A 326,625-nucleotide genomic window follows, 5' to 3' on the forward strand; every position below is an offset into this window, starting at 1 on the left:
CCCGGTCTCATTCCGAACCCGGAAGCTAAGCCCTCCAGCGCCGATGGTACTGCACTCGGGAGGGTGTGGGAGAGTAGGACGCCGCCGGACTCAACTTCAGGAAACGCCCACCCCCTTTCGCGGGGGTGGGCGTTTCCGCATTTCCCGTACCACCACAAGAATGGGCCGACCCCGCCACGGGGCCGGCCCTTTTCTGTTTGTCAGTTGCGCTTCTGCGTCGCGTCCCGGATCTCCAGCAGCAGCTTCGCCGAGTCGTTTTCCGCACGTCCTGGGAACATGGCCAGCGCCAGGCTGCCGTGATCCGCCCAGCCGCACACCGGCATGTCCGTACCGTCGCTCTTGGTGGTGCCGCACTTCATCGTGCCGCCCAGCGGGCCGGCGGACACCTCGTGCAGCCCGGTCACCGCACCCTGATCGTCGGAGACCAGCTCGAAGGCGGTGTCCAGGTCACTCTCGGGCGTCCAGATCAGCGTCGTACCGCCGAAGAAGAGGACGTTCTGGCCGTTGCCGTCGGTGTAGACGGCGCCGAGGGCCTTGTCCAGGTCGACCTCGGCGGACAGGGCCGTCTGGAGGTAGTCGGCCGTCGACCTGCCGTTGTCGCTGGTGTCGAGCTTCAGGGATCCGACCTGGGGCGGTGCCGTGAGCGTCGCGTCCTTCTGGGAGGCGATCCGCCAGCCGGCGTACCCGATGATCCCCGCGCCGGCCAGGCTCACCGCAAGGAGTGAGCCGAGCACGATGGTCTTGGTCCGCGACCGGGGTGCCTTTTCCTCCGGCTGCTCCTCGGCCGGCTCGGCGAGCGCGAAGGGCTCCGGCGCGATCTCCACCGGTTCCTGGGCGGACGGTGGCGTCTGGCCTGCGCGCTCGGACATCGTGCGAGCCTAACAACAGTTATCCACAGCCAGGGCATGCGCCCGCAGCCCACCGGTACGGCCTCCGTAGACTTGTCGGGTGACCGAAGCAACCGACACCCGTACCCCCGACAGCCGGCCCACCGGTGGCCTCTCCGCCCAGTACCAGCCGGGCGAGGTCGAGCAGCGGCGGTACGAGCACTGGGTATCGGCCGGCTACTTCACGGCAGACCCGGCGAGCGACAAGCCGCCCTTCTCGATCGTCATCCCCCCGCCCAACGTGACCGGCTCCCTGCACATCGGCCACGCGCTCGACCACACCATCCAGGACACGCTCAGCCGCCTCAAGCGGATGCAGGGCTTCGAGGTCCTGTGGCTCCCCGGCATGGACCACGCCGGCATCGCGACGCAGAACGTCGTCGAGCGGCAGCTTGCTGCCCAGAAGCTCTCCCGCCACGACCTCGGCCGTGAGAAGTTCGTCGAGAAGGTCTGGGAGTGGAAGGCCGAGTCCGGGGGCGCGATCCTCGGCCAGATGCGACGCCTCGGCGACTCCGTCGACTGGAGCCGCGAGCGGTTCACCATGGACGAGGGCCTGTCGCGGGCCGTCCAGACGATCTTCAAGCGACTGTACGACGATGAGCTGATCTACCGTGCCAACCGGATCATCAACTGGTGCCCGCGCTGCCTGACCGCGCTCAGTGACATCGAGGTCGAGCACTCCGAAGATGACGGCGAGCTCGTTTCCATCCGGTACGGCGACGGGGACAACGCGATCGTCGTTGCCACCACGCGCGCCGAGACGATGCTGGGTGACACCGCGGTCGCCGTGCACCCCGACGACGAGCGTTACCGGCACCTGATCGGGACCGAGGTCGAGCTGCCCCTCACCGGGCGCCGCATTCCGATCGTCGCCGACGAGCACGTCGACCCCAGCTTCGGCACAGGTGCCGTCAAGGTCACCCCGGCGCACGACCCCAACGACTTCGAGATCGGTCAGCGGCACAGCCTGCCGAGCATCACGATCATGGACGAGCGGGCGGTTGTCACCGTACCCGGGCCGTTCGAGGGTCTTGATCGTTATGAGGCGCGGCCGGCGATCGTGGCGGCGCTGCGCGAGCAGGGGCGGATCGTCGCCGAGAAGCGACCGTATGTGCACTCCGTCGGCCACTGCTCGCGGTGCAAGACCACCGTCGAGCCGCGGCTGTCGCTGCAGTGGTTCGTCAACACCGGTCCGCTGGCCAAGGCGGCCGGAGACGCCGTGCGGGACGGGCGCGTCGCGATCGAGCCCGCCGAGCTGTCCAAGCGGTACTTCGCCTGGGTCGACAACATGCACGACTGGTGCATCTCGCGGCAGCTGTGGTGGGGCCACCGCATCCCGGTCTGGTACGGGCCCGACGGCGAGGTCGTCTGCGTCGGCCCCGACGAGGAGCCGCCGACCGGCGAGGGCTGGCGCCAGGACGAGGACGTGCTCGACACGTGGTTCTCGTCCGCGCTGTGGCCGTTCTCCACGATGGGCTGGCCCGAGCAGACCGACACGCTGGCGCGGTTCTATCCGACGAGCGTGCTCGTCACCGGCTACGACATCCTCTTCTTCTGGGTCGCCCGGATGATGATGTTCGGTCTGTACGCGATGGACGGCGTGCAGCCCTTCAACGTGGTCAACCTGCACGGAATGGTCCGCGACGGCCACGGCAAGAAGATGTCGAAGTCGTTCGGCAACGTGGTCGACCCGCTGGACTGGATCGATCGGTACGGCGCCGACGCCACCCGCTTCACGCTGGCCCGCGGCGCCAACCCCGGCTCCGACGTGCCGATCAGCGAGGAGTGGTGCCAGGGCTCCCGCAACTTCTGCAACAAGCTCTGGAACGCGACGCGCTTCGCGCTGATGAACGGCGCCACCGTCGAGGGTGACCTCCCGCCGGCGGGTGAGCTGTCCGCCGTGGACAAGTGGATCCTCTCCCGGCTCCAGCACGTCGTCGCCGAGGTGGACGAGCAGTTCGCCGCGTACGAGTACGCGAAGGTCTGCGACACCCTGTACCACTTCGCCTGGGACGACGTCTGCGACTGGTACGTCGAGCTCAGCAAGCCGGTCCTCGCGGGTGAGGGTGCCGAGGCGGCCCGGAGCCGGCGGGTGCTGGGGCACGTGCTCGACCAGCTGCTCCGCCTGCTGCACCCGGTGATCCCATTCGTCACCGAGGAGCTGTGGACGGTGCTGACCGGCGCCGAGACGATCACCCGAGCGGCGTGGCCGCTCGTCGACCAGGCGCTGATCGACGACGCGGCCGAGGAGGAACTGGCCGCGCTGCAGAAGGTCGTCACCGAGGTCCGGCGGTTCCGCTCCGATCAGGGCCTGCGCCCCGGCCAGCGGGTGAGCGCCGCCCTGACCGGGCTCGGCAACGTCGGCATCGACACCCACGAGGCGCTGATCCGGTCCCTGGCCCGGCTCGACCCGCCGGCCACCGACTTCACCGCCACCGCCACGCTCGCGGTCACCGGTGGGATCACCGTCGACCTCGACACCCGCGGCACGATCGACGTCGCGGCCGAGCGGGCCCGGCTCGAGAAGGACCGCGCGGCGGCCGAGAAGGAAGCGGCGCAGTGCCGGGCCAAGCTCGGCAACGAGGCGTTCGTCGGCAAGGCGCCGGAGCAGGTGGTCGCGAAGATCAAGGATCGGCTCGCCACCGCGGAGGCCGACCTCGCGCGAATCGGCGCGGCGCTGAAAGGCCTCCCGTCCGCATGAGCACGTATGACGAGGTGGTGGCCGCGCTCGACGGGCGCGGCTTCACCCGCATGGCCTTCGACATGCAGAAGATCCGGGACCTCATGGACGTGCTGGGCAGTCCGCAGCGGGCGTACCCGGCGATCCACCTGACCGGGACCAACGGCAAGACGTCGACCGCACGGATGATCGACAGTCTGCTTCGCGCGCACGGGCTGCACACCGGCCGGTACACCAGCCCGCACCTGGAGACGGTCCGGGAGCGGATCAGCCTCGACGGCGAGCCGGTGTCCGAGGAACGGCTCGTCACCACGTACGACGAGGTCGCACCGGTGGCCGAGCTGATCGACAAGCGGGCCCGCGAGCCGCTGACGTACTTCGACATGACCACCGCCATGGCGTACGCGGCGTTCGCCGACGCTCCCGTCGACATCGCGGTCGTCGAGGTGGGGCTGGGCGGCGAGGAGGACGCGACCAACGTCATCGAGGCGGGGGTCTGCGTCATCACCCCGATCGGGCTCGACCACACCGAATGGCTCGGCGACACGATCGAGGACATCGCCTGGGCCAAGGCCGGCATCATCCACCAGGGCGCCACCGTGATCACCGCGGTGCAGACCGAGGAGGCGATGCGGCCGCTGCTGGAGCGCTGCGCCCAAGTCGGTGCCACCCTCGCCCGCGAGGGCAGCGAGTTCGGCGTGGTCCGCCGCGACCAGGCGGTCGGCGGCCAGCTGCTCACCCTGCAGGGCCTCGGCGGCGTCTACGACGAGGTGTTCCTGCCCCTCTTCGGCGCGCACCAGGCCCAGAACGCGGCGCTGGCCCTGGCCGCCGTCGAAGCCTTCCTGGGGGCGGGCGCCAACAAACAACTCGAGGCCGACCTGGTGCGCGAAGGCTTCGCATCCGTGGACTCGCCGGGACGGCTGGAACGCGTACGCAGCGCGCCCACGATCCTGCTCGACGGCGCCCACAACCCGCACGGCATGGCCGCCACGGTCTCCGCGCTGGAGGAGGAGTTCGCGTTCCGCCACCTCGTCGCGGTGGTCGCGGTGCTCGGCGACAAGGACGCGTCCGGCCTCCTCGACCTGCTCGAGCCGGTCGCGGCCCGCCTCGTCGTGACCCAGAACAGCTCACCCCGCTCGATGCCCCTCAACGAGCTGGCCCAGATCGCCACGGACATCTTCGGCGAGGACCGGGTCACCGTCGCCCAGACGATGCCGGACGCCATCGAGGAAGCCGTCGTCCTGGCCGAAGAGGACACCGACGGCGAGCTCAGCGGCGTCGGCGTCCTGATCACCGGCTCCGTCGTGACGGTCGCCGATGCCCGGAAGCTCCTGAAGAAATGACCGAGCCCGAGCCCGCCACGGAGGGCAACCCCGGCACGGCAGCCATCCCTGCCGCTGCGGGTGACGAGTCCGCCGCTCCGACACGTTCCGGGCTGCGAAATCCGCAGGCCGCGGTGCGTGGGCTCGGCTCCGGGACATTGGCGCTGGAAGCGATCGTGCTGCTGCTCGCCATCCAGCCCATCCGCATCCTCGGCGGCGACCTGGGCGGCTGGGGCATCGGGGCGGTCGTCGGGCTCGCAGTCGTGGCGGCAGTCGTAGCCGGCAGCATGCGGCGGTCGTGGGCCTGGCATGCCGGGACGGTGCTGCAGGTGCTGTTGCTGGCGTCGGGCTTGCTGCACTGGTCGCTGGCCGCGTTGGGCCTGATCTTCGGGGCGGCCTGGGGATACGCGACGTACGTACGGCGCACGATTCTGGGCTGAGCGGGCCGTTCCGGGGCGGTCGGGAGTGCGGGCTGCTCTGCAGGGTACGGCCGGCCGCTGCGGTCCGTCTTGCGGCTGCGGTCGCGTCCTGCGGCTCACGGCCGCCTGGCGGCTCTCGCTTGCGCTGCTGCTGCGCGCGCTGCCGGTGATGCTCGCCCTGCTGCTGCGCGCGCTGCCGGTGATGCTCGCCCTGCTGCTGCGCGCGCTGCCGGTGATGCTCGCCCTGCTGCTGCGCGCGCTGCCGGTGATGCTCGCCCTGCTGCTGCGCGCGCTGCCGGTGACGCCCTCCCTGCTCGCTGCGGGTTCTCCCGCCGCTTTCGCCCGACTGGCCGCTGCTGTCCGCGAGGCCGCGCAGAGATCACGTGGCCGCTGCCGGCTGGCCCCTGCCGTCCGCATGGCCGCTGCCGCTCGGCCGGCACCTGCCGTCCACGAAGCCGCGGCGGCCTGTCTGGCTCATGCCGCCCGCCGTGGCGCTGCCGCCCGAGTGGCCGTTGCTGGCCGCCCGACCGCTGGCCGCCCGGCGAGGATCGCGTCGGGGTCGGTCCACCGCGACCGATGGCTGCCCGACCGATGGCTGCCCGACCGATGGCTGCCCGACCGCCGGCTGCCCGACCGTCGGCTGCCCGACCGTCGGCTGCCCGACCGCCGGCTGCCCGACCGCCGGCTGCCCGACCGCCGGTCGGCCGGCTGCTGTCGGCTGGCCGCTATCGCCTACCTGCTACCACCCAGCCGCTGCCGCCCGGCCGGCGGCTCGCTGATCGGGCCCAGCCCCCACGGAGCCGCCGTCGGCTGACCGCTGCCGGCCGGCTCAGCCGGTCGACCGGGTCGGCGTACCTTGCGCCTGGCCGACCCGTGCTGTCAGCGGATGGCTCGCCACTGGGTGATGGCGATGTTGTGGTCGTCGGGGTCGTGGAACGAGGCGGCCCAGAGTTCCAGCTTGTCGCCGCGGTTGACCGGGCGGGGGCCGTGGACGAACGCGACGCCCTTGCGCTGGAGCTCTTCGTAGACGGCTTCGACGTCGCCGACTTCCAGGTTCAGGTGGATCAGGCGGCCCGCTGCCGAGAGGTCTCGTACCGTACGCAGGACGAGCCGGGTGTCACCGGATGCCAGGACCGCGCTGCCGGCGCCGGTGTCGATCTCATGGAAGCCGAGCATCTCCTTGTAGAAGGCGATCGAGCGGTCGAGGTCGGTGACCAGGACCGTGATCCCCACACCGTGGATCGCTCCCGCGGGTCCCGGGCGAGCGCTCGGGTACGCCGTGATCAGCTCTTCGGCGCGGTCGTCCGGCTGGTAGCCGCCCTCGAGGTCCGACCATGGACCGCGTCGCTGGCTTTGCCCCGGTACGGCTTGTCCTGCCGGGCGAGGTCCGCCGGACTGTGACGCGGCAGGGGGTTCGGGCTCGGGTGCCGTCTGAGGTCGGACGGCCCCTGCCGCGCCGGCCGCCACTGCACCGGTTTCCGCCGAGGCGGCTGCTCCGGGATCAGGATCGGTTGCTCCGGGAGGGGTGGCCGATGGACCAGCCGGGTCGCGGAGGGCTGAGTGCGGCGCGGGCTCCGGGCGTGGGCTGGGGATCGGTGCGGCGGATGACGGGCCGCTGTGACCTTCGCCGGCCGGGGGGATCTCGCGATCTCGGGAGCGGAAGACGTTGCTGAGGGCGGCTACGCCGGCCGCCACCGCGGCGGCCAGTCCGGTCGTAGGCCGGGACTGGGACGACGGCTGCTCACTGGTCGCGGCTACGGCTTCGGCCGGCGATCCGGAAGTGGGCTGGGACTCTGGACGGGCCCGCGGCTCGAGGGGGGCCGGCGGCTCTTGGAGGGCCTGGGGCCGTGGCGCGGCCTGCGGCGATCCGGAACCCTGACGGCCGGGGACGGCCTGCGGGCCGGGGACGGCCTGCGAGCCCGGGGACGCCTGCGGCGATGAAGAGGTCTGCGGCGGTGGGGAGGTCTGCGGCGGTGGGGAGGTCTGCGGCGGTGGGGAGGTCTGCGGCGGTGGGGAGGTCTGCGGCGGTGGGGAGGTCTGCGGCTCCGAAGAGGCTCGCGGGCCCGGAGCGTTCTCCGATCCGGGGGAGGGGAAGGGCTGCGGCCCATTCGGGGTCGCCGCTGCGGCAGCCGCAGCGCCTGCGTCCGGCGTCGAATCGGGGGTTCGGGGAGCCGGCGTGGGAGAGGTCTCGCGAGCTGCGGTGTCCGATACGCGCTGTTGCCACGGCGGGGGCTCGAGGTCTCCGAGGAGATCGTCGTCCATCGGCTTCGGGGGCGCGGAGCGAGCGGATTCCGCATCGAGGACCCGGGCAGCTCTTGTCGTCCCCGGCTGAGGCTGTGCTGCGGGCTCAGGCGTTGCCGTGGGCCGGGGGGCCTCCGCCGCCTGCTCGGCGGGTGGGGTGGTCTCCGGCGACTGCCGTGCGGGGTTCGCCGGCTCGTCGCTGGTGACGGGTGGGGCCATGATGCCGGCCGCCATGGCTGCCTGGGCCTTGGGCCGCGATTCCGGCGGCGGCTCGGGGTCGCCGTCGAGAGGAAGATCGATGTCGACGTCGGTCTGGTTCGCCGGATAAGCGGGGGATGCCGGGGAAGTGGGGGATGCCGGGGCCGAAGACCTCGCGGCTGCAGGCGAGGACGGGGCCTCGGTGGTCGAGGAGGAGGGTCGGGGCTTGGGTCGAGGCTTGGGCCTGGAATCGGCGGGGCGTGACGGGCCGGGCGAAGGCCCATAGACGTCCGCCGACTCGTCACCGAGCGTCGCCGCGCCGACCGGCGGGGGCGGTGAAGGCTCGGTGGTCGGCGGCAGAGGCTCAGCGACCGGTCGGGGCGGCGGTGCCTCCGCGACCGGTGAAGGCTCGCGGGCTGGTGCCGGCTCGGAGACGGGTGTCGGCTCGGCAACTCGCGACGGCTCGCCGACCAATGGTGGCTCGCCGACCAATGCCGTCTCGCCGGCGGACGATGGCTCAACGGCGGGCGATGGCTCAGCGGCGGGCGATGGCTCAGCGGCGGGCGATCGCTCAGCGACGGGCGACGGCTTTGTGGCCGGCGTCGGCTCGCCGGCCGGCGTGGCCTCGGCTGCCGCCCACGGGGGTGCAGGTTCGGCGACCGGCGGTGGTGGCGGCTCCGTGCGGGGTGAGGTGCCCGGAGGCGGTGGGGGCGGTGCCGTGGCTGTGGCCGTACCGGCTCGGCGAGGGAGGGTTTGGGTGTAGTCGCCCTCGACCAGCTGGCCTTCCAGGATCGGGCCTCCCGGGGCGTCGCGGACCACGACCGCTCCCGGTGGTGGGGGTGGGGGTAGGTCGTCGCGGTCTGCTGTGCGGGGGGATGGCGGCGGTGGTGGGGGTTCGTCCGGGCCTCGGCCCCATTGGCGGTCGCGGGTCACCCAGGGTGGTGGGTCCGGATCACCGCCGAGGAGGTCGTCGTCGGGGAGGTCGTCCTCGTAGAAGGCCGGCGGTACGGTCGTGACCTGCTGGTTCGGCTCGGCCTCGGCCCAGTCGATCTTCACCCGGCGCATGTCGTCGACGTCGACCGTGACCGGGAGCATGTCGCCTGGTTGGGGCCATTTGGAGACAGGGACTCTCGGGTCTCGGACCATCACCTCGGCCGCGGGCAGGCCGGGGGCGACGATGAGGACCTGGATCTCGGCGCGGCCGTAGACGGACGTGGCCGGGGGGTCCGAGATGGCCTTGACCTGGGCCGTGCCGGCCACCCAGGCGCGGGCGCCGCGGCGGACCACGTTGACCATGCCAAGGCCGATGGCCAGGGTCAGCATCGCCACGCCCAGGGCGACGATCGCCCAGCTCGACATGCCGAGGCCGAAGACCATCACGAAGCCCGCGATGGTGCCGACGACCGCGGCCACGAGCTTGCGGGCCGGTGCGATGGGCCGGCCGTTCTGGTTCGCCACTGTGGACCTCCCGGGGACTACCCATGAGGTTACGTAGCGTCGGCACCCGGGGAAAGGCGGAGCGTCGCGCACCGGGGAAAGGCGGTTGCTGCCCGCCTCGCCGGGCGTACCGATAGGCTGACATCCCGGCCGCGAACCCGGCGTGTCGGCTTGCTCGGAAACGAGCCCGGAAACCAGGAGGCTTCTCCCGTGTCCACCAGCCCTGCCGAGCGCACGCTCGTGCTCGTCAAGCCCGATGCGCTGCGGCGCGGCCTGCTCGGGGAGATCCTCGGGCGCTTCGAGCGCAAGGGTCTCGTGATCGAGGCGCTCGAGCTGCGCACCATGGACGCGGGGCTGGCCGACCAGCACTACGCCGAGCACGTGGACAAGGCGTTCTACCCGCCGCTGAAGGAGTTCATGACCGGCGGGCCGCTGGTCGCGGCCGTGCTCTCCGGCGACGAGGTCATCTCCGTCGTACGTACGCTGGTCGGCGCCACCGACGGGCGCAAGGCCGCCGCGGGCACGATCCGCGGCGACCTGTCCCTGTCCAACCGGGAGAACCTGGTTCACGCCTCCGATTCTCCGGAGAGCGCGCAGCGCGAGCTCGCGCTCTGGTTCCCCAAGCTCTAAAGAGCCGGGGGCTCGTTCCGGACGGCGATCGACAGCCGGTTCCACACGTTGATCGTGGCGATGGCCATCAGCAGGTTGCCCAGTTCCTCCTCGGTGAACGCCTTGGCGGCCGGTTCCCAGACGTCGTCCGGGACGCCGTGCTCGCCGAGGCGGGTCACCGCGTCGGTCAGGGCGAGCGCCGCCCGTTCCTTCTCGGTGAAGAACGGTGCGTCGTGCCAGGCCGCCACGGCGAAGAGCCGCCGGGAGGACTCGCCCTTCTCCAGCGCCTCGCGGCTGTGCATGTCGGTGCAGAACGAGCAGCCGTTGACGATGGACGCACGCAGCTTGATCAGCTTGTACAGCGTCGGGTCGACGTTCTCCTGGCAGTACCGTTCCATCCCGTACACCGCGCGGTAGGCGCCGGGGGCGACCTGGTCGATGGTCAAGCGGGGCATGTGTTCCTCCAGAGCAGAAGCAGTGTCACCAGGAGGACGAGACAGCCGGCGGTGGTGTGACAGCCACCGGGATTTCATGTGCGGCTGATAGACCGGCGGCATGACCTCGATCGATCGACGCAGCCTGCTGCGGGCCGGCCTGGCCGGTGGAATCCTGAGCGCTCTGCCCGCCGCTCCCGCCATAGCTGTGCGCAACGCAAGCCGTCCCGTCATCACCCACGGTGTGCAGTCCGGCGATGCCACCGCCGAGTCGGCTCTCGTCTGGACCCGGGCGGACCGGCCCGGCCGGATGTGGGTCGAGGTGAGCCGCCGCCCCGATCTCCGGGGCGCCCGCCGCGTCCGCGGCCCGGTGCTCACCCCGGACACCGATCTCACCGGCAAGGTGCGTCTGCGCGGCCTGCCGTCGGGGGAGCGCTTCTTCTATTCCGTACGGGTGGAAAGCCTCGACCGTCCCGGCCTCTTCAGTGAACCGGTGCCGGGGCAGCTCACCACCGCACCCACCCGGCGCCGGGACGTCTCGTTCGTCTGGACGGGTGACGTCGCCGGGCAGGGCTGGGGCATCGACCCGGCGTACGGTGGCCTGAAGATCTTCGAATCGATGCGCCGGCGGCGTCCCGGCTTCCTGCTGCACAGCGGTGACACTGTCTATGCCGACGGGCCGCTGCCGGCGCAGGTGACCCTGCCGGACGGCCGGATCTGGCGCAACCTCGTCACCGCGGAGAAGTCGAAGGTCGCCGAGACCCTCGCCGAGTACCGCGGGCAGTACGCCTACAACCTGCTCGACGACGCCTACAAGGCCTTCGCCGCCGAGGTGCCGCAGGTCAACCAGTGGGACGACCACGAGGTGCTCAACAACTGGTATCCCGGCGAGATCCTCGACGACGCCCGCTACACGGAGAAGCGTGTCGACGTGCTCGCCGCCCGCGCTCACCAGGCGTACCACGAATGGGTGCCGGTCCCGGGCCGGGAGGGGCCGGTCTACCGCAAGATCCCGTACGGTCCGCTGCTGGACGTCTTCGTGCTGGACATGCGCACCTTCAAGGACGTCAACGACGGCAACACGTACGCGGACCCGCACCGCGGCCTGCTCGGTGACGAGCAGCGGGAATGGCTGATCCGCGGCCTGCAGGGCTCGCGGGCGACCTGGAAGGTCATCGCCAACGACCTGCCCCTGGGCCTGGTGGTGCCGGACGGACCGACCGCGCAGGAGGGCGTCGCGCAGGGAGACCCGGGCGCGCCGAAGGGCCGTGAGCTGGAGTTCGCGCAGGTGCTGCAGGCGGCGCACCGGGCCGGCGTGACCGGCATCGTGTTCCTGACGGCGGACGTGCATTACACCGCCGCCCACCATTACGACCCGGCCCGGGCGGCCGTCCAGGACTTCACGCCGTTCTGGGAGTTCGTGTCCGGTCCGGCGCACGCCGGGGGTTTCGGCCCGAATGCCCTGGACGGCACCTTCGGCCCGGAGGCCAGGTTCGTGCACGCCCCGCCGGTGGCCAACGCCTCGCCGGCCGAGGGATTCCAGCACTTCGGCGAGGTCCGCATCGACGGCCGCAGCGGCGATCTCCGGGTCGACCTGCGTGATCGCGACGGGGTGTCGCTCTGGAACACCACGCTGAAGGCGCCCGGTCGACGCTGAGGAACAAACGCGGGCCGGTATCGTTGTCTTCTGCAGGCGTCGATCCGGCCATCACCGGGGAGCCTCCGGAAGAAAGGGCCCCTCATGATCCTTGGTCATGAGAGGTCTGAGTAGAACCGGGCGGCACCGGCCCGCACCCCAGCCGGCGAATGAGCGGGCGGCCTCGCGGCCGTCAAGCGAGGTGGTACCGCGGGCTCGGCAGAGCTCGTCCTCGCAGTCCACGTGACCTGCGAGGAGAGCGAACCACCGATGGCGTATCCCCAGCACACCGACGCCTCCGGCGTGCCCGCGAGCCCGGACCTGCCCGCGGTCGAGCGGGCCGTGCTCGAGCACTGGGCTGCCGACAAGACCTTCGAGGCCTCCGTCGACCAGCGGCCGGCCGGCCAGAACGGCAGCAACGAGTACGTCTTCTACGACGGCCCGCCGTTCGCCAACGGGCTGCCGCACTACGGGCACCTGTTCACCGGCTACGTGAAGGACGTCGTACCGCGCTACCAGACCATGCGTGGCAAGCGGGTCGAGCGGCGGTTCGGGTGGGACACCCACGGGCTGCCCGCCGAGGTGGAGGCCGAGAAGCAGCTCGGCATCAGCACCAAGGCGCAGATCCTCGAGCTGGGCGTCGACAAGTTCAACGACGCCTGCCGCACGTCCGTGCTGACCTACACCAAGGACTGGGAACGGTACGTCACCCGCCAGGCCCGCTGGGTCGACTTCGGCAACGACTACAAGACCCTCGACCCCAGCTACATGGAGTCGGTCATGTGGGCGTTCAAGACGCTGCACGACAAGGGCCTGGTGTACGAGGGCTTCCGGGTGCTCGCGTACTGCTTCCGGTGCGAGACGCCGCTGTCCAACACCGAGACCCGGATGGACGACGTCTACCGGGACCGGACCGATCCGGCGTTGACCGTCACGTTCCGTCTCGATACGGGCGAGGACATCGCGGTGTGGACGACCACGCCGTGGACGCTGCCGTCGAACCTCGCGCTCGCCGTCGGCCCCGACATCGAGTACGCGGTGCTCGAGAAGGACGGCCGCAAGCTCATCCTCGGCGCCGGCCGGGTGGGCGCCTATGCCAAGGAACTGGACGGCTACGAGCAGGTCGGCACGGTGCGCGGCAGCGAGCTGGCCGGGCGCCGGTACACGCCGATGTTCGACTTCCTCGTCGAGCAGGCCGGGCCGAACGCCTTCCAGGTGCTGGCCGCCGACTACGTCAGTGACGAGGACGGCACGGGTGTCGTGCACCAGGCGCCGGCCTTCGGTGAGGACGACCAGAACGTCTGCAACGCGGCCGGCATCCCCACCGTCGTGACCGTGGACGAGCACACCCGGTTCACCGCGCTGGTCGCGCCGTGGCAGGGCGTGCAGGTGTTCGACGCGAACAAGCCGATCATCGCCGACCTCAAGGGGCGGGGGCTGGTGCTGCGGCACGAGGGCTACACGCACTCGTACCCGCACTGCTGGCGCTGTGACACCCCGCTGGTCTACAAGGCCGTGTCGTCGTGGTTCGTGGCGGTCACGCAGTTCCGGGACCGGATGGTCGAGCTCAACCAGCAGATCACCTGGACGCCGTCGCACATCAAGGACGGCTCGTTCGGCAAGTGGCTGGCGAACGCCCGCGACTGGTCGATCTCGCGCAACCGCTTCTGGGGTTCGCCGATCCCGGTGTGGAAGTCCGACGACCCGACGTACCCGCGGGTCGACGTGTACGGCTCGTTCGAGGAGATGGAACGCGACTTCGGCGTGAAGGTCACCGACCTGCACCGCCCGTACGTCGACGAGCTGACCCGCCCGAACCCGGACGACCCGACCGGGAAGTCGACCATGCGCCGGGTCCCCGAGGTGCTCGACTGCTGGTTCGAGTCCGGGTCGATGCCGTTCGCGCAGGTGCACTACCCGTTCGAGAACAAGGACTGGTTCGAGCACCACTACCCGGGCGACTTCATCGTCGAGTACATCGGCCAGACCCGTGGCTGGTTCTACACGATGCACGTGCTGGCCACCGCGCTGTTCGACCGGCCGGCGTTCCGCAACTGCCTGAGCCACGGCATCCTGCAGGGCGAGGACGGGCGCAAGATGTCCAAGAGCCTGCGCAACTATCCGGACGTGTACCAGGTCTTCGACACGTACGGCTCGGACGCCATGCGCTGGATGCTCATGTCCTCGCCGGTGCTGCGCGGCGGTGACATGCCGGTCACCGAGACCGCGATCCGCGACTCGGTCCGGCAGGTGCTGCTCCCGCTCTGGAACGTCTGGTACTTCTTCAGCCTGTACGCGAACGCGTCGGGTCACACCGCGACGCTGCGGACCGACTCGTCGCACCTGCTGGACCGGTACATCCTGGCGAAGACGAACGAGCTCATCGCGGACGTCCAGGCGAAGATGGACGACTACGACATCTCGGGCGCGGCGGGGGCGGTGCGGGCGTATCTCGACGCGCTGACCAACTGGTACGTCCGCCGCTCGCGCGACCGCTTCTGGGCCGGAGACGCGGATGCCTTCGACACCCTGGCCACGGTCCTCGAAGTGCTGTGCCGGGTGGTCGCCCCGCTCGCGCCGCTGACCACCGAGGAGATCTGGCGCGGGCTCACCGGCGGCCGTTCGGTGCACCTGACCGACTGGCCTTCGGCGGACGCGTTCCCGGCGGACCACGAGCTCGTGGCGTCCATGGACGCCATCCGCGAGGTCGCCTCCGCGGCGTTGTCGCTGCGCAAGGCCCGGGCGCTGCGCGTACGCCTGCCGCTGGCCAGGCTGACCGTGGCCACCCCGGACGCCGCGCAGCTACGGGCGTTCCGTGACCTGCTCGCCGACGAGGTCAATGTGAAGGAGGTCGTGCTCGCCGAGGATCTCACCGCGTACTCCCGGAAGGTCCTGACCGTGGTCCCGCGAGCCCTGGGTCCGCGCCTGGGCAAGCAGGTGCAGCAGGTCATCAAGGCCGTCAAGGCCGGCGACTGGGAGCTGGTCGACGGCGCGCCGGTCGCCGCCGGCGTCGCGCTCCAGGAGGGCGAGTACGAGCTCAAGCTCGTCGCCGCCGACGTGGAGAACTCCGCGCCGCTGCCGGGGGACCGTGGTGTCGTCGTGCTCGACACCGAGGTCACGCCCGAGCTCGCCGCCGAGGGTCTGGCCCGGGACGTCATCCGCGTCGTGCAGCAGGCCCGGCGCGACGCCGACCTGGACGTCTCGGACCGCATCACGCTGACCGTCGCCGCCTCCGAGGCCGTGGTGGCCGCGGTCGAAGCACACCGCGATTTCGTGGCTGCCGAGACGCTGGCCACCTCGCTGGGCTTCGGTGCGGTCGACAAGGGCTTCGCCGGTGAGGTCGGCGAGGGCGAAACCGTCACCGTTTCGGTCGTTCGCGCCGGCTGAGCGGCTCCGCAGGGCTCGGCATTTGCCGTCTTACGCGGTACATGCCGAGCCCGGCACCCAAGATCAACGGGAGAATTCCCGCCGGCGTCGGATAATGTCCTACCGCCCCCCACTTTTTCTTGCAGTCCCCGCCGGAGGAACACGTTGCCGCTGCTCTACTCGATCGGCAAAGTCACTGTCGGTAACGCGATGATGCTCGGCTGGCGACCTCACGTCGAAGGCCTCGAGAACATCCCCGCCACCGGCGGCGCCATCTTCGCCGGCAACCACCTGTCCGTCGCCGACGAACTGTTCCTCGGCGCCACCGTCCCCCGGCACATCGCCTTCTGGGCCAAGGCCGAGTATTTCCAGGGCGGCGGCATCGGCGGCACCATCACCAAGTTCGTCATGCACGGCCTCGGCGCGATCAAGGTCGAGCGCGGCGGAGGCCGGGCCGCGCTCACCGCGTTCGACGGGGCCATCCCGGTGCTCAAGGCCGGTGACATGGTCGCCGTCTACCCCGAGGGCACGCGTTCGCCGGACGGGCGGCTCTACCGCGGTCGCACCGGCGTCGCGCGGCTCGCCGTCGCCGCGGGCGTACCGATCATCCCGGTCGGCATGCAGGGCACGGACAAGGTGCAGCCGATCGGCCAGCCGTACCCGAAGCTCGGCAAGGGCAAGGTGACCGTCAGGTTCGGCAAGCCCATCGAGACCACCGGGCGCGCCGACGACCGCACGTCGCTGCGCGCGCTGACCGACGAGGTCATGGCCGAGATCCAGAAGCTCACCGGCCAGGAGTACGTGCCCCGCTACGCCCCGCCGCGCGCCGCTCCCGAGGAGTCCTAAGGCGCCCGGCTTCCGCGTGCCTTCTCCTGCTCGACCAGGGCGTCGAGGTCGACGAGCCGGTGCAGGCCCTGCACCGGCCGGCGCATGCGGTGGTTGGCACGCAGGCGGTCCTCGTTGCGCTCCAGAAAGGCCCAATATCCCGCCGTGTACGGGCAAGCGTCGTCACCCACCCGCACCTTCGGGTCGTAGCGGCAACCGCCACAGTAGTCACTCATGCGGTGGATGTAGGCGCCGCCGGCCGCATACGGCTTGGTGCTCATCCGGCCGGCGTCGGCGTACTGGCTCATGCCGACCACGTTCGCGGTCATCACCCACTCGTAGCCGTCGACGACGGCCCGGTGGAACCAGTCCGCCATCGCCTCGGCGCGCCAGCCGCGCTGCAACGCGTAGTTGCCCAGCACCATCAGACGCGGGATGTGGTGCACCCAGCCGCGATCGCGTACCCCGGCCAGCACGTCGGCGAGGCAGCGGGCCTCGACCGCATCGGCGTCGAGCTCCGCGAACCAGGCCGGAAGCCGTCCGCGCGCCCGCAGCTCGTCGGAGCGGCGGTACTCCGGCTCGAAGTACCAGTACAGGTGCCAGATGAAGTCGCGCCAGCCGATGATCTGCCGGATGAAGCCCTCGACGCTGCTGAGCGGGGCGGCACCCGCGCGGTAGGCGGCCTCGGCCCGCTCCACCACCTCGACCGGGTCGAGCAGCCCGAGGTTGAGCGGCGCGCTGAGCATGCTGTGCGCCATCCACGGATCTCCGGCGAGCATGGCGTCCTCGTACGGCCCGAACGCCGGAAGCCGGTGCTCGACGAAGTGCCGTAACCGCGCCAGGGCCTCCGTGCGGGTGGCGGGGAACAACCGCGGGCCGTCCCGGCCGAGGAATTCGATGCCGTCGTCGCGCTGCCAGCGGTCCAGATCTTCCCGTACGCCGGCATCGATGTCGTCCTCGCGGATCTCGGGCGGCTGCGGCAGGTCCAGCCGTTTCGCGCCGCGCGGTGGCGGCTCGCGGTTCTCCGCGTCGAGGTTCCAGGCGCCGCCCACGGGCTCGGTGCCCTCCATGAGGATGCCGTGCCGCAGCCGCGCCTCCCGGTAGAAGTCCTCCATCCGCAGGCCCCGGCGGCCCCGGGCCCAGGCGACGAAGTCCTCCGGCGCCGTGACGAACCCGCGCGGCGGCAGCATCTCCACGCCCAGCCGGTGCACGAGCCCCCGCGCGGCGCGGGAGGTCGGGTGGCAGACGCTCAGCCCGTCAGCCCGGACCGCTTCCCCGTACGTCTCCGCGCGGACGAATTCGGCCTGGTCGCCGAGCTCGGCGGCACGATGACGCAGCGCCGAGAGCACGAGATGGGCCTTCTGCCGGTGGAACGTGCGGCGCCGGAACACCGCCCGCGACTCCACCAGCAACGCGGGCTGCTGAGGGTCGTCCAGGAAGTGCGGGCCGAGCTGGTCGGCGAAGAGCCAGCGCCTCGTCATGGGGACGAACTACCCGCTGCTCACCTGGGCATTCCCCTGGATCCGGGGCCGCAGCACGGCCTCACGCACCACCCCGGTGAGCTCGGCGCTCTCCTCCACCGACCGGCGGGTCAGCAGCACCGTGGCCAGGCTGCCGTGATCGGCCCAGGCACAGACGACCACCGCGGCGCCCCCGCTGCGGCCGACACCGCAGCGCTCGTGCACGCCGGTCTCACCCAGATCGAAAGAGCGGACGTCCTCGATCGAGTACTTGCCGGACAGGTGCGCGATCTCGGCCTCGACGTCACTCTCCGGCGTCAGGCGCAGGCCGGTCGTGCCGAAGAGAGTGACCCGTTTGCCGTTGCCGTCGGCGTACATGCCGGCGAACACATCACCGGACGAGACCAGGCTGGTGCCCTGCACCTGGTCGGCGAGGCGCTCGGTGGCCCGGCGGCCGGCGTCGTCGTCGCGCAGCTCCAGATCTGCGACGGTCTGCGGCAGGACCGCCGAGACCGGATACTGCTGCGCGGCCGGCCAGAGGAAATAACCCGGTACGCCGCAACAACACAGCGCGCTGAGCAGAGTGAACACGAGAAGTCGCCGCCCCCAGCGGCGCTTACGGCGCGGCGGCGCGGGCGGCGGGCGCAGTGCCTGGGGCGGGCCCGCGTGCGGCGGGCGCCCGGGCGGTGGGCGCAGTGCCTGGGACGGGCCCGCCTGCGACGGGCGCCCGGGCGGCAGAGCCGGAGGTCCCTTTCGTCTTTTCTTCGCAGCCTTTCCGGGCGGCGGCGAAGGCAGCGGCCGGGCACGGTCCAGGTAGGCCGGAGGGAGCGCGGGCGCGGGGCGCTGCGGTGGTGGTGCTGCCGGGCGAGGCTGGACGGGGAGACGGTTGACCGGGGCGGGTGCGGGTGCGGGTTCGCTGCGGCGCTTGCGGCCCCAGCCGCGGCGGCGCGGCTCGGGGGCCGCGGGCGGTGAGGCGGCCTGGGGTGAGGTGGCGGGCCACCACGGGGGCCTCTGCGGCGAGGGGATTCCCTGCGCTGCGGAGGACGGCGGGGCTGCGGGCGGCAGGCTTGCCGCCGGCAGCCCGGGGTGTGGCTGAGCTGTTCCGGGTTGCCGCGCTGACGACGGGGGCTGGGGTGCGGCCGCCGCCGGGGGTGACGGCGTCGGGGGCAGACCGGCGCCGGGCTGGTCGATGCGGGTGGGCGGCAGCGGGTGCTCGGCCCGGGTCGGTGGCAGTGGGTGGTCGACGCGGCTGGGCGGCAGCGGTTGTTCGACGCGGGTCGGTGGCAGCGGGTGGTCGACGTGGGTGGGCGGCAGAGGCCGGCCCAGCCCGGTCGGTGGCGGGACCGGCCGGTCCACGCGGGTCGGCGGCATCGCCTCCGGGAACGGCTCCAGGACGTCGATCGGGGTGTCCTGGTCGGCCCAGGGGTCGACCGGCGGGGTGGTGGACCAGTCCTCGTCGTCCGACCAGGGGTCCACCGCGGGCGGCGGTTCGGGGGACGGGGCGCGCCGGTTCCACCAGGACTTCTTCGGCGACGGCGGCGGGACGGCCGCCGAGCCGCTCCAGCGCTCCGGCACGTCCTCGGCCACCGGCACGTCGCCGGTCGAGGGCTCGGGCGCGGCGCCCGGCGCGACGCGGGCGGTGGGGCCGGCCGGACCCGCCGGACCGGCGCCGTCCGCCAGCGCCGAATCCAGGCCGTTGTCCGCCCGGGTCGGCTTCGGGCCGCTCTCCGCCGGCGTCGGGTTCGGCTCGCCGTCCACCCGGGTCGGGTCGGGGATGGTGCCCTCCACCCGGGTCGGGTCGGGGATGGGGCCCTCCACCCGGGTCGGGTCGGGGATGGTGCGGGCCGCCGGGATCGTCTCGGGCGTGGTGCCCTCTACCCGCGTCGGGTCGGGGCCGGTGCGGGCCGCCCGGGTCGTCTCGGGCGTGGTGCCCTCCGCCCGGGTTGGGTCCGGGCGGGTGCCGGCAACTGGGGTCGGGGCGGGGCCGTCTATCCGGGTAGGGGTGGGCGCCGGGCCCTCTATCCGGGTTGGGGCGGGCGCGGTGCCCTCCACCCGGGTTGGGGCGAGCGCGGTGCCTTCTACCCGGGTTGGGGCGGGCGCGGTGCCCTCCACCCGGGTTGGGGCGAGCGCGGTGCCTTCCACCCGGGTTGGGGCGGGCGCGGTGCCCTCCACCCGGGTTGGGGCGAGCGCGGTGGCGTCCATCCGGGTCGGGTCGGTGTCGGCGCCGGCCGCTCGGCTCGCTTCGGGGGCGGTGCCCTCCACCCGGGTCGGGTCGGGGGTGGGGCCGTCCACCCGGGTCGGGTCCGGGCCGATGCCGGCCGCTCGGGTGGGGTCGGGGGTGGGGCCGTCCACCCGGGTCGGGTCCGGGTGACCGGCGGATCCGTCCGCGGCCGGGTCGCCCGGCTGCTGGTCGGTCATCCGTCGTCTCCTCCCACGGGGGTGCTGCTTCACGCCAGGTTAGAGGCGGTCCGCCACTGCGCCGGCCCGATCATCGACGGCCGTGGACCCGCAGCGGCCGCCCGGCCCGCGGGAATCGCTCGGCGAGAGACGGACAGAGGGGGCGATGTGCGGGACGGTATGGAGTCGTATGGTGACCCGGTGGTGATCCGTAGATGAACTTGACTCAGAAACACGCGCTCACCGTGACGGGCCGCCCGGACGGGCAGCCGATGATGTTCGCGCACGGGTTCGGCTGCGATCAGAACATGTGGCGTTTCGTCGCGCCCGAGTTCATGGACACCCATCGGGTCGTGCTTTTCGATCATGTGGGTGCGGGGCGTTCGGATCTGCGGGCGTACGACGACCGGCGCTACTCGAGTCTCGACGGGTACGCCTCGGACGTGCTCGAGATCGTGCATGACCTGGACCTGCACGACGTGGTCTTCGTGGGTCACTCGGTCAGCGCGATGATCGGTGTGCTCGCCGCCGTCCGCGAGCCCGGCCGCTTCGCCAAACTGGTGCTGGTCGGGCCGTCGCCGCGCTATATCGACGACGGGGACTACGTCGGGGGGTTCGGCAGGGCCGACATCGAGGCGATGCTCGAATCGCTGGACAGCAACTATCTCGGGTGGTCGAGTGCGATGGCGCCGGTGATCGTGGGCAATCCGGACCGGCCTGAGCTGGGCCAGGAGCTGACTCAGAGCTTCTGTGCCACCGATCCCGCGATCGCCAGGAAATTCGCGCGCGTCACGTTCCTGTCGGACAACCGTGCGGACCTGGCGAAACTGCGTACCCCTGCCTTGATCTTGCAATGCGCCGACGACGTCATCGCGCCGTCGGTCGTCGGGGACTACGTGCACGAGCACCTCGAGGGGAGCACACTGGTGGCCATGAACGCGACCGGCCACTGCCCGAACCTGAGTGCACCGGGCGAGACGGTCGCGGCGATCAAGGCGTACCTCTGACCGACATGACGGAGAGCGGCAATGGCGGTCCCGACATGACGCAGGATCTGCGCGTGCCCTGGGACGAGGATCCGGGAGACCTGTACGAGCATGCGCCGTGCGGCTACCTGACCACGCTGCCGGACGGCACGATCGTGAAGGTCAACGAGACGTTCCTCTCGTGGACCGGGTACGACCGCAGTGCTCTCGTCGGCCTGCGCCGCTTCCGCGATCTCCTCAGCCCCGGCGACAAGATCTACCACGAGACGCACTACGCGCCGCTGCTGTCGATGCGGGACGACGTTCAGGAGATCGCCTTCGAGCTCGTCCGCGCCGACGGCCGGCGCCTGCCCATTCTGGTCAACTCCGTGCTCGGCCGTGACCCGGCCGGCCTTCCAAGGGTGATCCGGACGATGGTCTTCGACGCCACCGAGCGACGCGGCTACGAGCGGGAGCTTCTCGGCGCCCGGCGCGCCGCCGAGGGGTCCGAGCAGCGGGTGCGAGCCCTCCAGCAGGTCGTGGCGGATCTCGCGGCGGCGCCCACCGCGAGGGAGGTCGCCGAGGCGGTGGTGGGCGCGCCCGCAGCCGCGTTCGAGGCCGCCGGTGCCCAGGTCTGGCTGCTCGACGTGGATCGGGAACAGCTCGTCGCCCTGGCCGGCACCGAGTCGGACGGCCCGGTGCGCGACGAGATTCCGTTGGCCTCCTCCCGGCCGGTCGCCCAGGTCGCCCGCCGCGGCGACCTGCACGTCATCGGCTCGCTGGAGGAGGCCGACAAGCACTTCCCGGAACTCGCCGTCGCGATGCGCCGCACCGGTTACCAGACCGTGGTGATGCTTCCGCTGACCGCCGGCTTCGCCGGTGAATCCATCGGCGCCGACGTGCTCGGCGTCCTCAGCTTCGGCTTCACCGAGAAGCGCGAGCTGACCGACAGCGAGCTACGCGTGGTCCGGCTGCTGGGGCACCAGGCCGGGCAGGCGCTCGACCGGGCCCGGCTCTACGACGACGCCCGGCGCCGCGAGGAGCGGGCCACGTTCCTTGCGGAGACCACGCGGGTCCTCGACGAGGAGTCCCGGCTGATGCCGCGGGCCCGCCGCCTGATCGAGCGGCTCGTGCCGGAGGTGGCCGAGTGGGCCGCCGTACGCCTGCAGATCGGCCCGGCCGGGCTGCTCGCCGACGCGGGCGGCCCCGCGCCCGACCCCGACCGGCTCGCCGAGCGGGTCGCCCTGGTCGCCGCCAACGGCAAGGCCGAGCTGACCGCCGAGGGCCCCGATCCCGACAGTGCCGTGCTGCCGCTGTCCGCCGGCGGCAAGGTCCTCGGCACGCTGGCGCTGCGGATGGCGCCGGGCCGGCGTACGGCCTCCGCCGAGGCCGCGTTCCTCGGCGACCTGGCCGACCGGGCCGGGCTGGCACTGGAGAACGCCCGCCTCTACGAGCAGGAGCGCGCCGTCGCGCGGACCCTGCAGCGCAGCCTGCTCGCCCACGACCTGCCGACCGATCCGCGATTCGCCGTGGAGACGCACTACCAGGCCGCGGCGCTCGACATGGAGGTCGGCGGCGACTGGTTCGACGCCTTCCTGATCACCCCGGACAAGCTGGCCGTGGTCGTCGGTGACGTGGTCGGCCGCGGCATCGACGCGGCGACCACGATGGGTCAGCTGCGCAGCGCGATCCGGGCGCTGGCGTCGGCCGAGGCGGGGCCGGCGCGCCTGCTGGAACGGCTCGACCGGTTCGTCGACCGGGTCGAGTCGGCGCGGATGGCGACCGTCGCGTACGCCGAGGTCGACCTCAGCACCAGCGAGATGACGTACGCCTGCGCCGGGCACCTGCCGCCGCTGCTGGCCGAGCCGGGCGGATCGCCGCGCTACCTGATGGAGGGCCGTTCCGGGGCGCTCGGTTCGCGGGCCGGGCGGCGCCGGCGTCTCGAGCACCGTACGCACCTGGCGGCCGGCAGCCGGCTGCTGCTCTACACCGACGGGCTGATCGAGCGGCGCAACCGGCGCATCGACGCGGGCTTCGAGATGCTGGCCCGCGCGTACGCGGGCCGCCGCGACGCCCCGCTGCCGGGCCTGACCGCCGGGCTGGCGCACAGCCTGGTCGGCCGGGAGCACGTCGACGACGTGTGCCTGCTGTGCCTGGCGATCGGCACCGAGGAGCGGCTGGAACGCGCGATCGGCGCGGACCCGATCCAGATCGCGCTCCTGCGCAAGGACATGCGCGGCTGGCTGGCGTCGCACGGCATCGACGAGGACACCACCCAGGCCGTCCTGCTGGCGTGCTCCGAGGCCGTCGCCAACGCCATCGAGCACGGCTATCGCAACGACCCCTTCGGTATCGTCGACGTCACCGCGGTCGTCTCCCCGGAGGCGATCGAGGTCAAGATCACCGACCGTGGCGACTGGCGCGTCCCGCACGGGGACGAGGTGCGCGGCCGTGGCCTGCGGCTCATCCACCAGACGATGGACGAGGTCACCTTCGACCGTACCGACGGCACCACGGTCACCATGCGGCGAGCGCGCCAGGAAGGCTCAGCATGACCGACCAGTGGGTGACCTTCGCCAGCCTCGGTGACGCGGAGCTCGTCCGGCTGGCCGGTGAGATCGACCTCGCGAACGCCCCGGAGATCGGGCGCGAGATATTCCGGCACGCCGGTGGGGCTCCCGCCGTGCTGATCGACCTGACCGCGGTCTCGTTCCTGGACAGCGCGGGGGTGCGGCTGCTGGACGCCCTGGTGGGTGATCTCGACGACGCCGGCACCCGGATCAAGCTGGTGGTGGGGGAGACCGGCCCGGCCCGGATGACCCTTCAGCTGTGCGCGTTCCGGGAGGACCTGCTGGCCACCGACCTCGACCGGGCCGCCAAGGAATTGAGCATCTAGCCCGCGTACCCTGGAGACCCATGAGCGTCTCTTCGGTCTTCCCGCAGCTCGAGCAGCTGCTGCCTCGGGTCAGCAAGCCGATCCAGTACGTGGGCGGCGAGCTCGGCGCCGTCGTCAAGGACTGGGACGCCACCACCGTCCGGTGGGCGCTGATGTATCCGGACGCCTACGAGGTGGGCCTGCCCAACCAGGGCGTGCAGATCCTGTACGAGGTGCTCAACGAGCAGCCCGACGTGCTGGCCGAGCGGACGTACGCGGTCTGGCCCGACCTCGAGGCGCTGATGAAGGAGAACGGCGTCCCGCAGTTCACGGTCGACGCCCACCGCCCGGTCCGCGCCTTCGACGTGCTCGGGCTGTCGTTCGCCACCGAGCTCGGCTACACCAACATGCTCTCCGCCCTCGACCTGGCCGGCATCCCGCTGGACAGCGCCGACCGCGGCGAGGACGACCCGATCGTGCTGGCCGGCGGCCACGCCTCGTTCAACCCCGAGCCGATCGCCGACTTCATCGACGCCGCGGTGCTGGGCGACGGCGAGGAGGCGGTCCTCGAGATCACCGGCATCATCCGGCAGTGGAAGGCCGAGGGACGCCCCGGCGGCCGCGACGAGCTGCTGCTGCGCCTGGCGCGCACGGAGAGCATCTACGTCCCGCGCTTCTACGACGTCGACTACCTGCCGGACGGCCGGATCCAGCGCGTCGTGCCGAACCGTCCGGACGTGCCGTTCCGGGTGGCCAAGCGCACGACCATGGACCTCGACGCCTGGCCGTACCCGAAGAAGCCGCTGGTCCCGCTCGCCGAGACGGTCCACGAGCGGTACGCGGTCGAGATCTTCCGCGGGTGCACCCGGGGCTGCCGGTTCTGCCAGGCCGGCATGATCACGCGCCCGGTGCGGGAGCGGTCGATCACCACGGTGGGCCAGATGGTGAAGGAGGGGCTGGAGTTCTCCGGCTTCTCCGAGGTGGGCCTGCTCTCGCTCTCCAGCGCCGACCACTCCGAGATCGGCGACATGTGCTCCGGCCTCGCCCAGCAGTACGCGGACACCAACGTGTCGCTGTCGCTGCCGTCGACCCGGGTGGACGCGTTCAACATCGACCTGGCCCAGGAGCTGTCCCGCAACGGGCGCCGCACCGGCCTGACGTTCGCGCCCGAGGGCGGCTCCGAGCGGATCCGCAAGGTCATCAACAAGATGGTGACCAAGGAAGACCTGATCCGTACGGTCGTGACCGCGTACTCCAACGGGTGGCGGCAGGTGAAGCTCTACTTCATGTGCGGCCTGCCCACCGAGACCGACGAGGACGTGCTCGAGATCGCGCACATGGCGCACGAGGTGATCCGGGCCGGCCGGGCCGCCGCGGGCACCAAGGACATCCGCTGCACGGTGTCGATCGGCGGGTTCGTGCCCAAGCCGCACACTCCGTTCCAGTGGGCGGCGATGGAGCGCCCCGAGGTCATCGACAACCGCCTCAAGCTGCTCAAGCAGGAGATCAACAGCGACCGGTCGCTGGGCCGCGCGATCGGCTACCGCTACCACGACGGCGAGCCGTCGCTGATCGAGGGCCTGCTCTCGCGGGGCGACCGCCGGGTCGGCAAGGTCATCCGGCGAGTCTGGGACAAGGGCGGGCGTTTCGACGGCTGGTCCGAGCACTTCTCGTACGCCCGCTGGGTCGAGGCGTGCGCGGAGGTCCTCCCCGGCTTCGGTGTCGACCTGGACTGGTACACCACCCGTGAGCGGGACCAGCTCGAGGTGCTGCCCTGGGACCACCTGGACTCCGGCCTCGACAAGGACTGGCTCTGGCAGGACTGGCAGGACTCCCTCAGCGAGTACGAGCAGGACGACTGCCGCTGGACGCCGTGTTTCGACTGCGGCGTCTGCCCGGCGATGGACACCGAGATCCAGATCGGGCCCACCGGCAAGAAGCTTCTTCCCCTGACCCCGGTGAACCATCCAACCGCCCCGCCCGCCGCCCAAAATTCGACTGAAGGCCCCCACCTGCGGGTCCCCGTCTAGGAGAGTCCGACATTCCCCCCAAGAACCAGCCCGCGGGCGGTCAAGCCCCGGTCGTGCAGCGCATCCGGCTTCGGTACGCGAAACGCGGACCGTTGCGCTTCACGTCGCACCGTGACTTCGCGCGCGCCTTCGAGCGGGCTCTGCGGCGCGCCGGCGTACCGATCGCCTTCTCGCAGGGCTTCACCCCGCACCCCAAGATCTCGTACGCGAGCGCCGCGCCGACCGGCGTCGGCAGCGAGGCGGAATACCTGGAGATCGGCCTGCAGGCCGAGGTCGACCCGGCCGCGCTGGTCGCGGCGCTGGACGCGGCGCTCTCGCCCGGCCTGGACGTGCTCGACGCGGTCGTCGCCGGCGACGGCAGCCTGGCCGACCGGATCGACGCCTCCCGCTGGCGGATCGAGCTGCCCGACGTCGACCCGGAGGTTGCGGAGAAGGCCGTCGAAGCCTTTCTCGCCGCCGACGAGGTCCTGGTCGAGCGCATGACGAAGCAGGGGCGGCGCTCGTTCGACGCCCGAAATGCAGTTGCGTCCTTCGCTGTCAGCAAGGAGTCTGGCGCACCTTCCGGGGCCGCGGCGGCACGGTGTGCGATAATCGACCTTGTCGTGCGGCAGGTCACTCCCGCCGTTCGGCCCGATGACGTCATGTCCGGCCTGCGCGTGGTGGCCGGCCTGGAGCCGCCGGTGCCCCCTCGGGTGACCCGGCTGGCCCAGGGCTCGCTCACCTCGCAGGGGGAGATCGTCGATCCGTTGGACGCGGATCGCGAGGACGCACCCATCGGAGGGCGCTAGCCGGTTCGGCCGGTGCCCGCGTTGGCAGACTTCGGAAGCCCGTCCGACGAAGGACGGGACCCGAAAAACTTGCGGCGACCCTGCGTGGCAGCGCTCACCCGCGCCCGGGGCCGCCAGAACTGGAGAGCGCCCCATGCTCGATAACGAGCCACAGGGCGGTGAACGGGACGAGGCCACCACACCTCCGACCGCCGAAACCGCCGAGACCACTACACCCGCGCGTCGTACGAGGGCCCCGCGTCGCAAGGCCACCGCACCGGCTGCCGTGCCGGTGGATGCGCCGGGTGCCGAGCCCGGCGCGGCCGACGAGGCTGCGAACGCGAGCGACGCGGCCGCAGCCGCCGATGCGCCCGCCGCCCCGGTGAAGGCGACGCGCAGCCGGGCCCGCAAGAAGGCCGCCCCGGCGGCCGCTGCCGTGGAGCCCGCCGCCGAGCCGGCCGCCGCCGACTCGGTCACTGCCGACCCGGTCGCTGCCGGGGAGAGCCCGGCCGGCGACGATGCGCCCGCCGCCCCGGTGAAGGCCACGCGCAGCCGGGCCCGCAAGAAGGCCGCCCCGGCCGCCGCTCCCGTGGAGCCGGCCCCGGCCCCCGCCCCGGTCGTCGCTGAGGCTGCGGACGAGGAAGAGGCCGAGGATGTCGCCGCCGGCGCGCCGGTGATCGGTGTGCTGCCGCTCGACGACGACTTCGTGGAGGAGGCGCCCACCACGCGGCGCCGGGCGCGCAAGGCCGCGCTGCCTCCCGCCGTACTGTTCATGCCTCCGGAGCCCGACGCCGAGCCCGCCCCGGCACCGCGCCGCAGCCGCCGGGGTGCCGCGGCCGTGGCACCTGCCGAGCCCGTCGCCGAGGTCGCCGAGACGCCGGCCGAGCCGGTGCCCGCCGCCGAGGAGCCGGCCGAGGGGCCGCGCAAGAGCCGTCGCCGCCGCCGGGGTGCCGCCGTGGAGGCCGACGAGGCCCCCGCCGCCGAGATCGCCGAGCAGCCCGTGCTCGAGGAGGCCGACGAGACCGCGGACGACGTCGAGGACGGCGCCGAGGACGACCTCGACGAGGACGACGCTGGCGCGCGCCGCCGTCGCCGGCGGGGACGCCGGGGCCGCGGCAGGGGCAAGGGGCCGTCCGACGAGGGCGACGACTCTCCCGAGGCCGGCACCGGTGATGCCGAGGAGGCCGCCGAGGCCGAGGCCGAGGGCGACGACGAGGAGGCCGACGAGGGCGACGGGGTCACCCGCCGGCGCCGGCGGCGGCGTCGCAAGGGGTCGGGGGACGCCGAGACCGGCGGTGTCGAGGACGGCGTGCACACCGTCGTGCGGGTGCGCGAGCCGCGCCGCAGCGACGAGGTGCAGGGCGTCTCCGGCTCCACCCGCCTGGAGGCCAAGCGACAGCGCCGGCGCGACGGGCGGGAGCAGCGGCGTACCCGGCCGCCGATCCTGAGCGAGTCCGAGTTCCTGGCCCGCCGTGAGGCCGTCGACCGGGTCATGGTCGTACGCCAGAAGCCCGACCGGATCCAGATCGCGGTGCTCGAGGACGGCATCCTGGTCGAGCACTACGTGTCGCGGACCACGTCCGGGACCATGGTCGGCAACGTCTACCTGGGCAAGGTGCAGAACGTGCTGCCCAGCATGGAGGCGGCGTTCGTCGACGTGGGCCGCGGCCGCAACGCCGTGCTCTACGCCGGCGAGGTCAACTGGGACGCCACCGGGCTGGAGGGCCGGGCCCGCTCGATCGAGCAGGCGCTGCGCTCCGGCGACTCGGTGCTGGTCCAGGTCACCAAGGACCCGATCGGGCACAAGGGCGCCCGGCTGAGCAGCCACATCGCCCTCTCCGGCCGGCACCTGGTCTACGTGCCCAACGGCAACGCCTCGGGCATCAGCCGCAAGCTGCCCGACAACGAGCGCAAGCGGCTGCGCGACGTCCTGAAGAAGCTGGTGCCGGACGGCGCGGGCGTGATCGTGCGGACCGCCGCCGAGGGCGCCAGCGAGGACGAGCTGGCCCGCGACGTCAAGCGGCTGCAGGCGCAGTGGGAGGACATCCAGGCCAAGGCCGCCGAGGGCAACGCGCCGCGCCCGCTCTCGGAGGAGCCCGACCTGGTCATCCGCGTGGTCCGCGACCTCTTCAACGAGGACTTCCGCGAGCTGATCGTGCAGGGCGACCAGGCGTACGGGGAGATCGAGAACTACCTCGAGTCGGTCTCGCCGGACCTGGTCGAGCGGCTGCACCGGCACACCGGCAGCGCCGACGTCTTCGCCGAGAAGCGCATCGACGAGCAGATCCTCAAGGGCCTCGACAAGAAGGTGTTCCTGCCCTCCGGCGGCCACCTGGTGATCGACCGGACCGAGGCGATGACCGTGGTCGACGTCAACACCGGCAAGTACACCGGTGCCGGCGGCAACCTCGAGGAGACGGTCACCCGTAACAACCTCGAGGCCGCCGAGGAGATCGTGCGGCAGCTGCGCCTGCGGGACCTAGGCGGCATCGTGGTGATCGACTTCATCGACATGGTGCTGGAGAGCAACCGCGAGCTGGTGCTGCGCCGGCTGACCGAGTGCCTGGGCCGGGACCGGACCAAGCACCAGGTCACCGAGATCACCTCGCTGGGCCTGGTGCAGATGACCCGCAAGCGGATCGGCGCGGGCCTGCTCGAGGCGTTCAGCGAGACGTGCGAGCACTGCAAGGGCCGCGGCGTGGTCATCCACACCGAGCCGGTGCCGGAGAAGCGCTCGTCCGGCGCGGCCACCCAGGTCAAGGCCGTCGCGGCGGCGGCGCGTACGGAGGCACCGGCGCCGCCCGCCAAGTCCCGGCGCCGCCGTGGTGGCGGGGGCGAGCAGGCCCCGGCCGAGCCGCAGGCTGCGCCCGAGCAGCCCGTGGAGCACCCGGTGGAGGACCCGGCCGCGGACACGGCCGGGCTGCCCCCGACCGTCTCCGGGGTCGTCACGCCGCAGGGCTCGGGTGTCATCACCCCGGCGGCTGTCGCGGTCCCCGCGAACGACGACGATGACGACTACGACATCAGCGGCTACGACCTGTCCCGGTACGAGACCGGGTCGTCGTACCCGGCGGAGTCGCTGCAGCTGACCGGGGCGGACGACCCGGACGCAGCCGACGACGACGAGGACGACGACGAGCCGGTCGGGGCCGGAGCCGGCAGCCGGCGACGCTCGCGCCGTGGCGGCTCCCGGCGGCGCACCAGGCCCTGAGAAAGCGCACGAAGCGGGCGGTCCCGGCAGGTTATGCCTGCTGGGGCCGCCCGCTCCATGTCCCGTGATCGATGTCGGCTACCCTCCCTGACCATGCGACGCCTGCTCTGCCTGACCGCCCTGAGCGGTGCCCTCCTGCTCGGTGCCTGTTCGACCGACAAGACGGCCGACACCGCCACCCCGGCCACGGCCGCCCCGGTCCTCCCCACGCCCGGCGTGAGCGGCGGTCCGGCCCCGGCCGGTTCGACCGATGCCGGGGCGGGTGACGCCGCGCTCAGGGGGAACACCGGGGCGATCTGCAGCCAGGCCGCCAAGACCGGCGGCGACGCCGCCAGGAACTTCGCCCAGGACCTCAAACTGCTCATCGACGCGGAGTCGGCGCAGGACCGGGACGCGGTGGCGAAGGCCAAGGAGAAGACCAGCCGGGACGTCGAGAACTACTCCTTCGCGCTCGCCGACATGGCGAAGCTCGCCTCCGAGCCGGAGCTGAAGGAGGCGCTCACCGCCATGAGCAAGCAGGTCTCGGCGCTCAAGGGTGACGTGCGTAAACTTGACCCCGCGAAACTGGGGGGACTGCAGGAGACGCTGGCCAAGGCCTGCGGCACCGCCTGAGCGTCTCCCCGGTTTGGGTCGCACCCGTGCGATGAAGTACGCTATCTGTCGGCGCTTTTCCAGGCGCCATGTTCCTGTGCGCAGCGTGTCTGAGGGTAATAGTGGCTCTGAGAGCAATGCGGCGCCGGGACCGAGTTCCATCCGCCAAGCAGCGACGTTCCGCTGCGTAAGTCTCAGGGAGTCCGCGTCCCATGTACGCGATCGTCAAGACCGGCGGCAAGCAGTACAAGGTTGCCGAGGGCGACGTGATCGAGGTCGAGAAGCTCGCGGGTGTGCCCGGCGACTCGCTGACGCTCGCCGCGGTCCTCCTCGTCGACGGTGACAACCTGGTGACCGATGCGGCCAAGCTTGCCAAGGTGACGGTGTCCGGCGAGATCGCCGAGCACACCAAGGGACCGAAGATCCGGATCCACAAGTTCAAGAACAAGACCGGCTACCACAAGCGCCAGGGGCACCGCCAGCCGCTGACCCGCGTCAAGGTGACCGGCATCTCCAGCGGGAAGTAGGGGCGAACCGCCATGGCTCACAAAAAGGGTGCTTCCAGCTCGCGGAACGGCCGTGACTCCGCCGCTCAGCGGCTCGGGGTGAAGCGGTTCGGCGGCCAGCTGGTCAACGCCGGCGAGATCATCGTCCGCCAGCGCGGCACGAAGTTCCACCCGGGCGACCTGGTCGGCCGCGGTGGTGACGACACGCTGTTCGCGCTCGCCGCGGGCAACGTGCTGTTCGGGCACAAGCGTGGCCGCAAGACGGTCAGCATCGTGCCGGTTGCGGCCGAGTAACACGGTCGCTCACGCAGCGTCTCAGCGGGCCGTGGACCTTCCGGGGTCCGCGGCCCGCTGTCTGTGTTCCATCAAGCAGTGGGAGTACCGAAGTGGCTATGTTCGTCGACCGGGTCGTGCTGCACCTGCAGGCAGGTGACGGCGGGCACGGCTGCGTCTCCGTACGCCGGGAGAAGTTCAAGCCGCTCGGCGGGCCCGACGGCGGTAACGGCGGCCACGGGGGCGGCATCACCCTCGTCGTCGACCCGCAGCAGCACACGCTGCTCGACTTCCACTTCCGCCCCCACGTCAAGGCGCAGAACGGCGTCGGCGGCATGGGCGACAACCGCGACGGTGCCAACGGCGGCGACCTCGTGCTCAAGGTGCCGGACGGCACGGTCGTGCAGACCCTCGACGGCGAGGTCATCGCCGACCTGATCGGCGCCGGCACCACCTTCGAGGTAGCGCGCGGCGGCCGGGGCGGGCGCGGCAACGCCTCGCTGGCCAACACCCGCCGCAAGGTGCCCGGCTTCGCGGAGCTGGGCGAGCCCGGCGACCACCTCGACGTGGTCCTGGAGCTCAAGAGCGTCGCCGACGTCGGCCTGGTGGGCTTCCCGTCGGCCGGCAAGTCCTCGCTGATCTCGGTCATCTCCGCGGCCAAGCCGAAGATCGCCGACTACCCGTTCACCACCCTGGTGCCGAACCTGGGCGTGGTGCAGGCCGGCGACCAGACCTTCACGGTCGCGGACGTGCCGGGGCTCATCCCGGGCGCCGCCACCGGCAAGGGGCTGGGCCTGGAGTTCCTGCGGCACATCGAGCGCACCTCGGTGCTGGTCCATGTCCTCGACTCGGCGGCGCTGGAGATCGAGCGCGACCCGATCGCCGACCTGGAGGCCATCGAGGCGGAGCTGGCCGCGTACGGGGGGCTGGAGGACCGGCCCCGCATGGTGGTCCTCAACAAGATCGACATCCCGGACGGCCGCGACCTGGCCGAGATGGTCCGCCCCGACCTGGAGGCGCGCGGCTACCGCGTCTTCGAGGTCAGCGCGGTCACCCGCGAGGGGCTCAAGGAGTTCACGTACGCCCTGGCCGAGGCCGTCGCCGCCCACCGCCTCGCCGCCCCGGTGGTCGAGCCGACCCGGCCCGTGGTCCGGCCGCGCGCGGTCGACGAGAAGGGCTTCACGATCGAGAAGGACGCCGAGGGCGTGTACGTCGTCCGCGGCATCCAGGTCGAGCGCTGGATCCGCCAGACCAACTTCGACAACGACGAGGCGATCGGCTTCCTCGCCGACCGGCTGGAGCGCATCGGCGTGGAGGCGGCGCTGGCGAAGCAGGGCGCCCAGCCGGGCGACCCGGTCCGCATCGCCGACCGCGAGTTCGACTGGCAGCCCAACGCCGGCGAGTACGTCTCGGGCCCGCGCGGCACCGACGCCCGCCTCGAGGACGATTCGCACCGCGCCACCGCCGCCCAGCGCCTGGCGGCCCGTAAGGCCCGCCGGATCCGCTCGGACGACGAACTGCTGCACATGAGCGAGGACGGCACCGTCTCCACCGTCTCCATGGCGGCCAAGCCGGTCCTGGTCACCGACGATGAGGACCTGGACGACTCCCGTCCAGATGCCAGCAACCAGGCGGAAACGAACGGCGCCTAGGGTGGCGGGGTGATCATCGAATCCCGCACCCTGGCGGACCCCGAGCTGGCCACGTTGCTCGTCGCACAGCAGCGTGAGCTGGCCGAGGCCGACGGCGGGCAGGACGGTGTGGTCTACCCGATGCACGACGACGTCTCGTACCTCGTCGCGGTTGTCGACGGCCGGGCCGTTGCCTGCGGGGCGTGGCAGGCTCTCGAGCCGGGCGTGGCCGAGCTGAAGCGCATGTACGTCCGCCCCGCGTTCCGGGGCCGCGGCATCGCGCGGCAGCTGGTCGTGGCGCTGGAGGAGGAGGCGCTCGCGGCGGGACGGCCGGTGCTGCGCCTGGAGACCGGTACGTACCTGCCCGCGGCCATCGCCCTCTACCGGTCCGCGGGGTACACCCCGATCCCCGTGTACGGCGAGTACGTGGGCAACCCGTACAGCGTCTGCTTCGAGAAGTCCCTGGCGCTCACGACCCGCTGACCCCAGCGGACGCCGGGTAACAGGCATGATGGTCGACATGCCTAGCTTGACCCGCGCCGAGGCGAACGCCCGGGCCGTCACCGTCACCGTCACCGGATACGACATCGCGCTCGACCTCACCGGCGGCGGTGACACGTTCCGTTCCCGTACGGTGCTCACCTTCGGTGCCGAGCCCGGCAGCGAAACCTTCGTCGAGCTGGAGCCCGTCACGCTGCTGTCCGCCACGCTCAACGGCACCGCGCTGGACCCGTCCGCCCTCGCCGCCGAGCGGCTGACACTGACCGGCCTGGCCGCCGACAACGAGCTGGTGGTCGAGGGTGAAATGCGCTACTCGAACACCGGTGAGGGGCTGCACCGCTTCGTCGACCCCGCGGACGAGCGGACCTACCTGTACGCGCACATGTTCCTCGACGGCGCCCGCCGCATCTTCCCCTGCTTCGACCAGCCGGACCTCAAGGCGCCGGTCACGCTGACCGTCACCGCGCCCGAGGGCTGGCTGGTGGCGGCGAACGGGGAGCGCGCCGGTGCCGTGGACGCGGGGCGGTGGCGGTTCGCGCCGACCAAGCCGCTGGCGACGTACTTCGTCTCGCTGATCGCGGGGCCGTACCACGCGCGGACGGACGAGCACGACGGCATCCCGCTGGCCCTCTACTGCCGGCAGGCGCTGGCCGAGCACCTCGACGAGCAGGCCGACGAGCTGTTCACCGTCACCAAGCAGTGCCTCGACCGCTACCACGAGATCTTCGACGTCCGGTATCCCTTCGGGCACTACCAGCAGGCGTTCGTGCCCGAGTTCAACTTCGGCGCGATGGAGAACCCGGGCCTGGTGGTCTTCCGCGACGAGTTCATCTACCGGTCCGCGGTCACCGACGCCGAGCGTGAGCAGCGGGCGATGGTGATCGCGCACGAGATGGCTCACCAGTGGTTCGGCGACCTGGTGACCATGGCGTGGTGGGACGACCTGTGGCTCAACGAGTCGTTCGCCGAGTACCTCGGGACCAGGATCACGGCCGAGGCGACCCGCTTCACCGGGACGTGGACGTCGTTCGCCATGCAGCGCAAGGCCTGGGGCATGCGCGCCGACCAGCGCCCGTCGACGCACCCCGTGGCGCCGAGCGATGTCGACGACACCGCGCTGGCACTGCTCAACTTCGACGGCATTTCGTACGCGAAGGGCGCCGCCGTCCTCCGCCAGCTGGTGGCCTACGTGGGGGACAAGGCGTTCCTGGCCGGGCTCAACGATCACTTCGCGGCGCACGCGTACGGGAACGCCACCCTGGCCGACCTGCTCGCCGCCGTCTCCCGGTCCAGTGGCACCGACCTGAGCTCCTGGGCGGAGCTGTGGCTGCGCCGCGCCCAGCTCAACACCCTGCGGGCCGAGGTCGAGCGCACCGGTGACGGCCGGTACGCGCAGGTCGTGCTCGTGCAGACCGCGCCCGAGGAGCACCCGACGCTGCGCCCGCACAAGCTCTGCCTGGGCCTCTACGACCACGGCGCCGACGGGGTGGTGACCCGGCGCCGGCTCGTCGAGGTGGACGTCGACCCGCGCGCCGACGGTGGTCGTACCGTGGTGTCCGAGCTGGCCGGTGAGCCCGCCGCCGACCTGTTGCTGGTCAACGACGGCGACCTCGCGTACGCGAAGGTGCGCCTCGATCCCGCGTCGGCTGACGCCGTACCGTTGATCTTGCCGTTGCTGGACGACTCGCTGGCGCGGGCGTTGCTCTGGGGGGCGACGCTCGATGCCGTCATCGACGGCGAACGTCCGGTGGCGGAGCTGGTGACGCTGGTGCTGGCCGCGCTCCCGGCCGAGCGCGAGGTGGCCGTCGTCGAGGACGTCCTGCGGATGACGCGGGGCCTGGTGGACCGCTATCCGACGCCGGAGACCCGGCCGGCCGCTCTCGAGCTGGTCGCGCAGGCCTGCGACCGGCTGGTCGCCGCCGCCGAGCCGGGCAGCTCGCTGCAGCTCGCCGGGGTGCGGGGGCTGATCGGCGCCAGCATCGATACGGTACGGCTGGCAGGCTGGCTGGAGGGCGAGAACGTGCCGGCCGGGGTGGCCGTCGACGCGGACCTGCGCTGGCTCCTCCTGTACCGCCTGGTGGTGCTGGGCGCCGCGGGTCCGGAGCGGATCGAGGCCGAGCTCGCCGCGGATCGCAGTGCCTCCGGTGAGCAGTGGGCGGCGCGCTGCCGGGCCGCGCTGCCGGACGCCGGGGCCAAGGCGCGGGCCTGGCAGCTCATCACCGAGGACCCGGACGCCTCCAACCGCATCCTGGACGCCACCGCGCAGGGCTTCTGGCAGCCGGAGCAGCTCGACCTGGTCACCCCGTACGCCGAGCGCTACTTCTCCGACATCCCGGCGATGCTCGAGCGCCGTCCCGGCATGAGCGGGGAGCGTGTGGCCGTCACGGCGTACCCGTCGGTGGTGATCGCCGAACGGACCCGGCAGCTGGCCGCGGAGCTGCTCGCCGACCCCGGGATCTCCTCGATCGTGCGCCGCGTGGTGACCGACGGCGACGACGACGTGCGCCGCGCGCTGCGGGCCCGGGGATAGGCGATTCGCCCCTTACTTCTCGTAAGAGCCGATAGCCTTCGCTGTACGGGGGTGAGCGGTGGAGTGGTCCGAGGAGCTGTCCAGCGGCCTGTTGCAGGCCGCCCCGGACGCGATCGTGGTCATGGACGAGGGCCGCATCGTGCTCGTCAACGACCGCGCCGAGGAGATCTTCGGGTGGCCGCGTGCCGAGCTGCTGGGCAAGCACGCCCACGTGCTGCTCACCGACGGTGCCCGCGAATCTTTCCCCGACGAGCTCAAGCTCAGCGGTAAGGAGCGCCCGCCGGGCCCGGTGGGTACGGTCGCGCTCCAGGTCCGCCGCCGGGACGGCTCCGAGTTCCCGGCCGAGGCGTCGCTCGCCGTCGCGGGGGTGCCCGGCGGCCGGGTGGCCGTGGCCGTCGTCCGCGACGTGACGGAACGGCATCAGCTCAAGGCGGAGGCCCACAGCCACCGCAGCCAGCGCCTCGAGGCGCTCGGGCAGCTCGCCGGCGGCATCGCGCACGACTTCAACAACCTGCTCGGCGTGATCGTCAACTACGCCAACTTCGTCATCGAGGAGGCGGAGTCGCCGACCCCGGACGTCGCCACCATCGCGGCCGACGCGCGCCAGGTCATCAAGGCGGGGGAGCGCGGCACGGGCCTCACCCACCAGCTGCTCAAGTTCGCCCGGCGCGAGGTGATCCGGCCGCAGGTGCTGGACCTCAACGAGGTCGTCGCGGACGTCGAGGGGCTGCTGCGGCGCTCGATCGGCGAGCACATCACCCTCATCACCCGCCCCGCCGCCGCCCTGCCGCCGGTGACCTGCGATCCCGGTCAGATCGAGCAGCTGCTGGTGAGTCTCGCCGTCAACGCCCGGGACGCGATGCCCTCGGGCGGCAACCTGGTGATCGACACGGCGCACTCGCATCTCTCGCCCGGCGAGCACGCGGAGCTGCCCGCCGGTGACTACGTACGGCTGCGGGTCAGCGACTCCGGCCGGGGCATGGCGCCGGACGTCATCGAGCGGGCCTTCGAGCCGTTCTTCACGACCAAGCCCAACCACGAGGCGACCGGCCTGGGGCTGGCGACGGTGTACGGCATCGTCACGCAGGCCGGCGGGAGCGTGAGCCTGACCTCCGAGCCGGGGCTGGGCACCACGGTCACCGTGCTGCTGCCCGTGTCCGAGGCGGAGGGTGCGGAACCCGAACCGGCCGTCGAGCCCGCGGACACCGGAGGGCACGGCGAGACGCTGCTCGTGGTGGAGGACGAGGCGGCCCTGCGCGAGGTGGCCGGGCGCATCCTCTCTGGGGCCGGCTACCGCGTGCTCACGGCCGACGGCGGCGCCGAGGCGCTGCGGCTCGCGGCGCTCCACGAGGGCCACATCGATCTGCTCGTCAGCGACGTCGTCATGCCCGGCATGCTGGGCAAGGAGCTGGCCGAGCGGCTCGCCGAGGTCCGGCCCGACACGCGGGTGCTCTACATGTCCGGGTACGCCCAGCCCGTCCTCGCCTCGCAGGGCACCCTCGACCCGGGCGTCGCCCTGCTCGAGAAGCCCTTCACCTCCGAAGACCTGCTGGCCGCGGTCCGCAAGCGGCTCGACGGCTGACATCGCCTAGGATTCGCCGATGCGGCGGCGGCGACGGATCGGCATCATGGGCGGCACCTTCGACCCGATCCACCACGGTCACCTCGTGGCGGCGAGCGAGGTGCAGAGCCGCTTCGACCTGGACGAGGTGGTGTTCGTGCCGACCGGGCAACCCTGGCAGAAGGGTACGGTCAGCCCCGCCGAGGACCGCTACCTGATGACCGTCATCGCGACCGCCTCCAACCCGCGCTTCCACGTGAGCCGGGCCGACATCGACCGCGACGGCCCCACGTACACCGTCGACACCCTCCGCGACCTGAACGCGATCTACGGGCCGGAGGCGGAGCTCTACTTCATCACGGGCGCCGACGCGCTGGCCCGGATCCTGTCGTGGAAGGACGCCCTCGAGATGCTCTCGCTGGCGCACTTCGTCGGGGTCACGCGGCCCGGCTTCGAGCTGTCCGACGCGCACCTGCCGGCCGACACGGTGACGCTGGTGGAGGTGCCGGCGATGGCCATCTCGTCGAGCGACTGCCGGGAGCGCGTGGCCAAAGGTCACCCCGTCTGGTACCTCGTACCCGATGGTGTGGTGCAGTACATCGCGAAGCGGCATCTCTATCGTGACTGATGACCGCTTCCGGGCTGTTTGTCCGTGTCGGGTTGTCACACCCGTGTGAGAGGCTTAGTACCTCTGGAACCGAACGAGGGGAGACCGGTGCCCGTCACCGACCGCGCCCGCGAGCTCGCGCTGACGGCGGCGCAGGCCGCCGCGGACAAGAAGGCGCAGGACATCGTCGTCATCGACGTCGCCGAGCAGCTCTACATCACCGACGCGTTCGTCATCGCGTCGGCCTCCAACGAGCGGCAGGTCGTCGCCATCGTCGACGCCGTCGAGGAAGCGCTGCTCAACCTGCCGGAGAAGGCCAAGCCGGTCCGCCGTGAGGGCGAGCGCCAGGGACGCTGGGTGCTCCTCGACTACGTCGACGTGGTCGTCCACATCCAGCACAGCGAGGAGCGGGAGTTCTACGCCCTCGACAAGCTGTGGAAGGACTGCCCGACGATCCCGTTCGTCGACCGCGACATGGTCGAGGCAGACTCCACCGGCGCCGCATGACCACGACCCGCCTCATCGTCTGGCGGCACGGCAACACCGACTGGAACGCGGCCAACCGCGTCCAGGGGCAGTCCGACGTACCGCTGAACGCCCTGGGCGAGCAGCAGGCCGTCGACGCCGCCGAGCTGCTCGTCCGGTTGCGGCCGGCCGCCCTGGTCTCCAGCGACCTGCGCCGCGCGGTGGACACCGCGGCCGCCCTGGCCGCCCTGACGGGCCTGTCGGTCAAGCACGACGAGCGCCTGCGCGAGCGCAACTTCGGCGCCTGGCAGGGACTCACCATGGCCGAGGTCGCCGAGACCCGCCCCGACGAGCACGCCCGCTGGAAGTCCGGCGCCGACGTGGTCGGCGGCGGCGTCGAGACGCTGGACGACCTGGGCAAGCGGGTCGCCGACGCGTTCCAGAGCGCGGCCGAGTCCGTGCCCGCCGGCGCGACCGTCGTCGTCGCCACGCACGGCGCCGCGGCTCGGCAAGGCCTCGGCCACCTGCTCGGCTGGCCGCGCGAGCAGCTGCGAACCCTGCGGGCGCTGCAGAACTGCCACTGGGTCGAGCTCACCCACGACGACGTGCGCGGGTGGCAGCTGGCGGCCTACAACGTCGGCCCGTTCTCGGACCGGCCTGTCCCGCCGCCTGTGTGACGGACCACCGGTGGAACGGAACGGCGTCCCGGTAGCGTCCAAGGCACCATGACCTTCACACGGATGACCCTGCTCGCCACCACCGCGGTGGCACTGTCCGTGGCGGGATGTGCCAACGGCAGCTCCGAGCCTTCGTCGGCACCTGCCTCTTCCGCCGTTCCCTCTTCGGCCGTTCCCTCCGCCGTTCCCTCTTCGGCGGTTCCCTCCGCCGTCCCGTCTGCCGGGCCCGGCACGATCTCCGGGACGGTCACCGCCGGCGTCGAGCCCAACTGCCTGCTCGTGGACGACCACCTGCTGATCTTCAACGACGACAAGCTCAAGGCGGTCGCCGAGGAAGGCGCCACGGTGACCGTCACCGGCCGCACGGAACCGGGCATGATGACCACCTGTATGCAGGGAACACCGTTCATCGTGACGGCGATCCGCGCGAAGTAGGCGGCAATCCGTTACGGTGCCCGCATGGCCGTCGCGGTTGTCACCGACTCCACCGCGTACCTGCCGTCCGAGTTGAACGGGACGTACGACCTCACCGTCGTACCGCTCACGGTCGTCATCAACGGCGACGAAGGCCTGGAAGGCAAGGAGATCTCCCCGGCTCAGGTGGCCCGCGCGCTGAGCGGCCGCCGCTGGGCCGTCAGCACGTCACGGCCGGCTCCGGAGCAGTTCGCGGACGCGTACCGGAACCTCCTGGAGGCGGGCGCCGACGGCATCGTTTCGATCCACCTGTCGTCGAAGCTCTCCGGCACCTACGACGCGGCCTCGCTGGCCGCGGCGGCGGTCGGGCCGCGCGTCCAGGTCGTGGACAGCGGCACGACCGGCATGGGGCTGGGCTTCGCGGCGCTCGCCGCGGCCGCGGCATCGCGCCGCCACGAAACCCTCGAAGGGGTACGCCAGGCAGCTGTCGACCACTCCACGCGGATCAGCACGCTCTTCTACGTGGACACGCTGGAGTTCCTGCGACGCGGCGGACGCATCGGTGCCGCCTCCGCCCTGCTCGGCACCGCGCTGTCGGTCAAGCCGATCCTGCACGTGGTGGACGGGGCGATCGTCGTACGGGACAAGGTCCGCACGGCGGGGCGGGCGCTGGCGCGGCTGGTGGACCTGGCGGTAGAAGCCTCGGGGGACGGGGAGGTGGACATCGCGGTGCACCACCTGGAGGCGGAGGACCGGGCAGCGGCGCTGGCGGATGCGGTGTCGGTGCGGCTGGGGGATCGGTTGCGGGACTGCTACATCACCGAGATCGGGGCGGTGGTGGCGGCGCATGTCGGTCCGGGAGTGGCGGGTGTGGTGGTTCACCGGCGGGGGTAGCGGCCTGCTCTTTCTTTCTGCCTTTCTTGTTCGACGGGCGGGGTCAGGGCTCGGTGGGCCAGGCTTCTGCACGCCACCGCTCCGGGAGCAGGTTCTGGGCGGTCAGGTGGCCGCTGAACTCGTCCCAGGGGCGCACCGTGTCGCCGTACTGCACCTCGTCGGCCTCGGGGAGCAGCGCGGGCCCGTTCTCCGGCCACACCGCCCGCGTACGCCCGTCGTCCGTGATCAGCAACTCGGCCGCGAGGGGCAGGTGCTCCGCTTGGCGCGCGTACGCCCATGACGCGAGGACGGCCTCGGCGCGGCGTACGCAGATCCAGTACGGGCTGCCCGGCTCCGCCTCGTACGGCACCGTGCGGCCGTGCTCGTCCGAGACGTACGCCATCGGGGTGATCGCCCGCGGAGAGTGCAGGAAAGCGGCCTCGGACTGGGCGAACAGCTCGGGAAGGTGATCGCTGCCGTCGGCCGTGATCAGCAGCGTGCCGCGTTCCGGGGCGAAGGCGACCGGACGGCCACCCACCTGCTCGGCCAGCCCGGCGAGCCAGCCGTCGAGCAGCAGGTGCGACGTCCAGTACGAGTCGCCGTCGTCGACGAACTGCACGACGAGCGGCTCGTCGGCCACCCCGACCAGCTTGGCGCCGGACAGGTTCGCCCGGGCTGCCGCGAAGACCTCGTCGTCGGTGACACCCCACCCGTGCTCGGCGTTGACGTACGTCATGGTGTCCGGCTGGTCCACCACGACGTACTCGGCCAGGAAAGGCAGCGCAGGACGGCTCAACGGCGTGGAGACATCGGCCGGGGGCGTAGCGCCGCGCAGCACGGGACGCAGCAGCGGCCGAGCCTCCGCCCAGGTGGCGGGAAGGCCGGGAGCACGCAGCAGCGCGGCGACGAACTGAGCCACCCGGCCCCGCCGCACCTCGTCGAGCCGCAGCACGGTCGGCTCGTCATCCCCGGGACGCGTGAACCGCACCGAGAAGGACGCGGAGTGATACCGAGCGTCCCGCATGCCGGCCCGGCGCAAGCGCCTGATGACCTGACTGGCCAGACGCGCCCGGGCAACCCTCCGGAACAAGCCCACGGCGCTCGTGCCCTCCCCGCGTATCGGTGGGGCGCCGACCTTATCGCCTCGATCGGGCGGCTGTCACGACCGGATTCGCCGCCCTCTCTCATGGCGGACACCGCCGCGGCCGCACGGCGGACACCCTGCTCGACGGCCGCACGGCGGAGACCTTGCTCGACGGCCGCACGGCGGACGCCCCTCTCGACGGCCGCATGCGGCATTGCAGGTCGGCGCATCGCGAGATGCTGCCCACGGACCGCGGGCAGGTCGCCATCTGCCGTGAACCCGGCACCAGCGGGTGATGTCTGCCAGCCCCGCACCGCCCAGCGCCCGCTACGGCTCGCGATGCGCTCGGGTGGCCGTCACGACAGTGGCTTCCAGGTCGTCGTCGGAGTGGACCGCCGGACGCAGGCCCGCCGCGCGCACGGCCTCGGTCGCCGGCGCGATCTGATCGGTGGTGATCTCGGACAGCAACAGCCCGCCGGGCGACAGCCACGCCCCGGCCTCGGCGACAGCGGCCCGGAAAACGTCGAGCCCGTCCTCGCCGCCGTCCAGGGCCGTGTGCGGCTCGTGCAGGCGCGCCTCGGCCGGAAGGAACGGAATATGCCGGGTAGCGACATAGGGCACATTGGCGAGCAGCACGTCGATCCGGCCGCGAAGCTGCTCCGGCAGCGCCTCGAAGAGATCACCCTGGTAGGCGTTCCCGCCGAGGTTGTCTCGAGCGCAGGCGACAGCGGCGGGGTCACTGTCCGCGGCATGAAGGTCGATCCCGGGCACGCGATGACGAACAGCCATCCCGAGAGCACCGGAGCCGCAGCAGAGGTCGACGACGACACACGGGACCTCCTCTCCTCCGGTTCTTCCGGCGGCCTCCGCGGTCGCCAGGGTGACCAGTAGCTCGCTGCGGACGCGCGGGACGAACACCCCGGGGCGGAGCCGGACTCGTACCCCACAGAAGTCGGCATACCCGACGACCTGTTCCAGGGGCTCACCGTCGGCCCGCCGCCGCACCATCTCCCACAACGTCTCGGCATCGGCCGCGGCCTCACCGATCACCGCCGCCTCATCCTCGGCGAACACGCAGCCCGCGGCCCGCAGCCGCACGATCGCCTCGGCCAGATCAGTTTCCCGTACGGATGTCATCAAGCTCCCGTTGTCCACAATGCGCGGTTGTCCACAGGCGGCGGCGCGGCTCAGCACCGCCGAAGCCTACGTTGCCCGGGTGCGTCAGGAGAGCAACCCCGAAGCGGCCGTACGCGCCAGGCTCGAGTCCGTCCTGGCTCCGCCTGCGGAGCCATCGCCGTGGGCCTCCCCTCCGGCGGCTCTCCATCCCGCTTCCGCGGCTCCTCGGCCCTTCTTGTCCACGCCGCAGCCGGTCCGGCTCTCCGCGTCCACAGCGGGCAGGCCACCGCAGACCTCGTCGTCGGTAAGGGATTGGCCCGTGCCGGGCGGTTCACCCCTGGATTGGGCCGATGTCGTTCCTGGGTGGTCGAACGCCATTCCGGGATGGCCCCATGATGCCGCCGGCTGGCCCGACGACATCACCTTCACCGTGGAATCCGACACCGCATCCCCCGAACCGTCCCTGCGCGTCCGTGACCACTCCGGTCAGGCACCGCCGTCAGCCGGATTCGGGAGCGAAGAACCGCCGGTGGACCTCGCGTACCGGCCTGCCTGGACGGCACCCGACGCGCCGGACCCTGATCGCACGCCCGCGCTCAGCGGTGCCGGGGCCTTCGACAGCCGTCCCGGCACACCGTGGAGTCTCTTCGACCCGGGGCGGCGCGGCGTCAAGGCGCTCGCCGCCGTCGCGCTCGTCGTGGTGCTCGCAGCAGCGGTGCTCGCCTGGCGCTCACGCCCCCAGGTCGATCCGGTGGCGAACCCGATCAACGCCACGGCTCCGGCGCTCGACGGCGGCCCGGCAGGAACGGGCGGTCTGGCGGCGAACGCCACCCGGCCCGGATCCGCGGCATCAGGGCCGCCGGAAGTCGTCGTGGCCGTCGGCGGCAAGGTCCGCAAGCCCGGCCTCGTGCAACTGCCCCCGGGGGCACGGGTCGCCGATGCACTGCGGGCCGCCGGTGGTGCTCAACCCGGCGTGGACGTAGCGCCGCTCAACCTTGCCCGCAAGGTCGTCGACGGCGAGCTCATCATGGTCGGCGTCGCGCTACCGGCGGGGGCTGCTGTTACCGCGCCCGCGGGTGGCACCGGCCCGGCGGTGGGCGGCCTGGTCAACCTCAACACCGCTACCCTCGCCGAGCTCGACACGCTGCCCGGCGTCGGACCGGTACTGGCCCAGCGGATCCTCGACGCGCGGGACGCTCAGGGCGGCTTCAAGGCCGTCAGTGACCTGCGCAAGGTGGACGGCATCGGTGCGGCTCGCTTCGAGCAGCTCAAGGATCTGGTGACGGTGTGAAGCCGCCGGATCTGCGGCTCGCCGGCTTCGCCGTCGCCGTGTGGCTGTCCGCGCTCGCCGCGATGCACGCGTCATCCCGCGCCGGCCTGCTCATCGGCGTTGTGGCGCTGGTCGCAGCCCCGGCCGTGGGAGCAGCCGGGCCGCGGGCCGCACGATGGTGGCCGGCGATGCGCCGTCGTTGGCCGGCGGGGCGGTCGGCCGCACGGTGGGTGGCTGTGTCCGTGCTGCTCGGCGCCGGCTGCGGGGCCGTCGCCACCGCCGCACGGGTCGGCATACGGGAGGCCGGTCCGCTGGCGGCCCTGGTCGACGCCGGTGCCACGGTACGGGTGGACGTCATCGTTCGTGACGACCCCCGGGCCATCCACGGCTCACCGGGTCTTCCGCCGACGTACCTCGTACCCGTGGAGCTGATCGGCGTCCACCCGGACGACGCGCCCCTGGTGCGGCTTTCGGCCCGTGCGCTCCTGCTCGGTGCCGATCCGGCCTGGCGGTCGTTGCTGCCGGGGCAGCACGCCTCGGCCACCGGAAAGCTCTTGAAGCCACGGGGCGGTGACCTGCGTGCGGCAGTGGTATCGGTGAAGGACCCGCCGCGGCTCGTGGGCCGGTCGTCCTGGGCGCAGCGCGCCGCCGGCAGGCTCCGAGCCGGGCTGCAACGAGCCTGCGCGCCGCTGCCCGACGACGTCGGCGGCCTGCTGCCCGGGCTCGTCGTCGGGGACACGAGCCGACTGGACCCATCCCTCGAGGAGGACTTCCGCACGACCGGGATGACCCATCTCAATGCGGTCAGTGGCGCCAACGTGGCGATCATCCTCGGCGTCGTGCTCTTCCTCGTACGGTGGGCACGCGCCGGTCCGGTCCTGGCGGCGCTGATCTGCGCGGTGGCGCTCGCCGGGTTCGTCATCCTCGCCCGGCCGTCGCCGAGCGTCGTGCGGGCCGCTGCGATGGGGGCGATCGGACTCGTCGGACTCGCGGCAGGGCGGCCCCGGGCGGCCGTACCCGCGCTGGCCGCCGGGGTGGCGGTTCTCGTCCTGGTCGACCCGGAACTGGCCGGCGACGCCGGGTTCACCCTGTCCGTGCTGGCGACGGGCGGGCTGCTGCTCCTGGCACCGCATTGGCGCGACGCGTTGTGCTGGCGCGGGTGGCCGGCACCGGCGGCCGAGGCGCTGGCCGTGCCCGCCGCGGCGCAGGTCACCTGCGGGCCCGTGGTGGCGGCCATCTCGGGCTCGGTCAGCCTGGTGGCGGTGCCGGCGAATCTGCTGGTCGTGCCCGCCATCGCCCCGGCAACGCTGCTGGGTGTGTCGGCGGCTGTGCTGTCGCCGATCTGGCCGGCCGCCGCCGAGGCCGTTGCTTGGACCGCCCAGTGGCCCGCGCGGTGGCTCGTGGTCGTGGCCGCGTACGGGGCGCGGGTGCCCGCCGGGGCGGTGCCGTGGCCGGGCGGGATCGCCGGGGCGCTGTTGCTGGCGGCGCTCACCGTTGCCCTGCTCGTGGCGGCGCGCAGGCCGGTGGTGCGGCGGCTGGTCGCGGTCGTGGCGGCCGGGGCGGTGGTCGGTGCCCTGCCCGTACGGTTGCTGGCGTCCGGATGGCCCCCGCCGCGCTGGATCGTCGTGACCTGTGCGGTCGGGCAGGGTGACGCCGTCGTGCTGCCGGCGGGGCCGGGGCGGGCTGTCGTGATCGACGCCGGGCCCGAGCCCGAGGCGGTCGACCGATGCCTGCGCCGGCTGGGCGTCCGGCAGGTCGTGCTGTTCGTGGTCAGCCACTTCCACGTGGACCACATCGGCGGCGTGGCGGGCGTGTTCCGGCGCAGGACGGTGGCGGGAGTGATCACCCCCGACTGGCCCGAGCCCCCGGGCGGCCGCGCCGCGGTGGCCGCCCAGGCCGTCGCCGCCCGGACGCCGATGGTCGCGGTTCGTCCCGGCTGGACGTACGCGGCGGGAGGCCTGGTGCTGACCGTGATCGGGCCGTTCGAGCCGCTGCACGGGACGAACTCCGACCCCAACAACAACTCGCTGGTGGTCCGCGCCCGGGTGGACGGGCTGACGGTGCTGCTGCCCGGGGATGCGGAGACCGAAGAGCAACAAGAGCTGCTCAACCACCTCGGATCCCAGGCGGTACGCGCGGATGTGTTGAAGGTCCCGCACCACGGAAGCGCCTACCAGCTGCCGGAGTTCCTCGACGCGGTGGACCCGGCGGTTGCCCTGGTCTCGGTGGGGCGGGACAACGACTACGGGCACCCGAATGCGTCGCTGCTCGGGCGGTTGAGGCGGGACGGGGCGCGGGTGCTGCGTACGGACGAGGGAGGTGATCTCGCGGCGGTGCGTACGGGAGCAGGCCTGGCCGTCGTAGCCCGGGGCGACCCACCGGCCTGAGCGGCCTCGCACTCCTGTCACGTTCCGGTGGGCTGCCTCGTCCCTGATGCGACGGGTTTCCCGCCCGTGAGGTCGCTCAGTACCTCACGGGGGTCGAGCAAAGGAGCGGGACGATGAAGGTTGCCATCGCCGGGGGTACCGGGCTCACCGGACGTCATGTCGCCGAGGCGCTGACCGGCGCGGGGCATGAGGTGGTGGTGCTGGCCCGGGGGCGCGGTGTCGACCTGCTCACCGGGGCCGGCCTCGACGCCGCGCTCCCCGGTGTGGATGTCACGGTCGACGTCAGCAACGTGACCACGATGAAGCGGGAGGTCGCGGTCGGGTTCTTCGAGCGCGCCGGCCGCAACCTGGTGGATGCGGCCGCCCGGGCGGGGGTACGCCATCACGTGGTGCTGTCGATCGTCGGGATCGACCGGGTCAGGACCGGCTACTACGAGGGGAAGCTTCGGCAGGAGCAGGTGGTCCGGGACGGTGGCGTGCCGTGGAGCGTACTGCGGGCGACCCAGTTCCATGAGTTCGCCGGGCAGCTGCTGGAGCGGCTCCCGGGGCCGATCGCGGTCGTGCCCGCGATGAAGGTGCAGCCGGTCGCGGTGCGGGAGGTGGCCGAGGCGCTGGCCGCACTGGCGGTGGGGGAGCCTCGGGGCATGGCCGGCGACCTGGCCGGGCCGCGGGTGGAGTCGCTGGTGGGCATGGCGCGACGGCTCATCGCGGCGGGCGGCGCGCGACGACGGCCGGTGATGCCGCTCTGGGTGCCGGGACCGATGGGGCGCGGTGGGCTGCTGCCGACCGGGCCGGGGCCCCGCGGGACGGAGACCTTCGACGAGTGGCTCACCGCGCGTCGGTACGCGGACCGCTGACTCAGGGCTGCGTCGCGCGGCGCTCCAGGTAGCGCCTCTCGGCCGCTTGGGCGCAGGGCCTGCAACGCCGGTACCGCTTCTCCGTGCCGTTGCGGCGTTCGGTGCGCCATACCGTGTTGGCCTCGTTGACCTCGTGCCCGTTCTTGCAAACGTCGTCGCGCCGGAGGTGGGTGCCGACGCCGGGGCTGCGGGCGATGTGCTCGAGAACCTCACGGGCGCGGGCGGCGCGGCGGTCACCGAACCAGGGCAGGAGCAGCGTCAGGAGCTCCTCGACGCGGGCGTGCCCGCTCAACCGCCACTGGTACTGAATCTTGTGTCGGGGATTGCCGCTGCTGTTGCTCCGGGCCGTGATGCCGTTGCAGGGCACCAGCGCCTGAACCCGCTCGAGCACGTCCCGGTCCGTCATCACGATGGAGAGCCGCGTCAGGCCGTTCTTCCCGATCTCCATGCAGCCCTCGCCTTCGAACAGACCGGCGAGCCAGGCGACGTCCACATCGCGCAATGGGAGAGTCACCCGCTCGAGCCTAGGGGAGAGCGTTCACCCGGCAGCGGCCAAGGATCACACCAGGCGTCGCAGGGCTCGGGGCGAGGGGCTACCTGGCGACGCCGCCCCCACCGAAGCGCCGAGATCCTCGTGCCGCACCACCTCCAGGCAGGGGATCTACCGAGGCCTACTCGTAGCGCCGGGCGGCGGATTGGCGCGCGCGTTGCTGCTGGTCGTCCGGGGTTGCAGGGCGGTGCGGTGGGTTCAGGTCGGTGAGGAAGCGGGTCGGGGCGTCGGCCGGGTAGGGCTCGGGAAAAGGGATGTCGTGGCGGCGGACATCGTCGCCGGTTGCTGATCCGCGAGGTGGGTCTGCCGCGGGGCTCAGCGCTCCTCCGGGCTGGGCGATCATCGAAGGTGGGAGCCGGACCGTTTCCGCTCCCGGAGAATTGAGCCCCCCGCGGCCGCCCGCCGGGCCACCCAACCCGCTCACCGCCCCGCGTCCGCCCAACGGGCTGCCACCCGTCGTCGCCCCGCCCGCCGTGAAGGTACTGGCCGGACGGCCACCGCCAGCAAACCCGCTGGCCGCAAAGCGGCCACCGTCCAACCCGCTTACCTGAGCGCCGCCCGCTGCCTCGAACCCGGTCCCCGCGGGCAACCCCGAGGAACCAACCGTCCCGGACCGCCCGATCGGGGCTCCCACGGACGCCCCAAGGGGCGCCACCGCCGAAGAAGTCCTGGTCAAAGCTCCGGCGACCACGTCATTGAGCTTGACCATCACCGCCACGGTCACCGGCAGCACGAGCACACCCCACCAGCTGACCAGCTCGGCCAGCGCCAGCAGGATGCCGAGGGCGACCGCGCCCTCCAGGAACACGAAGCACAGGAACCCGCTGGGCGCGAGGTACTGCAGGCCCAACATCCGTGCGTAGAGCGGCTGCCGGCGTACCTCGTCCCGGGACAACCCGGCGCGACGGGACCGTGTCACCGGGCACCCCCCGACTGCCGGGCCCGGGCCACCGCGAACACGGCCTGCTCCAGCGCGTATCCCCGGTCCTCCGAGCCGCCCTTGACCGCGGCGTTGCAGTCGGCGGCCGCGCGCATCGCGTCGACGAGGCCCTCGGGCGACCAGCCGCGGCTGCGCTCCTGGGCCTTCTGGATCTTCCAGGCGGGCATGCCGAGCGAGCTGGCCATCTGGTAGGGATTGCCCCGCCCGGCGGACGCCACCCGCGCAACCGTACGCACGCCGTCCGCAATGGCGTCGGCGATCGGCACCGGGTCGACCCCGACGTGCAGCGCCCAGCGCAGCGCCTCGAGCGCCCCGGGCACGTCGCCGACCATCGCCGCATCGGCCACAGCGAACCCGCTGACCTCCGCGCGTCCCTTGTAGTAGCGAGCCACGACGGCAGCGCTGATCTTGCCGTCGGTGTCGGCCAGCAGCTGCGAGCACGCGGCGGCGATCTCTCGCAGGTCGGTGCCGACCGCCTGCAGCAGCGCGGAAGCGGCAGCCTCGTCGCATCGCCCCCCGTGGCGCCGGAACTCGTCCCGCACGAAGGCGATCCGCTCCCGATCGCCCTTGAGCTTCACCGCGGGCACCACGGTCGCCCCGGCCGCCTTCAGCCCGTCGGCGAACGCCTTCCCCTTGGCGGCACCGAGGTGCGCGACGATCAGCGTCACATCAGGATCGGGACTCTTCGCGTACGCCAGGAGCGCAGCGGCAAGGTCCTTGCGCGCATCCTGCCCGCCGCGGACGACAAGCACCCGCCGGCCACCGAACAACGAAGGGCTGAGCATCTCCGCGACCTCACCGGCAGCGAGCTGACCGGCCTCGTACTCCCGGACGTCCGCACCCGCATCGAACTCCCGCGCCTCCTCGACCGCAGCGGCGATCGCCCGGGCGGCGAGCAACTCCTCGTCACCGAGGACGAGGAGGACGGCGGGGGGAGGTGCGCTGTTCACGCCCAGAATCTTTGCACGCCGGTCCGACACTTCCGCGAGCCTCACTCCTGGGCGCAGCCGTCTGATCATCGAACGCGAAACCAGACATATCGGCATTCCACCATGCCCGCTGCGTGCACAACCGCCTCGATCAGGCGGGACGATCACCCGCCGGCCCCGACGTGATCCGACGCACATGTCGACCGATAGCCGGGGGTCGAACCGAACACAAGGCCTAACCCGGGCGTGTCGGTTCTTTCTTTCGGCCTCTTTTTCGGTACGGGCATCCGAAAGCCCCGTGGCACCCGGCCCGGCACCTGCCGTCCCGGCCTGATCACGCCCGCATCCGCCCGGCAGCGTGCACCCGTCCCGGCTGCACGCCCCACTGGCGCGGGGCGACCCCGGGGCCACGTGGGGCACCGGAGGATCGAACGCTGCTGCATGAAGCGGCGCGCGTCTCGGTGTAGGTGTCCGGCGCTACACGCAAGGCGTGATCGCGCCGCCCGTCGCGGCACGCGAGGTCGCTGGCGAAAGGTGTGACGACCGACGGCGGGCATGAGGGCGTCACGGACGGAGCGGCGCAGGCCGGCCGACGACGCCCAGCCTGCTGCGGCGCGGGGCCCGATCTTGCGGCCGATGGTGGGCGTCGCGGCCCCGGCACCGGGACCACGGTGTTCTGCATCACCGGCCGGGACCGGGACTCGGATACGACTCAGGCACCGCTGGGCCCGAAGGCCCGGCGGTGCCCGGAGTGTGGTTCATGGCCCGATCGCGCCTACGAGCACGACCGGGGCCGGTCCGCTATCAGGCAGACAGCGAGGCGATCCGCTTGGCGATGGCCGACTTGCGGTTCGCCGCCTGGTTCTTGTGGATGACGCCCTTGCTCGCGGCCTTGTCGAGCTGGCGCGAGGCGTCACGCAGCAGCGCGGTGGCCGTCTCGACGTTGCCGGCCTCGCTCGCCTCGTTCAGCTTGCGGATCACGGTCTTCAGCGACGACTTGACCGACTTGTTGCGCAGCCGGGCCTTCTCGTTCTGCCGGTTGCGCTTGATCTGGGACTTGATGTTCGCCACGCGACAGCCTTGTCCTGACTAGTTCGGATGATGTACTCGGACGGTGGCGACCGCAGCACACAGCAACGCGTCACCACACGCGACGAACCAATGTATCAGGCCTGATGAGGCCACCCAAAATCGAGCGGTCCTCACCTGCGCCATCGGTCCGGTGTGCTGCCCCCAACCGCTGGTGGGCGACGGCCGGCGAGCAGCTAGCCACCGCGTGGCGGGCCACGGTGCGCGAGCCGGGCGGGTGGCGCTCGACGTTGGGTAAGCCTGGCGAGGCCGCCGGGCCGTGGCCGGCCGCGGTCAAGGTGGTGGCCGAGCCGGCTGGTGGGCGTCCGGCTGTGGTCAAGGCGGTGGCCGAGCCGGCTGGTGGGCGTCCGGCTGTGGTCAAGGCGGTGGCCGAGCCGGCTGGTGGGCGCCCCGCCGTGCTCAAGGCGGTCGCGAATCTCCGGGTGGGCGCCGGCCGTGCTCAAGGCGGTGGCCGAGCCTCCGGGTGGGCAAGCCCGCGGGCGGGCAATGCGGTTGCCGGCCTATGCGTAGGCACCTGGCGTGATCAAGCAGTGGGCCAGCGCCGGCGGGTGGGCGAGGCGGTGAGCAAGCCTGCGGGTGGGCGCCGGGGCGTGGTGAGGCGGTGGCCAAGCCTGGCGGTGGGCGCCGGGCTGTGAGCAAGGGGCCCAGCCTGGCGGGTGGGCGCCGGGCCGTGAGCAAGGGGTGGCCCAGCCTGGCGGGTGGGCGCGCGGCCGTGGCCAAGGCGGTGGCCAAGCTCCGGGTGTGCGCCTGGGGCGGCCCGGCGTGGGGGAGCCTGGCGGGTGGGCGCGCGGCCGTGGCCAAGGCGGTGGCCAAGCTCCGGGTGGGCGCCTGGGCGGCGCGGGAGCGGTCAGTGGCGGCAAGCCGGCGGGACGCGAGCCGGACGGTGACCGGTGAGCTCGCGGCCGTGCGGGAGGCCGCCTCCGTCTCCGCCGTCACTGAACGAAAACTCGGCGGACCCACCACACCGGACTTTACTCCGGTATCACGGCCATCGATCGCAGAATGAACGAGTCGATTCTCCGTACCGATAGATGTTTGTCGTATTAGACGAATTCCTCACTACCGGCCGTGCGTGATCCATCGCCCGGCGGAGCTGCGAAAATTCGTTGCGTTGCGATGCCACGCGGTACCCCGGAATCGGCGTCTTCTCAAGTGCAGACTCGTCCCGCCTACCCCCGGAATCGAGTGATCGCGTGCTGTCGCATATTCAACCCTTGACGCTGAGCGGGTACGAACCGCTGACTCCTGAACAACGCGCCGAATTTCTTGAGCGGGGCGTCGTGCTCATCCGTGGTGCTCTCGCCGAGGACCATCGCCGGCGTCTCGAGGATGCCGTCGACCGGGTCTACGCCGAGGAGCGGGCGGCGGGGCGCGTACGTGACGACGGCGTCCTTCACCTGCTCGGCTTCCTGCCTCGCGACGACGAGTTCGGTGACCTTCTCACGCACCCCGCTGTTTTCCCGTACATATGGGGAACCGCCGGCTGGAACATCTACAGCCACCACAACCATCTGGATGTCACGCCGCCCGGCCGGCGCGCGGAAAAGCCGTCGTGGGGTTGGCATCAGGACGGATATCGCCAGAATTCGGATCCGGAGACGCTCGATCCGATGCAGCCGCGGCCGATGCTGTCGCTCAAGGTCGGCTACGTGTTGTCGGATCTCTCGCGGACCGGGCGTGGGGCGACGAAAGTGATTCCGGGCAGCCATCTGCGCAACACGTTGGAGCGGACGCCGGACGATGCCGATCCGTTGAACGCCATCGAGATCACCGCTGACCCGGGTGACGCGTTCATCTTCGACCGGCGGCTGTGGCATTCCCGGTCCCCGAACACCAGTGCGGTGACGCGCAAGATGCTGTTCGTCGGGTATACGTACCGATGGATCCGGCCCCTCGACGACATGACGATCGACCGGAACGGCGCGTGGTGGCGCAATCGCACGCCGGTGCAGCGGCAACTGCTCGGCGAATCGCCCGACACCATCAACTACTGGGGCGTGAAATGGAACGGCTATGTCGACGAGGACATCCCGTTGCGTCGTGAGTTGCGTGAGCGGGGTCTGCTCACCAGGTCGGTGCCATGGCTGCGGTGACCGTCAGGTCCGCCACGCCCGCCGTGACGCAAGCCACGCGAGCGCCTGCTGTCCGCTGAAGCGCTGGTGTTGCCGGCTGTGGGGCGACGCGCTGCTCGGCCCGCCGGCCGCACGGGTCAGCCAGTAGCCGCTCATCGCCGCCAGCACGCCGTCCACGCCCGCGTCCGGCGCTTCCCACGGTTCGAGCAGACCATCGACATCAAGCCCGCTCGCGTACGCCGTGACGAGCAGCGTCACCGTGTCGAACCACGGCGCGCCCAGACACGGCCACGTCCAGTCGCAGAGCCACGGGTGGCCGTACCGATCAATCATGATGTTGTCGATGCGCAGGTCGCCGTGGAGCATGCCGGTCCCGGCGACCAGCGTGGGCAGCTCCTGCTCGAGGGCGGCGAGTTCGTCCAGGTGTGCGCCGACCCACTTGGGCGCGGGGGGCAGCGGCGCGCGCCGGGCGGCGATCTCGGACCACCAGGACAGCTCCGCGCGCACGATGTCGCTCAGCCTCGGCAGCCCGGGCGTCGTGGGTGTGGTCAGAGCATCCGCCGCAGCCCGCCAGCCGTCCAGCGCCGCCGTCAGCTCCCTGGGAAGCCAGGGGAGCGACGGTACGTGCCCCTCGATCGCCTCCATGCACAGCACGAAGTGGTCCGCCGCGACCAGCGTCCAGCGTGGCCGCGGTGCCGGAACCGCCGACGGCAGTGCGGCTGTGACGGACGCCTCACGCGCGTACCCGTCGGCCAGGGGTTCGGTCAGCGCAACCGCCTTGAGGAAGGCGCGCTGGCCGGCCGACGTCTCGACGACGGCCGCGAAAGCCCTGGTGAAGCCCCCGCTCGCGGTGGTCGATGCGATCACCCGGGCGCCGAGCCGCTCCTCGATCGCGGCCCGCAGGGCCAACGGCAAATCCCACCAATCCGGGCGTACGGCGGTAGCACCGTAGGCGATCTCGGGCAGCGATACCGGACGCATGCCCCCATCCTGCCTCCCCGGTTTTGTCGTACCCGGCTGGCAGGCTGTGGCCATGAGAACGGACGACTTCTGGGCGGTCATCGACCGGGCGACCGCCGACCGGCCGGGTTCGCCCGACGAGGTGGCCAAACGCGCCACCGCCGAGCTGGCTGCCCTCGACCCCGCCGACATCGAGGCCTGGGGCCGCCACCTCGACAAGGTCATGGCCGCCTCCGGCAAGGAGGACCTCTGGGCCGCGGCCTACCTGATCAACGGCGGCTGCTCGGACGACGGCTTCGACAACTTCCGCGGCTGGCTGATCGCCAACGGCCGCGAGGTCCTCGCCCGGGCGGTCCGCGACCCCGACTCCCTCGCCGACCTCCCGTCCGTCCGAGCCGCCGCCTCGACCGGTGCCGTGTTCGAGGCGGAGGAGGTGCTGACGATCGCGGAGGAGGCGTACCGGCAGGCAACCGGGGAGGACCTCCCGCCGCGAGAGGCGTCGTCGGGCCGCCCGGACCCGTCGATGCTCTGGGACTTCGACGACGAGGAGGAGATGCAGCGCCGCCTGCCGCGGCTGTCCTCCTTGTTCCTCGAGCCGCCGGAGTAGGTGGGCTCTGGTCACCCCGCAAGACCACCGACCCAGCCCCGGCAAGACCGCCGGCCACCCCGCGCGGGAAGTCCCCGGCCGTTCAGCCCGGTGAGACGTCCATGCCGCGGGAACGGGGTCGAGGTGGGAAGCGAGGAACGGACAGAGTGGTGGCCATGAGCGTTCATGAAGCAACCCGCGGCGAACCGTCTCCGCAGGGCGTCGTCGCGGCGGTGAGCTGCAACGACGCGTACTCGTTCAGCAAGCCCAACCGCCCTGCCATCGAGCTCGTCGCGGGCCTGGGGGTGCGGGGCGACGTCCACGCCGGCGTCACGGTCCGGCATCGCAGCCGCGTGGCCGCCGATCCGACGCAGCCGAATCTGCGCCAGGTCCATCTCATTCCGGCCGAGCTGCATGACCAGGTCAGAGGGGTCGGTCACGAGGTTCCGGCCGGTGGTCTCGGTGAGAACGTGACGACCTCCGGTCTGGACCTCTTCGGCCTCCCGTGTGGAACCGTTCTCCGTTTCGGACCGCCTCCACCCGTTCCCGGAAACGGGTCACGGAACGGTGAGCCGGTGTCCACACGTGGTGCACGGGGTGATGAGCAGACGCACGGCAACGGACCTGGGGACGTTGTGGCCGCCGCTGAGCAGACATCGCTCGATGCCGCCACCGCGGGGGCGGTCGCCGTGCTCAGCGCTGTGATCGAGGCCGAAGCCGCGCGGGGCGGTTCGGCCGATCCGCGGGCCGCGGTCGTGATCACCGGGCTGCGCAACCCCTGTCAGCAGATCAACCGCTTCAGTCCCGGCCTGCTCAAGGAGGTGCTCGGCAAGGACTCCGACGGCAATCTGGTGCGTCGAGCCGGAGTCATGGCCGTCGTCCTGCGCGGCGGGACCGTGCGGCCGGGCGACCCGATAGCTGTGGAGGTCCCGGCCGTCGTCCCGCACCGCGCCCTCGACCGCGTCTGATCGCTTCCTGGCTGCGGTGAGGAGGACACCGACCCGTGGTTCGAGTCCCAGGCCGCCGGTGCGGGACACCGGACGGAGCCCGAACCGGACCGAGCCCGGACCATCCGGGCCGAAGGCCGATCAATCTCCTCGGAACCCGTCCACACACGCACGATGGCCGGCACCCGCGGAGCCGCCGACCCCCGGCCCGCGGCCTCGCGCATCGGGTCTTGTCCGGCACGGGTTCGCGGCGTGGGACGATAGGAGGGCCGGACCTCGTACCGGTTGCCAGTTCGGCAGGTCAGACCTGATTGAGAAGAACGGACGAACGTGCCTGGACCGCTCGACCCCGGCGTGAACATCATCGGAGCGACCGATCCGGGTCGTATCCGCAATTTCTGCATCATCGCGCACATCGACCACGGCAAGTCGACGCTGGCCGACCGGATGCTGCAGATCACCGGCGTGGTCGACCCGCGGCAGATGCGGGCGCAGTACCTCGACCGGATGGACATCGAGCGTGAGCGTGGCATCACGATCAAGAGCCAGGCCGTTCGCATGCCCTGGGTCGTGCGGGAGGGCGAGCAGAAGGGCGAGTCCGCCGTCCTCAACATGATCGACACTCCCGGGCACGTCGACTTCACGTACGAGGTGTCCCGGAGTCTTGCCGCGTGCGAGGGGGCCGTTCTCCTCGTCGACGCCGCGCAGGGGATCGAGGCGCAGACGCTGGCCAACCTGTACCTGGCCATGGAGAACGATCTGCACATCGTGCCCGTACTGAACAAGATCGACCTCCCGGCCGCCCAGCCCGAGAAGTATGCCGAGGAGCTCGCCAAGCTCATCGGGTGCGAGCCCGGCGACGTGCTGAAGGTGTCCGGCAAGACCGGGCAGGGTGTCGAGCACCTGCTGGACGAGATCGTCCGGCAGTTCCAGCCGCCGGTGGGTGACGCCGACGCGCCGGCCCGGGCGATGATCTTCGACTCGGTGTACGACGTGTACCGGGGCGTGGTCACGTATGTCCGGGTCGTGGACGGGCGGATCGAGGCCCGGGACCGGATCAAGATGATGTCGACCGGGGCCGTGCACGAGCTGCTCGAGATCGGGGTGGTCTCGCCCGAGATGGAGAAGGCCGGTGCCCTCGGGGTGGGCGAGGTCGGCTACCTGATCACGGGTGTCAAGGACGTACGGCAGTCGCGGGTCGGTGACACCGTGACCGGCAACTCGCGGCCGGCCAAGGAGGCCCTCGGCGGGTACAAGGATCCCAAGCCGATGGTGTACTCCGGTCTCTACCCGATCGACGGCTCCGACTACCCGGCGTTGCGGGACGCGCTCGACAAGCTCAAGCTCAACGACGCTGCGCTCACGTACGAACCGGAGACCTCCGCCGCGCTCGGGTTCGGTTTCCGGTGCGGGTTCCTCGGGCTGCTGCACCTGGAGATCATCGGGGAGCGGCTGGAGCGGGAGTTCAACCTCGATCTGATCTCCACCGCGCCGAACGTGGTCTACCAGGTGATCACCGAGGACATGCAGGAGCACGTCGTCACCAACCCGAGCGAGTTTCCGACCGGGAAGATCGCCGAGATCCACGAGCCGATGGTGCGAGCCACGGTGCTGGTGCCCAACGAGTACGTGGGTGCGGTCATGGAGCTGTGCCAGAGCCGCCGCGGCAACCTGCTCGGAATGGAGTACCTGTCCGCCGAGCGGGTCGAGCTGCGGTACACGCTGCCCCTCGCGGAGATCATCTTCGACTTCTTCGACCAGCTCAAGAGCAAGACCAAGGGGTACGCCTCCCTGGACTACGAGCCCTCGGGCGAGCAGGTCGCCGACCTGGTGAAGGTGGACATCCTGCTGCACGGCGAGCCGGTGGACGCGTTCAGCGCGATCGTGCACAAGGACAAGGCGTACAACTACGGCGTCACGATGGCGTCGAAGCTGCAGAAGCTCATTCCGCGGCAGCAGTTCGAGGTGCCGATCCAGGCTGCGATCGGCAGCCGCATCATCGCCCGGGAGACGATCCGGGCCATCCGCAAGGACGTGCTCGCCAAGTGCTACGGCGGTGACATCAGCCGTAAGCGCAAGCTGCTCGAGAAGCAGAAGGAAGGCAAGAAGCGGATGAAGATGGTGGGCCGCGTGGAGGTGCCGCAGGAGGCCTTCATCGCCGCGCTGTCGACCTCCGACGCCCCGGACGCCAAGGGCACCAAGAAGTAAGAGACGCCGGCGCCCGTGAGGACAGCGCCGCGAAGGAAGCGACGCCAGGCATGTCAAGGGCCGCGACCTGGCGGCCCTCGTGCTCGACGACGCCGCCGCCGGCCGCACCCGTGACCTCAGGGGCACCGGGGGCGGCAGTGCCTCCTGGGGCTTGCGATGCGCCGTGCCCGGAATGTTGCAGATCTTCTCCCCGGCGCCCTATGCAACGCCCTGACCTGGGTTTTTGGGCTTTGCGCCACGCCCGGGACGGGGGTCTCTGAGAGGTTCCTGCGAATTCTCGGTTTGGTTTTTCGGGGTGTCGGGAACTCTGCGGTTCGACGGACGCAACGAATAGCTCCACCCCCGAGGAGGATCTCCATGACTGTCACCGGCATCATCACCGCGCTCATCGTCGGTCTCATCATCGGCGCCCTGGGCCGCCTGGTCGTACCGGGCAAGCAGAACATCCCGATCTGGCTGACGATGGTCATCGGTGTCGTCGCCGCGCTGCTGGGCACCGTGATCGCCCGCGCCGTGGGCGTTGCCGACACGAACGGCGTCGACTGGACCGAGCTGCTCTTCCAGGTCGTGCTGGCCGCGCTGGGTGTGGCGCTGGTCGTCGGCATCGGCGGTCGCCGCGGCTACAGCCGCCGCTGACCTCAGGCCCCTCGGGGGCCTGCAGGAACCGCACTGCCAGTGAGACGCCGGGTCCCGGAAGGGGTCCGGCGTTTCGCATGTCCGCCCTTTTTCGGTACGCCCACACGACGGTCCCGTGGCACACCCCGCGCAGGCGGGTGGTCCGGGCCGAGGGGGGCCGCCGGGCAGGCGTCAGTCAGTACCGGAACTTGTGCTGGGCGCTGCGGCGGTTGACCCAGGCCGGCAGGGCGTCGATGTGTTCGACGTGGGGCATCCGCTCGAGCGGGTCGTGGGCCCGGGTCACGTCGCGCATGGTCACCACGATGCCCTGGACGAGCCGGTCGCCGCGCAGGTCCCGGTACGTCGCCTCGACCAGGACCTGGGTGTCGTCCGAGCGGCGCAGCGCGCAGTACAGCACCCCGTCGCCCTCCTCGCGCAGGGCCCGGCGTACCTGGCTGCGGTCGTCGGGATGGACCAGGTCCGCCAGGGTGGTGAAGGGGGCGATGTCGTCCTTGCCGATCAGCTCGCGCAGGGCCGGGCTCGCGTACCGGATCACCTGGTCCTCGTCGACCACCAGCATGATGTCGGCGGTGTTGCGGATCACGGCGCGGAGGTAGAGGTCGCTGTCGCGGCGGCCGACCGCGTCGACCAGGGTGATCCGGTCCAGGGCCAGCGCCGCCTGGCCGGCCAGGACCTCGAGGGCGTCGCGGCTGGCCGCGAGGGCTTCGCGGGTGCCCTGCAGGACCAGGGCGCCGCCGTTCGGGCGGGCCACCGCCAGGGGTTCCAGCCACAGCGGGCAGACCAGGGTGGCCTGGCCGTCGGCCGCGGTGTCGTCGGCGGACGGTTCGAGCCACCAGCTGCGCGGGCGTGGGCCGGGCGGCGCCGACGGCAGGGCTTCGAGAGTGAGCTGCCGGTCGTCGGTGGCGAAGAGGATGCGGGTGAGGTCGTACGCGGGCAGGAGCTGTTCGGCCGCGGCCCGGATCGCGCGGTCCACCGCCGCCTCGTCGGGGGCCGCGACCAGGGCCTCGCTGGCCTCCCGCAGGGCCCGCTCGCGGACCAGGGCGTGGCTGTTCATCGTCACCGAGTCGGCGAGCCGGGTGATCGTCAGCACCAGCGTGAGCGCCGACGCCACCGCGATCACCACGCCGTCGGTGACCGTGCCCGAGACCGCCTCGATGAGCAGGACCAGTGGGGGCGTGGCCACCGAGATGCCGAGCAGGGCGGCCCAACGGCCCACCCACGGGGTCGGGCGTGTCGGCACTGCGGTGGTCAGCCGGGTCATCGACGGGTGCAGGGCGGCCGCGCCCCAGGCGAGGTAGAGAACGATGTAGCCGATCTCGGTGTACCAGGCCGGGTGCATGGGGTACGTGATGTCGCCGGCCAGGACGCCCACCGCGCCGACACAGAGCAGCACGGCGGACCAGTTGAACCAGGCCGCGGCCATCAGGCGGGCGGCGACCCCGCAGAGCAGGAGATCGCCGATCACGTCGGCCGCGGAGATGGATCCGATCTGACCGCTGCCGCCGATCATGAAGACCCAGACCACGAGCAGGCCGGCGCAGGCCGCCGCCAGCAGGTCGATGAGGCGGGCCCGATTCATCAGCAGGGAACCGCCACGAGTGAACTGCAGCAGCGCCAGGGCGACGAACACGAACATCGTCAGGTAGCAGGTGTCGGCGACGCCGGCCTTGTCCAGCGCATAGAACACGTCACCGATGGCGAGGCAGGCGACCGCTGCGGCGAGCAGGAGCCAGGGTGCGACGCGGGCCGGACGGTGCCGGCTCACCCCGACGGCGACGGCTCCGACGCTCGCGGCTCCCAACAGGATCCATTCCAGGGCTTGGAGCACGAATAACTAGTACCAGCACGGTCGCTGTCTGTCCATGTCGATATATACGCAGCGCTATGACCTGGGCGGCTGCGTGCGCCGGCGCCGAGCGGCGGGGACAAACGTGAATGCGAGAATGAATCGCCGAATGCCGCAGGTCAGCGGAACACTTCCGCGACGACGGCGTCGTTCCCGGCCCGGCGGTCGCCGGTTACGGGCTGCCACTTTCCGTCAGGGGCGGTCCACTCGCGATCGGCGAAACGTACCCGTTCGAGGCCGGTGCTCTTGGCGTGGGCCACCAGCCAGTGGGCGTATCGCCAGCCGGTGTTCGGGTCCTTGACCGTGACGGTGAGGTCGGCCAGCCGGTCGGCGTCCACTCCCCAGTCCAGCGCGAAGCCCTGGGCGAGGGCCTTGGCGGCGGCGGCGCCCCGCAACGCCGGCTCGCTGACGGTGCACTCGACGGCGCCCGTGGCCCGCCCGGTCAGCGCCCGGGCGAGCACTTCGGACTCGTCGGCCCACTTCTCGTACGCGTTCGGGTACGCCGACCGCTGCACCTTCTGCGCGGCCTCGGTGACCCGCATGGTCTTCCAGCCCTTGACCTTCTTGAGGGCCCGGTAGAACTTCTCCGCCGCGTACCGTGGATCCTGGATCTGCTCCACCGAGCCCCATCCCTGGCTGGGGCGCTGCTGGAAGAGGCCGACCGAGTCGCGGTCGCCGTTGTCGAGGTTCTCCAGCTTGGACTCCTGCAGCGCGGTGGCCAGGGCCACCACGATCGCCTGCTCGGGCATCTTGCGCCGCACGCCCACCGCGGAGATCGTGGCGGCGTTCGCCATCTGCACGGCGTCGAGGGCGACCTCGCCGTCGGCGCGGACGGTGCATTCGGGGCCCAGGTGCGGCAGCTTGATGCCCCCGCTGAACGACCTGGTGACGAGGAAGAGGCCGAAGGCGCCGAGAAGAACGACCACTGCGATCATCGCGACCGGCTTCCGGTTCACCCTCACCCTCCCTCTCGTGTGCCAAGCCTAGACAACGAGCGCCCGCGTCCTAGGTCACCGGCACCCAGCTCGCCGGGCGCTTCTCGCGGAACGCCGTCACGCCCTCGCGTCCCTCGGCGGACTTGAAGTATGCCGCCGACCGGGCCGAGAGGTCGGCGAGATCCGCGCGGATCGAGTCGGCCGGGGCACGGCGCAGCAGCTGCTTGGCCCCGGCGAGGGCCAGCGGGCCGCCCTTGACCAGCGAGTCGCAGTAGGCGCCCACGGTCGCGTCCAGCTCGTCGGCCTCCACGGCCTTGGTGACCAGGCCGATCTGCTCGGCGCGGGCGCCGTCGAACACATCGCCGGTGAGATAGAGCTCGGCGGCGGCGCGCGGTGCCAGCCGGGGCAGCACGGTGGCGCTGATCACGGCGGGGATCACGCCGAGGCGCACCTCGGAGAAGGCGAACGTGGCGTTCCGCACGCAGACCGCGAGGTCGGCGGCGGCGACGAGACCGAGGCCGCCGGCGCGCGCCGGGCCGGCCAGCCGTGCGACCACGGGTTTGGGGAATTCCCAGATCGCCGCGAGCACGTCGGCGAGCAGTTCGGCCGGCACCCGGCCGTTCTCCCGGGCCTCGGCGGTCTCCTTGAGGTCGGCTCCCGAGCAGAACACGGGGCCGGTGTGGGAGAGCACGACCGCCCGGACGGCGGCGTCGGTCAGGGCGGCGCCGAGCGCGTCGAGCAGCTCGTTCATGAGCGGCGTGGAGAGAGCGTTGCGGTTGGCGGGACTGTCCAGCGTGAGGGTGGCCACACCGGCGGCGGTGACGGTACGGACGAGAGCCATGCCGGAACCCTAACCGGGCCGGTGCACACTTGACGGATGCCCGGACCCCTTCCCGACGGTGAGCCCGTACCGAGCGACGGGTCACTGCCGGAATCCGCCCTGCGTGCGGTGGGCGCGCGCGGCTTCGGCGTCTACGTCCACGTGCCCTTCTGCGCGAGCCGGTGCGGCTACTGCGACTTCAACACGTACACGGCGGCCGAGCTGGGCGGGGGAGCAAGCCGCGACGAGTACGCCGGCACGGTACTGCGCGAGCTGGAGCTGGCCGGCGGCGTCGTGCGGGCGCCGGTCGACACGGTGTTCGTCGGAGGCGGCACCCCTACCCTGCTCGACCCGGGCGACCTCGGCCGGATCCTGGAGGGCATCGACCGCACGTGGGGGCTGACCGCCGACGCGGAGATCACCACGGAGGCGAACCCGGAGTCGGTGACGCCGGCATCGCTGCAGGCGTTGCGCAAGGCCGGCTTCACGCGGATCTCGCTGGGCATGCAGTCGGCGTCGCCCGGAGTGCTCGCGATCCTCGACCGCCGGCACACCGCCGGACGCGCGCCGCGGGCCGCCGCCGAGGCCCGGGAGGCCGGGTTCGACCACGTCAACCTCGACCTCATCTACGGGACGCCGGGGGAGACCGCGGAGGACTTCGCCGCCTCGCTCAGCGCGGTGATCGAGGCCGGGGTCGATCACGTGAGCGCGTACTCGCTGATCGTCGAGGAGGGGACGCGGATCGCCGGGCGGATGCGGCGCGGCGAGCTCCCGTACCCGGAGGACGACGTCGCCGCGGACCGCTACCTGGCCGCGGAGGAGGCCCTGACCGCGGCCGGATTCTCCTGGTACGAGGTCTCCAACTGGGCGACCTCGCCGGCCGCCCGCTGCCGGCACAACATCCTCTACTGGACCGGCGGCGACTGGTGGGGGCTCGGGCCGGGCGCGCACAGCCACGTCGGCGGGGTGCGCTGGTGGAACGTCAAGCATCCTTCGGCGTACGCGAAAAGGCTGGCCGGCGGCATCTCACCGGGCCTGGGCCGTGAGCTTCTGACCGCGGAGGACCGCCGGATCGAGGAGGTCATGCTGCGGTTGCGCCTCGCCGACGGGCTGCCGCTCGCGCTGGCCCGGCCGGAGGGCGCCCGGCAGGCCCTGGCGGACGGTCTGCTGGAGCCGAGCGCGTACGCGCAGGAGCGTGCCGTCCTGACTCTCCGGGGGCGGCTCCTCGCGGACCTGCTCATCCGCGAGCTCGTCTAGGGCCTGTCGTGGCGGCGCCGTCGAGAGCCCGGCGCCGCCGCGTGCGTCACTTGATCATCGAGACCGTCATCGGGTAGTTGTACGGCTCGTTGTTGTTGGCCTTGACCCCGGCGATGACGCCGATGATCGTGGCGATCAGCCAGGCCGCGAGGCCGATGAAGATGCCGACGACGATGCAGCTGAGCACCCAGCCGACGATCGCGATGATCGACCAGAGGATCTGGAAGTTCAGCGCCTTGACCGCCTCCGCCCGCACCACCGGCGACTGGTTGCCCCGGGCGAGCAGCGCGACCAGCGGAGCGATCCAGCCGGAGCAGCCGCCGCCGAGGAAAGCACCGGCCGCGCCGCCGAAGTGGGCGACGAGGATCCAGGTCTTGTCGTCACCGCCGGGCTGGCCGTAGCCCTGCGGCGGGTAGCCGGGCTGGCCGTACGCGCCGGGGGCGCCGTAGGGCTGGCCGGGCGGCGGGCTCCCGTACGGGGCTCCGGACCCGGGCGGCGGCGGGTAGCCACCGGCACCGGAACCGGGCGGCGGGTAGCCGCCGGCGCCGGAGCTGGGCGGCGGGTAGCCACCGGCACCCGAGGTGGGCGGCGGGCCGTAGCCTCCCGCACCCGAGGTGGGCGGCGGGGTGCCGTACTGCGGGGGCTGGGGGGAGCCGTACGCGGGGGGCGGCGGCGGGGTCGATCCGGGGCCCGGGTCGTTGCCCGGATATGGGTTGATCGGCCGGGTGGGGTCCGAGAAGTTCCCCTCACCGGGCGGACGCGGCGGTTCAGTCATGGCTGACACCGTAGGACCGCAGGTCGACAGTGGCGAGGGCAACACCCGGATGAGGTCGGAGAATAGACAGTCGGCTAAGTGGCGGCAGCACTACCGGTCGATCATCGCGTGCGAGCCCCGCGCGACGTAGACTGGCACTCGAGTCCATGGAGTGCCAGTGCTGAGGGAGGGGTCATGGCTCTGGATGACCGCAAGCTCGAGGTGCTCCGCGCCATCGTCGAGGACTACGTCGCCACCCAGGAACCGGTCGGCAGCAAGGCCCTCGTCGAGCGGCACCAGCTGGGCGTCTCCCCGGCCACCGTGCGCAACGACATGGCGGTGCTCGAGGAGGAGGGCTACATCCGGCAGCCGCACACCAGCGCCGGCCGGGTGCCGACGGACGCCGGTTACCGGCTCTTCGTCGACCGGCTGTCGCGGGTCAAGGCGCTGAGCCCGGCCGAGCGGCGGGCCATCGAGCGGTTCCTGGTCGGCGCGGTCGACCTGGACGACGTCGTGCACCGCACGGTGCGCCTGCTCGCCCAGCTCACCCGCCAGGTCGCCGTCGTGCAATATCCGAGCCTGTCCCGGTCCGCCGTGCGGCACCTGGAGCTGGTGCCGATCTCCAGCACCCGGCTCATGCTCGTGATGATCGCCGACACCGGCCGGGTCGAGCAGCGCCTGGTGGAGCTGCCCGGGCCGACCAGCAGCGACGACGTGCTCGACCTGCGGCGCAAGGTCAACGCGAAGCTGACCGGGCAGAAGCTGGCCGACACGCCGCCGCTGGTGCAGGCGCTGGTCGACGAGTCGGCGCCGGAGGACCGCAACACCATGGCGTGCCTGGCGTCCGTGCTGCTGGAGACCCTGGTCGAGCGCAGCGACGAACGTCTCGCCCTGGCCGGCACGGCCAACCTCACCCGCGGCGGCGTGCTGGACTTCCAGGGCTCCCTGCGGCCGGTGCTGGAGGCGCTGGAGGAGGAGGTCATCCTGCTCAAGCTCATCGGGGAGGTCGAACCCAGCACCACCCGGGTCCGCATCGGCGACGAGAACGAGATCGACAATCTGCGGGCGGCGTCCGTGGTGAGTACCGGTTACGGACCGGGTACGACAATCGTTGGTGGGCTCGGCGTCTTGGGGCCCACCCGGATGGACTACCCCGGCACCATCGCCACCGTACGTGCCGTGGCACGCTACGTTGGCGATCTGCTGGCACAGAACTGACGCAAAAGCGACGACGGTCTCCGGCGCACAGCGCGGGGCAGACATGAGGACTCGAAACCCTGTGGCCAAGGACTACTACGGAATTCTCGGCATCAGCCGCGAAGCCACCGACGACGAGATCAAGCGCGCCTACCGCAAGCTGGCCCGTCAGTACCACCCGGACGTCAACCCGGACCCCGAGGCGCACGAGAAGTTCAAGGACATCAACGCCGCCTACGAGGTCCTCTCCGACGACCAGAAGCGCCAGATCGTCGACCTGGGCGGCGACCCGCTGGCGCCCGGCGGCGGCGCGGGTGCCGGGCCGGGCGGCCCCGGCGGCGCCGGCCCGTTCGTCGGCTTCCAGGACATCATGGACGCCTTCTTCGGCACGGCGGCCGGCGGCGGCGCCCGGGGACCACGCCCGCGCACCCGGCCCGGTGCGGATGCGATCCTGCGCCTGGAGCTGGACCTGGTCGAGACGGCGTTCGGCGTCGAGGCGCCGATCACCGTCGACACGGCCGTGCTCTGCACCCAGTGCTCCGGCGCCGGCACCGCGCCCGGCACCCACCTGGCCACCTGCGAGACCTGCGGCGGCCGCGGCGAGGTGCAGTCGGTGCAGCGGACCTTCCTCGGCCAGGTCGTCTCGTCGCGGCCTTGTCAGTCTTGCCAGGGCCACGGCACGGTGATCCCGCACCCGTGCCCCACCTGCGCCGGCGACGGCCGCATCCGGACCCGCCGCTCGCTCACCGTGAAGATCCCCGCCGGCGTCGAGGACGGCATGCGCATCCGCCTGGCCCAGCAGGGCGAGGTCGGCCCCGGCGGCGGCACGGCCGGCGACCTGTACGTGGAGATCCACGAGCGCCCCCACGACGTCTACTCCCGCAAGGGCGACGACCTGCACTGCCGCGTCACCCTGCCGATGACGGCGGCGGCCCTGGGCACCCGGCTGACCATCAAGACGCTCGATTCCGAGGAGAACATCGAGGTCAAGGCCGGCACCCAGCCGGCGTCCACGCTGCGCGTGCGGGGCAAGGGCGTGCCGCACCTGCGCGGTCAGGGCCGCGGTGACCTCTTCGTGCACCTGGACGTGAAGACCCCCACCAAGCTGACCGCCGACCAGGAGCGGATGCTGCGCGACTTCGCCAAGACGCGCGGCGAGGACGTGGCCGAGCTGAGCAAGCAGGGCGGGTTCTTCTCGCGCATGCGGGACGCGTTCAACGGCCACTGACCGTGTCCGCACCGCTGTTCCTCGTCGACGACCTTCCCGCCTCCGCCCGGTACACGCTGGCCGGCCGGGAGGGCCACCACGCCGCGGACGTCCAGCGCCTGAAGCCCGGTGAGGCGCTCCTGCTCGCCGACGGCCGGGGCGGGCTCGTCCGTGCCGAGGTCACGGCCGTCGGACGGGGAAGCGTCGACGTCACGGTGGGCGAGCGGTCGTTCGTGCCCGTTCCGGACCCGCGCCTGGTCGTGGTGCAGGGCATCGCCAAGGGCGACCGCGGCGAACTCGCCGTGCAGGCGATGACCGAGATCGGCGTCGACGAGATCGTGCCCTGGGCGGCCTCCCGGTCGGTGGCCCAGTGGCGCGGCGACCGCGGCGTACGCGCCCGGGAGAAGTGGGTCTCCACCGCCCGCGAGGCGGCCAAGCAGGCCCGCCGCCCCTGGCTGCCGGAGGTCTCCGGGGATCCTGACGTCTCCACCAAGCAGGCCGCCGCCCGGCTGGCGTCGGCGGCGGCGGCGTTCGTGCTCCACGAGGAGGCGACGGACCGGCTCACCCGGGCCAAGCTTCCGGATTCGGGGGAGATCGTGCTGGTGGTGGGCCCGGAGGGCGGCATCAGCGACCAGGAGCTGGGTGCGTTCGTCGCCGCCGGAGCGCACCCGGTCCGCCTCGGTGACTCGGTGCTGCGCACCTCGACCGCCGGGGTGGCGGCGCTCGCCGTGCTCTCCGCGGAGCTCGAACGCTGGTAGGTCCGGCTGGCGCGCGCCGCGCAGGGCAGCGTCAGCCGCAGCCCGCAGCGCCGCAGCCGCATCCGGGGGTCGCGGCCCGGTGGGAGCTGCGGCGGCGATGCAGCCACCACATGCCCAGCGCCAGCACGGCGAGTCCGGTGGCCACGGCCAGGAGCGTCTGTTTGAGCACGGCGGCGCCCGCGCCGGTGAGGACGCCGGCGGTGATGAGCAGCGGAATGGCACAGCAGGCGGCGCAGGCGAGGGCGGCGAGGCCGCCCGCGATCTTGCTTCGGGTCGGCGGCGCGTGGCGCGGGCTGGACGGACTCATGCGATTTCTCCTCGGAGTGCGAAGCTCGGTGCGTCCAGCCGACGGTAAGGGTGTACCGGGGTACCGATTGCAACCCTCGGTGCCGCAGGGAAGGGAAGGCTAGCCTAAGCTGCTGGCATGGTCCTGACGCGTACGCCGGCGCCCGCGCGTCCGAGGCCGGTCGCCGGCGTGGCGGTCACCCAGGCGCGGCGGGGGATGGCGCTGCTGGCCTGTCTCGGCCTGCTGGCCCTCGTCTGCCTGCTGAGCATCGCGCTGGGCACCCGCACCGTCTCACTGCACACGGTGTGGGACGCGTTCTTCCATTACGCCGACACCGATGACCAGTCCGTGGTGCGGGACTTGCGGGTGCCGCGTACCGTCCTCGGGTTGCTGGCGGGTGTCGCTTTCGGCCTGTCCGGGGCGGTCATCCAGGCGGTGACGCGCAACCCGCTCGCCGACACGCAGATCCTGGGGGTCAACTCGGGTGCCGGGCTCTTCGTGGTCTTCGCGGTCGGCGTGCTGGGTCTCACCGACCTGTCGCAGTACCTGTGGTTCGGCTTCGCCGGGGTCGCCTTCGCGCTCACCCTGGTCTACCTGCTCGGGTCGGCCGGCCGCGCCGGTGCCACCCCCGTACGCCTGACGCTGGCCGGCGTCGCCCTCGGCGCGGTGATGGACGGCATCTCCGGCGGCATCCGGCTCGTGCGTCCACGGGCGTTCGACTACCTGCGCTTCTGGGACGTCGGTTCGCTGGCCGGCCGGCCCGGGGACGTGGCCGTCACCATCCTGCCGTTCGTCGTCGCCGGGGCGGTGCTCGCGCTGATCGTGGCTCGTTCGCTGAATGCCGTGGCTCTCGGCGACGACCTGGCGCGAACGTTGGGGGCCGGGGTCGGGCGTACCCGGGTCCTGGCGACCGTGTCGGTGATGCTGCTCGCCGGGGCCGCCACCGCCGCCGTCGGCCCGATCGGCTTCGTCGGCCTGATGGTGCCGCACGTCGTGCGCTGGATCGTCGGCCCCGACCAGCGCTGGATCTTCGTCTACACCGTCGTGCTGGGGCCGGTCCTGCTGCTGCTGGCCGACATCGCCGGGCGGCTCGTCGTCCGCCCGGGCGAGCTGCGGGTCGGCGTGGTCACCGCGTTCGTCGGCGCCCCGGTGCTGATCTGGTGGGTACGCCGCCGGCGGGTGAGCGGCCTGTGAGCGTCGACTTCGGACGCCGAGTGCTGACCGTGCGGGCCGGGCGGCACGTCAGCGGCCGCCTGGCCGTCAAGCCCGCGGTCGTCTGCCTGCTGCTGACGGCCGGCGCGCTCGCCGTCGCCGTCCTGGCCCTGGGTACGGGAGAGTTCACGCTCACCCCCGGCCAGGTCGTGCAGGCGCTGGCCGGCGAGGGTACCCGTGCCGCCCGCCTGGTGGTCGTCGAGTGGCGGCTGCCGCGGGTCCTGCTCGCCCTCATCATCGGGGCCGCGCTGGGCCTGGCCGGCGCGATCTTCCAGGCGCTGACCCGGAACCCGCTGGGCAGCCCGGACGTCATCGGCTTCACCACCGGCGCGTACACCGGGGTGCTGATCGTCACGGTGTTCGTCGGCAACGGCTACTTCCTCACCGCGGCCGGGGCGCTGGCCGGGGGCCTGGTCACCGCCGCGCTCGTCTATCTGCTGGCGTTCCGGCGGGGTGTGCAGGGCTTCCGGCTGATCATCGTCGGCATCGCGGTCAGCGCCATGCTCGGCTCGGCCAACCAGTGGTTCATCACCAAGGTGGACCTCCAGGCCGCCTTCGCCGCGGCGCTGTGGGGACAGGGGACCCTCAACGGGCTCGGGTGGGCGCAGGTCACCCCCGTCGTGGTCACGGTGGGGGCGCTCTGCCTGGTGCTTCTCGCGTACGGGCCGCGCTTGGCGTTGCTGGAGATGGGCGAGGACGCGGCTGCGGCCCTGGGGGTACGGGTGGAGCCGACGCGGTCGGCGTACCTGATCATCGGGGTTGCCCTGACCGCGGTGGCGACCGCGGCTGCCGGACCGATCTCCTTCGTCGCGCTCGCCGCTCCGCAGCTGGCCCGGCGGCTGACCCGCACACCCGGCATCGCCCTGGCCCCGGCGGCGGCGATGGGTGCCTTCCTGCTCGTGCTCAGCGACTGGCTGGCCCAGCGAGCCTTCGCCCCTACGCAGCTGCCGGTGGGTGTGGTGACCGTGTCGGTGGGCGGCGTCTATTTCGTCTGGCTGCTGGTCCGCCAGGCCCGTCGGTGAGGGAGAGTTCGTGAGCCTGCTCGCAGCGCGCGACATCACGGTCGGCTACGACCGCAAGACCATCTCCGAGCACCTCGACCTGGAGGTCCCGGCGGGCCGGTTCACCGCCGTCATCGGCCCCAACGCGTGCGGCAAGTCGACGCTGCTGCGGGCGCTGGCGCGGCTGCTCAAGCCGGCCTCCGGCGAGGTGCTGCTGGACGGCGCGGACATCCACGCGCGCCCGGCGAAGGAGGTCGCCCGGCGGCTGGGGTTGCTGCCGCAATCGTCGATCGCCCCGGACGGCATCACCGTGGCCGAGCTGGTGGCCCGGGGCCGGTTCCCGCACCAGAAGCTGATCCGGCAGTGGTCGCCCGCCGACGAGGACGCGGTCGTCGCCGCGATGGCCGCGACCGGCGTCACCGAGCTTTCCGGCGAACCGGTCGACACGCTCTCCGGCGGGCAGCGCCAGCGCGTCTGGGTGGCCGTGGTGCTCGCGCAGCAGACGCCGATCGTGCTGCTGGACGAGCCGACCACGTTCCTCGACATCGCGCATCAGATCGAGCTGCTGGAGCTGTGCGTACGGCTGAACCGGGAGCAGGGCACCACCATGGTCGCGGTGCTGCACGACCTGAACCAGGCCGCCCGCTACGCCGACCACCTCGTGGTGATGAAGGCCGGTGAGATCGTGGCCCAGGGCGACCCCCGGCAGGTGCTGACCGCCGAGCTGGTCGCGGACGTCTTCGGGCTGGGCTGCCGCATCATCGACGACCCGGAGACGCACACCCCGCTGGTGATTCCGCGCTCCGGCTTAGGCTAGCCTTACCTTCGTCCGTACCCCGGCGCGAAGGAGTTCCGCGTGTCCAACAACCCGTTCGACGACGAGAACGGCACCTTCCACGTCCTCGTGAATGCCGAGGAGCAGCACTCGCTCTGGCCCTCGTTCAAGGAGATCCCGGCCGGCTGGCGCAGCGTCTTCGGCCCGGCATCGCGTCAGGACGCCCTGGACTACGTCGACGCCAACTGGACCGACCTGCGCCCCAAGAGCCTGCGCGACAGCATGGCGCAGTGAGCCGCTCCGGCGGCCGCATCCTGCGCAGGACGATCACCCGCAACGGCCGCCGCCTCTGGCCCGGTGTCGCGCTCATCGGCGTGCACCAGGCCTGCGAGGCGGCGATCCCGATCCTCATCGGTGTGGTCGTCGACGGTGCCGTCACTCCCGGCGACGGCACCGCGCTCGCGCTGTGGACCGGTGCGCTGGGCCTGCTCTTCGTGCTGCTCACGACGGCGTACCGGTTCGGTGCGCGGCAGCTCATGAAGGCCATCGCGGAGGAGGCGCACCTGCTGCGCGTCGAGGTCTCCGCGAAGATCCTGCACCCTCGCGGGGCGCGTACGGATCTGCGGGCCGGGGACCTGCTGACGGTGTCCACGAGCGACGCGGACAACACCTCGTACCTGCTGGACTATGTGCCCCGGATCGCCGGCGCGATCGTCGCCACCGCGATCAGTGCCGTCACGCTGCTGCTCATCTCCGTACCGCTCGGTCTCGCCGTGCTGATCGCCACTCCGCTCGTGCTGATCGTGCTGCAGCTCGGCTCCCCGCGGATCACCCGGCGGGTGGCGGAGCAGCAGGAGCGGGCCGGCCGGGCCACGTCGCTGGCGACCGACCTCGTCACCGGGCTGCGCCCGCTGCGGGGCATCGGCGCGCAGGAGGCGGCCGCCGAGCGGTACCGCGCGGTCAGCCGCCGATCCCTCGCCGCGACGCTGCGCGCCGCACGGACCCAGGGCGGCTACCTCGCCGCCTCCACCACCCTCAGCACGCTGCTGGCCTGCGGCATCGCCATCCTGGCCGGCTGGTTCGCGCTCACCGGCCGGATCACCGTCGGCGAGTTCATCACCGTGATCGGCTCCGCGCAGTTCCTCGTCGAACCGTTCGGGCTGCTGGCCATCGTGCCGAGCTGGATCGCCGAGGCGCGGGCATCCGCCGACCGGGTCGCCCAGGTCACCGACGCCGGCCTGGTCCTGCCCGAGGGCACGACCGCCCCCGTCGCCCAGCGGTGCGAGCTGCACCTCAGCGGCGTCCGGCACGGCCCGCTCACCGGCCTCGACCTCCGGGTGGCGCCCGGAGAGTTCGTGGGCGTGGTGGCCCGCCGGCCCGCCGACGCCGAGGCGCTGATGAAGCTGCTCGCCGTCCCGGCCGCGTACGAGGGCCGGGTGCTGCTCGGCGGCGTACCGCTGGAGGACCTCGACCGGGATCACGCCCGCCGCCTGCTGCATGTCGAACCGCACCACGCCGACCTGTTCACCGGCACCATCGCCACGAACGTCGCCGTGCACGACGACGGCCGGTCCCTCACCGAGGCGCTCGGCGCGGCCGCCGCGGACGAGGTGGTCGGCACGCACCCGGACGGCCTGCACGCGCGGGTCGCCGAGCGCGGCGCCAGCCTCTCCGGCGGCCAGCGACAGCGTCTCGCCCTGGCCCGCGCGCTGCTCACCCGCGCGGCGGTGCTGGTGCTGCACGACCCCACCACCGCGGTCGACGCGGTCACCGAACACGCCATCGCCCAGGGCATCCGGGCGCTGCGGCACGGGCCTGACGCCGGCTTCGCGACGGTCGTGATCACCAGCAGCCCGGCCCTGCTCGCCGCCACCGACCGGGTCGTGGTGCTCGGCGAGGGCGCGGTCACCACCGAGGGGGCGCACGCCGACCTGGGCGCCTCCGACGACTCCTACCGACGACTGGTGCTCCGATGACCCTTCCGATCGCCACCGCGCGGCAGAGCCGGGCATGGTTGCGTACCGAACTCCGTGGACGCCGCGGGGAGGTGGCCGGAGCGGTGGTGGTGGGCGTCCTAGCCGCGGCGGCCGCAATCGTCCCCGTGTACGCCCTCGGCGTGCTCGTCGACCGGGTCCGCTCGGGCGCCGGCGCGCCGGCCGTCGTCTCGATCTCCATCGTGATCGTGGTGGCCGCGCTGGCCGGTGGGGGCGCTACGGGGCTCAGCGCGTACCTGATCGGCGGTCTGGGTGCCCGGATTCTCGCCGACCTGCGCGAAAGCACAATGGCCACCGCACTGCGGCTGCCGGCCCTGGTGCTGCACCGGGCCGGCCGCGGCGACCTGCTGTCCCGGGTCGGCGCGGACATCGCGGCCATCGGCAGGGCCGTCTCCGACGTGTTGCCACAGATGATCTCCGCGTTCCTGCTCGGCGTGCTGAGCCTCGCCGCGATGGCGGGCATCGACTGGCGGCTCGGGCTTGCCGGCGCGGTGGCCGTACCGTTCTACCTCCTTGCCCTCCGGTGGTACCTGCCGCGGTCCGCGCCTCGCTACGCGCGGGAACGGGCCGCTGTGGCCGAGCGGTCGCAGCTGCTCGTCGAGAGCATGCAGGGGCTGCGGACGGTGCACGCGTACCGTTGGGAGGACCGGCGTCTGCGCGAGATCGACGGCGCTTCCGCGAAGGCCCGGGACATCTCCGTGGACGTCTTCACGCTGTTCACGCGCTTCGTCGGCCGGGTCAACCGGGCCGAATTCCTCGGGCTGACCGCGATCCTGGTCGTGGGCTTCCTGCTGGTCCGCGACGGCGCCGTGACCGTCGGCGAGACGTCCGCGGCGGCTCTGCTGTTCCACCGCCTGTTCAACCCGGTGTCGATGCTGCTGTACACATTCGACGAGCTCCAGGCGGCGGGGGCGAGTCTCGCGCGGCTCGTCGGCGTCCTGCGGATGCCGGTCGAGGAGCCGTCCGTGGGACGGCCACCGGCCGATTCCGCGCTGACTCTCGAGAACGTCGGCTTCAGCTATGACGGGGTGACGCCGGTGCTGCGGGACGTGTCGCTGCGCGTGGCGCCGGAGGAGCGGGTCGCGCTGGTCGGCTCGACCGGGGCGGGCAAGACGACCGCGGCGTCCATCGCGGCGGGAATCCTGCGGCCGGGCAGCGGATCCGCCCGGGTGGGCGGGGTGCCGGTGACTGACCTGCCCGCGCGCACGGTGGCCGTCGTCAGCCAGGAGACCCATGTGGTCGCCGGGCCGCTCGTCGAGGACCTGCGCCTGGCCCGGCCGGGCGCGGACGTCGCCGAGGTCGAGGCTGCGCTGGCCACCGTGGGGGCGCTGGAGTGGGTTCGCGCGTTGCCGGAGGGGCTGTCGACGGTCGTCGGTGACGGCGGGCATGACCTGACCGCGGCTCGGGCGCAGCAGCTGGCGTTGGCGCGGCTGGTGCTGCTGGATCCGGCTGTGGTGGTGCTGGACGAGGCGACCGCGGAGGCCGGGAGTGCGGGGGCGCGAGAGCTGGAGGAGGCCGCGGCTGCCGCGTTGCGGGGGCGGACCGGGTTGGTGGTGGCGCATCGGCTCACCCAGGCGGCGGCCGCCGATCGGGTGATCGTGCTGGAACAGGGGTCCATCGTGGAGTGCGGTTCGCATGCCGAGCTGCTGGCGGCGGGCGGCCGGTACGCCCAGCTGTGGGCGGCGTGGGAGTCGCGAACCCCCATGTCGTCGTCACCCGAATCCTCTCGCTGTTGAGGTTAGGCTAACCTAACATCGCGTCGATGACGCGCGCCTGGTGGCGCTCCACATCGGAGGTGCGGGATGACGGTTGGCTTGCAGGACATCGAGGGGTTGCTGGCGCGGTGGAACGACCACACCAGCCCCGCCGCCACCTCGACCGTGGTGGACGCCTTCGCGGCGCAGGCGACGGAAACCCCGGATGCCCTGGCCCTCGTCGCCGGTGACACCCGCCTGACCTACCGCGAGCTCAGCGGCCGCGTCTACGCGCTCGCCCGTGACCTGCGGACCCGCGGGATCGGCACGGAGGACGTGGTCGGTATCGGCATGGCGCGTTCCGCCGAGATGGTGATCGCCGTGCTCGCCACGATGGTCGCCGGGGCGGCGTTCGTACCGGTCGACCCCGCCTGGCCCGCCCGGCGCCGGGAGCAGGTGCTGGCCGAGGCTCGCGCGGCGATCACCCTGGTTGCCGAGGACGTCCCGCGGCACAGTGCCGAGAGCCCCGGGATCACCGTCGCTCCGGGGCAGTTGGCGTACGTGATCTTCACGTCGGGTTCCACCGGCCGGCCCAAGGGCGCGATGATCCGGCACGAGGCGATCCATGAGCGGCTGCGCTGGCAGCGGGATCAGGTTCTCGGGTTCGGGCCGGGGGATGCCACGCTCTTCAAGGCGCCGCTGTCGTTCGACATCAGCGTCAACGAGATCCTGCTGCCCCTGGTCTCCGGCGCGTACGTGGTGGTCGCCGACCCCGGCGGCGAGCGGGACCCGCAGTATCTGCTCGACCTGATCGCCACCGAGGGCGTGACCTTCGTCTACCTCGTCAGCTCCATGCTCGACGTGGTCCTGCAGCTCGCGCAGAACACCCACCTGCTGGACGGCCTGCGACACGTCTGGTGCGGCGGCGAGGTGCTCACCCCCGAGCTGTTCGACCGGTTCCGCGCCCAGCTCTCCACGACGCTCTACCACGGGTACGGCCCGGCCGAGGCGACGATCGGCGTCTCGCACGTCATCTACCGCGACTCCGCCGAGCGCATCGCCACCTCGATCGGGCGGCCCAATCCGCACACGCAGCTCTACGTGCTGGACGACGATCTGAATCCGGTCGGCCCGGGTGTCACCGGTGAGCTGTACGCGGCCGGTTTCCTGCTCGGCCGTGGCTACGTCAACGCGCCCGCCCTGACCGGCTCCCGGTTCGTGGCCAACCCGTTCCGGACCGACGGCGAGCGCATGTACCGCACCGGCGATCTGGCGCGCTGGACCGGTGACGGCACCCTCGAGTTCGTCGGGCGGGCCGACTACCAGGTGAAGATCCGCGGGATGCGGCTGGAGCTGGAGGAGGTCGAGGCTGTCGTCGCCGCCCATCCCGCCGTGCGCCAGGCCGTCGTGACGATCCACGAACGGCATGTGATCGGGTACGCCGTCCTGAGGGCGGACGCTACCGCCGGCGATCTGCGCGCCTGGTGTGCGGACCGGCTCCCGGAGTACATGGTGCCGTCGTCGTTCGTGATCCTCGACGCGTTCCCGCTGACCGCCAATGGCAAGGCCGATCGCCGTGCTCTGCCCGTACCGGTGCTGGGGCCGGCCCGGTCGCGTGAGCCGAGAAGTGACACCGAGGCACGGCTCTGCGACGTCTTCGCCGGCGTGCTGGGCCTCGACGCGGTCGGCGCCGAGGATGACTTCTTCGCCCTCGGCGGCGACAGCATTGTGGCCATCGGCGCGGTCCGGGCCGCCCGGCGCGCCGGGTTCTCGCTGCGCGTCCGGGATCTTTTCGCGCATCCGACGCCGGCCGCGCTCGCGCTGGTGGTGGAAGGGACCGAGCTCGAGGCCGCCGCTGTCGATGCGGTCGGCGAGGTGCCGCCGACCCCGATCCTGGCCTGGCTGGACGAGGCGGGCGACGCCCTGGACGGCTTCTTCCAGGCCGTCACGCTGCCCGCTCCGGACGGGGAGATCGCCCCGCTGATCGACGGTCTGCTGGAGGCGCACGATGTGCTGCGCGCGACGGTCGACGGCGCCGTGCTCACGGTCCGCCCGGTCGGGGCGGTGACCGCCGCCGAGGTGCTGCGGGTCGGCGAGGATCTGGACGCGACCGTCGCCCGGCTGGGCAGGGAGCGGCTCGTGGCCTTCTCGCACCTGCCGGAGAGCGGCGAGCTGATCGTCGCCGCACACCACGTGATCGTGGACGGCGTCTCGCTGCGTGTCCTCGCCGAGGATCTGCGCGGCGGCCTGCCGATCGGCCCTGCGCCCACCTCGTTCCGGCAGTGGGCCACGGCGTTGCGCGCCGCCGACTTCAGCGAGGATCTGCCGTTCTGGACGAGGGCGGCGCAGACGCCGAGGGGAAGCCTTGCCTGCCCGGACAAGAGGGACACGGTCGCCACGGAGGAGACGCTGACCGTCACGCTTCCCGACGACGTCGCCGGCCGGCTGCTGACCGCGGTGCCCGCGGCGATCCATGGCGGGGTCAACGATGCGCTGGTGGCGGCGCTCGTGCTGGCGGTCTCGCCGGACCGGCCGATGCTGCTGGAGCTCGAGGGGCACGGCCGCGAGGAGGACGCCGCCGACCTCGACCTGTCGCGTACGGTCGGCTGGTTCACGACGCTCTTCCCGGTGCCGCTGGACGTCACCGGGCTGCCGCTCGCCGAGGCGGTCAAGGCGGTCAAGGAGCAGGTGCGGGCCGTGCCGCACCACGGCATCTCGTACGGCGTCCTGCGCCACCTCGCCGGCCACGCCGAGCTCGCGGTGCAGCCGCAGGTGCTGTTCAACTACCTCGGGCGCTTCGCCGACGGCGAGGAGATCGTGGAGCGCCGCGACCCGCGCATGCCGCTGCCCCGCGCGCTGGAGGTCAACGCCGTCACCGTCGGCGCGCGGCTGTCCGCGGTGTTCAGCTGGCCGGGCCGGGTGCTCGGGCGCGACGCCGTCCAGGCCGTCGCGGACCGCTGGGTGGAGCTGCTCACCACCATCGCGGACGACCCCGCCGTCGCCGGTCACACCCCGTCGGACTTTCCGCTGGTGGCGCTGAACCAGGCCGATGTGGACGCGCTCGGCCCGGACGTCCGCGACGTGCTGCCGTTGACGCCGTTGCAGGCCGGGCTCTACTTCCACGCCACGTACGCGCCGGGCGCCGACCCGTACGTCGTGCAGCAACTGATCCACCTCGAGGGCCCGCTCGACGCCGACCGCCTCCGCCGCGCCGCGACCGCCCTGTTCGAGCGCCACCCGAACCTGGCCGCCGCCTTCCGCCCGGTGGCCGACGGAGAAGTTGTGGCCGTGCTCGGCGGTTCGGTCGCGGTTCCATGGCGGTACGTGGTGGCTGGGGACGTGGACGCCGTCGCCGCCGCCGAACGCGCCGAACCGTTCGACCTGTCCCGCCCGCCCGGCATGCGGTACGCCCTCGTCCGCCTCGCCGCCGACCGGCACGTCCTCGTGCAGACCGTGCACCACATCGTGGCCGACGGCTGGTCCGTGCCGCTGATGCTCGGCGACCTGGTCGCCCTCTACGCGGGCCGCTCGCTGCCCCCGGCGCCGTCGTTCCGCGACTTCCTGGCCCGTCGCGGCCGCGGCGACGTCGAGGCGTACGCCCGGCTGCTCGACGGCGTGACCGAGCCGACCCTGCTGGCCCCCCGGGAGACCGGCCCCGCCGCGAGCATCACCGCGACCGTGGACGGCGAGGCCGTGCGGGCGGTCGCCCAGCGCCACGGCGTGACCGTCGGCAATGTCGTGGCCGCGGCCTGGGGGGTGCTGGTCGGCCGGGTCACGGGCCGGTCCGACGTGGTGTTCGGCTCGACCGTGTCGGGCCGCGGCGGCGACGTGCCCGGCGTCGAGGCGATCGCGGGCCTGCTCATCAACACGGTGCCCGCACGGGTGCGCTGGACCGGAGCTGAGTCCCTGTCCGACGTCATCCATCGATTCGCCGGTGACCAGCGCGAGATGGTCGAGCACGACCAGACCGCGCTGGCGGACATCCAGCGCCGGATCGGGCTGCCGGAACTCTTCGACACGCTCGTCGTGATCGAGAACTACCCGGCCCCGAACGCTTCGGAGAGCGACGGGCCGCGCATCACCGGCGTCGACGTGATCGAGGCGCCGCACTACCCGGTCACCCTCATGGTCCGGCCGGGCGAGACCATCACCGTGACGCTCACCCACCGCCTCGACCCGGCCACCGCCGCCCGCCTGCTCGACCAGTACGTCCGCGTCCTGACCGCAGACGCCGACACCCCGATCGCCTCGCTGAGCCTGCTCGGAGCCGCCGACCGGGCGGACGTCGCCGCGCTGGGTGCCGGCGATCCCGGTGCGACCACGGACCTGGTACCCGACATGATCGAGTCGGTGAATCCAGCCCGGGTCGCGGTACGGGCCGGTGCCACCGAGCTCACCTACGCCGGCCTGTGGGAACGCTCCGGCGCCGTGGCAGCCGCGCTGCACGCCGCGGGCGTACGCCGGGGGGACGTGGTCGCCGTGGCCACCCGCCGAACCGCGGACCTGCCCGTGGCGCTGCTCGGCGTGCTGCGGGTGGGGGCTGCGTACCTGCCGGTGGATCCCGGCTATCCGGCGGCGCGCATCGAGTTCATGCTCGACGACGCCCGGCCGGTCTGCGTGCTGGCGGACGACCCGAGCATCCGCGCGCTGCCGCCGCACGACGTTCCGGTGGTGCGGATCCGTACCGCCCGGGGCCAGGCGCCGGCTTTGCGAGTCGGGCCGCTGGACGCCGCGTCGGTCGTCTACACCTCCGGCTCGACCGGGCGCCCCAAGGCGGTCGTCGGCACCCACGGCGCCCTCGCCAATCGCCTGGCGTGGGCGCGCGAGCGATGGGACGGCGAGGTCCGGGTCGCGAAGAGTTCCATGAGCTTCATCGACGGCACCACCGAGCTGCTGGGCGGTCTCGTCGCGGGCGCCACCGTCGTCATCGCGGACGAGGCCACCGCGGCCGACGGTGCGCTGCTGGCCCGGCTCGTCGCCGGGTCCGGCGCCACCCAGCTGCTCGCCGTGCCGGGGCTGGCCGCCGCGATGGCCGAGACGGCGCCGGAGCGGGTGCGCGGGCTGCGCCGGTGGATCACCAGCGGTGAGGCGCTGGACGCCGCCACGGTCGCCGCGCTCGCCGCCGCGTCGCCGGGTGCCGAGCTCGTGAATTCGTACGGTGCCTCGGAGAACACCGGGGACGTGCTCGCCGGGACCGTCGCGCCCGGCGAGGCCGTGACGCTGGGACGTCCCGTTCCCGGCGTACGGGTGTATCTGCTCGATGCCGTCCTGGAGCCGGTGGCGCCGGGCGCGGTAGGGGAGATCTACGTCGGCGGGGTGCAGCTCGCGCGGGGCTATCGCGGTCAGGGCGGCGCCACCGCGGCGCGGTTCGTCGCCGACCCGAACACCCCGGGGGAGCGGCTCTACCGCACTGGCGACCTCGGGCGCTGGACGGGCGGCCGGGTGGAGTTCCTCGGGCGCAACGACGACCAGGTCAAGGTGAACGGCCACCGGGTCGAGCTCGCCGAGGTCGAGGCCGCGCTGCTGCGCCGGCTCGGTGTCCGCGAGGCCGTCGCGGTCGCCCGCGGGTCCAGCCTTCACGGGTACGTGGTACCCGAGGCGGGCGAGAGCCTCGATCCGCACGCGCTGCTCGCCACCCTGCGGGCGGAGCTGCCCGGGTATCTCGTCCCGGCGACGGTGACCGTGCTGGACGCCGTACCGTTGCTGCCGAACGGGAAGCGGGACCGGCGCGCCCTGCCCGACCCGATCGCGGCCACCGGTGAGCCGCCGCGCACACCGCGCGAGGCGGAGGTCGTCGCACGATTCGCCGAGGTGCTCGGTGCCGCAAGTGTCGGCGTGCACGACGACTTCTTCGCGCGAGGCGGCGACAGCATCAGCGCCATCCGGCTGGTCAACCTGCTCGCCCGTGACGGCATCGCGCTGTCCACCCAGGACGTCTTTCGTGCCCGTACGCCCGCAGCCGTCGCCGCCGCCACGGAGGGTCTGGCCGCCGAGGTGTGGGAGCTGTCGCCGCTGCAGCAAGGCGTGTACTACCAGGCGACGTACGCGGACGGCGCGAGCACGTACATCGCGCAGAACGTGTTCGACCTCGACCGGCGTCTGGACGTACCCGCGCTGGAGCTGGCCTTCGCCGCCCTGCTGGAGCGGCACCCGACGCTGCGGGCGTCCTTTCTCGGTGAACCGCGCCCGCGGCAGGTCATCGCCGCGCGGGTGCCGGCCGTGGTGACCGTCGTCGAGGGCGGCGACCCGAAGGCGATCGCCGCCGCGGACCGGGAGCGGCCGTTCGACCTGACCGACCCGCCGCTGGTCCGGCTCACCGTGGTACGCAACGCGGACGGCACCGACCGGCTGCTGCTCACCTGCCACTTCCTGCTGTGGGACGGCTGGTCGCGCGAGCTCGTGCTGCGGGAGTTGTTCGCGCTATACGACTCGCGCGGCGCCCGCGGCGTGCTGCCCACCGACGGTCCGGGCTTCCCCGACTACCTCGCGTGGCTCGCGGCCCAGGACCGGGACGCCTCGGCCGCCGCCTGGAAGGCCGTACTGGGCGAGCCGACGATCGTCGTGCCGGAGGCGACCGGCCGCGAGCCGGTGCTGTCCGAGCGCGTCGTGGCGGCGCTGCCCACCGCGGTGACGACGAGGCTGACCGAGCAGGCCCGGCGGGCCGGCGTCACGCTCAACTCGGTGCTGACGGTCGCGCTGGGCCTGGTGCTGGGCCACCGCACCGGCCGGGGCGACGTCACCTTCGGGACCACCGTGGCGGGACGGCCGACCACGCGGCCCGGCATCGAGAACGTCATCGGGCTGTTCCTCAACACCGTGCCCGCCCGGGTCGCCGCGACGCCGGGTGCGACCATCGCCGAGCTGGCCCGCCGCGCCCAGCAGGACAGGATCGACCTGGCACCGCACGAGTATCTCGGCCTGGGCGACATCCAGCGGGCGACCGGCCACGACCAGCTCTTCGACACCCTGTACGTGCTGCAGAACTTCCTGGCCGACAGCACCTTCGACGACCTCGAGGCCGCGCAGGGCATCGTGAACGTCGAGTACACCGACACCACGCACTATCCGCTGACCTGGGTGCTGACCCCGGGCGCCAACCTGCGCGTGAAGCTCGAGTACCGCCCCGACGTGGTCAGCGCGTCCGCCGCCCGGTCGATGGTCGACGAGCTCGTGGGCGTGCTGCGGGTGCTCGCCGACGGGTTGGATGTGCCCGCCGGATCGGTCTCCGCTACCGAGGATCGCGCACTGCGCGGGCAGATGTCGGATATCCCGGGCGAAACGATCGCCGACATGCTCGCGGCGCAGGCGGCCCGGACCCCCCGCCTCACCGCGCTGGTCTTCGGTGCGCAGCGGCTGAGCTACGCCGAGCTGGACGCACGGATCGACGCGGTCGCGCGGGGGCTCATCGCGCGAGGTGCCGGGCCGGAGCGGATCGTCGGCCTGGCGTTGCCGCGAGGCATCGACATGGTGGTCGCGCTGTTCGCCGTGCTGCGAGCGGGTGCGGCGTACCTGCCCCTCGATCCGGATCTGCCGGCCGAGCGGCGGCAGGCGATGATCGACGACGCCCGGCCGCTGCTGGTCGTGTCCGAACTGGACGGCCTGGCGATGGACGGCGGGCCGGTGCGGTCGGCCGTGCGGCCCGATCATCCGGCGTACGTCATCTACACGTCGGGGTCCACGGGCCGGCCGAAGGGTGTCGTCACGCCGTACCGGGGGCTGACGAACATGCAGCTCAACCACCGCGCCGCGATCTTCGGGCCCACAGTCGCGCGGGCCCGGGCGGCCGGCGTCGACCGGCTGCGGATCGCGCACACCGTCAGCTTCTCCTTCGACATGTCGTGGGAGGAGCTGCTGTGGCTCGTCGAGGGCCACGAGGTGCACGTCTGCGACGAGGAGCTGCGTCGCGACGCCACGGCGCTGGTCGCCTACTGCCACCGGCACGGCATCGACGTCGTCAACGTGACCCCGACCTACGCCCACCACCTGTTCGAGGAGGGCCTGCTGGACGGCCACCGCATGTGGCTGGTGCTGCTCGGCGGTGAGGCGGTCGGCGAGACGGTCTGGTCGCGGCTCAGCGACCCCGCCATCGGCTACAACCTGTACGGCCCCACCGAGTACACGATCAACACCCTGGGCGCGGGTACGGCCGACAGCCCCACCCCGACCGTGGGTAAGCCGATCTTCAACACCACCGGGTACGTGCTGGACCCCTGGCTGCGTCCGGTGCCCCCGGGCGTCGTGGGCGAGCTGTACATCGCGGGCGCCGGGCTGGCCCGGGGCTATCTCGGCAGTCCCGCGTCGACGGCCGCGCGGTTCGTCGCCGGACCGGACGGCACCCGTGTCTACCGCACCGGCGACCTCGTGCGCGAGCGGCCGGACGGCAACCTCGACTTCCTCGGCCGCAGCGACGACCAGGTGAAGATCCGCGGCTACCGGATCGAGCTGGGCGAGGTGGAGTCGGCGGTCGCGGCGGTGCCCGGCGTCCGGCAGGCCGCGGTGGTGGCCCGGGACGGCAAGCTGCACGCGTACCTCGTGGGTGAGGCCGGCCCGGCGAGTGTCCGCGCGGCACTGGGCGAGCGACTGCCGTCCTACATGGTCCCGTCGCTGTACGCGACCGTGACGACCCTGCCGCTCACGGTCAACGGGAAGCTCGACGTCAAGGCGCTTCCGGACGCCACCCCGATCCTGTCGGCCGTCCGCGGCCCGCGCGACGAGCGCGAGCGCGTGCTCGCCGGGATCTACGCCGACGTGCTGGGGTTGCCGGAGGTCAGCATCGACGACGACTTCTTCGCGATCGGCGGGGACAGCATCTCGTCCATCGCGGTCGCCGGGCGGGCGCGCAAGGCCGGGATGCACGTGACGCCGCGGGACGTGTTCCGCCGCCGTACGGTCCGAGCACTCGCCGCCGCCCAGCCCGCCGCCGCCGTGGCAACCGTGGCCGACGACGGCCTGGGCGACGTCGCGCTGACCCCCATGCTCGCCGAGACGGTGAAGTCGGCGACGCCGCTGGAGGGCTTCTACCAGTCCATGGCCTGGCACACCCCGGCCGCGCTGACCCGCGCCCGGCTCGAGGAGATCCTCCAGGCCCTGCTCGACCGCCACGACCTGCTGCGCGCCACCTTCGACGGCACCCTGCACGTGCCCGCCCCCGGCCTGCGCGCCACCGGGCTGATCACCGAGGGCCCGATCGACCAGGCCGCCGAGGTGGCCCGCCTGGACCCGGCGACCGGCGTGATGCTGCGCGCCGCCTGGGACGGCCGCATGCTGCTGCTCGTCATCCACCATCTCGTGGTCGACGGCGTCTCCTGGCGCATCATCACCGAGGACCTGCGCCGGGCCTGGCGGGGCGAGGAGTTGGAACCGGTCGGCGCGTCGTTCCGGACCTTCGCGGCGTCCCAGCCCGTGTATCCGGATCAGGCGGAGTTCTGGCGTACGTCGCTGGCGGGGCCGCGCGCGCTGCTGGGTGACCGACGGGCCGACCCGGCCGTCGACACCGCGGCGACCGTCCGCTCGGTCACCGTGACCCTCCCGGCCGAGGTGGCCGTCCCGTTGCTCACCACCGTGCCTGCCTCCTTCCACGGCGGGGTGAACGACGTGTTGCTCACCGGCCTTGCCGTGGCCGTGAACCGGTGGCGCGGCACGGACGAGCCGGTGCTGGTCAGCCTGGAGGGCCACGGCCGCACCGGCGACCTCGACCTGTCCCGCACGATCGGCTGGTTCACCGCGATCCACCCGGTGCGGCTCGACCCGGGCACCACCACGGACCTCGCCGCCGCGGTCCGCGCGGTGAAGGAGCAGCTGCGCGCGGTGCCGGCCGGCGGGCTCGGCTACGGCTCCCTGCGCTGGCTGCACGACCACGATCTCGGCCCGGCACCGGAGATCCTCTTCAACTACCTGGGCCGCTTCGGTGGAGACGCCGGTGATTGGGCTCAGGCCGCGCCGCTACGGGAGGGCGTCGATCCCGCGAACCCGGCGATGCCGCTGGAGATCAATGCGCACGCCACCGACGATGCGTTCGAGGCGACGCTGTCGTGGCCGTCGGGGCTGCTCGCCGAGGAACGGGTCGTCGCGCTGGCCGAGCACTGGACCGGGGTGCTGCGTGAGCTGACCACCACCGACGTCGGTGGGCACACCCCGTCGGACTTCCCGCTCGTCGCGCTGACCCAGGACGACGTCGACGCGTTCGCGGGTGCGGTGGACGTACTGCCGCTGCTGCCGCTGCAGGAGGGCATGTACTTCCACGCCGCCACGTCCGATGTGGACGCGTACGCGGTGCAGCAGATCGCGGAGCTGACCGGCGAGGTCGATCCGCCCCGGCTGCGCGCCGCGGTCGAAGCGGCCGTACGCCGTCACGAAGCCCTGCGCGCGTCCTTCCGCGAGCTGCGCGACGGCCGCATCGTCCAGGTCATCGCCGCGGACGTGCAGGTGCCCTGGCGTGAGGTCGACCTGACCGGGACGCCGGAGCGTCTCGCCGAAGTCGCGGCGGAGGAGCTCGCGCAGCCGTTCGACCTCGCGAAGCCACCCGTGCTGCGCTACGCGCTGGTGTCGTTGAGCGCCACCGAGCACCGGCTGGTGGAGACGATGCACCACATCCTCGCCGACGGGTGGTCGTACCCGTTGGTGTTCTCGGACGTCGTGGCCGCGTACCACGGCCGGGAGCTGAGCGCGCCGCCGACGACGTTCCGCGACCACGTCGAGTCGGTCGTGACGCGTGATCGGGAGGCCGCGCGCGCCGCGTGGAGCGCCGCCCTGAACGGCGCCGAGCCGACGGCGCTGTACCCCGACGTCACCACGGTCTCGCACCACGACAGCGCCTTCGCCCACATCGACCGGGTGGACGAGCTGACCGAGATCGCCCGCACCTGCGGCATCACCGTGAGTACGCTGATCCACGGCGCCTGGGGACTTCTGCTGGGCAGGCTGCTCGGCCGCGACGCGGTGGCGTTCGGGTCGACCGTGTCGGGACGCGGCGGCGAGCTGCCCGGCGTCGAGTCGATCGTCGGCCTGCTCATCAACACCGTGCCGGTGCCGATGGCGTGGCGTCCGGACGAGCCGGTCGGTGACGTGCTGCGCCGCCTGCAGGACCAGCAGACCGACGTGCTCGACGTGCAGCAGGTCGGCCTCGCGGAGCTCAACCGGCTCGCCGGCGTGCGGGAGCTGTTCGACTCGATGGTCGTCGTGGAGAACTTCCCGCCGGTCGAGGGCGGCGATGCGGGGGGCCTCGGCGTGCGTGGCTTCACGGGTACGGACTCACCCCACTACCCGGTGTCCCTGGTCGCGTTCCCGGGCGACCGCCTCACCCTCGAGATCAAGTACGACGTGGCGATCGGCGCGGATGCCGCCCGGCGCCTCGCCTCCCAGGTGGCCTCCGTGGTGGATCAGCTCATCGACGGCCTCGACCGTCCGGTCTCCGCGCTCTCCCTGGGTGGGTTCAGCCGCTCGGCGATCGAGGTGTCCTCCGACGACATCGTGGATATCTGCCGCGAAAATCCGGACGCGGTCGCCGTGGGCAGGCTCACCTATGCCCAGCTGGAGGCCCGGGCCAACCAGCTCGCCCACGAGCTGATCGCCCGGGGCGTCCGGCCCGAATCGCGGGTCGCGGTCAGCCTCCCGCGGTCGGAGGAGCTGATCGTCGCGCTGCTCGCGGTGGTGAAGGCCGGCGGCTGCTACGTACCCGTCGACCCGGAGGCGCCGGCGGCCCGGCGGCATTCCATCCTCGACGACGCGCGGCCGGTCTGCGTGATCGGCGAGGGCGACGTCGCCGCGCCCGGCCGCCCCGACACCCGCCCCGTGGTGAACCTGAGCCCGGACAACGCGGCGTACGTCATCTACACGTCGGGTTCGACCGGGAAACCCAAGGGCGTCGTCGTGACCCATCGCGACGTCCGCGCGCTGTTCGCCGCCGCGGACCGGCACTTCGAGTTCGGCCCGCGCGACGTGTGGACGATGTTCCACTCGTACGCGTTCGACTTCTCGGTCTGGGAGCTGTGGGGTCCGCTGCTCCACGGCGGCCGGCTCGTCGTCGTCCCGCACGACGTGGCCCGCGACCCCCAGCGGTTCCGCGCCCTGCTGCGCGACGAGAAGGTGACCGTCCTCAACCAGACCCCGTCCGCGTTCTTCCCGCTGATCGAGGCGGACGCGACCGAGCCGGACCGGCTGCCGCTGCGCTACGTCGTGTTCGGCGGTGAGGCCCTCGACCCGTCCCGCCTCAAGGGCTGGTTCGCGCGCAACCCGCGACCGCGCCTGGTCAACATGTACGGCATCACCGAGACCACGGTCCACGTGTCGTTCCGCGCACTGGACCCGGCGGACGTGGACCGGCCCAGCGTCATCGGCACCGCGCTGCCCAGCCTGGCGGTGTACGTGCTCGACGCGTATCTGCAGCCGGTGCCCGAGGGCGTGACCGGCGAGATGTACGTGGCCGGCGAGCAGCTCGCCCGCGGCTACCTGGACCGCCCGGCCCTGACCGCGTCCCGCTTCGTCGCCAACCCGTACGGCCCCGGCCGCCTCTACCGCTCCGGCGACCTGGCCCGCTGGGAGGACGGCGAGCTGGTCTACCTGGGCCGCTCCGACCACCAGGTGAAGGTGCGCGGCTACCGCATCGAGCCCGGCGAGATCGAGGCGGCGCTGCTCACGCTCCCGGGCATCGCCGGCACGACGGTGGTCGTGCGTGACGGCAGGCTGGTCGGCTACCTGGTCGCGCGGGCAGGCAGCCGGCCTGACGAGGACGCGATCCGCGCGCATCTCGCCGCGATGCTGCCGGACTACATGGTTCCGGCCGCGTTCGTGACCCTCGACCGGTTGCCGCTGACGGTCAACGGCAAGCTCGACCGTGACGCGTTGCCGGCCCCGGCCCGGACGACGGCCGCGCGGCCGGTGGAGAACCCCGGCGAACGTCCCGAGATCACGACCCTGCGAGGGCTGTTCGCGGAGGTCCTGGGCCGGGACGACGTGCCGGCCGACGGTGACTTCTTCACCCTCGGCGGCGACAGCATCGTGGCGATCCAGTTGGTGAACCGCGCCAAGCGCAGCGGCCTCAAGCTGTCCCCGCGCGACGTGTTCCTCAAGCGCACGCCCGCAGCGCTGGCCGCCTCTCCGCGGACGGCAACCGTGACCACGACGTTCGACGGCATCGGCGAGGTGGCGCTGTTGCCGATCGTGCACCGGCTCGCCGAGCTGGGTGGCACCATCGACCGGCTGCACCAGTCCGACCTGCTCCGGACGCCGCCGGACGCGACCGCGGCCCGGCTGCAGGCCGCCCTCGACAAGCTCGTCGCCCACCACGACGCGCTCCGGCTCACCCTCAGCCGCCCGGCGCCGATGCTCTGGTCCCAGGAGGTACGCGCCACCGGACAGGTCAGGCTGACCACAGTGGACGACGCCGACCCCGCCTCGATCCGCCGCGAGGCCCAGGCAGCGGTGGACCGCCTCGACCCCGACGCCGGACGCGTCCTGGAAGCCGTCTTCTTCCCCGGCCGGCGGCGTCTGCTGCTCGTCGCCCATCACCTCGTCGTCGACGGGGTCTCCTGGAACATCCTGGTCGAGGACCTGCGGCAGGCGTACGAAGGGGCAGCGCTGGACCCGGTCGGCACGTCGCTGCGGTCGTTCGCGCGCATGCTCACCGAGGAGGCCGGCACCGCAGCGCGCATGGCGGAGTTCCCGCACTGGCAGCGAACACTGGCACCCGGCGGCGAGCTGAAGGCGGACGTGGTCGCCGCAGGGCGGACCCGCGACCACGAGCTGCGGATCCCGGTCGACCCGTCGGTGCTGACCGGCGACGTCACCGCCACGCTGCTCCGGGCTCTGCACGCCGCGGTGAATCGCTGGCGTGGCACGGACGGTGAGCTCGTCGTGGACCTGGAACGGCACGGGCGGGAACCGGTGGGCGACGCCGACCTGTCCCGGACGGTCGGCTGGTTCACCTCGATCGCCCCCGTACGGCTACCGGACCTGCCTCAGGGCGACGGCCTGGGCTACGGCCTGCTGCGCTACGTGAACCCGCGCAGCGCCGCGGCGCTGGCCCGGCTCGGCACGCCGCAGGTGCTGTTCAACTACCTCGGCCGTTTCGACGACGACGCCGCCGACTGGTCCCCGGCCGACGAGGACATCCGGGTCCGGACCGACGACGACCTCGAGACGCCGTACCTGCTGGAGATCAACGTCGCGGCCCGCGGCGGCGAGCTGCACGCCGTTCTCACGTACGCCGACGAGGGCCTCGGGCTGGACGCGACCCGGGCGATCGCCCAGGGGTGGGCCGCCGAGCTGGCCCCGGCGGACGAGCGCGAGTGGCCGCTGTCGCCGCTGCAGGAGGGCCTGTACTTCCAGGCGAAGCTGGCCGGGGACGCCGACGTCTACATCGCCCAGAACGCCTTCGACGTCGACCACCGTCTCGACGTGCCCGCCCTCGAACGGGCCTTCGCCGCCGTGCTCGCCGCGAATCCCGCCGCGCGCCTGGCGTTCAGCGACGAGGGCCGGGCCCGCTTGCGCCGCGAGGTGCCGGTCACCGTCGAGGTGATCGAGGACCCCGGGGATCTCGGCGCGGTCATGGCCGCCGACCGGGCCCGTCCGTTCGACCTGGGCGAGCCGCCGCTGGCCCGGCTCACCGTGGTGCGGTTGCCCGGGGGCCGCGACCGGCTGCTGTTCACGTACCACCTGCTGCTCTGGGACGGGTGGTCCCGCGAGCTCGTGCTGCGGGATCTGTTCGGTGCGTACGCGGGTCGTCCCGTACCCGGGAAGAGTGCGAGTTTCACCGACTACCTGGACTGGATCTCCCGGCAGGACGCCGCAGCATCCCTGCGGGCCTGGTCCGGTGCCCTGGCCGGGGCGGAGCCGACCATCCTCTACCCGGCGGCCGCCGGCGCCCGGCCGGTGCTGGCGAAGAGCCTGGCCCTGCGGCTGACCGAGGAGCAGACCGCACACCTCACGAATCAGGCCCGCGCCGCGGGCGTCACGCTGAACGCCGTCCTCAGCACCGCCCTCGGCATCGTGCTCAGCCACGCCGCCGGACGGTCCGAGGCCGTGTTCGGCACCACCGTGGCGGGCCGCCCGACCGAGCTCGACGGCATCGAGGAGGTCGTCGGCGTCTTCCTCAACACCGTGCCGCAGCGCGTCACCCTCGGCGCGGCCGAACCGGTGCGCGAGGTGCTGCGGCGGGTCCAGGCCGAGCGCATCGAGATGATGGCGCACGAGTACGTAGGCCTGGGTGACATCCAGCGTGCGGCCGGCCGCGGCCCGCTCTTCGACAGCCTGTACGTGCTGCAGAACTTCCTCGACGACGACACCTTCACGGATCTGGAGACCGAGCACGGCATCGTCGGCGTGGAGGCGGTCGACGCGACGCACTATCCGCTCACCTGGGTCGCCACTCCCGGCCGTACCCTGCGCATCCGGCTCGAGCACCGCCCGGACGTCGTACCGGCCGCGCAGGCGCAGTCCCTTCTGGACCGGCTGGGCGCGGTCCTGACCGGCTTCGACATCGACGCGCCCGTCGCCTCGATCGGCCTGCCCACGCCGGCGCCGCAGGAGGGCGTGCACGCGGAGATCCCGGACGTGACCATCGCGGAGATGCTGGCCGGGCAGGCGGCGCGAACCCCGACCGCGGCCGCGCTCACCCACGACGGCGTCACCCTCAGCTACGCCGAGCTCGACGGCCGGGTCAGCGCGGTCGCCCGCGGGTTGCGTGCCCGCGGTGCCGGGCCGGAACGCATCGTCGCGCTGGCGCTCCCGCGCGGCATCGACATGGTCGTGGCGCTCTTCGCCGTCCTGCGGGCGGGCGCGGCGTACCTGCCGCTGGACCTCGAGCTGCCGGCCGGGCGGCGACGGACGATGATCGAGGACGCGCGGCCGCTGCTGGTGCTGGAATCGCTCGCCGGGCTCTACCGCGAGGTCGGCGAACCGTGGCTCGACGACTTCGCCCCGGGCACGCCCGGACGCCTCGACCGGCCGGCATACGTCATCTACACCTCGGGGTCCACGGGCCGGCCGAAGGGCGTCGTGACGCCGTATCGCGGGCTCACGAACATGCAGCTCAACCACCGGTCGGAGATCTTCGGGCCGGCGGCCGGCGGCCGGATCCTGACCATCGCGCACACGGTGAGCTTCTCCTTCGACATGTCCTGGGAGGAGCTGCTCTGGCTGGTCGAGGGCCACCACGTGCACATCGCCGACGAGGAGCTGCGGCGGGACGGGCGGGCGCTGGTCGCGTACTGCGAAGAGCACCGGGTCGACGTCGTCAACCTCACCCCGACGTACGCGCAGGCCCTGCTCGACGAGGGGTTGCTGGACGGCGGACACCGGCCATGCCTGGTGCTGCTCGGCGGTGAGGCCGTCTCCGAGAAGCTCTGGGCGACGCTGCGGGACACCGAGGGTGTGACCGGCTACAACCTCTACGGCCCGACCGAATACACCATCAACACCCTGGGCGCGGGTACGGCGAACAGCCCCACCGCCACGGTCGGCCGCCCGATCCTCAACACCACCGCGTACGTGCTCGACGGCTGGCTGCGTCCCGTGCCCCCGGGCGTGGCCGGTGAGCTCTACATCGCCGGTGCCGGAACGGCCCGCGGCTACCTCGACCGGCCCGGGCTCACGGCGTCGCGCTTCGTCGCGGGACCCGGCGGCACCCGGCTCTACCGGACCGGCGACCTGGTCCGCGAGCGTCCCGACGGCAACTTCGACTTCCTCGGCCGCACCGACGACCAGGTCAAGATCCGCGGCTACCGGATCGAGCTGGGCGAGGTCGAGGCCGCTGTCTCGGCGGTGGCCGGCGTCCGGCAGGCCGCCGTGCTCGCCCGAGGCGGGTCGCTCGCCGCCTACCTGGTCGGTGCCGCCACCCCCGCGGAGGTGCGCGCCGCGCTGGCCGAGCGGTTGCCGTCCGCCATGGTTCCGTCGTTGTACGCCGTCGTCGACGCCCTGCCGTTGACCGTCAACGGCAAGCTCGACGCCGCGGCCCTTCCGGCGGCTGCGCCCGTGGCCACCGCTTCCCGGCCGCCCGCCGACGATCGGGAACGCCGGTTGTGCGAGCTGTTCGCGGAGGTGCTCGGCCTGCCGTCGTTCGGTGTCGAGGACGACTTCTTCGACGCGGGCGGGCACTCGCTGTCCGCGTTGCGGCTGGTCGGCCGGGTGCGCGCCGAGCTGGGCGGGGAGCTGTCGCTGCGGGCGCTGTTCGATGCCCGTACGCCGGAACGGCTCGCCCGTACCGCCGCCGGCCCGGCACGGACGGCCCTCGCCCCGCGGGAACGCCCGGAGGTGCTGCCGCTCTCCCCGGCGCAGCAGCGACTGTGGCTGCTCGACCGGCTGGACCCCGGATCCAGCGCCTACCACTATCCGCTGCTGGTACGCCTCGCCGGCCGCGTCGACGTGCCGGCCCTGTCCCGGGCGCTGGCCGACGTCGTGGCCCGGCACGAGGTCCTCCGCACCGTGATCCGCGCGTCGGCGCAGCACATCCTGCCCGCGCCGGAAACCGTCCCGGTCGAGATCGGAGTTCCGGTAGCCGCTCTCGTCGCGCGCCCCTTCGATCTCGCCGAGGACCTGCCGATCCGCGCCGGCGTGCTCGAGAGCGACACCACGGTCCTGGCGTTGGTGCTGCACCACATCGCGATGGACGAGTGGTCGGACCGGCCGCTGCTGCGCGACCTGAGCACGGCCTATGCCGCTCGTGTGGCCGGCGGCGAACCGGACTGGCAGCCCCTGCCCCTGCAGTACGCCGACTACGTCCTGTCGCTGACGGAGACGCCCGGCGACTTCTGGCGGGAAACGCTCCACGGCCTGCCTGACGAGATCACCCTGCCGGCGGACGGGCCGCGTACCGCGGCCAAGCACCCGGCCGGCCTGGTGACGGCGACGCTGCCGGCCGCGCTGGTCGACCGGCTGCGCGAAGTGGCGCGGGCCGAGTCCGCCAGCCTCTTCATGGCGCTGCACGCGGCCCTCGCCACGCTGCTGTCCCGGCACGGCGCGGGCACCGACGTCCCGATCGGCAGCCCCACGTCCGGCCGGGGTGACGCGGGCCTCGACGACCTGGTCGGCTTCTTCGTCAACACGATCGTGCTGCGGACCGACCTGTCCGGCCACCCGTCGTTCGCGGAGCTGCTGCGCCGGGTCCGTGCCGCCGACCTGGCCGCGTTCGAGCATGCCGGCGTGCCGTTCCAGCATGTGGTGGAGCTGGTGAATCCGCCGCGGGCGGCCGGCCGCAACCCGCTGTTCCAGGTGATGATCGGCTACTTTCACCGGCCCGCGGATCCCGGCCCGGTGCTCGGCCTGCCCGTCCTCGAGGCGCCGGGGTTCGCGGCCGACCCGAAGGTGGACCTCAACCTCACCTTCGTCGACGCGGGCCGGGACGGCGTCACGGTCACCTGCGAGTACGACACCGATCGCTTCCGCGCCACCACCGCGGCCCGCCTCCTGGACCGGCTGACCGTGCTGCTCTCCGCCGTGGCCGCGGATCCGTCGCTGCCGGTCACGGACGCGCCCCTGCTGACCGCGGACGACCGCGCCGAGCTCGACCGGTCCGAGCCCGCGGTCCCGGCCGCTGCACAGCCATGGCACACGCTGGTGTCGCGCCACCGGGGCGAAGCGTTGGTGGCGGGCGGAACCCGGTTGTCCTACGCCGACCTCGACCGTGCGTCCGATGCGGTTGCCGCCGCGCTGACCGCCCGCGGCGCCGGCCCGGAGAGCATCGTCGGCATCCATCTGCCCCGCTCGGCCGAGCTCGTCGTGGCCGTCCTCGGCGTCGCGAAGGCGGGCGCCGCCTATCTGCCCCTCGATCCGGCCTTCCCGGCGGTGCGGCGGGAGTTCATGGTGGCCGACGCCCGCCCGGCGGTCGTCATCGACGAGGCGTTCCTGGCCGGGGTCACGCCCGCGCCGGCAGCCCTCGTGGAGCGGGATCCCTCGCATGCCGCGTACGTGATCTACACCTCCGGGTCGACCGGTCGCCCGAAGGGCGTCGTGGTGACCGATCGCGACCTGGAGGCCTTCCTCGCCGCGGTCCCGCTCCAGCCGCGCGAGCGGCTGCTCGCGGTCACCACGCTGTCGTTCGACATCTCGGTCCTGGAGCTGATGGGCACCCTGCGGGCCGGCGGCACCGTCGTGCTCGCCACGCCCGGCGAGGTCCGCGACCCGCAGCTGCTCGCGCGGCTGCTGAAGCGGGAACAGATCACCGCGATGCAGGCGACGCCCTCCCTCTGGGCGGCGCTGCTGGACTCGTCCGATGTGGACCTGTCGGGGGTACGCGCCCTGGTCGGCGGCGAGGCGCTCCCGGTCTCCCTGGCGCGCAGCCTGCACACCCGCGCGGCAAGCGTCACCAACCTGTACGGCCCCACCGAGGTCACCGTGTGGGCCACCGCCGAGGAGGTGGACGGGCAATGGGACGGCACGATCGGCAGGCCGCTGCCCGGCACCACCGCCTACGTCCTGGACGACCGGCTGCAGCCCGTACCGCCGGGTGTGGCGGGTGAGCTGTACCTCGGCGGCACGCAGGTCACTCGCGGCTACCACGGCCGCCCGGCGCTGACCGCGTCCCGGTTCGTGGCGGCCCCGGTCGGGGAGCGCCTCTACCGTACGGGCGACCTGGCCCGGTGGCGCGACGGCCGGCTGCAGTACCTGGGCCGCACCGACCACCAGGTCAAGGTCCGCGGTTTCCGCATCGAGCCGGGCGAGATCGAAGCGGTGGCGCTGTCGCACCCGGACGTGACCCGTGCGGTCGTCGTCGCCCGCGGGGAGCGGCTGGTCGCGTACGTGACGGTGACGCCGACGTTCTCGGCCGCGTCGCTGACGGAACTCTTCGAGTCGGCCCTGCCGGGCTACATGGTGCCGGCGGTCTGCCACGTCCTGGACGAGCTGCCGCTGACCCCGAACGGCAAGGTCGACCGCAACGCGCTTCCCGACGTCGCGGTGCCGGCCGGGCCGGAGCAGGCGGCACCCCGCTCCCGCGCCGAGGCGGCCGTCGCCCGGATCGTCGCGCAGGTGCTCGGCGTCGGCGAGGTGGGCGTGCACGACGACTTCTTCGCCCTCGGCGCGCACTCGCTGCTGCTGGTCCGGCTCGCGACGGCATTGCGCCAGGAGTTCGGCGCCGAGATCCCGGTCGCCCGGCTCTTCGCCGCGCCGACGGTCGCGGGCGTCACCCGGCTGCTGGCGGGCGAGGTGCCGGCCGGGGACGCGCTGGCGCCGGTGTTGCCGCTGAGCCCGCCGGGCAGCGAGCCGCCGCTGTTCTGTCTCGCGCCGGCGAGCGGGCTCAGCTGGCAGTTCGCCGGTCTGGCCCGGTACCTGCCGATGCCGCTGGTCGGCCTGCAATCGCCGCTGCTGTCCGGTGGGGCGGCGGTGAGCATGACCGCGCTCGCGGCGGAGCACGCCGATGCGGTGGAACGGCATCAGCCGGCCGGGCCCGTACGCCTGCTGGGCTGGTCGTTCGGTGGTGCCCTCGCCCTGTGCGTCGCGGCGGAGCTGATCGGCCGCGGCCGGACGGTGGGTTTCGTGGGCATGCTGGACGCCCGCCGCGACGCCGGGCGGACGCCGTCGACCGTCAGGGGGCTGCTGGCCGAGATGGGGTACGCGGTGCCGGACGGCGACCTGACGACGGCCGAATCGGTCGCCTTCGTCCGCGCGGCCGGTGGCAGCATCGCCGCCCTGACCGACGAGCAGATCGGTCTGGTGCTGGAGAACTATCTGGCCGCCGACCGGCTGATGGCGGGCGCGGCGTATCCCGCGTATCCCGGTGAGGTCTTCTTCGTCGAGGCGACGGTGCCGGAGCAGGGCTTCAGCGGCCCGGCGGCACCGGCGTGGCGACCGCTGACCGGCGGCATGCAGGTGCACGAGCTGGCGGTCACCCACTCGGCCCTGCTCGACCGGGCGACCCTGGACCGGCTGGGCCCGCTCCTGGCCGCCGCGCTCAGCTCACGAGCGGAATGATGCCGTCGCCGAGCCAGCCGCGAAGCAGCGCGTACGCGATGCTCAGCACCAGCCCCACCAGGAAGGAGTAGCCGATCCCGGCGTACCAGCGATGCCTTTTCTCGCGGGGTGCGACGTCCCGCGCCCATGGGCGTTCCCGGGCCAGCCACCAGAGCAGGCCCACCCCCATCGGCAGCAGCGTGAGGATCCAGAACCAGAACCACTTGGTGCCGGTGACCGGATCCGTCGAGAGGAGCGCCCAGAGCGTGATCAGGGTGCCGGCGATGGCGAGGCCGGTCATGGTGCGGGGGAGCACGCTCTCGCTTCGGCCGTTCGATTTCTCGGCCGCCGCGTGCAGGGCATCGTCGCCGTCGGTGTAGTAGCTGTGACCGTCGGGCGTCTCCCAGAGGAAGATCCGGTCGTCGGAGCCGTCCTCGAGGACCGGGGGTGTCCAGGGCACGTGGTCCGTCCGCCACTCGCTGCCCCAGCTGTACTCCACGACCCGGTCGGCGGCGACGTCCTGCCGGGCGTGGGCAAGGCTCGCCTCACGCGGGGTGGTCCACCACATCAGGGCCGCCCACATGATCCAGCCCACGACGAGGGCGATGCGCAGCAGCTGCCACCAGGCGATATTGCGAAGGGTCACGGCGGCATTGTCACAGGCTCTGGCAAAGGGGCGGCCGGGCGGCCGCCCCCGCACAGGTCTTCAGGCCGCGTTCGACAAGTCGGTCACCGCGGTGGCCTTGTCGCCGTCGGTGGCGTTCCTCAGCTGGGGCACCAGGACGTCCAGCGCGTACAGCAGGGCGTTCGGGCCGCTGTATGCGAGCGCCCCGCCCAGCGGCGTGGAGAAGGACGTGTACAGGGTGCGGTCCTCGGTGACCACCTTGAGGCGGCCGAACGCCGGCGAGGCCAGCATGTCCTTCTTCGCCGCGCCGTTGACGAACAGCACGTCGCGGTCGAGCACGTCGAGGCGTTCCTCACTCACCTCGTCCTTCTCGGTCTGCGCCGCGAAGCCGAGGGCGTCGAAGAGGGCACGGCGCGGGTCCTTGGCCGGGATGAGCCAGTGCTGGCCCTTCTCCGGCCCGAAGTCGACGACGAGGGTCTTGCCGGCGAACTGCGGGTTGGCCTTCCGCGCCTCCTCGATCCGCGCGTTCACCTTGTCGACCAGTGCGCGAGCTTCCGCGGGTTTGCCCAGGGCCTTGCCGATGGTCAGGGTCTGCACGTCCCAGGGGGTCTGCTCGTCCGCGTACGCCGAGGACTGGATGACCGTCGGGGCGATCTGCGACAGCTTCTCGTACGTCTCCTTGGTGATCGTCTCGTAGATCGCCAGGATCAGGTCCGGTTGCTGCTCGATGATCGCCTCGAAGTTCAGCTCGGCCGAGAAGGTGCTGATCTTCTTGCCGCCGAGCGCCGACCGCACCCACGGGTACGTGGGGTACTCGGTGAACCATTCGCGCGTGCTGACCGGCACCACGCCCAGCGCCAGCACCGGATCCTGGTCGTTCCAGCCGACGGTGACGACGCGCTCGGGCCGCTTCCCGATCGTGGTCGAGCCGAACTTGTGCTCGATCGTCACGGGGAACGCCGTCGCGGCGGAACCGGAGGCTCCCGTGGCGGGCGCGTCGTTCTCGTCGGCAGCGCAGGCCGTGGTGGTCGCGACGAGCAGGCCGGCGGCCACGAGGGCGAGCGCCCGTCGCCGGCCTCGGATGCGGAGGGTCATGGGGGCTCCAGATGATCGGGGGTCCGTGGCTCGATCTGCAGGTTAGGTTAGGCTAACTTTATTGCAGCCCGGGGGTAGCCCCCTTCCTTGGAGGACCACAGACATGCAGCGGACCCTGCTCGGTGGCAAGATCCACCGCGCCACCGTGACCCAGGCAGACCTGCACTACGTCGGGTCCATCACCATCGACAAGACCCTCATGGACGCCGCCGACCTCATCGAGGGCGAGCAGGTGCAGGTCGTCGACATCGACAACGGCGCCCGCCTGGTGACGTACGTGATCGAGGGTGCGGCGGGCTCCGGCGTCATCGGCATCAACGGGGCGGCCGCGCGGCTGGTCTCCGTCGGTGATCTGATCATCATCATGTCGTTCAAGCAGGTGGAGGAGGCGGAGCGCGCCTCGTACGCACCCCGGGTGGCGCACGTCGACGCACGCAACCGCCTGATCGACATCAGTGCCGACCCGTCCGCGCCGGTGCCGGGCGCCGACGACCAGATCTCCGGCAAGACCCTGGTCCACTAGGGACATGGGAGCCCTGACGGTCTGCCGGGACTGCTGCTGCGGCAGCGCGAGGAAGCACCCCGGCGTCGATCACGACGGTCAGCTCGCCGCCATCCGCGGCGCGGTGGGGGAGCGCCATCGGGTACGCGTGAGCGAATGCCTGGGCGTCTGCGAACGGTCCAATGTGGTCGTGGTGCATCCGGCTCCCGCCGCCCGCCGGGCCGGTGCCCGCCTCGTCCACCTCGGCGACGTCCTCGAGGACCATCTGGTGGACGCGGTCGCGCAGTGGCTGGACGCGGGCGGGCCCGGGTTGGCCGAGGTGCCGCCGGTGCTGACTGCGCGGGTTTTCGACCCCGCGGATTATGCGGACTGAAGACGTAAAAGGTCTATGCTTGCGCGACGATGGACCGGTTGTCGGGCGTAAGCGGTAACCCAGAGAGCCGCAATCAGAGGACGATGCCGATGAGCACGCCCGAGCAGAACGGCGGGCCGACGGTCCGCCGGCTGCAGCTCGGCGCGCGCCTGCGCAGTCTGCGCCTCGCCGCGGGAATCAGCCGCGACCGGGCCGGCTACGAGATCCGCGGCTCCGAGTCGAAGATCAGCCGGATGGAGCTGGGCCGGGTCGCGTTCAAGGAGCGCGACGTCACCGACCTGCTCAAACTCTACGGGGTCGCCGACGCCGGCGAGCACGAACGCCTGCTGGCGCTGGCCCGCGAGGCCAACTCGCCCGGCTGGTGGCACTCGTACGCCGACGTGCTGACCACGTGGTTCCAGAACTACCTCGACCTCGAGCAGGCGGCGGAGCTGATCCGCACGTACGAGATCCAGTTCGTGCCCGGCCTGCTCCAGACGGACGCGTACGCCCGCGCGGTCATCATGCTCGGCCACGGCACCGCATCCCAGGAGGAGATCGACCGCCGGGCCGACCTGCGCATGGCCCGCAAACAGCTGCTGGGCCGCCCGGACTCGCCGCGCCTCTGGGCGGTGATCGACGAGGCGGTCCTGAAGCGCCCGATCGGCGGCCGGGACGTGCTGCGCGACCAGATCGCCGCGCTGCTGGAGGCCTGCACCCATCGCACCATCCGGCTGCAGGTCATCCCGTTCCGCTCCGGCGGCCACGCGGCGGCCGGCGGCGCGTTCACCATCCTGCGCTTCCCGCACCAGAACCTGCCCGACGTCGTCTACATCGAGCACCTGACGAGCGGCCTCTACCTCGACAAGCGCGAGGACGTCGACCACTACGCGGCGGCGATGGGCCGGCTGTTCATCGAGGCGGAGCCACCGGACAAGACCCCGGAGCTGCTGCGCCAGGCCCTCCGCGACCTCGACGACTGATCCCGGGCGGTCCCGCGGGCATACTGAGGCGGCGGGGCAGGGCGGGGATCGGGGGAATCGAATGAACGTCTTCGGCGCGACGGTGAAGCTGCGGGCGATGGGGCCGGACGACGCCGAGGCCCTCTGGCGGTGGAACCATGACCCGGAGGTCATGCGCTGGATGGACGACGGCTACGCCCAGCCGCTCGAGCGGGTCCGCACCTGGCTGACCGAACGCCCGCGCAACGATTACGGCGACGTGCTGTTCGGCATCGAGACGCTGGCCGAGCAGCGCCTCATCGGCCTGGTCCGGCTTCGTGACGCCGAGCCCGAGACCGGCTGCGCGGAGCTGGACATCTACATCGGCGAAAAGGACTGCTGGGGCAAGGGCTTCGGCACGGACGCGGTGCGCACGGTGTGCCGCTACGGCTTCGACAAGATGCGCCTGCACAAGGTGTCACTGACGGTGGCGGCCGGGAACGTGGGCGGGCTCCGGGCGTACGCGAAGGTGGGTTTCGTCGAAGAGGGCCGCCTCCGGAGCGTCTTCCGCCGCGACGGCAGATGGCACGACAAGATCGCGATGGGTCTTCTGGACGGCGAGCTTCGCTAGCGCGGGAAGCTCGTCAGGTAGCCGCCCATCGTCGTGAAGTAGTCGTGGGCCGGCAGTTCCACGCCCTGGTCCGTGCGTACCTGCTTGATCAGCAGTGCTTTGCTGCGGCCGCGGCGGGCCTCCGCGCCCGCGACCACCGCCACGCCGTCGCTCTCGCGGTAGAAGATGCGGCCGGGGGTGCCGCCGTAGACCGCCTGCGAGACGCCCGCGCGGACGATTTCGAGGCGGCGGCCGCGGTGGAAGCAGAAGGCCTGCGGGTAGGGCGCCGACTGGGCTCGGACCAGGCGGGACAGCTCTTCGGCCGGCCAGGTCCAGTCGATGCGGATGTCCTCCTCGGCGCGCTTGTGGAAGAAGCTCGCCTTCGACCGGTCCTGGGGCGGGAAGTCGCGGCGCCCGGAGGCGAGCTCGGCCAGGCCGTCCACGGTGATCGGGCCGAAGAGCTCGAGGGTCTTGTGGAACAGGTCCGTGGTCGTGTCCTCCGGGCCGACCGGGACCGCGCGCTGCAGCACGATCGGGCCCGCGTCCAGGGTCTCGTCCATCAGGTGTGCGGTCACGCCGACCTCGGGCTCGTCGTTGAGCAGGGCCCAGATCAAGGGCGAGAATCCCGCGTACGCCGGCAGCAGCGCGTCGTGCACGTTGAGGGTGCCGAAGGCGGGCAGGGTGAAGACACGCGGCGGGATCCAGGTGCGCCAGTTGGTGGCGACGATGACGTCCGGTGCGACCTGCTTGAGGGTCTCGTACAGCTCCTCGTCGTCCGGGCGTTCGCGGATGAGGACGGGGATTCCCGCGGAGCCGGCCAGCTCCTCGACCGAGTCGGACCAGACCTTCTCGTACGCGCCCTCGCCCCGCGGATGGGTGACCGCCATGACGACCTCGTGCTCCGAGTCCAGCAGCGCCTGCAGGGTGCGGTGGCCCCACGTCTGGAACCCGAACATGACGACTCGCATGGATTTTTCTCCCTCACCAGGCACTGCGGACGGCCGCATTGCTTAGGTTAGGCTAACCAATGCCTCGGGGTCAGGTCGGCCCCGCCGTGGAGGGGACGGTCATGTCTGAACCTGAACTCGATGTCGTGGGAATCGGCTTCGGCCCGTCGAACCTCGCCATGGCCGTCGCCGTCGCCGAGCACAACGCTGCGGCCGGCCCCGATGCGGCGGTCACCTCGCGGTTCCTCGAACGTCAGGCGTCCTTCGGGTGGCACCGCGGCATGCTGCTCGACGACGCCACCATGCAGGTGTCCTTCCTCAAGGACCTGGTGACGCTGCGGAACCCGACGAGCGAGTTCAGCTTCCTGCGTTACCTGCACAGCCAGGGCCGGCTGATCGACTTCATCAACCACAAGAACCTCTTCCCGCTGCGGGTCGAGTTCCACGACTACTTCGCCTGGGCCGCCACGCAGGTCGCCGAACAGGTCACGTACGACGCGGAGGTGTTGTCCGTACGGCCCGTCGAGAACGCGTCCGGCGACATCACCGCGGTGGACGTGCTGTCCCGGCACGGGGGCCGGCTGACCACGCACCGCGCCCGCAACCTCGTCATCGGCACCGGGTTGCGCCCGCGGCTGCCCGAGGGCGTCAGCGCGTCGTCGCGCGTCTGGCACACCAGCGACCTGATGCACCACCTGCCCGGCATCCGCGGCACGGAGCCCCGCCGGTTCGTCGTGGTGGGCGCCGGGCAGAGCGCCGCCGAGGCGGTCGCGACGCTGCATACCGAGTTCCCCGAGGCGGAGGTCTGTGCGGTCTTCTCCCGCTACGGCTACTCGCCGGCGGACGACAGCTCGTTCGCCAACCGCATCTTCGATCCCGGGGCGGTCGACGACTTCTACCGCGCTCCCGAGCACGTCAAGCGCCAGCTCATGGAATACCACGGCAACACCAACTACTCCGTCGTGGACATCGACCTCATCGACGACCTCTACCGCCGGGCGTACCAGGAGAAGGTGCTCGGCCGGGAGCGCCTGCGGATGCTGAACGTCTCCCGGCTCGCCCGGGTCACCGACGGCCCGGACGCCGCGGTGGCCACGGTGCGCTCGCTGGTCACCGGCGAGGTGACGACCCTGGAGGCCGACGTGGTGGTCTGCGCCACCGGCTACCACCAGGCCGACCCGTACGCGATCCTCGGTGACGTCGCCGGCCTCTGCCTGCGCGATGCGCAGGGCCGTCCCCAGGTCGGGCGCGACTACCGCGCGGCGGCGGATCCCCGGCTCCGGGTCGGCGTCTACCTTCAGGGGGGTACGGAGCACAGCCACGGCATCACGTCGGCGCTGCTGTCGAACACGGCGATCCGGGTGGGGGAGATCCTCGACTCAGTGGTGGCGTACCGCAGCTCGGGAGCCCTCGTAGCCGCCTAGCCCCTCACCGGCGGTGGAGATCCGCGCGCATCCGGCCGCTGATGTGGCGGATCAGCTCGGCCATGTCGGCACAGTAGACGGACGGGTTGAGGTATCCGTCGCCCGGCCGGTACCGGTGGGCGTAGTGGCCGCCCCCGCACACGGCCTGCACGGGGCACGCCCGGCAGGCCGGGGCCAGGGCCTCGACGCCGATCTGCCGGGCCACGACGCCGGGATGGTCCAGGGCCGCGTCGAACGGGTCGGCGAAGACGGTCAGCCCGGTGAAGCAGGCACCCGGGTAGCTCGTCTTGAGGCTGTCCACCAGCTCGACGGATCCGTCCGACTCCACCACGACCGAGGCCACCGGGCTCAGTCCGACCTGTTCCGACCGGCCGGCCCCGCCGAGCACCAGAGCCATCACGTCCTCGAAGAGCCGGATCCGGGTCTCCTGGCGGGGTGCGCCGTACCAGCGGTCGAACACGGCGATCAGCCAGTCGGCGTGCGGGGTGCCGCTGCCCGAGGGGTCGCGCTGCGGTGGCGTGGACCAGTTCGCATGTGGGATGAGCAGATCCAGCTGCGGGGGACCGTACGCCAGCAGCGCCTCGTAGGACGCGACCGGATCGGTCGACGGGTCCACCGTGCAGAGCAGCCCGGCGAAGGCCTCCCGGTACGCCGGACCCCCGAGCAGGCGCAGCGCCCGATCGACGGCGGCGGAGCTGCCGCGCCCGTCGGCGTACCGTCTGCGGCGGTCGTTGGCGGCGGCCGTGCCGTCCAGGCTGACCCCCACCCGCACGCCTTCCCGCACGAAGAGGTCGAGCAGGGCCGGGTCGAGCAGGACCGCGTTGGTCTGGAGCCCGATCTCCAGCCGGCACTCGCCGCCGAATGCGGCCCGGAAGTCGCCGATCAGCGCGGTCAGCCGGTCGACCCCGGCGAGCAGCGGCTCGCCGCCGTGCAGGACGAGCCGCATGGTGGTCAGCCGGTGCGCGGTGGCGTGCTCGGCCATGCGCTCGGCCGCCGCCAGCCAGGTCGCGCGTTCCATGAGCGCCGGCCGGTCCCGCCAGCTCTGGTCCGCCATCGTGTAGACGTAGCAGTAGTCGCACGCGAGGTTGCAGCGCTGATGGACCTTCAGCACGACGTCCCGGAACGGCACCGGGCGGTGTCCGGCCGCGCGCAGGGCGGCCACGTCGAGGGTGCGGTCGGGCCACCGGGGAACCATGTCGACCGGGGTCGTTGCCAGCGCGCGGGTGACGCCCACGAGGTTCTTCTCCCTTCGGTCGCCGAGCCGATCGTAGTGGGGGTGTTACTAACCCTTTTTTCCACTGTCGACTCATACGTTCGGCCGAGTTCGAGTCTTGATCGTTGTCCTGGTTCGTTCCGCGGAGGAAACTTCGTCCTCGCGTTGATCCCTCCCCCTCGACGCCTAGGACGTGGTCATGACTCAGCCTCGCCATCCCGCTGTCGTGCACGCCCGGAAGCGAAGTCCGCTTCCCTGGGTGCTGCTCGCCGTCTTCCTCGTCGCTCTCGGCGTGGTCCTCGTTCCCAAGCTCATCGGCGGTGATTCCGGCGACGACCCCGCGCCGGTCGCCGCCTCCCAGGCCGACCCGATGCTGACCGCGGTCGACAAGTGCGACCCGATCAAGTCCGGGCTCCGGCTCTCCGACAAGAACCGCAAGCTGACCATCAACGGTGCCGGGAAGCGGGTCCTCTCCGGCCTCACCCAGGACGCCATGACCTGCGTCATGAACACGCTCGGCGTGCCCGGTGCGCTCAGCTCCCGGATGTACTCCACCGTCGCCGCGGACGGCCAGCTCGAGGGCGAGTGGCCCGGCTACACCGTCGTGTGGACGAACACCGAGGACGAGGGCCTCGACCTGACGGTCACCCGCACCAGCTGACCTGCAGCGCGGCGCTCAGGCGCGGATCGTCCAGGGCGTGCGCGGCGGTGACCGTGTACGCCCCGGGGACCGTACGCCAGCCGCCGTCCCAGATCTGCCAGGTGCGCCCGGGCAGCGGGATCCGTACGGTCACCGTCTCGCCGGGGTGGGCCTCGACCACGGCGAAGCCGGCCAGCCATCGCGCCGGGCGTTGCGGGGCCGACGGGCCGGTCGGGCCCGCGTACACCTGCACCACCTCGCGGCCCGGGCGGCTGCCCGTGTTCGTCAGCGTCACCACCGCCTCGGCGGGCGTCGCGGCCAGGTCGTCGTAGCGCCAGGTCGTGTAGCCGAGGCCGTGGCCGAACGCGTACCGCGGCGGGGTGCCCGCGCGGTCCCAGGCCCGGTAGCCGATGAACAGGCCCTCGTCGTACTCGACGGTTCCGTCGCGGGGCACCACGTGCAGGACCGGGCAGTCCTCCTCGCGTCGCGGCCAGGTGGTCGGCAGGCGCCCGCCGGGCTCCTCGGCGCCGAGCAGCACGTCCGCCAACGCCGCCCCCGCCTCCTGGCCAGGGAACCACGTCAGCAGCACCGCCGCCACGTCGTCGGCCCACGGCAGCAGCACGGGCGAACCGGCGTTGACCACCACCACGGTCCGGGGATTCACCTCGGCGACCCGCGCCACCAGCTCGTCCTGCCGGCCGGGCAGGGCCAGCGACGCGCGGTCGAAGCCTTCCGACTCCACCTGCTCGGTGGTGCCGACCACCACGATCGCCACGTCGGACCCGGCCGCCAGCGCCACCGCCTCGGCCAGCAGGCCGTCGTCCGAGACCCCGGGCGGCCGGTGCCCCAGCGTCGCGGAGACCGTGTGCGCCATCCCCGGCCGGATGGTCTGCCGCAGCGTCACTTCCACGGGTACGCCCGCAGCCAGCGCGACGGTCGTCCGCTGCTCCCGCGGTGAGAGCAGCAGGTCGGCGCGCCCGGTGCCGGGCGGGTGCAGGGTGCCGGAGTACCGCTGCTCGCCCCCGACCACCAGGTCGAACGTGCCGAACCCGGAGACCGCGAAGACGTGCTCGCCGTCCTGCCGCGGGATGAAGGTGGTACGCAACTCCAGCCCCGTCACGTCCTCGGGCGCGATCCCGCCGGGCAGGTCGCCGATCCATCGGACCGCGGCGGACGGGACGTCGAACCGGTGGTCCGCGCCGAGCAGCGTCACCGACGCCGGCTCGGCGAGGGCGGGCAGGAAGGGCCGCGGATCCGCGCCGACGGCGTGCACGACGTCGACCCCGGCCAGCGCGCGGGTCAGGCCGTCGAGCGGGGAGATCACGTGCGGCGGGGTCACCTGCGCGCTGCCGCCGCCGAGCACGCGGGCGTCGGTGGCCAGCGCGCCGATGACCGCGACCCGGGTCAGGTCCGCCGGCCGCAGCGGCAGGACGTCGTGCTCATTGCGGGCGAGGACGAACGAGCGGGCCGCGACGGTCTTCGCCACGGCGTCACCGTCCAGGTTCGCGGGGAACGAGCCGACTGCCGGGGGTACGCCGTCCAGCAGCCCGACGCGTCCCGCGAGGCGTAGCACCCGGCGTACCTTCTCATCGATGACGTCTTCCGGCACCTGGCCGGCGCGGACCGCCGCGACCAGCCTGGGCCCCCAGGGGTTCTCCAGGGCCGGCATGGCGATGTCGAGGCCGCCGAGCGCGGCGCCGACCGTCTCCCGGGCGGCCCGCCAGTCGGAGACCACGATCCCGTCGAAGCCCCATTCGTCCTTGAGCACATCCGACTGCAGCGGCTCGTTCGAGGCCATCGGCAGGCCGTTCACGCTGTTGTACGCACTCATCACGCCCCAGCCGCCGGCCGCCACGACTCGCTCGAACGGAGCCAGGTAGAGCTCGCGCAGGGCGCCCTCGCCGATCCGCACGTCGACGGTCATCCGGTCGGTCTCGAAGTCGTTGCCCACCAGGTGCTTCACCGTGGTCCCCACGCCGTGCTCCTGGACGCCGGTGACGAAGGCCGCGCCGATCTCGCCGGAGAGCAGCGGATCCTCGGAGTAGCACTCGAAGTGCCGGCCGCCCAGGGGCGTGCGCTGCAGGTTCACCGTCGGGCCCAGCAGCAGATGAACGCCCTTGCGGCGGGATTCCTGCCCGAGCAGCCGCCCGGCGGTGCGAGCTAGCTCCGGGTCCCAGGTCGCGGCCAGCGCGGTCGGGCTCGGCAGGGCGACGGACGGGTCCTCGGGTGCCCAGCCGGTGCCGCGTACGCCGATCGGCCCGTCGCTCATGACCAGCGAGCGCAGCCCGATCCGGGGGATCGCGGGCAGGGACCAGAAGTCCTGGCCGCCGAGGAGCGACACCTTCTCCTCGAGGGTGAGCCGGCTGATCAGGTGGTCCATGGAAGCGCTCCCGTCCCTCGGTTGCGACGATCCTACGTGCGCAGGTACGAGGCACCGTTCAGGTCGATGATCGACCCCGACGCCCACTCCGCCTCCGCCGAGGCCAGCCAGTGCACCGCGCTCGCGATCTCCTCCGGCCGCGCCACCCGGCCGAACGGGCTCTGCGCCCGGATCTCCGCCCCGCGCTCGGCCTTGAGGTGCTCGTTCGTCATGTCCGTCTCGACGAAGCCGGGTGCCACGCAGGCCACCGCGATCCCGTACGGCGCCAGCGCCACGGCCAGCGACTGGGCCATCGCGTTGAGGGCGGCCTTGCTGGCGCCGTACGCCGGCTGCTCGGGCTCGCCGCGGAACGCGCCCCGCGACGACACGTTGACGATCCGGCCGCCGCGCTCGCGCATGTGCTGGGCGGCCGCCCACGCCGCGTTCGCCGCGCCGAACAGGTTCACGTCGAACGTGCGGCGCCACATCGCCTGCCAGTCGTCGTACGGCGTACCGAAGACCGGATGCGGCGGGTTCGCCCGGCCGAAGGCGCCCGCGTTGTTGACCAGGACGTCCAGGCCGCCCAGCCGGGCCGCGGCATCGTCCACCATGGCGCGTACGGCCGCGGGATCGGCGAGATCCGCCTGCACCACGACGTGGCCCTCGCCCGGCAGCGCCGCGGCGAGCTGCTCGGCCAGCGGCGCGGAGTCACGGTGGTGCACCGCCACCCGGTCGCCGCCGTCCGCGAACCGCCGCGCGATCGCGCGGCCGATGCCGCGGGAGGAACCCGTCACGAGAATCGCCCGACCTGTCATGCCGCCACCCTAAGATCTGGCGATGTGGAGCCCCTGACGAACGCGCGGCAGCGCCTCGAGCGAGCCGTCCGCAAGGTCCAGGCCGACGCGCGGGTGCCCGCGCTCTCGGTCGCCCTGCACCGCCCCGACCGCGATCTCTGGACCTGCACGATCGGGTCGTCCGGCAATCCGGAGCACCCGCTCGGCGCCGACAGCCGCTTCCGCATCGGCTCGGTCACCAAGACCTTCACCGCGGTCCTCGTCATGCAGGCCCGCGACGACGGCCTGCTCGACCTGGACGACCCCGTCTCCGCCCATCTCGACGTTCCCGCGCACGGCGCCGCGACGATCCGCAGCCTGCTCTCGCACACCGCCGGCTACCAGCGCGAGCCGCACGGCGACGTGTGGGACGTGCTGGTCGCCCCCGACGACCGGCAGGTCCTCGACGACCTCGCCCGGGCCGAGCGGGTCCTGCCGCCGGGCCGCCGCTACCACTACTCCAACCTCGGCCTGGCGGTGCTGGGACAGCTGGTCGCCCGGCTGCGCGGCGGCACCTGGACCTCGGTCCTGCAGGAGCGGATCCTCGACCCGCTCGGCCTCACCGCGACCACGGTCGAACCCACCGCCGGCGCCGCGGTCGGCTACCTCGTCGATGCCTACTCCGACGCCGCCCGGCCGGAGCCGCAGCTGCACATGGGCGGCGTCTCGCCGGCGGCCCAGCTCTGGAGCACGGCCGCCGACATGGCCCGCTGGGCGGCCTTCCTCGCCGACCCCGCGGTCATCGACCCGGGCGCGCTGGTGCTGGAGCCGGCCACCCTCGACGAGATGCGCTGGCCGCTTACGACCACCGACGAGACGCTGTGGAGCGGCGGTTTCGGCCTGGGCCTGATCCTGGTGCCGCAGGGCCGCCGGGTCCTGCACGTCGGCCACGACGGCGCGATGCCCGGCTTCCTGGCCGGCGTCTACGGCCGCCGCGGGGGCGAGGGCAACCCGGGAGCCCTCGGCGCGGCCGTGCTCGGCTCGTCGGGCACCGCGACGGAGATCAACGAGCTGGTCCACGAGCTGCTGACCCTGGCCGTCGACGCCGACCCGGCCGAGATCCGCCCCTGGTCGCCGGGCCCGGCCGCGCCCCCGCAATACCGCAGCGTGCTGGGGCCCTGGTGGAGCGAGGGCTTCCCGCACGTCTTCAGCTGGCACGACGGGTCCCTGCAATCGCGGGCCGCGGACGCTCCGGCCGACCGGCCGCCGTCGATCTTCCGCCCGGTGCCGGACCAGCCCGACACGCTGCGGACGGTGTCGGGGCGGGAGGCAGGGGAGTTGCTGCGGCTGACCCGTGATGCGCAAGGGACGGTCGTGCGGATGCACTGGGCCACCTACCGCTTCACCCGCCGGCAGGAGACGTTCGACGGGGTGTCGGTCTCCGAGGGCTGACGTCGCGCTGCGTAGTCGGCCGCGTGCTCTCCCCGCGCTCCCGAAACGGCCGATAATGGCCTCGGCGGGGTCGCTGCCGAGCGGATACGATGGCACGATCCTTACGCGCGCCGCCGCACCGGCGGGGCGCTGTCGATCGGCGGAGAAAGAGAGCAGGTGGCGTAGGCCGTACGGCCGCCCCTATGACCGGCACCGAACAGAGCAGCGCCGCCGCTCGGGCGCAGACCAGGATCTCGGTCTCCGACCCGAAGATCATGGTGAACCTGCTCGGCCCCAAGGACGAGATCCTGCGGCTGGTCGAGCGCACCCTGACGAGCGACGTGCACGTCCGCGGCAACGAGATCACGATCACCGGCGTCCCGGCCGACAACGCCACCGCCGAGCGGCTGTTCTCCGAGCTCATCGAGCTCATCGAGAAGGGTGAGACGCTCAGTGTCGACGCCGTGCGTCGCACCGTCGCCATGCTCGAGGAGAACACCGCCGAGCGCCCGGCCGAGGTGCTCACGCTCAACATCCTGTCCCGGCGCGGACGCACCATCCGCCCCAAGACCCTCGGCCAGAAGCGGTACGTCGACGCCATCGACGAGAACACCATCGTGTTCGGCATCGGCCCCGCGGGCACCGGCAAGACGTACCTGGCGATGGCCAAGGCCGTGCAGGCGCTGCAGGCCAAGCAGATCAACCGGATCATCCTCACCCGCCCGGCGGTCGAGGCCGGCGAGCGCCTGGGCTTCCTGCCGGGCACGCTCAACGAGAAGATCGACCCGTACCTGCGGCCGCTCTACGACGCCCTGCACGACATGCTCGACCCCGAGACCATCCCGCGGCTCATGCAGGCGGGCACCATCGAGGTCGCGCCGCTGGCCTACATGCGGGGTCGCACGTTGAACGACGCCTTCATCATCCTCGACGAGGCGCAGAACACGACGCCCGAGCAGATGAAGATGTTCCTGACCCGGCTCGGGTTCGGCGCCAAGATCGTGGTGACCGGCGACGTCACCCAGGTCGACCTGCCCGGCGGCACCAGCAGCGGCCTGCGCGTCGTCCGCGAGATCCTCCAGGGCGTCGAGGACGTGCACTTCGCCGAGCTGTCCAGCTCGGACGTGGTCCGGCACCGGCTCGTGGCGGAGATCGTCGACGCGTACGCCCGCTACGACGCCGACCAGGAACAGCAGACCAGCCAGCAGTCCGTCCGGGCGGTGCAGCAGCAGCGCGCCGCCGGCGGCGGACGCCGGCGGCGCTGAGCCGGCCGTGCCCCGGCCCGGCGGACCGGCTGCCCGGTGCGGCGGGGGACAATGGGTGCCGAGCGGGCCGGTGGCCGGCGCGGCACGGGATGACCGGGGCCGGTCGGACCGCGTCCCGGAACGGCAAGTGATCAACGGCACCGGCCGGACCGGCGGCGTCGTACCGCATCGAGACCAGGGGTAACGCACCACATGTCCATCGAGATCGCCAACGAGTCGGGAGTCGAGGTCGACACCGACGCGATTCTCGCGGTGGCCCGGCACGCGCTCGAGGAGATGGGGGTCAACCCGCTCGCCGAGCTGTCGATCCTGCTCGTCGACATCGACTACATGACCGAGCTGAACCATCGGTGGATGGGCAGCGACGGGCCGACCGACGTCCTCGCGTTCCCGATGGACGAGGGCAGCGTCGACCACGGGCCCGGCGAGGCGGGCACCGGCGAGCCGGCGCTGCTCGGCGACATCGTGCTCGCCCCCGAGGTCGCCTCCAAGCAGGCCGCCACGGCGGGGCACACACCCGCCGACGAGCTGCACCTGCTGACCGTCCACGGCGTCCTGCACCTGCTCGGGTACGACCACGCCGAGCCGGAGGAGGAGCGGGAGATGTTCGCGCTGCAGGCCCGGCTGCTGCAGAGCTGGCGTTCCGGACGGCGGACCGGCTGAGCCCCATGGACCCGTCCCTGGTTCTGGCCGCCGGCACCACCGCGGGGCTGCCCGACGTACAGCTGATCATCTACGCGGTGGTGCTGGTCTTCCTGGCCGGCCTGGCCTCCATGACCGACGCCGCCCTGGCGACCGTCTCCCCGGCCCGCGCCGCCGAGATGGAACGGGAGGGCCAGCGGGGTGCCGCCGCCCTGGCCGCCGTCGCCGGCGACGTGGTGCGGCACCTCAACCTGCTCCTGCTCCTGCGCCTGCTCTGCGAGCTGACCGCGACCACGCTGGTCGCGCTCGTCGCCGTGGACAGCTGGGGGGTGGGCTGGCGGGCCGCGCTGGTCACCGCCGGGGCGATGACGCTGGTCAGCTTCGTCGTGGTCGGCGTCGGCCCGCGTACGGTCGGCCGGCAGCACGCGTACGCGGTGGGCAAGGCGACCGCCCCGCTGGTGCGCTGGATCGGCCGGGTGCTCAACCCCCTGGCGTCGCTGCTGATCCTCATCGGCAACGCCGTCACGCCGGGCAAGGGGTTCCCCGAGGGCCCGTTCGGCAGCCAGGTGGAGCTGCGGGAACTGGTGGACCTGGCCGAGCAGCGCGGCGTCGTCGAGCACGGCGAACGGGAGATGATCCACTCGGTGTTCGCGCTCGGTGACACCATCGCCCGTGAGGTGATGGTGCCGCGTACCGAGATGGTGTGGATCGAGGCGCCGAAGACCCTCCAGCAGGCGCTGTTCCTCTTCCTGCGTTCCGGCTTCTCGCGGATCCCGGTCATCGGGGAGAGCGTCGACGACGTGCTCGGCGTGCTCTACCTCAAGGACGTGGTCCGCCGCACCCAGAACGGCGACCCCGCCGCCTCCGCCATGCCGGTCGCCGACCTGATGCGCACGGCGACGTTCGTGCCAGAGTCGAAACCGGTCGACGACCTGCTGTCCGAGATGCAGGCGGCCCGCACCCACCTGGTCATCGTCGTCGACGAGTACGGCGGCACGGCCGGCCTGGTCACCATCGAGGACATCCTCGAGGAGATCGTCGGCGAGATCACCGACGAGTACGACGTCGAACGCCCTCCGGTGGACCACCTCGAGGACGGCGCGGTGCGGGTCACCGCCCGCCTCCCCATCGAGGACCTCGGCGAGCTCTTCGGCGTCGAACTGCCCGCCGACGAGGTCGAGACGGTCGGCGGCCTGCTCGCCCAGACCCTCGGCCGGGTGCCGATCCCCGGCGCCACCGTGGACGTGGGCGGCCTGCACCTCATCGCCGAGGGCACCACCGGCCGCCGCAACCGCATCGACTCGGTGCTGGTGCGCCGGGTCGAGCCCCCGTCGGAGGACTCCGGCGACGACGAGAACGCCCCCGAAACAGAGGAAAGACAGCACGCCGATGCCTGACCAGACCATTCCCGCCGGCCCCGCCGAAACCGAACTCAGCGCGGAGGACGCGAAGCTGGTCACCCTGGCCCGCGGCGCCCGCGCCCGGGTGGGTGCGCCCGAGGGAGCATCGGTACGCGACCAGGACGGCCGAACCTACGCCGCGGCAACGGTGTCGCTGCCCAGCCTCACGGTGACGGCCCTGCAGCTCGCGGTGGCATCGGCGGTGGCCGCAGGCGCGACCAAACTCGAAGCCGCGGCGGTCGCCACGGACTCCGACACCCTCGACGGAGCCGGCCACGCCGCGGTACGCGACCTGGCGGCGGACGCACCCATCCACGTGGCGGCGCCGGACGGCACGCTGCTGGGCACGGTGACGCAGTGACGGATCCGGCCGGCGGGGGCGAGGAGCGCAGGCTCACCCCGGGAGAGCGGAACGAACAACGCCGCCGGGAACGCCGCGAGGCGCGCCGCCAGCAGGGCCAGGCAGCCGGGCGCGGTGGTGCGGGTGCCGGTCGCGGGGGTGCGGGTGCCGCGCGGGATGGTGCGGGTGCCGGTCGCGGGGGTGCGGGTGCCGCGCGGGGTGCTGCGGGTGCCGGTCGCGGGGGTGCGGGCGCCGGGCGCGGTGGCGCGGGCGTCGGCGGTAGCGGTGCGGGTGGCGGCGGCGCGAGTGGGCCGCGGAGCGGCACCGGAGGTGGCCCGGGCGGGGTTGGTCGTGACGGGAAGGCCGCCGGCGGCCCGAGCGGGGTCGGTCGTGGCGGGAACGCCGCCGGCGGCCCTGGTGGCCGTGGTGCCGGCCGCGCACCGGGCGGTGTGAGTGGCGGGCGGGGCGATGTGCCGACCGCGCCGAGCGGGCCGGGCGGTGGGGGAAGGGGAGCGGGCGGAGCGAAGCGACGCGGTAGCGACGAACCCCGGACCCCGGCAGGCCCTCGTGACGGCGGCACTCCTGCGGACGCCCTGAGCTCGGGGCCCCACGCGAACGCAAGCTCGACGAACGCGCGTATCGGAAAAAACCGGCACAAGGCCGCGCGGCGGGATCAACCTCGGGATGATGTGTACCGTGCCGGTTTTGCGTGTTTTGTGGGTAGGCCGAATGCCGGCAAGTCCACGTTGACCAACGCGATCATCGGTCAGAAGATCGCGATCACGTCGAACAAGCCGCAGACCACCCGGCACGTCATCCGGGGGGTGCTGCACCGGGAGAACGCGCAGCTGGTCCTCGTCGACACGCCGGGGTTGCACCGGCCGCGGACGCTGCTCGGGGAGCGCCTCAACGATCTCGTGCGGGAGACCTGGAGCGAGGTCGACGTGATCGGGGTGTGCTTTCCGGCGGACGAGCCCGTCGGAGCCGGCGACCGGTTCATCTCGACGGAGATCGCCGAGCTCAAGGCCACCGTCATCGCCGTGGTGACCAAGGTGGACCTGGTGCCGCCGGCGGTGCTCGCGGAGCGGCTGCTCGCGGTCAGCAAGCTGTACGACTTCGCCGACATCGTGCCGGTGAGCGCCGTCTCCGGGCACCAGGTGGAGGCGCTCGTCGATGTGATCGTCGGTCACCTGCCGGAGTCGCCGCCGCTGTACCCGGACGACGTGCTGACCGAGGAGCCCGAGCAGGTGCTGATCGGGGAGCTGATCCGGGAGGCGGCGCTCGAGGGCGTACGCGACGAGCTGCCCCATTCGATCGCCGTGCTGGTCGAGGAGATGCTCGTCGAGGGTCAGCTCACGAAGATCTACGCGAACGTGTACGTGGAGCGCGACAGCCAGAAGTCGATCGTGATCGGGACCAAGGGCGCCCGGCTCAAGGACGTCGGGACCCGGGCCCGCGCCGAGATCGAGGCGTTGCTGGGCCGCAGGATCTACCTTGACCTGCACGTACGCGTGGCCAAGGAGTGGCAGCGCGACCCGAAGCAGCTCCGTCGCCTCGGTTTCTGAGAATCGTTCGATTTACACGTATTTGTGGGCATAGTCACGCAGGCCCGGTTTCATGTTGCTTGTCCGGGTCCGGTTTCGATAGGCGTTGACGCCATGCGAAACCGGTACCTGGACCTGCTGCGCGCCGTCGCGATCGTCCGGGTGGTGCTCTACCACTCGACCGGCTGGGCCGCGCTGACCGTGGCGCTGCCGGCCATGTCCGTGATGTTCGCTCTCGCCGGTTCGCTGATGGCCGCGTCGATCGACCGGTCCGGGCCGCTCGCGGTCGAACGCCGGCTGCGCCGCCTGCTGCCCTCGTTCTGGGCGATGACGGTGATCGCCGTGCCAGCCATGCTGCTCACCGGGCTGGCCTGGGACTGGAAGGTGCTCTACTGGGCTTTCCCGCTGCAGGATCCGCCCGCGAACGGCTGGGGGTCGATGGCCCTCGCCGCCACCTGGTACCTGCGGGACTTCCTCTGGTTCGTGCTGCTCTCCCCGCTCGCCCTGCCGGTCTTCCGGCGCTTCCCGAAGACCACCGTGGTCATTCCGTACGCGGCCCTGACCGTGATCGTCCTCGGGAACCTGACCGTGCACCCGATCGTGCGGGACACGGCCCTCTACGGCGGCGCCTGGCTGCTCGGCTTCGCCCACCACGACGGCATGCTGCGCCGCTGGAACCGCCGGGCCCTCGTCGCCGCTGCCGGGTCGCTCGCCGCGGCCGGTGCGGCCTGGATTGTCACCCACCCCGGACCCCGGGGGTACGACCTCAACGACATCCCCCTCGGCAACGCCCTGTGGTCGGCGGCCTTCGTCCTCATCGCCCTCGGATTCGCGCCGGTCGCCACGGCGGCGCGGTCCGGGCGGCTGCTGACGATCCTCAACGCCCGGGCGCTGACGATCTATCTGTGGCACGTACCGATCATCGTCGCGGTCACCAAGCTGGGGGAGGCGCACGGGCTGCCGACCCGCGGCTGGGACGGCATCAGCTGGCGCCTGGTGGTGATCGTCTCGCTGGTCACGGTGGCGGTGCTGCTGGTGGGGTGGGTCGAGGACGTCGCCGCCGACCGGCCCCCACGCCTGGTGCCGGGCCGCCGTCCCCGCAACGCACCGGTGTCGCCGGCGCTGCCGCCCGTCGCCCGGCCGGCGGGGGTCGAGGTGGGCCGCGTGTCGGCGGCGGTCGAGGTGGGCGGCGTCAGGAGGTAGCGATCGTCGCGTTGCCGCTGCCGGTGCGGACGTCCAGGACGGTGGTCGCCTTGGGGTCCGACGCGATGTCCGACTCGAAGTCGCCCGAGCCGACCTGCCGCGCGATCCGGTACGACCCCGGCGGGACCATCAGGTCGACGTTGCCACTGCTGACCCGGGCCGTCACCGACGCGGGCTGCACCAGGTGGAGCTCGACGTTCCCGGAGGTCGCCTCCGCCGTGATCGCGCCGCCCCCGGTCAGGTTCGTGCCTTCGATGTTGCCCGACCGGGTGCTCAGGTCGGCCTTGCCGGCCAGCCCGGTCGCGACGATGTTGCCGGACCGGGCGCTGGCCCTGGCCTCGCCGGCGATCCGGTCGAGGACGATCTCGCCGGAGGTCACGGCCACGTCCGTGGAGCCCACCTGGACGAGGGTCATGCCGCCGGAGTTCAGCTCGCCGCGGACGGCGACGCCGGTGGGCGCCTCGATGTCGTACGAGACCCGGCAGTCGGGGCCACAGCTGGTGTCGACGGCGAGGCTGGTGCCGGTGAGCTTGTAGGACGCGCCCGGGTCCGCGCCGCTGCTGCGCACGATCCGCTTGATGTGCGTCTCGGCGATGGGAGCCGTCCGCACGGAGACGTCGCCGCTGCTGCCGGACACGACGATCTCGGTGATCTTCACCTTCTCGGTGTCGTCGTAGGTCAGCTTCGCGGCGCCGATGCCCTGGTCGCAGCCGGTGAGGGCGGCCGCAGCCGCGGCGGCCACCAGGGTCAGTGCACCGGCGCGCCGGCTCAGTCTCGCGGTCATGGGCCAAACGCTATGAGCCCGGGTACGTCCGGCGCCATCGGTCCCTCCACCCACCCGTCCCCGAGAAGACCCTGAGATCCGGGTCAGGGTCTGTCGTACCCACGGGGCAGAATGTCGGGGTGCCCGCCGGATATCGACGCCAGCTCTACCGCGACGACGCGGTGGTGCTGCGCGTGCAGAAACTCGGCGAGAGCGACCGGATCATCACCCTGCTGACCCGCCGCCACGGCCGCCTGCGCGCCGTCGCCCGGGGCGTACGCCGCACCACCTCCCGCTTCGGCGCCCGGCTCGAGCCGTTCGGCCACGTCGACCTCCAGCTCGCCGGCTCCCCCGAGGGCGTGGGCAGCAGCCTGCACTCGATCAGCCAGGTCGAGGGCCTCGCGCTCTACGGCAAGCGGTTCCTCGAGGACTACCCCCGCTACACCGCGGCCAGCGCGATCGCCGAGACCGCCGAGCGCCTCAGCCCGGTCGAACGCGAGCCGTCGCTGCGGCTGTTCCAGCTCACCCTGGGCGCGCTCAAGGCCCTCGCGGCGGGCGAGCACGCCACCAGCCTGGTCCTCGACGCATACCTGCTGCGCGGCATGGCCCACGCGGGCTGGGCGCCGGCGCTGGCCGAATGCGCGGTGTGCGGCACACCCGGCCACCACGGCGCGTTCTCGGTGCCGGCCGGCGGCTCGGTCTGCCCCGACTGCCGCCCGCCCGGGGCGGCGCACCCTGCCCCCGCAACGGTCGCCCTGATGCTGGCCCTGACCCACGGCGACTGGCAGCTCGCCGACGGCGCCGAGCCGCCGGTGCGCCGCGAATGCAGCGGCCTCGTCGCGGCCCACCTGCAGTGGCACATGGAGCGCAACCTGCGGGCCCTGCCGCTGGTCGACCGGCGGGAGACGCCACCGGCCCCGCGCAGCCCCGGGGTGGGCGAGCCGCCTGTCCCGCGCAATCTCGGGGCGGGGGAGCCGCCGGGCCCGCGCTTTCCTGACGCCGGCGATCGGCCGCCGGCCGACCACCTCTCGGCCGCCGGCGAATCGTCAGCTGCTGACCGCATGCCCGCCACCGATCGACGGGAGATCTCCCAGTGACACGTCCGCCCACCCCGCACATCTCCGGCGCCCGGCCGCCGGCGTTGCCGAAGGAGGCGATCCCGAAGCACGTGGCGCTCGTGATGGACGGCAACGGCCGCTGGGCCAAGGAGCGCGGGCTGTCCCGCACCAAGGGGCACGAGCAGGGGGAGTTCTCGCTCTTCGACACCATCGAGGGCGCGATCGAGCTCGGCATCCCGTACCTCTCGGCATACGCGTTCTCCACGGAGAACTGGAAGCGGTCGCCCGAGGAGGTCCGCTTCCTGATGGGCTTCAACCGCGACGTGATCCGCCGCCGCCGCGACCAGCTGGTCGACCTCGGGGTGCGCGTGGTCTGGTCGGGCCGGGCCGGGCGGCTGTGGAAGAGCGTCATCTCCGAGCTGCAGACGGCCGAGGAGATGTCGCGCGGCAACAAGACCCTGACCCTGCAGTTCTGCGTCAACTACGGCGGCCAGGCCGAGATCGCCGACGCCGCGGCGGCCATCGCCCGTGATGTGGCGGCCGGCAAGCTGCGGCCGGACAAGGTCAACGAGAAGACCGTCCAGAAGTACCTCTACCACCCCGAGGTGCCCGAGGTGGACATGTTCCTGCGCCCGTCCGGCGAGCAGCGCACGTCCAACTATCTGCTGTGGCAGTCGGCCTACGCCGAGCTGGTCTTCCTCGACACGCTCTGGCCCGACTTCGACCGCCGCCACCTCTGGTACGCGTGCGAGCTCTACGCCCAGCGCGACCGCCGTTTCGGAGGTGCGATCCCCAACCCTGTCGCCCCGCAGTGACGGCCCGCTACGTCTACCTCGCGCGGCACGGCGACGCCGTCGAGGGGGCGGGGCTGACCGACGCGGGCCGTGAACAGGCCGAGCTGCTGGCCGGGCGCCTGGCGGGCGTACCGCTGGCGTCCGTCACCCACAGCCCGCTCCAGCGCGCCGTCGAGACCGCCGCCGTTCTCGGCCATCCGGGCGTGCCGTCCGAGGTTGTGGGCGACTACGTCCCGTACGCCCCGGATCCGCTCCCGCCCACACTGCAGGGCTGGACCGCGGAGGAGCTCGCGGAGGGTCCGCGCCTGGCCGCCGAGGCGCTGGCCCGGTTCGCCCGGCCGGCCGACACCGAGACGCACGAGCTGATCGTCACGCACGCCTTTCTGGTCGCGTGGTTCGTCCGGGACGCGCTGGGCGCCCCGCCCGAACGCTGGCTCGGCCTCCACGCGGCCAACTGCGCGCTGACGGTGATCCGCTACACCCATGAGCGGCCGCCGGCCCTGGTGCTCTTCAACGACATGGTCCACCTGCCGCCGGAGCTGCGCTGGACGGGCTTCCCGCCGCACCTGCGCCCGGCGTAGCCCGCTCAGGTCGGGCGCCGCCGCGCTCGCGGTGAGGGCTGAGTAGCTGACGATCGGTGAGAGCTGGGCACCTCGTCAGACATGATGGCGGCCAGGGCGGCCTCTTCATCGGACAGGTCCGCCAGGACGACGTGAGCCCCCGCGAGCGCCAGCTCCGCCATGGTCGTCCCGCCGGTCGCCACCCCGACGGCCAGTGCGTCGTTGGCCAGAGCCGCCGTCACGTCGTGGGCCGTGTCGCCGATGACGACGGGCCGGAACGTCTCGCCGTACTTCGCCTCGGCGCGCTGCAGGCATCGGCGCACCAGGGTCGCCCGTACGCTGTCGTCGGTGCCGTAACCGCCGATCTCCGCATCGAACGCCCCGGCCAGGCCGAAGGCCGCGATCTTGGCGGCCGCGACCTGCGGCACGTTGCCGGTGACCAGGGTCTGCACGACGTCCTCGCGGGTGCCCAGCTGGTCGAGCACCGCCCGGACGCCCGGCAGCAGCGCGCCCTGCTCGGCGAAGAGATGCCGCGACGCGTGCACCTGCTCGACGTAGCGTGCGAAGAACCGTTCGGGCGTGCAGTCGGTGACCCCGTGCGCCGCGAAGACCTCGGCGCAGATGTCCAGGTCCGTACGACCCCCGAAGCTCGGCGTGGCCCGCCAAGCCAGCCCGGTGACCTCGGTGAACGCGGCCTTCCAGGCGCTCGCGGCGACACCGCCACCCCGCAGCAGGGTGTAGTCGATGTCCCACATGACCAGCCGTCTCACCCTTCGGCCAGCCGCCGCTCGACGTGCTCCACCTTCGCGTCCAGCGCGCCCGTCACGCCGGGGCGTACATCGGCCTTCAGGGTCACGCTGACCCGCGGCGCCTGCGCCGCGACCACGTCCACGGCCTGCTTGACGACGGCCATGACCTCGTCCCATTCGCCTTCGACGGTGGTGAACATGGCATCGGTACGGTTCGGCAGGCCCGAGGCCCGCACCACCCGGACGGCCTCGGCGACGAGATCGCCGACGGACTCGGAGACGCCGAGGGGCGTGACGGAGAAGGCAACCAGCATGGCGCCCATGGTGGCACGGCCGGTGTCGTTGACAGTCCCGACGGTCGGCTGTTTCGCTGCCGTATGGGCTTCCGTGCTCCGTCGGCCGACGACGCCTACCGTTACGTGTTCCGCATCGGCGACGTGGACGAACTGACGGACCGTTTCAACTGGACCATCCTGGTCCTCAACGACAGCTCGCCGGTCTGCCGCGAGTTCCTCGGCGGGTACGCGGTCGACCTGTGTGTGCGCACGGCCGACCGGGTGCGGTTCGTGTTCTTCTCGGATCTGCCGGACGGGCAGTTCGCCGGGCTGGCCCACCAGGCGTACCTCGACACCTCGCGGGGCGGGCCGGGTCTGCTGGGCCGTGTCCTCCGGCGGCTGGCCGCGCCGGTCCGCCTGGACTTCGAGCGCGACGGCTGGCGGGATCTGCGACCGCCGGCCCTGGTCCCGTTCGACGGGCTCGACGACATCGCGCGCCGGGTCGGCGCCGAAGCCGACGCGTCGGCCGCCATCCCGGGTTCCCGGCTGGCGCTCCAGTTCGCGCAGCGGCTGGGCGTCGGGCGGCATGTGCCCGGCCTGCTGCTCTTCGCCGACGTGGGGGCGCCCGACGTGCACGTACTGCCCTTCGGCGACCGGAGCGCCGCGGACGTGTACGCCCGGGTCCGCTCCTGGATCGACGGCTACTACGAGCTCAACCGCGATGTGATCGAGCGCTGGCGGTCGACCGAGGACGAGATCTGGGAGCTCGCCGGCCAGGCGGATGCCTCGCTGCGGTCCGTACGGGACTGGCGGCATGAACGCCTGTCCGACGTCCGCGCCCTGGATCAGATCACCGGGCTGCTGCGAGCCCTGCCGTCGCGGGGCGCAGCCGAGGTCGTGGCCATGGCCTCGGCGAGCGACGTGCCCTGGCGACTGCGGGGACGCCTCCAGACGGCCGTACGGCGGTTCGCGGCGTTCGACGCTCAGGACCGGGCCGCCGCGTCGCTGGAGGCGCTGACCGGGAAGCTGGCCGGCCGCGAGGATCCCGACGGCATCCGTAAGGTGATCCGGCGTCTCGAACGGCAGTCGCCGGCCCCGCTCGGCCGGGACACCGCAGAGCTGTTGCGGGAGGCGGTCGCCGCGCTCCCGGAGCCGCCCGGCGATGTCTCGCCGCGGGTCGAGCTGGCCGGCTGGTGGCGCCGGTCGGCGATGCGCCTCGTGTCGAAGGCCTGGTTCCGGCGCTCGCAGGTCGCCGCCGACTATGCGGCCTTCCGCGCGGCGCTCGGACCGCTGTCCGTCGCGGGGGATCCTGCCGTGACCGCCGGCCGGGTGCTGGCCGGTCTGCCGCCCGGCGCCGCCGGCCTCGCCGACGACCTGGTGCGGCGGCTGGGTGAGCTGCGGCGTACCGCGCCGGCCTGGGTGGCCGACCTGACGTTCGCGGAGATCCTGCCGCCGGGCGCCACCAGCGACCAGGACTCGTTCGACGCGTTCGTGGCCGCGACGCCCCGGCTGCGGGAACGGGTCGAGGCCGAGGAGGCGGCCTACCGTCGGGATCGCCGCCAGGGCGCCGCGGAGTATGCGCGCCGGACGACCGAGTATCGGGACCTCGTCTGCGAGGCGCTGCGCGGCGAGCTGCGGCGGTTGTCCACGGCGAACGATCGCCGTGCCGCCGTTGCGGCGCTGGAGACGACCCTTGAGGCCGTACGCACGGAGTTCGAGAACCGGCTCGCGCAGCTCGACGCCATGCCGCGCTTCGCCGACCTGTCCGCGATCCCGCGGCTCACCGCCGCCCTGGACGAGTACGACGCCGCTGTGCAGCAGATCGTGTACCCGTACCGATCGGACCCGGACGTCATTGCGGTGCGGACGCGGATGAGCCTGCCCGAGGCCGCGGACATGGCGCCACCCTGGCCCCGGAAACCGGTGGCGGACGCGGCGAGACGGAGACTCCGGGCGGCCACCGACGAGGACCGTGCCGCCCACGAGGAGTGGCCACGTGCCCGGGAGGAGGTGCGCGCCCTGCGGCACCGGCTGCCACCACCGGTGCGGGAGCCGGCGCCGGAGGTGGCCGACGCGCTGCTGCCGAAGATCGCGGCGAACCGGTTCGACGTCTTCATGGTGCACGACTCGGCCGACAAGGCCCTTGTCCTCGAGGTGTGCGCGCAGCTGCGCCGGCGCGGGATCTACCCGTGGGTCGACGCCGAGCAGATCCAGCCGGGCTCGCCGTACCACGACGTGATCCAGTCGGCGATCCGCCAGGTGGGCGCCGCGGCCGTCTTCATAGGCGCCCGGGGGCTGGGACGCTGGGGGCGCCGGGAGATGGCCCCGTTCCTCGAGAACGGGATGCCGGTGATCCCCGTCCTGCTGCCCGGGGTCAAGGAGGTGCCCGAGGACCTCGTCTTCCTGCGCGGCCACCACCGCGTCGAGTTCACGGCCAGCGTCCGCGAGGAAGCGGGGCTGGACCGGCTCGTGTGGGGCATCACCGGCGTCAGCCCAGGATCGGGGTGAAGAATCCGGTGAGGATGCTGGTCGTCAGCGCCGCCGCGGAGAGCAGGGCCGCGCCCGCCAGCAGGGCCGTGTCCGCCGCTCCGAAGCGCTGGCGCCGTGCGTACGTGCGGGGTACGCCCGAGTCGAAGCCCCGCGCGTCCATCGCCGTCGCCAGCCGGCCGCCCCGGCGCAGCGCGCCTACCAGCAGGGCGAACGTCGTCGACCCGAAGAGCCGGAGCTTCGCCAGGGGGTTGCGTCCGGCGTCGATGCCGCGGGCCCGGCGGGCCAGGGCGAGCATCTGCCATTCCTCGGTGAGCAGCGGGATCAGGCGGAAGGCCGCCAGCGCGCCGATCGCGAACCGCGCCGGTGCCTTGGCGTTCTGCACCAGCGCGTCGGCCAGGTCGGTCGGGTCGGTGGTGGCGAAGACGACGATGCCGGGCAGCGCCACGGCGAAGATGCGGAGCACCAGGCCGAGCGCGGCCGACACGACGCCCGTGGTGATCGCGAACGGGCCGAGCGACACGAGCAGGGAGCCGGTGCGGTCGGCGGCGAACAGCACCATCGTGACCAGGATGCCGCCCGCGGCGAGGGTGAGCGGCCAGGCCCGCCGGGCGAGCACGCGGTAGCGGACGCCGAAGAACGGCAGCAGCGCCAGTTCCACCGCGAGGCCGAGGGCGGGCGTCAGGGGGTCGAGGGTGGCGATCAGCGGCAGCGAGAACAGCAGCGCCGCTCCCAGCTTCGCCACCGGGTTGCGCCGGGCCAGCGGGGCCGCCGGGTCGGCGACCGGCTCGAGGGCGAGGGTCATCGCCGCACCGGCGCCAGCTCGTGGACGCGCCCGGCGACGGCGGCCACGAAGGCGTCGTCGTGGGTTACCGCCACGATGCCGTGCCCCTCGTCGCGCAGCCGCGCCAGCAGGGCCACCAGGTCGATCCAGGTGCCGCGGTCCTGGCCGAAGGTCGGCTCGTCGAGGACGAGCAGGCGGGGCGCGGTGGCCAGGGCCGTCGCCACGCTGAGGCGGCGGGCCTCACCACCGGAGAGCGTGTACGGGTTGGCGCCGGCCAGAGCCGTCAGCCGCAGCCGGCCCAGCAGATCGTCCACGATGGCCCGGATCTCGGCGGCGGGGCGGCCCAGGCGGCGCGGGCCCAGGGCGAGTTCGTCGGCGACGCGGGAGGTGACGAACTGGTGTTCCGGGTTCTGGAAGACGGAACCGATCCGTTGCGTCAGTTTCGCCGCGCGCCAGCGGTGCGGGGGCCGGGGGTCATCGAACGCGGTCACCCGGCCCGACGTCGGGGTGAGCAGCCCGCCCAGCACGAGGGCCAGGGTCGACTTGCCGGCGCCGTTCGGGCCGGTTACCGCGAGCGCCTCGCCCGCCCGTGCTTCGAGGTCCACGCGGGGCAGGCGATGGCGCACGGCGACCGCTTCCGCGCGTACCAGGGAATCCGCCGGAGCCGCGACGGCCGGATGGCGGGGCAGCGGGAAGCCCGGCACCCAGACCCCCTGCCCGGCCAGCGACGGACCGTGACCGGCGAAGACGACCTCGGGGGCGCCGTCGGCGGCGATGCCGCCGCCCGGCGCGAGCACCACCACCCGGTCCACCAGGGGCAGGGCCTGCTCCACCCGGTGCTCGACGAGGACGAGGGTGGTGTCGCGGTCGTGGGCCCGGGCGATCGCCTCCCGCACCAGGTCGCCGCCCGCGGGGTCCAGGTTGGCGGTCGGCTCGTCGAGCAGCAGCAGGCCGGGGCGCAGGGCCAGGACGCCGGCCAGGGCCAGGCGTTGCTGCTCGCCGCCGGAGAGGGCATCGGTCCGGCGGGTGATCGGGTACGGGAACCCGACGCGGTCGAGGGCGTCGCTGACCCGGGGCCAGATCTCGGCCGCCGGTACGCCCCGGTTCTCGAGGCCGAACGCGACGTCGTCGCCGCTGCGGGCCATCACCAGCTGGGTCTGCGGGTCCTGGAACAGCAGGCCCACTCCCTCGCGGCTCTTGCGCGGATCCAGCCCGTCGATCTCGGCCGTGCCCTCGGACTCGCCGGAGTCCTCGGGCAGCAGGCCGGCGAGCGCGGCGAGCAGGGTGCTCTTGCCCGCCCCGGAGGGCCCGAGCAGGAGCACCCGCTCGCCGTGCCGGATGTGCAGGTCGACGCCGCGGATCGCCCACGACCGGCGCCCCGCGTGGCGCCAGCCGAAGTCCCGCAGGACGACCTCCGCCACGTCAGACCAGCGCCCGGTCCCGGCCGGCCGCGAACCGGTCGAGGACGCCCGTCGGGGCCAGCGCCCGGGTCAGTGCCCAGCTGCCCGCACCCGCGACGATCGTGCTGCTGACGATCGTGAGCAGCGCGTACGGGATCCGGTAGTCCCACAGGTCGTAGGCGGCGTTCCAGGCGAAGAAGTCGAACAGGGCGGCGCTGAGGCCGGTGAGGGCCCCTGCGAGCAGGGCGGCCGGCAGCTTCCACGAGCGGTAGAGCAACAGCGCGAAGGCCAGCTCGGCGCCCAGGCCCTGGACCAGGCCCTGCGGGATGACCATGGCGCCCCACTGCGCGCCGAGCAGGGCGGAGATGATCGCGGCGACGGTCTCGGTGTAGAGCGAGGCGCCCGGCTTGCGGATGATCAACCCGGCGAGCACGGCGGGCATCAGCCAGACGCCGTACAGCAGGGTCTGTGCGGGCGGGAAGAAGCTGAACGCGCTTTCCGTGGCGCCCCAGAGGATGTTCCAGGCCCAGAAGACGACGCCGAACGCCACGGCGATGGTCGAGGCGATCACGATGTCGATCGTGCGCCAGCGGTACGTGCTTTTCATATGTATCCCTCCCAGAGGCACCGGGAGGAGACGCACGCCACGCACCGAGGCAAGCCCGGACGTGGCGCGGCTGGAGAAGACCGAGCTCCCTGCGCTGGCATTACCCAGATCAGGTTCGAGGGTCTGCGGCTTCCACCGCACTCTCAGCGCTGTGCGCTCCCCTGTCGGTGAAGTTTGTTCGCGACCTACCGTGACCCTCGGATCGCGGAGGCGATGCACTGCATCTCCACCGTCGCGAACAAATTTCATTACATGGTGTGTGTTTCGATGACGCTAACACCGGACGGGTGTATGGAACAGCTGGGGAGGCATCACATGGAGGTCAAGGCGCGTGGGCTCACCTTCGACGTGGTCGCTGGCGGGCCGCAGGACGGCGCCCCGGTGCTCCTGCTGCACGGCTTCCCGCAGGACCATCGCGAGTTCGACCTGATCCTGCCGCGGCTGCACGCGGCGGGGCTGCGGACGTACGCGATGGATCAGCGCGGCTACTCGCCGGGGGCGCGCCCGGCCCCGGTCGCCGATTACCGGCTGGCCGAGGCGGAGGCCGACGCGGTCGCCGTCCTGGACGCGCTCGGCGTGGACCGGGCGCACGTCGTCGGCCACGACTGGGGTGCCCAGGTGGCGTGGCTGCTCGCCGCCCGCCACCCGGATCGCGTCCGTACGCTCACCGCGATCTCCGTCCCGCACCCGCGCGCCCTGGCCGTGGCGCTGAACAACCAGCCGACCCAGAAACTGCGGTTCGCGTACATGGGGATCTTCCGGGCGCCCTTCGCCGAGCGGCTGCTGCTCGCCCGCGACGGCGCGGTCCTGCGGCAGATGATGCGCGCGATCGGACCCCGCGCCGCCCTCTACGCCCGGGCGATGGCCGAGCCGGGGCGGCTCACCGGGGCCCTGAACTGGTACCGGGCGCTGTCCCGCGGCCAGCTCGCGGACGTCGGCAAGATCACCGTGCCCACGACGTACGTCTGGAGCGACGGCGACCCGGTCGTCGGCAAGCCGGCCGCGCTGGCGACGGAGAGCTGGATCGCGGCCGACTACCGCCTGGTCACCTTGCGCGGCATCGGCCACTGGGTGCCGGAGGAGGCGCCGCAGGCGCTGGCCGACGTCACCCTGGCGCGCATCGGCGTTTGACGCTCCGCCGTTACGGGAATGCGGCGCGCAGGTGACGGGGAGGAGACCACCGGATGGCCGCCGAGAAGCGCCGGATGAAGAACGAGACGGAGAAACAGCGCTGGGACCGCAACTTCGCGGACCTGCTGCAGGAGCTCCGCGTCGCGCAGACCGGCGTGCAGATCCTGTTCGCCTTCCTGCTCACCCTGCCCTTCAGCAACGGTTTCCCGAAGGTGACGCCGTTCCAGAAGGACACGTACCTCGTCGCTCTCATCTCCGCGGCCTTCGCCACCGCGATGATCATTTCGCCGGTGGCGTTCCACCGCGCCCTGTTCCGCCAGGGCCGCAAGCCGGAGCTCGTCCGCTACGCGCACCGGATGGCGACGGGCGGCCTCGCCTTCATGCTGATCTCCATGGTGAGCAGCGTCCTGCTGATCACCGACTACCTGCTGACCTTCTGGGTGGCGGTGGTCCTGACCGTGGTGACCGGCGCGTACTTCGTGACGTTCTGGGCCGCCATCCCGTTCGCCCGGCGCAACTGGCTGGACGAGGACGCCGAGGAGGAGGACGAGGACTTCGCCGACGAGGCGGCCGAGCCTAACGTGCCTTCGCGGGCCTGAGACCCAGGTCCCTGAGCTCCAGCGCGGCGAGCGCGTCGACCGCGGCCGCGTCGCCGTTGCGCCACGACTGCGCGATGTCCGGCCCCAGCTTCGTCAACTGGTCCAGGGGGCGGGACGCCAGCGCCCGCAATGCGAGCAGGTCGCGGCCGGCCGGCTCGTCGCGTACCCGGGCCGCGACCCCGGCGCGGCGCATCCAGCGCAGCCGCAGCGGCAGCCACAGGAAGAGCACCAGTGCCAGCGGCACCGCGGCGATCAGCAGCGCCAGCGTCAGCGCCAGATCGCCGACGATCTCCTGCTGCTGCCGGCCCGCCTCGGCGAGATTGTTCGCCGCGCCGGCCGCGCTGGAGAACGGCGACGTGAGCTCGTCGCCCACCAGCGGCACCCGGCCGACCCGGCCGCCGATGTCCTGAAGGTTCCCGGCGATGCCGGTGCCGGCCGCCTCGAGCTTCTGCCCCGGCACGCCCAGCTTCTGGACCGTGTCGTGCACCCACATCCCGGCCCTGATCCAGGCGTAGACCCAGATCACCACGAGGATGTCGGTGAGCAGCTGGCGTACGGCAGTGGGCAGCCGGTCGGCGTACATCTTCACGCGCGACAGGATCCCACGCTGCGGTCAGGCGCGCTTGGCTGCGCACTCCGGGCACGTACCGAAGATCTCCATGGTGTGCGAGACGTCGATGAAGCCGTGCTTGCCGGCGACGCGCTCCGCCCACGTCTCCACCGCGGGACCCTCCACCTCGACCGTACGCCCGCAGGACCGGCAGACGAGATGGTGGTGATGACCCTGGCTGCACCGGCGGTAGAGGTGTTCCCCGCCGGGCGGCCGCATCACGTCGATCTCGCCCGCGTCGGCCAGGCCCTGCAGCGTGCGGTAGACCGTGGTCAGACCGACCCGCTCGCCGCGTTCCCGCAGGATGGCGTGCAGGTCCTGGGCGCTGTGGAAGCCCTCGCAGTCGGCGAGGAGGTCGCGGACCGCCGTACGCTGCCGGGTGTTGCGGACGATCGTTCCTTCGTCGGTCATGAAACCTCCCTCGAGTGGCTGACGGCGTCGGCGACGATGTGGGCGACGTGTTCGTCCACGAGTGAGTATGCGATCTCGCGTCCACTGCGAGCGCCCCGGACCACCCCGGCGCCGCGCAGCACCCGCAGATGCTGGGAGACCAGCGGCTGGGGCGCGCCCAGCTTCTCGACCAGCTCGTGCACGCAGCGCTCGCCGCCGCCCAGCTCCGCGACGATCGCCACGCGGATCGGCGCGGAGAGGGCCCGCAGCAGCTCGGCCGCCCCCTCGTACGCCTCATAACCGGCCGTCTGCCCCGGCACGGCATCCGCACTCAATGCCAGCCTCCGCTCCGCGGATCGGCGCTCATCCACCGTCGTGGTCCCGGTCGTAGCCTCACCGCTGCGCTCAAGACGTGACCTCCTCCAGCACGACGTCCGGGGGCTCCGCGCGGTCGCCGGGTCGCTCGGCGCCGATGCGTCCGCGCAGTGTCCGCCAGACGGAGGCACCGACGGCCAGGCCCAGGAACGCGGCGATCGCCAGGATGACGATGGTCGCGCCGGGTGCGGTGCCGGCCTCCCCGGCCACCCACACCCCGGCCGCCGCGGCGGTGATCCCGATGCCCATCGCCGTCGCCATCGTGCCCCGGAAACCGCGCGTGACCTGCTGAGCCGCGGCCACGGGAACCACCATCAGCGCGCTGACGAGCAACAGGCCGACGGTGCGCATGGCGATCGTGACGGTCACGGCCGTGGTCGCGGCCATCAGGAGGTTGAGGGTACGCACGGGAAGCCCGGAGACCTTCGCGTACTCCTCGTCGTTGCAGACGGCGAACAGGGCCGGCCGCAGCCCCAGCATCGCGGCGAGCACGGCGACGCCGAGGATGGCGATGACCGTCAGGTCCTGCCGGGACGTGGTGATCAGCGAGCCGAACAGGAACTGCATGAGGTTGGCGTTCCCGCTGTCCTTCGACAGGCCGACGAGCACCACACCGCCCGCGATGCCGCCGTAGAAGAGCAGGGCAAGGGCCAGATCGCCGGAGGTACGCCCACGCTCGCGCACCAGCTCCACGGCGATGGCACCGAGCACCGACACCACGACCGCGGTGATGACGGGGGAGCGGTGCAGCAGCAGCCCCACGCCGACGCCGGTCAGCGCGACGTGACCGATGCCGTCGCCGATCAGCGACAGCCGGCGCTGCACGAGATAGATGCCGAGCGCCGGGGCGGCCAGCCCGATCACCAGCGCGCCGACGAGCGCCCGGAGCATGAAGTCGTGCTGAAAGAGGTCCATCTAATTCGCCGGCATCCGATCCGTGGGGGCGACGCAGATGCCGGGTGGTTCCGGCTGTGCGTGCGGGTGGACGTGGTCGTGTCCCGGTTCGGCGTGGTGGCCGGCCGGCTCGGGGACCGCTCCCTCGTACGCGATCCGCCCGTCGTGCACGACGACGGCCTTGTCGATGAGCGGCTCCAGCGGGCCGAGCTCGTGTGCCACCAGCAGGATCGTGCCGCCGTCCGCGCCGAAGCGGCTCAGGGCGGCCGCGAACGCGTCCTGGCTCGCCGCGTCGACACCGGCGGTCGGCTCGTCGAGCACCAGCAGGTCCGGGCGTCCGGCCAGGGCGCGGGCGATGAGCGTGCGCTGCTGCTGTCCGCCGGAGAGGGTGGCGACCGGGTCGGCGATCCGGTCGAGCAGCCCGACGTCCTCCAGCGCGGCGCGGACCGCGGCCCGGTCGGCGGCGCCCGGCGGCCGGAAGATGCCGCGGCGGGCGAGCCGCCCCGAGGCCACCACCTCGCCGACGGTGGCCGGCACGCCGCTGCCCGCGCCCATCCGCTGCGGGACGTAGCCGATCCGGGCCCATTGGCGGAAGCGGCGCTGCGGCGTACCGAAGAGGTCGATCTCGCCGGATGCCAGCGGGACCAGGCCGAGGACCGTGCGGACCAGGGTCGACTTGCCGGAGCCGTTGGCACCGAGGATCGCGACGACCTGCCCGGTGCCGACCTCGAGCGTGACGTCGCGCAGGACTGTGCGGCCGCTGTACGCGACGGCGGCGTGGCGAACTGCGACGGCGGTCACGCGGCACACTCCAGGGCGGTGGTGAGGGCGGTCAGGTTGGCGCGCATGACCGAGAAGTAGTCGGCGCCGGGCTCGCTCACGCCTTCGAGCGGGTCCAGTACGGCTGTCCGGGCGCCGACCTCGCGGGCGATCGTGTCGGCGACCTTGGGGCTGACCAGCGTCTCGAAGAAGATCGTGGTGGTGCCGGTGGCGCGGGCCTGCTCCGCGACGTGCACGAGGCGTTGCGGCGAGGGCTCCGCCTCGGGGGAGACGCCGGTGATGCCGATCTCGGTGAGGCCGTACCGGTCGGCGAGGTAGCGGAAGGCGGCGTGGCTCGTGACGATCTCGTGCAGCCGGCAGCTCGTCAGCTGCGTCGCGTACTCGTCGTTGAGCTTGTCCAGCTCGGCGTGCAGCGTCCGGGCCCGCTCCGCGTACGCGCTCGCGTGCGCGGGATCGACCTCAGCGAGCCGCCCGGCGAGCCGGTCCGCGATGGCCGAGTAGCGCACCGGGTCGAGCCAGACGTGCGGGTCGGTGCCGCCGGCGGCCTCGGCGTGCTCGTCCTCGCCGGGCTCGTGCTCGTGCTCCTCGGCGGCCAGCAGGCCGACCGCCGTGCCGGCGTCGAACGCCCGGTCCTTCGCCTCCATGTCGACGGCCTTGTCGACCTCGGGCTGAAACCCCCGGAGGTAGACGACCAGCCCGGCGTCGTCGATGCGGGCGACCTGGCGGGGGCTGAGCTCCACGTCGTGCGGCTCCGCGCCGGGCTTGGTCAGCTGGCTGACCCGGACCGCGTCGCCGCCGATCCGCTCGGCCAGGTACTGCAGGGGGTAGAAGGCGGTCACCACGTCGACCCGGCTGTCGCTGGAGCCGCTCGCCTTCGCGGCGCAGGCGCTCGCCGCCCCGACCACGAGGGCGGCGGCGGCAAGGGCGAGGACGCGGCGGATCGGCATAGCACCAACAATGCTCGGTATTGGTAATGATTGTCAAAAGCGCATGTCTCAGAGCGCCTTGGCGACCGCCGTCACGAAGAGCAGGCCCAGCAGGATCACCCGTACGGTGCGCAGCGCCGGCGACTGCACCGGCCAGGTCGTGAACGTCAGCGCCGCCAGGGCCACGCCCAGCACGACCAGCAGCGCGGCGCCGACGATCCCGGGCAGGAACAGCCCGCCGAGGAAGATCACCAGGGCGATCACGAACGCGGTCGTCGGGCTGACGCCGGCCAGCCTGCGCAGCAGGTTCTCGGACGGGGACGGGGTCACGTCGGTCTCCTGGGGGTGTGCGTACGCTCACGTCATGCTGGTGCTCAACCGCTTCGTCGTCCCGCCGGACACGCAGGACTCGTTCGTCGAACGGGCGCACGCCGCCCTCGCCGCCCTGGCGGCGAGCACCGGATACACCTCCGGGCGGCTCACCCGCGCGCTGGACGACCCCGCCTACTGGACCCTCGTCACCGAATGGGAGTCCGTCGGAGCCTACCGCCGGGCGCTCGGCGGTTTCGACGTCAAGGTCCACGCCACCCCGCTGCTGTCCGAGTCGCTCGACGAGCCGTCGGCGTTCGAGACCCTCGCCACCGCGCAACCCGGCGCCGAGGTCGTCACGCACGGCAGCGACCGGGCCGCGGAACCGTGGCGCTGAGCCGTACGCTTGATCCCATGACCACCGTCGCGGCTCCGCCGCCCCCGCGTGGCCCGGGCGTGGTCCCGCCGTTCCCGGCGCCGCCGGTCGAGGGCCGCGGCCGCCGCGTCGGCCTCGGCCTGGGGCTCGGCGCCGGGGTGCTGGTGCTGGTCCTCGGGGGTGGCCTGGCCGCGGCCATCGGCCTGGTCGCGGTCGCCACCGACGCGCTCAACGAGCAGGCCGACGTCGTGGTCAGCGACTACCTCGACGCGGTGCGCGACCACCGGTACGGCGACGCCTACGACATGCTCTGTCAGAAGACCAAGGACAGCCAGACCGAGGCCGAGTTCACCAGCGAGGTGTCGGACGACGAGCCGATCGCCTCGTACGACGTCGGCGACCTCGAGACCATCAAGCTGTCCGCGCCCGTGAACGTCACCTATGCCGACGGCTCGACCGCCCGGCTCGAGGCGTACCTGCAGCAGAACCGCCGGACGGGCCGTTTCGAGGTGTGCAGTATCGAGGAGTAATCTCCTCATCCTGTCCGCAGCCGAATCTCTGTCCCCGCCGACAACCAGCCGGCGTAGGAGGAACATGCCCGTCGACCGTATCGACGCCGTCGTCAGCCTGGCCAAGCGCCGCGGCTTCGTCTTCCCCTCCAGCGAGATCTACGGAGGCACGCGCTCGGCCTGGGACTACGGTCCGCTCGGCGTGGAGCTGAAGGAGAACGTCCGCCGGCAGTGGTGGCGCACCATGGTGCAGCAGCGCGACGACATCGTCGGCCTCGACTCCGCCGTCATCCTCGCCCGCGACGTGTGGGCCGCCTCGGGCCACCTCGAGGCGTTCGTCGACCCGCTGACCGAGTGCCAGTCCTGCCACAAGCGGTTCCGCGCCGACCACCTCGAGGAGGCGTGGGAGGCCAAGCACGGCTCGGCGCCCGCCTCGCTGAGCGAGCTCAACTGCCCCAACTGCGGCAACAAGGGCACGTTCACCGAGCCCAAGATGTTCAACGGGCTGATGAAGACCTACCTCGGCCCCACCGAGAGCGCCGAGGGCCTGCACTACCTGCGCCCCGAGACGGCCCAGGGCATCTTCGTCAACTACAACAACGTGGCGACCGCCGCGCGCAAGAAGCCGCCGTTCGGCATCGCGCAGGTCGGCAAGTCGTTCCGCAACGAGATCACCCCGGGCAACTTCATCTTCCGTACGCGCGAGTTCGAGCAGATGGAGATGGAGTTCTTCGTCGAGCCCGGCACGGACGAGACCTGGCACGAGTACTGGCTCGAGCAGCGCTGGAACTGGTACCGCGACCTCGGCCTCGCGGAGAACAACCTGCGCTTCTACGAGCACCCCAAGGAGAAGCTCTCCCACTACTCGAAGCGCACGGTCGACATCGAGTACAGGTTCCGCTTCGGCGGCACCGAGTTCGCCGAGCTCGAGGGCATCGCCAACCGCACCGACTTCGACCTGTCGACGCACTCCAAGCATTCCGGCGTGGACCTGTCGTACTTCGACCAGGAGAAGCAGGAGCGCTGGGTCCCGTACGTCATCGAGCCGGCGGCCGGCCTGACCCGCGCGGTGCTGGCGTTCCTGCTCGAGGCGTACGACGAGGACGAGGCCCCCAACACCAAGGGCGGCGTCGACAAGCGGACGGTCATGCGCTTCGACCCCCGCCTCGCCCCGATCAAGGTCGCGGTGCTGCCGCTTTCGCGCAACCCGGAGCTGTCGCCCAAGGCCCGCGGCCTGGCGGACCTGCTCCGCAAGCGCTGGACGGTGGAGTTCGACGACTCCCAGGCGATCGGCCGCCGCTACCGCCGCCAGGACGAGATCGGCACGCCGTTCTGCGTCACGGTCGACTTCGACACCCTCACCGACGACGCGGTGACGGTCCGCGACCGCGACACGATGAAGCAGGAGCGGGTCGGCCTCGACCACATCGAGGACTATCTGATCAAGCGCCTGCCCGGCTGCTAGAAGGCGAAGCCGCCCGGTCGGTCGTTGCGGTCGGCGACGAGGCCCGCCAAGGTCGCGAGGGCGATCTCGGCGGGCGTACGGCTGCCGATGTTGAGGCCGATCGGGCGGTGCACCCGGGCGATCTCCTCGTCCGGGACCCCCAGCTCCCTGAGCGCGCCGACGTGCGGGCCCTCCCGCTTCGGGTTGCCCATGATGCCGATCCAGCGCGCCTTCGTGGCCAGCGCCTCTTTCAGGGTGCCGCCGATCTCCGGCCGGTGATGGTCGGTGAGCACGATGTCGGTGTACTCCGTCACCTCCGCGGTCGACAGGTCTCCGACGAAGGCGTCCCCGTGCGGTCTCGGCAGCCCCTGCAGCCGCACGGGATCAGGCTCCACCAGCGTGCACCGGAACCCGACCTCTATACCGAGGCGCAGCAGGGCCTCGGCGACCGGACTCTCGAAGACGGCGACCAGGTGGCGGGGACTCTGCTCGAATTCCACGCCTAGAAGGTACTGTGCCATGCTCGACCATGTGACTCTCGCGCTCTCCTCCACGCCCCTCACGCTGGGAAAGCATCAGGTGTGGCCGCCCGTCGTGCTCGCTCCGATGGCCGGCATCACCAACGTCGCGTTCCGCCGGCTCTGCCGCGAGCAGGGCGGCGGCGTCTACGTCTGCGAGATGATCACCACCCGGGCTCTGGTCGAGCGGATCCCCAAGACCCTGAAGATGATCCAGTTCGCCCCCGACGAGAATTTCCGCAGCCTGCAGCTCTACGGCGTCGACCCGGACGTCACCGCCGCGGCGGTGCGGATGATCGCCGAGGAGAACCTCGCGGACCACATCGACCTCAACTTCGGCTGCCCGGTGCCCAAGGTCACCCGCCGCGGCGGCGGCAGCGCCCTGCCGTGGCGCCGCAGGCTCTTCGGCCGCATCGTCTCCCAGGCGGTGGCGGCGGCCGCGCCGGCCGGCATCCCGCTCACCATCAAGATGCGCAAGGGCATCGACGACGACCACCTCACGTACGTCGAGGCGGGGCTCATCGCCCAGGAGGCCGGCGTCGCGGCGGTCGCCCTGCACGCCCGTACGGCCGAGCAGCGCTACTCGGGCACCGCCGACTGGGACGCGATCGCGACCCTCAAGCAGGCCCTGGACGTCCCCGTGCTGGGCAACGGCGACATCTGGGAGGCCGCCGACGCGATGCGGATGGTCGCCCACACCGGCGTCGACGGCGTGGTCGTGGGTCGCGGCTGCTTGGGCCGGCCCTGGCTCTTCAAGGACCTCCAGGCCGTGTTCGCCGGCGTCGAGTCGCAGGAGCTGCCCACCCTCGGCGAGGTCGCCGCGATCATGTCCCGGCACGCGCACCTCCTGGTCGAGGCGCTGGAGGACGAGAAGCACGGCTGCGCCGACTTCCGCAAGCACGTCGCCTGGTACCTGAAGGGCTTCCCGGTCGGCGGCGACCTGCGCCGCTCGCTCGCGATGGTCTCGTCCCTCGCCGAGCTCGACGACCTGCTCGGCCGCCTCGACCCCGACGAGCCGTTCCCGCGGGAGTCGCTCGGCCAGCCGCGCGGCCGGATCAACGCGCCGGGCAAGGTGTCCCTGCCGTACGGATGGCTCGACAGCCGCGACGACGACACCGTCCCGGAGGGCGCCGAGATGGAGAACAGCGGCGGCTGAACGAGAACGGGGAGGGCGCCAGGCACCCTCCCCGTCGCGCGCGGTCGCGTCGGTCAGACGTCGAGGTCGTTCTCGATGCGCTTGAGCTGGTGGCGCGCCATGGCCAGGTTCGAGCGGTCACGGCGCAGGGCCACGTACAGGAAAAGGCCCTTGCCCGAGCGGCTCGTGAGCGGCCGGATCATGTGGTACTGGGTGTCCAGCGTGATGAGGATGTCCTCGATCTTCTCGGAGAGGTTGAGCATCTCCATCGCGCGCAGCTTGGCCCGGACGACGTCCGTGTTGCCGGCCGCCGCGACGGTCAGGTCGAGTTCCTTGCCGCCGCCGGCGGTGCCGAGCGCCATGCCGCTCGTATGGTCCACGAGGGCTACACCGATGCAGCCGTCGATGTCCATGACTTCCTTGAGTGCGGTGTCCATGTCAGCCATGGGAATTCCTCCGTATTTCCTTGCGGGATGGTGAGTGGGGGTGTTGCGGGCAAGACCTCAGCGGCCTCGGATGGTGCTCTGCAGCGTCGCCATCGGTGTCCGCCGGGCGAGCGGCGTGGGCGGGCCCGCCTGCGCCGGGATCTCCGGCCGTACGGTCGGCGGCCCCTCGAGGACCAGGACCGTGACGAGCCGGCGTACGGCGCGGCGGGCCTCGAGGTGGACCAGGGCCAGGTTGGCGTTCCCGGTCGTGACCAGGGTGAGCAGGCAGTTCGGTCCCGCGGTGTACGAGGTGATGTAGCCGCCGTCGCACTCCACGACCGACTCGCGGAGGTCGCCGTGGTTGACGGCGTGCGCGAAGCGCCGGGCGAGGGCCAGGTGGGCGGCGGCGAGGGCGGCGAGGCTGTCGGGTTCGATGCCGTGGGCGTCGTGCGCGACCACCAGGCCGTCGGTGGTGGCGAGGACACTGCCGGACAGCTCGGGCAGCCTGCGCCGGAGGTTGCCGAGTTCCGTCAGTACCGCCGGATCCACCGTCATCCGCGGTTTCTCCTTCCTGGTGTCGGCCGCCGTCGGGCGGGAGGGGCGCGCGTCACCGCAGGGCTTTCAGTGCGGTACGGATCCGTTTCAACAGGACTTCGTCGGTGCTGGGCGGAGCCGGGGCCGGTTCGGCGGCCATTTCCTTGGGGAGCTTGGCGCCGGGTTTTCGCCGGGCCAGGCGGGGCGCCCGATAGGCGGTGCCGTTCGCGGTGGCGGAATCGGGACGGCGCTGTTGCGGGGGAGGGTCACCCGAGGCGAGACCCGGCCGGGCGCCCGTGACGATGGGTACGGTCGGCCCGTCCGTACCCGGAACGACAGGCCGCTGGATGTCCACAGCCGTTCCCCGCATCCGGGGCAGCCGGACGAGGTCCGGCTGGCCGGCCGGCTCCCGCGGCGCGGGCAGCTCGAGCAGCCCGGCCGCCGCCAGCCGGCGCAGCTCCTGGATGGTGGCGTACCCGGCCCGGCCGAGCAGCTGGGCCAGGTCCGCCGGGGTGCGCTGACCGTCCGAGTGCACCAGCAGCTCCCACTGCGCGGCCGTCAGCGTTATCCGTTCCCGCGGCGGCCGGGTCACCGGGATGACCACCGCGGTGTCGATCTGCGGGTACGGGAAGATCTCGTCGAGCAGCCGCGCCCGCCGCCGGGACTCCCGGGTGATCGCGGCCGGGTCCACCCGGACCACCGGACCCAGCCAGTGGGTGGCGTCCTCGAGGAAGTCCACGGGAGCCGCCGCGGGTGACAGCGCGAAGTACGCCGCGTCGTACGTGGCACCGAGGACGCACAGCTCCAGTTCCCCCTGGGTGATGTGCCCCTGATCCAGCAACAGCTGCCCCACCGTGGCCCGGGAAGTCCCGGCGTCCAGCGCCGCCTGCCAGGTCCGCGGCGCCAGCCGCCCGGACGCGGTGAGCAGCTCGCCGACGCCCGGCGCGGCAGCCGACTCGGCGTACGTCACCTGGCCGTCGACGAGGTAGACCGTGCCGCCGGGCGGGCCGCCGACGATCAGGGCGCCGGTCCGCCGCTCGCCCGCGACCTGCGTGAGCAGGCGGCCGGGTGCCGCGGACTTCGGGGGCTTCACTCGGGCTCCTCACGTGTGGCGGTGTTACGTCGCGGTCAACTCGTCGGCGAGCGTCTGCATGCGCCGGCGCGCCACCGCGAGGTTGCCGCGGAGCCGGTCCAGCCACACGTAGAGCACCAGCCGGCTGTCGAAGTCGGTCTGGACGAGCCGCAGCAGGTGGTAGCCCCCCGCGGTCGTGATGATGAGGTCCTCGAGGAGGTCGTGCGGTACGGCCGAGACGAACAGCGACCGGCTCTGCGCGGCCTGGACGACGTCGGCGGTGCCGGCGGCCGCGGCCTCGTGGTCCTCGTTGGGTGCGGCTCCGGTCGTGGCGACCGGGAAGCCGGTGGTGTAGTCGACGATGCTGGCGCCGATCGCGCCAGGGATCGCCATGGCCTCCTGCAAACAGTTGTCGACCCCGGGCACATCTCTCCTCAGCCGAGTGATGCTCCCGCCGACGGCTGGTTCCCCCCGCCGACGGTTTCGGGTGTTTCCGGTGGTGCCGTTCGGGCGGGATTTCGTCGGCCCTGCCGTCACAATGGGCCATCCTGCGGGCACGCTGCGATCTCGAGTCGCACCCCGTGTGCGTCATGGTCGTCGATGGTCATCCGGGCACCGGGGACGGCTGCCGGCACCGCACCGACCGCGGGCCGCGCGGGGCCGGCCGGGCCAGCAGCCGCCGGGCCGTCTCGGGCCCGAGATTGCCCAGGTCGGCCTGCGCGACGGTGCCGAACCAGTGCCGCTCGCCCGGGACGAAACGCATCGGCGCGTCGTCGCCCAGCAGCAGCGCGTGCGTGGCCGCAGTGATGGTTGCCACTACCCGGCTGGCCAGCTCGTGGTGGCCGAGGTGACCGTCGCGCAACAGGATGTGGCCGACGCGCCGGGCGCCGTGGCCCGCCTCGTACGCCGCCTGCCACTGCGCGGCCGACAGCCGGCCGCAGCGGACGAGCCGCTCCCCGATGCCGGGGCAGCCGCGCGATTCCGCGTGCGTGATCCGGCCGGCGACGAGATAGACGACGCCGCCCGGCGTACCACCGACGTGCAGGGCGCCCGTGCGCCCGGCCTCGGCCAGCGCGATGAGACGGCGGCTCAGGGAAATCATGATGACCGTCCTCCTTTCGGCCAGTGTCGGGCGCCGGGCCGGGGGATGACGCACGACGAGTGCGTTGTTTCCCGCCACCGCGCCGGAACGGCCATCTGGGCGTAACATGATCGCCACTTTCGATGGCGTCTCATGGAGGTTGCCCAATGCCGAGCACCTGGGAGCAGGTCGTGGTCGACGCCGAGGATCCGGCGCGGCTGGCGCGCTGGTGGGCGGAGGCGCTGGGCTACGTCATCGTGCACGAGGAGCCGGACGAGATCGAGATCCGGCGTACCCCGGACACGCTGCCCGGTCTGCTCTTCACGCCCGTGCCGGAGGCCAAGACGGTGAAGAACCGGCTCCACATCGACCTGCGCCCGGACGACCAGGAGGCCGAGGTCGAGCGGCTGGTCGACATGGGCGCCCGGCCGGTCGACATCGGCCAGCACGACGTCAGCTGGGTGGTGCTCGCCGATCCGGAGGGCAACGAGTTCTGCGTGCTGAGCTCGAAACGGGCCTGAACCCCGTACCCGTCCGGCCTAGGGTTGATCCATGAGCCGGGACGCGGAGCGGTGGGTGAACGAGCCTGCGAAGGACAGCGGGTACGGCCGCACCCAGTTCGAACGGGACCGCGCCCGGGTGCTGCACTCCGCGGGCTTCCGGCGGCTGGCGGCCAAGACCCAGGTGCACACGGCCGGGTCGGACGACTTCTTGCGTACGCGTCTGACGCACTCCCTGGAGGTCGCCCAGATCTCCCGGGAGATGGGCGCCCGGCTCGGCTGTGACCCGGACGTCGTGGACGTCGCCGGGCTGGCACACGACATCGGCCACCCCCCGTTCGGGCACAACGGCGAGGCGGCCCTCGACGCGGTGGCCCGGCCGTGCGGCGGCTTCGAAGGCAACGCCCAGACCCTGCGCGTCCTCACCCGGCTGGAGGCCAAGGTGGAGGGCGCCGGCCTCAACCTCACCCGCGCCTCCCTCGACGCCAGCTGCAAGTACCCCTGGCCACGCCGCCCCGGCACCCGCAAGTTCGGCGTCTATGAGGACGACATGCCGGTCTTCACCTGGATCCGCGCCACCGCACCCGAGGGCGACCGCCGCTGCCTCGAGGCGCAGGTCATGGACTGGGCGGACGACGTCGCCTACTCGGTGCACGACGTCGAGGACGGCATCCACGGCGGCTACCTGTCGCTGCGCCCGCTGCTCGACGACGCCGGGGAGCGCGCCGCACTCTGTGCCGACGTGGCAGCCGCCTACTCCGACGAGAGCCCGGACGCCCTCCGCGACGCCCTCGACCTGCTCCTCGCCGACGAGGTGGTGACCGCGGCGGCCGACTACGACGGCACCTACCGGGCCCAGGCCGCCCTCAAACGCATGACCAGCGTGCTCACCGGGCGCTTCGTCTCCTCCGCGGTCGGGGCCACCAACAGCAGACACGGGTACGGCCAGGTCCGGCGCTACGAGGCGGACCTCATCGTCCCGCGTACGGTGCGCAACCAGTGCGCCCTCCTCAAGGGCATGGCCCTCCGATACGTGATGCGCGCCCGCGCCGCGGAGGACTGGTACGAGCAACAGCGCGAGATCGTGGCCTCCCTCGTCGAGCTCCTCTGCCACCGGGCCCCCGACCACCTCGACCCCGTGTTCGCGGCGGAATGGAAGGCGGCGGGTGACGACGCCGCCCGCCTGCGCGTGGTGGTCGACCAGGTCGCCTCGCTGACCGACCCGGCGGCCGTGGCGTGGCACCGGACCCTGTTATCGGGCCGCGATTGAGGGCAGGCAGTATGGAGCCGTGGCGGGCAGGGTCAGGGACGAGGACATAGCGCTGGTCCGCGACCGGACCTCGATCGCGGACATCATCAGCGAAACGGTGACGCTGCGGTCGGCGGGCGGCGGCAACCTCAAGGGACTGTGCCCCTTCCACGACGAGAAGACCCCGTCCTTCACCGTCTCACCGGCCCGGAATGTCTACTTCTGCCACGGTTGTGGGGCGGGCGGCGACGCCATCAAGTTCCTCATGGACGCCGAGCACCTCACCTTCGTCGAGTCGCTCGAGCGCCTCGCCGGCCGGGCCGGCATTCAGCTGCGCTACGACACCTCCGACGAGCGGCCCGGTACGCCCCGGCAACAGCCGGGCCAGAAGCAGCGCCTGATCGCCGCCCACGCCGCCGCCGCCGACTTCTACCGCGACCAGCTCGGCAAGGCCGGCGCGCGCAAGGCCCGCGAATTCCTCGCCCAGCGCGGCTTCGGCCGCGACGCCGCCGAGAAGTACGCCTGCGGCTACGCCCCCGAGGGCTGGGACCTGCTCACCAAGCACCTGCGCCAGAAAGGCTTCACCGCCGAGGAGTTGACGGCCGGCGGCCTCGCGAAGCCGGCCCGCTCAGGCTCGCTCATCGACCGCTTCCGCCGCCGCCTGCTCTGGCCCATCCGCGATCTGAGCGGCGACGTCATCGGCTTCGGCGCACGCAAACTCTTCGACGACGATGACGGCCCGAAATACCTCAACACCCCCGAGTCGCCCCTCTACAAGAAGAGCCACGTCCTGTACGGCATCGACTACGCCAAGCGGGAGATCGCCAAGCGTGGCCGCGCGGTCATCGTCGAGGGGTACACCGACGTGATGGCCTGTCACGAGGCGGGGGAGCCGACCGCGGTCGCGACCTGCGGCACGGCGTTCGGCGTCGACCACATCGGCGTGCTCCGCCGCCTGCTCATGGACAGCGACAGCTTCACCGGCGAGATCATCTACACGTTCGACGGCGACGCGGCCGGGCAGAAGGCGGCCCTGCGGGCGTTCGAGGAGGATCAGCGGTTCGTCGGGCGTACCTTCATCGCGGTCAGCCCGGACAACATGGATCCCTGCGAGCTGCGGCTGGCCAAGGGCGATCTGGCCGTGCGCGACATGATCGCGGGACGCGAGCCGCTGGTGGACTTCGCGCTGCGGCAGACCCTCGCCCGCTTCGACCTGGACACCGTCGAGGGCCGCGTCGAGGCCATGCGCAAGGCGGCGCCCCTGGTGGCCAAGATCAAAGACCGGGAGAAGCGTCCCGAGTACGCCCGCAAGCTCGCCGGCGACCTCGGCATGGATCTGGAACCCGTGCAGCGGGCCGTGGCGGCCGCCATGTCGCCGGACGCCCCGGTGATCGCCCAGCGCCGGGCCGCCGACAGTCCGCAGCGCCAGGTCGAGCGCGAGACGCTGAAGCTCGCCCTGCAGGAGCCGGTGCTGGCCGGTCCGATGTTCGACGCCATCGAGGCCGACTCGTACGGGGACCCGGTCCTGCGCGACATCCGCGCCGCCATCGCCGCCGCGGGCGGCACCGCCTCGGCCACCGGTGGCGCGGTCTGGATCGAAGCCGTTCGCGACGCGTGCCAGGACCTCGGCGGCAAGGCCCTGGTCGGCGAGCTCGCGGTCGAGCCCCTGCACGTCGACGGCGAGGCGGATCTCCGGTACGTCCAGACGACGCTGGCCCGGCTCCAGGTGGGCTCGGTGACCACCCGCATCAAGGACCTGAAGTCCAAGGTGCAGCGCCTCAACCCGGTGGCGCACAAGGACGAGTACCTCGCCCTGGCGGGGGAATTGTTCTCGCTCGAGCAACACGCCAGGGCCCTCCGGGATCAGGCGGCGGGTGCGTTGTGAGACCGTTCGATCGCGCTCTCAGTTCTCAGGCAGCAGGAGCATCGTGAAACTCTTCCGCCGCAGCCCCAAGCTTCCGCCCGAGATGCGCCCCGCGCTGGAGGCCGACGAGCGCATCCTGGCCTGGGCGACGGTGGGCGAGGCCCAGGACCAGGCGCTGGTCGCCACCAACCGCGGCCTCTGGCTGCCCGGGGGCCGGCGGCTGGGCTGGCACGAGATCCACAAGGCGGCCTGGTCGGGCCGCGAGCTGCGCATCACGCCCGCCGAGGTGGCGCACGAGCGGAACGGCTACACGGTGCTCGTCGACGCCCCGGTCGTCGGGTTCCTGGTGCTGGAGCCGGGTGAGCTGCCGGACCAGGTCCGGACCCGGGTGACCCGCTCGGTCGCGTACACGACGCACCACCCCCTGCCGCCGCACGGTGGCGTCCGGGTGGTCGGCCGGCGGATCAGCGGGGTGAACGGGCTGAGCTGGTCGGTCCGCTACGACGCCAAGACCGCGGTGGATGCGGAGCCGGTGATCGAGGTGACCGACCAGCTGGTGGAGGCGGCCAAGGAGGCCTCGGCCCCGCCCGCCTGACCGGTTTTTGTCGGACCCCTTCACTAGGGTCGCTCGAGTGGCACTCATTCACGCTCGCGGGCTGGTCAAGCGCTTCGGCGACTTCACGGCGGTGGACGGCATCGACGTCGACGTGGAGCGCGGCGAGGCATTCGGCTTCCTCGGCCCGAACGGCGCGGGCAAGAGCTCCACCATGCGGATGATCGGCTGCGTGTCCCCGCCGACCGGCGGCGTGCTGCGCATCCTCGACCGCGACCCGCTGCGAGACGGCCCCGCCATCCGGGCCCGTCTGGGCGTCTGCCCCCAGCTCGACAACCTCGACCTGGAGCTGACCGTCCGCGAGAATCTGACCACCTATGCCCGCTTCTTCGGCATCCCCCGCAAGGTGGCCCGCCGCCGCGCCGACGAGCTGCTCGACTTCGTGCAGCTCACCGAGCGTGCCGACAGCAAGGTCGAGCCGCTGTCCGGCGGCATGAAGAGGCGGCTCACGATCGCCCGCGCGCTGGTCAACGAGCCCGAGATCGTGCTGCTCGACGAACCCACCACCGGCCTCGACCCGCAGGCCCGCCACCTGGTCTGGGAGCGCCTCTTCCGGCTCAAGCAGCAGGGCGTCACGCTGGTGCTGACCACCCACTACATGGACGAGGCCGAGCAGCTCTGCGACCGGCTCGTGGTGATGGACGGCGGCCGCATCGTCGCCGAGGGCTCACCCCGCGCCCTCATCGAGCAGTATTCGACCCGCGAAGTCGTCGAGCTGCGCTTCAACGTGGAGTCCCAGGAGGTCTTCGCCGACAAGCTGTCCGGCGTCGGCGAACGCCTCGAGGTCCTGCCCGACCGCATCCTGCTCTACGTCTCCGACGGCGACGCGGCGGTGGCCGAGGTGCAGCACCGGGCCCTGAGCCCGGCCAGCGTCCTGGTGCGCCGCAGCAGCCTGGAGGACGTGTTCCTGCACCTCACCGGCCGGACCCTGGTGGACTGACATGACCTGGTACGTCCTCGAATACCACCTGGTCAGCTACCGCCGCATCTGGCGCTCCAGCGTCCTGTCGTCCTTCGTGCTGCCCCTGCTCACCATGCTCGGCTTCGGGGTGGGCGTCGGGGCGTACGTGACCGGCGGCGTCGACGGCGTGCCGTACCTGGACTGGATGGTGCCGGGCCTGATCGCCTCGACCGCCATGCAGATCGCCATCGGCGACTCGACCTGGCCCGTCCTCGGCAGCTTCGAATGGCAGCGCACCTACTACGGCCAGGCCGCGGCGCCCCTGCGCGTCGCCGACATCCTCGACGGCCACCTGCTGTTCATCGTCTTCCGCACCCTCACCAGCTGCACGGCCTTCCTGCTGATCGCGACGGCCTTCGGCACGATGCACTCGTGGTGGGCCCTGGCCACCCTGCCGATCGCCGCATCGGTAGGACTCGCCGTGGCCACGCCGACGTTCGCCTACGCGGCGGCCATCCGCAGCGACAGCTACCTCGCCATCCTGTTCCGCCTCGGCGTGATCCCCATGTCCCTGTTCTCCGGGGTGTTCTTCCCGGTCGAGTCCCTGCCGGGGGCGCTCCGCTGGCTCGCGTACGCCTCCCCGCTCTGGCACGGTGTCGACCTGAGCCGGGCCGCGACGCTGGGCAGGGCGCCGACCTGGTCCCTCCCCGGCCACCTGCTGTACCTGGCCCTGTGGGCAACAGCGGGCTGGTACCTGGCACACCGCCAGTTCCGCCGCAGGCTGGTGGTCTGACGTGCGCCGCCCGCCACCGGCCCGGCTCGTCCTCCGCTGTTCGCGCGACCACCCGGCCTCCGGCCCGCTGAGGAGTACATCGTGGTGACCCTGGTCCTGCCGCGGCTCGTGTCCTTCGAGGGCGCGGGCCGCCGCTCGGCGTCCGTCGTCGAACGCAACGCCGCCACCCTGCGCAGCGCGTACTGGCTGGTCATGGCCTCGGGCCTGCTCGAGCCGGTGCTCTACCTGTTCTCCATCGGCGTCGGCGTCGGCACCCTCGTCGGCGACCTCACCCTTCCCGACGGCCGGGTCGTCACGTACGCCGCATTCGTGGCTCCGGCGATGCTCGCCTCATCGGCCATGGCCGGAGCGCTGTCCGAGACCACCTTCAACTTCTTCGGCAAGATGAAGTTCATGAAGCTGTACGACGGGATGCTCGCCACCCCCGTACGGCCCATCGAAATCGCCCTGGGCGAACTGGCCTGGGCCATGATCCGCGGCAACATCTACGCGGCCGCCTTCCTGATCCTGATGGTCTTCATGGACCTGACCACCCCGGCCCGAGCCCTGGCCGCCCTGGCCGGCGCCATCCTCGTCGGCTTCGCCTTCGGCGCCGCAGGCATGGCCCTGTCCACCTACATGCGCAGCTGGCAGGACTTCGACCTGGTGGCATCGGCCCAATTCGCCCTCTTCCTGTTCTCGGGCACCTTCGTCCCGGCCGAGGCCTACCCGTCCGCCCTCCGCTGGCTGGTCGAGGCGACGCCGCTGTACCGCTCGGTCGACCTGATCCGCGCCATCACCACCGGCGGAGTGGGCCGCCTCCAACTTCTCGACATCGCGTACCTGCTGGTGGTGGTCACCATCGGCCTGATCGTGGCGGGACGCCGCATGGAAAAACTGCTCTGCAAATAACCCCGCCGAGTCCTGCGGCGCCCCGGTTCACGGCGCACAGCTGCAGCGCGCGTCGGCGGAGCTCGCGGTGCTGGAGCTTGCGGTGGCGGCGCTGGCGGTGCCGGAGCTAGCGGCCGCCCCGCCATGCCCGCAGCCTGGTGGCCAGGGCTCGCGTGCCCCGGCTCAATCCCACCTACGCCTGGGAGCCCGGCCCGAACCCGCTGCCATGGCCTGTCGCGCAGCCGCGGTCGGTGGGGCACTCCGCCGCTCGGGCCCGTTGCGCCATCAGTCGCTCATCACCGCCGGGCCGTCGGCCCGCCGCTGGGTCGTTCGCCGGCCGCTGGGTCGTTCGCCGGCCGCTGGGTCGTCCGCCGGCGCTGGGCCGTCGAACGGCCGCTGGTCGATCCGCGGCCCGGTGACCGTCCGCCGCCTCGCGGACTGCCACCGTCGCTGGTCTGCCGGGGCGTGGTGGGCTGCGGCAGTCGCTGGTCTGTCGGGGGTGTGGTGGGCTGCGGCAGTCGCTGGGCCGTCCTCGGCCGTCGCTGGGCCGTCGCTGGGCCGTCCTCGGCCGTCGCTGGGCCGTCGCTGGGCCGTCCTCGGCCGTCGCTGGGCCGTCGCTGGGCCGTCGCTGGGCAGTCGCTGGGCTGTCGCTGGGCTGTCGCTGGGCCGTCGGGGTCCGTCGGGGTCCGTTGGGCGGCCACCACCGTGGAGCTGTCCGGGGCCCGTTGCGCTGCCGCCACTGGGCTGTCCGCGGCCTGCCGCCTCAGAGGGCCGCCCCCACTCCCTCACTCACAGCCACCTGGCGCCCTGCCGCGCCAACACCGCCCCCCGGTTTCCGTCCCGGCCGTTCCGCCAGCCGTAGCCCACCGCGCCCCGTCTCCCCACCGAAGCGCGAGCCCGTTCCGGCTCAGCCCTCACCCCGCCCCCACCTGGATCTCCGCTGAACGCAAGCTGGGGTGAAGGGGTTAAACCAGCAGGATGGCGGGCATCACCCGGTCAGGTCGCGATTCGCCGACCGGCGGGAGGCACCCGGCCGGCGCGGAACGCGGTAACTACACGACGCGTAGCGCCCTGGAGGTATCCCCGCGATGAGACTTCTTCGCAAGGCCGAGGAAACGTCGCACGACCACGGCCACGACAAGACCGCTGCTGACGCTCACGCCGCGGGGGCGCGGGACGCCCGGGACCGCGACAGCAAGGGCCTCGACATCGATGCCGCCGCGACGTCGCGGACTGCCGATGACCGCGATGACGATCTGTCCGCGCCGGCCCCCGATGCCGGGCCCGACAGTCCCGCCCAGCTGAAGGGTAAGGGGATTCTCGGGGCGCTGAAGCGGACCTTCAAGCAGTTCTCTCAGGACAACGTCTCCGACTGGGCGGCCGCTCTCACCTACTACGGGGTGCTGTCGATCTTCCCCGGGGTGCTGGTCCTCGTGTCCGTGCTCGGCATGCTCAGCAACAACGGGCAGGAGACCGTGCAGGAGACCGTCAAGCAGGTGGCGCCCGGTCAGATCCAGAACCTGGTCAACCAGGTGCTGACGCAGGTGCAGGACCCGGGCAAGGCGGGTCTCGCCGCGGTCATCGGTATCGTGGCCGCCTTCTGGTCCGCCTCCGGATACATCGGCGCTTTCATGCGCGCCTCGAACGCCATCTACGACGTGCCCGAGGGCCGGCCGGTGTGGAAGACGATCCCGATCCGCCTCGGGGTCACCGCGGTCATCGGCATCATGCTCATCCTCTCGACCGTCATCGTCGTCTTCACCGGCGGGCTGGCCGAGGCGGTCGGCCGGCAGATCGGCCTCGGCGGGGGCTTCGTGACCGCCTGGAACATCGCCAAGTGGCCGGTCCTGATCGTCCTGGTCAGCCTGATGTTCGCGATCCTGTACTGGGCGTCGCCGAACGCCAAGACCGGCGGTTTCCGCTGGGTCAGCCCGGGTGGCATCTTCGCGGTGCTCGTGTGGGTCGCCGCCTCCGCCGCGTTCGCGATCTACCTGGCCAACTTCGCCAACTACAACAAGACGTACGGCACGCTCGGCGGTGTCATCGCCTTCCTGGTCTGGCTGTGGATCTCCAACATCGCGATCATGCTCGGCGCCGAACTGGACGCGGAGCTGGAGCGAGGGCGGGCCATCGCGGCCGGCCACTCGCCCGACGACGAGCCGTTCCTGCAGCTGCGTGACGACCGCAAGCTCAAGAAGGGCAGCGAGAAGGGCCTCAGCACAAGCTGACCCGACGCCATCCTTGACGGCCGCGCACCCCGCGAACGGGTGTGCGGCCGTCGCGCGTGGGACCGACGGCTGCGGACTCACGAAGGGTGGTCGGCAGTCGCGCGTGGGACCGACGGCTGCGGACTCACGAAGGGTGGTCGGCAGTCGCGCGTGGATCGAGTGCGCGACCGTCGGCCGCGCACTCGTCGGCCATCGCTCGGAAGACGGAGGTGTGACGCCGTCCAACGGTCACTTTTGAATCTCAGAACAAAAGTTTGTGGTGATCAACGAGAAGGTATGGACTAGCGCGCCGGAAGGGCCCTAGTGTGACGGGCGTGACACCGTACGTTTGCGGCGGTGTGAACGGCCCGGAGGTTGCCCGTGCATGTCGTCGACGCCCCCCACCTGCGCCTGCTCCGCCTGTTGCGGGACGAGGGACCCATCTCCCGCGCCGAGCTCGGTGACCGGCTCGATCTCACCCGGCCCCGCCTGCTCGCCGAGGTCGAGCGACTGGTTGCCGCCGGGTACATCGCGGAGGCCGGGATGGCCGCTTCGCGGGGTGGCCGCCGTTCCACTCTGGTCGAGCTGCACCCGCGATTGCGATTCGCCGCCGTCGATCTCGGCGCGAGTTCCATCGACATCGAGGTCACCAACGGCCGGCTCGAGCCCGTCGCGGCGTACCGGGAAAGCGCCGACATCCGCAGCGGGCCGAAGGTGATTCTGCATCGGGTCAACGAACTGCTGGCCAAGGCGCGCAGCGACGGGGCCTACGAGCGGCTGGATGCCGTCGGCATCGGCGTTCCCGGGCCGGTCAGCTTCCGGGACGGCGTGCCGGTGTCGCCGCCGATCATGCCGGGCTGGGACCGCTATCCGGTGCGGGAGCTGCTCGCCCGCGAGCACGGGTGCCCGGCCGTCGTGGACAACGACGTCAACATCATGGCGATCGGGGAGCGGCACGGCGGGGTCGCTCACTCGGTCGACGACTTCCTCTTCGTCAAGATCGGTACGGGCATCGGCTGCGGCATCCACCTGGGCGGGGACGTCTACCGGGGCGTGGACGGCTGCGCCGGCGACATCGGGCACATCCAGGTCGACGCGCACGGTCCGATGTGCTCGTGCGGCAACGCCGGCTGCCTGGAGGCGTTGTTCAGCGGTGCCGCCCTGGCCCGGGACGCGCTCGCCGCCGCCCGCAGCGGGGAGTCGCCGGCGCTGGCCGAGCGGCTCGCCTCGAACGGCGAGCTCGGAGCGCGGGACGTCGCCGACGGGGCCGCCGAGGGGGACGTCACCTGCATCCGCCTCATCCGTGACGGCGGACGCAGGGTCGGGGCCACCCTCGCCACGCTGGTCAGCTTCGCGAACCCGTCGATGATCGTCATCGGGGGCGGGCTCGCGCAGCTGGGCCACATCCTGCTGGCCGAGATCCGCAGCGTCGTCTACCGGCGGTCGTTGCCGCTGGCGACCGGCAACCTGCCGGTGGTGCTCAGCGAGCTGGGCGCCCGCGCGGGCGTCACCGGTGCCGCGGTCCTCGCCAGCGACACCGCCTTCGAGCAGGCATCATGACCGCCCCCGAGGAGCACGAGGTCGTCCTCAGGCTGGAGGGCGTCGTCAAGACCTTCCCGGGTGTACGCGCCCTCGACGGCGTCGAGCTGGAGGTCCGCGCCGGCGAGGTGCACTGCCTCCTCGGCCAGAACGGGGCCGGCAAGTCCACACTCATCAAGATCCTCGCGGGGGTGCATCATGCCGACGAGGGCAGCATCTCCTGGCTGGGCGAGCCCTTCGCCCCGGCGACCCCGCAGGCCGCGATGCGCGCCGGCATCGCCACGATCTACCAGGAGCTCGACCTCGTCGACGACCTGTCGGTGGCCGAGAACGCGTTCCTCGGTCACGAGGAGAGCCGGGGCGGCTTCCTGCGGCGGCGCTCGACGTCCGCCCGTACCCGGGAGATCCTGGCCCGGCTCGGGCACCCGCAGATCCCGCCCCGCCGCCTGGTCCGCTCGCTGCCCGCGGCGGGCAAGCAGATCGTCAGCATGGCCCGTGCCCTGTCGCACGACGCCAAGCTGATCGTCATGGACGAGCCCAGCGCCGTGCTCGCCCATGACGAGGTGGAGAACCTGTTCCGGATCATCCGGGAGCTGACCTCGCACGGCATCGCGGTCATCTACATCTCGCACCGGCTGGAGGAGATCCGCGACATCGGCGACCGGGTCACCGTCCTCAAGGACGGCCGGACCACCGCCGCGAACCTGCCGGCGCGCGACACGCCGACCCGGGAGCTGGTCAGCCGGATGACCGGCCGCACGATCGAGTACGTGTTCCCGCCACGCGTCGGCGCCGCGGAGGGCAAGCCCCTGCTGGAGGTGGAGGGCCTCACGCGGGAGGGCGAGTTCGCCGACGCGTCGCTGACCGTACGGGCGGGGGAGATCGTCGGCATCGCGGGCCTCGTGGGCTCGGGCCGTTCCGAGCTGCTGGAAACCATCTTCGGCGCCCGCCGGGCGGACGCGGGGACGGTCAAGGTCGACGGCAAGGTGGTCCGCAGCATCGGCGCCGCGGTCCGCCACGGCGTCGGCATGGCCCCGGAGGAGCGCAAGAGTCAGGCCCTGCTGCTGGACGAGCCGATCTACCGCAACATGACGCTCTCCTCGTTCTCGGGCTACTCCCGTGCCGGCTTCACCGCCGCCGGCAAGGAGAGGGCCGCGGCGATGCGTACGGCGGACCAGCTGGAGCTGCGGCCCCGCGACGTCAACCGTCCCGTACGCACGCTCTCCGGCGGCAACCAGCAGAAGGTCGTGGTCGGCCGCTGGCTGCTGGACCGGACGCGACTGCTCCTGCTCGACGAGCCGACCCGGGGGGTGGACGTCGGCGCGCGGGCGGAGCTCTACCAGGTCATCCACGATCTCGCGGCCGGCGGTGTGGGGGTGTTGCTGGTCTCCAGCGAGGTGCCCGAGGTGCTCGGCCTCGCCGACCGCGTCCTGGTCATGCGCGAGGGCCACCTGATCCACGAGGCACCCGCGGACGAGATCGACGAAGCCACCGTATTGGACCTCGTCATGGCGGGGTCTCTCATGGAGGGAGAACCGGCGTGACGGATCAGAGCACGAAACCCGGCGTGCCGGCGCAGTCCCCGCCGGTCGAGCCGAAGAGCACCCCGCCGCAGAAACCAAGCTGGTGGAAGAGCGACGGCGCTGAGCCCGTACGCCGCAACATCGGCCTGGTCGGCGTCCTCGTCGTCCTGGTGATCATCGGCATCGTCACCCGGCCCGAGCTGTACGGCGACGCGAGCTGGGTCACCGGCAACGTCTGGACGATCCTGCAGCAGGCGTCCGCGATCGGCGTCGTCACCGTCGGCATGACGTTCGTCATCATCGGCGGCGGCATCGACCTCTCCGTCGGCGCCATCGTCGCGGTGGCCGGCGTCTGGTCCACCACGCTCGCCACCCAGTCCTACGGGACCGGCGGCATGATCTTCACCGCGATCGTCGTCGGCGTGGTCGTGGGGCTGATCAACGGGGTGCTCATCTCGTACGGAAAACTCGTGCCCTTCATCGCCACGCTCGCGATGATGGTCGCGGCGCGCGGGCTGGCCGCCCAGATCTCCGGCAAGCAGACGCAGGTCTCGTCGAACACGACCATCAACGACATCGCCAGCACGAAGATCCTCGGCATCCCGATGCTGGTCATCATCCTCGCGGTGGTGGTCGCGGCGGGGTGGGTCCTGCTCAACCGCACCACCTTCGGCCGGCGCACCGTCGCCGTCGGCGGCAACGTGGAGGCGGCCCGGCTGGCCGGCATCAACGTGCGGCTGCACACCGTGCTGCTGTACGCCCTCTCCGGACTCTGCTGCGGCATCGCGGCCATCATGCTCACCTCGCAGGCGACCAGCGCGCAGGCCGCGATGGCGAACCTCTACGAGCTGGACGCGATCGCCGCGGCGATCATCGGTGGCACGCTGCTCAGCGGCGGCCGCGGCACCATCGTCGGCGCCCTGTTCGGGGTGCTGGTCTTCTCCACCATCACCAACCTCTTCGCGATCAACAACCTCTCCACCGAGGTCCAGAACATGGTCAAGGGCGGCATCATCGTCGCCGCCGTGCTGGTCCAGCAGTTCCGCTACCGCTCCCTCAGCCAGTTGCTCGGGCGCAAGCCCGCTTAACCCCGCCCCCACCCCCTCACCGGCGACCGGCGACGGCCGCCCGGTCACCCCTGGGAGAAAACGATGAACGATCTGTCCCGTCGTCGCATCCTCTTCGGCGGCGCCGCCGTGGGCGCCGGCGCCCTGCTCACCGCGTGCACCAGCAACACCCCGAGCGAGAACACCCAGATCAACGCCAACTCGGGCAACAACAAGAACGCCGAGCCGGGTCAGAAGGTCGTCATCGGCTTCTCCGCGCCGGCCGCCGACCACGGCTGGGTCGCCGCCATCACCAACAACGCCAAGGCGCAGGCCGCCGCGTACCAGGATGTGGAGCTTCGCAGCGTGGAGGCCGGCGCCGACGCGGCCGCCCAGCGCGCCGCACTGTCCACCCTGATCTCCCAGAAGCCGAACGTGATCGTGCTGCTGCCGCACGACGGCAAGGAGCTCAACGCGGTGGGGCTGCAGGCCATGCGCGCCGGCATCCCGGTGGTCAATCTGGACCGGGCGTTCCCCGACCGCGGCGCCTACCGCCTGCAGATCAAGGGCGACAACTTCGGCATGGGCCTGGCCGCCGGCGCGTACATCGGCGAGCAGATGAAGGCGAAGGGGATCGCCAACCCGGTCATCGGCGAGATCCCGGGCATCGACTCGCTCGAGCTCACCCAGGAGCGCACCCGGGGCTTCAACGAGGCCCTGGCCGGGTACGGCTTCAAGGTCGCCAACCGCCGCCCCGCCGAGTTCACCGCCGACACCGGCCAGCGCGCCGCCACCGAGCTCCTGCAGGCGCTGCCGAAGATCGACGCGCTCTGGAACCACGACGACGACCAGGGCATCGGCGTGCTCGCCGCCATCAACCAGGCGAACCGCAAGGAGTTCCTCATGGTCGGGGGCGCCGGTTCCAAGGCCGCGATCCAGGCCATCCAGGCGGACAACAGCCCGCTCAAGGCGACCGTCACGTACAGCCCGTCGATGGCGTCCTCCGCGATCTCCCTGGCCCGCCTGATCGGGCAGGGCAAGGGCATGGCCGACCTGGTGGAGCTGCAGGTGCCCAAGGAGATCACGCTCGCCTCCGAAACGATCACCAAAGAGAACGCGGCTCAGTACAGCAAGCTCGGTTTCTGACGATCACGAACGGAGAGCATGATGGGGCAGCTGCGGGTCGGCATGGTCGGTTACGCGTTCATGGGCGCCGCGCACTCTCAGGCCTGGCGCACCGTCAACCACGCGTTCGAGCTGCCGCTGTCGGCGCGGATGTCCGTGGTCTGCGGCCGCGACGAGACCAAGGTCGCGGCCGCGGCCGCCAAGCTCGGCTGGGAGTCGCACGCGACGGACTGGCGGCAGGTCGTCACCGCGGACGACGTCGACCTGGTGGACATCTGCACCCCCGGCGACACCCACGCCGAGATCGCCCTGGCAGCGCTCGCCGCGGGCAAGCACGTCCTCTGCGAGAAACCCCTGGCCAACTCGGTGGCCGAGGCCCGGCAGATGGCCGAGGCGGCGGCCGCCGCGCAGGCCAAGGGGATACGCACGATGTGCGGCTTCAACTACCGCCGGGTGCCCGCCGTCGCCCTGATGCGCCGGCTGGTGGCGGAAGGCCGCATCGGCACGATCCGCCACGTCCGCGCGGTGTACCTTCAGGACTGGATCGTCGACCCGGAATTCCCGCTGGTCTGGCGGCTGCGCAAGGACGTCGCCGGCTCGGGCGCCCTGGGCGACATCGGCGCGCACATCGTGGACCTCACCCAGTACGTGACGGGCCAGCAGATCACCGGCGTCAGTGCCCTGACGGAAACCTTCGTCCGCGAGCGGCCGCTGCCCACCCAGGCATCCGGCCTCTCGGCGGCCGGCAACGGCCACGCCGGCTCGGGCCAGGTCACCGTGGACGACGCCGCCCTCTTCCTGGCCCGGCTCGACGGGGGAGCGGTCGCCACGTACGAGGCGACCCGCTTCGCCACCGGACGCAAGAACGGCCTGCGGATCGAACTCAACGGCTCCCGAGGCTCGGTGGCGTTCGACTTCGAGCGGATGAACGAACTCGAGTTCTACGACGCCACGCTGCCCACCAGCGAACAGGGCTTCAGCCGCATCCTGGTGACCGAGCCGGACCACCCGTACATGTCGGCGTGGTGGCCCGCCGGCCATCCGATCGGCTACGAGCACACCTTCACCCACGAGGTCCACGACCTCATCGCGGCGATCGCGGCCGGCGACAACCCGGCACCGTCCTTCGCGGACGCCCTGCAGGTCCAGCTGGTCCTCGACGCGGTCGAACGCTCGGCGGCCACGTCCGCCTGGGTCCCCGTGGAGGCCGCCCTCGCCACTGTCTAGATCGCCACGCCGCATCGCGAGGAAGGCCCGGTTGCGCCCCGGGCCTGCGGGCGCGGGGTGGAGCGGCTGTCCGGCATGGATCGACGGGTTCCCGATCGTCTGCCGGACAGCCCGAAAACCGTTTCACATGTACGGACACCGCACAGTCACGTGGCACACCCCCCAGGCAGTGCCGTCCCGACCCCCTCACGCCGCCATCCGGCCGGATCGGGGGACCGGGCCGCGAGCGCCCGCCGGCTGGGCCGCGTCGTCGCGGGCTGGGCCGCGTCGTCGGGAGCTGGGCCGCGTCGTCGCGGGCTGGGCCGCGTTGTCGGGAGCTGGGCCGCGTCGCCGCCGGTTGGCCGCTTCGCCGTCCCGGGCTGGCCACGGCGTCGTCCCGGTCGTGGCACCGTCCCGGTCGTGGCACCGTCCCGGTCGTGGCACCGTCCCGGTCGTGGCACCGTCCCGGTCGTGGCACCGTCCCGGTCATGTCGGTGCCACCGGTCCCGACCGCGTCGGCGTCCTGGCTGCCTCCGCTCGCGCGCCGCGTCTCACGATCGTGCGGCCGTTCCGGCCGTTCCGGCCGTGCCGCGGTGCTGTCCGCCTCGTCGGCGGTGTCGCTGCCGCCTGGCGCGCGGCGTGTCTTGGGGTGGTGCCGCGGTGCTGTCCATCCCTTTGCGGTGTCGCTGCCGCCCCGGCCCGCCGCCTGCTAGTGGTGGCGCCCTGCCGCCGTCCTGGCCTCCCGTTCCCAGTGGCCCCCGCCGCCCGGCCCGCCAAGTCGCCATTCGGCCGTAGATCCGCCGTCCGGCCGCCGTCCGGTCCGGCCCCTTGCTGTCCGAGCTGGACGGCATCGGCAACCCCAGCCCGCCCGGCCTCCAGCCCGTCCCCGGCCCCTTCGCCGCCGCCGGTGAGCATTCGCCGCGTGCATCTGCACTGGGGCCATTCGCACGTGTCGCTGTCCGGTGCGTGTCCGAGTGTGCATTTGATGCACAGATAGCGCTCTCCTGACCCGGCCGCCCATCTGGCTCTTCGGGAGCTCCGGGCCAGCTCACCGAGGGTAATGACATCGCTGTCTGTCGATCAAGCTGACCTATGTGGATCATGTTCGCCCCGGTCACGGCGTCGCACGGCGAGTGCGCCGCTGATCCGGGTGCCGGTTGAGGCTCGTATCCGAGGGCAGACAACCCCACGGATGGAGGCGTCATGGCATCCCGTCGGTCCGCCACGACGGCAGCGGTGACCCGCGGCCGGATGATCCATACTGGAGCGCGCACGAACCGATGCACGTGCGAATGCACCGGTGACGCCTCGCTCCAGGAGGGATTCTGATGCGTCTGCGCCACCATTCGGGCCGGGTCGTCCACCTGAGCCATGGCACCGACCTGCGGCCGGCGCGGGATCTCCCGGCCGTGATCGAGCAGGTCGATGCGTACGCCGCCGCCGTGCGGGCCCGGCGGGACGTCGACACGCTCGGGTTGAGCCTCTGGCTCCCGCCCGCTCTCGCCGGCGCCCTGGCGATCGACGCGCGCTCCCGTACCCGGCTTCGTGCCGAGCTCGACGCCCGCGGGCTCGAGGTCGTCACGTTGAGCGGAGTGCCCTACGCGCAGGGTGGCGACCAGGGCTCCGACGTGCCGGACTGGAGCTGCCCGGCCCGCCTCGAATACACGTTGGACCTGGCCCGCATCCTGGTCGACCTGCTGCCCGACGACGCGGTCCGGGGCGCGGTGACCACCACCGGCCTGGGCCGTCGCGACGACTGGGACGAGGCCCGGCAGAAGGCCTGCTCTCGCATCCTGGGCCGGCTCTCCGGCGGTCTGGCCGAGGTGGCCTGGCAGACCGGCCGGGCCGTACGCGTCGGCTTCCGGCCCGAGCCCGGCGCGGTGCTGGACGGCTCCGCGTCCGTGGCGGCGGCGTTCGCCCGGCTGGACAAGGACCGCCTCGGGATCTGCCTGGACCTGGCGCACCTGGCGTGTACGTGGGAGGACCCGGCCGCCTACCTCGACCGGCTGGCCGGCGCCGGCGTCGCGGTCATCCAGGCGCACGTCGCCGCCGCGGTGCAGGCCGACGACCCGCTCGCCGCCGCCGACACGTTGCGCGGGTACGTGACGGACGGCAACCCGCAGCCGGTCACCACCCCGGACGGCGGTTATGTGCCGGAGCTCGCCCAGGCGCTGCGGGAATTCCCGCCGGGGCCGTGGCGGGTGCTTCACCCCGTACCGGTGGGATCGGAGCCGCCCGCGCCGCTGAGCGCGACCACCGAGATCTGGCGGACGGCGCTGCGGCAGCTGATGGGGGGCGAGCTGCCCGGGACCGAGCATCTGGACGTCGAGTGGCGCAGCGCCGTCGACCTTGGGGAGCTGGGGCTCTCTCCTCCCCAGGAGGCCCGTCTCCCTTGTTGAGAGGCGCGCGCACACCTAGAGTTCAACCTGGCACCTCCCGGTGAGGGTGGGCCGGCCGGGAGGCGCAGACCCGGCCGGTCGCGACGCCCGCCGGCTCCGTGCCGCCGCCGGTCCTCCTCGCGCCGGCCCGGAACCCTCTTCGTCACGCTTGCGAACAGGGAGATGACATGGCGCGACCCATCACGCTCTTCACCGGCCAGTGGGCCGACCTGCCGTTCGAGGAGGTCTGCCGGCTCGCCTCCGAGTGGGGGTACGACGGCCTCGAGATCGCCTGCTGGGGCGACCACTTCGAGGTGGACCGCGCGCTCGCCGAGGACGACTACGTCGACCGCAAGCGCGAGCAGCTGGCCAAGCACAACCTGCGGGTCTTCGCGATCTCCAACCACCTGGTCGGCCAGGCGGTCTGCGACCACCCGATCGACGAGCGCCACCAGGACATCCTGCCGGCTTCGATCTGGGGCGACGGCGACCCTTCGGGGGTACGGGAACGCGCCGCGGAGCGGATGAAGGACACCGCGCGCGCCGCCGCCCGGCTCGGAGTGAAGACGGTGGTCGGCTTTACGGGCTCGTCGATCTGGCACACCGTGGCCATGTTCCCGCCCGTGCCGCCGGCCATGATCGAGCGCGGCTACCAGGACTTCGCCGACCGCTGGAACCCGATCCTGGACGTCTTCGACGAGGTCGGCGTCCGCTTCGCCCACGAGGTGCACCCGAGCGAGATCGCGTACGACTACTGGACCACCCGGCGCGCCCTCGACGCCATCGGCCACCGCCCGGCGTTCGGCCTCAACTGGGACCCGTCGCACTTCGTCTGGCAGGACCTGGATCCGGTGAACTTCATCCTCGAGTTCCAGGACCGGATCTACCACGTGGACTGCAAGGACGCGAAGGTCCGCACGGGCGACGGCCGCCGTGGCCGGATGTCGTCCCACCTGCCCTGGGCGGACCTGCGCCGCGGCTGGGACTTCGTCTCCACCGGCCACGGCGACGTGCCCTGGGAGGACTGCTTCCGCGCGCTGAACGCCATCGGCTACGACGGCCCGCTCTCGATCGAGTGGGAGGACGCCGGCATGGACCGCCTGGTCGGCGCGCCCGAGGCGCTCCGGTTCGTGCGCGGACTGGCGTTCGACGCGCCGTCGGCGGCCTTCGACGCCGCCTTCTCGTCCTCGTCCTGAGGTCCCCGACACGCAGAAAGCCCGGCCGCGAGGCCGGGCTCTCTGCTGGGGCGTGCGTCAGTACGTCGTGCCGGTGCTGTTCGCGCTCACGCTGGAGGTCGACAGGTCGTCGGAGCTCGACGACGAGGACGACGTGCTGGCGGAGTGCAGCTTCTCACCGAGCTTGGACTGGTTCAGCTTGTCCTTGCCCTCGGTGTAGAGCTTGTTCGCCTGAGCCTGGGCAACGCCGGCGGCCTCCTGGACCGTCGGGTGCTCCCACACCTTCTTGGCGTTGGCCGCGATCTCTTCGTACTTCTCCCGGCCGGCACGGCTGCCCAGGACGAAGCCCGCCGCGAGACCCGTGATGAACATGAGCTTTCCGCGCATGGCGGCTCCTTCCGTTCGATGACGCGCGTGCGTCTGATCCGGTGCATACCCATCCTGCCGCTCAGTCATTCCCCCCGCCGGAGTTTCCTGCCTGTTGCGGTCCTCCCGGGTGTGTCGGCCACCCCTGTCGGCGGCCGGGCTCCGGGTGTTGTATTGTTTCTCGGGTCGCCATGACAGCCCGCGAAAGCGGGGGTCAGACGCAGTATTCCCCTGTAGCTCAATTGGCAGAGCAGCCGGCTGTTAACCGGCAGGTTATTGGTTCGAGTCCAATCGGGGGAGCATCTTCCCGGGGCCGTCGGCCCCTTCTTCCCAGGCTCAAGGCCTATCTGCCCTTCGCGGGTCCGTCTCCCCTGCGCCAAGATCCACGGCTTCAGCGATCTCTCAGGACGTTTCGCCCACATTGAGGGCGACTTGTTCCCCTGATGAGAGGCGCATGATGACGCCGCACATGACCACCGAGGCCGACCTCGCCGGCACCGGCAAGTACGTGCTGAAGAAGCTGCCCGAGATCACCCTGGCCTTCTGGATCATGAAGATCGCCGCGACCACGCTCGGCGAGACCGCCGGTGACCTGTTCGCGCAGACCCTGAAGCTGGGCTACTTCCTCACCACGGTGGCGCTGCTGGCCGTCTTCGTCATCACCCTGGTCGTTCAGCTGCGGTCCCGCCGCTACAACCCGTTCTTCTACTGGACGGTGATCCTCGCGACCAGCATGGCTGGGACGACGCTGTCGGACTTCATGAACCGCGACGCCAGCGCCCGGTATCTCGCGCCGGGATCCGGGTCGCTCGGCTGGGGACCGCAGGGCCTCGGTCTGGGTTATCCGGTCGGCGCGGCGATTCTCGTCTCGCTGCTGATCGCCACCTTCGTCGTCTGGCGGCTGACCGGGCTCACGTTCGTCATCCGGGACATCACGACCCTGCGGGGCGAGGTGCTGTTCTGGACCGCGATCCTGATCTCGAACACGCTGGGCACGTCGATGGGGGACTTCCTCTCCGACAGCTCCGGCCTCGGGTACGCAGGTGGCGCGCTGCTGATCACGGCCCTGCTGATGGTGCTCCTGGCGCTGAAGTACGTTCCCGCCGTACCCAATGTGCTGATCTTCTGGATCGCGTTCGTGCTCACCCGGCCGCTCGGCGCCACCGCCGGTGATTTCCTCACCAAGCCCGTGGCGAAGGGCGGCCTGGCATTGGGTACGGTCGGCTCCTCGCTCGTCCTGCTGACCGTGCTGTTCGTGCTGATGGGCTGGTCGGCGCGGCAGGAGCGCAGCGGCTGGTCGGCGGGGCAGCAGCTCCGCGGGGACGTTCAGCCGTCGGCTGCCAGCCGGTAGCCCGCCCCGCGGACCGTCTCGATCGCCGACCGGCCGAACGGGTGGTCGATCTTCTTCCGCAGGTAGCCGATGTACACCTCGACGATGTTCGGATCGCCGTCGAAGTGCGCGTCCCAGACGTTCTCGATGATCGCCGTCTTGGTCACCGCGTGGCCGCGGTTGCGCAGGAGGAACTCCAGCAGCGCGAACTCGCGTGGCGTGACGGCGATCGTCGTGGTGCCGCGGGCGACCCGGCGCTCGGCCGGGTCGAGTGACAGGTCTCCGGCGTGCAGCACGGCCGGGCGCTCCGGGGCACCGCGGCGGATCAGTGCACGCAGGTGCGCGATCAGCACCACGAACGAGAACGGTTTGACCAGGTAGTCGTCGGCGCCGAGGTCGAGCGCGTCCGCTTCGTCGTACTCGCCGTCCTTGGCGGTCAGCATCAGCACCGGCGTCCAGATGCCCCGCCCGCGCAGCTGCCGGCAGACCTCGTACCCGCTGAGCTTGGGGAGCATGATGTCCAGCACGACCGCGTCGTACGCGCCGTGCGGCGTCTCGGTCGCGGTCCACAGCCCCTCGACGCCGTCGTGGGCCAGGTCGACGGTGAAGCCCTGCCGGCCCAGTCCGTCGCGGATCGTCTCCGCGAGCCCCACCTCGTCCTCGACCACGAGTACCCGTGTCATCCGGCTCCTTCCGCCGGGCTCCAGCGTGCCCCGGCGGCCCTGAGAATGCCCTGAAGAGCGGCTTTCAGCGCGTTTTCAGCTCGGCGTCGTTAGCGTTTCGGCAATGCGACAACGTGCGGTTCTGCCGTGGCTGCGGCGCCGGCTCGGCGTGCGGCAGCGCTCGGCGCTCGCGGCCGGTGGCGTCGTCGCCGTGGCCGCGCTGCTCGCCGGTGGGGTGCTGCTGGTCGTGGCCCGCGGGATCCTGCTCGACAACGTGACCACCGCCGCGAGGGATCGTGCGGACCAGGTCGCTGCCGCGCTGCGCGGTGGGAGCACGCCGCCGCTGAGCGGTACGGGAGGCCAGACGCTGGTCCAGATCCTCGACCCGGGGGGCACCGTGATCGCCGCCTCGGCCGCGATCTCCGGTGCGTCGGCGCTGTCGTCGCTGCGCCCGGGGGCGGGCCGCCGGCAGTGGGAGCGCCGGCCGGTCTCCATCGGTCCGGAACCGCCGTACCGGGTGCTGGCTCTCGGTGTCGCCACCCCGTCGGGCGGCCGGACCGTGCTGGTGGCGGAATCGCTGGACACCGTCGACGACGGCACCGAGGCGGTGGTCGTGGCGTTGCTGTTCGGGATGCCCCTGCTGACCCTGGTGGTGGCCGTGGCGACGTTCCTGTTCGTGGGGCGGACACTGCGGCCGGTGGAGGCGATGACCCGGCGGGCGTCCACGATCACCGCGACGAACCTGCACGCGCGGTTGCCCGTACCGGCGGCGGAGGACGAGATCGCCGCGCTGGCGGCGACCATGAACACGATGCTGAACCGCATCGAGACGGCCTCGTCCGCGCAGCGCCGGTTCGTCGCCGACGCGAGCCACGAGTTGCGCAGCCCCTTGGCCACCATCCATGCCAACGCCGACCTGCTGGCCGCCGCGGGACTGCCGGAGGCGCCCGCCCAGTCGGTCGCGCGCATCCACCGCGAGAGCGCCCGCATGGCCAAGCTCGTCGACGACCTGCTGCTGCTCGCGCGGGTCGACGACGATGCCCTGCGCCTGCGCCGGGACGAGGTGGACCTCGACGATCTGGTGTACGCCGAACGGGAACGCGTGGCGCTCGAACGCCCCGACCTGCGGATCCACGGCGAGGTGCAGCCGGTACGGGTGGTCGGCGACGCCGACCGGCTGCACCGGGTGTTGCGCAACCTCGTCGACAACGCGATGCGCCACGCCCGCCACAGCGTCACGATCCGTCTCGAGAACTTCGGCGGGCAGGGCGAGATCGTGGTCGGCAACGACGGTCCGGCCATCGCGCCGCAGGATCGCGACCGCATCTTCGACCGCTTCGTGCGCCTCGACGGCAGCCGGTCGCGCCACGACGGGGGAGCCGGGCTCGGCCTGTCCATCGCCCAGGACATCGTCGTCGCGCACGGCGGCACGCTGACCGTCGACGACCTTGCCGAGGGCGCGGCCCTGCGCCTGCGGTTACCTCTGCTCTGACGCGGCGTGTCACCGGGCCGAACCGGCTAGCACCTACACAATGTAGGAGTAGGTGGACATCGAGCATGGTGGGAGAGCGGCGTGAATCGGTTTCAACGGGCGATGCTGGCGGGGGCCGCGGCCGGGGTGCTCACCGGCGGCACCGCGGTGGCCGGGGTGGCCGCCGTTCCGGCTCGGGTCCGTACGCCGGTGGCAGCAGCCGTGCCGCGACCGGACCACGTCGTGATCGTGATGCTGGAGAACAAGCGGTACGACTCGGTGATCGGCCATCCGAGGACCCCGTGGATCTCGTCGCTGGCCCGCAGGTCGGCCAACATGCTGCACTTCTACGCCGAGACGCATCCCAGCCAGCCCAACTACCTGGCACTGTTCTCCGGCTCGACCCAGGGCGTCGCCGACAACAACTGCCCGCACAACCTCGGCAGCCGGCCCAACCTGGCTCGGCAGCTGCTCGACAGCGGCCACACCTTCGCCGGGTACTCCGAGGACCTGCCGTCGACGGGCTGGCGGGGGTGCGCGTACCGCAACTATGTGCGGCGGCACAATCCCTGGGTCGATTTCCGCAACGTGCCGGCCGCCGCGAACCGGCCGCTGACGGCGTTCCCCCGGGACTACCGCAAGCTGCCGACCGTCTCGTTCGTGGTCCCGAACCTGTGCCACGACATGCACGACTGCCCCAAGGGGCGGGCCGACAGCTGGCTCAGGAAGCGGTTCGCCCCGTACATCGCCTGGGCCAAGAGCCACAACAGCCTGTTCATCCTCACCTTCGACGAGGACAACCAGACCGACCACAATCACATCCCGACGATCGTGGCCGGCTCGGGTGTCAGGCCCGGCTCCTACGGTGCGCATCTCCACCACTACGACCTGCTGCGCACACTGCAGCGCATGTACGGACTCGCGCCCGCCGGCGGCGCGACCCGGGCCAAGGGCATGCCGAACATGTGGGCTGATCCTCAGGAGCGCCGCTCACCCAGCAGCTGCCGCAGCACCTCGGCGTCGGACTCGTCGAGCGACGCGGCGAACCGCTGCAGGACGGCGTGCCGGTCGGCCCGGTCGCCGAGCGCTGCCCGCATCCGCGAGGCGGCCGCCGTCGCGGCGTCCTCGACCGGCCAGTAGACGTGGCCGCGGCCGGCGCGGCGGCGCTCGACGACCTTCTTGTCGTGCAGCCGGATGAGGATCGTCTGCACGGTGTTGTACGCGAGGTCGCTACTGAGCTCGCGGTGCACCCCGGCGGCGGTCAGCGGGGCTTCAGCGGCCCGGAGCACCGCCATGACCTCCGCTTCCAGAGTGCCCGGCGGCCGCCGCCCGTCCTTCGTCGCCACAGTCGCTGACCTCCGCGCTCAGGATAGCTTCGGCAGCGGTGGCGGCGGCGAACGCGACGGCGGCCACCGCAGCGTCCACCTCGCGCCGGGGGAGTAGTCAGTTGACCAAGGCCGCCGTCTCCATCGACCTGCCCTTCGGCGCCGCCCTGGCGGGGCTCGTCCTCCTCGCCGTCGTGGCGGCCCGGATCGGCGGTCTCGGGGTGAGCCGTGCGGTGGTCACCGCCTCGGTGCGGGCGGTCCTTCAGCTCGCCGCGGTGTCCGTACTGATCGCGGCGGTCCTGCGGTCGTGGTGGGCGACGGCGGCCTTCATCACGCTGATGCTGCTGGTGGCGGCGGCCACCTCGGCACGCCGGATCACCACGCTGCGGCTGGGCCGGTCGGCGATCCTGCCGATCGTGGCCGGCGTCGTACCGGTCGGCGTGCTCGTCGTCGCGGCGGGAACCGTGCCGCTGACGGAGGTGGCGGTCCTGCCCATCGCGGGAATCCTCATCGGCGGCTCGATGACCGCCACCTCGCTGGCCGGCCGCCGGGCCCTCGACGAGCTGCGCACCCGGCACGGCGAGTACGAGGCGGCCCTGGCGCTCGGCTTCCTGCCGCGCGACGCGGCGCTGGAGCTCTGCCGCCCGACCTCGGGCCGCGCCCTGGTGCCCGCGCTGGACCAGACCCGTACGGTCGGCCTCGTCACGCTGCCCGGCGCGTTCGTCGGCGTGCTGCTCGGCGGCGGATCGGCGGTGCAGGCGGGCGCCACGCAACTGCTGGTCCTGGTGGCGCTGCTGGCCGTGGAGGCCATCGCGGTCGGCGTCACCGTGGAGCTCGTCGCCGCCGGGGCCCTGCGCGCTTCTTCAGCGATTTCTTAGGGCTCGGCGGGCACTGTGTCGCCGGTGAACTTCCGGCTCTTCCACCTGATCAACGACCTGGCCGGGCGCAGCGACGCCCTGGACGACGTGATGGAGTTCGCCGCGACCCGGCTGATCTACCTGATCTTCGCGGCGTCGGCCGTCCTCGTCGGGATCGCCCTGTACCGGCGCCGGGTGCTGCCCGTGTTCCGCCTCGGTGTGGCGCTGTTCCTAACGTTCGCCGCCGCGACCGTCCTGTCCCACATCAGCGGCCAGCCGCGCCCGTTCCAGACCCACCACGTCCACCAGCTGATCGCGCACGAGCCGGGAGTATCGCTGCCCAGCGACCACGCGACCGCAGCGTTCGCGCTGGCGTTCGGGATCTACGCCTTCCTCAGCCGCGGCTGGGGCATCGCCTTCACGGCGGCAGCCCTCATCGTCGGGATCGCACGGGTGTGGGTGGGTGTGCACTATCCCGGTGACATCCTCGCCGCCGCCGTCATCGCCGTCCTGGCCGTCCTGGAGGTCGTCGCGGCGTCCCACTGGCTCCGCGGTGCCGAGGCCGGCGCCGGATGAGATGCGGTGTGGCGTAAGACGCCCGCGCTACAGCAGGGGCACCGACGGGTCGTCGTCGGCGCCGCTGTCCGACTCCGCGTCCACCGTGCAGAACCGCCACCGGCCGTCGGCGCCCTTCAGCAGGGTGATCTGCAGGGCGGTCGGCGGCAGCTGGTCGAAGGCGCCGATCCGGACGGCTCCGCTGCGGCTCAGCACCGGCTCGGCCGGCCGGGAGACGGTGACGGCGAGAACGACCTTGTTGCCGAGTGCGCCGGCCGGGCTGCCGGGGGCCGGGGACGGGCCGACGACCGTACCGAACGTCGCGGCGGCGGGCTGCAGGTAGGTCTTGTCGCGCAGCAGGCCGTTCGCCTGGTCGTAGACGAGGTTGTACATGGCGCAGCCCGGCTCCGCGATGGTGCGGGCCAGCGCCGGGTTCGGGTTGGCGAGCGCCCACTGGCCGTACCCGGTGAGGGACGCGAGGATCGCCGGCCAGGCGGTCCCGGTCTGCTTCAAGGCCGGAGCGGGGGAGCGCGGCGGCGGCGTCGAGGCGACGAGTACCGGCAGCGGGGCAGCGGAACCGCTCGGCACCACCGCTGGGACAGCGGACGCGGACGGGCCGGCCGCCGAGCCGGTCACCACGGCGCAACCGGATGCCGCGAGGGTGATACCGACGGCCGTGACGACCGACGTGCCGATGCGCCGCAGGGTTGTCATGGCGTTCCGATCGGCGACAGCCCTCCCGGGTTGAGTGCGCGCTCGGACAGGAAATCCTGATCACACCGCGGGGGCTCCGGATCTGCGCCGCCGGGCAGGGTGACGATGGCGTCGAGCCCGGTCGTGGCCCGCGGCCGGAGCCGGGCCTGGCCGCCGCTGGCTTCGGCGAGCTTGCGGACGAGGGACAGGCCGAGACCGGTGCCGTCGTTGCCGCTGCCCGGTGCGCGCCAGAACGGGTCCATGGCTCGTACGCACTGCTCGGCGCTCAACCCGGGCCCCTCGTCGGCGACCTGGATCCGTACGGTCGGGTCAGCGCCGGTGGAAGGCTGCCACGAGATGGCGACCGTGCCGCCGGGCGGGGTGGCGCGCAGGGCGTTGGACAGCAGATTGTCGAGGATCTGGTCGACGGCGGTGGACACCGTCCAGACGTGCGCGGCGGGGCCCGAGGCGGTCAGCCGGACGGATCGGCTGGTGGCCAGCGGCGTCCAGAAGCAGACGCGTTGCGCGACCGCCGTACCCAGATCGATGCGTTCGCGGGGCAGGGTGGTCTGTTCGCTGCGGGCCATCACCAGCAGCGCCTCCACCATGCGGGCCAGCCGGTCGGTCTCGACCAGCGCCGCCCGCAGGTTCTTGTCCCCGGACGGGGCGATGTCCGGTTCCAGGTTCTCCAGGCGCAGCCGCAGCGCGGCCAGCGGGGTCTTCAGCTGGTGCGAGGCGTGCCCGATGAACGACTGCTGGGAGGCGATCAGGCCGCGCAGCCGCTCGGCGGTGGCCACGAATGTCGCCCCGAGCCGGCGTAGTTCGGGCGGCCCGGCGGTGGTGCACACCGGGGGTGAGGATGTGGTGTCATCGGCGAGGCTGCGGGTGGCCTGTTCCAGCGCACGGACCGGGCGGCTGATCCACCGCGACAGCGCGACGGCGATCAGGGCGGCGGCGGCCAGGGCGAGAACCCCGACCGTGGCCAGGATGAGCCACACCCGGTGGACCCGCCGGTCGATGACCGTGGACGGGACGGTGACCCGGATGGCGCCCTGCGGTACCACACCCGGGTGCACGGTCACCGCCACCGAGATCATGTGTGCCCCGGCCGAACCCGCGATCCGCGAGCTCACCCGGCCCTGCCCGTGCAGAACGGCCCGGATGTCGGCGTCCTCGGTGGCGACCTCGGTCGCCGGCCGGGTGCTCACCAGCACCCGTCCGAGCGCGTCGACGATCTCCACGCTGCCGCCCAGCCGCCGGGCGGCCGACTGGGCCAGCGCATCGACGTGCGGGATGTCGTGCCGATGCAGGTCCGCGTCGACCACGACCGCGAGCACCTCGGCGTCGTGCTCCAGCTGGGCCAGCGCCTGGTGCTGCTCGCTGCGCTGCTGGAGAAGACCCAGCGGCACCTCCAGGCCGACGACGATCAGGAAGGCGAACGTCAGGTACGTCACCAGCAGCCGGCTGGTCATCCGAGCTGCCCCGCGTACGTGCGACGGCCCACGGCCCGGATCCGGGCGACGAGCTCCCGGACGCTGAACGGCTTGGCCAGGTAATCGTCCGCGCCGAGCTCCAGCCCCACCACCCGGTCGGTCTCGTCACCCCGGGCGGTCAGCATGATCACCGGTACGTCGCGCGCGGACCGCAGCCGGCGGCACACCTCCAGCCCGTCCATGTCGGGCAGCCCCAGATCGAGGAGCACCAGGCTCGGCGGCGGGGCCGCGAGCGCCGCCGTACCGGTCGACACCCGGTCCGCCCGGATGCCGTAGCGGGCGAGCCCGTCGATCAGCGGCTCGGCGATCGCGTCGTCGTCCTCCACCAGCAGGACCCGGTCGCGTCCCGCCGGACCCGCCGTGAGCGCGGCGGTCACCGTGGTCCCCAGCGCCTCGGGCTCCAGCGCGGTACGCCGTACCCGCCGGTCCCCGGGCACGCCGTCCGGGCCGAGCGGCTCGCAGACCACGATCGGGATGTCGGCGGTCGCGGGCCGGGACCACATCGCGTCGCACACCTGGAGGATGCTGAGGCCCGGGAGCAGGCCGTCCACGAGGAGCAGGTCCGCGGTCCCGTCAGCCACTTCCGCCACAGCGGTCGCAACGTCACCGAAGAACACGCACATGTGCCCGTCCCGCCGCAGCGCCTCCTCCACCACTTGGCGCCTCAGCGTGGTGGGGATTACCGCAACAACGAACGCCATGAGTGTCAGCCCTTCACCGGCGGTGGTCCGAGGGTGCCCACAGTGCCTCCCCGCGCTTTGGGGCGCCTGAGCGCGGGCTGAAACGAGGTGTTGACCTTGCCGCGCGGCAACCTCGTAGCGTGATGGGCATGGGAGCGCGGGAGTCCGGGATGCTGTCGGTGGGAGAGGTTGCCCGCCGTGCCGGCCTCACCACCAAGGCGCTGCGGCACTACGACCGCCTGGGCCTGTTCGCGCCGCAGGTCGTCTCGGAGGACGGCTACCGGTGGTACGCCGAGGGCCAGGTCGCCACGGCGCTCACCATCGCCCGGTTGCGTGCGCTCGACGTGCCACTGGACGCCATCCGGGCCCTGCTGGCCGGGGCCGGCGACGGGGAGGCGCGACGTCTCCTCACCCGGCACCGTGCGGCGTTGCAGGCCCGCCACGACCGGATCCTGCGAGCCTTGCACTCCCTCGACCACCTGCTCGACGACGAACGGGGAACCACCATGGCGATGAGCGAGCCCGAGCCGCCCAACCTGATCGACGAGCGTGAGCTGGCGCGTACGCTCTTCAACCGCACCTGGACCCTGCTCGGCAAGGAGTCCCGCTCGCCCGAGGAGGACGAGCGCATGATCCACATGGCCCACGCCTCGAGGTACCACTGGGACGCCGCCGGCGACGACCAGAACCGGGCGATCGGGGAGTGGCAGTGCTCCCGGGTCTACGCCACGCTCGGCCGCGCCGAGCCGGCGCTCTACCACGCCCGGCGCTGCCTGACCTACGCCGGCCGTCCCGGGACGGACGCCTGGCTGGTGGCGAGCGCGCATGAGGGGCTGGCCCGGGCTCAGGCCGTCGCGGGCGACCTCGAGGCGGCGCGCGACTCGCGCAGCCGGGCCGTGGCGCTCGCGGAGGCCGTCGTCGATGCCGAGGACCGGAAGATCGTCCTCGCGGACATCGACACGCTTCCCATTCCCTGAGTCCGTCACCGCGAAGGTGGACATGCCCGGGCGGCGACCTAGGACTTCCCGGAATGCGACCTGAACGCCGGGAAGAGGACCGCTAGAGCGGGATGCCCTGCAGGACCCGATCGATCAGGCGCAGAGCGGTGTGCGAGCCCCGGTCCTCGGCGTCGTGATCGACGGTCGAGACCGGGCCCTCGGGCCGGTCGAGCAGCACGATGACCTCGTCGACGAGGCTGACGATCTCGCTCCGGCCGGCGGCCGACGCGGCATGGTGCAGGCTCCGGGCCAGTCGCCGCATGTCGGCATCCTGCTGGGCGCGCGCCTCTGCTCCGTCCGTACCTGGCATGGTCCGATCGTAGTCCGCCCGGGCAGCGGCGGCGTGCCACATACGGGTCGAGGCGTGGGGTGGCTACCGGTTCGAGCTCCCGAGCAGGGCGATGCAGGCCTGGATGGCGACCTCGGTCGTGTCGCTCGGGCGTCCGCCGTCCTCCACGGTCGTGGCGATCAGCTCGCGGAGGCCGCCGAGCAGCATGGTCGCGAGCTGGCGGGACACCGGGCCGCTGCGGACGGCGCTCCAGGCCGGAGTGGCGCACAGCGTCTGGATCATGGTGATGAAGCCCTCCAGGTGCTCGCGCTGCAGGTCCCGCGCCGCCGCACCGAGCGACGGCACCTCCCGGATCCAGCTGAGAGTGATCGCCGGCCGCGATTCGGCGCAGGCGATCCAGGCCTCGACGGCCTGCCGCACCTGGCTCGTCCACGGTGCGGCCTGGTCCACGGCGGCGGAGACCTGGTCGATCATCTCCGCGTTCGCGTCGCCGAGCAGCGCGACGAAGCACGCTTCGCGGTCCGGGAAGTGCGCATAGAAGGTACGCCGGGAGGTACGCGCCCGCCGCACGATGTCGGCGACCGTCGTGTTGCGATACCCGACCTCCATGATCGACGCGGCCAGCCCGTCCAGCAGCCGCCCGCGGTAGTCGCCGGACTCCTCCCGTACGGGTTCCGACGCTTGGTGCTGCACCGTGGTCACGCCATACCCCTCAGCCCTTGTTCGCCGCGGTACGTAAGCGTACCGTGACCCTGGTACGTCCGCGTACCAGGCGAAGAAGGTGGTGTCAGATGCCAGCCGTCACACTTCCTCCAGGTCCGACGACTCCCCAGTTCGTGCAGGCCCTCCGCGCTCTGACCAGTCCCCGGCGCGGGATGCACCGGATGCGCGACCGCTACGGCGACGCCTTCACGATCGACGTCCCGCCGTACGGGCGAGCCCTGGTCATCAGCGACCCCGCCGAGGTCAAGCAACTCTTCTTGGCCGGCGCCGACGCCGCGGACAAACCCGACCGGAATCTCGGGCGCGTGCTCGGGCCGGGATCGCTGTTCGCGCTCGCCGGCGAGGAGCACCGGCGGCAGCGCAAGGTGCTCGCCCCGCCGTTCCACGGCCGCCGGCTCACCGCGTACGAAAAGATCGTCGAGGAGGAGACGGCGCGCGAGCTGGCGTCCTGGCCGCAAGGCCGCGCTTTCGCCACCCTGCCGTCGATGACCCGGATCACCCTGAACGTCATCCTGCGCGCGGTGTTCGGCGCCGACGGCACCGCTTTCGCCGAGCTGCGCGAGCTGCTGCCGCGAATGATCCGGCTCGGCTCCTGGCTGACCGTGCTGCCCGAGCCGCGGACCGGCCTCGGACGACGGGGTCCCTGGGCCCGGTTCCGGGCGATGCGCCGCGACTACGACGCGATCGTGGCGCGCCTGATCACCGAGGCGGAGCGGGACGACGCCCTCGACGAGCACGACGACATCCTCGCACTGATGCTGCGCAGCCGCTACGACGACGGCACCGGGCTGAGCCGCGCCGACATCGCCGACCAGCTGCTCACACTGCTCGCCGCCGGGCACGAGACGACCGCGACGACCCTCGCCTGGGCGGTCGAGCGGCTGCGCCGCCACCCGGCGGTCCTGGACGCCCTCGTCGACGAGGTGGACGCCGGCGGGAGCGCGCTGCGCGAAGCGACGATCCTGGAGGTCGAGCGGACCCGCCCCGTGATCGACCTGGTGGGCCGCCAGGTCCGGGTCGACGGCTTCCGGGTGGGCCGGTGGACCGTGCCCAAGGGGTACGCCGTGGTGGTCAGCGTCGCCCTCATCCACGACGACGAATCGGTGTTCCCGGACGCGCACACGTTCGATCCCACCCGGTTCCTCGACGTCCGGCCGGACCTGTACCGGTGGATCCCCTTCGGCGGCGGTGTCCGGCGCTGCCTCGGCGCCGCGTTCGCCAACATGGAGCTGAGCGTCGTGCTGCGGACGATGCTGCGGGACGTCACCCTGGTACCGACCGGCGAGCCCGACGAGCGGTGGCATTCGCGCGGCGTGGCCAACGCTCCCGCCCGGGGAGGCCGCGCGGTCGTGCGCCGCCGAACGGCCACGGCGCTGTCATGACGGAACACCTGGACGTGCTCATCGTCGGTGCCGGGCTGTCCGGCATCGGCGCGGCGCACCATCTGCAGACAGCCTTCCCCGGCCGCACGTACGCGATCCTCGAGGCGCGCGACGCGATCGGCGGCACCTGGGACCTCTTCCGCTATCCGGGCGTGCGATCCGACTCCGACATGCACACGCTCGGCTACCGGTTCCGGCCGTGGACCCAGGCCCGGGCCATCGCCGACGGGCCCGCCATCCTCGACTACATCCGCGCCACCGCGGCCGAATCCGGCATCGACCGGCACATCCGCTTCGGACACCGGACGACACGCGCCGCATGGTCCACCGCCGACGCCCGCTGGACCGTGGAAGTCGTCCACCGTGGCGAAACTCTGCGGCTGACCAGTCACTTCCTCTACCTCTGCACCGGCTACTACCGCTACGACGCGGGCTACACGCCGGACCTGCCCGGCATCGAACGGTACGGCGGCAAAGTCGTCCACCCCCAGCACTGGCCGCAGGACCTCGACCACACCGGCAAGAACGTCGTGGTCATCGGCAGCGGCGCGACGGCGGTCACACTCGTACCCGCGATGGCGGAGCGTGCGGCACACGTGACGATGCTCCAGCGCTCACCCACGTACGTCATGACGTTGCCGGCCGAGGACCCGATCGCGAACAGGCTGCGCCGCCTGATCGGGGCCCGGCGCGCGTACCCGGTCGTCCGATGGAAGAACGTCACCATCAGCACGCTGGTGTACCAGCTCAGCCGGCGGCGTCCCGAGCTCGTCAGAGCGATGCTGCGGCGGGCGGCGGTCCGCCAGCTGCCTCCGGGGTACGCCGTGGACACGCACTTCCGTCCGCGTTACCGGCCGTGGGATCAGCGGCTGTGCTTCGTACCCGACGGTGACCTCTTCGCCGCGATCCGCCGGGGCCGCGCATCCGTGCGCACCGATCGCATCGCGGAATTCACCGCGGCCGGACTGCGGCTGGAATCCGGCGACCAGCTCGAGGCGGACATCGTCGTCACTGCCACCGGCCTGCAGCTTCTCGCCTTCGGCGGCATCACGCTCGCCGTCGACGGCCGGGAGGTCGCGCTGCCCGAGACGATGGCGTACAAGGGCATGATGCTCAGCGGCGTACCGAACCTCGCCTTCACGGTCGGTTACACCAACGCCTCCTGGACGCTCAAGGCGGACCTGGTCGGCGAGTACGTCGTGCGGCTCCTGCGCTACATGGACCGCCACGGCCTCGCCTGGTGCGTACCGGCGAACGACGACCCGACCGTCACCGAGCAGCCGCTGCTCGACTTCCAGGCCGGCTACGTGCTGCGTTCGATCGACGATTTCCCCAAGGCCGGCTCCCGGTACCCGTGGCAGCTGGGCATGAGCTACGCGCACGACGTGCTGAAACTGCGGCACGGTCCGTTGGCCGACGGTGCCATGCGGTTCGGCCGGTGATGCGACTCTTCTACGCGCGTGAACTGGCGCAGTACCCGACCGGTGCCCGGCGGCTGCGTTATCTGCTCATGGCCGTCCTGGCCGGCCTCATCGTCAATTTCGAGGGCGAGATCTCGCCCGTGGTGCCGCTGCTGCTCGACGACCTCGGCATGTCGCTGACGACCTACGGCCTCATCGGCGCGCTGGCCGTGGCCGTGGGCGGCGTCTCGGCCGCGGTCGGTGGCCGGCTGGCCGACCGGTACGGCCGCGTCCCCCTGCTCGTGCCGGCGCTGCTGCTCGCTGCCGTGTGCACCTTCGCGACCGTACTGGTGCACACACCGGCGCAGTTCCTGTTGGTGCGCTGCCTGCTGCTGTTCGTCGAGGGCGCCGCGATCACGACGACCGCCGGCCTGGTCCGGGACTTCTCGCCGCGGCTGGGGCGGGCAACCGCGTACGGGTTCTGGACCTGGGGGTCGATCGGGGCCAACTTCCTGGCCGCCGGCATCGCGGGCGTGACACTGCCGCTGTTGGCGAGCTGGCGGTCACAGATCGTCATCATGGGATCCATCGCGGTGGCGTGCTGCGTCGTCGTCGTGGCCTTCATCGCGGATCTTTCCCCGCGGCTCCGGGCGCGGGTGATCACCTCGGAACCGGACATGGCGCTTCCGGACGGTGCCGCGGCCGACCTGCGCCTCACCCGGGGCCTCCTGGCGTACCGGGTCTTCTGGGCCCACCTTCTCGGCATCACCCTGTGGCTCGTCTGGTACTGGACGCTGAACATCTTCGGCGCGACGCTGCTGGTGCAGGCGTTCCGGGTGACGGCCGGCGAGGCGGCGGTCGTCATGGCCGCCACCTGGGGAGCCACCATGGTCGCGCTTGTGGCGGCCGGCCGGCTCTCCGACCGCCTGCAGGCGCGCAAGCCCGTCATCCTCGCCGGTGCGGTCGGCGGGGTCGCCGTCATGGCGTACTTCGTCGTCCTGGTCGACGGCGGCCGGGCGGGCCTCGCGCACCTGGTCGGGATCGGTGCCCTTCTCGGCATCGCCACGGCGGTCACGTTCGGGCCCTGGATGGCGCTCTTCTCCGAGGATGTGGAGGACCTGCGGCCGGACCTGCAGGCCACGGCGTGGGGCGCGTTCGGCCTGGTGGTCCGGGTCATGATCGTGGGAGTGCTGGTCGCGGCGCCGGTGGTCGCGGCGGGCGGCACGGCGTGGAGCCGGTGGCTGCTCGTCGCGCTGCTTTGCAACGTGCTCTTCGTGCCCGGGATCTTCCTGTTGGGCGGTGGGTGGCGGCCGGTGGTTCAGCTGTTCCCCCGCCCGTGCCGATAGGCCAGTCGTGACCTCTCCCGCTTCGAACTCGGGCCTCAACCGCGTCTGGCGGCTCTTCCCCAGCCTGCGCGCCCTGCTCATGACCCTCGCGACCAGCCTCAGCGCCCTCGTGGTGGCGATCCAGACCGTCGCGGCGATGATCTTCACGCGGGACACGCTGACGGACGCCCAGTTCGACGCCTTCCTGCGCCGGCAACTGACGGTGGGCGTCGTCTCGATCCTCGTGGTGTCGCTGGTCGTGTTCTGGGTCTCGCTGGCCGTCACCCGGCCGCTGCGCGAGACCCTGGCTTTCCTGAACCGCCTCGTCGCCCGCGACCTGAGCACCCGCATGCCGGTCGACGGCCGCGATGAGGTCGGCCGGATCGCCGAGGGCCTGAACCGGATGACGGACATCCTGGCGGAGGCCGTCGGCGGCATGAGCACGAGCGCGGCGGACCTCAGCCGCTCGGCGGAGGAGCTGACGGCGGTCAGCCGCGAGCTCGGCGGCGACGCCTCGTCCACCTCCGCCCAGGCCGGCGTCGTGTCGTCGGCCGCGGGCCAGGTCAGCAGCACGATGCAGTCGGTGGCCGCGGGCATCGAGGAGATGGGCGGCAGCATCGGCGAGATCGCCCGCAGCGCCTCCGAGGCCGCCCGGGTGTCCGGCAACGGCGTCACGGTCGCCGCGCACACCAACGAGGTTGTCGGCCGGCTGGGGGAGAGCAGCACGGCCATCCACGACGTGGTGCGTACGATCGCCGCCATCGCCGCCCAGACCAACCTGCTCGCGCTCAACGCCACCATCGAGGCCGCCCGGGCGGGCGAGAGCGGCAAGGGCTTCGCCGTCGTCGCGGGCGAGGTCAAGGCCCTGGCCCAGCAGACGTCGGACGCGACGGAGGACATCGGCCGTCGGGTCGCGGCCATCCAGGCCGAGAGCGGCGACGCGGTCGAGGCGATCAACAAGATCAACGGCATCATCGCTGAGGTCAGCTCCCTGCAGAACACCATCGCGGCCGCGGTGGAGGAGCAGACGGCGGTGACCGAGGAGATCGGCCGGGGCATCGCCGACGCGGCGGGCAGCAGCTCGGAGATCGCGGAGGGCGTGACGGGCGTCGCGGGCGCGGCGCGCAACGCCTCGGCGCGGGCGGACCGCACCCAGCAGCTCGCGGAGTCGCTCCGGGACACCTCGCACGACATGCGCACGATGGTCGAACGCTTCACCCTGCCCTGATCAACCTTCGCGCGGGTGACGGCTATCATGCCCGGATGGTGTCCCGGCACGCCAAGTGGATCTTCATGGCCCTCGGTGTCCTGGGTATCCTGACCGTCCTGCCGACCGTCACCAGCTGGAGCGACGCCAGCCGGATGGCGACCGTCCAATCCCTGGTCGACTTCCACACCTTCTCGATCGACCGGTCCGTCTTCCACCGCACCGGCGACAAGGTCTTCATCGACGGGCACTTCTACTCGGACAAGCTCGCGGTGCCGTCGCTGATCGGCGCCATCGTCTACCTGCCGCTGTCGGCGCTCGGACTCAAGCTCGGCTACGGCTGGAACATCGCCTACTACGTCATCACGCTGCTCACCGTCAAAGCGTTCTGGCTGGCGGGCCTGATCGCCTTCTACCGGACCCTGGCGATCACTCCGCTCACCGACCGCAAGCGGATCTGGCTCACCCTCGCGCTGGGCGTCGGTTCGCTGTACTTCACCTGGTCGGCGACGTTCAACAACCATTCACTGGCAGCATCGTGGGTGGCCATCGGCTTCTCCTTCCTCATGCGGGCCCGGGAAGGCATCCGCACGGCCCGCAGCCTCTTCGCCGCCGGGCTCTTCTTCGCCCTGGCCGGCGGCTCCGACGTACCAATCCTGGCCGTCCTCGGCGGCTTCCTCCTGTACGTGCTCGCCGACCCCCGCCTGCGCACCCACGCGGGCTGGTATCTGCTTCCGCTCCCGCTCACCGCGCTCCCGGCGCTGTGGGTCAACTACCGCATCTCCGGCAGCCTGGTCCCGGTCCAGCTGGTCCCGGCCTACTTCCAATACCCGGGTACGCCGTGGAAGCCCACCGCACTCACCGGCGCCGGCATGAACCGGGGCGCGTTCCTCGCCGAATACGCCTTCCACTGCCTCGTCGGCAAACGCGGATTCCTGCTCTACAACCCGCTGTTGTTCCTGGCCGTACCGCTGCTGCTGCGCGAGCTCGCCACCAAGCGCCCGTTCTTCCGCGAGGCGCGGGTCGTGTGCCTCGTGACAGTGCCGATCGTCGCGTACTACCTGCTCTACTCCCACAACTACAGCGGCTGGAGCTACAGCATCCGCTGGTTCGTACCCCTGCTGCCGTTGCTGTTCTTCTTCCTGTATCCGTCCCTGGCCGGGCGACTGCGAATCCCCTTCTTCATCGCGTTCGCCGCCGGCACCGCGATCGCCGTCATCGGGCTCATCAATCCGTGGTCCTGGCTCGACCTCAGCCCGTACCCGCTGATCGCCAACCTCCGCACCATTCCCCACCTCCCCTAGGGCCGTTCCAGCTCCTTGTGGAAAACCAGGAAGCGGCAGGGAACGGCCAGCAGGGGAGCAAGGGCCGGATGCGCCTCCGCCACGTCCCCGCTGCCGACGACCCGATAGCCGCGCCGGGTGTACCAGGCGCGCAGGAACTCCTTGACCGGGTGCGTGCCCACCTCCGGCACGAGCAGTTCGAGCTGCATGGTCTGCGCCCCCCACCCCGTCGCGCGCGACTCCGCGAAGCGGACGAGCTCGCGCCCGACCCCGGTGCCCTTGTGCTCGGCGGCGGCGACCAGCAGGCCGAGCTCGCCGAGGGTGGGGTTGAGCTGCTGGACGCGTACGAGACCCACGGGTTCGCCGTCGAGCCGGCCCACCGCGATCTGGCCCGAAGCGATCAGCTCAGCCATCTCGGGGGAGGTGATCCGCGCGGTGCCGTCGGACCAGAGGCCCTTCTCACCCTCGGCGTAGGCCTGGTTGGTCATCGCGGTGAGCTCGGCGAGCAGGCGGGTGTCGGAGGCCTGCTCCGGTGGCAGCATCCTCGTCTCGATCGTCACCGGCCGATTCTGCCCCGCAACCAGGGTTCACTTTTCTCCTGCCCCGGGCGGCGTACGCCGTTAGGCTGGGGCCTGCGTTGTTTGTCCTCCTGTGAGGTGCCCGTGTCGCAGCCGGTAGAGGTGGACGTCGTCATCGTCGGCGGCGGTCTTGCCGGGCTGGCTGCTGCCCGGCGGCTGGACCGGGCCGGCGTCGAATGGCTGCTCGTCGAGGCGAGCGACCGCATCGGCGGCCGGGTCGCCACCGACGTCGTCGACGGCTGGCGCCTCGACCGCGGGTTCCAGGTGCTCAACACGGCGTACCCCAGGGTTCCGGCGCTGGTCGACATCGACGCGCTGGAGATGCGCTACTTCACCCCCGGCGTGCTCGTGCGCCGCGGCGGCCGGCTGCACCGGCTGGAGAATCCGCTCCGCGACCCGAAGGCCGCCCCGCAGGCACTCAACAGCGGCGTGGGCTCGCTCGCCGACCGCCTCAAGTTCGCGGCGCTGGCCACCCGCTGCGCGACGTACCCGCCGGCCCGGCTGCTCGACGGGCCGGAGATGACGACGCAGGAGGCCCTCCGCAAGGCCGGGTTGTCCCACCGGATCATCGAGGAGGTGCTGCGGCCGTTCCTGTCCGGCGTCTTCGCCGACCGCGCCCTCGACACCTCCAGCCACGTGCTCGCGATGGTCCTCCGGTCGTTCGCCCGAGGGCGGATCGGGGTGCCCGCGAACGGGATGGCCATGCTGCCGGCCGCGGTGGCGGGGCCGCTGCCGTACCCGCAGCTGCTGGTCAACGCACGGACCCTGGCTGTCGCACCCGGCCGGGTCGTCACGGAGGGCGGCGAGATCCGCTGCCGTGCGGTGATCGTGGCGACCGACCCGGTCACCGCCTCGGAGCTCCTGCCGGCGCTGCCCCGCCCCGACATGCACGGCCTCACCACCTATTACTTCGGCGCGGCGCACGCGCCCATCGACGAACCGACCCTCCTCCTCGACGGCGACCGCCGCGAGATCGTGGCCAACAGCATCGTTGTCTCCAACGCGGCCCCGGAATACGCGCCGGCCGGCAAATCGCTGATCGCCGCCTCGACAGTGGGCGTGGCGGCGCCCTCGGGAGCCTCGGAGACGGTCGTCCGGGTGGAACTGGCCCGCATGTACGGCGTACCCACCGACGACTGGGACCTCCTCGAGGTGGTCCCGATCCCGCACGCCCTCCCGGCGGCCCCCGTACCGCAGTCCCGCCTGCGCAAGGCGGTCGACCTCGGCGACGGCCTCTTCGTAGCAGGAGACCACCGGGACAGCCCCTCGATCCAGGGCGCGCTGGCCGGCGGCTGGCGCACGGCCGGAGCAGTCCTGACATCCCTCGGCGCCCTGGCAGGCGCAGCACGTTGAGCCCCGCCATCCGCGGGTAATGGCGCTGTATGGACGAAAAAACAGTACGAGAAAACGAAGAGCGCCCGACTGCCGGTGATCCGCAGGAGGAGCACCCGGCGCAGGAGGCGCACGGCGGCAGCATGGCGCCGGGGCTGGTGGACGACACGGGGCAGCAGGTGACGGACGCCCCATCACGGGGCGACGAGCAGTAGATCGCTGGCTTGGGTTGGACGGGGCGGGATAGGATCGCCGCCGGTACGGGGGCGGTAGCTCAGTGGGTTAGAGCAGGGGACTCATAATCCCTCGGTCGCGGGTTCGAGTCCCGCCCGCCCCACTCTCGCTTTTCGCAGGTCATGCCCTCGGCCGACGGTTTGGCCGCACAGCGTCGAGGGCCGGACCATCGCTCTCAGTCCGCACATAGTCCGCATCAGCCTGAATCGCGGCCCGGTCCAGTCGTGGCAGCGGACCGCGACACTTTCACTACCTTCGACCTCGCCAACGTCGTGCCGTGGGCGACGCTTGGCCATCTAAGGGCAGCGCTGTCGAAGTCTTCATTCGACCTCGTGCCGGCAGACACCAGCGCCGGCGCCCGTGTGCGGGGCAGGCAGCGTGCGGTTTAACGCACCTCCAGTTAACCCACCTCCTGGCTGGCCTCAGCCGTCAGCTGGCTGCAATCCCCCCGGCCGGGTGGAACCCGACCCACCGTGGCCTTCACCGGCCGCCGTGTGACATGTTCACCTTCTCCGGCTCCCTGGCGAAGGGCCGAGGGATGGTGGCGGACCTGTCCAAGCTCATGCTGCGTGCCTACAACGCCGAGGCTGACAACTGCATCCGCTCCCTGCGCTCAGGCAACATCTCGACTGCCAAGAAGCGCCTGGAATCCGCGGTCGCGGCGATCCAAAAGCTTGGCGCCATTATGGAGATGCGCATCAATCCGCAGTACCACGCTTTGCGGGTGCACAAACTCAAGCTGACGGCAGACTTCCAGATGAAGGGCCGGTTTAGACGTGAGGTCATTCCCGCGCTATCGCCGGCGCTGCGCCAGCCATTCATCGATAGACGATCGAGCCTCGAGTGACTAGCTGAGTGACGACCACTCCTCATCCCGGCGGACAGCCAGGGACGTTGACGGACTGGAACGGCAACTCAGTGGGTCAGTGGGCCAAGGAAGCCTGAGGCAGTTGGTTGCCTGGGGATCAAGGGGTCGCAGGTTCCCAGGCATTTAGTTAGCCGATCCTGCGCTTTCGGTATTTGGTTGAGTCGCCAGTTGCGACCGAGGACCTGCCGGACCGCCTTTGGCTGTCGTCGCTGGCCGCCTGCGTGATGATCTACGTTTACGGGTAGTCTCTCCCGAGCCGTCGTCTGGAGTTGAAGTTTCCCCCGCCTCTGCCCGCCGAGCTGATGCAATAGCTTGGGTAATAATCTGAACTTGCGCGTCTTCCCTCGCGCCGCCATTCAGCTGTTGAGAAAGTCTCTCTGCAGTGAGTAGGTAGCTATTGACAAGCGGCTCCCGGAAAAAAGTGTTGAGCTGCTTGATTGATATTTGATGTGATCTGAGAAATGTCTTGCTTATGAAGCCTGCCATTAAGGATCCGACGGCGGATAGTCCGGCTACGGCGATCTTCGTCTCTACCTGCGTCGGAGCCAATGCAACGCAAGCGCCGCCGATTAGGGCGAGGAAACCTAGGCCCATAGCAACTTGGCTATTTCGAAACGAACGCTCCGCCTGTTGCTTAGTAATCCTATGATACTCGTCCATAACGGTTCTATTTAAACCGAATAGATTGGCCAGGCTTAACTGGTCCTCTAGGCGGGCAACCGCTCGAGCCAGGTTAGCTTCGTGGAGCGCTTCCTGCTGGTACGCGAACTTGCGCCGGTCACGGCCATACCGAGCACTGCCCTCCACCCAAACAATGGCAGCGACATACAATATCACGATCGCAGGCACCATGATCCATGGACTCGGGTCGTGCCGATCGAGACTAACGCCCGCGCTTGCAAGCAAAAAGCCCGCTATGAGCAACGCTGCAGCTGTGCGCCAGCGCTTGCGGCGAAGCGCTCGGGCTTCCAATTCGGCATTCGAACCAACCCACTTAATAGCCGACTCGGGAGTAGGATATGGCGGCCCTTCTGCCCTTGTAGGATAGTCGGGGTCACGATTGCTCTGTTGGCGAGGAACATTGTCGTGCCGGACGATACCGTTCTCTTCCCGGAGTCGATCTTCAGCCATCGCGCCTAACCTTGGTTCAATTGGAAGTCTGCTGGCTCAGGTTGGAGAGTGGACAGTCATATAACCGCGCCTCGCGTCTCTGCGGACCTGGCCGTTCAGGCAACTTCTGCCGATGTAGACCGGTGGCGTGATCACTCATTGCCGACTCTCGTTGAGGCGGCCCGGAGTCGTTAAGGGAGAAGCCGTCCGCTGGGGCCGGCGGCTGTCCGCCGGGTGACAAGCTGTGTGACAACAGATGCTCCGACAACGGACGGCCAAGCGCCGCAAGAGATACGCGTCCGAGGTGCGCTGTGTCGGTGGTGGCCGGCACGACGGAGAAGGAGGCAGCAGTTACGGCGGCCGCCGCGGGGCCGATGAGGGTTGTTGCTGCCACCGCGGGCCACGGGACGAGACAGCCACGGCAAGGCGGCGATGCTGCAGCGATCAGTGCCGACCTACCGTAAGATCCACGCCCTCGGTGGCTGCGAGCCGCTGGAGGAAGTCGGGTTCGGCGATCACTTCGATCGGATGTCCGGAGCTGAGCAGCGCAGCGGCCTTTTGGTGTTTGCTGCTCATCGCCGCTCCTGGCGTAAAACGGCGGGGGTCTTGCTCGCCAATAACGAGAATGTTGGTCTTCTTCGAGACTCCTGGCACTGGCTGGCCGCCCGCTTCGGCCACCAGAGCATGAGCCGTATCCCGCGTCATACTGGTCAGTGTGCCGGTGAGGCAGATAGTAAGTCCGTAGAGAGGCCCGTCTGGGTCAGCGCGCGGATTCGCTCCAGGTAAGGCCGGCCGTGGCCGCGATGCTTGGATTAGTCGGCAACCAGACCACCGCTCACCAGTCAGCTCGCCGAACCTGACTCCGAGCCGGTGGAGCAGGTCGGCCAGGGTGGGTGTGTCATGGAGCTGTTGAGCTGCAATGGCTATCGCAGCGGCCGCGGCCGCGTCGGCTGTGGCGTCGTGGTGGTCGAGCAGTTCATGTTCGGCTGCTTCGGCCACCCATGGCAAAGAGTAAGAGAGCAGGGACCAAGTACGTCGTGCGATGACCATCGTGCATGCATACGCGAGGTCTGGCCAGCGCACACCCATTTGGTCACACGCGCTGCGAATGACACCCATGTCGAAAGAGGCGTTGTGGGCGACGACGGTCCGACCGTCGATGAAGTCAATGATCTGATCGAGTGCCTCAGCCCAGGAGGGAGCGCTGCACACGTCCTCGGCGGTGATCCCGTGCAAGAAAGTATTGAATGGTGAGAAGTATGCGAGCGTTGGGGGTGGCTGGATATGAGTGGTGAAGCTTTGAACGATCTTGTTGTTCTCGACCGCCACTAGGGCGACCGAGCATGGGCTACCCCGATGTTCGTTCGCGGTTTCAAAGTCAATGGCGACCCACGATGTCATGAGCCACCAAGCTACTGGCCCTCGACGCGCAGTCCGACTCGAACTTTCGGCCTGTTGTTTCTACCGGTTAGAAGAATTCCATGTTCGACACCTCTCCTTGTTTGAGTGCGAACGGAAGCGAACGCTGCTGAGCCGCGTATGCGCTCCACGGGGCTTCGCCCGGCAAGCCAACCGTCATGGTCACTCCCTAGCGGCGAGGCGGGCAGGTTAATTCTTCGGCGCTCGTACATCCGGACGGTGTTGTTGAGCCGTGTCGTTACGCGCTGCACCCAGCGGCTAGGCTCAGGGCCTGTGATCAGAGCCCTACTGCCGAATTGATCTTCTCTGAATTAAGGCGCCACGCGAGCGCGGCGCCGGGCCGACGGCGCTCGGCCTGCTGACGGCCTCCGGCCGGCATCGGCCGGCGCACCGGCCGGTCGTTGCCACGGCCCTGGGTCAAGTTGTGCCTCCGGCGGGAGCGCTCAGGTTTCTGGGATGGTGGCGCCATCCCGCCCGCCGTCGTCCCAGGCGAAGCCGAGCAGATCTGCCTCAGGGCGCCAAGGTCGTTCCATAGGGTTCCTGCGTCTGGATGATGTTCCGGGCCGCCGGGTTGGTTGGGTGTGGCTCAAGGTCGTTTGCCGTCAGGTGGCCATGGACGAGCGGCCGCCCAGCCAGCCCCCGGATGCCTTGGCCGCTGATTGAGATCTGCGAGTCGTCGCCTGCTAAGGAACTGCCGGCGGGGTCGTCCGAGGTGACCTGGATCCGGTGGTTTGGGAGGAGGGCTTGGTGCCGGTATGGGTAGGTGTGGACGCGGGCAAGCAGGCTCACCACGTCGCGGCGGTGGCTCGATCGGCATGCCGAACCTGGTAGTGAACACGAGCCCGTTGTCTTGCCATGCCGCACCCGCCTGCTCTTCGCCGACTATCTGTGCCTCGCGGTGTTCCTTGAGCGTCGTAACGCAGATCCGCGGCAAAGGCAAGATCGCATCGGACGAGGCGGTCTTGGTGCGGCGCGCGACTGTTCCGGTGTCCAGATCAACGTCGTCCCAGCCGAGCCCGAGCAGTTCACCTTTGTCGCGCCCGAGAGCCAGGACGAGAACGTAGGGGGGGTAAAGCCGGTCACCGTCGGCGTGGGCGGATTCCAGAAATCGTCGGGCCTCCTCACTGGTCCATGCCTTCCGTTTGTGCGGGCGGATCGTCGGTAGACAGACCGATTTGGCCGATTTGGAGGGCGCGTACGCGTCCATGACCGCTTGGGCAGTGCCGCCGGAGCACTCGCCGAATGTGGTCGACGATCCCGGCAGCATCGGCCGACCGCGCAGCACCCGCACGAACGCCCGACCTCGTTCCACCAAACATGGACCTGACGCGCCTGGAGAGATAGCAGCGAGCCACGTAGTCGTAGGTCGCCAACGTCGCCGGGGACAGGTCTGTGTCGACCGTGTGCATGATCGACGCGTCCGGGTTCTTCACGTCGATCATCCCGGAGAGCCGGAGCGGGCGGGTACACGCGGCGGCAGACACGTGGTCGAGCCAGTCCGGTAAGTCCCCGTAGGTGACCCGGCGGCGGGCGGTGGCGACCTCGCCCGGGTCCAAACCGAGTTGGGCGTCGCGGTGCTCGAGCCGGCGGACGGAGGTCCACGGCGAGCCTCGGCGTTCTCCCCCGCACCCACAACGGCAGTGGTGGTGGGTGTGAGAGGCAGCGTCGAGCTGGTCATCGGCCGGTGGCCCCGGTGGCCCCGGTGGCGTCGGCGGCTATGGGTGTCCATGCGGTGGTGACCGGGTTGCGGTAGCCGTGGCGTCGCATGGGTCGACGTCGATGTCGGCCAGTTCGCCGCTGGGGGACGTGTGGTAGCCCATGTCGAGACAAGCGCATCTGGCGGGTGATCGGGGGCCGGTTTTGTCTCCTTAGCTGTCAGCGGTAGAGACGCTGTCGCAGGGTGGCGGCCCGCTGTCGGCCCGGCACAGGCAATCGGCACCGTGAGGCACGGAGATGACATGGACTCAGATGCGGATGCAGGAACGTCACAACCCCGACGGGGTTTGTGGAGTTTCGCTACCGGCTTGGTGCCCCAGGTCGGGGCTTTGGCAGTGTTCGCGTGGGCATCTCGGAAGGCGGAAGAGTCCCAGGCTTACCGAGAGCTCGGCGTAGGACTCGCCGTGTTGCTGGGATTTGGCGTGCTGCTGATGTCCGTGGTAGCCGGCACGATTGTTGCCATCAACAGAGGGACCCGACGGTTTGGCCTCGGGATGCTGCTCGGTACGGGGATCGGCATGATGCTCGACCTCGTCATGTGCGGGCCACTGGGCTTCGACCTGAGCCCCCGCTGACAGCGCAGCAGCGGAGTCTGCCAAGCGCATGAGACCGGTGCCCGTACAGCAGCGAAATACAGCAACCGACGATGCCGAACGAAGGCGAACCGGTCGACGGACGGCTTCGGAGCTGCGAGCGCTGCCGCATCCACCCGCACTGCCGGTACTGCCTCGGTCGCGGGTTCGAGTCCCGCCCCACTCAGCGCCTGCTCCGCTGTCCTGTCCGCTCGGCGGAATGGCGCCGAGGGGTCCACGCCGCCGTCCTACACGTCCCCCGAACGCGTAATCGGGCTGGTCGAGGCTTGAGGGATCCGTCCAGCATCTGCTTGACGATCGGTGCCGACTTCCCTTGCCTGCTGCTGGCCATCCGATCCTGACAGCTCTGCCAACAGCCGCCGGTACTCCTCTTGGGTGCCGATGGCCGTGCGGTGCTCAGGGTGGTCGACGTAGTGCTGGATCGCGGCGGAGAGAAATGTGGCATCGACATTGTCGGTGCGCAATGCGTGTCGGCTCAGCGGAAAGCCGATCCGTCGAACCAACTGAGGTTCCGCGTAGCCGAGTCGTAGCGTCATGGGCCGTTTGGTCCGCGGGGCGAGGTAAGCGATCGGTGCGGCCTCCCAGGGAATCACGAGCGAACCCAGGGCATAGCTCTGCCGCACTCCCTCGGGGCGCAGCTGCGCACCGTGGCCTCGCCAGGCCTCAACAACCAAGAGCGCAACGATGATCAGCCAAGGACTGTCGAAAATCGGCTCCGGCCACCAGAGATCCTCCTGCCTTCCGGCGCGCATGAGCGCGCCGAGCTGGACGGACAGGGGTACGAGACAACTCAAGGCCAGATATACCGGCCATGCGGCCGCCGGCGTGAGGAATCCTCGGACCTGCGGCGCCAGAACGAAGCGCGCCGGCCTGATCCGCAAGCTGAGGATCGCCATTGTCACCCACGCGAAGACAATGGCGAGCAGGGGCAGGAACAGGTGCTGGGCTACCGACGGTGCGAAGCTCACGGCCAGAGCGTTTCCGCACGCCATGAGGGCGCCGAGCAGCAGGATCCTGTGCCGATGGCGCACCGTAGCCACGGAAATGATGCCGATCATGCGGGTGACCCTACGGCCGAACCGCCGTGAAGGTCTTTAGCCGATCAGCTGGGGCGCGAAGCCGAACTACTGATCATGTCAGGCGTCAGGTGGCTGGCATGATGCGCGCGTGGATCGACGTCGCGCTGGGGGATGGTGGCGGTGCGGGCTGACCGCGATCGGGGTGGCACTCGCGTCGGGTCGGTCTGGGCGCCGTGGGTTCGCTTGCATATCCCGGAGGGCCTGAATGAGGTCGTCCTGGGAAGCCCGTTGACGTACGCGAGGAGCGAGGCCAGGACGTACGGATTCGCAGGGCTGCAGGGTGCTCGCATCGAAATGGTGGCCGACTGGGCGCTCCTGCTCGTGCTGGCCGCCCTTTCCTGGTGCTTCCCGCGATGGCGCCGGCCGCTCGCCATCACCGCCGGCGTGCTCGGGATCCTCCTGGTGATGGTGATGCTCGGTAGTGGGACGGCAATCGCCCATTCGTTGGTGGCGGGACAAGACCTACCCGAAGACGCCTTTCCCTATGACGCGGCGATCGACTATCTCGGCGGAAGCTGGCTCGGCCTTGTCGGTGCCGTCGCGCTCGTTGCCGCAGTTGTTCTTCCCGACCTGCCGAAGCGGGACGCCGCGAAGCGCAGCACGCTTTCGGACTCCGGACCGTGGAGTAACCGTGGCCATGGATGGTGGTCGGGCGTAAGGTCGCGGAGACCGAGGACGAGGTCCGGTACGAGTTCGGGCTGGACCGGCAGTTCGATCGCCTGATGACGATCGACAAGCACACGTGGCAGGTGGCTGCCGAGGATGGCCGCTTCGATGCTGCGCCGGTTTGAACCCCATCGGTGACGGCCACAAGGACCGCAATGCGTCGATGAAGCCGTCTTCTCAGGCAGCTCCCAGGTGGACCGTCTTTCCCCTGGGCCGCGGCATATGGCAGGTTTGGGGCAGCAAGGCAGCCATCAGGCAGGGGGACTGAACATGGCAGCGGGTCCGGTGACTCTTGTGGACCGTCGGCGCGGGCGTAGAGCCCTGATCTCCGCTGTCATGACCGCCACGCTCTTCGCCGCGGTCCAACCCGCGATCGCCGCGGCGGCAACCCCGTTCGCGCCCTGCCAACCCGAGGGTGTCTCCGCAGCCGACACGGCGGTAGCGGCGACCGTCCGCCCCGGCATGAATGGCGTACGCCTTGGGCAGGCCGTCTCCGGCTACAACATCTCCTGCGCCCGCGCGATCGTGAGCAACGTCCGTGCGCGCGGGCTGAATGAGCGCGCCGCGGTTATTGCCGTGACCGCGGCCATTGCCGAGAGCACGCTGCACAACTACACCGTCGCGACCGATCACGACAGCCTCGGGCTGTTCCAGCAGCGGCCGTCGCAGGGCTGGGGCAGGCCAGGCCAGCTGGTCGATCCGCGCTTCTCCACCCTTGCCTTTCTCAACGCGATGATGCGCAAGCATCCCTTCGACGGCTGGCTGACCGGAGACATCGGACAGATCTGCCAGCGGGTGCAGGGGTCGGCCTTCCCTCTCGCGTACGCGCCTGAGGCGCACGACGCAGAGCTGATCGTGGCTCGGTTATGGTCGCAGAAGGCCCCGGCGGAGGCGCCGAAGGAGCGAAAGACCGGGCCTTTTCAGCGGACGTTGATGGCGGCCGCTACCGGGCTTGGCATCACCGACGCCAGGTTCGACATGTCGATGGCCGATTGGAACGGTGACCGCCGCCCGGACCTCGTCGTCGTGCAGCGTTCCGGTACGAGCACCGGGCGCACCGAGCTGTTCATCCTCGACGCGACGTCGGCCCTGCCCAACGGCGCGTCGAGCTTCCAGCACCTGCTGCTGCACACCGGCACCGTGCTCGGCCCGACGGACGAGCGGCATGCGTTCTCCATGGCGGACTGGAACGGCGACGGCCGGCTCGATCTGGTGGTGGTGCAGCGGTCCGGCACGGCGAGTGGCCGTACCGAGGTGCGGGTCGTCGACGGTGCTTCCGGGTTCCAGCGCTTCCTCCTCGAGAGCACCACTCTGCTCGGGCCGACCGACGCGAATGAGTCCTTCTCCATGACCGACTGGAACGGCGACGGGCAGCTCGATCTTGTCGTGGTGCAGCGGTCCGCCACAGCGAGTGGCAAGGTGGAAATCCGGGTTCTGAGCGGTGCGGCGGGCTTCGGGCAGTACCTCGCCGAGACCGTCACCGCGCTGGGCTCCGCGGACGACACCGAGATCGCGGACTGGAACGGTGACGGCAAGCTCGACCTGGTCGCGGTGCGCACGTCCGGCAAGGCAAAGGCAAAGACTGAGGTACGGGTGGTCGACGGCGCATCGGAATTCCGGCGGGATCTGGTGCGGGCTCGCACCTCGTTGGGCGTGGCCGACGAGACGGAGATCGCGGACTGGAACGGCGACGGGCGACTGGACCTGGTGGCCGTGCGGAAGTCCGGTACGGCGAGTGGCCGTACCGAAGCGCGTGTGCTGGCGGGGTGACGTCGTGAGTTCGGACGATTCGTACGGTGGGCGGGCCCCGACCAGTCATGAGCGGATGACCGGTCTGCCGTGGGACGCGTCGTACCGGGATGGGCCCGCGCCTTGGGACATCGGGCGGCCGCAGCAGGCGGTCGTGCGTCTCGCCGATGCGGGCCGGTTCTCCGGACCGGTGCTCGATGCCGGCTGTGGGAGCGGCGAGAATGCCCTGCACCTCGCCTCCTTGGGGCTGCCGGTGCTCGGCGTCGACGTGGCCGAGACGGCGTTGGCCCTGGCCCGGGAGAACGCCGGCCGGCGCGGGCTCGACGTGGAGTTCGAGGTGGCTGACGCGTTTCGTCTGGAGCGCTTGGGGCGCGCCTTCCGGACGGTCCTGGACTGCGGGCTGTTCCACACCTTCGACCGTGAAGAGCGCCCACGCTACGTGGAGAGCCTGGCCTCCGTCACCGAGCGCGGCGGACACCTCTACGTGCTGTGCTTCAGCGATGGCGGTCCCGACACCGGCCCGCACCCGGTCGGCAAGGACGAGCTTCGGGCCGCGTTCGGTGACGGCAGCGGATGGCGGGTCGCCGGGATCGAGGCCGACCGGATCGAGACGCGGCACCACTCCCACGGCGCCCCCGCCTGGAACGCCACGATCGAGCGAGTCTGACGTCCCGGGGGATCCTCAAGCCGGTTCCGGCCGAATCTCCCGAATGGACGGTTGTTCGGCCCGGCGCACTTTGGCCGCGGATCCCCGTTCGGGGATGATTCCGGTTTGAGGTGTTATTCCGGGCCTTTTTCGAGATCCATTTACGGCGACGATGCCGATGGCGTAGATCTGATTCATCGAACGCCCATATTCTCGAGTCGCCCTTCGGACAACCATTCATATAAATGGATCTATAGGATCGGTTGACAGAATGGCTCTCGAGAAAGGGAAGCCGCATGAGATCAATCGTCAGATCGGTGATCGTGACCGGGGCAAGCCTGGCCCTGACGGTCGCCGGCGCGGTGGCCGCCCAGGCCCAGCCGTCCGCGGGGGTGTCCGGGAACGTCAGCACCGTGGCCCGGACGTCCGACGGCAAGGCGGTCACCGACCGGGCCGCGATCGCCGCGGTCGAGGCGTACTGGACCCCGGCGCGGATGGCCGCCGCCGTGGATCTGGACCTCAAGGTGCCGGACGCCGCGGGCACCGGTGCCCCGGCCGCGCCGCAGGGCAAGGCGGGCAGCGTCGCCCCGGCCGTGCCCAAGCTCGGGCTGGCCGCCCTGAACCAGTCCATCACCGTCGGCAAGGTGTACGTCTCCGTGCCCGGCGGCACCGGCCAGTGTTCGGCCAGCGCCCTGAACAGCGGAAAGCGCCGGCTCGTCATCACGGCGGGGCACTGCGTGCACGCCGGCGCCGGCGGCGGCTGGTACTCCAACTTCATCTTCGTGCCGGGCAAGCGGCAGGCCGGCGAGCCGGTGGGCCGGTTCGTCGCGGGCAACCTGACCACCCGTACGGCGTGGATCAACAACAGCAACAGCGACGAGGACATGGCCATCGCGATCATGAACAACGGCGGGATCTACAACGCCAAGGTCGTGGACACGGTCGGCGGTAACGGCCTGCGGTGGAACTGGGGATACTCGGTCTCGGTGACCATTCTCGGCTACCCCGTCGCCGGCGGGTTCCCGGGCGACATCCAGTACTTCTGCCAGGGCACCACGTGGAACGGCCACAACCAGCAGGTGCGGGCCTGGTGCAACATGACCCAGGGTTCGAGCGGTGGACCGTGGCTGCAGGAATACAACGATCAGAACGGTCTCGGCTACACGAACAGCGTCGTGAGTCACCGGCACGACGACCCGAACCAGATGGACGGTCCGTATTTCGACGACGACATCAAGAGCCTCTACGACTACGCGGAGGGACTGTCGCCCGCGTGACGTTCGATCGGTGAACCGGAAGACCTCGGCAATGCCGCCGGGGTCTTCGCCGTGGAATCGTTCGGGAAATCATGGGAACGGTGCGGGTACGAATGCCGTCTCAGCCCGCATGACTACCAGACGGTGGCACTTCCTGGCGGTGGTGGCGATCATGGCGATGGCGGGATGCGGTGGTCAGGGCGATGCGGCCGCGCCCTCTCCCTCGGGCTCCGAGCTGGCGGACCGCACCTTCGTCTCGGCGGACGATCCGGGCGCGAGGCTCGTGGCGGGCACCCGCGTGCGACTGACGTTCCGGCCGGGCACGCTCGCGGCCGAGGGTGGGTGCAACCATCTCACCGGCAAGCTCGCGGTCGAGGGTGACCGGCTCGTGGTGACGGATGTCGGCGGCACGCTGATGGCCTGTTCGCCGGAGCTGATGGAGCAGGACGCCTGGCTGACCGCGTTCCTCCAGGCGCGCCCCCACTGGGAGTTCGACGCCGGCACACTCGTGCTGAGCACCGGAACCGACCGGCTGCGGCTGGTCGACGTACGCTCCGCCGAGCCGGACCAGCCGCTCTCGGGGCCGCGCTGGTCGCTGGAGTCGCTGCTCGAGGGCTCGGCGGCCTCGTCGCTCCCGGCCGGAGCCGACGTGCACCTGACCTTCCGCGACGGCCGGGTGACGGGTGCGACGGGCTGCACGGAGTTCTCCGGCGCGGCGTCGGTGGGGGAGGACGCGATCTCTTTCTCCCCCCTCACCACCCGGGCCCGGAAGTGCGCCCAGCCGCTCCATGCGCTGGACGAGGCCGTCCGCAGCCGGCTCGCCGACCAGGTGTCCTATCGGATTACGGGCGACACATTGGTGCTCACCGGCGCTGACGGCAGAGGAATGGAACTGCGCGCCGCCTCTTGAATCCGGGCTACGAGGTCACCTCCACATAGCGGGTCGCTCCGTCGGCCCGGGCGCGGAGCACTTCCGCGAGCAGTGCCCGATGTGTGGGCGGCAGCATGGTGTGCGCCTGCTCCGCCGTCACGAACGCGTGGCTGCCCAATTCGCCGGGGCTGAGCACGATCGCGGCCCGGTCGGCGGCCGGGAGAATGCCGCCGTCGAAGACGAAGAACAGCTTGCCGTCCGGCCCGTCGGGCGTCCACGCGACCACCAGCAGGGCACCGATCGCAGGCGTGAGGCCCAATTCCTCGCGCACTTCCCGTACGCAAGCGGCCAGAGGGGTTTCGCCTGCATCCACACCGCCGCCGGGCAGATTCCAGAAGTCCTTGTAGACCGGGTCGACGAGCAGCACTCGGCCGTCGTCGTCGAAGAAGGCGGCGCCGGAAGAGACGCGGGGCCGGGCCGGGGCGATGTCGGGCACGATGCGCAGTTCCGTTCTCATGGTGGACCGGTGACGCCGGCTCGGCGCCACCGGTCACGGTGTGGATCAGGACCTCACCAGAGGATTCCAGGCTGCGGAATCTCCGAGCCGACCGCGAACAGGTTGTGCCACTTCCACCCGGTGCCGTAGAACGAGCTGCCGGTGGAACGGGCCACGTAGACATCCGCGGCCGAACCGCGGGTGAAGGTCGCGATATCGGTACGCCCGTCGCCGGTGAAGTCGCCGGTGCCGGGGATCTCGCTGCCGACGGCGAAGTAGTTGTGCCACTTCCAGCCCGTACCCGAGAAAGAGGAACCCGTGGAGAGCGCGACGTAGACGTCGGCCGCTGTGCCACGCGTGAAGGTCACGATGTCGTCGCGCCCGTCGCCGTTGAAGTCGCCCACGGAGGGCAGTTCGGTGCCGACGGCGAAGTAGTTGTGCCACTTCCAGCCCGTACCCGAGAAAGAGGAACCCGTGGAGAGGGCGACGTAGACGTCGGCCGCTGTGCCACGCGTGAAGGTGGCGATGTCGTCGCGTCCGTCGCCGTTGAAGTCGCCGACGGCGGGGATCTCGGTGCCGGCGGCGAAGTAGTTGTGCCATTTCCAGCCGGTTCCGGAGAAGGAGGATCCGGTGGAGAGGGCGACGTAGACGTCGGCGGCGGATCCGCGGGTGAAGGTGGCGATGTCGTCGCGCCCGTCACCGTTGAAATCGCCCACCAACGGTGTCTCCGTTCCGGCCGCGAAATAGTCATGCCATTTCCAGCCGGTGCCCACGAAGCCCGCGCCGTTGGACAGGGCGACGTACACGTCGGCGGCGGATCCGCGGGTGAAGGTCACGATGTCATCGCGCCCGTCACCGTTGAAATCCCCGGCGACACCGCTGAAACCTCCGCCGGCCGGCGGCGTCGCGGCGGCCGAGGTGGCCGGAATCTGGACGATCATCGTGACGGCGGCGGCCGCCGACAGGGCGACAAGACGCGTAACCGAAAACATGGTGCTCCCCGTTTCTGTCTGAACATTGGCCTGACAGTCGACTGTGAATTCGGCACAAAACTAACCCGATCGGGAGCGCTCGGTACCTTTCAGTCCGGTAGCTGTCTGGACCCAATAAAAGCCACATGACGGTCAGGCAGGAGGTACGCTCCCGCGCCGTTGAACGCCCGGCGCCCGCCGTACGTGTGACAAGCGCGGCGACGGCGATATCCGGCATACATCGGTACAGATCTATCGATATGCTGTGGTGTCGCGGCGACGGGGAGGCAAGATGCCGGACGGTATCCGGATAGACACGGAGCAGGTGGGCGAGTTCGCGCAAGGCATGCGCGCGGAGGCCGACAAGGGCTTCGCATCCGCCGCGAACCGAGGCGCCGACCTGCACCAGCACGGCGTGGTCTTCGGCGCCAGAATCCCGGGAGACACGGTCCTCGACGCGAAGCGCCGCTATGCGGAGGCGCTGGCGAACACGGACGCGAATCTGCGGGCGTACAGGCAGATGGCGATGATTTTCGCGGATGTGGCGGAGAAGATCGCCAAGGAGTTCGCCACCACCGACATGGCCTCCGAGGCGGCCCAGCGGCGGATCGATGCGCTGCTCCAAGGGGCTGTGGCCCAGGCCGCCGAGGTCGAACAGGGAAGGGCTCTCTGATGGCGGGCGCCAACTGGGACGCGTACAACCTGCCGGCCATCTGGTCGATGCTCGAGCAGGAGGACGCCTGCACCGGTGCGGACCGCGTCCTGTCGTGGGACGGACTTGCTCATGACGTCCGGACCCAGCACCGTCGCCTGCTCGAAGCGAGCCAGAACCTGGCGGCCGTGTGGTCGCCGGCCGACAACGCGTCCGCTCGCGTCTTCCTGGAGCGCATGGACGTCCTCGCCGAGTCCATGGCGCACACGCTTACCCGTGCCGAGGACACGCGTGCCGGACTGCGAGGGATCCTTGAGGCCTTGAGTGAGGCACAGGCCGCCGTCCAGCCTTGGGTGGAGGTGCGTCAGGAAGTCAGCGGCGACCTCATTCCCCGCTGGGCGGACCACGCCGAGGACGAGTACGACGACAAAGCCCGTCAGGCGATGCGCAAAGCGGAAGCCGCCATCGCGGATCACAGCACCCAGATCCAGCCCCCAGAGCTCTACGACCCCAGTCGGCCACGCGGAGGCGTCGACAAACCCATCGGCGGTGGCGGCACGAAATCCGGTGGGCAAGGAACCGGATCTTCCACGGGATCTGTCCGGGCGACGCCGGTCCCGGTACCGGTACCCCACGATCCACCTGCGGAGACGCGTATCCCGGCCGGCGACAACGGCCAGCTGCCGCCCGGCACGGGACCGTCGGCCGACGACTCTCGTCGCACAGGGATCGACCTTGCTGGAGTTCTTCCGGCGCCCTCCACGGTGCCCGCGCCGGGTGCCGGCCCGCTCACGCCTCCCGTGGCGACTGCTCCGAGTGGCTCGGTCGGCGGGACGTTGCCCGGAACGGTGATCGGCGGCGGTGGTCTCTTCGGTGTCACGCCGGGGAGGGGCACCGGTGGTGGCCTTACGCCCGTGTCTCTCGGTGGTGGTGCGCTGAAAGGACGGCAGGCCGTCTCGGTACGTACCGCCATGCCGTCGGGCACCGTTCTCGGGGCGCCCTCGACGGGGACCCGGTCTCCGAGTACCGCCCGGGGTGGCGTCGGCGGCCGCGGAGCGGCGGGTCAGCCGCTCGCACAGACGGCGCCGGGCCAGCGCGGACGTAAGGGTGGCACCGACGACGAGTCGATCGCCGGCAAGGCTGATCAGGCGTGGGACGTGCGGCACGGCGTCGACCCGGTGATCGCCCCGGACACCCGTCCGCCGCGCCACGATCCAGGTCCCGGCGTGATCGGTTTGCCCTCGTGACCTCCGTGCGGCGCGCCGGGCGAATCGCGGGGTTCCTGCTCGCGGCGGCGGGGTTGGTCGGGTCGACGGCAACCCCGGCTGCTGCCGACTCGATACGGGACCGGCAGTGGTACCTCAAGGCACTTGAGGTCAGCCGGGCCCATGGTCTGAGCGAGGGGCGCGGTGTCACGGTTGCCGTGATCGACACCGGGGTGGACGTTCGGCATCGTGACCTGGCTGGGGCGGTGCTGCCGGGCCTTGACGTCTATCCGAATGCCAAGGGCGACGGTCGGGAGGATCTGGCCGGCCACGGCACGGAGATGGCAGGCATCATCGCCGCCCGGGGCCACAGCACCTCCGACGGCGTGCTGGGGATCGCCCCTGCCGCCAAGATTCTCCCCATTCGTGCGCCCATCGACGGGTACGCCAGCTCCGGCTACATGCGCGAGGCGGTCGCCTTCGCCAAGAAGCGGGGGGCGGGTGTGATCAACATGTCGTTCGGCACCAGCGACGACGTCCCGTTGCGGGACGCGATCCGCGCAGCCCAGGCCGCCGACATCGTTCTTGTCGCAGCTTCGGGGAACAAGGACGCGGCGGGGGATGACTATCCGGGGAAGTATCCGGAGGTTCTGACTGTCGGCGCGACGGATCGCAACGGCAAGGTCGCCGAGTTCTCGGTGACGGGGTCGCAGGTGGATATCACCGCACCCGGCGTGGACATCGCCACGACGGGTATCTACGAATCCGGCTATCAGCTGGGCAGCGGCACAAGTCAGGCGGCGGCCCTGGTCAGCGGAGCTGCCGCTCTGATGAGAGCGAAATACCCCGACCTCAGCGCGGCCGAGGTGGTGCATCGGCTGACCGCAACCGCGACGGACGCGGGAGCTCCGGGACGTGATGACAGCTACGGCTACGGACGCCTGAATCTGCTGAAGGCGCTGACCGCCGACGTGCCCCCGCTCGCGACTGCTTCCCCTTCGACGGATCGGCATCCGGCCCCCGCGAAGCCGGCAGCAGCCGAGCAGACCCGGCGGACCAGCCCCTTGGTGTTCGCAGCCGGCGCCGCCGTCGTGGTCCTGCTCATCGGCGGCCTGGTCGTCGGCCTCATGCTCAGGCGTCAGCGCTGAGCCGGTCGTTCCGGCCCCTGTGGACAAGGACATCGAAGGCGGCCGCCGCGTCCTATGCTCGGACGCATGGCTCGCCGTTCGGCAGTGTTGCTCTCCGTCCTCTGTCTCCTGATCGCCGGCCCGGCGATGCCCGCCGCGGCCAAGGATCCGGTCGGTGCGCTCTTGGCGCGCATGTCGCTCGCCGAGAAGGTCGGGCAGATGTTCGTCTCCTACGTGTACGGACGCACTGCCGACACCGCTTCGCCGGCCAACGTGAGCCTCTACGGCGTGGCGACTCCGGCGGAGGTGGTGGCGAAGTACCACCTCGGGGGCGTCATCTACTTCACGTGGAGCGATAATCTCGCCGACCCGGGGCAGATCGCCGGGCTCTCCAACGGGCTGCAGCGGGCCGCCGTGGCCGACAGCGGGGTTCCGTTGCAGATCAGCACCGACCAGGAGGGCGGCGTCGTCAACCGGATCGGGGCTCCGCTCGCCGTCTCGCCCGGGAACATGGCGGTCGGGGCGACGTTCCGGCCGGGGGAGGCTTACCGGGCGGCTCGGGTGAGCGGCACCGAGTTGCGGGCGCTCGGGATCAATGTGGTGGATGCGCCCGTCGTCGACGTGAATACCAATGCTCGCAATGCTGCTGATGGGCCGCGGGCTTTCGGGGACCGTACGGGGCAGGTGTCGCTGTTCGGGGCCGAGGCCGTCGCCGGATATCGGGATGCCCGGATCGGGGCTCAGGCCAAGCACTTTCCCGGGCTGGGTGACACCACCGTCAACACCGACAACGGGGTGGCTGTCACGGATGAGTCGCGGGAGGAGATCCTGGCCACGCATGTGCCGCCGTTCCGGGCGGCGATCGCGGCGGGGGTGCCGAGCGTCATGGCTGCGCACATCGTCGCGCCGGCGCTCGATCCGAGCGGGCGGCCTGCCAGCCTTTCGCGGCCGATCGTCACCGGGCTGTTGCGCCGGCAGTTGCATTTCGACGGGGTGGTGATCACCGATGCCCTGGATGCCGCGGCGCTGAAGGACATTCCTGCCGATCAGATCGTGCTGGATGCCGTCGATGCCGGGGTCGACCAGTTGCTCATGCCGAAGGATGTGCCCGGCGCTGTTCGTACCGTGCTGGATGCCGTTGCCGACGGCCGTGTCAGCGAGGCGCGGATCGATCGGTCCGTGCGGCGGATCCTCCGGATGAAGACGGGGCTGGGGCTCTTCGACGACCCGTACGTGTCTGAGCAGCCCGTCGTCGGCACGCCCGGGCATCTCGATGTCATGGCGGGGGTGGCGGCCGGTTCCGTCACCGAGCTGCGGAACACCGCCCTGCCGGTGGAGGCCGGTCGGAGCGTTCTGGTCACCGGCTGGGGCGTGGGCACCACGACCAACCTCACCAACGCCCTGAACGCCCGGGGTGTCGGTGCGACGCGGCTGTACACCGGGTCGCCGAACGCCGATGTCATCGCCCAGGCCGTCGCGGCCGCCCGTGCCGCCGATGTGACGGTGGTGACGACGTACAACGCGTGGGGTGACGTCAATCAGCAGAAGCTCGTCGCGGCGTTGCTCGCCACCGGCAAGCCGATCGTCGTCGCGGCGGTCGGTGGGCCGTACGACATCGCGTACTTCCCTGAGGTGAGCACGTATCTCGCCGCGTACGGATATCAGCTGCCGTCGGTGAACGCTCTGGCCGACGTTCTCACCGGCCGGCAGGCGGCCCGGGGCCGTCTGCCGGTGACGATTCGCAGTGCTGACGGACGTGAAGTGCTTTTCCGGTACGGAACGGGTAGGGGGTGATCAGGAAGTCCGATCGAAGGGAGAACCCGATGAGTGTCGCGGCAGACCCGGCCACCGTCGCCCAGTGCCTGCGCGCCGGAGCCGGCTTCTCGCAGGGCGACCGTGAGTGGATCGCGGAGCAGTTCGTCACGCTGGACGCCCGGCTCGCCACGTTCCCGGCGGAGACCACGGAGCTCGAGGTCTCGGTCAAGGACCGGGAGGCTCGGGGCCAGAAGGTCACGCTGGAGTGCTGGATCGCCGGGCGCGAGAAGATCGTCACGACGTCGGCCGAGGAGGACCTGCACGCGGCCCTGCACGACGTCCGCGACGACCTGCGCCGGCGGCTGAACGACCAGAAGACCAAGCAGGAGCCGCGCCACAACCGCCACCTGCGCGCCGGGCTCACCGACCTACCGCAGGACGCGGAACCAGAGGTCTGACGAGTGCGGCACCTCCGCGGAGCGGATGCGTTCCAGCTTCACGGAGGTGCCGCCCTCCTGGTCGTACAGGCGGGTGCCGGCCCCCAGCATGATCGGGGCGACGCCCACCAGGATCTCGTCGAGCAGGCCGGCTGCCAGGCATTGCCGGGCGACGTCGGCGCCCAGCACGTTGACGTACTTGTCGCCTGCGGCGTCCACGGCCAGCGCGACCGCCGTCGCCAGGTCGTCGGTGAAGGTCACCCCCGGCCACGGTACGGAGGGGCGATGGTGGGTGAGCACCACCTGCGGACCGGACCACGCCCCGCCGAACGCCTGGCCCTCCGCGGGGGTGTCCCGGTACGGGTCGTCGCCGCGGAACGTGCGGTTGCCCGCGAGAATCGCGCCGACGTTCGGCACCAGCTCGTCGAAGAGTGGGTCCGGCCCCAGGTAGGGCGTCATCCATGACATGTCGCCGCCCGGCCCGGCGATGAAGCCGTCCAGAGACATGGTCGCCGAGTAGAGCAGCTTTGCCATCCCGCCATCATGCGTACCCTTTGCGCCGTGACGAAAGCGGGAAGCGGAAATGATCTGCGCATCCTCGTCTGCGGCGCGGGCAGCGCCGCGGCCGTCGCCGGGGTGGTCGAGGCGGCCGTCGCCCGCGGCTGGAGCGTCGACATCACCGCCACGGCGAACGCCCTGACGATGATCGACGCCCCCGCCCTGACCCGCATCAGCGGGCGGCCCATCCGGACGACCTACGGGTACGCGGCCGACGGCACCCGGGTCTCGCCGGTCGCCGACGCGCTCCTCGCCGTGCCGGCGACGTTCAACACCATCAACAAACTCGCGCTCGGAATCGCGGACACGTATCCGTTGAGTTCGGTGGCCGAGGTGATCGGGCGAGGCGTGCCGGTCGTCGTCGTGCCCGCGGTCAACGCGGCGCTCGCCGCCAGGGCCCCGTACCGGCGGGCGGTGGCGAGCCTGCGGGACGAAGGGGTGCTCTTCGCGGGAGACGGGTTCGAAGCGCTGGACCTGCTCGAGGGAGTGCGCAGGATGGAGAACGCGGGTTCATAGAATTTCGTCGAATCTTCCGCTCGTTACAAGAAGGTGTGCCCGGCCCGCGGGGAACCGGTGGTGCGCGGCGGCGCGTCCTTCGCACAGTGGGGTATGAGCCTGATCGTCGCCCCCGGAACGGCCTGGAACGATGTCCTCGCCCGGGTCACGGCCGCCGCCCCCGAGGCGGTGACGGCCGGCCGGCTGCGGAATCTCTACGCCGGTAGCTGGCAGGACAAGGGCTCGCCGGCGGACGTGCGTACCCCGGTCGACGGGTCGGTGATCGCACAGGTCTCCCGGGTCGGCGCGGCGACCGCGGCGGGTGCGGTGGAGGCCGCCGGCCGCGCTCATCACCGGTGGGCCGTGACCCCGCTCGCCGAGCGGCGTGCCCGGGTCGCCGCGGCCGTCGAGGCGCTGGCCGTGCACCGGGACCTGCTCGCGCTCACCCTCGCCTGGGAGATCGGTAAGCCGTGGCGGCTCGCCTGCGCCGACGTGGACCGGGCGCTGGACGGCGTGCGCTGGTACGCCGAGCAGATCGAACGCCAGGTCGCGGGCCGAGAGCCGCTGCCGGGGCCGGTGAGCAACATCGCCTCGTGGAACTACCCGATGAGCGTGCTGGTCCACGCCGAGCTCGTGCAGCTGCTCGCCGGCAATGCGGTGATCGCCAAGACGCCGTCGCAGGGCGGCGCCGTCTGCCTGACCCTGGCGCACGCGTTGATGGCCCGGGCCGGGCTGCCCGTGACCCTGCTCTCCGGCAGCGGTGAGGAGTTGTCGGAGGTGCTCGTCACCGCCCCGGAGATCGGTGCGGTGGCCTTCGTCGGCGGGCGGTCGAACGGCGGGAAGGTCGCCGGCGCGCTGCTCGACCGCGACAAACGGCACTTCATCGAGCAGGAGGGGCTCAACGCCTGGGGAATCTGGAAGTTCTCGCAGTGGGACCTGCTGGCCGGACATCTGCGCAAGGGTTTCGAGTACGGCAAGCAGCGCTGCACCGCGTACCCCCGCTTCGTGGTGCAGCGCGATCTCGTCGACGCCTTCCTGGACGTCTACCTGCCCGTGGTGAAGGCGGTGCGGTTCGGGCACCCGCTCGCCGTGGAGCGGGCCGGTGATCCGCTGCCGGAGCTCGACTTCGGGCCGCTGATCAGCGCCGGGAAGGCCGCTGAGCTGCGGCGGAAGGTGGACGATGCGATCAAGGGCGGGGCGGTGCCGCTGTACCGGGGCGTGGCGGCGGCCGGGCGGTTCATCGACGGGCAGGACATCGGTGCGTACGTGGGCCCCACGGCGCTGCTGGCCCCGCCGGGACGGTCCCGGCTCATGCATACGGAGCCGTTCGGGCCGGTCGACACGATCATCGTGGTCGACACCGAGGACGAGCTGCTGTCGGCGATGAACGCCGGCAGCGGGGCGCTGGTGGCGAGCGTGGCCGTCGACGACGAGGAGCTGGCGGCCAAGCTGGCGAAGGACGTGCAGGCGTACAAGGTCGGGATCAACGAGCCGCGCTCGCGGGGCGACCGGGAGGAGACCTTCGGCGGCCGCGGCGCGTCCTGGAAGGGCGCCTTCGTCGGCGGCGACCTGCTCGTGCAGGCGGTCACCGTGGGCGCGCCGGGGGAGCGGCTCTACGGCAACTTCCCCGACTACACGAGCTTCCCGCCCACGCCGTAACCTCGGACGGCGTGCCCAGGACCTTACGGATCACCACCCGCAACGCCACCTTCCAGCAGTGGCAGGCGCTGCTCGGCAATCGCACCAAGCGGCAGCGGGCGGGTGAGTTCCTCGTCCAGGGCGTACGCCCGATCTCGCTGGCCGTCGAGCACGGCTGGGAGATCCGGGCGCTGCTCACCGCCGAGGGACCCGGGCTGTCCCGGTGGGCGCGCGACCTGATCGAGACGGCCGGCGTGCCCCGGGCGGTGCTCTCCGCCGAGCTCATGGGCGAGCTGGGCGGCAAGGACGAGGAGGCGCCCGAGCTGCTGGCCGTCGTCGGGCTGCCCGCCGACGACCTGGCCCGGCTGCCCGTCGGGCCGGATCTGCTGGTCGTGGTCTTCGACCGGCCCACCACCCCGGGCAACATCGGCACGCTGGTGCGCTCGGCGGACGCGTTCGGGGCCACGGGCGTGGTCGTCACCGGGCACGCCGCCGACCCGTACGACCCGAAGGCGGTACGGGCCTCCACCGGCTCCCTCTTCGCCCTGCCCGTGGTGCGGGTGCCGAGCCACCGGGAGGTGCTGGAGTGGGCGGGTGCCGTGGGCGTACCCGTGCAGGTCGTGGGCACCGACGAGCGGGGGCCGGTCGACATCGCCGAGCACGACCTGACCGGCCCGACCGTGCTGGCGGTCGGCAACGAGACCCACGGCCTCAGCGCCGCCTGGCGTGACGCCTGTGACCGCATGGTGCGCATCCCCATCACCGGGGCGGCGAGCTCGCTGAACGCCGCCTCGGCCGCGACGGTCGCCCTGTACGAGGCGGCCCGGCAAAGGCGATTTAGCTGACACGCGCTCAGGGGCCGGGGGGATGCAACCGAAAAGAAATTCGTGCGTATCTCAGACGTCAGCGTCGGCAAGCGGCTCGGCGCGTCCTTCCTGGTGCTCGTGATGCTGATCGTGGTCGCCGCGGCGGCCGGGTGGTGGGGCATGCGCCAGCAGAGCGACTCCCGGGCTCGCGTGGCGGTCCTCGAGCGGCTTCGCAGCCAGATCCAGGACGTCGAGTACTACGCCGCCGACATCTCCGGGTGGCAGTCGCTGTGGGTCAACGACGTCGCGGCGTACGGGTTCGAGTACCTCAACGGGGAGGATGAGTTCAACCGCCAGGGGCTGCTGGACTCCAAGAAGTCGGTCTACGAGCTGCTGGGTGAGATCGACACCAAGAGCCTGACCGCCTCCGAGAGGACCACCTTCGCCAAGCTCAAGCCGGCCTGGGACGACTTCTTCGCCTGGGACGACAAGATGCTGGGCTGGCTCAAGGCGGACGACGGCAAGGCCACCCTGCAGAAGGTCATGGGCAGCATCAACGACGGCGCCGCGTCCGACTCCTGGGGCGCCGTGCTCGACGTCACCAGCGAGCTCTACAAGTCGGTCAAGGCGCGCGCCGCCAAGGTGAGCGCCGAGGCGGAGAAGGTGCGGACGACGAGTGAGGAGGTGCTCGGCGGCACGCTGGTGCTGGCCCTGCTCCTCGCGATCCTGCTGGCCTTCTGGGCGACCCGGTCGGTGGTGCGCCCGCTCGCGGTCGTGGTCTCCGCGCTCGGCCGCCTCGCCGGGCGGGACCTGACCGCCCGTACCGACCTCAGGCGCCGCGACGAGCTGGGCAAGCTGGGCGAGGCGCTGAACAGCACCGCGGAGTCGCTGCGGGAGACCGTGGCCGCGATCGCCGGGCACGCCGGCACGATCGCCACCACCTCCGACGACCTGTCCCAGATCTCCGGCCGGGTCGCCGACTCGAGCGCGCAGGTGGACTCGCAGGCGTCCGCGGTCGCCGCGCTCGCCGGCGACGTCTCCGGCAACGTCCGTACCCTCGAGGCGGGCAGCCGGGAGATGGGTTCCGCCATCGACGAGATCAGCCGCAACGCCGGTGAGGCGGCCCGGGTCGCCGCCGAGGCGGTCACCGTCGTGGACAAGACCAACGTCAGCGTCGGCAAGCTGGGCGAGTCGTCCGCGGAGATCAGCGCCGTGGTCGGCCTGATCACGTCGATCGCCGAGCAGACCAACCTGCTCGCCCTCAACGCCACCATCGAGGCGGCCCGGGCCGGCGAGATGGGCAAGGGCTTCGCGGTGGTCGCCGGCGAGGTCAAGGACCTGGCCCAGGAGACGGCGAAGGCGACGGAGACCATCGGCCGGCTGGTGCAGACCATCCAGGCCGACACCGGCGACGCGGTCGGGGCGATCGCGCAGATCAGCAGCGTGGTGAGCCGGATCAGCGACTACCAGAACCAGATCGCCGCGGCGGTCGAGGAGCAGACCGCGACCACCGGCGAGATGGGCCGTAACGTGGCCGAGGCGGCGCAGAGCAGCCGGGACATCGCGGCGAACATCGCCGGCGTCTCGACCGCGGTCGGCGAGACCACCACGGTGGTGCGGGAGGCGCAGGCGTCGGCCGAGGAGCTGGCCCGTACCAGCGCCGAACTGAAGAAGCTGGTGGCCGGGTTCACCGTCTGAACAATCCTCCCTGAGGCTCCCCGGGCCGACCTCCGGCGTCTTGGCCCGAACCGGGTCTGGGGGGCGCCCGGCCGTGATGGAATCGGGGCATGCGGATGACGTTGGACGCCGACGCCGACGCGGCGTACGTGGAGATCGCGAGCGCCGAGCACCGGTCCGTGGAGAACATCACCGTGGACCGCCCGGACGGGATGATCGTGCTGGATTTCGACGCCGACGGTCATCTGCTGGGCATGGAGGTGCTCGGCGCACAGCGGCTGCTGGCGCCGGACATCCTCGCGGACGCGGACCGGCTGTAGCGGCCGCGATGGGCAGTGACCCCGCCGCGCCCGTCCTCCTGCGTCCCGTCCTCGCCGCCGCCGACCGGATGCCGACCGGCGCGCGGCTCCTGATCCCGGTGCTGCTCGCCGCGGCCTCCGGTGCGGTGACCGCCTCCGGCCGGCTCAGCGATTCCGGCGCGCAGCGGCTCATGTCTCTTGCCGGCGTGGCCGGTGTCCTGCTGGCCGTGTGGTTCGCGGCGGCGGTGCGCTGGCGCATCCGGCACGACGCCGGGCTCGCCGCCCGGGCGGTGAAAGCGGTCGCCGACGGGGATCTCGCCGAGCGGGCGCTGCCCGCGGGACGTGACGAGCTGGCCGACGTCGGCCGGGCGATCGGCGCGGCGCGGTCGCGGATGCTCGCCCGCAAGGACCGGCAGCGCGAGGTCCAGGCGATCCGCGAGGAGCAGTTCCAGGTCGGCTTCCAACATCAGAAGCAGGCAGAGCTGCGGCTGCGCCAGCGCGCGCAGGCCGTCATCGACGAGTCCACGACCGTGATCGCCGGGGAGCTGCGCGAGGTCACCGACCAGGTGGCCGAGGTACGGCGGGCCGCCGACACCATCGACGGGGGCATCGCGGCCACCGACGCGGCGACCTCGGCGGTGGTGGACCACGCCCGCCGGGCGGAGGAGGTCATCGCGTCCCTCGAGCAGAGTCTGCGCCGGGTGGCCTCCACCGCCCAGCTGGTTCAGGGCATCGCCGGGCAGACCCGGCTGCTGGCCCTCAACGCGACGATCGAGGCGGCCCGCGCCGGCGAGCTGGGGCTGGGCTTCACGGTCGTGGCCGACGAGGTGAAGGACCTGGCCACCAGCACCGCGGACTCCACCGAGCAGATCGCCGGCACCATCGCCGAGCTGGAGCGCGACACGTCGCGGATGGCCGACGCCATCGCCGCGATGGTCGCCGGGATCGGGAGTGTGGGCGAGGCGGCCACCTCGCTGCGGGCGGTCGCCGCCGACCAGGGCACCGTGGTCGGCCGGCTCACCGAGCGTGTCGGGCGGACCATCGACCGGGTCGAGGGGATGTCGGGCCTGGCCGCCCAGCTCGAACGCCGCCAGTCGGAGCGGGTGAGCGTGACCGGGACGGTCCGGCTGCAGCGGCGCGGCAGCGACCCGGTCGAGGCGTCGCTGATCGACGTCAGCAGCGGTGGGTTGCGGGTCCGGCTGACGGACGGCGGCCTGACCGTCGGCGAGCTGGTCGAGGTCGAGGGACTGGGCCACCCGGGCGAACCCGTCCCGGTCCGGGCGCGGGTGGAGAGCCTCCGCGGCGGCGCCGGCAAGGACGAGGCCGGGCTCCAGCTCATGATCACCGATGGCCGGACCGCCGAGCGGATCGACCGCTATCTGGAAGACCTCACCCGCGCCGGCGCCGAGCGGCTGCCGTGAACGCCCGGACGTAGCGGCGCTGCCACGGCGTCTCCACCGCCCGGCGGTCGTAGCGGTCGCGGACGAAGGCGACGGCCTCCGCGGCGGCCACGCCGTCGATGACAGCGAGGCAGGCCAGCGCGGTTCCGGTGCGGCCACGTCCGCCGCCGCAGGCGATCTCCACCCGTTCGCCGGCCGCCCGCTGCCAGGCTTCGTGCAGCACCGCCGCGGCCGCGTCGCGGTCGGCGGGGAGACGGAAGTCGGGCCAGCGCAGCCACCGGCTCTCCCAGGTCACCGGCGGGGGAGCGCTGCCGAGCAGGTAGACGCCGAATTGCGGTTCGGGGCCGGGCGGCACGGGCCGGCGCAGGGCACGGCCGCGGACCAGCCGCCCGGACGGCAGGCGCAGCACCCCGGGCGCCGCCGGATCCCAGCCCTGGTCGGTCGCCATCGGCCTATTGTGCTCGCCGGGCGCGGGAGCGGACCGCTAGGCTCGGCGGGTGCACAGCATCAACCGGGAGCGACGCCGGGGCATCACCCTCCGGTTGAGCTAGCACGTGTCCTCCACCGGCGGGTCGTCCGCCGGTGACGCAGGCTGTCTCGTGGCTCCCGGCCGGCCCGCCTCCCGCCGTACCGTCGATGGGTTGGCCATGAATCTCGAAGCTCTGCTCTCCGCGCGGCTCGCGCCCGCGCTCGCCGAGGTCGCGCAGGCGATCGTCGATCCCGCCGTGCGGCGCTCGCAGCACGCCGACTTCCAGTCCGGGGCGGTGCTGCCCCTCGCCCGCCGGCTGAACCGCTCGCCGCGCGACCTCGCCGCCGAGGTCGTCGCCCGGGCGGATCTCGCGGGGATCGCGACCGCCGACGTGTCCGGGCCGGGCTTCCTCAACCTGACGGTCGCCGACGAGCTGATCGCGTCCGCCCTCGACGACGTGACCGCGGACGCCAGGCTCGGCGTGGCACAGACGAAGGAGCCGCGGACCGTCGTCGTGGACTACTCGGCGCCGAACATCGCGAAGGAGCTCACCGTCGGGCATCTGCGGTCGACCGTGATCGGTGACGCGCTCGCCCGCACGCTGGAATGGCGGGGCCACGACGTCGTCCGCGCCAACCACGTGGGCGACTGGGGCACCGCCTTCGGCATGCTCATCGAGCACCTGCTCGACGTGGGCGCGACCGGGATCTCGCAGGCCGGCGACCTCACCGCGTTCTACCAGGCGGCCCGTGCCGAGTTCGACGGCAGCGAGGAGTTCCGGACCCGGGCACGGCTGCGCGTCGTCCGGCTGCAGGCCGGCGACCGGGAGACGCTGGCGTTGTGGCGCACCCTCGTCGCCGAATCGCAGCGTTACCTGCTGGAGGCGTACGAACGGCTGGGGGTGACCCTCACGGCGGCCGACTTCGCCGGGGAGAGCAGTTACCAGGGCATGCTCGCGTCGGTCGTCGACGAGCTCGACGCCAAGGGTCTGCTCGTCGAGAGCGACGGTGCGCTGTGCGTGTTCCCGGAGGGCTTCACCGGCCGCGACGGCGGGCCGCTGCCGCTGATCGTGCGCAAGAGCGACGGCGGATTCGGGTACGCGGCCACCGACCTGGCCGCCCTGCGCCACCGGGTCCGGGACCTCGGTGCCACCCGGCTGCTCTACGTCGTCGGCGCGCCCCAGCGGACCCACTTCCGGATGGTGTACGCCGTGGCCGCGGAGGCCGGCTGGCTGCCCGAGGGCGTCACCGCGGAACACGTCGCCTTCGGCTCGATCCTGGGCACCGACGGCAAGATGTTCCGCAGCCGGTCCGGCGACTCGGTGAAGCTCTCCGCCGTGCTCGACGAGGCGGTGGCCCGGGCGTCCGCGCTGAACCCGGCCCCGGAGATCGCCGCCGCGGTCGGCACCGGCGCGATCAAGTACGCCGACCTCGCCGGCGACCGCATGTCCGACTACGTCTTCGACTGGGACCGGATGCTCGCCCTGACCGGAAATACCGGGCCGTACCTGCAGTACGCGTACGCCCGGATCCGCTCGATCCTGGACCGCGCCGGACAGTTCCGCCCGGCGGTGCGGATCGGCCATCCCGCCGAGCGGGCGCTGGCGCTGCAGCTCCTCGCCTTCGAGCCGGCGGTGGAGTCGGTCGCCGCCACGCTCGAACCGCACCGCCTGGCCGGTTACCTGTACGGGCTGGGGTCCCTGTTCACCGCCTTCTACGAACAGTGCCCCGTGCTCAAGGCGGCGGAGGGCGTACGGGAAAGCAGGTTGTCGCTCTGCCTGCTGACCGGGCGCACGTTGCGGCGTGGCCTCGACCTGCTGGGAATCGCCACGCCCGCGAAGCTCTAGGAGGGCCGGCCCTCTTCCTTGACGACGCCGAGCAGGGGTGGGTTCGTGCCCGCCGGATCCCAGGTCGGACCGGTGGCGCGGGCCCACTCCAGGCGGCCGAAGCCCGGCCAGATCCGCTGGGTCAGCGCCCGGCTGGCGTGCACCCGCTGGTTGGCGCGGCGGCGGCGCTCGGCGAGCACGGCGGTCAGGAACATCCACGGCGGCACCCCGGGCGGGACCGGCTGGGCGATCCGCTCGCTCATCTCGGCGGCCAGCCCGTACGCGAACCGCCCGTTCATCGGCTGCCGGATGTCCGCCGCCCGGGCCAGGTAGTGCCGGGCGGCCAGGGCCAGGTCGTCGTCGAGGTTGGTCAGATCCAGCCCCGCGGCCCAGTCCGCGAGCTGCGGCGGCATCGCAGGCACCCAGCCCCAGGGCGCCGGGGACCGCTCGTGGATCACGAGCGTGCCGGCCGCCAGGTCGCCCAGGCGGCGGCCCTGCGGCGAGAACAGCATCGTGGTCAGCGCCACCGCCCAGGTGAACGGCGGGAAGAGCAGGCCGGGCCACTCGACGGCGATCCCGACGAGGCTGCGGACCAGGGCGTGGCGTACCCGGATCGGGCCGCCGTCCTCCCGCACCACGCGCAGGCCCATCGCCCGCTTGCCGAGGCTGCGCCCGTTGCTGAGGGTCTCCACGACCGTCGGGTACGCGACGAAGACCAGGATCACCGACGCGGTGGCGATGGCCTCGATGAGCGCCTCGTCGACGGCGCTGCCGAGCGCCGACGAGCTGATAGCGCCGGTCAGCGTGAACAGCACGAGGCCGAGCAGGATCTGCACGATCATGTCGAGCAGCAGCGCCAGCCCGCGCGAGCCGATCCGGGCATGCCGGACGTCGACCTCCACGGCCTCGCCGTTGACGAGCTGCTCACCCCGTCCGCCGGTCGCCGGCACCGCCATCGTCATGCGTGGTAGTTAACCTGATCGGCGCCCGATACGCTGCGCCGGTGGACCTGGACGCCTATGTCAGCGAGCGCCGCGGGGAGTGGAACCGGCTCGATGCGCTGACCCGCCGGCGCAAGTTGTCGGCCGCCGAGGCCGACGAGCTCGTGCTGCTGTATCAGCGGGCGGCCACGCACCTGTCGGTGGTCCGCAGCCACTCACCCGACCCGATCCTGCTGGCGTCGCTGTCCCAGCTCGTCATCGCCGCCCGCTCGGCGGTCACCGGCGGCCGCCGTTTCTCCTGGCGTCCGATGGCCCGCTTCTTCACCACGACGCTCCCGCTGGAGCTCTACCGGGCGCGCCGCTGGTGGCTGACGGTGATGGCGCTGGACGTGCTGGTCGCCGGGGCGCTGATGGCCTACTTCGCCGCCCACCCGGAGATCGTCGAGACCTTCATCCCGCCGTCGGCCGTCGAGCAGTACGCCGGCAAGGACTTCGTCAACTACTACAGCGAGTTCCAGGCCCAGAACTTCGCCGCGAACGTCTGGACGCACAACGCCATGATCGCGGGTCAGTGCCTCGCCTCCGGCGTACTGATCGTGCCGGTGCTGTGGATCCTCGGCCAGAACACCTTCGACCTGGGCCTGACCGGCGCTGTCATGATGAACGCGGGCCAGGGCGGCACGTTCTTCGGCTACATCCTCCCGCACGGCTTCCTCGAGCTGACCGCCATCTTCGTGGCCGCCGGCGTCGGCCTGCGCATCGGCTGGGCCTGGATCGCTCCGGGGCCGCACCGCACCCGCGGCCGGGCACTCGCGGAACGCGCCCGCGCCGGGATGCTGGTGGCGCTCGGCCTGGTCGTGATCCTCCTGGTGTCGGGCGTCCTGGAGGCGTACCTGACACCGTCGGGCTGGCCGGACCCGATCCGCATCGGCGTCGGGTTCGCGGTCTGGCTCGCCTTCCTCGGGTACGCCCTCGGCGTGGGCGGCGCGGCGCACCGGCGCGGGGAGAGCTCGGAGCTGGCGCCGGAGCACACGGTCGCCGAGGTCCCCACGGCTTAACGGATTCCGGCGACGACCAGCGCCCCACGACGCCCCACTGCCCAGACGGCCACGGCGAACGTGCTCAGGGCAGCTCCGGCGATCGAGACCGCGGTCCACCCGCCGGCGGACCACAGCACGGTGGCCACGGCGGAACCGATCGCTCCGCCGATGAAGTTGCTCGTGACGTAGGCGGTGTTGAGCCGGCTGCGGGCCTCGTGCGAGACGGCGAAGACCCGTAGCTGGTTGAGGATGGCAACCGCCTGCAGGGCGACATCGATGACGACCACCACGACGACGACGCCGACGACGGTACGGCCGGTGAACGCCGCGCCGACGAAACACAGGAGGACCACGCCCCACGAGGCGCCCGTTGCCGGTAACGACCAGCCGCGGTCGTGCAGTCGTCCGGAGCGCTGCGCGGCGACGGCGCCCGCGAGCCCGGCGAGGCCGAACAGCCCGATCACGGATACCGGATAGCCGAACGGCGGCCCACTGAGCAGGAACGTCAGGGCGGTCCAGAACATCGTGAACGCGGCGAAGCCGGTCGCGCCGAGCACCAGCGTCCAGCGGACCGTCCGCTCGCGCGCCACCACGGCCGCCACTGAAGCGATCAACGCCGGGTACGTCAGGCGGGTCTTGGGCGGCAGCGGTGGGATCGCCCGATACAGCAGGACCGCGAACAGGACCGCCGCGGCAGCCGCGACGACGTAGATGGCGCGCCACCCGGCGACGGCGGCCACCAGGCCGCTGATCGTCCGGGACACCAGGATGCCGGTGAGGATGCCCGACACGACGGTGCCGACGACGTGACCGCGGTTGGTGTCGTCGGCCAGATCGCCTGCCAGCGGCGTGAGGACCTGCCCCGAGACCGTCGTCAGCCCCAGCACGGCGATCGCCACCAGCAGTACGCCCATGGACGGTGCGACGGCGCATGCCAGGAGGGCCGCGGCCGCGCACAGCATCAGCACCGGCACCAGCAGACGCCGGTTCAGCACATCGCCCAGCGGCACCAGGAGCAGGATGCCCGCCGCGTAGCCGATCTGGGTCGCGGTGACCAGCCAACCCGCGGTCGCGGTGGAGGCGTGCAGATCGTTCGCGATCAGCTCGAGCAGCGGCTGCGCCCAGTACAGGTTTCCCACGGCCGCGCCGCCGGCGAACGCGAACAGCAGCGTCAGCCCGCCGGTCACGGGCCGCCGCGACCGGCTCCACTCAGACGTCATGGCACCATCCTCGCGCCCCGCACCGGGTGCCGCCTGTCGGCAACGCCTGGTCAGAGGCGGCCGGCGGCCTTCAGAGTGAGGTAGACGTCGGAGACCTTGGAGGCGAACGTCTCCCGGGGCTCGTCGACCACGATCACGCCCTGCTGGGTCAGCAACGCCCGGACCCGGCCGCGCTCGGCCAGGGCCAGTTCGGCGGCCGCGGCGAGGTGCACGTCCTCCGCCGTGGCGCCGCTCGCCGGCAGCTGGGCGAGCCGGGTGGTCTCCGGGTCCCGGACGGCGGCCAGCACGACCCGGTGCTTCGTGGTGAGCCGGGACAGGATGGGCAGCAGGCCCTCGACGATCGGCGCCGCGTCGAGCGCCGAGAAGATCACCACCAGGGCCCGCTTGTGGTCGCGGCGCAGCAGGTCGCCGGCGACCAGGCCGAAGTCCGTCTCCACCAGGGCCGGCTCGAGGGCCGCCATCGAGCTGATCAGGCGGGGCAGCTTGGTGCGGTGGCCGCCGCCTTCGACCTTCGCGCGTACGGCGGTGTCCACCGCCAGCATGTCGACGCGGTCGTCCGCCTTCGAGGCGAGCACCGCCAGCAGCAGCGCCGCGTCGATGGCGGCGTCCAGCCGGGGCTCGTCGCCGATCCGCGCCGCCGAGGTGCGGCCGGTGTCCAGCACGCAGACCACGCGGCGGTCCCGCTCCGGGCGCCAGGTGCGCACCACCACGTCATGCGTACGCGCGGAGGCCCGCCAGTCGATCGAGCGCACGTCGTCGCCGACGACGTACTCGCGCAGCACGTCGAACTCGGTGCCCTGCCCCCGCCCGCGGGTGACGACGGCGCCGTCGAAGATGCGCAGCTTCGCCAGCTTCTCCGGCAGCAGCCGCCGCGACGGGAAGCGCGGCAGCACCCGAAGGGTCCACTCCGGCGTGACGCGCTCGTTCCACCGCTGCGACCGCTGCCGGTATGCGAGCCCGAGCGGCCCGTACGAGCGCAGCGTCACCCGCACCGCCGCCCGGTCGCCGTGTCGCGTGGGCGTGAGCGTGGTGGTTACCTGCTGCTGCTCACCCGCCAGCAGGTTGAGCCGGTGCTCGGTGCGGTCCGCGCCCGCCGACGGCACCCAGCGGTCGCGCAGCCGCAGCCACATCGGCCGGCGGGCGGTGTTGCCGACGGTCAGCGTCGTGGTCGCCGTACCCCCGAGCCACACTGTCTCGTCCCCGTCGCGCCGCAGCGAGACGCGGCTGAGCGGGGCCGCGACCAGCGCGTCCAGCGCGGCGGCACCGGTCGCGAGCCCCAGCACGGCGAGCGTCAGCAGCCATGGCGAGGGCAGCAGCGCCGGCAGCGGTACGCCGAGCGCCAGCAGCAGCGCGAAGCGCCTGGTGACCACGGTCGGCTCAGCGGGGCGCGGGTACGGCGCCGAGCACGGACTGCAGCACCGAGTCGGTGGTGACCCCGTCCAGCTCAGCCTCGGCTCGCAGCCGCACCCGGTGCCGCAGGACGGGGACCGCGAACGCCTTGACGTCGTCCGGGATCACGTACTCCCGGCCGCTGAGCCAGGCCCGGGCCTTCGCCACGGCCAGCAGCGCGGTGGTGCCCCGCGGCGACGCCCCCAGCTCCAGCGCCGGTGCGACCCGGGTGGCGCGGCACAGGTCGACGATGTACTCCAGCACCGGCTCGGCGACGGCCACCCGGCGTACCGCCTCGCGGCCGGCGGCCAGGTCGGCGGCGGAGGCCACCGGGCCCACCCCGGCCGCCTTCAGGTCCCGCGGGTCGAAGCCGAGGTGGTGGGCGCGCAGCACGCCGAGCTCCTCCTGGCGCTCCGGCAGCGGTACGGCCAGCTTGAGCAGGAACCGGTCCAGCTGCGCCTCGGGCAGTGGGTACGTGCCCTCGTACTCGATGGGGTTCTGCGTGGCCACGACGATGAACGGCTCGGGCAGGCGCCGGGACTCGCCGTCGGTGCTGACCGTACGCTCCTCCATCGCCTCGAGCAGCGCGGCCTGCGTCTTCGGCGGGGTGCGGTTGATCTCGTCGGCGAGCAGCAGGTTGGTGAAGATCGGGCCGGGGCGGAAGTTGAACGCCGCGGAGCGCGCGTCGTAGATCAGCGAACCGGTCACGTCGCCCGGCATCAGGTCCGGCGTGAACTGCACCCGCTTGGTCTCGAGGTCCAGCGCGGCCGCCATCGCGCGCACCAGCAGCGTCTTCGCGACGCCCGGCACGCCCTCGAGCAGCACGTGACCGCCGCAGAGCAGAGCGATGACCACGCCGCCGACCACCGCGTCCTGCCCGATGACCGCCTTGGCGACCTCGTTCCGCAGGCGCTGGAGCGCTTCGCGGGCCGCGAGGGCCTCGGCCGGTAGCGAAGACGTCACGTCACATTCCCCTCGTCCGGTGCCTGTTGCCAGTGCTGCTGCCCGGTGACGGACCTGACCAGGTCCTGCACCGCCGTCGCGGCGCGGACCAGCTCCGCGTCGCTGTCCTCGACCCCGCCGCCGAGCAGGTGCCGGACGTCGTCCTCCGGCAGTCCCGTGTACGCCGCCACCCGCGCGGCCAGCTCGTCGACGGGCGTGCCGGGCGGAAGATCGAAATGCTCCGCGAGCCGCATCCGCGCCGCCGACTGTACGGTGGCCAGCGACGTGCCGCGCGCCCGCGCCCGCCGGTACAGGCCACCGAGGCCCCGGACCGTCTCGGCCGTGCGGACCTGCACCGGCAGCGGCTCGGCGACCGGCGCGCCGAGGCGCCGGGCGGACGCCAGGGCCAGCGCGACCGCGGCGAGCACGAGCAGCGCCAGCGTGGCCCACACCGAGGGCGGGAAAGCCTGGGCGAGCGGGCTGCCGGCCACCGTGCCGTCGCCCTCGGTGCCGCCCTGGGTCTCGCCGTCCGGCGGCGTGCCGGTCGGCTCCTCGACGGGTTCGTCGTCCCGGTCGCCGTTGTCCGTCGGGCCCTGGCCGTCACCCTCGTAGTCGCCGGGGTCCGACCCCTGTCCCGTCGACGGGTCCGGCGGAATCTGCGGCGCGGGCTCCCGCTCGTGCATGTCGAGCCAGACCACCCGCGGACTGCGCGACAGCAGCCCGACGGCCAGCGCGCGGTTGCCGTGCTCGTCGGCGCGGTCGTTGCGGAACGGGTCCACCGCGCCGACCAGAGTGATCTCGGCTCCGCCGGGCCGTAGCTCCGCCAGGCCGCCGTCGTAGCAGGTCAGCGAGCTGTATTCGGCCGCGTCGTAGCGCCAGCGCAGGGCCGCCGCCGGGCCGGCCGCGTCCGCGAAGTCGGCGGCGCACCCGGGCGCGGGCGCGGCCGCGGTCCAGCGCGGACCGCCGACCGGGACGACGAGCCCGACCTTGCGCAGCTCGTTCTCGCGCGGAGCCACCAGGACGACCCGCACCCCCGGCGGCAGGGTGGCGAATCTCTTCAGGTACGCCGGGTGCACCAGCCCCGGAGCCGTCACGAAGAGCGTCGCGTCGCCGAGGGTGCCGACCGCGTCGAGAGCCTCCTGGCTGGAGCCCCGCACATCGACGGCGACGCCCTTGCCGGCGAGCCCCTCGGCGAGCCGGCGCGCGCCCTCACCCTTGTCGCTGGTGGGGGAGAGGAAGGTGGCGTCGGTCGGATCGGGCTGCTGCACCGCGTGCGCCACGCCGGTGATCGTGGCGAGGCCCAGGACCACCGCGAACGGCACGATCAGGCGCAGCGTGCGGGGGTTCTTCACGGCGTACCGCCCCTCATCCGCGTGCGGACCTCGCCGGTCAGGGCTCGCATGTGGTCGTCGTGGTCGCGCCGGGCCGGGCGGTCGCCGTACCAGATCTCGGAGAACAGGTCCGTGGCGCCGCCGAGCGGGGCGGCCATCGCCGGGCGCTGCGCCGCGGCGGTCGCGGCGACCTCGGCGGCGGTCGTGCCGGGCAGCGGCGCGACGATGCCGGCCACGGCGAGGTCGCCGACCAGGTCGCGCAGCCGCTGCCGGATCGCCTCCGCATAGCGGCCCTCGGCAGCGAGCCGGTCGGCGAGCAGCGTGCCGTCGGGCAGCACCACGCTCGGCTCGAAGACGGGCGCCGCCGTGGTCCCCTCCACGCCGGTCCCCGTCTTCTTCGTCCGCTTCTTCCTCCGCCACCGCAGGCGCGGCAGCCGCCAACGCGGCCGCCGGACCCGCCACCGGGGCATCCGCCGCGGCACCCAGGCGGGATACCAGTACCAGAGCGCGCCGGCCACGCCGGCGGCCACGAGCAGCAGGAACAGCAGGAGTTGCGGCGAGATCCGGTCGAAGACCGACGCCGCGAACTCGTCCCAGACCCGGGTCACGGCGCGTACACCAGGGCTGCCGCCTCGTCCTGGCCGCGGCTGCGCGCCCGGCTGATGGCGATGTCGAGTCCTTCCGTACGGATCCGCGTCTCCAGCAGCAGCACCCCGTCGACGCAGGCCAGGGCCGCGTACGCGACGGTGTTGGCGGCCGCCCACGCCACCGGGGCGGTCCACCCCAGCCACTCCGGGCGGTCGCCGGTCAGCCAGGTGAGGACCGTGACCCAGCCCGCGCCGAGCGCCATCCGCACCGCGAACCATGTCACGTACGCGGCGATCCGGGTCCAGGCCCCGCGCATCCCGCCCCGCATCGCCAGCCGCGCGGCGCGCCCGAACGAGCCCGACCGGTCGATCACGATGACGGCGCTGACCAGGCCGAAGGCCCCGTATACGAAGACCCAGCCGACGAACCCGACGAATGCGGCGACCCCGCAGGCCGCGCCGAAGACGACGGCGGCGAACAGGGTCGGGATCGGGCGTACCCGCTTCCACACGTCCCGGTCCCGCAGCGGCCGGCCGAGGAGCGCGGGTCCGGCAGCGGCTGCGGCGATCGCGCCCAGCACGCAGATGACGAACCCCTCGGTGGCGAACCCGGCGGCCACCAGCACCCACCACGCCCCGAAGTGGTGCTTCGCCGGTCCGTACACCGGCGGCGTCGCGACGGCGGCGGCCCGCAACGGCAGGAGCAGGGCCTGCTCGAGCACGGCCAGCACGCCGGCGGTGAGCAGCAGCGGCCGCGCCCGGGCCCGGAGCAGCGTCATGGCGGCATCGAGCAGCTCACCGAGCGTCATGGGACGCAGCGGCAGATCGGGCTGCGCGGACATGGCGGCGATCCTAGGCGATCGAGGCACCGTCGTGTGCGACGGCTCCGGTCGTATCGGCAGGTGACGCGGTCTCGCCCATCGATGCATCGGCGGTTATGGTGCGTCGATGGGCGCTCACGAGGCGCCCGGACAATTCCTTCGAAAGGTTCGGTATGACCCTCCCCGCAGGCGTCTCGCGGCGCACTGTGCTGGCGGCTGCCGCCGCCGGTGCCGCCGCTCCCGTCGTCGCGTCCGGCGCCGCCTCCGCCGCCCCCACTGCCCCGGGTGGCTCCCGCACTTACGACCTCACCGTGCTCGGCACCTCCGACACCCACGGCAACGTCTACAACTGGGATTACTACAAGGACCTCGAGTACGACGACAGCGCGCACAACGACGTCGGGGTCGCGAAGCTCGCGGCGCTGGTGAACCAGATCCGTGCCGAGCGGCGGGGCAAGGCGACCCTGGTCCTCGACGCCGGCGACACGATCCAGGGCACGCCGCTCGCCACGTACTACGCCAAGCAGGAGCCGATCACCGAGACCGGCGAGCGACACCCGATGGCCCGGGCGATGAACGTCCTGCACTACGACGCGGTGACGCTGGGCAATCACGAGTTCAACTACGGCCTGCCCCTGCTCAACCTCTGGATCCGCCAGCTCGGCTTCCCGGCGCTGGCCGCCAACGCGGTGGACCCGAAGACCGGCCGGCCGGCCTTCACGCCGTACGTGATCAAGAAGGTCTCCCTCGGCCACGGCGCACCGACCCTGCGGGTCGGCATCCTCGGCCTGACCAACCCGGGCGTGGCGATCTGGGACCGCGCGAACGTCGAGGGCAAGCTGGTCTTCAAGGACATGATCGAGACGGCCGCCAAGTGGGTGCCGATCATGCGCGCCCGCGGCGCCGACCTGGTCTTCGTCTCCGCCCACGGCGGCGACAGCGGCACCAGCAGCTACGGCCCGGAGCTGCCGAACGAGAACCCGAGCGCGCTGATCGCCGAGCAGGTCCCGGGTATCGACGCCATCCTGTTCGGCCACGCGCACAAAGAGGTACCGCAGCGCTTCGTGACCAACACGCAGACGGGTGCGCAGGTGCTGCTCTCGGAGCCGTCGAAGTGGGGCCAGCGCCTCACCCGGATGGACTTCACGCTGGTCCGCGAGCGCGGGTGCTGGAAGATCACCGCGAAGCAGTCCGCCCTGCTGAACACCAACACGGTCGCCGAGGACCCGAAGGTGCTCGCCGTGGTGCGATCCCAGCACGCCAAGACCGTCGCCTACGTGAACCAGGTCGTCGCGACGTCCACCGAGGAGCTGTCCGCCGCCGAGTCGCGGTACAAGGACACGCCGATCCTGGACTACATCAACAAGGTGCAGACGGACACCGTCACCGCCGCGCTCGCCGGCACCCCGAACGCCGGCCTGCCCGTGCTCTCGATCGCGGCGCCGTTCAGCCGTACCGCGGTGTTCCCCAAGGGCGACGTCAAGATCAAGGACGTGGCCGGGCTCTACATCTACGACAACACGCTCGAAGCGGTCGTCCTGACGGGCGCCGAGGTGCGGGCCTACCTGGAGTACTCGGCCAGGTACTTCGTCACGCTGCCGGTCGGCGCCACGCCGAACCCGGAGACGATCAGCGACCCGGCGATCCCCGACTACAACTACGACGTGTTGTCCGGCGTCGACTACGACATCGACATCAGCAAGCCGGTGGGCTCCCGGATCACTCGCCTCGAGATCGCCGGCGCACCGGTCGCGGCCGACGCCCGCTTCGTGGTCGCGGTGAACAACTACCGGCGCAGCGGCGGCGGCAACTTCCCGGGCATCGTCAAGGAGCAGGTCTACAACGCCCAGCAGGAGATCAGGCAGCTGCTGATCGACTGGGCCCAGGCGAAGGGCGAGATCAACCCGGCGGACTTCTTCGTGCCGAACTGGCGCCTGGTCCGCGAGGGCGTGCCGGTCTTCTGACCTGGTAGGTGCTCCGTACGGAACGGACGTCGTGGCGCACCCGGCCCCCGCGGGGTGCGCCACGACGGTCCGGGTCAGTGCTTCCCGAGCGGCTTCCAGTTGCCCTGCGAGTCGGACGTGACCAGCACCCGGCCGGTCCGCCCGTTGCTCAGGGTCAGTTCACACAGGTAGTCGCGCTTCCCGCGGACCCACTCGCCGGCGGGCTTGCAGTCGGCCTTGGTCGCGGTGACGTTGGCCTTCGCGAGCTGCCCGTCGTGCAGCACGTTGTCCTGCAGCGACTTGACCGTCGCACTCTCCCGCACCTGCAGATAGAGCGGCACCGCGGCGAACGTCACGACGGTGTTCCAGAAGAGCGCGCCGACCACCAAGGTGATCGCGAAGGTGACCCAATACCTCGCCACGCCGTTGCGCCCCCGGCGCGCGTCATCCGAACGGCGGGCGGCCGAGATCGCCCCGAAGATGCTGAAGAAGAACGTGAAGGCTGCCACCGGCCAGACCGAGGGGGCCTGCGCGCGCGGCGCATTGCGGATCTCCTCCGGGTACGGGACCAGCAGCCCGCCGACCTGCGGCACGGGGCCGTACGGCGTGGCACCCGGGTGAGCGGCCCCGGGCGCGGCGTGCGGCGCCGGAACCTGAGCCGGGACCTGGGCCGGGGCCTGGGCCTGGGCGGCCCAGGGAGGCGCGGTCGGGTAGGCCGGCTGCGGGTGCGGCTGGTGCGGGACCTGCGCCGGAACGTCCGCCACCGGCTGCTGCGGCGCGGCGTGCTGCGGCGCGGGGTGGTGGTGGACGGGGTGCTGGTAGCCGGCCGGGGGGTACTGCGCGTGGCCCGCCGCGAACTGAGGGTAGTCCGCGCCCGGTGGGCCGTACGGAATCTGCGTGGTCATCTGAGGGGGGCCTCTCCGGTAGCGGCTCGGGTGCAGCGCCGTGCCAGGTCCCTTTGATCGGTCGCGCGAGGGTGGACTTGAGAACACCGCGGAGGCGGGTTGCAGAACGGGTCGCCCGAGTGGGTGGTTCCGCTTCCGCGCCGTGGCCCTTTACGCGGGCTGACCGCGTCTTTGCGCGTGACTGGATCGCGCCCGGCCGCCTTTCGCGACTGCCCTGCCCCCGGGAGCCGGGCGCCGTCGAGGTCGGCTGCCCGGTGCTGCTGGCCGACCTGCGCCGCCGCCTCACCCGCCCGTGGCCGCTTCCCGCCCCGTTCCGCCCGCTCGTGCACCCGTGTCCAGCGCGGCCCTCGGCCGCGTTGCAGACGTCAATTGGTGACGGTGCCGGTGTCTCCGCCCGCGTCGCCGCCGCCGCCGTTCTCCCCGTCGGTGGGGGTGGGGTCCGGCGGCTCGCTGGCCGGCGGATCCGTCTCCGTCGGCTCGGTCTGTGGTGGCTTCGTCGACGGGGTCTCGGTGGGCTTCGTCGTGGCGGGGGTGCTGGTCGGCGACGAGGCCGGCTTGCTCGGCTTCTTCGTCTCGCTCTGCTGGGGCTGCCCGCCGTTGGGACGCTGGGTGGACCGGGTCGGCGCTTCCTCGGACGGCTCGACCGGTTCGTCGGTTTCGTCCGCCGTCTGCGAATCGGTCGGCACCACTGCCGTAGGGGATCGGTCTTCCTGCTTGTTGCCCGAGAGCCAGATCGCCACGCCCAGGCCGCCGGCCACCAGGAACAGGGCGATGACCGTCAGGAGCACGGCGAGCTGGCTCTTCGACTGCCGGGGCCGCGCCGGGGTGAGCGGCTGGGCGGCTTCGAGCAGGTTGCGCTGCACCGGCATGGTCCGGCCGGCGGGCGCACCCGGGCTCATCGGCCGGGTCAGGGCGGTCCCGGTCATGGACTGCGGGTTCATCCCTGCGGCGGCGGCGGCCGCCGCGCCGCCGGCCAGGGCGGTTCCGGCCACGGAGGGCCGGACCAGTGCCGTACGGGTCATGCTCGTCCCGGTCTGCGCGCGCCAGTCGAGCATGCCGGCGGCGGCCAGCGCGGCCTCGGCGAACTCCGCGGCGCTGGCGAACCGGTCCGCCGGGTTCTTCGCCATCGCCCGGCCGATCAGCTCGCGCACGGCCGGCGGCGCCAGGCTGTCGGGGAGCGGCTCGGGGTCGTCCTCGAGGTGCCGCAGCGCCACCTGGAGTGCGTTGTCGCCGTCGAAGGGCGGAACACCCGCAATGCAGTGGTACGCCACAGCGCCCAGCGCGTAGATGTCCGTGGCCGGCGTGACGTTTCCCTTCGCCACCTGCTCGGGAGCCATGTAGAGCGCGGTGCCGACGATGGCGTTGAGACCGGTCACGCTCGTCACCGCGGCGGACCGGGCCACGCCGAAGTCGACCAGGATCACCGCGCCGCTGGGCTTGACGATGAGGTTGCCGGGCTTGACATCACGGTGGACGGTGCCGTTCTCGTGCGCGGCGTGCAGCGCGTCGGCGGCCTGCGCGACGATCGACATGGTCTCCGCTGCCGCGAGCCGGCCCTGCTCCTTCAGCCGCGCGGAGAGCGGCTCCCCGTCGACGAACGCCATGACCAGGTAGGCACACTGGTCCTCGTCGTCGGCGTTCCCGGCGCTGTAGTCGTAGACCTCCACGACGCCGGGGTGGCGGAACGCGGCCATCATCCGCGCCTCGCCGTAGAAGCGGGCGGCGAACTCGGGATCGGTGAGCATGGCGGTGCGCAGCACCTTGACGGCGACCGTACGGCCGAGCACCACGTCGGTGCCCCGCCACACGTCACCCATGCCACCGGTGGCGATACGCTCGTCCAACCGGTAGCGGTTGTCCAGGAGACTTCCCGAACTGAGCACCAGCGGACCTATCTACTCGGGTGTCGCCACGACCGGATCATGAGGGCCCGCCACGGCGCGAGCCGCGCACCACGATACAGATTCCTCACCTCCCGCGGCGAGGTCGGTGTGTTGCGGAAAGGGCACGCCGGACGACACGCCTGGCCAGGGCAAGGGGCCCGAACGGCCCGCGCCGGAACCCGCCCGATCGGGTATGTGACATGCCGCATCACCGGGGCCCGGAGACAAGCACGCGTCTGCGGCGAAAGGCCGCAAAACCGCGCCGAAGAATGCATCGCCGCCTCTCTCGTGATGGCGGCGCTCGAGGGCACCGAGGCGTGCCGGCGAACGCCGCAACGTCACCGGCGCGTGAGCGGCGGCACTGTGCGCCCGGCCGCCGAGTCGCTGACGAGCTGTCCGAACCGCCGCTCCCGCGTATCTGCCCGTTTTGCGCTCACCACCCAGTGCACCGCAGCCCGGCGGTACGAAGCCGGCTGCGCACTGAACCATCGCCACGCCGCCTCCTCCCTGCGGAATCGGGCCTCCTGCTGCTCGTCGAGCACCGCGTCGGCGGGCTGCTCGTACGAGTAAGCGGCGACCTTCTCGGGTTTTCGCGTCTCGAAGGCGTGCAGGCCGGCCGGATGCATCAGCCCCGCCTCCGTCAGCTCCGCCACCTTGGCGATGTTGACCGAGCTCCACACGCTGCCCTTGCGCCGCGGTGTGAAGCGGACCTGGTAGCGGTCCTCGTCGATGCGGCGGCCGATGCTGTCGATCCATCCGAAGCACAGGGCCTGCGCGATGGCCTCGGTGTGTTTCACGGTCGGCCGGCCGGTGTGTTTCTTGTAGTAGCCGACGAACAGCTCCGTGGCGTCGGCGTGGTGCTTCTCGAACCAGGCGCGCAGCTCGGCCTCCGACGCGAAGAACACGGGTTCCATGCCAGGAACTTAAGCCTCGGGTACGACAGGAACGGCGCGTCGGAAAACGATCACCAACCGTGTCCGGCCTGATCGTGGTCGCCGGGCGGCAAAGGGCTCCGTCCGGCGACCACGATCAGGCCTCGATACCGAAAAGGCAGAAGCACCGAGGAAGGGAGAGACCTCAGTTGTCGTACGTCGGCGTGACCACGATCGCGGTCTCCGCCAGCTCCAGCTGCTCGTTCTCCGCGCGCCGCTCGGCTGCCGCCCGTACCGTCGTGGCCGCCGCCCATCCCAGGGCGACCCCCACCAGGCTTGCCCCCAGGATCAAGCTCCACGGGAGGCCGGGCTTGCGGCCCGCAAGGGCGTTCGCGGCGAGGTGGGCGCGGTTCCACGCCTCCTCCGTCGCGGCGTTCATCCGGGCGCCGGCCTTGCCCGCCAGCTTCTGGCTCTGCCGGGACGCCTTGCCGGCCAGCTTGTTGCCGCTCTTGGAGGCCTTGCCGGCCAGTTCCGCGGCCTTCGCGCCGGCCAGGCCCGCGGTGATCTTGCCGGCGTCCTTGGCGCTCTCCCCGGCGGACGCCATGGCCGAGGACAGGTAGTCCCAGGCCTCGGCGGCGGTGCGCTCGGCCGTGCTCTTGCGAGAGAACATCGTCTCCTACCTCCTGCGATAGCCGATGCCTGTCTGCGGAGGTGCCCAGGTGGGTCGGCGCGCAAACGTCCGGTGAACAGCGGCTGTCTGTCGGCTGTGGACCGCCCGCGCGCGAAATCCGGTGGACGGTGCTGGGTAGGCTTGCTCCGGTTCGCCCCACGGCACACAGCCAGCTGCCAGGTTCGAGCACTAATGTTCGGTGCGGTTTCACCGGACCCGATGGGGGTAGTCACCGCCGCCCCCGGCGAGGGAGTATCGCAGATCAGCGACTCCTTCGTGCCGAGGAGAAGACGCCCGGGGCGATCCGGGCGGGTGGAGGTAAGGGCGTGACGCTGTCGATAACGACGTCGACGAAGGCCACCGGCGTGGTGGAGGTCTCACCGATGGGTGAGATCGACGTCGAGAACGCTTACGAGATCAAGGACGCCGTGGCGGCACAGCTCAACGCCGGCACGCCCGACCGCATCGAGCTCGACATGCACGGGGTCACCTTCATCGATTCCGTGGGGATCTCGGCCCTCGTAGCCGCTTTCCAGCTCGCCCGCGTCAGCGGGGTGAAGCTCGTCGTCACCCGTCCGAGTCGTTTCGCTCACCGTCAGTTGTGGGTCACGGGCCTGCTCGGCCTCTTCGGCGCACCGGAGCCCTGCACCGGCTGCGGCGACCCGGCCCACCGGCCGCTGGTCTCCGGAGCCTGATCCGACGCAGGAGCCTGACCCGAACAATCCCCGCCGATGACCGCGAGTGATCGGTGCGTTAAGCCTTCCTGTGCCGACTTGTCCGGCTCCCGGCCGCTGCGGAATAGTGCTCCCGTGGCGCGACTTCCGATCGGCACCGCTCTGCTGCGGCGCTACGTCCTGACCCGCGCCATCGGCCAGGGCGGAGTCTCGACCGTCTATGCCGCGATCGATGCCCGCCACGGCCGCGAGCTGGCCGTCAAGATCCTGGCGGCGACCCGCGCCGGCGACCCGGCGGCCCAGGACGACGCACGCCGTGAGGCCCTGATCACCGACCGTCTGCGGCACCCGAGCGTCCCCCGCGTCTTCGCATACGGTGACGCGCCGCTTCCCGACGGCACCGTCGTCCCGTACGTGATCCTGGAGCTCCTGCACGGCGCGCCCCTCACGGAACGTCTGGCGAACGGTCGCCTGGAGTGGCCCGAGGCGGTGCGCATCGCTGCGACCGCCGCCGACGTCCTCGCGGTCGCCCACCGCCGCGGCGTCGTCCACCGCGACCTCACCGCCCGCAACGTCATGGTCACGGCCCAGGGCATCAAGATCATTGACTTCGGCCTGGCCACCGCGGCCCTCCGTCCGGGCGACAAAAGATACGGTACGGCCGCACAACCCCCCACCGATGCCCTGGCCGGCGCCGCCTGGGCAGGCCACGCGCCCCGCCCCCGCACTCACGGTCAGGATCCGTACTTCCGCGCAGTCGGCAACGGCCCCCGCAGAGCGCTGCCGTCCCACCCGAAGACCTTGTTCGCGAGCCCGGCGGACGACGTCTACACCCTGGGCGTCCTGCTCTACGAGATGCTCACCGGCCGCTCGCCCTATCCACCGGTGGTAGCGGCCACGATCGTCGCCGCGGGCCGCGTCGGTCACCTGGCCCCCACACCGGTCCTCGCGATCCCCGGCCTCCCACCCGCCCTGCGCAACCTCGTCCGAGCCTGCATGGCGAAACGCCCGGAAGACCGCCCGCCGAGCGCCGAGGTCGCCCTGACCCTGCACCGGATCCACGCCGACACCCGCCCACCGGCCCTCACCCTGGCCTGACGCCCGCCCGCGAGCGGTGGCCTGGCCGTGCGACACCACGACCCATCGGTGACCTCGGCCCACCGGCTCGGCCCGGCGACCCGGCTAGATCGCCGGGGTCTGCACCACGATGTTCTCGAGGTTGATCTTCACGTCCGTGGCCTCGCCGGGCGACCGGATCGGCGTCACCACCGCGAACCCCTCCGCCAGCGCCGCCAGGTCGGTGCCCGGCTCGAGCGGTTCGTCCGCCGCCTGCACCGCCGTACGGACGAAGCCCTCGCCGGCCTCCGCGATGCTCATCTGCACCTGGCCGAACCGGGCGAGCCGGGCCCGCTGCAGCCCGCGGATGCCGTCCACGTGCAGGTCGGGCACGTTCACGTTGAGGACCGTGCCGGGCGGCGTGTGGGTGAGCGTCGGCAACAGCTTGACCGCCAGCTCCGCCGCGCTCGTCCAGTGGCGTTTCTCGTCGTCCGCCTTGTCGAGGTCCGCGATCGCCTGGCCGCCGCTGGCCGCCGTACCGTTGCTGGGGGAGAGGACGTCGAGCGACACCGCCATGCCGTGCAGGCCGGCGTGCGAGGCCGTGAGCGTGGCGCCCACGGTGCCCGAGTGAACCACCGCCGCGCCGGCGTTGGCGCCGCGGTTGATGCCGGACAGGACGAGGGTCGGCACCGCCCCGAAGGCGCCGCGCAGGGCGAGCAGCACGATGAACGCCGGGGACGCGGCCACGGCGTACGCGGGAACGTTCTTCACCCCGGGCAGCTCGCGGTTCTGGACGCAGATCTGCCCGTCCTTCTCGACCGCGGTCATGGCGGCGCTGGTACCGCTCGCCTCGGTGAGCGGCGCGGCCACCACGACGTCGAAGCCCTGGCGTGCGACCGCGCGGGCCAGCCATCTGATCCCAGGGGCGTCGATACCGTCGTCGTTGGTGATCAGAATGCGTGGGGTCATGCTGTGCCCTCCTGGCATGCCCTCCTGGCACTCACCGTCACGGTGCAGTCGGTCATGCCGAAACCTTGGCGTCGACGGGTGTCAGGCGTACCCGCTCGGTGAGCACCTGGACGGCGTCGATGCGGCCCGTGCCGAGACCGTGGCGGGTGACGTTGAGGGCGCCGGCCGCCGCCCCCGTACGCACAGCGTCACACAGCGTGCCGCCCTGTGCCAGTACGGCTGCCACTCCCGCGGTCATCGAGTCACCCGCCCCGCGGGATTCGGCGGCCACCATGCGCGGCATGTCGACCTCGTAGACGGTGTCCTCGATCAGGGCGAGCGCGCCCTCGTCGGCGCGGGACACCAGGGCCATCTCGGCGCCGTCGTCGCGCAGTTTGAACAGGGCCTTGGTGAGGGCCTCGACGGAGGCGTCGGCGATCATGCCGTCACGCAGCAGTTCCTCGTGGCTGACCTTGACCACGTGCGGGCGGGCTTCCAGGGCCGCGGCCAGGTGGGCGGCGGAGAGATCGATGATGACCTTGCAGCCGTTGGCGCCGAGGTCGGTGGCGAGCCGGCGGTACACCTCCGCGGGCACCACGGACGGGTGGGCCGGGCCGCTCAGCACGGCGATGCCGGCCCGCAGGCCCTCGGCCAGCGCCAGGCTGTACAGCTCGTCCATCTCGTGGCGCGACAGCGGCTGGCCCGGGTCCTCCGCGAGCTCCTCGCGCTTGCCGCTGCGCCGGTCGTGCACGTACCAGCCCGTACCCGATTCGCGCTTGATGGTCTTGAGCGTGATGCCGTGGAACTTGAGCAGCGGCTCCAGCACCCGTCCGACCTCGCCGCCCGCCGCTGCGCAGAGGGTGACCGGCGCGCCCAGCAACGTGATCATCCGAGCCTGCCAGACGCCCTGCCCGCCGGGGTGAACGTGCAGCTCGGCCTTGTCGTGCTGCTGCTCGATGGTCACGGTGAGCTGGGGCGCAGGCACGAACACCATGACCCCTTTGTTACCCATGCGCACAGTCTTACGCCATTGGCCAGGAGTGCGGGCCTGATCCGCGATTTACGGCCGCCCGGCCGGGGGTCCGGCTAGCGCGGCGCCGCGTCGGTGAGCTCGCGCACCGCGGGGATCAGGTCGGGGCGCGTACGCAGCAGGTCCTCGAGCCGGACTCGCCACTTGCTGGCCTCGACGTCCACGGTGAAGCGGTCGCTGTCGCTGCTCTCGATCGAGGCGGTGAGCAGGCGCTGGCGGGTGTTCGCGAGTTCGCCGTACAGCTCGGTGCCGAGACGGCTGAGCACGCGGCCGGAGAAGGCGTCGTAGCCCGGTCCGCCGGCCGCCCTGACGAAGGCGCGGGCGGCGTCCCATGCCACCCGCGGCTGATGGATGACCGACTGACTCATGATGTCCCTCCGTTGTTGGATAATCACCAAGTGTAGGGAAACGGGGGTGCGGCGGGCGGGGAGTGGCGGACTCCGTGACCCGTGTGCCCAGGGTGCGCCCTGTGGCCGCGAATCACCAGCCCACGGGCGTGCAGGCTCCGGTCACCGGCTCGATCTGCAGGGTGGCGTGGTCGATGTGGAAGTCTTCGTGCAGCGCCTCGCGGGCGGACGCCAGCACCGCGCCCAGCTCGGCCGCCGGCTCGAGGCTCAGGTGCGCCGAGGCCACGTCCATGCCCGAGGTGAGCGTCCAGACGTGCAGGTCGTGGACGTCGCAGACGCCGGGCACGGCGGCCAGCCGGTCGCGGACCCGGGCCATGTCGAGGTGCTCGGGGGCGGCCTGGACCAGGATGCGGATCGCCGAGCGGCCGAGCCCGAACGTGCGCGGCAGGATCATCAGGGCGACCGCGACCGCGACGATCGGGTCCGCGTACGACCATCCGGTCACCGCGATGATCACCGCCGCGACGATGACGCCGGCCGAGCCGAGCAGGTCACCGACCACCTCGAGGTAGGCGCCGCGGACATTGAGGCTCTCCTGGGCGCCGGAGCGCAGCAGCGCGAAGGCGATCAGGTTGACGATCAGACCGCCGGACGCGACGACGAGCATCGGGGTGGCCGGTACGGCCGCGGGTTCCGCGAACCGGCGGACCGCCTCGATGAGCACGAAGATCGCGACGCCGGTGAGCAGCGCGGCGTTCGCCAGCGCGGCGAGCACCTCCAGCCGGTAGAGGCCGAACGTGCGCTGCGAGTCGGTGCCGGCCCGCCCGGCGGCGTGGATCGCGGCGAGCGCCATCGCGATGCCCAGCACGTCGGTGAACATGTGGCCGGCGTCGGAGAGCAGCGCGAGCGAGCCGGTGACCAGGGCGGCCGCGGCCTCGACCAGCATGAAGGCGGCCAGCAGCCCGGCGGCCCACCAGAGTCGTGGCCGGTGCCGCTCGCCGGCGCGCAGCGCCTGACCACCGTGATCGTGCCCGGCTCCCATGAGCCCACCTTCCGTCGCGGCGTCACGCCCCGGCCAATATATGGTCACATCGCTATGTATGCAACTTCAACTCGATTGTCATCGCCGGGGTATGAACTCGACGACATCCGAAAAATCGGCCTGGAGGGGATCATCCGTGTCCAGTCGTACCCTCGCGATTGTCGCCCTGACCGCACTGGCGCTCACCGCCGCCGCGCCGCCCGCGGTGGCCGCCCCTGCTCACCCCGCCGTCCACGGGCCCGAGGTCATCCATCTGCCCGACGGCTTCCAGCCTGAGGGCATCGCCATAGGCGGGCTCCCGTACGCGTACTTCGGCTCGCGTGTGGACGGCGACATCTACCGCGCCGGCCTCGTGACCGGCCGGGGCCGGGTGATCAGCCAGGGACCCGGCACCCCGTCGCTGGGCCTCAAGCTCGACCACCGCGGCCGGCTCTTCGTCGCCGGCGGCACCGGCGGCGACGCCCGCGTGATCGACGTCGCCGACGGGCTGGTGCTGAGGTCGTACGCCCTGCAGACCGTCCCGGCGTTCATCAACGACGTCGTGCTGACCGGCGGCGCCGCCTGGTACACCGACTCGGCGAACCCGGTGCTGTTCAAACTGCCGCTCGGCCACCACGGCGGCCTGCCCGCCCAGGCGGTGCGGGTGCCGATCACCGGAGCCATGCTCTACACCGCCGGCATCAACGCCAACGGCATCACGGCCACACCGGACGGCCGCGGCCTGATCGTCGTGCAGTCCAGCACCGGCAAGCTCTTCAAGACCTCGTACGCGGGGATGACGACCGAGATCGACCTCGGCGGCGAATCCGTGCCGAACGGCGACGGCCTGTGGCTGCACGGCCGCATCCTCTCCGTGGTGCAGAACAGCCTCAACGTGATCACCAAGATCCAGCTGAACCGGCGCGCCACCAAGGGCACCGTCGTCAGCCGCACGACCAGCCCGAACTTCGACGTGCCGACCACCATCGCGGAATACGGCAAGCGGTTCTACCTGCCGAACGCCCGCTTCAGCACCCCGCCCACCCCGGAGACGCCCTACACGGCCGTGGCGGTCCCGAGGCCCTGACGACCGTTCCATTCCTGTGTGCCGATGGTGGTGAGGCGCTGGGTGGCCCGCGAGAGCGCGACGTAGAGCGTGCGCACCCCGCTGGCATCCGTCGCGATCTCCGCCGGCTCCACCAGCACGACCGCGTCGTACTCCATGCCCTTGGCCTCGAGCGCGGTCACCACCTGCACGCGCTCGGGCAGCCCGGCCACCCACGCCGCCACCTCGTCGCGGCGCGGCACCGGCGCGATCACGCCGATCGTGCCGTCGACGTCCGCCAGATGCTTCTCCGCCGCGTGCCTGGTCACCTCGGGCAGGTCCGCCGCGGCCACGATCTGGTCGACCGGCTCGACGCCGGTGCTGCGCACCGCCCGGGGCAGCGGCAGGTCCGGCATGATCGTGCGGATCACCCGGGCGGCGACCGCGAAGATCTCCGACGAGTTGCGGTAGTTGGTGGTCAGCGCGTAGGTGTTGCGCTTGCGCGACCCCAAAGCCCGGTCGCGAGCCCGGTCCAGCTCGGCGACATCGCCCGACCATGCGGTCTGCGCCGGGTCGCCGACGATCGTCCAGGACGCGTACGCGCCCCGCCGGCCGATCATCCGCCACTGCATGGGAGACACGTCCTGGGCCTCGTCCACGACGACGTGCGCGTAGTCGCGGTAGTCGTCGTCGCGCTGCACGGCCTGCGCGCGGGCGGCGGCCTGCCGGTCGGCGTACGTGCTGACCTCCTGCACCCCGTCGCGGACGTGGAACGGATTCTTGGTCTTCTGCTGCGGACGGCGCGGGCGGCCCATCAGCTCGTCCAGCTCGTCGAGCAGCGCCACGTCCGCGATCGTGGGGCCGTGCTCGGCGAGCCCGTCGAACGACCCCTGCAGCAGGGCGATCTCCTCTTTCGACAGAAGCCCGTTCGCGTACGCCCGGAGCCGCCCCGGATCGGCCAGCCACCGCAGCACCCGCATCGGGGTGAACCGTGGCCACCAGGCCTTCAGAAAGTCGCGGAAGTCCGTACGGTCGGCGAGCTCCGACTCGAACTCCGACTTCTCGGGCAGGTTGCGGATGGCCTGCCGGGCCTGGGCCCACAGCGCGTCGAAGATCCGGTCGAAGCCGGTGCCACGCACCTCGTTGCGCCGTGCCCCGCGAGGCAGAGCCTTGCGCCGTACCCGGTCCAGCTCCGCCGCGTCGAGGCGCAGCAACGTGCCCCGGTACAGCAGGCGCAGCTCCGTCGGGGCGCCCGGGACGGCGTCGTGCGAGGCCCGCTCGAGCACCCGCCGCATCCGCAGCGAACCCTTGACCGCCGCGACCGCCGTCGGATCCACCCGGGTCGCGTCGTACCCGGAGACCAGCGAGCCGAGCGAGCGCAGCGTCGCCGTCTCCTCGCCGAGCGACGGCAGCACGGTCGCGATGTAGTCGACGAAGACCCCGGACGGACCCACCACGAGAATCCCGCCGCCGGCGAAGCGACCCCGATCGGAATACAACAGGTACGCCGCGCGATGCAGCGCGACGGCCGTCTTCCCGGTGCCCGGCCCGCCCGTGACGATCGTGACGCCGGACGCGGGGGAGCGGATCGCCTCGTCCTGCTCCCGCTGAATGGTGGCGACGATGTCCCGCATGCCGCGGCCGGTCGCCTTGGAGAGGCTGGCCAGCAGCGCGCCGTCGCCGACGATCCGCATGTCCTCCGGGGCGGCCTCGGGATCGAGCAGATCGTCCTCGATGCCGGTGACGTGCTCGCGCGTCGACTGGATCATCCGCCGCCGGACCACGCCCAGCGGCTCGGCCGGCGTCGCCCGGTAGAACGCGGCGGCGGCGGGCGCGCGCCAGTCGACCACCAGCGACTGGGAGTCCTCGTCGCGGATGCCCATCCGGCCCACGTAGTGCACGGCGCCGGTGCGCAGGTCGAGGCGGCCGAAGACGAGCCCCTCGTACTCGGTGTCGAGCGCGTGCCGGCGGCGGGCGGCGTGGAACACCATCGCGTCCCGCTCGACCAGTGCGCCGAACGTACCGACCCCGGCGAGCTGGTAACCCTCCTTCTCGGCGCGGGACGCCTCCCGGCGGAGCTCGGCGAGGCGGGCGTACACCCGGTCGACGTGCTCCTGCTCGACGGCGATCTCCTGCTGGAGGATGTGGGCGTCGCTCAAGTCGGTCATGCTCCCCGTTCGCGGATCAGCTGGCTGCCGCCCCGCGTCCAGCCGTACGAAGGGGGCAATCGAACCTACTCCTACCGGGGGGCCTCCGTCGATCGCGGCGCGCCCGTTCCCGCACTGCCCGCGTCCCCGGAGGTCAGGCTGCTTGGTCGTAGCCGGCGCGGCGGTCGGCGCGGCGCCGCCGGCGGTGCTGCGCCTCGGTGCTCGCCACGGCCTTGTCGATGACCGCGGTGAGCGCGGCGTTCACCACGCCCGGCCGTTCCATCATCAGCATGTGCCCGGCACCCTCGAGCACGCTCAGCTCGGTGCCCGGCAGCGCGTCGGCGATCGACTCGGCGCAGGCCGGCGGGGTGAGCCGATCCTTGTCACCGACCAGGGCGGCCGCCGGGACGTCACCGAGCGCGGCGAGCGTGTCCAGGCGGTGCTGGGCGCCGACCGAGGCCCGGAAACCGCCGATCGAGCGCAGCGACGCGCGCCCCACCGCCGACATGGTCAGCTCGAGGTCGCCCGGCTCGTGGTCGTCGCCGAAGAGCAGCCAGCGCACCCCGGGGCGCAGCGCGGGCAGCACCGCCCGGTGCGGGCGCCAGGCACCCAGCCGGGCGAGCACGCCGGCGCCGGTCTGCTCCGCCGCCCGCAGGAACGGCGTCAGCGGCGTGGGCAGGCCGTAACACGTATGGGTGGCGCCCTCGGCGGTGGTCGAGACGAACAGCAGGCCCTGGACCCGCTCCGCGAACTCGCTCGGGTACGCCTCCGCGTACTCCATGATCGTCATGCCGCCGAGGGAGTGGCCGGCCAGCACGACGGGGCCGCTGGGGGCGTAAGCGTCGAGCACCTCCGCAAGATCCTCGCCGAGCTGAGCGAGGGTCGCCGAGCGTAGTCGAGTGGTGCTGGACCGCCCATGGCCCCGCGCGTCGTACGCGATCACTCGCGTGTTCGTACCCTGCAGGGCCCGGCTCTGGTAGTGCCAGGTGCGGCGGTCGAGGCACCAGCCGTGCAGGAAGACGACGGTCACCGGGGCGTCGGCGGGACCGGATGCGTCGACGTGCAGGCGTACGCCATCAGCGAGGGTGAGCTTCGAGCGCTCGGACATGGGTACCTCCGTGTGTCGCACGGCCCCGTTGTACCCACGGGTAATTAGCATCACGCACGATCGACGGAAATGCCAGACCTTATCGAGGATCTTGAGCCTGGCCGCCCGGCCGAAAAGTGATGTGCCTCGCACCGGCTGCTCAAGTGCCGTCCCTCGTAGAGAATCGTTGCCATGACGGGTCCGATCCCTGCCCCCACGGCGCTGTCCTCGAACTCCGCGACCGACCACGCCGCTCCGGTACTCGATACCGCGACGCCGGCCGCCCCCTCGGCCGTACGGATCACGCGGCCGGACGACGCCCTCGCCGAACTGCTCGCCGGCAACCGCCGCTTCGTCAACGGAACGCCGGAACACGGCCACGACGTCGCCGCCGCGGCGGCCGCCTCCGGCGGGCAGTTCCCGCACGCGGTGGTCGTCGGCTGCCTCGACTCCCGGGTCCCGCTCGAGGCGATCTTCGACCAGACCTTCGGCTCGATCTGCGTGATCCGCTCCGGCGGCCACGTCCTCGACCGCGCGGTCCTGGGCTCGGTCAACTTCGCGGTCGCCGCCCTCAACGTCCCCCTGGTCATGGTCCTGGGCCACGTCCGCTGCGGCGCCGTGGACGCGACGGTCCAGGCGCTGCAGACGGGCGACCGCCCGGACGGGGACGTGGGCTACCTGGTCGACGAGATCGCGCCGGCGGTGCAGGGCGTGGGCCTCGACGACCCGGACGTGGCGGCCAAGGCCATGCGAGCCCACGTCACCCGCACGGTACGTCGCCTGCACGAGGTGAGCGGGGTGCCGGAACTGATGGCGGCGGGCACGGTGTCCATCGCCGGAGCGGTGTACGACCTCGACACGGGCCGGGTCGAGATCCTCGCCTGATCCGTCCGGCACGACCTGCGGGTAGCTGGTCCTGGAACCCGGCTGTCCGGCACTGTTCTCGGCCGGCTGGGCTTTAGGTCGCGGCTGTCTGGCACAGCCCGCGGCCGGCTGGGTCCGGGACGGGCCGCCCGACACGGCTCGGGGCCGGCTCAGCTCGGAACCGGCCCCCGACAGGATTTGCGGCCGGCTGGGTTCGGGGTCGGTCGCACGATGGGATTTGCGGCCGGCTGGGTTCGGGACCGGCGGCCCGATGGGACTTGCGGCCGGCTGGGTTCGGGACCGGCGGCCCGATGGGACTTGCGGCCGGCTGGGTTCGGGACCGGCGGCCCGATGGGACTCGCGGCCGGCTCGGTTCGGGACCGGCCGCCCCGACAAGACTCGCGGCCCTGAGCTTCGGCCTCGCCGTTCGGGACGAGCCGCGGCTCGCTGAGCTTCGGCCGCTGCTGTCCGGCGCGACTCGCGGCCGGGGGCTCGGGCCCGCGCTACGCGCAAGACGCATGGCCAGAACCTGACTTCTCTGGCGCCCGGGTCTCCGGCCGCCCGGCCGGGTTTGCGATCAGCGGCCGGCTGCCTGCCCTCGCCCCGCTGCCCGGCGAGCTTTCCGACGTTTCCCTGGCCGGCGGAACCCGCTCCGGGCTCCTGTGACCGGTGGATCCGATCTTGCGCGGGCTTGTGCTGGCCTGTCTCGTTTCAGGGACCCTCTCAGCCGGCCTCTCCAGGCTGATCAAGTTGTCGTGATCTTCAGAGGGCGCAAAAAGGCGCTCCCGGGCACGAAACCCCGGGAGCGCCTCGGTGGTGCGAAGAACTCAGCCCTCGAAGACGCCCGCGTCGGCGAGGCGCTTCTCGGTGGCGCCCCAGCCGTGCTGGGGGAAGGTCGCGTCGAGGTTGTTCAGCTCCGCCCGGATCTTGGCGCCGTGACCCGCCGCGGCGAGGCTGCGGATCTCCTCGACGAAGGCGTCCGAGTCGGTCCTGAGGTGGTTGGTCTTGCCGTTGGTCAGGTTGCGCACGTACGCGAAACGGCCGTTCGCCAGCGGGATGAGGTACTTGAACTCACCGAGCACGCTGAGGGCGCCACCCTGGCCTGCCTGGCCGGCGCGGACGGATGCGCGGGCGGTCTTCGAGGTGTTGCTCGCCACGGCGGTACTCCTTGGGAAAGAACGGGTGTCGGCATAAAACGCCGGAGCAAGTTTACACGAGCCCTGAGCGGCCGCACCGCGGGAGTGGCCTGGTCCGTTAGGTCAGGTGTGCCACTACGGCCATTCACATGTCGATATTGCGGTTTCTCTGGCGCACCATCCGTACCACCCGGCATCATGGAGCACGATCAACCGCGGTCGAGGTCGTAGGGGAAGACGCACCTCGGTCTCCGGGAGGTCACCGTGCCAACGTGTGGCGTCGTATACGTCCACTCGACCCCACTCGCCGTGTGCCAGCACGTCGAGTGGGCGATCGCGCGCGTCTTGACCGCGCCGGTCACCTTGCATTGGACTGCGCAGCCGGTTGATCCCGGCATGCGGCGGTCGGAGTGCAGCTGGACCGGGAGGCCCGGCACTGGCGCCGAGCTGGCTGCTGCCCTCCGGCAGTGGCCCATGATCCGTTTCGAGGTCACGGAGGAGCCGAGCCCCGGCATCGACGGGGAGCGCTTCATGCACGTCCCGGGCCGCGGCCTGTTCCGCGGCACGATCGGTGCCTCCGGCGACATCCAGATCGGCGAGGACCGGCTCCGCGCGATCATGGCCTCGGCCAGGGCTCCGGAGGCGCTCTCGCACGCCCTGGAGAAGGCGCTGGGCACGGCCTGGGACGCCGAACTGGAGCCCTACCGCTACGCCGGCGACGGCGCACCGGTCACCCTCCTGACCCGCGTCGGCTGACCACCGCCCGCCGGAAACGCGCCGCCCCCGGCCGGGCGTGCGTGCTCGGTTGCCCCACCTGAGGGAAGTGTGGCGCCCGCGCCGGGCCGGGCACCTGCTCAGCTGCTCCACTTGCTGTGGGAGGCGGCCGTCCGCACCGGTTGGCCGCCTGCCCTGGGTCTACCTGCCGGCGAAGGGGCGTCGCCGCACCGGGCTGGGCGCATGCTCAGCTGCTCCACTTGCTGTGGGAGGGCGGCCGTCCGCACCGGTTGGCCGCCTGCCCTTGGCCTACCTACAGGCGAAGGGCCGTCGCCGCACCGGGCTGGGCGCATGGGCAGTCGATCCACCGGCCGGCGAAGCGCGACGTCCTCGCCGGACAGGCGCATGCTCGGCTGCCGGCGAAGGCTCGGCACCCACACCGGAGCGGCACATGATCGGCTGACCCACCAGCCGGCGAAAGCGCGCCGCCCGCGCATGGTCGGCTCCAAGCGCAAGCGCCCGGCCCGTGTGCGGCCGGCTGACCCCTCCAGCCGGCGAAAGCGCGCCGCCCGCGCATGGTCTGCTCCAAGCGCAAGCGCGCCGCCCGTGTGCGGCCGGCTGACCCACCAGCCGGCGGAAGCGCGCCGCCCGCGCCGGCTCCTGACCCTCCCGCCGGCGGAAGCGCGCCGCCCGCGCGGGTCCTGACCACTTGCCTGCGAGGCGCGGTCAGCCGGCATAAGCGCGCCGCCCGCGCGCGTGGTCGGCTGACCCGCAAGCCGGCAGGGCATGCCACCCCACACCGGACCCGCCCCTGGCGGCGGGGCCGTAGGGTGAGGCCCGCGGCCCGGACGAACCCCCGGCCGGTTTGTCGAGGGTGGGGCGGAGCTGATCCAATGGCGCCCGTGAATAAGGCGTTTCGCGTTGCTGTGGCCGTACCACTGGCGCTGTTGCCTGCCGCCTGCGGCAGTGACGCGCCCACCCGCACAGCGACCCCCGCGAGCGTCGCGCCCTCCGGCCCGGTCGCGTCCGATGGACCGAGCGCACCGAGCGCCGTCCCGGTCGGCGATCCCGTCGCCCGGGCCAAGGCGACCGTCAAGACCCTGAGTGATGCCGATCTGGCCGGCCAGGTGCTGATGCCCTATGCGTACGGGGACAACGCGGACAAGGTCGACGCCGCGGCCGCGGCCGGGAATCAGCGGATCGGCGGGGTGAACACGCCCGGCGAGTTGGTCGCGAAGTTTCATCTGGGCGGCCTGATCCTGGTCGGGTTCGCGCCCGACGATCCGACCGGTGCCACCAATCCGGCGACCAATGTCGACACGCCGCAGCAGGTGCGGGCGCTGACCGACGGGTTGCAGGCGGCTGCCGCCCGGCTGCCCGGTGGGGCTCCGCTGCTGATCGGCACCGATCAGGAGTACGGGGTGGTCACCCGCGTCCGGACCGGTGTGACGCTGTTGCCGTCCGCGATGGCCCTGGGTGCCGCGGGTAAGCCGGCGCTCACCGAGGCCGCGTGGCACGCCGCCGGTACGGAACTCGCCGCGATGGGTGTCAACGTGGACTTCGCGCCCGTGGCCGACACGCTGGGTCCGGCGGGCAGCTCGGTCATCGGCTCCCGGTCGTACGGTGGGGATCCGGCAGCCAATGCCGAGCAGGTGGGTGCCGCCGTGCGGGGGTTGCAGGCGGCGGGGGTTTCCTCGGCGCTCAAGCATTTTCCGGGGCACGGGCACACCACCGGTGACAGTCACGACGACCTGCCTGTGGTGCGGCAGAGCGCGGCCAAGTGGGAGCGGGAGGACCTTCCGCCGTTCGCTGCGGGCATCGACGCCGGGGCCGCCCTGGTGATGTCCGGGCATCTCGACGTGCAGGGTCTCGACAAGGGCGTGGCCGCCACGTTCTCCCGGAAGGTCATGACCGATGTGCTGCGGGGGCGGTTGAAGTTCGCCGGGGTCGCGGTCACCGACGCGATGAACATGGCTCCGGCGATGAAGTGGCCGGCGGGGGAGGCAGCCGTCCGGGCCTTGAACGCCGGCAACGACCTGCTGCTCATGCCGCCGGACATCGCCGCGGCGCGGGACGGCATCGTGGCCGCGCTGAAGGACGGCAGCCTCGCGCGGGAGCGGCTGGTCGAGGCCGTCACGCGGGTGCTCACCCTGAAGTTCCGCAAGGCCGGCCGGGCGCAGCCCGCCCTGTCCGTGCTGGACTCACCCGATCATCACCGGGCGGTCGGCAAGGTGGACGCCGCGTCGGTCACCGTCTTGCGGGGTGGCTGTTCCGGGCCGCTGGTGAGCGGGCCGGTCACCGTCACCGCTTCGCCGGACCGGGAGACCGCGCGGCTCGCGCTGGTCGAGGAGTTGCAACGGGCAGGCGTCGACGTCCGGGCCGCGGGGGGCAAGGTGGTGCACCTCGTCGGGTACGGCGACAAGCGCATCGACCTCAGCCCCGAGGCGGCCGTCACGGTGAGCATGGACACGCCGTATCTGCTGGGCGCCGCGACGTCGCCGACGCTTGTGGCCACGTACTCGTCGAGCCGCCTGTCGCTGGCCGCGCTGGCTGCCGTGCTGGCCGGTAAGGCGAAGGCGCCGGGCCGGTCCCCGGTCCCGGTGGCCGGGCTTCCCCGCAGCGCCTGTGCTTGAAAGGGGGTGTCTCCCGGAGACACCCCCTCAGCAGCGTCTTCGATTACGCCCGGGTGAAGACGAGCGCCACGTTGTGGCCCCCGAAGCCGAACGAGTTGTTCATCGCCGCGCCGATCTCCATGTGGCGGGCCTTGTGCGCCGCCACCTCGAGGTCGAGGCGGTCGTCCGGGTCGTCGAGGTTGATCGTCGGCGGCACCACGTTGTCGCGGATGGCGAGGATCGTGGCGATCGACTCGAGCGCTCCGGCGGCGCCGAGCAGGTGACCCGACATCGACTTCGTCGAGGTGAGCAGCGGGTGGTCGCCGATGGCCGCGCGGATGCCCTTGATCTCGCCCATGTCGCCGACCGGGGTGGAGGTGGCGTGCGCGTTGACGTGGACGATGTCCGAGCCGGTCAGGCCGGCGTCGCTGATCGCCCGCTGCATCGCGCGGATGCCGCCGCGGCACTCCGGGTCCGGCTGGACGATGTCGTAGCCGTCCGAGGTGATGCCGGCGCCGGCCAGGCGGGCGTACACGGTGGCGCCGCGGGCAGCGGCGTGGTCGGCACGCTCGAGGACCAGCGCGCCCGCGCCCTCGCCGAGGACGAAGCCGTCGCGGCCCTTGTCCCACGGCCGGGAGGCCTTCTCCGGCTCGTCGTTGCGCGTCGACATGGCGCGCATCGAGGCGAAGCCGGCGATCGGGAGCGGGTGGACCACCGCTTCGGTGCCGCCGGCGACGACCACGTCGGCGCGGCCCGAGCGGATGATGTCGAGGCCCAGCGCCAGGGCCTCGGCCCCGGTCGCGCAGGCACTGGCCATCGAGTGCACCCCGGCCTGCGCGCGGAGGTCGATGCCGACCCAGGCGGCGGGTCCGTTGGGCATGAGCATCGGCACGGTGTGCGGACTGACCCGGCGTGGCCCGGAGGCCTCCAGGATGTCGTCCTGGTTGAGCAGGGTCTGCGCGCCTCCTATGCCGCTGCCGAAGCTGACGGCCAGGCGCTCGGGGTCGAGCCCCGCGTCGGCCAGGCCGGAGTCGGCCCAGGCCTGGTGGGCGGCGATCAGCGCGATCGCCTCGGAGCGGTCCAGCTTGCGCAGGCGTACCCGCTCCAGGACCTCGGAGGGTTCGACCGCGAGCTGGGCGGCGATGCGTACGGGCAGCTGCTCGGCCCACTCCTGGGTGAGGGCACTCACCCCGGAGCGGCCGTTGAGCATGGCGTCCCAGGTGGACGCGACGTCCCCGCCGAGCGGGGTCGTCGCGCCGAGCCCGGTGACGACGACGTCTGTGGTGCTCATGTCAGTGATTCGCCTCGATGAAGGAGACGGCGTCGCCGACGGTCTTGAGGTTCTGGACCTCGTTGTCGGGGATCTTGACGCCGAACTTCTCCTCGGCGGCCACCACGACCTCGACCATGGACAGCGAGTCGACGTCCAGGTCGTCGGTGAAGGACTTGTCCTCGGCGACGTCGTCCGGGTTCACCCCGGCGACCTCCTCCAGGATCTCGGCGAGGCCGGAGGTGATCTCAGCGCGGGTAGCCATTGTGCGATGTTCCTCTCGATGGTGGGGAAAACTCGACGGGTGGGCCGGCTGCTCAGGGGCAGCGGATGACCTGCCCGGCGTACGTGAGGCCGCCGCCGAAGCCGAAGAGCAGGACCGGGGCGCCCGAGGGCACCTCGCGGCGCTCGACGAGCTTGGACAGGGCCAGCGGCACGCTGGCCGCGGAGGTGTTGCCGGACTCGATCAGGTCCTTGGCGACGACCACGTCGGGGCCGAGGCCCAGCCGCTTCACGATACCGTCGATGATGCGGGTGTTCGCCTGGTGGGGGACGAAGGCGGCCAGCTCCTCGGGCTTGACCCCGGCCCGCTCGCAGGTCTCCAGCGCGAACGGGGCCAGCGCGGTGGTGGCCCAGCGGAAGACGATCTGCCCCTCCTGCTGGATGTACGGCCGCCAGCCCTCGATCCGCAGCACGTCGCCCTTCTCCGGCGCGGAGCCCCAGAGCACCGGCCCGACCCCGGGCTGCTCGCCGTCGGGCACCGCGGTCACGACGGCCGCACCGGCGGCGTCACCGAACAGCACCGCCGTCGTACGGTCGGTCCAGTCGGTGACATCGGACAGCTTCTCCGCGCCCACGACGATGGCGTTGCGGGCCGCGCCCGCACGGATGGCGTGGTCGACGGTGGCCAGCGCGTACGAGAAGCCGGAGCACGCCGTGTTGAGGTCGAACGCGGCGGGCGCGTTGATCCCGAGCTTCGCGGCCACGCGGGTGGCGACGTTGGGGCAGCGGTCCACCGAGGAGCACGTCGCCACGACCACCATGTCGATGTCGGCGGCGGTCAGCCCGGAGCCGGCCAGGGCCTTCTCCGCCGCGGCGGTGGCCATGTCGGCGACCGTCTCGGCGTCGGCGACCCGGCGCTCGGCGATGCCGACCCGGTCGCGGATCCACGCGTCGTTGGTGTCGATGATCGTGGCCAGCTCGTCGTTGGTGATCACACGCGAGGGCTGGTAGTGCCCCATCGCGACGATGCGGGAACCCGCTGTCATGAGATTGCTCCTTCGGTCGCGACGGCGTGCGTCACTCGGATTGCCCACCGTGCCGGGCGATGAGGTCGCGGGCGGCGGGCAGGTCGTCCGGCGTGTTGAGGGTGACGATCTCGGCGGCGTGCTCGCCCTTGAGCTCCCGCTTGACCAGGCCGGCCAGGGTGCCCGCGGGCGGCAGCTCGATGATCCCCGTGACGCCCAGCTCGCGCAGCGTCGCCATGACCAGATCCCAGCGCACCGGCGCGGTGACCTGACGGACCAGGCGCTGCAGCATCTCGTCGCCGTGGGAGACGGCGGCGCCGTCGCGGTTCGACAGCAGGGTGCGGGCCGGGTCCGCGACGGGCACGCCGCCCGCGATCGCGTCGAGGGCCCGCTCGGCGGGTGCCATGTACGGCGTGTGGAACGCGCCCGCGACGGCCAGCGTGCGGACCCGCGTGGCGGCGGGCGGCTCGTCGCCGAACTTGGCGAGCGCGTCGAGGGCGCCGGCGGCGACGATCTGACCGGCGCCGTTGCGGTTGGCGGCGTGCAGCCCGTACTCCTCGATGGCGGCCACCACCGTGTCGGCGTCGCCGCCGAGCACGGCGCTCATGCCGGTCGGCTCGAGGGCGCAGGCGGCGGCCATCTCGCGGCCGCGGATCCCGGCGAGGGTGATCGCGGTCTCGGCGGGGAAGACCCCGGCGAGCGCGGCGGCGCCCAGCTCGCCCACGCTGTGGCCGGCGACGACGGCGACGTCCTGGATCGGCAGGTGGTCGCCCGCCAGCAGGGCGGCGGCGACGAGTAGCGGCTGGGTGCGCGCGGTGTCCTTGATCTCGTCCGGGCCGGCCTCGGTGCCGAGGTGGATCAGGTCGACGCCGGCGAGCGCCGACCACCACCGGAGCCGGGCTTCGGCGCCGGGGAGTTCCAGCCATGGGGAGAGGAAGCCGGGCTTCTGGGAACCCTGGCCGGGCGACAGTACGGCGAGCACGTCTTCGACTCTCCCGGATCAGGGCAGCTTCCGCGGTTGCTGCCGGAGACCAAACCCTACGATCGGCGTTGTGGGGTTCCTACAAACACCCCCCTCTTTCGTCCCGATACGTGCGTATTTATCGGGGCTTCCGTCACCCCTGCGGCGCTGCCTCGTTGGCGTGATCTAGCTCGCAGGATCGAGCCGGCCGATGGTCAGCGCCATCCGGAGGGCGAACGCGTCCCGCCCGTCCAGCGGCGAGAGGCCGGTCACCTCGGCGACGCGCTTGAGGCGGTATCGCACCGTGTTGGGATGCACGTACAGCTCCCGGGCCGCGCTCTCCAGCACGCCGCCGGCGGCGAAGAAGGCGTCGAGGGTCTCCAGCAGGCCGCCGCCCGCGCGCGCCAGTGCCCCGTACGCGTCGTGCTTGAGCGCCCGGCGAGCCTCGGAGTCGCCCGCCAGCGCCCGCTCCGGCAGCAGCGCGTCGGCCGCCACCGGGTTCGGCGCGCCGGGCCACGCGGGCGCGGCCCGGAACCCGGCCAGGGCGGCCCGCGCCGACTCGGTGGCATGGTCCAGCGACGGTACGGCGGGGCCCACCACGATCGGTCCCTCCCCGAAGGCGCCGGCGAGCTGCACCGCGATCGCGATCGGATCCGCGGCGCCGCCCATCACCACCACCAGCCGGTCACCGTGCACCCCGCCGATCACCTCGACCCGGGCGCGCCGGGCGGCCCGGTAGACCGTGTGCAGGACGGCGGTGTGATCGCCGCCGGGGGACCGCCCGACCACCACCGCCACCGGCGGGGCGTCGGCCCAGCCCAGCGCGGCGGCGCGGCTGGCGAGCACGTCGGAGGAGTCGCCGCGCAGCAGGGCGTCGACCAGCAGTGCCTGCAGGCGGGCGTCCCACGCGCCCCGGGACTCGGCCGCGCGGGCGTACACCCGGGCGGCGGAGAAGGCGATCTCGCGCGAGAACTTGAGGATGGCCTCGGTGAGGGCCTCCTCCTCGCCGGCGGCGGCCAGGTGGGCGACCTCCGACTCGGCGACATCGATGGTGACCTTGATGAGCTGGACGGTCTGGGTCAGCGTGATCGAGCGGGCCAGGGCCCGGGGCGCGGCGGCGAAGACCTCGTCGGAGATCTCCTGCGTGCCGGCGGCCGTGCCGCCCGAACGCAGCCACTCGACCAGCGACCGCACGCCGGCCTGGGCGACGAGCATCACCCAGGAGCGCTGGTCGGCGGGGAGGGCCCGGAACCACGGCAACGTCTCGTCCATCCGGGCCACACTTGCCGACGCCAGGTCGCCGGCACTGCGTTCGACGCGGCGCAGGGTGGCGGCGAGGGGCGGTCGTTTCGCCGTACCCCCGGACTTGCCGTGCTCTGCCACCCGACCAGCATGTCAGGGCCGAGCCGGGCGGGCGCCGCCGACCGGATCCCTGGGTGTTTTGGGAATTTTGTCCGTAATAGCGGTGCGCCTTCACCGCGATTCCGGTCGGTGACCTGGCATGGTGTCGTCCTAGCACCGCGAGGACCGCGGGCCCGCGAGGGTCAACCGGGGGCCCGCGGTGCCGATCAGACACGGGTACCGGCGACCGGCGGAAGGGGGCAGGAGTGACGGACCACGAGGGCGTACGCCCCGAGACGGAGCACGACGCCGGGGAGGAGACCCAGGCTGCCGGGTCCGACGCCGCCGTGCTCGCCGTGGTGCCGGCCGTCGACGAGCCGGCCGACGACTTCCCCCACCGCGTGGGCTGCCGTTCCGAGCTGCGCGGCTGGGCGGGCGCCCACCTGCACGGTGCCGTCCGTCCCCGGCGCCGTGCGGCCGGCCGGGGGCGTCCTCCCGGCCGCTGGTGCTGACTCTCACTCCGGGGAGTGACTGACGGCCGTTCCGCGGCGCGTCCGGTGTCCGTACGGCCCGCCGGCCGACACGGTTAGGGCGTGGACGACAAGAGACGGCTGATCCTCGACCAGGCCCTGGCCCTCGTCGACGAACGCGGGTTGGCCGCCATGTCCATGCGGGCCGTGGCGGAACGCGTGGGGCTCACCTCGATGGCGCTCTACCCGTACGTCGGCGGCAAGGACGCACTGCTCGACGGCCTGGTCGACCTGCTCCACCTCGAGCTCGGCTCCCGGTACGGCGACGACCCGGCCGACATCGACTGGCGGCACCGGCTGCGGGCCCTGGGACGGGCGGTACGGGCGCTGTCCCGCCGGCATCCGGGGGCGTACCCGTTGCTGCTGAACCGGCCGTCGCCGGGCAACTCGTGGCTGACCGCCGCGCTGCGGGCCACGCTGCACGACGCCGGGGTTCCGGCGGGCGAGGTGCCGCGGCTGACCCGGATGATCTGTGCCTTCCTGCTCGGGTACACGACCGGTGAGATCACCGGCGGCCTTCCGCCCGGCTCCGAAGTCCCGCCCCCGGACGCACCCCCACCGACCGGCGAAGGCCGGGCGGAGGAGGGCGACGCCGACGAGGAGTTCGATCGCGACCTGGACGACCTGGTCCGGCTCGTGGAGGTCACCGTCCGGGTCGCGTGACCACCGTTCCGCGCCGCGCGGGGTCATCCGTGGCCTATAAAGGGGCAAACGGTACGCAGGAGGCGCGATGACCGACGACTACGTGGCCCAGAGGTACGTCCATCTGCGCCGCGCCGCGTTCCTCATGTGCGGTGACTGGGAGCGGGCCGGGGAAGTCGCCCGGGACACGCTTGCCCGGGCGCTGACCGATCCCGACGTCGGCGACCTGGATCTGTGGGCGTACGGGGACCTGATGGCCGCGTTCAAGCCCAGTCACGGCCGTCGCGAGCACGTGTTCGTGGCCCCGCCGGAGCCCGCCGCCCAGGGCGAGGCCGACGTCGACGCCGCACTCGGCGACGTCTACACCGTCCTGGTCCTGGACGCCCTGCGCCGCCTCTCGCCGAAGTGCCGGGCCGTCGTGGTGCTCCACCACTTCTGCCATCTGTCGGTCAACGACACCGCGGAGGTGCTCGGCATCGACGGCGGCAAGGTGACCGAGTACGAGGCGGAGGGCCTGACCGCCTTCGACGACCTGATGCGGATCACCCGCCCGGCGGTGGCCCGATGAGCGCCGCGATGACGGCCGTACTCGAGCGGGCGTGCGAGAGTGAGCCGCCCATCGGCGACGCCGTCGATCAGATCTTCCGGCAGGCGGAGAAGCTGCGCCGCCGCAAGGCCCGTTCGGTCGTCCTGGCCGGTCTGGTCGCGGTCGTGATCGTCATCCTGCTCGGGTACGCCCTCACGACCGTCCTGCTGCCCGGCCCGAAGCCCCGCTCGGCCGCGGCCGTGGCGGTAGCCCAGCCCCGCCCGTCCGCGGTGCTGGACCCGGTGCTCGGCGTGCTCGCGCGCCCGGTCGACGAGAAGGGCTTCCGGATCGTCCCGCGCCTGCCGTCCTCGGGCCCGGGCTGGCGCCAGTACGCGGTGATGGACGAGAGCGGCCGCCCCCACGGCCTGATCGAGGTGGCGGTCTTCGACGCGCCGGCCGGGCTCTGCCTGCCGGTGCTCGCGGACGAGCAGGCGTGCGCGCGTCCCGACCGCACCCGCGCCGGCATCGAATACGCCCGCTACTCCGACACCGGGGACGTCGACTGGCAGGTGCGCGAGGTCATCGCCCGCCGGGTGGTGGACGGGCGCACGGTGGCGGTCCAGGCGACGGGGGAGCGCGGCACCGGCGACCCGGACCGGGGCAAGCCGCCGCTGACCTCCCGGGAGCTGGCTCAGGCGGCGACCGATCCGCGCCTGCAGGACGCGTTCGGCCTGGGGGAGCGCTGCAACGCCCCCGCCCCGGCCTGCCCGATCCTCAAGGTGCCGGTCCGCCCGGCCGGCTAGACCCGGCGGCGGATCAGGTACGCGGCGCTGCCCAGGCCGATGAGTACCACCAGCAGCACCGCCCCGTTGATGAGCAGGAGGCCGCGCATCTGGCTGAGCACGTCGCTGCCGACCGCCATCGGGTCCAGCTCGCCCTGCTCGACGTCCTTGCCGATGCCGCCGCCGATGCCGCCGCTGACCACGTCCGGCTTCTCCTTGAGCGGGACGCCGCTGACCCGCAGCGACTCCGACATCGTGAGCCGCCCGTAGAACCAGCCGGCCGCCTTCTTGCCGCCGCCGGGCTGCTTCGCCGGCCGGTACGCGCGCGGGCCACCGGAGGCCATGGGGTAGAGGTCGTAGAGCTGGGTGGCCTTGTCCTTGACGAACACGGTCACCGTGTACTTGGGGCCGAGCTTGTCGGCCTTGGGCTTGGTTGTCGTCGGCGCGGCGCCGGAGAGCCAGTTGACCTCGCTCAGCACGCGCTGGAACAGCTCGGGCCGCTCGGCCTGCTGAATGATGATCTTGTCGCCGTCGAACTTGCCGGCGATCTGGACCGCGGTCGGCTTGGGCGGCGCCTTCGGGGCCTCGGTCGTGGCGTCCTGCCGCGGCGCGGCGTGCGCCGCCGGCGCGAGCCCGGCGCTGAGCGCTACCGCCGCGGCGATCATGCCCGTCGCGGACACCAGCCGTCTCATCATTCCTCGAGCCACGTCCGGCCTCCCCCGCCTGCGTGATGGACCTTGCTCCGCTGCGCGCGTTCTCACAGCCTCCCCGCAGATCGCCCCCGGCGCATCTCCAGGCCACGACCTTTGGAGCTATCCGGAATCGGTGGTGAGGCGGTACGACGACTGCTGATCAGCGCGCGAATAGTACCCAGCGGACGCAAGCCGTGGATCACCGAGTCACCCGGGCTGCTGACAGTCGTACCGGTACGACTGTCAGCAATGGCATGCGGGCTTTTGATGCGGTATGTGCCCGCCGAGAACCGCCCCGGCGGGCACATACCGAATTGGTTACGAAAGGTCAGCCGAGCTTCGCGCGCGCTGCCGCCAGCCTGGCGAGGGTCCGCTCACGGCCCAGGATCTCCAGCGATTCGAAGAGCGGCAGACCGACCGTACGCCCGGTGGCGGCCACCCGGACCGGCGCCTGGGTCTTGCCGAGCTTGAGACCGCGCTCCTCGCCGACCCGCTCCAGGGCGGCCTTCAACGGCTCGGCCGTCCAGTCGGTCAGGGCGCCGAACGCGGCCGCCGCCGCGTCGAGGATGTCGCCGGCGCCCTCCTTCATGGCCTTCGCCCAGGACTGCTCGTCGGAGACGGGCTCGTCGAGGAAGAGGAAGTCGACGTAGTCGACGATCTCGCTCAGGACCGCGATGCGGGTCTGTGCCAGCGGCGCCACGGCGGCGAAGACCGTGGAGTCGAACTTCGCCGGGTCCCACGGCGGGGCCGGGATGGTGCCGGTGCCGCCCAGCCAGGGCGCGCAGACCGCGGCGAACTCCTCGGACGACAGCGCGCGGATGTACTCGCCGTTGAACGCCCGCAGCTTCTTGACGTCGAAGAAGGCGGGGGAGTGGTTGACGTCCTCGAGCTTGAACTCCTGCAGCACGGTCTCCCACGGCACGATCTCGCGATCGCCGGTGGGCGCCCAGCCGAGCAGCATGAGGTAGTTGCGCATGGCGGCGGCCAGGTAGCCCTCGTCGCGGTACGACTCCAGGGCGACCTTGTCGCGGCGCTTCGAGAGCTTCTGCCGCTTCTCGTTGACGATGACCGGCACGTGCGCCCACACCGGCGGCTTCACGCCGAGCGCCTCCCAGAGCAGCTGCTGCTTGGGGGTGTTGGGCAGGTGCTCCTCGGCGCGGATGACGTGCGTGATGCCCATCGTCATGTCGTCCACGACGTTGGCGAGCAGGAACACCGCCGAACCGTCGCTGCGGGCGATGACGAAGTCCTCGATCAGCTTGTTCTCGAAGGTGGGCTCGCCGCGGACCAGGTCGACGACCACGGTCGCGCCCTCGTCCGGCGTACGGAAACGCAGCGCCCGGCCCTCGCCCGGGCCGAGCCCGCGGTCGCGGCAGAAACCGTCGTAGCCGGTGTGGGTGTTGCCCGTGCGGGCCACGACGTCGTCGCGGCTGCAGTCGCAGTAGTACGCGCGGCCCTCGCCGTAGAGGCGGGTGGCCGCGGCGGTGTGCTCGCTCGCGTAGGCCGACTGGAAGTAGGGACCTTCGTAGGTGCCGCGCTCGATGCCGATCCAGTCGAGCGCCGAGATGATGCCCTCGGTCCATTCGGGACGGTTGCGGGCCGCATCGGTGTCCTCGATACGCAGGACGAAGGCGCCGCCGGTCTGCTGGGCGACGATCCAGTTCTGCAGCGCAGACCGGGCGCCGCCGACATGGAACATTCCCGTCGGAGAAGGGGCGAAGCGTACTCGTACAGTCACGGGACCAGCCTACGGCGCGCGTCGAGACGGTTTCCGGCGGCCTTTTATCAAGGCTTATATTGACGTCTATTAGTTAATCTTCTTAAGATTTGGCGGCCGCATCTCCCACGGCGCCCCCACGCCGGAAGGAAGGTCCCGTCCCCATGCCCGGAAGAAGAAGACTCGCCTCCGCCGCTGCCGCCCTGCTCGTCACCGCGGGCGGCGTGGTCACCGCCCTCGCGGTGCAGGGCACCTCCGAGGCGGCCGTGCTGCCCGGCAACTTCAGGAGCGTCGGCTACATGCCCTCCTGGGCCGGCAGCGTCACCGGCATCCAGTACAGCAAGCTGACCCACATCAACTACGCGTTCGCGCTGCCCAACGGCAACGGCACGCTCCAGCCGATCGAGAACACCTCGAAGCTGTCCCAGCTCGTCTCGCTGGGCCACCAGAACAACGTCAAGGTCTCGCTGGCGATCGGCGGCTGGAACGACGGCAACGACTCCGGCTTCGAGTCGCTCGCCAGCAGTTCCGGATCCCGTACGACGTTCGTCACCAGCGTCATGAGCGTCGTCAACCAGTACGGGCTCGACGGCATCGACATCGACTGGGAATACCCCGACCCCGGCACCTCGGGCACCAACTACACCGCGCTGATGCAGCAGCTCGGCACCGCCCTGCACAACCAGGGCAAGCTGCTCACCGCGGCGGTCGTCTCCGAGGGCGGTACGGCCGACGGCGTCCAGCCCGCCGTCTTCGGCGTCGTCGACTGGCTGAACATCATGGCGTACGACGGCGGCAGCCCGCACGCCAACTACGACTGGTCGATCAACAGCGTCGATTTCTGGAAGGGCCGCGGTCTGCCCGCCTCGAAGGCGGTCCTCGGCGTGCCGTTCTACAGCCGCCCCGGCTACAAGACGTTCGCCCAGATCGTCGCCACCAACCCCGCCTTCGCCAACCAGGACTGCGCCACGATCAGCGGCGTCAACGAGTGCTACAACGGCCTGCCGACGATCCGGCGCAAGACCCAGTGGGCCATGGCGAACGCCGGCGGCATCATGAACTGGGAGTTGTCGCAGGACGCCACCGGCGCCAACTCGCTGGTCAGCGCCATCTACGCGACGGCGACGGGCGGCACCACGCCGCCGACCGACCCGCCGTCGGGCCGCACCGGGCGGATCACCGGCATCGCCGGCAAGTGCGTCGACGTCGCCGGGGCCTCGTCGGCCAACGGCACCGCGGTGCAGCTGTACGACTGCAACGGCACCGCCGCCCAGACCTGGACCGTCGGCGCCGACGCCACAGTGCGCGCGCTGGGCAAGTGCATGGACGTGACGGCGGCCGGCACCGCGAACGGCTCGCTGGTCCAGCTCTACGACTGCAACGGTACGGGCGCCCAGAAGTGGCAGTCCCAGAGCGACGGCACGCTGCGCAACCCGGCCAGCGGCCGCTGCCTCGACGCGTCGAACAACAGCTCGGCCAACGGCACCCGGCTGCAGATCTGGGACTGCTTCGCCGGCGCCAACCAGCGCTGGACGCTGCCGTAGGCTGAGCCGCATGGGCAAGCTCGTGGCGGTCTCGTACGTGACTCTCGACGGCGTCTTCGAGGAACCGGCCTGGAGCGGCCCGTACTTCAACGACGAGCTCGGCGCCTGGCAGGAGCGCAACCTGGACGAGGCCGACGCCCTGCTGCTGGGCCGCCGGACCTACGAGGGCTTCAAGGCCGCATGGCCGCAGATGGAGGCCACGACGGGCGAGTTCGGCAAGCGGATGAACTCGATGCCCAAGTACGTCGCCACGACGTCGCTCACCGAGCCCGAGTGGAACGCCACCTTCCTGCAGGGCGAGGTCGCCGACGCGGTGGCGAAGCTGAAGACCGAGCCCGGCACGCTGCTCCTCAACGGCAGCGCCGACCTGCTCAACCACCTGACGCGGCACAACCTCGTCGACGAGTACCGGATCATGGTCTACCCGGTGGTCGTCGGCGAGGGCCGCAAGCTGTGGCACGAGGGCACCAAGATCGCCCTGAAGCTCGCCGACACCTGGACCACGACCACCGGTGTCGAGGTCAGCACCTACGTCCCGGCCTGAACCCGGGCGTCAGTCGCCGGCCAGGTCGCGGCGGATCGACCACGCCGCGACCGGTAGCGCCGCAGCCGTCCACGCCAGCAGGGCGAGCAGGCCCTTGGTGCTGCCGCTGGACGCCGAGAGGAAGCTGGTGAACGGCAGGGGCTCCTCGAACCGGCCGATCAGGCCCTCGGCGAAGATCAGCCAACCGACGTAGCCGGCGAGCAGCCAGAGCGGGCGCCGGACGACGGTCGCGTTCGCCACCCCGTACGTCGCGATCAGTGGCGCGACCGTCAGCGTCGAGGCGTACCAGCCGGTCTTCCCGGCCATGAGGACCGGTATGCCGCTCACGGCCACCAGGACGAGGCCCAGGAGCGCCGCCACCACGCACTGGACGGCCAGCACGCGGAGCCGTTGCGGCCGGCCGAGAAAGAGCAGCAGCGCGGTGCGGTGCTGATAGTGCTGAGCGGTGACCATGACGGCGATGCCGAAGGCGCCGAGCCCTGCGAGCAGCGACCAGAATTCCTCGCTGAACCAGCCCGTGATCGCCGCCAGGAAGGCGAAGCCGGCGAGCGACACCCACGACGACACGACGGTCAGGCTGCGGTACAGCTCGCTGCGCAGTACGGCGATCATCGGGCGTCCGCCACGCTCAGGAAGAGCTCCTCGAGGTGCTGCGTCTCGGCGACCAGCTCGTACACCGGCACCTGCACCAGCAGGGCGATCTCGCCGGCGTCCTCGGCGGTGATGCCGGTGACGAACAGCGAGTGCCCGTCCGTGGTGACGCCGGCCCCGCGCAGCTCGTACGCCTCCCACAGCCGTTCCATGTCGCCGCCCCGCACCCGGAGCCGGGACATGCCGGTCAGCTCGGCGAGGGGCCCGGCTCGCAGGATGCGGCCCTGCCCGATGATCACCACGTCGTCGACCACCAGCTCCAGCTCGCTGAGCAGGTGGCTGGAGAGCAGCACGGTCCCGCCCGCGGCGGCGTGCTCCCGCAGCATCCCGCGGAGCCAGGCCATCCCGGAGGGGTCGAGCCCGTTGGCCGGTTCGTCGAGGATCAGCACGGCCGGCTCGCCGAGCAACGCGGTCGCCACCGCCAGCCGCTGCCGCATGCCCAGCGAGTAGTCGCCGGTCCGCTTGGCCGCCGCCGCGTCCAGCCCCACGTACTCTAGGACCTCGTCCACCCGGCGGCGCGAGGCGCCGCTGAGCAGCGCCTGGGTGACCAGATGGGCGTATCCGGTCTGGCCGGGATGGCTCAGCCCCTGCTCCAGCACCGCACCGACCTCCCGCAGCGGATGCCGCAGGTCGCGGTATCGCCGGCCGTTGATCGTCGCGGTGCCCCGCGTGGCCCGGCTCAGGCCGAGCAGGATCCGCAGCGTGGTGCTCTTGCCCGAGCCGTTGAGGCCCAGCAGCCCGGTCACCCGGCCCGGCAGGGCGGAGAACGTCACGTCCCGGACGGCGTCCACCCGGCCGTACGTCTTCGTCAACTCACGGGTCTCGATCATCGCGGCGATTGTCCTCGCCGCTGTCAACCCCGCCCGCAAAGACGACAGGGATGCACCCGAACCCGGGCGCATCCCTCAGCCGTGCTGTTCGCGCGTCAGCTGTCGCCGCCGGTCTCGCCCACCGGGGCGGCCGTGACGTCGTCGATCGCGTACTTCTTCGCCGCCTCGGCCGGCACGTGCGACGGCACCTTGCCGCGCAGCGCCAGCTGGCGCAGCGTGGCCACGGTGACCGACTCCGCGTCCACGTGGAAGTGGCGGCGCAGCGCGTGCCGGGTGTCGCTCATGCCGAACCCGTCGGTGCCCAGCGACGTGTAGTCGTTCGGCACCCAGCGGCTGATCAGGTCGGGCACCGCGCGCATCCAGTCGCTCACCGCGACCGCCGGGCCCTCCGTACCCTCCAGCTTGGCCTGGATGTACGGCTTGCGCTGCTGGTCTCCCGGGTTGAGCAGGTTGTGCTCCTCGGCCTCCACCGCGTCGCGGCGCAGCTCGGTCCAGGACGTCACCGACCACACGTCCGCGCCGACGCCCCAGTCCTGGGCGAGCAGCTGCTGGGCCTTGAGCGCCCACTGCATGCCCGTGCCGGAGGCGAGCAGCTGCGCCTTCGGACCGGTCGTCTCGGGTGCCGGCGAATACTTGTAGATCCCCTTGAGCAGGCCCTCGACGTCCACGCCGGACGGCTCGGCGGGCTGCAGGATCGGCTCGTTGTAGACGGTGAGGTAGTAGAAGACGTTCTCCTGCTTCTCGCCGTACATGCGGTGCAGGCCGTTCTCGACGATGTGCGCGATCTCGAACGCGAACGCCGGGTCGTACGCCACCACGGCCGGGTTCGTCGCCGCGATCAGCAGCGAGTGGCCGTCCTCGTGCTGCAGGCCCTCGCCGTTGAGCGTGGTGCGCCCGGCGGTCGCGCCGAGCAGGAAGCCGCGGGTCATCTGGTCCGCCGCCGCCCACAGCTCGTCGGCGGTGCGCTGGAAGCCGAACATCGAGTAGAAGATGTACAGCGGGATCATCGGCTGGCCGTGGGTCGCGTACGACGTGCCCGCGGCGATGAAGCTGGCGGTCGAGCCGGCCTCGTTGATGCCCTCGTGCAGGATCTGCCCGTTGGTGGCTTCCTTGTAGGACAGGAACAGCTCGCGGTCCACCGACGTGTACGTCTGGCCGTGCGGCGAGTAGATCTTCCGCGTCGGGAAGAGCGAGTCCATGCCGAACGTACGCGCCTCGTCCGGGATGATCGGCACCCAGCGGGCGCCGAACTCCTTGTCCTTCATGATGTCCTTGAGCAGGCGGACGAACGCCATCGTGGTGGCGACCTTCTGCTTGCCCGAACCGCGCTTCACGTCGCCGAACCTCGCCGATTCCGGGATGGTCAGCGGGATCGTGGTGGTCCGCCGCGAAGGCAGGTAGCCGCCCAGCTCCTTGCGCCGCTCCTGGAGATACTGGATCTCGTCGGACTTCTCGCCCGGGTGGAAGTACGGCGGGAGGTACGGGTTCTCCTCCAGCTGCTTGTCCGGGATGTCGAGGTAGAGGCGGTCCCGGAAGCCCTTGAGGTCGTCCAGGGTCAGCTTCTTCATCTGGTGCGTGGCGTTGCGGGCCTCGAAGTGCGAGCCCAGCGTCCAGCCCTTGATCGTCTTGGCGAGGATCACGGTCGGCTGGCCGGTGTGCTCGGTGGCCGCCTTGTACGCCGCGTACAACTTGCGGTAGTCGTGGCCGCCGCGCTTGAGGTTCCACACCTCGTCGTCGCTCATGTGCTCGACCATCTTGCGGGTGCGCGGGTCGCGGCCGAAGAAGTTCTCCCGCACGTACGCGCCGGACTCGCCCTTGTAGGTCTGGTAGTCGCCGTCAGGCGTCACGTTCATCAGGTTGACCAGCGCGCCGTCGGTGTCGGCGGCGAGCAGCGGGTCCCACTCGCGGCCCCAGACCACCTTGATGACGTTCCAGCCGGCGCCGCGGAAGAAGGCCTCCAGCTCCTGGATGACCTTGCCGTTGCCGCGCACCGGGCCGTCGAGGCGCTGAAGGTTGCAGTTGATGACGAAGGTCAGGTTGTCGAGCTCCTCGCGGGCGGCCAGGCCGATCGCGCCGAGCGACTCGACCTCGTCCATCTCGCCGTCGCCGAGGAACGCCCAGACGTGCTGCTGGCTGGTGTCCTTGATCCCGCGGTTGTGCAGGTAGCGGTTGAACCGGGCCTGGTAGATCGCGTTCAGCGGGCCGAGGCCCATGCTGACCGTCGGGAACTCCCAGAAGTTCGGCATCAGCCGCGGGTGCGGGTACGACGGCAGGCCGCCGCCCGGGTGCGACAGCTCCTGCCGGAAGCCGTCGAGCTGGTGGGTGCTCAGCCGGCCCTCGAGGAACGCGCGGGCATACATGCCCGGGGAGGCGTGGCCCTGGAAGAAGATGTGGTCGCCGCCGCCCGGGTGGTCCTTGCCGCGGAAGAAGTGGTTCATGCCGACCTCGTAGAGGCTGGCGCTCGACGCGTACGTCGAGATGTGGCCGCCGACACCGATGTCGGGCCGCTGCGCGCGGTGCACCAGCATCGCGGCGTTCCACCGGATGTACGCCCGGATCCGCCGCTCGACGAACTCGTCACCGGGGAACCACGGCTCCTGCTCCGGCGGGATCGTGTTGATGTAGTCGGTGGAGGTCAGGGGCGGGACGCCGACCTGTCGCTCCCGGGCCCGTTCGAGCAGGCGCAGCATCACGTAGCGGGCTCTCTTGGGGCCGCCTTGATCGATGACTCCGTCGAGCGACTCGACCCACTCGCTGGTTTCCTCGGGGTCGATGTCCGGAAGCTGGCTCGGCAGGCCGTCGCTGATCACCGGGCGCTTGCGTTCCGTGGCCACAGGCATTCCTCTAGGTCGGTGTCCGGCTGTGCGCCCCATCGTGTGAACCGCACGTTAATGGGTCCATCCTGCCCCCTGCCGGTGGCTGGCGTCACGCCTACCGGGCTGCTACGCGACGCTCGACACAGGTACTGACCAGTAACTTCTCGTCAGCCGTGCAGGAAGCTGAACCGGACCTGGCGCTCGGGGTTGTCGCCGTTCGGGTCGACGAGGCAGATGGACTGCCAGGTGCCCAGCGCGATGCGGCCGTCGATCACGGGCAGCGACGCGTACGGGGCGATCCAGGCCGGCAGGACGTGGTCGCGGCCGTGCCCGCGCGAGCCGTGCCGGTGCCGCCACTTGTCCTCGGCGGGCAGGAGCTCGTCGACGGCGGTGAGCAGGTCGTCGTCGGAGCCCGCGCCGGTCTCGATGATCGCGATTCCCGCCGTCGCGTGCGGGACGAACACGTGCAGCAGCCCGTCGCCGCGACCACGGGCGAATTCCTCGGCCTCGCGCGTGATGTCGCGCACGACGGGCCGGTCTCCGGTCCGGACGGTGATCACCCTGGTGTCCATGCCCGCGAGTCTTACATGTAGAGGTCGATGACCAGGAAGACCGTCCCCACCGCGGCGAACCACAATGCGGACAGCACGACCCGGCCGACGCCGGCCCACAACGTCATCCGCCCAGCCGACCACGAAAGAACGGCGACGGAGGGCGGAACGGCGCCGGATCACCCCCGTCCACAGCGCTCACACGCGCGGTGGCGGGGGTGGCCATGGTCGGCAATGCTGGGTCGCGTGACCACCCCGCAGAACCTCGACGAGCGTTTCCGCGACGCCGTCGCCGCCCTGCGCCCGGGCGAGTCCCGCCGGCCCGACCCCGCCCGGCCCGGCGACGACCCGGTGCGCGACGGCTCCGCCCTCACCGGCACCCGCGCCCGCCAGCTCTTCGACGCCCAGCTGACCAGCCGCCACCTCGACCTCGCCGCCCGCTGGTTGCGCAGCTTCAACGAGGGCTTCTACACCATCGGATCGTCCGGCCACGAGGGAAACGCCGCGGTGGCCGCCGCGCTGCGCCCCGGCGATCCGGCCCTGCTGCACTACCGGTCCGGGGCGTTCTACTGTGTGCGCGCCGTCCAGGCCGCGCACGAGCCCGACGAGGACACCGACCCCCTGGTCGAGGCGGCCCGCGACGTGCTGCGAGGCGTCGTCGCCTCGGCTGCCGAGCCCATCGCCGGCGGCCGGCACAAGGTCTTCGGCCGGGCCGACCTGCAGATCATCCCGGCCACCTCGACCATCGCCTCGCACCTGCCCCGGGCCGTCGGGCTGGCGTACGGGATCGCCGCGGTCCCCGGCCTGCGCGGCGCCGAGACCCCGTGGGCCGCCGACGCCATCGCGGTCACGTCGTTCGGCGACGCCTCGGTCAACCACGCCACCGCCACCGCGGCCCTCAACACCGCCGGCTGGTTCGACCACGCCGGCCGCCGCCTGCCGCTGCTGCTGGTCTGCGAGGACAACGGGTTCGGCATCAGCGTCCCCTCCCCGCGGGGCTGGGTCGCCGAGACGCTGCGTGCCCGGCCGGGGCTGCGCTACTTCGCCGCCGACGGGTGCGACCTGGCAGCCGCGTACGACGCCGCCCGCGAGGCCGCCGACTGGGTGCGGGCGGAACGCCGGCCCGCCGTCCTGCACCTGGACATGGTCCGGTTCATGGGCCACGCGGGTGCGGACGCGGAGATCGCGTACCGTCCGGCCGAGGAGATCAACCGGGACCTGGACCGGGACCCGCTGGTCGGCACCGCCCGGCTGCTGATCGAGGGCGGTTTCGCCACCCCCGACGATCTGATCACCCGGTACGACGAGCTGGGCTGGCAGGTCCGCAAGGTGGCCGAGGAGGTCCTGGGGGAGCCGAAGCTGGCCACCGCGGCGGAGGTCATGGCCCCGCTCGCGCCCCGGCGCCCGCTGCGCAATGCCCGGCACGTCGCCGACGCCGCCACCCGCGCGAGCGGCGCCGGGTCCGCGGCCCGCACCCAGGCCTTCGGCGGGAAGCTGCCCGAGCAGTCCGGTGCGCTCACGCTCGCCCGCACCATCAACGCCACTCTCACGGACGCGCTGCTCAGCATGCCGGGAGCCGTCCTCTACGGCGAGGACGTGGCGGTCAAGGGCGGCGTCTACGGCGTCACGAAGAACCTGCGCGACCGCTTCGGCGCCGAACGCGTCTTCGACACGCTCCTCGACGAGACGTCCATCCTCGGGCTCGGACTCGGGGCGGGACTGGCGGGGCTGCTGCCCGTACCGGAGATCCAGTACCTGGCGTACCTGCACAACGCCGAGGACCAGCTGCGCGGCGAGGCCGCCACGATGTCCTTCTTCTCGCAGGGCGCCTTCCGGAACCCGATGGTCGTCCGCGTCGCCGGCCTCGCCTACCAGCAGAGCTTCGGGGGGCACTTCCACAACGACAACTCGGTGGCCGTGCTGCGGGACGTACCCGGGCTGGTCCTGGCCGTGCCCGCCCGCCCGGCCGACGCCGCCCCGATGCTGCGATCCTGCCTGGCCGCCGCCGCGGTCGACGGAACCGTCAGCGTCTTCCTCGAGCCGATCGCGCTCTACCACACCCGCGACCTGTTCCAGCAGGGCGACAACGAGTGGCTCGCGCCGTACGCGCCACCGGGGGAGTGGGCCGCCGCGCACATCCCGATCGGCCGCGCCCGCACGTACCCGTTCGGCTCCGCTGAGGACCTCACCATCCTCACGTTCGGCAACGGCCTGCGGATGTCGCTGCGGGTGGCCGCCCAGCTCGCCGCCGACGGCTACGGATCCCGCGTGGTGGACCTGCGCTGGCTCAGCCCGCTGCCGGTGGCGGACCTGGTCCGCGAGGCGTCGGCGACCGGCCGGGTCCTCATCGTCGACGAGACCAGGCGCTCGGGCGGGGTGGGCGAGGGCATCCTCGCGGCCCTGGTCGACGGCGGTTTCGTGGGCGCGGCCCGCCGGATCGCCTCCGCCGACTCGCTCGTTCCGCTCGGTCCGGCAGCGCAACAGGTCCTGATCGGGGAAGATGCGATCACACAGGGTGCCCACGCCCTGCTGGCGCGGTAAATTGCCTCACACTCGGTGCGCCACTTGCGCGCGAGCCCCCGAGTGTGTGGACTACCCCCACAGATTGTCGCAGAACAGCAAGGAGGAATTCGACAGTGAGCGCGACCGCTGGTCAGGCCGACGGCGTACGCAGCCTGGCGGACCGGTTCGGCCTCGAGCCGAACATGGTGGTCATGGAGATGGGCTACGACGACGACGTCGACGAGGATCTCCGTGACGCCCTGACCGAACGCGTGGGTGATTTGGTCGACGAGGACACCGACGAGGTGGTCGACGCGGTGCTGCTCTGGTACCGCGACGGCGACGGTGACCTCTTCGAACTGCTCACGGATGCCCTGGGCCCGCTCGCGGACAGCGGTGTGGTGTGGCTCCTGACCCCCAAGGCGGGCCGCGACGGACACGTCGAGCCCAGCGAGGTCAGCGAGAGCGCGCCGACGGCCGGCCTCCAGCAGACCTCGACGGTGAACGCGGGCAAGGACTGGACCGCCGCCCGGCTGGTCTCCCCCCGCGGAGCGAAGAAGAAGTAGCCCACCGGTTTCGCGGCCGACCGCCGCGCGGGCTTTCTGCCGCGCGGCCGTTTAGGGTGGCTGCATGCCGATCGACGTGGGAACCGAGGCCCCGGACTTCACGCTGAAGGACCAGAACAACCAGGACGTGACGCTGAGCGACTTCCGCGGCCGCAAGGCGGTCCTCCTGGTCTTCTACCCCCTCGCCTTCTCCGGCACCTGCCAGGGCGAGCTGAGTGAGATCAAGGACAACCTCCCCGGGTACGCCAACGACGACGTCCAGATCCTCACGCTGAGCGTCGACTCCGTCTACAGCCACAAGATCTGGGCGGAGCAAGAAGGCTACGACTTCCCCCTCCTGGCCGACTTCTGGCCGCACGGGGGCGTGGCACAGGCGTACGGGGTCTTCAACGCCGACCGCGGCTTCGCCAACCGCGGCACCTTCCTCATCGACAAGCAGGGCGTGGTCCGCTTCGCCGAGATGAACCAGCCGGGCGAACGCCGCGACCAGAGCACCTGGCGGGAAACGCTCGCCGAGACGCTCAAGGTAGGATGACCACTCCGGTATCTATGGAGCCGGGCGCGTAGCTCAGTGGGAGAGCACTCGCCTTACAAGCGAGGGGTCGCAGGTTCGAAACCTGCCGCGCCCACCACCCTGAACATCACAACGGCGGCAGTATGCGTCGCCGGCCCTCTCGTCATCGGTCCAACTGGTGCAGGAACGCTTTCATCTGGTCCAGGGCCGGGTGCCGTGTCTGCTCCGCCACGACGATCGCTTGGCGCAAGGTGCCGACGGCATCATCCACCCGCCCCATCCGCGCCAGCAGGACCCCCATATTGAAAAGCGCCATCGCCTCCGTTCCGCGATCACCCATCTCGCGGACGAGCGCAAGAACCTCCTCCAAGGCCTCCTTCGCGCCGGCGACATCGCCTGCCTGGAACCGGATGCCGCCGATGTTGTTCAGGGTGGTCGCTTCGCCGGCTCGGTTACCGACCTCCCGGGCGATGGGTAGGGCCTGTTCGTAGTAGGTCAGCGCCTGCCGCCGGTCACCCAGCCCGTCGTACGCGCCGCCGATGTTGCTCAGGGTGGTCGCTTCGACGGCGCGGTCACCCACCTCCCTGGCGATGCGCAGCGCGCGTTCGTAGTAGGTCAGCGCCTGCCGCCGGTCACCCAGCCTGTCGTACGCGCCGCCGATGTTGTTCAGGGTGGTCGCTTCGCCGGCGCGGTCACCGACTTCGCGCCGGATGGGCAGGGCCTGTTCGTAGTAGGTGAGGGACTGCCGGCGGTCACCCAGCCTGTCGTACACGGCGCCGATGTTGCTCAGGGTGGTCGCTTCGGCGGCGCGGTCACCGACCTCGCGGGCGATGCGCAGGGACTGTTCGAAGTAGGTCAGGGCCTGCCCCCAGTCACCCAGCCCGTCGTACGCGAGACCGATGTTGTTGAGGCTGGTCCCTTCGCCGGCGCGGTCACCGACTTCGCGCCGGATGGGCAGGGCCTGTTCGTAGTAGCTCAGCGCCTGCCGCCGATGCCCCAACCTGTCGTACGCGAGACCGATGTTGTTGAGGCTGGTCGCCTCGCCGGCGCGGTCACCGACTTCGCGCCGGATGGGCAGGGCCTGTTCGTAGTAGGCCAGGGCCTGCCGGCGGTCACCCAGCCCGTCGTACACGGCGCCGATGCTGTTCAGGGTCGTCGCTTCGCCGGCGCGGTCACCGACCTCCCGGGCGATGGGTAGGGCCTGTTCGAAGTAGGTCAGGGCCCGACGCCGGTCACCCAGCCGGTTGTACACGCCGCCGATGTTGCTCAGGGTGGCCGCTTCGCCGGCGCGGTCCCCCACCTCCCGGGCGATGTCCAGGGCCTGTTCGTAGCAGGTCAGGGCCCGACGCCGGTCACCCAGCCCGTCGTACACGCCGCCGATGCTGCTCAGGGTGGCCCCTTCGCCGGCGCGGTCACCGACCTCGCGGTACAGATTCAGGGCCTGTTCGGAGTAGTCCAGAGCTTGCCGGGGCTGCCCGAGCGAGGACAGTGCCCAGCCCAGGTGGAAGAGGGCGGGGGCGTGCGGGCCCAGGGTCAACGTGGCGCTGGCGAGGGCCGCGACGTCGCCGAATCGAGAAGTACGCAGCCAGCCCCTGCCCAGCCGGTCTCCGACGTCGCGGGCGATCTCCGGTTCCCGGCCTGCCACCGCCAACCGGTGCACCTCCACCCACCGCGCAACCGTTGCGACAGGTCCGCCCGGCCCGACACGCGCCGATTTCCGATCCCACCCGGTGCGGGCCGCCGAGTCTGGACTCATCCTCAACCCGCCCCCCCGAATGCCCGGCCCACAAACAAGATCAAATTAGTGAATTACAGACCCGTATCGTAACTGCACCGCTCCCTCCGGGCCCGGCGTCGCCGCCCATCGTGCGCCGGATGTAACCGGCGCCGTCACGGTGGCCGAGGGCATTCGTCCGATAAGGGCGGTCTACTGTGTTCTCACCGCAACCGCGGTCAGAAGCGGGGTGGAAGGTCAAGGATCGGGGGCCGCAGGGTCGAACCTGTCGCGCCCACCATCACAGCTGCTTGCGCATCTGCAGCGACGTGATCTCGTAGCCCTCCCGTTCGTACAGCCGCCTGGCGCCCGTGTTCTGGCCGAAGACGTTCAGCCCGATCGACTGCACCCCGCGGGCCCGGCACAGCTCCTCGGCCGCCCGCATGATGGCCTGCCCGTAGCCCCGGCCGCGCCGATCCTCACGGACCTCGACGTCGTAGACGAAAGCGGTCTCCGCCGTGATGTGCATCCAGAGCAGGCCGACCTCGGTCCCGCCGTCGTACGCGTGCCAGAGGTGGTGCTCGGGCGTGCCCAGCCCGTCGGGAAGCAGGCGGCGGTAGTCAGCGGCCGCCTTGGCCACCGCGTCCTGCATCGACATGGCGCCCGACTCGGCGATCTGCCGTGCGTAACCCTCCTCGGCGGAGGCGCTGTACGCCGCGAATTGCGCGTCGGTCATCGGTCGGAGCTCTACATTCGCCACAGTCGCACCCTAGATCAGCGAAGAGGGATGACGTTGCCGGTGATCAGCGCCGATGCCTCCGACGCCCGGTGGGCGATCACCTCGGCCACCTCCGAAGGCGCCGCCACGTGGAAGTGTGCTCGGCGTGTAGTTGGTCTGCGCTGCCTTGGCCGCGCCGTACGAGACTTCCTGCGGGAAGCCGAGCTCATCGCCCGAGGTCAGGCCGATGATGCGGCCCCAGGTCGCTCCGCGAGCCGCATGCCGGCGGGCGAACTCGGCGATGAGCAGGGCCGGCGCCATGGCGTCCACCGCGAACTGCCGGCGCCAGGTGCCGGCTTCGCGGCTCGCCTCCACGACCGGGTCCGCCGTCCGCGCGCGGCTCCTCCGGTACGCGTCCGGCACCGCGGGGTCCACCGGATCCTTGACCGGCCAGTACGCGCACACCACCGCGCATCCCGCAGCCGCCAGGGCTTGCGAGGTGGCCGCACCGATCCCGTGATCGGCTCCGGTGGCCAGGGCGACGTGCTGCGGCATCAGGCGAAGTCGCGGTGCTTCAGCTTGGCGCGGCGGCCGTCCGGGTGGTGCCACACGATGCCCTCGTACTGCGGGTGGGCCAGCAGCCACTCCCGCAGGCCGGCGAAGTCGCGAGGCACGTCCAGCACGTCGGCTTCGGCGTGCGCGACCAACTCGTGAGTCCGTACCCCCTCGGGATTGCCGTTGATCTTCGGCCCGATGAGCTCGTAGGTCCCGGGGTGGCGCGGACCGCCGGTGAGGGCCTCGGCGTGGTAGCGGGCGTAGGCCGACTGGGCGATCGGTTCCCAGCCCACCGTCTTGCCGGTGACCTCGTCCGTCATGACCGGCTGGTAGCCCGGCGGGCGGGTGCGGCCCGGGCGGACCTCGCGCCGCGCCCACCAGACGCCGTGCTCGTCGAGCAGCACGCAGGTGCCGTCGTATTTGCGGGTCGGGGTCCCTTCGCCGTCGAGCACCCACCGGCAGTCCGGGTGGACCTCGGGCAGGGTGCGCTTCCGGTCGTCCGGGTCGCGCAGGAACAGCGTCGGGATCTTGTTCATGGGGGCATGATCCCACCGCGGGCGAAACGAATTTCCTGGAAATTGACTCGCTGTCACGTCAAGCCTGTTGCACTCCGTCGCTGAGCCCTGGAGAACGAGAGGTCCGGTCGGTCAACCCCAAAGACCGTTTAATGTCCCATAAATGTATCAAACGGGCAAAGATCTCCGCGGAAGGTCCGCGTTCGCATGAGGGCGTAATGCCCGATTGGCCGAGGCCGTCCATAAATGCTGGAACTACTGTGCGTAGTTATGGAATACCTCAAGACACGTACGGTTACCAGCCGCCGCCGCTTCCTCACGACGCTCGCCGCCGGTATGGCCCTGGGAACCGTCGTCTCGACCGGCCTGGCGGCGCCCGCCCTGGCCACCGTGGCGACCGAGTCCGGCACGGACTTGACCGGCTGGACGACCGTGGTGGGTGACGGTGTGTACGCCGCCGCCGGCCAGGCGCCCGTCAGCAGTGCCGACATCGCCGTCGAGAACGACGGTGCGGACTCCCGTCTGCGGGCCAACGTCCTCAACCGCGGCGTCATGGCGCACGTGATCTCGTTCAAGCGGGTCACCGACGAGTCGATGATGAAGACCGTGCACCGGGCCGGTTTCTCGTTCCAATTGCCGTACGTGCCGTCCACCGCCGGCGGCTCCCGCAATGCGCAGACCGTCGAGGGTGGCCTGTTCGTGTGGGACGGCGTCGACACCCGCGTCGACCACGGCACGGCCTTCCAGTGGGTGCTCAACCCGTGGCAGCCGAACTTCGGTCAGATTCTTGTCTGGACCAGCGCCGACGGGGGCAGCTGGGCTCCTGGCGGATACCTGGAGCCGGACACCGCGTGGCACGACGTCTCGTTCATGGTCGACCCGGTCAAGCAGAAGGTCCAGCTGATCATCGACGGGGTGAACCTCAAGGCGCCGTACTCGCAAACTCCCAAGGATGGCTGGGGTACCGACGTATCCGCCCGCCTGCAAGTCGAGGCCATCTCCGTCTTCCCGGGTGCGAACGCGACCTGGGCGCCGCAGCACGAGGTGCTGGTCCGCGACTGGCGTTGGAGCCGGCGAGCCGTCAAGAACGAGGACTGAGGGCCTCCTGCCTCCATCACTTCACTCCACCGGGCCCATGGTGCGGATGCCGCGGCTGGTCGACGCCGCCACGGCGGAACCGCCGACCAGCGCGGCGAAGGTCAGGATCGCCGGCACCGGGCCGGCCACGGTGATCAGTACGCCGGCCAGCAGCGGCGCGGCCGCCGACACCGAGGTCGCCACCACGATGATCACGCTGACCACCCGGGCCTGGAGCCGGTCCGGCGTGATCGCCGCCTGATGGCCGAAGAGCGCGGCGTTCGTCGACGGGCCCAGGAACACCGTGAGCGCGACCGGTACGGCGGCCGCGACGCTGCCGGTGAGCAGGGCGCTCGCGGACATGAGCAGCGCGGCCACCCAGCAGATGCCGCGGATGAGCAGCGGCAACGGCATCAGCCGGTGCAGGACCGGCGCCACCAGCGCACCGAGCAGCCCGCCGACGGCGACGACGGTCGAGACCGCGCCGATGATCGCCGGCGGTACGCGATGCGCCTGCAGCGTCACGATGATCGTGAAGGTGATGCCGTGGATCGCCAGGTTGAGCGGCGCGGCGACGAGCAGGACCGCCCGCAGGAAGGCGTTGCTGAAGACGAACCGGAAGCCCTCGGCCAGCGCCGCCACGTGCCCTGCGGGACCGGCCTCCCGACGCTCCTGCAAAGGCCGCCGCACCAGCGAGACGCCCGCCATGGACGCCAGGAACGTCACGGCGTCGCCGAGGAACGGCAGCGCGTGCGCCAGCCCGAACAGCAGGCCGCCCAGGGGAGGACCGGCCAGGAACGTCCCGTACGACCGCGCCTCGTTGCGCGCGATCGCCGCCGGCAGCTGAGCCGGCGGCACGATGGTGCGCAGCGAGGAGTATTCCGCCGTACCGAAGAAGGCATTGCCCGCCGCACCCACCATGACCACCGCGATCACCAGAGCCAGCGACGGCTGTCCGTGCCAGACGGCGAGACCGAGAATCAGGTACGCGACCAGCCGCACCGCATCGCACGTCAGCATGATCCGCCGCCGGTCGAACCGGTCCGCCAGCACCCCGGCCGGCAGCCGCGACAGCACGGTGACGACGAGCCCGATGGTCGCCACCAGACCGGCCTTCACCGGCGAAGACGTCAACGTCAACAGCAGCAGGGGTACGGCGAGAGCAGAGATCGCGGTTCCGGCGTCGGACAGCGACTGACTGATCCACAGGAGGTTGAACTCCCGGTTGCGCCACAGTGCCACGGGCGCGTCGGTCATCCATCGACTGTCGCTGTTGTCCTGCGCGCTGTACAGAGTAGGGGCCTTGGCCTGCGTGCTGTGCAGGCCGGCGGCGGCGGGCCCGTTCGCTAGCCTTGCGCGGTGGATATCCGTGCCGCCATCGCCGACGAGCGACGCCGCATCGCCGACCTGGTCGGCTCGCTGGATCCCCGGCAGCTGGACACGCCGAGCCTCTGCGGCGAATGGACCGTCAAGGAGGTGGCCGGGCACCTCCTCGCGGCCGTCAGCAAGCCCCCGGTTCCGGTGCCGAAGCTGCTCGTGAGCAGCGGCTTCCGACTGCACCGGGCGAACGCGCGCCTGGCGGTGCTGACCGCGGAACGCCCAGCGGCGGAGCTCGCCCAGATGCTGCGTGACAACGCCGACAACCCGTTCCGGCCGCCGCTCGTCGGATATCCGGGACAACTCACCGACCTGCAGGTCCACGGCCAGGACATGCGACGGCCGCTGGGCCTGCCGCACGGGCTGCGGCTGGACCGGCTGAAGGTGTCACTGGAGTTCCTGACGGCGGGGCGCGCGTACGGCTTCGCGCCCGGGCGCCGGTTGCGGGATCTGCGTTTCGAGGCGTCCGATCTGGACTGGTTCTCCGGGGTGGGACCACTGGTGGCCGGGCCGGCGGAGGCGCTGATGCTGGCGATGTGCGGGCGTACGGTGGCTCTGGGGGAGCTGGACGGCCCGGGCGTGGGAATCCTCGCCAAGCGACTCCGGGCGTGAGCCGGGCCGGGCACGATCCCGCAGTCTTCGCACCCGGGCACGGGCTCGATCCCACGCCCTCCACCCCCGAATCTGACGATCTGCTGTCGGAACGCGCCCTTTTCGAGGCGCTTTGCCCGGCAAATCGCCGCACCGGCAACCCGAAACGCCGTGACCCCGCCCCACGCCGCGGAAAAACTGTCGGTCCGCCGTCCTACCTTCGCCGCATGAATGACAACGAGTACACGCCGGACCTGGACCGGCGCCCGCACACCCAGCTCGACCGCCACTTCACCTCGGGCGGCAACACCTACCAGCTGACGGCATCGGGCACAGGAGACGAACGCATCCGCCTGACCCTGACCGGCTGGGACCCGGGCGGCGACGTGGTGAGCGAGATCAGCGGAGGGATCTTGCCGACCGACCTGCCCGCCGTGGCGGACGCACTCACATCGACGCTCAGTGGACTGGCGGCCCTCCGCGCCCGCGGCAAGCCGTCCATGGCCGCGAAGGAAAGGCCGAAGCGCTACCCGAACCGCGGGTCGCGCTGGTCCCACGAGGACGACGAGCGGCTGGTGGCCCGGTATCGCGAGGGTGCCGGCGAGAGTGAGCTGATGGAGGAGTTCGGGCGTAGTCGCGGTGGGATCCGGGCGAGGCTGGAGACCCTCGGAGAGATCGCTGTGGAGGAGGGCTCCGGCTTCCTGGCCCGGTTCGCCGCGGCCGGCGTGGCGCAGCGTCCCGCCGCGGGCCCTTCCGCGGCCAGCCCTTCCGTGGGCGAGTTTCCCGCGAAGAGGGAGGAGGCCGCCGTAGGTGCACCGTGACCACCGGGCTCCGATAGCGGCGTGACCGCACGGTCGCTGCCGGCGGCGGGACCTGTTCGATCCGGTCCAGTGCGGACCCGCCTAGGATCGGTCCCGCCGCTGGTCGGGGCGGAAGCCGCATTGCCGGGGTGCGACGAACGGGTTTTGTGGCGGTTCCCCCGGGAAACGAAGCCGAGACGCATACCACTGACCCGCCGTTCGTGGACGGATGCGTCGTTGGACGAGATGTCAGGTGTCGACCGGCGTCTGGAGGGTTGGCACGGTGCACGTGGTCATCGACGGGCGGTTCGTCCTCGACGAGGCCGACCTGCACCGGCGCCTTGCCGGTGCACTCGGGTACGGCCCCTACTACCGCCACGACCTCGACGACCTCTGCGCCCGCCTGTCCGCGGGTGACCCCCGTCCGCTGCAGCTCGTATGGATCCACGCGGGCAGCCTGCGCATGGCTCTCGGCGGCCTCGTCTTCGACCGGTACGTCGCCCACTTCGAGGAGATCGAAGCAGCGGACACCGACCGCCGGTGGACCGACCGCTTCGTCTTCCGCATGTTCGAGTGACCGGACCCTTCGGCGCGGACCCGTTCCCGCCGACCCCGGGCCGCCGATCCCGGGGCGTCGATCCCGGGGCGTGGATCCCGGGCGCGGATCGCGGGCTGCCGATCCCGGGGCGGCCGAACCGGGTTCACCGACCCAGGCCCACCGAACCCAAGCCCGCCCCTCCGCAGCCGTCTGCGTCACCTGAGCCCGCTTAACCTCCGCCTTCATCCGCATCTCCTCTACCCCTCGCGGCCCAGCACCAGCCGGTCCGGGCGGGAGGGCTGCGGGGCGGCGCCGGGCTGGTCCGGGCGGGAGGGCTGCGGGGCGGCGCCAGGCTGGCCCGGGCGGGAAGGCTGCCGGGGCGGCGCCTGCTGGTTTGGGCGGGAGGCTTTCGGGACGGCGCCGGGCCGCTTTGAGCGGGAGGCGTCCAGGGCGGTATCGGGCCGCGTGGGGCGGCCCCCCGGGGCGGCCCCGGTCGGTCGGGACGACGGGCCTCCGGGCCGCACCTCGAGGTGGCCCGGGGTGCACCCGCCCTGCACCCCGGCCCGTCTCAAGTCGGCCACGCCCGACCCGATCTCAGTGGCACCTGCGGACGGCTCCGTGGGTGAGCGGGTCCGGCCGTACCCCCCTCGGCGGCCGGGCCCGCTCGGCTACCACGACAGCGGGCCGGAAGGGGTGCGGCGTGACCGGACACCTGTTCGTCGGGACCGACCACGAGAAGATCGTCGTGTCGGCGTACCCGCTGCGGATGCGTACCGGGCGCTCCCGGCGTGAGCGGCTGGGGTCGGTCACCGAGGTGGTGCCGGTGCCGCCGAGCGGGCGGAGCCGGGAGACCCGGGTGCGCTTCACGTCGCAGCTTTCGCTGGTCCTGGCCGTGTTCGTGGCCGTGCTGAGCGCCCTGGGGATCACGTGGTGGGTTGCGGCTGCGGGTGCGGTCGCGCTGGTTGCCTTTGCCACCGTCGAGCAGACCCGCGCCGCCCGGGAGGGCTTGATCGCCGTGCCGCGCGGTGACGACTCTTATGTTCTGGATGCCGCTGAGGAGCGGGCCGCGTACGGCAGGGCTCTCGTCGTCGCCCGGCGGGTCCGGCGGACCTGGCCCGCGCTGCAGCACATGATCGACCCGGAGGACGCGGACCGGGCCCTCACCGCCGCGCTGCGTGAGCTTGCGTCGATCATGGCTCGCCGCCAGCAGATCCGCCGGCTGCGGGAGGAGCTCGGCGCCGCGGGCCTGCACCATCTGCCCGCGGACAGCCCGGCCGTGCAGGCGCTCGCTGAGCAGCGGCTTCGGGTCGAAGGCCTGTGGCGGTCGACGGCCGCGGCGGCCAATCGGATCCTGGCCGGCATCAACGCCGCCGCGCTGGCGGGCGAGAACCTCATCCGTGAGCAGCGGATCGGACGTACGGCCCGGGAGGCCGAGATGGCGATCTCGCGCCTGACCGTGGCGGCCGCCGCCCCCGCCGACCCGAGCCTGGAGTTGGCCGAACGCACCGCCGCCGTCATCGCCGCCTACCGCGAGCTGTCCGCCGGCCACTGATCCGCCGGCCACTGATCCGCCGGCCGCTGACCCGCTGGTCACTGATCCGCCGGCCGCTGATCCGCTGGTCACTGATCCGCCGGCCGCTGATCCGCCGGCCGCTGATCCGCTGGTCACTGATCCGCCGGCCACTGACCCGCCGGCTGCAAAGGCGGCCGGGCCGCACCCTGCCAAAGCCGGCCCGGGGCGCTCCCACCGGGGGGCCGGTGGCGGTGACCCTGGTCGGGCCGGACGTGGCGCCGAGCGGCGGGGCGGCCGCCCCGGCGGGATGCCGAGGGCAGTTACGGTTCCGGCAACGGCCGCGGGAGGGCATTACCCCAGCGGAAACCTCCGCCACGGACCTCAGCAGGCGAGCGCCCGATCCACCTCCTCGCCGACCAGATCCATGTTCAGCACCGCAGCCGCCTGCAACCCCGCCGCAGCCGCACTGACCACCTGAGCCATCGGGTCGGCGACATTGCCGGCCACCCACACCCCCGGGACCGCCGTCCGCCCGGTCGGGTCCGCAGCGATCGACGACCCGAAGTCGTTCTCGACCGCCTCCAGCCCCAGCGACGTCAGCAAACCTGCGTTGGCCGTGAACCGCGGCGCCACCACCACCGCGTTCCGGGCGATCACCGTGCCGTCGGTCAGGCGTACCCCCGTCAGCCGCTCTTCCGATGACATCACTTCGGCGACCTTCGTGGTCACCAGGCGGATGCCGCGTGCGGCGAGGGCTGTGGCCTGGGCCGGGTCCGGGGCGGGTGCGGTGTGCTGGAACAGGACCACGTCCTTGCTCCACTGCCGCCACAGCTGGGCGTGGTGCAACGCCATCGGGGAGGAGGCGATGATGCCGATCGCCTGGTCGCGTACCTCGTAGCCGTGGCAGTAAGGGCAGTGCAGCACCCCGCGCCCCCACTGTTCCCGTAGGCCGGGGATGTCCGGCAGTTCGTCGGTGAGGCCCGTGGTGACGAGCAGCCGCCGGGCCCGGAATTCGCGGCCGTCGGTCAGGGTGACGCGAAGATCGGCGGTTGCCGTGGCGACCGTCGCCTCGATGATCTCGCCGCCGTAGCGGGTCACCTCCGCCCTGCCGAGCGCGCGGAACTCGGCGGGCGGGGTGCCGTCGCGGGTCAGGTAGTTGTGGATGCCGTCGGCGGGGGCGTTGCGAGGGGCCGCGGCGTCCACCAGGAGCACCGTACGCAGGGCGCGGCCCAGTGCCACCGCCGCGCTCATTCCGGCGGGGCCGCCGCCGATCACGATCACGTCGTAGGTCATGCGGCAACGGTGGCGCGGCGGCCGATGGAGTGGCAAAGTTCTTTGCCGTGACGGCAAACGAGGACGTGCTGGCTGCGGTCGGGCCCCGGCTGCGGGCGCTGCGTCAGGAGCACGGCACGACGCTGGCCGGGCTGTCCGAGATCACCGGGATCTCGGTGAGCACGCTCTCGCGCCTCGAGTCCGGGCAGCGCAAGGCGACCCTCGAGCTGTTGTTGCCGCTCGCCCGGGCCTACCGGGTGCCGCTCGACGAGCTGGTAGGCGCGCCGGCCACCGGTGATCCGCGCATCTATGCGCGGCCGATCAAGCATCGCAGCGGGCAGACGATCATTCCGCTGAGCCGGCAGTCCACCGGCTTGCAGGCCTTCAAGCACCTCATTCCGGCAGGAACGCGGCAGGAGCCGGATCCGCAGACCCATGAGGGGTACGAGTGGCTCTACGTCCTTGCGGGCCGGCTGCGGATCGTCCTCGGCGACCACGACCTGGTCCTGCCGCCCGGCGAGGCGGCCGAGTTCGACACGCGCGTCCCGCACTGGTTCGGCAGCGCGACCGGGGAGGCCGTGGAGATTCTGACGATCTTCGGACCGCAGGGCGAGCGCATGCATGTCCGCGCCCGCCCCAGCAGGAGCTAGAGCTCCTTGACGAAGAAGTGGTCGGCGAAGCGGCGCTTCTCGTGGCCGGCGACCTCCCGGAAACCGCAGGCGGCGTAGAGGGCACGGGCCTCGGTCAGGTCGGTACGGGTGTCCAGCCGCAGCACGCGCAGCCCTCGTTCGCGGGCGGCGTCGTCGATCGCGGCGAGCAGCCGGCGCGCCACCCCGGTGCGGCGTGCTTCCGGCCGGACGTACATTTTGGTGATCTCCCCGATCGGCGGCTCGGCGAGCCGCAGCCCTACGCAGCCGACCGGGACCCCCTCCCGGTACGCGACCAGCAGCACCGCCACGTCATCCGGGGGTTCGTCGGCCAGCGCCTGGTCCACCAGGGACTCCGGCATGCTGCGGCCGTAGTATCGGTCCACGAGCTCGACCATGTAGGAACGGATGACCGCGACGGTGTCGGGCGCATCGACCGGGCGTGGGTGGATCTCGATCATGCGCCGGATCGTGCCAAATTCGGAGCGGGACGGCGACCGATTTCGGGCCGTGGGAGCGCGGTCATCACAGGTCGGCGGCTGTTATCTACTTTGATTGCTCAGCGTGACTGCCTGTTCACTCCTTCGGGTGACTCGACTACCGCAAAGTAGGCACATAGCTTGGCTGCTGACATGCGTGCCCCTGGTCGTGCCCGAACACCGTCCGCAACGAGGCTTCACGACCCGGCGGCCGGTGAGTGTTCGTGGTCCGGGTACGCAGGATCATGCCGCCCGGCGGGCGGTGGACATCTGCCGGGGTACGGCCACCGTCGCTCTCCGCTGTGGACGCCGTCCGAGGGCGTCGAGCGCGTCGAGCAGCATCGCCTGGACGGCGGCGGATGCGGGCAGGTGCCAGCCGGTCTGTTCGGGCGCGACCGCCCAGCGGATCGGGCCCTGGGGCGTACGGCTCGGCGCGGCCGGTATCCACGAGCCGCGGCCGTGGCGCAGCACGTCCAGGCAGGACGCCAGCTCGGGGCGGAGCTCCTCGCCGGGGCGTACCAGGAACATCCACCGACCGGTGGGGGTGACCGCGACCGGACCGCGGGCGTCTCCCGGGCCGGGGCCGATCACGCCCGTGTGCAGTCGGACCGTGCCCAGCACGCGCAGGCCGACGGGCGCGGGCACCTCCAGGGCGTCGAACCGGTCGCCCGTCGCGAGCAACACCGTGTAGGGCCGGTGTCGCCACCAGCGGGTGATCCGGTCGGTGTCGGTGGACGCGTCGTCCTCCCAGCACTCGATCGCCGGGTGGCACCCCTTGATCGGGCACCCGGGGCGGCCGCAGTCGAACCGGTCCCCGGTCAGGTACGCGCCCGGCGTCACCGCCCAGCCGTGTGCGGCGTACCGCAGGGCCGCTCGGCGCTGCCGGAGCCGATCGATCAATGCCCATGGGCCGATCGGCTGGCGGTTGCTCCACTGCATGGTCGGAATACCCCCGATTCGCCGGCCCCCGCCGCTATATCAGGCGGAGTTGCCGTCACCAAGCGCGACACGCTTCGTTGGTTCGGTCAGATCACGCATTGCAAGTTGCATGAGAAACTACGAGCAACGGTGGGCAGGCGATCACACAACCTGTGCGACCAGCACAGACGAGTGAGGTCCACACTGCAGTCGAAGCACCGGGTTGCTCACCGGCGGGGGTCGCCGGGTGAGTTTGGGGAGGCACCGTGGACGAGCTGCCGATCGGCCGCCGAGTCGCCTACTGGCGCGGCCGTCGCAAGATGTCCCAGCAGGTCTTCGCGGACCGGTTGGGCAAGTCCAAGAGCTGGGTCGACAAGGTGGAGCGGGGCGTCCGCCGGCTCGACAAGTTCTCCGTCGTCTACGAGATCGCCGACGTGCTCGCCATCGACGTCCAGCTGCTGCTGGGCAAGGACGTCGAGCGGCGGCCGGAGACGCAGAACTGCATCGACCAGGTCGAGGTCGAGGAGATTCGCGCCGCGCTCGAGCGTTACGACCAGATGAGCGCGTTCTTCCATCCCGTACCGCAGGCACCGCCGCTGACGGAGATGCGCAAGGCGGTCAGCCACGCCTGGCTGACCTATCAGCACGCGAAGTACGGCGTGCTCGCCCGCAAGCTGCCGCAGCTGTTGCGGGACGCGCAGGCCGCCGACAGTGCGCACGCCAGTGGTGACGAGGCCCGCGACGCGGCGCACCTGCTCGGCCAGGTGTACCAGATCGCCTCGTCGGCGCTGCGCAAGGTCGGCGAGCACGAGCTGTCCTGGCTGGCCGCGGACCGCTCCATCGCGGTCTCCCAGCGGGCCGGCGACCAGCTGCTCGCCGGGATGGCGAGCCATCGGGTCGGCATGGCGCTGCTCTCGCTGGGCCGGGTCCGCTCCGCGCTCGAGGTCAACGTCAACATCGCCAACCGCCTCGCGCCGACGACGCCCGAGGCGGCCACGCCCGAGCGGCTCTCCGTCTACGGCCTGCTGCTGCTCACCGGGGCGATGGCGGCGGCGCGCATCGGTGACAGCGCAACGGTGCGCGACCTGGTCAGCGGCGCCGAACAGGCGGCGGGCGCGCTGGGCGGTGACTACAACTACTACTGGACGTCCTTCGGGCCGACCAACGTGGAGCTGCACCGGGCGGCGGCCGCGGTCGAGCTCGGTGACGGCGGCAAGGCGATCGAGACGCACATGCGGATCGACGGGGAGGCGTTCGCCGCCATGCTGCCCGAGCGGCGGGCCCACCACTACCTGGACATCGCACGCGGGTACACGCAGCTCGGAGACGTGGAGAAGGCCAGCGAGATGCTGCTGGAGGGCGACCGGCTCGCCCCCTCGGAGATCCGCTGCCGCCCGCTCGCCCACGAGGTCATCTCCGACGTGCTGCGTCGCACCCGGGGAACTCCGCCGGCCCCCATCGCGGAGCTGGCCGAACAGATGGGAGTCGGCGTATGAGGTGGGTTCTGCGGTGAGAACGGCCGACACGGGGCCCGGCGTGCTGTACGTGCTGGTGTGCGGCTCGCCCATCGCCCGGGACGTGGGCGTGCTGATCGATCTCGCCCAGCGGGACGGCTGGGAGGTGTGCGTCATCACCACCCCCGACGGGCGCAAGTTCATCGACGCGGCGGCCCTGCACGCGCAGACCGGACATCCCGTACGCAGCTACTACAAGAACCCGGGTGACGAGGACCTGCTCCCGCCGGCGGACGCCATGATCGTGGCGCCCGCGACGGTCAACACGGTCAACAAGTGGGCCGCCGGGATCACCGACACCCTGGTGCTCGGCCTGCTGGTCGAGGGGTACGGGTTCGGCATCCCGACCGTGGTCGTGCCGTACACGAACAAGGTCATGGCGATGCACCCGGCGCTGCACGACAGCATCGCCAAACTTCGCAACTGGGGCGTCCAGGTGCTGCACGGCGACGACGTCGTGCGGCTGGGCGGTCCCGGGCAGAACGACCGTTTCCGGAGCCAGTTCCCGTGGCGCCGGGCGCTCCAGGCCCTGAACACCCGCTTCGACACCGACACCCGGGTGGAACCCAAGGCCCGTTCCTAGCAATCCACCGGCCGTGACCGAGAATGACACCCGAGCGAGCCGGGGCTCGCTCTACCAGGGTCGGTAGAGTCAACGGCCGTGACCGACAGCGCCGTTGCCCCGCCGACCGTTCGTGAGGTCGTGGCCGCCCTCGACGCCCGGTATCCCCGGGCCTGGGCCGAGCAGTGGGACCGGGTCGGCCCGGTTCTCGGCGATTTCGACCTCACCGTCGAGACCGTCCTGTGCGTGGTGGATTGCGTGCCCGAGACGGTCGAGGAGGCGGTCGCGGCCGGCGCCGGCCTGATCGTCGCCCATCATCCGCTGCTGCTGAAGGGCGTGTCCTCGGTCGCGCCGGACACGTACAAGGGCCGGATCGTGCACCGGCTGATCAAGGCCGACATCGCCCTGTACGTGGCGCACACCAACGCCGACGTCGCCAACCCCGGTGTCTCCGACGCCCTCGCCGCCCGGCTCGACCTCGTCATGCTGCGCCCGCTGGTGCCGGCCGCCCCGGGCACCCCGGCCGAGGGCGAGGGCCGCGGCGCGGGCCGGGTCGGGGAGCTGGCCTCGCCGATGCGGCTGGCCGATCTCGCCACGTTCGCGGCCCACCGGCTGCCGGGCACCGCGGCGGGCGTGCGCGCTGCCGGTGACCCCGACCGCGTGATCCGCACCCTCGCCGTGTGCGGGGGAGCGGGTGACTCCTTCCTGCGCGACGCCGTGGCCGCCGGCGCCGACGCGTACCTCTGCGCCGATCTGCGCCATCACCCCGCCAGCGAGCACCTCGCCGCGGGCGGCCCGGCCCTGCTCGACGTCGCCCACTGGGCGAGCGAGCGGCCGTGGCTGGACGAGGTGGCCGGGTGGCTGCGCGCACAGTTCGGCGTCACCGCGCTCGTGTCCGATCTCGACACCGACCCCTGGACCGTGCATGCGGTCAGCTCAGACAAGGAGAACCATCTGTGAAGGCCGCCCCCGAAGCCCAGCGCCGCCTGCTCGACCTGCAGGGCATCGACACCGCGCTCAACCAGCTCGCGCATCGCCGCCGGTCCCTGCCCGAGCTGGCCGAGATCGACACGGTCGCGCGGGAGATCTCCGCCCTGGAGGACGAGCGCACCCGCGCCCAGGTGGCCGTCGACGACCTGGACCGCGACATCGCTCGTTTCGAGAAGGACATCGAGCAGGTCCGTACCCGTAAGCAGCGGGACCAGGCCCGCCTGGACGCCGGTGGCGCGCTGCGCGAGATCGAGGGCCTGCAGCACGAGCTCGCCACGCTCAACCGCCGGCAGTCCGAGCTGGAGGACTCCGAGCTCGAGCTCATGGAGCAGCGGGAGACCGCCGAGCAGACGCTCAACGAGGTGAAGAAGCGGCTCGCCGAGGCGACGGAGCGCCGGACCGCCGCCGAGACCCGCCGGGACGAGGCGTACGCGGAGATCGCCAAGGAGCAGGAGTTCAAGACCCAGTCCCGGGCGCCGCTCGCCGCGGATCTCCCCGCGGACCTGCTCAAGCTCTACGACAAGATCCGCGAGGAGACCGGGCTGGGCGCCGCGCTGTTCCGCTCCGGGCGCTGCGGCGGCTGCCGCATCGAGCTGTACGGCGCCGACCTGAACAGGGTCAAGGCCGCCCCCGCCGACGAGGTGGTCCGCTGCGAGGAATGCCGCCGGATCATGGTCCGTACGGCGGAGTCGGGACTGTGAGCGATCTGCGGGTCGTCGTCGAGGCGGACGGCGGTTCCCGGGGCAATCCGGGGCCGGCCGGGTACGGCGCGGTCGTCCGGGACGTCGACTCGGGGGACGTCCTGCTGGAGCGCTTCGGCGCGCTCGGCACCACGACGAACAACGTCGCCGAGTACCAGGGCCTGATCGCCGGCCTGCTGGCGGCCGCCGAGCTGGGCGCCGCGCGGGTCGACGTACGGATGGACTCCAAGCTGGTGGTCGAGCAGATGTCCGGGCGCTGGCAGATCAAGAACCCGGGCCTGCGCCCGCTCGCCGCGGAGGCCGCCACCCTGGTGAACCGCTTCGCGGGGGTGACCTTCGATTGGATTCCCCGGGAGCGCAACAAGCTGGCCGATGCCCTCGCCAACCGGGCGATGGACGAGGCGGCCGGCAAGCCGGTCCGGGACATGATCGAGCCGGAGGAGAAGGCGCCGCCGCGGAACTGGGCGCCCCCGTCGCTGGACGCGGCCACACGCCTGGTCCTCGTCCGCCACGGCGAGACCGCGCTGACCAAGCAGGGCCGCTACTCCGGCCGCGGCGACGTCCCGCTCTCGGACGAGGGGCAGGCGCAGGCCATGGCCGCGGCCGGGCGGGTGGCCGGCATCAGCCGCGACGTCGCGGCCGTCGTCTCCTCACCCCTGCAGCGGTGTACGCGCACCGCCGAGCTGATCGCCGCCGAGCTCGGCAACGTGACGGTGACGGTCATGCCGGAGCTGATCGAGTGCGACTTCGGGGACTGGGAGGGGCTGACCTTCGGCGAAGTTCGCGAGCGGTGGCCGGACGAGATGGACCGTTGGCTCGCGTCCACGAGTGTCGCGCCGCCGGGCGGGGAGTCCTTCCAGGCCGTGTCCAAGCGGATCCGCGGTGCGCTCGCGACGCTGCAATCGGCGTACCCGTCATCGGTTGTCGTGGTGGTCTCGCACGTCTCACCGATCAAGCTGATCCTGCGCGATGCGCTCGCTGCGGGCGACGAGTTCCTGCACCGGTTGTTCCTCGACGCGGCCGGAGTCTCCACGATGGACATGTGGCCGGATGGGGGCATAGCGGTGCGTTCGGTCAACGAGACGGCACATCTTCGATAGACCGCCTTATTGCTTCTCCAGGTGCGGACGTTTAGCTTCCTCAATCGGGAAACTTTGTTAAATGCTCTGCCCCTGGAGGGCTCATGCGCGGATACACCCGTCGCTTCCTCGCCGCCGCCGCTGCCGTCCTGGTCGGCGTCACCGCCGCACCGGGCGCCGCCCAGGCGCACGGGAGGAAGCCGTACGTCAAGGTCGGGTACTTCACCCAGTGGGGCATCTACGGCCGCAACTTCCAGCTCGCCAAGGTGGAGAAGTCGGGCGCGGCCGCCCGGCTCACCCACCTCAACTACGCGTTCGGCCCGGTCACCGCGGCCGGGGTCTGCGATTCGGCCGACCCCTGGGCGGACTGGCAGACGCCGTTCTCCGCGGAGCTCAGCGTCGACGGCGTCGCCGACGTGCCCGGCCAGCCGATCGCCGGCAACCTCAACCAGCTCGCCGAGCTCAAGAGGAAGAACCCCGGCCTGCGCGTCCTCATCTCGCTCGGCGGCTGGACCGGCTCGGCGCACTTCTCCGACGCGGTCCTCACGGACGCCTCGCGCAAGAAGCTCGTCAGCTCCTGCGTGGACCTGTGGATCAAGGGCAACCTCCCCGGACTGTCCGCGGGTGTCGCCGCCGGCATCTTCGACGGTGTCGACCTCGACTGGGAGTGGCCCGGCTCCGAGGGCAACACCGGCAACGTCTTCCGGCCCGAGGACAAGGCGAACTTCACGCTGCTGACGGCCGAGTTCCGCCGGCAGCTCGACCGGCTGTCGCGCACGACGAAGCGGCACTACGACCTCACCGCGTTCCTGCCGGCCGCCCCCGCCAAGATCGACGCGGGGTTCGAGCGCAAGATCTTCCGATACCTCGATTTCGGTACGGTGCAGGGCTACGACTTCCACGGCTCGTGGGAGCCGCGGACGAACCAGCAGTCCGCGCTGCGCGTGCCGAAGGGTGCCCCGGACAACCCCGACTTCTCCGCCCAGGTAGCGATCGACGCCTGGCGTGACCTCGGCGCGCCGGACCGCAAGCTGGTGCTGGGCATCCCGTACTACGGGCAGGGCTGGACCGGCGTGACCGGCGGTGGCGACGGGCTCTTCGCGCCGGCCACCGGCGGCGCACCGGGCACGTTCGCGGTCGGCACCGAGGACTACAAGGTGCTCAAGAACCTGCCGGCGCAGGGCTTCACGGTCCACCGTGACTGGCGGGCCGGGCACTCATGGCTGTTCGACGGCACCACCTTCTGGACGTACGACGATCCGGCGCAGATCGCGCAGAAGACGGCATACATCCGGGCGCAGGGGCTGGGCGGCGCGATGATGTGGTCGCTCGACGGCGACGACGAGAACGCCTCGCTCACCCGTACCGTATCGGCGGGTCTCTGGTCGCCCTGGCGGCACTGACGAGCGGCTTTTCCTTCGGGGTGGTGTGCCGTTCGGCGCACCACCCTTGCCGTTCGGCGCATCATGATCTCGCGTTCCGCGTCGGTGCTAAACCTCTCGGTAACCTGCGGCCGAATGGCCGTGAATACCGGCGACGAGGAGGTGTCACCATGACCGACCAGACGCGTACCCCGCGCAGTGACCGCAGCCCCTGGAACTGGCTGCTCATCGTTCCGATCGTCGTGCCGCTGCTGACCCCGCTGTACAACCACGACAAGCCGCGGTTCCTCGGCTTCCCGGCGTTCTACTGGGTGCAGTTCGCGTTCATCATCCTCGGCGTGGCGACGACGTCCGTCGTCTACCGGATGACCCGCCGGCCGGCGACGCCGGAGGCCCGCGATGAGTGAGCACATCACCGAGATCATCGTCTTCACGCTGCTGTTCCTGCTCGTCAGCGGCATGGGCTTCGTCGCGGCCCGGTGGCGCGCACCCCAGGACATGGCCCACCTCGACGAGTGGGGCCTGGGCGGCCGCAGCTTCGGCGGCTGGATCACCTGGTTCCTCGTGGGCGGCGACCTCTACACCGCGTACACCTTCGTCGCGGTCCCCGCGCTGATCTTCGGCGCCGGCGCGGCCGGGTTCTTCGCGGTGCCGTACACCGTGATCATCTACCCGCTGTTCTTCCTCATCCTCATCCGGCTCTGGTCGGTGTCGCACCGGCACGGCTTCGTGACGCCGGCCGACTTCGTCCGCACCCGCTTCGACTCGCCCACGCTGGCGCTGCTCGTGGCGATCACCGGCATCGTGGCGACCATGCCGTACATCGCGCTGCAGCTCGTCGGTATCGAGGCCGTGCTCAAGACGATGGGCGTCACCGGCGAGAGCGCGCTGGCCCGGCACGCCCCGATCATCGTGGCGTTCGCGATCCTGGCGGCGTACACGTACCAGTCCGGGCTGAGGGCACCGGCGCTGATCGCGTTCGTCAAGGACACGCTGATCTACATCGTGATCATCGTGGCGGTGCTGTACCTGCCGTACAAGCTCGGCGGCTGGGGCAGCATCTTCGACGACGCCCAAGCCAAGTTCCAGGCCAGCCCCAACCCCGGCGACGGGATCACGCTCAACGCCAACAACCAGATCCAATACGTCACGCTGGCGCTCGGCTCGGCCCTGGCCCTGTTCCTGTACCCGCACAGCATCACCGGCGTGCTCGCCAGCAAGAACCGCAACGTCATCAAGCGGAACATGTCGGCGCTGCCCGCGTACAGTTTCCTGCTCGGCCTGATCGCCCTGCTCGGTTACATGGCCGTCTCGGCCGGCATCAAGCCGCTGCCCGGCGCCAAGGCCGGCAGCCTGGACAGCAACACGGTCGTGCCGCTGCTGTTCGACCAGCAGTTCCCGGCCTGGTTCGCGGGCATCGCGTTCGCGGCCATCGGCATCGGCGCCCTGGTCCCGGCGGCGATCATGTCGATCGCGGCGGCGAACCTGTTCACCCGCAACATCTACAAGGAGTACCTGAAGAAGGACGCGACCCCCGCGCAGGAGGCGAACGTCTCGAAGATCACGTCCCTGGTCGTCAAGATCGGCGCGGTCGCCTGCATCATCTTCCTCGACCCGCAGTTCTCCATCGACCTGCAGCTCATCGGCGGCATCATCATCCTGCAGACCGGGCCGGCCGTGGCCCTCGGTCTCTACACCCGGTGGCTGCACCGCGGCGGCCTCATCGCCGGCTGGGTCGCGGGCATGGGCCTCGGCATGTGGATGCTCTACCAGATCCCGAACGCCGCCACCGGCCGCAAGCACTTCGGCGGCTCGGCGTTCCCGCTGTCGGACTTCGGCTTCGACACCAAGAAGACGATCTACGTCGGCTTCGTCGCGGTGGCGGTCAACCTGCTGGTCGCGGTCATCGCGACGCTCATCCTGCGGGCGGCGAAAACCCCGGACGGCATCGACGGTACGGTGCCCGACGACTACTTCGCCGACGAGGGCGATCCACGCCTCGACAAGGCGCGTACGACCCCGGACACGATCGCGTCCTCGACCTGACCGTGCCTTCTCGGGCCGCGGTTCCTCACTGAGGGCCGCGGCCCTTGATGTAGGTATCCATGTCGCGGGTGAGCCGCTCGAGCACCGTGGCCAGCTCCTTACGCTCCTGCGACGTCCAGTCCTTGAGCATCGTGTCGTACAGCTCGCGCCGGGCCCGGCTCACCGCGTCGACCTGGGAGAGCCCCCGCTCAGTGGCGGCGATGACCGTGCCCCGTCCGTCCTCCGGGTCCGGGCTGCGCCGCACCAGACCGTCCCGGTGCATCGCGCTGACCTGCCGCGTGACCGTCGAACCGTCCAGGTTCAACCGGTTGGCGACGGCCGACACGTTCTGCGGCCCCGACTCCTGCAGCAGGCGCAGGATCACGTACGCGGCCCGGTCCAGCGCCCGGTGCGGCCGGGGCGAACTGCGCCGGGTCGCCTCGCCCAACCGGATCAGCATCGCGACCTGGGTCTCGATCGTGCCCAGCGCCGACTCGTCCCTCACCATGTGCCCTTTCCTCGTCGTTCGTATTGTGCCCGCCCGGGCGTCACGCGAAGGCGCGCCACAACAGCACCATTCCGATGGTCACCCCGAACGACACGATGAGAGCCTTCAACACCCGGCCCGGCAGCCGGCGAGCAACCCGCGCCCCGACGTACCCCCCGACCACCGTCGCGGGCGCGACCACCAGCACCGCACCCCAGTGGATCGGCGCGAAGAAAGCGAAGACCACCACGGTCACCAGCCCGACGCACGCGGACAGCGCATTCTTCAACGCGTTGATCCGGTTCAGCGTCTCATCCAGCACCAGCGCCAGCGCCGCCACGTACATCACCCCGAGCGCGGCGCCGAAGTACCCGCCGTACACCGCACCGACGAACACGACAACCTGAAGAGCCCCCCGCCGCTCACCCCGGCTGTGCCCGACCAGCGCCCGCAACCGATCCTGGAAAGCCAGCGTGGCGGCCGCCCCCAACACGAGAAAGGGCACGATGACCTCGAACGCCCGAGCCGGAGTCCCCAGCAGCAACGCACACCCGGCAACGGAGCCCACCACACTCGTCGGCACGACCGCCGCCAGCCGCCGCCCCTGACCGGCAAGATCCGCCCTGCTCCCGGCAACACTGGAGACGTACCCGGGAAACACCGACACCGAATTGGTGACATTCGCATCGACGGACGGCAACCCGGCGCCGAGCAGACTCGGAAAAGTGATCAGCGACCCGCCCCCGGCGACCGCATTGACCACCCCGGCGGCAAGCCCCGCAGCGACCAGCAGAAGAACATGTCCGACATCCATGATGCGAAGAATCTACGGTGTCCGCCCGGCATCGTCCCGGTGGAGATCGACGTGTCGCTGCTGCCGTATCATGGGACCGCGACGGACGAGTCGGCCGGGCGGTCGCGTCGGTACCCGCGAGCGGGTGCCGCCGAGGAACGTCCGGACTCCGCAGAGCAGGGTGGTTGCTAACGGCAACCCGGGGTGACCCGCGGGAAAGTGCCACAGAGAACAGACCGCCGGCTTCCAGCCGGTAAGGGTGAAACGGTGGGGTAAGAGCCCACCAGCACCCCGGGTGACCGGGGTGGCTCGGTAAACCCCACCCGGAGCAAGGCCAAGCAAGGCCCGGAATCCCCGGATCCCGGGCCGGCGCAGGCGTTCGAGGGCTGCTCGCCCGAGCCTGCGGGTAGGCCGCAAGAGCCTGCCGGCAACGGCAGGCCGAGATGGATGACCGCCCAGCGGCGAGCGATCGCCGCGGACAAAATCCGGCGTACAGGCCGACTCGTCCGTCGCCCTCCTGGTCATGGTGCTTCTCATGGCCGCTGAGCTGGTGTTTGGAACGTCAGTACCGGTCGATGTTGGCCACGGCTGGTCGGCGTTTCACGGCCCAACTACGGCCCAGACGGCCCAGGAACGATCCTCAAAAACATGTAGCGGGGGACCGTTTACCGCTACTGGCATCCCGTCGCGCAGGCTCCACCCTGCTGGGTCTCGCCCGGGTGGGGAAGGTGGAGCGCCCTACCGGACGAACGACCTTCGCCACCCGGGCGCGGTCCGGCTGCCTCCGGTGTGCGGCGGGTGGCGGTGTCGCGCCGGGCATCCCGGAGTCGCCCGGGTCCAGGTGCGGAGCCCCGGGGCCCGTCCCGGGTCGTAGGGCCGGAGGCCCTACCCGCCGGGGGCATAGGGACGTCTCGCCGCCTGGCGCAACGGGTGTTCCTCGTCTGTCGGCGGCCGCACGAATCGCTGGCGGCGCTCGTCGGAAGCGCCGAGCGCAGCGAAGTTGCGGCGGGCCTGCGCCAGACTCAGCCCACGGTTCGGGCCGCCGCGCACCCGATCAGCATCGTGGTCGTCTTGCCCGTCGTCCTCCCAGAAGCACACCGGGCATATCTCGTAGCCGCCCCGCTCGTCCAACGTGAGGTATCCGCAGCATGGACACGCGTAGGGGCCGCCGCCTGCGGGGCGCAGCACGTTCACGAACTTGCCCTCATCCACCAACGCATCGTGCCACTCCCCAGGCGCTCGAGAACCTCGATCTAGTGGCGCGTCGGTCTCATGACCCGGGCGACAGATTGGTATCAGGACGGGACCGTGCCGTTCGGTGGGTAAGACTTCGGTGCTGATGAGACATAGTCGGCCGCTAGGGTTCCCTGGGGTCCGGCGGGCGGAACTGCTTTCGAAGTTTGCTGGCGTCGGCGTGTTGGCCGAGAGCGTCCAGGTCAGCGGCGAGGTTGCCGACCGAGATGAGGGTGTCGGGGTGGTCGTCGCCGAGGACCCGTCGCCTGCGGGCGAGGATGTCTTCGTCCAGCCGGCGGGCCCGTTCGTGTTCCCCGGCCTCGCACAGATCGGCGGCGAGGTTATTGGCCGACGCGATGGTGTGGGGGTGGTCGTCGCCGAGGATCCGCTGGTAGCGGGCGAGGGTGTCCTCGCTCAGCCGGCGAGCCTGCTCGTATTCCCCCAACTTGCGCAGGTCGATGGCGTGGTTGTGGGCCGAGCCGAGGGTGTCGGGGTGGTCGTCGCCGAGGACCCGCCGGTAGCGGGCGAGGATGTCTCCGCTCAGCTGGCGGGCCCGCTCGTGTTCGCCCACCTCGCGCAGGTCGCTGGCGTGGTTGCTGGCCGAGGTGAGGGTGTGGGGGTGGTCGTCGCCGAGGACGCGCCGGTAGTGGGCGAGGGTGTCCTCGTTCAGCTGGCGGGCCCGCTCGTGTTCGCCCACCTCGCGCAGGTCGACGGCGAGGTTGCTGGCCGAACCGAGGGTGTCGGGGTCGTCGTCGCCGAGAACCCGCCGCTTGCGGGCGAGGGTGTCCTCGTCCAGCTGGCGAGCCTGTGGGTAGTGGCCGAGCTGCCGGTGGATCTCGGCGAGGGTGCTGGCGGCCGCGAAGCTGATGGACTCGTCAGGGCCGTGGCGGCGGGTCCAGGCCTGGTGCAGGTGTTCGGCCAGGGGCAAGGCGGTGCGGGCGTCACCGCGGGCTGTCAGGTGCCACACCGCGTTTGCGGCGGTCCACCGCAGGCGGGAGTTGCTGGTGATGGCCGGGTCGGTGGCCAGGATATGGGGTAGCAGCACCGTCCATCGCGGCCACCATTGCGGGTTGGTGCCGTCCTCCGGCGCGGCGGCGACCAGCAGGTCCTCCACCGTGCGGAGATGGATGTCAGGGGCGGGATCGGTGTCGCGCAGGACGGCTTGGACCAGCCGGTGCAACACCGGGCCGGTGTCGGTGAGCCGGGCCAGCCCGTACCGGCTGAGCTGGGCCAGGGTGCGGGCGAACGCGACCGGCCGGCCCGCCACGCCGGCCAACGGGTCCGGGAGGAGGTCGGGCCGCGCGGTGAACAGGTCGGCCGGGATGGGCTCGGGCCCAAGTCGCGCACATAGATGGAGCAGCTGCCCGGCCGCCGGGTCGGCGCCGCGCAGCCGCTCGGCGGTCAGGGTGACGGTGGCGGCCAGCGGGGCCGGGTAGCCGGCCGGGGGGCGTCCGGTACGCAGCAGGTCGGCCGCGTGGTCCCCGAGCTCGGCCAGGTAGGTGCCGACATCGAGGCGGGTTTCGCCGAGCAGGTCCGCGGCCTGCCCGACCGCGAGCGGCAGGTCCCCCAGCGCGTCGGCGAGCCGGTCCGCGTCGGCCTGATCCAGGCGGGGCAGGTGGGTGTGCAGCAGGGCGATGGATTCGGCGCGGGTGAACACGTCCACGTCCACCGCAGTGGCGACACCGGCCCAGTTCGGGTTACGGCTGGTGATCAGCTGATGACCCGGCCCGTCGGGCAGCCACGACGCCAGCTGGTCACGGTCCTCGGCGTTGTCGAAGACCAGCAACCAGCGCGACACCCGGCGCAGATGTTCGTAGAGCGCCTCGACCGCGTCCGGTGTGGCCGTGCCGGCCGGGACCCGACGCAGCTTCTGCGCCAGGGTGGCGAGGTGGTCGCCGATCAGCTCGGGCCGCTCGGCCGGGATCCACCACACCACGTCGTACTCCCCGGCGAAGCGGTGCGCGTACTCCAGGGCAAGCTGGGTCTTGCCCATCCCACCCAAACCGTGCAACGCCTGCACCGCCATCCGGCTCCCACCGCAGAGCGTGTCGTGCAACCGGTTGAGCATGCCGTCGCGGCCGGTGAACCCGGGATTGCGGCGGATCAGGTTCCACACCATGGGCAACGACCCGGGCGGACGAGGACCCCCACCCACCGCCGCCACACCGGTTGCGGCGGGACTTCCGGGGTAGGCCGGCGGGACCGCCGACAGCGTCTCGATGGGCGCCGGGTCGACCACCCGCCGCACCGCGTCGACAAGCACGGTGACCGCCTCATCCGGGGGCAGATCGAACACGTCCGGCACGATGATCGGCGACCACAAGCCGCCGTGCAGGTCCACACGGTCCACCCGCAGCGGGATCAGCTTCGTGTCCGGGTCCTTGCGGCGCTGCGCCAACCGCGTGGTCCACTCGTCGGTGGTGTACCGGTCCGGGTCGAGATAGGCCGCCGACAGCAACACCAGCATCGGATTGCCGCGGTGCAACGCCTCATGCATGGCCTGCATGAAGTTGGTCCCCGGCGCCCAGTCGATCGTGTCCAACTCAGCCCGGTATCCCGCCGTCTCCAGATGCCAGCGGGCCCACTCGGCCCAAGCCCGATCCCGACCGGCGTGCGAGATGAAGATCCGAGATGCGTCACCCACAGCATCCACAATGCACCACCACTTTCCGCACGACGACCACCGAACGGGGATCGCCTTAACTACCGTGTCCAGCCCGATGTGTCACTCCCGCGTCCTGATACCGATCTGTCGCCCCGGGTCATGAGACCCGACAGCAAGACTGGCAAGACTGGCCGGTTGTCCAGTCCCACCTGATGCTTGACGGATCCGTCCCAGCTGATGCTCGACGGTTGGTCTAGGTTTCGGTGCCGGGCTCGACTGCGGGAGGGTGTGCCGGGCCTGGTGTGACATGGTGACCGCATGTTCCATTTGGTGGCCGAGGATCCGACTGTTGCCCTGGATGAGCTGCAGGCCGCGCGGATCACGTCCTGGCTGCTGGAGCTGATCCCGGCGCGTAGCTGCCGCGTCCGGCGGGAGCCGGTCGTGGAGATCACCATCACCGGGCACTATCCTGCTGATTTTCACCTGCCGTTGTTGCGGAGGGTGGAGGAGATCGCGGGCTGCCGCTTCAGCCTCTCGGTGGTCGACGGCTGAGTCGACCGCGGCCGTGCTGGTCATGGAGCCTGCCGGAGCGTGCTGGTGACGAGCTCGGGTGCCGCGGGACGAGGCCGGTTCCGGACCGGCAGCTGGGTAGAGCGGCGAACGGTGCGTGGGCCGTCGTCACAGGCGATGGTCAGGTCGCGATTCCAGGACTGGTACACGCGTCCTCTCCGGTCACCCCGACCGCAGGCACCGGTCTCGGCTCGGCCGCGATCGGTCTACCGGTGGCCGGGTACGTCGTCGCGGGGCGGCTTCAGACGCTTCCGCTCCACGATGCTGGTCGCCGTCACCACGCTCAACGGCGGCACGTCCTTCGCGACGACGGCGCCCGCGCCGACGACCGAGCCGCGGCCGATGGTCACGCCAGGGGTGATCGTGGCTGCGGCGCCGATCCACACGTCGTCTTCGATGACGATCGGTGCGTGCGTGATGAAGTCGTACCGTTCGTCGAGCTCGACCGGGTGTCCGGACGTGCTGAGCGTCACCCGGGGACCGATGAGGACGCGGTCTCCGATGGTGATGCCTCCGTAGTCGAGGAAGAAGCAGCCCTGGTTGATGAACACGCGCTCCCCGAACGAGGCTCCGAGGCCGTAGTCGCAGTAGAAGGGGGGCAGGATCGACAGCGAGTCGGGAACCGGCCCGCCGAAGATCTCGCCGAGCACCGCCCTGCGCCCACCAAGGTCGTCGAACGGCAGCATGTTGAGGCGCGACGTCAGCTCCATGACGAGCTGTACGCGCTCCGCAAAGGCTCGCGACTCGGGTGTCCGTGTTCGTAGGCGTTGCTCGTTGCGCACGAGCTGATGTTGGCACGATGAGCCAGGTGCTGCGTCATGCCCCCGGGTCAGGCGGTCACTGCCTCGGCTTGGCGGGGTTCGGTTTCCAGCGCCCGCGTAGTCGGTGGCGATCTGCAAGAGGCCGTCAGCCATGCGCTCCATCTCGGCTTTGGCGTCGAGCGCCTCGTCGATCCGGTAGCCCAGCGAGGTCTGCCAGTCGCGTGCGAGACGGTCGGAGACACCGGGCAGGGTGCCCCATGCACCGGTGGGGACGGCGCCGACATCGTCGAGGTAGCGGCGGGCGGCGCCGTAGGTGACCGAATCCTCATAGCGTTCGGTATCGAAGGCGACCAGGGCCTGGGCTTCGACGTGCAGTGCGGCGGTGTCGGTCATAGCTGCCCCGGGGTGGTGTCGGCCGGTTCGAACGGTGTCGCGCCGACCGGTGAGCCGAAGTGCGAGATGCGCAGGTCGACGTATTGACGTCGGTGATCGGCCAGGGCTGCGAGCAGGGCGGTGCGGATCTCCGCGGCGACTTCCCGGTCGGTGAGCAGCCGCAGCGGGCCGGGCCGGATGCCGACGAGGTCGCCGTCGGAGGTGCGGGTGACGGTGACCCACCGGTCGGCGGAGGTCCCGGTGGCCCGGATGGCGGCCACGTCGGCGAAGTAGCGTTCCATCTTGTTTATCTGTCGCCTATTTGCTCCGGTCAGCGTCATGGCATGCTCGGCGAGCTTTCCGGCCAGGTCCTGGGCGTACGCGATGGCGGCGACGCCTTCCGTACCTGGCGGCACGGACGTGGAAGCCGACAGGTTCGCCCATCGGTCGCCCTTCGCGGCGATGACACTGCCGTTGACCCGTTCGCCGTTGTTCTGCCCGCACGTGCGATAGGCCGAGTAGCCGCTGGGAGCCGTGGCGGCAGTCGCGACGCCGAGGCAATCCGCGTCCACGGCCTTCTGACGTGCTGCATCCTCGTCGGTGTCGCCTTGGACGAGAATGTGGACCGTGCCGGAGAAGCGCTGATCGGCGGAGCTGAACGCCAGCTGGCACAGCGTCGAGGATTGGGTCTTGCCGCGGGCGCCGTCCGGCTCGCTGACCGACCAGGCCCCGCCTGCCGACGACTGCATCACCGGCGCCAGATCGGAGCAGGTCGGCACCCAGGCGTCGCGTCCGGCGAACGGATGGAGCTGCCACACCGCGACCGTGGCGACGATCAGCGCAAGGGTGGCGAAACCCGCGACGGCCGGCATTCGAGTCCGGGTCACGACCCGGACCGGCCGGAGCGATCTTGCAACGCCGCCAGCGCCACCCTGGCAGCAGCCCGCACTTGTCCCGCGAGCGTCTGCTCGTCGTGCCGATGCAGATTCTGCAGCTCGACGGCGAGCCCGCCGGCGCCGTCGGGGAGCAGGCGAACCGATCGGTCGGGCGAGCTGACGTCGACATCGTGCTGCCGGTCGTCGCCGTGCTGCACCTGGCTCTTCCCTCGTCCCGTCAAGATGATCTTAACGAGGAGCGGCAAAGGGCCGATTGGCTCAGGTGGCCGGCTTCGCCGCGGCGATGACCTGGGTGAGGGCCGCGTGGAGGCTCTTCAGCTCCTCGATCGGCATGCCGAGCCGCTCGACCACCGCCGGCGGGATCTTCTCGGCCTGGTCGCGGAGGTCCCTGCCCCGCGGCGTCAGTGTGATCGCCAGGCTTCGTTCGTCGGAGCGGTCGCGCTCGCGGTGCAGGTAGCCGATCGCCTCGAGCCGCTTGAGCAGTGGTGACAGGGTGCCCGGGTCGAGCTGCAGCAGCTCGCTCAGCCGGCGTACGGACAGGGGGGCGTACTGCCACAGGGCCAGCATCACCAGGTACTGGGGGTGGGTCAGGCCCATGGGTTCCAGCAGGGGGCGGTAGACGGCCACGACGCTGCGGGCGGCTACGGAGAGGGCGAAGCAGACCTGTTCCTCCAGGGCCAGGCGGTTGGTGTCGGTTGAGTCACTCAAGGTGGTTCTCCTCAGGTCGGCCGCTAGACTACCAATAGTTGGGGTGCAAATTATTGGCGTACCAATTGTTTAGGATCTAGGGAGTGGGATCGGTCATGGCGAAGATCGACCAAGGTGTGGGGCGGGGGCGGTTCGGGCGCTGGTTCCACGAGACCTTCCACGACTGGTTCTTCCGATCGATGATCGGGCCGGCGCAGACGAAGAACGCCGTGCACGGGTGCGAGCAGCCGGCACGGGAGCAGTGGAAGCGGGACCTCGCGGCGCGCAAGGCGTACACGCGGGAGCAGCGCGAGCGCAAGCGGCAGCGGCAGGACTGACGGATTGTCTGACGGTTTCTGTCGGGCATCCGGCTCGCTCGTTCCCGGTCCCGTGGGCACCGACCTAGCCTGCGGATATGACGATCCCGCTGCAGAGGGCCGAGTTTCTCGCCCGGCCGGTGGACGCCGTCGCGGGGCTCGTTCCCGACCGGCGCGGCGCACAGGCGGCGATGGCGGCGTTGCGCGCCGGTGGGTTTCGGCCGGTCGAGGCGCGGCCGTGGCATCCCCGGCGCTGCCGGTTGCGGGACTGGGGCGGCGACGCGACGATCATGAATCTGTACGTGGAGGGGCTCCACAAAGGTCACTGCCTGGTGGTCGTGCCGTCGACGCGGGACCGGCGGGAGCAGGTCGGGCGGCTGCTGGCGCGGCATCAGGGGCACGCGATGTACTACTTCACCGCCGACGGGGTCGAGTCGCTCACCGTCCTCGTCTGACGTCGGCACCCGGTCGGTTTGTGCAGCGGGTGCGTTTTTTGAGTCCCGGACGGGAGCCGGGGCGGGAATGGGCTCCGGCGTGACATCGTTCATTAAATTTTCGTGAATCGGATAGCGCGTTCCGCGATTCTCGCTCGGCGGCGGTCCGGGCAGTCCCGGTTCCGTCCGTGGTGGTGCCGGCGGGCCTGGGAAAGAATGGTCGTCGCCCGGGTCCGCCGTGGAAAACGTAGCTCGATCAGAAACGGCCGGGGCGGCTCCACAATGGCGTACGAAAGCGCATTGAGCTGCGGTGATGCCTCGCTGGAGCGCCGCTGCGGGCGGTGATCTGAGTAGCCGGATCGCGAGGGTCGGTGGTCGGGCGGGCGAGGGGCCGTCCCGGTACTCAGCCGGGGGGCGCGCCGGTTGGCGCCGATTCCCGTGGACGGCGTGAAACTGCAGCTAGGACCGGCTGTCCTGAGAGGACGTCCGGATGAGTAAAGTGGGGCGCCGACGCGTCGACCCGACAGGGCGGGGCGGTGGGCCTGCCCGTCGGCCGCTTCGGTTGACGTGCAACTTGCATACTCATAGTGTCTGATATGTAACGGCGCGTGCTTAGTGGGTAATCTGCCAGTAACGTCGCTTGGTGAGTCGCAGGGTGTTGGACCGGCCGCGAGGAGTGCTTGGTGACTGTCAGGATCGGCATCAACGGTTTCGGCCGGATCGGTCGCTCGGTCATGCGCATCATCAGCAGCGCTCCGGCCTCGGGAATCACCGTTACCGCCATTAATGACATCGCGACGCCGGACAGATTGGCATACGCGCTGAAACGAGACAGCTTACGCGGCCGATTCGCCGGCTCCGTGCATGCCGTCGGCGGGCAGCTGATCATCGACGACCGTCCCGTGTGGACGTACCAGGAGGCGCAGCCGGGACGCATCCCGTGGGGCGACGCCGACGTCGACGTGGTGATCGAGGCGACCGGGCAGTTCCGCAACGGCGACGTCGCCCGGGCGCACATCACCCAGGGCGGCGCCCGCAAGGTGGTGATCAGCGCCTCCGCCGAGGACCCCGACGCCGTGTTGGTCTACGGGGTCAACCACGAGACGTACGACCCGGCGCACCACAACGTCGTCTCGCCCGCGTCCTGCGGGGTGAACGCGCTGTCGGTGATGGCCAAGGTGCTGCTCGACCGATTCGGCCTGCGCAGCGCGCATACCTCGGTGGTGCTCGCGGTCCAGGGCTGGCAGCGGGTGCACGACGCCTCGTCCGGCACGTCGCGCAACGATCCGCGGCTGGGCCGGGCCGCCGCGGAGAGCATCATCCCGCACGATCACGTCGCCGGAGATCTGGTCAGTGTCGCGCTGCCGCGGCTGGGGGAGGTCCGCTACAGCTACTACTGCGTGCCGACGCCGATCGGGTCGCTCGCCGAGCTCGGCGGCTTCACCGACCGGCCGGTCACCGCCGACGAGGTGAACCGGGCGATGGCCGAGGCGGCGGCCGGCCCGATGCGCGGCCTCATCGACTACGAGCCCGACCCGACGGTTTCGATCGACGTGCGCGACAACCCGGCGTCGTGCCTGTTCGACCCGTCCGGCACCCAGACCACGGCGGACGGCGGCGTGAAGGTGCGCGGCTGGTTCGACAACGAATGGGGCTTCTCGCACCGGCTGCTGGACCTCGCCCGGCTGGTGGGGGAGCGTGCGCCCGTGCCGGCCGGCCTGATGTACAAGACCGCCGTGGGCTGACCCGGCCGGAGACGCGGTGGTGTAGAACGGATCGGTGACACCCCGCGAAGCGATCGAAGCCGCGGCCCGGCGCATCGGCGGCCGGGTGCGGCGGACCCCGGTGCTCATGGACGGTCCCGTCGGCTACAAGCTCGAGCTGGTGCAGCACGCAGGATCCTTCAAAACCCGGGGAATGCTCAACAAGATCCTGGTGGCCGCCGAGCGGGGCCTGCCGGCGTCCGGCATCATCGCCGCCTCGGGGGGCAACGCCGGGCTGGCGGCCGCGTACGCCGCCCGCGAGCTCGGGGTGGCCGCCGAGATCTACGTGCCCGTCACGGCCCCGGCGGTCAAGGTCGCGAAGCTGGCCAAGCTGGGTGCCCACGTCACTCAGGCCGGCGGCGAGTACGCGGAGGCCTACGCCGCCGCGGTCGTGCAGGCGGAGCGGACCGGTGCGCTCTTCTGCCACGCGTACGACGATCCGGACATGGTGGCCGGCAACGGCACGCTCGGGCTCGAGTTGCTGGAGCAGCTGCCGGACGGCTTCGACACCGTGCTGGTCGCCGTCGGCGGCGGTGGCCTGATCGCCGGCGTCGCGGCGGCCCTGCACGGCCGGGCCAAGGTCGTCGCCGTGGAACCGCGGACGGCGCAGGCCCTGCACGCCGCGCTGGCAGCCGGGGAGCCGGTGGACGTGCCGGTGTCCGGGGTCGCCGCCGACTCGCTGGGGGCGCGCCGGGCCGGCGCGATCGCCTTCGCCACCGCCGTCGAGACGGGGCTCACCTCCGTGCTGGTGGACGACCAGGCCATCTCGGAGGCCCGCCGCCGGCTCTGGGACGACTACCGCCTGGCGGTGGAGCACGGTACGGCGGCAGCCCGCGCGGCTCTGGATTCCGGCGCCTACGTGCCCGAGCCGGGCGAACGCGTGATCGTGCTGCTGTGCGGTGCCAACACCGACCCGGCCGACCTCGCCTGAGCCCGCGCCGCGGACGACGGCGTGGAGCGGCCATGATCCGACGATCACCTGCGGCCCACCCGCGGCGTCCGCGATGCTGAAGGTATGACGGATGGGGACAACCAGATCAAATCGGTGCGCCAGTTCCGCCGGTTCGCTGTGGTGGTCTGCCTCGCCGGGGCGCTGGTGCAGCTCGCCCTGACGGCCTACTACCTCGGTATGGGGCACAAGGCGACGCCGCACGACGTACCCGTGGGCCTGGTGTCGCCGGTGAGCAAGCAGGCCGCGATCCTGGACCTGCTGGAGCGCGACGGGGTCTTCGAGGTCAGCATCTACTCGTCGCCCGCCGAGATGCGCGAGGGGATCAAACGCCGCGACGTGTACGGCGGTGTGGACGTGACCGCCGCCCAACCGCACCTGTACGTGGCGGGCGCGGCGGGCACGGCGGCGGCGAGCCTGCTGCGGAACACGTACACGAGTGTCATCGCGCAGCAGAACGCCCAGCAGCTGGCGGCCCTCGCGCAGCAGTCCGCCACGATCTCCATCGCCCAGGCGCAGGCGCTGGCCATGCCGCCGCCGATCACCGACGTGGTGCCGCTGCCCGCCGACGACGTCAACGGCGCCTCGCTCGGTTTCCTGACGCAGGCGCTCGCCCTGGGCGGCACGATCGCGTCCGTCGGTCTCGGCCGGCTGATCCCGCGCACACGGCGGTCGTGGGCGCGCGGTCTGGGTCACCTGGCCACCCTGATCGTCTACGCCCTCGGGTCGGCCGCGGTGGTGCTCTGGTCGATGAGCTGGTTCGGCGTGGGCGTGGACGCGAACCACCTGGAGATGATGGGCATCTTCGCGCTGGTCTCGCTCGCCATCACCGCGTCGACCGCGGGCGCGGTCGCCCTCGTCGGCCCGGGCGGTGCGCTGCTCGGCGGCGTCTACTTCACCATCGGTACGGTGATCAGCGGCGCCAGCATCCTCCCCGAGTTCCTGCCCACGTTCGGCCGCGTGGTCGGCGAGAACCTGCCCACGGGTGCCGGCGTGCAGGCGGTGCGCGACAACCTCTACTTCCCGGACGCGCCGGTCGCGGGGCACCTGATCGTGCTCTCCCTCTACGCCGGCATCGGCTGTCTCCTCGTACTCGTCACGAATTTCCTGCCGAACCGCACCGACCGCGTCTCGGAGCTGGATCTCGAGGTGAAGGACCGGATCGAGGGCAACGACGTACGGCAGCCGGTCGCGATTTCCTGACGCCTCCTTGATCCGCTGTGATGTTCCGCGCGTGGACTCCTTAACAAGTGCGGAGTACGGTCGATCCGTACTTGAAGCGTCAAGTGCTTAGGGAGCCGCCATGTCTGTAGGTATTCGCAGCCGCGTCACCGTGCCCTTGAGGTTCTCGGACGGCTACCGCACCACGGCCGACGTCATCACGTTCGAGGGCCTGGCCGACGGCAAGGAGCATCTCGCGCTCGCCCTCGGCGACGTGGCGAACGCGCCCGTGCCGCTGGTCCGGCCACACTCCGAGTGCCTCACCGGCGACGTGTTCGGCTCCGAGCGCTGCGATTGCGGCCCCCAGCTGCGCGAGGCGGTCGAGCGAATCGCCACGACCGGCGGTTATCTGCTCTACCTGCGCCAGGAGGGGCGGGGCATCGGGCTCTACGCCAAGCTCGACGCGTACGCGCTGCAGGACCTCGGCATGGACACGTACGAGGCGAACCGGGCGCTGGGGCACGCCGACGACGAGCGCGACTACACCGCGGCGGGGCAGATGCTCGCGGCTCTCGGCGTCACCTCGGTCGACCTGCTGACCAACAATCCCGACAAGGCGGCCCAGCTGCGGGCGCTCGACGTCGACGTACGGTCCGTTCTTCCCACCGGCGTGCACGCCTCCGACGCGAACGTCCGCTATCTGCAGGCCAAGGTGTCGCACACCGCGCACACCATCGACCTTCCCCTGGCGGGCTGATTCCTTCCCGGTAGCCGCTCAGGGATTTCCCGGTTGCGCCGAACAGGCAGGGGTCAGCCTGAGAAGCGCGGAGGTTTTCGCTGTGGGCATCGAGGCCGTCAACAACCGGATCGCCGACATCCAGAGCCGGATGCTCGCCCTGCAGACCCAGCAGGCGACCCGGACGACGACCTCGAACACCACCACAGGAGCCCCCGGCACCACATCCGCCTCGGGGGCCTCGTTCGCCTCGGCGCTGGCCGACGCGATGGGCACCCAGTCCACGGCCGCCACCGACAAGAAGTACACCCTCAACAGCAAGGGGATTCCGACCGAGCTGGCGGCGTACGGGAACGGCAAGATTCCGGCGAGCGCCCTGGAGCAGGTCGGCAACACCCGGCACAAGCTGTGGGCGCCGGCTGCCCAGTCGCTGAACAAGATGATTGCCGACGCCAAGGCGCAGGGCGTGACGATCGGTATCACCGACTCCTACCGCCCCTACAGCGAGCAGGTGGACCTGGCCCACCGCAAGGGCCTGTACTCGCAAGGCGGGCTGGCCGCCAAGCCCGGCACCAGCGAGCACGGCTGGGGCATGGCGACCGACCTCGACCTCAACTCCAAGGCGCAGACGTGGATGCGCGCCAACGCCGACAAGTACGGCTTCGTGGAGAACGTGCCGCGCGAGCCGTGGCACTGGGCGTACAAGCCGAAGACCTAGGCACGGCAGATCAGCTCGCCGTGCAGCAGGGAGAGCCAGCCGTCCCGGTCGGCTGCCCACGTACGCCATCCCCGCGAGATGCGGTCCAGGTCGTCCGGGGTCGCCGCGCCGGAGTCGAGCGCCTGGCGTGACATGTCCGATTTCAGGATGCGGTCCGCCCACATCCCGCCCCACCAGGCGCGGTCCTCGTCGTCCGCGAAGCACCATGTGCTGGAGGTGGCGGTGACATCGGTGAAGCCGGCGGCGTGCGCCCAGGACAGCAGGCGGCGGCCCGCATCCGGTTCGCCGCCGTTGCGGCGCGCCACCTTCTCGTAGAGAGCGAGCCATTCGTCGAGCTCGGGCAGCCGCGGATACCAGGTGAAGGCGGCGTAGTCGCTGTCGCGGACCGCCACGATGCCGCCCGGCCGGGTCACCCGGCGCATCTCCCGCAACGCCTGCACCGGATCGCCGACGTGCTGCAGGACCTGGTGGGCGTGCACCACATCGAAGCTGTCGTCGGGGAAGTCGAGGGCGTGGACGTCGCCGACGGCGAAGTCGACGGTGGTCAGCCCGCGCCGTGCGATCTCCGCGCGGGCGAGGGCGAGGGCCTGGTCGGTGTGCTCCAGCGCGGTGATCCGGCCGGGTGTGATGCGCGTCGCCAGATCCGCCGTGATGGTGCCCGGCCCGCAGCCGACATCGAGAACCGTGGTGCCGGACGTCAGATGGGGCAGCAGGTACGCCGCCGAATTTTCTGCGGTGCGCCACCGGTGTGAGCGCAGGACCGACTCGTGATGCCCGTGGGTGTAGACAGCAGCCATGCCCTCGACGCTATGACCGTGTCTCGTAGTTCGGGAGCTGAATCCTGAAATATGAGATCGACGCGGATACCGGATTTCCGTCGGTGCAGTTGGGGCCGTACTTTTGTTGCCATGAGGATCGGCATCGTCGGCGCGACGGGACAGGTCGGTGGCGTCATGCGCCGCATCCTGGCCGAGCGCGAGTTTCCCGTTGACCAGCTCCGGCTCTTCGCGTCCGCGCGCTCCGCGGGCCGCACTCTGCCCTGGCAGGGCGGTGAGGTCACCGTCGAGGACGCCGAGAAGGCGGACTTCCGCGGCCTCGACATCGTCCTGTTCTCCGCGGGCAAGGGCAGCTCCAAGGAGTACGCACCGCGCGTCGCCGAGGCCGGCGCCGTGGTCGTCGACAACTCCTCCGCCTGGCGGATGGATCCGGACGTCCCGCTGGTCGTGGCCGAGGTGAACCCGGCCGCCGCCGCGAACCGGCCGAAGGGCATCATCGCCAACCCCAACTGCACCACCATGGCCGCGATGCCGGTGCTGCGCCCGCTGCACGAGGAGGCCGGCCTGGTCGCCCTCGTGGCGACGACGTACCAGGCGGTCTCGGGTGCCGGTCTGGCCGGCGTCGCCGAGTTCGACGAGCAGGTGAAGAAGGTGGCGGACCGGGCCACCGAGCTGACCCACGACGGCGCCGCGGTGGACTTCCCGGCACCCCGCTCCTTCGCCCGGCCGATCGCGTTCAACGTGCTTCCGCTGGCGGGCTCGATCGTCGACGACGGCCGCGGCGAGACCGACGAGGAGCAGAAGCTGCGCAACGAGAGCAGGAAGATCCTGGGCCTCCCGGATCTCAAGGTCTCCGGTACGTGCGTCCGCGTCCCCGTTTTCACCGGCCACTCGCTGCAGGTGAACGCCCGCTTCGCCCGGCCGATCAGCCCGGACCGCGCCCGTGAGCTCCTCGCCGGCGCCCCGGGGGTGGAACTGTCCGACATTCCGACGCCGCTGCAGGCGGCCGGTCAGGACCCGACCTACGTCGGCCGGATCCGCGCCGACGAGACGGTGGAGAACGGGCTCGCCCTGTTCCTCTCCAACGACAATCTGCGCAAGGGCGCGGCCCTCAACGCCGTGCAGGTCGCCGAGCTGGTTGCCGAAAGCCTGCGCTGACGCCTCATCCGTCCCGCCCCGTCCCACCGTCGAGGTGGGGTGGGGCGGACTTTTTTGTCGTTCCTTCGGGGGGTCTTCGGGACGCTCCACTATGGAAAATCCGGGCTTTTTGCCTGAATCGGTAGCGCATGGTCGGTTTGAGGTGCACAGTGATGGCATGAACGACAGTGGGCCTGGCGGGGGCGGCTATTTCTGGTGCCTCCGGCACGACCGGGTCGAGTCCGGGGACGACGTGTGTCCTGCCCAGTACCGGCTCGGTCCGTATGCCTCCGCTGACGACGCCACGCGGGCACTCGAGACCGTCGAGAAGCGCAATGCGGCGTGGGATGCCGAGGATGCCCGCTGGACCGGGGAGGTCAGCTAGGCCCGGCTCGACCCCTGTGTCCAAGCCGGAATCTTCGGTCTCCAGGCGGAGACGAGCCCGCAGTCATTCGCAAGGAGGAACTTCCCCATGGCCGTGACCAAGAAGGCTGCCCCGACGAGGGCGGCCGCCACGAAGCCCGCCGGCGCGAAGCCGGCCGCGGCGAAGCGGCCGGCGGCCGCCAAGCGCACCGCAGCCGCGACCTCGGCCCCGACCAAGCGCACCACCACCGCGTCGGCTCCGGCCAAACGCACGGCGGCCGCGTCGGGTGCCGGCAAGACCGCCACCAAGGCCACCGGCCGGACCGCCGCCAAGAGCACCGCCAAGACCGCGGCGAAGACGGCCCCGGCGACCAAGACCACCGCCAAGAAGGCCCCGGCGACCAAGACCGCCACCAAGTCGACCAGCACGCGTACGACGGCGGCGAAGTCCACGGCGTCGAAGGCGACCACGGCGAAGAAGTCCACGGCGGCGAAGTCGACGGCTGCCAAGGCCACCACGGCGGCGAAGAAGGCGGCGACCAAGGCCACCACGGCCGCCAAGAAGACGGCCGCCAAGGCCACGACGGCGAAGAAGACCACGGCGCAGAAGGCCCCGGCCAAGACCGCAGTGGCCAAGAAGGCGCCGGCGAGCAGGACCACGGCGACCGCGGCGAAGAAGGCGCCCGCGAAGAAGGCGCCCGCCACCAAGGCCAAGTCGACCATTGCGAAGTCGACCGCGGCCAAGTCGACGGCGGCCAAGTCGACGGCGGCCAAGTCGACGGCCGCGAAGTCGACGGCCGCGAAGTCCACGGCGTCGAAGGCGACCACGGCGAAGAAGTCCACGGCGGCCAAGTCGACGGCGGCCAAGTCGACGGCCGCGAAGTCGACCGCGGGCAAGTCGACGGCCGCCAAGTCCACGGCGGCGAAGTCCACGGCTGCCAAGCCGGCCGCCTCGAGGGCGACGGCCACCCGGGCGACCGGCAACGCCGCCGCAGCCAAGGTCAAGGCCGCGGCCGGCGCCGGCAAGTCCGGCAACGCGAAGCCCGCTTCCATGACCAAGAACTCGGCCACCAACGCCGGGCGGGTCACGAAGCCCGCTTCGGCCGCCGCCGCCCGCAAGGCCACCGCGGCCAGCAACGGGCGTACCGCCGGCTCGGCGCGCAAGGCGACCGTCAAGCGCTGATCCGCAGATCGCCGAAAGGGTCGCGCCGGTACGGGCGCGGCCCTTTCGCGTGTTAGGAATGAGCCGTGCCGATCAAACGGGTCCTCGCGCCGCGCATCGACTTCTCCGTGCTCCGCAAGGAACTGGAGCTTCCCGGCGACTATCCGGCCGAGGCGCTGGAGGAGGCCGAACGGGCCGTCGCGACGCCCCTGCCCGCGACCGACCGCACCGACGTACCGTTCGTGACCGTCGACCCGGCCACCTCGCGCGACCTCGACCAGGCGATGCACCTGAGCTCCCGGGACGGCGGCGGGTTCCGGGTGCGGTACGCGATCGCCGACGTGGCCGCGTACGTCCGCCCCGGTGGGCCGCTGGAGGCCGAGACCTGGGTCCGCGGGCAGACCGTCTACCTGCCCGACGGCAAGATTCCGCTGCACCCGCCGGTGCTCAGCGAGGGGGCCGTCAGCCTGCTGCCCGACGTCGACCGGGCGGCGGTGGTCTGGACGATCGACCTGGACGCCGACGCCGCGATCACCGGGGTCGCGCTGGAGCGGGCCCGGGTCCGCAGCCGCGCCAAGCTGGACTACGCCGGCCTGCAACGGGCCGTCGACGCCGGGAACGCGCCCGAGCCGATCGCGCTGCTGCCGCAGATCGGCGCGCTGCTCGCCGCCCGCGCCGCCGGCCGGGGTGCGGTGAACCTGCCCCTGCCCGAGCAGGAGGTGGAGCCGGACGGCGACGGCTGGCGGCTGGTGCTGCGGGCTCCGCTGGCCGTCGAGGAGTTCAACGCCCAGATCTCCCTGCTGACCGGCATGGCCGCGGCGTCGCTGATGCTCGACGGCCGGGTGGGGCTGTTGCGGACCATGCCGGCGCCGCGGCCGGAAGCGGTGACGAAGCTGCGGGCCGCCGCCGCGTCGCTGGGCGTCGAGTGGCCGGACGGTGCCACGGTCGGCGCCGTCGTCTCGTCCGTCGACCCTGCCTCACCCCGCGGCGCCGCGTTCCTCAACCAGGCCGCGGAACTGCTGCGCGGGGCGGCGTACACGGCTTTCGACGGAGAGGTGCCGGCCGAGACCGGGCACGGCGGGGTGGGCGCGCCGTACGCGCACGTCACGGCCCCGCTGCGCCGGCTCGCCGACCGGTACGCGACGGAGGTCTGCCTGGCCCTGCACGCCGGTGGGCAGGTGCCGGAGTGGGCCCGTGCCGCCCTGCCGCGCCTGCCGGAGGCGATGGCCACCACGGATCGGGCGGCCTCGGCCGCGGATCGCGGTGCGGTGGCACTGACCGAGGCGGTGCTGCTCGCGGATCGGGTGGGGGAGACTTTCGAGGCCGGCGTGCTCGACGTCGACGAACCGCCGCGGCCCGACGGACGTACCCGGCCGCCCGGCGGGACGGTCGCGATCGACGACCCCGCCGTGCAGGCCCGCTGCTCCGGCGAGCTGCCGCTGGGCGAGCGCATCCCGGTGCGCCTGGCCGAGGCCGACCCGAAAACGCGTACGGTGCGCTTCGAGCAGGTCTAGGGAAGCCGCGGGATCCCGGCGTCGTCGAGAGGCCACGCCGGGTTGTAGGTGATCTCCCACAGGTGGCCGTCGGGGTCGGTGAAGTAGCCGAGATAGCCGCCCCACTCCGCGGTGCCGCCGGCCTTCACCAGCGTCGCGCCGGCCCGCACGACCGTACGCAGGGCCTCGTCGACGGCGGCCGGGCTTTCCACGTTGATCGCCAGCATCGTGCCGCGGAAGTCGGCGGCCGGGCTGCGCGGCGGCAGGCCGGCGTCCGTCGCGATGTCGTCCGCCGACACCAGCGACAGCAGGCCGCCCGCGGTGTGGAAGAAGCTCACCACCCCCGGCACCGAGGCCGGGGACAGGCGCCAGCCGAGGGACTCGTAGAACTCGGTCGCGCGCACGACGTCGGCCACGCCGAGGGTGGCGAGGCTGACCCGGGCAGGAACGGACATGTGACACCTCCGGGGACGAAGTCTGCCACTGCCACGATCTTGCCCGGGCCGTGCCCGACTAGAAGGTGTGCTCCGCGGCCGGGAACTCGCCGCTGCGGACCTCGTCGGCGTAGCGGCGGGTCGCGTCGCCGAGGATGCCGGCGAGGTCGGCGTACCGCTTCACGAAGCGGGGTGCCTTGCCGCCGCGGAGGCCGGCCATGTCCTGCCAGACCAGGACCTGCGCGTCGGTGTCCGGGCCGGCTCCGATGCCGACGGTCGGGATGGCCAGCTCCTTGGTGATCTGCTTGGCCACCTCGCCCGGCACCATCTCCAGCACGACCGAGAACGCGCCCGCCTCGGCGACCGCCCGGGCGTCCGCGATGACCTCCTCGGCGGCGCTTCCGCGGCCCTGCACCCGGTAACCGCCGATGGTGTGCTCGCTCTGCGGCGTGAAACCGATGTGCGCCATCACCGGGATGCCGGCGCCGACGATCGCCTTGATCTGCTCGGCGACGCGGCGGCCGCCCTCCAGCTTGACGGCGTGCGCGCCGCCTTCCTTCATGAACCGTACGGCCGTACGCAGCGCCTGGGCCGGTCCCTCCTCGTACGAGCCGAAGGGCAGGTCCGCCACGATCAGCGCAGTCTTCGTCGCGCGTACCACCGCGCGGACGAGCGGCAGCAGCTCGTCGGTCGTGACCGGCAGCGTCGTCTCGTAGCCGAACACGTTGTTGGCCGCGGAGTCGCCCACCAGCAGCACCGGGATGCCGGAGCTGTCGAAGAGGGCGGCCGTGTACTGGTCGTACGAGGTGAGCATCGGCCAGCGGTCGCCGCGTTCCTTGGCCGCGATCAGGTCGCGGGTGCGGACTCGGCGGGTGGGCGGGCCGCCGTACAGGGTGGGCACCTCGGCGGGTGTCTCGGACATCGTCGTCTCCTTCCCTCGAGGCCGCGGTGTGCGGTCCCCGGGTCCGACTCGAATCGTCGCACCCGGGAGGCGTACGCGGTCAGAGGTGAGTGGAGCCGATCACATCGGTCATGCCCCCTCGCGGAAGCGGTTGGTGATCGGCAGGCGCCGGTCGCGGCCGAACGCCTTGATGGAGATCTTCGTACCCGGAGCGGACTGGCGGCGCTTGTATTCGGCGATGTCGACCATGCGGAGCACCCGGTCGACCAGCGCGGCGTCGTGCCCGGCGGCGATCAGGTCGTCGCGGCCCCGGTCGCCGTCGATGTAGCCGTTGAGGATGGCGTCCAGCACCTCGTAGTCCGGCAGCGAGTCGGTGTCCACCTGGCCCGGCCGCAGTTCCGCCGACGGCGGCTTGCTGATGGAGTTCTCCGGGATGGGCGGCTCGCCCCCGCGCCGGGCGGCGTCGGCGTTGCGCCACTTGGCGAGCCGCCACACCATCGTCTTCGGTACGTCCTTGAGCGGGTTGAAGCCGCCCACCGAGTCGCCGTAGAGCGTCGAGTAGCCGACCGCGAGCTCGCTCTTGTTGCCGGTGGTGAGCACGAGGTGGCCCTCCTGGTTCGACAGGGCCATGAGGATGACCCCGCGCACGCGGGCCTGGAGGTTCTCCACCGTGAGGCCGGAGAGCGACATGTTGGCGAGGAACGCGTCGACCATGGGCTGGATCGGCTCCGACCGGTAGTCCAGGCCGGTCCGCTTGGCGAGGTCGGCCGCGTCGTCGCGCGAGTGCGCGGAGGAGTAGCCGCTGGGCATCGAGATGCCGACGACCCGCTGCGGGCCGAGCGCGTCGACCGCGATCGCGGCGACGACCGCCGAGTCGATGCCGCCGGACAGGCCGAGCACGACCGAGCGGAAGCCGTTCTTCGCCACGTAGTCGTGCAGGCCGAGGGTGAGCGCGGACCAGATCTCCGCCTCGTCCGCGATCCGCTCCGCGATGCCGCCGACCGCCGGTCCGTCGCTCACCGGGCGCGGTGCCGAGGGGAGGATGATCCGCTCGATCGTCATGTCGTCGTCGCCCTGGTCCTCGCCGTGCAGCGATTCCGCGGACGCCTGCGGGGCCGGCGGTGCCGTCGCGTCGGCCGCTCCCGGGTTCACCTCGACGTCGTGGACGAGCAGTTCCTCGGTGAACTGGCCGCCCCGGGTGAGCAGCCGCCCGTCCGCGGTCACGATCATCGAGTCGCCGTCGAAGACCAGCTCGTCCTGGCCGCCGATCATGTTCACGTAGGCGACGGTCGCCCCGGCCTCCGCGGCGCGGCGCTTCACCAGCGGCAGCCGTACGTCGTCCTTGTTGAGCTCGTACGGCGAGGCGTTGATGTTCACGACCAGCCCCACCCCGGCCCGGCGCGCGGCGGCGAACGGGCCGCCGGCCTGCCACAGGTCCTCGCACACGGTGAGGGCCACGTCGACGTCGCCGAAACGTACGACGGTCAGCGAGGTGCCCGGCTCGAAGTAGCGGTCCTCGTCGAAGACGCCGTAGTTCGGCAGGTGGTGCTTGAAGTAGGTGGCCGCCACCTCGCCGCCGAGCAGCAGCGCGGAGGCGTCCCGCCGGCCGCTGCCGGGAACCGCGTCGGCGCTGGTGGGCGCCGGCCCGTCGGCATCCACGTAGCCGACCACCACCGCCATGTCACCGAGCCCGTCGGCGGCCAGATCGGTGGCGAGCTGCCGCAGCGCCGCCTGGGACGCGGCCACGAAGGAATTCCGGAAGACGAGATCCTCGATGGGATAGCCGGTCAGCATCATCTCCGGGAACGCGACGAGCTGAGCGCCGGCATCGGCTGCCCGGCGGGACCAGCGGCGCACGGTGGCGGCGTTGCCGGCGATGTCACCGACCGTGGAGTTGACCTGGGCGAGAGCGAGGCGCAACGAGGGCATGGACGCCATTGTTCCGCAGTGTTGGCATCCCGTGTGGCGGGTCCCTGCCGTACTGTCTGTGATCGACACCGGGCCCCACCCGGGGCGCGCCGACGCGCCGTGGTCAGCGTAATCTCGGCGTAATCGGTACGGGAGAGACTGGCCGCGGGGCGAGTACGAGGGGTTGACGTGGACCGACAGCAGGAGTTCGTGCTCCGTACACTCGAAGAGCGCGACATCCGTTTTGTCCGGCTCTGGTTCACCGACGTGCTGGGCACCCTCAAGAGCGTGTCGGTCGCGCCCGCCGAGCTCGAGTCCGCCTTCGAGGAGGGCATCGGCATCGACGGCTCGGCGATCGAGGGCTTCGCCCGGGTCTCCGAGTCCGACATGGTCGCGATGCCCGATCCCACCACGTTCCAGGTCTTCCCGTTCGAGGGCGGCGCCAGCGGCGAGAGCGCGCGGATGTTCTGCGACATCCTGCTGCCCGACGGCAGCGCCGCGTGGGCCGATCCGCGGCACGTGCTGCGGCGGATGCTCGCCAAGGCGGCGGAGAAGGGCTTCACCTTCTATACGCACCCCGAGGTCGAGTTCTTCCTCGTGCAGGACGGCCCGCTGGACGGCTCGGTGCCGATCCCGGTCGACGGTGGCGGCTACTTCGACCACACCACCCACTCGGTGGCGCGCGACTTCCGCCGCCAGGCGGTGCTCGCCCTCGAGCGGATCGGCATCAGCGTCGAGTTCAGCCACCACGAGGTCGCCCCCGGCCAGCAGGAGATCGACCTGCGGTACGCGGACGCGCTGACCACCGCGGACAACATCATGACGTTCCGGCACGTGGTGAAGGAGGTCGCGCTGTCGCAGAGCGTGCGCGCGACGTTCATGCCGAAGCCGTACACCGACCAGCCGGGCAGCGGCATGCACACCCACCTGTCGCTGTTCGAGGGTGAGCGCAACGCCTTCTACGACGGCGAGGACCCGCTCAAGCTCTCCAAGACCGCCCGTGCGTTCATCGCCGGCCTGCTCGTGCACGCCCGCGAGTACACGGCGGTCACGAACCAGTGGGTCAACTCGTACAAGCGGCTCTTCCCGCTGCAGCTGCCCGACCGCATCACCGAGTCACCGGCGTTCGTCAGCTGGGGACACCTCAACCGCTCCGCGCTGGTGCGGGTGCCCGCGTTCGGCAAGCCGAACTCGGCCCGCATCGAGGTCCGCTCCATCGACTCGGCCACCAACCCGTACCTCGCCTTCGCGGTCATGCTCGGCGCCGGGCTGAAGGGCATCGAGGAGGGCTACGAGCTGCCGCCGGGCGCCGAGGACGACGTCCTGGCGCTGTCGCCGCAGGAACGCAAGGCCATGGGCTACGACTCGCTGCCCGAGAACCTCGCCGAGGCGATCGAGGTGATGGCCAAGTCGGAGCTGGTGCCGGAGGTCCTCGGCGAACACGTCTTCGACTTCTTCCTGCGTAACAAGCGGCAGGAGTGGGAGCAGTACCGGCGCGAGGTCACCCCGTACGAGCGGCAGCGCTATCTCGGGACACTCTGAAGCTTTCGCCCGGCCGGTCGATCACGAAACTGCCCAGGTCCGATACGGTGCCCTCGAACGCTGCGCGACGAGGGAGAGACCGTGCTGGAGAATCTGCTTGAGGGTGCCGGGCGGAGCATCGTGTTCGGTGCGGTCGGCATCGGCCTGATGGCCCTGGGCTTCGTGCTCGTCGACCTGCTGACCCCGGGCAAGCTGCGCGACCTCATCTGGGTCGAGAAGAACCCGAACGCCGCCCTGCTGCTGGCCGCCAACCAGCTCGGCATCGCGCTGATCGTCTTCACCGCCATCTTCACCAGCTACCAGAACTTCGGCGAGGGACTGGCCTCCACGGCGATCTTCGGCCTGCTGGGCATCGGCGTGATGGCCCTGGCCTTCCTGGTGCTGGACTGGATGACCCCCGGCAAGCTGGGCGAGGTCATCTGCACCCAGGAGCGTCACCCCGGCGCGGTGGTGAGCGCAGCCTCGCACTTCGGCGCGGCGCTCATCGTCTGCGCCTGCATCGCCTGAGGTCTCAGCCCCGGGTACGCCCGAAACTGCTGATCTCCGTGCTGCCCGCCCGGCGTGCTGCGGGCAGGTCCTCGGCGATCGCGGCGGCCGCCATGACGATCGGGATCAGGGCGAGCTGCGCCACCGCCACCACCTGACCGAGGGGGATGGCAGCCAGCACGATGACGGCTGCCACCACCCGATGCGGCCAGCCGCGGATGCCGAGCATGCGCAGGAACAGCGCGTGCCCTCCCTGGTAGAGCGCCACCCCGCCGCTGAGGGCGATCGCCTCGCCCCAGTGCAGCGGCTCGAAGGCGTGCCCGACGGTCTTCTTGATGCCGACGGCGAGGATGACGATGCCCGCCAGCATCACGTAATGCGCATAGCCCCAGGCGTTGAGGGCGACGCGGGCCCGGCGTCCGGGGTCCGCGATCCGCGCCAGCACGTGCTCCGAGCGCTCGTCGTCGCCGGCGAAGTAGATCCACCACAGGTAGTAGGCGACGCACAGCCCGAGCACGGCCACGAGGATCTCGCCGAGCCCGAGGTCGACGCCGTTGAACCCGAGCCCGACCGCCACGATCGACTCGCCGATGGCGACGATGACGACCAGCGCGTGCCGCTCGACGAAGTGGCCGGCCTGGATCGAGTGCATCTCGATCCGGTGCAGGTGGCCGGCGGCGATCTGCACCAGCGGCGCGGCGAACCAGCACACGTGGCGCCACGGCTCCGGCAGCAGCCCGCCGGTGAGCACGAGCAGGGCGGCCAGGATGTTCAGCGGGGCGAGCCGCTTCATCGCCGTGACCGCCGCCGGGCCGGCCTGCAGGAACAGCGCCGAGTGCACGAGGTTGACGACGAGGTAGCTGAGTCCGAACAGCCAGCCGTACCGATGGAACGCCTCCGGGATCGCCAGCGCCATCACCAGGAAGCCGGCCATCCCGGCTAGCAGGAGCGTCCGCCGGGTCGTGCTGTTGGGCGCGACGGCGTTGGTGAGCCAGGCGTAGCCAGCCTAAGCGGCCGGGCGCGAGGGCGGGGACCCCTGCCCACCCGATAGCCTCGACGGGTGGGCACAGCACTGGTGATCGAGAACGACCCGTCCGACGATCTGCGCCGGCTCGGCGAATGGTTCGCCGAGGCGGGGCTCGAGCTGACCGTCGTGCGGGCGCATGCGGGCGATCCGCTGCCCGAGACCCTCGACGGCTACCTCGGCCTGGTCGTTCTCGGCGGCGATCAGAGCGCGTACGCCGACGAGGCCGGCCTGCCCGGTGCGCCGTGGTTCCCCGCGCTGGAGGGGCTGCTGCGCAAGGCCGTACGCCATCACGTACCGACGCTCGGGATCTGTCTCGGCGCCCAGCTGCTCGCGCAGGCGCACGGCGGCCTGGTCGAGCGCAGCACGTCCGGCCCGGAGATCGGTCCCGCGCTGGTGGGCCGCCGCGACGCGGCCGACGGCGATCCGCTGTTCCGCTGGGTGCCGCTGCTGCCCGACGTGGTGCAGTGGCACGCCGACGAGATCACCGAGCTGCCGATCGGCGCGGTGCTGCTGGCCGCGTCCAGCCGCTACCCGCACCAGGCGTTCCGCCTCGGGGACCGGGCCTGGGGGCTGCAGTTCCACATCGAGTGCGACGTCGAGATGATCGCGGGGTGGGCCCGTTCCGACCACGCCGTCCTCGACGAGCTGGGCTACGACCCGGAGGCGGTCGTGGCCGCGACCGCGGGTGTGCTCGCGGACGTCGAGGAGGTGTGGCAGCCCTTCGCGGCACGATTCGCCGCGCTGGCCAAGGGCGAGCTGCCCGACGCCGAGATACCGGCTCCGGGCACCCCGCGTACGCTGCCGCTGCTGGGGCAGTGACGTGACCAGGCCCAGCCGGCTCGCCCGGTACGGCTTCGCCGACAACGGTGCCCGCGCGGCCGACCTGCTCGGCCCGCAGGGGCTGCGGCTCTGGGACGCCGAGGCGCAGGAGCCCACCGACGGCACCGCGGCCGAGCTGCTGCAGACGCTGTCCGGGGCGGCCGACCCGAACCTTGCGCTGCGCCAGCTGCATCGGCTCGTCGACGCCGTGTCGCGGGCGGCCCTGCGGGGCAACGGCGGCCCGGTCACCGGCCCGGGGGAGGAGATCCCCGCCAGCCCTGCCGCCGACGCCATCCTGTCGGCGCTGGCGACCGATGCCGGCCTGCGGCGTCGCCTGATCGCCGTGCTGGGTGCCTCCAGTGCGCTCGGCGACCACCTCGTCGCCAACCACGACCAGTGGCGGGTGCTGGCGACGGGCAAGACCGGCCTCCCCCCGAACGCGGAAGGGCACCTGGACTTCGGCGACTCGACGGGCGAGGGGCCGCCGACCGTTCCGGCGCTGCGGACGGCGTACCGGATCGCGCTGTTGCGGATCGTCGCCGCGGACCTGACCGGCGGCCGCGGCCTGGAGCCGACCATGGCCGCGCTGTCCCGGCTGGCGGACGAGACGCTGGGGGCCGCGTACGCGATAGCCGTGGCCGGTCTTCCCGAGGGCACCGCCGAGCCGCGGCTGGCGGTCGTGGCGATGGGCAAGTGCGGCGGTGGCGAGCTCAACTACGTGTCCGATGTGGACGTCATCTTCGTGGCCGCCGGGGACGAGGACCTGTCGGCGGGCACCACGGTCGCGGCCAAGCTGATCGAGGTCTGCGGGATGGTCGCGTGGCCGGTGGACGCGGCGTTGCGGCCCGAGGGCAACCGCGGCCCGCTGGTCCGTACGCTCGCCAGCCACCAGGCCTACTACCGCCGCTGGGCGCGTACCTGGGAATTCCAGGCCCTGTTGAAGGCCCGGCCGGCGGCCGGAGACCTGGGTCTCGCGCAGGAGTGGATCGACGACCTGGCGCCGCTGGTGTGGCACGCCGCCGAACGCCCCGAGGCGGTGGCCGACGTCCGCGACATGCGCCGGAAGATCATCGACAACGTGCCGCCCAAGGAGGTGGACCGGGAGATCAAGCGGGGCCCCGGCGGCCTGCGGGACATCGAGTTCGCCGTCCAGCTGCTGCAGCTGGTGCACGGGCGCATCGACGAGACCCTGCGCGACGGCGGCACCCTCCCGGCCCTGCGGGCGCTGGTCGCCGGCGGGTACGTGGGCCGTGAGGACGGCGAGACGTTGCTGCGGGGGTACCGCTTCCTGCGTACGGTCGAACATCGGCTGCAGTTGCAGAACCTGCGGCGTACGCACACGGTCCCGGACGATCCTCAGGCCCTGCGCTGGCTCGCCGCGGCGCTGGGCTACAAGGCGCTGGCCGGCCGCGACGCCGTGGAGGCCTTCCGCTCCGACTGGGTGAGCCACGCCGCCCAGGTCCGCCGGCTGCACGTCAAGCTGCTCTACCAGCCGCTGCTCGAAGCGGTCGCCCGGGTGCCCGCCGAGGCCCTGCGGATGACGCCGGAGTCGGCGGGCCGCCGCCTCGAGGTGCTCGGCTTCGCGGACCCGGCCGGCGCGCTGCGGCACCTGCAGGCGCTGACCGGCGGCGTGAGCCGCACCGCGGCGATCCAGCGCACCCTGCTGCCGATGCTGCTCCAGGAGTTCGCGGACGGGCCCGAACCCGACCGCGGCCTGCTCAACTACCGGCACGTCTCCGACAAGCTCGGCAGCACACCCTGGTATCTGCGCCTGCTCCGCGACGGCGGCCCGGTCGCGCGCCGGCTCGCCCGGGTGCTCAGCCTCTCCCGGTACGCGACCGACCTGCTCACCCGCGACCCGGAGGCGCTGCGCCTGCTGGCCGACGACGCGGAGCTCCAGCCCCGGCCGCGGGAGGTGCTGCGCGACGGTTTCATCGCCGCCGTCGAGCGGCACCTGCGGGAGGGCGACACCGACCCGGCGCCGGCCATCGTGGCCGTCCGGGCCCTGCGCCGGCGCGAGCTGTTCCGGCTGGCTTGTGCCGACATCCTCAGCGAGGCCGGTGAGCTCGCTCCCACCCAGCCGCTGGACGTGCACGCGATCGGCATCGCCCTGTCCGACCTCACCGATGCCACGCTGGGCGCGGCGTTGCACGCGGCCCGGCGCGTCCATCCCGGCCCGGACGGCCTGTGCTTCGCGGTGATCGGCATGGGCCGGCTCGGCGGGTACGAGATGAGCTACCCGTCCGACGCCGACGTGCTGTTCGTCTACGACCCGCCCGCGGACGTCCCCGAGTCGCAGGCCACCGCGGCCGCCCACGCGATCGCCGAGGAGATGCGCCGGACCCTGGGCGCACCCGCACCCGACCCGCCGCTGGGCGTGGACGCCGACCTGCGGCCCGAGGGCCGCCAGGGACCGCTGGTTCGCAGCCTCAATGCGTACGCCCAGTACTACGCCCGCTGGTCCCGGGTCTGGGAGTCGCAGGCACTGCTGCGTGCCCGGTTCGTCTGCGGCGACGAGGACCTCGGCCGGCGCTTCGAGGAGCTCGCCGACGGCGTGCGCTATCCCGACGGCGGGCTCACCCGCGAGCAGGTCGTCGAGATCCGGCGGATCAAGGCCCGGGTGGAGACCGAGCGGCTGCCCCGCGGCGCCGACCCGAACACGCACGCCAAGCTGGGGCGGGGCGGGCTCGCCGACGTCGAATGGGCGGTGCAACTGCTGCAGCTGCGGCACGCGTACGCGCTGCCCGAGCTGCGCAAGACCCGTACGCTCGAGGCCCTCGGGGCGGAACTGCAGGCCAAGCTGGTCGACCGGGTGGACGCCGCCGCGATGACCGCGGGGTGGACCCTGGCCTCCCGCGTACGCAACGCGTTGACGCTGGTCCGCGGCCGGCCGACCGATCAGCTGCCGCAGCACGGTGTCGAGCTCGCCGGAGTGGTGCAGCTGCTCGGCGGCGGGGATCCGGGGGAGTTCGTCGACCGGTACCTGCGGATCACCCGGCGGTCGCGGGCGGCGATGGAGCGCGTCCTCGATGCTTGATCGCGACCACCCCGCGGTCCGGCCGGTCCTGGCAGCCGCGGTGGTGGCGGTGCTGGTACGCCTGCCCTTCGTCTTCACCGGCCTGTCGACGGACGAGGGCGGTTACGCGTACGTGGCCCGGCAGTGGGCCCGGGGCGACCGCCTCTACGACACCGCGTGGCTCGACCGGCCGCAGGGGCTGCTGCTGACGTACCGGGCCCTGCTGGCGATCGACGACGCCGGCTGGACGATCCGGGCCGGCATGGTTCTCGGCGGCGCGATCATCACCGTGGCGCTGGCGGCGATCGGATGGCTGCTGGTGGGCCGCGCGGTGGGCATCACGGCGGCGTGGCTCTACGCCGTCGCCGGGCTGGCCCCGCACCTGGAGGGCATGACCCTCAACGGTGAGTTGCTCGCCAGCATCCCGTCGACGGTGTCGATCGCGCTCGCCGTCTGGTGGTGGCGCCGGGACCGGCCGCTGTGGGTGCTCGCGGCCGCGGGGCTCTGCGCGGGCGTCGCACTGACGATGAAGCAGTCCGGCATCGACGGCATCGTGGCCGGGCTGGTCATCGTGGTCCTGGCCCGCAACGTACGGGCGGCCGTGGCGTTCCTGGCGGCCGCGGCGCTGCCGCTCGTGGCGTCCGTGCTGCACGGCATCGCGGTCGGCTGGAACTTCTACTGGACGGCGCTCGTCGGCTATCAGCTGTCCGCCATGGGTGGCGACGGCTCCAACGCCTCGACGCGCTGGACCGACCTCGGCCGGCACGCCGGCGACATCGCGCTCGATCTGACGCTGATCCTGATCGTGGCGGTGCTGGGATGGCGACGCTTCGACCGGGGCGGCCGGTGGCTGCTCGGCGCCTGGCTCGCCGCCGGATTCGTCGGCATCAACCTCGGCGGCTCGTACTGGCCGCACTACTTCGTCCAGCCGCTGCCCGCGCTGGTGCTGCTCGCCGCCGCCGCGGTGGTGGGAATCCGGTCGCCGTGGCCGCGGCGCGCGCTCGCAGCGGTCGTCGTGCTGCCCACGCTGGTGTGGCTCGCCGCGCTCGTGCCGATGTCGCCGGGGCGCCGGGCGGACACCATCCCGTACGATGCGCTGGCCGCCCGAGACGACCGGATCGCGGCCGTGATCAGGGCCTCCACGACGCCGGACGACCGCATCTACGTCCTGGAGTCGGAGGCGTACCTGTATTTCGCGGCCGACCGGGAGTCGCCGTATCCGTACCTGTGGGGAAAGCCGATCGACAAGATTCCGGACGCGCTGCCGCGGCTGCGCGCCATGCTGACGTCGCCGCAGCGGCCCGCCCTGGTGGTCCTCGACACCCCACCGGGGGCGGTGGATCCCAGCGGCGGGATCGCCGCCGACCTGGCCGCCCACTATCGCCTCGGCACGGTGGTCGAGGGAGTGACGATCCTGCGGGCGAACCCATGACGGCGCCCGCGTGGCTCGGCACCCCGGCGGGGATCCGATGGCTCGGCTTCCTCGGCTCGGCGTGCGCGGCGGCCGACGCCGTCCTGTTCGGGGCGCCGACGTTCATCCGGCGCGGTGTCTCGGTCATGAGCATCCTGCGCGGCCCGAACGGCGTCGCGATCCTGCTGCTCTGGATCGCCGGGCTCACCGCGCTGTGCGTCGCGTGGTGGTACGGCCGCCGCCTCACCGCGTCCCGCAGGTGGATCGTCGTGACGGCCGCGCTGTGGATCGTCCCCCTGCTCTTCGTGCCGCCACTGGCCAGCCGGGACATGTACGCGTACGCGTGCCAGGGCGCCCTCTTCGACGCCGGCTTCAACCCGTCGGTGGTGGGCGTCGCGGCGCAGCCGTGCCCGTGGATCGAGTCGGTGTCGGTGGTGTGGCGGGACACGCCCACGCCGTACGGGCCGCTCTGGATCGTCCTCACCGGCCTGGCCGCCTCCTTCGGCTCGCAGGCCGTCGCCCTCGGCATCTTCCGCCTGTACGCGGTCCTCGCCGTGGCGGCGCTGGCCCTGGTCGTCCCCGCGCTGGCTCGCCGTACGGGCGTACCGGAGGAGCGGGCCCTGTGGCTCGTGCTGTGCTGCCCCCTGGTGCCGGTGCACTTCGTCGGCGGCGGGCACAACGACGCCCTCACCATCGCGCTGCTCCTGGCCGGATTGACGCTCGTCGCCGGCCGGCGTCCCACCGGGCAGCTGATCGCCGGCGGCGCACTGGTCGGCGCCGCGATCGCGGTCAAGACCACGGTCGGCGTGGTGCTGCCGTTCGCCGCCCTGCTCGCCGCCGGTGGGCTCGAGCTGACCCGCGACGGCCTGCTGCGCTTCCTGCGCCGCGGCGGTGCGGTCGTCGGCGGTGCGGCCGCCGCCCTCGTAGCGCTGTCGGTCGTCTCCGGCCTCGGTTTCGGGTGGGCGGTCGCGCTGTCCGGGGCGGGGGAGTCACGCAGCTGGACGTCGCCGCCCACCGCCGTCGGGATCGCGGTCAACGCCGTCGCCAAGTGGTTCGGTGTGGCGCTCGACGTCGTCCCGGCCGTACGCGCGGTCGCCCTGCTCCTGCTGCTGGTCACGCTCGTGGCGATCTGGTGGCACTTCCGGCGCGGCGACGCGTTGCACGGCGCCGGGCTGGCATGTCTCGCGGTCATCTTCTTCGCGCCGATCACCCAGCCCTGGTACCTCTTCTGGACGCTGGCGCTCTTCGCGGTGACAACGGTCCGGATGCGCCGGCTCGAGGTCACGATCATCGCCTCGATGTTCCTGATCCTGCCGGACGGTGACGGCGCCTGGAAACCGCTGCAGGTGCCGTTCGCGTTCCTCGTGACCGGCCTCGCCGGCTGGATCGCCTGGCGTTCGGTGCGCTGGCTGCGCCGTCCCGCCCCGGTCGGGGCGCCGGCATGACGGTCACCCCCCGGCTCGTGCGGTGGGGCGGGTTCGCGGGCAGCGTCGCCACGGCCGGCACGGCGTACCTGGGCGGAGCCGGGTTCCAGCGGGTGCCCAGCATCAACCCGGTGACGCTGCTCAGCGGTCAGCGCGGGGTGCTGCTGCCGATCCTCTGGGTGCTCGGCACGGCGCTGCTCATCGCCGCGTGGTGGACCGGCCGGCATGTCGTGCCCTCGACCCGGTGGGTCCTGGTCACGGCCGGGCTGTGGTTCTTGCCCGTGCTTCCGTTCCTGCCGCTGGGCAGCGCGGACGTTTATTCGTACGCGTGCCAGGGGTTCGTCCAGCACGCCGGCGGTGACCCGTACGCGGGCGGCGTGGGTGAGGCCGGCTGCCCGTGGCTGAGCTCGGTGGCGTCGTCGTGGGTGGACTCGCCCGCGCCGTACGGGCCGCTGTTCCTGGTCGTCGCCGCCCGCGTGGTGGCGTACGCCGGGGACTCGCTCGCCGGGGTGGTGGCCGGCCTGCGGATCGTCGCCGTGGCGGGCGTGGCGCTGCTCGCCGTGTGCCTGCCGGCCCTCGCCCGCCGCTGCGGCGCCGACCCGGCCCGGACGACCTGGACGGTGCTCGCCTGCCCGCTCGTGCTCGTGCACCTCGTCTCGGGCGCACACAACGACGCGCTCATGATCGCCCTGATCGTCGCGGGACTCGCCCTCGCCGCCGCCCGTCCCGCTCCCTGGGGCCTGGCGGCTGCCGGTGCGGTGCTGGGGCTGGCGGTCGGTGTCAAGGCGACGGCGATCGTGGTGGTGCCGTTCGCCGTCGTGGCCGCCCTCGCGCCGGTGTCTCCGCCGACCACCGGCCGCCGCACCCTGCGCGACCTCTGGCCGCCGGCCGCCGCGATCGGGGGCGGCCTCCTGGTGACGACGGTCCTGCTGGCCCTCGTGTCGGGCCGCGGCGCCGGCTGGGTCGCCGGACTGCTGCGCAGCGGTGACAGCGTGACGTGGGGGTCGCCCTCCACGGCCGTCGGGCTGACCGTCGAGTTCGCCACCGGGCTGGACGCCGTACCCGTGACCCGTCTGATCGGTGTGCTCGTCCTCGCCGTCGTCCTGGTGATCCTCTGGTGGCGGGCCTTCCGCGGCGGCGACGCCCTCGCCGGCGCGGGCCTCGCGCTCGCGGCGACGGTCCTGTGCGCCCCGGTCTTCCACCCCTGGTACGCCACCTGGCCGCTGGCCGTCCTCGCCGCGACCCGCCCGGAGGACCGCCGGGTGCTGGGCCTGTGCGCCTTCGCGGCGACCCTGACCACGCCGGCCGGCTACAACTGGGCGCTCTACACTCGCCTCCCCGGCGCGTTCGTCGTCACGGTCGCGCTGGTCGTGATCGTGGTGGTCGCCGTACGCCGGCAGCGGGACCGTAGGGTGGTCGCGTGACCCGCCGGACCGTGATCCTTGCCGCCGCGGCGACGGCCGCCGTGGCTTCGCTCGTCTGGACGGCGATCCACCACTTCTACTTCGACTCGGGCGTCTACGCCGGCGCGGTCCGCTACTGGTTCCGCGACGGCGGGCTGGTCTACGACTACCTCAAGGAAGGCGACAGGTACGGCTTCACCTACCCGCCGTTCGCGGGCCTGGTGATGGCGCCCATGGCGTGGCTGCCGCTGTGGCTGGTCGCCACGGTCGCGTCCGTCGCCACCCTGGTCACGACGGTGGTGGTCGTGCGGTGGTTCATCGCTCCGCTGATCCGCCGCCGTGGCTGGACGCCGTGGTACGCCCTGGCCCTCGCCGTCTGCCTCGCCCTGTTCTTCGAGCCGGTCCGCGAGACGTTCGGCTTCGGGCAGGTGAACATGCTGCTGCTCGCCCTGGTCGCGGGCGACGTACTGTTCGGGGTGGCCCGGGGCCGGCGCTGGGCCGGTGTGGGCATCGGCGTCGCCACCGCGATCAAGCTGACCCCCGGCGTCTTCATCATCTACCTGCTGGTGACCCGCCGATGGCGGGCCGCGGCCACCGCCGTCGCGACCGCCGCCGCGGCCACCCTCCTGCCCGCCGCCTTCTGGCCGGACGCTTCCCGAGAGTTCTGGACCGCGGCGCTCTGGGACACCAACCGGGTCGGAAACCTCGAGTACGTCTCCAACCAGTCGCTTCGCGGCATGCTCGCCCGGCTGCCGGTCGACCCGGTCGAGTCCCGGCTCTGGGTCGTGTGCGTCCTGCTCGCCGTCGGGCTCTGGGCCTGGCGGGTACGCCGTGCCGACCCCCTCGGTGGCCTGGCGCTGACCGGCATCCTCGGCTGCCTGATCAGCCCGGTCACCTGGGTGCACCACTGGGTGTGGCTGCTGCCGGCGCTGGTCCGGTGCGTCGAGGTGGCCCGTACGCACCGGTGGGTGTTCCGGGTCGGCGTGGCCGGCTACGCGATCGTGTGCACCCGGGTGACTTTCCTGTACGAGAACGGGCCCAAGCCGCCGCTGGCGGTTGTCGGGGCGAACCTGTACGTGCTGCTGGGAATCTTCCTGCTCGTGGGGATGCCCGTCACGGCCGGTGCGGTCGCGGCGGATCAGCCGGCTCGGACGCCCGAGTTCGTCCCGGCGTCCACGTGAGTCATGCCTTCGGCACCTTCACGACGATCGAGCCGGCGGCGCGGTCGTGCAGGCCCCGGCGGTCGGCGTCCATGATGATCGCCGGGATCAGCAGCGCCAGCAGGACGCCGCGGAGCAGGCCTTTCGCGATGCCGATGGCCCCGCCGTCGGCGAACGACACGCAGCGCAGCCGGGCCAGGGCCATCCCGGGAGTCTGTCCGAACGGCCCGATGAAAAGGGCGTTGATGAAGACGAGTACGACCACAGGCGGCCATGCCACCACCCGCGGATCGGCGTAGAAGCTCGAGATCAGCAGGCACAGCGCCCAGTCGATGATCAGCGCGGCGAAGCGCCGGCCGAAGTCGGCGGGCTCGGTCACGGGCAGTCTCGCGCGGGTCGCCACGTTGATCAGCGTAATCGCCGGGGTAAGGGGTCATGCTGGGGGCGTACCGGTCGGATGATCTGCTGCCGGAGGCGCGTCACCGGGGTTAGGGTCCGGTTGGTCGCAGGCTCCGTAACACGGCGGAAACAATAGGGATACGCCTGGGCAACCGCCACCCCATAGCGTCGCGACCAGCCTAGCCACGTGGCGGCCCACGCCGCCCCGGTTCGAAAACCTGTGCCAGGAGGACGTGTGTTCGCCAATCCCGAGGAACTCCTGCGATACCTCAAAGACGAGGACGTCAAGTTCGTCGACGTACGGTTCTGTGACCTTCCCGGCGTGATGCAGCACTTCAACATGCCTGTGGAATCGTTCGACGACAGTGTGGTCACCGACGGTCTCGCCTTCGACGGATCGTCGATCCGCGGGTTCCAGGCCATCCACGAGTCCGACATGATGCTGCTGCCGGACGTGACGACGGCCTTCATCGACCCGTTCCGCATTCAGAAGACCCTGGCCCTGAACTTCTTCATCCACGACCCGTTCACCCGCGAGCCCTACTCGCGCGACCCGCGGAACGTGGCGAAGAAGGCCGAGACCTACCTGGCGTCCAGCGGCATCGCCGACACGGCGTACTTCGGCGCCGAGGCCGAGTTCTACATCTTCGACTCCATCCGCCACTCCACCTCCGCGAACGAGTCCTTCTACTACATCGACTCGATCGAGGGCGCCTGGAACTCCGGCAAGGAGGAGGAAGGCGGCAACCGCGGCTACAAGACCGCGTACAAGGGCGGCTACTTCCCGGTGGCCCCAGTCGACCACTACTCCGACCTGCGCGACGCCATGGTCCGCCGCCTGATCGACGTCGGCTTCACCGTGGAGCGTTCGCACCACGAGGTCGGCACCGCGGGCCAGGCCGAGATCAACTACAAGTTCTCGACCCTGCTGCACGCCGGCGACCAGATGCAGATGTTCAAGTACATCATCAAGAACACCGCCTGGGAGCACGGCAAGACCGCCACCTTCATGCCGAAGCCGCTGTTCGGTGACAACGGTTCCGGCATGCACACCCACCAGAGCCTCTGGCTGAACGGCGAGCCGCTGTTCTACGACGAGACCGGCTACGCGGGCCTGTCCGACACGGCCCGCTGGTACATCGGCGGCCTGCTGCACCACGCGCCGTCGCTGCTCGCGTTCACCAACCCGACCGTCAACTCGTACCGGCGCCTGGTGCCCGGCTACGAGGCCCCGGTCAACCTGGTCTACTCGCAGCGCAACCGCTCCGCATGCACCCGCATCCCGGTCACCGGAAGCAACCCGAAGGCCAAGCGCGTCGAGTTCCGCGTGCCGGACCCGTCGTCCAACCCGTACCTGTCCTTCTCGGCCCAGATGATGGCCGGCCTGGACGGCATCAAGAACAAGATCGAGCCCCCGGCCCCGATCGACAAGGACCTCTACGACCTCCCGCCGGAGGAGTGGGGCAACGTCAAGCAGGTCCCGGGCTCGCTGGACGCGGTCCTGAACAGCCTCGAGGCCGACCACGAGTTCCTGACCGCGGGCGGCGTCTTCACCGACGACCTGATCTCGACGTGGATCGACTGGAAGCGCGCGAACGAGATCGACCCGGTCCGGCTGCGCCCGACCCCGCACGAGTTCGAGATGTACTACAACGTCTAGGTATTTCTAGACCTTGACCTGCGGTTTCTCCCCAGGTCGAGAGTGCCGCGACAACTCGGCGACAAACTGAGAAGCGGCGGTCATGCCTGGCTCCGAGCCTGCGTGGCCGCCGCTTCCGGCTGTCCGAGGGCGCCGTCGACCAGCGACCGGGTGCGGTCGAGAGCGTCCGGCCACTCGTGCACGTATTCGTTGAGCGTGATCGTGGGGCTGGAGTGCCCCAGCGCCAGCTGCACCGTTTTGACGCTCGCTCCCGCGTGAATCAACAGGGTCGCGTAGTAGTGGCGCAGACCGTGGATCCCCCAGCGCGGCGGAAGCCCCGCCTAGGTCCGTACCGGGGTCCACGTCCGCGAGAAAGTCGACGCCAGCACCGGCCCGCCGTCCGCGTTCCGGAAGACGAGAGCCGCGAGCCGCCGGGTCGGCCTCCGGGGGTTGGTGTCGTCGGCGACCTCGACCGGGTCCGGCGCGTCGGCGAGATGCATACGGAGTGCGTCCGCGACGACGTCAGGCAGCTCCACCACCCGCGTGCTGGTTTTGGTCGGCGGCCGGCCCTTGTGCGACTTGAGCTGCTGCCGCACGGACAGCTCCTTCCGGTCGAAGTCGATGTCCTCCACCTCCAGCCAAACTGTCCTCCGTCAGTAGATGCGCTACACATATCCGCACACTGAGGTGCGACATGGCTAGAAGGCTGCGAACTGCCTTAGTCGATCGACCACGGATCTTGCGGCTGAAAGGTGGTATCCCGCCGGTCACCCCCACCATGCGTGGCCGGGCAGCGGTCGTGGGCTACGTGACGTCGGGTCCTGGCCAGTCGAGGCATTCCAGACGCGGTTCCGCGCGCAGGGCTCTCACGAGACTCTGATCGCCGCTGACCTTCGTCGCGTCGAGGTCGTAGTCAGTCCAGACGAACCACTCCCGCTCGACTGGCCAGAAATTGGTGGGCGAGTAGCCGTAGGGTCCGCCCTGGTCTTCGATGAGGTCGCGGAGGTTTTTCAGCGGCCCCGTCCAAAGGTGGACGCCGTCGAAGTCGCCCGCTGGCAGCGACCCGTAGAAGGCGAGGCAGTCGGTATCCGGGCCATCAGTTGAATGAGCAGTCAGGACCGAGAGCAGCGCTTCCACGCTCTCCCCGTCCAGCGAACCCTCTGGTGGCGGTTCGATCGCCACCGGCCAACTGCCGGGTGGAAACCATCGGTGGCACGGTGGGACATCCCGGCAAGGAGTGAAGCCAGGGAACCGATCCAGATACTCAGCCCAGGTCACTCTGACCCAGGGCCGTCCGGGCCGGACGGGGTACCCGAGCGGTGTGCCGGTGACCTTGGTGAATGCATCGAGGTTGACGTCGCCAACGATCAGCGGCGCTACGTCTCCAGACTGGAGCCGCTGCCGATGCAGATCGTCGTACGTGCCCAGACCGGCAAGGTCTGAGTTCTCGTACATCGCGTGGAGGATCCACGTGGACGCCGGCCAGCCGGTGGCGTCGAAGCCGGTCAAGGCTTCTTCGGCTGGGCGGGCTTTCAGCCAGGCCATCGGACCGGAGGTTTCGCTCAAGCGCTTCATAGCTTGCACGGACGCATCCTCCTCCGACGTCTCGCTGGAGTGTGGGCGTTTCCGCGTCATGCCACGATCCGCGCCGTCACCTGTCGCAGATCACCCGGCGAACGGCTGTCGTACATCACCCGACGGTGGGCATTTGAACAGCCAAACTGCGGGTGAGAACTTTCTCTATGTCCACCCCGGCTTACCTGCCGATTCCTCCGCTGTGTCCGGTGATCATGAGAACGGTGAGGCTTCACGGTCACGCCGACTTAGCTCTCCCCTCCGGAGGGGTAGCACAGCATGGCGGGCGTTGAAGGATCTGGATTGAGCGGCCTTGCAGCGGAAGCTTCAGCTGGGCGAGCCGTCGGGTAGGCGATCGATGAACTCCAGGCTGGCGTTGGCCCGCCGGTTGAACGAGGACACCCTCGCCAACTACCAGCGGGTCCTCGGCGACGACCACCCCACCACCGTCATCTTGGCCACCAACCTCGCCGCCGACCTGGACGCCCTCGGCCGACACGCCGAGGCCAGCAAACTCCGACAGCAGTTCCGCCCGCAGGATCCGTCGCGGCCGGATACTCCGATCGGAGTGTCAGGCATCTCCTAGTAGGGACCTGTCACATAGATCCCGAAGACCCAACGATCTTCCTGCCTTCCTGCCTGCCTTTCCGGGTGAGAACCTTCTCTACATATGCAAGGGCGGCCCTGCGGGCCGCCACGCGGGCGCATCTGCCAGCCGGTCGCGCCTTGCCCTTCGCTCCCGGCGCGACCCGGCAGCGGCCACGGCGGCACCGGCGGACACGCCGAGGCCCGGAATCTCCCTCCACGAGATTCTGGGCCTGCTGCCATGACGCATCAGTTGCCCACGCGCCGCCCGTTCGTCGAGCCACCGGTAACGACCGCGCACCACACGGGGAACGGCTCGACAGCCTGCGCGGCACTGTCGTCAGGCGGGTCCGTTGTGTCGGAGAGGTCGCTCCACGGGATGTGTCCCGGGTGCGAGTCAGTGGCGGCGAGGCGGACGACGTCGGCGGCGTCTTCAGTGGTGCGGTAGGCCGCACCGAACGGGAGGTCCTCCGGGGCGCGTGAACGCAGTGAACACCGAACTTGGCCAGCTTGCTCGTCATACCAGGCGTAGAACGTCGCCGTGCCGGCGTGGTCTGCGAACCGCTGACGAAGTTCCGTTGCAACGTGCTGGAGCGCGGCCACAGCGTCGGCTACCACGATCGAGTCCGCGGCGACGCTGTAACGCCACGTGTTCCTGCGGACCTCCGCGTCGATGTCGTTCGGGAGTAGCGCGACTTCGTCGTCGTCGAGGTACGAACGGATCATGCCCGCCAGCGACTCGCTTTGATCCTCTGGCATAGCCCCAAGGTACGCAGCCGACGTGCCACCAGCTTCCAGATTTGCGGACACGGGGATCAGAGGCTGCGGAGGACAGCAACCGCACCCCCATGCCGCCGGCGGGTAGGGCCTCCGGTCCTACGACCCGGAACCGACCTCCGTCGGCCAGGGCTACCCGCCCCTGGACCCGGGCGGCTCCGGGATGCCCGGCCCGGTTGGCAGCTCCTCGCACACCGGAGGCAGCCAGACCGCGTCTGCCCGGTCCAGGTCGCTCGTCCGGTGGGGCGCTCCACCTGGACCGGGCAGACGCGGTCCAGCAGGGCGGTGCCTGCGCGACGGAATGCCACCCACGGCAGGAGGACGACCCGGCTTGCGTTGATCGTGGCCTTGCCGGTCGCGAAGATCATCAGGCCCAACCAGGGCCCAGCTCCGCGCGAGAACCACCCGGAGACAACGAGAACCAGCAGCAAACGTTGACGTAGCTCAGAGGCGCTTTCGGCGGCATCGCCGCAGGTCGGCAGACCTCCATGATGGGTTGCAGCGCGCTGCGCGGGTTGCGGAGAGCCGACGAAAACGGCTTCCCCTAGCCGCTCTCGGCATACCGTTGGCCGGTGGACCAGGACTCGGTGGAGCACTACCGGCGGTTGCTCGATGGTGCTTCGTACCTGCGCGAAGCCCTCTGTGTCACCTACGCCAGCGGCGTGGACGGGCCAGGCCTGATCCGGGCGTTCGGCGGTGACCCGGCAGCGACCATGTCGAGGCAGGACCTTGGCGACCGTCTCCGCGAGTACCGCTACACCGAGGTCCCGGCGGCACTTCTGGTCGCTGAGATCGGCACGTGGCAGATCGGACTCGAAGTGAACGGCTACCAGGGCAGCCGGACTGAGGTACTCCGGCGGGCCGCTGCCGGCGGTAAGGCGCTGAGCGTCTACTGGAACGTCAACGCAACCAACGCCCTGAGGTATGCGGTCGGCGGCCGTACGCGTTTCGGGTTCGACATGTCGCGCCCGGCGGACAGGAACGGCCCCGATGCTGCCGATATCGACGCCTACCTCACGGACCTGTCCTTCGGGCACGGCGGCGACGCTGACTGGCGCGCGGCTGGGCTCGCCTTTGCCGAACGCGTCACCGGGGTGCGCCTGCCAGTCGACTTCCCGGCCTGGGACATGCCAGGCGTCCTCCTCGACGAGGTACCCGAAGACCTCGTACCACAGGGCGACGAAGACCACGCGGAGCTTCAGGACGCCATCATCCAGCAGGTCATTGCCACGCCGACACTCGACAAGATCCCGGCCATTGCCGCATTCCGAGCCAGGCTCATCGCTCAGGATGCCGGCCTCGTCGACGAGCCGGCGGTCCGGGAAGCCATGGAGTCCCTGGCCCTCGGGCATCTGCCACGTCCCGAACTCCGCGCCGCCCTGACGGCGCTCAGCGACCACTACTTCCAGCGAAGCCGGACGATGACAGGCTGGCGCAGTGCGGACCTGTTCCGGCAAGGGCACGCTGTCAGCGACTTCATCGACGCCGCATTCGACCGGGCCACCTCCGGCGGCGGCTACCCGTTCCGAAACGCGGATCTTCAACGACAGGCCGACGTGCTGAGCCGGTGCGCGTCCCCCGCGGCGAGTGACGCGCGGCTCGGTCCTGGAGTGTGACCGAGGCTCGCCGCCTATGCCACAAGCGGCCACTCAGGTTCACGAACCTTTCCGCGCCATCGCAACCACAACCCGTACCCGACGGCTGCTGCACACGCGATGGCTGCCCAGACAACCACTTCCCAGAGTCGGTCGTGAGCGGCGAGCCGGCATTGTCTCCCCAAGCCCGGATTCGATGCTTCCACCTGCCTGTTGCGGGCAATGAGGGCGCCGCACCAATCGACATCCCAGCCAGGAGCGTAGAACGGCCACGTCACGTAGACGACGAAAGGAGTCAACAGGGCCACGCCAGCGGAGGTTCGGCGAAGCCACTGTCCGACCGATGCTGTCCGACCAGACAACAGCATGATCACCCAGGCGAGCACCGCTCCGCAGCACACAGCAACCACGGTGGCAACGGCGATGGTCCTGGGCGCCAACACGGGAGTCCTGCCGGGTTCGGCGATCAAGACGGCCAGGGCGCCGACAACGGCAATCGCCGCGAGGATGCCACCAATGGTGTCCCTGCGACCATGCGAGATGACCCGCATTTCTGCTCCGTGCCTGATCCGGTTACTGACGCTTACTCCAACCCTAGGTTCCGTGTGGCGTTTGCGGATCCGGTTGGGCGGATGCCTCCGACGGCCGGGGCTCCGCCCCTGCATACCGGCGACTCTGGGATGCCCGGTCGGGTGCGGTGACCGTCACTGCCTGATCCTCTAGCACTGAGCCGACAGGCAGATGCAGATCCACCCGGCAGGTCCCTCAAACCGCCAAGACCCGGCCATACGTGCCTTTGCGGTCGCTGGAACGGATGGCAGGCTCTTCCGCTGTGATCGATGACTTCGCGAAGGACTATCTCCACCGCCAGCTGACGTGGACACGCCAGGCGCTGGTCTGGAAGCTCGACGGTCTGTCCGACTACGACATCCGCCGCCCCCTGACGGTGACCGGGACCAACCTTCTCGGCCTGGTCAAACACCTGGCGACGTGGGAGGCCCGATACTTCGGCGAGATTTTCCACCGGCCCTTCCCGGAGCCGCTGCCCCGATGGCAGGACTCGGACGGCAGCGACCTGTGGGTGGCCGAGGACGAGACTCGCGAACAGATCCTCGGCTTCTACCGGAGAGCCTGGGAACACGCCGACGCCACGATCGAAGACCTTCCCCTCGACGCGCCGGGCTATGTGCCGTGGTGGCCGCGTCCCGACGTGAAGCTGTTCACCGTGATGGTCCACGTCCTGCAGGACACCAGCCGGCATGCCGGACACGCTGACATCCTGCGCGAGCAGCTCGACGGCCGGACCGGAGTAGCGGCCGACTACGAGGATCGGGTCGACCCGGCGGCCCGCGAGGCCCATCGCGAGAAGATCGAGCGCGCTGCCGCGGCTTTCGATGCGGGGTCGGATCGGGCTGTCGTCGTTCGGGGAGAAGGGTGAAGGGCGCCGCAGGACCTCACATCCGGGATCTCAGCACGTCGAACTCGCAGCCTGGCGAGGACGGGTCGAAGCCGTGGCCGACCAGCCAGCGGACCGCCACCAGGCTGCGCAGTGACCACCATGCGCGGATCACGTCGAGGTCGACGTCCGTGCCGTAGCCGGCGATGACGTCGCCGAGGTGCTGCTCGTATCCGAGCGTCAGGATCGCGAGGTCGTGCAGGGCGTCGCCGCGGGCCGCCTCGGACCAGTCGATCACGCCGGTGATCTCGTCGCCGTCCACGAAGACGTGGTTGGTCTGCAGGTCGCCGTGTGTGAATACCGGTGTCCACGGCCGGAGCGCGGCCTCGGCGACCTCGCGGTTACGCGTGACCAGGTCGGCGGGGAGGACGCCGTTTCCCACGAGCCATGAACACTCCGCGTCGAGGTCCGACGCGATCTCGTCGGGGCTCCGGCCGGGCCACGGCGGCAGGGGCGCGTCGTGCAGCATCCGTACGGCGGCACCCGCCGCGGCCCACGCCGCCGGCGATGCGGTCGACGGCCGGCCGAGGTGGCCGAGTGCCGTGCCCGGTACGGCGGCGAGGGCGAGTACGGGCGGCTTCCGCCACAGCACCTCCGGGGTCGGGAGCGGCGCCATCGCCATCGCCTCGACCTCGACGTCGGTGCGCGACTGATCGGTATCGATCTTCAGGAACACGTCGCCGACGCGCGGGGTAGCCCGCTCGCTGTGGGCGACGAGGACCTCGATCTCCTCCACGCGGGCCATTGTCGCGGGCTGATGAGGGGGGAGCCACGTGTTTACCGCGCCGGAACCCGGGGTGCGACGATCGATCCATGAGCATCTGGGACGAACTGAGCCGCGAGGAGTGCGTCGTCCTCACCAACGCACTCGAGGAGTCCTGGCTCAATCAGGTCATCGGCGACTACCTCGGCCACCGCGAGGACGGCGGCATCTGGAGTTTCAGCACTGACGCCGACGCCGTCCGGCCGCTGATCCCGCGGTTCGCCGTCGTCGTCAGGGACATGATCGATCGCGGCCTCGTCGAGCTCGTGGCCACCGACCGCTACAGGGACCTGCCCGACGTACCGTCCATGACCGAGGCCGAGGTCGAAACGGCCCTGACCGATCCGGCGACCTGGCTGCCCGCTGCCGGGGAGGGCCCGATCATGCTGATCCCGACCGACCAGGCGGTGGAGCTGGTCCGCCGATGACCCGGTGAAACCGCGGGCGTGCGGAAGCGCAGCCAGGGCTGTTTGTCTCGGTTCCGTGCGGGTAGCCAACCACTGTGAGTAACCGAGACAGCGTCGTCGTGGCGCGGCGTACCCTGGTCGTCATCGGGCTGGTGCTGGCCACCCTGCTCGTCCTGGCGCTGATCCGGGCGACCAGCCAGGTCCTGACCTGGATCGTCGTCGCCGCCTTCTTCGCCGTCGCGCTGCATCCCGCGGTCAACTGGGTCGAGCGGCGCGCTGCGTTCGGTAAGCGCTGGCTGGCCACCCTGATGGTCTTCCTGCTGGCCTTGCTGCTCCTCGGCGGCCTCATCACCCTGTTCGTCGTGCCGCTGGTGCGGGAAGGGTCGCAGGTCGTCGCGGACTATCCGAAGATCATCCAGGATGCGCGCTCCGGTCGCGGCCCCGTCGGGGGGCTCATCGAGCGTTACCACCTTCTTGAGTACGCCCAGAGCCACGCCGACCAGTTCCGCCAGTACGCCGCCGGGCTGGGTGCACCCACTCTGGCGCTGCTCCGCGGGGCGGCGACCAGTGTCGCGGGCATCGTGACGATCTTCGTGCTGGCATATCTGATGGTGCTCGAGGCGCCGAAGATCGTGCACGGGTTCCTTGCGCTGTTCGACGACCGGCGGGCCGAGCGGATCTCGCGGGTCGGCCACGACTGCGCGAGGACCGTGACCGGTTACATCACCGGGAACCTGCTCATCAGCGTCATCTGCGGCTCGCTCACGTACGCGGTGCTGGCGGTCCTCGGGGTCCCGTACGCGGGCCTCATCGCCCTGTTCGTCGGGCTCGCCGACCTCATCCCGCTCGTGGGGGCCACCCTCGGCGCCGTCGTCGCCACGCTCGCGGCATTCGTTCAGTCGACCACGGCCGGCATCGTCGTCATCGTGTTCTTCGTGCTCTATCAGCAGCTGGAGAACCACCTGCTGCAGCCGATGATCTTTGCCCGTACGGTGCGGGTGAATCCGCTGACCGTGCTGATCGCCATCCTGATCGCGGTGGAGCTCGCCGGGATCCTCGGGGCGCTGCTGGCCATCCCGGTCGCCGGCATCCTGCAGATCATCGCCCGCGACATCTGGGACACCCGCCGGGGCCGGCTCAAGTCCGAGCCCACGGTCGGCGAGGATCGGACCCCGGTGGACGCGGGAGAGCCGCCGGCCCTGCCCGCCCACGAGGGTGCGCGCACCCTCGACGTGCCGCGGAGCGCCGACCCGGTGCAGCAGCCCCGCTAGCGGCGGCTCAGCGGGGGCGCTGCTGGCGGAACGCGCCCTTGGACGGCCGCATGTTCTTCGGGATGGCGCCCTTCGGCATCTGCGGCCGGGCCATCAGCGCCGCGAGGCGCTTGTCCAGCGCGTTGACGTCCTTGCCGGTGAGGTTGCGGGGCAGCTTCATCATCGTCGTCCGCAGCTTGCGGATGGAGAGCTCGCCCTCGTCGCTGCCGATCACGTAGTCGTACATCGGGGCGTTGCCGATGACCTTCGACAGGCGGCGCTTCTCCTGGCCCAGCAGGCTGCGGACCCGCTGCTGCTGCCCCTCGCCGAGGAGGATCACGCCGGGGCGGCCGATCACGACGTGGACCATGTCGAACTGGGTGGTCGAGCTGGCCGCCGGGCGTACGCGCCAGTCGCCCCGCATGTTCTCCATGATCGAGGCGGCCGCGCCGGGCTGGCCCTCCGCCGCGTTCATCATGGCCGCGTTGGACCGCAGGTTGAGCACGATCAGGGCGGCCAGCAGGGCCACCATGACGCCGATCGGGACCCAGACCCAGCCGAAGCCCAGGAGCACGAGGAGCACGGTCACCGCGAGCGGGATCAGCACCGCAGCGATGATCAGCGGGACGAACCACCTGTCCTGCCGCGCCGTGAACGTGAACACCTGGCCGATCTGCTTCAGGCGCTCGACGAACGACACCTTCTCCTGGGGTTTTGCCATACCCGAAAGTGTAAGGGTCGGCGTGCTGCCTTACGTGGCCAGGACCCTCGGGTAAGGCGGCCCCCGGGACCGAAGATCGGGCAGCTTCCCCATGCCGGCCGGGGGCCTTCGCGCGAAGAGTCGAGGACATCGGAGAACGACCAGCGAGGAGACACCGATGTTCTCGTTCCAGGACCCAGGATTCCAGCTCGACCTCTACCACCAGCGTGCCGGGGAGGAGCAGCGGGCGGCCGCCGCGTACCGGATCGCTCGCGAGGTCTCCACCGGCGGCCGGCACCGGCACACCTGGTGGTCGCGCCCCGCGCGGCGCCCGCGCCCGGTACGGGCGCCGGCGGCCCTGTGACCCGGCCGGAGATATCGACGTGATCGCGACGTTCGGTGCCGGGATGGCCTGGCATGGCATGCTCGATGGCGTGACCGCGCACGCCACCAGCGACGTCCTGGTCGGCCGGGAGGCCGACCTCGCCGCCCTGCGTGACGCGCTCAAACGCACCCGCGGCGCCGAGCCCTCCGCCGTGCTCGTCGGCGGCGAGGCGGGCGTCGGCAAGACCCGCCTCGTCGAGGAGTTCGGCGGCGCCGCCACCGCCGACGGCGCCCGCGTCCTCACCGGGCAGTGCCTGGAGCTCGGCGAGGAGGGCCTGCCCTTCGCGCCCTTCGCCGCGGCGCTGCGCGAACTCGTACGCGTCGACGGCATCGCCGTGCTCGACGGGCGGGAAGAGGACTTCGCGCGCCTGCTGCCGGAGCTGGGCCCGGCCGGCGACGCCGTGCTGGAGACCCGGCGCGGCTACCTGTTCGAGCTGGTCGCGGCCCTGTTCGCGCGGGTGTCGGCGGATCGGCCGCTGGTGCTCGTCCTGGAGGACCTGCACTGGGCCGACCGCTCGACCCGGGACCTCATCGGCTTCCTGGTGCGCTCCGCCCGGCTGCCGCAGCTGCTGCTGGTGGCCACGTACCGCACCGACGAACTGCACCGCGGCCACCCGCTGCGGCCGTTCCTGGCCGAGCTGGATCGGGTACGAGGCGTGCAGCGCCTCGAACTCGACCGCCTCGGCCGCGACGGCACGGCGCAGATGCTCACCCACCTGCTCGGCGCGGAACCGGAGCCGACGCTCGTCGACACCGTCCACGAGCGCGCCCAGGGCAACCCGTTCTTCATCGAACAGTTCGCGGCCTCCGGCGACCCCGAATGCTGCGACATCCCGCACAGCCTCCGCGACCTGCTGCTGACCCGCGTCGACCAGCTCCCCGAGCCGGCCCAGCGCGTGCTGCGCGTCGCGGCGGTCGGCGGCACGAAGTTCGGCCACGAACTGCTCAGCGCCGTCGCCGGCATGGACGAGGGCGAACTGGAATCGGCCCTGCGCATCGTCGTCGCGGCCCAGCTCATCGTGGTCGACACCGACGGCGGGTACGAATTCCGGCACGCGCTCGTGCGTGAGGCCGTACACGATGATCTTCTGCCGGGGGAGCACGCCCGCCTGCACGCCCGCTATGCCGAGGCGGTCGAGGCGCAGCCGCACCTCGTGGCGATGGGCCGGGCACCGGCCGAGATCGCCCACCACTGGCACGCCGCCCACGACTATCCGAGAGCCCTGACCGCGGCCCGGCGAGCAGCCGAGGCCGCCGCCCGCCGCTACGCGTACGCGGAACAGTCCCGCCTCCTGGAGCGCGTCCTCGAACTGTGGGAACTCGTCGACGACGCGGCGGAACGGCTCGGCGCGGGCCACCTCGACCTGCTCGAGGAGAGCGCCCTCGCGGCCATCGATGCCGGCGACCACCAGCGCGCCCTCAAGCTCACCCGGGCCGCCCTCGCCGACCTCGACCACGCCACGGAGCCCCTGCGCGCCGCCCGCCTACTCGTACGCCGCGCCAAACTCCTCTACAACGCCGGCACCAGCGACGGCGCCGCCGAGGCGCGCCAGGCGTACCGGCTGCTGCACGGCCTCACCCCGTCCACCGAACGCGTCACCCTGATGGCCGACGTGTCGTACCAGCTCAGCGGCGTCGACGACGACGAAGCCGGCCGGGTGGCGGCCGAAGCCATGACGGCAGCCGCCCAACTCGGCGACGTCACGACCGAGGTGGCGGCCACCGTCGCGTACGGCAGAGCATGCGGCGGCCGGATCCCCGCGGAAGAAGCCCTTCCGACGATGGAGGCGGCAGCAGTCCGCGCCCGGGCCACCGGCGACCTGCCCAACCTCGCCCGGGCCCTGGTCAACATCTCCGACTCCCTCTTCGAACTCGGCCGCTACGAAGAATCCGCGGCAGCCGCGGCCGAAGGCGTCCCGTACGCGGACCGCGTCGGAGTCAGCCGCACCACCGGCGTGTTCCTGCTCGCCAACCACGCCGAGGCCCTCGTCGCCCTCGGCCGCTGGGACGAGGCGGACGCCCGCCTCGAGGAAGCCGCCCGCCACGACCCGCCCGGCACGCTCGCCCTGCCCTGGCTCCGGCTCCGCGCCGGGCTGCGCCTGGCACGAGGCCACGAGGCGGCGGAACCGCTGGTGCAGCGGGCGGTGGCGTACCTCGGCAAGCCGTACCTGAATCGCGACAACAGGCTTTCCCTGCTGGAGCTGCGCATCCTCGGCGCGCGCCCCGGAGCCGACGAGGCCGCGGCGCGACTAGCGGTCGCGGAACCATCCATCACCAAACGACCCCGGTACGGCTGGCCGCTCCTGGCCGCCGCCGCAGCCGTCGACGCGCCGGACATCCGCGCCTCGGTAGCCGGAATCGCGCAGAACATGCCGCGGCCGTACCCGTCGGACCGCGCGTACGCGGCGCAGGTCTTCGCCCTCCTGCACGGCGGCCCGGAGGCCTGGCGAGCGGCGGAACAGGCCTGGCGGGCGGACGGGCAACGCTATCCGCTGGCCGTGACGCTCCTGGGCCGCGCGGCGGCGGAAGCGGCAGCGGGGGAGCGGGCAGCCGCGGCCGAAGCGATCGAGGAAGCCGCGGCGATCGCCCGGGCGTTGGGCGCCGGGCCACTGGCGTCGGAGGCGGACACGCTGGCCCGCCGGATCGGGTTGCGGTCGGCGACGCATCCGGCGGTCACGGGTACGGAGTTGCTGACCGACCGGGAGCGCGAGGTGCTGCGGTTGGTGGCGGAGGGGCAGAGCAACAGCCGGATCGCGGAACGGTTGTACATCTCGCCGAAGACGGCGAGCGTGCACGTCTCCCGGATCATCGCGAAGCTGTCGGTGACGAGCCGGGGCGAGGCGGCAGCGGTTGCCCATCGGCTCGGGCTGCTTGACTGAAGGCAGCGATTCGCAGGAGACCGTAGCGGCCGATCGGGCTGCTTCGGCCTTGGGGCCGGTCGGCTCTGGGGCGCTTCGGGCTGGGCCGTCTTGGCCTGGAGACTGCTTGGCCTGGGGCCTGGGGCCTGGGGCCTGGGGTCTTGGGCCCTTTGGGCAACGGCTGTTCGGACCTTGGGGGCGTCTGGGCCTCTGGGGGCGGTGGGCCATGGGCCGTGGGGGCAACGGGCCGTTTGGACCTTGGGGGCGCTTGGGCCTATGGGGCGTGTGGGCCTTGGGCCGTATGGGCAGCGGAGCCGTGTGGGCCCTGGGAGCCCGTTTGGGCACCCGGGCCTTTGGCCGCTTGCGGCCTCCCGACCAGGCCTCCGGTTTCCGCAGGCCTAGACCCCGGGCCGCCGGCCCGCCCTCGGTCCCCTGGCTGCTCCGGCCCCGGTCCCCTGGCTGCTCCGGCCCCCAGGCTGCCCTGGCAGACCCGGCCCTCGGGCTGCCCCGGTCCGCGGCTGCCCCGGTCCCCGGTCCTCGGTCCCCGGCTGAGGATCCCCGGCTTCGGGCTGCCCCGGCCCCCGGCTTCGGGCTGCCCCGGCCCCGGGCCCGCGGCGCCCGGCCAGTCAGCCGCGAGCGGCGAGAGCCTGCTGGTAGAGGCGTCCGGCGCGGTAGGACGACCGGACCAGCGGCCCGGACATCACACCCGCGAAGCCGATCTGCTCGGCTTCCTCGCGCAGCTCCACGAATTCCTCGGGCTTGACCCACCGCTCCACCGGGTGGTGCCGCGGCGTCGGGCGCAGGTATTGCGTGATGGTGATGAGTTCGCAGCCCGCGGCGTGCAGGTCTCGCAGGGCCTGGGACACCTCGGCGCGTTCCTCGCCCATGCCCAGGATGAGGTTGGACTTGGTGACCAGCCCGGCCGCGCGGGCCTGGGTGATGACGTCGAGGGAGCGTTCGTAGCGGAAGGCCGGGCGGATGCGCTTGAAGATGCGGGGGACCGTCTCGACGTTGTGGGCCAGGACCTCGGGCGCCGCGCCGAAGACTTCGGCGAGTTGCTGGGGGTCGGCGTTGAAGTCGGGGATCAGGAGCTCGACGCCGCAGCCCGGCAGGAGCTTGTGGATCTGGCGGACCGTCTCGGCGTAGAGCCAGGCGCCGCCGTCGGGGAGGTCGTCGCGGGCGACGCCGGTGACCGTTGCGTACTTGAGGCCCATGGTGGCGACGGACTCGCCGACGCGGCGGGGCTCGTCGGCGTCGAACTCGGCCGGCTTGCCGGTGTCGATCTGGCAGAAGTCGCAGCGGCGGGTGCACTGGTCACCGCCGATGAGGAATGTCGCCTCGCGGTCTTCCCAGCATTCGTAGATGTTGGGGCAGCCCGCTTCCTGGCACACGGTGTGCAGGCCTTCCTTCTGGACCAGGCCGCGCATGTGCGTGTACTCCGGGCCCATCTTGGCCTTGACCTTGATCCACGGCGGCTTCCGCTCGATGGGAGTTTCGGCGTTGCGCGCCTCGATGCGCAGCATGCGGCGGCCCTCGGGAGCAATAGTCACGACCCTGAGGTTACGCCGAATGCAAGATCAACCGGAGCAGGGGCGACGAGGCTCACGGAGAGCGGATCTGTGAGTGCCCTCACGTCCGTACGGAAAACCCCGTGCGGTGCCTCGTGTCCCACTGTTAACGTCCAGGCCACGGCATTGACGGAACCGAGTAACGCCCCGATCACGCCGGTCGAGAGAGCCACCGGGAGCTGAGAAGGTGGCCCGGTGCCGGGGCGCGAAGACACTCCCGAGCCGAGCAGCACAAGAGGCGCCTTCGGGCGCGAAGGTGTGGTGGCACCGCGAGGATCCCGCTCGCCCACGCCTCCCTGGGGCCGCGTTGCAGACGCCAGAGGAGGTCACCGCCATGCAGCGCATCCTCTCCACCGAACTGGCCGCGCACGAGAAGCAGACCGTCATGATCGCCGGCTGGGTGCACCGCCGCCGGCTGCTCAAGTCCGTCGCCTTCCTGATCGTTCGCGACGCCGCGGGGCTCAGCCAGGTGGTGGTCACCGAGCCCGCCGTCCGTGCCCAGGTCGAGGCGCTGCCGGAGGAGACCGTCGTCGAGGTCACGGCCACGGTCACCGCGAACGCGGCGGCGCCGTCGGGGGTCGAGCTCACCGAGCCTTCGGTACGCGCATTGAGCGGCGCTCCCGCCGTACCGTTGCCGTTCGACCTGCATCGACCGACGCTCAGCGCGACCATGGCGACCCAGCTCGACCACGCCGCTCTTGCCCTGCGGCATCCGTCGCGGGCGACGGCTCTGCGGGTCGCGGCCGCCGCGACCGCGGGTTTCCGGGCCGTGCTGGAGCGGCAGCGGTTCGTCGAGATCCACACCCCGAAGATCGTCGGTACGGCGACCGAGTCCGGAGCGAACGTCTTCGAGCTCGACTACTTCGGCCGCCCGGCCTACCTGGCGCAGTCCCCGCAGTTCTACAAGCAGCTGATGGTCGGCGTCTTCGAACGGGTCTACGAGGTGGGTCCGGTGTTCCGCGCCGAGCCGCACGACACCGCCCGGCACCTGGCGCAGTACACGTCGCTCGACGCGGAGATGGGATTCATCGCCGACCACCGCGACGTGATGGCGACGCTGACCACGGTCGTGGCCGGGATGACCGAGACCGTCGCGGAGCGGACCGGCGTCGGAGTGCCGCGGGTGCCGGCCGAGATCCCGGCCGTGCACTTCGCCGAGGCGCTGCGCATCGCGGGGGCGCCACCGGAGGAACCGGACCTGGCCCCGGCCCACGAACGCGCGCTGGGGGAGTGGGCGCTGCGGGAGCACGGGTCGGAGTTCGTTTTCGTCACCGGGTATCCGATGGCGAAACGCCCGTTCTACACCCATCCGCAGCCGTCGGACCCGCGGTGGAGCAACAGCTTCGACCTGTTGTTCCGGGGCTTGGAGCTGGTGACGGGAGGACAGCGGCTGCACCGGTACGAGGAGTATCTGGCGGTGGCGCCGGAGCCGGAGAAGATCGCGGGATATCTGGACGGGTTCCGCTACGGGATGCCGCCGCACGGGGGGTTCGCCATCGGGCTGGAGCGGTTCGTCGCGCGGCTGACCGGGGCGGCGAATGTTCGTGAGGTGACGGCGTTCCCGCGGGACCTGCATCGCGTGACGCCGTAACGGCGCGGGCCGGCCGCTGCTGAGTGCTGAGACCGGGGGCGGTCGGCCGGCGCGGATCCGTAGGCCGGCGGGGGTGACCGGCTCGGGGTGGTCGGCTCGGGGTGGTCGGCTCGGGGTGGTCGGCTCGGGGTGGTCGGCTCGGAGGTGGCCCGGCTCGAGGGTGGCCCGGCTCGAGGCGGGCCAGGTGAGAGCGGGCCGATCAGGGCCGGCATCCGAGCTCGGCCCGCTCTTCCGC

Annotated in this window: 290 protein-coding genes, 3 tRNA genes, 1 rRNA gene, 1 other RNA gene, 6 pseudogenes and 1 riboswitch; of the genes and pseudogenes, 183 read left to right on the forward strand and 118 right to left on the reverse strand. The window is 71.6% G+C overall.

Annotated elements, in window-relative coordinates:
• Positions 1-90, forward strand: a 5S ribosomal RNA gene (gene rrf / locus ACIBO8_RS05425); the annotation flags it as partial.
• Positions 91-200: 110 nt separating this feature from the next.
• On the opposite strand, the gene ACIBO8_RS05430 is transcribed toward rrf, so the two are convergent.
• The gene (locus ACIBO8_RS05430; protein ID WP_396113906.1) at positions 201-869 is read right to left on the reverse strand and encodes a hypothetical protein; all 669 of its coding nucleotides are present in this window, start codon (positions 867-869) and stop codon (positions 201-203) included.
• A 79-nt stretch (positions 870-948) separates the two neighbouring features.
• Between ACIBO8_RS05430 and ACIBO8_RS05435 the strand changes: the two genes are divergently transcribed.
• From ACIBO8_RS05435 to ACIBO8_RS05450, 4 genes are read left to right on the forward strand one after another with little or no spacing between them, the layout of a single operon-like run.
• A complete protein-coding gene (locus ACIBO8_RS05435) occupies positions 949-3,588 on the forward strand; it encodes a valine--tRNA ligase (RefSeq protein ID WP_396113907.1) in 2,640 nt (879 codons plus the stop codon).
• Positions 3,585-4,910, forward strand: a complete 1,326-nt coding sequence (locus tag ACIBO8_RS05440; RefSeq protein WP_396113908.1) for a bifunctional folylpolyglutamate synthase/dihydrofolate synthase — start codon at positions 3,585-3,587, stop codon at positions 4,908-4,910. The genes ACIBO8_RS05435 and ACIBO8_RS05440 overlap by 4 nt, the downstream gene beginning before the upstream one ends.
• Positions 4,907-5,329: a DUF4233 domain-containing protein gene (locus ACIBO8_RS05445; RefSeq protein WP_396113909.1), complete on the forward strand. Its 423-nt coding sequence runs from the start codon at positions 4,907-4,909 to the stop codon at positions 5,327-5,329. The genes ACIBO8_RS05440 and ACIBO8_RS05445 overlap by 4 nt, the downstream gene beginning before the upstream one ends.
• A 25-nt stretch (positions 5,330-5,354) precedes the next feature.
• Positions 5,355-6,122 carry a hypothetical protein gene (locus ACIBO8_RS05450; RefSeq protein WP_396113910.1) on the forward strand — a complete coding sequence of 256 codons (768 nt, stop codon included), beginning with the start codon at positions 5,355-5,357 and terminating at the stop codon, positions 6,120-6,122.
• Between the two features lie 65 nt (positions 6,123-6,187).
• Here the strand turns inward: ACIBO8_RS05450 and ACIBO8_RS05455 are convergent, their stop codons facing one another.
• Positions 6,188-6,541, reverse strand: a complete 354-nt coding sequence (locus tag ACIBO8_RS05455) for a VOC family protein (RefSeq protein WP_396113911.1) — start codon at positions 6,539-6,541, stop codon at positions 6,188-6,190.
• A gap of 2,512 nt (positions 6,542-9,053) precedes the next feature.
• On the opposite strand from ACIBO8_RS05455, the gene ACIBO8_RS05460 reads away from it, so the two are divergent.
• Entirely contained in the window at positions 9,054-9,242 is a 189-nt protein-coding gene (locus tag ACIBO8_RS05460; RefSeq protein WP_396113912.1) for a hypothetical protein, read from the forward strand.
• 152 nt (positions 9,243-9,394) lie between these two features.
• Complete coding sequence (gene ndk / locus ACIBO8_RS05465) at positions 9,395-9,814, forward strand: nucleoside-diphosphate kinase (RefSeq protein ID WP_396113913.1); 420 nt, start codon at positions 9,395-9,397, stop codon at positions 9,812-9,814.
• Here ndk and ACIBO8_RS05470 read toward each other — a convergent pair.
• Positions 9,811-10,248 carry a carboxymuconolactone decarboxylase family protein gene (locus tag ACIBO8_RS05470; protein WP_396113914.1) on the reverse strand — a complete coding sequence of 146 codons (438 nt, stop codon included), beginning with the start codon at positions 10,246-10,248 and terminating at the stop codon, positions 9,811-9,813. The genes ndk and ACIBO8_RS05470 overlap by 4 nt on opposite strands.
• Before the next feature lie 100 nt (positions 10,249-10,348).
• Here ACIBO8_RS05470 and ACIBO8_RS05475 point away from each other — a divergent pair, with 100 nt between their 5' ends.
• The 3 genes from ACIBO8_RS05475 to ACIBO8_RS05485 all read left to right on the forward strand — a co-directional run bounded on the left by ACIBO8_RS05475 (position 10,349) and on the right by ACIBO8_RS05485 (position 16,075).
• Complete coding sequence (locus tag ACIBO8_RS05475; protein ID WP_396113915.1) at positions 10,349-11,884, forward strand: alkaline phosphatase D family protein; 1,536 nt, start codon at positions 10,349-10,351, stop codon at positions 11,882-11,884.
• Between the two features lie 249 nt (positions 11,885-12,133).
• Complete coding sequence (ileS, locus tag ACIBO8_RS05480) at positions 12,134-15,250, forward strand: isoleucine--tRNA ligase (protein ID WP_396113916.1); 3,117 nt, start codon at positions 12,134-12,136, stop codon at positions 15,248-15,250.
• Positions 15,251-15,394: 144 nt separating this feature from the next.
• On the forward strand, positions 15,395-16,075 hold the full coding sequence (locus tag ACIBO8_RS05485) for a lysophospholipid acyltransferase family protein (protein WP_396113917.1): 681 nt from the start codon (positions 15,395-15,397) through the stop codon (positions 16,073-16,075).
• Here the strand turns inward: ACIBO8_RS05485 and ACIBO8_RS05490 are convergent.
• The gene (locus ACIBO8_RS05490) at positions 16,072-17,535 is read right to left on the reverse strand and encodes a cryptochrome/photolyase family protein (protein WP_396113918.1); all 1,464 of its coding nucleotides are present in this window, start codon (positions 17,533-17,535) and stop codon (positions 16,072-16,074) included. The genes ACIBO8_RS05485 and ACIBO8_RS05490 overlap by 4 nt on opposite strands.
• A gap of 9 nt (positions 17,536-17,544) precedes the next feature.
• Positions 17,545-19,932, reverse strand: coding sequence for a hypothetical protein (locus tag ACIBO8_RS05495; RefSeq protein ID WP_396113919.1), 2,388 nt, complete (start codon positions 19,930-19,932; stop codon positions 17,545-17,547).
• Between the two features lie 194 nt (positions 19,933-20,126).
• Here ACIBO8_RS05495 and ACIBO8_RS05500 point away from each other — a divergent pair, with 194 nt between their 5' ends.
• From ACIBO8_RS05500 to ACIBO8_RS05585, 18 genes are all read left to right on the forward strand, one after another.
• Positions 20,127-20,918: an alpha/beta fold hydrolase gene (locus ACIBO8_RS05500; RefSeq protein ID WP_396113920.1), complete on the forward strand. Its 792-nt coding sequence runs from the start codon at positions 20,127-20,129 to the stop codon at positions 20,916-20,918.
• A 35-nt stretch (positions 20,919-20,953) separates the two neighbouring features.
• The gene (locus ACIBO8_RS05505; protein ID WP_396113921.1) at positions 20,954-23,431 is read left to right on the forward strand and encodes a SpoIIE family protein phosphatase; all 2,478 of its coding nucleotides are present in this window, start codon (positions 20,954-20,956) and stop codon (positions 23,429-23,431) included.
• Positions 23,428-23,772, forward strand: a complete 345-nt coding sequence (locus tag ACIBO8_RS05510; protein WP_396113922.1) for an STAS domain-containing protein — start codon at positions 23,428-23,430, stop codon at positions 23,770-23,772. The genes ACIBO8_RS05505 and ACIBO8_RS05510 overlap by 4 nt, the downstream gene beginning before the upstream one ends.
• A gap of 20 nt (positions 23,773-23,792) precedes the next feature.
• Positions 23,793-25,781 carry a TIGR03960 family B12-binding radical SAM protein gene (locus tag ACIBO8_RS05515; protein ID WP_396113923.1) on the forward strand — a complete coding sequence of 663 codons (1,989 nt, stop codon included), beginning with the start codon at positions 23,793-23,795 and terminating at the stop codon, positions 25,779-25,781.
• 53 nt (positions 25,782-25,834) lie between these two features.
• Positions 25,835-26,569, forward strand: coding sequence for a TIGR03936 family radical SAM-associated protein (locus ACIBO8_RS05520; protein WP_396113924.1), 735 nt, complete (start codon positions 25,835-25,837; stop codon positions 26,567-26,569).
• A gap of 133 nt (positions 26,570-26,702) precedes the next feature.
• Positions 26,703-29,759: an Rne/Rng family ribonuclease gene (locus tag ACIBO8_RS05525; RefSeq protein WP_396113925.1), complete on the forward strand. Its 3,057-nt coding sequence runs from the start codon at positions 26,703-26,705 to the stop codon at positions 29,757-29,759.
• A 93-nt stretch (positions 29,760-29,852) separates the two neighbouring features.
• The gene (locus ACIBO8_RS05530; protein ID WP_396113926.1) at positions 29,853-30,371 is read left to right on the forward strand and encodes a hypothetical protein; all 519 of its coding nucleotides are present in this window, start codon (positions 29,853-29,855) and stop codon (positions 30,369-30,371) included.
• A gap of 191 nt (positions 30,372-30,562) precedes the next feature.
• Positions 30,563-30,877, forward strand: coding sequence for a 50S ribosomal protein L21 (rplU, locus tag ACIBO8_RS05535; RefSeq protein ID WP_189207237.1), 315 nt, complete (start codon positions 30,563-30,565; stop codon positions 30,875-30,877).
• 12 nt (positions 30,878-30,889) lie between these two features.
• Complete coding sequence (gene rpmA, locus ACIBO8_RS05540; RefSeq protein WP_189207236.1) at positions 30,890-31,150, forward strand: 50S ribosomal protein L27; 261 nt, start codon at positions 30,890-30,892, stop codon at positions 31,148-31,150.
• Positions 31,151-31,242: 92 nt separating this feature from the next.
• Positions 31,243-32,781, forward strand: a complete 1,539-nt coding sequence (gene obgE, locus ACIBO8_RS05545; RefSeq protein ID WP_396113927.1) for a GTPase ObgE — start codon at positions 31,243-31,245, stop codon at positions 32,779-32,781.
• Positions 32,782-32,790: 9 nt separating this feature from the next.
• Complete coding sequence (locus tag ACIBO8_RS05550; RefSeq protein WP_396113928.1) at positions 32,791-33,243, forward strand: GNAT family N-acetyltransferase; 453 nt, start codon at positions 32,791-32,793, stop codon at positions 33,241-33,243.
• 37 nt (positions 33,244-33,280) lie between these two features.
• Positions 33,281-35,791, forward strand: a complete 2,511-nt coding sequence (pepN, locus tag ACIBO8_RS05555) for an aminopeptidase N (RefSeq protein WP_396113929.1) — start codon at positions 33,281-33,283, stop codon at positions 35,789-35,791.
• Between the two features lie 58 nt (positions 35,792-35,849).
• On the forward strand, positions 35,850-37,373 hold the full coding sequence (locus ACIBO8_RS05560; RefSeq protein ID WP_396113930.1) for an ATP-binding protein: 1,524 nt from the start codon (positions 35,850-35,852) through the stop codon (positions 37,371-37,373).
• A 19-nt stretch (positions 37,374-37,392) separates the two neighbouring features.
• Complete coding sequence (gene nadD / locus ACIBO8_RS05565) at positions 37,393-37,980, forward strand: nicotinate-nucleotide adenylyltransferase (protein ID WP_396113931.1); 588 nt, start codon at positions 37,393-37,395, stop codon at positions 37,978-37,980.
• Between the two features lie 87 nt (positions 37,981-38,067).
• Positions 38,068-38,466, forward strand: a complete 399-nt coding sequence (gene rsfS / locus ACIBO8_RS05570) for a ribosome silencing factor (protein ID WP_396113932.1) — start codon at positions 38,068-38,070, stop codon at positions 38,464-38,466.
• Positions 38,463-39,101, forward strand: a complete 639-nt coding sequence (locus ACIBO8_RS05575) for a histidine phosphatase family protein (protein ID WP_396113933.1) — start codon at positions 38,463-38,465, stop codon at positions 39,099-39,101. The genes rsfS and ACIBO8_RS05575 overlap by 4 nt, the downstream gene beginning before the upstream one ends.
• 48 nt (positions 39,102-39,149) lie before the next feature.
• The gene (locus ACIBO8_RS05580) at positions 39,150-39,536 is read left to right on the forward strand and encodes a hypothetical protein (RefSeq protein ID WP_396113934.1); all 387 of its coding nucleotides are present in this window, start codon (positions 39,150-39,152) and stop codon (positions 39,534-39,536) included.
• 24 nt (positions 39,537-39,560) lie between these two features.
• Positions 39,561-40,409: a DegV family protein gene (locus ACIBO8_RS05585; RefSeq protein ID WP_396113935.1), complete on the forward strand. Its 849-nt coding sequence runs from the start codon at positions 39,561-39,563 to the stop codon at positions 40,407-40,409.
• A 43-nt stretch (positions 40,410-40,452) separates the two neighbouring features.
• Here ACIBO8_RS05585 and ACIBO8_RS05590 read toward each other — a convergent pair whose 3' ends face one another.
• Both ACIBO8_RS05590 and ACIBO8_RS05595 read right to left on the reverse strand, forming a co-directional pair.
• Positions 40,453-41,412, reverse strand: a complete 960-nt coding sequence (locus tag ACIBO8_RS05590) for a hypothetical protein (RefSeq protein WP_396113936.1) — start codon at positions 41,410-41,412, stop codon at positions 40,453-40,455.
• A gap of 387 nt (positions 41,413-41,799) precedes the next feature.
• Positions 41,800-42,609 (reverse strand): putative protein N(5)-glutamine methyltransferase, encoded by an 810-nt coding sequence (locus tag ACIBO8_RS05595; RefSeq protein WP_396113937.1) that lies wholly within the window; start codon positions 42,607-42,609, stop codon positions 41,800-41,802.
• A gap of 508 nt (positions 42,610-43,117) precedes the next feature.
• On the opposite strand from ACIBO8_RS05595, the gene ACIBO8_RS05600 reads away from it, so the two are divergent.
• The 3 genes from ACIBO8_RS05600 to ACIBO8_RS05610 all read left to right on the forward strand — a co-directional run bounded on the left by ACIBO8_RS05600 (position 43,118) and on the right by ACIBO8_RS05610 (position 47,102).
• Positions 43,118-43,879 carry a helix-hairpin-helix domain-containing protein gene (locus tag ACIBO8_RS05600; protein ID WP_396113938.1) on the forward strand — a complete coding sequence of 254 codons (762 nt, stop codon included), beginning with the start codon at positions 43,118-43,120 and terminating at the stop codon, positions 43,877-43,879.
• Between the two features lie 62 nt (positions 43,880-43,941).
• Positions 43,942-46,245 carry a ComEC/Rec2 family competence protein gene (locus tag ACIBO8_RS05605; protein ID WP_396114722.1) on the forward strand — a complete coding sequence of 768 codons (2,304 nt, stop codon included), beginning with the start codon at positions 43,942-43,944 and terminating at the stop codon, positions 46,243-46,245.
• A 113-nt stretch (positions 46,246-46,358) separates the two neighbouring features.
• Positions 46,359-47,102: an SDR family oxidoreductase gene (locus tag ACIBO8_RS05610; RefSeq protein ID WP_396113939.1), complete on the forward strand. Its 744-nt coding sequence runs from the start codon at positions 46,359-46,361 to the stop codon at positions 47,100-47,102.
• Between the two features lies 1 nt (position 47,103).
• Here ACIBO8_RS05610 and ACIBO8_RS05615 read toward each other — a convergent pair whose 3' ends face one another.
• The 4 genes and pseudogenes from ACIBO8_RS05615 to rpsT form a co-directional block, all read right to left on the reverse strand.
• The gene (locus tag ACIBO8_RS05615; protein ID WP_396113940.1) at positions 47,104-47,616 is read right to left on the reverse strand and encodes an LAGLIDADG family homing endonuclease; all 513 of its coding nucleotides are present in this window, start codon (positions 47,614-47,616) and stop codon (positions 47,104-47,106) included.
• Positions 47,617-48,304: 688 nt separating this feature from the next.
• Positions 48,305-48,505: pseudogene (locus ACIBO8_RS05620) on the reverse strand (hypothetical protein); the annotation flags it as partial.
• Positions 48,506-48,567: 62 nt separating this feature from the next.
• Complete coding sequence (holA, locus tag ACIBO8_RS05625) at positions 48,568-49,551, reverse strand: DNA polymerase III subunit delta (RefSeq protein WP_396114723.1); 984 nt, start codon at positions 49,549-49,551, stop codon at positions 48,568-48,570.
• 774 nt (positions 49,552-50,325) lie between these two features.
• A complete protein-coding gene (gene rpsT / locus ACIBO8_RS05630) occupies positions 50,326-50,592 on the reverse strand; it encodes a 30S ribosomal protein S20 (RefSeq protein WP_396113941.1) in 267 nt (88 codons plus the stop codon).
• Between the two features lie 688 nt (positions 50,593-51,280).
• Here rpsT and ACIBO8_RS05635 point away from each other — a divergent pair.
• Positions 51,281-51,616 carry a hypothetical protein gene (locus ACIBO8_RS05635; RefSeq protein WP_396113942.1) on the forward strand — a complete coding sequence of 112 codons (336 nt, stop codon included), beginning with the start codon at positions 51,281-51,283 and terminating at the stop codon, positions 51,614-51,616.
• A gap of 208 nt (positions 51,617-51,824) precedes the next feature.
• Entirely contained in the window at positions 51,825-52,703 is an 879-nt protein-coding gene (locus ACIBO8_RS05640; protein WP_396113943.1) for a phytanoyl-CoA dioxygenase family protein, read from the forward strand.
• Positions 52,704-52,706: 3 nt separating this feature from the next.
• Here ACIBO8_RS05640 and ACIBO8_RS05645 read toward each other — a convergent pair whose 3' ends face one another.
• A complete protein-coding gene (locus tag ACIBO8_RS05645; protein ID WP_396113944.1) occupies positions 52,707-53,663 on the reverse strand; it encodes a phosphotransferase family protein in 957 nt (318 codons plus the stop codon).
• 52 nt (positions 53,664-53,715) lie between these two features.
• Here ACIBO8_RS05645 and ACIBO8_RS05650 point away from each other — a divergent pair, with 52 nt between their 5' ends.
• The 4 genes from ACIBO8_RS05650 (at position 53,716) to ACIBO8_RS05665 (ending at position 58,019) form a co-directional block, all read left to right on the forward strand.
• Positions 53,716-54,249: a DUF4240 domain-containing protein gene (locus ACIBO8_RS05650; protein WP_396113945.1), complete on the forward strand. Its 534-nt coding sequence runs from the start codon at positions 53,716-53,718 to the stop codon at positions 54,247-54,249.
• 155 nt (positions 54,250-54,404) lie between these two features.
• The gene (locus ACIBO8_RS05655; protein ID WP_396113946.1) at positions 54,405-55,196 is read left to right on the forward strand and encodes an MOSC domain-containing protein; all 792 of its coding nucleotides are present in this window, start codon (positions 54,405-54,407) and stop codon (positions 55,194-55,196) included.
• A 309-nt stretch (positions 55,197-55,505) separates the two neighbouring features.
• Positions 55,506-57,383 (forward strand): translation elongation factor 4, encoded by a 1,878-nt coding sequence (gene lepA, locus ACIBO8_RS05660; RefSeq protein WP_396113947.1) that lies wholly within the window; start codon positions 55,506-55,508, stop codon positions 57,381-57,383.
• 357 nt (positions 57,384-57,740) lie between these two features.
• Positions 57,741-58,019, forward strand: coding sequence for a GlsB/YeaQ/YmgE family stress response membrane protein (locus tag ACIBO8_RS05665; protein ID WP_396113948.1), 279 nt, complete (start codon positions 57,741-57,743; stop codon positions 58,017-58,019).
• A gap of 175 nt (positions 58,020-58,194) precedes the next feature.
• Here the strand turns inward: ACIBO8_RS05665 and ACIBO8_RS05670 are convergent, their stop codons facing one another.
• The 3 genes from ACIBO8_RS05670 to ACIBO8_RS05680 all read right to left on the reverse strand — a co-directional run bounded on the left by ACIBO8_RS05670 (position 58,195) and on the right by ACIBO8_RS05680 (position 61,641).
• Entirely contained in the window at positions 58,195-59,847 is a 1,653-nt protein-coding gene (locus ACIBO8_RS05670; protein WP_396113949.1) for a PAS domain S-box protein, read from the reverse strand.
• A gap of 137 nt (positions 59,848-59,984) precedes the next feature.
• The gene (locus ACIBO8_RS05675; protein WP_396114724.1) at positions 59,985-60,800 is read right to left on the reverse strand and encodes a hypothetical protein; all 816 of its coding nucleotides are present in this window, start codon (positions 60,798-60,800) and stop codon (positions 59,985-59,987) included.
• Between the two features lie 70 nt (positions 60,801-60,870).
• Positions 60,871-61,641 (reverse strand): enoyl-CoA hydratase-related protein, encoded by a 771-nt coding sequence (locus ACIBO8_RS05680; RefSeq protein WP_396113950.1) that lies wholly within the window; start codon positions 61,639-61,641, stop codon positions 60,871-60,873.
• Positions 61,642-61,677: 36 nt separating this feature from the next.
• Between ACIBO8_RS05680 and hemW the strand changes: the two genes are divergently transcribed.
• Positions 61,678-62,877 carry a radical SAM family heme chaperone HemW gene (gene hemW / locus ACIBO8_RS05685; RefSeq protein WP_396113951.1) on the forward strand — a complete coding sequence of 400 codons (1,200 nt, stop codon included), beginning with the start codon at positions 61,678-61,680 and terminating at the stop codon, positions 62,875-62,877.
• Positions 62,878-62,923: 46 nt separating this feature from the next.
• On the opposite strand, the gene ACIBO8_RS05690 is transcribed toward hemW, so the two are convergent.
• Positions 62,924-63,652, reverse strand: a complete 729-nt coding sequence (locus ACIBO8_RS05690; protein ID WP_396113952.1) for a DUF4870 domain-containing protein — start codon at positions 63,650-63,652, stop codon at positions 62,924-62,926.
• Positions 63,653-63,714: 62 nt separating this feature from the next.
• Here ACIBO8_RS05690 and ACIBO8_RS05695 point away from each other — a divergent pair, with 62 nt between their 5' ends.
• From ACIBO8_RS05695 to ACIBO8_RS05710, 4 genes are all read left to right on the forward strand, one after another.
• Positions 63,715-63,816, forward strand: coding sequence for a hypothetical protein (locus ACIBO8_RS05695; RefSeq protein ID WP_396114725.1), 102 nt, complete (start codon positions 63,715-63,717; stop codon positions 63,814-63,816).
• Positions 63,817-63,826: 10 nt separating this feature from the next.
• Positions 63,827-64,849: a heat-inducible transcriptional repressor HrcA gene (gene hrcA / locus ACIBO8_RS05700; RefSeq protein ID WP_396113953.1), complete on the forward strand. Its 1,023-nt coding sequence runs from the start codon at positions 63,827-63,829 to the stop codon at positions 64,847-64,849.
• A 61-nt stretch (positions 64,850-64,910) separates the two neighbouring features.
• Positions 64,911-66,056: a molecular chaperone DnaJ gene (gene dnaJ, locus ACIBO8_RS05705; protein ID WP_364713706.1), complete on the forward strand. Its 1,146-nt coding sequence runs from the start codon at positions 64,911-64,913 to the stop codon at positions 66,054-66,056.
• A gap of 2 nt (positions 66,057-66,058) precedes the next feature.
• Entirely contained in the window at positions 66,059-66,793 is a 735-nt protein-coding gene (locus ACIBO8_RS05710) for a 16S rRNA (uracil(1498)-N(3))-methyltransferase (RefSeq protein WP_396113954.1), read from the forward strand.
• 31 nt (positions 66,794-66,824) lie between these two features.
• Here ACIBO8_RS05710 and ACIBO8_RS05715 read toward each other — a convergent pair whose 3' ends face one another.
• Positions 66,825-67,100: a hypothetical protein gene (locus ACIBO8_RS05715; protein WP_396113955.1), complete on the reverse strand. Its 276-nt coding sequence runs from the start codon at positions 67,098-67,100 to the stop codon at positions 66,825-66,827.
• 117 nt (positions 67,101-67,217) lie between these two features.
• Here ACIBO8_RS05715 and ACIBO8_RS05720 point away from each other — a divergent pair, with 117 nt between their 5' ends.
• From ACIBO8_RS05720 to ACIBO8_RS05750, 7 genes are all read left to right on the forward strand, one after another.
• Complete coding sequence (locus ACIBO8_RS05720; RefSeq protein WP_396113956.1) at positions 67,218-68,273, forward strand: iron chelate uptake ABC transporter family permease subunit; 1,056 nt, start codon at positions 67,218-67,220, stop codon at positions 68,271-68,273.
• Positions 68,274-68,293: 20 nt separating this feature from the next.
• Positions 68,294-69,313 carry a FecCD family ABC transporter permease gene (locus ACIBO8_RS05725; RefSeq protein ID WP_396114726.1) on the forward strand — a complete coding sequence of 340 codons (1,020 nt, stop codon included), beginning with the start codon at positions 68,294-68,296 and terminating at the stop codon, positions 69,311-69,313.
• 34 nt (positions 69,314-69,347) lie between these two features.
• Positions 69,348-70,109: an ABC transporter ATP-binding protein gene (locus ACIBO8_RS05730; protein WP_396114727.1), complete on the forward strand. Its 762-nt coding sequence runs from the start codon at positions 69,348-69,350 to the stop codon at positions 70,107-70,109.
• A 39-nt stretch (positions 70,110-70,148) separates the two neighbouring features.
• A complete protein-coding gene (locus ACIBO8_RS05735) occupies positions 70,149-70,361 on the forward strand; it encodes an MbtH family protein (RefSeq protein ID WP_396113957.1) in 213 nt (70 codons plus the stop codon).
• Entirely contained in the window at positions 70,358-72,043 is a 1,686-nt protein-coding gene (locus ACIBO8_RS05740; protein WP_396113958.1) for an ABC transporter ATP-binding protein, read from the forward strand. The genes ACIBO8_RS05735 and ACIBO8_RS05740 overlap by 4 nt, the downstream gene beginning before the upstream one ends.
• Positions 72,040-73,797: an ABC transporter ATP-binding protein gene (locus ACIBO8_RS05745; RefSeq protein WP_396113959.1), complete on the forward strand. Its 1,758-nt coding sequence runs from the start codon at positions 72,040-72,042 to the stop codon at positions 73,795-73,797. The genes ACIBO8_RS05740 and ACIBO8_RS05745 overlap by 4 nt, the downstream gene beginning before the upstream one ends.
• A gap of 66 nt (positions 73,798-73,863) precedes the next feature.
• Positions 73,864-94,656, forward strand: coding sequence for an amino acid adenylation domain-containing protein (locus ACIBO8_RS05750; protein WP_396113960.1), 20,793 nt, complete (start codon positions 73,864-73,866; stop codon positions 94,654-94,656).
• On the opposite strand, the gene ACIBO8_RS05755 is transcribed toward ACIBO8_RS05750, so the two are convergent.
• Both ACIBO8_RS05755 and ACIBO8_RS05760 read right to left on the reverse strand, forming a co-directional pair.
• Positions 94,637-95,281, reverse strand: coding sequence for a hypothetical protein (locus tag ACIBO8_RS05755; RefSeq protein ID WP_396113961.1), 645 nt, complete (start codon positions 95,279-95,281; stop codon positions 94,637-94,639). The two genes, ACIBO8_RS05750 and ACIBO8_RS05755, sit on opposite strands and share 20 nt — an antisense overlap.
• 60 nt (positions 95,282-95,341) lie before the next feature.
• Positions 95,342-96,355, reverse strand: a complete 1,014-nt coding sequence (locus ACIBO8_RS05760) for an ABC transporter substrate-binding protein (RefSeq protein ID WP_396113962.1) — start codon at positions 96,353-96,355, stop codon at positions 95,342-95,344.
• 103 nt (positions 96,356-96,458) lie between these two features.
• On the opposite strand from ACIBO8_RS05760, the gene panD reads away from it, so the two are divergent.
• From panD to ACIBO8_RS05780, 4 genes are all read left to right on the forward strand, one after another.
• Entirely contained in the window at positions 96,459-96,878 is a 420-nt protein-coding gene (gene panD, locus ACIBO8_RS05765) for an aspartate 1-decarboxylase (RefSeq protein WP_396113963.1), read from the forward strand.
• A 13-nt stretch (positions 96,879-96,891) separates the two neighbouring features.
• On the forward strand, positions 96,892-97,230 hold the full coding sequence (locus ACIBO8_RS05770) for a hypothetical protein (RefSeq protein ID WP_396114728.1): 339 nt from the start codon (positions 96,892-96,894) through the stop codon (positions 97,228-97,230).
• An 89-nt stretch (positions 97,231-97,319) separates the two neighbouring features.
• Positions 97,320-98,192 carry a helix-turn-helix domain-containing protein gene (locus ACIBO8_RS05775; protein WP_396113964.1) on the forward strand — a complete coding sequence of 291 codons (873 nt, stop codon included), beginning with the start codon at positions 97,320-97,322 and terminating at the stop codon, positions 98,190-98,192.
• 61 nt (positions 98,193-98,253) lie between these two features.
• A complete protein-coding gene (locus ACIBO8_RS05780) occupies positions 98,254-98,781 on the forward strand; it encodes a GNAT family N-acetyltransferase (RefSeq protein ID WP_396113965.1) in 528 nt (175 codons plus the stop codon).
• Here ACIBO8_RS05780 and ACIBO8_RS05785 read toward each other — a convergent pair.
• Positions 98,778-99,728, reverse strand: a complete 951-nt coding sequence (locus ACIBO8_RS05785; protein WP_396113966.1) for a methionyl-tRNA formyltransferase — start codon at positions 99,726-99,728, stop codon at positions 98,778-98,780. The two genes, ACIBO8_RS05780 and ACIBO8_RS05785, sit on opposite strands and share 4 nt — an antisense overlap.
• A 101-nt stretch (positions 99,729-99,829) precedes the next feature.
• Here ACIBO8_RS05785 and ACIBO8_RS05790 point away from each other — a divergent pair, with 101 nt between their 5' ends.
• On the forward strand, positions 99,830-101,131 hold the full coding sequence (locus ACIBO8_RS05790) for a lysine N(6)-hydroxylase/L-ornithine N(5)-oxygenase family protein (protein WP_396113967.1): 1,302 nt from the start codon (positions 99,830-99,832) through the stop codon (positions 101,129-101,131).
• A gap of 4 nt (positions 101,132-101,135) precedes the next feature.
• Here ACIBO8_RS05790 and ACIBO8_RS05795 read toward each other — a convergent pair whose 3' ends face one another.
• The gene (locus ACIBO8_RS05795; protein ID WP_396113968.1) at positions 101,136-102,365 is read right to left on the reverse strand and encodes an FxsB family cyclophane-forming radical SAM/SPASM peptide maturase; all 1,230 of its coding nucleotides are present in this window, start codon (positions 102,363-102,365) and stop codon (positions 101,136-101,138) included.
• Positions 102,366-102,543: 178 nt separating this feature from the next.
• Between ACIBO8_RS05795 and ACIBO8_RS05800 the strand changes: the two genes are divergently transcribed.
• A complete protein-coding gene (locus tag ACIBO8_RS05800) occupies positions 102,544-103,005 on the forward strand; it encodes a hypothetical protein (RefSeq protein ID WP_396113969.1) in 462 nt (153 codons plus the stop codon).
• On the opposite strand, the gene ACIBO8_RS05805 is transcribed toward ACIBO8_RS05800, so the two are convergent.
• Together ACIBO8_RS05805 and ACIBO8_RS05810 are read right to left on the reverse strand one after the other, a co-directional pair.
• On the reverse strand, positions 102,989-105,364 hold the full coding sequence (locus ACIBO8_RS05805; protein ID WP_396113970.1) for a beta-glucosidase: 2,376 nt from the start codon (positions 105,362-105,364) through the stop codon (positions 102,989-102,991). The genes ACIBO8_RS05800 and ACIBO8_RS05805 overlap by 17 nt on opposite strands.
• A 32-nt stretch (positions 105,365-105,396) precedes the next feature.
• Positions 105,397-106,158 (reverse strand): SDR family NAD(P)-dependent oxidoreductase, encoded by a 762-nt coding sequence (locus ACIBO8_RS05810; protein ID WP_396113971.1) that lies wholly within the window; start codon positions 106,156-106,158, stop codon positions 105,397-105,399.
• Between the two features lie 33 nt (positions 106,159-106,191).
• Between ACIBO8_RS05810 and ACIBO8_RS05815 the strand changes: the two genes are divergently transcribed.
• The 8 genes from ACIBO8_RS05815 to ACIBO8_RS05850 all read left to right on the forward strand — a co-directional run bounded on the left by ACIBO8_RS05815 (position 106,192) and on the right by ACIBO8_RS05850 (position 113,941).
• On the forward strand, positions 106,192-107,568 hold the full coding sequence (locus ACIBO8_RS05815; RefSeq protein WP_396114729.1) for a serine hydrolase domain-containing protein: 1,377 nt from the start codon (positions 106,192-106,194) through the stop codon (positions 107,566-107,568).
• A 182-nt stretch (positions 107,569-107,750) separates the two neighbouring features.
• A complete protein-coding gene (locus ACIBO8_RS05820) occupies positions 107,751-108,812 on the forward strand; it encodes a PhoH family protein (RefSeq protein WP_396113972.1) in 1,062 nt (353 codons plus the stop codon).
• A 192-nt stretch (positions 108,813-109,004) separates the two neighbouring features.
• On the forward strand, positions 109,005-109,475 hold the full coding sequence (gene ybeY / locus ACIBO8_RS05825; protein ID WP_396113973.1) for an rRNA maturation RNase YbeY: 471 nt from the start codon (positions 109,005-109,007) through the stop codon (positions 109,473-109,475).
• Positions 109,476-109,480: 5 nt separating this feature from the next.
• Complete coding sequence (locus ACIBO8_RS05830; RefSeq protein ID WP_396113974.1) at positions 109,481-110,851, forward strand: hemolysin family protein; 1,371 nt, start codon at positions 109,481-109,483, stop codon at positions 110,849-110,851.
• A complete protein-coding gene (locus ACIBO8_RS05835; protein WP_396113975.1) occupies positions 110,844-111,215 on the forward strand; it encodes a cytidine deaminase in 372 nt (123 codons plus the stop codon). The genes ACIBO8_RS05830 and ACIBO8_RS05835 overlap by 8 nt, the downstream gene beginning before the upstream one ends.
• 114 nt (positions 111,216-111,329) lie before the next feature.
• A complete protein-coding gene (locus ACIBO8_RS05840; protein WP_396113976.1) occupies positions 111,330-111,647 on the forward strand; it encodes a hypothetical protein in 318 nt (105 codons plus the stop codon).
• A gap of 236 nt (positions 111,648-111,883) precedes the next feature.
• Positions 111,884-112,759 (forward strand): GTPase Era, encoded by an 876-nt coding sequence (gene era / locus ACIBO8_RS05845; RefSeq protein WP_396113977.1) that lies wholly within the window; start codon positions 111,884-111,886, stop codon positions 112,757-112,759.
• 93 nt (positions 112,760-112,852) lie between these two features.
• Positions 112,853-113,941 carry an acyltransferase gene (locus ACIBO8_RS05850; protein WP_396113978.1) on the forward strand — a complete coding sequence of 363 codons (1,089 nt, stop codon included), beginning with the start codon at positions 112,853-112,855 and terminating at the stop codon, positions 113,939-113,941.
• Here ACIBO8_RS05850 and ACIBO8_RS05855 read toward each other — a convergent pair.
• Positions 113,931-114,725, reverse strand: a complete 795-nt coding sequence (locus ACIBO8_RS05855) for a DUF4097 family beta strand repeat-containing protein (RefSeq protein WP_396113979.1) — start codon at positions 114,723-114,725, stop codon at positions 113,931-113,933. The two genes, ACIBO8_RS05850 and ACIBO8_RS05855, sit on opposite strands and share 11 nt — an antisense overlap.
• A gap of 119 nt (positions 114,726-114,844) precedes the next feature.
• On the opposite strand from ACIBO8_RS05855, the pseudogene recO reads away from it, so the two are divergent.
• The 3 genes and pseudogenes from recO to ACIBO8_RS05870 all read left to right on the forward strand — a co-directional run.
• Positions 114,845-115,648 (forward strand): annotated as a pseudogene (recO, locus tag ACIBO8_RS05860) (DNA repair protein RecO); the annotation flags it as partial.
• A 149-nt stretch (positions 115,649-115,797) separates the two neighbouring features.
• The gene (locus ACIBO8_RS05865; protein ID WP_396113980.1) at positions 115,798-116,577 is read left to right on the forward strand and encodes an isoprenyl transferase; all 780 of its coding nucleotides are present in this window, start codon (positions 115,798-115,800) and stop codon (positions 116,575-116,577) included.
• Entirely contained in the window at positions 116,574-117,137 is a 564-nt protein-coding gene (locus ACIBO8_RS05870; RefSeq protein WP_396113981.1) for a histidine phosphatase family protein, read from the forward strand. The genes ACIBO8_RS05865 and ACIBO8_RS05870 overlap by 4 nt, the downstream gene beginning before the upstream one ends.
• A 5-nt stretch (positions 117,138-117,142) precedes the next feature.
• Here the strand turns inward: ACIBO8_RS05870 and ACIBO8_RS05875 are convergent, their stop codons facing one another.
• A complete protein-coding gene (locus ACIBO8_RS05875; RefSeq protein WP_396113982.1) occupies positions 117,143-117,886 on the reverse strand; it encodes an HAD family hydrolase in 744 nt (247 codons plus the stop codon).
• The gene (locus ACIBO8_RS05880; RefSeq protein WP_396113983.1) at positions 117,883-118,179 is read right to left on the reverse strand and encodes an MTH1187 family thiamine-binding protein; all 297 of its coding nucleotides are present in this window, start codon (positions 118,177-118,179) and stop codon (positions 117,883-117,885) included. The genes ACIBO8_RS05875 and ACIBO8_RS05880 overlap by 4 nt, the downstream gene beginning before the upstream one ends.
• 63 nt (positions 118,180-118,242) lie before the next feature.
• Here ACIBO8_RS05880 and ACIBO8_RS05885 point away from each other — a divergent pair, with 63 nt between their 5' ends.
• A complete protein-coding gene (locus ACIBO8_RS05885; protein WP_396113984.1) occupies positions 118,243-120,648 on the forward strand; it encodes a TIR domain-containing protein in 2,406 nt (801 codons plus the stop codon).
• Here the strand turns inward: ACIBO8_RS05885 and ACIBO8_RS05890 are convergent.
• The 3 genes from ACIBO8_RS05890 to ACIBO8_RS05900 are packed head-to-tail and all read right to left on the reverse strand — an operon-like array spanning position 120,629 to position 123,418.
• Entirely contained in the window at positions 120,629-121,432 is an 804-nt protein-coding gene (locus tag ACIBO8_RS05890) for an energy-coupling factor transporter transmembrane component T family protein (protein WP_396113985.1), read from the reverse strand. The two genes, ACIBO8_RS05885 and ACIBO8_RS05890, sit on opposite strands and share 20 nt — an antisense overlap.
• Positions 121,429-122,832, reverse strand: a complete 1,404-nt coding sequence (locus ACIBO8_RS05895; protein ID WP_396113986.1) for an ABC transporter ATP-binding protein — start codon at positions 122,830-122,832, stop codon at positions 121,429-121,431. The genes ACIBO8_RS05890 and ACIBO8_RS05895 overlap by 4 nt, the downstream gene beginning before the upstream one ends.
• A gap of 1 nt (position 122,833) precedes the next feature.
• Positions 122,834-123,418, reverse strand: a complete 585-nt coding sequence (locus ACIBO8_RS05900) for an ECF transporter S component (RefSeq protein ID WP_396113987.1) — start codon at positions 123,416-123,418, stop codon at positions 122,834-122,836.
• A gap of 68 nt (positions 123,419-123,486) precedes the next feature.
• A riboswitch (TPP riboswitch) is annotated at positions 123,487-123,591 on the reverse strand.
• A 142-nt stretch (positions 123,592-123,733) separates the two neighbouring features.
• Between ACIBO8_RS05900 and ACIBO8_RS05905 the strand changes: the two genes are divergently transcribed.
• Both ACIBO8_RS05905 and ACIBO8_RS05910 read left to right on the forward strand, forming a co-directional pair.
• Positions 123,734-124,549: an alpha/beta fold hydrolase gene (locus ACIBO8_RS05905; RefSeq protein WP_396113988.1), complete on the forward strand. Its 816-nt coding sequence runs from the start codon at positions 123,734-123,736 to the stop codon at positions 124,547-124,549.
• Between the two features lie 53 nt (positions 124,550-124,602).
• Positions 124,603-125,148: a DUF6328 family protein gene (locus ACIBO8_RS05910; RefSeq protein WP_396113989.1), complete on the forward strand. Its 546-nt coding sequence runs from the start codon at positions 124,603-124,605 to the stop codon at positions 125,146-125,148.
• Here ACIBO8_RS05910 and ACIBO8_RS05915 read toward each other — a convergent pair.
• The 7 genes from ACIBO8_RS05915 to ACIBO8_RS05945 form a co-directional block, all read right to left on the reverse strand.
• Positions 125,126-125,731: a hypothetical protein gene (locus tag ACIBO8_RS05915; protein WP_396114730.1), complete on the reverse strand. Its 606-nt coding sequence runs from the start codon at positions 125,729-125,731 to the stop codon at positions 125,126-125,128. The genes ACIBO8_RS05910 and ACIBO8_RS05915 overlap by 23 nt on opposite strands.
• A 30-nt stretch (positions 125,732-125,761) precedes the next feature.
• On the reverse strand, positions 125,762-126,169 hold the full coding sequence (locus tag ACIBO8_RS05920; RefSeq protein ID WP_396113990.1) for a Fur family transcriptional regulator: 408 nt from the start codon (positions 126,167-126,169) through the stop codon (positions 125,762-125,764).
• Complete coding sequence (locus ACIBO8_RS05925; RefSeq protein WP_396113991.1) at positions 126,166-126,483, reverse strand: ArsR/SmtB family transcription factor; 318 nt, start codon at positions 126,481-126,483, stop codon at positions 126,166-126,168. Before ACIBO8_RS05925 ends, ACIBO8_RS05920 begins: the two co-directional genes overlap by 4 nt.
• A gap of 70 nt (positions 126,484-126,553) precedes the next feature.
• Positions 126,554-127,438: a metal ABC transporter permease gene (locus tag ACIBO8_RS05930; RefSeq protein WP_396113992.1), complete on the reverse strand. Its 885-nt coding sequence runs from the start codon at positions 127,436-127,438 to the stop codon at positions 126,554-126,556.
• A complete protein-coding gene (locus ACIBO8_RS05935; RefSeq protein WP_396113993.1) occupies positions 127,439-128,218 on the reverse strand; it encodes a metal ABC transporter ATP-binding protein in 780 nt (259 codons plus the stop codon).
• Positions 128,215-129,144, reverse strand: a complete 930-nt coding sequence (locus tag ACIBO8_RS05940) for a metal ABC transporter substrate-binding protein (RefSeq protein WP_396113994.1) — start codon at positions 129,142-129,144, stop codon at positions 128,215-128,217. The genes ACIBO8_RS05935 and ACIBO8_RS05940 overlap by 4 nt, the downstream gene beginning before the upstream one ends.
• A 48-nt stretch (positions 129,145-129,192) precedes the next feature.
• Positions 129,193-129,453 (reverse strand): DUF6703 family protein, encoded by a 261-nt coding sequence (locus tag ACIBO8_RS05945; RefSeq protein WP_396113995.1) that lies wholly within the window; start codon positions 129,451-129,453, stop codon positions 129,193-129,195.
• Positions 129,454-129,487: 34 nt separating this feature from the next.
• On the opposite strand from ACIBO8_RS05945, the gene ACIBO8_RS05950 reads away from it, so the two are divergent.
• The 3 genes from ACIBO8_RS05950 to ACIBO8_RS05960 all read left to right on the forward strand — a co-directional run bounded on the left by ACIBO8_RS05950 (position 129,488) and on the right by ACIBO8_RS05960 (position 131,782).
• Positions 129,488-129,829, forward strand: coding sequence for an antibiotic biosynthesis monooxygenase family protein (locus tag ACIBO8_RS05950; protein WP_396113996.1), 342 nt, complete (start codon positions 129,488-129,490; stop codon positions 129,827-129,829).
• Positions 129,830-129,846: 17 nt separating this feature from the next.
• Positions 129,847-130,338, forward strand: a complete 492-nt coding sequence (locus tag ACIBO8_RS05955) for a hypothetical protein (RefSeq protein WP_396113997.1) — start codon at positions 129,847-129,849, stop codon at positions 130,336-130,338.
• A 64-nt stretch (positions 130,339-130,402) separates the two neighbouring features.
• The gene (locus tag ACIBO8_RS05960; RefSeq protein ID WP_396113999.1) at positions 130,403-131,782 is read left to right on the forward strand and encodes a glycine--tRNA ligase; all 1,380 of its coding nucleotides are present in this window, start codon (positions 130,403-130,405) and stop codon (positions 131,780-131,782) included.
• Here the strand turns inward: ACIBO8_RS05960 and ACIBO8_RS05965 are convergent.
• Positions 131,779-132,261 (reverse strand): XdhC family protein, encoded by a 483-nt coding sequence (locus ACIBO8_RS05965; RefSeq protein WP_396114001.1) that lies wholly within the window; start codon positions 132,259-132,261, stop codon positions 131,779-131,781. The two genes, ACIBO8_RS05960 and ACIBO8_RS05965, sit on opposite strands and share 4 nt — an antisense overlap.
• A 19-nt stretch (positions 132,262-132,280) precedes the next feature.
• Between ACIBO8_RS05965 and dusB the strand changes: the two genes are divergently transcribed.
• Positions 132,281-133,435, forward strand: a complete 1,155-nt coding sequence (gene dusB / locus ACIBO8_RS05970) for a tRNA dihydrouridine synthase DusB (RefSeq protein ID WP_396114002.1) — start codon at positions 132,281-132,283, stop codon at positions 133,433-133,435.
• A 53-nt stretch (positions 133,436-133,488) separates the two neighbouring features.
• On the opposite strand, the gene ACIBO8_RS05975 is transcribed toward dusB, so the two are convergent.
• The 5 genes from ACIBO8_RS05975 to ACIBO8_RS05995 form a co-directional block, all read right to left on the reverse strand.
• Positions 133,489-133,860, reverse strand: coding sequence for a hypothetical protein (locus ACIBO8_RS05975; RefSeq protein WP_396114004.1), 372 nt, complete (start codon positions 133,858-133,860; stop codon positions 133,489-133,491).
• A gap of 57 nt (positions 133,861-133,917) precedes the next feature.
• Positions 133,918-134,394: a roadblock/LC7 domain-containing protein gene (locus ACIBO8_RS05980; RefSeq protein WP_396114005.1), complete on the reverse strand. Its 477-nt coding sequence runs from the start codon at positions 134,392-134,394 to the stop codon at positions 133,918-133,920.
• A 52-nt stretch (positions 134,395-134,446) separates the two neighbouring features.
• Positions 134,447-135,466 (reverse strand): DUF4388 domain-containing protein, encoded by a 1,020-nt coding sequence (locus ACIBO8_RS05985; protein WP_396114006.1) that lies wholly within the window; start codon positions 135,464-135,466, stop codon positions 134,447-134,449.
• 24 nt (positions 135,467-135,490) lie between these two features.
• On the reverse strand, positions 135,491-135,838 hold the full coding sequence (locus ACIBO8_RS05990) for a hypothetical protein (protein ID WP_396114007.1): 348 nt from the start codon (positions 135,836-135,838) through the stop codon (positions 135,491-135,493).
• 211 nt (positions 135,839-136,049) lie between these two features.
• Positions 136,050-136,547, reverse strand: a complete 498-nt coding sequence (locus tag ACIBO8_RS05995) for a DUF4388 domain-containing protein (protein WP_396114008.1) — start codon at positions 136,545-136,547, stop codon at positions 136,050-136,052.
• Between the two features lie 146 nt (positions 136,548-136,693).
• Between ACIBO8_RS05995 and ACIBO8_RS06000 the strand changes: the two genes are divergently transcribed.
• The 15 genes from ACIBO8_RS06000 to ACIBO8_RS06070 all read left to right on the forward strand — a co-directional run bounded on the left by ACIBO8_RS06000 (position 136,694) and on the right by ACIBO8_RS06070 (position 155,536).
• Positions 136,694-137,047: a VOC family protein gene (locus tag ACIBO8_RS06000; RefSeq protein ID WP_396114009.1), complete on the forward strand. Its 354-nt coding sequence runs from the start codon at positions 136,694-136,696 to the stop codon at positions 137,045-137,047.
• Between the two features lie 31 nt (positions 137,048-137,078).
• Complete coding sequence (locus tag ACIBO8_RS06005) at positions 137,079-138,296, forward strand: deoxyguanosinetriphosphate triphosphohydrolase (RefSeq protein WP_396114010.1); 1,218 nt, start codon at positions 137,079-137,081, stop codon at positions 138,294-138,296.
• A gap of 19 nt (positions 138,297-138,315) precedes the next feature.
• Complete coding sequence (dnaG, locus tag ACIBO8_RS06010) at positions 138,316-140,160, forward strand: DNA primase (protein ID WP_396114011.1); 1,845 nt, start codon at positions 138,316-138,318, stop codon at positions 140,158-140,160.
• 43 nt (positions 140,161-140,203) lie between these two features.
• The gene (locus ACIBO8_RS06015; RefSeq protein WP_396114012.1) at positions 140,204-140,734 is read left to right on the forward strand and encodes a hypothetical protein; all 531 of its coding nucleotides are present in this window, start codon (positions 140,204-140,206) and stop codon (positions 140,732-140,734) included.
• Positions 140,735-140,771: 37 nt separating this feature from the next.
• Entirely contained in the window at positions 140,772-141,692 is a 921-nt protein-coding gene (locus tag ACIBO8_RS06020) for an ABC transporter ATP-binding protein (protein ID WP_396114013.1), read from the forward strand.
• A 1-nt stretch (position 141,693) separates the two neighbouring features.
• The gene (locus ACIBO8_RS06025) at positions 141,694-142,446 is read left to right on the forward strand and encodes an ABC transporter permease (protein ID WP_396114014.1); all 753 of its coding nucleotides are present in this window, start codon (positions 141,694-141,696) and stop codon (positions 142,444-142,446) included.
• Between the two features lie 81 nt (positions 142,447-142,527).
• On the forward strand, positions 142,528-143,337 hold the full coding sequence (locus ACIBO8_RS06030; RefSeq protein WP_396114015.1) for an ABC transporter permease: 810 nt from the start codon (positions 142,528-142,530) through the stop codon (positions 143,335-143,337).
• A 1,067-nt stretch (positions 143,338-144,404) separates the two neighbouring features.
• The gene (locus ACIBO8_RS06035; protein WP_396114016.1) at positions 144,405-145,544 is read left to right on the forward strand and encodes a YihY/virulence factor BrkB family protein; all 1,140 of its coding nucleotides are present in this window, start codon (positions 144,405-144,407) and stop codon (positions 145,542-145,544) included.
• 360 nt (positions 145,545-145,904) lie between these two features.
• Complete coding sequence (locus ACIBO8_RS06040) at positions 145,905-147,083, forward strand: ROK family protein (RefSeq protein WP_396114017.1); 1,179 nt, start codon at positions 145,905-145,907, stop codon at positions 147,081-147,083.
• The gene (locus tag ACIBO8_RS06045; RefSeq protein WP_396114018.1) at positions 147,080-148,606 is read left to right on the forward strand and encodes a sugar ABC transporter ATP-binding protein; all 1,527 of its coding nucleotides are present in this window, start codon (positions 147,080-147,082) and stop codon (positions 148,604-148,606) included. Before ACIBO8_RS06040 ends, ACIBO8_RS06045 begins: the two co-directional genes overlap by 4 nt.
• On the forward strand, positions 148,603-149,673 hold the full coding sequence (locus tag ACIBO8_RS06050; protein WP_396114019.1) for an ABC transporter permease: 1,071 nt from the start codon (positions 148,603-148,605) through the stop codon (positions 149,671-149,673). The genes ACIBO8_RS06045 and ACIBO8_RS06050 overlap by 4 nt, the downstream gene beginning before the upstream one ends.
• Before the next feature lie 63 nt (positions 149,674-149,736).
• Entirely contained in the window at positions 149,737-150,777 is a 1,041-nt protein-coding gene (locus ACIBO8_RS06055) for a substrate-binding domain-containing protein (protein ID WP_396114020.1), read from the forward strand.
• 18 nt (positions 150,778-150,795) lie between these two features.
• Complete coding sequence (locus tag ACIBO8_RS06060; RefSeq protein ID WP_396114021.1) at positions 150,796-151,983, forward strand: Gfo/Idh/MocA family protein; 1,188 nt, start codon at positions 150,796-150,798, stop codon at positions 151,981-151,983.
• Between the two features lie 1,307 nt (positions 151,984-153,290).
• On the forward strand, positions 153,291-154,361 hold the full coding sequence (locus ACIBO8_RS06065) for a sugar phosphate isomerase/epimerase family protein (protein WP_396114022.1): 1,071 nt from the start codon (positions 153,291-153,293) through the stop codon (positions 154,359-154,361).
• Between the two features lie 167 nt (positions 154,362-154,528).
• A complete protein-coding gene (locus ACIBO8_RS06070; RefSeq protein ID WP_396114023.1) occupies positions 154,529-155,536 on the forward strand; it encodes a sugar phosphate isomerase/epimerase family protein in 1,008 nt (335 codons plus the stop codon).
• A 57-nt stretch (positions 155,537-155,593) separates the two neighbouring features.
• Here ACIBO8_RS06070 and ACIBO8_RS06075 read toward each other — a convergent pair whose 3' ends face one another.
• The gene (locus tag ACIBO8_RS06075) at positions 155,594-155,902 is read right to left on the reverse strand and encodes a hypothetical protein (protein ID WP_396114024.1); all 309 of its coding nucleotides are present in this window, start codon (positions 155,900-155,902) and stop codon (positions 155,594-155,596) included.
• A gap of 206 nt (positions 155,903-156,108) precedes the next feature.
• Here ACIBO8_RS06075 and ACIBO8_RS06080 point away from each other — a divergent pair.
• Positions 156,109-156,181: transfer RNA gene (locus tag ACIBO8_RS06080), tRNA-Asn, on the forward strand.
• A gap of 154 nt (positions 156,182-156,335) precedes the next feature.
• Positions 156,336-157,232 carry a hypothetical protein gene (locus tag ACIBO8_RS06085; RefSeq protein ID WP_396114025.1) on the forward strand — a complete coding sequence of 299 codons (897 nt, stop codon included), beginning with the start codon at positions 156,336-156,338 and terminating at the stop codon, positions 157,230-157,232.
• Here ACIBO8_RS06085 and ACIBO8_RS06090 read toward each other — a convergent pair.
• Entirely contained in the window at positions 157,208-157,894 is a 687-nt protein-coding gene (locus ACIBO8_RS06090) for a response regulator transcription factor (RefSeq protein ID WP_396114026.1), read from the reverse strand. The two genes, ACIBO8_RS06085 and ACIBO8_RS06090, sit on opposite strands and share 25 nt — an antisense overlap.
• A 103-nt stretch (positions 157,895-157,997) precedes the next feature.
• Between ACIBO8_RS06090 and ACIBO8_RS06095 the strand changes: the two genes are divergently transcribed.
• Both ACIBO8_RS06095 and ACIBO8_RS06100 read left to right on the forward strand, forming a co-directional pair.
• A complete protein-coding gene (locus ACIBO8_RS06095; RefSeq protein WP_396114027.1) occupies positions 157,998-159,365 on the forward strand; it encodes a sensor histidine kinase in 1,368 nt (455 codons plus the stop codon).
• 231 nt (positions 159,366-159,596) lie between these two features.
• Positions 159,597-160,253: pseudogene (locus tag ACIBO8_RS06100) on the forward strand (alkaline phosphatase family protein); the annotation flags it as partial.
• Positions 160,254-160,321: 68 nt separating this feature from the next.
• On the opposite strand, the gene ACIBO8_RS06105 reads toward ACIBO8_RS06100, so the two are convergent.
• The gene (locus ACIBO8_RS06105; protein WP_396114028.1) at positions 160,322-160,690 is read right to left on the reverse strand and encodes a BlaI/MecI/CopY family transcriptional regulator; all 369 of its coding nucleotides are present in this window, start codon (positions 160,688-160,690) and stop codon (positions 160,322-160,324) included.
• A gap of 101 nt (positions 160,691-160,791) precedes the next feature.
• Here ACIBO8_RS06105 and ACIBO8_RS06110 point away from each other — a divergent pair, with 101 nt between their 5' ends.
• Complete coding sequence (locus ACIBO8_RS06110) at positions 160,792-161,547, forward strand: ABC transporter permease (RefSeq protein ID WP_396114029.1); 756 nt, start codon at positions 160,792-160,794, stop codon at positions 161,545-161,547.
• A gap of 24 nt (positions 161,548-161,571) precedes the next feature.
• On the forward strand, positions 161,572-162,102 hold the full coding sequence (locus tag ACIBO8_RS06115) for a phosphatase PAP2 family protein (RefSeq protein ID WP_396114030.1): 531 nt from the start codon (positions 161,572-161,574) through the stop codon (positions 162,100-162,102).
• 27 nt (positions 162,103-162,129) lie between these two features.
• Here the strand turns inward: ACIBO8_RS06115 and ACIBO8_RS06120 are convergent, their stop codons facing one another.
• The 3 genes from ACIBO8_RS06120 to ACIBO8_RS06130 are packed head-to-tail and all read right to left on the reverse strand — an operon-like array spanning position 162,130 to position 164,968.
• On the reverse strand, positions 162,130-162,795 hold the full coding sequence (locus tag ACIBO8_RS06120; protein WP_396114031.1) for a hypothetical protein: 666 nt from the start codon (positions 162,793-162,795) through the stop codon (positions 162,130-162,132).
• The gene (locus tag ACIBO8_RS06125; protein WP_396114032.1) at positions 162,792-164,246 is read right to left on the reverse strand and encodes a sensor histidine kinase; all 1,455 of its coding nucleotides are present in this window, start codon (positions 164,244-164,246) and stop codon (positions 162,792-162,794) included. Before ACIBO8_RS06125 ends, ACIBO8_RS06120 begins: the two co-directional genes overlap by 4 nt.
• Positions 164,243-164,968, reverse strand: coding sequence for a response regulator (locus ACIBO8_RS06130; protein WP_396114033.1), 726 nt, complete (start codon positions 164,966-164,968; stop codon positions 164,243-164,245). Before ACIBO8_RS06130 ends, ACIBO8_RS06125 begins: the two co-directional genes overlap by 4 nt.
• A 128-nt stretch (positions 164,969-165,096) precedes the next feature.
• Here ACIBO8_RS06130 and ACIBO8_RS06135 point away from each other — a divergent pair, with 128 nt between their 5' ends.
• Complete coding sequence (locus ACIBO8_RS06135) at positions 165,097-165,924, forward strand: MerR family transcriptional regulator (RefSeq protein ID WP_396114034.1); 828 nt, start codon at positions 165,097-165,099, stop codon at positions 165,922-165,924.
• 82 nt (positions 165,925-166,006) lie between these two features.
• Here the strand turns inward: ACIBO8_RS06135 and ACIBO8_RS06140 are convergent, their stop codons facing one another.
• Both ACIBO8_RS06140 and ACIBO8_RS06145 read right to left on the reverse strand, forming a co-directional pair.
• Entirely contained in the window at positions 166,007-166,255 is a 249-nt protein-coding gene (locus ACIBO8_RS06140) for a hypothetical protein (protein ID WP_396114035.1), read from the reverse strand.
• Between the two features lie 63 nt (positions 166,256-166,318).
• The gene (locus ACIBO8_RS06145; protein ID WP_396114036.1) at positions 166,319-166,936 is read right to left on the reverse strand and encodes a TetR/AcrR family transcriptional regulator; all 618 of its coding nucleotides are present in this window, start codon (positions 166,934-166,936) and stop codon (positions 166,319-166,321) included.
• A gap of 89 nt (positions 166,937-167,025) precedes the next feature.
• On the opposite strand from ACIBO8_RS06145, the gene ACIBO8_RS06150 reads away from it, so the two are divergent.
• The 5 genes from ACIBO8_RS06150 to ACIBO8_RS06170 are packed head-to-tail and all read left to right on the forward strand — an operon-like array spanning position 167,026 to position 173,575.
• Complete coding sequence (locus tag ACIBO8_RS06150; protein WP_396114037.1) at positions 167,026-168,339, forward strand: cytochrome P450; 1,314 nt, start codon at positions 167,026-167,028, stop codon at positions 168,337-168,339.
• Positions 168,336-169,781, forward strand: coding sequence for a flavin-containing monooxygenase (locus ACIBO8_RS06155; protein WP_396114038.1), 1,446 nt, complete (start codon positions 168,336-168,338; stop codon positions 169,779-169,781). Before ACIBO8_RS06150 ends, ACIBO8_RS06155 begins: the two co-directional genes overlap by 4 nt.
• Positions 169,781-171,085: an MFS transporter gene (locus ACIBO8_RS06160; protein WP_396114731.1), complete on the forward strand. Its 1,305-nt coding sequence runs from the start codon at positions 169,781-169,783 to the stop codon at positions 171,083-171,085. Before ACIBO8_RS06155 ends, ACIBO8_RS06160 begins: the two co-directional genes overlap by 1 nt.
• Before the next feature lie 7 nt (positions 171,086-171,092).
• A complete protein-coding gene (locus ACIBO8_RS06165) occupies positions 171,093-172,292 on the forward strand; it encodes a methyl-accepting chemotaxis protein (protein WP_396114039.1) in 1,200 nt (399 codons plus the stop codon).
• Between the two features lie 35 nt (positions 172,293-172,327).
• Positions 172,328-173,575, forward strand: a complete 1,248-nt coding sequence (locus tag ACIBO8_RS06170; protein ID WP_396114040.1) for a hypothetical protein — start codon at positions 172,328-172,330, stop codon at positions 173,573-173,575.
• Here ACIBO8_RS06170 and ACIBO8_RS06175 read toward each other — a convergent pair.
• The gene (locus ACIBO8_RS06175) at positions 173,572-174,114 is read right to left on the reverse strand and encodes a GNAT family N-acetyltransferase (protein ID WP_396114041.1); all 543 of its coding nucleotides are present in this window, start codon (positions 174,112-174,114) and stop codon (positions 173,572-173,574) included. The genes ACIBO8_RS06170 and ACIBO8_RS06175 overlap by 4 nt on opposite strands.
• Positions 174,115-174,216: 102 nt before the next feature.
• Here ACIBO8_RS06175 and ACIBO8_RS06180 point away from each other — a divergent pair, with 102 nt between their 5' ends.
• The 3 genes from ACIBO8_RS06180 to ACIBO8_RS06190 all read left to right on the forward strand — a co-directional run bounded on the left by ACIBO8_RS06180 (position 174,217) and on the right by ACIBO8_RS06190 (position 176,545).
• The gene (locus ACIBO8_RS06180) at positions 174,217-175,485 is read left to right on the forward strand and encodes an NAD(P)/FAD-dependent oxidoreductase (RefSeq protein WP_396114042.1); all 1,269 of its coding nucleotides are present in this window, start codon (positions 174,217-174,219) and stop codon (positions 175,483-175,485) included.
• A gap of 242 nt (positions 175,486-175,727) precedes the next feature.
• A tRNA-Ile gene (locus tag ACIBO8_RS06185) sits at positions 175,728-175,801 on the forward strand.
• Positions 175,802-176,197: 396 nt separating this feature from the next.
• Positions 176,198-176,545, forward strand: a complete 348-nt coding sequence (locus ACIBO8_RS06190; protein ID WP_396114043.1) for a DUF4041 domain-containing protein — start codon at positions 176,198-176,200, stop codon at positions 176,543-176,545.
• 144 nt (positions 176,546-176,689) lie between these two features.
• On the opposite strand, the gene ACIBO8_RS06195 is transcribed toward ACIBO8_RS06190, so the two are convergent.
• The gene (locus ACIBO8_RS06195) at positions 176,690-177,697 is read right to left on the reverse strand and encodes a hypothetical protein (protein ID WP_396114044.1); all 1,008 of its coding nucleotides are present in this window, start codon (positions 177,695-177,697) and stop codon (positions 176,690-176,692) included.
• Positions 177,698-178,120: 423 nt separating this feature from the next.
• On the reverse strand, positions 178,121-179,077 hold the full coding sequence (locus ACIBO8_RS06200; protein ID WP_396114045.1) for an exonuclease domain-containing protein: 957 nt from the start codon (positions 179,075-179,077) through the stop codon (positions 178,121-178,123).
• Positions 179,078-181,215: 2,138 nt separating this feature from the next.
• Between ACIBO8_RS06200 and ACIBO8_RS06205 the strand changes: the two genes are divergently transcribed.
• Entirely contained in the window at positions 181,216-181,386 is a 171-nt protein-coding gene (locus ACIBO8_RS06205; protein WP_396114046.1) for a hypothetical protein, read from the forward strand.
• A gap of 245 nt (positions 181,387-181,631) precedes the next feature.
• Here the strand turns inward: ACIBO8_RS06205 and ACIBO8_RS06210 are convergent, their stop codons facing one another.
• Positions 181,632-182,462 (reverse strand): hypothetical protein, encoded by an 831-nt coding sequence (locus tag ACIBO8_RS06210; protein ID WP_396114047.1) that lies wholly within the window; start codon positions 182,460-182,462, stop codon positions 181,632-181,634.
• A 315-nt stretch (positions 182,463-182,777) separates the two neighbouring features.
• Between ACIBO8_RS06210 and ACIBO8_RS06215 the strand changes: the two genes are divergently transcribed.
• The 5 genes from ACIBO8_RS06215 (at position 182,778) to ACIBO8_RS06235 (ending at position 187,710) form a co-directional block, all read left to right on the forward strand.
• Positions 182,778-183,206, forward strand: a complete 429-nt coding sequence (locus ACIBO8_RS06215; RefSeq protein WP_396114048.1) for a hypothetical protein — start codon at positions 182,778-182,780, stop codon at positions 183,204-183,206.
• A 279-nt stretch (positions 183,207-183,485) separates the two neighbouring features.
• Complete coding sequence (locus ACIBO8_RS06220) at positions 183,486-184,919, forward strand: FG-GAP repeat domain-containing protein (RefSeq protein WP_396114049.1); 1,434 nt, start codon at positions 183,486-183,488, stop codon at positions 184,917-184,919.
• Positions 184,920-184,923: 4 nt separating this feature from the next.
• Positions 184,924-185,565 (forward strand): class I SAM-dependent methyltransferase, encoded by a 642-nt coding sequence (locus tag ACIBO8_RS06225; RefSeq protein WP_396114050.1) that lies wholly within the window; start codon positions 184,924-184,926, stop codon positions 185,563-185,565.
• A gap of 242 nt (positions 185,566-185,807) precedes the next feature.
• A complete protein-coding gene (locus tag ACIBO8_RS06230; RefSeq protein WP_396114051.1) occupies positions 185,808-186,821 on the forward strand; it encodes a trypsin-like serine peptidase in 1,014 nt (337 codons plus the stop codon).
• A gap of 109 nt (positions 186,822-186,930) precedes the next feature.
• Positions 186,931-187,710 (forward strand): META domain-containing protein, encoded by a 780-nt coding sequence (locus ACIBO8_RS06235; protein ID WP_396114052.1) that lies wholly within the window; start codon positions 186,931-186,933, stop codon positions 187,708-187,710.
• A 7-nt stretch (positions 187,711-187,717) separates the two neighbouring features.
• Here ACIBO8_RS06235 and ACIBO8_RS06240 read toward each other — a convergent pair whose 3' ends face one another.
• Positions 187,718-188,188, reverse strand: coding sequence for an NUDIX domain-containing protein (locus tag ACIBO8_RS06240; protein WP_396114053.1), 471 nt, complete (start codon positions 188,186-188,188; stop codon positions 187,718-187,720).
• A 53-nt stretch (positions 188,189-188,241) separates the two neighbouring features.
• The gene (locus ACIBO8_RS06245; RefSeq protein ID WP_396114054.1) at positions 188,242-189,159 is read right to left on the reverse strand and encodes an FG-GAP repeat domain-containing protein; all 918 of its coding nucleotides are present in this window, start codon (positions 189,157-189,159) and stop codon (positions 188,242-188,244) included.
• A 271-nt stretch (positions 189,160-189,430) separates the two neighbouring features.
• Here ACIBO8_RS06245 and ACIBO8_RS06250 point away from each other — a divergent pair, with 271 nt between their 5' ends.
• From ACIBO8_RS06250 to ACIBO8_RS06270, 5 genes are all read left to right on the forward strand, one after another.
• Positions 189,431-189,811, forward strand: a complete 381-nt coding sequence (locus tag ACIBO8_RS06250; protein WP_396114055.1) for a hypothetical protein — start codon at positions 189,431-189,433, stop codon at positions 189,809-189,811.
• A gap of 47 nt (positions 189,812-189,858) precedes the next feature.
• Complete coding sequence (locus ACIBO8_RS06255; protein ID WP_396114056.1) at positions 189,859-191,037, forward strand: hypothetical protein; 1,179 nt, start codon at positions 189,859-189,861, stop codon at positions 191,035-191,037.
• Complete coding sequence (gene mycP / locus ACIBO8_RS06260) at positions 191,034-192,143, forward strand: type VII secretion-associated serine protease mycosin (protein ID WP_396114057.1); 1,110 nt, start codon at positions 191,034-191,036, stop codon at positions 192,141-192,143. The genes ACIBO8_RS06255 and mycP overlap by 4 nt, the downstream gene beginning before the upstream one ends.
• 171 nt (positions 192,144-192,314) lie before the next feature.
• On the forward strand, positions 192,315-193,916 hold the full coding sequence (locus ACIBO8_RS06265) for a glycoside hydrolase family 3 protein (protein ID WP_396114732.1): 1,602 nt from the start codon (positions 192,315-192,317) through the stop codon (positions 193,914-193,916).
• 29 nt (positions 193,917-193,945) lie between these two features.
• Complete coding sequence (locus ACIBO8_RS06270) at positions 193,946-194,335, forward strand: HPF/RaiA family ribosome-associated protein (protein ID WP_396114058.1); 390 nt, start codon at positions 193,946-193,948, stop codon at positions 194,333-194,335.
• Here ACIBO8_RS06270 and ACIBO8_RS06275 read toward each other — a convergent pair.
• Positions 194,306-194,848 carry a dihydrofolate reductase family protein gene (locus tag ACIBO8_RS06275; RefSeq protein WP_396114059.1) on the reverse strand — a complete coding sequence of 181 codons (543 nt, stop codon included), beginning with the start codon at positions 194,846-194,848 and terminating at the stop codon, positions 194,306-194,308. The two genes, ACIBO8_RS06270 and ACIBO8_RS06275, sit on opposite strands and share 30 nt — an antisense overlap.
• 27 nt (positions 194,849-194,875) lie before the next feature.
• Between ACIBO8_RS06275 and ACIBO8_RS06280 the strand changes: the two genes are divergently transcribed.
• From ACIBO8_RS06280 to ACIBO8_RS06305, 6 genes are all read left to right on the forward strand, one after another.
• Positions 194,876-195,388, forward strand: a complete 513-nt coding sequence (locus ACIBO8_RS06280) for a flavoprotein (protein ID WP_396114060.1) — start codon at positions 194,876-194,878, stop codon at positions 195,386-195,388.
• A gap of 93 nt (positions 195,389-195,481) precedes the next feature.
• The gene (locus ACIBO8_RS06285; RefSeq protein ID WP_396114061.1) at positions 195,482-197,026 is read left to right on the forward strand and encodes an aldehyde dehydrogenase family protein; all 1,545 of its coding nucleotides are present in this window, start codon (positions 195,482-195,484) and stop codon (positions 197,024-197,026) included.
• 11 nt (positions 197,027-197,037) lie between these two features.
• Positions 197,038-197,850: a TrmH family RNA methyltransferase gene (locus ACIBO8_RS06290; RefSeq protein WP_396114062.1), complete on the forward strand. Its 813-nt coding sequence runs from the start codon at positions 197,038-197,040 to the stop codon at positions 197,848-197,850.
• A 42-nt stretch (positions 197,851-197,892) separates the two neighbouring features.
• Positions 197,893-199,509: a methyl-accepting chemotaxis protein gene (locus ACIBO8_RS06295; RefSeq protein ID WP_396114063.1), complete on the forward strand. Its 1,617-nt coding sequence runs from the start codon at positions 197,893-197,895 to the stop codon at positions 199,507-199,509.
• 89 nt (positions 199,510-199,598) lie between these two features.
• Positions 199,599-199,808 carry a DUF2283 domain-containing protein gene (locus ACIBO8_RS06300; RefSeq protein ID WP_396114064.1) on the forward strand — a complete coding sequence of 70 codons (210 nt, stop codon included), beginning with the start codon at positions 199,599-199,601 and terminating at the stop codon, positions 199,806-199,808.
• A gap of 8 nt (positions 199,809-199,816) precedes the next feature.
• Positions 199,817-201,208 carry a methyl-accepting chemotaxis protein gene (locus ACIBO8_RS06305; RefSeq protein ID WP_396114065.1) on the forward strand — a complete coding sequence of 464 codons (1,392 nt, stop codon included), beginning with the start codon at positions 199,817-199,819 and terminating at the stop codon, positions 201,206-201,208.
• Here the strand turns inward: ACIBO8_RS06305 and ACIBO8_RS06310 are convergent.
• Positions 201,177-201,635, reverse strand: coding sequence for a protein phosphatase (locus ACIBO8_RS06310; RefSeq protein ID WP_396114066.1), 459 nt, complete (start codon positions 201,633-201,635; stop codon positions 201,177-201,179). The two genes, ACIBO8_RS06305 and ACIBO8_RS06310, sit on opposite strands and share 32 nt — an antisense overlap.
• Before the next feature lie 199 nt (positions 201,636-201,834).
• Between ACIBO8_RS06310 and argS the strand changes: the two genes are divergently transcribed.
• Positions 201,835-203,502, forward strand: coding sequence for an arginine--tRNA ligase (gene argS, locus ACIBO8_RS06315; RefSeq protein ID WP_396114067.1), 1,668 nt, complete (start codon positions 201,835-201,837; stop codon positions 203,500-203,502).
• Here argS and ACIBO8_RS06320 read toward each other — a convergent pair.
• Positions 203,499-204,443 (reverse strand): RDD family protein, encoded by a 945-nt coding sequence (locus tag ACIBO8_RS06320; protein ID WP_396114068.1) that lies wholly within the window; start codon positions 204,441-204,443, stop codon positions 203,499-203,501. The genes argS and ACIBO8_RS06320 overlap by 4 nt on opposite strands.
• Before the next feature lie 41 nt (positions 204,444-204,484).
• Here ACIBO8_RS06320 and ACIBO8_RS06325 point away from each other — a divergent pair, with 41 nt between their 5' ends.
• Positions 204,485-205,480, forward strand: coding sequence for a stage II sporulation protein M (locus ACIBO8_RS06325; RefSeq protein WP_396114069.1), 996 nt, complete (start codon positions 204,485-204,487; stop codon positions 205,478-205,480).
• Here ACIBO8_RS06325 and ACIBO8_RS06330 read toward each other — a convergent pair.
• Genes ACIBO8_RS06330 through ACIBO8_RS06355 form a run of 6 tightly spaced genes read right to left on the reverse strand, consistent with a single transcriptional unit; the run spans position 205,477 to position 211,773 of the window.
• A complete protein-coding gene (locus ACIBO8_RS06330) occupies positions 205,477-206,682 on the reverse strand; it encodes an MFS transporter (protein WP_396114070.1) in 1,206 nt (401 codons plus the stop codon). The two genes, ACIBO8_RS06325 and ACIBO8_RS06330, sit on opposite strands and share 4 nt — an antisense overlap.
• 50 nt (positions 206,683-206,732) lie before the next feature.
• On the reverse strand, positions 206,733-208,052 hold the full coding sequence (locus ACIBO8_RS06335; RefSeq protein ID WP_396114071.1) for a DUF58 domain-containing protein: 1,320 nt from the start codon (positions 208,050-208,052) through the stop codon (positions 206,733-206,735).
• Positions 208,053-208,059: 7 nt separating this feature from the next.
• Positions 208,060-209,034 (reverse strand): AAA family ATPase, encoded by a 975-nt coding sequence (locus ACIBO8_RS06340; RefSeq protein WP_396114072.1) that lies wholly within the window; start codon positions 209,032-209,034, stop codon positions 208,060-208,062.
• Positions 209,031-210,365, reverse strand: a complete 1,335-nt coding sequence (locus tag ACIBO8_RS06345; RefSeq protein ID WP_396114073.1) for a DUF4350 domain-containing protein — start codon at positions 210,363-210,365, stop codon at positions 209,031-209,033. Before ACIBO8_RS06345 ends, ACIBO8_RS06340 begins: the two co-directional genes overlap by 4 nt.
• Positions 210,362-210,952 (reverse strand): DUF4129 domain-containing protein, encoded by a 591-nt coding sequence (locus tag ACIBO8_RS06350; protein ID WP_396114074.1) that lies wholly within the window; start codon positions 210,950-210,952, stop codon positions 210,362-210,364. The genes ACIBO8_RS06345 and ACIBO8_RS06350 overlap by 4 nt, the downstream gene beginning before the upstream one ends.
• The gene (locus ACIBO8_RS06355; RefSeq protein ID WP_396114075.1) at positions 210,949-211,773 is read right to left on the reverse strand and encodes a hypothetical protein; all 825 of its coding nucleotides are present in this window, start codon (positions 211,771-211,773) and stop codon (positions 210,949-210,951) included. The genes ACIBO8_RS06350 and ACIBO8_RS06355 overlap by 4 nt, the downstream gene beginning before the upstream one ends.
• A 152-nt stretch (positions 211,774-211,925) precedes the next feature.
• Between ACIBO8_RS06355 and ACIBO8_RS06360 the strand changes: the two genes are divergently transcribed.
• Positions 211,926-213,716 carry a bifunctional metallophosphatase/5'-nucleotidase gene (locus tag ACIBO8_RS06360; RefSeq protein WP_396114076.1) on the forward strand — a complete coding sequence of 597 codons (1,791 nt, stop codon included), beginning with the start codon at positions 211,926-211,928 and terminating at the stop codon, positions 213,714-213,716.
• Between the two features lie 74 nt (positions 213,717-213,790).
• On the opposite strand, the gene ACIBO8_RS06365 is transcribed toward ACIBO8_RS06360, so the two are convergent.
• From ACIBO8_RS06365 to ACIBO8_RS06380, 4 genes are all read right to left on the reverse strand, one after another.
• Positions 213,791-214,600 (reverse strand): hypothetical protein, encoded by an 810-nt coding sequence (locus ACIBO8_RS06365; protein ID WP_396114077.1) that lies wholly within the window; start codon positions 214,598-214,600, stop codon positions 213,791-213,793.
• Positions 214,601-214,965: 365 nt separating this feature from the next.
• Positions 214,966-216,483, reverse strand: a complete 1,518-nt coding sequence (locus ACIBO8_RS06370) for a protein kinase (protein WP_396114078.1) — start codon at positions 216,481-216,483, stop codon at positions 214,966-214,968.
• Positions 216,484-216,821: 338 nt separating this feature from the next.
• Complete coding sequence (locus tag ACIBO8_RS06375; RefSeq protein WP_396114079.1) at positions 216,822-217,397, reverse strand: YdeI family protein; 576 nt, start codon at positions 217,395-217,397, stop codon at positions 216,822-216,824.
• Positions 217,398-217,560: 163 nt separating this feature from the next.
• Positions 217,561-218,025 (reverse strand): hypothetical protein, encoded by a 465-nt coding sequence (locus tag ACIBO8_RS06380; protein ID WP_396114080.1) that lies wholly within the window; start codon positions 218,023-218,025, stop codon positions 217,561-217,563.
• 326 nt (positions 218,026-218,351) lie between these two features.
• Between ACIBO8_RS06380 and ACIBO8_RS06385 the strand changes: the two genes are divergently transcribed.
• Both ACIBO8_RS06385 and ACIBO8_RS06390 read left to right on the forward strand, forming a co-directional pair.
• The gene (locus ACIBO8_RS06385) at positions 218,352-218,720 is read left to right on the forward strand and encodes an STAS domain-containing protein (protein ID WP_396114081.1); all 369 of its coding nucleotides are present in this window, start codon (positions 218,352-218,354) and stop codon (positions 218,718-218,720) included.
• 114 nt (positions 218,721-218,834) lie between these two features.
• Positions 218,835-219,797, forward strand: coding sequence for a serine/threonine-protein kinase (locus ACIBO8_RS06390; RefSeq protein ID WP_396114082.1), 963 nt, complete (start codon positions 218,835-218,837; stop codon positions 219,795-219,797).
• An 84-nt stretch (positions 219,798-219,881) separates the two neighbouring features.
• Here the strand turns inward: ACIBO8_RS06390 and surE are convergent, their stop codons facing one another.
• The 4 genes from surE to ACIBO8_RS06410 form a co-directional block, all read right to left on the reverse strand.
• Positions 219,882-220,724, reverse strand: a complete 843-nt coding sequence (gene surE, locus ACIBO8_RS06395; protein ID WP_396114083.1) for a 5'/3'-nucleotidase SurE — start codon at positions 220,722-220,724, stop codon at positions 219,882-219,884.
• A gap of 52 nt (positions 220,725-220,776) precedes the next feature.
• Positions 220,777-221,715, reverse strand: coding sequence for a 1-phosphofructokinase family hexose kinase (locus ACIBO8_RS06400; protein WP_396114084.1), 939 nt, complete (start codon positions 221,713-221,715; stop codon positions 220,777-220,779).
• A gap of 74 nt (positions 221,716-221,789) precedes the next feature.
• A complete protein-coding gene (locus ACIBO8_RS06405) occupies positions 221,790-222,101 on the reverse strand; it encodes a hypothetical protein (RefSeq protein ID WP_396114085.1) in 312 nt (103 codons plus the stop codon).
• Between the two features lie 112 nt (positions 222,102-222,213).
• On the reverse strand, positions 222,214-223,122 hold the full coding sequence (locus tag ACIBO8_RS06410; RefSeq protein WP_396114086.1) for a cation diffusion facilitator family transporter: 909 nt from the start codon (positions 223,120-223,122) through the stop codon (positions 222,214-222,216).
• Between the two features lie 136 nt (positions 223,123-223,258).
• Between ACIBO8_RS06410 and ACIBO8_RS06415 the strand changes: the two genes are divergently transcribed.
• Positions 223,259-224,188 (forward strand): superoxide dismutase, encoded by a 930-nt coding sequence (locus ACIBO8_RS06415; RefSeq protein ID WP_396114087.1) that lies wholly within the window; start codon positions 223,259-223,261, stop codon positions 224,186-224,188.
• Here the strand turns inward: ACIBO8_RS06415 and ACIBO8_RS06420 are convergent.
• Together ACIBO8_RS06420 and ACIBO8_RS06425 are read right to left on the reverse strand one after the other, a co-directional pair.
• Positions 224,158-226,305, reverse strand: a complete 2,148-nt coding sequence (locus ACIBO8_RS06420) for a HelD family protein (protein WP_396114733.1) — start codon at positions 226,303-226,305, stop codon at positions 224,158-224,160. The two genes, ACIBO8_RS06415 and ACIBO8_RS06420, sit on opposite strands and share 31 nt — an antisense overlap.
• A gap of 142 nt (positions 226,306-226,447) precedes the next feature.
• Positions 226,448-227,401 (reverse strand): alpha/beta fold hydrolase, encoded by a 954-nt coding sequence (locus ACIBO8_RS06425; RefSeq protein ID WP_396114088.1) that lies wholly within the window; start codon positions 227,399-227,401, stop codon positions 226,448-226,450.
• 171 nt (positions 227,402-227,572) lie between these two features.
• Between ACIBO8_RS06425 and ACIBO8_RS06430 the strand changes: the two genes are divergently transcribed.
• Positions 227,573-228,265, forward strand: a complete 693-nt coding sequence (locus ACIBO8_RS06430) for a carbonic anhydrase (protein ID WP_396114089.1) — start codon at positions 227,573-227,575, stop codon at positions 228,263-228,265.
• A gap of 806 nt (positions 228,266-229,071) precedes the next feature.
• Here ACIBO8_RS06430 and ACIBO8_RS06435 read toward each other — a convergent pair.
• The gene (locus ACIBO8_RS06435; RefSeq protein ID WP_396114090.1) at positions 229,072-229,401 is read right to left on the reverse strand and encodes a hypothetical protein; all 330 of its coding nucleotides are present in this window, start codon (positions 229,399-229,401) and stop codon (positions 229,072-229,074) included.
• A gap of 243 nt (positions 229,402-229,644) precedes the next feature.
• On the opposite strand from ACIBO8_RS06435, the gene ACIBO8_RS06440 reads away from it, so the two are divergent.
• Complete coding sequence (locus ACIBO8_RS06440) at positions 229,645-230,136, forward strand: DUF3145 domain-containing protein (RefSeq protein ID WP_396114091.1); 492 nt, start codon at positions 229,645-229,647, stop codon at positions 230,134-230,136.
• Positions 230,137-230,987: 851 nt separating this feature from the next.
• On the forward strand, positions 230,988-232,727 hold the full coding sequence (locus ACIBO8_RS06445) for a glycoside hydrolase family 3 protein (RefSeq protein WP_396114092.1): 1,740 nt from the start codon (positions 230,988-230,990) through the stop codon (positions 232,725-232,727).
• Between the two features lie 43 nt (positions 232,728-232,770).
• On the opposite strand, the gene fabF is transcribed toward ACIBO8_RS06445, so the two are convergent.
• From fabF to ACIBO8_RS06470, 5 genes and pseudogenes are all read right to left on the reverse strand, one after another.
• Complete coding sequence (gene fabF, locus ACIBO8_RS06450) at positions 232,771-233,997, reverse strand: beta-ketoacyl-ACP synthase II (protein WP_396114093.1); 1,227 nt, start codon at positions 233,995-233,997, stop codon at positions 232,771-232,773.
• Between the two features lies 1 nt (position 233,998).
• A complete protein-coding gene (locus tag ACIBO8_RS06455) occupies positions 233,999-234,241 on the reverse strand; it encodes an acyl carrier protein (RefSeq protein ID WP_364702182.1) in 243 nt (80 codons plus the stop codon).
• A gap of 52 nt (positions 234,242-234,293) precedes the next feature.
• A complete protein-coding gene (locus ACIBO8_RS06460) occupies positions 234,294-235,244 on the reverse strand; it encodes a beta-ketoacyl-ACP synthase III (protein ID WP_396114094.1) in 951 nt (316 codons plus the stop codon).
• 43 nt (positions 235,245-235,287) lie between these two features.
• Positions 235,288-236,205: pseudogene (locus ACIBO8_RS06465) on the reverse strand (ACP S-malonyltransferase); the annotation flags it as partial.
• Positions 236,206-236,370: 165 nt separating this feature from the next.
• Positions 236,371-237,567 carry a PucR family transcriptional regulator gene (locus ACIBO8_RS06470; protein ID WP_396114095.1) on the reverse strand — a complete coding sequence of 399 codons (1,197 nt, stop codon included), beginning with the start codon at positions 237,565-237,567 and terminating at the stop codon, positions 236,371-236,373.
• A gap of 224 nt (positions 237,568-237,791) precedes the next feature.
• On the opposite strand from ACIBO8_RS06470, the gene ACIBO8_RS06475 reads away from it, so the two are divergent.
• The 4 genes from ACIBO8_RS06475 to ACIBO8_RS06490 all read left to right on the forward strand — a co-directional run bounded on the left by ACIBO8_RS06475 (position 237,792) and on the right by ACIBO8_RS06490 (position 240,026).
• Positions 237,792-238,037 (forward strand): hypothetical protein, encoded by a 246-nt coding sequence (locus tag ACIBO8_RS06475; protein WP_396114096.1) that lies wholly within the window; start codon positions 237,792-237,794, stop codon positions 238,035-238,037.
• An 81-nt stretch (positions 238,038-238,118) separates the two neighbouring features.
• Complete coding sequence (locus tag ACIBO8_RS06480) at positions 238,119-238,718, forward strand: TetR/AcrR family transcriptional regulator (RefSeq protein WP_396114097.1); 600 nt, start codon at positions 238,119-238,121, stop codon at positions 238,716-238,718.
• Between the two features lie 67 nt (positions 238,719-238,785).
• Entirely contained in the window at positions 238,786-239,265 is a 480-nt protein-coding gene (locus ACIBO8_RS06485; RefSeq protein ID WP_396114098.1) for a sigma factor-like helix-turn-helix DNA-binding protein, read from the forward strand.
• On the forward strand, positions 239,262-240,026 hold the full coding sequence (locus tag ACIBO8_RS06490; RefSeq protein WP_396114099.1) for a hypothetical protein: 765 nt from the start codon (positions 239,262-239,264) through the stop codon (positions 240,024-240,026). The genes ACIBO8_RS06485 and ACIBO8_RS06490 overlap by 4 nt, the downstream gene beginning before the upstream one ends.
• On the opposite strand, the gene ACIBO8_RS06495 is transcribed toward ACIBO8_RS06490, so the two are convergent.
• Together ACIBO8_RS06495 and gltX are read right to left on the reverse strand one after the other, a co-directional pair.
• Positions 240,023-240,697, reverse strand: a complete 675-nt coding sequence (locus ACIBO8_RS06495; protein ID WP_396114100.1) for a hypothetical protein — start codon at positions 240,695-240,697, stop codon at positions 240,023-240,025. The genes ACIBO8_RS06490 and ACIBO8_RS06495 overlap by 4 nt on opposite strands.
• A 328-nt stretch (positions 240,698-241,025) precedes the next feature.
• Entirely contained in the window at positions 241,026-242,435 is a 1,410-nt protein-coding gene (gene gltX, locus ACIBO8_RS06500; RefSeq protein ID WP_396114101.1) for a glutamate--tRNA ligase, read from the reverse strand.
• A gap of 143 nt (positions 242,436-242,578) precedes the next feature.
• Here gltX and ACIBO8_RS06505 point away from each other — a divergent pair, with 143 nt between their 5' ends.
• Both ACIBO8_RS06505 and ACIBO8_RS06510 read left to right on the forward strand, forming a co-directional pair.
• Positions 242,579-243,958, forward strand: a complete 1,380-nt coding sequence (locus tag ACIBO8_RS06505) for a glycosyl hydrolase family 18 protein (protein WP_396114102.1) — start codon at positions 242,579-242,581, stop codon at positions 243,956-243,958.
• A gap of 10 nt (positions 243,959-243,968) precedes the next feature.
• Positions 243,969-244,502: a dihydrofolate reductase family protein gene (locus tag ACIBO8_RS06510; RefSeq protein ID WP_396114103.1), complete on the forward strand. Its 534-nt coding sequence runs from the start codon at positions 243,969-243,971 to the stop codon at positions 244,500-244,502.
• A gap of 9 nt (positions 244,503-244,511) precedes the next feature.
• Here ACIBO8_RS06510 and ACIBO8_RS06515 read toward each other — a convergent pair whose 3' ends face one another.
• The 4 genes from ACIBO8_RS06515 to ACIBO8_RS06530 form a co-directional block, all read right to left on the reverse strand.
• Positions 244,512-245,114, reverse strand: coding sequence for a hypothetical protein (locus ACIBO8_RS06515; protein WP_396114104.1), 603 nt, complete (start codon positions 245,112-245,114; stop codon positions 244,512-244,514).
• Entirely contained in the window at positions 245,111-245,983 is an 873-nt protein-coding gene (locus ACIBO8_RS06520; protein WP_396114105.1) for an ABC transporter ATP-binding protein, read from the reverse strand. The genes ACIBO8_RS06515 and ACIBO8_RS06520 overlap by 4 nt, the downstream gene beginning before the upstream one ends.
• A 95-nt stretch (positions 245,984-246,078) precedes the next feature.
• Positions 246,079-248,817: a pyruvate dehydrogenase (acetyl-transferring), homodimeric type gene (aceE, locus tag ACIBO8_RS06525; protein ID WP_396114106.1), complete on the reverse strand. Its 2,739-nt coding sequence runs from the start codon at positions 248,815-248,817 to the stop codon at positions 246,079-246,081.
• Between the two features lie 149 nt (positions 248,818-248,966).
• Positions 248,967-249,371, reverse strand: a complete 405-nt coding sequence (locus ACIBO8_RS06530) for a YjbQ family protein (protein WP_396114107.1) — start codon at positions 249,369-249,371, stop codon at positions 248,967-248,969.
• Positions 249,372-249,584: 213 nt separating this feature from the next.
• Here ACIBO8_RS06530 and ACIBO8_RS06535 point away from each other — a divergent pair, with 213 nt between their 5' ends.
• The 4 genes from ACIBO8_RS06535 to ACIBO8_RS06550 all read left to right on the forward strand — a co-directional run bounded on the left by ACIBO8_RS06535 (position 249,585) and on the right by ACIBO8_RS06550 (position 253,050).
• On the forward strand, positions 249,585-251,891 hold the full coding sequence (locus ACIBO8_RS06535; protein ID WP_396114108.1) for a thiamine pyrophosphate-dependent enzyme: 2,307 nt from the start codon (positions 249,585-249,587) through the stop codon (positions 251,889-251,891).
• 95 nt (positions 251,892-251,986) lie between these two features.
• On the forward strand, positions 251,987-252,418 hold the full coding sequence (locus ACIBO8_RS06540; RefSeq protein ID WP_199517098.1) for a DUF3052 domain-containing protein: 432 nt from the start codon (positions 251,987-251,989) through the stop codon (positions 252,416-252,418).
• A gap of 64 nt (positions 252,419-252,482) precedes the next feature.
• Entirely contained in the window at positions 252,483-252,953 is a 471-nt protein-coding gene (locus ACIBO8_RS06545; protein ID WP_396114109.1) for a peroxiredoxin, read from the forward strand.
• Between the two features lie 22 nt (positions 252,954-252,975).
• A tRNA-Val gene (locus ACIBO8_RS06550) sits at positions 252,976-253,050 on the forward strand.
• A gap of 45 nt (positions 253,051-253,095) precedes the next feature.
• Here ACIBO8_RS06550 and ACIBO8_RS06555 read toward each other — a convergent pair.
• The 4 genes from ACIBO8_RS06555 to ACIBO8_RS06570 all read right to left on the reverse strand — a co-directional run bounded on the left by ACIBO8_RS06555 (position 253,096) and on the right by ACIBO8_RS06570 (position 256,455).
• Positions 253,096-254,577 carry a tetratricopeptide repeat protein gene (locus tag ACIBO8_RS06555; protein ID WP_396114734.1) on the reverse strand — a complete coding sequence of 494 codons (1,482 nt, stop codon included), beginning with the start codon at positions 254,575-254,577 and terminating at the stop codon, positions 253,096-253,098.
• Positions 254,578-254,947: 370 nt separating this feature from the next.
• The gene (locus ACIBO8_RS06560) at positions 254,948-255,382 is read right to left on the reverse strand and encodes a GNAT family N-acetyltransferase (RefSeq protein ID WP_396114110.1); all 435 of its coding nucleotides are present in this window, start codon (positions 255,380-255,382) and stop codon (positions 254,948-254,950) included.
• A gap of 33 nt (positions 255,383-255,415) precedes the next feature.
• Positions 255,416-255,919 carry a hypothetical protein gene (locus ACIBO8_RS06565; protein ID WP_396114111.1) on the reverse strand — a complete coding sequence of 168 codons (504 nt, stop codon included), beginning with the start codon at positions 255,917-255,919 and terminating at the stop codon, positions 255,416-255,418.
• Positions 255,919-256,455 carry a DUF5565 family protein gene (locus tag ACIBO8_RS06570; RefSeq protein WP_396114112.1) on the reverse strand — a complete coding sequence of 179 codons (537 nt, stop codon included), beginning with the start codon at positions 256,453-256,455 and terminating at the stop codon, positions 255,919-255,921. Before ACIBO8_RS06570 ends, ACIBO8_RS06565 begins: the two co-directional genes overlap by 1 nt.
• A 249-nt stretch (positions 256,456-256,704) precedes the next feature.
• On the opposite strand from ACIBO8_RS06570, the gene ACIBO8_RS06575 reads away from it, so the two are divergent.
• On the forward strand, positions 256,705-257,532 hold the full coding sequence (locus tag ACIBO8_RS06575; protein WP_396114113.1) for a hypothetical protein: 828 nt from the start codon (positions 256,705-256,707) through the stop codon (positions 257,530-257,532).
• A 21-nt stretch (positions 257,533-257,553) separates the two neighbouring features.
• Here the strand turns inward: ACIBO8_RS06575 and ACIBO8_RS06580 are convergent, their stop codons facing one another.
• Positions 257,554-258,768, reverse strand: a complete 1,215-nt coding sequence (locus tag ACIBO8_RS06580) for an MFS transporter (RefSeq protein ID WP_396114114.1) — start codon at positions 258,766-258,768, stop codon at positions 257,554-257,556.
• A 102-nt stretch (positions 258,769-258,870) separates the two neighbouring features.
• Here ACIBO8_RS06580 and ACIBO8_RS06585 point away from each other — a divergent pair, with 102 nt between their 5' ends.
• From ACIBO8_RS06585 to ACIBO8_RS06600, 4 genes are all read left to right on the forward strand, one after another.
• Complete coding sequence (locus ACIBO8_RS06585) at positions 258,871-259,500, forward strand: maleylpyruvate isomerase family mycothiol-dependent enzyme (protein WP_396114115.1); 630 nt, start codon at positions 258,871-258,873, stop codon at positions 259,498-259,500.
• Positions 259,501-259,706: 206 nt separating this feature from the next.
• On the forward strand, positions 259,707-260,300 hold the full coding sequence (locus ACIBO8_RS06590) for a hypothetical protein (protein WP_396114116.1): 594 nt from the start codon (positions 259,707-259,709) through the stop codon (positions 260,298-260,300).
• A gap of 262 nt (positions 260,301-260,562) precedes the next feature.
• The gene (locus ACIBO8_RS06595; protein WP_396114117.1) at positions 260,563-260,856 is read left to right on the forward strand and encodes a barstar family protein; all 294 of its coding nucleotides are present in this window, start codon (positions 260,563-260,565) and stop codon (positions 260,854-260,856) included.
• 661 nt (positions 260,857-261,517) lie between these two features.
• The gene (locus ACIBO8_RS06600; protein WP_396114118.1) at positions 261,518-262,369 is read left to right on the forward strand and encodes a hypothetical protein; all 852 of its coding nucleotides are present in this window, start codon (positions 261,518-261,520) and stop codon (positions 262,367-262,369) included.
• 342 nt (positions 262,370-262,711) lie between these two features.
• On the opposite strand, the gene ACIBO8_RS06605 is transcribed toward ACIBO8_RS06600, so the two are convergent.
• The gene (locus ACIBO8_RS06605; protein WP_396114119.1) at positions 262,712-263,623 is read right to left on the reverse strand and encodes an NAD(P)/FAD-dependent oxidoreductase; all 912 of its coding nucleotides are present in this window, start codon (positions 263,621-263,623) and stop codon (positions 262,712-262,714) included.
• 47 nt (positions 263,624-263,670) lie between these two features.
• Between ACIBO8_RS06605 and ACIBO8_RS06610 the strand changes: the two genes are divergently transcribed.
• Positions 263,671-264,252: a helix-turn-helix domain-containing protein gene (locus ACIBO8_RS06610; RefSeq protein ID WP_396114120.1), complete on the forward strand. Its 582-nt coding sequence runs from the start codon at positions 263,671-263,673 to the stop codon at positions 264,250-264,252.
• Here the strand turns inward: ACIBO8_RS06610 and ACIBO8_RS06615 are convergent.
• Together ACIBO8_RS06615 and ACIBO8_RS06620 are read right to left on the reverse strand one after the other, a co-directional pair.
• Positions 264,249-264,710: a GNAT family N-acetyltransferase gene (locus ACIBO8_RS06615; RefSeq protein WP_396114121.1), complete on the reverse strand. Its 462-nt coding sequence runs from the start codon at positions 264,708-264,710 to the stop codon at positions 264,249-264,251. The genes ACIBO8_RS06610 and ACIBO8_RS06615 overlap by 4 nt on opposite strands.
• Before the next feature lie 261 nt (positions 264,711-264,971).
• The gene (locus tag ACIBO8_RS06620) at positions 264,972-265,667 is read right to left on the reverse strand and encodes a bifunctional DNA primase/polymerase (RefSeq protein ID WP_396114122.1); all 696 of its coding nucleotides are present in this window, start codon (positions 265,665-265,667) and stop codon (positions 264,972-264,974) included.
• Positions 265,668-265,912: 245 nt separating this feature from the next.
• Here ACIBO8_RS06620 and ACIBO8_RS06625 point away from each other — a divergent pair, with 245 nt between their 5' ends.
• The 8 genes from ACIBO8_RS06625 to mctP all read left to right on the forward strand — a co-directional run bounded on the left by ACIBO8_RS06625 (position 265,913) and on the right by mctP (position 273,920).
• Positions 265,913-267,142, forward strand: coding sequence for a helix-turn-helix domain-containing protein (locus tag ACIBO8_RS06625; protein ID WP_366156203.1), 1,230 nt, complete (start codon positions 265,913-265,915; stop codon positions 267,140-267,142).
• 1 nt (position 267,143) lies between these two features.
• Positions 267,144-267,743 (forward strand): flavoprotein, encoded by a 600-nt coding sequence (locus ACIBO8_RS06630; RefSeq protein ID WP_396114123.1) that lies wholly within the window; start codon positions 267,144-267,146, stop codon positions 267,741-267,743.
• A 78-nt stretch (positions 267,744-267,821) separates the two neighbouring features.
• A complete protein-coding gene (locus ACIBO8_RS06635; RefSeq protein WP_396114124.1) occupies positions 267,822-268,682 on the forward strand; it encodes a Nif3-like dinuclear metal center hexameric protein in 861 nt (286 codons plus the stop codon).
• Entirely contained in the window at positions 268,679-269,413 is a 735-nt protein-coding gene (locus ACIBO8_RS06640; protein WP_396114125.1) for a zinc ribbon domain-containing protein, read from the forward strand. Before ACIBO8_RS06635 ends, ACIBO8_RS06640 begins: the two co-directional genes overlap by 4 nt.
• Positions 269,410-270,513 (forward strand): bifunctional RNase H/acid phosphatase, encoded by a 1,104-nt coding sequence (locus ACIBO8_RS06645; protein WP_396114126.1) that lies wholly within the window; start codon positions 269,410-269,412, stop codon positions 270,511-270,513. The genes ACIBO8_RS06640 and ACIBO8_RS06645 overlap by 4 nt, the downstream gene beginning before the upstream one ends.
• An 83-nt stretch (positions 270,514-270,596) precedes the next feature.
• Positions 270,597-271,895: a glycoside hydrolase family 18 protein gene (locus ACIBO8_RS06650; protein ID WP_396114127.1), complete on the forward strand. Its 1,299-nt coding sequence runs from the start codon at positions 270,597-270,599 to the stop codon at positions 271,893-271,895.
• Between the two features lie 149 nt (positions 271,896-272,044).
• On the forward strand, positions 272,045-272,281 hold the full coding sequence (locus ACIBO8_RS06655) for a DUF3311 domain-containing protein (RefSeq protein ID WP_396114128.1): 237 nt from the start codon (positions 272,045-272,047) through the stop codon (positions 272,279-272,281).
• Positions 272,274-273,920, forward strand: coding sequence for a monocarboxylate uptake permease MctP (mctP, locus tag ACIBO8_RS06660; RefSeq protein ID WP_396114129.1), 1,647 nt, complete (start codon positions 272,274-272,276; stop codon positions 273,918-273,920). The genes ACIBO8_RS06655 and mctP overlap by 8 nt, the downstream gene beginning before the upstream one ends.
• 25 nt (positions 273,921-273,945) lie before the next feature.
• Here mctP and ACIBO8_RS06665 read toward each other — a convergent pair whose 3' ends face one another.
• Positions 273,946-274,407 carry a MarR family winged helix-turn-helix transcriptional regulator gene (locus ACIBO8_RS06665; protein WP_396114130.1) on the reverse strand — a complete coding sequence of 154 codons (462 nt, stop codon included), beginning with the start codon at positions 274,405-274,407 and terminating at the stop codon, positions 273,946-273,948.
• 40 nt (positions 274,408-274,447) lie between these two features.
• The gene (locus tag ACIBO8_RS06670) at positions 274,448-275,200 is read right to left on the reverse strand and encodes a sulfite exporter TauE/SafE family protein (RefSeq protein WP_396114131.1); all 753 of its coding nucleotides are present in this window, start codon (positions 275,198-275,200) and stop codon (positions 274,448-274,450) included.
• An 86-nt stretch (positions 275,201-275,286) separates the two neighbouring features.
• On the opposite strand from ACIBO8_RS06670, the gene rnpB reads away from it, so the two are divergent.
• Positions 275,287-275,688, forward strand: an RNA gene (rnpB, locus tag ACIBO8_RS06675) — RNase P RNA component class A.
• 376 nt (positions 275,689-276,064) lie between these two features.
• On the opposite strand, the gene ACIBO8_RS06680 is transcribed toward rnpB, so the two are convergent.
• Together ACIBO8_RS06680 and fxsT are read right to left on the reverse strand one after the other, a co-directional pair.
• Positions 276,065-276,391, reverse strand: a complete 327-nt coding sequence (locus ACIBO8_RS06680) for a CPCC family cysteine-rich protein (protein WP_396114132.1) — start codon at positions 276,389-276,391, stop codon at positions 276,065-276,067.
• A 145-nt stretch (positions 276,392-276,536) separates the two neighbouring features.
• On the reverse strand, positions 276,537-279,056 hold the full coding sequence (fxsT, locus tag ACIBO8_RS06685; protein ID WP_396114133.1) for an FxSxx-COOH system tetratricopeptide repeat protein: 2,520 nt from the start codon (positions 279,054-279,056) through the stop codon (positions 276,537-276,539).
• Positions 279,057-279,335: 279 nt separating this feature from the next.
• Between fxsT and ACIBO8_RS06690 the strand changes: the two genes are divergently transcribed.
• Positions 279,336-279,569: a hypothetical protein gene (locus ACIBO8_RS06690; RefSeq protein WP_396114134.1), complete on the forward strand. Its 234-nt coding sequence runs from the start codon at positions 279,336-279,338 to the stop codon at positions 279,567-279,569.
• 224 nt (positions 279,570-279,793) lie between these two features.
• On the opposite strand, the gene ACIBO8_RS06695 is transcribed toward ACIBO8_RS06690, so the two are convergent.
• The 4 genes from ACIBO8_RS06695 to ACIBO8_RS06710 all read right to left on the reverse strand — a co-directional run bounded on the left by ACIBO8_RS06695 (position 279,794) and on the right by ACIBO8_RS06710 (position 282,324).
• Positions 279,794-280,741 carry a sugar O-acetyltransferase gene (locus ACIBO8_RS06695; protein ID WP_396114135.1) on the reverse strand — a complete coding sequence of 316 codons (948 nt, stop codon included), beginning with the start codon at positions 280,739-280,741 and terminating at the stop codon, positions 279,794-279,796.
• On the reverse strand, positions 280,738-281,607 hold the full coding sequence (locus ACIBO8_RS06700) for a hypothetical protein (protein ID WP_396114137.1): 870 nt from the start codon (positions 281,605-281,607) through the stop codon (positions 280,738-280,740). Before ACIBO8_RS06700 ends, ACIBO8_RS06695 begins: the two co-directional genes overlap by 4 nt.
• On the reverse strand, positions 281,604-281,813 hold the full coding sequence (locus ACIBO8_RS06705; RefSeq protein ID WP_396114138.1) for a hypothetical protein: 210 nt from the start codon (positions 281,811-281,813) through the stop codon (positions 281,604-281,606). The genes ACIBO8_RS06700 and ACIBO8_RS06705 overlap by 4 nt, the downstream gene beginning before the upstream one ends.
• A 61-nt stretch (positions 281,814-281,874) precedes the next feature.
• Complete coding sequence (locus tag ACIBO8_RS06710) at positions 281,875-282,324, reverse strand: MarR family winged helix-turn-helix transcriptional regulator (RefSeq protein WP_396114139.1); 450 nt, start codon at positions 282,322-282,324, stop codon at positions 281,875-281,877.
• A 95-nt stretch (positions 282,325-282,419) separates the two neighbouring features.
• On the opposite strand from ACIBO8_RS06710, the gene ACIBO8_RS06715 reads away from it, so the two are divergent.
• The 7 genes from ACIBO8_RS06715 to ACIBO8_RS06745 all read left to right on the forward strand — a co-directional run bounded on the left by ACIBO8_RS06715 (position 282,420) and on the right by ACIBO8_RS06745 (position 288,381).
• A complete protein-coding gene (locus tag ACIBO8_RS06715) occupies positions 282,420-282,641 on the forward strand; it encodes a hypothetical protein (protein WP_396114140.1) in 222 nt (73 codons plus the stop codon).
• Positions 282,642-282,718: 77 nt separating this feature from the next.
• On the forward strand, positions 282,719-283,075 hold the full coding sequence (locus ACIBO8_RS06720) for a hypothetical protein (RefSeq protein ID WP_396114141.1): 357 nt from the start codon (positions 282,719-282,721) through the stop codon (positions 283,073-283,075).
• A gap of 662 nt (positions 283,076-283,737) precedes the next feature.
• Positions 283,738-284,799, forward strand: a complete 1,062-nt coding sequence (locus ACIBO8_RS06725; RefSeq protein WP_396114142.1) for a type I glyceraldehyde-3-phosphate dehydrogenase — start codon at positions 283,738-283,740, stop codon at positions 284,797-284,799.
• Between the two features lie 34 nt (positions 284,800-284,833).
• A complete protein-coding gene (locus ACIBO8_RS06730; protein WP_396114143.1) occupies positions 284,834-285,748 on the forward strand; it encodes a serine/threonine dehydratase in 915 nt (304 codons plus the stop codon).
• An 84-nt stretch (positions 285,749-285,832) separates the two neighbouring features.
• Complete coding sequence (locus tag ACIBO8_RS06735; RefSeq protein ID WP_396114144.1) at positions 285,833-286,969, forward strand: hypothetical protein; 1,137 nt, start codon at positions 285,833-285,835, stop codon at positions 286,967-286,969.
• A 100-nt stretch (positions 286,970-287,069) separates the two neighbouring features.
• Positions 287,070-287,684: a GTP cyclohydrolase II gene (gene ribA / locus ACIBO8_RS06740; protein ID WP_396114145.1), complete on the forward strand. Its 615-nt coding sequence runs from the start codon at positions 287,070-287,072 to the stop codon at positions 287,682-287,684.
• An 82-nt stretch (positions 287,685-287,766) separates the two neighbouring features.
• Positions 287,767-288,381 carry a D-alanyl-D-alanine carboxypeptidase family protein gene (locus ACIBO8_RS06745; protein ID WP_396114146.1) on the forward strand — a complete coding sequence of 205 codons (615 nt, stop codon included), beginning with the start codon at positions 287,767-287,769 and terminating at the stop codon, positions 288,379-288,381.
• Here ACIBO8_RS06745 and ACIBO8_RS06750 read toward each other — a convergent pair.
• Positions 288,378-289,178 (reverse strand): class I SAM-dependent methyltransferase, encoded by an 801-nt coding sequence (locus tag ACIBO8_RS06750; RefSeq protein ID WP_396114148.1) that lies wholly within the window; start codon positions 289,176-289,178, stop codon positions 288,378-288,380. The two genes, ACIBO8_RS06745 and ACIBO8_RS06750, sit on opposite strands and share 4 nt — an antisense overlap.
• A gap of 111 nt (positions 289,179-289,289) precedes the next feature.
• Here ACIBO8_RS06750 and ACIBO8_RS06755 point away from each other — a divergent pair, with 111 nt between their 5' ends.
• Positions 289,290-290,315: an aspartate-semialdehyde dehydrogenase gene (locus ACIBO8_RS06755; RefSeq protein ID WP_396114149.1), complete on the forward strand. Its 1,026-nt coding sequence runs from the start codon at positions 289,290-289,292 to the stop codon at positions 290,313-290,315.
• 157 nt (positions 290,316-290,472) lie between these two features.
• Complete coding sequence (locus tag ACIBO8_RS06760; protein WP_364685196.1) at positions 290,473-290,679, forward strand: hypothetical protein; 207 nt, start codon at positions 290,473-290,475, stop codon at positions 290,677-290,679.
• Here the strand turns inward: ACIBO8_RS06760 and ACIBO8_RS06765 are convergent.
• Positions 290,676-291,710 carry a hypothetical protein gene (locus ACIBO8_RS06765; protein WP_396114150.1) on the reverse strand — a complete coding sequence of 345 codons (1,035 nt, stop codon included), beginning with the start codon at positions 291,708-291,710 and terminating at the stop codon, positions 290,676-290,678. The genes ACIBO8_RS06760 and ACIBO8_RS06765 overlap by 4 nt on opposite strands.
• On the opposite strand from ACIBO8_RS06765, the gene ACIBO8_RS06770 reads away from it, so the two are divergent.
• Both ACIBO8_RS06770 and ACIBO8_RS06775 read left to right on the forward strand, forming a co-directional pair.
• A complete protein-coding gene (locus ACIBO8_RS06770) occupies positions 291,709-291,840 on the forward strand; it encodes a hypothetical protein (RefSeq protein WP_396114151.1) in 132 nt (43 codons plus the stop codon). The two genes, ACIBO8_RS06765 and ACIBO8_RS06770, sit on opposite strands and share 2 nt — an antisense overlap.
• 65 nt (positions 291,841-291,905) lie before the next feature.
• Entirely contained in the window at positions 291,906-293,333 is a 1,428-nt protein-coding gene (locus ACIBO8_RS06775; RefSeq protein ID WP_396114152.1) for an RNB domain-containing ribonuclease, read from the forward strand.
• Here the strand turns inward: ACIBO8_RS06775 and ACIBO8_RS06780 are convergent.
• From ACIBO8_RS06780 to ACIBO8_RS06790, 3 genes are all read right to left on the reverse strand, one after another.
• Positions 293,330-293,767, reverse strand: a complete 438-nt coding sequence (locus ACIBO8_RS06780; protein ID WP_396114153.1) for a VOC family protein — start codon at positions 293,765-293,767, stop codon at positions 293,330-293,332. The genes ACIBO8_RS06775 and ACIBO8_RS06780 overlap by 4 nt on opposite strands.
• Before the next feature lie 58 nt (positions 293,768-293,825).
• The gene (gene panB, locus ACIBO8_RS06785; protein WP_396114154.1) at positions 293,826-294,668 is read right to left on the reverse strand and encodes a 3-methyl-2-oxobutanoate hydroxymethyltransferase; all 843 of its coding nucleotides are present in this window, start codon (positions 294,666-294,668) and stop codon (positions 293,826-293,828) included.
• 108 nt (positions 294,669-294,776) lie between these two features.
• Entirely contained in the window at positions 294,777-296,576 is a 1,800-nt protein-coding gene (locus ACIBO8_RS06790) for an NAD+ synthase (RefSeq protein WP_396114155.1), read from the reverse strand.
• A 168-nt stretch (positions 296,577-296,744) separates the two neighbouring features.
• Here ACIBO8_RS06790 and ACIBO8_RS06795 point away from each other — a divergent pair, with 168 nt between their 5' ends.
• Positions 296,745-298,097, forward strand: coding sequence for a glutamine synthetase family protein (locus tag ACIBO8_RS06795; RefSeq protein ID WP_396114156.1), 1,353 nt, complete (start codon positions 296,745-296,747; stop codon positions 298,095-298,097).
• Between the two features lie 81 nt (positions 298,098-298,178).
• Positions 298,179-298,604 (forward strand): DUF350 domain-containing protein, encoded by a 426-nt coding sequence (locus tag ACIBO8_RS06800; RefSeq protein WP_396114157.1) that lies wholly within the window; start codon positions 298,179-298,181, stop codon positions 298,602-298,604.
• Between the two features lie 4 nt (positions 298,605-298,608).
• On the opposite strand, the pseudogene ACIBO8_RS06805 reads toward ACIBO8_RS06800, so the two are convergent.
• Positions 298,609-299,574 (reverse strand): annotated as a pseudogene (locus ACIBO8_RS06805) (low temperature requirement protein A); the annotation flags it as partial.
• A gap of 69 nt (positions 299,575-299,643) precedes the next feature.
• Here ACIBO8_RS06805 and ACIBO8_RS06810 point away from each other — a divergent pair.
• Genes ACIBO8_RS06810 through ACIBO8_RS06835 form a run of 6 tightly spaced genes read left to right on the forward strand, consistent with a single transcriptional unit; the run spans position 299,644 to position 308,864 of the window.
• On the forward strand, positions 299,644-300,429 hold the full coding sequence (locus ACIBO8_RS06810; protein WP_396114161.1) for a type 1 glutamine amidotransferase: 786 nt from the start codon (positions 299,644-299,646) through the stop codon (positions 300,427-300,429).
• 1 nt (position 300,430) lies between these two features.
• A complete protein-coding gene (locus ACIBO8_RS06815; RefSeq protein ID WP_396114162.1) occupies positions 300,431-303,466 on the forward strand; it encodes a bifunctional [glutamine synthetase] adenylyltransferase/[glutamine synthetase]-adenylyl-L-tyrosine phosphorylase in 3,036 nt (1,011 codons plus the stop codon).
• On the forward strand, positions 303,459-304,877 hold the full coding sequence (locus ACIBO8_RS06820) for a hypothetical protein (RefSeq protein ID WP_396114163.1): 1,419 nt from the start codon (positions 303,459-303,461) through the stop codon (positions 304,875-304,877). Before ACIBO8_RS06815 ends, ACIBO8_RS06820 begins: the two co-directional genes overlap by 8 nt.
• A complete protein-coding gene (gene mptB / locus ACIBO8_RS06825) occupies positions 304,874-306,301 on the forward strand; it encodes a polyprenol phosphomannose-dependent alpha 1,6 mannosyltransferase MptB (RefSeq protein ID WP_396114164.1) in 1,428 nt (475 codons plus the stop codon). Before ACIBO8_RS06820 ends, mptB (ACIBO8_RS06825) begins: the two co-directional genes overlap by 4 nt.
• Entirely contained in the window at positions 306,298-307,704 is a 1,407-nt protein-coding gene (gene mptB / locus ACIBO8_RS06830; RefSeq protein WP_396114165.1) for a polyprenol phosphomannose-dependent alpha 1,6 mannosyltransferase MptB, read from the forward strand. Before mptB (ACIBO8_RS06825) ends, mptB (ACIBO8_RS06830) begins: the two co-directional genes overlap by 4 nt.
• Positions 307,701-308,864, forward strand: coding sequence for a glycosyltransferase 87 family protein (locus ACIBO8_RS06835; RefSeq protein ID WP_396114166.1), 1,164 nt, complete (start codon positions 307,701-307,703; stop codon positions 308,862-308,864). The genes mptB (ACIBO8_RS06830) and ACIBO8_RS06835 overlap by 4 nt, the downstream gene beginning before the upstream one ends.
• A gap of 1 nt (position 308,865) precedes the next feature.
• On the opposite strand, the gene ACIBO8_RS06840 is transcribed toward ACIBO8_RS06835, so the two are convergent.
• A complete protein-coding gene (locus tag ACIBO8_RS06840) occupies positions 308,866-309,252 on the reverse strand; it encodes an RDD family protein (protein ID WP_396114735.1) in 387 nt (128 codons plus the stop codon).
• Positions 309,253-309,477: 225 nt separating this feature from the next.
• Here ACIBO8_RS06840 and glnA point away from each other — a divergent pair, with 225 nt between their 5' ends.
• Positions 309,478-310,902, forward strand: a complete 1,425-nt coding sequence (gene glnA / locus ACIBO8_RS06845) for a type I glutamate--ammonia ligase (RefSeq protein WP_396114167.1) — start codon at positions 309,478-309,480, stop codon at positions 310,900-310,902.
• Positions 310,903-310,982: 80 nt separating this feature from the next.
• Here glnA and ACIBO8_RS06850 read toward each other — a convergent pair.
• The 3 genes and pseudogenes from ACIBO8_RS06850 to ACIBO8_RS06860 all read right to left on the reverse strand — a co-directional run.
• Positions 310,983-311,207 (reverse strand): annotated as a pseudogene (locus ACIBO8_RS06850) (tyrosine-type recombinase/integrase); the annotation flags it as partial.
• A gap of 15 nt (positions 311,208-311,222) precedes the next feature.
• A complete protein-coding gene (locus tag ACIBO8_RS06855) occupies positions 311,223-311,513 on the reverse strand; it encodes a hypothetical protein (RefSeq protein WP_396114168.1) in 291 nt (96 codons plus the stop codon).
• Between the two features lie 172 nt (positions 311,514-311,685).
• Positions 311,686-312,465, reverse strand: coding sequence for a hypothetical protein (locus ACIBO8_RS06860; protein WP_396114169.1), 780 nt, complete (start codon positions 312,463-312,465; stop codon positions 311,686-311,688).
• Between the two features lie 349 nt (positions 312,466-312,814).
• Here ACIBO8_RS06860 and ACIBO8_RS06865 point away from each other — a divergent pair, with 349 nt between their 5' ends.
• Positions 312,815-313,042, forward strand: a complete 228-nt coding sequence (locus ACIBO8_RS06865; RefSeq protein WP_396114170.1) for a tetratricopeptide repeat protein — start codon at positions 312,815-312,817, stop codon at positions 313,040-313,042.
• A 248-nt stretch (positions 313,043-313,290) separates the two neighbouring features.
• On the opposite strand, the gene ACIBO8_RS06870 is transcribed toward ACIBO8_RS06865, so the two are convergent.
• Positions 313,291-313,800, reverse strand: a complete 510-nt coding sequence (locus ACIBO8_RS06870; RefSeq protein WP_396114171.1) for a hypothetical protein — start codon at positions 313,798-313,800, stop codon at positions 313,291-313,293.
• Positions 313,801-314,390: 590 nt separating this feature from the next.
• Here ACIBO8_RS06870 and ACIBO8_RS06875 point away from each other — a divergent pair.
• A complete protein-coding gene (locus ACIBO8_RS06875; RefSeq protein ID WP_396114172.1) occupies positions 314,391-315,434 on the forward strand; it encodes a DUF6461 domain-containing protein in 1,044 nt (347 codons plus the stop codon).
• Positions 315,435-315,448: 14 nt separating this feature from the next.
• Here the strand turns inward: ACIBO8_RS06875 and ACIBO8_RS06880 are convergent, their stop codons facing one another.
• The gene (locus ACIBO8_RS06880) at positions 315,449-315,964 is read right to left on the reverse strand and encodes a hypothetical protein (RefSeq protein WP_396114173.1); all 516 of its coding nucleotides are present in this window, start codon (positions 315,962-315,964) and stop codon (positions 315,449-315,451) included.
• A 281-nt stretch (positions 315,965-316,245) separates the two neighbouring features.
• On the opposite strand from ACIBO8_RS06880, the gene ACIBO8_RS06885 reads away from it, so the two are divergent.
• The gene (locus ACIBO8_RS06885; RefSeq protein WP_396114174.1) at positions 316,246-316,851 is read left to right on the forward strand and encodes a DinB family protein; all 606 of its coding nucleotides are present in this window, start codon (positions 316,246-316,248) and stop codon (positions 316,849-316,851) included.
• A 16-nt stretch (positions 316,852-316,867) separates the two neighbouring features.
• On the opposite strand, the gene ACIBO8_RS06890 is transcribed toward ACIBO8_RS06885, so the two are convergent.
• Complete coding sequence (locus ACIBO8_RS06890) at positions 316,868-317,614, reverse strand: phosphotransferase family protein (protein WP_396114175.1); 747 nt, start codon at positions 317,612-317,614, stop codon at positions 316,868-316,870.
• Between the two features lie 68 nt (positions 317,615-317,682).
• On the opposite strand from ACIBO8_RS06890, the gene ACIBO8_RS06895 reads away from it, so the two are divergent.
• Positions 317,683-318,060 (forward strand): hypothetical protein, encoded by a 378-nt coding sequence (locus ACIBO8_RS06895; protein WP_396114176.1) that lies wholly within the window; start codon positions 317,683-317,685, stop codon positions 318,058-318,060.
• A gap of 74 nt (positions 318,061-318,134) precedes the next feature.
• A complete protein-coding gene (locus ACIBO8_RS06900) occupies positions 318,135-319,310 on the forward strand; it encodes an AI-2E family transporter (RefSeq protein ID WP_396114177.1) in 1,176 nt (391 codons plus the stop codon).
• A 7-nt stretch (positions 319,311-319,317) separates the two neighbouring features.
• Here ACIBO8_RS06900 and ACIBO8_RS06905 read toward each other — a convergent pair whose 3' ends face one another.
• Positions 319,318-320,010 (reverse strand): DUF4191 domain-containing protein, encoded by a 693-nt coding sequence (locus ACIBO8_RS06905; RefSeq protein WP_396114178.1) that lies wholly within the window; start codon positions 320,008-320,010, stop codon positions 319,318-319,320.
• A 157-nt stretch (positions 320,011-320,167) separates the two neighbouring features.
• Here ACIBO8_RS06905 and ACIBO8_RS06910 point away from each other — a divergent pair, with 157 nt between their 5' ends.
• Together ACIBO8_RS06910 and ACIBO8_RS06915 are read left to right on the forward strand one after the other, a co-directional pair.
• Positions 320,168-320,353, forward strand: a complete 186-nt coding sequence (locus ACIBO8_RS06910) for a hypothetical protein (RefSeq protein WP_396114179.1) — start codon at positions 320,168-320,170, stop codon at positions 320,351-320,353.
• Positions 320,354-320,423: 70 nt separating this feature from the next.
• Entirely contained in the window at positions 320,424-323,252 is a 2,829-nt protein-coding gene (locus ACIBO8_RS06915) for an ATP-binding protein (protein ID WP_396114180.1), read from the forward strand.
• 605 nt (positions 323,253-323,857) lie between these two features.
• Here ACIBO8_RS06915 and lipA read toward each other — a convergent pair.
• Complete coding sequence (gene lipA / locus ACIBO8_RS06920) at positions 323,858-324,754, reverse strand: lipoyl synthase (RefSeq protein ID WP_396114736.1); 897 nt, start codon at positions 324,752-324,754, stop codon at positions 323,858-323,860.
• A gap of 379 nt (positions 324,755-325,133) precedes the next feature.
• Between lipA and aspS the strand changes: the two genes are divergently transcribed.
• On the forward strand, positions 325,134-326,390 hold the full coding sequence (gene aspS / locus ACIBO8_RS06925; protein ID WP_396114181.1) for an aspartate--tRNA(Asn) ligase: 1,257 nt from the start codon (positions 325,134-325,136) through the stop codon (positions 326,388-326,390).
• Positions 326,391-326,625: the final 235 nt, after the last annotated feature.

The sequence above is a fragment of the Actinoplanes sp. NPDC049681 genome, from assembly GCF_044465265.1.
Taxonomy (GTDB): Bacteria; Actinomycetota; Actinomycetes; order Mycobacteriales; family Micromonosporaceae; genus Actinoplanes.

What these genes read in the sequence shown, in the direction of transcription:
- hemW (WP_396113951.1), top strand. Translation starts at nt 61,678, where the DNA reads ATGCCCGGACCCCTTCCCGACGGTGAGCCCGTACCGAGCGACGGGTCA.
- ACIBO8_RS06125 (WP_396114032.1), bottom strand. Translation starts at nt 164,246, where the DNA reads ATGACCAGCCGGCTGCTGGTGACGTACCTGACGTTCGCCTTCCTGATC.
- ACIBO8_RS05800 (WP_396113969.1), top strand. Translation starts at nt 102,544, where the DNA reads ATGACTCAGCCTCGCCATCCCGCTGTCGTGCACGCCCGGAAGCGAAGT.
- ACIBO8_RS05690 (WP_396113952.1), bottom strand. Translation starts at nt 63,652, where the DNA reads ATGACTGAACCGCCGCGTCCGCCCGGTGAGGGGAACTTCTCGGACCCC.
- ACIBO8_RS06865 (WP_396114170.1), top strand. Translation starts at nt 312,815, where the DNA reads ATGAACTCCAGGCTGGCGTTGGCCCGCCGGTTGAACGAGGACACCCTC.
- ACIBO8_RS06245 (WP_396114054.1), bottom strand. Translation starts at nt 189,159, where the DNA reads ATGTTTTCGGTTACGCGTCTTGTCGCCCTGTCGGCGGCCGCCGCCGTC.
- ACIBO8_RS06035 (WP_396114016.1), top strand. Translation starts at nt 144,405, where the DNA reads ATGAGACTTCTTCGCAAGGCCGAGGAAACGTCGCACGACCACGGCCAC.
- ACIBO8_RS06655 (WP_396114128.1), top strand. Translation starts at nt 272,045, where the DNA reads ATGACCGACCAGACGCGTACCCCGCGCAGTGACCGCAGCCCCTGGAAC.
- ACIBO8_RS06890 (WP_396114175.1), bottom strand. Translation starts at nt 317,614, where the DNA reads ATGGCCCGCGTGGAGGAGATCGAGGTCCTCGTCGCCCACAGCGAGCGG.
- ACIBO8_RS06130 (WP_396114033.1), bottom strand. Translation starts at nt 164,968, where the DNA reads ATGGCGTTCGTTGTTGCGGTAATCCCCACCACGCTGAGGCGCCAAGTG.
- ACIBO8_RS06755 (WP_396114149.1), top strand. Translation starts at nt 289,290, where the DNA reads ATGAGGATCGGCATCGTCGGCGCGACGGGACAGGTCGGTGGCGTCATG.
- ACIBO8_RS06095 (WP_396114027.1), top strand. Translation starts at nt 157,998, where the DNA reads ATGCGACAACGTGCGGTTCTGCCGTGGCTGCGGCGCCGGCTCGGCGTG.
- ACIBO8_RS05780 (WP_396113965.1), top strand. Translation starts at nt 98,254, where the DNA reads ATGAACGTCTTCGGCGCGACGGTGAAGCTGCGGGCGATGGGGCCGGAC.
- ACIBO8_RS06270 (WP_396114058.1), top strand. Translation starts at nt 193,946, where the DNA reads ATGAGTGTCGCGGCAGACCCGGCCACCGTCGCCCAGTGCCTGCGCGCC.
- ACIBO8_RS05605 (WP_396114722.1), top strand. Translation starts at nt 43,942, where the DNA reads ATGCACGCGTCATCCCGCGCCGGCCTGCTCATCGGCGTTGTGGCGCTG.
- ACIBO8_RS06575 (WP_396114113.1), top strand. Translation starts at nt 256,705, where the DNA reads ATGGAATACCTCAAGACACGTACGGTTACCAGCCGCCGCCGCTTCCTC.
- ACIBO8_RS06285 (WP_396114061.1), top strand. Translation starts at nt 195,482, where the DNA reads ATGAGCCTGATCGTCGCCCCCGGAACGGCCTGGAACGATGTCCTCGCC.
- ACIBO8_RS05750 (WP_396113960.1), top strand. Translation starts at nt 73,864, where the DNA reads ATGACGGTTGGCTTGCAGGACATCGAGGGGTTGCTGGCGCGGTGGAAC.
- ACIBO8_RS06485 (WP_396114098.1), top strand. Translation starts at nt 238,786, where the DNA reads ATGACCGACGACTACGTGGCCCAGAGGTACGTCCATCTGCGCCGCGCC.
- ACIBO8_RS06780 (WP_396114153.1), bottom strand. Translation starts at nt 293,767, where the DNA reads ATGTCCGTTCCTGCCCGGGTCAGCCTCGCCACCCTCGGCGTGGCCGAC.
- ACIBO8_RS06190 (WP_396114043.1), top strand. Translation starts at nt 176,198, where the DNA reads ATGTTCACCTTCTCCGGCTCCCTGGCGAAGGGCCGAGGGATGGTGGCG.
- ACIBO8_RS05810 (WP_396113971.1), bottom strand. Translation starts at nt 106,158, where the DNA reads ATGACAGGTCGGGCGATTCTCGTGACGGGTTCCTCCCGCGGCATCGGC.
- ACIBO8_RS06400 (WP_396114084.1), bottom strand. Translation starts at nt 221,715, where the DNA reads ATGGGTAACAAAGGGGTCATGGTGTTCGTGCCTGCGCCCCAGCTCACC.
- ACIBO8_RS06160 (WP_396114731.1), top strand. Translation starts at nt 169,781, where the DNA reads ATGCGACTCTTCTACGCGCGTGAACTGGCGCAGTACCCGACCGGTGCC.
- ACIBO8_RS05900 (WP_396113987.1), bottom strand. Translation starts at nt 123,418, where the DNA reads ATGAAAAGCACGTACCGCTGGCGCACGATCGACATCGTGATCGCCTCG.
- ACIBO8_RS05980 (WP_396114005.1), bottom strand. Translation starts at nt 134,394, where the DNA reads ATGACGGTGGATCCGGCGGTACTGACGGAACTCGGCAACCTCCGGCGC.
- ACIBO8_RS06210 (WP_396114047.1), bottom strand. Translation starts at nt 182,462, where the DNA reads ATGATCGGCATCATTTCCGTGGCTACGGTGCGCCATCGGCACAGGATC.
- ACIBO8_RS06200 (WP_396114045.1), bottom strand. Translation starts at nt 179,077, where the DNA reads ATGACATCGTGGGTCGCCATTGACTTTGAAACCGCGAACGAACATCGG.
- surE (WP_396114083.1), bottom strand. Translation starts at nt 220,724, where the DNA reads ATGACCCCACGCATTCTGATCACCAACGACGACGGTATCGACGCCCCT.
- fabF (WP_396114093.1), bottom strand. Translation starts at nt 233,997, where the DNA reads ATGAGCACCACAGACGTCGTCGTCACCGGGCTCGGCGCGACGACCCCG.
- ACIBO8_RS05930 (WP_396113992.1), bottom strand. Translation starts at nt 127,438, where the DNA reads ATGGACCTCTTTCAGCACGACTTCATGCTCCGGGCGCTCGTCGGCGCG.
- ACIBO8_RS05585 (WP_396113935.1), top strand. Translation starts at nt 39,561, where the DNA reads ATGGCCGTCGCGGTTGTCACCGACTCCACCGCGTACCTGCCGTCCGAG.
- ACIBO8_RS05665 (WP_396113948.1), top strand. Translation starts at nt 57,741, where the DNA reads ATGACTGTCACCGGCATCATCACCGCGCTCATCGTCGGTCTCATCATC.
- ACIBO8_RS06375 (WP_396114079.1), bottom strand. Translation starts at nt 217,397, where the DNA reads ATGGAACCCGTGTTCTTCGCGTCGGAGGCCGAGCTGCGCGCCTGGTTC.
- ACIBO8_RS06305 (WP_396114065.1), top strand. Translation starts at nt 199,817, where the DNA reads ATGGGCAGTGACCCCGCCGCGCCCGTCCTCCTGCGTCCCGTCCTCGCC.
- ACIBO8_RS06515 (WP_396114104.1), bottom strand. Translation starts at nt 245,114, where the DNA reads ATGATCGCCGTACTGCGCAGCGAGCTGTACCGCAGCCTGACCGTCGTG.
- ACIBO8_RS06170 (WP_396114040.1), top strand. Translation starts at nt 172,328, where the DNA reads ATGGTGTCCCGGCACGCCAAGTGGATCTTCATGGCCCTCGGTGTCCTG.
- ACIBO8_RS06650 (WP_396114127.1), top strand. Translation starts at nt 270,597, where the DNA reads ATGCGCGGATACACCCGTCGCTTCCTCGCCGCCGCCGCTGCCGTCCTG.
- ACIBO8_RS06880 (WP_396114173.1), bottom strand. Translation starts at nt 315,964, where the DNA reads ATGCGGGTCATCTCGCATGGTCGCAGGGACACCATTGGTGGCATCCTC.
- ACIBO8_RS06870 (WP_396114171.1), bottom strand. Translation starts at nt 313,800, where the DNA reads ATGCCAGAGGATCAAAGCGAGTCGCTGGCGGGCATGATCCGTTCGTAC.
- ACIBO8_RS05775 (WP_396113964.1), top strand. Translation starts at nt 97,320, where the DNA reads ATGAGCACGCCCGAGCAGAACGGCGGGCCGACGGTCCGCCGGCTGCAG.
- ACIBO8_RS05720 (WP_396113956.1), top strand. Translation starts at nt 67,218, where the DNA reads ATGGTCCTGACGCGTACGCCGGCGCCCGCGCGTCCGAGGCCGGTCGCC.
- ACIBO8_RS06155 (WP_396114038.1), top strand. Translation starts at nt 168,336, where the DNA reads ATGACGGAACACCTGGACGTGCTCATCGTCGGTGCCGGGCTGTCCGGC.
- ACIBO8_RS05905 (WP_396113988.1), top strand. Translation starts at nt 123,734, where the DNA reads ATGGAGGTCAAGGCGCGTGGGCTCACCTTCGACGTGGTCGCTGGCGGG.
- ACIBO8_RS05645 (WP_396113944.1), bottom strand. Translation starts at nt 53,663, where the DNA reads ATGCGTCCGGTATCGCTGCCCGAGATCGCCTACGGTGCTACCGCCGTA.
- ACIBO8_RS05955 (WP_396113997.1), top strand. Translation starts at nt 129,847, where the DNA reads ATGACCACCGTCGCGGCTCCGCCGCCCCCGCGTGGCCCGGGCGTGGTC.
- ACIBO8_RS06330 (WP_396114070.1), bottom strand. Translation starts at nt 206,682, where the DNA reads ATGACGTCTGAGTGGAGCCGGTCGCGGCGGCCCGTGACCGGCGGGCTG.
- ACIBO8_RS06060 (WP_396114021.1), top strand. Translation starts at nt 150,796, where the DNA reads ATGATGGGGCAGCTGCGGGTCGGCATGGTCGGTTACGCGTTCATGGGC.
- ACIBO8_RS05975 (WP_396114004.1), bottom strand. Translation starts at nt 133,860, where the DNA reads ATGGCTGACATGGACACCGCACTCAAGGAAGTCATGGACATCGACGGC.
- ACIBO8_RS06220 (WP_396114049.1), top strand. Translation starts at nt 183,486, where the DNA reads ATGACCGCCACGCTCTTCGCCGCGGTCCAACCCGCGATCGCCGCGGCG.
- ACIBO8_RS06150 (WP_396114037.1), top strand. Translation starts at nt 167,026, where the DNA reads ATGCCAGCCGTCACACTTCCTCCAGGTCCGACGACTCCCCAGTTCGTG.
- rpmA (WP_189207236.1), top strand. Translation starts at nt 30,890, where the DNA reads ATGGCTCACAAAAAGGGTGCTTCCAGCTCGCGGAACGGCCGTGACTCC.
- ACIBO8_RS05495 (WP_396113919.1), bottom strand. Translation starts at nt 19,932, where the DNA reads ATGACCGACCAGCAGCCGGGCGACCCGGCCGCGGACGGATCCGCCGGT.
- ACIBO8_RS06360 (WP_396114076.1), top strand. Translation starts at nt 211,926, where the DNA reads ATGACCCTCCCCGCAGGCGTCTCGCGGCGCACTGTGCTGGCGGCTGCC.
- ACIBO8_RS05515 (WP_396113923.1), top strand. Translation starts at nt 23,793, where the DNA reads ATGAGCGTCTCTTCGGTCTTCCCGCAGCTCGAGCAGCTGCTGCCTCGG.
- ACIBO8_RS06365 (WP_396114077.1), bottom strand. Translation starts at nt 214,600, where the DNA reads ATGACCACGCAGATTCCGTACGGCCCACCGGGCGCGGACTACCCTCAG.
- ACIBO8_RS05470 (WP_396113914.1), bottom strand. Translation starts at nt 10,248, where the DNA reads ATGCCCCGCTTGACCATCGACCAGGTCGCCCCCGGCGCCTACCGCGCG.
- ACIBO8_RS06620 (WP_396114122.1), bottom strand. Translation starts at nt 265,667, where the DNA reads ATGCAGTGGAGCAACCGCCAGCCGATCGGCCCATGGGCATTGATCGAT.
- ACIBO8_RS05950 (WP_396113996.1), top strand. Translation starts at nt 129,488, where the DNA reads ATGCTGGTGCTCAACCGCTTCGTCGTCCCGCCGGACACGCAGGACTCG.
- ACIBO8_RS06895 (WP_396114176.1), top strand. Translation starts at nt 317,683, where the DNA reads ATGAGCATCTGGGACGAACTGAGCCGCGAGGAGTGCGTCGTCCTCACC.
- ACIBO8_RS05890 (WP_396113985.1), bottom strand. Translation starts at nt 121,432, where the DNA reads ATGACCCTCGCCCTCGAGCCGGTCGCCGACCCGGCGGCCCCGCTGGCC.
- ACIBO8_RS05505 (WP_396113921.1), top strand. Translation starts at nt 20,954, where the DNA reads ATGACGCAGGATCTGCGCGTGCCCTGGGACGAGGATCCGGGAGACCTG.
- ACIBO8_RS06905 (WP_396114178.1), bottom strand. Translation starts at nt 320,010, where the DNA reads ATGGCAAAACCCCAGGAGAAGGTGTCGTTCGTCGAGCGCCTGAAGCAG.
- ACIBO8_RS05445 (WP_396113909.1), top strand. Translation starts at nt 4,907, where the DNA reads ATGACCGAGCCCGAGCCCGCCACGGAGGGCAACCCCGGCACGGCAGCC.
- ACIBO8_RS05880 (WP_396113983.1), bottom strand. Translation starts at nt 118,179, where the DNA reads ATGCTGGTTGCCTTCTCCGTCACGCCCCTCGGCGTCTCCGAGTCCGTC.
- ACIBO8_RS05855 (WP_396113979.1), bottom strand. Translation starts at nt 114,725, where the DNA reads ATGACCGCGAGACTGAGCCGGCGCGCCGGTGCACTGACCCTGGTGGCC.
- ileS (WP_396113916.1), top strand. Translation starts at nt 12,134, where the DNA reads ATGGCGTATCCCCAGCACACCGACGCCTCCGGCGTGCCCGCGAGCCCG.
- ACIBO8_RS06380 (WP_396114080.1), bottom strand. Translation starts at nt 218,025, where the DNA reads ATGTTCTCTCGCAAGAGCACGGCCGAGCGCACCGCCGCCGAGGCCTGG.
- ACIBO8_RS06120 (WP_396114031.1), bottom strand. Translation starts at nt 162,795, where the DNA reads ATGACAACCCTGCGGCGCATCGGCACGTCGGTCGTCACGGCCGTCGGT.
- ACIBO8_RS06310 (WP_396114066.1), bottom strand. Translation starts at nt 201,635, where the DNA reads ATGGCGACCGACCAGGGCTGGGATCCGGCGGCGCCCGGGGTGCTGCGC.
- ACIBO8_RS06580 (WP_396114114.1), bottom strand. Translation starts at nt 258,768, where the DNA reads ATGACCGACGCGCCCGTGGCACTGTGGCGCAACCGGGAGTTCAACCTC.
- ACIBO8_RS05675 (WP_396114724.1), bottom strand. Translation starts at nt 60,800, where the DNA reads ATGATCGCAGTGGTCGTTCTTCTCGGCGCCTTCGGCCTCTTCCTCGTC.
- ACIBO8_RS06690 (WP_396114134.1), top strand. Translation starts at nt 279,336, where the DNA reads ATGTTCCATTTGGTGGCCGAGGATCCGACTGTTGCCCTGGATGAGCTG.
- ACIBO8_RS06275 (WP_396114059.1), bottom strand. Translation starts at nt 194,848, where the DNA reads ATGGCAAAGCTGCTCTACTCGGCGACCATGTCTCTGGACGGCTTCATC.
- ACIBO8_RS06560 (WP_396114110.1), bottom strand. Translation starts at nt 255,382, where the DNA reads ATGACCGACGCGCAATTCGCGGCGTACAGCGCCTCCGCCGAGGAGGGT.
- ACIBO8_RS05580 (WP_396113934.1), top strand. Translation starts at nt 39,150, where the DNA reads ATGACCTTCACACGGATGACCCTGCTCGCCACCACCGCGGTGGCACTG.
- ACIBO8_RS06910 (WP_396114179.1), top strand. Translation starts at nt 320,168, where the DNA reads ATGTTCTCGTTCCAGGACCCAGGATTCCAGCTCGACCTCTACCACCAG.
- ACIBO8_RS06520 (WP_396114105.1), bottom strand. Translation starts at nt 245,983, where the DNA reads ATGATCGAGACCCGTGAGTTGACGAAGACGTACGGCCGGGTGGACGCC.
- ACIBO8_RS06495 (WP_396114100.1), bottom strand. Translation starts at nt 240,697, where the DNA reads ATGAGACGGCTGGTGTCCGCGACGGGCATGATCGCCGCGGCGGTAGCG.
- ACIBO8_RS06535 (WP_396114108.1), top strand. Translation starts at nt 249,585, where the DNA reads ATGCTGGGTCGCGTGACCACCCCGCAGAACCTCGACGAGCGTTTCCGC.
- ACIBO8_RS05655 (WP_396113946.1), top strand. Translation starts at nt 54,405, where the DNA reads ATGAGCGTTCATGAAGCAACCCGCGGCGAACCGTCTCCGCAGGGCGTC.
- ACIBO8_RS06355 (WP_396114075.1), bottom strand. Translation starts at nt 211,773, where the DNA reads ATGTCCGCGCAGCCCGATCTGCCGCTGCGTCCCATGACGCTCGGTGAG.
- ACIBO8_RS06760 (WP_364685196.1), top strand. Translation starts at nt 290,473, where the DNA reads ATGAACGACAGTGGGCCTGGCGGGGGCGGCTATTTCTGGTGCCTCCGG.
- ACIBO8_RS06215 (WP_396114048.1), top strand. Translation starts at nt 182,778, where the DNA reads ATGGTGGCCGACTGGGCGCTCCTGCTCGTGCTGGCCGCCCTTTCCTGG.
- ACIBO8_RS05440 (WP_396113908.1), top strand. Translation starts at nt 3,585, where the DNA reads ATGAGCACGTATGACGAGGTGGTGGCCGCGCTCGACGGGCGCGGCTTC.
- ACIBO8_RS06265 (WP_396114732.1), top strand. Translation starts at nt 192,315, where the DNA reads ATGTCGCTCGCCGAGAAGGTCGGGCAGATGTTCGTCTCCTACGTGTAC.
- ACIBO8_RS05525 (WP_396113925.1), top strand. Translation starts at nt 26,703, where the DNA reads ATGCTCGATAACGAGCCACAGGGCGGTGAACGGGACGAGGCCACCACA.
- ACIBO8_RS06430 (WP_396114089.1), top strand. Translation starts at nt 227,573, where the DNA reads ATGACGGGTCCGATCCCTGCCCCCACGGCGCTGTCCTCGAACTCCGCG.
- lipA (WP_396114736.1), bottom strand. Translation starts at nt 324,754, where the DNA reads ATGCTGCGCATCGAGGCGCGCAACGCCGAAACTCCCATCGAGCGGAAG.
- ACIBO8_RS06235 (WP_396114052.1), top strand. Translation starts at nt 186,931, where the DNA reads ATGACTACCAGACGGTGGCACTTCCTGGCGGTGGTGGCGATCATGGCG.
- ACIBO8_RS06490 (WP_396114099.1), top strand. Translation starts at nt 239,262, where the DNA reads ATGAGCGCCGCGATGACGGCCGTACTCGAGCGGGCGTGCGAGAGTGAG.
- ACIBO8_RS06090 (WP_396114026.1), bottom strand. Translation starts at nt 157,894, where the DNA reads ATGACACGGGTACTCGTGGTCGAGGACGAGGTGGGGCTCGCGGAGACG.
- ACIBO8_RS06530 (WP_396114107.1), bottom strand. Translation starts at nt 249,371, where the DNA reads ATGGACACCAGGGTGATCACCGTCCGGACCGGAGACCGGCCCGTCGTG.
- ACIBO8_RS06820 (WP_396114163.1), top strand. Translation starts at nt 303,459, where the DNA reads ATGCTTGATCGCGACCACCCCGCGGTCCGGCCGGTCCTGGCAGCCGCG.
- ACIBO8_RS06665 (WP_396114130.1), bottom strand. Translation starts at nt 274,407, where the DNA reads ATGGTGAGGGACGAGTCGGCGCTGGGCACGATCGAGACCCAGGTCGCG.
- ACIBO8_RS06510 (WP_396114103.1), top strand. Translation starts at nt 243,969, where the DNA reads ATGGGCAAGCTCGTGGCGGTCTCGTACGTGACTCTCGACGGCGTCTTC.
- ACIBO8_RS06025 (WP_396114014.1), top strand. Translation starts at nt 141,694, where the DNA reads ATGACCTGGTACGTCCTCGAATACCACCTGGTCAGCTACCGCCGCATC.
- ACIBO8_RS06460 (WP_396114094.1), bottom strand. Translation starts at nt 235,244, where the DNA reads ATGACAGCGGGTTCCCGCATCGTCGCGATGGGGCACTACCAGCCCTCG.
- ACIBO8_RS05745 (WP_396113959.1), top strand. Translation starts at nt 72,040, where the DNA reads ATGACCCTTCCGATCGCCACCGCGCGGCAGAGCCGGGCATGGTTGCGT.
- ACIBO8_RS06670 (WP_396114131.1), bottom strand. Translation starts at nt 275,200, where the DNA reads ATGGATGTCGGACATGTTCTTCTGCTGGTCGCTGCGGGGCTTGCCGCC.
- ACIBO8_RS05595 (WP_396113937.1), bottom strand. Translation starts at nt 42,609, where the DNA reads ATGACATCCGTACGGGAAACTGATCTGGCCGAGGCGATCGTGCGGCTG.
- ACIBO8_RS06505 (WP_396114102.1), top strand. Translation starts at nt 242,579, where the DNA reads ATGCCCGGAAGAAGAAGACTCGCCTCCGCCGCTGCCGCCCTGCTCGTC.
- ACIBO8_RS05610 (WP_396113939.1), top strand. Translation starts at nt 46,359, where the DNA reads ATGAAGGTTGCCATCGCCGGGGGTACCGGGCTCACCGGACGTCATGTC.
- ACIBO8_RS05805 (WP_396113970.1), bottom strand. Translation starts at nt 105,364, where the DNA reads ATGGACCACCTGATCAGCCGGCTCACCCTCGAGGAGAAGGTGTCGCTC.
- ACIBO8_RS06410 (WP_396114086.1), bottom strand. Translation starts at nt 223,122, where the DNA reads ATGGGAGCCGGGCACGATCACGGTGGTCAGGCGCTGCGCGCCGGCGAG.
- ACIBO8_RS06715 (WP_396114140.1), top strand. Translation starts at nt 282,420, where the DNA reads ATGGCGAAGATCGACCAAGGTGTGGGGCGGGGGCGGTTCGGGCGCTGG.
- ACIBO8_RS05910 (WP_396113989.1), top strand. Translation starts at nt 124,603, where the DNA reads ATGGCCGCCGAGAAGCGCCGGATGAAGAACGAGACGGAGAAACAGCGC.
- ACIBO8_RS05940 (WP_396113994.1), bottom strand. Translation starts at nt 129,144, where the DNA reads ATGCCGATCCGCCGCGTCCTCGCCCTTGCCGCCGCCGCCCTCGTGGTC.
- ACIBO8_RS06255 (WP_396114056.1), top strand. Translation starts at nt 189,859, where the DNA reads ATGCTCGAGCAGGAGGACGCCTGCACCGGTGCGGACCGCGTCCTGTCG.
- ACIBO8_RS06765 (WP_396114150.1), bottom strand. Translation starts at nt 291,710, where the DNA reads ATGGAAGCGGGCTTCGCGTTGCCGGACTTGCCGGCGCCGGCCGCGGCC.
- ACIBO8_RS05920 (WP_396113990.1), bottom strand. Translation starts at nt 126,169, where the DNA reads ATGACCGACGAAGGAACGATCGTCCGCAACACCCGGCAGCGTACGGCG.
- ACIBO8_RS06570 (WP_396114112.1), bottom strand. Translation starts at nt 256,455, where the DNA reads ATGAACAAGATCCCGACGCTGTTCCTGCGCGACCCGGACGACCGGAAG.
- ACIBO8_RS06605 (WP_396114119.1), bottom strand. Translation starts at nt 263,623, where the DNA reads ATGACCTACGACGTGATCGTGATCGGCGGCGGCCCCGCCGGAATGAGC.
- ACIBO8_RS05850 (WP_396113978.1), top strand. Translation starts at nt 112,853, where the DNA reads ATGCGAAACCGGTACCTGGACCTGCTGCGCGCCGTCGCGATCGTCCGG.
- dusB (WP_396114002.1), top strand. Translation starts at nt 132,281, where the DNA reads ATGCTCGACCATGTGACTCTCGCGCTCTCCTCCACGCCCCTCACGCTG.
- ACIBO8_RS05530 (WP_396113926.1), top strand. Translation starts at nt 29,853, where the DNA reads ATGCGACGCCTGCTCTGCCTGACCGCCCTGAGCGGTGCCCTCCTGCTC.
- ACIBO8_RS06720 (WP_396114141.1), top strand. Translation starts at nt 282,719, where the DNA reads ATGACGATCCCGCTGCAGAGGGCCGAGTTTCTCGCCCGGCCGGTGGAC.
- ACIBO8_RS06075 (WP_396114024.1), bottom strand. Translation starts at nt 155,902, where the DNA reads ATGCGCGGAAAGCTCATGTTCATCACGGGTCTCGCGGCGGGCTTCGTC.
- ACIBO8_RS05790 (WP_396113967.1), top strand. Translation starts at nt 99,830, where the DNA reads ATGTCTGAACCTGAACTCGATGTCGTGGGAATCGGCTTCGGCCCGTCG.
- ACIBO8_RS06545 (WP_396114109.1), top strand. Translation starts at nt 252,483, where the DNA reads ATGCCGATCGACGTGGGAACCGAGGCCCCGGACTTCACGCTGAAGGAC.
- panD (WP_396113963.1), top strand. Translation starts at nt 96,459, where the DNA reads ATGCAGCGGACCCTGCTCGGTGGCAAGATCCACCGCGCCACCGTGACC.
- ACIBO8_RS06615 (WP_396114121.1), bottom strand. Translation starts at nt 264,710, where the DNA reads ATGATCGAGATCCACCCACGCCCGGTCGATGCGCCCGACACCGTCGCG.
- argS (WP_396114067.1), top strand. Translation starts at nt 201,835, where the DNA reads ATGAATCTCGAAGCTCTGCTCTCCGCGCGGCTCGCGCCCGCGCTCGCC.
- ACIBO8_RS06135 (WP_396114034.1), top strand. Translation starts at nt 165,097, where the DNA reads ATGGGAGCGCGGGAGTCCGGGATGCTGTCGGTGGGAGAGGTTGCCCGC.
- ACIBO8_RS05590 (WP_396113936.1), bottom strand. Translation starts at nt 41,412, where the DNA reads ATGCGGGACGCTCGGTATCACTCCGCGTCCTTCTCGGTGCGGTTCACG.
- ACIBO8_RS05885 (WP_396113984.1), top strand. Translation starts at nt 118,243, where the DNA reads ATGGGCTTCCGTGCTCCGTCGGCCGACGACGCCTACCGTTACGTGTTC.
- ACIBO8_RS05715 (WP_396113955.1), bottom strand. Translation starts at nt 67,100, where the DNA reads ATGAGTCCGTCCAGCCCGCGCCACGCGCCGCCGACCCGAAGCAAGATC.
- ACIBO8_RS06085 (WP_396114025.1), top strand. Translation starts at nt 156,336, where the DNA reads ATGATGACGCCGCACATGACCACCGAGGCCGACCTCGCCGGCACCGGC.
- ACIBO8_RS05650 (WP_396113945.1), top strand. Translation starts at nt 53,716, where the DNA reads ATGAGAACGGACGACTTCTGGGCGGTCATCGACCGGGCGACCGCCGAC.
- ACIBO8_RS05510 (WP_396113922.1), top strand. Translation starts at nt 23,428, where the DNA reads ATGACCGACCAGTGGGTGACCTTCGCCAGCCTCGGTGACGCGGAGCTC.
- nadD (WP_396113931.1), top strand. Translation starts at nt 37,393, where the DNA reads ATGCGGCGGCGGCGACGGATCGGCATCATGGGCGGCACCTTCGACCCG.
- ybeY (WP_396113973.1), top strand. Translation starts at nt 109,005, where the DNA reads ATGTCCATCGAGATCGCCAACGAGTCGGGAGTCGAGGTCGACACCGAC.
- ACIBO8_RS06240 (WP_396114053.1), bottom strand. Translation starts at nt 188,188, where the DNA reads ATGAGAACGGAACTGCGCATCGTGCCCGACATCGCCCCGGCCCGGCCC.
- ACIBO8_RS05575 (WP_396113933.1), top strand. Translation starts at nt 38,463, where the DNA reads ATGACCACGACCCGCCTCATCGTCTGGCGGCACGGCAACACCGACTGG.
- ACIBO8_RS05830 (WP_396113974.1), top strand. Translation starts at nt 109,481, where the DNA reads ATGGACCCGTCCCTGGTTCTGGCCGCCGGCACCACCGCGGGGCTGCCC.
- rplU (WP_189207237.1), top strand. Translation starts at nt 30,563, where the DNA reads ATGTACGCGATCGTCAAGACCGGCGGCAAGCAGTACAAGGTTGCCGAG.
- aspS (WP_396114181.1), top strand. Translation starts at nt 325,134, where the DNA reads ATGCAGCGCATCCTCTCCACCGAACTGGCCGCGCACGAGAAGCAGACC.
- hrcA (WP_396113953.1), top strand. Translation starts at nt 63,827, where the DNA reads ATGGCTCTGGATGACCGCAAGCTCGAGGTGCTCCGCGCCATCGTCGAG.
- ACIBO8_RS06250 (WP_396114055.1), top strand. Translation starts at nt 189,431, where the DNA reads ATGCCGGACGGTATCCGGATAGACACGGAGCAGGTGGGCGAGTTCGCG.
- ACIBO8_RS05820 (WP_396113972.1), top strand. Translation starts at nt 107,751, where the DNA reads ATGACCGGCACCGAACAGAGCAGCGCCGCCGCTCGGGCGCAGACCAGG.
- ACIBO8_RS06565 (WP_396114111.1), bottom strand. Translation starts at nt 255,919, where the DNA reads ATGCCGCAGCACGTCGCCCTGGCCACCGGAGCCGATCACGGGATCGGT.
- ACIBO8_RS06790 (WP_396114155.1), bottom strand. Translation starts at nt 296,576, where the DNA reads ATGCCCTCGTTGCGCCTCGCTCTCGCCCAGGTCAACTCCACGGTCGGT.
- ACIBO8_RS06005 (WP_396114010.1), top strand. Translation starts at nt 137,079, where the DNA reads ATGAGCCGGGACGCGGAGCGGTGGGTGAACGAGCCTGCGAAGGACAGC.
- ACIBO8_RS05990 (WP_396114007.1), bottom strand. Translation starts at nt 135,838, where the DNA reads ATGGCGATCCCTGGCGCGATCGGCGCCAGCATCGTCGACTACACCACC.
- ACIBO8_RS05475 (WP_396113915.1), top strand. Translation starts at nt 10,349, where the DNA reads ATGACCTCGATCGATCGACGCAGCCTGCTGCGGGCCGGCCTGGCCGGT.
- ACIBO8_RS06195 (WP_396114044.1), bottom strand. Translation starts at nt 177,697, where the DNA reads ATGGCTGAAGATCGACTCCGGGAAGAGAACGGTATCGTCCGGCACGAC.
- ACIBO8_RS05785 (WP_396113966.1), bottom strand. Translation starts at nt 99,728, where the DNA reads ATGCGAGTCGTCATGTTCGGGTTCCAGACGTGGGGCCACCGCACCCTG.
- ACIBO8_RS06055 (WP_396114020.1), top strand. Translation starts at nt 149,737, where the DNA reads ATGAACGATCTGTCCCGTCGTCGCATCCTCTTCGGCGGCGCCGCCGTG.
- ACIBO8_RS06140 (WP_396114035.1), bottom strand. Translation starts at nt 166,255, where the DNA reads ATGCCAGGTACGGACGGAGCAGAGGCGCGCGCCCAGCAGGATGCCGAC.
- ACIBO8_RS05430 (WP_396113906.1), bottom strand. Translation starts at nt 869, where the DNA reads ATGTCCGAGCGCGCAGGCCAGACGCCACCGTCCGCCCAGGAACCGGTG.
- mptB (WP_396114165.1), top strand. Translation starts at nt 306,298, where the DNA reads ATGACGGTCACCCCCCGGCTCGTGCGGTGGGGCGGGTTCGCGGGCAGC.
- ACIBO8_RS06320 (WP_396114068.1), bottom strand. Translation starts at nt 204,443, where the DNA reads ATGACGATGGCGGTGCCGGCGACCGGCGGACGGGGTGAGCAGCTCGTC.
- ACIBO8_RS06445 (WP_396114092.1), top strand. Translation starts at nt 230,988, where the DNA reads ATGGCGCCCGTGAATAAGGCGTTTCGCGTTGCTGTGGCCGTACCACTG.
- pepN (WP_396113929.1), top strand. Translation starts at nt 33,281, where the DNA reads ATGCCTAGCTTGACCCGCGCCGAGGCGAACGCCCGGGCCGTCACCGTC.
- ACIBO8_RS06300 (WP_396114064.1), top strand. Translation starts at nt 199,599, where the DNA reads ATGCGGATGACGTTGGACGCCGACGCCGACGCGGCGTACGTGGAGATC.
- ACIBO8_RS05760 (WP_396113962.1), bottom strand. Translation starts at nt 96,355, where the DNA reads ATGACCCTCCGCATCCGAGGCCGGCGACGGGCGCTCGCCCTCGTGGCC.
- ACIBO8_RS06455 (WP_364702182.1), bottom strand. Translation starts at nt 234,241, where the DNA reads ATGGCTACCCGCGCTGAGATCACCTCCGGCCTCGCCGAGATCCTGGAG.
- ACIBO8_RS05995 (WP_396114008.1), bottom strand. Translation starts at nt 136,547, where the DNA reads ATGATTTCCCTGAGCCGCCGTCTCATCGCGCTGGCCGAGGCCGGGCGC.
- ACIBO8_RS06065 (WP_396114022.1), top strand. Translation starts at nt 153,291, where the DNA reads ATGCGTCTGCGCCACCATTCGGGCCGGGTCGTCCACCTGAGCCATGGC.
- ACIBO8_RS05460 (WP_396113912.1), top strand. Translation starts at nt 9,054, where the DNA reads ATGGCCAGGGTCAGCATCGCCACGCCCAGGGCGACGATCGCCCAGCTC.
- ACIBO8_RS06000 (WP_396114009.1), top strand. Translation starts at nt 136,694, where the DNA reads ATGCCGAGCACCTGGGAGCAGGTCGTGGTCGACGCCGAGGATCCGGCG.
- ACIBO8_RS06590 (WP_396114116.1), top strand. Translation starts at nt 259,707, where the DNA reads ATGAATGACAACGAGTACACGCCGGACCTGGACCGGCGCCCGCACACC.
- mptB (WP_396114164.1), top strand. Translation starts at nt 304,874, where the DNA reads ATGACGGCGCCCGCGTGGCTCGGCACCCCGGCGGGGATCCGATGGCTC.
- ACIBO8_RS05835 (WP_396113975.1), top strand. Translation starts at nt 110,844, where the DNA reads ATGCCTGACCAGACCATTCCCGCCGGCCCCGCCGAAACCGAACTCAGC.
- ACIBO8_RS05915 (WP_396114730.1), bottom strand. Translation starts at nt 125,731, where the DNA reads ATGTACGCCGACCGGCTGCCCACTGCCGTACGCCAGCTGCTCACCGAC.
- ACIBO8_RS06425 (WP_396114088.1), bottom strand. Translation starts at nt 227,401, where the DNA reads ATGTCCGAGCGCTCGAAGCTCACCCTCGCTGATGGCGTACGCCTGCAC.
- mctP (WP_396114129.1), top strand. Translation starts at nt 272,274, where the DNA reads ATGAGTGAGCACATCACCGAGATCATCGTCTTCACGCTGCTGTTCCTG.
- ACIBO8_RS06750 (WP_396114148.1), bottom strand. Translation starts at nt 289,178, where the DNA reads ATGGCTGCTGTCTACACCCACGGGCATCACGAGTCGGTCCTGCGCTCA.
- ACIBO8_RS05500 (WP_396113920.1), top strand. Translation starts at nt 20,127, where the DNA reads ATGAACTTGACTCAGAAACACGCGCTCACCGTGACGGGCCGCCCGGAC.
- ACIBO8_RS06070 (WP_396114023.1), top strand. Translation starts at nt 154,529, where the DNA reads ATGGCGCGACCCATCACGCTCTTCACCGGCCAGTGGGCCGACCTGCCG.
- ACIBO8_RS05490 (WP_396113918.1), bottom strand. Translation starts at nt 17,535, where the DNA reads ATGACGAGGCGCTGGCTCTTCGCCGACCAGCTCGGCCCGCACTTCCTG.
- ACIBO8_RS06735 (WP_396114144.1), top strand. Translation starts at nt 285,833, where the DNA reads ATGACGGATGGGGACAACCAGATCAAATCGGTGCGCCAGTTCCGCCGG.
- ACIBO8_RS06405 (WP_396114085.1), bottom strand. Translation starts at nt 222,101, where the DNA reads ATGAGTCAGTCGGTCATCCATCAGCCGCGGGTGGCATGGGACGCCGCC.
- ACIBO8_RS06695 (WP_396114135.1), bottom strand. Translation starts at nt 280,741, where the DNA reads ATGACCGACACCGCCGCACTGCACGTCGAAGCCCAGGCCCTGGTCGCC.
- panB (WP_396114154.1), bottom strand. Translation starts at nt 294,668, where the DNA reads ATGTCCGAGACACCCGCCGAGGTGCCCACCCTGTACGGCGGCCCGCCC.
- ribA (WP_396114145.1), top strand. Translation starts at nt 287,070, where the DNA reads ATGTCTGTAGGTATTCGCAGCCGCGTCACCGTGCCCTTGAGGTTCTCG.
- ACIBO8_RS06045 (WP_396114018.1), top strand. Translation starts at nt 147,080, where the DNA reads ATGACCGCCCCCGAGGAGCACGAGGTCGTCCTCAGGCTGGAGGGCGTC.
- ACIBO8_RS05680 (WP_396113950.1), bottom strand. Translation starts at nt 61,641, where the DNA reads ATGGCTCTCGTCCGTACCGTCACCGCCGCCGGTGTGGCCACCCTCACG.
- ACIBO8_RS05960 (WP_396113999.1), top strand. Translation starts at nt 130,403, where the DNA reads ATGCCCGTCGACCGTATCGACGCCGTCGTCAGCCTGGCCAAGCGCCGC.
- ACIBO8_RS06770 (WP_396114151.1), top strand. Translation starts at nt 291,709, where the DNA reads ATGACCAAGAACTCGGCCACCAACGCCGGGCGGGTCACGAAGCCCGCT.